This is a genomic window from Terriglobus roseus DSM 18391 (assembly GCF_000265425.1).
GTDB classification, from domain to species: Bacteria; Acidobacteriota; Terriglobia; order Terriglobales; family Acidobacteriaceae; genus Terriglobus; species Terriglobus roseus.
Window position 1 is genome coordinate 460,198 of the sequence record NC_018014.1, and the last position, 457,809, is coordinate 918,006.

402 protein-coding genes and 12 tRNA genes (2 of these 414 cut by a window edge) are annotated in these 457,809 nt (G+C 61.2%); 211 read left to right on the top strand and 203 right to left on the bottom strand.

Going from position 1 to position 457,809, the window contains the following annotated elements; translation table 11 throughout:
* On the top strand, positions 1 to 858 hold the final stretch of the coding sequence (locus TERRO_RS01915; protein ID WP_014784311.1) for an MOSC and FAD-binding oxidoreductase domain-containing protein. Its footprint begins 897 nt before the window's first position; only the last 858 of its 1,755 coding nucleotides appear in the window; its start codon lies beyond the left edge, outside the window; its stop codon occupies positions 856 to 858.
* Positions 859 to 888: 30 nt separating this feature from the next.
* Here TERRO_RS01915 and TERRO_RS01920 read toward each other — a convergent pair whose 3' ends face one another.
* Both TERRO_RS01920 and TERRO_RS01925 read right to left on the bottom strand, forming a co-directional pair.
* Positions 889 to 1,518, bottom strand: a complete 630-nt coding sequence (locus TERRO_RS01920) for a pyridoxamine 5'-phosphate oxidase family protein (protein ID WP_014784312.1) — start codon at positions 1,516 to 1,518, stop codon at positions 889 to 891.
* A gap of 293 nt (positions 1,519 to 1,811) precedes the next feature.
* The gene (locus tag TERRO_RS01925) at positions 1,812 to 2,210 is read right to left on the bottom strand and encodes a response regulator (protein ID WP_014784313.1); all 399 of its coding nucleotides are present in this window, start codon (positions 2,208 to 2,210) and stop codon (positions 1,812 to 1,814) included.
* A gap of 194 nt (positions 2,211 to 2,404) precedes the next feature.
* On the opposite strand from TERRO_RS01925, the gene TERRO_RS01930 reads away from it, so the two are divergent.
* Entirely contained in the window at positions 2,405 to 3,127 is a 723-nt protein-coding gene (locus TERRO_RS01930; RefSeq protein WP_041592397.1) for a class I SAM-dependent methyltransferase, read from the top strand.
* A gap of 190 nt (positions 3,128 to 3,317) precedes the next feature.
* On the opposite strand, the gene TERRO_RS01935 is transcribed toward TERRO_RS01930, so the two are convergent.
* From TERRO_RS01935 to TERRO_RS01945, 3 genes are read right to left on the bottom strand one after another with little or no spacing between them, the layout of a single operon-like run.
* Complete coding sequence (locus tag TERRO_RS01935) at positions 3,318 to 4,160, bottom strand: class I SAM-dependent methyltransferase (RefSeq protein WP_342612530.1); 843 nt, start codon at positions 4,158 to 4,160, stop codon at positions 3,318 to 3,320.
* Positions 4,114 to 5,067 carry a molybdopterin-dependent oxidoreductase gene (locus TERRO_RS01940; RefSeq protein WP_014784316.1) on the bottom strand — a complete coding sequence of 318 codons (954 nt, stop codon included), beginning with the start codon at positions 5,065 to 5,067 and terminating at the stop codon, positions 4,114 to 4,116. The genes TERRO_RS01935 and TERRO_RS01940 overlap by 47 nt, the downstream gene beginning before the upstream one ends.
* Positions 5,067 to 5,807: a cytochrome b/b6 domain-containing protein gene (locus TERRO_RS01945; protein ID WP_014784317.1), complete on the bottom strand. Its 741-nt coding sequence runs from the start codon at positions 5,805 to 5,807 to the stop codon at positions 5,067 to 5,069. Before TERRO_RS01945 ends, TERRO_RS01940 begins: the two co-directional genes overlap by 1 nt.
* Positions 5,808 to 5,947: 140 nt before the next feature.
* Between TERRO_RS01945 and TERRO_RS01950 the strand changes: the two genes are divergently transcribed.
* Positions 5,948 to 6,385, top strand: coding sequence for a hypothetical protein (locus TERRO_RS01950; protein WP_014784318.1), 438 nt, complete (start codon positions 5,948 to 5,950; stop codon positions 6,383 to 6,385).
* Here TERRO_RS01950 and TERRO_RS01955 read toward each other — a convergent pair.
* Positions 6,382 to 6,636, bottom strand: a complete 255-nt coding sequence (locus TERRO_RS01955; RefSeq protein WP_014784319.1) for an anti-sigma factor family protein — start codon at positions 6,634 to 6,636, stop codon at positions 6,382 to 6,384. The genes TERRO_RS01950 and TERRO_RS01955 overlap by 4 nt on opposite strands.
* A complete protein-coding gene (locus tag TERRO_RS01960; RefSeq protein WP_245536186.1) occupies positions 6,627 to 7,220 on the bottom strand; it encodes a sigma-70 family RNA polymerase sigma factor in 594 nt (197 codons plus the stop codon). The genes TERRO_RS01955 and TERRO_RS01960 overlap by 10 nt, the downstream gene beginning before the upstream one ends.
* On the opposite strand from TERRO_RS01960, the gene TERRO_RS01965 reads away from it, so the two are divergent.
* Entirely contained in the window at positions 7,219 to 8,214 is a 996-nt protein-coding gene (locus tag TERRO_RS01965) for a DUF1223 domain-containing protein (protein ID WP_157178225.1), read from the top strand. The genes TERRO_RS01960 and TERRO_RS01965 overlap by 2 nt on opposite strands.
* A 161-nt stretch (positions 8,215 to 8,375) precedes the next feature.
* Positions 8,376 to 8,882 carry a peroxiredoxin family protein gene (locus tag TERRO_RS01970; protein ID WP_157178226.1) on the top strand — a complete coding sequence of 169 codons (507 nt, stop codon included), beginning with the start codon at positions 8,376 to 8,378 and terminating at the stop codon, positions 8,880 to 8,882.
* An 84-nt stretch (positions 8,883 to 8,966) separates the two neighbouring features.
* Here the strand turns inward: TERRO_RS01970 and TERRO_RS23025 are convergent, their stop codons facing one another.
* Positions 8,967 to 9,230: a hypothetical protein gene (locus tag TERRO_RS23025; RefSeq protein ID WP_157178227.1), complete on the bottom strand. Its 264-nt coding sequence runs from the start codon at positions 9,228 to 9,230 to the stop codon at positions 8,967 to 8,969.
* A gap of 178 nt (positions 9,231 to 9,408) precedes the next feature.
* Here TERRO_RS23025 and TERRO_RS01980 point away from each other — a divergent pair, with 178 nt between their 5' ends.
* Together TERRO_RS01980 and TERRO_RS01985 are read left to right on the top strand one after the other, a co-directional pair.
* Positions 9,409 to 10,158, top strand: a complete 750-nt coding sequence (locus tag TERRO_RS01980; RefSeq protein WP_014784324.1) for an SDR family NAD(P)-dependent oxidoreductase — start codon at positions 9,409 to 9,411, stop codon at positions 10,156 to 10,158.
* A gap of 39 nt (positions 10,159 to 10,197) precedes the next feature.
* Positions 10,198 to 10,722 (top strand): cupin domain-containing protein, encoded by a 525-nt coding sequence (locus TERRO_RS01985; protein ID WP_014784325.1) that lies wholly within the window; start codon positions 10,198 to 10,200, stop codon positions 10,720 to 10,722.
* Positions 10,723 to 10,856: 134 nt separating this feature from the next.
* Here the strand turns inward: TERRO_RS01985 and TERRO_RS01990 are convergent, their stop codons facing one another.
* The 3 genes from TERRO_RS01990 to TERRO_RS02000 form a co-directional block, all read right to left on the bottom strand.
* Positions 10,857 to 11,501: a TetR/AcrR family transcriptional regulator gene (locus TERRO_RS01990; protein WP_014784326.1), complete on the bottom strand. Its 645-nt coding sequence runs from the start codon at positions 11,499 to 11,501 to the stop codon at positions 10,857 to 10,859.
* A gap of 440 nt (positions 11,502 to 11,941) precedes the next feature.
* Positions 11,942 to 12,017: transfer RNA gene (locus TERRO_RS01995), tRNA-Ala, on the bottom strand.
* A 120-nt stretch (positions 12,018 to 12,137) separates the two neighbouring features.
* A complete protein-coding gene (locus TERRO_RS02000; protein WP_245536187.1) occupies positions 12,138 to 12,503 on the bottom strand; it encodes a hypothetical protein in 366 nt (121 codons plus the stop codon).
* 251 nt (positions 12,504 to 12,754) lie between these two features.
* On the opposite strand from TERRO_RS02000, the gene TERRO_RS02005 reads away from it, so the two are divergent.
* The 6 genes from TERRO_RS02005 (at position 12,755) to TERRO_RS02030 (ending at position 18,812) form a co-directional block, all read left to right on the top strand.
* Complete coding sequence (locus TERRO_RS02005) at positions 12,755 to 13,516, top strand: RNA polymerase sigma factor (protein ID WP_014784328.1); 762 nt, start codon at positions 12,755 to 12,757, stop codon at positions 13,514 to 13,516.
* Positions 13,513 to 14,157, top strand: coding sequence for an energy transducer TonB (locus TERRO_RS02010; protein ID WP_014784329.1), 645 nt, complete (start codon positions 13,513 to 13,515; stop codon positions 14,155 to 14,157). Before TERRO_RS02005 ends, TERRO_RS02010 begins: the two co-directional genes overlap by 4 nt.
* Before the next feature lie 81 nt (positions 14,158 to 14,238).
* On the top strand, positions 14,239 to 16,119 hold the full coding sequence (locus tag TERRO_RS02015; RefSeq protein WP_014784330.1) for a tetratricopeptide repeat protein: 1,881 nt from the start codon (positions 14,239 to 14,241) through the stop codon (positions 16,117 to 16,119).
* Between the two features lie 81 nt (positions 16,120 to 16,200).
* Positions 16,201 to 17,100, top strand: coding sequence for an N-acetylmuramic acid 6-phosphate etherase (gene murQ, locus TERRO_RS02020; protein WP_014784331.1), 900 nt, complete (start codon positions 16,201 to 16,203; stop codon positions 17,098 to 17,100).
* A 29-nt stretch (positions 17,101 to 17,129) separates the two neighbouring features.
* Positions 17,130 to 18,416 carry an MFS transporter gene (locus TERRO_RS02025; protein ID WP_014784332.1) on the top strand — a complete coding sequence of 429 codons (1,287 nt, stop codon included), beginning with the start codon at positions 17,130 to 17,132 and terminating at the stop codon, positions 18,414 to 18,416.
* Positions 18,417 to 18,524: 108 nt separating this feature from the next.
* Positions 18,525 to 18,812 carry a hypothetical protein gene (locus TERRO_RS02030; RefSeq protein WP_014784333.1) on the top strand — a complete coding sequence of 96 codons (288 nt, stop codon included), beginning with the start codon at positions 18,525 to 18,527 and terminating at the stop codon, positions 18,810 to 18,812.
* Positions 18,813 to 18,890: 78 nt separating this feature from the next.
* Here TERRO_RS02030 and TERRO_RS02035 read toward each other — a convergent pair whose 3' ends face one another.
* A complete protein-coding gene (locus tag TERRO_RS02035; RefSeq protein ID WP_014784334.1) occupies positions 18,891 to 20,057 on the bottom strand; it encodes a glycosyltransferase in 1,167 nt (388 codons plus the stop codon).
* A gap of 45 nt (positions 20,058 to 20,102) precedes the next feature.
* Complete coding sequence (bcsA, locus tag TERRO_RS02040) at positions 20,103 to 24,485, bottom strand: UDP-forming cellulose synthase catalytic subunit (RefSeq protein WP_245536188.1); 4,383 nt, start codon at positions 24,483 to 24,485, stop codon at positions 20,103 to 20,105.
* A gap of 387 nt (positions 24,486 to 24,872) precedes the next feature.
* On the opposite strand from bcsA, the gene TERRO_RS02045 reads away from it, so the two are divergent.
* Positions 24,873 to 25,883, top strand: coding sequence for an ATP-grasp domain-containing protein (locus TERRO_RS02045; protein WP_157178228.1), 1,011 nt, complete (start codon positions 24,873 to 24,875; stop codon positions 25,881 to 25,883).
* Complete coding sequence (locus TERRO_RS02050) at positions 25,873 to 26,916, top strand: LLM class flavin-dependent oxidoreductase (protein ID WP_014784337.1); 1,044 nt, start codon at positions 25,873 to 25,875, stop codon at positions 26,914 to 26,916. Before TERRO_RS02045 ends, TERRO_RS02050 begins: the two co-directional genes overlap by 11 nt.
* On the opposite strand, the gene TERRO_RS02055 is transcribed toward TERRO_RS02050, so the two are convergent.
* Positions 26,913 to 27,122: a hypothetical protein gene (locus tag TERRO_RS02055; protein WP_014784338.1), complete on the bottom strand. Its 210-nt coding sequence runs from the start codon at positions 27,120 to 27,122 to the stop codon at positions 26,913 to 26,915. The genes TERRO_RS02050 and TERRO_RS02055 overlap by 4 nt on opposite strands.
* A gap of 169 nt (positions 27,123 to 27,291) precedes the next feature.
* On the opposite strand from TERRO_RS02055, the gene TERRO_RS02060 reads away from it, so the two are divergent.
* Positions 27,292 to 27,495 carry a hypothetical protein gene (locus tag TERRO_RS02060; protein WP_014784339.1) on the top strand — a complete coding sequence of 68 codons (204 nt, stop codon included), beginning with the start codon at positions 27,292 to 27,294 and terminating at the stop codon, positions 27,493 to 27,495.
* Between the two features lie 198 nt (positions 27,496 to 27,693).
* Here TERRO_RS02060 and TERRO_RS02065 read toward each other — a convergent pair whose 3' ends face one another.
* The 7 genes from TERRO_RS02065 to TERRO_RS02095 form a co-directional block, all read right to left on the bottom strand.
* Positions 27,694 to 28,137, bottom strand: coding sequence for a cupin domain-containing protein (locus tag TERRO_RS02065; RefSeq protein WP_014784340.1), 444 nt, complete (start codon positions 28,135 to 28,137; stop codon positions 27,694 to 27,696).
* 164 nt (positions 28,138 to 28,301) lie between these two features.
* A tRNA-Arg gene (locus tag TERRO_RS02070) sits at positions 28,302 to 28,378 on the bottom strand.
* 43 nt (positions 28,379 to 28,421) lie between these two features.
* Positions 28,422 to 29,015, bottom strand: coding sequence for a hypothetical protein (locus tag TERRO_RS02075; protein ID WP_041592400.1), 594 nt, complete (start codon positions 29,013 to 29,015; stop codon positions 28,422 to 28,424).
* Positions 29,009 to 30,073, bottom strand: a complete 1,065-nt coding sequence (locus TERRO_RS02080) for a YheT family hydrolase (RefSeq protein ID WP_014784342.1) — start codon at positions 30,071 to 30,073, stop codon at positions 29,009 to 29,011. Before TERRO_RS02080 ends, TERRO_RS02075 begins: the two co-directional genes overlap by 7 nt.
* Before the next feature lie 93 nt (positions 30,074 to 30,166).
* Positions 30,167 to 30,961 carry a YIP1 family protein gene (locus TERRO_RS02085; protein ID WP_245536189.1) on the bottom strand — a complete coding sequence of 265 codons (795 nt, stop codon included), beginning with the start codon at positions 30,959 to 30,961 and terminating at the stop codon, positions 30,167 to 30,169.
* Positions 30,962 to 31,115: 154 nt separating this feature from the next.
* Positions 31,116 to 32,306 (bottom strand): acyltransferase family protein, encoded by a 1,191-nt coding sequence (locus TERRO_RS02090; RefSeq protein WP_245536190.1) that lies wholly within the window; start codon positions 32,304 to 32,306, stop codon positions 31,116 to 31,118.
* Between the two features lie 4 nt (positions 32,307 to 32,310).
* Positions 32,311 to 34,482: a DUF5715 family protein gene (locus TERRO_RS02095; RefSeq protein ID WP_041592401.1), complete on the bottom strand. Its 2,172-nt coding sequence runs from the start codon at positions 34,480 to 34,482 to the stop codon at positions 32,311 to 32,313.
* 289 nt (positions 34,483 to 34,771) lie between these two features.
* Between TERRO_RS02095 and TERRO_RS02100 the strand changes: the two genes are divergently transcribed.
* The gene (locus TERRO_RS02100; protein ID WP_014784346.1) at positions 34,772 to 35,215 is read left to right on the top strand and encodes a c-type cytochrome domain-containing protein; all 444 of its coding nucleotides are present in this window, start codon (positions 34,772 to 34,774) and stop codon (positions 35,213 to 35,215) included.
* A gap of 350 nt (positions 35,216 to 35,565) precedes the next feature.
* On the opposite strand, the gene TERRO_RS02105 is transcribed toward TERRO_RS02100, so the two are convergent.
* Complete coding sequence (locus tag TERRO_RS02105) at positions 35,566 to 36,189, bottom strand: HD domain-containing protein (protein WP_014784347.1); 624 nt, start codon at positions 36,187 to 36,189, stop codon at positions 35,566 to 35,568.
* A 107-nt stretch (positions 36,190 to 36,296) separates the two neighbouring features.
* Between TERRO_RS02105 and TERRO_RS02110 the strand changes: the two genes are divergently transcribed.
* The gene (locus tag TERRO_RS02110) at positions 36,297 to 36,536 is read left to right on the top strand and encodes a hypothetical protein (protein WP_014784348.1); all 240 of its coding nucleotides are present in this window, start codon (positions 36,297 to 36,299) and stop codon (positions 36,534 to 36,536) included.
* 95 nt (positions 36,537 to 36,631) lie between these two features.
* On the opposite strand, the gene TERRO_RS02115 is transcribed toward TERRO_RS02110, so the two are convergent.
* The 3 genes from TERRO_RS02115 to TERRO_RS02125 all read right to left on the bottom strand — a co-directional run bounded on the left by TERRO_RS02115 (position 36,632) and on the right by TERRO_RS02125 (position 38,659).
* Positions 36,632 to 36,708, bottom strand: a tRNA-Pro gene (locus TERRO_RS02115).
* Between the two features lie 101 nt (positions 36,709 to 36,809).
* Positions 36,810 to 37,424, bottom strand: coding sequence for a DUF4112 domain-containing protein (locus TERRO_RS02120; RefSeq protein WP_014784349.1), 615 nt, complete (start codon positions 37,422 to 37,424; stop codon positions 36,810 to 36,812).
* Between the two features lie 20 nt (positions 37,425 to 37,444).
* On the bottom strand, positions 37,445 to 38,659 hold the full coding sequence (locus TERRO_RS02125) for an acyltransferase family protein (RefSeq protein ID WP_014784350.1): 1,215 nt from the start codon (positions 38,657 to 38,659) through the stop codon (positions 37,445 to 37,447).
* A gap of 61 nt (positions 38,660 to 38,720) precedes the next feature.
* On the opposite strand from TERRO_RS02125, the gene TERRO_RS02130 reads away from it, so the two are divergent.
* Positions 38,721 to 38,796: transfer RNA gene (locus TERRO_RS02130), tRNA-His, on the top strand.
* 410 nt (positions 38,797 to 39,206) lie between these two features.
* Positions 39,207 to 39,974 (top strand): DUF72 domain-containing protein, encoded by a 768-nt coding sequence (locus TERRO_RS02140; protein WP_014784351.1) that lies wholly within the window; start codon positions 39,207 to 39,209, stop codon positions 39,972 to 39,974.
* Positions 39,975 to 40,638: 664 nt separating this feature from the next.
* Here TERRO_RS02140 and TERRO_RS02145 read toward each other — a convergent pair.
* Positions 40,639 to 40,899 carry a hypothetical protein gene (locus TERRO_RS02145; RefSeq protein ID WP_014784353.1) on the bottom strand — a complete coding sequence of 87 codons (261 nt, stop codon included), beginning with the start codon at positions 40,897 to 40,899 and terminating at the stop codon, positions 40,639 to 40,641.
* Positions 40,900 to 41,089: 190 nt separating this feature from the next.
* Between TERRO_RS02145 and TERRO_RS02150 the strand changes: the two genes are divergently transcribed.
* The 6 genes from TERRO_RS02150 (at position 41,090) to TERRO_RS02175 (ending at position 51,184) form a co-directional block, all read left to right on the top strand.
* Entirely contained in the window at positions 41,090 to 42,724 is a 1,635-nt protein-coding gene (locus TERRO_RS02150) for a L,D-transpeptidase family protein (RefSeq protein WP_041592404.1), read from the top strand.
* 414 nt (positions 42,725 to 43,138) lie between these two features.
* On the top strand, positions 43,139 to 44,323 hold the full coding sequence (locus TERRO_RS02155; RefSeq protein WP_014784355.1) for an alpha/beta hydrolase: 1,185 nt from the start codon (positions 43,139 to 43,141) through the stop codon (positions 44,321 to 44,323).
* A gap of 62 nt (positions 44,324 to 44,385) precedes the next feature.
* Entirely contained in the window at positions 44,386 to 45,783 is a 1,398-nt protein-coding gene (locus TERRO_RS02160) for an SGNH/GDSL hydrolase family protein (RefSeq protein ID WP_014784356.1), read from the top strand.
* A gap of 42 nt (positions 45,784 to 45,825) precedes the next feature.
* Positions 45,826 to 48,456 (top strand): RelA/SpoT family protein, encoded by a 2,631-nt coding sequence (locus tag TERRO_RS02165; RefSeq protein ID WP_014784357.1) that lies wholly within the window; start codon positions 45,826 to 45,828, stop codon positions 48,454 to 48,456.
* A gap of 290 nt (positions 48,457 to 48,746) precedes the next feature.
* Complete coding sequence (locus TERRO_RS02170; protein ID WP_014784358.1) at positions 48,747 to 49,568, top strand: hypothetical protein; 822 nt, start codon at positions 48,747 to 48,749, stop codon at positions 49,566 to 49,568.
* Between the two features lie 335 nt (positions 49,569 to 49,903).
* Positions 49,904 to 51,184 (top strand): RelA/SpoT domain-containing protein, encoded by a 1,281-nt coding sequence (locus tag TERRO_RS02175; protein WP_014784359.1) that lies wholly within the window; start codon positions 49,904 to 49,906, stop codon positions 51,182 to 51,184.
* 15 nt (positions 51,185 to 51,199) lie between these two features.
* Here the strand turns inward: TERRO_RS02175 and TERRO_RS02180 are convergent, their stop codons facing one another.
* A complete protein-coding gene (locus TERRO_RS02180; RefSeq protein ID WP_014784360.1) occupies positions 51,200 to 52,786 on the bottom strand; it encodes an ATP-binding protein in 1,587 nt (528 codons plus the stop codon).
* A 471-nt stretch (positions 52,787 to 53,257) separates the two neighbouring features.
* Here TERRO_RS02180 and TERRO_RS02185 point away from each other — a divergent pair, with 471 nt between their 5' ends.
* Positions 53,258 to 53,797, top strand: a complete 540-nt coding sequence (locus TERRO_RS02185; RefSeq protein WP_014784361.1) for a hypothetical protein — start codon at positions 53,258 to 53,260, stop codon at positions 53,795 to 53,797.
* Here TERRO_RS02185 and TERRO_RS02190 read toward each other — a convergent pair.
* Positions 53,794 to 55,137, bottom strand: coding sequence for a glycosyltransferase family protein (locus tag TERRO_RS02190; RefSeq protein WP_014784362.1), 1,344 nt, complete (start codon positions 55,135 to 55,137; stop codon positions 53,794 to 53,796). The two genes, TERRO_RS02185 and TERRO_RS02190, sit on opposite strands and share 4 nt — an antisense overlap.
* Before the next feature lie 37 nt (positions 55,138 to 55,174).
* Here TERRO_RS02190 and TERRO_RS02195 point away from each other — a divergent pair, with 37 nt between their 5' ends.
* Both TERRO_RS02195 and TERRO_RS02200 read left to right on the top strand, forming a co-directional pair.
* Complete coding sequence (locus tag TERRO_RS02195; RefSeq protein WP_014784363.1) at positions 55,175 to 55,648, top strand: DinB family protein; 474 nt, start codon at positions 55,175 to 55,177, stop codon at positions 55,646 to 55,648.
* 25 nt (positions 55,649 to 55,673) lie between these two features.
* Complete coding sequence (locus TERRO_RS02200; protein ID WP_014784364.1) at positions 55,674 to 56,063, top strand: hypothetical protein; 390 nt, start codon at positions 55,674 to 55,676, stop codon at positions 56,061 to 56,063.
* A gap of 59 nt (positions 56,064 to 56,122) precedes the next feature.
* Here TERRO_RS02200 and msrB read toward each other — a convergent pair whose 3' ends face one another.
* Positions 56,123 to 56,569 (bottom strand): peptide-methionine (R)-S-oxide reductase MsrB, encoded by a 447-nt coding sequence (gene msrB, locus TERRO_RS02205; protein ID WP_014784365.1) that lies wholly within the window; start codon positions 56,567 to 56,569, stop codon positions 56,123 to 56,125.
* A gap of 83 nt (positions 56,570 to 56,652) precedes the next feature.
* Positions 56,653 to 57,051, bottom strand: a complete 399-nt coding sequence (locus tag TERRO_RS02210; RefSeq protein ID WP_014784366.1) for a Rid family detoxifying hydrolase — start codon at positions 57,049 to 57,051, stop codon at positions 56,653 to 56,655.
* A 209-nt stretch (positions 57,052 to 57,260) separates the two neighbouring features.
* On the opposite strand from TERRO_RS02210, the gene TERRO_RS02215 reads away from it, so the two are divergent.
* Positions 57,261 to 57,497 (top strand): superinfection immunity protein, encoded by a 237-nt coding sequence (locus tag TERRO_RS02215; protein ID WP_014784367.1) that lies wholly within the window; start codon positions 57,261 to 57,263, stop codon positions 57,495 to 57,497.
* 131 nt (positions 57,498 to 57,628) lie between these two features.
* Positions 57,629 to 57,705, top strand: a tRNA-Pro gene (locus TERRO_RS02220).
* 56 nt (positions 57,706 to 57,761) lie between these two features.
* Here the strand turns inward: TERRO_RS02220 and TERRO_RS02225 are convergent.
* Positions 57,762 to 58,646: a DMT family transporter gene (locus TERRO_RS02225; protein WP_014784369.1), complete on the bottom strand. Its 885-nt coding sequence runs from the start codon at positions 58,644 to 58,646 to the stop codon at positions 57,762 to 57,764.
* 71 nt (positions 58,647 to 58,717) lie between these two features.
* On the opposite strand from TERRO_RS02225, the gene TERRO_RS02230 reads away from it, so the two are divergent.
* Entirely contained in the window at positions 58,718 to 59,641 is a 924-nt protein-coding gene (locus tag TERRO_RS02230; protein WP_014784370.1) for a LysR family transcriptional regulator, read from the top strand.
* A gap of 14 nt (positions 59,642 to 59,655) precedes the next feature.
* On the opposite strand, the gene gluQRS is transcribed toward TERRO_RS02230, so the two are convergent.
* The 4 genes from gluQRS to TERRO_RS02250 all read right to left on the bottom strand — a co-directional run bounded on the left by gluQRS (position 59,656) and on the right by TERRO_RS02250 (position 65,716).
* Positions 59,656 to 60,489: a tRNA glutamyl-Q(34) synthetase GluQRS gene (gluQRS, locus tag TERRO_RS02235; RefSeq protein ID WP_014784371.1), complete on the bottom strand. Its 834-nt coding sequence runs from the start codon at positions 60,487 to 60,489 to the stop codon at positions 59,656 to 59,658.
* A 76-nt stretch (positions 60,490 to 60,565) separates the two neighbouring features.
* Entirely contained in the window at positions 60,566 to 61,399 is an 834-nt protein-coding gene (locus tag TERRO_RS02240) for a hypothetical protein (protein WP_014784372.1), read from the bottom strand.
* A gap of 167 nt (positions 61,400 to 61,566) precedes the next feature.
* Entirely contained in the window at positions 61,567 to 64,371 is a 2,805-nt protein-coding gene (locus TERRO_RS02245) for a phosphoenolpyruvate carboxylase (RefSeq protein ID WP_014784373.1), read from the bottom strand.
* Positions 64,372 to 64,666: 295 nt separating this feature from the next.
* Positions 64,667 to 65,716, bottom strand: a complete 1,050-nt coding sequence (locus TERRO_RS02250) for a CPBP family intramembrane glutamic endopeptidase (protein WP_014784374.1) — start codon at positions 65,714 to 65,716, stop codon at positions 64,667 to 64,669.
* Between the two features lie 90 nt (positions 65,717 to 65,806).
* On the opposite strand from TERRO_RS02250, the gene TERRO_RS02255 reads away from it, so the two are divergent.
* Positions 65,807 to 67,657: a TonB-dependent receptor plug domain-containing protein gene (locus TERRO_RS02255; protein WP_014784375.1), complete on the top strand. Its 1,851-nt coding sequence runs from the start codon at positions 65,807 to 65,809 to the stop codon at positions 67,655 to 67,657.
* A 4-nt stretch (positions 67,658 to 67,661) separates the two neighbouring features.
* On the opposite strand, the gene abc-f is transcribed toward TERRO_RS02255, so the two are convergent.
* Entirely contained in the window at positions 67,662 to 69,620 is a 1,959-nt protein-coding gene (abc-f, locus tag TERRO_RS02260) for a ribosomal protection-like ABC-F family protein (RefSeq protein WP_014784376.1), read from the bottom strand.
* A 62-nt stretch (positions 69,621 to 69,682) separates the two neighbouring features.
* On the opposite strand from abc-f, the gene TERRO_RS02265 reads away from it, so the two are divergent.
* Entirely contained in the window at positions 69,683 to 70,951 is a 1,269-nt protein-coding gene (locus TERRO_RS02265; protein WP_014784377.1) for an alpha-amylase family protein, read from the top strand.
* On the opposite strand, the gene TERRO_RS02270 is transcribed toward TERRO_RS02265, so the two are convergent.
* Positions 70,890 to 72,098, bottom strand: coding sequence for a glycosyltransferase (locus TERRO_RS02270; RefSeq protein ID WP_245536191.1), 1,209 nt, complete (start codon positions 72,096 to 72,098; stop codon positions 70,890 to 70,892). The genes TERRO_RS02265 and TERRO_RS02270 overlap by 62 nt on opposite strands.
* A 91-nt stretch (positions 72,099 to 72,189) precedes the next feature.
* Here TERRO_RS02270 and TERRO_RS02275 point away from each other — a divergent pair, with 91 nt between their 5' ends.
* The gene (locus TERRO_RS02275; RefSeq protein ID WP_014784379.1) at positions 72,190 to 73,137 is read left to right on the top strand and encodes an alpha/beta fold hydrolase; all 948 of its coding nucleotides are present in this window, start codon (positions 72,190 to 72,192) and stop codon (positions 73,135 to 73,137) included.
* Here TERRO_RS02275 and TERRO_RS02280 read toward each other — a convergent pair.
* Both TERRO_RS02280 and TERRO_RS02285 read right to left on the bottom strand, forming a co-directional pair.
* Complete coding sequence (locus TERRO_RS02280) at positions 73,134 to 74,099, bottom strand: LOG family protein (RefSeq protein WP_014784380.1); 966 nt, start codon at positions 74,097 to 74,099, stop codon at positions 73,134 to 73,136. The two genes, TERRO_RS02275 and TERRO_RS02280, sit on opposite strands and share 4 nt — an antisense overlap.
* 58 nt (positions 74,100 to 74,157) lie before the next feature.
* Positions 74,158 to 74,853 carry a hypothetical protein gene (locus TERRO_RS02285; protein ID WP_014784381.1) on the bottom strand — a complete coding sequence of 232 codons (696 nt, stop codon included), beginning with the start codon at positions 74,851 to 74,853 and terminating at the stop codon, positions 74,158 to 74,160.
* A gap of 285 nt (positions 74,854 to 75,138) precedes the next feature.
* Here TERRO_RS02285 and TERRO_RS02290 point away from each other — a divergent pair, with 285 nt between their 5' ends.
* Positions 75,139 to 76,380 carry a hypothetical protein gene (locus TERRO_RS02290; RefSeq protein WP_041592408.1) on the top strand — a complete coding sequence of 414 codons (1,242 nt, stop codon included), beginning with the start codon at positions 75,139 to 75,141 and terminating at the stop codon, positions 76,378 to 76,380.
* Between the two features lie 105 nt (positions 76,381 to 76,485).
* Here TERRO_RS02290 and TERRO_RS02295 read toward each other — a convergent pair whose 3' ends face one another.
* The 5 genes from TERRO_RS02295 to TERRO_RS02310 all read right to left on the bottom strand — a co-directional run bounded on the left by TERRO_RS02295 (position 76,486) and on the right by TERRO_RS02310 (position 82,135).
* Entirely contained in the window at positions 76,486 to 76,830 is a 345-nt protein-coding gene (locus TERRO_RS02295) for a hypothetical protein (protein ID WP_014784383.1), read from the bottom strand.
* A gap of 269 nt (positions 76,831 to 77,099) precedes the next feature.
* Entirely contained in the window at positions 77,100 to 78,914 is a 1,815-nt protein-coding gene (typA, locus tag TERRO_RS02300) for a translational GTPase TypA (protein WP_014784384.1), read from the bottom strand.
* A 239-nt stretch (positions 78,915 to 79,153) separates the two neighbouring features.
* Positions 79,154 to 80,005: an isocitrate/isopropylmalate family dehydrogenase gene (locus TERRO_RS23555; RefSeq protein WP_245536192.1), complete on the bottom strand. Its 852-nt coding sequence runs from the start codon at positions 80,003 to 80,005 to the stop codon at positions 79,154 to 79,156.
* Entirely contained in the window at positions 79,954 to 80,553 is a 600-nt protein-coding gene (locus TERRO_RS23560; protein WP_245536193.1) for an isocitrate/isopropylmalate family dehydrogenase, read from the bottom strand. Before TERRO_RS23560 ends, TERRO_RS23555 begins: the two co-directional genes overlap by 52 nt.
* 181 nt (positions 80,554 to 80,734) lie before the next feature.
* Positions 80,735 to 82,135 (bottom strand): NADP-dependent isocitrate dehydrogenase, encoded by a 1,401-nt coding sequence (locus TERRO_RS02310; RefSeq protein ID WP_014784385.1) that lies wholly within the window; start codon positions 82,133 to 82,135, stop codon positions 80,735 to 80,737.
* A gap of 326 nt (positions 82,136 to 82,461) precedes the next feature.
* Here TERRO_RS02310 and TERRO_RS02315 point away from each other — a divergent pair, with 326 nt between their 5' ends.
* Complete coding sequence (locus tag TERRO_RS02315; protein ID WP_014784386.1) at positions 82,462 to 84,153, top strand: alpha/beta hydrolase-fold protein; 1,692 nt, start codon at positions 82,462 to 82,464, stop codon at positions 84,151 to 84,153.
* 20 nt (positions 84,154 to 84,173) lie between these two features.
* On the opposite strand, the gene TERRO_RS21740 is transcribed toward TERRO_RS02315, so the two are convergent.
* Positions 84,174 to 85,070 (bottom strand): GGDEF domain-containing protein, encoded by an 897-nt coding sequence (locus TERRO_RS21740; RefSeq protein WP_052313256.1) that lies wholly within the window; start codon positions 85,068 to 85,070, stop codon positions 84,174 to 84,176.
* A gap of 229 nt (positions 85,071 to 85,299) precedes the next feature.
* Between TERRO_RS21740 and TERRO_RS02325 the strand changes: the two genes are divergently transcribed.
* Positions 85,300 to 86,373 (top strand): radical SAM protein, encoded by a 1,074-nt coding sequence (locus TERRO_RS02325; protein ID WP_014784388.1) that lies wholly within the window; start codon positions 85,300 to 85,302, stop codon positions 86,371 to 86,373.
* Positions 86,374 to 87,068: 695 nt separating this feature from the next.
* On the opposite strand, the gene TERRO_RS02330 is transcribed toward TERRO_RS02325, so the two are convergent.
* Positions 87,069 to 88,658 carry a zinc dependent phospholipase C family protein gene (locus TERRO_RS02330; protein ID WP_245536194.1) on the bottom strand — a complete coding sequence of 530 codons (1,590 nt, stop codon included), beginning with the start codon at positions 88,656 to 88,658 and terminating at the stop codon, positions 87,069 to 87,071.
* Between the two features lie 182 nt (positions 88,659 to 88,840).
* Here TERRO_RS02330 and TERRO_RS02335 point away from each other — a divergent pair, with 182 nt between their 5' ends.
* Positions 88,841 to 89,104, top strand: coding sequence for a hypothetical protein (locus TERRO_RS02335; protein WP_014784390.1), 264 nt, complete (start codon positions 88,841 to 88,843; stop codon positions 89,102 to 89,104).
* 88 nt (positions 89,105 to 89,192) lie between these two features.
* Here the strand turns inward: TERRO_RS02335 and TERRO_RS23030 are convergent, their stop codons facing one another.
* Together TERRO_RS23030 and TERRO_RS02340 are read right to left on the bottom strand one after the other, a co-directional pair.
* Positions 89,193 to 89,351: a hypothetical protein gene (locus TERRO_RS23030; protein WP_157178229.1), complete on the bottom strand. Its 159-nt coding sequence runs from the start codon at positions 89,349 to 89,351 to the stop codon at positions 89,193 to 89,195.
* Between the two features lie 167 nt (positions 89,352 to 89,518).
* Entirely contained in the window at positions 89,519 to 90,226 is a 708-nt protein-coding gene (locus TERRO_RS02340) for a DsbA family protein (RefSeq protein WP_014784392.1), read from the bottom strand.
* Between the two features lie 254 nt (positions 90,227 to 90,480).
* Between TERRO_RS02340 and TERRO_RS02345 the strand changes: the two genes are divergently transcribed.
* Genes TERRO_RS02345 through TERRO_RS02355 form a run of 3 tightly spaced genes read left to right on the top strand, consistent with a single transcriptional unit; the run spans position 90,481 to position 94,237 of the window.
* Positions 90,481 to 92,040 carry a TolC family protein gene (locus tag TERRO_RS02345; RefSeq protein ID WP_245536195.1) on the top strand — a complete coding sequence of 520 codons (1,560 nt, stop codon included), beginning with the start codon at positions 90,481 to 90,483 and terminating at the stop codon, positions 92,038 to 92,040.
* Positions 92,041 to 92,089: 49 nt separating this feature from the next.
* Complete coding sequence (locus tag TERRO_RS02350; RefSeq protein WP_014784394.1) at positions 92,090 to 93,445, top strand: MFS transporter; 1,356 nt, start codon at positions 92,090 to 92,092, stop codon at positions 93,443 to 93,445.
* A 30-nt stretch (positions 93,446 to 93,475) separates the two neighbouring features.
* Positions 93,476 to 94,237 carry a hypothetical protein gene (locus TERRO_RS02355; RefSeq protein WP_014784395.1) on the top strand — a complete coding sequence of 254 codons (762 nt, stop codon included), beginning with the start codon at positions 93,476 to 93,478 and terminating at the stop codon, positions 94,235 to 94,237.
* A gap of 86 nt (positions 94,238 to 94,323) precedes the next feature.
* Here TERRO_RS02355 and TERRO_RS02360 read toward each other — a convergent pair whose 3' ends face one another.
* The 4 genes from TERRO_RS02360 to TERRO_RS02375 all read right to left on the bottom strand — a co-directional run bounded on the left by TERRO_RS02360 (position 94,324) and on the right by TERRO_RS02375 (position 97,381).
* Positions 94,324 to 95,100 (bottom strand): DUF3050 domain-containing protein, encoded by a 777-nt coding sequence (locus TERRO_RS02360; protein WP_014784396.1) that lies wholly within the window; start codon positions 95,098 to 95,100, stop codon positions 94,324 to 94,326.
* Positions 95,097 to 95,531 carry a DUF971 domain-containing protein gene (locus TERRO_RS02365; RefSeq protein ID WP_014784397.1) on the bottom strand — a complete coding sequence of 145 codons (435 nt, stop codon included), beginning with the start codon at positions 95,529 to 95,531 and terminating at the stop codon, positions 95,097 to 95,099. Before TERRO_RS02365 ends, TERRO_RS02360 begins: the two co-directional genes overlap by 4 nt.
* Positions 95,532 to 95,550: 19 nt before the next feature.
* Positions 95,551 to 96,339, bottom strand: coding sequence for a sulfite exporter TauE/SafE family protein (locus TERRO_RS02370; protein ID WP_014784398.1), 789 nt, complete (start codon positions 96,337 to 96,339; stop codon positions 95,551 to 95,553).
* Between the two features lie 265 nt (positions 96,340 to 96,604).
* Positions 96,605 to 97,381 carry an ATP-binding cassette domain-containing protein gene (locus tag TERRO_RS02375; RefSeq protein WP_014784399.1) on the bottom strand — a complete coding sequence of 259 codons (777 nt, stop codon included), beginning with the start codon at positions 97,379 to 97,381 and terminating at the stop codon, positions 96,605 to 96,607.
* 44 nt (positions 97,382 to 97,425) lie between these two features.
* Here TERRO_RS02375 and TERRO_RS02380 point away from each other — a divergent pair, with 44 nt between their 5' ends.
* From TERRO_RS02380 to TERRO_RS02390, 3 genes are read left to right on the top strand one after another with little or no spacing between them, the layout of a single operon-like run.
* Positions 97,426 to 97,806 carry a CidA/LrgA family protein gene (locus TERRO_RS02380; protein WP_014784400.1) on the top strand — a complete coding sequence of 127 codons (381 nt, stop codon included), beginning with the start codon at positions 97,426 to 97,428 and terminating at the stop codon, positions 97,804 to 97,806.
* Entirely contained in the window at positions 97,803 to 98,510 is a 708-nt protein-coding gene (locus tag TERRO_RS02385) for an LrgB family protein (RefSeq protein WP_014784401.1), read from the top strand. The genes TERRO_RS02380 and TERRO_RS02385 overlap by 4 nt, the downstream gene beginning before the upstream one ends.
* 58 nt (positions 98,511 to 98,568) lie before the next feature.
* Entirely contained in the window at positions 98,569 to 99,888 is a 1,320-nt protein-coding gene (locus TERRO_RS02390; protein ID WP_014784402.1) for an MFS transporter, read from the top strand.
* Here the strand turns inward: TERRO_RS02390 and TERRO_RS02395 are convergent.
* Positions 99,885 to 101,765, bottom strand: a complete 1,881-nt coding sequence (locus tag TERRO_RS02395; protein WP_014784403.1) for an amidase — start codon at positions 101,763 to 101,765, stop codon at positions 99,885 to 99,887. The genes TERRO_RS02390 and TERRO_RS02395 overlap by 4 nt on opposite strands.
* Before the next feature lie 90 nt (positions 101,766 to 101,855).
* Between TERRO_RS02395 and TERRO_RS02400 the strand changes: the two genes are divergently transcribed.
* Together TERRO_RS02400 and TERRO_RS02405 are read left to right on the top strand one after the other, a co-directional pair.
* Positions 101,856 to 103,127, top strand: coding sequence for a glycoside hydrolase family 18 protein (locus TERRO_RS02400; RefSeq protein ID WP_014784404.1), 1,272 nt, complete (start codon positions 101,856 to 101,858; stop codon positions 103,125 to 103,127).
* Between the two features lie 484 nt (positions 103,128 to 103,611).
* Entirely contained in the window at positions 103,612 to 104,019 is a 408-nt protein-coding gene (locus TERRO_RS02405) for a DUF1801 domain-containing protein (RefSeq protein ID WP_217164436.1), read from the top strand.
* Here the strand turns inward: TERRO_RS02405 and TERRO_RS22575 are convergent.
* The 4 genes from TERRO_RS22575 to gyrB all read right to left on the bottom strand — a co-directional run bounded on the left by TERRO_RS22575 (position 103,971) and on the right by gyrB (position 110,210).
* The gene (locus TERRO_RS22575) at positions 103,971 to 104,411 is read right to left on the bottom strand and encodes a TIGR03435 family protein (protein WP_081490574.1); all 441 of its coding nucleotides are present in this window, start codon (positions 104,409 to 104,411) and stop codon (positions 103,971 to 103,973) included. The genes TERRO_RS02405 and TERRO_RS22575 overlap by 49 nt on opposite strands.
* A 231-nt stretch (positions 104,412 to 104,642) precedes the next feature.
* Positions 104,643 to 105,845: an FAD-dependent oxidoreductase gene (locus TERRO_RS02415; RefSeq protein ID WP_014784407.1), complete on the bottom strand. Its 1,203-nt coding sequence runs from the start codon at positions 105,843 to 105,845 to the stop codon at positions 104,643 to 104,645.
* 391 nt (positions 105,846 to 106,236) lie between these two features.
* Positions 106,237 to 107,253 carry an alpha/beta fold hydrolase gene (locus TERRO_RS02420; protein ID WP_041592410.1) on the bottom strand — a complete coding sequence of 339 codons (1,017 nt, stop codon included), beginning with the start codon at positions 107,251 to 107,253 and terminating at the stop codon, positions 106,237 to 106,239.
* Between the two features lie 275 nt (positions 107,254 to 107,528).
* A complete protein-coding gene (gyrB, locus tag TERRO_RS02425; RefSeq protein ID WP_014784410.1) occupies positions 107,529 to 110,210 on the bottom strand; it encodes a DNA topoisomerase (ATP-hydrolyzing) subunit B in 2,682 nt (893 codons plus the stop codon).
* Between the two features lie 286 nt (positions 110,211 to 110,496).
* Between gyrB and rpmI the strand changes: the two genes are divergently transcribed.
* From rpmI to TERRO_RS02460, 7 genes are all read left to right on the top strand, one after another.
* The gene (gene rpmI / locus TERRO_RS02430) at positions 110,497 to 110,694 is read left to right on the top strand and encodes a 50S ribosomal protein L35 (protein WP_014784412.1); all 198 of its coding nucleotides are present in this window, start codon (positions 110,497 to 110,499) and stop codon (positions 110,692 to 110,694) included.
* Positions 110,695 to 110,907: 213 nt separating this feature from the next.
* Complete coding sequence (gene rplT / locus TERRO_RS02435) at positions 110,908 to 111,291, top strand: 50S ribosomal protein L20 (protein ID WP_014784413.1); 384 nt, start codon at positions 110,908 to 110,910, stop codon at positions 111,289 to 111,291.
* 18 nt (positions 111,292 to 111,309) lie between these two features.
* On the top strand, positions 111,310 to 112,377 hold the full coding sequence (locus TERRO_RS02440) for an acyltransferase family protein (protein WP_014784414.1): 1,068 nt from the start codon (positions 111,310 to 111,312) through the stop codon (positions 112,375 to 112,377).
* A gap of 52 nt (positions 112,378 to 112,429) precedes the next feature.
* Positions 112,430 to 114,103, top strand: coding sequence for a glycoside hydrolase family 13 protein (locus tag TERRO_RS02445; protein ID WP_217164438.1), 1,674 nt, complete (start codon positions 112,430 to 112,432; stop codon positions 114,101 to 114,103).
* Positions 114,100 to 115,290: a serine hydrolase domain-containing protein gene (locus TERRO_RS02450; protein WP_014784416.1), complete on the top strand. Its 1,191-nt coding sequence runs from the start codon at positions 114,100 to 114,102 to the stop codon at positions 115,288 to 115,290. The genes TERRO_RS02445 and TERRO_RS02450 overlap by 4 nt, the downstream gene beginning before the upstream one ends.
* Before the next feature lie 79 nt (positions 115,291 to 115,369).
* Positions 115,370 to 116,788: an FAD-binding oxidoreductase gene (locus TERRO_RS02455; RefSeq protein ID WP_081490575.1), complete on the top strand. Its 1,419-nt coding sequence runs from the start codon at positions 115,370 to 115,372 to the stop codon at positions 116,786 to 116,788.
* 75 nt (positions 116,789 to 116,863) lie between these two features.
* Positions 116,864 to 117,364, top strand: coding sequence for a DinB family protein (locus tag TERRO_RS02460; protein ID WP_014784418.1), 501 nt, complete (start codon positions 116,864 to 116,866; stop codon positions 117,362 to 117,364).
* 73 nt (positions 117,365 to 117,437) lie between these two features.
* Here TERRO_RS02460 and TERRO_RS02465 read toward each other — a convergent pair whose 3' ends face one another.
* Positions 117,438 to 118,370, bottom strand: coding sequence for a DUF2076 domain-containing protein (locus TERRO_RS02465; RefSeq protein ID WP_014784419.1), 933 nt, complete (start codon positions 118,368 to 118,370; stop codon positions 117,438 to 117,440).
* 142 nt (positions 118,371 to 118,512) lie between these two features.
* Between TERRO_RS02465 and TERRO_RS02470 the strand changes: the two genes are divergently transcribed.
* On the top strand, positions 118,513 to 119,355 hold the full coding sequence (locus TERRO_RS02470) for a hypothetical protein (RefSeq protein WP_014784420.1): 843 nt from the start codon (positions 118,513 to 118,515) through the stop codon (positions 119,353 to 119,355).
* 101 nt (positions 119,356 to 119,456) lie between these two features.
* Positions 119,457 to 120,686 carry an alpha/beta hydrolase family protein gene (locus tag TERRO_RS02475; protein ID WP_014784421.1) on the top strand — a complete coding sequence of 410 codons (1,230 nt, stop codon included), beginning with the start codon at positions 119,457 to 119,459 and terminating at the stop codon, positions 120,684 to 120,686.
* Positions 120,687 to 120,760: 74 nt separating this feature from the next.
* Here the strand turns inward: TERRO_RS02475 and TERRO_RS02480 are convergent, their stop codons facing one another.
* Positions 120,761 to 122,035 carry a pyridoxal-phosphate-dependent aminotransferase family protein gene (locus tag TERRO_RS02480; RefSeq protein ID WP_014784422.1) on the bottom strand — a complete coding sequence of 425 codons (1,275 nt, stop codon included), beginning with the start codon at positions 122,033 to 122,035 and terminating at the stop codon, positions 120,761 to 120,763.
* Between the two features lie 54 nt (positions 122,036 to 122,089).
* Between TERRO_RS02480 and TERRO_RS02485 the strand changes: the two genes are divergently transcribed.
* Positions 122,090 to 122,560 carry a GatB/YqeY domain-containing protein gene (locus TERRO_RS02485; protein WP_014784423.1) on the top strand — a complete coding sequence of 157 codons (471 nt, stop codon included), beginning with the start codon at positions 122,090 to 122,092 and terminating at the stop codon, positions 122,558 to 122,560.
* A gap of 193 nt (positions 122,561 to 122,753) precedes the next feature.
* Here TERRO_RS02485 and TERRO_RS02495 read toward each other — a convergent pair whose 3' ends face one another.
* From TERRO_RS02495 to TERRO_RS02505, 3 genes are read right to left on the bottom strand one after another with little or no spacing between them, the layout of a single operon-like run.
* Positions 122,754 to 123,431 carry a reverse transcriptase-like protein gene (locus TERRO_RS02495; RefSeq protein ID WP_014784424.1) on the bottom strand — a complete coding sequence of 226 codons (678 nt, stop codon included), beginning with the start codon at positions 123,429 to 123,431 and terminating at the stop codon, positions 122,754 to 122,756.
* A gap of 48 nt (positions 123,432 to 123,479) precedes the next feature.
* On the bottom strand, positions 123,480 to 125,339 hold the full coding sequence (locus tag TERRO_RS21745) for a hypothetical protein (RefSeq protein WP_157178230.1): 1,860 nt from the start codon (positions 125,337 to 125,339) through the stop codon (positions 123,480 to 123,482).
* Positions 125,340 to 125,398: 59 nt separating this feature from the next.
* Complete coding sequence (locus TERRO_RS02505) at positions 125,399 to 126,112, bottom strand: MOSC domain-containing protein (protein ID WP_014784426.1); 714 nt, start codon at positions 126,110 to 126,112, stop codon at positions 125,399 to 125,401.
* Positions 126,113 to 126,159: 47 nt separating this feature from the next.
* Between TERRO_RS02505 and TERRO_RS02510 the strand changes: the two genes are divergently transcribed.
* Positions 126,160 to 126,618 (top strand): peroxiredoxin, encoded by a 459-nt coding sequence (locus tag TERRO_RS02510; RefSeq protein WP_014784427.1) that lies wholly within the window; start codon positions 126,160 to 126,162, stop codon positions 126,616 to 126,618.
* A gap of 168 nt (positions 126,619 to 126,786) precedes the next feature.
* On the opposite strand, the gene TERRO_RS02515 is transcribed toward TERRO_RS02510, so the two are convergent.
* Complete coding sequence (locus TERRO_RS02515) at positions 126,787 to 127,473, bottom strand: hypothetical protein (RefSeq protein ID WP_014784428.1); 687 nt, start codon at positions 127,471 to 127,473, stop codon at positions 126,787 to 126,789.
* Between the two features lie 220 nt (positions 127,474 to 127,693).
* Here TERRO_RS02515 and TERRO_RS02520 point away from each other — a divergent pair, with 220 nt between their 5' ends.
* Positions 127,694 to 128,848: an FAD-dependent oxidoreductase gene (locus tag TERRO_RS02520; RefSeq protein WP_014784429.1), complete on the top strand. Its 1,155-nt coding sequence runs from the start codon at positions 127,694 to 127,696 to the stop codon at positions 128,846 to 128,848.
* Between the two features lie 314 nt (positions 128,849 to 129,162).
* Here the strand turns inward: TERRO_RS02520 and TERRO_RS02525 are convergent, their stop codons facing one another.
* Both TERRO_RS02525 and TERRO_RS02530 read right to left on the bottom strand, forming a co-directional pair.
* Positions 129,163 to 129,963, bottom strand: coding sequence for an SDR family oxidoreductase (locus TERRO_RS02525; protein WP_014784430.1), 801 nt, complete (start codon positions 129,961 to 129,963; stop codon positions 129,163 to 129,165).
* 37 nt (positions 129,964 to 130,000) lie between these two features.
* Entirely contained in the window at positions 130,001 to 130,468 is a 468-nt protein-coding gene (locus TERRO_RS02530) for a MarR family winged helix-turn-helix transcriptional regulator (protein WP_014784431.1), read from the bottom strand.
* 157 nt (positions 130,469 to 130,625) lie between these two features.
* Here TERRO_RS02530 and TERRO_RS02535 point away from each other — a divergent pair, with 157 nt between their 5' ends.
* From TERRO_RS02535 to TERRO_RS02585, 11 genes are all read left to right on the top strand, one after another.
* Entirely contained in the window at positions 130,626 to 131,291 is a 666-nt protein-coding gene (locus TERRO_RS02535) for an RNA polymerase sigma factor (protein ID WP_014784432.1), read from the top strand.
* A 48-nt stretch (positions 131,292 to 131,339) separates the two neighbouring features.
* Entirely contained in the window at positions 131,340 to 132,434 is a 1,095-nt protein-coding gene (locus TERRO_RS02540; protein ID WP_081490706.1) for a metal-dependent hydrolase, read from the top strand.
* A 71-nt stretch (positions 132,435 to 132,505) separates the two neighbouring features.
* Complete coding sequence (locus TERRO_RS02545; protein WP_014784434.1) at positions 132,506 to 133,060, top strand: DUF6580 family putative transport protein; 555 nt, start codon at positions 132,506 to 132,508, stop codon at positions 133,058 to 133,060.
* A gap of 5 nt (positions 133,061 to 133,065) precedes the next feature.
* Positions 133,066 to 133,374 (top strand): hypothetical protein, encoded by a 309-nt coding sequence (locus TERRO_RS02550; RefSeq protein ID WP_014784435.1) that lies wholly within the window; start codon positions 133,066 to 133,068, stop codon positions 133,372 to 133,374.
* Positions 133,375 to 133,459: 85 nt separating this feature from the next.
* Positions 133,460 to 133,837: a 6-carboxytetrahydropterin synthase QueD gene (queD, locus tag TERRO_RS02555; protein WP_014784436.1), complete on the top strand. Its 378-nt coding sequence runs from the start codon at positions 133,460 to 133,462 to the stop codon at positions 133,835 to 133,837.
* Positions 133,838 to 133,841: 4 nt separating this feature from the next.
* The gene (locus TERRO_RS02560) at positions 133,842 to 134,546 is read left to right on the top strand and encodes a 7-carboxy-7-deazaguanine synthase QueE (protein ID WP_014784437.1); all 705 of its coding nucleotides are present in this window, start codon (positions 133,842 to 133,844) and stop codon (positions 134,544 to 134,546) included.
* Between the two features lie 344 nt (positions 134,547 to 134,890).
* Entirely contained in the window at positions 134,891 to 135,472 is a 582-nt protein-coding gene (locus tag TERRO_RS02565; RefSeq protein WP_245536196.1) for a Crp/Fnr family transcriptional regulator, read from the top strand.
* 141 nt (positions 135,473 to 135,613) lie between these two features.
* The gene (locus TERRO_RS02570) at positions 135,614 to 136,309 is read left to right on the top strand and encodes a Crp/Fnr family transcriptional regulator (RefSeq protein ID WP_014784439.1); all 696 of its coding nucleotides are present in this window, start codon (positions 135,614 to 135,616) and stop codon (positions 136,307 to 136,309) included.
* A 234-nt stretch (positions 136,310 to 136,543) separates the two neighbouring features.
* Positions 136,544 to 137,254 carry a Crp/Fnr family transcriptional regulator gene (locus TERRO_RS02575; protein WP_014784440.1) on the top strand — a complete coding sequence of 237 codons (711 nt, stop codon included), beginning with the start codon at positions 136,544 to 136,546 and terminating at the stop codon, positions 137,252 to 137,254.
* A gap of 46 nt (positions 137,255 to 137,300) precedes the next feature.
* Positions 137,301 to 138,398: a purine nucleoside permease gene (locus TERRO_RS02580; RefSeq protein ID WP_014784441.1), complete on the top strand. Its 1,098-nt coding sequence runs from the start codon at positions 137,301 to 137,303 to the stop codon at positions 138,396 to 138,398.
* 123 nt (positions 138,399 to 138,521) lie between these two features.
* Entirely contained in the window at positions 138,522 to 139,793 is a 1,272-nt protein-coding gene (locus TERRO_RS02585) for a glycoside hydrolase family 28 protein (RefSeq protein WP_014784442.1), read from the top strand.
* A 180-nt stretch (positions 139,794 to 139,973) separates the two neighbouring features.
* On the opposite strand, the gene TERRO_RS23505 is transcribed toward TERRO_RS02585, so the two are convergent.
* Both TERRO_RS23505 and TERRO_RS02595 read right to left on the bottom strand, forming a co-directional pair.
* Complete coding sequence (locus tag TERRO_RS23505; protein ID WP_014784443.1) at positions 139,974 to 140,303, bottom strand: CsbD family protein; 330 nt, start codon at positions 140,301 to 140,303, stop codon at positions 139,974 to 139,976.
* 305 nt (positions 140,304 to 140,608) lie between these two features.
* Positions 140,609 to 143,011, bottom strand: coding sequence for a carbohydrate binding family 9 domain-containing protein (locus TERRO_RS02595; RefSeq protein WP_014784444.1), 2,403 nt, complete (start codon positions 143,009 to 143,011; stop codon positions 140,609 to 140,611).
* Between the two features lie 200 nt (positions 143,012 to 143,211).
* Between TERRO_RS02595 and TERRO_RS02600 the strand changes: the two genes are divergently transcribed.
* The 9 genes from TERRO_RS02600 (at position 143,212) to TERRO_RS02640 (ending at position 149,758) form a co-directional block, all read left to right on the top strand.
* Complete coding sequence (locus TERRO_RS02600) at positions 143,212 to 144,252, top strand: 4-(cytidine 5'-diphospho)-2-C-methyl-D-erythritol kinase (RefSeq protein ID WP_014784445.1); 1,041 nt, start codon at positions 143,212 to 143,214, stop codon at positions 144,250 to 144,252.
* 112 nt (positions 144,253 to 144,364) lie between these two features.
* Positions 144,365 to 144,438: transfer RNA gene (locus tag TERRO_RS02605), tRNA-Gln, on the top strand.
* A 132-nt stretch (positions 144,439 to 144,570) separates the two neighbouring features.
* Positions 144,571 to 145,668: a ribose-phosphate diphosphokinase gene (locus TERRO_RS02610; RefSeq protein WP_014784446.1), complete on the top strand. Its 1,098-nt coding sequence runs from the start codon at positions 144,571 to 144,573 to the stop codon at positions 145,666 to 145,668.
* Positions 145,669 to 145,775: 107 nt separating this feature from the next.
* Positions 145,776 to 146,447, top strand: a complete 672-nt coding sequence (locus TERRO_RS02615) for a 50S ribosomal protein L25 (RefSeq protein WP_014784447.1) — start codon at positions 145,776 to 145,778, stop codon at positions 146,445 to 146,447.
* A gap of 102 nt (positions 146,448 to 146,549) precedes the next feature.
* Complete coding sequence (gene pth / locus TERRO_RS02620) at positions 146,550 to 147,143, top strand: aminoacyl-tRNA hydrolase (RefSeq protein WP_041592898.1); 594 nt, start codon at positions 146,550 to 146,552, stop codon at positions 147,141 to 147,143.
* 130 nt (positions 147,144 to 147,273) lie between these two features.
* Positions 147,274 to 147,753 carry a 30S ribosomal protein S6 gene (gene rpsF, locus TERRO_RS02625; protein ID WP_014784449.1) on the top strand — a complete coding sequence of 160 codons (480 nt, stop codon included), beginning with the start codon at positions 147,274 to 147,276 and terminating at the stop codon, positions 147,751 to 147,753.
* A 153-nt stretch (positions 147,754 to 147,906) separates the two neighbouring features.
* Positions 147,907 to 148,254 carry a 30S ribosomal protein S18 gene (gene rpsR, locus TERRO_RS02630; protein WP_014784450.1) on the top strand — a complete coding sequence of 116 codons (348 nt, stop codon included), beginning with the start codon at positions 147,907 to 147,909 and terminating at the stop codon, positions 148,252 to 148,254.
* Positions 148,255 to 148,317: 63 nt separating this feature from the next.
* Complete coding sequence (gene rplI, locus TERRO_RS02635) at positions 148,318 to 148,863, top strand: 50S ribosomal protein L9 (RefSeq protein ID WP_014784451.1); 546 nt, start codon at positions 148,318 to 148,320, stop codon at positions 148,861 to 148,863.
* Positions 148,864 to 149,035: 172 nt separating this feature from the next.
* Positions 149,036 to 149,758: a class I SAM-dependent methyltransferase gene (locus TERRO_RS02640; protein WP_014784452.1), complete on the top strand. Its 723-nt coding sequence runs from the start codon at positions 149,036 to 149,038 to the stop codon at positions 149,756 to 149,758.
* A gap of 48 nt (positions 149,759 to 149,806) precedes the next feature.
* Here the strand turns inward: TERRO_RS02640 and TERRO_RS02645 are convergent, their stop codons facing one another.
* The 3 genes from TERRO_RS02645 to TERRO_RS02655 form a co-directional block, all read right to left on the bottom strand.
* Complete coding sequence (locus TERRO_RS02645) at positions 149,807 to 151,015, bottom strand: zinc-dependent alcohol dehydrogenase (RefSeq protein ID WP_014784453.1); 1,209 nt, start codon at positions 151,013 to 151,015, stop codon at positions 149,807 to 149,809.
* 69 nt (positions 151,016 to 151,084) lie between these two features.
* Positions 151,085 to 151,828 carry an SRPBCC family protein gene (locus TERRO_RS02650; protein WP_014784454.1) on the bottom strand — a complete coding sequence of 248 codons (744 nt, stop codon included), beginning with the start codon at positions 151,826 to 151,828 and terminating at the stop codon, positions 151,085 to 151,087.
* A 147-nt stretch (positions 151,829 to 151,975) separates the two neighbouring features.
* Positions 151,976 to 154,120, bottom strand: a complete 2,145-nt coding sequence (locus tag TERRO_RS02655; protein WP_014784455.1) for a prolyl oligopeptidase family serine peptidase — start codon at positions 154,118 to 154,120, stop codon at positions 151,976 to 151,978.
* Here TERRO_RS02655 and TERRO_RS02660 point away from each other — a divergent pair.
* Positions 154,110 to 155,189: a VWA domain-containing protein gene (locus tag TERRO_RS02660; protein ID WP_157178231.1), complete on the top strand. Its 1,080-nt coding sequence runs from the start codon at positions 154,110 to 154,112 to the stop codon at positions 155,187 to 155,189. The two genes, TERRO_RS02655 and TERRO_RS02660, sit on opposite strands and share 11 nt — an antisense overlap.
* Positions 155,190 to 155,259: 70 nt before the next feature.
* Here the strand turns inward: TERRO_RS02660 and TERRO_RS02665 are convergent, their stop codons facing one another.
* Positions 155,260 to 155,652, bottom strand: coding sequence for a LysM peptidoglycan-binding domain-containing protein (locus TERRO_RS02665; protein ID WP_014784457.1), 393 nt, complete (start codon positions 155,650 to 155,652; stop codon positions 155,260 to 155,262).
* 141 nt (positions 155,653 to 155,793) lie between these two features.
* Positions 155,794 to 156,666 carry a rhomboid family intramembrane serine protease gene (locus TERRO_RS02670; protein ID WP_245536197.1) on the bottom strand — a complete coding sequence of 291 codons (873 nt, stop codon included), beginning with the start codon at positions 156,664 to 156,666 and terminating at the stop codon, positions 155,794 to 155,796.
* A gap of 269 nt (positions 156,667 to 156,935) precedes the next feature.
* Between TERRO_RS02670 and TERRO_RS02680 the strand changes: the two genes are divergently transcribed.
* Together TERRO_RS02680 and TERRO_RS02685 are read left to right on the top strand one after the other, a co-directional pair.
* A complete protein-coding gene (locus TERRO_RS02680; RefSeq protein ID WP_014784459.1) occupies positions 156,936 to 157,145 on the top strand; it encodes a hypothetical protein in 210 nt (69 codons plus the stop codon).
* A gap of 117 nt (positions 157,146 to 157,262) precedes the next feature.
* Positions 157,263 to 157,631: a carboxypeptidase-like regulatory domain-containing protein gene (locus TERRO_RS02685; RefSeq protein ID WP_245536198.1), complete on the top strand. Its 369-nt coding sequence runs from the start codon at positions 157,263 to 157,265 to the stop codon at positions 157,629 to 157,631.
* Between the two features lie 82 nt (positions 157,632 to 157,713).
* Here TERRO_RS02685 and rpmA read toward each other — a convergent pair whose 3' ends face one another.
* The 8 genes from rpmA to TERRO_RS02725 all read right to left on the bottom strand — a co-directional run bounded on the left by rpmA (position 157,714) and on the right by TERRO_RS02725 (position 163,061).
* Positions 157,714 to 157,974 carry a 50S ribosomal protein L27 gene (gene rpmA, locus TERRO_RS02690; protein WP_014784461.1) on the bottom strand — a complete coding sequence of 87 codons (261 nt, stop codon included), beginning with the start codon at positions 157,972 to 157,974 and terminating at the stop codon, positions 157,714 to 157,716.
* 92 nt (positions 157,975 to 158,066) lie between these two features.
* Complete coding sequence (gene rplU, locus TERRO_RS02695; RefSeq protein ID WP_014784462.1) at positions 158,067 to 158,399, bottom strand: 50S ribosomal protein L21; 333 nt, start codon at positions 158,397 to 158,399, stop codon at positions 158,067 to 158,069.
* A gap of 219 nt (positions 158,400 to 158,618) precedes the next feature.
* Entirely contained in the window at positions 158,619 to 159,404 is a 786-nt protein-coding gene (locus TERRO_RS02700) for a TIGR03435 family protein (RefSeq protein ID WP_014784463.1), read from the bottom strand.
* Between the two features lie 135 nt (positions 159,405 to 159,539).
* On the bottom strand, positions 159,540 to 160,442 hold the full coding sequence (locus TERRO_RS02705; protein WP_014784464.1) for a hypothetical protein: 903 nt from the start codon (positions 160,440 to 160,442) through the stop codon (positions 159,540 to 159,542).
* Entirely contained in the window at positions 160,439 to 161,149 is a 711-nt protein-coding gene (locus TERRO_RS02710) for a glycosyltransferase family 2 protein (protein WP_245536199.1), read from the bottom strand. The genes TERRO_RS02705 and TERRO_RS02710 overlap by 4 nt, the downstream gene beginning before the upstream one ends.
* Positions 161,150 to 161,163: 14 nt before the next feature.
* Positions 161,164 to 161,769 (bottom strand): SAM-dependent methyltransferase, encoded by a 606-nt coding sequence (locus TERRO_RS02715; RefSeq protein WP_014784466.1) that lies wholly within the window; start codon positions 161,767 to 161,769, stop codon positions 161,164 to 161,166.
* A complete protein-coding gene (locus TERRO_RS02720) occupies positions 161,766 to 162,467 on the bottom strand; it encodes a PIG-L deacetylase family protein (protein ID WP_014784467.1) in 702 nt (233 codons plus the stop codon). Before TERRO_RS02720 ends, TERRO_RS02715 begins: the two co-directional genes overlap by 4 nt.
* Positions 162,468 to 162,611: 144 nt before the next feature.
* Complete coding sequence (locus TERRO_RS02725; RefSeq protein WP_014784468.1) at positions 162,612 to 163,061, bottom strand: DUF2251 domain-containing protein; 450 nt, start codon at positions 163,059 to 163,061, stop codon at positions 162,612 to 162,614.
* A gap of 75 nt (positions 163,062 to 163,136) precedes the next feature.
* Between TERRO_RS02725 and TERRO_RS02730 the strand changes: the two genes are divergently transcribed.
* On the top strand, positions 163,137 to 164,339 hold the full coding sequence (locus tag TERRO_RS02730) for a glycosyltransferase family 39 protein (protein ID WP_041592901.1): 1,203 nt from the start codon (positions 163,137 to 163,139) through the stop codon (positions 164,337 to 164,339).
* A 72-nt stretch (positions 164,340 to 164,411) separates the two neighbouring features.
* On the opposite strand, the gene fabF is transcribed toward TERRO_RS02730, so the two are convergent.
* Together fabF and TERRO_RS02740 are read right to left on the bottom strand one after the other, a co-directional pair.
* Positions 164,412 to 165,680, bottom strand: coding sequence for a beta-ketoacyl-ACP synthase II (fabF, locus tag TERRO_RS02735; protein ID WP_014784470.1), 1,269 nt, complete (start codon positions 165,678 to 165,680; stop codon positions 164,412 to 164,414).
* A gap of 2 nt (positions 165,681 to 165,682) precedes the next feature.
* Entirely contained in the window at positions 165,683 to 165,925 is a 243-nt protein-coding gene (locus tag TERRO_RS02740; RefSeq protein ID WP_014784471.1) for an acyl carrier protein, read from the bottom strand.
* A gap of 338 nt (positions 165,926 to 166,263) precedes the next feature.
* On the opposite strand from TERRO_RS02740, the gene TERRO_RS21750 reads away from it, so the two are divergent.
* Positions 166,264 to 167,556, top strand: a complete 1,293-nt coding sequence (locus TERRO_RS21750) for a GGDEF domain-containing protein (protein ID WP_157178232.1) — start codon at positions 166,264 to 166,266, stop codon at positions 167,554 to 167,556.
* On the opposite strand, the gene TERRO_RS02750 is transcribed toward TERRO_RS21750, so the two are convergent.
* Positions 167,553 to 169,130, bottom strand: coding sequence for a DNA recombination protein RmuC (locus TERRO_RS02750; protein ID WP_014784473.1), 1,578 nt, complete (start codon positions 169,128 to 169,130; stop codon positions 167,553 to 167,555). The genes TERRO_RS21750 and TERRO_RS02750 overlap by 4 nt on opposite strands.
* Positions 169,131 to 169,356: 226 nt before the next feature.
* On the opposite strand from TERRO_RS02750, the gene TERRO_RS02755 reads away from it, so the two are divergent.
* Positions 169,357 to 169,896, top strand: a complete 540-nt coding sequence (locus TERRO_RS02755) for a hypothetical protein (RefSeq protein ID WP_014784474.1) — start codon at positions 169,357 to 169,359, stop codon at positions 169,894 to 169,896.
* Complete coding sequence (locus TERRO_RS02760; RefSeq protein ID WP_014784475.1) at positions 169,893 to 170,093, top strand: hypothetical protein; 201 nt, start codon at positions 169,893 to 169,895, stop codon at positions 170,091 to 170,093. Before TERRO_RS02755 ends, TERRO_RS02760 begins: the two co-directional genes overlap by 4 nt.
* A gap of 17 nt (positions 170,094 to 170,110) precedes the next feature.
* Here TERRO_RS02760 and TERRO_RS02765 read toward each other — a convergent pair whose 3' ends face one another.
* The gene (locus tag TERRO_RS02765) at positions 170,111 to 171,466 is read right to left on the bottom strand and encodes a multicopper oxidase family protein (RefSeq protein WP_245536200.1); all 1,356 of its coding nucleotides are present in this window, start codon (positions 171,464 to 171,466) and stop codon (positions 170,111 to 170,113) included.
* A 315-nt stretch (positions 171,467 to 171,781) separates the two neighbouring features.
* Between TERRO_RS02765 and TERRO_RS02770 the strand changes: the two genes are divergently transcribed.
* The 8 genes from TERRO_RS02770 to TERRO_RS02805 all read left to right on the top strand — a co-directional run bounded on the left by TERRO_RS02770 (position 171,782) and on the right by TERRO_RS02805 (position 185,995).
* Positions 171,782 to 172,585, top strand: a complete 804-nt coding sequence (locus tag TERRO_RS02770; RefSeq protein ID WP_014784477.1) for a DUF4159 domain-containing protein — start codon at positions 171,782 to 171,784, stop codon at positions 172,583 to 172,585.
* A gap of 119 nt (positions 172,586 to 172,704) precedes the next feature.
* A complete protein-coding gene (locus tag TERRO_RS02775; protein ID WP_245536201.1) occupies positions 172,705 to 174,960 on the top strand; it encodes a glutamine amidotransferase in 2,256 nt (751 codons plus the stop codon).
* A complete protein-coding gene (locus TERRO_RS02780; protein WP_014784479.1) occupies positions 174,957 to 175,880 on the top strand; it encodes a hypothetical protein in 924 nt (307 codons plus the stop codon). The genes TERRO_RS02775 and TERRO_RS02780 overlap by 4 nt, the downstream gene beginning before the upstream one ends.
* Complete coding sequence (locus tag TERRO_RS02785; RefSeq protein WP_014784480.1) at positions 175,880 to 178,063, top strand: peptidase MA family metallohydrolase; 2,184 nt, start codon at positions 175,880 to 175,882, stop codon at positions 178,061 to 178,063. Before TERRO_RS02780 ends, TERRO_RS02785 begins: the two co-directional genes overlap by 1 nt.
* A 27-nt stretch (positions 178,064 to 178,090) precedes the next feature.
* Positions 178,091 to 179,113 carry an AAA family ATPase gene (locus TERRO_RS02790; protein WP_014784481.1) on the top strand — a complete coding sequence of 341 codons (1,023 nt, stop codon included), beginning with the start codon at positions 178,091 to 178,093 and terminating at the stop codon, positions 179,111 to 179,113.
* Positions 179,114 to 179,119: 6 nt separating this feature from the next.
* Positions 179,120 to 180,007 carry a DUF58 domain-containing protein gene (locus tag TERRO_RS02795; RefSeq protein WP_014784482.1) on the top strand — a complete coding sequence of 296 codons (888 nt, stop codon included), beginning with the start codon at positions 179,120 to 179,122 and terminating at the stop codon, positions 180,005 to 180,007.
* A 46-nt stretch (positions 180,008 to 180,053) separates the two neighbouring features.
* Entirely contained in the window at positions 180,054 to 182,105 is a 2,052-nt protein-coding gene (locus tag TERRO_RS02800) for a vWA domain-containing protein (protein WP_014784483.1), read from the top strand.
* A complete protein-coding gene (locus TERRO_RS02805; protein WP_014784484.1) occupies positions 182,102 to 185,995 on the top strand; it encodes a coiled-coil domain-containing protein in 3,894 nt (1,297 codons plus the stop codon). The genes TERRO_RS02800 and TERRO_RS02805 overlap by 4 nt, the downstream gene beginning before the upstream one ends.
* A 12-nt stretch (positions 185,996 to 186,007) precedes the next feature.
* On the opposite strand, the gene folP is transcribed toward TERRO_RS02805, so the two are convergent.
* Positions 186,008 to 186,877 carry a dihydropteroate synthase gene (folP, locus tag TERRO_RS02810; RefSeq protein WP_014784485.1) on the bottom strand — a complete coding sequence of 290 codons (870 nt, stop codon included), beginning with the start codon at positions 186,875 to 186,877 and terminating at the stop codon, positions 186,008 to 186,010.
* Between the two features lie 104 nt (positions 186,878 to 186,981).
* Between folP and dacB the strand changes: the two genes are divergently transcribed.
* Positions 186,982 to 188,580, top strand: coding sequence for a D-alanyl-D-alanine carboxypeptidase/D-alanyl-D-alanine endopeptidase (dacB, locus tag TERRO_RS02815; RefSeq protein ID WP_014784486.1), 1,599 nt, complete (start codon positions 186,982 to 186,984; stop codon positions 188,578 to 188,580).
* Here dacB and TERRO_RS02820 read toward each other — a convergent pair.
* Positions 188,577 to 189,896 carry an MFS transporter gene (locus tag TERRO_RS02820; protein WP_014784487.1) on the bottom strand — a complete coding sequence of 440 codons (1,320 nt, stop codon included), beginning with the start codon at positions 189,894 to 189,896 and terminating at the stop codon, positions 188,577 to 188,579. The two genes, dacB and TERRO_RS02820, sit on opposite strands and share 4 nt — an antisense overlap.
* Positions 189,897 to 190,155: 259 nt before the next feature.
* On the opposite strand from TERRO_RS02820, the gene TERRO_RS02825 reads away from it, so the two are divergent.
* Entirely contained in the window at positions 190,156 to 191,574 is a 1,419-nt protein-coding gene (locus TERRO_RS02825; protein ID WP_014784488.1) for a CHASE2 domain-containing protein, read from the top strand.
* A gap of 868 nt (positions 191,575 to 192,442) precedes the next feature.
* On the opposite strand, the gene TERRO_RS02830 is transcribed toward TERRO_RS02825, so the two are convergent.
* Positions 192,443 to 193,039 carry a class I SAM-dependent methyltransferase gene (locus tag TERRO_RS02830; protein WP_014784489.1) on the bottom strand — a complete coding sequence of 199 codons (597 nt, stop codon included), beginning with the start codon at positions 193,037 to 193,039 and terminating at the stop codon, positions 192,443 to 192,445.
* Positions 193,040 to 193,110: 71 nt separating this feature from the next.
* Here TERRO_RS02830 and TERRO_RS02835 point away from each other — a divergent pair, with 71 nt between their 5' ends.
* Genes TERRO_RS02835 through TERRO_RS02845 form a run of 3 tightly spaced genes read left to right on the top strand, consistent with a single transcriptional unit; the run spans position 193,111 to position 195,573 of the window.
* Entirely contained in the window at positions 193,111 to 194,301 is a 1,191-nt protein-coding gene (locus TERRO_RS02835; RefSeq protein WP_014784490.1) for an adenylate/guanylate cyclase domain-containing protein, read from the top strand.
* Positions 194,282 to 195,028: an adenylate/guanylate cyclase domain-containing protein gene (locus tag TERRO_RS02840; RefSeq protein ID WP_014784491.1), complete on the top strand. Its 747-nt coding sequence runs from the start codon at positions 194,282 to 194,284 to the stop codon at positions 195,026 to 195,028. Before TERRO_RS02835 ends, TERRO_RS02840 begins: the two co-directional genes overlap by 20 nt.
* 44 nt (positions 195,029 to 195,072) lie before the next feature.
* Positions 195,073 to 195,573, top strand: coding sequence for a Pycsar system effector family protein (locus TERRO_RS02845; protein ID WP_041592418.1), 501 nt, complete (start codon positions 195,073 to 195,075; stop codon positions 195,571 to 195,573).
* Positions 195,574 to 197,025: 1,452 nt separating this feature from the next.
* On the opposite strand, the gene gyrA is transcribed toward TERRO_RS02845, so the two are convergent.
* A complete protein-coding gene (gene gyrA, locus TERRO_RS02855; protein ID WP_014784494.1) occupies positions 197,026 to 200,109 on the bottom strand; it encodes a DNA gyrase subunit A in 3,084 nt (1,027 codons plus the stop codon).
* 180 nt (positions 200,110 to 200,289) lie between these two features.
* Between gyrA and TERRO_RS22920 the strand changes: the two genes are divergently transcribed.
* The 4 genes from TERRO_RS22920 to TERRO_RS02875 all read left to right on the top strand — a co-directional run bounded on the left by TERRO_RS22920 (position 200,290) and on the right by TERRO_RS02875 (position 202,537).
* Positions 200,290 to 200,691, top strand: a complete 402-nt coding sequence (locus TERRO_RS22920) for a glycine zipper domain-containing protein (protein ID WP_014784495.1) — start codon at positions 200,290 to 200,292, stop codon at positions 200,689 to 200,691.
* A 30-nt stretch (positions 200,692 to 200,721) separates the two neighbouring features.
* Positions 200,722 to 201,117 carry a hypothetical protein gene (locus tag TERRO_RS02865; RefSeq protein ID WP_014784496.1) on the top strand — a complete coding sequence of 132 codons (396 nt, stop codon included), beginning with the start codon at positions 200,722 to 200,724 and terminating at the stop codon, positions 201,115 to 201,117.
* 197 nt (positions 201,118 to 201,314) lie between these two features.
* Entirely contained in the window at positions 201,315 to 201,971 is a 657-nt protein-coding gene (locus tag TERRO_RS02870) for an Ig-like domain-containing protein (RefSeq protein ID WP_245536271.1), read from the top strand.
* A 104-nt stretch (positions 201,972 to 202,075) separates the two neighbouring features.
* Positions 202,076 to 202,537: an ester cyclase gene (locus tag TERRO_RS02875; RefSeq protein WP_014784498.1), complete on the top strand. Its 462-nt coding sequence runs from the start codon at positions 202,076 to 202,078 to the stop codon at positions 202,535 to 202,537.
* A gap of 307 nt (positions 202,538 to 202,844) precedes the next feature.
* Here the strand turns inward: TERRO_RS02875 and TERRO_RS02880 are convergent, their stop codons facing one another.
* The 3 genes from TERRO_RS02880 to TERRO_RS02890 form a co-directional block, all read right to left on the bottom strand.
* Complete coding sequence (locus TERRO_RS02880; RefSeq protein ID WP_014784499.1) at positions 202,845 to 203,594, bottom strand: hypothetical protein; 750 nt, start codon at positions 203,592 to 203,594, stop codon at positions 202,845 to 202,847.
* A gap of 10 nt (positions 203,595 to 203,604) precedes the next feature.
* Positions 203,605 to 204,372: a hypothetical protein gene (locus tag TERRO_RS02885; RefSeq protein WP_157178233.1), complete on the bottom strand. Its 768-nt coding sequence runs from the start codon at positions 204,370 to 204,372 to the stop codon at positions 203,605 to 203,607.
* A gap of 97 nt (positions 204,373 to 204,469) precedes the next feature.
* The gene (locus tag TERRO_RS02890; RefSeq protein ID WP_014784501.1) at positions 204,470 to 205,042 is read right to left on the bottom strand and encodes a hypothetical protein; all 573 of its coding nucleotides are present in this window, start codon (positions 205,040 to 205,042) and stop codon (positions 204,470 to 204,472) included.
* Between the two features lie 819 nt (positions 205,043 to 205,861).
* Between TERRO_RS02890 and TERRO_RS02895 the strand changes: the two genes are divergently transcribed.
* Positions 205,862 to 206,218, top strand: coding sequence for a hypothetical protein (locus TERRO_RS02895; protein ID WP_014784503.1), 357 nt, complete (start codon positions 205,862 to 205,864; stop codon positions 206,216 to 206,218).
* A 113-nt stretch (positions 206,219 to 206,331) separates the two neighbouring features.
* A complete protein-coding gene (locus tag TERRO_RS21760; RefSeq protein ID WP_014784504.1) occupies positions 206,332 to 207,393 on the top strand; it encodes a DUF3298 domain-containing protein in 1,062 nt (353 codons plus the stop codon).
* A gap of 48 nt (positions 207,394 to 207,441) precedes the next feature.
* On the opposite strand, the gene TERRO_RS02905 is transcribed toward TERRO_RS21760, so the two are convergent.
* The 5 genes from TERRO_RS02905 to TERRO_RS02925 form a co-directional block, all read right to left on the bottom strand.
* The gene (locus TERRO_RS02905; RefSeq protein WP_014784505.1) at positions 207,442 to 207,996 is read right to left on the bottom strand and encodes a glutathione peroxidase; all 555 of its coding nucleotides are present in this window, start codon (positions 207,994 to 207,996) and stop codon (positions 207,442 to 207,444) included.
* A 171-nt stretch (positions 207,997 to 208,167) separates the two neighbouring features.
* Positions 208,168 to 208,647 (bottom strand): hypothetical protein, encoded by a 480-nt coding sequence (locus TERRO_RS02910; protein ID WP_014784506.1) that lies wholly within the window; start codon positions 208,645 to 208,647, stop codon positions 208,168 to 208,170.
* A gap of 361 nt (positions 208,648 to 209,008) precedes the next feature.
* A complete protein-coding gene (locus TERRO_RS02915; RefSeq protein ID WP_014784507.1) occupies positions 209,009 to 209,209 on the bottom strand; it encodes a cold-shock protein in 201 nt (66 codons plus the stop codon).
* 188 nt (positions 209,210 to 209,397) lie between these two features.
* Positions 209,398 to 210,036, bottom strand: coding sequence for a YceH family protein (locus TERRO_RS02920; protein ID WP_014784508.1), 639 nt, complete (start codon positions 210,034 to 210,036; stop codon positions 209,398 to 209,400).
* Between the two features lie 143 nt (positions 210,037 to 210,179).
* Entirely contained in the window at positions 210,180 to 211,223 is a 1,044-nt protein-coding gene (locus TERRO_RS02925) for a Gfo/Idh/MocA family protein (RefSeq protein ID WP_014784509.1), read from the bottom strand.
* A 393-nt stretch (positions 211,224 to 211,616) separates the two neighbouring features.
* Between TERRO_RS02925 and TERRO_RS02930 the strand changes: the two genes are divergently transcribed.
* Positions 211,617 to 212,225: a peptidoglycan L,D-endopeptidase MepK gene (locus tag TERRO_RS02930; RefSeq protein WP_157178234.1), complete on the top strand. Its 609-nt coding sequence runs from the start codon at positions 211,617 to 211,619 to the stop codon at positions 212,223 to 212,225.
* 150 nt (positions 212,226 to 212,375) lie between these two features.
* On the opposite strand, the gene TERRO_RS02935 is transcribed toward TERRO_RS02930, so the two are convergent.
* From TERRO_RS02935 to TERRO_RS23040, 5 genes are all read right to left on the bottom strand, one after another.
* A tRNA-Pro gene (locus tag TERRO_RS02935) sits at positions 212,376 to 212,452 on the bottom strand.
* A 109-nt stretch (positions 212,453 to 212,561) separates the two neighbouring features.
* Positions 212,562 to 213,188, bottom strand: coding sequence for an outer membrane protein (locus TERRO_RS02940; protein WP_014784511.1), 627 nt, complete (start codon positions 213,186 to 213,188; stop codon positions 212,562 to 212,564).
* A gap of 141 nt (positions 213,189 to 213,329) precedes the next feature.
* Entirely contained in the window at positions 213,330 to 215,960 is a 2,631-nt protein-coding gene (locus TERRO_RS21765) for an ATP-binding protein (protein ID WP_014784512.1), read from the bottom strand.
* Between the two features lie 66 nt (positions 215,961 to 216,026).
* A complete protein-coding gene (locus tag TERRO_RS02950) occupies positions 216,027 to 216,632 on the bottom strand; it encodes a biliverdin-producing heme oxygenase (protein WP_014784513.1) in 606 nt (201 codons plus the stop codon).
* A 29-nt stretch (positions 216,633 to 216,661) separates the two neighbouring features.
* Positions 216,662 to 216,868 carry a hypothetical protein gene (locus TERRO_RS23040; RefSeq protein WP_157178235.1) on the bottom strand — a complete coding sequence of 69 codons (207 nt, stop codon included), beginning with the start codon at positions 216,866 to 216,868 and terminating at the stop codon, positions 216,662 to 216,664.
* Between TERRO_RS23040 and TERRO_RS02955 the strand changes: the two genes are divergently transcribed.
* The 6 genes from TERRO_RS02955 to TERRO_RS22925 all read left to right on the top strand — a co-directional run bounded on the left by TERRO_RS02955 (position 216,867) and on the right by TERRO_RS22925 (position 220,139).
* On the top strand, positions 216,867 to 217,448 hold the full coding sequence (locus TERRO_RS02955) for an RNA polymerase sigma factor (RefSeq protein ID WP_014784514.1): 582 nt from the start codon (positions 216,867 to 216,869) through the stop codon (positions 217,446 to 217,448). The two genes, TERRO_RS23040 and TERRO_RS02955, sit on opposite strands and share 2 nt — an antisense overlap.
* Positions 217,445 to 217,942, top strand: coding sequence for a hypothetical protein (locus tag TERRO_RS02960; RefSeq protein WP_014784515.1), 498 nt, complete (start codon positions 217,445 to 217,447; stop codon positions 217,940 to 217,942). Before TERRO_RS02955 ends, TERRO_RS02960 begins: the two co-directional genes overlap by 4 nt.
* 86 nt (positions 217,943 to 218,028) lie before the next feature.
* Positions 218,029 to 218,616 carry a hypothetical protein gene (locus TERRO_RS23490; RefSeq protein ID WP_014784516.1) on the top strand — a complete coding sequence of 196 codons (588 nt, stop codon included), beginning with the start codon at positions 218,029 to 218,031 and terminating at the stop codon, positions 218,614 to 218,616.
* 146 nt (positions 218,617 to 218,762) lie between these two features.
* Entirely contained in the window at positions 218,763 to 219,155 is a 393-nt protein-coding gene (locus TERRO_RS02970; RefSeq protein WP_014784517.1) for a VOC family protein, read from the top strand.
* 29 nt (positions 219,156 to 219,184) lie between these two features.
* Entirely contained in the window at positions 219,185 to 219,883 is a 699-nt protein-coding gene (locus TERRO_RS02975; protein WP_014784518.1) for a helix-turn-helix transcriptional regulator, read from the top strand.
* A gap of 100 nt (positions 219,884 to 219,983) precedes the next feature.
* The gene (locus TERRO_RS22925) at positions 219,984 to 220,139 is read left to right on the top strand and encodes a hypothetical protein (RefSeq protein WP_014784519.1); all 156 of its coding nucleotides are present in this window, start codon (positions 219,984 to 219,986) and stop codon (positions 220,137 to 220,139) included.
* 75 nt (positions 220,140 to 220,214) lie between these two features.
* Here TERRO_RS22925 and TERRO_RS02980 read toward each other — a convergent pair whose 3' ends face one another.
* Positions 220,215 to 220,724 (bottom strand): DUF1003 domain-containing protein, encoded by a 510-nt coding sequence (locus tag TERRO_RS02980; RefSeq protein WP_014784520.1) that lies wholly within the window; start codon positions 220,722 to 220,724, stop codon positions 220,215 to 220,217.
* A gap of 140 nt (positions 220,725 to 220,864) precedes the next feature.
* Here TERRO_RS02980 and TERRO_RS02985 point away from each other — a divergent pair, with 140 nt between their 5' ends.
* Positions 220,865 to 221,797, top strand: a complete 933-nt coding sequence (locus TERRO_RS02985) for a CHAD domain-containing protein (protein WP_041592422.1) — start codon at positions 220,865 to 220,867, stop codon at positions 221,795 to 221,797.
* Positions 221,798 to 221,868: 71 nt separating this feature from the next.
* Here TERRO_RS02985 and TERRO_RS02990 read toward each other — a convergent pair whose 3' ends face one another.
* Positions 221,869 to 222,723 carry a hypothetical protein gene (locus TERRO_RS02990; RefSeq protein ID WP_014784522.1) on the bottom strand — a complete coding sequence of 285 codons (855 nt, stop codon included), beginning with the start codon at positions 222,721 to 222,723 and terminating at the stop codon, positions 221,869 to 221,871.
* Positions 222,724 to 222,837: 114 nt separating this feature from the next.
* On the opposite strand from TERRO_RS02990, the gene TERRO_RS02995 reads away from it, so the two are divergent.
* Positions 222,838 to 224,043: a Gfo/Idh/MocA family protein gene (locus TERRO_RS02995; RefSeq protein WP_041592423.1), complete on the top strand. Its 1,206-nt coding sequence runs from the start codon at positions 222,838 to 222,840 to the stop codon at positions 224,041 to 224,043.
* A 25-nt stretch (positions 224,044 to 224,068) separates the two neighbouring features.
* A complete protein-coding gene (locus TERRO_RS03000; RefSeq protein ID WP_014784524.1) occupies positions 224,069 to 224,917 on the top strand; it encodes a sugar phosphate isomerase/epimerase family protein in 849 nt (282 codons plus the stop codon).
* On the opposite strand, the gene TERRO_RS03005 is transcribed toward TERRO_RS03000, so the two are convergent.
* Complete coding sequence (locus TERRO_RS03005; RefSeq protein ID WP_014784525.1) at positions 224,914 to 225,957, bottom strand: lysozyme inhibitor LprI family protein; 1,044 nt, start codon at positions 225,955 to 225,957, stop codon at positions 224,914 to 224,916. The genes TERRO_RS03000 and TERRO_RS03005 overlap by 4 nt on opposite strands.
* Before the next feature lie 44 nt (positions 225,958 to 226,001).
* Positions 226,002 to 227,336: a Gfo/Idh/MocA family protein gene (locus TERRO_RS03010; protein ID WP_014784526.1), complete on the bottom strand. Its 1,335-nt coding sequence runs from the start codon at positions 227,334 to 227,336 to the stop codon at positions 226,002 to 226,004.
* A 75-nt stretch (positions 227,337 to 227,411) separates the two neighbouring features.
* Here TERRO_RS03010 and TERRO_RS03015 point away from each other — a divergent pair, with 75 nt between their 5' ends.
* From TERRO_RS03015 to TERRO_RS03025, 3 genes are all read left to right on the top strand, one after another.
* Complete coding sequence (locus TERRO_RS03015; RefSeq protein WP_041592908.1) at positions 227,412 to 227,954, top strand: regulatory protein RecX; 543 nt, start codon at positions 227,412 to 227,414, stop codon at positions 227,952 to 227,954.
* Between the two features lie 157 nt (positions 227,955 to 228,111).
* On the top strand, positions 228,112 to 229,446 hold the full coding sequence (locus TERRO_RS03020; RefSeq protein ID WP_014784528.1) for an L-dopachrome tautomerase-related protein: 1,335 nt from the start codon (positions 228,112 to 228,114) through the stop codon (positions 229,444 to 229,446).
* Positions 229,447 to 229,457: 11 nt separating this feature from the next.
* Complete coding sequence (locus tag TERRO_RS03025; protein WP_014784529.1) at positions 229,458 to 230,336, top strand: HAD family hydrolase; 879 nt, start codon at positions 229,458 to 229,460, stop codon at positions 230,334 to 230,336.
* Here TERRO_RS03025 and TERRO_RS03030 read toward each other — a convergent pair.
* Positions 230,297 to 231,478, bottom strand: coding sequence for a GGDEF domain-containing protein (locus tag TERRO_RS03030; protein WP_041592424.1), 1,182 nt, complete (start codon positions 231,476 to 231,478; stop codon positions 230,297 to 230,299). The genes TERRO_RS03025 and TERRO_RS03030 overlap by 40 nt on opposite strands.
* Positions 231,479 to 231,544: 66 nt before the next feature.
* The gene (locus tag TERRO_RS21770; RefSeq protein WP_157178236.1) at positions 231,545 to 232,729 is read right to left on the bottom strand and encodes a GGDEF domain-containing protein; all 1,185 of its coding nucleotides are present in this window, start codon (positions 232,727 to 232,729) and stop codon (positions 231,545 to 231,547) included.
* 297 nt (positions 232,730 to 233,026) lie between these two features.
* Here TERRO_RS21770 and alaS point away from each other — a divergent pair, with 297 nt between their 5' ends.
* The 3 genes from alaS to TERRO_RS03050 all read left to right on the top strand — a co-directional run bounded on the left by alaS (position 233,027) and on the right by TERRO_RS03050 (position 237,320).
* Positions 233,027 to 235,723 (top strand): alanine--tRNA ligase, encoded by a 2,697-nt coding sequence (alaS, locus tag TERRO_RS03040; RefSeq protein WP_014784532.1) that lies wholly within the window; start codon positions 233,027 to 233,029, stop codon positions 235,721 to 235,723.
* A 74-nt stretch (positions 235,724 to 235,797) separates the two neighbouring features.
* On the top strand, positions 235,798 to 236,475 hold the full coding sequence (locus tag TERRO_RS21775) for a hypothetical protein (protein ID WP_014784533.1): 678 nt from the start codon (positions 235,798 to 235,800) through the stop codon (positions 236,473 to 236,475).
* Positions 236,476 to 236,546: 71 nt separating this feature from the next.
* Positions 236,547 to 237,320, top strand: coding sequence for an SIMPL domain-containing protein (locus tag TERRO_RS03050; RefSeq protein ID WP_014784534.1), 774 nt, complete (start codon positions 236,547 to 236,549; stop codon positions 237,318 to 237,320).
* Here TERRO_RS03050 and TERRO_RS03055 read toward each other — a convergent pair whose 3' ends face one another.
* The 5 genes from TERRO_RS03055 to TERRO_RS03075 form a co-directional block, all read right to left on the bottom strand.
* Entirely contained in the window at positions 237,321 to 237,590 is a 270-nt protein-coding gene (locus tag TERRO_RS03055; protein WP_014784535.1) for a hypothetical protein, read from the bottom strand. It lies immediately after the preceding gene.
* Positions 237,591 to 237,676: 86 nt separating this feature from the next.
* Positions 237,677 to 237,934 carry a hypothetical protein gene (locus TERRO_RS03060; protein WP_014784536.1) on the bottom strand — a complete coding sequence of 86 codons (258 nt, stop codon included), beginning with the start codon at positions 237,932 to 237,934 and terminating at the stop codon, positions 237,677 to 237,679.
* A 108-nt stretch (positions 237,935 to 238,042) separates the two neighbouring features.
* Positions 238,043 to 238,969: a tetratricopeptide repeat protein gene (locus tag TERRO_RS03065; RefSeq protein ID WP_014784537.1), complete on the bottom strand. Its 927-nt coding sequence runs from the start codon at positions 238,967 to 238,969 to the stop codon at positions 238,043 to 238,045.
* A 734-nt stretch (positions 238,970 to 239,703) separates the two neighbouring features.
* Positions 239,704 to 239,779: transfer RNA gene (locus tag TERRO_RS03070), tRNA-Thr, on the bottom strand.
* A gap of 423 nt (positions 239,780 to 240,202) precedes the next feature.
* Positions 240,203 to 241,351, bottom strand: a complete 1,149-nt coding sequence (locus TERRO_RS03075) for a DUF6599 family protein (RefSeq protein WP_014784538.1) — start codon at positions 241,349 to 241,351, stop codon at positions 240,203 to 240,205.
* Positions 241,352 to 241,422: 71 nt separating this feature from the next.
* Between TERRO_RS03075 and TERRO_RS03080 the strand changes: the two genes are divergently transcribed.
* Complete coding sequence (locus TERRO_RS03080) at positions 241,423 to 242,295, top strand: carbon-nitrogen hydrolase family protein (protein WP_014784539.1); 873 nt, start codon at positions 241,423 to 241,425, stop codon at positions 242,293 to 242,295.
* On the opposite strand, the gene TERRO_RS03085 is transcribed toward TERRO_RS03080, so the two are convergent.
* Together TERRO_RS03085 and infC are read right to left on the bottom strand one after the other, a co-directional pair.
* Positions 242,292 to 244,604: an N-acetylmuramoyl-L-alanine amidase gene (locus TERRO_RS03085; protein ID WP_014784540.1), complete on the bottom strand. Its 2,313-nt coding sequence runs from the start codon at positions 244,602 to 244,604 to the stop codon at positions 242,292 to 242,294. The genes TERRO_RS03080 and TERRO_RS03085 overlap by 4 nt on opposite strands.
* 197 nt (positions 244,605 to 244,801) lie before the next feature.
* Entirely contained in the window at positions 244,802 to 245,479 is a 678-nt protein-coding gene (gene infC, locus TERRO_RS21780) for a translation initiation factor IF-3 (RefSeq protein WP_081490578.1), read from the bottom strand.
* A gap of 200 nt (positions 245,480 to 245,679) precedes the next feature.
* Between infC and TERRO_RS03095 the strand changes: the two genes are divergently transcribed.
* A complete protein-coding gene (locus TERRO_RS03095) occupies positions 245,680 to 246,303 on the top strand; it encodes a response regulator (protein ID WP_014784542.1) in 624 nt (207 codons plus the stop codon).
* A gap of 74 nt (positions 246,304 to 246,377) precedes the next feature.
* Here the strand turns inward: TERRO_RS03095 and TERRO_RS03100 are convergent, their stop codons facing one another.
* Positions 246,378 to 246,638 (bottom strand): hypothetical protein, encoded by a 261-nt coding sequence (locus TERRO_RS03100; protein ID WP_014784543.1) that lies wholly within the window; start codon positions 246,636 to 246,638, stop codon positions 246,378 to 246,380.
* Between the two features lie 263 nt (positions 246,639 to 246,901).
* Here TERRO_RS03100 and TERRO_RS03105 point away from each other — a divergent pair.
* The 3 genes from TERRO_RS03105 (at position 246,902) to TERRO_RS03115 (ending at position 248,566) form a co-directional block, all read left to right on the top strand.
* Positions 246,902 to 246,988 (top strand) — tRNA-Leu (locus TERRO_RS03105).
* 68 nt (positions 246,989 to 247,056) lie between these two features.
* A complete protein-coding gene (trpC, locus tag TERRO_RS03110) occupies positions 247,057 to 247,887 on the top strand; it encodes an indole-3-glycerol phosphate synthase TrpC (RefSeq protein WP_014784544.1) in 831 nt (276 codons plus the stop codon).
* 7 nt (positions 247,888 to 247,894) lie between these two features.
* Positions 247,895 to 248,566 (top strand): phosphoribosylanthranilate isomerase, encoded by a 672-nt coding sequence (locus TERRO_RS03115; RefSeq protein WP_014784545.1) that lies wholly within the window; start codon positions 247,895 to 247,897, stop codon positions 248,564 to 248,566.
* 707 nt (positions 248,567 to 249,273) lie between these two features.
* Here the strand turns inward: TERRO_RS03115 and TERRO_RS03120 are convergent.
* On the bottom strand, positions 249,274 to 249,573 hold the full coding sequence (locus tag TERRO_RS03120; RefSeq protein ID WP_014784547.1) for a hypothetical protein: 300 nt from the start codon (positions 249,571 to 249,573) through the stop codon (positions 249,274 to 249,276).
* Between the two features lie 302 nt (positions 249,574 to 249,875).
* Between TERRO_RS03120 and trpB the strand changes: the two genes are divergently transcribed.
* From trpB to TERRO_RS03150, 6 genes are all read left to right on the top strand, one after another.
* On the top strand, positions 249,876 to 251,120 hold the full coding sequence (trpB, locus tag TERRO_RS03125; RefSeq protein ID WP_014784548.1) for a tryptophan synthase subunit beta: 1,245 nt from the start codon (positions 249,876 to 249,878) through the stop codon (positions 251,118 to 251,120).
* 1 nt (position 251,121) lies between these two features.
* Positions 251,122 to 251,886, top strand: coding sequence for a tryptophan synthase subunit alpha (gene trpA / locus TERRO_RS03130; RefSeq protein WP_014784549.1), 765 nt, complete (start codon positions 251,122 to 251,124; stop codon positions 251,884 to 251,886).
* Positions 251,887 to 251,941: 55 nt separating this feature from the next.
* Positions 251,942 to 252,202, top strand: coding sequence for a chorismate mutase (gene pheA, locus TERRO_RS03135; RefSeq protein ID WP_014784550.1), 261 nt, complete (start codon positions 251,942 to 251,944; stop codon positions 252,200 to 252,202).
* A gap of 66 nt (positions 252,203 to 252,268) precedes the next feature.
* Positions 252,269 to 253,288, top strand: a complete 1,020-nt coding sequence (gene aroF / locus TERRO_RS03140) for a 3-deoxy-7-phosphoheptulonate synthase (protein ID WP_014784551.1) — start codon at positions 252,269 to 252,271, stop codon at positions 253,286 to 253,288.
* 89 nt (positions 253,289 to 253,377) lie between these two features.
* Entirely contained in the window at positions 253,378 to 254,064 is a 687-nt protein-coding gene (locus TERRO_RS03145; protein WP_041592912.1) for a dienelactone hydrolase family protein, read from the top strand.
* Positions 254,065 to 254,916 carry a prephenate dehydrogenase gene (locus TERRO_RS03150; protein ID WP_014784553.1) on the top strand — a complete coding sequence of 284 codons (852 nt, stop codon included), beginning with the start codon at positions 254,065 to 254,067 and terminating at the stop codon, positions 254,914 to 254,916.
* A 134-nt stretch (positions 254,917 to 255,050) separates the two neighbouring features.
* Here TERRO_RS03150 and TERRO_RS03155 read toward each other — a convergent pair whose 3' ends face one another.
* On the bottom strand, positions 255,051 to 256,634 hold the full coding sequence (locus TERRO_RS03155) for a DHA2 family efflux MFS transporter permease subunit (protein WP_014784554.1): 1,584 nt from the start codon (positions 256,632 to 256,634) through the stop codon (positions 255,051 to 255,053).
* Positions 256,635 to 256,673: 39 nt separating this feature from the next.
* On the opposite strand from TERRO_RS03155, the gene TERRO_RS21785 reads away from it, so the two are divergent.
* The 4 genes from TERRO_RS21785 (at position 256,674) to TERRO_RS03175 (ending at position 260,269) form a co-directional block, all read left to right on the top strand.
* Entirely contained in the window at positions 256,674 to 257,171 is a 498-nt protein-coding gene (locus TERRO_RS21785; protein ID WP_014784555.1) for a MarR family winged helix-turn-helix transcriptional regulator, read from the top strand.
* A 16-nt stretch (positions 257,172 to 257,187) separates the two neighbouring features.
* Positions 257,188 to 258,420, top strand: coding sequence for a threonine ammonia-lyase (locus TERRO_RS03165; protein ID WP_014784556.1), 1,233 nt, complete (start codon positions 257,188 to 257,190; stop codon positions 258,418 to 258,420).
* A gap of 146 nt (positions 258,421 to 258,566) precedes the next feature.
* Positions 258,567 to 259,493 (top strand): ABC transporter ATP-binding protein, encoded by a 927-nt coding sequence (locus TERRO_RS03170; RefSeq protein WP_014784557.1) that lies wholly within the window; start codon positions 258,567 to 258,569, stop codon positions 259,491 to 259,493.
* Positions 259,490 to 260,269, top strand: coding sequence for an ABC transporter permease (locus TERRO_RS03175; RefSeq protein WP_014784558.1), 780 nt, complete (start codon positions 259,490 to 259,492; stop codon positions 260,267 to 260,269). Before TERRO_RS03170 ends, TERRO_RS03175 begins: the two co-directional genes overlap by 4 nt.
* Positions 260,270 to 260,404: 135 nt before the next feature.
* Here the strand turns inward: TERRO_RS03175 and TERRO_RS03180 are convergent, their stop codons facing one another.
* The 3 genes from TERRO_RS03180 to TERRO_RS23565 all read right to left on the bottom strand — a co-directional run bounded on the left by TERRO_RS03180 (position 260,405) and on the right by TERRO_RS23565 (position 269,303).
* Positions 260,405 to 263,989 carry an efflux RND transporter permease subunit gene (locus TERRO_RS03180; RefSeq protein ID WP_014784559.1) on the bottom strand — a complete coding sequence of 1,195 codons (3,585 nt, stop codon included), beginning with the start codon at positions 263,987 to 263,989 and terminating at the stop codon, positions 260,405 to 260,407.
* Between the two features lie 36 nt (positions 263,990 to 264,025).
* Positions 264,026 to 267,190 (bottom strand): multidrug efflux RND transporter permease subunit, encoded by a 3,165-nt coding sequence (locus TERRO_RS03185; RefSeq protein WP_014784560.1) that lies wholly within the window; start codon positions 267,188 to 267,190, stop codon positions 264,026 to 264,028.
* 331 nt (positions 267,191 to 267,521) lie between these two features.
* Positions 267,522 to 269,303, bottom strand: a complete 1,782-nt coding sequence (locus TERRO_RS23565) for an efflux RND transporter periplasmic adaptor subunit (protein ID WP_014784561.1) — start codon at positions 269,301 to 269,303, stop codon at positions 267,522 to 267,524.
* A 228-nt stretch (positions 269,304 to 269,531) separates the two neighbouring features.
* On the opposite strand from TERRO_RS23565, the gene TERRO_RS03195 reads away from it, so the two are divergent.
* The 5 genes from TERRO_RS03195 to TERRO_RS03215 all read left to right on the top strand — a co-directional run bounded on the left by TERRO_RS03195 (position 269,532) and on the right by TERRO_RS03215 (position 278,696).
* On the top strand, positions 269,532 to 271,061 hold the full coding sequence (locus TERRO_RS03195) for a UbiA family prenyltransferase (RefSeq protein ID WP_014784562.1): 1,530 nt from the start codon (positions 269,532 to 269,534) through the stop codon (positions 271,059 to 271,061).
* Between the two features lie 84 nt (positions 271,062 to 271,145).
* Positions 271,146 to 272,258, top strand: coding sequence for a phenylalanine--tRNA ligase subunit alpha (gene pheS / locus TERRO_RS03200; protein WP_014784563.1), 1,113 nt, complete (start codon positions 271,146 to 271,148; stop codon positions 272,256 to 272,258).
* Between the two features lie 24 nt (positions 272,259 to 272,282).
* Positions 272,283 to 274,448 (top strand): phenylalanine--tRNA ligase subunit beta, encoded by a 2,166-nt coding sequence (gene pheT, locus TERRO_RS03205; RefSeq protein WP_014784564.1) that lies wholly within the window; start codon positions 272,283 to 272,285, stop codon positions 274,446 to 274,448.
* A gap of 564 nt (positions 274,449 to 275,012) precedes the next feature.
* Entirely contained in the window at positions 275,013 to 278,231 is a 3,219-nt protein-coding gene (gene fdhF, locus TERRO_RS03210) for a formate dehydrogenase subunit alpha (RefSeq protein ID WP_014784565.1), read from the top strand.
* Positions 278,232 to 278,249: 18 nt separating this feature from the next.
* A complete protein-coding gene (locus TERRO_RS03215) occupies positions 278,250 to 278,696 on the top strand; it encodes a helical membrane plugin domain-containing protein (RefSeq protein ID WP_014784566.1) in 447 nt (148 codons plus the stop codon).
* A gap of 93 nt (positions 278,697 to 278,789) precedes the next feature.
* Here TERRO_RS03215 and TERRO_RS03220 read toward each other — a convergent pair whose 3' ends face one another.
* The 8 genes from TERRO_RS03220 to tsaD form a co-directional block, all read right to left on the bottom strand.
* On the bottom strand, positions 278,790 to 279,830 hold the full coding sequence (locus TERRO_RS03220) for a VWA domain-containing protein (protein WP_014784567.1): 1,041 nt from the start codon (positions 279,828 to 279,830) through the stop codon (positions 278,790 to 278,792).
* A gap of 12 nt (positions 279,831 to 279,842) precedes the next feature.
* Entirely contained in the window at positions 279,843 to 281,294 is a 1,452-nt protein-coding gene (locus tag TERRO_RS03225; RefSeq protein ID WP_014784568.1) for a pseudouridine synthase, read from the bottom strand.
* Positions 281,284 to 282,042 carry a prolipoprotein diacylglyceryl transferase gene (locus tag TERRO_RS03230; protein WP_014784569.1) on the bottom strand — a complete coding sequence of 253 codons (759 nt, stop codon included), beginning with the start codon at positions 282,040 to 282,042 and terminating at the stop codon, positions 281,284 to 281,286. The genes TERRO_RS03225 and TERRO_RS03230 overlap by 11 nt, the downstream gene beginning before the upstream one ends.
* 489 nt (positions 282,043 to 282,531) lie before the next feature.
* Positions 282,532 to 283,551, bottom strand: coding sequence for a VWA domain-containing protein (locus TERRO_RS03235; RefSeq protein ID WP_014784570.1), 1,020 nt, complete (start codon positions 283,549 to 283,551; stop codon positions 282,532 to 282,534).
* A 278-nt stretch (positions 283,552 to 283,829) separates the two neighbouring features.
* The gene (locus TERRO_RS03240) at positions 283,830 to 284,168 is read right to left on the bottom strand and encodes a cell division protein ZapA (RefSeq protein WP_014784571.1); all 339 of its coding nucleotides are present in this window, start codon (positions 284,166 to 284,168) and stop codon (positions 283,830 to 283,832) included.
* Between the two features lie 23 nt (positions 284,169 to 284,191).
* Positions 284,192 to 284,449 carry a hypothetical protein gene (locus TERRO_RS03245; protein ID WP_014784572.1) on the bottom strand — a complete coding sequence of 86 codons (258 nt, stop codon included), beginning with the start codon at positions 284,447 to 284,449 and terminating at the stop codon, positions 284,192 to 284,194.
* Positions 284,450 to 284,593: 144 nt separating this feature from the next.
* Positions 284,594 to 286,084: a cysteine--tRNA ligase gene (cysS, locus tag TERRO_RS03250; protein ID WP_014784573.1), complete on the bottom strand. Its 1,491-nt coding sequence runs from the start codon at positions 286,082 to 286,084 to the stop codon at positions 284,594 to 284,596.
* 131 nt (positions 286,085 to 286,215) lie between these two features.
* Positions 286,216 to 287,325, bottom strand: a complete 1,110-nt coding sequence (gene tsaD, locus TERRO_RS03255; protein WP_014784574.1) for a tRNA (adenosine(37)-N6)-threonylcarbamoyltransferase complex transferase subunit TsaD — start codon at positions 287,323 to 287,325, stop codon at positions 286,216 to 286,218.
* A 127-nt stretch (positions 287,326 to 287,452) separates the two neighbouring features.
* Between tsaD and TERRO_RS03260 the strand changes: the two genes are divergently transcribed.
* Positions 287,453 to 288,880, top strand: a complete 1,428-nt coding sequence (locus TERRO_RS03260) for a CCA tRNA nucleotidyltransferase (protein WP_014784575.1) — start codon at positions 287,453 to 287,455, stop codon at positions 288,878 to 288,880.
* The gene (locus tag TERRO_RS03265) at positions 288,877 to 290,229 is read left to right on the top strand and encodes a flavin monoamine oxidase family protein (protein WP_014784576.1); all 1,353 of its coding nucleotides are present in this window, start codon (positions 288,877 to 288,879) and stop codon (positions 290,227 to 290,229) included. The genes TERRO_RS03260 and TERRO_RS03265 overlap by 4 nt, the downstream gene beginning before the upstream one ends.
* On the opposite strand, the gene TERRO_RS03270 is transcribed toward TERRO_RS03265, so the two are convergent.
* Complete coding sequence (locus TERRO_RS03270; protein WP_014784577.1) at positions 290,226 to 291,176, bottom strand: EamA family transporter; 951 nt, start codon at positions 291,174 to 291,176, stop codon at positions 290,226 to 290,228. The two genes, TERRO_RS03265 and TERRO_RS03270, sit on opposite strands and share 4 nt — an antisense overlap.
* Before the next feature lie 83 nt (positions 291,177 to 291,259).
* Between TERRO_RS03270 and ruvB the strand changes: the two genes are divergently transcribed.
* From ruvB to TERRO_RS03295, 5 genes are all read left to right on the top strand, one after another.
* Positions 291,260 to 292,348 (top strand): Holliday junction branch migration DNA helicase RuvB, encoded by a 1,089-nt coding sequence (ruvB, locus tag TERRO_RS03275; RefSeq protein WP_014784578.1) that lies wholly within the window; start codon positions 291,260 to 291,262, stop codon positions 292,346 to 292,348.
* A gap of 14 nt (positions 292,349 to 292,362) precedes the next feature.
* Positions 292,363 to 292,728, top strand: coding sequence for a DciA family protein (locus tag TERRO_RS03280; RefSeq protein WP_014784579.1), 366 nt, complete (start codon positions 292,363 to 292,365; stop codon positions 292,726 to 292,728).
* The gene (gatC, locus tag TERRO_RS03285) at positions 292,725 to 293,108 is read left to right on the top strand and encodes an Asp-tRNA(Asn)/Glu-tRNA(Gln) amidotransferase subunit GatC (RefSeq protein WP_014784580.1); all 384 of its coding nucleotides are present in this window, start codon (positions 292,725 to 292,727) and stop codon (positions 293,106 to 293,108) included. The genes TERRO_RS03280 and gatC overlap by 4 nt, the downstream gene beginning before the upstream one ends.
* 126 nt (positions 293,109 to 293,234) lie before the next feature.
* Positions 293,235 to 294,689, top strand: coding sequence for an Asp-tRNA(Asn)/Glu-tRNA(Gln) amidotransferase subunit GatA (gene gatA / locus TERRO_RS03290; protein WP_014784581.1), 1,455 nt, complete (start codon positions 293,235 to 293,237; stop codon positions 294,687 to 294,689).
* 87 nt (positions 294,690 to 294,776) lie between these two features.
* Positions 294,777 to 295,121 carry a hypothetical protein gene (locus TERRO_RS03295; RefSeq protein WP_014784582.1) on the top strand — a complete coding sequence of 115 codons (345 nt, stop codon included), beginning with the start codon at positions 294,777 to 294,779 and terminating at the stop codon, positions 295,119 to 295,121.
* Positions 295,122 to 295,200: 79 nt separating this feature from the next.
* Here the strand turns inward: TERRO_RS03295 and TERRO_RS03300 are convergent, their stop codons facing one another.
* Both TERRO_RS03300 and TERRO_RS03305 read right to left on the bottom strand, forming a co-directional pair.
* Positions 295,201 to 295,833 (bottom strand): FmdE family protein, encoded by a 633-nt coding sequence (locus TERRO_RS03300; RefSeq protein WP_245536202.1) that lies wholly within the window; start codon positions 295,831 to 295,833, stop codon positions 295,201 to 295,203.
* On the bottom strand, positions 295,820 to 296,515 hold the full coding sequence (locus TERRO_RS03305; protein ID WP_245536203.1) for a hypothetical protein: 696 nt from the start codon (positions 296,513 to 296,515) through the stop codon (positions 295,820 to 295,822). Before TERRO_RS03305 ends, TERRO_RS03300 begins: the two co-directional genes overlap by 14 nt.
* A gap of 232 nt (positions 296,516 to 296,747) precedes the next feature.
* Here TERRO_RS03305 and TERRO_RS03310 point away from each other — a divergent pair, with 232 nt between their 5' ends.
* Together TERRO_RS03310 and TERRO_RS03315 are read left to right on the top strand one after the other, a co-directional pair.
* Positions 296,748 to 297,293 (top strand): bactofilin family protein, encoded by a 546-nt coding sequence (locus TERRO_RS03310; protein WP_014784585.1) that lies wholly within the window; start codon positions 296,748 to 296,750, stop codon positions 297,291 to 297,293.
* A gap of 184 nt (positions 297,294 to 297,477) precedes the next feature.
* A complete protein-coding gene (locus tag TERRO_RS03315) occupies positions 297,478 to 298,089 on the top strand; it encodes a hypothetical protein (protein ID WP_041592428.1) in 612 nt (203 codons plus the stop codon).
* Positions 298,090 to 298,098: 9 nt separating this feature from the next.
* On the opposite strand, the gene TERRO_RS03320 is transcribed toward TERRO_RS03315, so the two are convergent.
* From TERRO_RS03320 to TERRO_RS03365, 10 genes are all read right to left on the bottom strand, one after another.
* Complete coding sequence (locus TERRO_RS03320; RefSeq protein ID WP_245536204.1) at positions 298,099 to 299,268, bottom strand: glycosyltransferase; 1,170 nt, start codon at positions 299,266 to 299,268, stop codon at positions 298,099 to 298,101.
* A gap of 48 nt (positions 299,269 to 299,316) precedes the next feature.
* A complete protein-coding gene (locus TERRO_RS03325; protein WP_245536205.1) occupies positions 299,317 to 299,955 on the bottom strand; it encodes a sugar transferase in 639 nt (212 codons plus the stop codon).
* Between the two features lie 336 nt (positions 299,956 to 300,291).
* The gene (locus TERRO_RS03330) at positions 300,292 to 300,852 is read right to left on the bottom strand and encodes a D-glycero-alpha-D-manno-heptose-1,7-bisphosphate 7-phosphatase (protein WP_014784589.1); all 561 of its coding nucleotides are present in this window, start codon (positions 300,850 to 300,852) and stop codon (positions 300,292 to 300,294) included.
* Positions 300,849 to 301,883 (bottom strand): glycosyltransferase family 9 protein, encoded by a 1,035-nt coding sequence (locus TERRO_RS03335; RefSeq protein WP_014784590.1) that lies wholly within the window; start codon positions 301,881 to 301,883, stop codon positions 300,849 to 300,851. The genes TERRO_RS03330 and TERRO_RS03335 overlap by 4 nt, the downstream gene beginning before the upstream one ends.
* 184 nt (positions 301,884 to 302,067) lie before the next feature.
* The gene (rfbD, locus tag TERRO_RS03340; protein WP_014784591.1) at positions 302,068 to 303,144 is read right to left on the bottom strand and encodes a dTDP-4-dehydrorhamnose reductase; all 1,077 of its coding nucleotides are present in this window, start codon (positions 303,142 to 303,144) and stop codon (positions 302,068 to 302,070) included.
* Entirely contained in the window at positions 303,129 to 304,025 is an 897-nt protein-coding gene (rfbA, locus tag TERRO_RS03345; protein WP_014784592.1) for a glucose-1-phosphate thymidylyltransferase RfbA, read from the bottom strand. Before rfbA ends, rfbD begins: the two co-directional genes overlap by 16 nt.
* Positions 304,026 to 304,084: 59 nt before the next feature.
* A complete protein-coding gene (gene rfbB / locus TERRO_RS03350) occupies positions 304,085 to 305,170 on the bottom strand; it encodes a dTDP-glucose 4,6-dehydratase (RefSeq protein ID WP_041592429.1) in 1,086 nt (361 codons plus the stop codon).
* A 63-nt stretch (positions 305,171 to 305,233) separates the two neighbouring features.
* Entirely contained in the window at positions 305,234 to 306,532 is a 1,299-nt protein-coding gene (locus TERRO_RS03355; protein ID WP_014784594.1) for a hypothetical protein, read from the bottom strand.
* Between the two features lies 1 nt (position 306,533).
* Entirely contained in the window at positions 306,534 to 307,808 is a 1,275-nt protein-coding gene (locus tag TERRO_RS03360; RefSeq protein ID WP_014784595.1) for a GumC family protein, read from the bottom strand.
* Positions 307,808 to 310,330, bottom strand: coding sequence for a polysaccharide biosynthesis/export family protein (locus tag TERRO_RS03365; RefSeq protein ID WP_169315273.1), 2,523 nt, complete (start codon positions 310,328 to 310,330; stop codon positions 307,808 to 307,810). Before TERRO_RS03365 ends, TERRO_RS03360 begins: the two co-directional genes overlap by 1 nt.
* Before the next feature lie 205 nt (positions 310,331 to 310,535).
* Between TERRO_RS03365 and TERRO_RS03370 the strand changes: the two genes are divergently transcribed.
* The gene (locus TERRO_RS03370) at positions 310,536 to 310,781 is read left to right on the top strand and encodes a hypothetical protein (protein ID WP_014784597.1); all 246 of its coding nucleotides are present in this window, start codon (positions 310,536 to 310,538) and stop codon (positions 310,779 to 310,781) included.
* A 107-nt stretch (positions 310,782 to 310,888) separates the two neighbouring features.
* Here the strand turns inward: TERRO_RS03370 and TERRO_RS03375 are convergent, their stop codons facing one another.
* Positions 310,889 to 312,502 carry an inorganic phosphate transporter gene (locus tag TERRO_RS03375; RefSeq protein ID WP_014784598.1) on the bottom strand — a complete coding sequence of 538 codons (1,614 nt, stop codon included), beginning with the start codon at positions 312,500 to 312,502 and terminating at the stop codon, positions 310,889 to 310,891.
* A 181-nt stretch (positions 312,503 to 312,683) separates the two neighbouring features.
* On the opposite strand from TERRO_RS03375, the gene TERRO_RS03380 reads away from it, so the two are divergent.
* Together TERRO_RS03380 and TERRO_RS03385 are read left to right on the top strand one after the other, a co-directional pair.
* Positions 312,684 to 312,759, top strand: a tRNA-Ile gene (locus tag TERRO_RS03380).
* Positions 312,760 to 313,093: 334 nt separating this feature from the next.
* A complete protein-coding gene (locus tag TERRO_RS03385; protein WP_014784599.1) occupies positions 313,094 to 317,080 on the top strand; it encodes an alpha-amylase family glycosyl hydrolase in 3,987 nt (1,328 codons plus the stop codon).
* A 142-nt stretch (positions 317,081 to 317,222) separates the two neighbouring features.
* Here the strand turns inward: TERRO_RS03385 and TERRO_RS03390 are convergent, their stop codons facing one another.
* The 3 genes from TERRO_RS03390 to TERRO_RS03400 all read right to left on the bottom strand — a co-directional run bounded on the left by TERRO_RS03390 (position 317,223) and on the right by TERRO_RS03400 (position 318,548).
* Positions 317,223 to 317,717: a hypothetical protein gene (locus TERRO_RS03390; RefSeq protein WP_014784600.1), complete on the bottom strand. Its 495-nt coding sequence runs from the start codon at positions 317,715 to 317,717 to the stop codon at positions 317,223 to 317,225.
* Between the two features lie 95 nt (positions 317,718 to 317,812).
* Positions 317,813 to 318,283 (bottom strand): YraN family protein, encoded by a 471-nt coding sequence (locus TERRO_RS03395; protein WP_245536206.1) that lies wholly within the window; start codon positions 318,281 to 318,283, stop codon positions 317,813 to 317,815.
* A 16-nt stretch (positions 318,284 to 318,299) separates the two neighbouring features.
* Positions 318,300 to 318,548, bottom strand: a complete 249-nt coding sequence (locus tag TERRO_RS03400; RefSeq protein ID WP_014784602.1) for a hypothetical protein — start codon at positions 318,546 to 318,548, stop codon at positions 318,300 to 318,302.
* Positions 318,549 to 318,785: 237 nt separating this feature from the next.
* Here TERRO_RS03400 and TERRO_RS03405 point away from each other — a divergent pair, with 237 nt between their 5' ends.
* The 5 genes from TERRO_RS03405 to TERRO_RS03425 all read left to right on the top strand — a co-directional run bounded on the left by TERRO_RS03405 (position 318,786) and on the right by TERRO_RS03425 (position 326,397).
* Positions 318,786 to 321,518: a patatin-like phospholipase family protein gene (locus TERRO_RS03405; RefSeq protein ID WP_014784603.1), complete on the top strand. Its 2,733-nt coding sequence runs from the start codon at positions 318,786 to 318,788 to the stop codon at positions 321,516 to 321,518.
* Positions 321,519 to 321,684: 166 nt separating this feature from the next.
* Entirely contained in the window at positions 321,685 to 322,671 is a 987-nt protein-coding gene (locus TERRO_RS03410; RefSeq protein WP_014784604.1) for an amidohydrolase family protein, read from the top strand.
* Between the two features lie 570 nt (positions 322,672 to 323,241).
* On the top strand, positions 323,242 to 323,925 hold the full coding sequence (locus TERRO_RS03415) for a YceI family protein (RefSeq protein WP_014784605.1): 684 nt from the start codon (positions 323,242 to 323,244) through the stop codon (positions 323,923 to 323,925).
* 413 nt (positions 323,926 to 324,338) lie between these two features.
* The gene (locus TERRO_RS21795) at positions 324,339 to 325,871 is read left to right on the top strand and encodes an alpha/beta hydrolase-fold protein (RefSeq protein WP_014784606.1); all 1,533 of its coding nucleotides are present in this window, start codon (positions 324,339 to 324,341) and stop codon (positions 325,869 to 325,871) included.
* A 58-nt stretch (positions 325,872 to 325,929) separates the two neighbouring features.
* Positions 325,930 to 326,397 carry a RidA family protein gene (locus tag TERRO_RS03425; protein ID WP_014784607.1) on the top strand — a complete coding sequence of 156 codons (468 nt, stop codon included), beginning with the start codon at positions 325,930 to 325,932 and terminating at the stop codon, positions 326,395 to 326,397.
* A 66-nt stretch (positions 326,398 to 326,463) separates the two neighbouring features.
* Here the strand turns inward: TERRO_RS03425 and TERRO_RS03430 are convergent, their stop codons facing one another.
* Positions 326,464 to 327,462 (bottom strand): aldo/keto reductase, encoded by a 999-nt coding sequence (locus TERRO_RS03430; RefSeq protein ID WP_014784608.1) that lies wholly within the window; start codon positions 327,460 to 327,462, stop codon positions 326,464 to 326,466.
* A gap of 112 nt (positions 327,463 to 327,574) precedes the next feature.
* On the opposite strand from TERRO_RS03430, the gene mutL reads away from it, so the two are divergent.
* The 4 genes from mutL (at position 327,575) to TERRO_RS03450 (ending at position 333,939) form a co-directional block, all read left to right on the top strand.
* Positions 327,575 to 329,662, top strand: a complete 2,088-nt coding sequence (gene mutL, locus TERRO_RS03435) for a DNA mismatch repair endonuclease MutL (RefSeq protein ID WP_014784609.1) — start codon at positions 327,575 to 327,577, stop codon at positions 329,660 to 329,662.
* A gap of 354 nt (positions 329,663 to 330,016) precedes the next feature.
* A complete protein-coding gene (locus TERRO_RS21800) occupies positions 330,017 to 332,752 on the top strand; it encodes a hypothetical protein (RefSeq protein WP_014784610.1) in 2,736 nt (911 codons plus the stop codon).
* Positions 332,753 to 332,870: 118 nt separating this feature from the next.
* The gene (gene cmk, locus TERRO_RS03445) at positions 332,871 to 333,578 is read left to right on the top strand and encodes a (d)CMP kinase (protein WP_014784611.1); all 708 of its coding nucleotides are present in this window, start codon (positions 332,871 to 332,873) and stop codon (positions 333,576 to 333,578) included.
* Positions 333,579 to 333,738: 160 nt separating this feature from the next.
* Complete coding sequence (locus TERRO_RS03450; RefSeq protein WP_014784612.1) at positions 333,739 to 333,939, top strand: cold-shock protein; 201 nt, start codon at positions 333,739 to 333,741, stop codon at positions 333,937 to 333,939.
* An 87-nt stretch (positions 333,940 to 334,026) separates the two neighbouring features.
* On the opposite strand, the gene TERRO_RS03455 is transcribed toward TERRO_RS03450, so the two are convergent.
* From TERRO_RS03455 to TERRO_RS23780, 3 genes are all read right to left on the bottom strand, one after another.
* Complete coding sequence (locus TERRO_RS03455) at positions 334,027 to 335,052, bottom strand: ferritin-like domain-containing protein (RefSeq protein ID WP_014784613.1); 1,026 nt, start codon at positions 335,050 to 335,052, stop codon at positions 334,027 to 334,029.
* A 21-nt stretch (positions 335,053 to 335,073) separates the two neighbouring features.
* Positions 335,074 to 336,030, bottom strand: coding sequence for a ferritin-like domain-containing protein (locus TERRO_RS03460; RefSeq protein ID WP_052313264.1), 957 nt, complete (start codon positions 336,028 to 336,030; stop codon positions 335,074 to 335,076).
* A gap of 387 nt (positions 336,031 to 336,417) precedes the next feature.
* Positions 336,418 to 340,140: a DNRLRE domain-containing protein gene (locus TERRO_RS23780; RefSeq protein WP_014784615.1), complete on the bottom strand. Its 3,723-nt coding sequence runs from the start codon at positions 340,138 to 340,140 to the stop codon at positions 336,418 to 336,420.
* Positions 340,141 to 340,406: 266 nt separating this feature from the next.
* Between TERRO_RS23780 and pgm the strand changes: the two genes are divergently transcribed.
* Positions 340,407 to 342,068 (top strand): phosphoglucomutase (alpha-D-glucose-1,6-bisphosphate-dependent), encoded by a 1,662-nt coding sequence (gene pgm, locus TERRO_RS03475; protein WP_014784616.1) that lies wholly within the window; start codon positions 340,407 to 340,409, stop codon positions 342,066 to 342,068.
* Between the two features lie 93 nt (positions 342,069 to 342,161).
* Here the strand turns inward: pgm and TERRO_RS03480 are convergent, their stop codons facing one another.
* Entirely contained in the window at positions 342,162 to 342,989 is an 828-nt protein-coding gene (locus TERRO_RS03480) for a DNA-methyltransferase (protein ID WP_014784617.1), read from the bottom strand.
* A 172-nt stretch (positions 342,990 to 343,161) separates the two neighbouring features.
* Between TERRO_RS03480 and TERRO_RS03485 the strand changes: the two genes are divergently transcribed.
* Positions 343,162 to 343,899, top strand: coding sequence for a Stp1/IreP family PP2C-type Ser/Thr phosphatase (locus TERRO_RS03485; RefSeq protein WP_014784618.1), 738 nt, complete (start codon positions 343,162 to 343,164; stop codon positions 343,897 to 343,899).
* 8 nt (positions 343,900 to 343,907) lie between these two features.
* Here the strand turns inward: TERRO_RS03485 and TERRO_RS03490 are convergent, their stop codons facing one another.
* The 3 genes from TERRO_RS03490 to TERRO_RS03500 all read right to left on the bottom strand — a co-directional run bounded on the left by TERRO_RS03490 (position 343,908) and on the right by TERRO_RS03500 (position 346,458).
* Positions 343,908 to 345,164, bottom strand: coding sequence for a NupC/NupG family nucleoside CNT transporter (locus TERRO_RS03490; RefSeq protein WP_014784619.1), 1,257 nt, complete (start codon positions 345,162 to 345,164; stop codon positions 343,908 to 343,910).
* A 113-nt stretch (positions 345,165 to 345,277) separates the two neighbouring features.
* Positions 345,278 to 346,030, bottom strand: a complete 753-nt coding sequence (locus TERRO_RS03495; RefSeq protein WP_014784620.1) for a glucose 1-dehydrogenase — start codon at positions 346,028 to 346,030, stop codon at positions 345,278 to 345,280.
* 113 nt (positions 346,031 to 346,143) lie between these two features.
* Positions 346,144 to 346,458 (bottom strand): ArsR/SmtB family transcription factor, encoded by a 315-nt coding sequence (locus TERRO_RS03500; protein WP_014784621.1) that lies wholly within the window; start codon positions 346,456 to 346,458, stop codon positions 346,144 to 346,146.
* 91 nt (positions 346,459 to 346,549) lie between these two features.
* Between TERRO_RS03500 and TERRO_RS03505 the strand changes: the two genes are divergently transcribed.
* Complete coding sequence (locus tag TERRO_RS03505) at positions 346,550 to 347,374, top strand: UDP-2,3-diacylglucosamine diphosphatase (protein WP_014784622.1); 825 nt, start codon at positions 346,550 to 346,552, stop codon at positions 347,372 to 347,374.
* On the top strand, positions 347,271 to 347,981 hold the full coding sequence (locus TERRO_RS03510) for a glycosyltransferase (protein ID WP_245536207.1): 711 nt from the start codon (positions 347,271 to 347,273) through the stop codon (positions 347,979 to 347,981). The genes TERRO_RS03505 and TERRO_RS03510 overlap by 104 nt, the downstream gene beginning before the upstream one ends.
* Before the next feature lie 156 nt (positions 347,982 to 348,137).
* On the opposite strand, the gene TERRO_RS03515 is transcribed toward TERRO_RS03510, so the two are convergent.
* Positions 348,138 to 349,475 (bottom strand): thymidine phosphorylase, encoded by a 1,338-nt coding sequence (locus TERRO_RS03515; protein WP_014784624.1) that lies wholly within the window; start codon positions 349,473 to 349,475, stop codon positions 348,138 to 348,140.
* A 15-nt stretch (positions 349,476 to 349,490) separates the two neighbouring features.
* Positions 349,491 to 349,931, bottom strand: a complete 441-nt coding sequence (cdd, locus tag TERRO_RS03520; protein ID WP_014784625.1) for a cytidine deaminase — start codon at positions 349,929 to 349,931, stop codon at positions 349,491 to 349,493.
* A 187-nt stretch (positions 349,932 to 350,118) separates the two neighbouring features.
* Here cdd and TERRO_RS03525 point away from each other — a divergent pair, with 187 nt between their 5' ends.
* The gene (locus TERRO_RS03525) at positions 350,119 to 355,065 is read left to right on the top strand and encodes an Lhr family helicase (protein ID WP_174277928.1); all 4,947 of its coding nucleotides are present in this window, start codon (positions 350,119 to 350,121) and stop codon (positions 355,063 to 355,065) included.
* On the opposite strand, the gene TERRO_RS23055 is transcribed toward TERRO_RS03525, so the two are convergent.
* Positions 355,062 to 355,421, bottom strand: a complete 360-nt coding sequence (locus TERRO_RS23055; protein ID WP_157178238.1) for a DUF3592 domain-containing protein — start codon at positions 355,419 to 355,421, stop codon at positions 355,062 to 355,064. The genes TERRO_RS03525 and TERRO_RS23055 overlap by 4 nt on opposite strands.
* Before the next feature lie 28 nt (positions 355,422 to 355,449).
* On the opposite strand from TERRO_RS23055, the gene TERRO_RS03535 reads away from it, so the two are divergent.
* Positions 355,450 to 356,355, top strand: coding sequence for an Fpg/Nei family DNA glycosylase (locus TERRO_RS03535; protein WP_014784628.1), 906 nt, complete (start codon positions 355,450 to 355,452; stop codon positions 356,353 to 356,355).
* Between the two features lie 7 nt (positions 356,356 to 356,362).
* Here the strand turns inward: TERRO_RS03535 and TERRO_RS03540 are convergent, their stop codons facing one another.
* The 4 genes from TERRO_RS03540 to gltX form a co-directional block, all read right to left on the bottom strand.
* Positions 356,363 to 356,992, bottom strand: a complete 630-nt coding sequence (locus TERRO_RS03540; RefSeq protein WP_014784629.1) for an HAD family hydrolase — start codon at positions 356,990 to 356,992, stop codon at positions 356,363 to 356,365.
* 3 nt (positions 356,993 to 356,995) lie between these two features.
* On the bottom strand, positions 356,996 to 358,177 hold the full coding sequence (gene holA / locus TERRO_RS03545) for a DNA polymerase III subunit delta (protein ID WP_014784630.1): 1,182 nt from the start codon (positions 358,175 to 358,177) through the stop codon (positions 356,996 to 356,998).
* Positions 358,178 to 358,261: 84 nt separating this feature from the next.
* A complete protein-coding gene (lptE, locus tag TERRO_RS03550) occupies positions 358,262 to 358,798 on the bottom strand; it encodes an LPS assembly lipoprotein LptE (RefSeq protein ID WP_245536208.1) in 537 nt (178 codons plus the stop codon).
* Positions 358,799 to 358,822: 24 nt separating this feature from the next.
* Positions 358,823 to 360,361 (bottom strand): glutamate--tRNA ligase, encoded by a 1,539-nt coding sequence (gene gltX / locus TERRO_RS03555; protein WP_014784632.1) that lies wholly within the window; start codon positions 360,359 to 360,361, stop codon positions 358,823 to 358,825.
* 65 nt (positions 360,362 to 360,426) lie between these two features.
* Between gltX and TERRO_RS03560 the strand changes: the two genes are divergently transcribed.
* From TERRO_RS03560 to TERRO_RS03570, 3 genes are all read left to right on the top strand, one after another.
* Positions 360,427 to 360,693 (top strand): type II toxin-antitoxin system Phd/YefM family antitoxin, encoded by a 267-nt coding sequence (locus TERRO_RS03560; RefSeq protein WP_014784633.1) that lies wholly within the window; start codon positions 360,427 to 360,429, stop codon positions 360,691 to 360,693.
* On the top strand, positions 360,690 to 361,064 hold the full coding sequence (locus TERRO_RS03565) for a type II toxin-antitoxin system VapC family toxin (protein WP_014784634.1): 375 nt from the start codon (positions 360,690 to 360,692) through the stop codon (positions 361,062 to 361,064). The genes TERRO_RS03560 and TERRO_RS03565 overlap by 4 nt, the downstream gene beginning before the upstream one ends.
* A 105-nt stretch (positions 361,065 to 361,169) precedes the next feature.
* Positions 361,170 to 361,742 carry a DinB family protein gene (locus tag TERRO_RS03570; RefSeq protein WP_014784635.1) on the top strand — a complete coding sequence of 191 codons (573 nt, stop codon included), beginning with the start codon at positions 361,170 to 361,172 and terminating at the stop codon, positions 361,740 to 361,742.
* A gap of 280 nt (positions 361,743 to 362,022) precedes the next feature.
* Here TERRO_RS03570 and TERRO_RS03575 read toward each other — a convergent pair whose 3' ends face one another.
* A complete protein-coding gene (locus TERRO_RS03575; RefSeq protein ID WP_245536209.1) occupies positions 362,023 to 364,275 on the bottom strand; it encodes a PQQ-binding-like beta-propeller repeat protein in 2,253 nt (750 codons plus the stop codon).
* A gap of 109 nt (positions 364,276 to 364,384) precedes the next feature.
* Positions 364,385 to 365,005 carry a 2-C-methyl-D-erythritol 2,4-cyclodiphosphate synthase gene (gene ispF, locus TERRO_RS03580; protein WP_014784637.1) on the bottom strand — a complete coding sequence of 207 codons (621 nt, stop codon included), beginning with the start codon at positions 365,003 to 365,005 and terminating at the stop codon, positions 364,385 to 364,387.
* A 120-nt stretch (positions 365,006 to 365,125) separates the two neighbouring features.
* Between ispF and ispD the strand changes: the two genes are divergently transcribed.
* Positions 365,126 to 365,830: a 2-C-methyl-D-erythritol 4-phosphate cytidylyltransferase gene (ispD, locus tag TERRO_RS03585; RefSeq protein ID WP_014784638.1), complete on the top strand. Its 705-nt coding sequence runs from the start codon at positions 365,126 to 365,128 to the stop codon at positions 365,828 to 365,830.
* Positions 365,831 to 365,849: 19 nt separating this feature from the next.
* On the opposite strand, the gene TERRO_RS03590 is transcribed toward ispD, so the two are convergent.
* Together TERRO_RS03590 and TERRO_RS03595 are read right to left on the bottom strand one after the other, a co-directional pair.
* Positions 365,850 to 366,695 carry a DUF1003 domain-containing protein gene (locus tag TERRO_RS03590; protein ID WP_014784639.1) on the bottom strand — a complete coding sequence of 282 codons (846 nt, stop codon included), beginning with the start codon at positions 366,693 to 366,695 and terminating at the stop codon, positions 365,850 to 365,852.
* A gap of 98 nt (positions 366,696 to 366,793) precedes the next feature.
* Entirely contained in the window at positions 366,794 to 367,249 is a 456-nt protein-coding gene (locus TERRO_RS03595) for a GNAT family N-acetyltransferase (RefSeq protein ID WP_014784640.1), read from the bottom strand.
* A 35-nt stretch (positions 367,250 to 367,284) separates the two neighbouring features.
* Between TERRO_RS03595 and tilS the strand changes: the two genes are divergently transcribed.
* Both tilS and ftsH read left to right on the top strand, forming a co-directional pair.
* A complete protein-coding gene (tilS, locus tag TERRO_RS03600; protein WP_157178240.1) occupies positions 367,285 to 368,388 on the top strand; it encodes a tRNA lysidine(34) synthetase TilS in 1,104 nt (367 codons plus the stop codon).
* A 245-nt stretch (positions 368,389 to 368,633) separates the two neighbouring features.
* Positions 368,634 to 370,553: an ATP-dependent zinc metalloprotease FtsH gene (gene ftsH / locus TERRO_RS03605; RefSeq protein ID WP_014784642.1), complete on the top strand. Its 1,920-nt coding sequence runs from the start codon at positions 368,634 to 368,636 to the stop codon at positions 370,551 to 370,553.
* Positions 370,554 to 370,785: 232 nt separating this feature from the next.
* Here ftsH and TERRO_RS03610 read toward each other — a convergent pair whose 3' ends face one another.
* Both TERRO_RS03610 and TERRO_RS03615 read right to left on the bottom strand, forming a co-directional pair.
* Entirely contained in the window at positions 370,786 to 372,108 is a 1,323-nt protein-coding gene (locus TERRO_RS03610) for a glycerate kinase type-2 family protein (protein WP_014784643.1), read from the bottom strand.
* Positions 372,105 to 373,406 carry an MFS transporter gene (locus tag TERRO_RS03615; RefSeq protein WP_157178241.1) on the bottom strand — a complete coding sequence of 434 codons (1,302 nt, stop codon included), beginning with the start codon at positions 373,404 to 373,406 and terminating at the stop codon, positions 372,105 to 372,107. The genes TERRO_RS03610 and TERRO_RS03615 overlap by 4 nt, the downstream gene beginning before the upstream one ends.
* Positions 373,407 to 373,551: 145 nt before the next feature.
* Between TERRO_RS03615 and TERRO_RS03620 the strand changes: the two genes are divergently transcribed.
* Positions 373,552 to 374,652 (top strand): acyltransferase family protein, encoded by a 1,101-nt coding sequence (locus TERRO_RS03620; RefSeq protein WP_014784645.1) that lies wholly within the window; start codon positions 373,552 to 373,554, stop codon positions 374,650 to 374,652.
* A gap of 25 nt (positions 374,653 to 374,677) precedes the next feature.
* Here the strand turns inward: TERRO_RS03620 and TERRO_RS03625 are convergent, their stop codons facing one another.
* Together TERRO_RS03625 and TERRO_RS03630 are read right to left on the bottom strand one after the other, a co-directional pair.
* A complete protein-coding gene (locus TERRO_RS03625; protein ID WP_014784646.1) occupies positions 374,678 to 375,178 on the bottom strand; it encodes a protein-disulfide reductase DsbD N-terminal domain-containing protein in 501 nt (166 codons plus the stop codon).
* A gap of 3 nt (positions 375,179 to 375,181) precedes the next feature.
* Positions 375,182 to 375,802 (bottom strand): TlpA family protein disulfide reductase, encoded by a 621-nt coding sequence (locus TERRO_RS03630; protein WP_014784647.1) that lies wholly within the window; start codon positions 375,800 to 375,802, stop codon positions 375,182 to 375,184.
* Positions 375,803 to 376,158: 356 nt separating this feature from the next.
* Here TERRO_RS03630 and TERRO_RS03635 point away from each other — a divergent pair, with 356 nt between their 5' ends.
* Both TERRO_RS03635 and TERRO_RS03640 read left to right on the top strand, forming a co-directional pair.
* Positions 376,159 to 377,976, top strand: coding sequence for a proline--tRNA ligase (locus TERRO_RS03635; protein WP_014784648.1), 1,818 nt, complete (start codon positions 376,159 to 376,161; stop codon positions 377,974 to 377,976).
* A 496-nt stretch (positions 377,977 to 378,472) separates the two neighbouring features.
* Positions 378,473 to 381,124, top strand: a complete 2,652-nt coding sequence (locus TERRO_RS03640) for a transglycosylase domain-containing protein (RefSeq protein ID WP_014784649.1) — start codon at positions 378,473 to 378,475, stop codon at positions 381,122 to 381,124.
* 221 nt (positions 381,125 to 381,345) lie between these two features.
* Here TERRO_RS03640 and TERRO_RS03645 read toward each other — a convergent pair whose 3' ends face one another.
* Together TERRO_RS03645 and TERRO_RS03650 are read right to left on the bottom strand one after the other, a co-directional pair.
* On the bottom strand, positions 381,346 to 382,332 hold the full coding sequence (locus TERRO_RS03645; RefSeq protein WP_014784650.1) for a 3'-5' exoribonuclease YhaM family protein: 987 nt from the start codon (positions 382,330 to 382,332) through the stop codon (positions 381,346 to 381,348).
* Positions 382,333 to 382,394: 62 nt separating this feature from the next.
* Positions 382,395 to 384,329, bottom strand: a complete 1,935-nt coding sequence (locus TERRO_RS03650; RefSeq protein WP_014784651.1) for a peptidylprolyl isomerase — start codon at positions 384,327 to 384,329, stop codon at positions 382,395 to 382,397.
* Between the two features lie 290 nt (positions 384,330 to 384,619).
* On the opposite strand from TERRO_RS03650, the gene TERRO_RS03655 reads away from it, so the two are divergent.
* Positions 384,620 to 386,239, top strand: coding sequence for a S41 family peptidase (locus TERRO_RS03655; protein ID WP_014784652.1), 1,620 nt, complete (start codon positions 384,620 to 384,622; stop codon positions 386,237 to 386,239).
* Between the two features lie 92 nt (positions 386,240 to 386,331).
* Here TERRO_RS03655 and TERRO_RS03660 read toward each other — a convergent pair.
* From TERRO_RS03660 to TERRO_RS03670, 3 genes are all read right to left on the bottom strand, one after another.
* A tRNA-Gly gene (locus TERRO_RS03660) sits at positions 386,332 to 386,406 on the bottom strand.
* A gap of 51 nt (positions 386,407 to 386,457) precedes the next feature.
* Positions 386,458 to 387,834 carry a hypothetical protein gene (locus TERRO_RS03665; RefSeq protein WP_014784653.1) on the bottom strand — a complete coding sequence of 459 codons (1,377 nt, stop codon included), beginning with the start codon at positions 387,832 to 387,834 and terminating at the stop codon, positions 386,458 to 386,460.
* Between the two features lie 52 nt (positions 387,835 to 387,886).
* Entirely contained in the window at positions 387,887 to 390,148 is a 2,262-nt protein-coding gene (locus tag TERRO_RS03670; RefSeq protein WP_014784654.1) for a winged helix-turn-helix domain-containing protein, read from the bottom strand.
* A gap of 219 nt (positions 390,149 to 390,367) precedes the next feature.
* Between TERRO_RS03670 and TERRO_RS03675 the strand changes: the two genes are divergently transcribed.
* Positions 390,368 to 393,835 (top strand): TonB-dependent receptor, encoded by a 3,468-nt coding sequence (locus tag TERRO_RS03675; protein ID WP_041592435.1) that lies wholly within the window; start codon positions 390,368 to 390,370, stop codon positions 393,833 to 393,835.
* 82 nt (positions 393,836 to 393,917) lie between these two features.
* A complete protein-coding gene (locus tag TERRO_RS03680) occupies positions 393,918 to 395,324 on the top strand; it encodes a glycoside hydrolase family 30 protein (protein WP_014784656.1) in 1,407 nt (468 codons plus the stop codon).
* Between the two features lie 520 nt (positions 395,325 to 395,844).
* Here TERRO_RS03680 and TERRO_RS03690 read toward each other — a convergent pair.
* The 5 genes from TERRO_RS03690 to TERRO_RS03710 form a co-directional block, all read right to left on the bottom strand.
* Positions 395,845 to 396,822, bottom strand: a complete 978-nt coding sequence (locus TERRO_RS03690; protein ID WP_014784657.1) for a universal stress protein — start codon at positions 396,820 to 396,822, stop codon at positions 395,845 to 395,847.
* Between the two features lie 435 nt (positions 396,823 to 397,257).
* Positions 397,258 to 397,333: transfer RNA gene (locus TERRO_RS03695), tRNA-Ala, on the bottom strand.
* Positions 397,334 to 397,433: 100 nt separating this feature from the next.
* Positions 397,434 to 398,723 carry an alanyl-tRNA editing protein gene (locus tag TERRO_RS03700; protein ID WP_014784658.1) on the bottom strand — a complete coding sequence of 430 codons (1,290 nt, stop codon included), beginning with the start codon at positions 398,721 to 398,723 and terminating at the stop codon, positions 397,434 to 397,436.
* Positions 398,724 to 398,731: 8 nt separating this feature from the next.
* Complete coding sequence (fbp, locus tag TERRO_RS03705) at positions 398,732 to 399,700, bottom strand: class 1 fructose-bisphosphatase (RefSeq protein ID WP_157178242.1); 969 nt, start codon at positions 399,698 to 399,700, stop codon at positions 398,732 to 398,734.
* A gap of 80 nt (positions 399,701 to 399,780) precedes the next feature.
* Complete coding sequence (locus tag TERRO_RS03710) at positions 399,781 to 401,064, bottom strand: GGDEF domain-containing protein (protein ID WP_014784660.1); 1,284 nt, start codon at positions 401,062 to 401,064, stop codon at positions 399,781 to 399,783.
* A gap of 207 nt (positions 401,065 to 401,271) precedes the next feature.
* On the opposite strand from TERRO_RS03710, the gene aroC reads away from it, so the two are divergent.
* The 4 genes from aroC to TERRO_RS03730 are packed head-to-tail and all read left to right on the top strand — an operon-like array spanning position 401,272 to position 405,456.
* The gene (gene aroC, locus TERRO_RS03715; RefSeq protein WP_014784661.1) at positions 401,272 to 402,456 is read left to right on the top strand and encodes a chorismate synthase; all 1,185 of its coding nucleotides are present in this window, start codon (positions 401,272 to 401,274) and stop codon (positions 402,454 to 402,456) included.
* A gap of 33 nt (positions 402,457 to 402,489) precedes the next feature.
* Positions 402,490 to 402,999, top strand: a complete 510-nt coding sequence (gene def / locus TERRO_RS03720; RefSeq protein WP_014784662.1) for a peptide deformylase — start codon at positions 402,490 to 402,492, stop codon at positions 402,997 to 402,999.
* A gap of 22 nt (positions 403,000 to 403,021) precedes the next feature.
* Complete coding sequence (fmt, locus tag TERRO_RS03725; RefSeq protein WP_014784663.1) at positions 403,022 to 403,969, top strand: methionyl-tRNA formyltransferase; 948 nt, start codon at positions 403,022 to 403,024, stop codon at positions 403,967 to 403,969.
* Positions 403,966 to 405,456, top strand: coding sequence for an RsmB/NOP family class I SAM-dependent RNA methyltransferase (locus tag TERRO_RS03730; RefSeq protein ID WP_014784664.1), 1,491 nt, complete (start codon positions 403,966 to 403,968; stop codon positions 405,454 to 405,456). Before fmt ends, TERRO_RS03730 begins: the two co-directional genes overlap by 4 nt.
* Positions 405,457 to 405,475: 19 nt before the next feature.
* Here the strand turns inward: TERRO_RS03730 and TERRO_RS03735 are convergent, their stop codons facing one another.
* Complete coding sequence (locus TERRO_RS03735) at positions 405,476 to 406,423, bottom strand: PASTA domain-containing protein (RefSeq protein WP_014784665.1); 948 nt, start codon at positions 406,421 to 406,423, stop codon at positions 405,476 to 405,478.
* A gap of 68 nt (positions 406,424 to 406,491) precedes the next feature.
* A complete protein-coding gene (locus tag TERRO_RS03740; protein WP_014784666.1) occupies positions 406,492 to 407,964 on the bottom strand; it encodes a cation diffusion facilitator family transporter in 1,473 nt (490 codons plus the stop codon).
* 192 nt (positions 407,965 to 408,156) lie between these two features.
* On the opposite strand from TERRO_RS03740, the gene TERRO_RS03745 reads away from it, so the two are divergent.
* Positions 408,157 to 409,026: a sugar phosphate isomerase/epimerase family protein gene (locus TERRO_RS03745; RefSeq protein ID WP_014784667.1), complete on the top strand. Its 870-nt coding sequence runs from the start codon at positions 408,157 to 408,159 to the stop codon at positions 409,024 to 409,026.
* A gap of 78 nt (positions 409,027 to 409,104) precedes the next feature.
* On the opposite strand, the gene TERRO_RS03750 is transcribed toward TERRO_RS03745, so the two are convergent.
* From TERRO_RS03750 to aroB, 3 genes are all read right to left on the bottom strand, one after another.
* Positions 409,105 to 410,151, bottom strand: coding sequence for an NAD(P)-dependent alcohol dehydrogenase (locus TERRO_RS03750; RefSeq protein WP_014784668.1), 1,047 nt, complete (start codon positions 410,149 to 410,151; stop codon positions 409,105 to 409,107).
* Positions 410,152 to 410,273: 122 nt separating this feature from the next.
* Positions 410,274 to 411,020, bottom strand: coding sequence for a bifunctional demethylmenaquinone methyltransferase/2-methoxy-6-polyprenyl-1,4-benzoquinol methylase UbiE (gene ubiE, locus TERRO_RS03755; RefSeq protein ID WP_014784669.1), 747 nt, complete (start codon positions 411,018 to 411,020; stop codon positions 410,274 to 410,276).
* The gene (aroB, locus tag TERRO_RS03760; protein ID WP_014784670.1) at positions 411,017 to 412,288 is read right to left on the bottom strand and encodes a 3-dehydroquinate synthase; all 1,272 of its coding nucleotides are present in this window, start codon (positions 412,286 to 412,288) and stop codon (positions 411,017 to 411,019) included. Before aroB ends, ubiE begins: the two co-directional genes overlap by 4 nt.
* Positions 412,289 to 412,728: 440 nt before the next feature.
* On the opposite strand from aroB, the gene TERRO_RS23895 reads away from it, so the two are divergent.
* Positions 412,729 to 413,301, top strand: a complete 573-nt coding sequence (locus TERRO_RS23895; protein WP_014784671.1) for a winged helix-turn-helix domain-containing protein — start codon at positions 412,729 to 412,731, stop codon at positions 413,299 to 413,301.
* Here the strand turns inward: TERRO_RS23895 and TERRO_RS03765 are convergent.
* The 4 genes from TERRO_RS03765 to TERRO_RS03780 all read right to left on the bottom strand — a co-directional run bounded on the left by TERRO_RS03765 (position 413,228) and on the right by TERRO_RS03780 (position 416,212).
* Entirely contained in the window at positions 413,228 to 414,157 is a 930-nt protein-coding gene (locus TERRO_RS03765) for a TerC/Alx family metal homeostasis membrane protein (RefSeq protein ID WP_014784672.1), read from the bottom strand. The two genes, TERRO_RS23895 and TERRO_RS03765, sit on opposite strands and share 74 nt — an antisense overlap.
* 170 nt (positions 414,158 to 414,327) lie before the next feature.
* Entirely contained in the window at positions 414,328 to 415,101 is a 774-nt protein-coding gene (tatC, locus tag TERRO_RS03770; protein ID WP_014784673.1) for a twin-arginine translocase subunit TatC, read from the bottom strand.
* Positions 415,102 to 415,157: 56 nt separating this feature from the next.
* Positions 415,158 to 415,679, bottom strand: a complete 522-nt coding sequence (locus TERRO_RS21815) for a twin-arginine translocase TatA/TatE family subunit (protein ID WP_014784674.1) — start codon at positions 415,677 to 415,679, stop codon at positions 415,158 to 415,160.
* 104 nt (positions 415,680 to 415,783) lie between these two features.
* Positions 415,784 to 416,212, bottom strand: coding sequence for a DUF2203 domain-containing protein (locus tag TERRO_RS03780; RefSeq protein ID WP_014784675.1), 429 nt, complete (start codon positions 416,210 to 416,212; stop codon positions 415,784 to 415,786).
* Positions 416,213 to 416,365: 153 nt separating this feature from the next.
* Between TERRO_RS03780 and TERRO_RS03785 the strand changes: the two genes are divergently transcribed.
* The 4 genes from TERRO_RS03785 to TERRO_RS03800 all read left to right on the top strand — a co-directional run bounded on the left by TERRO_RS03785 (position 416,366) and on the right by TERRO_RS03800 (position 420,408).
* The gene (locus tag TERRO_RS03785; RefSeq protein WP_014784676.1) at positions 416,366 to 416,797 is read left to right on the top strand and encodes a Fur family transcriptional regulator; all 432 of its coding nucleotides are present in this window, start codon (positions 416,366 to 416,368) and stop codon (positions 416,795 to 416,797) included.
* Between the two features lie 125 nt (positions 416,798 to 416,922).
* Positions 416,923 to 418,029, top strand: a complete 1,107-nt coding sequence (locus TERRO_RS03790) for a lactonase family protein (protein ID WP_169315276.1) — start codon at positions 416,923 to 416,925, stop codon at positions 418,027 to 418,029.
* A gap of 38 nt (positions 418,030 to 418,067) precedes the next feature.
* On the top strand, positions 418,068 to 419,249 hold the full coding sequence (locus tag TERRO_RS03795) for an SH3 domain-containing protein (protein WP_014784678.1): 1,182 nt from the start codon (positions 418,068 to 418,070) through the stop codon (positions 419,247 to 419,249).
* Positions 419,250 to 419,340: 91 nt separating this feature from the next.
* Positions 419,341 to 420,408, top strand: a complete 1,068-nt coding sequence (locus TERRO_RS03800) for a carboxypeptidase-like regulatory domain-containing protein (protein ID WP_014784679.1) — start codon at positions 419,341 to 419,343, stop codon at positions 420,406 to 420,408.
* A 182-nt stretch (positions 420,409 to 420,590) separates the two neighbouring features.
* On the opposite strand, the gene TERRO_RS03805 is transcribed toward TERRO_RS03800, so the two are convergent.
* From TERRO_RS03805 to TERRO_RS03815, 3 genes are all read right to left on the bottom strand, one after another.
* On the bottom strand, positions 420,591 to 421,568 hold the full coding sequence (locus TERRO_RS03805) for a KpsF/GutQ family sugar-phosphate isomerase (RefSeq protein WP_014784680.1): 978 nt from the start codon (positions 421,566 to 421,568) through the stop codon (positions 420,591 to 420,593).
* A 100-nt stretch (positions 421,569 to 421,668) separates the two neighbouring features.
* Positions 421,669 to 422,508, bottom strand: a complete 840-nt coding sequence (gene kdsA / locus TERRO_RS03810; protein WP_014784681.1) for a 3-deoxy-8-phosphooctulonate synthase — start codon at positions 422,506 to 422,508, stop codon at positions 421,669 to 421,671.
* 107 nt (positions 422,509 to 422,615) lie between these two features.
* Complete coding sequence (locus TERRO_RS03815) at positions 422,616 to 423,767, bottom strand: DegT/DnrJ/EryC1/StrS family aminotransferase (RefSeq protein WP_014784682.1); 1,152 nt, start codon at positions 423,765 to 423,767, stop codon at positions 422,616 to 422,618.
* Positions 423,768 to 424,123: 356 nt separating this feature from the next.
* Here TERRO_RS03815 and hfq point away from each other — a divergent pair, with 356 nt between their 5' ends.
* Entirely contained in the window at positions 424,124 to 424,438 is a 315-nt protein-coding gene (gene hfq, locus TERRO_RS03820; protein WP_014784683.1) for an RNA chaperone Hfq, read from the top strand.
* A gap of 23 nt (positions 424,439 to 424,461) precedes the next feature.
* Positions 424,462 to 426,006: a GTPase HflX gene (hflX, locus tag TERRO_RS03825; protein ID WP_014784684.1), complete on the top strand. Its 1,545-nt coding sequence runs from the start codon at positions 424,462 to 424,464 to the stop codon at positions 426,004 to 426,006.
* Positions 426,007 to 426,068: 62 nt separating this feature from the next.
* On the opposite strand, the gene TERRO_RS03830 is transcribed toward hflX, so the two are convergent.
* Both TERRO_RS03830 and TERRO_RS03835 read right to left on the bottom strand, forming a co-directional pair.
* Entirely contained in the window at positions 426,069 to 426,479 is a 411-nt protein-coding gene (locus TERRO_RS03830) for a nuclear transport factor 2 family protein (RefSeq protein ID WP_014784685.1), read from the bottom strand.
* 84 nt (positions 426,480 to 426,563) lie between these two features.
* Complete coding sequence (locus TERRO_RS03835; protein ID WP_014784686.1) at positions 426,564 to 427,418, bottom strand: SDR family oxidoreductase; 855 nt, start codon at positions 427,416 to 427,418, stop codon at positions 426,564 to 426,566.
* 96 nt (positions 427,419 to 427,514) lie between these two features.
* Between TERRO_RS03835 and TERRO_RS03840 the strand changes: the two genes are divergently transcribed.
* Positions 427,515 to 427,910 (top strand): winged helix-turn-helix transcriptional regulator, encoded by a 396-nt coding sequence (locus tag TERRO_RS03840; protein ID WP_014784687.1) that lies wholly within the window; start codon positions 427,515 to 427,517, stop codon positions 427,908 to 427,910.
* A gap of 89 nt (positions 427,911 to 427,999) precedes the next feature.
* Here the strand turns inward: TERRO_RS03840 and TERRO_RS21820 are convergent, their stop codons facing one another.
* The 3 genes from TERRO_RS21820 to add form a co-directional block, all read right to left on the bottom strand.
* A complete protein-coding gene (locus TERRO_RS21820; RefSeq protein WP_014784688.1) occupies positions 428,000 to 429,949 on the bottom strand; it encodes a sensor domain-containing phosphodiesterase in 1,950 nt (649 codons plus the stop codon).
* Positions 429,950 to 430,189: 240 nt separating this feature from the next.
* The gene (locus TERRO_RS03850) at positions 430,190 to 430,810 is read right to left on the bottom strand and encodes a hypothetical protein (protein ID WP_014784689.1); all 621 of its coding nucleotides are present in this window, start codon (positions 430,808 to 430,810) and stop codon (positions 430,190 to 430,192) included.
* Positions 430,811 to 430,867: 57 nt separating this feature from the next.
* Positions 430,868 to 431,890, bottom strand: a complete 1,023-nt coding sequence (gene add / locus TERRO_RS03855) for an adenosine deaminase (RefSeq protein ID WP_014784690.1) — start codon at positions 431,888 to 431,890, stop codon at positions 430,868 to 430,870.
* Positions 431,891 to 432,052: 162 nt separating this feature from the next.
* On the opposite strand from add, the gene TERRO_RS21825 reads away from it, so the two are divergent.
* Positions 432,053 to 432,700 carry a class D sortase gene (locus tag TERRO_RS21825; protein WP_014784691.1) on the top strand — a complete coding sequence of 216 codons (648 nt, stop codon included), beginning with the start codon at positions 432,053 to 432,055 and terminating at the stop codon, positions 432,698 to 432,700.
* The gene (locus TERRO_RS03865; RefSeq protein ID WP_014784692.1) at positions 432,701 to 433,324 is read left to right on the top strand and encodes a hypothetical protein; all 624 of its coding nucleotides are present in this window, start codon (positions 432,701 to 432,703) and stop codon (positions 433,322 to 433,324) included.
* Between the two features lie 69 nt (positions 433,325 to 433,393).
* On the opposite strand, the gene sucD is transcribed toward TERRO_RS03865, so the two are convergent.
* Both sucD and sucC read right to left on the bottom strand, forming a co-directional pair.
* A complete protein-coding gene (gene sucD / locus TERRO_RS03870) occupies positions 433,394 to 434,266 on the bottom strand; it encodes a succinate--CoA ligase subunit alpha (RefSeq protein ID WP_014784693.1) in 873 nt (290 codons plus the stop codon).
* Positions 434,266 to 435,444 carry an ADP-forming succinate--CoA ligase subunit beta gene (gene sucC / locus TERRO_RS03875; RefSeq protein WP_014784694.1) on the bottom strand — a complete coding sequence of 393 codons (1,179 nt, stop codon included), beginning with the start codon at positions 435,442 to 435,444 and terminating at the stop codon, positions 434,266 to 434,268. The genes sucD and sucC overlap by 1 nt, the downstream gene beginning before the upstream one ends.
* Before the next feature lie 208 nt (positions 435,445 to 435,652).
* Between sucC and trpD the strand changes: the two genes are divergently transcribed.
* The 4 genes from trpD to TERRO_RS03895 all read left to right on the top strand — a co-directional run bounded on the left by trpD (position 435,653) and on the right by TERRO_RS03895 (position 438,449).
* Positions 435,653 to 436,675, top strand: coding sequence for an anthranilate phosphoribosyltransferase (gene trpD, locus TERRO_RS03880; protein WP_014784695.1), 1,023 nt, complete (start codon positions 435,653 to 435,655; stop codon positions 436,673 to 436,675).
* Complete coding sequence (locus tag TERRO_RS03885; protein ID WP_014784696.1) at positions 436,672 to 437,580, top strand: bestrophin family protein; 909 nt, start codon at positions 436,672 to 436,674, stop codon at positions 437,578 to 437,580. Before trpD ends, TERRO_RS03885 begins: the two co-directional genes overlap by 4 nt.
* A 50-nt stretch (positions 437,581 to 437,630) precedes the next feature.
* A complete protein-coding gene (locus TERRO_RS03890) occupies positions 437,631 to 438,008 on the top strand; it encodes a DUF2147 domain-containing protein (RefSeq protein WP_014784697.1) in 378 nt (125 codons plus the stop codon).
* Positions 438,009 to 438,071: 63 nt separating this feature from the next.
* A complete protein-coding gene (locus TERRO_RS03895) occupies positions 438,072 to 438,449 on the top strand; it encodes a hypothetical protein (protein WP_014784698.1) in 378 nt (125 codons plus the stop codon).
* A gap of 71 nt (positions 438,450 to 438,520) precedes the next feature.
* Here TERRO_RS03895 and TERRO_RS03900 read toward each other — a convergent pair whose 3' ends face one another.
* Positions 438,521 to 439,408, bottom strand: a complete 888-nt coding sequence (locus tag TERRO_RS03900) for a S1/P1 nuclease (protein WP_014784699.1) — start codon at positions 439,406 to 439,408, stop codon at positions 438,521 to 438,523.
* A gap of 119 nt (positions 439,409 to 439,527) precedes the next feature.
* Here TERRO_RS03900 and TERRO_RS03905 point away from each other — a divergent pair, with 119 nt between their 5' ends.
* The gene (locus TERRO_RS03905) at positions 439,528 to 440,322 is read left to right on the top strand and encodes an NIPSNAP family protein (RefSeq protein WP_014784700.1); all 795 of its coding nucleotides are present in this window, start codon (positions 439,528 to 439,530) and stop codon (positions 440,320 to 440,322) included.
* Between the two features lie 87 nt (positions 440,323 to 440,409).
* Here the strand turns inward: TERRO_RS03905 and TERRO_RS03910 are convergent, their stop codons facing one another.
* A complete protein-coding gene (locus TERRO_RS03910; RefSeq protein WP_014784701.1) occupies positions 440,410 to 440,892 on the bottom strand; it encodes a DUF1440 domain-containing protein in 483 nt (160 codons plus the stop codon).
* Between the two features lie 165 nt (positions 440,893 to 441,057).
* Here TERRO_RS03910 and trxB point away from each other — a divergent pair, with 165 nt between their 5' ends.
* Together trxB and TERRO_RS03925 are read left to right on the top strand one after the other, a co-directional pair.
* The gene (gene trxB, locus TERRO_RS03915) at positions 441,058 to 442,029 is read left to right on the top strand and encodes a thioredoxin-disulfide reductase (protein WP_014784702.1); all 972 of its coding nucleotides are present in this window, start codon (positions 441,058 to 441,060) and stop codon (positions 442,027 to 442,029) included.
* Between the two features lie 774 nt (positions 442,030 to 442,803).
* Positions 442,804 to 443,208, top strand: a complete 405-nt coding sequence (locus TERRO_RS03925) for a DUF6334 family protein (protein ID WP_014784704.1) — start codon at positions 442,804 to 442,806, stop codon at positions 443,206 to 443,208.
* Positions 443,209 to 444,001: 793 nt separating this feature from the next.
* On the opposite strand, the gene TERRO_RS03935 is transcribed toward TERRO_RS03925, so the two are convergent.
* Positions 444,002 to 444,292 carry a hypothetical protein gene (locus TERRO_RS03935; protein ID WP_014784706.1) on the bottom strand — a complete coding sequence of 97 codons (291 nt, stop codon included), beginning with the start codon at positions 444,290 to 444,292 and terminating at the stop codon, positions 444,002 to 444,004.
* A 310-nt stretch (positions 444,293 to 444,602) separates the two neighbouring features.
* Between TERRO_RS03935 and TERRO_RS03940 the strand changes: the two genes are divergently transcribed.
* Positions 444,603 to 445,106 carry a DUF4188 domain-containing protein gene (locus tag TERRO_RS03940; RefSeq protein ID WP_014784708.1) on the top strand — a complete coding sequence of 168 codons (504 nt, stop codon included), beginning with the start codon at positions 444,603 to 444,605 and terminating at the stop codon, positions 445,104 to 445,106.
* Positions 445,107 to 445,139: 33 nt separating this feature from the next.
* Here the strand turns inward: TERRO_RS03940 and TERRO_RS03945 are convergent, their stop codons facing one another.
* Positions 445,140 to 445,709 (bottom strand): TetR/AcrR family transcriptional regulator, encoded by a 570-nt coding sequence (locus tag TERRO_RS03945; protein ID WP_014784709.1) that lies wholly within the window; start codon positions 445,707 to 445,709, stop codon positions 445,140 to 445,142.
* 87 nt (positions 445,710 to 445,796) lie between these two features.
* Between TERRO_RS03945 and TERRO_RS03950 the strand changes: the two genes are divergently transcribed.
* The 3 genes from TERRO_RS03950 to TERRO_RS03960 are packed head-to-tail and all read left to right on the top strand — an operon-like array spanning position 445,797 to position 447,746.
* The gene (locus tag TERRO_RS03950; protein ID WP_014784710.1) at positions 445,797 to 446,663 is read left to right on the top strand and encodes an SDR family oxidoreductase; all 867 of its coding nucleotides are present in this window, start codon (positions 445,797 to 445,799) and stop codon (positions 446,661 to 446,663) included.
* A 45-nt stretch (positions 446,664 to 446,708) separates the two neighbouring features.
* Positions 446,709 to 447,440: a YggS family pyridoxal phosphate-dependent enzyme gene (locus TERRO_RS03955; protein WP_014784711.1), complete on the top strand. Its 732-nt coding sequence runs from the start codon at positions 446,709 to 446,711 to the stop codon at positions 447,438 to 447,440.
* 3 nt (positions 447,441 to 447,443) lie between these two features.
* Positions 447,444 to 447,746, top strand: coding sequence for a DUF167 domain-containing protein (locus TERRO_RS03960; protein WP_014784712.1), 303 nt, complete (start codon positions 447,444 to 447,446; stop codon positions 447,744 to 447,746).
* Here TERRO_RS03960 and TERRO_RS03965 read toward each other — a convergent pair.
* A complete protein-coding gene (locus TERRO_RS03965) occupies positions 447,724 to 448,689 on the bottom strand; it encodes an MBL fold metallo-hydrolase (RefSeq protein WP_014784713.1) in 966 nt (321 codons plus the stop codon). The two genes, TERRO_RS03960 and TERRO_RS03965, sit on opposite strands and share 23 nt — an antisense overlap.
* A 172-nt stretch (positions 448,690 to 448,861) precedes the next feature.
* Between TERRO_RS03965 and TERRO_RS03970 the strand changes: the two genes are divergently transcribed.
* Positions 448,862 to 449,995, top strand: coding sequence for a YihY/virulence factor BrkB family protein (locus TERRO_RS03970; protein ID WP_014784714.1), 1,134 nt, complete (start codon positions 448,862 to 448,864; stop codon positions 449,993 to 449,995).
* Between the two features lie 20 nt (positions 449,996 to 450,015).
* Here the strand turns inward: TERRO_RS03970 and TERRO_RS03975 are convergent, their stop codons facing one another.
* The gene (locus TERRO_RS03975) at positions 450,016 to 452,328 is read right to left on the bottom strand and encodes a xanthine dehydrogenase family protein molybdopterin-binding subunit (protein WP_014784715.1); all 2,313 of its coding nucleotides are present in this window, start codon (positions 452,326 to 452,328) and stop codon (positions 450,016 to 450,018) included.
* Positions 452,329 to 452,443: 115 nt separating this feature from the next.
* On the opposite strand from TERRO_RS03975, the gene TERRO_RS03980 reads away from it, so the two are divergent.
* The 4 genes from TERRO_RS03980 to TERRO_RS03995 all read left to right on the top strand — a co-directional run.
* Positions 452,444 to 453,889: a sodium:solute symporter family protein gene (locus tag TERRO_RS03980; protein WP_014784716.1), complete on the top strand. Its 1,446-nt coding sequence runs from the start codon at positions 452,444 to 452,446 to the stop codon at positions 453,887 to 453,889.
* 135 nt (positions 453,890 to 454,024) lie between these two features.
* Positions 454,025 to 454,714: a hypothetical protein gene (locus tag TERRO_RS03985; protein WP_157178244.1), complete on the top strand. Its 690-nt coding sequence runs from the start codon at positions 454,025 to 454,027 to the stop codon at positions 454,712 to 454,714.
* Positions 454,711 to 457,575: an Ig-like domain-containing protein gene (locus TERRO_RS03990; protein WP_014784718.1), complete on the top strand. Its 2,865-nt coding sequence runs from the start codon at positions 454,711 to 454,713 to the stop codon at positions 457,573 to 457,575. The genes TERRO_RS03985 and TERRO_RS03990 overlap by 4 nt, the downstream gene beginning before the upstream one ends.
* 93 nt (positions 457,576 to 457,668) lie before the next feature.
* Positions 457,669 to 457,809, top strand: partial view of an NAD(P)/FAD-dependent oxidoreductase gene (locus TERRO_RS03995; protein ID WP_014784719.1) — the start only. The gene runs 1,212 nt beyond the window's last position; only the first 141 of its 1,353 coding nucleotides appear in the window; its start codon is at positions 457,669 to 457,671; its stop codon lies off the right edge, out of view.

A 457,809-nucleotide genomic window follows, 5' to 3' on the forward strand; every position in this document is an offset into this window, starting at 1 on the left:
TACCGCATCAGTGTCAAACGGACCGCCGGTGTTGCGAGTCAGTACCTTCATGATCATGTACACGTGGGTGACCTGCTCCCGGTCAGCGCCCCGCGTGGCAGCTTCACGCTCGCGCAGAACGAACGCCCTGTCGTGCTGCTGAGTGCGGGAATCGGTGTCACCCCGCTTCTGGCCATGCTTCACGCACTGGCCCTCGATGCAGGTGAATCAAGACGCCAGGTCTGGTGGTGCTATGGCGCACGAAGCGGGAAGGAGCATCCCTTTGCAGGCGAAGTCAGGTCACTGTTGGCGCGACTGCCGTTGAATCGAAGTGTTGTGGCTTACAGCCAGCCCGACCCTGGCGATCTCGCGGGACAGTCCTATGACATTCAGGGTCACCTTGAGGTCGCGCATCTCCAGAGCATAGGTCTTCCGGCCGAGGCTGACTTTTACCTCTGCGGTCCCACGGCCTTTCTCGCGCAGATGTCTGCAGGCTTGCATGGTTGGGGTGTGGACGCAAGCCGCGTTCACAGCGAGACATTCGGAGCGGGCGAGGCACTTACACCCGGCATCGCAGCAACCCGTGCAAGCTCACCACACCCGCCACCAGGAACTGCCGGTGAGGGGCCAGGCGTCTCATTCACACGGAGTGGTCTGACGGTTCCATGGAATCCGCAGTTCGGCAGCCTTCTTGCATTCGCTGAGGCGTGCGATGTGCCGGTTCGGTGGTCTTGCCGGGTGGGCGTTTGCCATAACTGTGAGTCCGGACTTATCGGCGGCAGTGTCGCGTATGCCCCGGAGCCGCTTGATCGCCCAGCAGGTGGGAACGTCTTGCTCTGTTGTTCAACACCGACGTCTCAGGTAGAGCTGGATCTGTAGCGCTCGTTGCAACCGCGTGTCGGTACCAGTTCAGCGAGCAGCCTGAAGACGAGCCAGCTCTTTCTTCAGCGCTTCATTCTCTTGCTCGAGAGTGTGTACGTGGTCTTCTGTCGCACGCAATGACTGCCTGATCTCGTCCACCGTGTAACGCGGTGTGATGTGCTGAGGACAGTTCCAGTCGTAGGCGACGAGGTGTATGACGAAGACACGCTCGACCACCGCAGGATGCCCCTCTACACGCACGCGGGCTAGCCACGGCTCCGCCTTCTCCGCTTCGAAGATCTCAGCGTGCCCAATGATCTTGAGACGGGCCTGGCGGGGATAGTCCACGAGGATCATCGCGACCCGATCATCACTGCCCAGGTTCCCTGTGGAGATGTACTGCTTGTTGCCCCGGAAGTCTGCGAAGGCGAGCGTTTGATCATCGATTACTTTCAGAAAGCCCTTCGGCCCACCACGGTGCTGTACATACGGCCAGCCCGTGGAGCTGGTGTTGGCCCAGTAGAAGCTGTCACGGTCAGTAATGAACTCCTGCTCAAAGTCGGTGAGGCGATCCTGTTGATCGCTGGACTTCTCCATGCGCTCATACTGCCGCCGGCTTCCGTAACGCTCCTGAAGCTCTTTGACCAGCGGTGTAAACAGGACTGATCCAAAACTCATTGTGACCTCCCAGGGATCGGCTAGCCAGTCCGTTCTACGCGGACCTCAAACTTACTGCCCGCGTCGTGCTATCGCGTACTTGTATGAGGATCGCATCTTTGTCTCTGCAGCTCGCGAGGCGAATACAAACGCATGATAGGCATCTGTGCCTGCCGACGATAGCGTCAAGGGCGTCACCGAGGAGAACTCATGAAATTTGAGATCGGGCGCCCATGGCGATGTTCTGATCGCAACCATCTGCAACGGCTCACTTCTTCTCACGCAAAACGGATATTTCGGGCTTGCGTTGTCACCTACGTCTTTTCTTTTTGGGCTAATCCGATTGCCCGGCGCTTTGCGATCGTGGCGTGGAGCACGGCCGACAAAATATCCAACGGCACCGGATACGTGAGGAACGCGTCAGCTCCGTTCAATTCAGCTGGTTTCTGCTCGCCGGAATGAAAGACGATGGCTGTATTCGCAATGATTGCGCGGCCTCTAATGGCGGCACACACCACAAGCCCGCTCATGTCCGGCATATTCATGTCCAGTAGAACCGCATCTGGCCGGCGGGCCGTGACCTTGTACAAGCCGTCTGCACCACTGAAGGCGCAATGAGCTTCGAACCCACACAATTCCAGCAATTCCGCCAGGCCCACGCAGGTATTTGCGTTGTCGTTAATGATGACGACCGATGGCCTGGGCTGACTCATGTGTATTGGATGCTGCGCCTACCAGGAGTGCAAGATCAAGGGGTACTTTCGCGGATTGGCACCCGTGTTCCGACGGAATGAGCAGACATGGCGCTAAGTTGCTCAGTCCAGACACTCCCGGGCTCGTGACACTGACAGGTGGCTCAAAGCTTGTGGATGTAGACGACCGAACAGCCTGCGCTACACTCACCACCATGCGTTATCTCGTACCGGCCCTGGCGCTCGCCCTTGTAGTTTTCGGCCCCCATTCTCTTTCGTCGCAAACACAATCTCCACAGCGCTACGAGACACGTGCAAACCACGATCCCAACGGCACAGGCACCTTCTACATGGGCCGAGAGATCGCCCAGGTTATGGGCCCCGGAGGCATCGAGTGGCTGGACCGCGCTCAGCGAGACACTGAGGAGCACCCCTCCCTAGTGCTTGACGCCCTGCAACTGCACTCCGGTGAAGTTGTCGCCGATCTCGGAGCAGGCTCCGGATATTTCACCTTTCGCATGGCTCCGAAGGTCGGTAAGACTGGCAAGGTGCTGGCGGTCGATGTGCAGGAGGAAATGTTGCAGACGCTGAAGCAACGTGCCGCCGCCAAGAGAATCGCAAACGTGCAGGTCATCAAGGCCAGTGAAACCGATCCACACCTGCCGACCGGTACTGTCGACCTGGTGCTTTTCGTGGACGTGTACCACGAACTCGCCTACCCTTACGAGGTCATGCAGAGCGTTCGCGACTCATTGAAATCCAATGGACGCGTAGCATTCGTCGAATACCGCAAGGAAGATCCAAACGTCCCGATCAAAGAGGTTCACAAGATGTCAGTGGGTCAGCTGGAAAAAGAGATGGCAGCCGTTGGTCTCGTTCTCGTGCGGAGAATCGAAACGCTGCCACTGCAACACATCCTCATCTTCGGCAGAAGATAGCAAAGGAGAGCGGGACGCATTTCTCCACAATCATCGCCCAGAAACTGCTGCCTCCCATGCCGGAAGGAAGTTGGGTCACCATTCAGCCCCACCGGACTATCGGCAGGCGTGCGCATCAGAAGCGGTTTCCGGGTCCATTACGCACAAATGAGGCTTTCGGCGAGACATAATAAGCGCCGCGATGACACGCTCACGCTGCGTTTCTGTCCAGGGATGCGGCTGATGCAGCGACTGGTCCCAGCACTTCATGCTTCGCACAGACGGCGTACTGGTAGCCATCGCGGTACACCATCTCAACCTGCTGCCACGGCTGAGAGTGAATGAGTCGTCCGAACTCATCAGGAGATAAGACCTTGACCGAAGGCGAATGTCTTTGTCCCGCGACCCCGCCACCGCTGAGCAGCGCGGAGATCTGCATGAACCACAACGGCAGACTTGTCTTGAATCGCGTTGTCGGCTCTGCGACGAAGCATTTGCCGCCAGGCTTCAGAACGCGGAAGATCTCGGACAGCATTCGCTCACGGTCATGCACGATCAGGAACAGGCGTGACACCACGATCGCGTCCACCTCTTCCAGACCGGCGTTGAGCGCGCACGCGTCGCCGTGGCGGAAGGAACAGTTGTCCAGGCGGGACTCTGACGCTCGCGACCGAGCCCACTCGAGCAGGCTCACCGATTGGTCGATGCCGATGGTTTGTATCTGGGGAAACATGCGCGCAAGCCGGCAGGTATAGAAGCCTGGGCCGCATCCCAACTCCAACACACGCGTCCCAGGACGGGGGCCCTCTCGAGGGAAGATAGCGCGCTTGATCTCCTCTGTATGGTCGCGAAAGACACGTTCTCGAAAGAATGCGTAGAGCCAGTGGCGCCGTTCAAATAGGTTGCCACGCACCGCCACCCCATCCATGGGACAACAGCCAGACTCGTCCACCTTCAAACACTGCATGTTTATCCTTGTCCCGCGCTCATTAGGGTGAAGACACCCTCTACAGTCCGGCGTACCAGTCGTATCCCAGCTTGGTCCAGTAATCATCAGGCTTCAAGTCTGTGTAGCTGATCAACCCAATCCGCTTGATCTGCTTGTAGCCATACTTCGTCGGCATGTGCAGCCGCAGCGGCGCACCGTGGAACTGGGTCAACGGTGCGCCCATCATCTCGGTCACAAGCAGAGTCTGCGGATGGCGACATACGGCCAGGTCGTAGCCGGTGTAATAGTCCCCATCCGGTGTCTCCATGTAGACGAACTTCGGTTCGCGTCCGGCAATCTTCTCAGGCGGATGAGCCTCGATGAAATCAGCCATGCGAACACCGGCCCATAGAACGATCTGACTCCAGCCTTCGATGCATTTGAACTGCGTTACCAGTTCCTGTCGCGGAAGCTTGAGAACATCGTCCATGGTGAGTAACAGGCCCGGCGTGCCGGGCGCGAGGGTGGAATCGCTTTGTCCAGCGTCCTCTCGGCCACGCTCTGGCTTCTCTTGTTTTGCATCGTTCGCGTGATGCGGAGCGCTCTTCGTATCGTGTCCGGGATCTTCTGCTGACTTCGTCTGCGTGTAGCGATACTCCCAGGCAGTAACGTCCCGGCTGAAGCCAGGATGCTGCTCAACTGCTGTGGAGCCGACCACCTGCAGCCGGTAGCTTTCTGGAACCAGTTCTTCCTTGAGGCCGAAGACACCATTCACCCGCAGGTTCTCCGCTTGATGCAACGGATAGGTTGGCGTCAATGCGTGATCGTGGAAGAGTGCCTGCGAGATTGCGGCATTGGCTTCAAAGGCGTTTCGATACGGAATGGGTTGATCATCTTCGGCGGGCCTGCCCTCGATCCACCGGTAGAGACCGAATCCTGCGGCAGCGGCTACCCCCGCTCCCAGGAAGGACCGGCGCGTGTGCCTGCGGGATCGCGCCAGGATAACTTTGTTTTCTTCTTCGACGGTTGCCATCACCAGGACTTCCTTTCTGCTTCAACGGAAGGCTCATCAGCGCGTTTGATCTCAAGACCGCTGATCATCGCGCGGAAGTTATTCCACCCCGCCAGCACCACTTGACCCACATGAACGAGGAAGAACCCGATGAAGCTCATCGTCAGCCAGAAGTGTTCCCATCGGGCCATCTCATACCCACCCAGGAGCGAGGTCAGCCAATGCAACTGTGTTGGCTTGTAGATCGCGAGTCCGGTGACCAGCATGCCGACGCCCATCAGGATGACAGCGGAGTAAGCGATACGCTGCGCACCGTTGTACTTCGTCTGAGGTGGCAATCCTTCGCGAAGATGCAGGTCGACCAGCGTGACTTGCACGGCATCCTGCAGACTGCGCTTTTGCGGCACCAGGAATCGCCACTCACCGGAGATGATCAGGAAGAGAACATAAGCGATGCCGTTCGCGGCGAAGATCCACATGAAGAAGAAGTGGTGTCCGAGTGCCTGCGTGACATGGTTTGGCGCGTTGATCGCCTTCCAGAACCAGTCTGGAAACAGATGAAACAACGTGAAGGATCCAACGCCGATGCGATACACCGCATGCGGATGCTGGTACGCGTTGTCGGAGTCATTCCAATAGATCAGCAGCCCGCTCCAGATCATCAGGAAGAGGATCGGGAAGTTGATCCAGTGCATCCATCGAATGGCAAGAGGATGTTTTCGGTCGAGTCGCAACGCTTCTTCCGGCACAATATTCCTCATTCCAAAAGCCCTGGCTGAGAAGCAAGGAGCAAGCTTCCGCCCGTTAGAGACGTAAGCGCGGAAGAGGTTACAGCGAAGTCTCAAGAATTCTCCGCTATTCTGGAAGCCAGAGCAGCGACGACCATAACTCTGCCTTTCCTATGAGCCCACACACAGACGCTTCGCCAGCAGATGGCAGACGAGTTCGACCGTCGAACTGGTTCCTAAGTATCACGAGTCTTTCGTTCATCGTGTTGCAGAGCCTGTGTACCGCCGTCATGGCGATCAGCGGCGTGCGCGTTCTGATTGGACTGAGCGCACTTGCGACTGCAGCGGGACTGAATCGTCCTGCGTCCGGCTACCACGCAGATGCGATTCGCATTCCCATGATGACGATTGCGGTCGTTGGATCGCTCATTAATCTGTACGTCGTCTGGAGGATTCGCAGTCTGCGTAGTCGGCCAGCAGCGCAGTGGCGGGCACAGCCAGTCAGCAGCAGGCAGAGACGCACGGAGACATTCCAGATCGTACTCGCCGTGGTCTCGCTGATCCTTGTCGTCATCGAGTGGTGGACCCACCGCATCGTCCACAACGTCTAGGAAGAATCACCTACGCCTTTGTTCATCTCAGCGTTCAGCCGCTGGTGCAGACGATCACTGAAACCCACCGGGAGTTCGAAGACACGATCATCGGCCGTGAGGACGAGGATGTTCCGCGTGGAGTCCAGGATGGCCGAGCAGATCTCACAGTGATCGAGATGCTTCTGCACCAGCGCACGCGTCTCGGGCGGCAGGGAGCCGTCCAGATAGTCGGAGATGTAATCCCAAACATGTTTGCACTCTATGACCATGGGAGCCACCTCCTCTTTGGTTTGGATGTCGCGGCTCTCAGCTCGGGGCTTAACTGCCGCTGTAGCATCATGCGTGCGCGATGCAGCCGTACCTTTACCGATGGGACGCTGATCTGCAGCACCTCTGCCGTCTCAATCACGCTGAATTCCTGCACCTCCCGTAAGAAAAACACCCGACGATAGATCTCCGGCAGGCCTGCAACCGCCTGCTGCAGCAAGTGACGTATCTCGCCACGCTCGATCGCTTCAGATGGAATCTCGCGCCAGTCACGGAGCAGTGCCGGAGAGACCTTTGTACTATCGTCCATCAGTTCATCGAGCGATTCCATCCGCACGCTCGCTTGCTTGCGCAGCCGGCTGCGAGCCTCATTTAAGGTGATGCTAATGAGCCATGTGCTGAACTTGGCCTCGGCCCGGAAACCGGCGAGATTGCGATAAGCCTTCAGGAAGGCCTCCTGCGCAACGTCCTCAGCATCACTCTCGTTCTTCATGTAAGTCAGGGCCATCAGATAAACGCTGCGCTCATGCGGACGGATCAGCTCGTGATAGAGCTGTGTCTCACCGGCGAGGATGGAAGCGATCATGCTGGCTTCATCCCTGATGTCGCGCTCATTCTTCATTCGGCGATGCCAGCTCCCCGAGCCACTTTGTTTAGCGCCCGTTGCACTATTAGAGTTATGGCGTGCGAAAGGGTTACAACCACGTTGTAACCCCCGCGATCTGGATGCGTCTCATGAGCGGTTCTCTTCGGAGGGGCCAGAGATGAATCCCGTTCGCAAAACGATTACGGCGATTGCCGCATGCCTTCTAGCAGTATCCACGTTGCCGACAGCGCTCTCTCAGGCGAAGCATACGGAGCCGCCGCAGAGCATCGTGCTCGTCGAGCTGTTCACTTCGGAAGGGTGCTCCAGCTGTCCGCCTGCAGATGAGTTGTTGCGCAAGGTGAACGGCAGACTGACCGCAACAGGTCAACTCGTCGTCGGCATCAGTGAACATGTCACCTACTGGAACCGGCTGGGATGGACAGACCCATTTTCATCATCGACCTATACGGATCGGCAGGACCGATATGCCACCCGTTTCGGTCTGGACAGCGTGTACACCCCGCAGATGGTCGTCGACGGTCAGCAGCAGTTTGTTGGCAGCAATGAAGCTCGACTGAGTCAAGCGCTTGCAAATCAGGCCAAAGAAAAGAAGATCAATCTTCGGATACTTTCAAGCGAGATCCAGGGCGGCAGCATTGCCATTCACTTCTCGGCAACGCAGTTGCTCTCGAAACGACCGCTCAACATCGTCGCCATAGTTACAGACGATCTTGCAACTTCCAAAGTCCTTCGCGGAGAAAATGGCGGACGCTCCCTGCAGCATGTTGCCGTCGCTCGTTCGCTCGCAACCGTTGCGACCATCCATCAGGACACGGACGCTACCGTCAACGTCCCTCGGAACAGATCCGATGGCATAACGTGGGAAAGTGCCCACCATCTCATCCTCTTCGCACAGGAGGCAGGACAGGGAGCAATTGTCGGCTCGGATGCCAAGCCTTTCGCCTTGGCAACGGCGCGTGGAGAAAACCTGTAACCTCTGGGCAAGTTCTTTGTCGAATGGGTAACGCCAAACAAGGCTACCGAGAGACAAGGAACCTTATGCTCATCGAAACGTTATCGCGTCACCTTCTCAGCGCATCGTCCCGCACTTCCCTCATCCGAAAACTGGCCACAGTCACGATAGTTGCGAGCACGTTGTTCGGTACAGCCCTGTACGCGCAGACCCCTGCTGTGGGCGAGGTTGCGCCGGACTTTACGCTAAGTACGCCGACGGGTAAGTCAGTGCAGCTATCGAAGGGTCTCAAACAGGCATCAACGGTACTGATCGTGTTGCGCGGCTACCCGGGCTACCAGTGTCCCTTCTGCCAGAAGCAGCTTCATGACTTCATCGAGCATGCAACGGAGTTCGCGGCGAAAAAAGCAATGGTCCTTCTTGTCTACCCGGGGCCACCGGCGGAACTTGATCAGCGCGCGAAAGAGGCGCTCGCAAAGCAGGCAGATCTTCCCACGAATATCACGCTGGTCATCGACCCGGATTACAAGGTGACGAACCTCTACGGTCTGCGTTGGGATGCGCCGCACGAGACGGCCTACCCAGCAACGTTCATTCTTGATCACAACGGGAAGATCCTCTTCGAGAAGATCAGCCACGGCCACGGTGATCGCGCCTCCGCCAAGGATGTCCTAGATGCGCTTCTTTGATCAGTAAAACTGTTTTTCGGGCCACGAGGAGAGTGCGGTAGCGCCCGCTCCACCATCCCGCCGTCAACCCTGTTCAGTTGGATTTCATCCTCCACTCGCTATTGCGGGAGGTTGCTTGCTGGCATTACTGCTGAGACGCACCGTTTCGAAGGTGAATTGATCCGAAAGCAGGCAGTTATGGAGGGAGAAAACCTGCTCTCTATGAAAGCCGTGAAACTCCTGTTCACTAGCTCCTGCCGCGATCATGATCTGGGGATGTTCAAAACTGGAGAAATTCATCTTAACGGATGCACCTTCGAATTCTTCAACCTTGAAACGATCGAATCCAGCGCCTTGTTCCTTACTCATTCCACTTTCTGCTTTGGGACCAATCGCTGGTGATGCAGCAAGGGCCTATTTCCGGCCATTGCGCCTAGCTCCCCCTCAGTCGCTTGTACTGTAGCGAACGATATAGTACGATCGCTGGGTTGTCGCTTGTTGTATAGCGATCGATATACAACTGCATCGATGCCATAGGGGGCACAACATGCCTGCACTACAGGGAAAGGTCGCCATCATCACGGGCGGCAGCAGCGGAATCGGACTGGCTATCGCAAAGCGCTTCGTATCGGAAGGCGCATACGTCTTCATCACCAGCCGCCGCCAATTTGAGTTGGATAGGGCAGTGGCCGAGATCGGCAAGAACGTCACCGCGGTTCCGGGCGACGTTTCAAAGCTGGAGGATTTGGATCGGCTCTATTCGGTTGTCTCTAGAGAGGGGCGGAGGATCGATGTCGTTGTTGCAAATGCGGGTTTCGTCGGAATAGGCCCAATCGCAACTGCAACACCTGAGTTTTTCGATCAGACCTTCGATACCAATGTGCGCGGAGCATTCTTCACCGTCCAGAAGGCTCTGCCAATGATGAATGACGGTGGTTCCATCATCCTCATTACCTCTGCAGGTAAGGATAAGGCGACGCCAGGCCGAAGCGCCTACAGCGGCACGAAAGCAGCTCTCCGATCGTTCGTCCGCACCTGGACCATGGAACTGAAGGATCGAGGCATTCGCTCGAATGTCCTCAGTCCTGGAGCCACGGAAACACCGATCCTCGACGGCTTGTTCGGCTCGAAGGAGGCGACTGAGGCGGGAAAAGCGCAGTTCGTCAAGGCCACACCGCTTGGCAGGATGGGCCGGCCCGAGGAGATCGCGGCGGCAGCTCTCTTTCTTGCTTCGAGCGAGGCCAGCTTCATTACAGGGATTGATCTGGTCGTAGACGGCGGATTGAGCGCTGTCTAAACCGAAGCAAAGCATTCGAACTGAATCAGGAGAGAACAAATGAAGATCCAAAGAGTCATCACTGCTGAGGGCAAAACTGGCGTAGCCACCAAAGTCGATACCATTGACACAGCCACAGTCGACTTCCTCACCAACATCTGGGGATTCGACAAGGTTCCCGACTTGCCGCGAACGCCAGAGCAGGTCTTGGGCGAATATAAACCGTTGGGGATGTTTGGTCCGCTTGGTGGAATTCGAGTCGATCTCTTTACGCTGGCTCCCGAGACGCCGGACGGACCGGCACCGCTTGAACGTGCCGCCTCAGTCGACATGGGCACCCCGGGAATGGTCCCAGGCAGAGAAGGCGACGGGATGCATCGCACCGACAGCATCGATCTCGCCATAGTTATGGATGGTGAAGTGAACGCCGGATATCCTGGCGAAGATGGTCAGGTACACGAACTAACGCTCAGGACAGGGGACCTGATTGTGAATAACGGAACATTTCATAGCTGGCATAACCGTTCCACCAGCCCTTCCACCATTCTCTTTGTCGTTCTTGCAGCCGAGCGCAAAGCGGCCTAAGCAATTCCATCGCTGGATCTACTTTGTTCGGAATCTGCTTCCAAAATGTGGCCACCTCATTGGTGTGAGGCGTCCATCGCAACATCGCAGTTGTTTCTATCGCATAGAGGCGTCGAGCTGAGCACTTAGGAACACTACTGTCGAATGCGAGGGGACGCGCTCTCGCGGCTGGTCGACCTCTGTTCCGGTCTTAGGACATCTGCTGAAGGCCAAGCACTGAGAGCTACAGCGATCGTGCTGTGTAGGTCTTTACGTTTCGCTCCCGACTGAGCTTCTACCGCGAGGCCCGACGCAGTGACTGCAATGTAGCGCGCGAGCGCGTCGGGCTCGGCATTCATCGGAAGTTCGACCGTGCCACGAGCCTTAGCAAACCGCTTGCGAAGTCGAATAGTCAACTCACCGCGTAGATCGGCGAGCCAAGCGCGAACTGCGTCGTCTTCTGCAGAAGGAAGAGAACTGTTTAGAGCGAGGCAGCCAGGCGCGTGAGATGGCCCGGTGAGGACGTCGGCATAGCCATAGAGAAACTTCTCTGCCACACCTCGCACGGTCGGTTCCCGAAGTGCACTCTCGAGAAGTTCCAGCTGTTTTTCGTGATACTGCTCGATGACCACCCGGAAGAGCTTTTCCTTATTTCCAAAAGCAAAATAGAAGCTTGGCGCCGTGATGCCCATAGCACCGGTGAGATCAGTAAGCGATGTGCCTTCGTAGCCCTTTCGCCAGAAAAGTTCAGTCGCCGTCTTGATGGCCGTGTCGATGTCGAATTCGCGTGGACGTCCCATAACTGGTTCACACTATTCTATACCACGCACTACATAACCCTGACACCCTTCCGGCGTAATATATCGTGCGATATAAAATACTTGGTTTGGAGTGGGCTGGCTCGTTCAACATCAGAAACAGCATCATGCGAATTCGAGTGCAATCGGAGCGATATGATCCGCCCTGATTGTGTTTAGGTGCTGACCGAACAAAATTGCCGTAGCCACGTCACCAGCCAGTGCAGTCCGGTCCGCTCATTTCGGAGCGATGGAAGCGAAGGGGACCGGAGGCGGTTCTTTGATGTGTGTTGGCCCTCAGCAACTCGCCGCGCACGGCTTCATGGATCTGCCTAAGGCTACGACTACCCGGGAACCATGGAAAGTCTTCGGCACCTGCCAGCACCTAGGCTGGTGGTGCGAACCGCTGGGCACGCGTTAAAGCGCAAATTTTAAAGGGAGTTTGGTGGACCTGACCGGGATCGAACCGGTGACCTCTTCCATGCCATGGAAGCGCGCTCCCAGCTGCGCCACAGGCCCACTCCTTTCAGGATACCCGGTTTGCCCTTCCGAGTAAAACCGGGGCTCCAGGGGCCGGTGGGGCGGCCGGTTTCTGGCTCGCCCCACAGTGTCTGCTGGTAAAAGATGATTTGCTGCGGTCTAGCGCCAGTAGCCATCACGCCAGAAGTAGCCGCGGGGGCCGTGAACCCAGCGGCCGCCGATCCACACGGCGCGGGGCCGCGGCGGAGCAAAGTACTGGCCGGGAACCCAGACGTAGCGTGCACCGTCCCAGCGGTGGTAACCGGCGTGCCACACATAGCCATACTGCGGCGGTGGCGGGCGACGCTCGAAGATGGGCCGCGGCGGTCCGACGCGGACGTATACCTGGGCGTCGGCGGCGGCGGGAATGGCAGCGGCGCCGACCAGCCCGGCGATCAGCATGACTTGCGCAAAGGTCTTCATAGTGCAATCTCCCGTTAAACTCCGTGCCACCTGCCACGGAGCCGTTTCGATTGGGATAGACACAGCCCTACCTACCGAGGTTGCGGTGCCCGGGCGAAAATTCTTTGCCGACATGAAATGCCATTCCACGGCGATCCCATCGCAAGAATCCCGCAAAAGAGCGCTCTTTCCGGGAACAAAGCAGCCCGGCAATGGTGTCTATAGATGCAGAGTGAGCGAGAGCACTCTGGCATCCGCCGGCGGATGGCACACCGAAACCAGCCATCCCGCCATTGCGTGCGGGGCGCGCAGATCGTACCTTTGAGGGGCAGGCAATGAACGGGGCAGCAGTGATGGATCCGGTTTCAGGCGCGATCGGCGGGGGCTTCAGCGAGGCGGGAACATACGCCGTCGTGCGCCCCGAAGTACGTGCCGAGGATCTCGCGCTGGTTGCAGCCCTGCAGGCGGGGTCGGACGACGCCTTCCGGCAGTTGATCGCGCAGTACAGCGGCCCACTTTACTCGCTGCTGTTGCGCTCCCTGGCTGACCCGGCCGACGCCGCAGACGTCACCCAGGATGTCTTTATCAAGGTCTTCCGTTCCATCGGCGGCTTCCACGGCGACAGCAGCCTGCGCACCTGGATCTACCGCATCGCCATGCACGAGGCTTCGAACAGCCGGCGCTGGTGGGTCCGGCACAAGAAGGCAGAGATCACGATCGACGGCGATTCGTCCACGGACGATGACGGCGAACTGACCTTTTCCCTGCGCGACACACTGGCAGACCAGCGCGATTCTCCTTTCGAAAACGCCCGCCAGGCGCAATTGCGCACCACGGTGGAAGCTGCACTGCGCGATGTGCCCGAGAGCTTTCGCACCGTCGTCATACTGCGCGAAGTCGAAGGCATGGCCTACGACGAGATCGCCGAAATTCTGAACATCAACATCGGCACGGTGAAAAGCCGGCTCATGCGCGGCCGCGCTGCCCTGCGCACGCTGCTGGGTGCCCGTCTTCCCGAATTTGCACGACCCGTGCATAAGAAGGCACCACAATCTGCAGCCCGGACCGTCGCCGCAACATCCAAGGAGGCACGATGAGTCTCTCCCCAGAAAAACTGGAGCACCTGCTGGACCGCGTAGGCCTGCATGCCGAACCGCGCGTCGAGGACGAGCTCGGATTCGAACGCGCGCTGACGGACAACGCTCTGCGTGCGCTGGGACCGGTCGCCGTGCCGGATGATCTGTCGCTGCGCATCCGCCTCGCGCTCTCGCACGAGAAGGTACGTGCAGAACGCCGGCTGACTGGCCGCCTGCGCCACACCGTGGAAATGTTCTGGGAGAACACCATACGGCCCATGAGCCTGCAGGTCGGCGTCGCTGCGGCGATGATCGCTGCTGTGGGCGGTGCATTGATGCTCGGCGCAGTCGCTCCGCAGCAGGCCGTCGAGGCCAATGACACACCGCTGGTGGGCTTCTCCGCACCGCGTTATCTCTACTCGGCCGCGGGCGTCCAGCCGGTGGGCAGCGTAGACGATGCACCACTTGTGGTGCAGGCCATGGTCGACCGTGCCGGCCGTGTTTACGACTACCACGTTCTCTCCGGCGTACTGGATGAGGTTGCCGGCGCAGCCCTTCGCCAGCGCATGCTGACCGGCGTCTTTCAGCCGGCAGAGGTCTTCGGCCAGCCCGTACGCGGGTCGGTCGTGCTGACCTTCGCGGATGTTGTCGTTCGGGGCTGATCCATCGGGGTTTGACCAACACAAACCACCGGCCTAGACTCAGCGGTTGGTACACCTTTGGCTGAGGTCCGTCGAATACCCGTGCGTCTTTTCTCTCCAGTTCCGCTGCTCCTTCTTACGTTCGCTCTGGGCGCGGCCACGCTGCCCGCGCAGCGTCCGTCCTCGTCGTCCTCCTCCTCCAACCGGCAGGACGAGTCCGCACAGGAACCGCAGCAGCCGTCGTCCACGGTCGTCCGCCGCGCCGTTGAGGCCAGCGGATCTGCCGTGTCGCTTGAGACCAGCGAGACCCTCTTCACCATGGCCGCGGCGCTCAACAGTTGCGGCTATGACAACGGCATCGAGAGTTCGCTGCCCGTCCGCGCGGTGATCCGCGCCGAGATGGTCCAAGCCGTCGGCGCCGGCTTTGAAGCAAAGGCCGCGCATGACACCACGTGCACCTACATTGACGCGCACAAGCAGCCCGGCCCCCGCAACCTGGCGCAGTACGTCTCGCTTGCACTCTTTCTCTCGGCACCGCCCGACTTCGCTCTCTCCGTCGGCGAGGGTGATCTGCCGCCCGACTCGCAGAACGTAATCGGCGTGCTGCCCCTGCTGCGCGACTTCGCCGCAAAGGCGCAGTTGCACCGCATCTTCATGCGGCATCGCGCAGAGTACGAAGACGCCGTACTCCAGGTGCATGACAGCCTGACCCGCATGCTGCTTGAGACCAACATCTACCTGCACCAGCCGGTCTCCAGCTACGATGGCCGACGCTTCCTTGTCCTGCTCGAGCCGATGCTCAGCCCGCAGGCCGTGAACGCGCGCATCTACGGCACGGACTACTTCATCGCCGTCTCTCCCGCGAAGATCGAAGATCCCTCCATTAGCAAGACCTCGCCCGGCTCACGCATGTCCGTCAGCGACCGCGCGGCCGGCGTGCAGATGGACCAGATCCGTCGCATGTACCTGCTCTACAACGTCGACCCCATCATCTACGCACGCGCCGGCGCCACCAACCGCCTGCTGCCGCTGTTGAAGACGGTGAGCGATGCGCCCATCGACTTCACCTACAAGAGCGACATCGTCGCGCTGACCACAGAGTGCCTCATCAAGGCCATCGAAGCGCGCCTGATGGACGTCGGTTTCGCAAAGCCTTCCAAGCCGGGTGCCGTAAAGGCTCGCACCGAGATCGACACCTACAACCAGGCCCTGATCGACTACGACAAGAAGGCCGAAGCCGTGCGCCGCAAACAGGTGCTGCTCGATATGGAGTCGGGCTGGGTGCTCACCGGCTCGTTCTACGACAAGCTCGCCATACAGGACCGCGAAGGCGTCAGCCTGAAGGAGAGCATCGGCGAGATGGTCTACGGCATGGATGTGCCGTCGGAAGTAAGCCATGCGAAGAAGATCCCGTTCTTCGCACCGGACAGTACGAACCTCGTCGCAGGCGCGGGTATCACGCACGCCCGCTCGCCACGTCGCTCCCTCTCCACCATCGACCAGGCGGAACTGAAGCTGCAAAAGGGTGACCGCACGGGCGCAGAAGAGCTTGCAGAAAAAGAACTCGCAGCCAATCCGACATCTGGCGATGCGCTCTACATCATGGCCCGCGTCAAGCTGACACAGGGCGACCCGCAGGCCGCATACGACCGCTTCACGCAGGTGATCGCCACCAGCAAGGACCCGCGCACCGTAGCATGGTCGCACGTCTACCTGGGCCGGCTCTACGACACGCAGACGGGCAACAGTCGCCCCAAGGCCGTCGCCGAGTACAAGGCCGCGCTCAGCACACCAGGCATCCAGCAGGACGTACGCGCCGCCGCAGAGGCAGGCATCCAGAAGCCCTTCGCCGCACCGAAACGCACCGTGCAGGACAGCGACCAGAAACCTGATGACGAAGAAGAGCTCGACCCTACCGGCAAGAAACAGAAGGAGAGCTACAAGCCGAGTGAGGAAGTGAAGCCAACCGCTCCGCGGCGATAGGGCTGCGGGGCGGGTGATAGGCGCGTCAGGGGATGCATCTGCGCTACGCTCAAGAGGACAAGCCTTTTGGAGTTACAGGAAATGCAGCTAGCAAACTTACTCACCGAGACCCGCAATCCCGCCTCCGAGCAAATCGACACGCTTCCCACCGAGCAGATGCTCCGCGTCTTCAACGACGAGGACGCAACCGTAGCCGCCCGCGTCGCCGAGCAGATCCCGCAGATCGCAAAAGCCGTCGATGCCATCTACGAGCGTGTACAGAAGGGCGGACGTCTCTTCTACATGGGCGCCGGCACCAGCGGCCGCCTCGGCGTACTCGACGCCAGCGAGTGCCCGCCGACCTACGGCGTGCCACGCGATCTCGTCGTCGGCATCATGGCTGGTGGTGACCCCGCGCTGCGTGTCAGCTCAGAGGGCGCAGAGGATAGCCGCGAACAGGGCGCCATCGACTTGCTCGCGAACGGCTTCAACCAGTCGCCGGGCCAGGATGTCCTTGTTGGGATCGCCGCCAGTGGACGCACACCCTACGTCCTCGGCGCCATGGAGATGGCAAAGCAGCACGGCTGCCTGACCGTTGGCCTCTCCTGCGTGCCCGGCTCGCCTGTGGCGACTGCGAGCGACATCGCCATCACGCCTGCGACCGGCGCTGAAGTCATCACCGGTTCCACCCGCATGAAGGCCGGCACCGCAACCAAGCTCGCGCTCAACATGCTCTCCACCGGCCTGATGGTGAAGCTCGGCCACGTCTACGGCAACCTGATGACGAACGTGCAGACGTCGAACGTAAAGCTCGTCGACCGTGCGGAACGCATCATCGCCGCAGCCACCGGCGCATCCGCGGAGCAGGCCGCATCGCTGCTGCAGCAGGCCGGTAATGTACGCACCGCCATCGTCATGCAGAAGCTGGGCATGACACGCGAAGCCGCCGAAGCGCGCCTCGCAGCGGCAAATCAAAACCTCCGCAAAGCACTCGGCGAGTAGCCACAACACACGCCAAGTAAACTGGAACGATGCAGCAAGTCGCATCCCCGGACACAACCAAACCGCACGCGCACCTCGGCTTCCTTGGCCTGTGCTGCGGCGTCGGTGTGTCGACCATCTACCTGTGCCAGCCCTTGCTGCCGGAGATGGGTGCTACCTTTGGCGTCAACGCTGCCGCCGCTGGCCAGGTGGGTGTGGCCACGCAGGTCGGCTACGCGCTCGGCATGCTCAGCTTCACGCCGCTGGGTGACACGCTCGAACGGCGCAAGCTCATTATGCGAATGTTCGGCATGGTCTCCATCGCGCTGCTGCTGCAGGCGTGCGCGCCATCGCTGCCGCTCCTGCTGTTGCTCTCCGCCACCTCCGGTGCCATGGCCTGCGTCACCCACATCGTTCTGCCCATCGCGCCCGATCTCGCAGCACCGCGTGAGCGTGGCAAGGCCATCGGCGTCGTTATGACCGGCCTGCTCAGCGGTGTCCTGCTCGCAAGAACCTTCGCCGGTTGGGTCTCCGAACTCGCCGCACACATGACCTCACGCATTGCAAGCTGGCGTGTCGTCTTCTTCGTCGCAGCGCTCGTCTCTGCGGCGCTGGTGCCCGCCGTCAAGCGCCTGATGCCTGAGCTGCCACCGAAAGAGAAGCTCACCTACGGCGAAGCCATGCGCTCGCTCTGGGACCTTATGCGCGAGGAGCCGCTGCTGCGTGAGAGCTGCATCGTCGGCGCGCTCAGCTTCGGCACCTTCTCGGCTTTCTGGAACACCTTCGCCTTCGTCATGGCATCGCACGGCCAGGGCGCAGCCGTCACCGGCACCTTCGGCCTCGTCGCCGCAGCCGGTGCAGCCGTGGCCTCGACCGCAGGCAAACTAGCCGACCGCCGTGGACCGCGCTATGTCATCTCCGTTGGCCTGGGCATCCTCGGCTTGTCCTTCATCGGCATCTACCTTACGGAGCGCGTCGCCCTGCACGCACAGGCGGCGGGCCACCTGCATCTGTGGCCTTACCTGCTCACGCTCGGTGCCGTGGTCATCACCATGGACGTGGGTATGCAGGGCACGCAGCTCGGCAATCAGTCACGAATCTTCGCGCTGCGGCCCGAGGCACGTTCGCGCATCAACACCCTCTACATGACGTGCTACTTCGTCGGCGGCGCCGTCGCATCGGCACTCTCGCCTATCCTCTGGCAGCACTACGGCATCGGCGGCATCTGCGGGCTGGAACTCACGTTGGTTCTGCTCGCCGTATGGCGTCACGCCACTGGCCGCCCCGTGCCCCGTCACATCTCCCGTAACGATATCCCCATGCTTCCCATCGAGTAGCGACACAGCAAACAACCACTCGGAGACGGTGTCTGCCACGACGGGCATCCCATCCCTGCCCGCACGGCTCTTATCCTCTGCCGCCACACGTGGCATGGAGGAAGTCCGATGGTTCGTTTCCTGAAGAGTTTTGCGATGACAGGCCTCGCCCTCACGCTGGCATTGCCGGCAGCCCTGCCGCTGGCGGCGCAGACCGCGACACCTACCAAGACCACCAAGTCGAAGAAGTCTGCAAAAAAGTCAACCACGACGACGCCGACACCCACCGGCGACGCCGCGAAGACACCGGACCCCGTCAATCCCGCATCCAGCCCTGAGCCGCCCACGCCTACCACGCAGGGGCCGCCCCTACCACCGACCACACCCTCTACCAACACACCGCAGCCCGCACACTAGGGTGCTGCCATCCAGGGCGTATAGGCGGTCGTGGGTCTTCCGGCCGCCTTTGCCATGGTTGCGGTTAAGGCGACTGCCTCAGGCCTTTCCGGTCAGCCGGTGCAGCAGGTTCTCCCAGTGATCGCCGTACTCACGCCACCCGCCGATAGACTGCACGCGCGCAAGGGCGGCGGTGCTCATGCGATCCCGCAGCGTCGGGTCGTCAACAAAGCGCTGCAGGCGATCGACGATTTCGTCCACCGATCGCATCGGGATGATGAAGCCTTCCACCCCGTCCGTGAACAGGTCGGCTGAGCCTGTGGCAACCGATGCGATCACCGGGCATCCGCAGGCCATTGCCTGTCCCTGCACCAGCGCCAGTCCCTCTTCGATGGAAGGCAGCACCATCACGTGGCTGCGACTCATGTAAGGAATCAGTTTGGGCTGGGGCATCGTTCCCAGGAACTCGACGTTCTCTTGCGGCAGCGTTGCGAGCAGCGGCGCAAAGCTCGGGTCCAGGCCACCGATGATCAGCAGACGCTTGTTCGTGTGCGGCAAGGCAGCGAACGCCTTCAGCAGATACGGAATACCCTTCCGCAGACTTACGCTGCCAACAAAAAGCACTTCAAAGGTCGCGTCCGGTCCCGCGGGTGGCGCGCCATCCGGGCGGAAGTTTTCCAGCCGCACACCGTACGGAATCACGTGGACTCGTTCGGGCGCCAGCCCGTGCTGCAGAAAACTGTCGCGGCACACGTTCGAAGGAACAACGACCCCATCCGCCTGGTGATAGATCTCAATCTCGCGGGGTTCAACCCGTGGGTCGTAGGTTGGATAGGGAACGTTCCAGATGCGATGTTCTTCCCGCAGAATGTTGGTCTGGTACGCGTGGTGGGTCGATCCGCGATCGCACAGAAAGATGCCACCGCGAGACTGCAGCAGCCGGCCCGCTTTCAGCCCGGCGCCGGAGAGCGCGATCAGCGCATCGCACGGCGGCATGCGGCGGCTCATCCAGGTGTCCAGCGTTGTGGCGACGCGATAGTTGCAGAAGCGCTTCAGCGCTTGCGGCAGCAGGTTCCTGCTCTGCAGCATCACCTGCGGTGTGTGCATCCACGGAAAGGTCTCCACCTTGTCGTGCGGCACGCCTTCGCGCTCCAGCCGCTTCCACGGAAACGTGCTGTAGATGCGCTCCAGGTGCCCGCGTCGGTCGAGTTCACGCGCCAACTCGAAATGATGAAAGACGCCAAAGGTGGCCTGGATAATTTTCATGAAGGGTCGCCTAGAGCTTACAAGACGCTTGTTGACCTGTAAGCCTTAGACCAGTGCGTGCGCCTCGTTCTTTGCGGAACTCAGACGTTCATCCGCGCGTTTCTGCAGAGAGTCGCGCAGCCATCGGCTAAGGATCATGGCACACAGTGCAACGCCGATCAGCAGAATAAAGAAGTACTGCGTCAGCCAGATCCGCATACCCGTGTACCAACTGATATTGCCCACGTGATAGCGAGCCACATTCAGGTCGTACGACAGGAAACGATTCCCGCGCAGAACGCTCACCGTGCGTGAGATATCGCTCGACTGCGAACGCTCCAGGAACAGATCGGCAAACATCGGCTCCACGCTGTCATCGCGCATGGCAACCGCCACCAGCGAACGATCCGTCGCATACGGCGACTGGATGCCCTCAATCACCGAGTCGGCCAGGCCCGTATCGCGAGCAAAGTCCTGATCAGGCAGCGTCTGCCTTGTGATCTGGTACCACCACCGTTGCGCGCGCGTCAGGTACGTATCCATCGCCTTGGCGTGCACGCCATCGGCGTCCACCGCAATCGGCAGGTTGTCGCGCAGTGCAGCAAATGCAGGCTGCGTGCTGTACCCGCCCAGGATCAGGTAATCGCGATCTTCGCGCACCAGGTCGTCCGGTCCGGAGACCTCAACCCGCAGTGCGGGGTAACCCGTCTGCCGGCTGAAGTGGGCCAGCATATCCAGGAACAGCGTGATCTCCGCGTTACTCGGCTGGCGAGGCAGTATCACCACCGTCCGCCCCAGGTCGGCAAGCTGCGTGAATGGAAAGCCGGCATTGGCAAACAGTTCCAGGTTCGGCAGTTGCGCCCAGTGATTCAGGTTCCGCAGATCAAGCGATGAGTTCTTCAGGATGCTGCCCTTCGTAAGGGCTCCCGCAGCACCACGCGCCGGCACAAAATCAAAGTTGAACTGCAGCGTGTTTGTAAACGGACGCATGTTCGCCACAGGCAGCAGCGTCTGCCGCTGTCCATCGGTCGTCTTGCCGCCGCCCGGCTCCAGGGGAGCTTCATTGATCAGCGTGCCGTTGATGAACGTCCGCAGAGCCGATCCCTCGGCAGCAGCCCGCGCGTCATAACGATACCGGATCAGCAGGTTCAGATTCTCCGTCTCGCCGTAGTACAGGTCAGGCGGCACACGGAAGTACACCGGCACCGGACGCGATCCATCAGTGGTCTCCGCGTTCTGCGTAATGTACTTGCTCAGCTGCACCAGCCGGTCGGTCGGCACCCAGCGCGGCGCATCGTCAATCGTGCGTGCGGCAGGCATCGAGAAATTATCGACACGCAGAACATTGCCCAGCAGTTCCTGCGGCTCACCCGTGTCCACATGGCTGGCCCTCAGTGAAAGTGCACGCGCCGCCTGGATCAACTGGTCGCCGTTGTCACCGGACACGATCAGCGCCGTGCCATCCGGGTCCGAAGGATTGGGACTCAACTGCAGCGAAGCTCCGGGCGACGTCGCCGGCAGAAACGCCTGTCGCGAAGCCTTGTTCACAAAGACCACAGCGTTCCCCGCCGGCACAGCTCCCATCACAACGCGGAAGCGGATGGGCTTGTTGCTGGCCAGGATGCCAAACCACGAAGCAACAATGCCTGCGGCCTGCATCGTCTTCGCATCGGGCTGCGTCGGAAAGACGAAGGGAATCGTCGTCGTGCCCTGCATGTCGCTGTCGAACAGTGGCAGCGGTAGCAGCGAGATGTCCGTGCGGAAGGGAAGAGCAGCGCCGCTCACCACCAGCTCACTCGCGTTCGCAATGCGTGCCAGCACCTCGGCCTGTGACTTGCCGCTTGTGCGCAGGACTCCGTTGCCGATGAACTCCATGGTCAGTTCGTTGTCGCGGATCAGCAGGTCCGTGGGAACCGTGATGGGCAGCACGTTGTAGCGGCCCGTATGCATCGCCTCGGTGTCCGGCGTAATCGTCGCGATCAAGGTCTTGTTCAACGACACGCGGATGGACGCCGTCGCAGCGCGGCTCAGCTCTGTGCTGAAGCGATAGCCGATGGAAAGCGTCGCCGTCCGCGGCAGCAGCGTATGCGGCAGGATGAAGTGCAGCGAGTAGTACGAGTGCGGTCCACGCAGCTCCGCCTCGTCCGCAACGCCCATGTCCTTAAAACGAAGATGCGTCGGCTCCGGTCCGCGAACATCCATCACCGGCGTCATGCCCGCCGACATCGGCGTCATCACTGCAGGCGGCACCATCGGCATCGCGGGCGTCTGCGCGCCCATCCGCAGTCCTGCAAGCGACAGCAACGCAAACACCAGCATGGACGCCACTCGTGAGGGCACCGGCGGTGGCGTACGCTTCTCCGGCAGCAGACCCAGCGCCACCTGCTTCAGGCCTGTAAGAGAAAGCACCGCGATGCGGCCAAGGCTGACAAACGGGCGATCCTGCTCCACATTCGAGCGCACATTCACCCACGAGTCGGCACGCGAGTACAGCGCACACGTCAGCGTCTCTTCTTCTTCAATGGTCAGGCCCGTAAACTGCGCGCGCAGCTTCCCGGAACTTAGGCGGATTACAGTAGCCCGAACGGAACGGTTGCCCGTCTGCACCGGGAAGGTGAGGTGCACATACTCGCCCGGCTGCAGCTCCGGTAGATCTCCACTCAGCGTCAGCGAAGCGCCGCCGACTGACATGTCTTCCGTCATGCCATGCACCTGCGTACCGGCACTCGTAGTCCCCACCACCGGGATATGAACCGGGATACGCACAGATGCTCTGCGCTGCTTCTGCTCGTGCGCAACCGCTGCCGCAACACCCAGGATCACAACATTGAACAGGATCCAGAACAAGTTACTCAGCACGACGCCGGGGTGCGTCGGATCCAGCACAAAGAAGCGATACGGCGCAGCCAGCACGCCCAGAAAGTTCAGACCCAGCAGCCATGTTGTGGGCGCTGCGATCTTGCGATCGAACTTCGTCTCGTTCAACGTCGTGCCCTTATCCGTCACGTTAAAGCTGCCCAGCTTCGGGTTGATCAGCGCCAGCACGGTTGGCAGCAGAATGTACGGCGCCAGCACCGTCTCATAGATCTCGTTCCAGAAGCTGTGACGATGCGTACCCTGTACGCGCGAGTTCGTCATGTTCGAGATGATCAGGTGCGGCAGCGCATACGCAAGAATCGCCAGCCAGTAGCCCGGAATAATCGTTCGGCCTGCAAGCATGTACGCCAGCGGTGCCAGCAGAAAGATCAATCGCGGCACGGCATACATGAAGTGCATCATCGCGTTGAAGTAGCACAGCCGCTGCGTCAGCTTCATGCCCTTGGCCAGCAGCGGATTGTCCGTACGCAGAATCTGGATCATGCCGCGAGCCCAGCGCACACGCTGTCCCACATGCCCGGCCAGCGTCTCAGTCGCAAGACCCGCTGCCTGTGCAATGTTCATGTAGCCGGTGTTCCAACCCTTCTTCTGCATGCGCAGGCTGGTGTGTGCGTCCTCTGTCACCGTCTCTACCGCGATGCCGCCAACCTCTTCCAGTGCTGTGCGACGAATCACAGCGCACGATCCGCAGAAGAACGTCGCATTCCAAAGATCGTTGCCATCCTGGATGATGCCGTAGAACAGCTCGCCCTCATTCGGAATGGTGTTGTACTGCAGCAGGTTCCGCTCAAACGGATCGGGTGAATAGAAGAAGTGCGGCGTCTGCATCATTGCCAGCTTCTCTTCCACCAGGAACCAGCCCACCGTCATCTGCAGAAACGACCGCGTCGGAACGTGATCGCAATCGAAGATCGACACCAGCGGCGAACTCATCTTCGTCAACGCATGGTTGATGTTGCCGGCCTTCGCGTGATTGTGTTTCTCACGCACCACGTAGCCCACACCGGCCTCTGCTGCAAAGTCGCGAAACTCCTGCCGCGTGCCATCGTCCAGGATGTAAACGTGCAGCTTCTCCGGCGGATAGTCGATGTTGATCGCCGCAAGCGCGGTATACCGAACCAGCGACAGTGGCTCGTTGTACGTCGGAATCAGCACATCCACATGCGGCCAAAGTGCCTCATCCGCAGGTAGCGGAACAGGCCGGCGCTGCAGCCGCTGACTCGTCTGCATGTAACCCAGCACCATGATCGCGACGGTATAGACCTCGGCCGACAGCAACACCAGCATCAGAACCGCATCGATGGAAAAACGGTGATTTGTGTCGTCCGAAAAGTACCCGACAACCATGCGGATGCGCCACCATCCATAACGCAGCGTCGCCGCAATCGACAGCAGCATCAGCGCAATCGTGAACAGGCGGCTCTTGCCCGTACGGTTGATCGCCATCGCGACCAGCACCGTCAGACTGCCAAAGATCACCTGCTTCGACCAGCTCATGTAAAGACTCACAAACTGGAACAGAACAAACGTGCAGGCACAGGCAACGAAGAACCGAAATATTCGGAGGGGCATGCTTGGGGACGCTTTCATTTTCGAAGATCGCTCGCGATCCAATCTTTGCAGGTATGCACGGAACCGCAATCACACGTTTAGGTGGGTGGACGGCTTGTGAAATCAGTCAATTGCCAGGGGCGACAGCCTTGAATCACAAGGGAATCCGCGGCGACAGACGCTTGCTGCCAGCGATCACGCAATCGCGGAGACACAGTCCGTCTAACGCTTAGGTGGTGCATGCCCCAGCGATCTCATGCGTGCCGCATCACCTTGAAAGGGAATGGGATCGCCCTATCCGCTCAGACCCGGGGTCTTGCGTCACACTTGAAATGACGCCTCACGGCCAGCGCCCCACCGTCTAAACTTCTTAGTAGAAACAGGTGTCACACAGGAAGGTATTGCCGCATGTCGAGCCAGATCGCTGAGGATGTAATGCCGCGGAATTCGCACAAGGACGAGGTCGCCGCACCCCTCGTCTTTCTCTATGAGCACCCCCAGTGGTTTGCGCCCATCTTCGCGGAACTCACACGCCGCGGCGTCGCCTTCGACAAGGCCTTCATCCCCGACCACTTCTACGACATCGGTGGCAACGACCCGAAGTTCAAGGTCCTCTTCAACCGCATGAGCCCATCGGCGAACAGCCGCGACCACGGCTCCGGCATCTTCCATACGCTCGCCTACCTCGAGCATCTCGAGCTCCTCGGCGTGCGCGTCATCAACGGCGCCAAAGCTTACCGTTACGAGATCTCAAAGGCCGCACAGCACTCCCTGCTGCGCTCGCTCGGTATCAAGTTTCTGCCCTCGCGCGTCATCCACGACGCAAGCCAGGCCGTCGCCGCAGCCGAAGGCCTCCGCTATCCCATCATCGTCAAGGCCAACATCGGCGGCAGTGGCAAGGGCATCGTTCGCTTCAACACCAGGGGAGATCTGCAGGCCGCAGTCGACCAGGGTCAGATTGACCTTGGCTACGACAGCATCGCGCTCGTGCAGGAGTTTGTCCCCGCACGGGGCGGCTACATCACCCGCGTCGAAACCCTCGGCGGCAAATATCTCTACGCCATCCACGTCCACCTCACCGGCGAGACCTTCGACCTCTGCCCCGCAGACATCTGCCAGATCAAAGAGGTTGAGACCTTCGACAACGCCTGCGTGCTCGAGGCATCGAAGTCAGGCCTGAAGGTCGAGGGCTACACGCCGCCCCCTGAGGTCATCCAGAACGTCGAGCGCATCATGCAGGCCGCAGGCATCGACGTCGGCGGCATCGAGTACCTCATCGACGACCGCGACGGTGAGATCTACTACTACGACGTCAACGCCCTCTCCAACTTCGTCGCAGACGCCCCGCGCGTCATCGGCTTCAACCCCTTCGACAATCTCGCCGACTTCCTCGAAGAGGAGATCCGGCGTGCCGTCTAAGCCCCTCCGTTTTGGCTACTGGATGCCCGTCTTCGGCGGCTGGCTGCGTAACGTCGAAGACGAAGGCATGGAAGCAAGCTGGGCCTACACGAAGAAGCTCGCCCAGCGCAGCGAACAGATCGGCTTTGACCTCAGCCTCGTTGCCGAACTAAACCTCAACGACATCAAGGGCGTCGACGCGCCCAGCCTCGACGCATGGTCCACCGCCGCCGCGCTCGCTGCCGTCACCGAGACGCTTGAGCTCATGGTCGCCGTGCGCCCAACCTTCCACTCGCCCGCGCTCTTCGCCAAGCAGGCTGCCAACATCGACAACATCAGCAACGGTCGCCTCGCCCTCAACGTCGTCTCCTCCTGGTGGCAGGAAGAGGCAAAGATGTACGGGGTCGACTTCGAGCAGCACGACGACCGCTACGGTCGCACCGCCGAGTGGCTGGAGGTCGTCAACGCCCTCTGGACTGAGCCCACGCACTCGCACGAAGGCCGCTACTACAAGACGCAGAACACCGTGCTGCAGCCCAAGCCCGTCCGCTCACCGCGTCCGCCCATCTACGCCGGCGGCGAATCCGAAGCAGCCAAGAACCTGATCGCACAAAAGTGCGACGCCTATGTCATGCATGGTGACTCACCCGAACACGTAGCCAGGAAGATTGAAGATATGCGCGAGCGGCGCGAACGCTTCGGTCTCGGTCCCATGCAGTTCGGCGTCGCTGGCTACGCCTTCACGCGCGAATCGGACGCAGCGGTAAAGACCGAACTCGACCGCATCACCGACGTGAAGAGCAACGCCAAGGGCTTCGCTAACTACCAGCAGTGGCTACAGGGCACCCAGCTCGAACAGAGCATGTCGCTGCAGGAGTACTCCGTCTCTAACCGAGGCTTGCGCTCCGGCTTAACCGGCACGCCCACCCAGGTCCAGGATCAGGTAGGCCGCTTCGCCGAGGCCGGCGTCGATCTGCTGCTACTTCAGTTCAGCCCGCAACTCGAAGAGATGGAACGGTTTAGTGATTCCGTAATCTGCCCGCTCAACGCTTAAGCGTTCGAACGGCTCGCGGCAATCGCGCCCCAGATCATCGCAATCGGATGCAGTGCCGCAATCGCCCAGCCCAGCGTCGGAATACCCAGGACCACATACAGCACCAGCATGACGATTGCACCCGTCACCGTGCTGTACAACATGCCAAACGGGCCAAAGAAAAACGTCAGGACTAACGACAACACCACACTCTTACGGTTCGCCATGGTCCCTAGGATGCACGTCGCGGGCGTTAGAGCATAGCCGTCAGGTCGTCCCAAAACGGTACTTACCGCATCCTGCGCAATATTTTCATCTCAGAACCCCTCGCTAAGTCTGATACGCGACAGATTTCAGTACAACTTAAGTAGCATTTTTATGATGAGGTGAAGATGCATGGAACCCCGCCCTATTCCAGCAAAGATCAAATTCGTACAGAACACGAGTGATGCCATCCTCGTTACCTTCGAGGACGGTAAAGAATTCATCTATCCGGCCAGCATCCTCCACTCAGCAATCCCCAAAGATGATGCCGTCGCGCGCCAGGTCAAAGAATCCCTCCGTCGCCGCACACAACAGAAGGCGTCCCTCATCCACTGATTGTTTCGTGGGTAAGCAAACCCCGAGCCTCCGAGTCTCGCAGTCCCAAATGCAATAGCGAATCAGGCAGGGAAAGCAACTGAAGCCATGCGGTGGCTCGCTTCCACGGCAGTCTGTCGCTGGGAAGGGCGCGCGCAAACTCAGCACGCCCATCTCTCTCACCACGGTCTGGCCCAGCAAAACCCTGATCGCAGGTAGCTACCCGCGTCCAATCGCCACCACGTAGTAGTTCGCCGCAACATCGCCCACGCACTTCACGGCATGCAACACGTTCGATCCCACAAAGAACACGCCACCCGGCCCCGCCACGGTCTTCGTCCCATCGTTATCGAACTCCAGCAGACCCGACCGCACCAGCATCAACTCCGAGTGGATATGCCGGTGCGCCAGGTGCGGCATCTGCCCCGGAGGCAGCGTCGTCTCATGCACCTCCAACCCTTCACCCGTAGCCAGCGCCCCCTGCAGCACCACCTGATCCTCCTGCCCATGCGCCAGATGCACCCGAGGCAGATCCTCAAACTGGTACACCTTCGAATCCTTCAACAGAGGCTCCGCAGCCGAGCCGGTTTTAGCCTCTGCCACAAGCCCTTTACCCAGCAAAGCCGAAGCCGAAACAGCAATCATCATCTCGCGTCGATTCATACTCATCTCCTTCCGAGATTCGTAAGAGTACTACCCGATTTACGGTTGAAAGGGAAAGCGTAGGGGCGGGACGTCACCAGCGTCGACTGCCATGCAGCCGTTCCTGAAGTGTCGGTCATCCGTGGAGAACAGCCTGCAGCTCTCCATCAAGAACGAAGAGCAAATGGTGAACCAGGCAGGACTCGAACCTGCGACCCTCTGCTTAGAAGGCAGATGCTCTATCCGGCTGAGCTACTGGTTCCCTGCAGTTAGCTTACCGCGCGGGACCGATCCCAGCGCAAGCATTAGCGCCCCAGCAGTTCCTTCGCCCGCAACAGCGCCGTAACGGCCCGCAGAGCCTCGTCCCACCGCTCTGCCGCCTCCGTCTCATCCACGCCCACGGCCTTCACATACAGCGTCACGGCAAATCCCTCGCCCACCGCGCCCTCCAGCTCCACCACCGCCGGCCGCAGAACATACTCGGCCTGCGCCAGCGAGTACGGCAGCTCCACCGCCATGCGGTCCAGCCGGTACAGCATCTGCTCCATCCGGTGCCGAGACGCAAACACCGTCCGCTCGCGCCACACCATGTCGATGTAGCAGACCATCCCGGCCGTCGCCACGGCGTCTTCCACCATCAGGTCCATCTGCGCGGCTTCAAGCTCGTCCGCGTCCATCGACCACACATCACACTTCGCCGTGAACACCGGTGACCGGGGCCCGTTCAGCGCACGCAACGCCGCCAGCAGCGCCGGGTGATCGTTCGCTTCCTCAATGTCATCCAGCGCATACGGATCCTCGCGCAGGTCCACCCAGTGCAGCGCACCATCCGGCGAACTCCACGGCACCACCAGCACGGGATCGTCCGCACCACACTCTGCGGTCCACTCACTCAGCAAATCGGCACCCGGTCTCTCGTGGCCGTCGCTGCCGCGCACGTCCGCACAAACTGCAGCAACATCTTCTCCGCCCAATACCCGTCGTAGTTCTCCGCCGGCTCCTCCAGAAACGCGCAATGGCCGCCATGCGCCGGCTCCAGCAGCGTCACATGGCTGTTCGCCCGCAGCTTCTCGCGCGTCGAAGCCGTCAGCCGGATAAACGGATCATCGCAGGCATGCAGCACCAGCGTCGGCACAGCAATCTTGTCCATCACCCGTCCCGCCGCCGCGCGAGCGTAATAATCATCCGCGCCCGTAAAGCCGCAATACGGCGTCATCACCAACTCATCAAAGTCGCGGATCGACGACACCTTTACCGCGCGCTTTCTATCGAAGACTCCGGGATAAAGCTCTACCTTGCGCCGGTAGCGCTTCAGCAGGTTCCGCAAAAATCTCTTTTCATAGATTCGATTCGACCAGTGGTGCAGGGCATCCGCACTATCCCCCAGATCCATCGGGGGCGAAACCGCAACCACCCCAATCAACGCATCCGGAGCACCCGCCGCCAGCTCGCCCGCCGCCTTCAGCACCAGGTTGCCGCCCATGCTGTAACCCGCCAGCGCCACACGCCGGCACCCGCGCTGCACCAGCCACTGCAGCACCGCCTTCGCATCGCCGCTCAAACCCGAGTGATACAGCGTCGGCGAGAGCGCGTCGGTACCGCCGCAGTTGCGCATGTTCATCCGAACCACGTTACATCCCGCGGCATACAGCTTGTTCGCATTGCCAATCACGTACTGCGAATGCGACGACCCCTCCAGCCCATGCACCAGCACCACCGTCACGGCATTCGGAGCATCCGGCTGCCAGTGGCAGTGGCACAGCAGCCGCGTCGGCAGCGTGCGATCCAGCGCAACGGCAGCAGGCAGCGCCTGCATCTCCGTCGGCAGCGGAGCAGGGATCAGCTCCGTCGCTGCCGGCGGCAACCGATCCACACGCGGCAGAAAATTGCCCACGATGGTCTGCAGGTGGCCGTTCGAGAGCCAGCGTCGCGGATGAAATGGAATCGTGGCGTCCAAAGGGGATGCCTGTATTGCACCACACTTGCGACCCGGACCGGTAGTGCAGGGAAGTGCACCAAGTGTCTGTTCCTCAATCCCTATTCCTCAACCTCACGCCATCATCGCCGTCACGGCCGACTTCAACAGCACAAACACCAGCCACACCCCAAACACCATCGCCACGCCGTTCTTCACCTTCACACGAGCCACAATCGCCGCTCCGATCGCCATCAGCGCCAGCGACCAAAGCGTGAAGATGTCGACCGAAGACAGCGCCGACTTCAGAAACGCCGAAGAGTCCGCACCCAGGAAGAACCCGGGATTCGTACCGATCGGATCATTGATGTTGAAGTTCTCGGAACCGCCCGCATACATCAGCCCAACGATCAGCAACGATCGAAGGATGCCCGGCAGTGACGCAAACATCGTCACCGCAAACATCCCCTTGAACGTCCCGCTGCCGCCCAGCACAAAGTTGAACCCAACCCAAAGCAACAGCGCAAAGATGGCGCAGTAAAGCGGCACCGTCAGCAGGAACGAAGACAGCACCACACCCATCACAACCCGCGTTCCGGTCATGATCTGCGCCCGCTGCTCCGGCGTCGACTCCTGGTAGCGCTGCTCCTGCTTCGGATTGGTGTGGATGGCACTCGCAGCCAGCGCCGGCAGACCGATCTTGGTAACAGCCGCGCCGCTGAACAGGTAGCTGAACAGCACCACCAGCAAAAACGGCAACCACCACGACTGGCTCCGCCGCAGGTCAGCAAAAGTCTTCGTGGGCGCTACGAACGTATTGGTTACGCGCTGTACTTCGGTCAACGCAGGCTGGTCATCATAAGCATCGCGAGGACCCGCCATCGGCAGATCCGCATAACGAACAGCAGCAGGAAAAGCAGCATCCGGCATAGCACCCACCCCGGTCCCTCAAGATGGCTGAAATTCTAGCGCCACCCCCGCACGCCGCCACAAGAAAAATCCGCATCTGTCGGCCACCCCACGTCCAAATTGGGTGCCCCACATCTCGCGTTTGAGATGTGGGTTCGTGGCGGCGCCAAAAGTATCAACCCTGCTGCAAGCGCAGCCGCCGATTCAACGGCTCCGAGAAGAACTTTGCGACCAGCCAGCCAAGCGGCGCACTCAACAGCAGCATCAACGCAATCCACGCCAAAACGCCGTAGTGCAGTCCCCGCCCGTACGTCGTCCCAACATGCAGCGCCAGCATCGTGATCCAAACCACGACGAACTCATGCGTCAGGTAGACCTCATAGCTGTGCCGGCCAAACCATCGCAGTGGCGCAGTCCATCGGCGTCCCGCACGGTTGCGCAATACCAAAGCCGCCATCACAACGCAGGTGCCGAACGTCAGCAGGGAATCATCCAGATCACGCACATCGAGATACTTGTGCCACCGGCCGATCGGAAAGGGCGGTGCAGCAACGAACATCAGAATCGCGCCCATCCAAGCCAACATCAGCAGCCGAACGTCCGACGGCACCGTTCGGCGCCTCTGCAGCCGCGTGACCACCAGCGCGGCTAAACAACCCATGGCGATCGAACCCATACCGCCCAGGTATGACTTTTCCGCATACAGTTCCGTCGGCGCCCACGCCGTGCGTGCAATCGGTGCCAGCACCATCAACAGCACGGCGAGCCCCACAAAGTACAACATGCCGCGGCGCGCTCGGAGGAGCGCAACGCACACCAGCGGAAAGAAGAGATAGAACATCTCCTCCACCGACAACGACCACATCACATCCCAGTTGGCCGGCAGATATCCATAACGAGCCTCAAGCCAGTTCAGATGAAATGTAAGCGCAGAGAACAACGCGCGCGGCAACGTCACGCCTGGCGTATGAACATGAAAGCCACTCGCATGCGCCAGGTGCAGCCCACTCAACACCGCCAACACCAGCAATAATAACGGTGCAATCCGGGCAAAGCGTATCCGGTAGAAGACCTTCGCACGCATCGCCGCCAGCGAGCCGAAACGGCGCAGCGACGTATACGTAATCAGAAATCCAGACACGGCAAAGAACACCGTAACGCCATTGCCGCCATTCAGAAACAACAGGCGAAACAGCGGCAGCGGCAACAGTCCACGAGCCGAGTGGCCCTCAAGGAAAAGTCGCAGATACCCATGGAGCAGGACCACGGCAACAATCGAAATGCCGCGCAGAACATCCACGCCATCAAACCGCTGCGTCGCCTCTGCGGCAACCGGCACCATTGCAGGAACCGTCGCTTGGGCCAAGCGACTACCGCAAGCCCGTAGCAAGAATCGCAGTAGGCAGTCGCCGATGCTTCTGCTCCGGCTCCGGTGCCTTAGCCTGCTGCAGCGTCCGCTCCGGCAGTGGCTCCGCAGGAGTCGTATGCTTCCGCGCCGGCAGTCCCAGGTAGCGACGATAGATGCTGATGTGGAAGCAGGCCTGCTGGAACTCCTCCTCCACATCGATCTTGCCTTCGCTCTCCACCGGTGTCAGGTACGCGCGCATCCACGCAATCTCCGTCACGCTCATCCCATGCTTGGCAATGTCCACGGCCTGCCCGTAGAGGTGCGGCGAAGCGACCTCGCCCGTTGGCGGCGCAGCATTGCCGTTGATGCGGACCAGCCGCTTCTGAAACTCCACCGTACGTGCCGCGCTCGTCACAATCAGCGGCGTGCCAAAGCGCGCATAGTGCGCCCGCGATAGATCGTTCAGAAAACGAACCGACCACGGCCGCGCATACCGGCGGTTCGCCGGTAACCGGTCATCCACCTCAATCGCCGCATTGTCCGGCAACGCCACCAGCAGCTTGTACCGGCGCATATCCAGCAACTGGTTATCGTCTTCAATGCGATCCAGGCCATCCGCAATCGCCATCTGGTTCTGGTGAACCAGGATTTCGTGCGTACCCTTCATCGCGGGAATCATCATCAGCTTGCCGCGGTCGTCGTACAGGTTCACCTTCACGGTTGAGGTCGTCGCACGAAGCGCATCGTCATCCTCGCCGCTGCCCACCGGCGTCAGCACCGGCTTCGGATCCGCCTTGAACGACTTCGCCGCCAGCGTCACCGCGCTGCGGGCAGTCGTAACCGGATCGCTGTTGTCATCAAACGTCTCGTCGGTCAGCCCCGCAACCGTCTGCGGATCCATCTGCTGGTTCTTGCCCGCAGCATTCACCGCGCTCACCGCGGGCGTCGCTCCATGCGCAATCGACACCGGCTTCGGCAGTTGCAGCTTCGGCGTAGGAGCCATCGCAGTCTGCTCCGCAATCGCACGCACGCTGGGCCGCTTGCCATCCGTCTGGTTCAGCGCATCGGCAGACTTCGCCAGCACATCCGCATCCGTGTGTTTGTTCACGTGCTTGTCAGGGTTCTCAGACTTCGGCGTCGTCAACGTCGCCTGCCGCGGCTGAAATTCGGCCGAGGTCGCCGATGCCTTCAGCAGATCGCCATGCGTAAAGGGCAGCGCCACACGCTCCGTCGGCGCCGTTCCAGGAATCTGCGTGGACGCTTCCGCTGCGTCATCGTCCGCAGTCGTATGCGCCTGCGCCTCTGCAGCCGCCGCACGAATCGCCTGCGTCTTTATCTGCAGTGCACGGTCAAAGTCCGCAACCGTAGCCTTTCGCGCCACCGGGGAAAGGTCCGGCGCAGCTTCGGTGTGGGCAGCCATCTTCGGCTTCGTAGCCGGCGGCGTCACGCGCACAATCGGTGCAGGAGTCACACCGGTGGTGTCGTCATCATCATCGCCATCCGCATCCGCCACAACAACCGGAGCTGCCGGACGCACTGCCTTCACAGGCTTCTCCGGCGGCTTTACCGCAGGTGCAATTCCCGGCGCGGGCATCGCCAATCCATGGGACTGGTACCAGGCATGCACGCGATCCAGCGTCTCGCGATCCGCCGCAGTCTCTGGGGCTTCCTTCGCGGGCGCTGCGCTTCGTGCGGAAGCAGTGTTCCGTGCTGAAGCTGTGTTCCGTACAGGAGCGGCATTGCTCGCTTCAACGGCCATCGAGCGTGACGATCCACGACCGGAACGGCTCGACACCGCCGCTACATGGCGGCTTGACTTGCGAGCTGCGGCAGCTTCCGCTACAGCCTCTTCTGCGGCCTCGCGACGTGCGTCCGCAGCAGCGCGGCGGCTCTCCGCAGGCGTCATGTGGCGTGAAGATTTGGAAGAAGATCGAGAGGTGGCCTCGGCACGCGCTAATTCCGCGTTGCCGTGACGGCCCTTCGCAGGAGCAGCCGCAACCGCACGGCCGCGAGCTGCCTTCGCAACGGGCGCAGCCGCTGTATGGCGAGCGGGTGCAGCCTTCGCATGCAAGGGTGCCGCAGCGTGCCGTGTGGCGGCGACTGAGGCGCAGGGCAGCAGTGTTGCTGCAAGCGCCAGCGCCAGCGCACGCACTGGCAGGCGGCGGGGAGCGAATCCGATTGGGGGTGCGGACATGCCGTTGGGCCGGCCGCGGAGATCTACATCAGAGCCCCTTCAGCCTATGGTGCGGCGCACCCGTCCACCAAGTGTTCAGCCGGGTTCGTAACTGATCGGTTACGTGCCAAATTTGGCGCATCTGTCGCATCCGCAGTGCAAAAGCCGGTACCGATCCCCCGCCCAACATACAGATCCCCGTCCATACCCATCGCCTGAACAGAAATCGAACGTTGCAACCATCCCATCGTGCAGCGCCGCCCAACCAGCACACAGAGTCAGGATCAACAACGTACCCTGATAACAGCCGATGCCCTTCGCCACGCCCAACCGAATTCCGCCGCTCGCCCTGGCCGCCCTCGCCTTCACCCTGATCGGCTGTGGCCCCGCGGTCGAGCCGCCGCCAACCTTCCATCCGTCCACACCCCAGGAAGCCGCGGCGCTCAATCACTTCGTCACGAACGTGAAACCGGTCTTCCGTCAGAACTGTTATCGCTGCCACGCTGGCATGAATCACAAGGGCGGATTTAACCTCTCCACGCGAGAGGCGCTGCTCAAAGGCGGCGAAAGCGACAAGGTCGTCCTCATCCCGGGCCAACCGGACCAGAGCCTGCTGCTGCAACTCATCAAGCACCAGGGCCCAGCCGGCCCCAACGGCCACCCAGGCCCCATGCCACCCAAAGGCCAGCTGGCCCCCGAAGAGATCGCCGCCATCAGCAAATGGATAGACGACGGCGCAATCATGGACCGCTAGTTTGCGTACCGATCAGCCCAATCCCAATCCCATCGTCTTCGGAAGATCGGAAGGGCACAGCTTCAGCTGTGCCAAACCCACACAAGTACAAGACGGGCTTCAGCCCCTGAGGTTGGCTTCACGCCGGGTGCCCATTCTTGCGAAGCAAGGGTGGGTTATCGCGCAAAGCGCGACCTCTTTCGCAAGGGCAAAGCTCCAACCGCCGAGCGACGGCGGGTGCCCCATTCATGACAGCCCTATCGTCATGAGTGGGCATCGCGCAAAGCGCGATCATCCTTCGGAGGGGCACGGCTTAAGCCATGCCATTCTTCGGCTTAAAGAGAAGAGCGGCTTCAGCCGCTGAGGGATTCTCAGCGCAACATCCCACCCGACTCCGCATCCAGCGCATCCAGAAACGCCCGCAGACTCGCAATCCGAGGCTCCGCCATCTCGCGACCCGCAGCCAGACGAATCAATCCAGGCACCTTTTCCAAAGCCTTCCGCAAAGAATCCGCCGCGTCCGCAAACACAACAAACCGCGTGTCCTGCGCAATCTTCGCCACGGTCCGCATTACCGCAACCGCACCCAACTGCTCCAGCAGATCCGCATCCCGCAGAACAGCGCCCTCCGGCGTCGTCGGCGAACCGTGCCCCTCATGCGTGCGAATGCACTCAATCGCCGCCGCAACCTTGTCCGCGGGAAAGCCGCACTCCAGCAAAATCGGACCGGCATGCGCCACCGTATACGTCGTCGAATCCCAGCGTTTCAACTGCTCCGGATCGCTCGGCCGATGCCCCAGAAAAACACCCAGGTCATGCACCCACGCCGCACCGAACAGCACATCGTCATCCACGGCATCCGTACCCCCATCGGCAATCGCGCGGGCCAGTGCATACAGCCGCGCCTGGTGCGAAAACTTTTCGGGCGGCAAAGCCTCCACGCGGATGCGTTCCACCAGTGCGTCACGCCAGTTTGCAATCTTCGTTGAGGTCATCGTCCAGCCAGCATAACCCGCCCAAAACGAGCAGGCTCGTCAACGTTGCGCTGCGTCTCACGCAAATCCCAATAGCGATATCTGCGACACCCATCTAGACTGACCCAATGACTACCCAAGAGATTCTCGCCGCCATCGACGCTGAAATCAGCAAGCTGCAACAGGTTCGCGCTGCACTCAGCGGCTACTCCGATCCAACCGTCGTCAAGCGTGGTCCTGGCCGTCCCAAGAAAATCGTCGCGCCCGTAAAGGCACCCGCAAAGCGCGTCCTCAGCGATGCCGCCCGCGCAAAGATCGCAGCCGCACAGAAGAAGCGCTGGGCAGCATCCAGGAAAGCAGCAAAGTAAAGGACAGGGAAGGCCAGCAAACACAAGACAGCGACAGCCGCGCAAGGCTGTGCGTTGAAGAACCGGGAAACTTGTGTGCGGATAAGAGGGGTGAATGGTCGGGGCGGAGAGATTCGAACTCCCGACCCTCTGCTCCCAAAGCAGATGCGCTACCAGGCTGCGCTACGCCCCGACACAAACTATTCTACGACGCCGCACCACATCCGGAACAGCAGGAAAACGGGGTGACCCCACGTCTCTCCTCTGAGACGTGGGGTCAAGCCCCATGAAACCTTACCGATGCGCGCCCATGGCAAAGAACTTTCCAGCTAGAAACGCCAGCAGGGCCAGCGGAATCGCCAGCAGGCAAAGCATTCCAAAGAACAGCCAGAACAGAAACATCCAGTCTGAGAAGCGATGCTTCTTCTGCTGCTGCGGCGTCGTCCCCAGTCGTCCCTGCGCCGGCACGGAACCCGCACCCGCACCAAAGCCCGTTCCATACGCAGGATCGGCCGTGTAATTCGGCACCGCGCCCATCGACCGCTCCAGCAAGGCAAAGTTCTTCCGGTTCGCCTTCCAGGCCACGTCGAACGCATCGCCCAGAAGCGGAATCGTGCCCACAATGGTCTCGATCGCCACATTCGCCAGCATACGAGCCAGCGTCACTCGCGGCACGCCCCGCAGCCACGCCGCCAGGATGATGATCCACGACGCCATCGCGCCAATGATGTCGCCCACACCCGGAATCAGCCCGATAATCCCGTCCAGGCCGAACCGGATCTGCGTGCCGGGGATGCGCAGAAAATCATCCAGCACATGCGACAGCAGATCCAGGTTGCGGTCGCTGAACAGCTCAGAGCCGGCGCGCATGCGCGGGCGAAGAATCTCGGGTTCGGGAGTCGGTGCCATCGTCTCTCTCTGATGCCGGGTCAAACCCGCAGGAAGATCCGCTTCCGATAAAAGGGATACACCACCGCCCACGTCACCGCCACAACCGTCAGCCCAAACACCAACTCCGGCCAGCCATGCGCCGAAATCAGCCCACGCAGCCAATTCTCATACACCCGCAAAACCGTGCCACCGGACAGCTGCACCATCGAAAGCACAGGCGGCAGCAGCTCCGACACCATGTAAGCCAGGATCGAGTTCGTCCCGAACACCATCAACGGCATATAAGCCGCAGGCGTCGCATTCGCACCAACTCCATCGCGACCCCACCGCTTCACGTCCACCACATACACCGCCAGCGCCAGCAGCAACAGGCTCAACCCACCGGCCCACAGCGAAAACGAACTCGTCCAGAGCTTCTTGTTCAGCGGGAATCCATAGCTCCAAAGCCACCCCGCCACCGTCATCGCAACCCCACCCAGCGCCAGCCCAACAGCCTTCGCCGTCGTCGAACGGGTCGTCCGCAGCCACGTCCCCGCCAGCACACCATACAGAGCCGTCGAAATCGCCGGCAGCGTCGACAGCAGCCCCTCCGGATCGCGCACCTGTTGGTACAAGTGCTGAGGCGCAAAGATCAGCCGGTCCAGCCACGCCGTCAGGTTGCCATTCGGATCGTTGATCGGGATCTCATGTGTCGGCGTCCCAAACCCCGGCACCGGCACAAACCGCATCAGCACCCAATACACCACCAGGCACGCCACGGCGATCGCCGCCTTGTCCTTCCAGCCCTTCCGCAACAGGCAAAGCCCACTCACCACCAGGTAGCAGAGCGCCGTCCGCTGCAACACCCCATAGAACCGAATCCGGTCCAGGTGCTGAAACGGAAACGTATTCACCACAATCCCAAACAGCGCCAGCACCGCCGACCGCCGCAGAGTATGCAGAAACAGCGTCTTCCGCGAAGCGCCCTTCGCCAGCCGCGCCGCCGTCGACAACACCAGCGACAAACCCACCAGGAACAGGAACGTCGGAAACACCAGGTCCGTCAACGTGAACCCATTCCACTGCGCATGCTGCAGCTCAAAAAACGCGCCCGGCCCCGGCTGATTATTCACCAGGATCATGAACGCAATCGTTAGTCCACGCAGCACATCCACGGAAAGCAGACGCTCCGTCTTCGGTGCCGTACGCACCACATCCGAGTCCACCGTGGACGCAATCTCAGGATCCAGCTCCACCTGCCTGCCATTTGCCATAGGGGCAGCATAAGGCCACCGGGGCCAGATGTGCCCGCGATGCTACAATCAAACCAGTACGGCGGCTATAGTTCAGGGGTTAGAACGCGGGTCTGTGGCACCCGATGTCGAGGGTTCAAATCCCTCTAGCCGCCCCAAATATCTAAGCAACGGACACCCAAGCGGGTGTCCGTTGCTGCGTCTGCCCCAGCATCACCTGAACCGGGCGCCCCATTCTTGCGAAGCAAGGGGTGGGTTACTGCCGGGTGCCCCACGCACCTGAGACGTGGGAGCGCAAAGCGCTCAATCGCGCGCCAGCGCGACTTCTTTCGGAGGGGCATGGCTTCAGCCATGCCATTCCAACCTATGAATGAGACCGGCTTCAGCCGCTGAGCGAGGTCTTCTCTCGAGGCACGGAGCCATCGAAGCCCACGAACTCCGGGTGCCCACGTCTCGCCTCTGACTCGGGAGCGCAAAGCGCGACCCGGAGAAGGCAGGGGCCTTCAGGCCCCTGAAATCCAACAAAAACAACAAGCGGGCTTTAGCCCCGGCCGACTCCAATGCCATCATGGAGAGCGTGGAAGACATGACCCAACCCGACAAGCCCGCAACCCTCTTCGCCGGCACCTCCGGCTGGGCCTACCCCACATGGAAACCCGGCTTCTACCCGCCAAAGTTCCCGGCCAAACGCTTCCTCGAGCACTACGCCTCGCGCCTCAACTCCGTCGAGGTCAACTACACCTTCCGCGCCCTGCCCACCGCAGCGCAGCTTCAGGGCTGGATGGAAGCCGCCGGCCCCGCCTTCCGCTTCAGCTTCAAGGCACCCGAAATCGTCACCCACCGCAAGCGACTCCGCGACTGCGGCGACGCCATCGACCGGTTCCTCACCGCGCTCGAACCCGTCCGCCAGGCCAACGCCCTCGGCTGCCTGCTCTTCCAGCTCCCGCCTAACTTCAAAGCGGACATCCCACGCCTCGAAGCCTTCCTCGCACTCCCGCAGCTCGCCAACGCCGGCCGCATCTGTTTTGAGTTCCGTCACGAGAGCTGGTTTACAGACGACACCTGGTCCGCCCTCCGCGCCCACGGAGCAGCCGTCTGCATCGCCGAAAGCGAAGACCTCATCACGCCCGAAGTCCAGACCGCCCCGGACTTCGCCTGTTACCGCCTCCGCATGCCCGGCGGCTACGACGCCACCACCATCGCCGACCACGCAGCCCGCTTCCACGCCCTCAGCGCCACCCGGGACGTCTTCGTCTACTACAAACACGAAGACGAACCCACCGGCCCCCTCGCCGCCGAAAGCATGCTCCAACAAGCCGCCGCCCAGGACTTCTAGACTCCACAGCACACACCAGCGGAGACCACCAAACCGGTGCCCCACCTTCGCGAAGGTAAGGTGGGGATTCGTGCGAAGCACGAACTGCTCTTAACGCGGTCAAGCGCGCGGAAGGGCACAGCTTCAGCTGTGCCAACACACACCTGCAGCGCGATAGGCTTTAGCCCCTGAGGTCAGCTTTAGCTCGCAGCACCGCGAAATCAGAAGGCAGGGTGCCCCATTCATGACGGCTTCATCATGAGTGGGAGTAGCGCTTTCAGAGTGGCATGGCTTAAGCCATGCCATAAAGCCCCAACCAGAAAACCGGCTTCAGCCACAGAGGGATATTTTCTCCTCAGCAAAGAAGCTGGCGAGCCCACCAACGAGTGCCCCACGTCTCGCACGTGAGACTGAGACTGAGACTGAGACCTGAGACTGAGACGTGAGACTTGAGAGCGCGAAGCGCTCCATCACGCGAAGCGTGACACGGAGAAGGCAGGGGCCTTCAGGCCCCTGAATCCAAACCATAAAACGAGGGGCTTCAGCCCCGGCGCGTGCTCATCCATGACGGCCTCATCGTCACCAGTAGGAGTAAATCTTTCGGAGGGGCATGGCTTAAGCCATGCCATAGAGCCCAGCACAGAAGACCGGCTTCAGCCGCTGAGGGACTTCTTCTCCCAAGAACCTAAAAATTCCCGCGAAACCCAATCGTCCGCAGCGCCCGATGCGTCAACGTCGCATAGATCCCATCATGCGGAAAGCTCGACCACGTCCCAACATCCGCCGCCGTCAGCGCCCGCAGCGCCTCACTTTCGGTCCGAAAACGAACCGGCCGCAGGCTCCGCAACGAATGATCCGGCCCCAGCGTATCGCCCGCAGGATCGGCGTGCAGCCACAGCGTATTACCCAGCAACCGCAGGTCCAGCTTGAAGAAGTGTGCATCCATGCAGGCCTCAGCCTAGCACCTCGGCATCCGGTCTCAGGTCGTGACCCCAAAGAGGCACATCGATCCACGAACCGTCCTGCCAATTCGCGCATCCTAGCACCCAGACCTCATGCGAATGCACCCTAAACTTATCCTTTTTGCCGCTCTGTCGGCCTCCTCTATCCTTTCCGGTTGTAAACGCGCCCACCAGATGGCGCACCACGTCACCAGCTCCGAGCCGGACTACACCTCCCAGCTCCAGGCAGACGTCACGCCCGGCAAGCTCGACGGCATGAAGTATCCCGACTTCACAGACATTCAGCCGCAGGTCGCCAGCCTCTATGACATGCGCGACTTCGACGCCATCTGGGTAAAGAACGGCAAACCCACCGCTCAGGCAAGCGCCATGCTCTCCGAGTTCTCCAACGCCATCAAGCGCGGCCTCCGCCCCGAGGACTACGACGCCAGCAAGTGGCAGGAGCGCGTCGCCAATCTCAAGTCGCCGGAAGGCGCAGCCTCCTTTGACGTGGCTCTCACCGTCAACGCCATGCGCTTCGTCAGCGACCTGCACATGGGCCGCGCCAATCCCGCCCACTTCACCTTCGGCATCAAGGGCTATGACGATCGCAAGATCGACGCCGCAGCCATCCTCAACAACCAGGTCGTCGACGCCAGTGATGTCACCAAGGCGCTCGATTCCGTCGAGCCGCAGGCCCTTCAGTACGGCCAGTTAAAGACCGTGCTCGCACACTACCTCGACCTCGAACCCCAGGACCACAGCACGCCGCTGCCTGAGATCGATGCCAAGGCTAAGACCGTTCCGCTCACCGCCGGCTATCCCGCCATGCAGTCGCTCCAGCAGAAGCTTGCACTCCTCGGCGACCTCTCCACCGGCGGCGACCCCAACGCATCGGCTGACATCAACACCGTCACCGACGCGCTCAAGCACTTCCAGCATCGCCACGGCATCGCAGAAGACGGCAAGCTCGGCCACGACGTCGTCGTCGCGCTCAACACACCCATCACCGCGCGCGTCACCCAGATCGCAGACAGCATGGAACGCTGGCGCTGGCTCAACGACAACTACCAGAACGCCTCCATCATGGTGAACCTGCCAGAGTTCCAGCTCCGCGCCTTCGAAGGCACCGGCGCGGACCATCATGAGGTCTTCCGCATGAACGTCGTCGACGGAGCCAGCAGCGACGACACCCACCACACCCCCATGATCGCGGACCAGATGAAGTACCTCGTCTTCCGCCCCTACTGGAACGTGCCGCCATCCATCGCGAAAAAAGAGATCATCCCCCACATGCAGAAGCAGCCGGGCTATCTCGAAGCGAAGAACTACGAGACGGTCGACCTCAAGGGTCAGCCCGCATCGCCTGACATGAACCGCATCGCGCAGGGCACCGTCATGGTCCGGCAGAAGGCCGGCAACTCCAACTCGCTCGGTCTCGTGAAGTTCATGTTCCCCAACCAGTTCAACGTCTACCTGCACGACACGAATGAGAAGGCGCTCTTCACCCGCACCCGCCGCGACTACTCCCACGGCTGCGTCCGCGTGCAGGACCCGCCCAAGCTAGCCGACTGGGTACTCCGCGACAACCCCAAGTGGGACGCAGACACCATCGCAGAAGCCATGGCCAACGGCGACGACAACAAATCCGTCTCGCTCCCCAAGCCAATCCCCGTCGTCATCTTCTACTCCACGGCCTGGTCGGACGACGGTGAAATCCACTTCTTCAAAGACATGTACGGGTACGACGCTGACCTAGAAAAGACCCTCGACGGCGGTCGCCCCTACCCACAGAAGCCAATGAAGGCAGTAACCGAAAAAGACGCCTGATCAGCAACTCAAAAAATAAGTAACCAGCAAGCAAAAGCGGATGCCACAAGGCATCCGCTTCGCATTGGGAAGACCACCAATCGGCTTACACACGCGAAGCACGAACCTCTTCAGAAGGACACAAAGCCGGGTGCCCACCTTCGCGAATCTAAGGTGGGAATTCGTACGAAAGCACGAACCACTTCGGAGTGGCACAAATCCGGGTGCCCCATTCTTTCGCAAGCTTCATCGCGAAAGGGTGGGTTCTTCGCGCCAAAGCGCGAACCTCTTTCGGAGGGCCAGGCTTCAGCCATGCCATCAAACCCGCAACCCTGAACGGCTTCAGCCCCCGAGGGACTCCTATCCACCACGAAGGACTTTGACGACACAAATCCGGCGGACGAACGCACCTCTTGCTATCCTCATCACATCCACATGGCTAAAGACTTCCGGCGTCGGCTCCTCTGCTGCGTAGCTGCTGCGTACCTTGCAGCTGCGACCGGCCGTGCCGACGCGCAGGCATCGCCCACACCCACGGGTGAACCCGAAGTCCTTAAGTCCTCCGCCGGAACCGTCGAAGTCGGCGTGCTCGGCCGCGCCGAGTACCGCATCGACGTGCCCGCCAACTGGAACCGCGGCCTCGTCGTCTTCTTCCACGGCTACTCCGAATCGCCCTTCCGCTTCCGCCTCGACAGCAGCATCGGCGCGCAGCCCAACGAGATGTTCAAGCGCGGCTTCGCCGTCATCCAAAGCGGCTACAGCGAAACCGGATGGGCCCTGCAGGCCGGCTACGCCGATACCGAAGTCCTCCGTCGCTACTTCATCAAGAAGTACGGCCAGCCGCGCGAAAGCTATGCCGCCGGCGGCAGCATGGGCGGCGCCCTCACCATGATCAGCATGGAACTCAACGGCGACGGCAAAAAGTTCACCTACACCGCAGGCCTCGACCTCTGCGGAGCCGTCGGCCCCAGCTACGTCCATCTCAACCGCCGCTTCGCCATCCGCGCCGCCTTCGACTACTACTTCCCGGGCCTCTTCGGATCGCTCGACCCCGTCCCCGCAGACTTTCAGGAGAGTGAAGCCCTCCGCTCGAAAGTCCTCGCAGCCCTCCGCTCCAAGCCCGAAGCAGCTCTCGCCATGCGCGAACTCACGCTGCTCCATTCGGACGTAGAAGTCTCCCGCGTCATGGGCTACTTCACCTACGTCATCGCGGACATGCAGCGCAAAGCCGGCGGCAACCCCTTCGACAACCGCAACTGGCTCTATACAGGCACCAGCGTCAACACGACCACCGACTACGCCCTCAACGACGGCGTCCGCCGCTACGCACCCGACACTAGGGCACGCGACTACCTCATGGCGCACTACTGGCCCACCGGCCGCCTCACCCGTCCCATGCTCGCGCTGCACACCATCTACGATCCGCTCATCCCGGCCAACAGCCTCACCCTCTACGCCAGCGAAGTAGCCCGCGCCGGCTACGCCGACAACCTCGTCCAGCAGTACGTCCACCGCGAAGGCCACTGCACCTTCACCCCGGAAGAAGTCGGCCGGGCCTTCGACGAAGTCGTCAACTGGGCCCACACCGGCAAAGCCCCCCAACCAGGCTTCCTCCACTAACACCCAGATCCAGCGCGTCCCGTAATCCCTCAAGACCAATCGACCGTCCACCACTGCACACCATGCCTCTGAGCTTTACCGAACACCATCCTCTCTGGAAGAGCCCGGCGGCTCGCCGTATCTTGTTTGCCGCGATATCTCTCGGCGCGCTCGCCCTCGCAGGCTGCAGCACCATCGTCCAGACCATCACGGTGGATCTGACAAAGAAGGTCGCCACGCCGATAGACGGCTCGGCCGCACTCGCTTACCTGCAGCAACCGGTCGTTCAGGCGGGCTCACCGGCCGCTACCATCACGGTGCATGGTGCAGGCTTCCAGCCGACCTCGCAGCTCCTGCTCGACGGTGCTCTCCGCACAGTCACGTTTGGCAGCTCCGTCGATCTGCAGTTCAACATCTCCGCAAGCGAACTCGCCTCGCCCGGCCGCCACACCGTTCAGGTCCAGAACCCCGGCTCTGGCGTGCCCGCCTCCAACAAGCTCGCACTCCTCGTCACCTCTGGCTACGCAGCCTTTGGTGACTCCATCACTTTCGGCGGAGGCCTTGATGCCCGGCTGACCGAAGCCTACCCCTTCGTCATCGCCTCCCAGCTATCGCTCTACGCCCAGGACCACGGCCAGAACGGAGACCAGGCATGCGATATCTTTCCCCACGCGATCTACCCGCAGTTAGTGGGGTATATCGCGGTCGCAGCACCTCTCTACTCCGTCATGATCGGCACCAACGACGCGAACCGCTACGGCGTCGGCACCTATGAGGCGGTCTACAACCACTGCCACCAGGCCGTCCTCACATGGCTCGGCACCAGCCGCGCAGACAAACTGCTCCCCGGCGACGCAGCACTCACCGCTGCCGGCGGCTGCACCATCACCCCCGACCCGCAGAACTTCGGCGGCATCACCTGCACCGCCGGTACGCCCGGCACCATCACCGCCTCCGCCTTCCGCACCAATGGTTCTGCAATCTACGTCTGGTACACACTCACTGACGCCGCCTCCGCAAACAGCAACCTCTCGGTAGCCATCGACGGTGCCTCACCGGCCACGGCATCCGCCCACCCCCAGGTCCCCATCGCCACCTCCAACGGCAGCACCCAGTCCGTCTCCGTGCTTCGCATCCCCGCCGGCGCCGGCACGCACACTGTGGCCATTCAGACTTCGGGTGACATCGCCATCCAGGGCATCGGCACCAATCGCGGTGGGCCAGCCATACCGCAGCTCATCGTCGGCGACGTCCCATGGCAGCTTTCGCAAGACCCCATCGCCTCCGTCAGCACCCAGCTGCGCTACAGCGCAAACGCCCACGCCAACCTCGCACAGGCCCTTACCGACGGACTCGACGTCCGCTTCGCCCAGGACCGCGTCACCATGTGGGGCACCCGCGACGAGATGCTTGACCGTGTACATCCCAACGCGCTCGGCCACCAGCATCTCGCCACGGCCTATCTCGCTGCCCTGCAGTAAAGCCTCCGCAGTCAAACCTATAAACGCAAGCTAAAATGACCCATGGACCACTCGCAGCCGGTCTCCACGCACCCGGCACCCGCGACGACCGACTCCACAACCATCACCTCTAGCGATTCCGGCAGGAATCTCGAGGCGGCCGTCCCTGCTCCAAAACCACTCGCGCCCGAAGATTCCCTGCGACGCCCCATGCCCGCACAGTCCGCGCCCTCCGCGCTGCCACCCTCCAACGGCATCCCCGCGCAGCCTGACCCCGAAACCACCGCGTTAGAGTCCCTCGCGGAACCCGCCGGCATCCTCGCGCAACCCGGGCCGGCCACCCCCAGGCCACTCGCCGCACCGCTCGCCTCCGCGCTCTACCTGCCGACTTTTCCCAAAGAAATCACCAGCAAGATCGACGAAGACTTCGAGCTCCTCCTCGCCACCGTCCGCGCCAACCGCCCCGGCGACGACCTCGATATCGTCCGCGCCGCCTGGCAGTTCTGCATGGCGCAGCACGAAGGCCAGAAGCGCGCCAGCGGCGAACCCTACATCATCCACCCGCTTGAAGTCGGCCAGGTCCTCGCCGAAATGAAGATGGACTCCACCGCCATCGCCGCAGGCCTCCTGCACGACGCCGTGGAAGACACACCCGTCTCCACCGAAGAGATCTCCCGCCGCTTCGGCCCGCAGGTCGCGCACATCGTCGACGGCGTCACCAAGCTCGACCGCATCAAGTTCGCAAACAAGGAAGACCACCAGGCCGAAAACATCCGCAAGATGCTCCTCGCCATGGTCTCGGACATCCGCGTCGTCCTCATCAAGATGGCCGACCGCCTGCACAACATGCGCACCCTCGGCCACCTCAAGCCGGAAAAGCAGCAGCGCATCGCCCGCGAAACCCTCGACATCTACGCCCCACTCGCCCACCGCCTCGGCATGGGTAAGTTACGCGGCGAGTTCGAAGACTTAGCCTTCCAATATGTCGATCCCGCCCGCTTCTTAAAACTCGCGCAGGACGTCGAGTTAGTCCGCAACCGCGGCGGCGAAGAGTTCCTCGATAACATCGTCGCCCGCTTCCAGCTCGAACTCACCCGCCACGGCCTCCCCGGACGCGTCGAGTACCGCATCAAGCGCCTCTACTCCATCAATCAAAAATTAGTCGCCGACGCAGCCCAGGGCGGCGACGACGATATCTCCCAGGTGCACGACCTCTTCGCCGTCCGCGTCATCACGCAGACCGTCCAGGACTGTTACGCCATCCTCGGTCTCCTCCACAGCATCTGGCGCCCCGTCCCCGGCCGTATCAAGGACTTCATCGCCATGCCGCGGCCCAACCTCTACCAGTCGCTGCACACCACACTCGTCGCCGAAGGCGGCTACCAGTTCGAAGTACAGATCCGTACCGAAGAGATGCACCGCATCGCCGAAGACGGCATCGCCGCTCACTGGAAGTACAAGGCCAACGAATCCGTCAACGCAAAAGACGAGCAGCGCCTCGCATGGGTGCGCCAGTTAATGGAATGGCAGCGCGAGATGACCGACCCCAACGAGTTCATGTCGACCCTCAAAATCGACCTGTACCCCGAAGAGGTCTACACCTTCACGCCCAAGGGCAAGGTCGTCGTCCTCCCCAAAGACGCCAGCCCCATCGACTTCGCCTACACCATCCACACCGAGGTCGGTCACTCCACGGTCGGTGCCAAGGTCAACGGCCGCATCGTCCCACTCCGCCATCGCCTCCGCAACGGCGACATCGTCGAGATCACCACCCAGACCGGCCACACACCCTCGCGCGACTGGCTCTCCTTCGTCAAGTCCTCACGCGCCCGCAACAAGATCAAGCACTGGCTCAACGAGCACCAGCGCGAACGCGCCATTGAAATCGGCCGCAAGTTACTCGAGCGCGAAGCCCGTAAATTCAAAGTAAGTCTGCATAAATTACACGACGCCGACTATGACCGAGTCGCCATCGACTACGGCCTCGGCGCCGGTCCTGACTTACTCGGAGCCATCGGCTTCGGCAAATACAGCGCACGCCAGGCACTCAACAAGTTAGTCCCCGGCAGCACGAAACTCGACGCGTCCGAACAGGAAACAAGCAACCAGAAACAAGAAACTCCGACGGGCAGCTTAGCCAACGTACCCGCCTCCGAACTCAGCAAGATGTCCGACGCCGTCAAACGCGTCTACTTCGGCAAAGGTTCTGACTCGCTCCAGGTCGAAGGCCAGGGCGACCTCCTCGTCTACCGCGCACGCTGTTGTAACCCCATCCGCGGCGAAGAGATCGTCGGCTACGTCACCCGCGGCAAAGGCGTCGCCGTCCACGCCCGCAGCTGTCCCAACGTACAAAACCTGCTCTACGAAAGCGACCGCCGCATCCAGGTCGAGTGGGCCCCCATGCCGGAAAGCAACACCCCCAGCGGCGGCACCTTGCCCAAGCCCACCCGCTACCCCGTCCGCCTCATCGTCCACTGCGACGACCGCAGTGGCATGCTCAAAGAACTCACCGCCATCATCTCCGACGACGACACCAACATCCGCTCCGTCGACTCCCGCGTCAACGACGACGGCACCACCGCTACCGTGGAATTCGTCGTAGAAACCCTCGACCTCCGCCACCTCAACAAACTCACCGTCGACATGCGCCGCGTCCCCGGCGTCCGCGAAGTCCAGCGCGTCAGCAAAATCTAGGCCGTGTCCCCACAAAGATCTAGCTCGTGTCCCCATAGAAAGCCTTTGCATTCCTTCGGAAAGGCTTTAGCCGCCGAGATAGAAACCGTCGGCCCATTGGAGTGCGCCTTTAGGCGCTGAGATTCGAATCTCGGTGGCGCGCCCGGCTCTGTCCCGCCGGCTTGATCCGCTTTCTTTCGTCCGCAAACGTATCGGCCTCACATCCCGCCCGCAACGCCCCACAAAAAAATAAGCTGCCAACCATCCCTCACAAGGACTACTCTTGCTCGCAAGTAAGAGAGGTCCGCGCGATGAAGACACTGTTCGTGCTTGCGTGTGGTGCAATCTCCAGTTGCCTGGTAGCCGTAGCCCTGGCCGCGCTCCAGGCCTCCACCGGCCGCATCTTCTTCGGCTATAGCTGGTTCGTCGTCCTTCCCGTCGGTGCGCTCGTCAGCGGCATCTTCGCGGGCAGCGGTTACTACCTGGCATGTCACACAGCGCAATGCCGGCCCGGCCGCTTCACACTCGCGGGCATCCTCGGCATCGCGACGGCCACATTCTTCCTCATCTACTTCCTGCAATACCCCAAAGACAACACCTTCGCCTCGTTCACGTCCTACCTCGCCTACGCCCTCACCCATGCCAAGATGCCCAGCGCCTTTCCCGGCGACAGCATCGGCGCCTATCCCATGGGCCTCCTGGCCTACCTCGCCGCAGCCACCCAGATCCTCGGCCTCGCCAGCGGCGGCTTCATGTTCTACGCCACCCTCCGCGAAGAGCCCTTCTGCGAAGGCTGCCGCAAATACTTCCGCACTGAAGACCCGCAAAGCAGGTTCCTCGCCGACACCGCCGCCGCCGAAGAAGTCATCCGCCTCGCACACACCACCTTCGAAAGCGGTCGCTACCAGGAGTTGTTGGAGGTCTACCCAAAATTCGGCGTCGCCAGAGAACAGTCAACCAGCAAATTCCTGACCAGGCTGGAGCTACGCCAGTGCCCAGGCTGCGGAGCAACCAGGCTGCACTTCACCGCCCAGCGCAAGCAGGTAGTAGGAAGACAGACCTCCTGGACCAAGATGAAGGAAGCAGCAAAGTCAGGCTATTCAAGGTCAAGACTCCAACTCCGCGCCTCCTGACGGTAATTTCTCCCGCCTTCAGCAATCACCCAGCGGCACATCCCCCGCCCACCCGAGATCCCGAGTGACTCATCGTCACCCGCGACGACAGCAGTGGCATGCTCAAAGAACGCACCGCGTCCTCTCCGACGACGATACCAACACCCGGTCGGTAGATTCGCTGCACGCCGACGACGACGGCACAATACCCACCCGCTGTAGAATTCGTCGTAGAAACCCTCGAACTCCGCCACCTCTAAGAACTATGGTCGGTCTGTGGAGGAATACCGGTCGTGCGAGAAGTGCAGCGTATTTCGAAAATCTAAGCTTTGGATGTTTTGTATTGGGAGTTCATTTTGAGTCAGATTGATCCCGTTATTCGGGAGTTCATGCAGCATTACCTGCTGAAATATGATTTCTACAGTCAACTTGCAAAGATGGTTGAGGAACGCCTTCGTGTGGAATTGGATAAGCAGGGGATTCGAGCGATCGTAACCTCACGCGCAAAAGATCCAGACCGCCTTCAGGCAAAGCTGGTTCAACGCAGAACAAGGGTCAAAAATCCGAAAAACTATCGTACACAGGAAGATGTGGAAGCGGACATCGTCGACTTTTCAGGCGCCCGTGTCGCTCTCTATTTTCCGGGAGATATAGAAAAAGTATCAACGCTGATCGACAGTGTTTTCGACAGGCTTGATCTCAAGAAGTTTCCCGAAGCTTCCCCAAGAGTGCGAGCGAAGGGACTAGCGGGCTACATCGCACAACACCATCGGGTTAGGCTCAAGGGACTTTCGCCCGCTCAACAGCGTTATGCCACTGGGCGAGTCGAAATTCAGGTTGCGTCAGTCTTGATGCATGCTTGGTCAGAAGTAGAGCACGATCTACAGTACAAACCACTCTCCGGAAAACTTTCGTTGGATGAAGAAGCGACCTTAGACGAGTTAAACGGTTTGGTGCTGACGGGTGAGATTGCGCTAGAGCGATTGCAGCGTTCTCTACTGAGCCGCTCTTCGAGTGCTGGGTTTAGATTCGAGACAACTTACGATCTGCAGGATCACTTATCTCAATCCATTCCAGACGCTAGATCCAATGGAGTGGGCCGACTCAATTACCTACTTTCGCTCCTTAAGTTTTCGGGCCTGGACAGACCTGAAGCCTTGAAGAAGTATATGGACGAAGTCGACGGCTCGACAGATGGTCCAGTAGCGGATAAGCTCATTGACTTAATCATCCAAGAAGACCCAGATAAGGCCAGATTCCTTGAAGATGCAATCTTAACTTCCCTGGATTCGGATCGCGCTCCCTTTAAAGAGAGCGACGTCTATCAGACGGCGTTGGGACACTTCCTCACTACCTGGATCCGATTGGAGAAGTCGCTCAGGGGGCCGTCAGGCGACCATGTGCCCATATTTAGTCTTCGGGCTGACGAGAGTTTGAGAAAAATGGGTCTTGCTGAGGAGGATATCTCTCAGTATTACCGCATAAGAAAGATAAGGAATGGTTTGGTTCATGGCCAAATTGCATTCACCTCAGCGGAATTGAGAGACGCGAGCAAAGACGTCTTGGCACTCATCAAGCTGGTAGAGGCAAAGAATAAGATAGAGCGGTCACCCAAGAAAGCACGGCTGAGGAAGTAAGTATTGCATGCGAATTCAGAAGCGTAGCTTGAAAAGAAGCGAGAGCACGCTCTGGACGGTGTCGCGATATGTATCTATATCATTATCCGTAACCGTTGCTGTTGCCCGCTCATGGATGAGTTTGTTTCTGAGAGAGTAATAGTGGCTTGCCTTCGAAAGCAGACCCGCCGGTATAGCCACCTTCGAAGTTACTTCCCGAATGACGTCGCTGCGATTTCTAAACAACTGGGAAATTTTGGCGTCATTGTATGCGCTAGGAGGAAAGAGGTCATGGCGGTGGACAATGAACTCTTTCATGGCGATCTCGAAATCGCTGTCGAGAAGAATAAGGGCCATCCTGTTCTTGGTGTCCATTCCTTGACGTCTCAAAATGTCTACAGCAGCAAGGGCCTCCACCAGGCCAACTGTCCAAGGCGCATCCTTCAGAATCTTTTTATTTAGCGTCTTTACCTGTTCGACAGGCTTCTTATAGACCTTTGGTAACGTCGGCAGGTGCAGTTTGCGACTCAGATCTTCGGTCTTTACCTCAATCAACTTTAAGCTGCCTTTAGTGTGGCTAGCGACGCCTTTTTCCCAGTCATGCTTCGTACGACGCGACAGCGAAGAGAAGTGACTCACGAGTTCGATTAGGCGAGGGCGTAGCTGCTGGAATATTGGATGTCCAGGATTGATGCCAGTCTTACTGCTATTCCAAGGCATCATCCCTGCGGGACCCTCTAGCTCTACGATCGCGCGGCACATGGACGCGTCTGGGTGTGGGACGCCAGCTTCCCCGGTCACAAAATATCCCACATCTCTGCTGCGAAGTTCCCGAATAATTAATCGGTGATTGCAATAAACATAGACGCCGTAGTTCTCCAACTCAGGGTCACGATCGGTGATTAAGCCTGCGGTTATCGTTGCTCGTACTGTCCCGTCACTAGAGCTGATAGACAACTTGATGCCCGTCGGGCCGAAGTCCTTGGGATAGGCCCAGTGGTCAAATGTCTTTGGCGAGATAGCGTGGTCGTTGACTTCGATGTAGCAGCCGTTTTTGATGAACCATGAATAGGTCGCTCCGATGTGTTCTCGGATGCGGTCGACGTCGTGTTGATTGAACGGCTTGCGAAGATGGGATATTTCCACGCTGGTAGTACTCGGCGGAAAGTCGTCAGGGATTAGGTAGGCGGGCATTTCCCAGTCGTCAACACTTAACCATTGTTTGGTGATGTCGATTTCGCATGCGGGTTCTTTTCCATACCTGGTTCGGATCTCCACGTGCTCGCCGAGTGCAATGCTGGCACGCTTTCCGCCAACTCCGAAAATCCCAATCACTTCGTCGGCGACCTCGTTCCGGCTACCGCCTGGTGTGATTAGCAGATTGAGGCTGTCTCTCTTCACTCCTCCGGCATCGTCCTGAACTTTTATCAGTTGTCTTTCCACATCGAGGGAGAGAGCAACGTTCAATCTTGATGCCCTACCACTTTGCGTCCAAAGATCAATCGCATTGTCAACCAGTTCCGACAAACCGGTTATGAGGTCATAATCGCTGATGATTGACCAGAACATCCGCTTGATAGGAGTTCCATCGATCGGTGGAATCTCAGTCTTGCGCGTGACCAAGGGGTTGTCTCCGAGAGAAGCGAGGATGGTAATGGCGGGAACCCCATAAGAGTATGTCGCATTCTTAACATTCGCAAAGGTTTCTGTACTGGCGAATCCCTGTCAAGTACCGGGACCACGGATCTTGTTGATTCCATTCGACATCTAGTTGGCGGGTTATTTCTCCAGACTCGCTACAATTGAAATAGCCCTTCTCAGACCAAGCGAACGACATCGGCATAACCGGTCGGCTCATTGCGAAATGCACGCGAAGCGTCGAGAACAGCACGAAGTGCCTAAGTCCTTTGTTATCTAATTTTTGCCCGTAACCCCTTTGGAATCTAATTTTTGCCAAATCGGGAAACGTCAACTCCCTTAGAAAGTAATATTTAGCGAAAACAGGGGGAGGGGTACCCCTCCTGTCCACCGCACCCGACACCACCGCAAGGCCCGCCTCTCATGGCGGGCCTTCTGCATTTCAGGAGAGAAACCATGTTGCCCATCTGCCGACACATTCTTACCAACGGCGAGCAGTGCCGCTCGCTCCGCCTCACCGGACAGGACTTCTGCTACTTCCACAACCGCATGCACGCCTCCCACAAAGCCACGCGGGAGTCGCAGCCCGACCGTCCGCTCTACAACACGGAAGGTGAGGTCGTCGGCTACAGTCGGCCCGCAGGCTTCCAGCCCGCACGCATCCCCGACCTCGGTCTCCTAGAAGACCGCACCGCCGTCCAGGTCGCCATCTCCACCGTCGTCAACGCCCTCGCCTCCGACGCCATGGACATCCGCCGCGCCACCGCACTCCTCTACGGCCTCCAGCTCGCCAGCAACAACTGCCCGCCCATTCGGCGCGATCACAGCCAGGCAAAAGACCCTGTCGAATCCACCGTCACCGCAGAGAACGGCACCATCATGGCCCCCGCCGACCGCGTCCCACCCGCCGTCCAGGCGAACGGCGATTGGCTGAAGCAAATGCAGGAACTCTTCGACGCCGAAGACGCAGAGGAAGCAGACGACGAGGATTACTAGGACTGACGCGCCACACCGGCTCGCCGACCCGGGGCCGCGGCATCACCGCGCCGGCCCCGCGTCGCCGACTGGAAGAGATAAACACCCAGCACGCAGATCATCGGCTCCAGCACATGCCGGAATCGCGCCTGCACCGTCACCGCGTAGTAAGGCAGCGGCAGCAGCACCATCGCCAGCGCAAACACCCAGCCCGCAGGCACCCGCCGCCGCACCGCCAGCGCCGCACCCAGGATCCCTGCCAGTGACAGGAACTGGAAGCTGATCAGCCGTCCGTACTCCAGCACACCGGCCTCCTGGACTGACTTCGGCACGCCGGCCCAGTACATCCACGCACGCTTCACACTCAGCTCTGCGAACTGCTTCGGATGCGCATGAATCCACGCATTCGCCTTTGCTCCACGATCCGCCGTCCACGCAGGCTCGCTCATCCGAGAGTACTCAGCCAGAATCGCCCGGTTCTCCAGCGGCACCGTCCGCCCCCATGGAAAGCCGGTCGACCAGTCGCTGTTGCCCTCAAAGTTCTCCGCACCAAAGTTGTCGCGCAGCGGAATGAACCGATGAAACACCGCATAGTTCCGAGCCGTCCACGGAGCCAGCGCAGCCACAAACAGCAGCCCCGCAAACGCAGCCTTCACCACGCGCGAACGCAGCTCCATTCGCCAGCCACCAGCGAAAAGCGCATACAGAGCCGTGAAAGGCAGCATCAGCATCGGCGTCGGATTCAGCATCGCCAGCGCAGCCCAAAGCAGCCCGAACGCAGCCCAAAGCGACCACGGCTGCGCAGGCTGCTCGTCGTCACCAACACCGCTCAACCGCAGCATCACCACCACAATCGCAGCGAACACAGCAGCCGTAGCCGACATCTCCCAGATCCACCGAACCGCATACTGCAGCGCCGCCGGATAAAGCGCCCACAGCCAACCGCTCCAAACCGCGCAGCGCCGCCCAAAGCACCGCAACCCGATCTCGTAACAAAGCACCGCAGTCCACGCGCTCAGCAGCGAATTCACCGTCAGCAGCACAAACGCAGACAGCTTCGTGTACACACCGAACACCTTGAATACGCCACCAACCAGCAGCGTGTAAAGCGGCGGAGTCCACGCAGTCGGCCCCGTATGCCCCATGAACGGATCGCTGTATCCAAACCCAGTCGCCAGCGCCCGCCCAATGCGTCCCATCTCCCAGCCGAACTCGAAGTGGTCATCGCTCGGCCGAATGCGAAACGTATGTGCGAGCAGCACGTAAAGCACCCGCACGGCGAACGCAGCAGTGAAGATCTGCCATCGCAACCGGCGATCGGCCTGCAGGACTTGGCTTGCGGAGTTGGTCGAAGTAAGCATCGCGTCTTCATCACCCTATCGCGATACAGTGTTTCCCATGAACCCTTATGCGAACTACCTCGACGGCCGCGACGCGACCGACATCCTCATCGCAACGCCATCCGAACTGCAGGCCCTCATCGCAGGTCTCACCATCGACCAGATGGATCAGCCGCTAGCGCCTGGCAAATGGAGCGTCCGCGAAGTCCTCGCCCACCTCGCCGACTGCGAGATCGTCTGGGCCTTCCGCATGCGCCAGGCAATGGAAACGCCCGGAGCAACTGTCACGCCCTTCGACCAAGACGTTTGGGCAACACGCTACAGCGCCTATTCCGCAGCCGACGCGCTCCGAACCTTCCTCGCTCTGCGCGCTTGGAACCTGTCGCTGCTGACAACCGTCTCCGCAGCCGAGCGCTCTAATCCCTTGAGCCATCCAGAACGAGGCACATTCCCGTTCACGGAGCTGCTCGAATCCATCGCGGGTCACGATCGCAACCACCTGCTGCGCCTGAAGGAGCAGCTAGGACGCTAACGTCCCGCGCAACGGAGACCAACGCATGACGATGCGACTCTCAACCCTCGCCCTCAGCAGCGCCATCGCGCTCGCCGCACACGCTGCCAGCAACGTCGTCCCAACGCCAACACGCAGCGCCTGCCGAGCCACACTAAGCCAGGCAGATGCCAGATTGCTGGCAGCAGCAACGCCCAACGCGCGAGCCTTCCAGCAGAACCTGCACGCATCGCTCAGCACCGCCATCGAGCGCAGCAACGCCACCAACGTCGCTGTAAGAGTCCAGGCGACGACTCCAGATCACGGCAAACAGGAGGTCGGTGTCTACACCGTCAACCTGCGCTCCGGCCGAGTAACCGACGACGACCAGGAACCCGCAGACGACCGCGAGACCGGCGCCGTCCGCCAACGCCTAATAGCAAAGCACTGCCACTAAGTCCCGAGCATGGAAAAGGGAACGGCCGAAGCCGTGCCCTTTACGATCGCCTGTACTGCTTACTTGGCTTCGGGTTTGAAGTTCAGTGACGCCGAGTTGATGCAATAGCGCAATCCGGTAGGGTTAGGACCGTCCGGAAAGACATGCCCTAGGTGAGATCCGCAAGTCGCGCAGACCACCTCGATGCGACGCATGCCATAAGCATTGTCCTCAATTGCCTCCACCGCGTCCGGTGTAACTGGAGTGAAGAAGCTCGGCCATCCAGAACCGCTCTCGAACTTGGTATCGGAAGTAAACAGCGGAGCATCGCACGCGCCGCAGTGGTAGATGCCGTCGTCGTGGTTCTCATAGAGTTCGCCCGTAAAGGCACGTTCGGTACCCTTTTGACGCAGGACGGCGAAGCGCTCCGGCGAGAGTATTTGACGCCACTCTTCCTCGGTCTTGTGAACGCGATGCGGTGCATTGTCCGCCGCTGCCTCTGTGGTCGCCTTTAGATTTTCAGCCATAGTTATCCCTCAACTCATTAGACGCAGAACGCGCTCCCCATGGACCACGCGAAAGTTTCTGAGAGCGCGTCGCGCCATACTGCCTAAGAAAACCTCGCCGTGACCTCGATCTCGACCAACGAATCCTTTGGCAGACGGGCTACTTCGACTGTCGATCGCGCCGGCGGCACGGTACCTTCGGGGGCCAGCTTGGGCGCGTAAAGCGCGTTCATCGCGGCGAAGTCGCTCATGTCTTTCAGGTATACGGTGGTCTTAACGACGTCGGCAAAACCCAGGCCCGCCGCAGAGAGTACGGCTGCAACGTTTGCCAGCGCCCGTGCTGTCTGCGCCTCAATCCCGCCTTCTACCAGGTTGCCGGTTGCGGGATCAATGGGAATCTGTCCGGAAGCAAAGAGCAGATCGCCGGAGCGTACTGCCTGCGAATAGGGTCCAATGGCGGCAGGTGCGCCCTCTGTGGTGATAGCTGTCTTTGTTGCACTCATTCCATGAATAGTAGCGTGCCTGGTACGGTCCTGCTCGGTGGATCAGCCCGCTTCACCAGTGAAAGGCATGGATTTAGAACAAGTCGAAAACAGCCCAGAAGGTGTAACAGGAGACGAAAGCTGGGGAGTGGATGGAAGTCCCAGCAGCGCATGGGAACTTTCTCAAGCGTGCCGCGTATCTTTCAGTGCGCCGCCTGGAGGCGGCCGGCATGATTACTTTCACTCTGTTATGCGTCTTGTACTTCCTGCCCACGATCGTTGCCGTCCGCCGTGGCCATGGCGTAGTCGGTGTTCTGTTGCTGAATCTAATCTTCGGGTGGACGGGTATCGGCTGGGCAGCCATGATGCTGTGGGCGGTATTTTCCATGCCGCGTCGTGTCTATATTCCGGTAGCTTACGGCTCGGCTTACCGTTGCGGGCCCGCCGCTCAGTGGGAGCGCTTCTAGCCTCTGGTGCTCATGGGATGGCACGGCCGGCTTCTCAGAAAGCGGTCGATCTCTGGTACACTACCCAAGTTGGCTGCTGAGGTGATACAGGCCCCTCAGCCCCTTTCCGCCAACGATCCACCGCACGGCATCGGGGAGTGGCTCAGCCTGGTAGAGCACCTGGTTCGGGACCAGGGGGTCGGAGGTTCGAATCCTCTCTCCCCGACCATCTTTAGAGCTAAAGGGCGACCGCATGGTCGCCCTTTTGCCATCTCCGGAAGCTGATTAGGCCGCTGCGGGCTTTGGACGCAGGTTCATAAGAGCAAGGCCTGCAATGGTGACCACGACGCCAGCGAAGGTCCACACCCCGATAGGCTCGTGCGCCACGAAACCCCAGAAGACTCCCCACAACGGCAGCAGGTAGGTCACCGCAACAGCATGGGTTGCGGACGACGTGCTGAGTACGTGGAAGAACAGCAGATACGCAATGCCGCTGCCGGCGAAGCCCAGCACCGCAGCCGCACCCAAGGTGGCCGCGCGGATGTGAGAGGGCATCGGACCCGCGAATGCGAGCGGCGTCACCATCAGGAAGGCCGAGCCAAGCTGCGACGCTGCGATCACCATGGGATCCACGCCCTGCAGCTTCGCCTTGGCAATAACGGATGCGATCGCGTACCCCAGGGCCCCGCAGGAGATCAGCGCAACGCCGCGCAGAAACATGGCACGCGGAACATCGGCGACGGCGCCGTTCGACTGGTGCAGAACGACCATGACCACGCCAGCAAAACCCAGCGCAACGCCTGCCAGCACGTTCCCGCGGGTGCCTTTGCGTGTGACCGCCAGGCCGATCAGCAGTGTCCAAATGGGCGTAGTGGCGTTCAGCACGGACGCTGTGTTGCTCGGCACCACCTGCTCACCCCAGGCGAAGCACGTGAAGGGGATTGCGTTATTGAAGAGGCCGACCAGTAGGAGGTACGGCAGGTGCTGCCGTGCCGCGGGCCGTTTGCCCTGCAGCAACAACACCGTCCACAGTAGCAGGCCACCTAGGCCTGATCGCATTACGGCGATCCACAGCGGCGGGAAGCTCTCGCCCGCAATGCGGATCAACAGGAACGAAACGCCCCAGATGGCAGAAAGCAGCAGAATCTGCAACACGGTCCGTGTGCTCATAGGCCTAGAATGGCATCGGCATGTCATCGCGTCCAGCGAATCATTTTGATAGCTGCCATCGGAGATAACGATTGCTCGATCTCGTTCAGGTCCGCACGTTCCTGGCCGTAGCGCGGGAAGGAAATTTCACGCGTGCCGCGTCCAGCCTGCACTACGCTCAGTCCAGCGTCACAGCCCAGGTACAGGGACTGGAAGAGAGTCTGGGTTCGCCGCTCTTTCACCGGCTGCCACGATCACTTGAGCTGACGCAGGTGGGCCATGCCTTCCTTCCGCACGCGCAGCGGCTGCTGGCAGTCGCTGATGAAGCCATGCAAAGCGCGCGTGCCCACAGTGAGCCGGCGGGTGCACTGATGCTCAGCGCCTGTGAAAGTGTGCTGACGTATCGCCTGCCTGCGTTGCTGCGGCAGTTTCAGACGGACTTTCCGCAGGTTGAGATCGTGCTCAATGCGGCAAGCGTCGCGGAGTCGGGGCCTCCGGTTCAGAGCGGTGTCGATGTCGGCGTCAGCATCAGCGAACGCATTCGCGATCCGCAACTGATCACGCATGTTCTGCGGCCTGAACCAATCCGCGCCGTCGTGGCGAGTGAACATCCGCTGGTGTCGCGCAAGCGGATCAGCGCGGCAGACATAGTCGCAGAACAGTTGCTGCTCACGGAGGAGACATGCAGCTACCGCGCCGTCTTCGAGCACGCATTGCGTGAGAGCGGCGTGCGAGCCGGCCACGCGCTGGCCTTCGCGAGCGTGGAGGCCATCAAGCAGTGTGCACTCTCGCGCATGGGGATCGCGGTCTTGCCCGAGATGGTAGTCGCGGAGAATCTTCGCGCAGGCACGCTCGTCGCGCTGCGATGGCCGACCACGCCGCTCAAGGTGTACACGCAACTTGTGCGCCGGCGTGACCGGTGGTTCTCGCCTGCGATGCAGGCTTTTTGGCAGACAGCAATCGACACAATTGGTGCGACGAAGTCACCGAAGGATCGCGCAAGAGCAAAACAGTAGCGATGCAGCGGTTGTCACTGCTGCATCGCCATGGCTCTTACTTCCGCAGGCGTAAGCCCCGCTTCACGGAGCGTTCGAATACTGCGTGCATCATCGCGTTTGGCCAGACGTTCGCCACGTTCGTTTACGACCAAAGGGGTGTGGGCGTACGCGGGCTGCGGCAGACCCAGCGCGCGGATCAGAAGGATCTGTCGCGCGGTTGATCGCAACAGGTCGCTTCCGCGGACGACTTCCGTGATGCGCATCGCAGCGTCGTCCACGACGCATGCCAGTTGATAGCTCGGCACGCCATCCCGGCGCAGCACGGCGAAGTCACTGAAGTCCTGGCCGGCGACAAACTCCTGCGGCCCTGAAAGATTGTCTGTGAAACGGATCGCCTCGCCATCAGGCACTCGGAAGCGCCACGCAGCCTGATCGCCTTCGCGGAACGATCGGTCGCGACAGGTGCCGGGATAGATGGGTTCCTCGTCATCCCCGGCGTGCGGCGCTCGAGAGGCAGACTGGAGATCGCGACGGGAACAAACACATGGGTAGATCGCGCCCATCGACCGCAGTCGTTCGAAGGCATCGCGATAACGCGGACCGCGCAGGCTTTGCGCATACGGTCCGAACTCGCCGCTTTCACCGCCATCGGTTTGCGGGCCTTCCTGCCAGCGGATGCCGAGCCAGTCGAGATCCTGCAGCATGGCCTGGACGAAGTGGGGCTGACAGCGTTGGGTGTCCAGGTCGTCGTTTCGCAGCACCAGCGTGCCACCGGTCGCGCGTTCTGCGGCCACCAGAAAGGTGCGCGCATGGCCAAGATGCAGGTATCCAGTGGGCGATGGTGCCAGCCGTCCGCGGTAGAACATCGCATCTACGATAAATGCGAATGACGAAGGCCGCCCAGTCTGGACGGCCTTGTCTTTTTAATACTGAGGAGGTGCGTTAGAAGCGATACCCGACGCCTGCGGATGCGATGGGAAAGAACGATGCGTAGCTCAGGTTGTTGTTCTGGCGTGCGGTGAACTTCCTGAGATCCGATTGGAAGCTGGCGTCCGAGGCGACATCCTGGCAGCCGATGGGTTGGGGGAAACGCGGATCGCAGGCGCTACCCACAAAGGTGACGTCGAACTTCGGCTGACCGATGTAATAGAAGCCGAACTCCACCGGGAATGAGAAGTGTGCGCCATGCCGCGGGCTCAGGTTTCCGTAGCCGATCGAGATGCCGGGTGCCACCTTGCGCGTGCTGACGAGGCCAGTGCCGTGCAAAGGGTTGGCGTTGCTGGAGACGTACTGGCCGCCATCCAGGCTGATCTGCTGCCCCGCGGGAACCAGCACGTTCACGTTTGCCTCGGTCTGCACGGCGAAGCGAAGCTGCGGGCTGATCCGGAAACCGTTGTGCCAGGGATAGTAATCGATCGCCATGTGGCCGCCCCCCACCTTGAGTGACGCGTCGATCTGTGCGCCGTCGCTGGTGAAGTTGCCGGTGTACTTGAGGTACTCGCCGCCGATACGAAAATTCAAATGCTGGCCTATCGGCTCGGCGAAATCGAGGCCCACACCATTGACGCCTACGATGATGCCAATGCCTGGGTGCTTCCAGAGATCTCTGGTGGGTGTGCGCCTCAGCTCCTCCCGCGTCATGCCTGCGGATGGAGCAGGCGCGGTCAAAGTGCTGCCACTGTCCTGTTGCGACTGGCTGCTGCTAGTGTCCGATGGTGACGGTGTAGAGGAGTATGCCTGGCCGTTCGCCATGCAGGGACCAGCGATGGCGAACATGAGAGCTGCTGCGGAAAAAGCATGCCGCGAAACGTGCAGTGTGTAGTTCAGAAGGTCTCCTTAACCGCTGGAGGGGAGGATCAGCGGTGAAAAGCTCATCTGTAATTGCCAGAATTATGTACACACTAGCACTGGCATTCGTTTCGCGATGTGACACAAATGGGTGGTCAGCCCGTGTTTCGCAGCCCGGCGCTGATGCCGTTAATGGTTCCCGTAATGGCACGATTAATGGCGCCTTCGTCGGCCTCGCTGGCTTCACGCTTGCGCCGCAAAAGGTCAACCTGGATCCAGCTCATGGGATCGACGTACGGGTTCCGCAGACGAATTGACTGGGCCAGCACGGCGTTCTGTTCCAACAGATCGGCCTGCTGCGTGATGAGCAGGATCATCGATCGCGTGCGCTCGAACTCATCCTTCAACATGGGATAAACGCGGTTGCGCAGCTCTTCATCCGCTACCAGTGAGGCGTACATCTGGGCGATGCCGAAGTCGCTCTTGGCGAGCGCTGTTTCAACGTTGCGAACCATGTCAAGGAAGAGCGGGAAGTCACGCGCCATGCGCTGCAGTTGCTCAAGGCCGTCGGCGTGATCGGATGTGAAACGCTCCATCGCAGTGCCCACGCCGTACCAGGCGGGTACTGTGTGACGCGACTGCATCCAGCCGAAGACCCACGGGATTGCTCGCAAGTCTGCAAGGGACCGCTTGCCGGTGCGCTTGGCCGGGCGCGAACCGATCTTGGCGTGCTCCAGTTCTGCGACCGGAGTGGCTTGCTGGAAGTAATCGAAGGTGTCCGGGTTGTCGAGGATGTCGGTGCGATAACGCTCGAATGACCACTCGGCTAGTGAGTCCATCGCCGCTTCCCATGCGGGTTCGATGGCGCCTGTCAGGTGCGTGCTGCAGCCGCCGCAACTGCGCAGGTCGGGGCGTGCGACGGCGTCGAGCGAGGCGGCGATCATGAGTTCGAGATTGCGCTCTGCGAGGACTACGTCGCTGTACTTGAAGTTGAGGACTTCGCCCTGCTCGGTGATGCGCATCTGGCCGTTGAAACTGTCCAGTGGCTGTGCATACAACGCGCGATGTGTGGGGCCGCCGCCGCGGCCTACCGTGCCTCCGCGGCCGTGGAAGAGGCGCAGTTTTACTTTGCATTCGCGGGCTACGGTGTGGACTGCGCGGTGGGCCTTCCAGACTTCCCAGGTGGAGGCGATCATTCCCCCGTCTTTATTGGAGTCTGAGTAGCCGAGCATGACTTCCTGGCGGCGTCCGGAGCTTTCGAGGAGCGGCTGGTAGGCCTCATTTGTCCACAATTCGCGGCATATATCGGGCGCGTTTTGCAAATCTTGAATCGATTCAAACAACGGAGCGATCAGGATGCCGGGATCCTGTTCCGTGTGCTCGACGGTGACGCCTCCGAGGCGAGCGAGCCAGATGGTTTTCAGGACATCTTCGGCGCTTGTCGCGCCGCTGATGACGTACTGCCGGATGCTCTTCGGATCGCCGGCGCGCTTGACCGCGGCGACGGTGCGGAAGGTATCGATGACCTCCGCCGAGGCTTCGGAGATGGGTGTGGGCAGGGAACCGTCGGCGCGCCAGGAGGTGATCTCGGTCACGGCGGCGTCGTGCACCTTGGCGTGCTGGCGGATGTCGAGCGTCTGCAGGTGCAGCCCGTAGGTGCGGACCTCGATGATCAGGGGATCGATGATGCTCTCGGCGATGCGTTCGCCGCGGTTTTCCATCAACGACTCGCGGATGAGGCTGAGGTCGTGCAGCAGTTCGTCGGCGCTGGCGTAGGGCGGCAGTCGGTCGGTGTCTGCGGGAGCGATGAAGAGTTCGCTCTCTGTGCCGAGGCGGGCGAGCATGCAGGTGAGCAGGACGCGGATCTGTTCGCAGAGGAAGCGTGCGCGCATCTCCTCGCCGGCGACCGGAATCTGGCGCAGGTAGTCGTCGACTGCTGCGATGAGTGCGGGGCTGGCGGCGGCCTGTTGCGTGGAGGACGAGATGTGCTTCGCCGCTTCCACGAGGCGTTCGCGATAGTGGGTACGGAGGACCTCGCGGGACATGGCGAGAGCTTCGCGCGTGACCTGCGGTGTGACGAAGGGATTGCCGTCGCGGTCTCCACCGATCCAGGAGCCGAAGGTGACGAGAGTCGGCAGGTCGGTCAGCGCCAGATCAAGGCCATACTCCTTGTGGAGTGCGCGGCGTACTTCGGCGTAGAGCGTCGGCAGCGTCTCGAAGATGCTGTCGTTGAAGTAGTCGAGGCCCATGCGGACTTCGTCGATGACGGCGGGTCGCTGCAGACGCACATCGTCTGTCTGCCACAGGCCGGTGATCTCGGTCAGCAGGCCGCGCTCGAGTTGCTCGAGGGCCTCGTCGCTGACGGGGATGCGGTCGAGGTCTTCCAGGAGCTGTGCGATGCGATGGCGCTTGCTGATGACAGAGCGGCGCGCGACCTCAGTGGGGTGTGCCGTGAAGACGGGTGTGACGCAGATCTTGCGCAGGAGCTCGAGTGCTTCGTCGGCGGTATAGCCGGCCTTGCGCATACGGCGCAGTGTGCCCTGCAGGCTGCCGCGCTGGGGTTCCGCATCGCTGCGCAGACCGCCTGCGAGGCGGCGGCGCTTGCGATGGTTGGTCTCTGCAAGATTGATGAGTTCGAAGTAGAAGCCGAAGGCGCGCGCGAGCTGATAGGCACGATCGACGGGCAGCGTGTGAACCAGCAGGAGCGCCTGTTGCAGTGCGCTGGATGCGAGTGCGTGATCGCCGTCGAATTCGGCCTGTCGCCGCTCGGCTGCGAGGCGACGCAGTGTTTCGACTTGTTCGAAGAGGTCTTCACCCACCTGCTCGCGCAGGACTTCGCCCAGCAGTGTGCCGAGGGAGCGCACATCGCGACGTAGAGGTGCAGACTTCAACTCAGGCGTGCTTGCCTCAAGCTCGGCTAGCCGCTGACTCCAGTTTGCCGGTTGCCACAGACCCGCCATGACTTCGATTATGCCTGATGGAGCAAGTGGGTACCAAAGGCGGGCCGTCCTGCGTTTGGGTCTTTGACGTGTGACCTGGTGGTTGCACTCATGACGTTGTTGCTGTCATGGATGGGGAACGCATTCCGGCATGGTCGCAGAGATGCCGGAAGGAAAGCGGTTCGTGCTTTGCACGAATCCCCACCTTAGCTTCGCGAAGGTGGGGCACCCGGCGTTTGGGTCTTTGACGTGTGACCTGGTGGTTGTGTGATCCCACTCATGACGATGATGCCGTCATGAATGGGGCACCCGATGCTTACTGCTCCGTGGAGGGTGAGCCGGGTCTGGGCTTCAGCGTGAGTGCGATGATGGCGGCCACTATGGCGATGATGACGACGATGAAGATGCTGCCTTCTGGTCCGATGGTTCCGCCGCTGTAGAGTGGGTTGCCCTGTGGCTGCGTGATGAGCAGGCGATGGGGCAGGACGAGACCGCTGTCGGAGGTGCCATAGAAGTAGGACTCAGCCCAGTCCCATGCGGCGTGGAAGCCGATGGCCCACCAGAGTGATCCGGTGCGCCACAGGCTGAAGGCGAAGAGGAAGCCGATGAGGCCTGCGGCGATCAGGCCGATGCGGCCTTCGCCGGGATTCCCCGCGTGCACTGCACCGAAGAGGATGGCGAGCAGGATGGCCGTGATCCAGAAGGAGACGGCTTTAGCGCGGTCTTCAAGACCTGCGCTGCGCAGAATGCCGGCGATGCCGCGTGTGAGGGTGAACTGCGGGAAGCCGCGGAATGCGAACTCTTCAAAGAAGCCTGTCATGAGGAACGACAGTGCGAAGAGGATGGCCCACAGGATGATGTTGGCGCCGCCGTGAAGATTGAAGCCACCAAAGGTGAGATAGCCGGTGGCGTGAAGCGCGCCCACGAGGAGTGAGAGAGCGACGAAGCCCCACAGCAGCCCCATGCCGAGTTCGCCCGCACGGCCGCGCAGCGATCCGATGCCGTAGGTGGCCCATGGCCGCCGCTCGATGCGAGAGACGACGAGAGCTGCTGCGGCGACGACGAAGAAACTTATCGTGGACATGGAGAGCGTCAGCCACTCCGGGTTGGTGTGGGGCGCGACGTGTCCGTTCAGAAGCAGGCGCACCATGGCACTGACGCCACGGCCGATCATGGAGATGAAGGTGAACCAAAGCAACAGCGCCCAGCCTGCGCGGAGGCCATCGTCGCCGAAGAAGATGCGGCGAATGCCGGAGGCCGGCTCCGGTGGATGAGTGGTGATGCTGTCGTCCTGCGCGGGTGGAAACCATTCGGGTTCGCCGGTGGTTGCGATGGGTTTTGCCTGGGGCGTGATCTCGTCGGACATGTCGGGCTCTCGTCCTTCAAAAGAGTGTCTTCACGATACGACAGATAGGGCGCAGACAGTTCGCCCGGATGGCGACGTACACTGCGAGAGATGCTGCAGCTGTTCTCCAAGGGGATGTTCGTCTCAGCCTGCAGGGCCTTTTCTGTCAGCTTCCTACTTACAGCGAACTGCTTTCACGCAGTGGCACAGCAGTCCACGAAGCCTGTTGCCGTGGTTCCCGATGTGAAGGACACCGTGACCGTTGTGGGCGATGCGGAGCCTGTTGCGCTGGGGCAGAGCGCCCGCTCCGTCACGGTGCTGGAGACGCAGGAGCGCAGTCTGCAGTTACAGAGTCTTCAGGACTCACTGCGGACGGATGCTTCGGTGGATATTCGTCAACGTGGTCCCGTGGGTGTGCAGTCGGATATCTCGGTCCGCGGCAGCAGCTTTGAACAGACGTTGGTGCTGCTGAACGGCCTGCGGGTGAACGATGCGCAGACGTCGCACTTCAATCTCGATATCCCCGTGCCGTTTCCGGCGCTTGCCGGTATCGATGTGCTGCATGGTGCGGGATCTACGATCTATGGCTCCGATGCGTTGGGCGGCGTGGTGAATGTGACGACGTGGCGGCCCAAGGAGAGTTCCCTGCGACTGCGTGCGGGCGGCGGCAACTATGGCGTAAATACGGGCAGCTTTGTTGGTGCAGTGAATGGAAGCCGCAGCAGCCTGGTGGTTGCGGGTGCGCGTGATTTTTCCAGCGGCTTTATGCCGAATCGTGACTATCGCAGTGAGAGCGCCAGCGTGGAAGGTCGCGCGACGACACGGCTGGGCGAGACGGATGTGCTTGCCGCTGCGAGTGACCGGGCCTTCGGTGCCGACCAGTTCTATGGCAACTATCCTTCGTGGGAGCGGACAAAGGGTTGGTTTGCATCGGTGACGCAGGGCCTTGGAGCGAAGACCACTGCGGCGCTGGCGTACCGGCGTCATGCGGATGTCTATGACCTGATCCGCAATCGTCCGTCAGTGTATGAGAACAACCACATCGATCAGAGCTGGCAGGGCGCGGTGCGCCACGGCCGATCGATTGGTCGCATTGGCAGAATCTTTGCGGGCATCGAGGAGAACACGGACAGCATTCGCAGTAACGCGCTGGGTAAGCATGGACGCAACCGTGGCGCGGGTTACATCGATGCGGATATTCACGCGGGGACCGCGACGTTCTCAGCCGGTTTGCGCGAAGAGGTGTTGAGTGGTGGTCGCGTTGTCTCCGCACCTACGTTTGCAGCGAGTGTGCTGCTGCATGGGCAGTGGAAGCTGCGAGGGAGTGCGGGGTATGGATTCCGGTTGCCGACTTACACGGACCTCTATTACAACGATCCGACAACGATCAGTAATGCTGCCCTGAAGCCCGAATCGGCGTGGAGTTATGACGGTGGCGCGGACTGGTATCGGGGCAAGTCGACCGTTGTTTCAGTGACGGGATTTCTCTCGCAGCAGAGTAACGCGATTGAGTATCTGAGGAGTGGTCCGCAGGCGAAGTGGCAGGCGAGTAATCTGGCGCAGGTACGGCTTGCCGGTGTGGAGACATCGGTGCAGGCGAGCCCTGCGGCGGGGCAGCAACTGCGCGTGAGTTGGACGGCGACCTTCGGTGCGCAGAGTGCGTTGAACGGGCAACAGTCGCAGTATCTCTTCAGCTATCCGGTGAATCGTGCGGAGGTGGAGTGGTTCGTGCAGGAACGGCATGGCATCAAGTTGCGACCGGCGTTCGCGGTGACGCAGCGCTATGGCCTGGCGCCGTATGCCGTGATGGATCTGAGTATGTCGCGCGAGGCAGGTTGGCTGCATCCCTATGTGCAGTTAACCAATCTAACTAATTCGGGATATGCAGAGGTGCTGGCCGTTCGCATGCCGGGCCGTGGTGTTGTTGCGGGATTAGAGATCGCTTTGCGCAAGAAGCGATAAGGACTTAAACAGCCGCGCCTTGTTCTTCCAGTTGTGTTGAGAGCTCTTCCCACTCGAGCATGAGTGCTTCGTGTTGCTTGCGCAGTGTGGCGAGTTCGGCGGTCTGCTTCTGCGACTCTTCTGCGGAGACGAAGTTGCCCATGGCTGTTTCGAGCGCGGTCATGCGGTCTTCCATGCGCGGCATCTCGTCTTCGGCGAAGCGGATGCGGTCCTGCATCTGTTTCAGCTTGATGGGGTTCAGCTTCTTCACGTTTACGACGGCTGGGGTGGTGACGGGCGAGATGACAGCGACGGGTGTCTCGACGACGGGGATGTGTGCGCGCTGCATCTCGATGGCGGCTGCCTGCAAGGACTCCGGGCCGCCGTTCTTGCGCCAGAGATAGTCCTCGTAGTTGCCGGGGTAGACCTGTACGCCGCCGTGGTCGCACTCGAAGACGCGCGTTGCGAGGCCGTCGATGAAGTAGCGATCGTGCGAGACGAAGAGCACGGTGCCGGTGAAGGCGCGGATGGCTTCGAGCAGGACGTCCTTTGCGCGGAGGTCGAGGTGGTTGGTCGGCTCGTCGAGCAGGATGAAGTTTGCGGGTGAGACGAGCATGCGTGCGAGTGCGTAACGATTGCGCTCACCGCCGCTGAGTACGCCGAGCTGCTTGTACACATCGTCGCCTGCGAAGAGGAATGCGCCGAGCAGGTTGCGTAGCTCGACCGGCGCGACCTTCGGTGCGGATGCGTTGATGTCGTCGAGCATCTTGGCGTTGGGGTCAAGCACCTTGTACTGGTCCTGCGCGAAGTAGTCGGCAACGACGTTGTGGCCGAAGCGCACGGAGCCGGTGGTGGGTTCTTCGAGCTTCGACAACATGCGGATGAGCGTTGATTTACCCGCGCCGTTGGGGCCCACGAGCGCGATGCGATCGCCGCGCTCAATGGTGAAGTTTACGTTCGACAGGATCTGCTTGGGGTCGTAACGCTTGGAGAGGTTTGTTACTTCGCAGACGGTGCGTCCGCTGGCAGGCGGCTGCGGGAAGGCGAAGTGGATGGTCTCTTCATCCTCCGGCACTTCGATGCGTTCGATCCTGTCGAGTTCCTTAATGCGGCTTTGCACCTGCTTGGCCTTGGTGGCCTGGAAGCGGAAGCGATTGATGAAGGCTTCAAGCTGCTCGATGCGATCGCGCTGATTGGCGTAGTCCTTGGCGAGTTGTTCGCGGCGCTCGGTCTTCTGCTTGACGTACTTTTCGTAGCCGCCGGTGTAGAACCAGACGCGCTTGTTCCATACCTCGGTGATCTTGGTGACGGTGACGTCGAGGAAGTATCGGTCATGCGAGATGAGGATGAAGGCGCGGGGATAGCTGCGCAGATACTCTTCGAGCCAGTTGCGGGTTTCGAGGTCGAGATGGTTGGTGGGTTCGTCGAGGAGCAGGAGCGATGGCTTTTCGAGCAGCAGCTTGGCGAGCGCGATGCGCATCTGCCAACCGCCGCTGAACTCGTCGGTCTGGCGGCGCCAGTCGTCCTTGCTGAAACCGAGGCCGCCGAGGACGGCGCCGACCTGCGCGTCGAGGTTGTAGAGATCGTGCTGCTGCAGCGTGTCGCTGACGAGGCTGAACCGATCGGCCACCGCGGCGTATTCGGGCGATGCGGGATCGAAGTGCGCGAGCTGGTCGCTGAGCGTGTCCATCTCCTTGTCCATGGAGAGGGCTTCGTGGAAGACGCTGAGGCACTCCTCAAAGACCGTCTTGCCTCGCATGACGAGGCCGTCCTGCGGCAGGTAGCCGATGGTGAGGCCCTTGCTGCGGTTGAGTTGGCCACCGTCGAGCTGCTCAACGCCTGCGAGGACCTTGAGGAGTGTGGATTTGCCGGTGCCGTTGCCGCCGACGAGGCCGGTGCGTTCGTCGGGGGTGATGAGCCAGTTGGCGCCTTCAAATAAGAGCTTGTGCCCAAAGCGCTTGGACCCGTCGGCAAGATGCAGCATAGGTCCATTTTCGCAGATCGGCGGTACTTGCTCCGATTGGCTGCCGCAACTAACGTTGTGGCATGTCCTTCTCGCGCCGCCGCCTGCTCTCCGGAATGTTTTTTTGCGGGGTCTGTGCCGTGGCGCGCGGGCAGCAACTGGCGCATGCGGGCTGGCGCGGCAACAGCATCACGCCAGAGGCCTGGTGGAAGCATGCGGCGTTTGTGCGCTTCAGCGCTGAGACGACCTTTGCGGAGGTTGCGAAGGGCATTGAGAATATGAGCGCGGTGAGTGCGGATAGCATCCTGCTGCCGGATCTGCAGCCGCCGGCGGATGCCGCGCTGCCATTTGCGCCGCGCTTTGGCTCTGAGGAAGATCTGGATGCGTTGCTGCGCGAGGCGTCGGCGCGGCGGATGCATGTGCTGCTGCGGTTGCCACTGGCGAGTACGCAGGGCGAACGCGGGGCGGGTGCTGTGCGGTTCTGGTTGAACCGGGGTATTGCGGGGTTCGATCTGGGCGATGTGACGGCTGCGGAGATGGATGCGGCGCGGGCGTTGCGGACTACTCTGGATCGCTTTCCAGGGCAGCGGATTTTGATGGCTCGGACTGTGGGGGAAGCGGTGTCTGCGCGTGGTGCGTCTGCTGCTCGTGGTGCGTCTGCTGCTCGTGGTGCGTCTGCTGCTCGTGGTGCGGCGGCTGCTCGGCGGGATCCGATCACGCTGCATGTTGTGTCGGCTCAGGATGTTGAGTCGGGCGCGGCTGCTGGTTCGGGTTCGGGGACGCAGGTGGTGGAGATTGCGAAGGAGGGGCCGTCGAGCGTGGTTTCGGCGGATGATCCGGGGGCGCATCTGCCGGGGTCGATTCCGGCGTTGCGGAATCTTTTGCCGCTGCTGCTGTCGGGCGGTGCGCCGGTGCTGGAGAGTGATCTGCTGACGACTGCGGAGGATCGCGCGGCGGTGCAGCAGGTGCTTACGCTGCGAAGTACGCATGCAGTACTGCGGTCGGGTGTGGCGTCGGTTGTGGCGACGGCGACGCCGGGGCTGCGGGCATGGATGGTGCGGGATCGGCAGCGGGGTGTGCGCGGGAGTCTGCTGCTGGTGGCGAATTCGACGGGAGCGGCGATCACGCTGCATCTGACGCAGGCGCTGGCGGGGCAGGGGATGCGTGGGGCGTATCTGCGGCCGGTTCTGCGGGCCGATGGCGGCATGGGATCGGTGAATGTGGAGACGGGTGTGTTGCCGGCGGGCGCGGCGCTGCTGGCGGAGATTCGGAGCGACAGCTATGCGCCTTCTACGGTGCTGGATCCGGATGCGCCGCCGCCGGGTAGTGGGCGTAGACGTCGTCGAAGATAGCGTCCCAGCGACAGCCTAAGGCGTACTCGCGCGCGGCGTGGGCCATGCGTTGGCGGAGGCTGGCGTCGCGCACGAGGTCGGCGATGGGTTCGGCCATGAGCGAGGGTGTTCGGACGAAGCCGGTCTGGCCGTCGTGCACGATGAACTTTGGGCCGCCGCCGGTTGTGACGACGGCGGGTACGCCGCTGGCGAGGGCTTCGAGGACGACGTTGCCGAAGGTGTCGGTGTCGGACGGGAAGACGAAGATGTCCATGTTGGCGTAGGCGGTTGCGAGTGCTTCGCCGCGGAGGACGCCGGCGAATGCGGCTGTGGGGAGTGAGGCACGGAGGGCTGCTTCGTCACCGCCGTGGCCTACGATGACGAATTTTGTGTTGGTGATGCCGGCTTCGCGCAGTGCGGCTTCGATGCGTGGGAGCATGGCGATGTTCTTCTCGACGGAGAGGCGTCCGACGTAGCCGAGGATGATGGTGTCGTCGTCCTTGGCGCGGGTGCGTTTTGCGGGGTTGAAGAGCGTTGTGTCGACGCCTCGGCGCATGACGTGGCAGGGGCGCTGGGTGCGTTGCTGCAGGAGCGTGCAGAGCTCTTCGTTGGGTGCGTAGAGGACGCGTGCAAGGCGGTAGAAGCGGGCGGTTGCGGCGAGCGCGGCGTCTTCGATCCAGGTTGCTGCGCGTGGGCCTAGTCTGGCGGAGCGACGGCCCGCGTATTCGTGCACGTTGGTGTGCCAGCTTGCGGCGAGGGGGATGCCCATCTTCCAGGCGTAGTAGGCGCCGAAGATACCGAGTTCGCTGGGGCCGGTGATGTGGATGAGGTCGGGTTGGAAGTCGTGCAGGGCCCGGCCGATGGAGGCACTGTAACGCGCGAAGAGCGGGTCGAAGCTAAGGTCCTTCTCCATGGCGATGGCAGCGCGGCTGCGCGGGAGGTCGACGGCTGTTACGGAGTCCTGCGTGACGATGGCCGCAGAGCCACGGGAACCGGGCGCGCCGGCGCGGATGGAGAGGAAGGGCAGCCCTTGCCGCTGGGCGTATGCGGTGAAGTTGCGCGCCGTGTGGGCGACGCCGTTGACTTCGTGAAAGGAGTCCGGAAGGAAGGCAACACGCGGCGCACCCATGGCAGACAAAATAACAGAGCCATGAGAACGGGGCCTCATGCTCCTGTTCGTACGCGCCCCTGTAGCGGCGATGGAGTAGGCTTTTCGGAAGGGACGACTGCCTGAATTGGGCGGCGGCCACCGGAAGACTATGACGACTCACTTACGCTTCGCACTCCTGGCGCTTACCGCGCTCTGCCTTCCTGCTTTGCCCCATGCGCAAACGCACGCGGCACCCCTTCAACACAACGAAGACATCTTCGGGCATCCGCTGCCCGCGCAGCATCACGTGCGTGTGTTCGGGCAGAGCATCGCTTACTACGACATGGGCAAGGCTGCGTCTGCGGACCAGCCGGTGCTGGTGCTGCTGCATGGTTACGGGTCGCAGGCTGATGTTGATTTCGGGCCGTCACTGCCGATGCTGGCGAAGCACCGCCGCGTGATTGCGCTGGACCAGATCGGTGCGGGTGCGAGTGACAAGCCGCTGATCGCATACCGCGTGCAGACTTATGTCGAGTTCCTGGCGGAGTTCCTGCGCGTCACTGGGATCAAGCGCTTTGACCTTGCAGGTGAGTCGCTTGGTGGATGGGTTGCCGCGAGTTACGCCGCGCAGGCGTCGGAGCAGGCGAGTATGCTGCCGAAGCCGGAGGGGCTAATCCTGGAGGATGCTGCGGGCTTTGTTCTGCCGCCCAGCGGATACTCTGCGACGATGCCCGTTCACCTTTCGGTCAGCACGGTCGGCGAGGTGATTGCGGGACTGCGGTCGGTCTTCTTCGATCCCACGCTGGTGACGCCGGAGGTTGCGAAGCGGCGGTTCATTACGAAGCTTACTGCGAACGATGGCCTGGTGACCAGCACCTTCAGCAGCAATCCTGCGGTGCGGAATGAAGCGGTGGGCGAGAAGGCTCGCGGCATTGCGTTACCGACGCTTATTGTTTGGGGCGCTGAGGATCACACGGTGCCGGTGGCGCAGGCGCATTCGTTCGCCGAGGCGATCTCGGGTGCGAAGCTGGTGCTGATCGAGCGGAGCGGGCATGTGCCTTCGCTGGAACAGCCCGGGAAGTTTGTTGAGGCGGTTGAGGGGTTTCTGTCCCACTAACCCAGGGTGGCGGCGATGTCGGGGCCGAGTGCTTCCTGTGCGTTGGGTGCTGGTTCTTCCGGGACCTTTTCGTCGGGCGGGCATTCCGGGCAGTACTTTTGCAAGCCTTCGCGCAGGATGGCAAAGGCTGCCTCGGGCGTGTCGGCAAAGCGGAAGAGGTCTTTGTCCTTCATGGCGATGGCGCCCTTTTCTGCGAGCAGATCGAGATTGATGACGCCGCGCCAGTAGTCTGAGCCGTAGATGACGATCGTCATATCCTTGGCCATCTTGTGGGTCTGTGCGAGTGTCAGCAGTTCGAACATCTCGTCGAGCGTGCCGAAGCCGCCGGGGAAGACGACGAGCGCCTTCGCGAGGTACGCAAACCAGAACTTGCGCATGAAGAAGTAGTGAAACTGGAAGTTGAGCGCGGGTGTGATGTAGGGGTTGGGCCGCTGCTCAAAGGGGAGTGCGATGTTGAGGCCGATGGTCTTGCCGCCGGCTTCGAAGGCGCCACGATTTGCCGCTTCCATGATGCCCGGGCCGCCACCGCTGGTGACGACGAAACGCCTGCGACGTCCGGGGAGGCCTTTGGCCCAGTCGGTGAGCATGTAGGCGAGTTTGCGTGCGTCTTCGTAGAAGCCAGCCATCTCGATGGCGGTCTTGGCGCGTTCTCTTTGCAGGTCGGTGGCGTCGCTGTCGCCGGGCTGCGCGGGCTGTTCGGCGGTGGGCGCGAGCTCTTGGGAGTAGGAGTTTTCTAGCAGCTCCATCTGCCCCTGCGCGACGTCGAGTGCGGCGAAGCGGGCGCTGCCGAAGAAGACCACGGTGTCCTGGATGCGCTCGCGGCGGAAGCGTGCCATAGGTTCCTGATATTCGGCCATGATGCGCAGCATGCGGGCATCGGGGCTGTCGAGGAACTCTTCGTTTTCGTAGGCAAGCGGTGCTTGTTCCAGCGGCAACTCGGGGAGCGTGGTCTTCGTGTTCATCACTCGATGAGATGCGATTTGTGGGGGCGGCTATTCGGGTTCGTTTGTTACGAAATGACTAGCGCATGCAGCTCAGCTTCAGGGTGACGGTGCGGGCTTCGTCGCCGACGGTGAACTGGGCCATCTGGCCCATCAGCTTGCCGGCTGCTTGTTCGTTGCCGGTGGTCATGGTGGCTTCTGTTGCGCGGAAGTTGAGTGGGCAGTAGCAGTTGACGACGTCACCGCCTCCATTGCTGCTGCAGGCGGCGGGGCGCTGCGAGTCGCTGAAGGCCGGGCCGTCGTAGGTCCAGGGAGCGGTGAGGTCTGAGGGCAGCGTGACGGTTGCGCGTACGATGCCGACGTCTGCTGCGACGGTCTGGGAACGCGCCTCGCCCAGTAACTCTGTGCCGTCCTGCAGACGGATGCTGGTGGCCGTGAGTGAGGCGTTCTTGTAGTAGTAGGGGCTGCCGGCGTTGGTCATCATCTTGCCGGTGACGGTCACAGCCTGGCCGCGGTGCGCTGCGAGCAGATCGTAGCGGTGGTAGCCGTTGAGGGCGACCTGATGGAGCACCGTACCGCGTCTGGTCTTGCCCGCGCTGCCGAGGATGGGAACGTAGGCTTCTTTCGTCCGAACCGTAGCGAACTGGACGCGGCCCTGCGGTACGAACTCGATGGTGCCGTGCAGTGTGACGGCTTTTCCGTTGGGCAGCGGGATGGGAGATTGTGCGGCGGCGATGCCTGCGAAGGTGGCGAGGACGAGTGCTAAGGCCTTCATGCGAAAAGCCTAGCACCACTGCCGGAGGTGCGTAGGATCGGCCTAGTTGCGGTAGTCGCGGTAGTGAAGATCCGGTGGCGCAAGCTTTCATGACCCTGCGTTCCCCTAAAACGAAACGCACGAGGTGCCGATAAGACCTCACGAAAAGGTTTCCCCCTTTTCCAGGCATCGCCGGAAGGGTCCACCATCAAACATCTAAAGCTTTTCTCCACTGTGGTTCTGGCGGTTGCGCCTCAACTTTGCTCAGCAAAGATTTTTGCAGCGAACAATAAGTCCCCCGAGATCGTGGGCTCGGTTCCGGCAAAGGCAATCGCTCCAAAACAGGTCGACCATTCCCTGACGGAACGCTGGCTGGACCTCACCGATCTCTCGCACACGGAGCGCTATCGCAACGCCTTTGCTACGGGCGGCGCTCATCTTTTCGATAACGCCCAACAGCGTTCGCTGGTTGCGGGCAAGATCAAGCTCGACGCTCAAGGCCGTTACGACATCGGCTTCCGCGCTTCCTCGGGCCGCTATTTCAACTGGTCTTTCGGCGGCTACACCGGGGAAAACTTCGCGGATCGCGTTGGTGCTCCGACCTTTAGCCCGTCGTACAACGCCACGGCAGCGGAACGCCTCGGTGTGACAAAGGCTGTCTTCTCCGATCCCACAGGCCTGAACCTGGCTCATGGCGATATCAAATCAAACGGTTGGCAGTTCTATTTGCGTGAGTTGTACTTCAGCGCGACACCGGTCAAGCAGGTAACTGTCGAATTCGGTTCCTTCGGCATTGAGCGCGGTCTTTCGACGGAAATTACCAGCTTCGACGAGGACGGCTACCTCTCGGGCGAGCGGGTTCGCATTCACGACGCAAAGCACCTGTTCTTCGACGAGGTTGGATTCACGACCGCCTACTTCGGCGATATCGCGACACCCAGCGTGTTCGATCGCGGGGGTAGCCTGAAGAAGTCCAATTACCGGCAGGTGTTTGCCAAAAAGCAGCTGAAGCGGGTCGGCTTCTCTGGCGAATACACCTGGCAGGCGGGAACGGACACCGGAACCAACACGTTGCGCAAGGCAGTTGTCGTCGGCACCAGGGAGTTGAAGTTCATCGACAGCATTCGCGTGGAAGCGTATGAGCGTCTGAACTCCACCTCCTTTCCCGGGATCGCCACTTCGCCGCTCGGTCCCATCTCCCCGCTGTCCATCAACGGCGCATCGGGGTTTGCGATCGCAGCATCGAAGAAGATTGGCAAACTGAGTGGAGACATCGGCTTTGCGTCCGTCGACAAGGACTACAGCGTATACAGTGGCTATCGGTTCCTCGCAGCCGTGGGCTTTCCGCTGAACGGCGATGCGTATGGAACCGGCAATCGGCCCTATGCCCACGCCTCCTATACCTTTGCTCCTGGCATGACGGCCTTCGGCTTCTATACCCACCAGGTGGGCGATGAGGGGGTCCGTACGTTTAACAAGCAAGGTTTGAACGCGGGCGTCACTTTCGATCTGAAGGCAATGGTAAACAAGACGAAGCGCGTCTTCTAACTGCGGAATGGCACGTTCAAAGCCCATCTCTCTCTGCGGAGCGATGGGCTTTTACCCTTTCAGAAGCTTTATCTTGCGATAGGCAAACCTGCCTGGACGGGCGGACTAATTGCGGTAGTCGCGGTAGTGGATGAGTTCGCTGATGCCGATCCAGAGGTCAAGAACGCCGAGACCGCTGATGAGGCCGCGAACGGGCCCGCGGGTGAGGAAGGCTCGCAGTGCGGGGTATTCGAGCAGCAGGGCGTTGCGGTCCCACATATCCTTCCACCACGGCAGCACGGCGATCAGCAGGCCAAGGTAGAGGCAGAAGATAACGAGCACGAGCAGGGACAGGCGCTGGAGCCACACCGGCGCGGCGGGCGGACCCAGCGACTCGGACTTGTGGTCGGCGGTACCCTCGGCTGGAGCCGAAGGGGATGCTGCGAGACGGGTCTGCTGCGGCACGGACATCAGCTTTAACGCTAACAGAGCGGGAGCTGAGGGAGGGCATCTGCGCGGGTGCCGTCTTGTGTCTGGGCGCTGGTTCGGTGGTGGTATCGAAACGGACCGCGCCGTAGGGGAGGTTTGCCAAGATCACCGGTCGCGCTTCGCGGGATAACCCACCCTTTCGCGATAAAGCCGCGAAAGAATGGCGCCCGGCTTTGTGCTGCCCTGGCGCAAAGAAGAACGCAGCGACCTTGTTGGCTCGCTGCGTTTCTTTTTGCGTTTTGGATGCGGTGTTATTCGCCGCCGCCTGCGCCCTGACGACGGGGACGGCGATTGGCCTGCAGTACCTTCTTGCGCATGCGGAGCGACTTGGGGGTGACTTCCACCTGTTCGTCGTCGGCGATGAACTCGATGCACTGCTCGAGCGTGAGCTGCTTGTAAGGAACGAGGCGAAGCGCTTCGTCGGCGGAGGAAGCACGCATGTTCGTGAGCTTCTTTTCGCGGACAGCGTTGACGTCGAGGTCGTTATCGCGGCTGTTTTCGCCGACGATCATGCCCTCGTATACTTCAACGCCATCGCCCATGAACAGTGTGCCGCGCTCCTGCAGGCCGTTCAGTGCGTAGGTGGTGGTGACGCCGGTACGGTCGCTGATCAGAGCGCCAGTGGGGCGCTGCGGAATCTCGCCCTGGTAGGGGATGTATCCGTCGAAGAGGGTGTTCATGACGATGGTGCCGCGGGTCTCGGTCAGCATTTCGCTGCGAAGGCCGATCAGGCCACGCGAAGGCACCTTGAACTCCATGCGAATGCGGCCCTGGCCGTGCATCTTGATCATTTCGCCCTTGCGGGGTCCAAGCTTCTGGATGACGGTGCCGGCGAACTCTTCCGGAACGTCGATGGTGACGTACTCGACCGGCTCCATGAGCTGACCGTCGATGCGCTTGGTGACGATCTCGGGACGGCCGACGGTGAGCTCGAAGCTCTCACGGCGCATCATTTCGATCAGCACGGCAAGCTGCAGTTCGCCGCGGCCCAGCACCTTGAAGGTGTCGGGGCTGTCGGTGTCTTCGACGCGGATGGAGACGTTGGTCTGCAGTTCCTTGTCGAGACGCTCGCGCAGGTTGCGGCTGGTGACGTAGGAACCTTCACGACCGGCGAAGGGCGAGTTATTGACTGAGAACTGGATGGCGATGGTCGGCTCATCGATGACGATCTTCGGCAGCGGCTGCGGATTCTCGAGGCCGGTGATGGTCTCACCGATGGTGAGGCCAGCGACGCCGGCGACCGCGATGATGTCGCCGATGGTGGTCTCTTCGATGTCGGTGCGCTTCAAGCCGCTGAAGGAGAAGAGCTTGGTGATCTTGACGGGCATTAACGAGCCGTCAAGCTTCGCGATGTTGACCATGTCGCCGGTCTTCAACGTGCCGCTGAAGACGCGGGCGATGCCGAGGCGGCCGAGGTAGTCCGAGTAATCCAGGTTCGTGACCAGGATCTGGAGTGCGCCGTCCGGATCGCCCGTTGCGGGTGCGATCGCCTTGGCGATGGTCTCGAAGAGGGGCTGCAGATCGGTGCCGGGGACAGCCATGTCCAGCGTTGCCGTACCGGCCTTGCCGTTGGTGTAGACCACGGGGAAGTCGAGCAAGCTCTCGTCGGCGTCGAGGTCGATGAAGAGGTCATAGACCTCGTTCAGAACTTCCTGCACGCGAGCGTCAGGACGGTCGATCTTGTTGATGACGAGGATCGGGGTCAGGCCGGCGGCGAGCGCCTTGCCCAGCACGAAACGGGTCTGGGGCAGCGGACCTTCGGATGCGTCGACGAGGAGGACGACGCCGTCAACCATCTTGAGTGCGCGCTCGACTTCGCCGCCGAAGTCGGCGTGGCCCGGGGTGTCAACGATGTTGATCTTGGTGTCGTTGTAGAGGACGGCCGTGTTCTTGGCCAGAATCGTAATGCCGCGCTCGCGCTCGAGGTCGTTCGAGTCCATGACGCGGTCCGTCATGGCTTCGTTGGCGCGGAAGGTGCCGCTCTGCCGCAGCATGGCATCAACGAGGGTGGTCTTGCCGTGATCGACGTGCGCGATGATGGCGATGTTGCGAATCACTGAACTCAAAGCTTGTTACCTTCTTGTTTTCGCGGCGTTGCGCGAAAGGATCTTGCAGGCACACACGCGCTCATCCAAGAGCAGGCAGCATGGGCTGACAGAGGGAGGCGCACAGACAAGTCCGGAAGGACTCCGCGCACATCCTATCTAGTCTATCGCATACGCCGAAAACGCCGTTAACGGGCGTTGAATCGTGCCGGGGCGGGTGGCCGGGCACGATTCTGCCTCGATTGCGTTGGGGGTGGTAACTACATGTTTTCAATCATTTTGGTGGCGAATTCGCTGGTCTTCACCTTGGTGGCGCCCTGCATCTGGCGTTCGAAGTCGTAGGTGACGAACTTCTGCTGGATGGTCTTTTCCATGCTGCTTTCGATCATGCGTGCGGCTTCGGTCCAGCCGAGGAAGTCGAACATCATAACGCCGCTGAGGATGACGCTGCCGGGGTTGATGACATCGAGGTCGGCGTATTTGGGCGCGGTGCCGTGCGTCGCTTCAAAGCAGGCGTAGCCGTCACCGATGTTGGCGCCGGGAGCGATGCCGAGGCCGCCGACCTGCGCCGCTGCGGCGTCGGAGATGTAATCGCCGTTGAGGTTGGTTGTGGCGAGGATCGAGTAGTCGCTGGGGCGGATGATGATCTGCTGGAAGATGGAGTCGGCGATGCGATCCGTGATGAGGATCTTGCTCTTCCACTTGCCGCCGCCGTGGGTTTGGCCGATGGCTGCGAGGGTGTTCTCGACTTCTTTGATGACGCTGTCGCCGAAGGCGGGCGGTGCGTACTCGATGCCTGGCTCAATCATGGTGGCGTTGTCCCGGGCGGAGAGGCCGGGGTGCTGTTCGAGGTTGCCGAGGATCCAGCTCTCGCGTTCGGTGACGATCTTGTCACGGAACTCTTCGGTGGCGACTTCGTAGCCCCACTCGCGGAAGGCGCCCTCGGTGAACTTCTGGATGTTGCCCTTGTGGACGAGTGTTACGGACTTGCGGTCGTGGTCGACGGCGTATTGGATGGCGGCGCGGACGAGGCGCTTGGATCCGAAGATGGAGATCGGCTTTACGCCGACGCCGGAGTCTGCGCGCACTTTCTTCTTGGTGCCCGCGAGCATGGTGTTGTTGACGAAGTCGATGAACTGCTTGGCTTCGGGCGTGCCTTCGCGGACTCGATGCCGGCGTAGATGTCTTCGGTGTTCTCGCGGAAGAGGACGATGTCGAGCTTTTCCGGATGCTTTACCGGGCTGGGGACGCCGGCGTAGTACTTCACGGGACGGACGCACTGGTAGAGGTCCATCAACTGGCGGAGAGCGACGTTGAGCGAACGGATGCCGCCACCAACGGGTGTTGTGAGCGGTCCCTTGATGGAGACGCGGAAGTCGACGGTGGCTTTCACGGTGTCGTCGGGTAACCAGTTTTGGGTCTTGCGATAGCTCTTTTCGCCAGCGAGTACTTCAAGCCAGTAGACCTTCTTCTTGCCACCGTATGCCTTTTCGACTGCGGCATCGAAGACACGCTGCGAGGCCTTCCAGATGTCGCGGCCGGTGCCGTCGCCTTCGATGTAGGGGATGATCGGGTTGTCCGGGACGGTGTAGGTGCCGTTTGCGTACTCGATTGCCTTGCCTTCCGTGGGGACAGCGATGCCGTTATAGCTTGTCTGCATGAGTGCTTAGCTCCATTGGATTTGTGGCTCGTCTGGACGCGCGAAGCAAGGGGTCCGGAAGACGCAGCCACTCTATACCGCTGAGGTCAGCGGAGGCGAGAGTGTTTTGGGTATTTGGCAGGCAAAAGGAAAAGGCACCGCGGGGTGCGCGGTGCCTTTCTTGCTTGGGTGTTGCGTACGCTTACATGTTTTCAATGACGCGATCAGAGAAGGCTGTGGTGCCGACCTGCGTGGCACCCTGCATGCTCTTGGCGAAGTCGACCGTCACGTACTTCTGCGAGATGGTCTTTTCCATGGCCTTTTCGACCAGGTCCGCGGCTTCTTTCCAGCCGATGAGCTGGAGGAGCATCGCTCCGGAGAGGATGACGGAACCGGGATTGACAACATCCTGATCGGCCAGGCGTGGTGCGGTGCCGTGGGTAGCTTCGAAGACGGCGTAGCCGTCGCCGATGTTGGAGCCGGGCGCGATGCCGAGTCCGCCGACCTGCGCTGCTGCGGCGTCGGAGAGGTAGTCGCCGTTGAGGTTGGTGGTGGCCAGAACGTCGTATTCCTGCGGCTTCAGCAGCAGATCCTGGAACATGGCATCGCAGATACGGTCGTTGACGAGGATGAGCTTCTTCCATGCGCCGTTGCCGTGGGTGGCGCCGATAGCGGCGATCACGTCCTTCACTTCGGCGATGATTTTCTGCTCAAAGGACGGCGGAGCGAACTTCAGGCCGGGTTCGACGAGCTTTGCGATGGCTTCGGGAGGCGTGTTCGGATCTTTGTCGAGTGCGCCCAGGATCCAGCTCTCACGCTCGGTGACGATCTTGTCGCGGAACTCGGTGACGGCGACTTCATAGCCCCACTCGCGGAAGGCGCCTTCGGTGAACTTCTGGATGTTCCCCTTGTGAACGATCGACATCACCTTGCGGCCGTGGTCTACGGCGTACTGAATGGCCGCGCGGACGAGGCGCTTGGAGGCCATTTCCGTGATGGGCTTGATGCCGATGCCGCCGTCGGAGCGCAGCTGCTTCTTGGTGTTGGCAAGCAGCTGGGTGTTCACGAACTCACGCAGCTTCGCCTCTTCGGGCGAGCCTGCCTTGAACTCGATGCCGGCGTAGATGTCTTCGGTGTTCTCGCGGAAGATCACGACGTCTACGTCGTCCGCGTTGATGACGGGGCTGGGCACGCCGGGGTAGTGCTTGACCGGGCGGATGCACTGGTAGAGATCCATGGTCTGGCGCAGCGTTACGTTCAGGCTGCGGATGCCGCCGCCGATGGGCGTGGTGAGCGGTCCCTTGATGCTGACGCGGAAGTCGATGCAGGCCTGGACGGTGTCGTCCGGGAGCCAGTTCTGCGTGAGGCCGTAAGCTTTTTCACCAGCCAGAATCTCGTACCAGGCGACCTTCTTAGTGCCGCCGTAGCTCTTCTCAACGGCTGCGTCCAGCACCTTGCGCGCGTTCTTCCAGATGTCCCGACCGGCGCCATCGCCTTCAATAAATGGGACGATTGGGTTGTCGGGGACGGAATAAGCTCCGTTTGTATAGGTGATTGCCTTGCCGTCTACCGGGACTTCGATGCCGTTGTAGCTTGTCTGCACGATCCGCTGCTCTCCATTGCGAGGGGTTTGCAAGCGGAGATTTCTTCCGCATGGTCATCTCTCAGTCTAATGGATTATCGATAACGGTCTGCGGGATGGCTGGCGGGTATCGACCAGGTACGCCGCGACGCGCTACTGCTTGCCGCCCTTGTCCGTTGCAGTGACACCATCGCCAGCGTGGCCTCGGTATAAGACGCTGGGGTCGCCATTGGACTTCGCCGTGTGGCGGAACCGCTGGCTGGAAACGGCGCCGCTTATGCGCGGCACCCGACGCTAGATTCGTCGCCGACCGGACGTGACTCGCATGTAGATTGGTGATCGTACCCATGAAAACCCTTCTGGCCGCCCTCCTGCTCGCCACCTCCGCCTTCGCCCAGAAGGTCGAAGTGACGCTGCCGTCCACAGCGCAGCATGGTCACCTGATCCTGGTCTTCAGCAAGGATGAGAAGTCCGAGCCGCGGATGCAGATGGATGAGCAGTACCAGTCGGCGCAGGGATTTGGCGTGGATGTTGGGCTGGATGGCGGTGCTTCGGCGAGCAAGATCACGGTCGATGCGAAGACCTTCGGGTACCCGTTGCGTTCGATGGCTGAGATTCCTGCGGGCGACTACTTCGTGCAGGGTGTCTTCAACGTCTATGAGCAGTTCCACCTGGGAAACGGCAAGACGGTGTGGCTCGCGCCGGACAAGGGTGAGGGACAGAAGTGGAATCGCAAGCCGGGCAATCCTTACAACAAGCCGGTAAAGGTGCACTTCGATCCGAAGTCGAATGCGGCGATCAAGCTGACGCTGGATGCGGTGATGCCGGAGATCAAGGGCACCAAGGACGATCCAGAGGTGATTGCGGCGAATCCTGCGACAGCGAAGTGGCTGAAATACATGCGTTTCAAGAGCGAGAAGCTGAGCACGTTCTGGGGCCGCGATACGTACCTGGGCGCGTGGGTGTTGCTGCCGGATGGCTTTGAAGAACATCCGCAGTCGAAGTATCCGCTGGTCGTCTGGCAGGATCACTTTTCGGAGAGCATGAAGCCGGCGTTCACTGCGGCTCCTCCTGCGGCGGGAGCAAGTGCACGTGGGGCTTCAGGCTATCGCTTCTTCCAGGACTGGACGACCGGGCGGTTGCCGCACGTGATTATGCTTTACGTGCAGAACCAGAACCCTTACTACGACGACAGCTACGTCGTGGACTCAGCGAACGTTGGTCCGTATGGTTCGGCGATCAACGATGAGCTGATTCCGGCCGTTGAGGCACAGTATCGCGGCATTGGTGCAGGCTGGGCGCGGGCTACGGCGGGCGGCAGCACCGGCGGTTGGGAGGCGCTGGCGACGCAGGTCTTCTATCCGGAGAACTATAACGGCGCTTACGGTGCTTGTCCTGATCCGGTGGACTTTCACGCGTACCAGAACATCGATCTCTATAACGATACGAATGCTTTCGTCCGCAAAGGCGACTTCGGTAGCGTGCCGATTGCGGCGGATCGGAAGCCGGACGGCAGCATCCTGGCGAACACGGCCGATGAGTTCGCGTTTGAGCAGGTGCTTGGCACGAAGGGCCGGTCGACCGAGCAGTGGATGATCTGGCAGGCGGTCTTTTCACCGCAGGGTGCGGATGGTTATCCTGCGCCGGTGCTTGATCCGATTACGGGTGCTATCGATAAGAGCGTGGTGCAGTACTGGCATGACCACTATGACCTGGCGGCGATCCTGAAGCGTGACTGGCCGACGCTGGGACCGAAGCTGGAGGGCAAACTGCACCTTGCTGTCGGCGACGGCGATACATACTTCCTGAACAATGCTGTGCACTTGTTGCAGACACAACTGGATGCGACGCGGAATCCGCACAGCGACGCTACCTTCCAGTATGGGCCGGGCATGCCGCATTGCTATACCGGCGGTCCTGCGGAGTACACGATGCAGCAGAACGGGGCGAACTGGCCGCAGCGGTTGTTGCCGATGATGACGGAGCACATGATCAAGACGGCTCCGGCTGGCGCGGATGTTAAGAGCTGGGTCTATTAGAGTCGGACGCGTTCGTTGGTTCAGTCGCTGAAGACGAAGCGGTTTTTCCCGCTCCTCTTCGCGACGTACAGGGCCGCGTCGGCCTTCTTCATCAGCTCGTCCGGAGTATGTGCGTTCGTTGGGAAGATCGCTACACCGCAGCTCAGGGTTGGGATGTGTTCGCAGTCCTTGATGGTCCACGGAACTGAAACGTGCTCGAAGATCCGCTCGAGCAGGAAGTGGATGCTGTCCTGTTCCGAGAGATAGGGAGCGAGCAGGATGAACTCGTCTCCTCCCAGCCGCGTGAGTGTGTCGGTCACGCGAATCGCCGATTGCATGCGCCTTGCGATCTCTTTCAGGAAGTCGTCTCCGACGTCATGACCGTAGGTGTCGTTGATGGACTTGAAGCCGTCTAGATCGATCGCTACGACAGCTACAAATTCTCCTGCGCGTGTCGCGCCGCCGAGGATGGTGGTAATCCGATCGGTGAGCGTCAGCCGGTTGGGGAGGCCGGTGAGGAAGTCGTGCGTTGCGAGCTCTTCAGCCCTGATCCTGGCAGCTTCCAGATGGACTTGCAGATCCTTCAAGGCCGTCACGTTCGTTACCTGGACGGAGAAGCCCTGCACGACACCGTCGACGATGTCGGGGTAGTAGGAGGCGAGGCTGTGACGGATTTCGCCGGTCGACATCGGAATATCGCGCTCGAAGACCTGGACCTGACCCGCGAGAGCGCCCTGAATATATGGAAGGTTGAGGTTGTAGAGATCGCCCAGCACATCCTTCATGGACATCCCGAGCAGCTGCTCGCGGGACCGTCCGAACCAGACTTCGTATGCGGAGTTGGCGAAGCGACAGATGAGATCTTTATCCCAGTAGGCGAGCAGCAGGTCGAGACTGTCTGCTACTTTCAGTGCGAAGTCGCATGGCTGCATAAGCATCCAACCTCTTGAAGCCCAAGTGCGGAGCGGCGGCTATCATAGCCGCTTCAAATCATTCGAGTCGCGTTTTGGCGCTCAATTCCCTCCAATTTACGACCGTTGCGAGGCGCTGTCGCGCATCGGTTTCGACCGACGTTCAGATTGCGGCTGCGAGGAGAGTGGGATCAAAACGCAGTCTTCCGGTCACCGTTCTTCAGGCCGGGACGGGGTCCGGTAGAATCAAACGAGTATGTCGACTGTAGTTGTTACCAAACCGGCGTTTGAGTTCAAGCCGGGCCACCGGCCCATGCCGTTGCGTCGCCGTGTCAAGCTGGCGATGCTTCGCCTGCGCGAGTTGCGTGGGATTGCTTCTGCCGTGCTGTCGACGGGGCACCCTTACATGGCACAGATCGTGCCGATGCGCCGCTGTAACCTGGCGTGCACCTATTGCAACGAGTACGACGATCACAGCGATCCGACGCCGCTGGACGAGATGCTGCGCCGCATCGATCACCTGGGACGGCTTGGTACTTCGGTGATTACGATCTCGGGCGGCGAGCCGCTGATGCACCCGGATCTGGATGAGGTCATCAAGCGGATCCGCAAGACCGGCGCGCTGGCCGGCATGATTACGAACGGCTACTACCTGAACAAGGAACGGATCGAGCGCCTGAACAAGGCCGGTCTGGACCATATGCAGATCTCGATCGACAACGTGATGCCGGATGCCGTGTCGAAGAAGAGTCTGAAGGTGCTGGATCAGCGGTTGATCTGGCTGGCCGAGTCTGCTGACTTCCACGTGAACATCAACTCCGTGGTGGGCGGCGGTGTGGCGAATCCGCAGGATGCGTTTACCGTGTCCACGCGTGCGCTGGAGCTTGGTTTCTCGTCGACGATCGGCATCATCCACGATGGCAGCGGGCAGTTGAAGCCGCTGGGCGGGGAAGAGCGCACGGTCTGGGAGCGTGTCCGCAAGCTGACGCGCCGCAGCTATTCGCGCTTCAACCACTTCCAGGAAGCCATTGCGAACGGCGAACCGAACGACTGGCGCTGCCGCGCGGGCGGACGCTACCTGTATGTCTGCGAGAACGGACTGGTGCATTACTGTTCGCAGCAGCGTGGCTATCCGGGGACTCCCCTGGCGGAGTACACGACGGCCGATGTGAAGCGTGAGTTCCTGACGGAGAAGGGCTGCGCTCCGAACTGCACGATCTCATGCGTGCACCAGGTCAGCTATATCGACCATTGGCGCGCTCCGCAGAGCAATTCGGTGACACCTCCTTCGGCGCAGAGCGGACATGGGGAACTGGTTCAGATTCAGTAGGGTACCCCTCCCCCTAATTTCGCTAAATATTAGATTCGAAACGAGTTGACGTTTCCCGATTTGGCAAAAATCAGATTCTAAACGGGTTACGGGTAAAAATTAGATAACAAACGAGTTAGGGCGAGGCCATTGGCCTCGCCCTTTTTGCTGTTTCTATTATCTCAAATTGAGGGGTAATTATTGGCGGGTAGATGTTGTTTGTTTTGAGTGGTTTGCGGGGTTTGGGGCTTGACAGGTTTTTCGCGTGAGGTTTGTTCGCTGAGGTTCGGTGTTGCAGCCGTCTGAGAGGTTTTGTCGCGAGCCTTCAGCCCGCAATTCATCGGGCGTTGCGTCACCCAGGGCTTTGCCCTGGGCTAGGAAGTCGCGGGCCTTCAGCCCGCATCTTGATCGGGCTCTGAATCCCTTCCCGGGAAGTGTCACTTTCTTTTGGACTACCGGTTCGCGCAGGCGCGAATAACCCACCCTTTCGCGATGAAGCCCGCGAAAGAATGGGGCACCCGGTTCTGGTGGCTTCCTAGATCGGGTGTTCACCTGTTCTGGTGGTTGCCTAGATCGGGATGTCACGCGTTTCCGGTGGTTGTCTAGATCTAGCTGTTACTCGGTTCTGGTGGTTTCCTACTAGATCGGGTGGTCACCCGGTTCTGGTGGTTTCCTACTGGATCAGTGGTTACCCGGTTCTGGTGAGGTCCTGGTTCTTAGTCGCCGGCGGGTGGGGGCGGAGTTGCGGTGTGGGCGGTTTTGGGTGCGGCGGTCGGGGTGGCCTTTAGCTGGGCCAGGGCGGCCTGGACCTTTGCCCATTCTTTCGGCTTTTTGTTGAGGGAGTTCTTAGCTGCCTGTTCGGCTCCGAAGTAGAGAAGCAGATCTTTGCGCAGGAGGCCGTCGGTCGGTGTGGCTGGCAGGGCTGCGATCTTCTCGAGAAGTTCGGCGTAGGTCTTGTCGGCGAGGCCGTATTCGCCGGGGGCCGTGGTTTTGCCGGTGTCGAGGTCGATGGAGGTAAGCGTGAGCGGCACGTCTCCGAGCGGCTGGGCGATGGCGGCGCCTGCGCTGGCGGGATCGGCGCCGGCCTGTGCGGCAGAGGCAGCAGCCTGAAGAGTGGGTGTCGCGGGGTGGTCGGTTGCGACTGCCTTGTCGGCCTTTGCGGACTGCGCGACCTCGACGGGAGGTGGTGCTGCTGCGGCGACGGCTGCGCTGGTTGCGATGACGGCGCCGCCGTTGCCGGCTTCACCCTTGGCGTTGGCGGCTTCCTGGGTTTCCTTGTCAGCGGTGGCTGTGCCGGCGTCGGGCCGCTTGCCGTTGCTTTGCGCGACGACTGGAACGGGAACGGGCGTGGTGACGCTGCGGATCTTATCGAGACGGGCGTTCAGGCGGTCAACGGTTTCGTTGACGCTCTTGATGTAGAGCGTCTGCTGATCGCCGTTGGGCAGCTTCAGGTCAAGGGCCTTCAGCGGACCGACCTTGGGCAGGATGTTGATGATCACTGCCAGAAGATGCGAGCCGAAGCCGGGCTTCTTGTATTCCTTGCCCCAGGCCTTTTCGTACTCGGTACGGTTCATGCGGTAGACGAATTTCTTGCGGTCGAAGCCCGGGTTCACGTGTTCGATGTTGTCGTGATAGCTGAGCAGGGCGACCTTGGTGATCTTCGGGATGAGCGAGTGCACGGCCCACCGGGCGGATCCGATCGAGGAGTCGGGGCTGTGAATGACGTCGGTCAGCTTGAGGCCGTAGGTCTCTTCGAAGGCGCGTTCCAGGAGTGGTTTGGCGACTTCAAAGCCGATGAAGTTGCGGTAGTCCTCCTGCGCGTATTTGCCGCGGGAGACGCCGACGACGTCGAAGCCGAACTCGGTGCGGAGGTGGTCGGTGGGGCTCTCTTCGTAGGTGACGACTTTACCGTAGCGGTGCGCCAGCTTGGGGAACTCCTGCGCGGTGACCTGATTGACGTAGGGGTGGCCGGTTTCGTCGGAGGTGTAGTGGGCGAGAGCGCCCATGGCGAAGGCGAATTCGTCGGGGGTGGTGGCGTCGTCGAGGAGTGCCTGTACGAAGTCGCCGCTGCGGACGTAATGCGTGAGATCGCTGAAGAACTTGCTGCCCTTGGGGTAGTAGCCGAGGTCCTGGAGGATGCAGCCGCCGTAGGCAAAGGCGTGGGCCTCGCGGATCTGATCGTCGGTCAGGGATGGGAAGCGGGCGCGCAGAAGAGGGACCATATGCGGCAGCCATGCCATGTCGACGACCTCTTCGTGGGTCATGACGGAGTAGGCCCGTGCGGGCTGCGCGGTGGGCAGCGCCAAGCAGAGGAGAAGGGCCGCCGCGGTGAAGGCGCGTCCAGAACGGGTCGTGGGTTTGAAGGGGGACAAGTGGCTGAGGTCTCTCGAAAGAATACGATGCGGTGGCGCTCAGTGGCGTTGGACTGCGGACGTTGAGGCAGTTTCCAGGGCTTTACGTGCCATCCAAGGTAGATGAGAGGTGAACTATGAAGTATCAACGACCCCATATTGCAGCCTTCGCCCTTTCGCTCACGCTGGCAGCCGGATGCCTGCAGCCGGTGTTTGCACAGACGAATGAGCAGGTTCGTAAGGATCAGGAAGCGACTGCGAAGCAGAATCGTAAGGCGGATAAGGCACAGGCGCATGCCGACAAGGAAGCGCATAAGGCTCTGAAGAGCGACAAGGTGAAGGACGCGGCTCGTGCGCAGGATAAGGCCGATGCCGAGGCCTCGAAGACGCCGAACCGGTAGTTCAAAATAAAAGGCGCGGAGTTGATCTCCGCGCCTTTCGTTTTGCGGAAACGACGTTATCGGATTGGTGCAGGATTTTGTCGCGGGCCTACAGCCCGCGGAACCGCGATTCGGAGTAACCCAGGGCTTCGCCCTGGGCCAGGAAGTCGCGGGCCTTCCGCCCGCCGTTGGGATGGGCTTGAATCTCTAACGGATGGGGTGGTGCGGTATCTGCGGCCTTTGCGATGGCGCGGGCCTTGGTGCGCATGCGCTCCATGGAGGATTCCCGCGGGCTTTCGCCCTAGGCTGAGAAGTCGCGGGCAAGCTCGCTGTTGGTAAGTGCTTAGGATGCGGTTGGGCTTTGGTGCTCAAAGTGACGAGGAAGGGCGCGAAGATGATCTCCGCGCCCTTTGTCTTTGCGTTGCCGTGTTTGGGTTACTTGTGTGCCTTTGCAGCCGCGGGCTTCACCATGGCGGTGGCCGGACCTGACTGTCTCAGGGCGCCTTCCACGATGGAGAAGATGCGGTTCACGTCGTTGGAGCCGGACTCGCTGCCGGAGACGATCTGCCACTTGTTCTGGGTGACGACGATGATGGTCGGCGTGCGGGTGACGTTGAGGCGTTCGCCGACGTGGTAGTCGGCCATAACCTTTCGCAGCTCTTCACCGGTGGGATCGGAGACGAAGGGCATGGTCTGTCCGTGCTGCTGCATCCAGCGGCGGGTGTAACCGTTCCAGTCGTCCTTGCTGTTGATGGCGGGCTGCTGCTGGAAGACGTCGTTGCGGTACTGGTCGGCGAGGTTGGGATTGACCTTGTCCTGGAGGTAGCGCGCGAAGACGGCTGCTTCCTTGCTCCAGATGTGCATCTGGAGGGGGAAGTCATAGCGGACGATGGGTACGTGGTACTGGGCGGCAGCCTTCTGCACGATGGGGTTTGCGGCGCGGCAGGCGGGGCATTCCAGGTCGACAAACTCGACGATGGCGACCTTCTGGCCGGCGGGCGGCTTGAGCATGGAGGTGTCGCGGAAGGTGGCGGGGTCGGGCGTGCCGGCGAACTGCGCGTGGGCGTTGCCGCCGAGGATGAGGCCCGCGGCCATCACGGATGCGGCCAGTGTCATGCGGCCAAAGAGGGTGTGCTTCGCCATCGGTGTCGTTGCTCCCGGCGTTTGGGGGCTCAAAACGGCCCGAAAGACGCCTGTTTCATTCTAGACGCAGGTTGCGGCAGAAGGTCGCGCCGGTGGGGCGGCTGTTTTGTGTCGTTTGTGGTGTTCCCAAAACCCACGTCTCAGGATCGAGACGTGGGGCACCCGGTGTTCCTGCCTCTGAGCTGCTTCTCAAAGATCAGAAACTTTCCGCAACCGCTGAGGCGCTGCGAGAATCGAATCAACTGATTAGCTTCATGAGACCCAGTTCCCAATTGATATCCGGACTTGCTTTGCTTCTGTCGCCCGCGCTTGGTGCGCAGGTGACGCCGCCCGCGCAGCCTGTTGCGCCGCCGCCGACGCCCGCCATTACGACGGCACCGGCCGTGGTGAAACAGCCGCCAGTGTCCGAGGCGATGAACCTGCCGGAGGCACCTGCGCCGCAGGGACCGTCCGCCGCCATCGTCGACCAGTTGAAGGCTGCCGCGCCGCGTGACCTGGGGCATGGCGTGGCAACGCCGACGGCGACCGCGCAGCCGTTGATGCTGTCGCTGGATGATGCCGTTCGTCTGGCCCTGGAACACAATCTGACGATTGCGGTGGATCTGCAGAACCAGCGCCAGATCACTGGATTGCAGTTGACCGCGTTCAATGCGCTGATTCCGTCGCTTACGGCGAGTGCGCAGAGCGGTACGCAGCAGATCAATCTGGCGGCGATGGGCTTTAAGCCGGCTTCGCTTGTCGGTTTGCTGCCGCCGGGCGTTACGTTTGGCACGATCGTGAAGGTGAGTACGACTTCGGCGAAGCTGAGCCTAAGTCAGCAGATCTTTAACCTGCCGGCGCTTGAGATCTACCGCGCTGCGAAGGCTACGGCGGAAGTGGCGAAGTGGAACATTCTGCTGGACCGTGGCGATGTTGTGCAGCGGGTGGCGAGCCAATATCTTCGCGTGCTGGCCGATACCGCTTCGATTACGAATGCACAGTCGCAGGTGGCGAGCGATGCCGAGCTGGAGCGCCAGTCGCAGGCTCGCAAGGATGCCGGCACCGGCACCAATCTGGACCTGTTGCGTGCGCGCGTGGAGCGGCAGACGCGCCAGCAGGAGTTGATTGCGGATGTTGCGACGTTTGAGAAGGACAAGATCCAGTTGAACCGGCTGATGGGTATTGCGGCCGATCAGCAGTTGCAATTGACCGATGCTGTGCCGTATCACGAGCTGGAAGCACTGCCGCTGGATACGGCGAAGCAGGTCGCGTTCAAGCGCCGCAAGGATCTGCTGAGTCTGCAGGCGCAGCTTCGTTCGACGGAGCTGCAGCGCCGCGCGATTGCGTATGAGCGTTTGCCGGTGGCGAAGGTGAGCGGATTCTATGGCGTGCTGGGGCAGACGACGGGCCTGTACCACGGTGTCTTCACGGCGCAGGGTGGACTGGATTTCCCGATCTTTCAGGAAGCGCGGATCCGTGGTGATCGGGAGGTTGCGGACTCGCAGCTTTCGAAGTTGAGGAGCCAGCTGAGCGGCCTGCGCGGCGACATTGAGCAGCAGATCCGCGCGGCGATGCTGGATATGAACACATCGAACGAGCTGGTGCGTGATGCGACAAGTAATGTGAATCTGGCTGCTGAGGCGCTGGACGAGACGCGTGACCGTTACCGCGCGGGTATCGACGACAACCTGCCGGTTGTTCGTGCGCAGGCGACGTTGGCCAACGCCCAGGCTCAGTTGGTGTCGGCACTGTTCCAGTTCAATAATGCCAAGCTGCAGTTAGCGCGTAACACCGGTGTGGTGGAGTCGCAGTTCGAGACGTACCTGGGCGATTAGCCGTTCTCGGGGTTGAGACGCGCGAGCGTGTGTCACCATAGATAGACGGATGCCCAACGCCGCACCAACCAGCGACGACTCGCAACGCAAGGTGCGACGTCCGCTCGACTCTGATGGGAAAGAAGGCGCGGCGTTCTCTTCGCGCAACTTTCGCCGTTACCAGATGGCGCGTCTGTTGGTGATTGTGGGTGCTGAGGCGCAGTCGGTCGCCGTTGCGTGGCAGATCTACCAGATCACACACTCTGCACTGTTCCTGGGATATACCGGCCTGGCGCTGTTTCTGCCCGGCATCTTCTTTGTGTTGCCTGCGGGCCATGCAGCCGATCGCTACGACCGCAAGACGATCATCGTTACCTGCTATGTCATCCAGGCCGTGTGCACTGCCATGTTGCTGTACCTGGCGCTGGTGGGGACGACGCATGTGTTGTGGATTTACACGATCCTGTTCTGCATTGGCGCGGGGCGAGCGTTCTCGGGGCCGGCTAGTTCGGCGATCCAGCCGCAACTGGTGCCGAAGGGTGCGTTCGTCAATGCGATGACGTGGGGCTCGGCGATCTTTCAGGTAGCGAATATTACGGGGCCGGCGATTGGCGGGTTGCTGTTCACGATCCAGTTCCAGGGAAGCCTTGCGCGCTGGACGGGGTCGCCGATTGTGTATGCGTTAACGCTGATCACGATGGTGGCGTTTTCGATCCTGGTGAGTACGTTGCGGCCGCGCAAGGAAGTGAGCGAGCAGAAGGGCTTCAGCTTCCAGACGATGATGGATGGTGCCCGGTACGTTGGCAGGGCGAAGCTGCTGCTGGGGTCGATCTCGCTGGATATGTTTGCGGTGTTGCTGGGCGGCGCGGTGTCGCTGATGCCGATCTTTGCGCAGGATATTTTGCATGCCGGGCCGCGTGGGCTGGGCATTTTGCGCGGGGCGCCGGCGATCGGCGCTTTGTGCACGTCGATCACGCTGGCGCGGCGGCCGATCAAGCATCATGCGGGCAAGATGATGCTGGTGGCGGTGGGTGTGTTCGGCGTGGCGACGATTGTGTTTGGGTTGTCGAAGTCGTTGCCGCTGTCGCTGGTGGCGCTTTTCTTTATTGGTGCGAGCGATAACATCTCGGTGATTATCCGGCAGACGATTCTGCAACTGGGGACGCCGCCGGAGATGCGTGGGCGGGTGTCAGCGATCAACTGGCTGTTCCTGGGCGCATCGAATGAGTTTGGTGAGTTTGAGAGTGGCCTGACCGCGAAGTGGTTTGGTGCGGTGCGCGCGGTGGTGTTTGGCGGCATCGGATCGCTTGTGGTGACAGGGCTCTGGAGTGTGTTCTTCCCGCGTCTACGCAGCGTGGATTCGCTGGATGCGGATGCGCTGCTGGCTGGCAACTCCGCATATGCGGAGAGCGAGCCGTTCGACTAACGTTTATTCTGCTTTTCGAGGATCCCCGCAATGCTCAATGATCAGCCGCAACACGATGCCACGGAGACCAAGGGCACCGGCGTCCGCAACCTGCTCCTGGCCTTTACGGTCATCGGACTTATCGCGCTTTCGGTGCGTATTTACCTGATCCACAAGGGGCGGGTGGAGGCGAACAAGCCTGCGGTTGCTGCTGAGCCGAGTTATACGGACGACCAGATGGTGCTGCCGCGTCATCTGCACCAGACCGATGTGAAGGATGCGAAGGAGCTGAATGGCAAGCGGGTGTGGGTGTTTGCCGCGGGCCAGTTGAATGCGTTTCCTGCGACTGCGGCGAAGATGGATTATGCGCATCCGGGGCCGTTGTTGCTGGGTGCGGAGCCGCTGGATGTTGTGAACTTTATCGAGGGCAAGGCGCCCGCGAGTGCGTTCAGCCGTGTGCCGAAGGGCGATGCGCAGGTGCTGATGCTGTTCCATCGCGCGAGCGATCCGTCGAAGCTTTGGGGTACGCCGGTCGGATACCGCGAGGGCAAGTTCTACACGTTCTATCTGGACGAGTGCTTCTTCTACGACGATCCGCACACGCTGTACAAGCACTGGGGCGATGCGCGCTGGAAGGCGATCGATGAGCACCGTGCGGAGAAGGGCATGAGCGAGATGCAGGCGCAGCTTGCACTGGGGCAGGTGAGTAAGCCGGGGCCTGGGACTCTGGGCAATCGCACGGTTGTGTATGACAACGATGGCAAGCCGGTGACGATGACGTTTGCGAAGGACAAGGCTGTCAGCGTCGAGTAGCGATTCAAGCGGTCGCGCTTTGCGCGATGCCCCATTCATGACGATGAAGCTGTCATGAATGGGGCACCCGAGGTATAGCCGGGTGTCTAGGTGATGCGTGCTGCTATGCCGTCCCAAAGGCGGAGGCGGGATTCTAGTGCGAAGATGGCGGCTTGTCCGGCTTCGGCCCATTTGGTTGGGTCGTCGCCGCACAGCTCTGCAATCATGCGGAGGGCCATGGGGCCGTGCTCTTCGCCGTCGACTTCGATGTGGCGTTCGAGATACCAGATGAAGGTCTCGAGCTGGCCGGCGAGGTCGCGGTTCAGGTCTCGTACGAAGCCCTTGAACATCTCCGGGATGAGGTCTTCACGGCCGAAGGTGAAGGCTGCTGCGATGATGTGCAGTTTGCTCTCGCTGAGGATGTGGAAGGTGTCGCGTACGAAGCCTTTGGCTTCGTCGGGTGCGTGGCTGCCGCGGACTGCTTCGTGCAGGTCTGCGCCATCACGCAGCGCGAAGAGCAGGCGATCGATGGCGACGGTGGAGGCCCCGCACTGTTGCATGGCGAGTCGATAGAGCTCGAAGTGGCTGAGGTGCCGGCCCTGGTAGATGTCGCTCTCTTCGCCGAGGACGATTTCGTTGATGAGGCGGCGGCTCTCGGGTGTTGCGCTTGGGAGCCAGGGGACATCGACACAGGTGAGGCCGCGCTGTAGCGCCTTGAGCAGAGACATGAAGTCCCATACGGCGAAGACGTGCGCCTCCATGAAGGTGCGCAGCTCTTCGATGCTGCGGAAGGATGCGTAGAGCGGATGCGAGGCGAGACGGGTGTAGAGAGGCTTTAGTTTGTCTTCGAGTGCATGGAGCTGTTGCTCTGTGTGGGAGTTCATCGGGCTACCTTTACGGGCAGCGCGCCTTCATCCAGCCGCCGCAGAAAGTCCCATGAGTAGATGCCGCTTTCGTGTCCGTCGGCCCACTTGAATTTGATGGCGTAGCGACCGATGGCTTCCGCCGATAGTGGCTTCGCAGGCGGCGTATAAAGCTGCAGCAACTGCGTGGTCTTGGGCTTGGGTTCGCCAAGGGCGCGGCCTGTCTGTTCGCGCTCTTCGTGGCAGGTGGCGCAAGGGCATGCGTCGCGCAGGTAGGGGAAGGTCCAATGCGATTCGCGTCCATCCTTCCACGTGATGGTGACGCCGGTGCCTTCGGTGATGGCGATCTTTACCTTTGCGGGTGTGATGGCTGCGGCCGGCAGAGGCTGCTCCGTCTTTGCGACGAGCTCGCTCTCTTCGCGGCTGATCATGCGTATGCCTTCGTGACTCATGCTTCGATCTCCTAGATGTTTAGGTGCGCGTATGCGCGACCCAGAAAAACCATGCCGATACGGCGAAGCCGACGCAGATGACCATGACGCGCATGGCTGCGGCGGGCATGCGTCTTGCGTAGTGTGCGCCGATGTAGCCGCCGAGACCGGCGAAGATCATGGCGATGATGCAGTAGTGCCATGCGACCGAGTTCGATACGACGAAGGTGACGACCGCTGAGAAATTTGCGATGCACGCGACGAGCACCTTCATGCTGTTCAGCTCATGCATGGCTTCTACGCCAAGGACGCCAAGTGCGGCCATGATGAGCAGGCCGCCACCTGCGCCGAAGTAGCCGACGTAGAGGCAGACGGGCAGCAGCATGGCAGTGAGAGCCATCATCGATACGGGCTTGTCTGCGTGTGCGTGGCTGGCGCCGCGTTTGAGCCATGCGGAGATGCGACCGGCGAAGAGGAAGAGCACGGTTGCGGCGAGGATCATCCATGGCAGGATGTTCAGGAAGATGGATTGTGGTGTGTGGAGAAGGATCTCTGCACCGCCGATGCCGCCTGCAATCGCGCAGAGGATCGCTACAGTGAGGAGGTCTTTCCGCAGATCGCCGCGCAGAGCGAAGACGCTGGTGAGCTGGCCAGGCCAGATGGCTACCGTGTTGGTTGCGTTTGCCTGGACGGGTGCTACGCCCATGGCGAGCATTGCCGGGAATGAGATGAAGGACCCGCCGCTGGCGACTGCGTTTACTGCGCCCGCGATCAGCGAGGCTGTGACCAGCCAGGCGTAGTGCGCGTGTGCGAGCAGGGAAACGGCCATCCCTTCATTCTACCGGGGGTGTTTCGGGTGGTTTTTGGGGGAGCGTGGCAACCGCTTTTGAAGAATTTCCCTCAGCGGCTAAAGCCGGGCTTCCCAAATGAGCTAGATGGCATGGCTCAAGCCATGCCCCTCCGAAAGACCGTAAGTGAAGCGGCAGTTTCGTGGCGCGACCAGGAGGTGAGTGAGGCAGATTTTCTGAGTAGCCAACAGGATGTAACTGAATTAGATGTCAGCTCTGAAAAGAGAGTGATTGAAGCAGATGTTTCTAACGCGTGGGGAGAGCGAACTCTGGCGTGGCGGCGATGAGTGCCTGGGTGTAGGCCTCGCATGGGTGTTCGCAGATGGTGACGGCATCGCCTACTTCCACCAGGCACCCGCGCTGCATGACGGCCACGCGGTCGCAGAGGTAGCGGACGAGGGGCATGGAGTGCGAGATGAAGAGGCAGGTGAGGCCGCGGGTACGTTGGAGGTCGCGGAGGAGGTTGATGACCTGTGCGCCGACGGAGACGTCGAGCGCGCTGACGGGTTCGTCGAGCACTAGGAACTCGGGTGCGAGCGCGAGGGCGCGTGCGATGTTGATGCGCTGGCGCTGGCCTCCGCTGAACTCGTGCGGGTAGCGCGCGAGCGCGGCTGCGTCGAGGCCGACCTCCTGCAGCATGGCAGTGAGCTTCGTTTCCATGGCGTTGCCGCGGAGGGTGCCGTCGCCGTGGATGGCGAAGGGTTCCGCGAGGATGTCGCGGACACGCATGCGTGGATCGAGCGCGGCGAAGGGATCCTGGAAGACGACGCCCATGCGGCGTCGCAGGGCCTTCATCTCAGCACGGTTGGCGTGCAGGACGTCGAGGCCGTCGAAGCGAACGGTGCCGCTGGTTGGCTCGATGAGGCGGAGGAGCATGCGTGCGACGGTGCTCTTGCCGCTGCCGCTTTCACCGACGAGGCCGAGGATCTCGCCGCGTGCGATGGACAGGCCGACATCGCTGACGACGCGCGTGGTGCCGTACTGCTTGGAGAGGCCTTCGGCGATGAGGAGCGGCGGGGTCACAAGCCGGATGCTATCACCGGCGCGAGTCGCGTAGTCTGGCTTGCATGGACGTGCTTCGGAGCTTTGGCATCCTGCTGCTGGCGCAACTGGTGGGTGAGGCGCTGCACCGTGCGCTGCATCTGCCGCTGCCCGGGCCGGTGCTGGGTATGGCGCTGCTGGCGGCGGTGCTGTTGCTGCGCAGGCGTGAGCCGGATGCGGCGCTGGTGAAGACGTCGAACGGGCTGTTGCGGTGGCTTGGGCTGTTGTTTGTGCCGGCGGGCGCGGGTGTTGTCGCGAACCTTGAATTGCTGCGGGCTGCGTGGTTTCCCATTGCCGTTGCGCTGGTCGTGTCGACGCTGTTGACCATTACGGTTACGGCGCTGGTGATGCAGGGGCTGCTGCGGCGTGGTGAGCGCGTGGTGATGGATGTGGAGACGCCGCGATGAGCGCTGTCGCTATGTTGCGGACGGAACCGCTCTTCCTGGTGACGGTGACGATTGCTTTCTACCTTGCAGGCGTTTGGCTGCAACGGCGGACGCGCGTGGCCATTGCGAATCCGACGCTGATTGCGATTGTGCTGGTCGGGTTGATGTTGTGGGTGTTGCGGTTGCCGTATGCGCAGTACTTTGCGGGTGTGCAGTTGCTGCACTTTCTGCTGGGGCCTGCGACGGTAGCGCTGGCGATCCCGATGGTGTTGTCGCTGGAGCATCTGCGGCGCGGGCTTTGGCCTACGCTGCTGGCGCTGTTGGCGGGCAGTGTCACGGGAGCGGTGAGTGCGTATGCGCTGGTGCGGCTTTGTGGCGGCACGGAGCAGCTTGCGCTGTCGATGATGCCCAAGTCGCTGACGACGCCGATTGCCATGGGCGTGTCCGAGACGATTGGTGGCGTGCCGGCTCTGTCTGCGGTGTTTGGGATTACTGCGGGCATTCTGGTTGCGGTGATTCTGCCGGGCGTGCTGCGGCTGTTGCGGGTGAATCATCCCGCGGCAACCGGGCTGGCGGCGGGCACGGCGGGGAGTGGGATTGCGGCGGCGAGTGTGATCCCGCTGGGGCCGATTCCGGCGGCGTTTGCGGGCGTGGCCATTGGGATGAATGGGTTACTGACGGCTGTGCTGGCGCCGCTGCTGGTGCGGATGATGGCACATCGTTAGGTTTCTGACGAGTTGCACTTGCCTGCGACCCATCCGGCACCGCATCATCAACTAATCCATGCCTAAGCCAAGCGAAAAGCCGCGGAACACACCGCGCCAGGTGCTCTTTGCCAGCCTCGTCGGAACGACCGTCGAGTTCTTTGACTTTTACATCTACGCCACGGCTGCCGTCATCGTGTTCCCGCTGCTGTTCTTCCCGGCGGGCGATGCGACGGCCGCGACGCTGCAGTCGCTGGCGACGTTCGCCATTGCATTTATTGCGCGGCCCATTGGGTCGGCGCTGTTCGGACACTTTGGCGATCGCATCGGACGGAAGACGACGCTGGTGCTGGCTCTGTCGACGATGGGCCTGTCGACCGTGGCGGTGGGTGTGCTGCCGACGTACAAGATGGTGGGAGTGGCTGCGCCGCTGCTGCTGGCGCTGTGCCGCTTTGGGCAGGGTATTGGACTGGGTGGCGAGTGGGGCGGTGCTGTGCTGCTGGCAACGGAGAATGCGCCGCCGGGCAAGCGTGCGTGGTACGGGATGTTCCCGCAGCTTGGCGCGCCGATCGGGTTCTTCTTTTCGAGTGCGATCTTCCTGTTGCTTTCGAACGTGCTGACGCCTGCGCAGTTCCTGAGCTTCGGCTGGCGTCTGCCGTTCCTGGCGAGCGGTGTGCTGGTGCTGCTGGGTCTGTATGTGCGGCTGACGATCACGGAGACGCCGGTGTTTGCGGCTTCGCTGGCGCGTAAGGAGCCGGTGAAAGTGCCGATCTTTGCGGTGATTCGCAATCACTTTGGAGCGCTGGTGGCGGGTACGCTGACGTGCCTGGCGACGTTTGTGCTGTTCTACCTGATGATTGTCTTCACGCTTACGTGGGCGACCACGGCGCTGCACTATCCAAAGACCACGTTTCTAGAGATGCAACTGGTGGGCGTGATCTTTTTTGCACTGACGATTCCTGCTGCGGCGGTGCTTGCTGAACGTGGGCGCAAGCCGGTGATGATTGCCATCAGTGTTGGCATTGCCATCTTTGGCCTGTTCTTTTCGACGATGTTTCAGGCGGGACATGCGGGTGCGCTGGCCATGCTGATCGTTGGCTTGTCGTTGATGGGACTGACGTACGGGCCGCTGGGCACGGTGCTGTCCGAGTTGTTTCCGACGCCGGTGCGTTACACGGGTAGCTCGCTTGCTTTCAGCATTGCGGGCATCCTGGGCGCATCGCTGACGCCGTACATTGCGACCAAGCTGGCGACGGTGTACGGCCTGCAGTATGTGGGCTACTACCTGAGCGCGGCGGCTGTGCTGACCATCTGCGGACTGCTCGCGATTCGCGAGACGAGCAAGGATGATCTGGCAGCAGCCACCGTGATCGACGCACCTGTGGAAGGTCTTGGCTAGATAGCTGGGTGGAGTTTGTGGAAGCCGGTCTTCTCCTGGTAGAGCTTTGCGAAGGCGAGCAGACGTGCGTCGTCGTAGAGGTTGCCGAGGAAGGTGAAGCTTACGGGTGTGCCCGGGCCGCCGGTGTTGGCGCGGCCGCCGTCGGTGGTGTCGGTTGGCGTAGGTGCATCGTTCCCGCGAATGCCGTTCGGCACGATCACTGCGGGATGTCCGCTTAGATTGGTTGCGGTGAGCTGTGCGCTGCCGCCGGTTGGTGTGGCGATGACGTCAACGTCGCGGAACATCTCTGCCATCTTTGCGATGAGCAGTGCGCGGGCGCGCATGGCCTGCACGTAGTCGACACCGCTGTACATGCGTGCGATGTGGAAGACATTGGGCCAGTCGCCGTCGGTCTGTACGTTCATCTTTGTGTCGCGACCGTCGCGCAGGAACTCGTCGAATGCGGCGGCCGCTTCTACCTCGAGCACCGGTGTGACGGAACCGTAAGGGAAGTCCGGCAGCTTGACCGGGATGAGCTTGATGCCCATGCCGCGCAGGGCTTCGAGCGCGGCTGTGTCGAAGCGGTGATCGTACCGCTGGCGTTCGAAGGCGCGCTGGCGTGCGGCTGCATCGTCATTGCCGGTTGCGCGGAGGACGGGTTCTGCGAAGGCACTTTCGAGGAAGCCGACGCGTAGTTTGGCGAGATCGACTTTGCCGCTGTAGTGGAAGGCGGCCGGGCGCACGGAGGCGTCTTTGCCGTCGGGGCCGTGAATGGCCTGCATGACGAGTGCGGCGTCTTCGACGGTGTGGCACATGGGGCCGAGCTTATCCATGCTCCAACTGAGGGCCATGGCGCCTGTGCGCGGGACGAAGCCGAAGGTGGGGCGGTAGCCGGTGATGCCGCAGCGTGTGCTGGGTGCGGAGATGGAACCGAGCGTCTCAGACCCAATGGCGAAGGCGACGCAGCCTGCGCTGACGGCAGAGCCGGGGCCGGCGGATGAGCCGCTGGAGCCCTGCTTGGTGTTCCAGGGATTGCGTGTCTTGCCGCCGAACCAGATGTCGTTCTGCGCGAGTGCGCCGAGCGTCAGCTTTGCGATGAGCACGGCGCCTGCTGCGTCGAGGCGCTGGACGACGGTGGCGTCTTCTTCGAACTGCTGATGCTCCATGGTGTTGGCGCCCCATGTGGTGGGGTAGCCCTTGACGCTGAGCAGGTCTTTTGCGCCCCAGGGGATGCCGTGCAATGGGCCACGGTCTTTGCCTGCGGCGAGATCCTTGTCGGCCTGCGCGGCCTGCTGCAGTGCGCGTTCGGTAAGTGGCGTGATGAGGAGGTGCAGCTTTGCGTCGAGCCGCTGTGTGCGTGCGAGGAAGAACTTCGTCAGCGCAACGCAGGACATCTTCTTCGACCGCAGGAGCGCGCCGAGTTCCGGGATGCTTGCGTAGGCCAATGCTTCTTCGTTGGAGACGAGTGACGTGATGACGCTTGCGCTCACGGGCGACGGCTTTGCTCCGGGCGTGCGTGATGCGTCGGGCGTGCCATAGCCGGGCGGCGGTACGAAGCCGATGGGCAGCGGATCAAAGACCATTGCAGGGGCGACGGAGTTGGGCATGTGCAGATCGCGGATGGCTTGAATTGTCGCGCGTCGATCTCTTACGCCTGCCAACATTTGTTTCTTCTGCGCATCTGTCAGCTTGATGCCTGCGATGACTGCGGCGGCATCGAGCATTTCCGCTGTGATGGCTGGGAATGTATCGATGGGGGGCGTCGTTGCTGCGTCGATTACTGCTGTTGCTTGTGCTGCAGCCGACTGCACCGCCATTGCGGCGAGCGCGCCCGGCAATAATGTTCCGCCGAGACCCGCAGCCGTACACCGTTCCAAAAATTCGCGCCTATCCATCATGCGTTTCACTGTACCTTGCACTTTCGTTCGGTTCAAAGCACCAAGTGGTTGGACCCTGGAGTCAATGCGCCGCGTCTAACCGAGGACAACATGAATCGCCTTTACTGTTCTTTCGCTGCACTCCTGCTGCTTCTCCCCCTCCCCAGCATTACTGCGGAGGAGTCTGGCGCTGCGGTCAAAGCGACGCACCCGCATCGCGAAGAAGTGGTGGGGTATTTCCCGCAGTGGGGCATCTATAACCGGCGGTATGTGCCGGTGGACCTGATCAAGAGCGGTGCGATCAAATCGCTGACGCAGTTGGATTATGCGCAGGTCAATATCAAGGACAATGCGTGCATCGTCGCCGATCCGCAGGCGGACACGAATATTCCGTTCAAGGCTGAGGACTCGATCGATGGCAACGCGGATGCGTTGGATGCGCCGTTGCGTGGGAACTTTCACCAGTTGCAGTTGCTGCGACAGCGTTATCCGAATCTGCGGATTCTTGTATCGATTGAAGGACAAAAGGCGTTGTTTGAGGAGGCCGCGAAGCCGCAGAATCGCGTGGCTTTCGTGCACTCGTGTGTCGCGCGTTTTCTTGAGGGGCACATTGCGCCCGGTATTGAGGCGCCGCAGTTGTTCGATGGCATTGATGTGGATTGGGAGTATCCAACTGCGGAGAACGCCGACAACTTTTACGCGTTGATGGCGGAGTTCCGGAAGCAGATGAACGCCATCAAGTGGAAGAGTGCGATGCTGCGTGCGGGTACCGAGCAGCGCGGCTTTACGCTTTCGATTGCGAGCGGTGCTTCGCATAAGGCGATCTCACCCATCAAGTGGGGGCGTGTTGCGAAGGATGTCGATCAGATCGGTGTGATGACGTATGACTTCCAGGGGCCGTGGTCACGAGACACAGGTTTCATCGCGCCGCTACGCGCGACCGACCCGCATGAAGAGACGGTTGCATCGGTGATTGAAGCGTACCTGGCGGCGGGTGTGCCTTCGCGGCAGTTGCTGATTGGTCTGCCGTTCTATGCGTATCAGTGGCACAACGTTCCGGCGGGTGCGAACCATGGCTACCTGAGCAAGGGCGATCCTATTCGCGGGAACCTGAACCAGACGACGGTCACCGCACTGCTGCAGAATGACGATGCCGAACTGTATCGCGACCCGGCGTCGCAGGCACCGTGGATTTATGACGGCGACAACTTTCTTACCTTTGAAGACGCTATTTCTCTACGGGCAAAGGCGTTATACGCACGCGATCATAAGCTGGGCGGCATGATGATCTGGGAGCTTAGCGGCGACACGAACGATGCGCAGTTGCTGCGCGCGCTGCATCCTTCCGAAGAGGTCGAGAAGAGGGTGACAGGCACCGACTGAGTCTGGATCACCAAAGCGATGTCCGATGGATTTGCGCCATGGCTTGAAGTCCTGAGTTGTCTGCGGCGTAGGCGAACTGCACATGGACTTGCGGAAGGCTTTGCCGTCTCCGATGTAGCCATGGAGGGAGCATCGATCGGCTCAATGAGTGACGGCAATGACTCAAAGGGCCCAACCTTCCCAGTTGCCCCAAACGCCGTTTGCGGGAGCAGAGGGATCACTGACCATAATGCGAGTTATCGGTACTAATCGATGGATGACGTGCGTGTTCAGGACCGTTGCGCATAAGGTTTGGAAAAATGATCTTCACTAGCCCTGCACTGCAAGAGTAAGACTAGACGACGATGTAACTCCCGCGGCTGCAGCCTCTGTATGTTGAGGTAAGCGCAGCCGTGAACGCCATCCCGAATTTGATCGGTGTGCCATGACAATGAAAAGGACAGCGAGAACGCCGCAGTCAAGAATTGACGAGCTTCCGGTAGCGATGACCGGCAAGGCGAGTCCCGCGAAGACCGCCGAGGGCGACAGGCCGGTGTTTGCTTATATTGAGAGCCTGCCCGAACCGCAGAAGAGCATCGCCAGACAGGTCGATGCATTGGCCGCCAGGGCACTGCCGGACCTCAGACGCGCTGTGAAATGGGGTATGGCTTACTACGGCGTTCGCGATGGGTGGTGCTTCACTTCCGGCGCGTTCGTCGGACATCTTAAGCTCATGTTTATCCGAGGTAACGAATTGCAACCAGAACCCCCGGTGACGCCGGTGGGAATGGGCAAGGCCACCCGTGGTGTCGAGTTGGCCTCCATGAACGAACTCGACGAAGACCAGGTGCGTTTGTGGATGGCTCAGGCCGCAATGAAGCCGTTCGTCACCGCGGCAATGAAGAACAAATAAACTTTCCGCGTTTCGTGATGGAATCTGAAGCGAAATCGGTCCGTCAGCAGCGAGCGGATCATGGCCTGACGCTCTTCGTCGACTTGCGCCTGCGTCATATGACTCCAACGCGCGAAGGTTTCAGCATCGACCTTCGCATTGATGTCGAATGCTTGCGAACCCATCCATGTGGGTCCACCTTCGATCTGGCCTTTGACAGTCCGGCTAACGCCGTACGCGTTGGCGATCAATCCGTTCAGGGTTACGCCGTCCCACTCTAGGCCATCAGGCAGCCGCCAATACATCGCTTCATGTTCTTTGGAGGGATCGCTGGGCCTCACGCTAGCAACGTCGAAGCTGAGCGGAGCCTGCTTCGCTTGTGCATGTAGAGGACCTGATGCCGCGAAAACCATCGCAGTTACGACGACGCTACGGAGAATGCGAGGCTTACGAATAGCTTGGCAAGGCACGTGAGTTGCAGGCTACCAGAACAGGAGGATTTTACTCCTGGAATCACGCCGTTAGCGGAATTTGAACGTTGCACGCATGGCCCCGTGGCTCCCGTCCGTTACTAACGAGAATGCGACTTATCAGGACCTACGCACGGCGGCACGCACCCCGAACTTTTGAGAGAAAGGCTCCTATCAAGACTTGGAAGCGGGCGGGTCCGCCTCTCCTCCTCCAAAGCTCCGAAACAGAGCAACAACACGGTCGGAGGCATCCGGTGCGTAGAACATCTCGGTGTTTGCCATCGTGTCCGCCGTCATCTCGCGCATCCGGGCAAACATCTCCGCCTCGTACTTCGCGATTGCGGCAGAGGGCGTCTCTTCGCTGAGCAGAAGCTTCGATAGGACCAAAGCATCGAGCATAGCCATGTTGACCCCTTCGCCTGCGTATGGCGGCATCACGTGTGCTGCATCGCCAATCAGGGTCAGGTTCTGCTTCGGCTCCCAGTGCTGATCTGCCGGGCAAACGAGCAGTGGACGCCAGACCATCGATACCGCTTCGCTGAAGAGTGGAGCCCATAGCTCGCTCCATCCTTTGAAGTTGTCGTGAAACCAAGTCACTCGCTGCTCCGGGCCGCTTGCCGCTTCCAGGCTCTGCCTCGCGTCGTCGCCTTCTGTCTTCAACCCTGCATAGAGCAGGACACTCCCATCCGGCTTGGTTCCCATACCTATCGTCCTTTCGCCTCCCAAGGCGATCAGGGCGGACCCGCCGAGGAGGTCCCACAACTCCGGCACCGTCCGCTGTGCGGAAGGAATCAGGCTCTCCACAAGCGAAACCCCGACGTACTCCGGCCGGATGGGAGTGACGAGCTCCCGCAAGCGCGAGTTCGCGCCGTCGCTTCCGATGGCGATGTCGGTTAAGGCCGTTTTGCCGCCGGCGAAATGCAAGACCACCTGCTCGCCCTGGGGCTCCGCCACCTCCAGCTTGCAGTCCCACTGCACAGTGCCCGGCTGGAGCGAGTCCAGCAGAATATCCCGCAGGGGCCCACGCTCAATCTCAGGACGTTGCGCAGCGCCAGACGTCCGGCGGGAATGATCGTGAAGAAGTGTTCCGCTAGCATCGGTAAGGCGAAGGCGATCAAGATCGGGACGGTGGTTGGCCCAGAACGCTTCCATTAGACCGGCAGCCTCAAGTGCAGCCAGTCCGGAGCCTTCGTGGAGGTCTAATGCGCTGCCCTGCACGCGTGCACTGCGGCTTTGATCTCGCTCGTACACCACAACCTCCGCGCCCTGCTGTTGCAACAGACGCGCCAGGGTCAGGCCACCGGGTCCACCGCCGATGATAGCGATGCTTTTTCCGCCAACGGCACTCGTAGATATGTGTTGGGTATCGTCTTGCATAACGCTCCTTAGAGTGTTCGACCGGAGCGGTTCGTCGGTTGCAGAACCACACGGACGAACAAGATGGACGCATCGCGTCTGTTTGTTCGTCGTGGGGGTCATTTGCAAAGTCAAATGACCAGAGCTTTCGTCTCCGAAAGGACCTGGGCTTACCAAACCAAGTCTGCCTTTTCCGACGAACGTAGAGTAGCATGCGAAACGCATCACCCCGACAAATCGGCCTAGCGATGCTCAGTCCTGATAAACGCCGTTGTCGGAGGTTAGCGTTACATGCTTCAAGAGGCCTTCAAGCCGGATCACTTCCCACAATGCGACATTGACCCACTTACTGCGCCGGGCATTGTGTTGAATGCCTTATTTCGCTCCTATGATTCGGTCGCACGTTGCACCGTCAAAGCTGCTTGTTCCTGAGCCAAGCGCGAATCGCCTGAACGAGGTCTTCCTTGCGTTCAAGCGGCAGCCAATGCGCACCGTGCAGATTCGTAATGGTGAGGTCTGGGCAGGCCCTGCGCATTGGGTCGCCTGAGCGATTTCCTTCGATAGTGTTGATGGCATCGAGCTCGCCGTTGACGAATAGTACAGGCCGCAGAATGCGGCCGCCATTCGGTGCATTGTGCGCGTAGGCGATGTTGGCGTCGTCGTTGAGGTACCAGGAGCAGGGAGGGCGGAAACCATGGGCGTCGAACGCCCGTAGCAGTGCGTCGAAGTCTGCCGCCGGCCAAAGAGCCGGGTCCGGTGGAGTTGGCGGAGCGCGATGAGCGTCGCCGAATCGACCTCCCTTTCGGGTGACCGTTGCATTTGGCGTCGGCTTGCCCATACTGGCTGGGTCTCCAGGTCGAAAGATGGAGGCCAGTGATGATGCTCTGTCTGCGTCCAGGTCGGCCACAGCCGATTCGAAATTCGTCGTGTAGTAGCGGTAATAGTCCCACTGACCATCGGGATACTCTGCCATCGGGTAAATCGATCGATCGACAAGTGGGACGAGCGTCGGTAAAGCGTTCGCAGTGGGAAAATACGGAACGGAAATCAGCACTACGCCGAGGCTGCGCTCGGGCTGATGCGCTACCAGCGAACCGGCCACGACGCTGCCCCAGTCGTGGCCAACCCAAATCGCAGGTTTGCCGCCGAGGTGGTCATGGAGCTCCGCCATGTCCGCTACGACTTGCTCGTTCGTGTATTCCTCGCTGGGTGTGGGTGCGGACGATCCGCCATAGCCACGCATATCGGGAGCGACGCAGTGCCAACCATCTGCCGCAAACGCGTCCATCTGGGCTCGCCAGATCAAGCTGAGTTCCGGCCATCCATGAAGAAAGATCATGAGTGGCCCGTTGGCCATGCCGCACTCGAGATAGTGCGATGTGTGACGAGGCGTGCTGAACGTGCGCGAAGCGAGCATGGCGGAAGGCATACCGAATGCTAAATGCGACGGTACGACCAGACCCATCCCGAGAAGGAGAGGCCCGTCAGGGCGGGATGATATTCGAGCCTTCCGCCTCAGGTACCATACGGATAAGGGTCACCCGGGGCAACAAAGCAAGGTCCCTTTCCTGTGGACATGCATCTCTGGGCGAGAACGTCCTGAGAGACGGCGTGGTAGCAAGTCAACAGGCTGTCACTCGCGAGCCGCAAAACAAAAGGCGCATGGGAGCAACCCATGCGCCTTCGCTTTTGCCTTTGCAATCGTTAGATGTCCAGGTTCTTTACGTCGAGCGCGTTTTCTTCGATGAAGCGGCGGCGTGATTCCACGTCTTCGCCCATTAGGGTGGTGAAGATCTTGTCCGTCTCTACGAGGTCTTCCAGGCGAACCTGCAGCAGGGTGCGGCGTTCGGGATCCATGGTGGTCTCCCAAAGCTGCTCTGCCGTCATCTCGCCCAGACCCTTGTAACGCTGGACCTGGTATTCCTTCTTGCCCTGCTCGATGACGTACTCGAAGAGTTCGCGGGCCGTCTTCTTTTCGACGGGGTCCTGGCCGGCCTTGCTGTTACGCTTGGCGCCCTTGGCTTCGGTTGCGGTACCGGGAGCGGCGGCGATCGTTTCGTTGACGCCCTCGGTCTCGGCTGCTTCCTCGGCTTCGTCCGCGGCGGCGATCTCTGCCTTGCTGTCGGTGGCAGCGCCCTTGACGGCGTACTCCACGAAGAAAGGCGGCTTCAGGTGCTCGCGGATGATGGCGTACTTGCCCAGCATCAGGCGCATCTCGGGGCTGCTGACCGCGGTGTAGTCGATGCGGCGGACTGCGCCCTGTGCGTCCGTATAGTCGAGCGACCAGATACCGTGCTCTTCATCGCGGACGGGTTCGCCGACGCTCTTGAACTGGAACTCGCGCTGCATGCCCTGCAGCAGCGTCGACATCTCGTGGAGTTTATCCGGCGTTTCAAAGTCGCTGCGCTTGGCCGGTTCCTTGCCTTCATTGGCGAAGAGTTGTGCGACGGCTGTGGTGACCTGGTCGTTGCGGTAGCGCTTGTCGGCCTTGTCGAAGAAGCCCAGGTACTCATTGAGCGAACCCATGAACTTGGTCAGCTCTGCGCCCTCGAGCGATTCCTTGCCGTCACCGTAGCGGACCACCATGCCGTCTGCCGCGCGCTTGACCATGACTTTGACGAAGTCGCGGTCGTCCTTGACGTACTGCTCAAACTTGCCCTTTTTGATCTTGTAGAGCGGCGGCTGTGCGATGTAGACGTGGCCGCGCTTGATCAGTTCCAGCATGTGCCGGAAGAAGAAGGTGAGCAGCAGCGTACGGATGTGCGATCCGTCGACGTCTGCATCGGTCATGAGGATCAGCTTGCCGTAGCGCAGCTTTTCGAGCGAGAAGTCGTCCTTGCCGATGCCGGTGCCCAGGGCGGTGATCATGGCGCGGATTTCTTCGTGGCCCAGCATCTTGTCGTAGCGGGCCTTCTCGACGTTGAGGATCTTACCCTTCAGCGGGAGGATGGCCTGGAAGCGGCGATCGCGGCCCTGCTTGGCGGTTCCACCTGCCGACTCACCCTCGACGAGGTAGAGTTCGCAGCGGTCGGGCTGGCGCTCGGAGCAGTCAGCCAGCTTGCCCGGCAGACCGCCGCCGTCCAGCGCACCCTTGCGGCGTGTGAGATCGCGTGCCTTGCGTGCGGCCTCGCGAGCGCGGGATGCGTCGATGGCCTTGTTGATGATCTTCTTGGCGACCTGTGGATTCTGCTCGAAGAAGACGCCCAGGCGCTCGTTGACGAAGCTCTGCACCTGGCCGGCGATATCGCTGTTCAGCTTGCCCTTGGTCTGGCCTTCAAACTGCGGCTGCGGCAGTTTGACGGAGACGACTGCGACGAGGCCTTCGCGGACGTCATCGCCGCTGAGTGCTTCCTTCTGGTCCTTGAAGAGGCCCAGTGACTGGCCGGCGGCGTTGATGGTGCGCGTCAGCGAAGTACGGAAGCCGGAGAGGTGGGTGCCGCCGTCGACCGTGTTGATGTTGTTGGCGAAGGAGAAGACCGTCTCGGAGTAGGCGTCGTTGTACTGCAGCGCAATCTCCATGACGAGCTGGCCGCGCTCGGCCTCCATGTAGATGGGCTTCTCGTGCAGGACGACCTTGCCCTTGTTCAGGTGGCGGATGAACTCTTCGATGCCGCCCTTGTACTTGAACTCGGCCAGCTTGTAGTCGCCAGACTTGGCGTCGGTCACGCGCTGGTCGGTCAGCGTGATCAGGATGCCCTTGTTCAGGAAGGCGAGCTGACGCAGACGGCCGGCGAGGATGTCGTAGTTGTATTCGGTGACGGAGAAGATGGTCTTGTCCGGCAGGAAGTGGATCTTGGTGCCGCGCTTCTGCGAGACGCCTACCTGGCGCAGCTCGCTGATGGGGTCGCCCTTGCTGTAGTCCTGCTGCCAGGTGTGGCCGTCGCGCCAGATCTCCACGTCGAACTCTTCGGAGAGTGCGTTGACGCAGCTGACGCCGACGCCGTGGAGACCGCCGGAGACCTTGTAGCTGCTGGCGTCGAACTTGCCGCCCGCGTGCAGCTTGGTCAGAACGACCTGTACGGCCGGCATCTGCTCGCCGTTGCCGAGGTCCTTCATGTCGACGGGGATGCCGCGGCCGTCGTCGATGACGGTGATGGAGTTGTCGACGTGGATGATGCAGTCGATGCGCGTGGCGTGGCCGGCCAGCGCCTCGTCGACGGAGTTGTCGACGACCTCGTAGACCAGGTGGTGCAAGCCTGCCTCGGTCGTGGAGCCGATGTACATGGCTGGGCGCAGGCGCACTGCCTCAAGCCCTTCCAGGATCTTAATGTTCGCGCTGGTGTAGCTGGGCTTGCCGGTCTCTGACGTGATGGGTGCCGCCGAGGTCTCGGGAGCGTTCGTCGGATCGGTCTGTTGCAGGTCTAGCAGGGGCGTTTCGGTGGCCATCGTTCTCCTAGGAATCGGCGAGCACAAACCGGCGAAAAACGCAGGAATTGCGGGATTTCGGCTGGCTCTTTTCGTCTTTCATTCTACCATTCCGGGCGTTCCATCCATAGCGCTGCCAGGGCATCGTGGTGGGCGCCTCCGGGAATCCTCCGGCGTCGGCGTAACGCTTTTCGACCTGGGCTTTCTCACGCAAAATACGCTTCCGCCGCAACAATCCTGCTATACTCAGAGGGTTGTCCAGAACACGGGCGACGCACTCAGTAGTCCCTTTAGACAGGAATACCCAATGCCTAAGATGAAGACCCACTCAGGGGCTGCAAAGCGCTTCAGCAAGACTGGCACCGGCAAGATCAAGCGCGGCCAGACGAAGAAGCGTCACATCCTGACCTCGAAGTCGACGAAGACGAAGCGCAAGCTTACTCGTCAGGCTTACGTGTCCGATGGCGATCACGCCAAGGTCAGCCGGATGATCCCCTACGCCTGAGCTTCCACCCTTTCGGGGGAGGAGAGTCAGGTAGACAGTTTTTCCGTCCAGCCGGGAACGTGGTTGTTCCCATCGGTCCGAACGCGTTAACGGGCCCTCGATGCGCGAAAGCGCTCGATATGAGACGGAAAGCAGCAAGCGTGTGAAGAGGCCCTGCGAAAGCAGACCTTACCTCCAGCCGCTGACCAACGTAGTACGCAAAAGGAGAAACACATGCCCCGCGTCAAACGTGGCACTAAGCGCCGCGACCGCCGCAAGAAGATTCTTAAGCGCGCGTCCGGATACTTCCTCACAAAATCAAAGCTCTACCAGGCTGCGCAAGAAGCAGTTGAGCGCGGACTTAAGTTTGCGTACATCGGCCGTAAGCAGAAGAAGCGCCAGTTCCGCTCGCTGTGGATCGTCCGCATCGGCGCAGGCGCCCGCCTGAACGGTATGAGCTACTCGACGTTCATCTCTGGTCTGAAGAAGGCCGGCGTTGAGCTCGATCGCAAGGTTCTGAGCGACATCGCAACACGCGATGCAGCCGGCTTCGCCGCCCTGGCCATTACGGCCAAGGCAGCTAACGACAAGGCCAAGAGCGAGCGCGTCGCAGCGTAACGTTTTTCGGAGAGATCCATGCAAGTTGAAGGCCCTGTCACCGCTCACCGGAACAGGGCCTTTGACCTTTTCCGCATCATTTTTGCGCTTTTAGTTTTGTGGGCGCATTCCTACGAGATGGATCCGACGCAGCCGCAGACCAACGTCTTTCAGCGGCTGCATCTCGGGATGGACTGGGGCACGTTTGCTGTTGACGGCTTCTTCCTGCTCAGTGGGTACCTCATTGTCCAAAGCTGGGTGCGCGACCCGAGACTGGGTGACTATCTCCGCAAGCGTCTGCTGAGGATTGTGCCCGGCTACCTTGTTGCGGTGGCGCTCAGCGTCCTGGTTGTCGGGATCTTCGCTCCGTTGGTGCCGCACTTCTTTCGCGACTCATTCCACGCGGCGCGCTTCTGGACGAGCATTGCTCTTCTCGGCTCGCCCTTGGGAGCTGGCGGATTTCCCGGTAACGATAACAATCTGGTGAATGGTTCGCTTTGGACCATCACGTATGAGTTCCGCTGCTACCTGGTAGTCGCGTTGCTGGGCGTGGCGGGATTGACGCGTCGGCGTGGCCTTTGGCTGGGGCTTTTCGTGGTGTTCTTCGCGCTCAGTCTGTCTCCTGCAGCGCAGGCACACCTTAGCTGGACCCACCTGATGCTGCTGACGGGCAAGCCCTCCGATATCTACAGGCTCTTCCCGGTATTTCTGTTGGGCGGCTGCTTCGCTTTGTATCGCAAGGAGATCCTCTTCCGGCCTGCCTTCGCCATCCTTGCGGCCATCTCCCTTTGCACGTTGCCGTACCTGACGCACAGAACCGAGCCCTGGTTTGTGCTGTGCGGCGGCTACCTGCTGTTTTACCTCGCACGCCAGCCGCTTGCCATCTTCCATCGTTGGCAGCGCATGCCCGACGTTTCATACGGGACGTATCTCTATGGCTGGCCCGTGCAGTCCTTCGCCATCTGGCTCTTTCATCCGCGGTACTACTGGAGCTTTCCCGTGACCGCGCTGATCTGCGTGGTGCTCGGCTGGTTGAGCTGGCACTTTGTGGAACGGCCTGCGCTGAAGTTGAAGCCGGGCCCGAAGGTTGAACTGCCCGCGAGTTAAGCGACCCTGCAGTCATCTCAAGCAGCGTTAGGCGCTGGCGCATCCAACGGACATGGATGCTCCGGAGATGATGAACGGCTATGTGCGGCAGTGGTGGAAGGAAGCGGTGGTCTACCAGATCTATCCGCGTAGCTTTCAGGATTCGAATGGAGACGGGATTGGGGATCTGCCTGGGATCACTTCGCGTCTAGATTATCTGAAAGAGCTTGGAGTGGATGTGCTGTGGCTTTCGCCGCACTATGATTCGCCCAATGCGGACAATGGTTACGATATTCGCGACTACCGTAAGGTGATGCATGAGTTCGGAACCATGCAGGACTTTGACGACTTACTGGCTGGCGTGAAGTCTCGCGGGATGCGCTTGATTGTCGACCTGGTGGCGAACCATACTTCGGATGAGCATGCGTGGTTTGTTGAGAGTCGCAAGTCGAAGGAAAATGCTTTTCGCGATTATTACCTATGGCGACCAGGCAAGGTTGGGCCTGCGGGAGAATTACTGCCACCGAATAACTTTGGGTCGGCATTCTCCGGATCGGCTTGGACGCTGGATCCAGTTACGGGTGAGTACTATCTCCACTTGTTTGCCCAGAAGCAGCCGGATCTGAACTGGGATAATCCGCAGGTGCGGGAAGAGGTCTATGACCTGATGCGTTTCTGGCTGGATAAGGGCGTTAATGGTTTTCGCATGGATGTGATCCCGTTCATTAGCAAGGACGCTGCTTTTCCCGATGTGCTGCCGCATGAGAGCCAGGTTCACATCAATGCGAATGGGCCGCATCTGCATGAGTATCTGCGTGAGATGAATGATCGGGTGCTGTCGCACTACGACTGTATGACGGTGGGTGAGGCGCATGGCATCACCATTGAAGACACACCGCAGCTGGTGGATGAGCGGCGTCATGAACTGAATATGATCTTCAACTTCGACACGGTGCGGCTGAACCGTGATGGACGTAATTGGCGGCAGTGGTCGCTGCCGGAGTTAAAGGCGATCTACGCGCGGCAGGACGTTGCGCTAGGCAAGCATTCCTGGAATACCATCTTCCTCGCGAACCACGATAATCCTCGTCTCGTAAGTGCCTTCGGTGATGATAGTCCGGAGTTTCGCGTGCCCAGCGCGAAGTTACTTGCGACGATGTTACTGACGCTGAAGGGGACACCGTACCTATACCAGGGCGATGAGATCGGGATGACGAATCATCCGTTTCAATCGATCGAAGAGTATGAAGATATTGAAGCGAAGAATGCCTGGAAGCATGATGTTCTTACGGGGCGTGAGAGTGCGGACCACTATCTTGCGAACCTTGGCAAAGTGAGTCGAGATCATGCTCGGACGCCGATGCAGTGGGACTCGTCTGCTAACGCTGGATTTACTACTGCGAGCAAGCCGTGGCTTGCAGTGAATCCCAATTTCCAAGGAATTAACGCGGCACAAGCTGTCGCGGATCCCAATTCGGTCTACCGCTACACACAACGTCTGCTGGCTCTGCGTCAGAGTACCCGCGCGTTTGTGTACGGAGACTACGAAGACCTGGCGCCGGGGCATCCGTCGCTCTTCCTTTACGCACGAACTTTGGGTGATGAGCGTTACGTGATTGCGCTGAACTTCTCGCGGGAGAGGGTTGCGCTGCCGGAGTCGGTCGCGACGGGCCGCGTCGCTTTATCCAACCTTGAAGGAACATTGTCTGAACTGAAAGGCTGGGAGGCACGTATTGTGTTGGCATGACCGCCACGCGCATTGCAGTTGTTCTGGGCGCCTTGCTTGTTTCAGTGGCTGCCCCTGGCCAGAGTATTCGCCGTCTGGATGGAACGCGCATCGCAGCTGAGTTTGCCGCGAAGACGCTTGCAGAGCATCACGTTACCGGAGCGCAGATCGTTGTTCTGAACAACGGCAAGACCGTGTGGAGTTACGCGTATGGTCTGCGGCATAAAGACCCCGATCAACCGATGACTACGGAGACGACGACGTGGGCTGCGTCGATTACGAAGGCAGTCTTTGCGACGTATGTCATGCAGTTAGTGGAGCGGCATCAGTTCGATCTGGATAAGCCGATTGCGCAGCAGTTGCCGAAGCCGCTGGACGAGTACGAAGCGTACAAAGAGGCGGCAACGGAACTGGTGAAAGATCCGCGATGGGCGAAGGTGACGCCGCGTATGTGTCTCTCCCACACTTCGGGCCTGCTGAACAACGCACGTATGCAGGAACCTGGGCAGAAGCTTCGCTTTCACTTCGAACCCGGCGATCATTATTCCTACTCAGGCGAAGGCATCAACCTCGTGCAGTTTGTGTTGGAACAGCAGCAGGGCAAGACGCTGGATCTGTTCATGCAGGACGCGCTGTTTGGGCCGCTTGGCATGACGCGCACGTCGGAGATCTATCAAAAGCGGTTCGCCGAGGATGTAGCCGACCGCTTTGACAGTGATGAGAAGTTTCATGCGCAGACGCGCCGTTTTCCTGCCCGCGCTGCAGGCAATATGACCTCCAGCGCGGGCGATCTGGGCCGCTTTGCCGAGGCGCTGTTTGCGGGGAAGGTCATCGGCCCGAAGACTCAGCGACAGATGCTGACACCACAGATACCGATCCGGACGCTGCATCAGTTTGCCTTTAGGAAGGACGAGCCGGAGGGCGTGGAGGCGAAGCAGGTGGGCCTGGCCTATGGAATCGGATGGGGGCTGCTGACCCACACGCGGTATGGCCCGGCGTTCTTCAAGGAAGGGCATGGGGATGGCGCACAGAACTACATGGTCTGCTTCACGCGCCGGAAGGGCTGCATGATCGTGCTGACAAACAGCGATAACGGCGAACTCGCCTTTCGTCCGCTGCTGGAGAAGATCCTCGGTGACACCGTAACGCCATGGGAGTGGGAGAGTTACACGCCGTCTGCGATTGCGGCCAGCCGGGCAAATAATTAGGTGAAAAGAGCGTTAACTCCGTGCTTGACGTGTCCGAAATTCTGCTGTCACGCTGCGTGGGGTCCGGTATCCTAGAGGAATGGCCACTCCTGCGCAATCCCCGGAGCTATCGCACCGCACGCCGCCCTCATCGGAGCTTCCGGTGCGTCCGGAGTCTCACGCCGACGACCAGTTTGCGGGTCAGGCGCCTTTTTCCTCGTGGGGACGCTACCCGAACTACGACGCAACGATCGTTCCGTTGAGCTGGCAGAGTGATTTTCCGGCTGTTTTGAAGAAGTTTGATGGCATGCCCGGTGGCGCGCTGGCCGTGGGAATGGGCCGCAGCTACGGCGATAGCTGCCTGCTGAAGGATGGACATCTGCTGGTGGCCACCGGCATGAATCGTCTGCTGGCGTGGGATCAGGAGGCGGGATTGTTGACGGCCGAGGCCGGCCTGACGCTTGCACAGTTGCTGGACTTCTCCGTGCCGCGCGGCTACTTTCTGCCGGTGTCACCGGGCACCAAGTACGTCACGCTGGCCGGGGCTGTGGCCAACGACATTCATGGCAAGAACCACCATGTGAGCGGCACCTTTGGCCTTCATGTGACGAAGTTTGAACTGGTGCGCAGCGACGGGACGCGCATGCTGTGCTCGCCGACGGAGAATCCGGACTGGTATGCGGCCACGATCGGCGGCCTTGGCCTGACGGGTGTGATTACGTGGATCCAGATCCGGCTGAAGCCGATCGTCTCGCGGTTGATCGATTATGAGGGAATCCAGTTCCACGGCGTGGACGAGTTCCTGGCGCTGACCGAGCAGTACAAGCACGTGGAGTACACGGTGAGCTGGATCGATTGCAGCAGCACCGGCAAGAACTTTGCCCGGGGCATCTTCATGCTGGGCGATCACTCCAAGATTCCGGACGAGTTGACACCGTCGCCGGAGCCGAAGCTGGTGTTTCCGATGGACGCGCCGAGCATGGCGCTGAACTCCGTAACGGTGTCGGCATTCAATACGCTCTTCTTTCATAAGCAGATCAAGCCGCGGGTCCGTGCGCTGCAGGACTACGAGCCGTTCTTCTACCCGCTGGATAAGGTGCTGCACTGGAACCGGATGTACGGCAAGAGTGGTTTGCTGCAGTTCCAGTACGCCATTCCGTGGGAGAGCGCGCGCGAGGGCACGATTGCGATCCTGAACGAGGTGACGAAGTCAGGATTGGCCAGCTTCCTGGCGGTCGTGAAGGCTTTTGGCGATGTCCGGTCGCCGGGCATGATGAGCTTTCCGCAGCCGGGTATTACGCTGGCGCTGGACTTTCCGATCAAGCCGGACAAGAGCTTTCCGCTCTTCGATCGGCTGGCCAGCATGACGCTGGATTTCGGCGGCAAGCTGTATCCGGCGAAGGACGCACGCATGACCGCGTCGCAGTTCCAGACGGCGTATCCGCAGTGGCAGCAGTTTGCCCGTTACAAGGATCCGTTGCTGACCAGCAGCTTCTGGGAGCGTGTGACGCAGCAGTAGGTCTTCGCCATCGGAATCGAAAATTAAAGGGCGCGGCTTCGGCTGCGCCCTGCTAGTTTGGCCGGAGGAGATTTTATGAGCCTCCCAGGTATGACTGGCGACGAACTGCTGGCGTGGGCGGAGCGCACCTCTGCCGGCTGGCGAGACTTTACGGCGGCATACCCGCATGTGCTGCTGCTGCCGTGCGACATCCAGGGCACGCACACTGTGGGCGAGCTGCTGCAGCATATTGTGGCTGTGGAGCTTCGCTATGCGGAACGTCTGCACAGTTTCCCGGAGACACCGTATGACGACGTACCATTCGATACTGCGGATGTGATCTTTGCCACCCACCATCGCGCTGTAGCGTTGATGCGGGCGCTTGAAGATCGAAACCCGGAGTTCTGGGAGACTCCCATCCAGTTCGTGACGCGGCGCGGTGGGGAGTTGCGAGTGAGCCGGAGGACGGTCTATCTGCATACGCTGCTGCATTCCATCCGGCACTATGCGCAGCTTGCGACGCTGGTGAGGCAAGCGGGTGTGTCAACGGATTGGCCGATGGATTACCTGTTGATGGGTGTTCTTCCGAACCTTTGAGCTGAAATCGTTGCTCTCTGGCTCTGAGGGGATCCCACGCCTCAGAGGCGAGACGTGGGATCCCGGTCCTTCGCTAGTAGTTGTTGTCGTCTCCGCCGCCGCTGTCTCCGCCGTCGAAGCCGCCGCCATCGTCGCTGCCAGCGTCGAAGTTGCCGGAATCATCCGCGAAGTTCGAGCCGTTGTTTGCGCTGTCGTCGCCCGAGCCGAAGAAGCCGTGACCTTCGCCGCGCCGGTCTTCGATGTCGGAGCTGACGCTGCCGTCGTAGTTGTTGGCTTCTGCCAGCCGGTCGCCGAAGCCTCCGCTGCCGCTGTCGGAGGTGTTGTCGTAGTAGTTGTTCACGACTTCTGTGCCGCCGCCGAAGCCGTGCTCACCGCCATGGCCGCCGCTGAAGACGTCCTGGATTGCGCGGAAGGCGAACTCACCCGCGACTACGCCTGCCGCGGTCTGCATGGCTCCCTGGAGGAAGCCGCCGCCACCGCCAAACATGCCGCCGCCCATGGGCTGTCCGCCGTAGCCGTAGCCGGGCTGGGGAGGATAGCCGGGCTGGCCGTAAGCAGGTTGACCGTAGCCGGGCTGTGCGGGGTATCCCTGCTGCCCCTGGTATCCCTGCTGCTGGACTGCGGGGGCGTTTGCGACCGGAGCGTAACTGGGTGCGTTGTAGCCCGGGGTGTTCGTAGAGCCCGGACCCGCGTTGGTGGGTGCGGTTTGCTGCGGCTGATCATCTTTGCCCAGGCCGAAGAGATTGCCCAGGAAGCTGCCGTGCTTCTCTGGCTGGGATTGCCGCAGCGCATCGATCTCGGAGCGCGCCGCTGCCAGGTCCTGCTGGCTTTTGTCCATAGCGAAGCCCTGCACGAGGACCGTCTGGCAGAGTATGTAGAGAGCGTCGGGGTTGGAGCCCAGTGTGCGCTTGAGGAGCGCCTCGGCCTCCTCGTCCTTGCTGCCAAGCTGTGTGCCATTCACGCGATCGATCAAACCATTCAGAAGCTGCTGTTCCTGCTGTGTCATGCTTTGCCTTCTCTCCCGTTTGCGCGGACGCCACTTGCGTCCCTTCAGTGGGACGCTGCGCCGCAGCGAAAGTTGTTCCCATAACAAGTACGCTATGTTCGTGTGGAAGCTCCGAAGCTTCCACAAAGATCCCTGGAGCCGCATGCCGCTTTCCGCATCGTATGTGTTGATGACCTACAAGAGCCTGACGCTCGTTCCGTTGCTTGGCCTGGCGCTGAACGCGCAGCCGCAGGAGAAGCCGCTACCGAATCTGGAGACCCTGCGCAAGCTGGCGCTATCGCAGAATGCTGCGACGGAGAAGCAGCGCGAACGCTACCTGTGCCGCGTGCGAACGGAGACGTTGCAGCTGGATGGCAAGGGCGCCCAGAAGAAGATGGACGAGGATGAGCGCGAGATCTTCTTTGTGAAACAACGACAGATCATGCAGACGGTGACCCATAATGGCAAGCCGTTGACCGGTGGCGATGCGAAGAAGGAGATCGACAAGGTCAAGAAGCAGATCGAAGATGCAGAGAAGGGAAAGCCGAATCCTAATGGGATCAGCCAGTCGGAAATCCTGCGGTTAATCAAGCTAACCAATGAACGTCGTGTGATGGTGAACGGCAGGCCGACGATTGTGTTTGACGCTGTGGGCGATCCGACGCAGAAGGCCAATGGCATGATCGAGAAGGCCGTGCAGGCGATGGAAGGTACCATCTCCGTCGATGAGGCCAGCGGTCACGTGCAGGATACGAACGTACACGGAACGCGGGATGTAAAGATGGCGGGCGGCTTGCTGGCCAACATCCACAAGGGATTTCTGTTGCACATCATCTCTGCGCCAAAGAGCGATGGTGTGTGGCTGGTGCAGGAGGCGTGGGGATCGGGCGATGCACGGATTGGTCTGTTCATGCATCCCAGCTATCGCTTCCACCAGGTGACGGAGAGTTGCCGTCTCTTCGACGTGAACGCTGACTCCGTGGAGAACCTGCAGGAGAAGCACTAGGGTGGCGGTCTACACCCTTCGTGTTAGCAGGCAAGGAAAGACCGTCTGAGCGTGATACTTTTCCACTAACTTCAATCGGTAAACGATCCTGTGGAGAAACGATGTCCTTCGCTGCTCGACTTGTTCTTGGTCTCTTTTTTCTTGGTACTTCGGCTGCGGTGCAGCCCACTGCTGTGGCGCAGACGAACATGCCTGTGCAGGTTTCCACCGGCGTCAGTTACGAGCTCATTGGTCGCTGGGATGCGGACAAGCTGAACCAGGTGCTGAAGGTGGAAGCGCCGAAGTTCTTCGGTGTGAACGTGGCTTACACGCCGGCTCGCAATGCCGTGAAGATGTATCGCATCACGTACAGTTCGGTGGCGCCGGAACGAGGCAATAAGCCTGTGACGGCCACGGGCCTGCTCGCCATTCCGGATACCTCTGGCGCAAGCTTCCCAATGGTTTCGTACCAGCATGGAACGGTGTACGGAAAGCAGCAGGTACCTTCCTTTCCTGAGCAGTCGCCGGAGACAGCACTGATGCTGGCGCAGTTTGCGGGCCAGGGCTATGTGGTGATCGGTGCGGATTACTTCGGCATGGGCATCTCGTCCGAGCCGGAGGGGTACATGGTCAAGGCGAGCCATCAGCAGGCCACCTACGACATGCTGACGGCCAGCCGCGCCGTGCTTGCGCAGATGAAGATCGCAACGCCAAAGCTGTTTATCGCGGGCTGGTCGCAGGGCGGCTTTGTGACGATGGCGTTTCTTGAAAAGCTTGAGAGCGCTGGTGTACCTGTCGCCGGTGCAGCAACGGCGAGTGCACCCGTCGACGTCTTTGTGGCGCTCAGCGGTTACCTGGATTTCCCGCGCAAGAACGATGCGGACTGGTTGCCGACGCTGTTCCTTCTGTCGTCGTTCTCGTTTGAGCACTATTACGGTGTGCCCGGACTGGCGCGGTCTGTCTTGAACGATGCGTACTACGACGTCGCGCGTAAGGCCTACGAGAAGCAGCCATTCGATGCAACGCAGATCCCGACCGATCTGCACAAGCTGGTGCGTGCGGAATATTTCAATCCGGAATTCTTTGCCAACTCGGCCTATGGACGGCTCATCGCGGAAAAGACGAACGCCTATCGCTGGGTGATCAAGAGCCCGGTGCGCAACTACTACGGCGAGACTGATGAGGCCATCACCCCTGGCGTTGGGCAGCTTGTGAAGACGTACCAGATGGCGATGGGAAGCGGTAATACCGTTGTCGATGCTGTGTCGACTGGGAAGACCTCACACCGCGGCACGTACGCTACGGCGGTACCGCAGTGGAAGATCTGGTTCGATCAACAAGCCGCACACTAGTCGCGTTTTGCAAACCACAGAAAAGGCCCGCACCGATCTACCGGGTGCGGGCCTTTTCGCGTTGTGACTGCTGGTTACATCACGGCTTTGACGTCGGTCACGCCGTACTCCGGGTGGACCATGCTGCAGCAGCCCTCGGCCCGTCCGCAGAGACAGCTGCTCTCGGCCGCAGCGGTGGCGGTGCGCTCGGCGTAGACCTTTTGGGCGGCGATGAGCGCAGTGCCGAAGGCGAAGCCGGGGAGTTTCAGGTCCTGGATGACAACTTGCTCCAGCGCACCGATGAGGGCGATGGTGTCCAGATAATCGGAGAAGCCGAGGTGCGCGATGCTGAAGATGCGGCCCTTAAGCTCTGCCTGGCCGTCCGTGATGATGGCGGCGAAACGGTCGTTGAGCGCGTCCACGATCGTTGTTGAGGTGATGCCATCGGGCGGGACTACGGTCGTTGCGGCGGCTGACCAGACGTCGGCGCTGAAGAGCTTCATGCCCATCGCAAGACATGCTGCGCGCGTCATGGCGGCGACAGTCTCGGCGTTTTCAATAAGCTTCTTGCGGCCTTCCGCCAGATTGCCGTCGGCCTGCGCCGCGATGGAGTCGAGCGATGCGCCGAGTGCCGCGATCAGGGAGATCGGCGGCGTGTAGGCGCCCTCGCCGTTCCTGTTGTTCTTGCGTTCCTTGCGCAGGTCGAAGTAGTAGCGCGGGTTGTAGCTTGCTTCCATACGGTCCCAGGCTTTTTCGCCGACGGCCAGGTAAGTCAGACCCGGCGGAATCATCACAGCGTTCTGCGATCCGCCAATCATCAGGTCGACGCCCCAACCGTCCATATCCAGGTGGGTGCTGCCCAGGCCGGTGATCGCATCGACTGCCAGCAGAGCTTCGCTCCTGGCGTCTTTCAGCAACTTGGCCACGCCGGGCACGCAGTGCCGAACGCCTGTGCTGGTCTCGGTCGCCTGCATGAACACGGCGCGCGTCTCCAGCTTGAGCGCAGACTTTACGGCATCCAGCGAGAAGGTCTCGCCATAGGGTGCGCGGACCACATCCACGGCGCAGCCGAAGGACTTGGCCAACGCCGTCCAGCGCTCACCAGACTTGCCGGCGGAGAGCACCAGCACGCGGTCACCTGGCGAGGTCAGGTTCGAGACCGCGGCCTCCATCGCTCCGGTACCGCTGCACGACAGGACGACGACGTCATTGCGGGTGCCGACAAACTCTTTCAACTGCCCGAGCACGCGGGTGTAGAGGGCGCGGAATTCGGGCGTCTGGTGGTGCATGTCCGCGGCAGCCATGGCGAACTGAGCGGCGGGAAGCAGGGGCGTCGGACCGGGCGTAAAGAGGCGGGTCTTGCGGATCATGCTGATAGTTTATCGAGTCAGCAGTAAACTTGGCCTGACGAGGCACAACGACACATGGCAATCAGCGAACAGATCGGTAAAGACATCATCACGGCCATGAAGGCCAAAGAACCCTTCAAGGTGGAGACGCTGCGCATGGCGAAGTCTGCCATGAAGAGCAAGGAGATCGACAAGCGCGAGCCGCTGACCGATGCCGAAGAGATCAGCACGCTGCAGACGATGATCAAGCAGCGTAAGGATGCGGCGGAACAGTTCGCAAAGGGCAACCGTCCCGAGCTGTCGGCGAAGGAGCATGAGGAGATCAAGCTGCTTGAGATCTACATGCCGCAGACTGCGGGCGACGACGAGATTCGTGCGGTCGTTCAGGGGGCCATTGCACACCTGGCGAAGGAAGGCTCAAAGCCAGGTCCGAAGGATATGGGCGCGGCCATGCGCGTCGTTCAATCACGCATCATGGCTAGCGGCCTGCACGCTGACAACAAGACCGTCAGCAGCATTTTGAAAGAAGAACTGGCGAAGGACTAGCCGGGTGCGGGTTTCCAACCAGACAGGCCAGGTTCTGCTAAGCCTTGGGGTCGCCGCATTGGCGGCCCTTTTCTACGCGCTCCGCGATTTGCTACGGCACTGGCGGGTCTGGCACTTGTCGGCTGTTGTGATCTGCGTGGCACTGCTGATCGTGCTGTGGCACCGCTCCAAGCGTGACCGCTAGACTCGCAACCTACTCGCGGATGATTTTCACGAAGACACCATCCGGAAGCGTCTTGCCGCCCAGCAGGACGATGGATCCGTCGCGCACGAAGCCGCGCAGCATCTCGCCGGTGGCGGGTGCCGAAGGGCGCGGTTCTGCGGGCAGGGGGTCCATCCGCTTCGGCGCGGGTGGTTCGGATGATTTCGTTGGGTAGGGGATGGCCTTCAGTGGCGGTGCGGCTGCGGGGCGGCCCATGCCGCGATCCATTGCTTCGTTCGCCAGGCGGTCGGCGGTCTTGTTCTTGTGGCGCAGGGCATGGCTGATGTTGAAGAACTCCAGCTTTGCGATGCGGCGCTTTGCCTCTTCCCATAGAGGCTTCAGATCGGGGCTGTTGACCTTGTACTTGCCCTGGATCTGCTTCACCATCAGTTCGCTGTCGCTGACCAGGCGCACGCGCAGGTGGTTGTGATCCAGCGCCCACTGCAGAACGCCCAGCAAGCCGCTGTACTCGGCGTAGTTGTTGGTCTTGTGGCCCAGGAACTCGCTCAGCTCGGCCAGCACCGTGCCGTCTTCTGCAACGATCACTGCGCCGTAGCCGGCGGGGCCGGGGTTGCCGCGTGCGCCGCCGTCGCAATGAGCGAGGACAGTGCCACCCGTGCTGCGGGACTTGGTGGAAGCTTCGGCTGCGAAAAGGTCTCCGTTAGGCATCGACTGATTATCGCCGAGGAGCCTTGTGGTAACAGACTCGAGCACCGGCTACAGCAGGGTGGTGCCGCTCACAAAGACTTGATCTGGCTTGTTCCCCAGCAGGCGATACAGCGCGAACTGCCGCGTGTTCTGCATGCGCAACTCCATCAGCAGGCTGGCGCGGTTGCTGGCGTCTGCGTCGACCACGTCGATCAGCCGGTAGCGCGGCGTGCGGTCGAGGTGCGCGGCGTCCGTCACGGAGCGCATGGCGGGCTGCAGACGGCCCTCGGCATCGGTCTGCGCCACGATGGTCACGTAACGTTCCGGCGTCGATCCGCTCGACGGCATGCGCGCGGTGAAGGTGTAGGTGATGGGGGCGGAGAAGTAGAGCTGGAAGGCGCTGACCTCTTCGTCGGCGAACCCGGGCGCGGCGGCCGGCGTGGGTGGAACCACGGCATGGCTGCGTGCCGCGACGCCACTGCGGGCCGTGGCGCGCGTAGTGACGGTTCTTGTTGCGGCGGTCCGAGTTGGAGCGGTGTTCGCGGCCGAGGTAGCTGCGCTGTTCGGTACGGAAACCGCGCCTGAGGGCGCGTCGGTAGCCAGAGCAGGATTTGCGAGCACCGCACGCGCCATCTCTTCCAGCGTGTTCACGATGGTGGCGCGTTCGGTATTGTTGGCGAAGTTGTAGTGGAAGTCATGCGCTACCCGTTCCTTCGCATCGCTCACCGCTACCAGCGAATCGAGCGGAGCCGGGATCGCCGAGGCTGCAGTGACGTCAGGCATGCCCCCCTTTGCTGCGGGCTTCGGCAACGTGGTTGTTGACTTCGCTGTCGCTGGTTCCGGGGGCGGGGCTGAGACACGGCCGCGCCGCAGTACCGGTCCGCCGGACATGGTCGTCCCGGCGCTGATGGTGCCGCCGTCGTCCACCGTGGTGTTCGTGACGGCGCTGCCGTCGGCCTTTGCCGCAGGTTCGTGTGCTGCTGTGACGGCGACGTCGTCTTTGCCCTTGGCCGTCTTGGAGCGAGACACGTACTCCAGCGGATCCGGTGGCAGCGAATTTGGGTCGTCTTCGTCTGTCGTCCGGTGGCGGATCTTGGGACGGTCCAGATCGTCTGCCGGACCGCTGTTGGCTGTAACAGTTGCCGGCGGCGGCTTCGGGGCCTTCTTGTCCGGCTTGGCTGTAGAGCCCGTGTTGTTCGCTGTGGTCTCGGGTGAACGGTGCAGCGTGGGACGCTCAGGATCCGGTGTGTTCTTGTCCTTAGGCGAATCATCCGCCAGGGTGATGTGCTCCGTTGGATCGTCTTCCTGGCAGGGATCGGGCGCGGAACGACGACCGAAGCGTGGACCGCTGTCCGACTTTGCCTCCGGAGCCTTTGTTTCTTCTGCGGGTTCTGCAGGCTTTTTGCCGAACTTCGGCTTGGAATCGTCCTTCTTGCTGTTGTCTGTTTCCTGCACGACGCGTGCCGTGCTGGGATTGCAGTTGGGCTTCAGCTTCGGTGTCCGCGCGACCGTGGGCGGTACGACGTGGCCATACGCGAACCAGCCGTCGTCGAAGGGAACGGTCGCTGCGACCGAGCTGCCGGAGAAGTTTCGGGCTGCGACGACGTCGAGGAAATTCTGCTGGACGCCACCCTTCTGAAGTTCGTAGCGCAGGCCGCTTTGGATTGCGAAGGGAACGGGACGAGCGAGGTAGATGCCCGCGTCTTCGAAGTGACCGCCGATGAAGAGCGAGACCGGGATGAGCCGGGCGGCCTTGGGATGCAGTGGATCGCCGATGTACTCATAGACGCCCACGGCGCGCGTCACCTGATCAGGCGTGGCCACCTTGTGCATCTGCGAGAAAGCCAGAGGCAAAGCCGCCACTGCGGCAACAGCCAAGGGTACGGCGCGGAGCATCAGGCGGCGGAGGGACGATCGGTCGTGCGTCATCAAAGTGTTGGACGGCGATTCCGGCTGGAAGGCACACCTGTGGTGCTTGTTTGGGTTGGTCATAGCGGGACGACCGGGTCGCCTGCGCGTAACCATCCTGTTCGTTCCACGGTGGCGTAGACGCCTACGTGTCCTTCATGCCGGCGATCGAGGTGCTTCATCAGCAGCGGATCGGCGATTGCTGTCTCGGGATCGAGCGTGACGATGCGGCAGCGTGGGTCGCGTTCTGTGATGCGCAGGACTGCTTCTGCGCCGAGCTGGATCGACCGGTCGACTAGTTCATCTTCGGCGAAACCCTCGTTTTCGGAGGGGAATGCCAGCAGGATGTTCGCTCGAAAGCGCCGCGGATCGACTGGCTGACCGAGTTCTTCAGACAGTTGACGGATGGTTGCGGTACTTAGAACAGCGACGGGGCGTACGTCTGTCATGGGTGTCTCCGATTGGAGGAGTTTGAGGTCATGGCCACCTGGAAGGTGCTGCCTGAGGGAGTTGAGTAGAGCGGGATCTGTGATGGAGCATTGCGCGCCGTTGGGCGATGTCACGACTGTTGACTGGCCTGCGCCTGCGCCTGAGGCAGAGAAGAGCAGCATGGATGCGCGTTCTGCGCCGGATAGCATTGGTTTTCCGCGCGGTGCGCCGGTGCTTTGGATCGCCCATCGGCGGTCGCCTGCGATGCCGTACGCGTCGAGTTGCAGGGCGTCCAGGCGCTCGCCGCGCATGCCCTTTACGGGGTAGCGCCAGAGTTCGGCGATGGTGGCGATTGGCGTAGACATTGGCTTTGTGATGATTCCACAGGGATGGCGCGCGATAAGCTGTTGCCATGCAGATTGGTGAGCAAGTGGACTTTGAACTTCAGGACCAGAATGGCGAAAACGTTAAGCTTTCGCAGTTTCGTGGGTCGCCGGTGGTGGTTTTCTTTTATCCGCGGGCGGATACGCCTGGTTGCACTGTGGAGGCCTGCGAGTTTCGGGATCTTTATCGCGATCTGAAGGCGGAGGGCGCGGTTTTGCTGGGCGTTTCGCGCGACGCGGTGAAGGCGCAGAAGAAGTTTGCGGACAAGTTCTCGTTACCGTACACGCTGCTTGCCGACCCGGATCTTGTTGTATGCAAACAGTTTGACCTGGTTCGCGAGGGCAGCATGTATGGCAAGCCCGTGACGAAGATCGAGCGGTCGACGTTTGTTTTCGATCGTGAGGGCAAGCTGGAGGCTGAGTTCCGGAAGGTGAAGCCGGAGGGTCATGCGGGCGAGATGCTGGCGCTGGTGAAGGGCGTTAGCTAGCCTTTCGCGGTCGAAAGTGGTGGCTCATGGGCGGTTTTGAATCGTCTCAGTCGCTGATCGACAATTTGAGCTGATCGGGGATTCCGACAGCTTAAAAACCCATGTCTCAGAGGCGAGACATGGGGCACCCAATCTGTAGATCATGGGCCACCCGATCTTAAGATGTTGCTAGGCGGCGGGCAGGGTGATCGGCTTGTCCGGGGTCAGGATTGCTTCGGTGCCTCGTTCGGGGGCGGCGTCCGGGATGACTTTCTTGCCTTCCTGGCCGGTGGCGGTTACGACCTGGGAGAGGACGGGTACTCCGTTGATCCTGATGACCTGGACGCTGAGTTCGCCGGCACTGGTCATCTGCCCTGCGGCTGCGGTTGCGACCACGGTCAGTTCGACGGGCGCACCTGCCGGAGCTTCGCCTATCGGTTCAACGAGTGTGCCGCGGAGGGTGTCCCCGTTTTTTGCGTGGCCGCTGTCGACCGACGATTGCAGGCGCACATGAATCGGCGCTCCGGGAGTGATGCCGGGTGCGTTTTTGAAGCTGGCGATACCAGGCAGAGACACGCTGGTGTTGGGGCTGCCGATGCCGTCGGTGGCGCCTATCGTTTCGATTGCGGCGGTTGCGGCGGGGGCAGTCGTCCCGCGGGGGCCGCGCATGCCGGCGCGATAGCGGGGTACGCCGGTGATGCTTGGCGGCCTGCGCGATCTGGGCGCAGAGTTCGGTGCTGCCGTCCCGGATGACTGTGGCGCGGTTGCCGTGGGGCTGGCCGCGGTGGGCGCAGGGGCTTGTGTGCCGCCGGTTGCCGCCTGTGCGGCCGCAGTACCGGCCAGCGCCAGTATCAGAATGGAATGTACTCGAAGCATGCAACAGAATGGACGGCGGGCGGCAGACGCAGGTTGCAGGGGCGTGGCGCGCGACGCGTACCACTTTTGTGATGCTGCGATGGCGAGGGTGGACGAATCCCGCCTGCTGGAAGCTGCATCTTGTTGAGAGTAAATCCCCTCCGCAGCGCCGCCGAGTGTCGCGCTGGTCCCCGGAGTTTCACGCTGCATCCAACGCAGCACGCTGGAAGGAAGCGTTGTCATGGCCGCAAGAGTTCAGGATGTCGTCATCGTGGGTGCCGGGCCGACCGGGCTGGCACTGGCCGCGGAGCTACGCCGGCTGGGCGTGAATGCTTTGCTGTTTGAGAAGGAGTCGTACGTAGCGACGACTTCGCGCGCCACGGTGGTGCATGCTCGGACGCTGGAGGTGCTGGAGCCGCTTGGTGTTTCGCAGCGGCTGATCGACAACGGCCTGATCCTGCACAAGGGGAACCTGCGCGAGGGTGGTGAGATCAAAGCAACGATCAGCTTTGACGATCTGCCGACGGCCTACAGTTTTGCGCTGGTCTGCACGCAGGACCGCACGGAGTCGGTGCTGACGCAGCGGCTGCAGGAGCTGGGCGGAGCGGTGACTCGCTGCATCGATGTGACATCGCTGGCACATACGCCGGAGTCTGTGACGCTGACCTATACGGCGGCGGGTGTGCTGGTGCAGGACATTGCGGCGCGGTGGGTGGTTGGGTGCGACGGCCTGCACAGCAACGTGCGGCAGGCTGCGGGGATTGCGTTCGAAGGTGGGGAATACGAGGAGAGCTTCATCCTTGCGGATGTGGAGATGGACTGGCCACTGGGCGCGGAGGCGATGGAGCTGTTTCTGCATGCGGCTGGTTTGTCGCTGGTGGTGCCGCTGCCGGGCGGTCGCTACCGGATCATTGCCACGCTGGATAACGCGCCGAAGCATCCGACGATTGCGGATTGTCAGCGGATCCTGGATGAGCGGACGATCCCGGGTGCGGTGGTGCATACGGTCCACTGGTCTTCGCGGTATCGGATTCAGCACCGTGTTGCGCGGAAGCTTCGGCAGGGTCGCATCCTGATCGCGGGTGATGCTGCGCACGTCCATTCGCCGGCGGGCGGGCAGGGGATGAACACGGGTGTGCAGGATGCGGTCACGCTTGCTGCGGCGTTGCACCAGGCGATCACGACCGGGGATGAGAGCGGCATTGCCAAGTGGGAGACGGAGCGCTTGAAGATTGCGCGGTCGGTCGTGAATACGACGGACATGATTACCAAGGTGGCGACGACGTCTTCGCCGGTGTTGCAGACGATTCGGGAGGTTGTGCTTGGGTTGGTTGGGCATGTGCCTGCGTTGGGGCATGCGGTGGCTCGGCGGTTGTCGGAGATTGATAACCGTTAGGTTGTGCTGGTCCTGTGATTTGGGATGGCATCCGGCCGGGGCTAAAGCCCTTTGGTCGTATGGGATTTCTTCAGGGCCCTGAAGGGCCCTGCTTTCTCCTGTCGCGCTTTGCGCGATGGGGTATGCGGTTCGCACATCTTCCGGACGGGGACATCTGTGGTGGTTAACCCACTCATGCGCGAAGAGCGCGCATGAATGGGGCACCCGGTTTCTGGGTGATGGAGAGAGGTCGCGCTTTGCGCGATAACCCACCCTTTGCTTCGCAAAGAATGGGGCACCCGGTCTGGGTGCCCTCTCTTTGCTGTCTGGTTTGATCAGAGGTTTAGTTTTTTGAACATGGAGTCTGGGATGGCGCGGATTACGGCCATGATGGGGCGCCACTTGGCTGGGACATACATGACGCCGCCTTCGCCTTTGGCGATGGCATCTGCGATGGATTTGGCGACTTCGTTGACGTCCGCGAACTTTTCGTTGCCCTTCATGCCTGCGGTCATGGCGGTTTTCACCGGGCCGGGCTTGATGGTGAGTACGGCGACGCCTTCGCGGTCGATGCGATTGCGGAGGCCGTCGACGAAGGCGGTGAGGCCTGCCTTGGAGGCTCCGTAGACGTAGTTGCTCTTACGGCCACGCTCGCCGGCGACGGAGGAGAGGACGGCGAGTGTGCCGCGGCCCTGCTTGACGCAGAAGTTTGCGAGCCAGGTGAGCATGCTGACGGGCGCGGTGAGGTTGGTGTGGAGGATCTGCTCGGCGTGGGCTGCGTCTGCCTCTGCCTGTGGCTGGTCGCCGAGGATGCCGAAGGCGAGGTAGGCGACGTCAAGACCGCCGAGTTGGGTGATGGCATGGGCCATGAGGCTGGCGTGGTCTTCGAGCTTGTCGAGGTCAGCGACCGCAATGTCGACATAGGCTGCGCCGCGGACGCGAAGGTCAGCGGCCATGGCCTGGAGCTTGTTCTCAGACCTGCCTACCAGGAAGATGTTCGCGCCCTGCGCTGCCCAGATTCGGCAGGTCGCCTCGGCGATGCCGGAGGTTGCACCCAGCACCAGGTAACGCTTCGGTGTGTGCGATGCATCGTGTTGCGGCAGCGGGGTTTGCAGTGCACTTGTCGTTTCGGCCATGGTTTGTCCCTTTGCAACGAGACTAACAAATTGGGGTTTATTCGGAGGTCTTGCGCAGGAGTGCGATGAGTGTCCGCTGTTCGGTGGTGTCGAGCCGCGTGAGTGCGTGACGGCTTGCTTCCAGTCGGAACTGATCGAGCTTCGCCATCAGCCGGCGTCCGCTTGCGGAGACCGTGACGCGGACGATGCGGCGGTCGTCGTCGGACCGTTCCCGTGCGACGTGGCCCTTCTCGACGAGTCGATTGACGAGGTTGGTGGCGGAGCTGAGCGGGATCTCCATGGTCTTGGCGAGTTCGCTCATCAGCAGCGGGCCCTGGCGCAGCAGTGTGCCGAGTGCGCGGCTTTCATGCGGCGAGGTGTTCATCCGCGACATCTCCTGCACGCTGGTCTGCTTGAGCATGCGGAGGAACATGCCGTCCATGGCGCACATGAGTTCGCGTGGCAGTTGGTCGTTGGCGGGTGTCGCCGCCGTTGGGGCTGCGGACGGTTTGATTCGGGTAGCCACTACGGTCATCCTATGCAGGCCGTGGCTTGCTTGCCAAGCGAAAGCGGCAGTTTTCCGTGAATTATCCCGAAATAAAATAATTCCGCAGCGAGATACTTCCAGAATGGTAGTATCCAGATCGTAAAGCAGGCTTCTGGCTTTCCGGGGTCTTCATCGCATGCACACGCGTTCCTTATCGTTCTTTTCCGCGGGCGTTCCGCCTGAGTTCGACCTGTCAGACCGCCAGCGCATTGCGCAGGGATTGAAGAGCCGCGATGCGGACGTGCTGGATGAGTTGATTGCGCAGTACCAGCATCGGCTGATGCGGTACCTGACTGCGATGACCGGGAGGCCGGATTTGGCGGAAGACATCTTCCAGGAGACGTGGATCCGTGTGCTGGAGCGCGGCCACCAGTATGACGACCGCGGGAGTTTTGATGCGTGGCTTTTTACCATTGCACGCAACCGTGCGCTGGACTACTTCCGCCGGCGGTCGCTGCTGTCACTGGATGGGCTGATGCAGCCGGAGGATGGGTCCACACCGTTTGACCTGGCGGCGCAGGGGCCTTCGCCGCTGGACCAGATCGGCATGCTGGAGCGTTCGGCTGCGCTGACGGAGGCGATGGCGAAGCTGAACCCGATCCATCGCGAGGTGCTGATGCTGCACTTCTATGAAGACCTGACGATGCGTGAGATTGCGGAGGTGACGGGGATCCGTATGCCGACGGTGAAGTCCCGGCTGTATCGCGCGATCAGCTTCTTTGAGGGCTTTCTGCGGTCGGCCGGGCCGTTCTTTTCGGACGGCGATGGCTGGCCCATTGTGGGCTTTCTTCCCGCAGCCTGAGGGGATCGACCGGACGGTTCGTTGTTGTTGCCGTGTATGCTTTGCCTCGTGGAACCAGTCACTCATCTGTTGACCGGCGCGTGTCTTTCGCGTGCGCTTGGATTTCCGGCGCGGGCTCGTTACGCGACCGCCGCGTGTGTCATTGCAGCCGAGCTGCCGGACGCCGACTTTGTCTATCGCCTGGGCGGTCCGCTGCTTTACTTTCAGCATCATCGTGGCTGGACTCATGCGCTTTGGTCGCTGCCGTTGCAGGCGGCGGCGGTAGTTGGCATTCTGTACGGGCTGCACGCGACGCGGCGGAAGTGGAAGAAGCGGCGGTCTGTCGAGGAGCCGGCGCCGGTACGCTGGCCTGCGCTGTTTTTCATGGCGTTGCTGGCACTGTTAAGCCACCTGCTGCTGGACTGGACGAACAACTACGGCGTTCGGCCGTTTGCGCCGTTTAATCCCCGCTGGTACTCGGGCGACCTGGTCTTCATTGTGGAGCCGCTACTGCTGCTGGTGCTTTCGATGGCGCTGGTGGTGCCGTTTCTGTTCTCGCTGGTGCATCGCGAGATGGGGATCCGGCGGCCGCGATACCAGGGCAGGGCACTGTCAGCGGTTGCGCTGGTGCTGATGGCGGGGCTGTGGTTCTACCGCAGTCTTCAGCAGGGCGACGCGGCCACCGTGGTGGATGCGCAGGAGTTTCGCGGTGGGCGGATCCTGCGACGGTCGTTGAATCCCTATCCCATTGATCCTTATCGGTGGCACGTGGTGGTGGAGACGCCGCAGAACTTCCAGAGCGGCACCGTGGACACACGGATGAACCTGTTCGAGACGGATCCGCAGCAGATCTATGCCAAACCGCAGGTGACGCTGGCAACGCTGGCGGCGAAGCAAAGCTGGCTGGGCGAGATCTACCTGGACTGGTCGAGGTTTCCGCTGGTGGTGGATACGGGGACGGTGGGCGACACGCATCCGGAACTGTCGCCGACGCCGGCTGAGGCGGCTCTGCGAAATGTTTCGTTCAGCGATCTGCGGTTCCGGTATGACGTGCTGGGGATGCATTCGAGCGAGCCCCCGCTGTCGGCGGAGGCGTGGGTGGACGCGAATCGCCGGGTGCAGGAGGCGTATTTCGGTGGCGTCGAGCAGAAGGGCGCGCACTAATCGGGCTGGTCACGGGCGGATCGTCTAAATAAGGCCGCCGCAGCCTGGAGCCCGCGTGGGAGAATATGTGTATGGCATTCCTCGTGCTCCTTATCGCCGTCCTCAGCCGCGTGTTGCCGCATCTGCTGCATACCACCGGCGGCAACGTGACGTGCGTAGGCGCAGGTCTGCTTTACTTCGGCGCAAGCCTTCGCGGCCGGAACCGGGCCATGGCGCTGGTCGCCGTGGCGGCACTGGCGGCGACGGATTGGTGGCTGACGGTCTATGCGTACGGGTATCCGTTCCACATCGCTGGCTATGTTGTGACGTGGCTCTGGTATGCGGCTGTGTGCCTAGGTGCGTCTGCCCTGTTGCAGCGCAAGACAATTTTGCGTGTGGGTGTGGCTGCGCTGGCGTCTTCGACGAGCTTCTTCCTGCTGAGCAATGGCATGGTGTGGCTCAACGGCAATATGTATGACCACACGGCAGCCGGTCTGACCCAGTGCTACGTTGCGGCGCTGCCGTTCTACCGCAATGACCTGGCTTCGACGCTGGTGTTTACGGCGATCTTCTTCCTGCTACCATCGGTTGCTACGGTCAAGGGCTGGGCGCATTCGATGGGCGACAACGGCGCTGCCGCCGCGTAACCGACATGCTGAGCCGCAATCTCTACATACTCGCCGGTACTCTGGTTCTGTTTGCCACGATCTCTTACGTGGTGGCGGTGACTGGTCTGGCGCATGAGCCGGGTGCGCCTTCGGAGGCGAGCCTTTGGCGCACGATCGGGATCGTGCTGTTGCTGATCGGTCTTGTGGTGGCGCTGCTGGGCGTGCTGCAGTCGATGTTTGAGCAGGCGGACCGCCGTACACCGGGCGGGCAGGCGGGTGTGCACCGCGAGTTTGAGCGCCGCCGCCGGGCTCAGATGAATCCTCCGGAACCGCCGAACTCCGGCCGCGGATAGAGCCGAACGGTCACGCTGCGCTGGGCCGGTACACTTACAACACACGAATCATTGCCGCGGCGACGCGCATCCATCAGGACAGATCATGTACGAAGTTACTGTTGAGGCCCACTTTTCATCCGGCCATTTTCTTCGCGAATACTACGGCAAGTGCGAGAACCCGCACGGCCACAACTATCGCGTGCTGGTGACGCTGGCGGGTGCGGAGCTGGAGAGCAATGGTCTGCTGCTGGACTTCAAGGTGTTGAAAGACATCCTGAAGCCGGTGGTGAATTACCTGGACCACCACATGATCAATGAGCTGGCGCCGTTCGACGTGGTGAACCCGTCGGCGGAGAACCTGGCGAAGTACTTCTTCGACGAGACGAACTCGCGGCTGACCGAGATCACGAAGGGCCGTGTGCGCGTGAAGCAGAGCACGATCTTCGAGACGGACACGAGCCAGGCGACGTACTACGAGTAAGCGGATGCGCCTGATAGAACTTTACAAATCGGTGCAGGGTGAGTCGTCGTTTACGGGCGTCCCGTGTATCTTTGTGCGCTTTGCGGGGTGCAATCTGCGTTGCGCGTGGTGCGACTCGGAGTACACGTTTACGGGTGGCAAGCCGTTTACGGAGGACGAGGTGGTGGCGCAGATCGAAGCGCTGGCGCCGTGTCCGCTGATCGAGTTCACGGGCGGTGAGCCGATGTTGCATGAGCGTGAGCTGCTGCCGCTGATGGATCGTCTGCTGGCGGATGAGGCGACGAAGTACACGCTGATGATGGAGACGAGCGGCGAGCGTCCGCTGGGCGATGTGCCGAAGGCTGTGCACAAGATTGTGGATGTGAAGTGTCCGGGGAGCGGGAGCGCTTTCGGGTCGTTTCGGATGTCGAACCTGGATACGCTGACGGTGCGTGACGAGGTGAAGTTTGTGCTGCGTGATCGCGTGGATTACGAGTTTGCGCGGGACTTTATCCGGGAGCATCTGGCGGGGAAGATTGCGGATGGAACGCTGGGGCATATTTTGTTGTCGCCGGCGTTTTTGAAGGCACCTTCGATCCTGCGGACGGCGGACAATATGGAGCTGGATGGGCGCGTGCTGGTGGACTGGATGCTGGCGGACGGGCTGCCCGCGCGGCTGTCGCTGCAGGTGCATAAGTTTGTGTGGGAGCCGCAGAAGAAGGGCGTCTAGTGGCGGCTTGAAGGTTGTAGGTAGGCCGATGTTAGAAGGTCGGTCTGTCGCCTTCTGAACACACTGGAACATGAGTACTGCGTGAAGCACAGTATGTTGAAGTTGTGTCGGCTGAACAACTCTTAAAGTCCTTCGCCACTACTAAGGTGTAAGAGCATCGCTCGGATCAACCGGTGGTGTCATGCCGTGTTGAGCGCAATGCGTTCCCTTGCGGCATGATGCGAGGAAGTGCTTTGGCTGTCACAGGTAATCGTCTGCTTGATAAATTATCCGAACCAGTCCAGAAATTAATTCTTGCATCGTCCCGGCCGGTTGATTTGCCGGCGCGCATTCATCTCCACCGTTTGCATGAGACACCTACCCATATCTACTTTCTGTTGCGCGGAGCGGTGTCGCTTGTCGTGCATATGTCGGAGGGTGGATCGGCTGAGGTTGGGATGATTGGCCGCGAGGGCATGGTGGGCGGCGATGCGCTGCTGGGACCTGCACCGAGTGCTGTGGATGCGATCGTACAGATTGCCGGCGCGGGTCTTCGCGTTCCGTTGAAGGCGATGGAAGTGCTGTTCCACGACCATGAGGAGTTCCGGACCCGAGTGCTAGAGTTTCAGCAGAGCCAGATCAATATCTCCGGCCAGATCTCAGCGTGTAACAAGCTGCACGAGGCGGAGGCGCGGCTCTCGCGCTGGCTGCTGACGGCTGCGGACCGTTCCGGTAGCGATACACTTGGGCTGACGCAGGAGTATCTGGCGCAGATGCTGGGTTCGCAGAGGACAACGGTCGCGTTGGTGGCGGGCGTTTTGCAGCGTGCGGGTTTGATCGACTACCGGCGGGGCATGGTCAAAATTACGAATCGTGCCGGACTGACGGAAGCTGCCTGCACCTGCTATGACATCACACGGCAGATCACCGAACGGCTGTACCAGTAAGGCTGGACGCAAAAACTCTTCGCTACCAGCTTTCCTCTTTTCCCAAACTGTCATCTGTTTGTCTGTTGGCTTCCGCGCGGTGTCTGCGCGGGGTGGCCTACCTGACGTTCAGGAGTAGTCGGAAGGAGTTTCTTCACAGCGATGAGTTCGACGATTGGCAATATTCTCATGGACAAGCTGCCCGCGGAGATTCGCGACCGGGTGATGGCGTCGGCTACGTTTCTTGATCTCCCGATCCGTACGTCGCTGTTTCGTTCGCAGGAGATTCCGGAGTATCTCTACTTTCTGACCGGCGGGCTGACGTCTGCAGTGGTTGCGATGAACGATGGTGGCTCTGCCGAGGTGGGGATGTGCGGCAAGGAAGGCATCGTGGGAGCGAGCGCTCTGCTGGGGCCGGCGTTGATGCAGGTGGAGTGTTTTATGCAGATCGCGGGTATGGGATACCGCATGCCGCTAGCCGCTGCACGCAACTGCTTTGAGGCTGTCCCCGAGTTTCGCAGGATCGTACTGTCGTATGTGCAGGAACAGATGGTGATCGCGTCGCAGACGGGCGCATGTAACAAGCTGCATGATGCGCAGTCGCGCCTGGCGCGGTGGATATTGATGGTTGCGGATCGCATTGAGAGCGAGACGCTGGGGCTGACGCAGGAGTTCCTGGCAGAGATGCTGGGTACGCAGCGCAGTACGGTCGTACTGGTGGCGGGCCAGTTGCAAGATAAGGGTGCGATCCAATACCGCCGCGGTGTTGTGAAGATCCTGGACCGGTCGCTACTGACCAGCCTGGCATGCGAATGCTACGCGGTGACGAAGCGCTCACTGGATAACCTGCACCGATGAGATCGGGCCGCGCCAACAACGCGGTTGCTTTTTTCATCAGTGGAGACAAACATATCTCTGCGTGTTGCGCGAATGTCTGATAGGCGGCAGAAACCCTATAGCGTTGCAACGTACATTCGCGTGGAGACAGTTTCCGCAAGTACAGGAGACACATGAACCGTCCTATCCTCAGGGAGTTACTGGGAATGGACCGGACATCATGTTCTTTGTTCCCGGGGGCCCAAGGACAGACAGATGCCCGCGCGTTCGAATGTTTTGATTGAAGCACTTTCGCCAGATCTGCGGAAACAACTCCTCGCACTTGCGCGGACCGTGGATCTGCCGCAAGGCACCGTACTCTATGCCTCTGGCGAGCCATGCCAGTATGCCTATTTCCTTACCGGCGGCGTTGCCTCCGTGGTGGTCAGCGTCTCTGATGGCAGCTCTGCCGAGGTCGGCATGATCGGCGCGGAGAGTATCGCGGGTGGTCACGCCCTGCTGGGACCGCGACCGCCACTTTCGCAATGCTTTATGCAGGTTGCCGGCGGTGGACTTCGTGTTGCCGTCGCGGACCTGCGTCGGCTGTTCCTTGATTCAGAAGAGTTTCGTTCCCGGATCCTTGAAGCGCTGCAGTTGCAGATGCTGATGGTGGATCAGATTGCCGGCTGTAACAAGCTGCACCAGGCATCGGAGCGGTTGGCGCGCTGGCTGCTGACGGCCGCCGATCGCGTGAACAGCGAGACGGTTTGCCTGACGCAGGAGGCCATCTCCCAGATGCTGGGAACGCGCCGTACCACCGTTGCACTGGTGGCCGGTACGTTGCAGCGTTCGGGCATGATCGGCTATCGGCGCGGCCTGGTAAAGATCGTTGACCGGCCGGCTCTTACCGAGGCGGCGTGTGACTGCTATGGCATCACGCGGAAGCTGGTCGACGGTCTGTACAGCGAGCCGTTCGCACAGGCCTAAGGCTTACTGGTTGTCTTCGCTCGCACGGTACGCGGTAGCATGAGGTATGCGCTCATTTTCTCTTTTGCTGCTTGCCGCGGCCCTCGCGTCTCCGTTTGTCTCGTCCGCCGCACAGACCCCTGCGAAGATCCCCGTGAAGGTGGTCGTGGTGGCCATGTTCGAGGTGGGCAACGACACCGGTGACATGCCCGGCGAGTTCCAGCACTGGGTTGAGGGCGAGCACCTGACAAAGCGGTTCGCCCTGCCTGCCGCGTATCACGATGCCCTGATGAACGACGATGGCGTGCTAGGGATTGTGACCGGTGTTGGTACCGCTCGCGCTGCCGCAACGGTGATGGCGCTGGGCACCGATCCCCGCTTCGATCTGACGCATGCGTATTGGCTGGTTGCCGGTATCGGCGGGATCGATCCGCAGGTGGGATCGCTTGGATCGGCGGTGTGGTCGGACTGGATTGTGGACGGCGACATTGCGCATGAGATCGATCCGCGCGAGGCTCCGAAGGACTGGAAGACGGGGTATGTTCCTCTTCGTAAGAGCACGCCGTACGAAGAGCCGCGCACCGACGAGAACGGTATTGTCTTTCACCTGAATACGGGGCTGGTCGACTGGGCGTATGGTTTGACCCGCAATGTGAAGCTGCCGGACACGGCGGAGATCCGCGAGCGTCGCCAGGACTTTGCCGGCGAGAATGCGAAGCGTCCGCCGTTTGTTCTGCGCGGCGATAACCTGTCGGCCGGTACCTTCTGGCATGGCAAGATGCTGAATCAGTGGGCGCGCGACTGGGTGAAGTACCAGACGAACGGCGCGGGTACGTACGCAATCTGCGGCATGGAAGATACCGGCACGATGCAGTCGCTGACGTGGCTGGAGCGTGCGGGCAAGGTGGATGCGAAGCGCGTGCTGATCCTGCGCACGGCGAGCAACTATGACCAGCAGCGCCAAGGCCTGTCTGCCGCGGAGAGCCTGGCGGAGACGAAGATCACGAAGTACGGTGCGTTTCTGCCGTCACTGGATTCGGCGTACCGAGTGGGTGATGTGGTGGTGCGTTCCCTGTTAAGCAACTGGGCGCAGGATCGGGACCGCATGCCGGGTGCAACGCCAGAGATGTCGCCGGGTTCTGCGAAAAAGCCGACGCAGCCGTAACGACTTACCGACGGAAGTGAGCCCTCGTGCCAAGGCGCGGGGGCTTTTCTGCGTCTGGCTGTTGCAGGGCCAGGAAGCACGCGGCAGCTATGATGGAGCGGAATCGTCTGGAGCATGATGAAGATGAAGTCTGTTGTCCTCGCCGCTTTCGCCGCCGTTTCATTTGCTCTTCCCGTCGCCGCGCAAACTGTGTGTGATCCCCATGCTTACGGTGCGAAGGCCGATGGCAAGACGAAGGACACGGCCGCCATTCAGAAGGCGATCGAGATCTGTGCGCCCAAGCATGGGACGGTGATCCTGAAGGGCGGGACCTTCCTCTCCGGACCGCTGACACTGCGCAGCGACCTGACACTCGAGATCGACAAGGGCGCGACGCTGCTGGGTTCGCGGGATATCGACGACTACCCATTGCGTGAAGACGCGAAGTGGCGGCGTGTTGCGCTGCTGCACGCGGACCACGTCAGCAACCTGCGGGTTACGGGCGGGAAGACGGAGGGCGGCATCATCGACGGCTCCGGCGATATTTTCTGGGAGATGGCGCGGACGCATCGCGTGCCGAATGACACGAGTGGCAGCGGCGGTTACCCGCGGCCGATGCTGGTCGACATCACGGAGTCGCAGCACCTGACGTTCGACCACATCACGCTGCAGAACTCACCGATGTACAACCTGACGTTCTTCTTTTGCGACGGCATCAAGATCGATCACACGATCATTCGGAATCCGGCGAAGACGGGGCCGAACACGGATGGTATCGATCCGTTCTCGTCGAAGAACATTGAGATCTCGTATGTCGACATCGATACCGGTGATGACGACATTGCTCTCAAGAGCGGACTGGTGGAACGTGACCCGAAGATCGGGCCGGTGGAGCATGTCTATATCCACGACAGCATCTTTCGTCATGGCCATGGTCTGTCGGTCGGCAGCGAACTCGCGGGCGGCATCAGCGATGTGCGAGTTGAAAATATCGTGATGGAGAATACCGATGCGGGCGTGCGGATCAAGAGCAATCGCACCCGCGGCAACGACATCCATGATCTGCACTACAAGAACATCCAGATGACGGGTGTGGGCCAGCCGATCCAGATCACCGAGTATTACCCAAAGTGGCCTGCTGCCGGTACGGATACGGCGAAGGCTGTCGACGCGCACACGCCACGCTTCCATGACATTTCGCTCGAGAACATTACGGCTACGGGGGCTAAGGACGCCATCATCATCGGTATTCCCGAGTACCCGATCCAGAACCTGACGCTGACGAAGATCAGCATCAGCGGCGAGAAGGGGCTGCAGATCCGCAATGCGGAGGTGACGATGCAGGATGTGGTGGTGAAGCCGGCGAGCGGTGAGGCGATTGTGAAGGAAGAGGGCGCGAAGGTGGTTGTGAAGTAAGTGTTCGCGCCTACGCGCGAATACCCCACCCTTTCGCGGTAAAGCCTGCGAAAGAATGGGGCACCGGGATCGTATCGCTGCACCGGGAGGAACCCGAGGCTAAAGCCCCGTCGAAACGTTGGTTCATTCAGGGGCCTGAAGGCCCCTGCTCCTCCGTCTTGCTGCTGGCACGCGGCAAACTTACGAGCGGTTGATGTCCTTCAGCACATCGCTTACGCCGCTGGCTACCTTGCCGGCTGCGTCCTTGACGTGACCTACGAGCTGATCGCCTGCGCCTTCGTCGGCGAGGTCATAGTTGCCGGTGGCTTCGCCGATCTTCTGCTTGGCTGAGCCGAGCAGGCTTCCGCCGGTGCCGGTTACGCGCTGCTTGGCGCCCCATGCGCCTGCCTTGTTGGCGGCGCGCTCTACGTCTCCGTCGGCGTATGCGGGTGCGGACTCATTCAGAACAGCGATGACAGCGGCGGCCGCGCCGATGGTAAGACCTGCTAACAACCAGGGAAAAGCTTTCATGGTGCGTATCTCCTGATGACGTGAGATGCGGTGTGCGGGGACGCGGGGCTATGGTTCGGGATTGTTTTTGTCGGGTTGTCGGGGTTGGCTGGCTTTGGTGATGGATCGCGTTTTGTCTTGTTGGAGACTTCAGCGTTGGGCTGGTCGCGCGGATCGCGAACACTGTTGCATGTTTGCCCCCTGACATCGGTTGGGGTGGGCCAGCAGACATGCAGATCCCTCCGCTTTGCTGCGGGATGACAAGGTTTAAGGGTGAGAATCTCTTCGCTGCGGGAGGATGGGCTTCGCGGAGAGTTGTGCGCCGATTAGAAGCGCAGCAGGTAGCTTGCCTTTACGAAGAATTCGCGGCCGTCGTTCAGGTATTGGGGTGCGCGCGGCATGATGGTCTGGTCGGTATCGCAGCGGCCGTTGGGGAGTCGTGTGCAGAGGGCGCGGCTGAGGTTTTGCAGGTCGCTGTTGTAGCCCGCGTAGATGGCTGTGCCGGGGTGGGGCAGCCAGGTGAAGAGTACCTGCGTGCCGACCTGCTTGGTGCGTTCGAGGGAGCTGACGAGCGGGTTGCGGCCTACGGAGTCGTACTGGACGATGGCGCGCAGGCTGAAGGACCGGGTGAACTGGTAGTTGATCTTGGTGCGGAAGGTCTGGCTTTCGTAGACGTGGACGTGGCTTTGCGCGTCGAGTGCGCGGTCGAGCAGGTAGATGTTGTCGACGGTAAGCGAGCTGATGGGTTGCAGGGTGAGGGTTGCGTTCACGGTGTCGTCGGTGAGCAGTGTGGGCGGCGCTGTGCCTACGGGGTTGTAGTTGACAGTGGCGCCGTGGAAGGCCTGCAGGTTGACGGAGAACTGCGGCAGGGGCGCGGACCTGAAGACGAAGCCGATCTTGTTTTCGGCGAAGTTGGTGCGGCGGGTGAGGGCTGCGAAGTCGTTGGGGCCGAGGGTGTCGCTGTTGCCGTTGAAGATGGGCGCGAAGACGGTGTTGTGCGCAAACGCGACGAAGAAATCGTCACTGGTGTAGTGGAAGACTCGCTGGCCGCTGCGGTTGAAGGCGACGCGGAGATTCGTCTCGACACCGTAGGTTTGCAGGCCGAAGCGCTTGGCCCATGGGGATGTGGGATACCACTGATAGTTAGCCTGGGTGCTGGACTGCCGGACCTGCGGGATGGAGACGAAGCCGGGGTCTGTTTCGAAGCCCTGGCTGAAGTCGCGGTAGTTGGATTGGAAGAAGAAGCTGTGTCCGAGGCGCATGATCTGCATGCGCTCGGCCGGGCCGGCGGAGTAGGTGCCGTCCTGCTGGTGGGTGCTGCTGGCGACGGCCATGCCGGTGAGGGACCAGTGATGGCCCATCTGCCAGCGGAAGTCGATGCCGCCGACTCGGTTGGCTTTGCCGGCGAGCGTGCGTTGGACGTACATGGCTCCGAGGCTGGACTGGCTGCCGAGGTCTTGTGAGACGCGTGCTGCGACGGTTACGGCTCGCCTGTGGAAGAGGGGATCGTCCTGTGCGACGAAGGTGCCGGGATCGCGATCGTCAATGGCGAGGAAGCCGACGTTGGTGTGGCCGATCTTGCCGGTGGCGCGTGCGCCGAACTCGGGGTTGCCGATGGTGCGGGTGTAGAGCAGGGTGATGGGCGCGTCGAAGTAGCTGCTGTTCTCGAGGAAGAAGGGCCGCAGCTCGGGGTAGTAGAGGGCATAGCGCTGATTGACGCGGAACTGCGGCTGGTCGCTTTCGATCTGGCTGAAGTCAGGATTGATGGTGCCGTCGAGGACGATGGTGTCTTTGACGACGGCCTTGATGTCGCCGCCGGCGGTGCCGCTGAGGTTGCGATTGCTGAAGTAGGGGTTGTTGGCGTCGTCGGTGTTGAGTTCCTTGATGCGGTGGGCGATGCCGTAGGGGTTGAGCTGGATGTTGTGAGAGCTGGCGCCCTGCATGCCGAGGAGCGCGCCTTCCTGCGTGAGCGTTCCGCTGATGGATTGGGTGACGCGCGGCCAGTAGTCGGTTTCGCTGTTGCGTGGCAGGTCGCGGCGCAGGACCACGCCCCACTCGGGTGCATTGGCGCGGGAGCGGAGGCTGCGGAAGGGGATGGCGATCATGGCGAGCCAGCCCTTGGAGGTGCGGCGTGCGGCGCTGTCCCAGACCTGGTCGTAGCTGTTGTCGGTATTGCCGGGCTCGACCCAGTTGGAATCTTCCTGCACGCCTGCGGGATTGACCTGGAAGAGGACGCCGCGGCGACGGTCTTCCAGGGGGTCGAGGAGGATGCCGACGGAGTCGTCTGCGTCGATGTTCTCGCGGCGGGCGAGGTGGCCCCGGATGGTCTCGGGGTGGTGGTCGTAACAGACGAAGATTGCGAAGAAGGTGGTGGCGGTGCGGCCGAGCCAGACGTCGGTGCGTTCTGTGGGCTGGGCGTTGTCGATGGGGCTGTTCTGGATGAAGTTGCCGACGCGGGTCATGTGCTCTTTCACCCAGGCGGAGGGTTCCATGCCGTCGAAGTCGTTGAGCGAGGCATCGCGATCGAGTTTGGGGACGTTGGCCGTTAGATTTGCGCCATGCGCCTGGCGTGGTGAGGTGGGCGTGCGGCCGGCGGCGGCACCGGTCTGGGACTTTGCGGCGTCCTGCGCGTGGGTGAAGGCGGGGAGGCACAGCAGGGCAAGAGCGGCCGCGACGAGTCGGAGGCGCGACACCGCGGTGCGGGCGTGGGTACAGGGGATGAGCTTCATGGGACGTCTGCCGGCCAATACGCAAACCGCAGGCGGTCTGATCCCGATTTCTTCCGGGTTTCGGCTTGTGTCTTCAGCGTAGGCATGGCGACGGAGGAAAACGGTTACGAGGTATTCAAAAGGTAACGTCAAGTTGCGCAGCGGTGCCGCTTTTGGGCGTGTCGTCGCTGGAAACGCAGTCGCTTTAGACTCAGAGGGGTATGCCGACTGTCACTGCTGTTCGCTCGTTTGCGAAGATCAACCTGGGTTTGAGGATTGGGCCGCCGCGCGCGGACGGATTCCATCATCTGCACACGCTTTACCAGACGATCGGGCTGTTCGATGAGCTGACGGTGGAGGCGGAGCGCGCTCGGATGACGGAGATCCATCTGCAGTGCAGCGATCCCCGGGTGCCGGTGGACGGGCGGAACACGGTCTATCGGATTGTGGAAGCTGCGTTACAGGCGATGGATGTGACGGCGCACGTGAAGATCTTTCTGCGGAAACATCTGCCGATGCAGGGCGGGCTGGGCGCGGGGTCTGCGAATGCTGCGGCGGCGCTGCTGGGTCTGGAGCGGCAGTTGGGTATTGCGCTGCCGGGAGCGCAGCGGTTTGCGCTGGCGGAGCGGATTGGGTCGGATGTGCCGCTGTTCCTGGTGGGAGGGACGGTCTATGGGCATAACCGGGGCGAGCTGGTGATGCCTTATCCGGATATCCCGGAGACGCCATGCGTGGTGGTGGCGCCGGGTGTGGGATCGTCGACGCCGCTGGCGTTTCGCGCGTGGGACGAGCGGGTGAGTTCATTGACCCCGCAGGCCGCGCAGGGTAGACTTGATGAGTTGAGCCGCGTCTACGCGTCAGCCTTTGCCCCAACGGGTCCGGCGAGCGAGATCGGCGCCTCCGGTGCTTCCGGGGCACTCGATGCAGGGGATTCTGTCCCGCACGAATCTGGGAGCCTGGCCGGGAATCCTCTTCCTGCGCTTGTCCGTACCGGGATGGAAAACGACTTTCAAGAGGTCGTCTTTTCGCAGCATCCCTTTTTGCGAGACATTCTGCATGCCCTACAGGGCGATGAGGTCCTTCCGCGGGAGGAGCGTGCCTTTACGGCATCTCTTTCGGGTTCCGGGTCTTCCTTGTTTGGTCTTTATGGATCAACTGCTGCCGCTGAAGCGGCCCAGGCACGCGCGCAGGCGTTGGGTGTGCGGTCGTTTGTGACGACCACGCTATCGCGCAAGGCGTACTGGGGCGGTCTCTTCGTTTAGGGAACTGGCACATGCCGGTTGCGAAAACGAAAATTGGCCGCGGGCTGCAGCTGTGTCCTTAGTACACTGGTTGCGGCAGAGCTCTTCCGGGTGAACGACCCGGAATGATCTTTGGGCGATCGACTAATGGTAGGTCCAGTGCCTTTGAAGCACTTTGTCTAGGTTCGAATCCTAGTCGCCCAGCCATGATGCGTCGACGTTCCCCCACGTGGCGAAGAGGCCCGCAGGTAATCCTGTGGGTTCGTCGAGGAAGGGAGCAGAGACAGGACAATCCGGCAGAACCCAACCAACGCTAACCGGCTTGGAGGCTCGCACCGCATGACCGCTCAAAACACGATGGCACCCGTCGCTCCCACCACTCCCGAAAATCAGACCGTTACCGTTGCCACATCGGACCGCGCGCAGTTGACCGCTACCGATCGTGTCAAGCAGCCCGCTGCTGCACCTGCGGGCAAGCGATCCAGCCGCCTGGCGGACGATCGCCGTTTCAAGATCTTCTGCGGTTCCGCGAATCGCGCGCTTGCCGAAGAGGTCTGCCAGTTCCTGGGTGTGCCGCTTGGTCAGACGAAGCTGATCGCGTTTTCGGACGGTGAGATCCACTTCCAGTTGCTGGAGAATGTTCGCGGCGCCGATGTGTTCCTCGTGCAGCCCACAAGCTTTCCGGTTGATCGGCACATCATGGAGCTGCTGATCATGATCGACGCGCTGAAGCGCGCCTCTGCCGGACGTATTACCGTCGTTATTCCGTACTATGGCTACGCCCGCCAGGACCGTAAAGATCGTCCGCGCGTTGCCATTACGTCGAAGCTGGTTGCAGACCTGCTGCAGGCCGCCGGCGCGAACCGAGCACTGCTGGTCGATCTACACGCGGCACAGATCCAGGGTTTCTTTAATATCCCGGTGGATCACCTGTTCGCATCGCCTGTGCTGGTCGGCTACTTCCGCGATCTGAACCTGCCGAACCTGACGGTTGTGAGTCCGGATGCGGGCGGCGTGGAGCGTGCACGCTTCTTTGCGCAGAAGCTCGGCGTGCCACTGGCGATCGTCGACAAGCGCCGCACGGATATCAATGTCACCGAAGTGATGCACGTGATTGGCGATGTGAAGGACCGTACCTGCATCATCCTCGACGACATTGTCGATACGGCTGGAACGCTGACCAAGACGGCAGAGGCGTTGCTCAAGAACGGTGCGACCGATGTGTATGCCTGCGCTTCGCACGCTGTGCTCTCCGGTCCGGCGATCGAGCGCATTGCCGCCAGCCCATTGAAGGAGCTGGTTGTTACAAATACCATCCCGCTGCAGCCTGAGGCCGCGGCGCTGGACAAGATCAAGGTGCTCTCCGTTGCCGGCCTTCTGGGCCGCGCAATTGAAAGCATCCACATGGAGACGAGTGTAAGTTCGCTCTTCTCCTAAGTGAAGTTGTCGGGTAAGCAGTCGTCGCCCGATGTGAGTGAATCAATAACCCGCGGCCCAACCGCCGCAAAGGGAGCGAAGCGAAACTTCGTGCCCGAAAGGACAACATGGCAAACACCACAGAAGCAGTCAAGGCAACACTCCGCAGCGGTAAGTTCAACAAGAACGCAGCACGTCGCGTTCGCGTCTCCGGTCTGATCCCCGCAGTGATTTACGGCGCAGGCATTGAGTCGCAGGCGATCACGGTCGATCCGAAGTCGATCCTGAAGATCCTTCACTCGGAGTCGGGCCACAACACGATTTTCGATCTGAACATTGAGAACGGTGCAGGCGCGAAGGCCATGATCGTGGACTGGCAGTATGAGCCGATCAAGGGCAAGCTGCTGCACATCGATCTGAAGCGCATCGCGATGGACAAGACGATGAAGGTCTCCGTGCCGGTCATGCTGAGCGGTATCCCGGTCGGCGTGAAGATGGGTGGCGGCGTCCTGGATCAGGTTCTGCGTGAGATCGAAGTCGAGTGCTTCCCGGGCGATATCCCTTCGCACATCGACATCGATGTTACGAACCTGGAGCTGCACGGCGCGATCCACGTTTCGGACCTGCCGCACACCGGTTCGGTCAAGTTCCTCGCGGAAGAGACGGCACTGGTTGCACACGTGACCATCATCAAGGAAGAGGAAGTTGTCGCTGCTCCTGTCGTTGCCGAACCCGAAGTAACCAAGGGTAAGGGCAAGCCGGAAGCTGCTGCTGCTCCTGCTGCACCTGCGAAGAAGTAAATGATTGAGTTTCTGGTTTCTGGTTTCCAGTTTCTTGTGGGCTCGCCCGCAGACACTGGGAACCCGAACCGGAGACGAGGAAACATTGGGAGCGTAGCGACCGTGAAGCTGATCGTCGGCCTTGGAAACCCTGGCCCGGAGTACACCTTCACACCGCATAACGCGGGCTTTCTTGCTATCGACCGTATCGCGGAGGATCGCGGTGCGGTTGTGGCAAACCGCCGCAGCCGGGCACTTACCGGCAAGGTGGTCATCGCGGGCGAAGAGTGCCTGCTGGTGAAGCCTGAGACTTTTATGAACCTGAGCGGACTGTCGGTTGCGCCGCTGGTTCAGGAATACGAACTCGATCCAAAGCGGGACCTGATCGTGCTGTATGACGAACTGGCCTTCCCCCTCGGCGAGTTTCGGTTGCGGCCGAATGGCAGCAGCAACGGGCACAACGGTGTGAAGTCGATCACCGGGGTGCTTGGAACGGAAGATTGGATTCGCGTCCGGATTGGTGTCGGGAAACCAGCACTGCCGGACGGCCGCGAGATCAAGGCGGGTGGTAAGGATTACTTACTGACCCCGCTGCGCAAGACCGAACTCGCGGTGCTGGATGAAGTACTCGATCGCGTAACGAAAGCGGTTGAGGTGGTGGTGGGGCAGGGCATTGCAGTGGCGATGAACCAGTTCAACCGGAAAGATGTTTCGTAGTTTTTGGTTTCATAGTTTCTAGTTCCGTTGTGCACCACGAATCGAAAAGCGAGAAACCAGTAACAGAAACTGTATCTTCCAAACCTTCCAATGCGAGGGTGCGAGCGAGAGCCCGCAGAAAGAGAAACACATGAACCGTACTTATGAAGTGATGTACATCGTTCGTCCGGACCTCGAAGAGGCCGATCTCGAGAAGCTGATCGAAGGCTTCAACACCGTTGTGACCAACGGTGGTGGCGAAGTGACCAACATCGAGAAGCTCGGCCGTCGCCGCCTGGCTTACATCGTCCGCAAGTTCCAGGACGGTATCTACATCCTGCTGCACGTATCCGCTGACGGTCCGCTGATCGCTGAGCTGGAGCGCCGCCTGCGTGTTACGGAACAGGTGATCAAGTTCATCACCGTCCGCACGGACGAAGAGAACAAGCGCCTGGCCAAGGTGAAGGCACTGCGCGACAAGAAGGTCAAGGTCTCTGCACAGCAGGCACCCGCTCCTGTTGCACCGCCTGCACCCGCACCGGTTGCTGCTGAGCCCGTAGCTGCTGAGCCCGTTGCTGCAGCCGAGCCGGTTGCTGCTACCGAGCCGGAAGCCGCTCCCGTCACCGCGTAAATCGACTGAGTCGAATTACGACGTTGTGTAAGTGCGGCAGCGTGCCGGCTTACAAGAAATCCGCACCCGCGAGGGTCTGCTTCCAGATGACCATGGGATTCGATGCAATCCCGGAGCAAGACTTCGCCGAACCACTCGAAAGGATCAGGCAACATGGCTGACGAAACCAGCACCCCGAGCACCACTCCTTCCGCACCGGCGGCACCCAGCACCGGCGGCGGCTATCAGGGCAACAACTCCGGCCCGCGTCCTCCGCGTCCGTCGGGCGGCCCTGGCGGCCGTAAGTTCTTCCGTCGCAAGAAGGTCTGCAAGTTCTGCGTTGAGAAGATCGATGCGATCAGCTACCGCGACGTCCGTCTGCTTCAGGGCTTTGTGGCCGAGCGTGGCAAGATCACGCCGCGCCGTTTGACCGGTGTCTGCACCACGCACCAGCGTCAGCTGTCGCAGGCTATCAAGCAGTCGCGCAACATCGCCCTGCTGCCCTTCGCCGCGAAGTACTAAGCCCTTCAGGGCTTAGAGCCCTGGAAAGATTCTTCGCCGCGCAGGCGAAACTGGAGATAGAACATGGAAGTCATTCTGAAGGAAGACGTCGAGAAGCTGGGTCACCGCGGCGACGTCGTTAAGGTTGCGACCGGCTACGGCCGCAACTACCTGCTGCCGCAGCGTCTGGCGATTGAAGCCACCGTTGCCAACAAGGCTGTCATCGTGCAGATGAAGGAGTCCGCAGTCCGCAAGGCTGTAAAGGACAAGACCGCTGCAACGGAGCAGGCTGAGAAGCTGAGCAATGTTGAGGTCACCTTTGAGCGTAAGGTGGGCGCGAACGACGTTCTGTTCGGTTCGGTTACGTCGCAGGACATCGCGGCAGAGCTGGCCAAGCAGGGCTATGAGATCGACCGCCGCAAGATCGCACTGGACGAGCCGCTGAAGGCAATCGGCGAGTTCCACGTGCCGGTCAAGCTGTTCCGCGAAGTGTCCGCGCACGTCAAGGTCACCGTGAAGAGCGATGATCCCAACTACGTTCCGGGAGCACACGCAGCAGCCGCTGCAAATGCCGACGAGGGCGCAGTACGCGGCCGCGGCGACTACGAGAACGAACGCGAGCGCGACTAGTACTTTTGCGCAAGCGATTTAACGAAGGGCGTCGCGAGAGCGGCGCCCTTTTTCTTCACCAATCCCGGTGACCGGTTGTTCCGGATTCGGACGAAAACCTTACGTCTGATCACGGGTCTCCACCGGCGCGATCGGATGTTACGGCGAGCGATCCGATAGACTCGCGTTACGCATGATTCCCGCACGCCGACGTCAACGCCGCGGACCAGCGCCGGTCCATCCCTTCGATCAACTGCACGGTACGGATACAGGTTCGCTGATCCCTGGCGAAGACCTGGCGACCGGTCATCGCCATGACCGCCATATCACCGCGTATCACGGTGTTGCGCCTTCGCTGTTTCGCAAGCTGATGGATCGCTGGTTGCCGCTGGCGGTGCATCCGGTGGATCGCACGGCGTTTGTCGATATCGGTGCGGGGAAGGGGCGTGCGATGCTGCTGGCGGCGGAGTATCCGTTTCGGCGCATCGTTGGTGTGGAATTGCATCCTGCGTTGGCTGCGGCTACGCGAACCAATCTGGAACGGTGGCAGGCGTCGCATGAAGGGCCGCATATGCGTCTGGAAGAGGGCGATGCGATGCGATTGCGCATGCCTGCGGGGCCTTGCCTGCTGTTCCTCTTCAACCCGTTCGACATTGTGCTGATGGATCGGCTGCTGGATCGGCTGAAGGAGCAGTTCCGCACGCGGCCGCAGGACCTGGACATCCTGTATGTCAATGATGAACAGCGTCGATTGATGCAGGAGGAGCATCCGCAGTTTCAGGAGTTGTGGCGTGGCCGGATTCATCACTCGCATGAGGATCGCGCGGCGGATAAGGCGATCATCGAACATGACGCGGATGGTTTGTATGTGACGACTGGATATGAGGACTGCGGTATCTGGCGGTTGAAGGTATAGACACAGAAAGGCCCGGCACTGAGCCGGGCCTTTCTGCTGTTGAGCTAGTTATGCAACGTGCAGCTTCTCGATGCCGGTTTCGCGGAAGGGATCGATGACGATCTTTGTTACGCGGTCTTTCTTGTCGCGCCAGATTTTGTACATGTCCGGCACGTCGTTGATGCCGATGCGGTGCGAGATCATGAAGCTGGGATCGATCTGGCCCTGCTCGACGCGCTCGAGGAGTGGCTTGAGGTACTTGTGCATGTTGGTCTGGCCCATCTTCATGGTGATGCCCTTGCCGAAGGCTGCGCCGAAGTTGAGTTTGTTGAGCGCTCCGCCGTAGACACCGGGGATGGAGACGGTGCCGCCCTTTCGTACGCTCTGCAGGATCTGCCGCAGTGCGGTGGGACGATCGGTTTCGAGCATCAAGCCTTGCTCGACCTTGTCGTACATGGCGGACACGTCGGTGCCGTGCGCTTCCATGCCCACTGCGTCGATGCAGCTATCGGGACCGATGCCGCCTGTGAGATCGCGCAGAGCTTCGACGATGCTCTTGCCGTCGCTGTAGTCGATGACGGTGGCGCCACAGTAGTCGCGAGCGAGGGCGAGGCGCTCGGGGAAGCGATCGATGACGAAGACGTTGCCTGCACCCAGCATGTACGCGCTGGCTGCTGCAAAAAGGCCTACGGGACCAGCGCCCCAGATGGCGACGTTGTCGCCGGGCTGGATGTTTGCGTTCTCTGCGCCCTGGTAGCCGGTGGGATAGATGTCGGAGAGGAAGAGTACTTTTTCATCTTCAATGCCGCTCTCGATCTTGATCGGTCCAACGTCTGCGAAGGGCACGCGAACGTACTGTGCCTGGCCACCGGCGTAACCACCGTAGATGTGCGAATAGCCGAAGAGCGCCGATCCGCCGTAGCCGTACATTGCTTCGGCGACATGGGCGTTGGGGTTGCTGTTATCGCAGAGCGACCAGAGGTCCTTCTTGCAGCTGAAGCAGTTGCCGCAGGCGATGGTGAAGGGGACGACGACACGGTCGCCAACCTTCAGTTTCTTGACCTCGCTGCCGACTTCTTCGACGATGCCCATGAATTCGTGTCCGAGGATGTCGCCGGATTCCATCGTGGGGATGTAGCCGTCGTAGAGGTGCAGATCGCTGCCGCATATGGCGGTCCGTGTGATCCGCAGAATGGCGTCGCCCGGGTTCAGAATCTTCGGGTCGTCCACCGTTTGTACTTCTACTTTGCCTGTTCCCATCCAGCAAACTGCCTTCATCGTGTCGCTCCTGGCGCCGCGCGCCGTCTGATTCGATTCGTTAGGTTTCTTAACGTTTGCGATTGGGACTTATTCGTCCAGCATGGCGCGCACGCCGTACCAGGCGGCAGCGCCTGCGACGACGGCGACTCCGCCGATCAGCAGGGGAGAGATGCTGCTCGCTTCTTCGGGCATGTCCTGTGGGCGGGCACGATCGCTGGTGCCCGGGGGTGTCGGCATGTTCTCGCCCATGAGGAACTGCTTCCACTTACCCATGACGCCGCGTGGGCCGGCCGGCTGGCCTTCGACGGTTGGGATCTCTTTGCTTTCGATCAGTTCCTTCAGGTGGCGAAGGTTTTCGATGGTGGTCTGTTCCGGGCTGCGTGAGACGACGGCTGCTACGGCGTTTGCGAGGACACCGCCGGGGACGCGGAAGTCGCTGATCATGGCGACGATGGTGCCGCGGCCTGCGGGGTGTTCGACGAAGGTGATGGTGTTGGTAGTGCTCTCAAGCGGGCCGTTCACGATGCGCGAGACATGGCGCTCGCCGGGGACGGCTTCTAGAACTTCCGAGTCGAACTCCATCTGCTTGCGCGTGCCGGGATCTTCGATGAGCCAGTGGAAGGTGTTGTCGCCGGTGGCCGTGACGGAGATGACTCCCTCCTGCCAGGTGGGCAGCAACTCACCGCGACTGTAGACCTGGTAGACCTCGTGCGGCGTCGCGTTGATCGTCTGCACTGCGTGTGCGACGACGCGGCCGTCCTGCTTGCTGCGCGGCAGCGGGGTATAGTCACTGCCCTGCCGCGGAAACTTCACCTGTTCCATGTCTGCCATCTGTCAATCTCCCGCAGGCGTACCTGCAGTCCCAATAGACGGGCGATGCGGACGGCGAGTGGCCTACGGTCTGGGCCATCCGCCGCCATGTCCGACATCACACAGTGCGGTGAGATCAACAAGTTTCCTGTGGCAGCACCAGGATGGTCAGGCGCAACCGAGTTCGTGCAGGAAGAAGGCAAAGGTGTCCGCTGCAAGCTCGAAACGTTTGCGGACAGGCATGCCTCCGCCGTGGCCTGCGCGTGTCTCTACACGGATGAGCACCGGAGCGTCGCCTGCCTGTGCGGCTTGCATGGCTGCTGCGAACTTGAAGCTGTGCGCTGGGTAGACGCGGTCATCGTGGTCGGCGGTGGTGATCAGCGTTGCGGGATAGCTGGTGCCTGCGTGCAGGTTGTGCAATGGCGAGTAGGCGTAGATGGCGCGGAACTCTGCTTCGTCTTCGCTGGGCGCGCCGTAGTCCTGCTTCCATCCCCAGCCCACGGTGAACTTATCGAAGCGCAGCATGTCCATGACGCCTACCGCCGCATTCGCTGCGCGGAACAAGTCTGGCCGCTGCGTGAGCATGGCGCCGACGAGCAGGCCGCCGTTCGATCCGCCCTGAATGGCGAGCTTTGGTGTGGAGGTGTAGCGTTCGGCGATCAGCCACTCCGCGCAGGCGATGAAGTCGTCGAAGACATTTTGTTTCTTCGTGCGTGTGCCGGCCTCGTGCCATGCCTCGCCGTACTCGCCGCCGCCACGCAGACAGGCCTGCGCGTAGATGCCGCCGCGCTCGAGCCAGGCGATGTTCGTCGGAGAGAATGCAGGCGTAAGTGAGACGTTAAAACCACCGTAGGCGTAGAGCAGCGCCGGGTTACTGCCGTCGCGCACCAAGTCGCGCCTGTAGGTCAGGAAGAGCGGGATTTGTGTGCCGTCGTTCGACGTCACGAAGACCTGCTCGGTCGTGAATGCTGCAGGATCGAAGAGTAACTTCGGCTCACGGTAGGGCGCGGAGGTCATCGTCTCCAGGTCAAGCCGGTAGATGACGCCGGGTGTTGTGAAGTTGGTGAAGGTGTAGAAGGTTTCGGTGTCCTCGCGGCGACCACCGAAGCCGCCGGCGGATCCTACACCGGGCAGCGCGAGTGTCTGTAAGTGTGTGCCGTCTTCTGCGTGGACTTCCACCTGCGAACGCGCGTCCTTCAGATAACTCGCGATCAGTTTGTGGTGCACCAGTGATACACCTTCCAGCGTGGAGGTGCTCTCTGCGATGACGGTCTTCCAATGCTCGCGAGCGGGCGCGCCGAGGTCGATGGTGATGACCTTGCCGTTCGGCGCATCGAGCGTGGTGTAGAGCCAGAAGTGCGTGCCATCATTGCCGATGGGTGAGTAAGCTGCGTCCGCGACATCAATCACGCGCTGGACCTGGGCGTGGGCGTCTGCGAGGTCCAGGAAGGCGAGCGAGTTATTCGGGCTGGTGCCCTTGTGCTGCGAGAGGATGAGATAGCGTCCGTCATCGGTGACGCCGGCGTGCAGAAAGATCTCGGGATCGTCGGCACGTTCGAAGACGAGGACGTCTTCGCTCTGCGGCGTGCCCAGCTTGTGAAAGAAGATTTTTGCGAAGTGGTTCAACGCCTTCAGGGCGTCGCCCTCGGGCGGAGCATCGTAGCCGCTGTAGTAGAAGCCTGTTCCATCTAAGAGCCATGCGGGGGAACTGAACTTCGTCCACTGGATAACATCGGGTAAGTCGGCGCCGGTTGTCACATCGCGCACGATGATCTTCTTCCAGTCGCTGCCGGCGTCGGCGAAGGCGAGTGCGGCCAGGCGGCCGTCGTCGGTGATGCTCATACCTGCGAGTGCGACGGTGCCGTCGGTGGCGAGTGTGTTGGGATCGACGAGGACCTGCGGTGTGCCAGTGAGACCCTCCGTCCAATAGATCACGGACTGGTTCTGCAGGCCGCTGTTGTGTGCGTAGACGTACCGCGTGCCGTAGCGCGAGGGTGCTGAGAAGCGCTCGTAGTTGGTCAGCGCTTCCAGCCGTTCCAGCAGTGGCGCGCGAAAGGTCAGCGGCTCAAAGTAGCTGGCGGTGACGCGGTTCTCGGCGTCGATCCACGCCTTCGTCTCAGGAGCATCGATGTCTTCCATCCAACGGTACGGATCGGCGACCTGTGTGCCGAAGTATTCGTCAACCTGCTCAACGGTGTGCGGCTTTGGGTAGGGAAGTATGGCGGTGCTCCTTTGCTGCTGTTGTAAGTCTAACGAGGGTGTCGCCCCAGGCGCAGCGGAGGTTTGGGAGAGAATGATGGGGATGATGGCCATGAGAAAGATCGTGACTGTGTTGTTCCTGGCGCTCGGCGCCGCTGCATTCGCACAGACGCCGGCGACTCCGCCTGCAGCCGGTGCTGCGTCTCCCACGCAGGATGCTGCGTCTCCCACGCAGGATGCTGCGCCTACGACTCAGGATCCCGCGCAGCAGACGTACACGCTGCAGGCCGGCGCAAAGATCGTGCTGGTGCCAGCGACGGTCAGCATCAAGGGGCAGATCGTCTATGGCCTGAAGGCCGACAAGTTCCGCATCCTGGACAACGGTGTGCCGCAGCCCGTCACGCTGGACGAGGATGCCGAGGGTTTCGGACTGTCGCTGGTGGTGGCTGTTCAGTGCTCGCGCATGGCGATGATGGAGTACGAGAAGCTGCAGGGATTGCCAACGCTGGTGGAGTCGCTGGTGGGCGGCGGGCCGCATGAGGTCGCGCTGATCCGCTACGGCGCACACCCGGAGCTGGTGCAGCCCTTCACACGCTCGATGGCCAAGGTTGCGAGTGCGATGGCGCAGATGGGGCCATGCGAGGATGACGAGGCTGCAACGCGTGATGCCGTCAGTTACGCGAGCTCGATCCTGGAGAATCGGGATACTCATAACCGTCACGCTGTGTTGCTGGTGGGGGAGGCGCGCGATCACGGATCGTCTGTGAAGGAGAAGGATCTGATTGCGCAACTGGGACGCAGTAACACCGTGGTGGATGCGGTCGCTTATTCACCCGGTACGAACGAGACGATGAGCGACCTGAAACACTTTTCCGGCGGTCGCGGTCCGATCGGTTCCTTGATCATGGCGGTGCAGGGGATGCGTAAGAACACGGCGAAGGCCATCGCGGAAGAGTCTGGCGGAGATTACTTTCACTTCAACAACCGCGCGGGCTTCGATGACAGCTTAGGCAAGCTGACGAATCGCGTGCATAACTACTATCTGCTTAGCTTCCCGATTCCGCGTGGTGCGGAGAGTGGGCTGCATGAGATCCGGGTGACGGTGCCTGAGTATCCTGAGGCGGACATTCGGGCGAGGCGGAACTATTATGCGGGGGATGCTCCGCCGCCCGATGTGAAGTAGTGGTCTGTGATCCCGGCAGCGGAAGGCGACTGGAGACCCTTCCACTCCGGGATAACAATCCGGGCTAGGCCTAGCTCTTCACAGGGATCGTGAGCTTTTCGCCGGCCTTCAATGCATCCGGGTTCGCGAGTGAGTTGGCCTTCACGATCAGCGGATAGAGGTTGCCGTCGCCGTAGAAGTGCTGCGCGACCTTGCTGAGCATGTCGCCCGGCTTGACGGTGTAGGGCTGCGTGTCGCCGCCGGTGTTCACCAGTTCGTGGTGCAGGTCCGCGTAGGTAGCGTCGACCTTCTTGATCTGGTCCCAGACGAAGTTCAGGCATACCTGCGAGGGCAGCGTTGCCTTGACGTGCAGCTTGTCGCCTTCAAGCGATACATCCTGCAGCGCAGCGCCTTCCGGCGAGAAACGGTCGATTGCCTTCAGGACGGGTTCGTACTTCTGCTGCAGTGTTGCGAGATCAGCCATGGTGTTGTTCTCCTGATGGCTTTGGATGCGGAACGCTGACGCTGCGAATGCCTCTTGTGTGGCTTACGCCTGGGCCTTTGCTATGGCGCGGGTCTCATGCAGCGGACACACGCGAAGTGTGTCGAGAACGGCACGAAGTGCCTAGTTCATCCACTTGCGGTCGTTGGGCTTGCGGACTTCGTCTTCCGGTGCGATGTAGCGGCCCTCATCGTCGAACTTCACGATGCGATCCTGCTTGCGCATGTAGACCTCAAACTTGCGTGCGGCGCGGCGGCGCTTCCAGCGGATGTAGTCGTTGCGCAGGCCGTAGTAGCGCTCAGCGGCTGTGGCGCTCATGCCGCGACGGTGCGCCAGCTTGACGTACAGGAACCCCGCCAGGCCGCAGGAGAGCGCGAGGAGCGCGGCGAAACTGTCCCTCTCGCGCAGCAGTGTCGCGACATACAAGAGGGCTCCCAGGATGACCATGTACTTGGCCTTGATGCGCAGGACGAAGAAGAGCAGGAACTCGACATCGCCAAAGAGTAGTGCGAAGGCCACCAGCACGCCAAAGAGCGGCGACGAGATGCCGGCCGCGACCAGAGCGACGCCCGGGCGGATGCCGAAGAAGCTGATGTGTCCACCGGTCAACATCGGCAGGCCGGCCAGCAGCGTTGCGATGAGCGCACCACCGACGACGGAGGTGTAGAAGAGCTCCGTAAACCAGCGCGAGCCGCGGCTTTCCTCCAGCATGGATCCTGTAAACCAAAGGGTCAGCAGTGAGAAGGCGGTGTTGAGGATGCCGATGTTCAGGAAGGCGTAGGTGACCAGCTCCCAGATGCGCAGGTGCCCGAGGACGGCCGAGGGCATCAGGATCATGAGGCCGACGATCGTGGAGGCGAAATTCGCCGAGATGAAGTTGAGCAGGGCGATGCCGAAGAACGCACCCACCAGCAAGAGCACCAGCTGGCGGACGGCGCCGCGGAAGGCAGGCAGGGAGAGCGTAACTGGACCGCGTCCGATGGGCATCCTCTTCATTTCACCACAGCGCGGCGTGCTGAGACCAATGCGCGCCGAGATGGAACTTCTGTTGTGGTGCGGTATCAAAATTCGGCGTGTACTCGAATTCTCCGGGTTTGCGTCCCAGGGGCTAAACAACCCACACGCATTGCGGCGCGTCTCCACAACGACAGATAGGCGCCTATCGCACGTGCGACTTGCACGGGTTGGCGACATCGTAGAATCTATGGCCTGGGCGATTAAGCCCGGCGAACAATAACCAGGAACCACACAAGAGGGAGCGATCCATGGCAGTGACTTGCCCAGAGTGCGATAACCCACTCGACATTGACCCGGACGAAGTCGAAGAAGGGGAAACCATCACCTGCGACGAGTGCGGATCGGAGTTTGACATCATCTCCACCGAACCGCTGCAGATTGTCCCCGTCGATTCCGAAGGCTACGACGACGAAGACGACGACTACGGCCGTGAAGCGACCGACGACGAAGAAGACTAGATGCGGCACGGATGTCGCGCTGTCGTGACTTGTGCGCGACTGTGCGGCATTCTTCGTGTCTGTATTGGGAGAGGATAGGTTGCAGGTGCATCGCACCGGCATCCTACAGTGATGACCATGAAGCGCTTGCTCCGTACACTCCGCACCGCACTAACTGTAACCGCTCTGCTGGTGCCCGCCACGCTTCTCCTGCACCCCGCGCATGCCGCTGGACAGGCCGCTACCTTCCGTTCCGTCACGGGAGACGTGACGAGCAAGGGCGGAGCCAAGGTGAAGGGTGCTGTGGTGCACCTGAAGGACACGAAGTCCCTGTCGCAGCGCAGCTACATCACGGCTGACGACGGCCAGTTTAAGTTCGGCCAGCTTTCGACCGGCACCGACTATGAGGTGTGGGCGGATCTGAACGGTGAGAAGAGCGCCGTGAAGACGCTGAGTTCGTTCGATAACAAGAACGCGATGGAAATCTCGTTGAAGATGCCGAACTAGTTTCGGCTTTCGAGATCGGTTGCAGAAACAGAAAGGCCCTGCGCGAGCAGGGCCTTTTCAAATTGCTGGAGAGATTGGAGCGTTACGCGACGACCGGGTCGATCGCTACGAAGCGGCCGTGGTTGCCACGGTCGATGAACTGCACGCGTCCGCCAATCTTGGCGAACAGGGTGTCGTCCTTGCCACGGCCGACGTTCAGGCCCGGCTTCAGCGGTGTTCCACGCTGACGCACGATGATGCTGCCGCCTGTGACCACTTCGCCTGCAAACTTCTTCACGCCCAGACGCTGCGCGTTGGAGTCACGACCGTTGGAAGAAGAACCGCCACCTTTTTTATGTGCCATTACATTGCCTCGTTGCGGGGTCGGATCTCGTCAGGGAGAACGCCCGCAGATATCTCAAAATGTTTGCCGCTGGTGCGGCAGATGCTGCAAAACTACTTGGCTTCGGCCTTGAAGCTCTTGCCGTTGACCAGGATCTCGTTGATTTTGACTTCAACGAAGTTCTGGCGGTGGCCCTGCATCTTCTTGTACTGCTTCTTGCGCTTGAAGTGGAAGACCAGGATCTTCTCGCCACGGCCTTCGCCGAGCACAGTTGCCGTAACCTTGGCGCCCGTCAGCTCCTGCTCAAACTTGCCCTCTTCGCCGCTTACAGCCAGCACGTCAGCAAACTCAATGGCGCCGTCGGTGTGCGCGGTCGTTTCAATCTTCAGGGTGTCTCCGGGAGCGACACGATACTGCTTTCCACCGGTGCGAATCACTGCGTACATCACAAACCTCCACGCCCGGCCGTTCGCCGGTGCGCATCCCTACCATTGAGCTCAAAATGAAAGGCGGCGGGGAAGGATTCAGGGTACCTTCACCTGCCCGGCAGGGCTGGCCCGGCGCAAGAAAACCGCCAAGGCACACAGCCAAAAATCCTGCTACGCCAAACCTGACAAGAATACCGGGAATCCGGCTCTGGGTCAACCCTGGCTCCCAGAACCCGGTCAGTTCTCCGAAGGTTTGTCGGCGCGGTCGATCACGATGGTGTCGACCGGTCCTTTCACCGCCTTCATTTGCAGGCCAAGCTGCTCCTGCATGGCCACCAGCAGCGGGGGGCTCTGCGAATCGGCGGGCGCGGGGATGTCGCCGCTGAACTGCGTCTCGTCTGGCTGCCATTCGAGGTTGAAGTTGTAACGGCCGGTGAGGCCGGTGTGATCGACGACGGGACGGTCGAGGATGGCTCGCTGCATGATGCGGGCCAGGTCGGCCATGCTGGCGTTGCGGGCGGGCATGATCATCCTGTCCGGATAGACGATGCTGACGAGCTCCGGCGGGGCGTCCGGAGTCAGGGTTTCTGACATGTCTGCCCCACCCTTTGCGACGGTGATCTCGTAGATGGACAAGATCTTCGCTTGCCGGTGGAAGACCAGGTGGAATCGCTCGGTCAGCAGCGTGCGCAGCATCAGCATCTGCGCATCATGGTCCGGGGCTTTCTCGCCCGGCGTGATCGCATCGATCGCATACTTGTCGGAGTCGATCCATCCCGGGCCGCCGGAGATGGTGCGCGGGTTCATGTCGTAGGCTGCCGCAATCAGCAGGCGCAACGTGTAGTTGCGAGCCACGAAGCGGTGCGTGCCCTCCACGCGCATCCAGCGGCCTGATTTGGGTGCCGGGTCGACCGGCTTGATGGTTGCCACCTCAAAGGCAGGCGCGCTCGCTGGTGTCTCCGCAGAGGCAGAGGTATGCGTCAGGGCGCACGCAAACAGGAGCAGAGGAGCAAACAAACGCATGCAGCACGAGACCTCGGGGTAGGTTGGCGCCACAACACGAACTGCAATAGGGCAGGGCATCGGAGGTGCGGCTGCAAGTCTATCTGCACCCCGCTTTGGGCGCGACGGTACCGAGGTGCTAAGCCGAACGGGGCACTAGGCCTGCGGTCGCAGCGCTCTGCCCAGTGCTTCCAGGTCGCGCTCGGCATGGCACTGGCGCAGGAAGAGATCGAGTTCCGCGTAGCGACGTGCCACATCGGCATTCTTCGCCAGCGGAGCAGGTCCCATCGCGCGAGCAAAGCGGCGCAGCGTATCCGTGCACATCTGTTCGACCAGGTGCCGAACTTCAAGTGCACGCACCATTGCGTTTGCCGCGGGTTCGCGATCGAACTCGGCGGCTGCGGCTGCCAGGATGGCTTCCGTGGCCCAGACATTCGCGTGCATCGCCGCAAGTTGCGCGGTAGTGTGCGCGTCCGAACGTTTCGCTGTCATCGCGAAATCGACCAGGCCGGCCGCACCACCAGCCCACGCAGCAGCAGGGCCGCAGGCACCTTGCCAGAAGCCGGGACGGTCGACGTACCAGTTTGCTTCGCCGACGACGGCTGCAGGGTAATCCTCGAAGGTGAGCGCGGCGGTCTGCGTGGCGCGAAAGGCTTCGGTTTGCCATCCGGATGCATCGGTTTTCAGGCGGTCGGGGTGGGCTGTGAGGTCGATTTCGAGCAACAGGTCGCCGGAGGAGATCAGTGCGCGATCGACCAGGCCTGCGCCGCTGCAAAACTCCTTGGTGCCGCTGAGGCGGCCGCCTTCAAAGCGCATGGGCCGGCCGGGGATTTCGCTCGCCCAGACGGCGTACTTGGCGGCTGCGGCGGGTTCGCGGCTACTCTCGCGGAGGATGGCGACTGCGTCCCAGTGCGCCTCGGCCAGCTTGGCCAGGCTCAGGTCCTCGCGACCTGCTGTGAAGATGCGGCGGTGGCGTTGTGGCGTGTTGCCGGTGCCGGGCGAGGGGAGATCTTCGCGGCATAGCTGCCCGAAGCGCGCGATGACTTCTGGCGTCGTCATGCGGCGTTCTCGCTATCGGCAATGAATTCGTTGTGCTTTGCCAGCGCTCCGGCAAAGCCCAGTGGTGCGCGGCCTACGCGTCGACCACTGGTGACCACGCGCAGCCGCGCGTCGGAGAGATGTGTACCGGCGGTGCGTAACCGCGCCCACAGGTCGTGATCCTCGGCTGTCTCCAGCGCGTTCCATCCGCCGGCCAGCATGTAGGCGTCGGCCCGGACACCCAGGTTGGCACCGTGTACGTGCGGGTGCGTGCCGTCGTCGTTGATCTGATAGGTCACGCGGAAGCGTGTCTCGACATGCTCGCGGTGTTCCACGAAGCAATCGACATCCACGATGCCGGCGACTGCGGTATAGCCGCGTCGGGCCAGCGAGAGATGGTCCAAGAGCCAGTTCTGCGGAACTTCGCAATCGGCGTCGGTGTTCGCCAGCCAGCACCGCCAGGGGTTACCGCGATGGCGTGTCAGAGCCGTCTCCGCAGCAAGCGCGCGAGCCAAGCCGACGTTGCCGGCATCCACCTCCAGCACCCTTCCGCAGGTGTGCTGCAACATCGCCCTTGCAAGATCCGCTGTGGTGTCGGTCGAGCCGTCGGAGACGACGATGATGTCGCTGGTCACGCCGGCGGGCAGAACCGCGCAGGCAGCCGCAACGGAGCGCAGGCAGCGCGGCAACAGCAGCTCCTCATTGCGGGCGGGAATCAGAACGGCCATGTGCCAGGGCGTGATCATGCGTTTGTGCCTGCCTGTTTGCGGAACCGATCGAGCCGGAAGCCACTGTTCGTCTGTTCATGCCGCTCGGCATGTTCGTGCTGCAGTCCGGGCTGTGCGAGCAAAGCCTCATGCACGGCATCGCCGCCCTGGATGTGATCTTGCGAGTGTCCAAGCCAGTGCGCGGCCAGCAACGTCGCGTTGGGCTGCATGGCACCGACGATGCGCGAAACCTGTCGCTGCCACTCGTCCGCAGTGAAGTAGTACCCGATTTCGCTGAGAACGATCAGGTCGAAGTCTGCGATTGGAGCTTCATCAGTGAGCGAGGCGCAATGCACGTGGACGCCGGGGAGTCCTGCGCAACGCTCCTGCGCCTGTTGCACGGCGGTCGTGGAGAAGTCGCACGCGTCCACGCGATCGCAGATGGCAGCGAGTTGCTGCGTCAGTACGGCGACGGAGCAGCCGGGTTCCCATGCGTGGTGATAGCGCGCGGGCGAGAGAGCCTGGAGGATAGTGCGATAGCGTGCCTGTTCGTAGGCGTCAGCGGCAAAGTTCCATGGATCCGCACCGCCGCGATACTTCGCTTCGAAGAATTCCGGCGAGCTGGTGGACAAGGTGCTCATCCGTGCAGGAAGACCTCAAAGGGCCAGCGCGCCGGGCCCAGCAGGCGCTTGGGGAGGATAGGCTCTCCACTGACGTGTTCCAACTGCGATGCGTGGCAGGCGAGTGCGTCGGCCTTTGCCTGCATGGCCGTTTCGTCGGGGACAAATCGACCCAACGGCAGGCCGGCCAACAGGTCCATGGTGCCGCGATGCCATGTCCAGAAGAAGTAGCTGATCAGCGGCAGGCCTTTGGCCTTGGCGACGGACTCTGCGGCGTGGGCGCAGGCCATGTGGTCGGGATGAAAGTCGCCGGACCAGGGAGCGACGATCTGCATGCCGTCTTTCGCGAGTTCCAGCAGGCGCCGCGTAAGCTCTTCCTGCCGCTGCATCAGGCCGCTATCAGTCAGGCGCAGGCGGTGGATGCTGTTCGCTTCCACGCCCAGTTTCTGCAGCGCTGCGGTTTGCTCCGCTTCGCGCACCTGGCCCAGCGCATCACGTTCGTCCTGAGATGTCTCGTAGGCATTTTCGCCGTCGGTCACCGCGACCACCGTTACGGGTACGCCCTGCGCTCGCAGGGTGGCGATAAGTGCTCCAGCGCCGAGTGTTTCGTCGTCCGGATGCGGAGCGACGACCATTGTCGGCATCAGCTCTGGCGTCCACGAAGGCACCTCGCCGAGGGTCGTGAGCCATTGTTGATCGTCGATGATGGAAAGGATCACAGCGAGACGTGTGATGCACGCTTACCGGGGCCAGTAGCTTCTGCGATCACTGTGCCTTAGCTAACACAGGCGCATATGCGCGCTGCGCAAGGGAACGACGCAATGCGTTCATGCGATGACTATGGCTGATTTCACACTTAGCGGCTATTCGGCTGTGAGCGCAGCTTCTTCGAATTGCGTCATGGCGGCGTCGTCCCAGGCGTGGTCGGCGCTGCGCCAGTTATTGCGGCCGTCGTCCATGAAGTTAGGGAAGTTGCTGCGGCAGCGGCTCTCGCGGTGTTCGAAGTCGATGAGCACCTGCGGTACGCCGTCGAGGCGCAGGGCTGCGCGCTGGCCGTCCCGCGACCACTCGACGGTAAGCAGACGCTTGCGGTCGCTGTCATCCTCGCGCTGCATGGCTTCCACGTTGTAGACGAGCATGGCGTCCATCACGGTGACATCGAAGTCCTCGTCCACGGTGGCTCGGCGGCCATCGCAGGCGTAGCAGTAACCTGCCGCGCCCTCATCCTCAAAGACCACGCGCCAAGGCAGTTCGCGCACGGGCGAATAGCTTACGAGGCGACCTGCGCCCACCTGCAGTTCCAACGAATCCATGGCTCAAGGATAAACGCGGAGGGCGGCGGCACTCGGATGGATGTCCGGGACGGTACACTCGAACCTGTCGCACTCATGAGCTTTCGTTTCCACTTCGGCCTGCCCCAAAAGATCGCCGCCCTCATCCTGCTGCTGTTTTTCGCAGCGACGCTGTTCGTTATCGGCCGGACGCCGCTGACGGAGAGCGACTATCGCTATGCCCTGTGCGGCCGCGAGATGTGGGAGAAGCCTGCGCCTGCCGCGGGCTACTTCACGACCTGCGGCAACATGCAGGGCGATGGAACGCTGGCGTATCGCGCTGCGGCGCTGCCGCTGAGCATCTACGTCAACACGCTGCGTCTCGAAGACTGGATCGCGGCCAAGCGCAATCACACACCGGCTGATTCGGACCCTGTTGGCGGTTCGGTCTATGACCTGCGGCACCAGATCGTGGGGACGCGATACCTGTTGCGGGTGCCGTTTGCACTGGCTGCGGTGATGCTGGGCGCTGGGCTGTGGTGGGTGACGCGAAGGCTCTTCGGCAACGTGGGCGGGGCGATGTCGCTGCTGCTGTACTGCGTTTCGCCGCTGGTGTTGCGGTATGCGACGACACCGAATAACGAGATTCTGGCGGCGTGGGGACTTTACGCCGTTATTTATACGGCCATCGGTATCGCGCATGCGATGTATGGGCCGCCGCGCAAATGGCGGCCGCGCATTGTGCTGTTTACGCTGGCGCTTGGCCTGACTGCCTGCGCGCATCTGCTGGCTGCGGTGCTTGGTCTTTTTGCTTCTGCGGTGTTCATGCTCTATGTGGCGGAGCGGCGTCGGACGCTGGTGTTTCCGGTGCTGCTGGTGTCTGCGTTTGGCGCGTTAATGCTGGTGTTTGCTTCGTATACGTTCCGGCTGGGGCTGTTCACGTATGTGTTCACCGGGGGTGCGGGACGATTCACGCTGGACTACATGCCGGCGCTGGAGCTGGTGCGGGATCCACTGCAACTTGCGGTGACGGCGGCGGCGGGAATCGCGCTGGTGCTGTTCGTTTTGCTGCGGCGTGCGCGCTACTTTGGCAACACCGTTCCGTTGCTGGTTACGCTGGTTTTGTTACCGATTGAGACGACTCAGATCAGCAGCATCCCGGTGGTGTGGGCGTATCCGTTTCTGCTGACGTTTGTGGGCGGAGCTTTCGCGGACGCAGCCGAGACGAAGCAGCGGAAGCTGTTCCTGGCGATTGTTCTGACGACGCTGCTGGCGCAGGGGATCCTGTGCGGAACCTGGCTCTGGGTGTCTGTTCGGTAGACGGCAGAACCGTAAGACAGAAAAGCCCGGCACGAGGCCGGGCTTTTCTATGTGTTGTCGAGGGCAGACTGGTTACTCGTCCCAGCGCTTGAAGATCAGCGAACCATTGGTGCCACCGAAGCCAAACGAGTTCGACAGGGCGTAGTTCAACTGAGCGTTCTGTGCCTTATTGGGAACGTAGTTCAGACGGCACTCCGGATCCACGTTGTCGAGGTTCATGGTCGGCGGGACGATGCCCTTCTGCATGGCCATGAGCGTGATGCCGGCTTCGAGTCCGCCCGCGCCACCCAGAAGGTGACCCGTCATGGACTTGGTCGAAGAGACCAGAAGCTTGTGGCTGAGTGCATGTTCGCCGAAGACCGTCTCCATGCCCTTGGACTCCATCACATCGCCGAGTGGCGTTGAGGTGGCGTGCGCGTTCACGTAGTCGATCTCGTTCGGCTGCAGACCAGCGGACTTGAGCGCGTTCTTCATGGATCGTGCGCAGCCTTCGCCGCCCGGAGCCATGCCCGTCATGTGGAAGGCGTCCGAGCTCATGCCGTAGCCGACCACTTCGCCGAGGATCTTTGCGCCGCGTGCCTGTGCGAACTCGAGCGATTCCAGGATCAGGATGCCTGCGCCTTCGCCAATGACAAAGCCGTCGCGATCCTTATCCCATGGGCGCGATGCGTGTGTGGGGTCATCATTGCGCGTCGACAGTGCCTTCATGGCTGCGAAGCCACCGACGCTGAGCGGTGTGATGGCACCCTCTGCGCCGCCTGCGATCATGGCCTCCGCGTCGCCGCGCTGGATGATGCGGAAGGCGTCGCCGATGGAGTGAGCCGAGGTGGTGCAGGCAGTTGCCGCCGCCTGATTCGGCCCCTTGGCGCCGAACCGGATGGAGACGTGCCCCGCCGCCAGGTTCACGATCGATGCAGGGATGAAGAACGGCGAGATCTTGCGCGGGCCACCGTTCATCAGGTTGGTGTGCTCGCGTTCGATGATGTCGAAGCCGCCGATGCCGGAACCGATGTGGACGCCAATGTCTTCGGCGTTCTCCGGTGTGACCTGGAGACCGCTGTGTTCCATGGCTTCCTGCGCCGCTGCGAGAGCAAAGTGAATGAAGCGGCCCATCTTCCGGGCTTCTTTTTTCTCGATGAAGATGTGCGGGTCGAAGTTTTTAACTTCCGCGGCAAAGCGGGCGGGATGGCCTTCAAGATCGAAGGCCGTAATCTCCGCCATGCCACTGGTGCCGGCCATCAGAGAGTCCCATACGGCAGGGGCCGTATTGCCGATGCCGCAGATCAGTCCGATGCCCGTTACGACAACACGCCGTGCGGGAATGGTTGTTGCTTGTGCCACGTTTACTTAGCCTTTGCGTGCGCTTCGATGTAGTCCGTTGCGTCCTTTACAGTCTTGATCTTCTCGGCGTCTTCATCCGGGATCTGGATATCGAAGGCCTCTTCAAACTGCATCACCAGTTCGACCACGTCGAGCGAATCAGCTCCCAGATCTTCCTGGAAGGACGCGCCCGGGGTTACCTCAGCCTCATCCACCTGAAGCTGCTCTACGATGATGCCTTTAACCTTCTCGTCAACCGATGCCATCTTGCTTTTCTCCTGAACAGATTCCAAAAATTCGCCGCGATTGTTGGATGCACTCCACGGCGTATCTGCACTTCGTGGAGGCCATCTTCCCCGCCCCTTTTGCGGCGAGCGAGCCGCTCCCTAGTGTACAGAGGCTCCTGTCACGTTACCAGAGTGGGAGGGGAAGCTGTGCACGGAAGCGGGCGGGCGAAAAACTTCACACGGTTTTTAAAAGGTGGCGCTTACAATCCGTTTACGCCAACGTGAAGTTTTCCTGAGGTTCCCTGAGGAAGATTCCTGGCGAAGCCGTCGGGCTTTAGGTCTGAATGAACTACCTGCTACTGCCTGATTTCTTTGCGATGGCCCTGCTCGTGTGTCTGCTGTTGTTCAGGGGCCGCCGCGAGCGCGACGATATGCGCCTGTGGATCGCGGGTCTGTTGCTGATCCTGCTGGAGTGCGCGGCGCGGATCGTGTACTCGATGCCAAACGGGCTGGTGATGCACCGTGCGTCGCACGTGGTGGCGCTGGATGCGTACCTGCTGGCAGGCGTCATGTTCCTTCTTTCGGCCTCGCCGGGGCTGCGGCGCATGCCACGCAGCACTGCATTTCTGTGTTTCAACATCGGCCCCAACCTGGCCCTGTTGACGATCTACTCCCTCGACAGCCGGGTGGCCTCACTGTATGCCGTGCTTGTCGGCTACGGTCTGGTTACCGGTCTCGCTTCCTGCGCGCTGCTGCGGCGGCGCTGGACGTACTACGCGGCGGTCGCGGGCATCTGGGTGCCGCTGGCGATCTGCACGGGCACATTGCATTACCGGATGGCCGCCTATCTTGACCTGTCTTTCGTGTACATGATGTGTGCCATCGCCTTTGGGAAGACGCTGCAGTCGCGCAGCCGGGGCAAGATCGCCGTCGTGACGGGCTTTGTGGTCTGGTCTCTGTGCTTTCTGGCGCATCCGTGGGTCTCTGAGGTCTACCCGCAGTGGGCGGATTTCCTGAATGAGCTTTGGAATATGCAGAAGTTCATCATCACGGTGGGGCTGTTGCTGGTGCTGCTGGAGCGGCAGATTATCAGCAACCAGTGGCTGGCCCTGCACGATGAACTGACGAGCCTGCCCAATCGCCGATTGTTCGACGATCGGCTGGAGTTTGCGCTGGCGCGCGCAGCCCGGGAACGGCACCGCCTGGCGATCTTCAACCTGGACCTGGATGGGTTCAAGCAGATCAACGACACGATGGGACACGACGCGGGCGACGTATTGCTGAAGGCGATTAGTCGCAACCTGGAGAATGCCACGCGCCGATCGGATACGCTCGCCAGGCTGGGTGGCGACGAGTTCTCGCTGATTGCCGTGGATATCGGCGACGACCCAAGGGGACCTGTTTCGCACCCGATCCGTTTGCCGCAGATCGAGCGCATTTTTGCTGCGATGCTGCGCGCAGTGGAGCTACCCGTGGCACTTGGCGCGGACTATGACAACCAGGTGGCTCGCGTGTCGGCGAGTGTGGGTGTGGCGTTCTACCCGGAAGACGGCGAAGATGCGGTGACGCTGATGCGCCTGGCGGACCACCGCATGTTCGGCCAGAAGAGCGAGCGGGCCCGCGTGCGCAAGACCGGCGGCACGACGCCGCTGACGCTGCGGAAGGCCTAGGCGCGGGGCTCTTCCTCGTCGGTCATTGCGGCGAGCAGAGGGACGACGCCCACGGCTTCGTCGAAAGACAGGAGACCGGATGCGACAGGCTCCGGCGGTGCGTTCAACTCGCTGACATTGTGCAGGTTGCGATTGATCACGCGAGTCCGGGTGCCAATGTCGTTCAGCGTGTTTTGAACGGTCTTCACGTTGTTTTCGACCTTCGTCATTAACAGTTCGAACTTGCCGAACTCCTTCTTGACGTTGCCCAGGACCTTCCAGACCTCGTTGCCCTTTTTCTGGATGGCGAGTGTGCGGAAGCCCATCTGGAAGCTGGTGAGGATGGCCATGAAGCTGGAGGGGCCGGCGACGGTGACGTGGCAGGAGGCCTGGAGCTCAGTGTGCAGACCGGGGCGACGCATGACCTCGGCGTAGAGGGCTTCCGTCGGCAGGAACATGATGGCGAAGGGCAGGGTGTTGGGCGGGTCGATGTACTTCTCGCAGATACGTTTGCCTTCGGTGCGGATGGCACGTTCGAAGGCGACGCCGGCCTTGAGCTTTTCCTCTTCGGTGCCGTGGTCGTAGGCGTGCTCCAGTCGCTCCCAGTCTTCGCGCGGGAACTTGGCGTCGATGGGCAGGAGGATGTGGTCGCGGTCGCCGTCTGGGATCTTCAGTGCGTATTCGACGCGTTCGCCTGAGTCGGCCTTGACCGCCACGTTGACCTCGTACTGGTCGCGGGAGAACATCTGTTCCAACTGCATGCCGAGCTGGAATTCGCCGACGATGCCGCGGGATTTTACGTTGCTGAAGACCTTCTTGAGGTCGCTGACGCCGGTTGCGAGTTCCTTCATTTCGCCGAGGCCGGTGTGGACCTTGGTGAGCTGATCGGAGACCGTGCCGAAGCTGGCGGTGAGGCGTTCGTTCAGGGTGTTCTGCAGCTTCTCGTCGACGACGATACGCATCTCGTCGAGCTTTGCAGCGTTGTCGGTGTTGAGGGTGCGCAGACTGTTGTCGACGAGCGTGCGAAGCTTCTCGCCGCCTTCGCGCTGCTCCTGGCCAATGGTTGCGAAGGAGCGTTGCAAGGCGTCGCGTAGTTCGCGCTGGTCTGCGGCGTTCTTGTCAGCGAGTTTTGTGAGGACGCTGTGCAGTTCGCCGCGCGCTTCGAGGGTGCTTTTACCAGTCTCGGCGAACGATGCATTCAGGCGTTCGCTGATCCCGCTCAGATCGCGGGCTACGGCTTCGCGGAGCTTTTCCGCGCCTAGTGTGTTGTCCCTACGAAACTCGGCGAGGCCGCCCTGGAGGGTGGTGGAGAGGCGTTCGATGGAGAGGTTGATCTCTTCGCGAAGGTCGCGGCTTGCCTTGTCGGCGGCGGCGCGGCCATCCTGTGCGGCCTTGGCCTGTTCGTAGCGCAGTTCGCTGACGTTGTTGCGCAGGGCGGCATCGACGGCCTCGACCTTTGCGCCCAGTTCGATCATGCGGTCGGGCAGGGTGTTGAGTCGCGCGTCGATGGTGGCGGCGGGCGCGGACTTGCGCGTGAGCAATACGGCTACCAACAGCAACAAGATGACCTGAAGTGCAAATACGGCAAGGAGCATGGTTTCGCCTTCCCTTCACCTGAAGGATACCGCGGATGGTGGGCGGTGGACCAACAAAGCTGTGTGCGTGGGAGCGGCACCTGTGACGGGATCATTGGGAGTTTTGTCGGTTCTGTCCGCGGGTTTCGGCGAATGAAAATCTTCGTTACAGCTTGAGACGACCGGGCATAGAATCACCACGCAAGAGTTTGCCCCTGTCGCACATTTCCGGTCGTGGAGTGTCTTTATGCAGGCTTTCCCTGATGCCCATGCGGGCGCGAAGTTCTGGCTGGACGTTGCGGATAAAGCGATCAAGGCGCTGGCGGTGGTGGTCGGCGCGGGCTGGACCTACCTGAACTACCGCCGAGGTCGCACCTTCGAGCGGCGGCTTGAGCTTGAGGTTACCGGGGAACTCTTTGAACGATCCGGAGGGCACTACCTTTCGATGATCTGCCGACTGAAGAATGTGGGCCTGACGGCAGTTCCGCTGCAGGAGCGAGGGACTGCCTGCATGGTCTTCGCACTCACGGGGACCGAGATGCGGCCGGATGAGCCAGTGGATATCTATGAGGTGTTCAAGGAGCACGCGTGGATCGAACCGGGAGAGCTGATCACGCACCAGGAGCTTGTGCCGCTGCCGTTCTTTTCCCGGGAGCTGGTGGGCATCGAGCTTCAGATGCGGGTGGTGTCTCCCGGTATCGAATGGAACGCGAGATGCGTTGTGAAGGTCGCAGATGTGTCCGAAGAAGTTTCCCTACCCGTAAGGCCAGCAGAGGTGCACTCATGATCAATCTGAAGCAGTTGGAACGTGGTGACAAGCTGTACCAGCGGTACGACGACGATCATTCGGGCGGTGGTGGCGGATGGAGCAAAGAGGATGTGCCACACATTGCGCCGCGGCAACAGGCCCCTGAGACGGAGTCTCGCAGCGATGTGATCGAACGTTTGAAGGAAGAAAAACGCAGGCGTGAGAAGAAGCCTTAGAGGCAGCGCGGCTCGAATTATGCGTAGCGAAAGAGCGCTTTGAAGCCGTAGTCCATGTGTTGCTGGATGTGGCAGTGGAAGAGTGAGAGGCCGGGCTGGTCTGCGGTGAAGTCGACGACGGCGCGGCCGTAGTAGGGGATGACGACAGTGTCTTTCATGAGGCCGCCCATGGGTTTGCCGTTGATTTCGACGAGTTCCCAGATGTGGCGGTGCAGGTGCATGGGGTGGGCGTCGTCGCTCCAGTTGCGCATGATCAGACGGTAGCGTTCGCCGCGTTGCAGGACGAACTCCTTCTCATGGGGATAAGGTGTTCCGTTGACGGTCCAAACGTTGAACTTGCCCATGCCGCGCGGGATCTTTTCGAAGCGCATGTCGAGGATGTTCTTTGGCGCGGGCAGTGTTGGTGCGGCGATGCCAAAGCTGCTGTAGTCCCATGGGAATTTCTTTGGATCGACCCAGGTCGGTTGTTTCTTCTGGCCGGCGTATTCGACGACCACGCCGAGGCCGGATTCGCGCACCATCTTTTCGGTGGAGCCGAGAATCCAGACGCCGGGTTTGTTCATGGTGATCTCAACGTCGATGCGCTCGCCGGCGCCGAGGAAGACGGAGTCGACGAGTTTGGGCGTTGGGACGGGGTTGCCGTCCATGCCGATGACGCGCATCTGGTGGCCGGCGAGTGCGACGCGTCGGTTTTCAATGGCGCTGGCGTTGCAGAAGTGGATGAGGACGCGCTGGCCTTCGCGGACGCGGATGGGTTCGCCTCCGCCGAGTGCCTTTTCGTTGATCGAGTAGGTCATCGAGACGACTTCGAGACCGTTGGGATCGGTGTTCATGTGCGGCGGCTTTTCGAGCATGGGGGCGTCGTGGGTGTCGTCGTCATCGTCTTCCATGGAGCCGGAGAAGAAGGGCTGCCAGTCGCGCAGGGAGAGGAAGAGTTCCTGGTCGTAGGCGCCTTTGTCGTTGCCGTCTTCGACGTAGACGAGGCCGAACTGGCCGCTGTAGCCGCCCTTGGTGAGGTCGTCCATGGCCATGGCGTGCGAGTGGTACCAGCGCAGACCGGCGGGGCCGGGTGTGAGGGTGATGCGGGAGCGGCCGTGCGGCGGGACGTAGGGCGAGCCTTCTTCTTCTGTGCCGTCGACCTCGGGCGGGATGAGCATGCCGTGCCAGTGCACCAGTTCTGGTGTGTCGGTGTTGTTGATGATGTCGATGGAGACGGGTTTGCCGGCCTTGAGGCGCAGCAGCGGGCCGGGCGCCTGGCCGTTGTAGCCGATGGTGGAGAGGGTGCGGGAGGGGTCGAGTTCGACCTGGACGGGAGCGATGCGGAGTTCGTAGTCGGCTTTGGTGGTGGGGGCCGGGACATTTTGCGGGGGCATGCCGGGCATGGCCATCTGGCCGAGGAGCGGCAGCCGGCCCGCCTGGGCAAGGGCCGCGATACCGCCGAACTTGAGGAGACTCCGCCGGTCGAAAATCGATCTGCTCCGTGGAAGGACGCTAACGTGCGGGGTGGCTGCATCGTCTCATGAGCCAAACGTGTGCAGCAAGGTGGGGCTTGCCGCCGTCTGCAAGGATTCTGCTGGTTCTTTCGTGGGGCTGCAACAAGTGCGCGGTGCGCTTCGTCTGTAGAGGTAAGACGTACCGCAGTTCTGATAGTCTCGCCGCACAGTTCCCCAGCGGAGGCCGTTTTTCGGATGAAGCTCTCGCGTATCGCGCTGCTGTCTGCCGTTGCCGGCCTGTGCGGGGCTGCGGGGATTCGTGCGTATCAGCGGACGGCGGATTTCGGATTTGGCAGCAACGACTCTGCGACAAATGTGAAGAGCGAGTTTTACTGGTCGCGGCTGGCTTACAGCTCAAGCATGAGTAGTTATGGCGGATACGGCGGCGGGTACTGGGGCCGGAGTTCGTGGTCGCGCGATTATCCGAAGGCTGACCGGCAGTTTCTGATCGCGATGCATCGACTGACTCGCATCGATGGCCGGCCGTATGAGCAGGTGGTGAACCTGGATTCAGACGAGATCTTTAACTATCCGTGGATCTATGCGGTGCAGGTGCAGACGTGGAGTTTTACGGAGCCGGAGGCGAAGCGGCTGCGCGAGTATCTGTTGAAGGGCGGCTTCCTGATGGTGGATGACTTTCACGGGACGCAGGACTGGGAGAACTTTATGACCGGACTGCGGCAGGTGCTGCCCGATGCGCCGGTGGAAGACTTGCAGCAGAGCGACGAGATCTTTCACACGCTGTATGACGTGGATGAGAAGGTGCAGATCCCCGGGGAACATTACATCCGCACCAATCGCACGTATGAGAAGGATGGCTACACACCCAAGTGGCGCGGCATACGCGATAAGGATGGTCGCATTATGGTGGCGATCTGCCACAACATGCACCTGGGCGATGCGTGGGAGTGGGCCGATGATCCGAACTATCCTGAGCCGTTTGCCTCAGCGGCGTTTCGCGTGGGGCTTGATTACATCCTGTACGGCATGACGCACTAGCCTTCGCGGGCGACCACAGTTATCCAAGGTACGACCTACTTCATCGCAGGGCTAAGTCGGCGCATATGTTTCCGCTGCTCTTCAAGTATCCGAGTCCGGTATTTACGCAGGGACACCTTGTGTTCCTGAGCAGGTGGCCTGCGTGGCTGCTGCCGGCGCTGGTTGTGATTGCGAGTGCGGGGCTTGCGGTGCTGATCCAGTACCGGCTGCGGCAGATCAAGCCGGGGTTAAGGGGCGAGCCGGCGGCGCTCAGTCCGCGCCGTGCATGGGGAGTGTGGGCGGTGCAGTCCGCACTGGTTGCGCTGCTTCTGCTGTTGCTGTGGCAGCCAGCGATGATTGTTGCGGAACTTAGCTCAAAGCAGAACATTATCGCCGTGGTGGTCGATGATTCGAAGAGCATGGCGACGCGGGATGTTGGGGGCAAGTCTCGCGAAGAGGCCGCGCTGACTGCGTTGCAGAGTGGTGTGCTCGACGGGTTGAACCAGCGTTTTCGGACGCGGCTTTACCGGATTGATCGTTCGTTGACGAAGGTGGATGCGCTTAACGGTGTTACGCCGGCTGCGGCGGCTACGCATCTTGGAGATGGTCTGCAGCAGCTGGCAACGGAGACGAGTGATCTGCCGGTGGGTGCGGTGGTGCTGCTGACGGATGGTGGCGAGAACGCAGCAGGCATGGGCGGATCCGGCATTGGGCTGGAGGCGATGCAGGCGCTGAGGAATCGGCGGTTGCCGGTGCATACAGTTGCGTTTGGATCGGCCGAACTGAAGCATGACGTTGATGTGGAGGATGTCAGCGTTTCGCCGACGGTCGTTGCGAATGCGCGGATTGCGGCGACCATAACCTTCACGCAGCATGGGTATCTGAATGGTCATGCCACGGTGACCGTGCGCGATGGCGATAAGACGCTGGCAGCGCATGAGGTAACGCTGGGTGCGAATGGCGCCATCCAGAGTGAGCCGTTGTATTTCTATGCGGGTGCGGCGGGGGCGAAGACGTTGCGCTTCAGCGTGGAGCCGGTCGCAGGGGAAGAAAACACACGTAACAACGCGTTGACGCGGCCTGTGCTGGTGAGTGCTGCGAAGCGCCGCATTCTGTACATCGAAGGCGAGCCGCGCTGGCAGTTCCGGTTTCTTCGCCGCGCGGAAGAGGATGACCCTACGGTGCAGATCGTGTCGATGCTACGGACGAGTGAGAACAAAATCTACCGGCAGGGGATCAGTGGGCCGGAGGAACTTGCGGATGGATTTCCGTCGAAGGCGGAGGAACTGTTTCAGTACAGCGGCATCATCATCGGATCGGTCGATGCGGATTACTTTACGCCGACACAGCAGCAGTTAATCCGCGAGTATGTCGATCGTCGTGGCGGTGGTGTTTTGTTTCTTGGCGGCCGGTCTTCGTTGAGCGATGGTGGATGGACTGCATCGAGCCTAAACGATCTGTTGCCAACGTTTTTGCCGGGCGGGCGCAATAACTTTCATCGCAATGCGGCGCTTGTGAACCTGACGGAGGCGGGCGTGCAGTCGCCCATTACTCGCCTGCTGGAAGACCCGCTGAAGAACGAGGCGCGCTGGCGCAAGCTTACGTATCTTGCGGACTACGAGGACCCCGGCACGCCGAAGCCTGGAGCCACTGTGCTGGCAGAGATGAGCAGCGGTGGCCGACGCAAGATGCCGATGCTGATCACGCAGAGTTATGGCAATGGGCGCACGGCGATCGTGGCGACGGGGGGCACGTGGCGCTGGCAGATGAGCGAGGCGCTGGGTGATCCGTCGCACAACCTGTTCTGGCAGCAGTTGCTGCGATGGCTGGTGGCGGATACGCCGGGAGCGGTGAGTGCTAGCTCGTCGGCTCATACGTTGTCAGACCAGGGGCATCTGCAGATTACGGCGCAGGTACGCAGCAAGGATTTTCAGCCGGCGCGGAATGCTCATGTGAGCGCACATGTCTCAGGGCCTGAGGGCGCGAATGCTGTGCTGGATATGACGCCATCGCAGGATACGCCGGGCCTGTATACCGCGGACTATACGGCGGAGAAGGCTGGTCCGTATCTGACGGAAGTTACTGCGGATTCGACAGATGCGAAGGTTGGTGAGCTTGGCCGCGAAGTGCTGACGTTTCAACGCGAGGACGGTATTGCCGAAAACTTTCACACGGCGGCGAATCCGAAACTACTGGAGCAACTGGCGAAGGAGACGGGTGGTCGTGCCTGGTCTTCGAACGATTTGAAGGATCTGCCGCGCGACATTTCTTATTCTGAGGCAGGTATCTCGGTGCGGTCGACGAAAGAGCTATGGAATATGCCCATCGTCTTCTTTCTGTTGCTTGGTCTTCCAGTTGCGGAGTGGCTGCTGCGGCGTAAGTGGGGTGTTGTATGAGGCGCGCGCTGATCGTTGCCTTCGCGCTGTTCGCGGCACAGGCTCGTGCTGCGACTTACTACGTCACGGTTGCAGGACTTGGTGGCGAGCCGGACTATGAGCAGCGTTTTATCGCAGGCGCTAAGGATCTGGATAAGGTCTTCAAGTCCAGTGGCAGTACCGCGCATGTGTATACACTTTCTGGCGCACAGGCTACTGCGGCACAGCTTCGGAGCACGATGGCAACGGTCGCGCAGCAGGCTGCTGCGAATGATGACTTTGTGCTCATCCTGATCGGCCATGGATCGTTCGATGGGACGGAGTACAAGTTCAACATGGTGGGGCCGGATCTGTCTGCGGCGGAGATTGCTGCGTTGTGCGATCGCGTGCCTGCGAAGCGGCAACTGGTCGTCGATACGACGAGCAGCAGCGGCGGTGCTGTTGCTGCGCTGGAGCGTCCCGGGCGTGCTGTTGTTGCGGCTACCAAGTCCGGCACGGAGAAGAATGCAACGGTCTTTGCGCGTTACTGGGTTGAGGCGCTGCAGGATCCGTCTGCAGACACGGACAAGAACGAGTCGCTGACAGCCATGGAGGCATACGTCTATGCGTCGAAGAAGACGGCGGCCTTCTACGACTCGCAGAAGCGTCTTGCGACGGAGCATGCGGTCTTTGATGACATCGGTCGCGGTGAGCCGGTTCGTGAGGCTGGGGGTGGGCAGGGGCAGCAATTGAGTAACTTCACCATTCTGCGGTTTGGTGCGGCGCAAAAGGCTGCGAGTGACCCCGCGAAGGTGGCGTTGCTTGCAAAGAAGGAAGAGTTAGAGCAGAGGATCGACGCGTTGAAGTACGGCAAGGCCGCGATGGATCCCCTGCAGTATCGGCAGCAGTTGACGGCATCGCTGGTGGAGCTTGCACGGGTGCAGGCGGAGTTGGACAAGTGATGCGCTTGCTTGCCGTTGCGGCTGTGTTCGGCGCTTGTGCAAGTGCGCACGCCGTTGCGCCTGCAGGCTGCTGGCAGATGCAGAAGCACGGACAGCAGAAGCAGGCGGAGGCGTGCTTCACACAGTTGACGCAGAGCCGCGATGCGTATGAGCGCGCAGAGGGATTCTGGGGCTTGGAAGATTGGCAAAACGCCAATGCGTCCTTCCGCGAGGCGACACAGGCTGCCGGAAGTCCCGCGCAGTACAAGGTTCGTTGGGGCATGTTGCTGCATGAGCGCTTCAACAATGCCGAGGCTTCGGATCTGTTCCGCGAGGCGCTCGCCAAAGATCCGAACCAAGCGGGGGCATATCTCGGGCTTGCCACGGTGCAGGCGCAGGACTACAGCGGCGATGCGAATCAGTCCATTGCGAAGGCGCTTGGAATCGACCCGAAGCTTGCGGCTGCGCATGAGCTTGCCGCAACCATTGCGCTCGACAATGACAATCGCGAGTTGGCCGCGGCGGAGGCCGATAAGGCGCTAGCAATCGACAGCGAGGCTACGGATGCGATGGCTGTCCATGCCTCGCTTGAACTTCTTGCGGATAAGCCTGCGGATGCGTGGTTTGCCAAGATCGCGGCCATCAATCCGCACAACGGCGAAGCTTACACGCGTGTTGGACACCATCTGGAGCTGCACTATCGCTTCTCCGATGCTGCGGTGTACTACCGCAAGGCGACGGAGGTGCAGCCGAATCTTTGGGCGGCGCATTCCCTGCTGGGTGTGGAGTTGATGCGACTGGGCCAGGAAGAAGAGCCGCTAAAGCAGCTTGAGCTGGCTTATGAGAATGGCTATCGCAATCCGGCGACGGTGAATAGCCTGCGTCTGCTGGACAGCTACAAGAACTTCAGCACGACGCGCGATGCCACGACGATTGTTCGGCTGGACAAGAAGGAGAACGACCTTCTGCAGCCTTATATGCAGGCGGAGTTACGCACGATTCTGGAGACCTATTCGAAGAAGTACAAGATGACCCTGCCTGCGCCGGTGCAGTTGGAGGTCTATCCCAATCATGAAGACTTTGCCGTGCGCACGATGGGTATGCCGGGGCTGGGTGCGTTGGGTGTGACGTTTGGTGAGGTTGTTGCGATGGACAGCCCCAGTGGGCGCAAGCCCGGCGACTTTAATTGGGGCGCGACGCTGTGGCATGAGATGAGCCATGTCTTCATCATTACGGCGACTAATCAGCGCGTGCCGCGCTGGTTTACGGAAGGCCTTGCCGTGCATGAAGAGGGACAGAGGTCGCCGGAGTGGAGTGACCGCGTGACGCCGGATGTGCTGCTGGCGATTCGCGGCAAGAAGTTGCTGCCGATCTTGAAGCTCGACCGTGGGTTTGTGTTTCAGGAGTATCCACAGCAGGTGCTTGTCTCTTACTTTCAGGGCGGCAGTATCTGCGACTTTATTGCGGCCAAGTGGGGCGAGAGCAAGCTGCTGGACATGGTGCATTCGTACGCTGCGGGCAAGACGACGGCACAGGTTATTGAGACGGATCTTGGTCTTGCTCCGGAAGAGTTCGATAAGCAGTTCCTAGCGACGATCGATGCGAAGTATGGTGTGGAGGCCGCGCACTTCGATGAGTGGCGTACGAAGCTGAAGGCGCTGGCCGCCGCGGCGCAGGCGAAGCAGACGGATGCTGTGCTTCAGCAGGCACCGGCGGTGATTGCGCTCTATCCCGAGTACATTGGTGACGCGAACGCCTACGAATTGCTGGCCGATGCGCAGCATGACAAGGGTGATGCAAAGGCCGAGGCGGCGGTGTTGCTGCAGTATGAGCACCAGGGTGGACAGCAGCCGTTGTTGCTGAAGCGGCTCGCTGCATTGCAGGAGGCGGCGGGTGACAAGGCTGAGGCCGCCGCGACACTTACTCGCGTGTTGTACATCTATCCGGTCAAAGATGTGGAGCTGCATCAGCATCTGGGGGCGTTGTTGATGGCGCAGAAGCAGTACAGTGGCGCCATCCGTGAGTACAGCGCGGTGGTCGCGACGAACCCTTTGGACAAGGCGGGCGCGCAGTACAACCTTGCCACGGCTTACATGGCAGCGGGGCAGCGCGATAAGGCACAGGATACGGTCCTGACGGCGCTGGAAGCGGCCCCAGGTTATCGACCCGCACAGAAGCTCTTACTGGAATTACAGGCCCACTAAGCAGGAAGCGAAAGGGAACCGACACGTATGGCGTTCACCGATTTGAATCCCGACGCAGCACAGCTGCAGACACGCATTGAGCGATTTCACGTTGTGCGCAAAGACATTCTGCGGCAGGTGCGCGAGGTGATCGTGGGGCAGGACGAGGTCATCGACCAAGTGCTGATCGCGCTCTTTGTCGGAGGGCATTGCCTGTTGACTGGCATGCCGGGCACGGCGAAGACGCTGATGGTGCGTACGGTTGCGGATGCGCTGGGTCTGGTCTTTCGTCGCATTCAGTTCACGCCGGATTTAATGCCCTCGGATATTACCGGCACCGACATCATTGAAGAAGATACGGTGACAGGGCATCGTAAGTGGACGTTTGTGCAGGGACCTATCTTCGGCAATATTGTGCTTGCCGATGAGATCAACCGCACACCGCCAAAGACGCAGGCTGCATTGCTGGAGGCGATGCAGGAGCGTTCGTGCACGGTGCGCGGCCATGTCTATCAACTGCCCGCGCCGTTCTTTGTGCTTGCGACGCAGAATCCGATTGAACTGGAAGGTACCTACCCGCTGCCGGAGGCACAGCTCGACCGCTTTCTGTTCAACAGCATTCTCGACTATCTAAGTCCTGAAGATGAGTTGAAGGTGGTGGATCTTACGACGGCGACGCGCGCTCCGAAGATTGTGCCTGTGACGAATGCCGAAGAGTTGCTGGGCTTTCAGACGCTGGTACGGCAGGTGCCCATCGCAGAAACGCTCGCTCGGTATGTTGTGAACCTGGTGCGGGCTACGCGCCACAAGAGTGATAACGCTCCGGATTTTGTGAAGAAGTATGTCAGTTATGGCGGCAGTATTCGCGCGGCACAGTTCATTGTGCTGGCCGCGAAAGCGCGCGCGTTGTCACGCAAGCGCTACCACGTGTCCTACGAGGACATTACTGCAGTTGCTGTACCTGTGTTGCGTCACCGCATTCTGCTGAATTTTCATGCGGAGTCCGAGCGCATTGATACGGATAACATTCTCAATCGATTGATCGCTGTGATTCCGCAGCCGAAGGGCTAACGCAAGGTGCAACGGTTTCTTGATCCCGCGGTGCTTGGCACCATCTCCTCGCTGGACCTGCTGGCGCGCACGGTTGTGGACGGCTTTGTTGCCGGTCTGCACCGGTCGCCGGACTTTGGCTTCTCGCAGGAGTTTGCGGAGTATCGCGCGTATGCACCGGGTGATGATCTGCGGCATGTGGACTGGAGTCTGTATGGACGCACGGACCGGACGTACATCAAGCGGTATCGCGGCGAGACGAACAGCCAGTTGACGGTGCTGCTGGATGCGAGTAACTCGATGGAGTTCACCAGTGGTGGCGTGAAGAAGATGGATTATGCGCGCTTTATTGCGGCGGCGCTGTTCTATCTGGCGATCAAGCGGCAGCGCGATGCTGCGGGTTTGATCGTGTTCGATGATGAGGTGCGCGATTATGTTCGGCCATCTTCGCGTAACGGTCAGTTTGCTCGACTCCTGGGAGGGCTTGAAGCTGCCGAGCCTCGCGCGCGTACGGACTTTGGCAAACCCTTGAAGCACTTTCAGGAGCTGCTGCACCGGCGCGGCATCGCGATTGTTATCTCTGACTTTTATGAAGATCCCGAAGTCGTTGTGAAGACGATTGAGCCGTTGCGCTTTCATGGCAATGAGGTGGTGTTGTTTCACGTCCTTGATCCGCAGGAGTTGCGGCCCGTGATGAATGGGCCTTCCGTGCTGGTGGATCTTGAGACGGAGCAACGGATCGAGGTGATTCCGGAGTATGCGAAGACAACGTATCGGGAGCGAATCGATGCGCATGTGGAGTCGCTACGATCAAAAACAAAGGCTGCGGGAATGGACTACCAGTTGTTGCTGACAGATCAGCCTCTGGATAGCGCATTACGCGAATACCTGACGTTGCGACAGACGGGAAACTGATGAATCTCCTTAACCATTGCGTTGCGTCGGAAAGCGGGGTCCTGTGATGGGGTTCCTCTCGCCATGGTTTCTTGGAGGACTGCTGGCACTGGGTGTGCCGGTGTTTGTGCACCTGTTGAAGCGTCATATTACGGTGCCGCGACCGATGGCGTCGCTCATGTTTTTTGAGCGCGGCACGCAGAGCTCTACGAAGCATAAGCGGCTGAAATACCTGTTGCTGTTTGCGTTGCGTGCGTCGCTGTTGTTGCTGGTGGTTCTGGCGTTTGCGAATCCTTTTCTTCGACGGCTTGCCAGTGATCCGGCGGGCCGGTTGATGCTGATCGTGCTGGATAACTCGTTCAGCATGCGTGCAGGGACTCGCTTTGCAGATGCGAAGCAGCAGGCGCTGGTGTTGCTGGCTGCGAAGCCTGCTTCGCAGAAGGCGCAGATCGTTGCGCTGGGCGGGCAGGTTGCGATGCTGACGCAGCCGATCGACGACGTGGTTCAGCTGCGGAATGCGCTGGAGGGCGTGCAGCCCGGGGATGGGCATGCGAGTTTCGGTGAGCTGGGGCGCGACATTCGCGCGCTGGGGGAACAGACGAAGGGGCCTGCGGATCTCCACCTGTTCAGTGACATGCAGAAGTCTGCGATGCCTGCGAACTTTGCCGACATGGTGCTGCCCGCGGAGACGAAGCTGATCCTGCACGCGGTGGTGAAGGGAGTTGCGTCGCCGAACTGGACGGTGGCGAGTGTGGATGCGCCGGCGGAGCTGGCCGATCCAAAGGACACGAAGAAGTCGCGGGTGCTGGCGGTGATTGCAGGGTTGAATGCGCCTGCTGCTTCGAAGAATGTTTCGTTGCTGGTGAATGGACGCAGCATTGCGACGAAGAGGGTCGATGTGCCTGCGAATGGCCGTGCGACGGTAGAGTTCGCACCGCTTGATATTGGATACGGATTCAGTAAGTGCGAGGTCCGTGTGGATGCGGCCGATGCGTTCCCGCTGGATGATGCGAGCGTCTTTGCGGTGCGGCGTTCCGATCCGCAGAAGGTGTTGTTCGTGCGCGGGCAGGGAGACACTCGTTCGGAGCTTTACTTTGGTACGGCACTGGCTGCTGCGGCGCAGGCTTCGTTCAGCATGCAGGCGGCGAGTGCAGCGAGTACGAATGATCTTGATCCTGCGCGCTTTGCGTTTGTGGTGATCTCCGATGCTGTTGCGCTGCCGTCGATCTTTGAACGGAACCTGCAGGAGTATGTGAGCAAGGGTGGCAGCGTGATGATCGCGCTGGGTACCGGCGCGGGTCATCCTGCGCGGATTCCGCTTTGGGGATCTGAGGTTAAGGATGCCCGCGAGTATGCGCGTGCTGGGGGCGTTGCGACGACCGTTGGTCAGGTGGACTTCACGCATCCTGCGCTTGCGGATGCACAGCCGGGGCGCGACAACGGTGGATGGGCGGAGACGAAGATTCTGTATGCGTCGGTTGTCGATCCGGGTAATGCGCGGGTGGTTGCGCGGCTGAGTGATGGCACTCCGCTGCTGATGGACAAGTCGATGGGTGAGGGGCATGTGCTGCTGTTCACCACGGGTTTCGACAACCTGACGAATGATCTGCCGTTGCATCCGGTGTTTGTGGCGTTTGTCGATCGTGCTGCGCGTTATCTGAGCGGGACGGAGCGGCTGAGCGGGTCGCGGTTGGTGGACAGTTTTGTGCAGTTGCGCAGCGGTGGCGTGGCCGCTGGAGCAAGTGCGAGCGCGGAGGTGGTTGACCCGGCGGGTAAGCGGCCGCTCTCGCTGGAGGAGGCGCGGACTGCGCGAGCTTTCCGCCTGGATCATGCGGGCTTTTACCAGGTGCGCTTTGCGAATGGGAAGGATGCGGTCATCGGCGTGAATCCGGATCGGCTTGAGAGCGACCTGCAGCCGATGCCGGACGATACGCAGCAGTTATGGAGTGGTAGTAACACGGCTGCACCCGCGGAAGCTACACAGGCTGCGGTGGCGGGTGATGTGAAGTATCGGGCCGTTGGATTGTGGTGGTGGGTTATGCTGCTTGCACTTCTCGTAGCGCTTGCGGAGACGTTCGTCTCCAGCGGCTACATGGGCACGCAGCGGGAGGACGCATGAGCAAACAGCGCGAATTGCATGGCTACATTGCACGTGTTCGACGGATGCTGCAGGTGCGTGCGGGCCTGCGTGGTGCTGCGATCTTCTTTGCTACGGCACTTGTGCTGACGGTGCTGCTGGTGGTGTTGCTTGATCATTACGCCTTTCCGGAGGGCGGCACGATCAAGGCGCGTCTGGTGCTGATCGTGGGACTTATCGCAGCAGCGGGCGCAGGCATCTTCTGGCCGCTGGTCCACCTTACAAAATCGAGCGCGGTACAGGATGCCGAGGCGGCGCATCCGCAGCTGGAAGATCGTCTGCGCACGTTTCACGAACGCGATACGGATGAGTCGAATCCGTTCCTGGAGCTGCTTGCTGCGGATACGCTGACACGTACTGCGGATGCGCCACCCTCGTCGATGGCACCTGTGTCTGTACTAGCCGCGCTGGCCGGTGTTACCACTGCCTGCCTGGGGTTGTTGTTGTGGATGATCTATGCCGGTCCGGGTTTTATGGGTTATGGCGCATCGCTGCTTTGGACTGGGCCGAAGAAGACGGAGCAGCCCCTGTATGCGATCAGCGTGCTGCCGGGCGATGTGGCTGTGCGGCGTAACAGCGACCAGTTGATCACGGCGCAGGTGACGAATTTACATCCGGATAAGGTGGAGATCTTTGCGCACTTCAACAGCAGCAAGGGCTGGGAGCCTGTTGCGATGCAGCCCTCGGCATCGATGACGGGCAATCCGTCGTACCAGTTCACTTTTACCGGTTTGCCGGAGAACGTGGAGTACTACGTCACAGCGGGGCCGCTTACATCGCCGCACTACAAGGTGCGTGTGGTCGATCTGCCTTCTGTGAAGTCCGTGAAGGTGACGTATCGCTATCCGGTGTGGACCGGGTTGAAGACGGAGACGAGCGATCATGCGGGCGATCTTCGGGCGATTGAAGGTACGAATGCAGATCTTGAGATCGAGATGGACCGACCGCTGAAGGACGGCAACCTGACGCTGGATAGCGGCGGCACCGTCCACCTGACGAGCATTGAAGGCAATAAATACAAGGGCACTATCGCTATGAACAAGGATGGCGCCTATCACGTGGCCGCCACCAGCGACGGACTGCCAGTTCGCTTGAGCGAGGACTACTTCATTGCGACGGATAAGGCAGAGGCACCGCAGATCGCCATCGAGAAGCCGGGCCGCGACTACCGCGCAAGCCCGATCGAAGAGGTCACAGTTGGTGTGAAGGGATCGGCGCAGTTCGGTTTGCGAGACATGCATCTGCACTACTCAGTGAACGGCGGGCCGGACAAGGACATCGCCATGCTGAAGCAGCCCGGTGCGAAGAATGCGGATGGCTCGTACACGCTGCGCCTGGAAGATTTTAAGATGCAGCCGGGTGATCTGGTCAGCGTGTACGCGACGGCGAAGGACGGTCATGCGGAAGCGAAGACAGACATCAGCTTCATCCAGGCTGATCCTTTCGAGCGCGAGTTTTCGCAGTCGCAACAGGGTGGCGGCGGAGGCGGCGGTGGTGGTGGCCAGCAGGGCGGCCAGACTGAAATTTCGAAGCGAGAGAAAGAGCTGATTGCGCAGACGTGGAAGCAGATCAACGACAAGTCTGCGACGGAGCGGGCAGCGAAGACGCAAGGCGATTTTTTGAGCGGTGCGCAGTCTAAGTTACGCGATCAGGTGATGGCTCTCTCGGCACGCATCAACAGTCGCGACCTTGCCGGTGCGAATGAAGAGTTCACGGGCTTTGAAAAGGACATGCAGGAGGCAGCGAAAAATATGCTGCCGGCGAGTGAGAAGCTTGCCGTGGTGAAGTGGCAGGAAGCTCTTGTGAGTGAGCAGAAGGCGCTGCAGGCGCTGCTGCGCGCTGAGGCGACCTTCCGGCAGATACAGGTGGCCTTTGGACAGCAGGGCGGCGGCGGCGGCGGTGGTGGACAGAGCACAGGCCGCGATCTTGCAAGCCTCTTCGATCTGGAACTGGACACAGAGAAGAATCAGTATGAGACGGCGCGTACTTCCTCTCCGCAGGAAGAGCATGCGAAGGAAGTGGAAGACGCGCTTGCAAAGCTGGACGCGCTTGCAAAGCGGCAGGAGGAGCTAGCGAACCAGCAGAAGAATCCGCAGCAGAGCTTCCAGGAGCGCTGGCAGCAGGAGATGCTGCGTCGTGAGGCGGAGCAGTTGCAGCGGCAGATGGAGCAGCTTGCGAAGAATGGCCAGCAGGGCCAGCAGGGCCAGCAGGGCCAGCAAGGACAGCAGGGCCAGCAAGGACAGTCGGGACAACAGGGACAGTCTGGACAACAAGGTCAGTCTGGTCAGCAGGGACAGAGTGGCAGCCAGAGTGCGTCGGGTTCACAGGCGGGTGGAACTTCCGGCTCGCAGTCTCGCTCGCAGCAGCAGGCATCCTCGCGTCAGCAGAGTGGAGGCAGGCAGTCTGCTTCGGATCAACGGATTGAGCAGGCGTTGTCACGCATGCGCGCGGCGAATGATGCGATGAAGCGTGCGGGTACATCCGGACAGCCGCAGCAGGGCAGCAGTACGGAGGCACAGCGGCAGGCGGCGGCACGTCTGCGTGAGGCGACCGGACTGTTGGGTGGAGCTCAGCAGGACATCGCAGGGAATCGGATGGGAGCGATGTCGCGCGAGGCCGAACGTCTGCAGCAGGAGGAGCGCGCGCAGGCGGAACGCATCAACAAGTTCGCTTCGTCCGTGGAGAATCAGAACTTCGACCGCGATGCGATGACGCGCAAGATCCAGGAGCGTCGCCAGCTTTCGGCCGATCGACAGGAGTTGTCGAATGGCCTGTCCAAGCTGCAGAACCAAATGCGCGAGACGGCGCGGCAGATGGCGGGCAGTCAGCCGGAGACCTCGAAGAAGTTACGTGATGCGCTGTCGGAGATGGATCAGTCGGATCTCGACAACCATTTGCAACGCACGGCGGACTGGCTGCGCAGCGGGATCAATCCGAATACAAACGGCACGGAAAAGAATATTGCCGATGGCTTGTCTAAGCTGGGGCAGCAACTGCGGGCGGCGCAGGGTTCGCTTGGCAAAGGATCACTTGCAGGCGGCCGTGGCACGGATACAGGCAAGCCCGATCAGACGGCTGCGCTTGGTCAGGTGGAGCGTCTGCGGAGCCAGTTGCAGGCGATGCAGGCGGCTCGTCAGGGTACAGCGTTGGATCGTGGTCATCCGGGTCAGAACGGCCGCAACAGTCAAGGCTCCAGTCAGGGACAGCAGAGCGGCCAGGGGCAGGGTGGTGGTCAGTCCGGCCAGGCGCGCAACGGCAGTGGTCAGCAGTCTGCACAGAGTGGTCAGGGGGAGGGCGGTCAGGGGCAGGGTGGTCAGGGGCAGCAGCAGGGGCAGGGTGGCGGTCAGCAAGCGGGCAATCGCGGCGGCGGGCTTACACGCGGGAATGATATCGGCGGAGGAAACGAGAGCGGCCGCGTCGGTGATTTGGGAGATCGTGTGGGGGGCGGTGGTCGGCAGGGCGATGTGAACGGTGCCTCGAACACCGGCAATAACACCTACGCGACAGGCGGTCCGCGCTACGGGGCGAAGGGGACGGATGGAAATCCCGCAGATACGGAACGTACTTTCCAGCAGAGTCTGCGCGACCTGCAGGCGCTGCGCGGCATGGTGAAGGACGACCCTCAGGCGCAGAAGGATCTTGCGGAGTTGCAGCGTCAGATGCAGGGCCTTGATCCAAGGCGCTTCCCCGGCAATCCAGCATTGGTTGAGCAGATGCATGGGGAGGTATTGCGCGCGGTCGACAAACTGGAGTTGCAGTTACACCGCTCGGGCGACACGACCGACGCGCACACAGGCAAGGCTTATGCCGTGCCTGCTGGATATAACGACTCTGTCGCCGAATATTATCGGCGACTTAGCAAGGGTAAGTAGGTGGCTACGTTGTTAGTCGTGGGTTGAGATGCTTGCCAGGGAGCGCACGGCTCCGCGCACATCGTGCACGCGCAGTATGTGCGCACCTGCCCGGACGGCTGAGGCATCTGCGGCGTGCGTTGCTTCATCCCGTTCTGCCGCCGGCTTTGCGGAGTCGAGAAAGCCTTTGCGTGAGAGGCCGACCAGTAGCGGCTGACCGAGTTCGTGCAGACGGCGCAAGTCTGCAAGTAGTGCCCAGTTCTCAGCGCCGCGCTTGCCGAATCCGAAGCCGGGATCGATCACAATTTGTTCTCGAGCAATGCCCGCCGCGAATGCCGCGGCCAAACGTTCGCGCAAGCCTTCGATGACCGAAGTGATGACGTCTTCGTTTGTGAGTGGTTGCAGCGAAGCCCACTCTGCGGGCAGACCTCGTGTGTGCATCACTACTAGGCCGCACTGCAAGTCTGCGCATGTCTGCAGCATGGCGGCATCCCACAGGCCGCCGCTGACATCGTTCACAATCTCTGCGCCCGCTTCTACTGCCAGGCGTGCGGTGCTTGCTCGATAGGTGTCGATGGAGACGATGGCATCGGGCCGTGCGCGAAGGATGCCCTTGATGACCGGCAGGACACGCCGCTGCTCTTCCGCTGCACTGATTGCTTCCGCAGTCGCAGCGGTTGAGCCGGGCCGCGTGGACTCACCACCGATGTCGAGGATGTCCGCGCCTTCGTCGAGGAGACGCAGAGCGTGCGCAATCACAGTTTTCGCGGAGGCGTGATGGCCACCATCGCTGAACGAGTCGGGCGTGACATTGACAATGCCCATGATGCGCGTTCTCTCGCCGAGCGGCAGCATGCGTGTGCGGAACTGCCAGTGCAAGCGCGCGTGTGAAGCGTTGGGCATAGGAGCATTCTATGCAGGTGAGGCTAGCTTGCCTGACGTCTCGCGTTTGAGATGTTGGTCCTGTGCCATGACAAAAACACGGCGATCCTTGCTAAACTCGCCGCATGATCCGCCACATTTTCCGTGTCACGCTGCTGTTCACCGCAGCCTGCGCCCACGCTCAGACTCCCGCGACACCTCCCAGCTACGCAGACCTGCCGTTGGCCGAGCAGATCGCACGCATCACGAGTGAGCCCGGCGTTGTGCGCGCGCACTGGGGGGTGAGCGTAACCAAGATGGACGGCACGCCTGTTGCCGCGATGAATGACGGGCAGCTCTTTCAGCCGGCGTCGAACGCAAAGTTGTTTACGACGGCCGCAGCGATGGCGCTGCTGCCGATGGACGAACATCTGAAGACGCAGGTGATCGGCAGCGGTCTTTATGACGGCGGGACCTTGACTGGTGATCTTGTGTTGAAGGGAGTCGGCGATGCCAACTTCTCCGGTCGTCCTGTGCCGTTTGTGCGCGTGCCCGCGGGCACCACTGCGCCGCATCGGGATGAGTTGCGTTATATCGATGAACTTGCCGACAAGGTGAAGGCTGCAGGTATCACGCAGATCAAGGGGAACGTTATTGGCGACGATTCACTCTTTCCTAACGATCCTTACCCGTCGGATTGGTCCATCGACGACTCGCCCTGGTACTACGGTGCGCCGATCAATGCGTTGATGATCGCAGACAACGCGTTCAACCTGAAGGTGCTGCCGGGCGCCACTGTTGGCAGCAAGCCGGCCGTTGTGATGGATCCTGCATTGCCGTTCTATACGGTTGATATGCAAGCCACGACGACGGCGAAGGGAGGCGAGTCCGCGCTTGATATCCAGCGCAGCATGGGCTCGCGCGTCATACGTATCTATGGCACGCTCGCCCTTGGCTCTGCGCCTTACTCGCAGGACATGAGTATCGCGGAGCCTGCGGAGTATGCGGCCGCTGCGTTGAAGGCGGCGCTGGAGGCTCGTGGGATTTCGGTAACTGGCACTGTCACGGCGAAGCATGCTGCCTTCTACGAGACGAGCTTCACGCGGCATTCGACTGAGCCGATTCCGAAACTCATGCGCTTCTCTCGAGACACTCCTCTCGGAGCAACTCCGGCGTGTGACGCATGCCAGTCTAAGGTGCTTGCTGAACATACCGGGCCGCGACTCGGCGACGACATCACCATCACGAACAAGACGAGTGAGAACCAGCATGCAGAACTCTTCCTGCGGCAGCTTGGTTTTTATTACTTCAACGCTGGAACTTCCGCGCAGGGGGCGCGCGTTGTGCGTTACTTCCTGACGAAGACCGTCGGCATCGATGGCGATGATTTTCTCTTCTTCGATGGTTCCGGTCTGAGTGGCCACGACCTTGTGACACCGCGTGCGACGGCGAAGTTGTTAGCCTATGCGGCGACGCAGCCGTGGGGCGCGGTCTGGAAGGAATCGTTCCCGGTTGGCGGTGAAGACGGGACGTTGCGTGCGCGGTTTCCTGCGGCTCCATTGAAGGATCATGTTTTTGCCAAGACCGGTACGCTTAGCGAGGCACGAGGTCTCTCTGGTTATGTGGACTGCGCCAGCGGGCAGACGCTGATCTTCTCCATCATGGTCAACGCACATACGCCTCGTACGAGTGACGATCAGAAGGCGATGGATCGCATCGTTGCGGCGATCGCGGCGACGAACTAAGCGGCCTTCGCGACGCTCTCAAGTTCCTCTTCACTTGCAGGAGGCTTCGGAAAGCCGCCGCCAAACTTCCAGATGAGCGCCAGCACGACGGTGCCAAGTATAAGACTGAGCGCGGCGTCGACGGCCAGGGCGCCGTTCGCGCCGCCGTGTCCGGAGCCTCGTCCATCCATGAAGACCGATCCTGCAATCGCCAGGTTGCAGGCTGCGATGCACACGGAATATTGCGTGGCGGAGAGCGGGTTGTCGCGGCCGACGATCTGGAAGACGAGTGCGCTGGTTGCGGTGTAGTTGATGCCGGCCATCAGGTTGTAGAAAAACAGGCCGCCCGCGAACATCCATGGCGTGTGCGGCCCGAAGATCATGACCAGGCTGCCGAGCGCGGCGAGCATGGCAGGTGCGATGAAGAGCAGCCGGCGATCGATGCGGCTGCTGAGCGGACCTCCAATCGCAGCGCCGATGGCGCATGCTGCGGTGAAGAGAAGACCGACGGTCCAGTTGGTCATCTCAGGACCGGCGTGGAAGTCCGCGCCCATGCCACCGAAGAGGTTCTGCAGTGCGAACGTTGCGGATGGGACTACAAAGACAAGCAGCGCGAAGAGGTAGCTCGGCTTCCTGGCCGTTGCACTCAGATTGTGGAAGAGCTGGCGCATCGCCTCGCCGACCGGCCGCGGATCGCGCGTTTCTTTTGGGAGGAAGAGCAGGGGGATGGCACCCAGCAGGATCGGGACTGGAACCAGGAGCATTGCGAGCGAGAGCGGAAGGTGGCGGATCTCCCACACGGAGAGGGCGCCGCCAGCGCCGGTGAGGGCGAGGTAGGCGATGTTCATCCAGGCGCTTACGGTTCCGTGCCGTTGCGGTGCGACGAGGTTGGGCACCATGCCGCCGATCGCGCTGGTGTAGATCTGGTTGCAGAGATAGCCGAAGAAGAGCACCAGCATCAGCGTGACGGAACCCGCGCCGTGACCGCCGTTGCGGCCTGCTGCGTTGAGGAGCGGCACGCTGCAGCCAAGGCAGATGGCAGCGGTGATCGCTAATAGACCTGCCCAGACTCGCCGTGGCAGACCGCAATCGACCAGCGGCGTTACGAGGAAGCTGACGTAGCTTGCCGTGAGGATCAGCGTCACGATCTCCGCAACGCGCTCCAGCGAGACACCGCGATCGGGCAGCAGCTGCGACAAGCTAACGGCGGCGAAGCCGTTGAATGTTCCACCATACAAAATGCCGAAGATCCATGGCGGGTAGTAGCGGCGAGCGGGTGCATTCGACACGGGAGCGCCCGGAGCTTCGGAGGTAAGGTCGCTTGTGTTGGAAGCCATTGCGGCTATCCTACCTTCCGCCTGACCACCTCGACATCTCGTGCATCTGCTATTGCCTGGTTTCGCGCGCGGCTCCTAGAATGGCCGCGCTCGTCTTGTCTATCTGACCTTAACTTCGTGGACCGGTCTGGACACGAAGTTGCAGAAGGATAGGCGAAACGAGAGATCCAGCAGCAATCTGCGCTGAATCTGCGGTAAAGACTGCAAGAGGTTGCAGAGGTTCTGCACCGCGTCGTTGTTCTGCAGCGACGGAGATGCGATGGACGTACGGCCGGCAAGGACACATTCTCACTTCAGACACAGTGGCCGCTGGTCGCATGTGTGGCTGGCGGTGCTGTACCTGTGCGCTCTGAGCCTGCTGATTGTGTGGGAGTATCGCGAGCGGCTGGAGGTGCTTTCCAGCGAGTGCGTGCTGCGTGATGAGACTCGGTCCAGCTCTTATGGTCGTTGGTACTCGAAGTTCCTGGACTGGGCGAGTCCGGTGACTACTGGGCATGTGGTGACGGTGGCGATTCCGGCGGAGCTGGAGGAGGTGCAGAGCAATGTCTGTCTGGGGCGAGCTTACCTGGCGGATGTGTTGCGTGCGGTGTCGGTGGAGAATCCTTCGGTGGTGGTGATCGACAAGTTCTTCGGTCCGAACACTTGCAGTCGAACTCCGGAGTCGACGGAGGCTTTGCTGCGGGCGGTTCGTGAGGTGCGAGCGCCGGTAGTGGTGGGGGAGTCGACGGATGGGTTGGAGGAGCCGGTTGGGAAGGCCTGCCTGGTGCGTAGGCCGCAGCTGGACTTTGGGGCGCCGAACGTGGTGCGTGGGCTGACTCGGCTGGATATGGATGCGGAGCGGTTGCCGTTGCGGTGGCAGGTGCTGGCGGAGGCTCCGGAGGAGGAGCATGGCAGGGCTGGACATCCGGAGGCTGAGGCGCAGTATGCGGACTCGCTGATGCTGGCTGCGGTGAAGCTGTACGCTCCGGAGTTCGTGGAGCGCCGGAGCGTGCAGCGGCTGATCGCGCATGACGATCATGCTTACTCGAGCCTGGAGATGCCTTTGCCGCGTGTGACGACGACAGAGCTGCTGTGTTCGGCGGGCGATGCTGCGGTGCGGAAGCGCTGGGATCTGGAGTGCAGCGGGCAGCCGCTGCCGGCGCGGCTGCTGGGCAAGGTAGTGGTGATTGGGTCAGAGAATGCCAGCGACCTGAAGAACGTGCTTGGGCGGCATATGTTCGGCTTCCAGTTGCAGGCGATGTACATGGAGAGCCTGTTGTCCGGGGACTATCTGCGGACGGTGCCGATCGAGGCGAGCTTCGCGTTGTTTGCGGTGTTTGTGTTTGTGATGGAGGGACTTCCGGTTCTGCTGGTGACCTATCGACCGCACTGGAAGAACAAGTTTCTGCTTCGGTACGCTTACCCGCGCCAGCGGTATGTGTGGGTGGTGTTCTGGGCTGCTGTGTTGATTGTTGCGACTTCTGTCCTGGCGTTTGCCCTGCGGTTCCTGCCTCCGTTGCTGATCTACGGAGACATTCTGTTCATTGCGATTACACGCCTGCTGCACTACTCGGCGGAGTCGGCTGAACACCCACTGATCCACGCACATCATCACCATCGAAAGGAAGAACACCATGCCAAAGCCGATGCCGCCGAAGCCGATGCACCCACCCTCAAAACCGAAAGCCACCAAGGATGACACGGTGCCAGGCGGACCAGAGAATCCACCGGAGGGATGGGCTCCGATGAACCGTCCTGGGAGTGAGGGCGGAACGCAGGGCTGATCTCGACTGGGGGACCCTCCCCCCCCCCCGCGTTTCCCGTAAAAATCTGATTCGAAACGAGTTGACGATTCCCGAATTGGCAAAAATTTGATTCGAAACGAGTTACACGCAAAAATGAGATTCTAAAGGACTTAGCGGTTTCTCTGTTGCAAAGGTGCGGAGGGTGAAAGGCACCTGATTCCATTGTAGAGATTTGGTGCAGGGAACCCGCCAACTAATTTTGCCCCGTAAACGACTGATTGCGCTTTGTTTACGGGGTTTTGTGATGTCCTGGGGGCTTGACAGGTTTGCGCGGGCGGCGCTTCTCGGGCTCACTTAGGGGTTAGAATCCCACGTCTCAGAGGCGAGACGTGGGGCACCCGAACTCTCGTCGTTGACGCATTGATCCCCTAGACACTTTGCCCTTTGTCGCGGACCTTCAGTCCGCTGAGGTGTTCCTGCCACTGTACCCAGGGCTTTGCCCTGGGCTGGGAAGTCGCGGGCCTTCAGCCCGCCTTGGCCTGTGCTGGATGCCGCGCGCCTTCGGTCCTTGGTGTTGTCACTTGCACTGTACCCAGGGCTGGGCTGGGATGGCGCGGGCTTTCAGCTCGCCTTTGCCTGCGCTGGATGTCGAAGACCATCAGCCCGCCTTTGGCAGAGTCGTGCTTTGCGCGAGCCCACACATCCGCTCTGCGTATGTATGGGGCACCCGTTGTGTGAGCTTCCTCGAGATCCAATGGTGAATGTCCGAATCCTACGTCTCAGAAGCGAGACGTGGGGCACCCGCCAGGCTCTCTTTGCCGCTTAGCCGGTCTTGCGGGCTTCGATGTAGTGGTTCTGGCCCTGGTCTTCGAACTCGGTGGTGACGGTGAGGCCTGCTGCTGCGAGGTGGGTGCGGTAGACCTCTGCGCCCAGTGAGGTGGATTCGAGGCCTGTCATGAGGTCGGTCCATGTGTGCGGCTGGGCGGGGGCGGTGAAGAGGAGACGGCCGCCGGGGGCGAGGGCGATGGTGATTCTGTGGAGGAGATGGGGTTGCTCCTCGGGCTTGAGGAGGAAGATCAGGCCGATGGCCACGACCGCTTCGAAGGTCCGGTCGAAGAAGGTGGAGTCCAGGACGGATTCACAACGGACCGGTGTGCCAGGCAGGTTCTGTTGGAAGGCTGCCACCAGCGATGGCGACGCATCCACCCCGAAGACCTCCAGCCCCTCTTCGAGCAGTACGGCGGTGATGGGAAAGCCGGGGCCGCAACCCAGATCGATCACGCTGCTGCCCTGTGGCAGTGTCTTCGCCCATCGCCGCACCTCCGGCACGCCGACGGCGTCCGTGTGGGTGCTGCGGTTGCCGCGGGTTGCGAGCCATTGGGTGGAGATTGCTTCGTAGCCGTTGGACGGGTCGGTCATGGCTCATGGTGGTACTTATAGCGCGCATTCACTTGTTACGGAATGCATTTCGTTAGAGACTAAGCTTCACAATGTCAGAGCGCGAGATCCATCAACAAGGCCAATTAAGAGCTGAACTGTTTGAAGAGGCAATGGCGCTTCTGCTGCCTAGAATGTTTCCGCGCGACGTATTGATGCGGAATTTCGTTGTTCCCAAGAAAAAATATTCTTCCGCGATCCCCCCGTTCAACGCGGACTTTGTCTTAAACAGGCCGGATGGCACGCTGGTTCTCTTTGAAGTCAAGGCACCTTACACGGAGCACGCTCTTGATGCTCTCGAGCGTACAATAACGCGGTTACTCCGCGCTATTTCCGAAATGCCCAAGAACCTTAGGGTCGCGCAGGTAATACTTGCTATTGCCGCGCAGATCCCCCCAAAGGTAAGCGCAAATCTAAGAGCATCGTCGAAGCAGTTTCGCGCGATGGGGGTAGAACTGGTTATTTGGGATGCGTCCTATCTTGTTAACGCATTCCGAGACGCCTTCAAGACGAATGTTGGAGCCCTTGCAGTAGAAGACATCGAGCACCTCCTCTTCACCCAAGGACAAAGGAAGCCGGTAAACAAGGTGCATTTGACGGTTCCGGGAGATATCGAACCGGATGCACAGTACGGCAAAGAAACAATTGTTCTGTCTGCAGACTTCTGCAGCTACAGCACGTTCGTCAGGGCAACGCGGACCGATCCACAACTGGGTGTCGCGATCATGGGGCGCTTCTACAGGGAGTCAAGACGAATTGTGGAATTACACGGGGGCCGAATCGACAAATTCATCGGCGACGCGCTGCTAGTTTTCTGGCTCGCAGATGGCGATCCTACTGGTCTAGCCCATAAAGTCCGGCAGTGTGCATCTGATCTAATTGGCATGTCTAGCGGTCTTGCCAAGGAGTGGCAGGATGAAGTTGACACACTGGTCACTCCCATTGGAATGCGGATCGGAGCTGCAGTCGGCCCTCTCCTCTTCATCCCAGAAGGCGAATCCGCGGAAAGTCCCGTCCACGCCATTGGTGAGGCTATCAACTTTGCGGTCAGGCTCTCAAAGATGGAGCCAAATCAGTTCACAGTTTCCAACCGCCTACGCAAGCTCTACTTCCAAAACGATCAAGGCTTCATCCGGCAGAAGGCAGCCCGTCTCAGAGGTATGAGTGAAGAAGTTATTTATTGGGAGATGGATATGAGCGCTGAAGTCTCAGGAGAGGACGAGAATGATACTAGATCGTCTTGAAGCCGCTTACTGGTCTTTGCAAAACGAGCGAGTGCGTTCCATTTTTGAGCGTGTAACGAGAGATTCCATCCTGAACCTTGGCAGAGTCATTCCTCAAGACGGTGATCTGACCCAAGGCACCGGCAGGAGGCTCGATCTTAGCGTCCTATTCATCGACATAGTTTCCTCCTCCAAGCGGCCTTCCGAAACACTCGATGAGCAACTGGCCGTGCTAAAGACGTATGACATTTTCTTTACCGAGATGATCCGGATCGCCGAAGAATACGGAGGAACGGTCGAGAAGAATACAGGAGACGGGCTGATGGTCTACTTTCCCGATAATTGTGGCGGATCGATCAGTAAGTCGGGACATACGGCACTGGCCTGCGCATTGACTATTTTTTACACACTCCAAGGGTGCGTCAACCCGTTACTCGCCTCGCATTGCTTGGCGCCCATTAGCATTCGAGCAGGATTGGATCAGGGCTCCGTAACTATTGCGCAAATCGGGGCAGCTAGGCGTTTCGGTTCGCGCGTTGCAATTGGAACGACAGCTAACGTTGCCTGCAAGATGTTGGAGGGCACAGGGGAAGGGATCTTCATAGGAGAGAACATTACCCGTCATATTCCTGCCGAATGGCACCAATGGTGCATCATTAAGAACGCCGAGACCGGCTACCTTTACGCTCAAGGACGGGCACCTTACCGATACTTCGAGTTTATAGGAAGATGGACCAGACCTCTATGAGTACACCGCCCAATCACCTCGTTGCACCACCGCAGACTGGACACATGCCCTCTGAAAAGTTCGCAAACGAGCTCCATAAGAACATGTGGGATAACGTCGTTTTCGCGGAGCAGAAGGGCGCGTTTGCTTTTGTGGCTTCTTCTGGATTGTTGGTGTATCTAAACCAGATCGGAGAAGCTAAGTCCTGGGTCTCTAGACCGTGCACATGGACATTCCAAGTGTGGATCGCTTTTGTGGCGACGCTATGCCTCGTCCTCGCTGCGTGTTTTGTCATCATGGTCGTATTCCCTAGATTTCCGAAAGCAAAGAGTCTTTTCTATTGGAGAGGGATCAGCGAAAGTGGCTCTGAGAGCGCTTATGTCGAGCATTTCATGGCAAGGACGGAGCGCGAGTTAGAGGAAGCCGTGGTCGCGCACAGCTATCAGTTATCTCGTGTCGCTAAGAGCAAATACCAGTGGCTTCGTTACGCCATCATCGCGGGCAGTATCGGCGGGCTCTTAACTCTCCTACTAGGAGCGATTGTTAAAGGGAAAAGCGGGAGTTAATGCTCTTGGGATGACAAAGAGCCGACGCGTTTACGTCGGCCCTTTGTTGTCGCGTGTTGGTTTGAGTGCGAGGCGCCTACTGGATGGTTGGCGGCTTGGTTTCGCTCTCTTCCTTTACGTCTTCGGGTGGGATGGTCACTGCGGCGGCTACCTTGTCGGCGTTGTCGACGCCGCTTCCGTCGTATTTGGCTGCGCATTGCGGACATGGGGACGCGGTTTGTTCTGGTGCTTCGCGGTCTGCACGGGGCCTGATGTCTCAGATGAGTGTGAGGAACGGGGTATTCGGCTTGTAGAGTTTGGCAGGGAATTTCTTATGCGGCGCGCGATGGCGATTTCGGCGTTGGTGGGGCTGCTGGTGCCTGTCTTCTGGGGGATTGCGGCGTCTCTGTTGTTGAACCTGCGGGAGGGGCTTGCGAGCCATATTTTCTGGAGGGCTGTTTCCTGCACTTGCCCGTTCTGGGTGTTGCCGGGGCCGTGGGGCGCGTTGGCGATGTTGCCTTTGGATGCTTTGCTTTATGCGGGTGTTGGGGCGGTTGTGTATCGGATTCGGTTGGTGGGTGGGTGAGCGGGGGGTGGTCGCGCTTTGCTTATGTATGGGCGCCCGGTGTGCGACCCCCTCGAACTCTAACTGGGTGAATGTCCGAATCCCACGTCTTAGAAGCGAGACGTGGGGCACCCGCTCTCTTCGCCTTCACGGGGGTTTCGAGAGCTGGAGACTTTTGGCGCGGGCCTTCAGCCCGCTGGAGTGTTATTTCGACCGGTACCCAGGGCTTTGCCCTGGGCTAGGATGGCGCGGGCCTTCAGCCCGCCTTCGGATTGTGGTGGTTGGCGGTGGGCGTTCAGCCCGCCTTGGGCTTTAAGCGGTCGGGGAGAGTCGCGCTTTGCGCGAGGCCCACACATCCGCTTTGCGTATGTATGGGGCACCCGGCGATGTTGCCTTTGAATGCTTTGCTTTATGCGGGTGTTGGTGCGGTTGTTTGTCGGATTCGGTTGGTGGGTGTGGGATCTGGGGGATGCTTGGTCGCGCTTTGCGCGATAACCCACCCTTTGCTTCGCAAAGAATGGGGCACCCGGGTTTGTGGCTGCATTAGCGGGTCTCTTTCTGTCCTAGGTTGGAAAAGCTGACCTCAGCGGCTGAAGCCGGTTTTTCTTTGGGGAGTTTTTTGGCACGGCTTAAGCCGTGCCCTTCCGAAGGTTTCGCGCCTTGCGCGAGCGGGCTTGCGGTTGTGCCCCCTTGGGATGGGATGGGCGGGCCATCCAACATGCAGATCCCTTGCTGCCTTCGGCAGGTTCGCTTCGCTGCGAGATGACAAACCTATGGGCGTGGTGCTGGGGGATGACAAACCAAGGGATACGGAATGACGAACCTGAGGATAGAGGGAAGACGAAGGGCCGACGCGTTTGCGTCGGCCCTTTGTTGTTGCTTGTTGGTTTGGTTTGAGTGCGTGGCGCCTACTGGATGGTGGGCGGCTTGGTTTCGCTCTCTTCTTTTACGTCTTCGGGTGGGATGGTGACTGCGGCGGCTACCTTGTCGGCGTCGTCGAGGTCGAGGAGTTTTACTCCCATGGTGGCTCGGCCTGCTGCGCGGATGGTCTTGGTGTCGATGCGGATGATCTTGCCGAACTGGCTGATGACCATGAGTTCCGTTGTTTCATCGACGAGCTGGATGCTGGAGACCTTGCCGATCTTGGGCGTGGTGCGCATGTTGATGACGCCCTTGCCGCCGCGGGACTGGAGGCGGTAGGCGTCGACGTCGGTGCGCTTGCCGAAGCCGTTTTCGCTGACGGTGAGGATGAGGCAGGGCGTTACGCCGAGCTGCTTGTCGAGCGCGTCTAGTCGGTCGGAGTGGTTCTCCGGGGTGCCGGCTTCGACTACGACTTCGTTGGGGTCGCCTTCGAGTTCGAGCGGGACGCTGGACTTGGCCTTCTGCAGATCCAGGATCGCCTGAGCGGTCTGTGTGAGCAGCGATGGCTTGCCTGCCTTGGCTCCCTCGGCGGTGACGGTTGCGAGCTTCTGCAGGTTCTCGATGGACGGTGTGAAGTCCGTGCCTTCGGCGAGCTGCGGGAAGGTGATGCCGTTGGTGGTGTCGAGTTTGAAGGCGAAGTCGAGGCGCTTGCGATTGCGGCTGGCTTCGCTGGGGGTGACGGCTGCGCCGATGACGTAGTCGGACTTCTTGAGGGTGATGCCCTTGTTGCCGCCGGCGTTACGGCCCATGGGACGGAGGCCGCCGGAGCGTTCGGGATCGTACTTCTCTTCGAAGCGGATGGCCATGCCCTCGCGGGTGGCGAGGAAGACGACGTCGTCGCCAGAGGTGACGCGGACGGCGATGAGTTCATCGTCCTTGTCGATGTTGATGGCGATGATGCCGCGGGCCATGACGTTGGAGAAGTCGACGAGCGGTGTCTTCTTCACGACGCCTTCGCGTGTGGCGAAGAAGACGAACTTGCCCTCTTCCTTGAGGTCGCGGACGGCGAGGTAGTTGACGATCTTTTCGCCGGGCTGGAGGGCGAGCATGGAGGCCATGTGCTTGCCCTTGCCGGCGGATGCGACGTCGGGGATCTCGTAGATCTTCATCCAGAAGACGCGGCCGGTGTTGGTGAAGAAGAGCAGGTAGGCGTGGGTGCTGTCGACGATGAGCGAGGCGACGAAGTCTTCTTCGCGCGTCTTCATGCCCAGGCGACCGGTGCCGCCGCGGCGCTGCTGGCGGTAGGTGGAGATGGGCGTGCGCTTGAGGTAGCCGGAGTGCGAGACGGTGACCGCCACTTGCTCATCCGCAATGAGGTCTTCGAGCTGCAGTTCGGCCGTTTCGTCGACGATGACGGTGCGGCGGACGTCGCCGTACTTGTCGCGGATCTCTTCGAGTTCCTTGACGATGACGGCGCGCAGCTTCTTTTCGCTGGCGAGGATGGATTCGTACTCGGCGATGTTGTCGCGGACCTTGTTGAGTTCGTTGAGGATCTCGTCGATGGAGAGCTGGGTGAGGCGGTAGAGCTGCAGTTCGAGGATGGCGTCGATCTGGCGGTAGCTGAGGATGAGTGTGCCGACTTCACCGGGGGCGAGTGCGACGGGCAGCAGCGTGGTGTCAACGCCGTACTTGCCTGCGTCGAGGGTGACGCCTGCGAGTTCGGTGCCGCGGAGGTTGATGCGGCGGCCGCTGAAGAAGGCGAAGAGGTTCTCGCGGGCGTCGGCACGGTTGTTGCTGTTGCGGATGATGCGGATGACCTGATCGAGGTAGTCGAGGGCGATCTGGTAGCCGAGGAGCAGGTGCTCGCGCTCGCGGGCCTTGCCGAGGAGGAAGGCGGTGCGGCGGCGGACGACGTCGATACGGTGCTCGATGAAGGCACGGATGGCGTCGGGGAGCGGGAGTTCGCGGGGCTGACCGTTGTGGACGGCCAGGAAGATCATGCTGAAGCTCTCCTGCATGGAGGTGTGCTTGAAGAGCTGGTTCAGAACGATCTCGGGCTGGGAGCCTCGCTTGAGTTCGATGACGATGCGCATGCCGTCGCGGTCGGACTCGTCGCGTACGTCGCTGATGTCTTCGATGACCTTGTCGGTGACGAGTTCGGCGATGCGCTTGATGAGGTTGTTCTTGTTGACCTGGTAGGGGATCTCGTTGACGATGATGGACTCGCGGCCACCCTTGAGGTCTTCTGTGGCGCACTTGGCGCGCATGAGGAAGCGGCCCCGGCCGGTGCGGTAGCTTTCGCGGATGTTGCGCTTGCCGAAGATGAAGCCGCCGGTGGGGAAGTCCGGGCCCTGGACGTGCGAGAGGACGAGGTCGAGCTCTTCGTCGCGGGAGAGGCCCTTGGCGTTGACGAGCGCAATGGCTGCGGAGACGATCTCGGTGAGGTTGTGCGGCGGGATGTTGGTCGCCATGCCGACGGCGATGCCCGAGGAGCCGTTGACGATGAGGTTGGGGAACCGGGCGGGGAGGACCGTTGGTTCGAGCGTGGACTCGTCGTAGTTGGGCGTGAAGTCGACGGTGTCCATGTCGATGTCGGCGAGCATTTCACCGGCGATCTTCTGGAGGCGGGCCTCGGTGTAACGCATGGCGGCCGGCGGATCGCCGTCGACGGAGCCGAAGTTGCCCTGGCCGTCGACGAGGGGGTAGCGCATGGAGAAGGGCTGCGCGAGGCGGACCATGGCGTCGTAGATGGCGGAGTCGCCGTGCGGGTGATAGTTACCCATGGCGTGGCCGACTACCTTGGCGCACTTGGTGTACTTTTTGTTGGCCTGGAGGCCCATCTCCTGCATGGCGTACAGGATGCGGCGATGCACGGGCTTGAGGCCGTCGCGTACGTCGGGCAGGGCGCGGCCGATGATGACCGACATGGAGTAGTCGAGGTAAGACCGACGCATCTCCTCTTCAATGTTGATGGGCAGCATAAAGAGCGCGCCGGGGCCGGACGAGCCGGGAGGCGTTGCGCCGCCGTCACCACCCGCAGCGGCTGCCGCTGGAGGTGCGTTTTCCTCAGGATTTGTGCCGTTTGGGGTGCCGTCTGGGCCGTTCGGGAAGAGGTTCTGATCGTCTGCCATGTGTGACTTAAGTATAACTGCTGCGGTTACGCCGGGGGCCGTTTGCGGGGCGGCTTTGGTGGGAGAGATGGGGCTGGATCTGGCGGAATCTGGCGGTTTGGTGGACTCGGGAGGCGGATGTGGCATCTACCTGTCGGGTAAGGCGGTGTCGGGTAACCGACGGCGCGGATTGGACAGACGATGAAACGGCTTGGAATCGTTTTGAGTGGTGCGTTGTTGCTGGGCGGCCTGGCGCCGGTGGTGAGTACGACTGCGGCCGAGGCTCAGTACGGCGGACGGTATGACAACGGCTATCGCAGCACGCGGCCGTATGACGACCGGTATGACCGTGACCGGTATCGCGGCGACTATGACGACCGCAACCGTGGCGGCATTGGACCGGGTAAGGGTGCGCTGCTGGGTGGCGGTGCGGGTGCTTTGATCGGCGGACTGCTGGGCGGCGGCTTGAAGGGCGCGCTGATCGGCGGTGGTATTGGCGCGGGTGGCGGTGCGTTGCTGGGTAAGGCGAACGCCGACAAGCGGCATCGTCGCGACTACCGGGATTACAACAACGGCTACTCCAACGGCTATCGCCGCTACTAGATACGCAGGGTCTGCGAAAGGATACGAACGATGAAGATGCAGGGTGTTGTACGGGCCGTTGTGATGGCGGGATTGCTTGTGGCTCCGATGGCGATGCAGGCGCAGAGGCCGAACGCGCCGAGCGTGACGGCGGCGAACAGTGCGGATGCGGGCCGCGTCAATCGGGAGTTGTTGACCAGCACCGTACACGAGGCCTGGCTGGCGAGCGATCGTAACGAAGACAAGTTCTTCGACATGGTGAAGCGGTGCGCGGAGATGAGTGCGCAGAAGCGTGGCGTGACGCTGCCGGATACGGAAGCAGCGGGACGCAAGATGGGCACGCTGATCAAGACGATGGCTCGTCGCGATCCAGACCAGTTGTTGTACGCGGTGGTGGATGCTGCTGTGAAGCAAACGGCTCCGCCGCCGGTTCGAGCTTCGAAGTAGTTCCGACTGGACTAGTAGTTCGTTTTCTTAACTAATGCCGCTCATCGTATCCGCGTTCCTTGCGGAAGGGTGAGCGGTTTAGTTTGCTCTGTGTGGCGTAATCCTGCGCGGCTGAATCCCGTCTGAGTGCGTATGGGAATGGCTGCACGTTCTTGCTTTCTCGGTGAGGTTCCTTGCGGAGATGGCAGTTGATTCTGATGGTCTGGCTGTCGCTGGTTGTTGCGACAGGATTGGTGGGCTGCTCGGGCTTCTTCTTTGGGCCGGGTACGAAGACATCCCTGACCACTTCTGCAACGAATGCTACTTATGGCACTTCAATCACACTTACGGCAACGGTCGCGCCATCCGATAGCGCGGCGCTGGCGGCGACAGGCGTTGCCACCGGCACGGTGACGTTCTACGACGGCACGACTTCGCTTGGGAGTGGCACGCTTTCGAGCGGGACCGCATCGCTTGCGGTGAGCGATCTTGCCGTCGGGTCGCACGCGGTCTATGCGGTCTATGGTGGCGATACGAATTACAACGAGAGCCAGTCGGCGGATACGACTGTGTCGATCAGCTCGACGCTGACGGCAACGACGACGACGTTGTCCGCGAGCGCTTCGAGCATCACCTATGGTTCTGCCGTCACGCTGATGGCGACGACTTCTGTCAGCAATGCGACGGGCACGGTGAACTTCTACAGCGGAACTACGCTGCTGGGGGCGGGGACGCTGGCGAGTGGTGTGGCGACGCTGACGACGGTGGCTCTGCCGGTTGGGACGGATGCGGTGACGGCGGTCTATGCGGGGGATAGTGCTTACGCTTCGAGTACTTCGGGTGCGGTGAGTGTTGTGGTTGCGGAGGGGAGTTAGTCGGGAGAGCCAGCGATCGTCCCACGGTCAATTATTGCCGCGTGTGGGCACGCGTCCTGGTGTCCGCTCACGGCATCCTATCTGTGACCAAGGGGAGTGAACACATGAGCAAGGAAGCAAACATTGCAACCGCGACCAAGATGGGCGATGCCGTTAACTCCGGCAAGCTGGAACAGTTTCACGACGTATTTGCTGCGGACGTAGTCGACCATGATCCGGCTCCAGATCAGGGGAAGGGCCCCGAGGGCTTTATCGGCTTCTTCACACAGTTCCGTGCAGCCTTTCCTGATCTGAAGATTGCTGTGGACCACCTGGTGGCGGATGAGGACAACATCGCCATTGCCTACACGGTCACCGGCACGCAGGATGGACCGTTCCAGGGCATTCCTGCGACTGGCAAGAAGATCAAGGCCCGCGGTCTGCAGATTGCCAAGTTCAACAGCGATGGAAAGATCACGGAACGCTGGGGAAGCTCGGACCAGTTGGGGATTCTGGAGCAGATCGGCGCTACCAAGCCGACGAGCACCATGGGTGAGCCACCGGCGATTTCGGGGGCTTCGGTTTAGTCTTTGAAGCATCAGAAAAGCCCCGGCATCGCCGGGGCTTTGCCGTCGCTTTGATCTAGGCTTTGCGAAGCTTACTTGAAGATTCGGACCACGCAGCCAGCCACCGGAAGCAGCTGGCTCCAGCTGATCAATACGATGGTCCTAGTGATCCCTCATCACTTGCTTTAGGCGTTATGTTGATGCCATTAACTACATGCTGCGTCGCTAGCGTGCTCCGAATTTCTCATTTTCGACCGCTGGCAAGCAGCCGTGCGGTGTCGTTTGTAAGTCTGCACCTGAGGCGTCAAATCTGTTGAATTCGCGTGGCCTAGACGCTCATAGTCTCAACGTTTATTGAAGGGCGCGCCTTACTTGGGACTACATCTTCATACATGCCATCGAGTAGTTCTTTCTTCACGTGCATTACGAAATCGATCTCTTCGTTGATGTCCCCGTAGCTCTTCTGCAGAACGACAGTGCCGTCTTGAGTGATCATGATTGGGTGTTTACAGCCGTCCCGATAGTCCTCAAAGTAAAAAGATAGTGTCGAGATCTGACCGTCGGCTTTCGCATCACAGAATTCCGATGTTCCCTGAAGTTGCGTCCCCATGAATGCCTTAGCGCGGATTAGACCCTTAGGAAATCGAAACCAGACACCGCGAACTTCGGGAAGCCGCTCCTGCAGCCCGTTCATGTTGATCTCAATCGTTTTCAGGTCGACGGTCGGGCTATCTTCTGTTCGCCGACAAAAATCTAAGACGTCCGCTTTTTTACCGGAAAGCAGCAGGACGGACTGCTCTCGCATTAGGTAGGCCTTAATTTCGCCTATAGCTATGAATGCTTTGAAGTAATCTCCGGTTTCAAATGACCTTCCCGGCATGCTTTTTGTGTATTCATGCGAGATGTTAAAGCCTTCAAAACCTTCAACGCGAAGACCATCGTGGTTTACGAGAATTTTCGTTTCAGGGCCTGGTACGGTGCCTGGAAGAGACATCTGGTGACCAGGTCGGGCCAACTCTACACGATCTCCTGAAACGACCATCCTTCCAGACACCGTCACCTTGTAGGACTTCGGCAAAAGAAACCTCCTAGAGATTAGTGACAGAAGCGATTTCAGACGACATTAGGATGAACGCCTTTGACAATTGAGCGAAGCTTTCCGTTGTACCCGCATCAATATGAAGAGAATTCTGAGTGACCACGACACGATCCGTACCATCCCTGGTGATCGCAGCAGGATGAAATACAAGGTTGAATTGGGTAACTTGCTTCGGATCGAGATGAGCCACAAAGAAGGCAAAGAACGGATTCTTCTTTCTGAATGAAACCTCAAACATTGTCGAGTGCTCCGCGCCCGGCCACTGACGCGCAATGATGCCCAGCAACGGAACAATGCATTGCTCGATCTTTGCCCTTGCGCTGGCGTACGGAACCTCCAACTCGTCGGATCTCACAAGGAAGTGTGAAACCCCATCTTCAGAGAAGGCCGCATGCTCAAGCTGCGCATGGAGGTGGATCGTTCTATCTACCTTCATACGTAACGAGCTATCCGAGCACGAGTGAATTTCAGGATGCCATTGTTCCAAGGAACTTTTGGCACTCTGGGCGAAGTCTTCGAGCACATTACTGCCGAGATCCCCATCCACGCGCAATCCGAACCGCCAGATGGCGGTCTCACTGCCGTGGAGCATGATCCATATTCTTTGCCAAAGTAGGTAGAACTTGAGATTGGCTTTGGCAAGTGCTTGCCCCAATGCCGTAAGCAGAGTCACAGAACCCGCGACGACTTTGAGGATCTCACTCGCGTGTGTTTGGACGAAGGCGGAGTATAGCGAAGCGCCCACGAATGTCATCAAAAGCGAAGCGTAGAACCACACCCATCCCATCGTGTCACCCTCAACAAGTGTACTCTTCGCCTTCCATTCGCCCCTCTACACATGAATACTGCGCCGACTACAAAAGGGGAGGCAGAGCAATATCGTCGGCGACGAAGGCTTTCAGCGAGGTGCCTTCCTTGATGTCGATGTTCTTGCCGTGCTTGATGAGGCCGATGGGGCCAAAGAGTACGGTGAGAACAACGGCGCCGGTGGTGCCGCTTTCACCCTGTTTTGCCTTGGTGCCGCGCAGCCGGATCTTGCCGTCGGCTACCTTGATGTAGTCGAGCCGGACGTTTAGTTCGCCAGCCTTGCCCATCATGCCGGACTTCTTTGCGTTGGTAACTTCGCCGAACGCTTTGCTGCCTGCCTTTGCGACAAGCACGTCGCCGACTTTCAGATCATCTTGGAGGATGAATGCGACCGGGTCGCCGTCTGCGGCTGTCTTGGAACTGATGTCCTGCGCGAACTTGAGTTGAACGTCTTCGCCTTCGCGGAGGATGTAGTGACCGGAAGCGTCGGGAGCGTTCTTGCTGGTGGTGAGCGGAGTGGATGGGGTGACGGCAGCGACGGGGACCGTTGGCTGCTGAGCATACGCGATGGGACCAAGGGCAAGGATGCCTGCTAGGGGCAGTACGACATAGGACTTCAAGGGGGACCTGATTTCTGGAGTGTGCCAACACTATGGGAAGACGGGTCGCTTGTATATCGAAATGTTTTGTCTTTCTTTTGTGCGGTGTGCCTTGGTGTTGTGAGGGGCTTTACGGGTTCGCGCCTTGCGCGAATCACCCATGTCTCAGAGGCGAGACATGGGGCACCCGGGGGTTGGGGCCGGGGCCGAGGCCCCGTCTCTCTTTGGGTGGTTTTCAGTGGCCAGAAGGCCACTGCTTTCTCCGGGTCGCGCTACGCGCGAGAACCCACCCTTTGCTCTGCAAAGAATGGGGCACCCCGGTTTGTGGTCTTACGGAGTTGTGTTGGTTCCCCGGGTTGGTGTTGTGACGTCGGCACGCTGCTTCAGCGTCTGCACCATTTCGTCCTGCCTTGGATTTTTGTGGAGGGCTGGGCTTTGTGGTCGCTCCTTTCGGAGCGATCCCCACCTTAGCTTCGCGAAGGTGGGGCACCCGGCGAATCGCCCATGTCTGAGAAGCGAGACATGGGGCACCTGGGGTTTGGGGCCGGGGCTGAAGCCCCCTCTTTCTTTGGGTGGTTTTCAGTGGCCTGAAGGCCACTGCTTTCTCCGGGTCGCGCTACGCGCGAGAACCCACCCTTTGCTTCGCAAAGAATGGGGCACCCGATCCGTTCGCCATGTTGTGGTGGGTTATTGGTTGCCTGGGGGGGCGTGACTCTTTTGTGGTGGCGCTTCCCGGTTGAATTTCGGCGATATTAAGCTTCGTGCGCGCCTTTTGGCGCATCTATTTAGCCGAAAGAGTGTTTACGAAGACATGCCGCTTAGCGGCGGGAAGAAGGAACGATGACTGCTTTTGGCAAGAAGATTTCGAGTCTGGTTATGGGCTGCGCTTTGATGACTGGCGTTGCTGCTCCCCTGGTTGTTTCGCAGAATGCAGAAGCGCAGCGGCACAATCGCCGCGATTACTACCGTGACAGCAACGGCAACTGGAAGAAGCGTCACAGCGGTATTGGCGCGGGCAAGGGCGCACTGATTGGTGGCGCTGGCGGTGCTGGCGTAGGCGCACTGCTGGGTGGCGGTAAGGGCGCGTTGATTGGCGGCGCACTGGGTGCCGGCGGTGGTGCTCTTGTGGGTAATGCGAATGCGAACAAGCGGCACAATGCCGAGGCTCGCTACGATTCGAACGGTCGCCGTTACTAGACTTTTCAGCCTTCGTTCGAAGAGACGCCGTCCGGATTCCGGGCGGCGTTTTTGTTTGTGTGCTGTTGAGTTTCGCCGGGCTGTGTAAGCATCGAAACGAAGTTGTGATGACTATGCGAGTTCGACCAACGGTAGTGCTGATCCCGATGTTTGTTGCGATGTGCGCGGGAGCGCGTGCCGCGAGTTTTGATTGTGCGAAGGCGACGCGGCCGATTGAGCGCGTGATCTGCAGCGATCGTGCGTTGAGTGCGGCGGATTCGGCGATGGCTGCAGCTTACCGTGCGGATCTGCCGCGACTGACATCCGCCGGTATCGGTCTGCTGCGGGCGGACCAGGTGCAATGGCTGGCGTGGGCGCAGGAGATCTGCAAGGTGGATCAACCGGAGCATCCCGATGCGGTGAAGTGTCTGTCGCCGCTGTATGCGGATCGCGCGAAGCAGTTGCGTGGCGCGGTTGCGGTGCGCGATGGATTGACCTTTCTGCGGCGGACACAGTTTCTTGCAGAGGCGGAGCAGCAGGATGAGCGCATTGGTGCGCCGGAGTATCCGGGGTTTGGCACGTTGAAGGTGAGCTGGCCGCGAGCGGATACGGATGATCCTGCGTGGATTGCGTGGAGTGCCGCGGTGGAGGCGCATATGTTGCGGCAGGCCGGTGCGGGCCGGGTTCAGGATGGCGATGCGAGCAAGCGCAAGCTGCCGTTTGCGTGGGTGGATGCGATGGCCGCGGCTGCGGATGTGAGTCTGGAAGGGGATCTGAAGAGTGTGGAGCATGGGCGTGTGACGACGCTGATTGCGAGCGATGGCATGGCGCATGGTGGTGCGCATCCGTTTGCAAACGCCGAGACGATGACGTGGCTGCTGGACGAGAAGCGAACGCTGCGTGCGAGCGATGTGTTTGCCGGCGATGGCTGGCGAGACGTTGTGAGTAAGTTGTGCTGGGACCACTTACAGAGTGGAGAGACTAAGTCGAACTTATACGACGAGGTGAAGGGCCCGGATAGCGAGGCGTTGCAGAAGGTCGTTGCAGATACGACGAACTGGACGCTGGAGCAGGATGGTCTGCATATCAGCTTTCCGGATTACACGGTTGCACCGCGCCTTGCGGCTGTGGAGGATGCGGTGTTGTCGTGGAGTGATCTGAAGGGTGTGCTGGCGCCGGGATTTGTTACGCCTTGAAGATCGCGCCCACGTCTCAGAGGCGAGACGTGGGGCCACCCGGTTTTGTTACTTCTTCGCGAGTTCTGCTTCGATGGCCTGGGTGATCTGGGGCGCGTCGGGCAGGGTGTCGGGCGAGAAGCGGGCAACGGGCTTGCCGTCACGGCCGATGAGGAACTTTTCAAAGTTCCAGAGGATTTCGGGCTCGGGGTTGAGTGTTGCACCGAAGCGGACGAGGCCCTCTTTGAACGCTTCTTTACCTTCGCCGGTGGACTCGGGGAGTGCCTGCGTCAGTGTGGCGTAAAGCGGGTGCTTGGAGGGGCCGGTGACGGGGATCTTGGAGAACATGGGGAAGCTGGCGCCGAAGGTGCCTCGGCAGAACTGGGCGATCTCTTCGTTGGAGCCGGGCTCCTGCGCGCCGAAGTCGTTGGCGGGAAAGCCGAGGACTTCAAAGCCTGCATCGTGGAAACGTGCGTAGGTCTTTTCGAGGGCGTCGTACTGCGGTGTGAGGCCGCATTTGCTGGCCACGTTGACGATGAGCAGGACCTTGCCGCGGTGGTCGGCGAGCGATGTTTCGCTGCCATCGATTTTGGTTACGGGGATGCTGTAGAGGTCGGTTGCCATAGAGGTAAGGATACTGCGACGGAGCTGAGGGTTGTCCTTTTGCGGGCAATGACGCGTAGACGCAGTGAAGGGATCTGCTTCGTGTCTGTCGGCTGGGGGGCCGGTTGCAGACTTGAGACAGATCCCTTCGCTTGCTGCGGGATGACGATGTTCCGTCAATCCTGAGGTTGGTTAGAGCGCGGTTGCGAGCGCGGTCTTCTGGCGCTTCTTCTTATAGGCTGCGAGGTCGTCCTGCCAAGAGCCGAGGGCGGTGGCGAGGGGTGACTCTTCCTCGCGCAAGGCCTGGCGCTGCAGATTGGCGACCTGGGTGCCGAAGGCGGAGGACGGCGGTGCGGAGGTCAGCGAGGCGGTGGCTGCAGCGACATCTGCAGCAGAGGCTTCGGTGTCCGCCTGCGACGTACCGACCCAGCCCTCAGGCCGGAAGGAGCGGGGGAGATCGTTGTCGTGGAACTCGATGCCGGACTCGACGAGGGTGCGAGCGGTGGCTGCGAGGGACTCGCGCTTGGTAGAGAGCTTGCGGACGGCGGCGTCACGAAGAGCCTCGGTCGCGAAGACCTCATGCTTGAGGAGGTGGATCAGCTTACGGTCGAAGAGGTCGATCTCGCGATGAAGATCACGGAGGAAGTACTTATCCTGCACAACAGTACGCATCAGTTGGGATGCTCCTGGGCCGTTGACGGCCGATAACTTGGTTTTCAAAAACTAGGAACTGGTCGCGACCACGAAGGTGTGATTTTGCGATTACAGCGTATCTATCCTTGGATGCCGAATATGGCAGTCGCGGAAGAGGCCGGGGGAAATATGTGAGAAGCGTGCTGGCCCGGCAGTCTGTTGGCTGCGCCCGGGCTCGAAGAGTGACTTTCTTGAGTCTACGCCTGTTAGGCGGAATATCCTATGACTCCGATGGGGAGGTGGGGCGAACGCGTGGGGTGGTGAAAAATGCCAAAGGACGGCTTCTGCCGTCCCTTGGGGTGTTGCTTGATCTTGAAGGGGTGGAAACGGTCGGGCGCGATTACGCCGGCGAGACGTTCTCAGCCTGCCAGCCCTTGGGTCCCTTCACAACGTTGAAGGTGACGCGCTGGCCTTCCTGCAGTGAGCGGAAGCCCTGTGCCTGGATGGCGGTGTGGTGAACGAACACATCCTCGCCGTTGTCGCGCGAGATGAATCCGAAGCCCTTAGCGTCATTGAACCACTTCACATTACCCTGTTCCATTTGCCTGTCCCTGTCCTAATACATCTGTGTTTCGTTGGATCTCAATACGGTTTTGCAAGTGCGTTTTGGGCAGGGCGAGCAAAGAACCTTAACTGAGGGTCAAACGATTGCGAATAGCGTACCACAGATTTTTTCTAGTTTTGCGACGTTTTCGTTCGGCGCGAGTCTAACGATTCTCACTGCGAAACCTAGCCTCCCAACTGGTCTGTGAGCCGCTGAATTGCGGCCTTCAGCTCGGCTACTTCCGTTTCCAGTTGAGCGACGCGGCCTGCGAGTGAGGTGCCGGATGGGGCTTCAGCGGGTGTGGCTGCTGCGGCAGCGGCGAGTTCTGCGGGATCTCCCAGGGTGTGAGCGTAGCGCTGTTCTTTTGAGCCGGGCTGGCGTGGCAAAAGGATGGCGATGGGGTCGGGACGCTGCTCGGCCGGTGCGCACATGCGGGTGAGTGCGGAGACGACGGCGTCGAGGCCGTCGAAGCTGTGCATGCGGTCGGATCGGCTGCGGAGTTCGCCGGGCGTTTGGGGGCCGCGCAGTAGGAGCAGGGCGAGCAGGGCAGTCTCGTCGCGGCGGAGTTGGAAGACGGTGCGGGCGCGGTGTTCGTAGCGCTGCACGCGGCTGCCGTGGTCGACGGCGACGAGTTCCGCGTCTTCGAGGGAACGAAGGGCAGTGCGGGCTTCAGGCTCTTCCAGCGTCATAACGGGGTCGCGCGAACTCTTCTGATTGCATGCGGCGATCAGCGCGTTGAGTGAGAGCGGATAGTACTCGGGCGTGGTGATCTCTTTTTCGATCAGGGCGCCCAGGACACGTGCTTCAACGGCGGTGAGTTGCATGATTGCTATCGTAGCGGTCTCGCTGTGGAGCGCTCTCTCGCGGCTCCTGGATCAGTCCACTTGGCGGAGTGTTTTGTAGCCGCGCTTTGGGCGACAGCCCACCCTTTGCTTCGCAAAGAATGGGGCACCCGGTTTGTGCTTCTTTATGGTGTTGGAACGCCTGCTGCGACGTAGATTTCTTCCATGGCGATCATGTCGGCGAGGCCGTCCTCGCCGGGTGTGAGGAGCGGAGCATTTTTGAGGACTGCGGCTGCGAGCTGCTCTGCTTCCATGCGGAATTCCGAGAGTTCCGTGTTGGGGGTGCGGTCGTCGATGTTGACTTTGCGACCGATCGTCGCGTCGCGAAATTCGCCCAGGATTCGATAACGTTCGCGATGGCTGAACGCCGGTGCGAGTAAGAGCGTGCCGTTGTCGCCGGTGACGCGCAGTGTGTCGGGGATCTTCTCGGTGTAGGAGGAGCGGCAGAGGGCGCGTGCGCCGGAGGGGAAGACGCTGGTCCACTGAATGGAGCGTTCGAGGCCGTTGCCGTCGCAGACCGCGGAGGCTGCTTCTACGCCGGAGGGGTCTTCGCCGAGGAGGAAGCGCGCTGCGTTGAGGGGGTAGATACCGACGTCGTAGAGCGAGCCGCCGCCGGCGAGTGCCGGTTGATCGCGCCATCCCGGATCGAGCTTGAAGCCGAAGCCGCTTTCGATTCGCAGGTTTGCGCCGAGGACGCCGCTGCGAACGAGATGTTGCAGGCGGCGGTGTGCGAAGCTGTGCGGGCATCGATAGGCGATGCTGAGTTGCACGTTTGCCGTGGCGCAGGCGGCGATCATGGCGCGGGCGTCGTCGCTGGTGGGCGCCATGGGTTTTTCGCAGAGAATGTGTTTGCCTGCGGCGGCGGCGCGTTCGGTGAAGTCGCGATGCTGGCTGACGGGAAGGGCGAGGTAGACGGCGTCGATCGCGGGATTGTCCGCGATCCGGTCGAAGTCAGCGTAGGCATAGGTGTTGGCGACGCTGTACTTCTTTGCGAGTGTCGCTGCCTTACCGGCATCGCCGCTGACGAGAGCAGTGATGCTGGTTGTGGGAGAGTCGCGGAGGGCGTCGAGAAAGTAGCCGGCGATGTGGCCTAGACCCACGACGGCGAAACGGAATCGGCCTGCAGGTGGAACGGTGGGCGGGCGTTTGAACCATGAGGCGAGTCGCATGAGGGTTTCAGGCTAGCATCGCTTTCTGTCCGGTCGTGCTGCCTTGGCGGCGTGCTTATTAGCCCTGGGAGACATGTCTGATAAGCAGCGAAGCGTGTTGCCGGGACGGAATGGAGTTGACGTCACGAAAGCGGTATTGTCTGACGTGGCGCATAAGTTGCATTGGCAGTAGCCGAGGTTGCCCGTCTTCGCGGTAAAATTAGTTCATCGATCTGAGAGCGGGGATCGCATGGCGGCTGACGAAACACAGGGCCCGGCGATTCGGCAGATTGAACCTTTCATACTGCTCAAACAAGAAGATGGCACGACCCATTTTTGCTTCGGAGCAACTAAATTTTGATCACATTCAGCCTTCGCCGTATCGTTTGCACTGCCACACTTGCACTTGGCATCATGAGCCTCTCCGGAGCCTCGCGTGCTGAGGAATCCGTACCGACTGTGCCTTCTGTTTCGATGACTGCGCCGAAGACCGGCATCCTTGCTGGGATCCGTCTGAAGCTGCACCACCTGCACACGGGTGAGTCCATCGATGTTGCTTACAAAGAGGGTGGTCAGTACTCCGACCAGGGCGTCAATATGCTGAACCGCTTTCTGCGCGACCACCGTACGCAGGACACGGCCGATTATGATCCGCGCGAGTTTGACCTGCTGCACGCGCTGCTGGTGAAACTGGGCAAGCCGAATGCAACGATCGATATCGTCTGCGGCTATCGCACACCGCTGTCGAACAACTTCCTGCGGACGCGCAGCGCCGACACCGGCGTTGCCGAGCACTCGCAGCACATGCTTTCGAAGGCGATCGACATCCGCATTCCGGGTGTGAGCACGCTGAAGCTGCGCAATGCAGCACTGGCGCTGGGTATGGGCGGTGTTGGTTACTATCCGACGAGCCAGTTTGTTCACGTGGATGTGGGCCCGGTTCGCCAGTGGCAGTTTGGTGGACGGCCTGCGAACCAGATGGCATCGCGCGGACGTCGTCACGGCCACAAGCGCAGCGTCTAGAAGTCTGAAACAAGAGTATGAACAGAGGGCGGCCTTCGGGCTGCCCTTGTTCGTTTCGGCGGGCCTTCGCGGCAAGAAGAAACCCACGTCTCAGGGCGAGACGTGGGGCACCCGTTTTACGCGGCGATCCGATTCTTCTGAAGGTTTTAATGGTCGGGACGACTAGATTCGAACTAGCGACCTCACCCACCCCAAGGGTGCGCTCTACCAGGCTGAGCCACGTCCCGACCGGGAGACTTTCGTCTCGTTTGACACAGATTGCGCGGCCCGGTTGGGGCTGCACGGGGGTTCCTGCCTGCGTCTCTTCCAGTGTACACGGGGAGGGCTGGAACCGTCTCACCCTGTGGCCGTCGCGGGATGCTTCGCCGACTTATTCCGGGCCGTATTTGTTGCGGAAGTGGAACTGGTAGCGGATGCCTGCGGCGGCCTGCGCGGGTAGAAGGGCGGGCTGGCATCTTCCAGGCGCCAGCGCTGTTGCTGGAAGTCGAAGCGTAGTGCGACGCTGCGGGTGACGTCGACGTCGAGGCCGCCGCCGTAGGTGTAGACCAGCGAGTTGTCGCGGGTGTAGTCGGAGAAGGCCGGGTTGACCTGCTTGAAGTTGATGGTGCCGGCGCCGACGAGGAGATCTCCGTAAGGATGGAAGCGGCTTACGTTGTAGGCGACGCGGAGACCGCCGGAGAAGACGGACTGGCTGATGGACTCGTTGGTGACGTAGTTGTAGCGGATATCCAGAGCCGGTTCGATGTGGTGCAGGTGGGGCACGGTGAAACCGGCTCCGCCGCCGACGGCAATGCCGCCAGCGCGCGGGGGATAGCCGTAGTCGGTGCGGGCATAGGTGCCGAGGGCGTAGACGTTGAGGCGTATGGCTTCCGTGGCTGTTGCCGTGCTGGCCTGCGCCCGTGAGGCTGCAGGAAGAAGGAGCGTGGCGACGGTGACCGCCAAGGTGATGGCACAGCTTCTCATGGCGATTAAGACGCACGTTTGATGCCGCGCGCCGTTTCCTCCAGATCCCAGGATTCATCATGTGTCGGCGATTCGGCCGAACGCGATGGGGGAGTTCCGAGATGTGAGACGAGGGATTGGGACTCGCGTGCTACCCGCGTTCTATGCCAGCAGGTCTTCGCCTTCGCGCATGGTTCCGGTGCGTACCTGTGTCTTGCGCGGCAGAAGTATGCGCATGACAGTGCCCTTATCCAGTTCGCTCTCTACGCGCAGTTCACCGCCGTGGCGCTCGATGATCTCGTGCGAGATGTAGAGGCCCAGGCCGTTGCCGAGGTCGCCCTTGGTGGAGAAGAACGGCTGGAAGAGATGCCGCACTGTCTCTGGCGACATGCCGATGCCATCGTCTCCCACGCGCACTTCGACGAGGGTGTCGGATGCGTAGCCTGCATCTATCCAGACGGTGCCGCCGACGCGTGCTGCATCGATTGCGTTGGCGACGAGGTTGGCGATGACCTGCCGGATCTGGCCCTGGATGCCTTGAATCTCAATGTCGTCGCCACCACGCAGTTCAGCGGTTACGTGGCGGTTGCGAATCTTGCCGTGGAAGAGACGGAGCACGTCGGCGAAGACTGCGCCTGCGGTGAAGCTTTCGGATCCGCCGGAGTTTTCGCGGCTCCAGCGTAGTGTCTGCTTGGTGATGCCGGAGATGCGGACGAGTTCGCTCTCTGCCTGGCTGACGTACTGCATTGCGTCGGAGCCTTCCACGAGGTCATGCCGGATGAGATAGAGCAGGTTCGTAATGGATTCGAGCGGGTTGTTGATCTCGTGCGCGATGACGGAGGTCATGCGGCCGGTGAGGGCGAGCTTCTCTGTCATGCGAAGCGCGGTTTCGCGTTCGCGGCGTTCGGTGAGATCGAACATGGAGCCGATCCAGCCGGCGCGGGCGGCACCGCGGCGCATGAAGGGAACAGCGCGGACGAGGTTCCAACGCGGTACGTTATCGGATCCGGTGAGCAGGCGGATCTCTTCTTCGAAGAACTCACCGCTCTCCACGTGTTCGCGCCAGACGGCTGCGATGCGTTCTTCGTCTTCGGGCGACAGGCGGCCCTGGCTGTACCAGCGTCCGCCTTCGGAGAGGCCGGCCTCGCGCCAGCGGTCGTTGACGTAGAGGATGTTGCCGGCGTCGTCGGCGGTGAAGATCTTTTCGGGCAGGGCGTGGGTGAGCTGCTCGAAGCGCGCGTTGGAGAGTTCGGCCTCTTCTTCTGCGCGGCGGAGGCTGATGGTGGTGATGGCGGCACGGAATTCGCGGGCAGAGGACATCTCCGCGCTGGTCCAGCGGCGGGCCTGTCCACGGAATGTTTCGCGCCAGCTTTCAAAGGATTTTCTTGGGTTCAGACGGTCATCCGGTCCCTTGAGCTTGATGGGTTCGCCCGCCCACTGCACGGTTTGTACGAGTTCCGGACGGAACCACAGAAGGTATTTCTGGCGGATGTCGGAGACGCGAATGGCGAGTAAGCCAGCGGCGACCGGTGCGATCTCTCTTGCCCAAGGGAGGACGCTTTCGAGGTAGCGCGTCTCAAAGAGGTCGAGCTCAGGCTGATTGTCGAGCCACTCTACGATGCGTGCCACTGATTCGCGGTCAGGCGTGATGCCGACGTGCTGGAAGTCACCATCGACCCAGAGTGCCGCGCCGTCTGCGCCGGTGACCTGGCGGACGAGGTCCATCTGTGAGCCGATGCCGCCAATGTAGTCGAACTGAGCGGCGATGTGCGTGAGGAGTTCGCGCTGAACGGCGTGGAACTTGGTGAGCGTCTGCAACCGGGCCGCGGTGCGGAAGGTGGTGAGCTGCGTGCCGACGAGCTTGGAGAGCATGTCACATGCGGATCGGACGAGGAACGGCACCATGCGGGGTTGCGAGTGATGCCCGCTGATGAGGCCCCACAGGCGGCCTTCGCTGAGGATGGAGATGGACATGGACGAGGCCGTGCCCATGTTCCGCATGTACTCGAGGTGGATGGGCGAGACGGAGCGCAGGACGGAGAGCGAAAGGTCGACGATGTGAGGTGCGCCGTCGGAGCTGCGCAACGGCGACGGGACGTAGTTGCCGTTTGGAATGATGCGAACGGTGTTGAGGACGTAAAGGTCGCGCGCCTGCTGCGGGATGTCTGACGCGGGGAAGCGCAGATTCATGTAGGTGGGCAGCAGACCGCTGTTGGCTTCGGAGCGGACGGTGCCGTTGCCCTCTTCATCGAAGCTGTAGAGCATGACGCGGTCGAAGCCGGTCATAGCCGCTACCTGCTTGGTGATGGCGTCGCAGAGCTCCTGCTCGGTCTCGAGCCGGGAGAGGGTTGCGACGAAGTTGGTGATGACGGTGTTCATCATCTCGGAGCCGACGAGGCGGTCCTGCCGCTCGAACTCGAGGATGCGCTTGCCTTCGACGCAGTGGGTGACGACGGAGAAGAGGTCGTCGTGGATGCGGAAGGCGCCCACGTAGCTGATCATGCCATCCGGGTCGGACGAGCAGCTCTGGCGTTGGATCATGGAGGTGAGTTCTCGTTCGAAGAGAACGCTTACCGGGGCGCCGAGGATGAGCTTGAGTGGTGTCTGGAGGAAGTCCCTTGCGTTTTCGCTGGCAAGCACCACGTGTTCGTGGGTTTCATCGAGGCCCAGGAGGAATCCATGCGGCTGGATGGAACCCGGGATGCGAATGGGTTCGGACGCACAGTTGTCCAGCGTTATGGGATCGGCTACCGCGGGGAGCGGGGTGGAAGGGTTTGCCAGGTCAACACTCATCTCTGCTTGAGTTCGATGCGTTGCCTGGCGCTGCCGTTTTGCCGACGTGCCGCTTTCGTTACCGGCTTAGGACGCGGCGACGATCTCTTTTGGCGCGATGGAAGTTCGCATGCTGTCGCCGAAGAGGGTGAACATGTTTTTGGCGCTTGCGATGACGGTATCGGCGTCGTCTTCGGGGAGTGCTTCCAGCAGGGACTTGAATTCGCGCCAGCGCTGGCCGGTGTGATCGCCGTAGCCGGCGAAGTAGCTGTCGCCGAGGCCTGGCTGCAGACCGAGTTGCTGTTCGACGTGGCGTGCGAGGAGCTGGCCGCCGAGGGTTGAGCCTTCCATGACGTACATGCGGCCGAGGAAGACGGCGCGCGGGTCTCCTGCGACTGCGGTTGCTGTCATGGGGCCGTTGGGAACGTCATCTTCCGTAGGGGGAGCGGACTCGCCCATGGTTTTGAGGTCGTCGGCGAGCAGCGAGGCGCGGCGGCGTTCGGCGACCATGGCGCGGAGGTCTTCCGGTGCGTGCTGGTCGGCCCAGGCGTCCCAGGCGCGGACGATGCGGTAGAAGCGGCGCAGGACATCCACGTACTGCTCACGGGTGAGCGTCGGGCTCATGAGCGGGACCGAGTCTTCCGTGCCCGCGTGGTCGGCCGCGGTGGCCTGGCGAAGTCGAAGTGTATCCATAGTTGCAGCTTCATCCTACCGCCCCGGGGTTACGGAGGCGGAATGGGCCGGGGATTCGAGGGTGCGACGGCTGCGGCGGGTGGATGTGAGCAGGAAATCTGTGTGGCGATGTACACGCCTGCAACGGCTGCTCGTCCCAAATTGTGCAGACACCACACCTTCGCCGGGCCCGCACGAGCCGGTGGGAACTCGATCCGCATCCACTGCTGGTGCCGAAGACGCAGGAAATGACCCATGGCCTATACTCTCCACGCTAGTGTGCTGAATTTCGTGCAGGACAAGACGCTCTCAGAGCTCGACGACATCGACGCGCTGGCGCGGACGTACCGGCCGCGGTTGTTGCGGTTTGTGGTGGCTTCGGTACGTGATGAGGATCTGGCCGACACCATCGTGCAGGACACGCTGCTGAAGGCGTATCGCAACCGCGCGGGTTTTCGCGGTGAGTGCAGCGTGAATACGTGGCTTACCGGGATTGCGGTGAATCTGATCCGGGACCATGCGCGCACGCAGAAGTTCAAGTTCTGGCGGAAGGCGCATGCCACGGCAGTGGACGCGACGGACATGGCGAATCACCTGCGCAGTAGCGGGTCGTCGCCGGAGGGGTCTTTGCTGGCGCGGGAACAGGCGCTGCAGGTGCATGCCGCCATGGATGAGCTGTCGCCGAATCAGCGCAGCGTCTTCCTGATGCGGTTTATCGAAGAGATGGAACTGGCGGAGATCGCACAGGCGATGAATATGCCCGTAAATACTGTGAAAACGCACCTGCACCGGGCAGTAAAATCTGTACGTACCCGCGTCGGAGGAGGCAGAGTATGAGACAACATCACGCCCTCACAGACGAGCAGTTTGCGGACCTGCTGGCAGGCCGCCCGAGCGCGGGGACGTTGTCGGAACTGCATGACGATGCCGATGCGGAGCTGGAGCTGGCAGAGTTGAAGTCTGCGTTGCACAGCTATCGCGCCGAGACTTTGGATTGGGCGGAGCGCCGGGCTGCTACTGCGCCATCTCTGGTGCCGGCCGCGCGGCGGCGTGCACTTTGGGTGGCGGTGCCGCAATGGTCGATGGCCGCGATTGCGGTAGCAGCGGTTGCGGTTGGGGTGGGGCACTTTTCCGGCCGTGGCAGCGACGATGCTATGCCGAACGCCGCGTCGATCAGCGCTCCTGCGGTGTTGTCGTCGGCGTCGGAGATTGCGACGGATAATCAGCTGCTCACGTCGATCGATGACGCGCTCACGTCTGATTTGTCCGCCGTCGATGCTTTGGGGTTGAAGCCTGCGTCCGATGCCGGGCGCCACGGCAATATGGAGTAAGGTGGGTCGCGCAGGCATTCCGGTTCGTAGCATCCCCCCAAAGAGAAGGGGAGCACGAGAACTAGGGTTTTTCAGGGGTTAGGGTCGTGAAGCTGGTACAGACAATCCGAATACTGTCACTGACGGCAGCGATGCTGCTTGCTGCGAGTTCGCCGGCGCAGGGGCCGGGCGGTGGCGGCATGCGCGGTGGTGGTGGCATGCACGGTGGCGGTGGCATGGGGATGCCCGGTGGCGGCGGACGGATGGGCATGCCAGGCATGCCGGGCCGAGGCGGCATCGGTATGCCGGGCGGCGATCCTTCGCGGTCGCAGGGTGGTCCGCGAGTCTCGAGTGGTAGCGCACGTGGTGGCCTGGCTCCGACCGGCCGCTGGTGGGACGACAAGAAGGTTGCGAAGTCGCTGGGTATCAACGGCGATCAGCAGAAGCGCATGGATGGCATCTTCCAGCAGAACCGCGAGACGCTGCAACAGCGCTATGACGCCTTCACGAAAGCTCAGTCGAAGCTGGAGTCGTTGAAGCGCTCCGGGAACGTTTCGGAGACGGAGCTGTTCAGCGAGATCGAGCGGACGAGCCAGGCCCGGGCGGAGCTGGAGCAGGCGTATACGCATATGCAGCTGCAGTTGCGCGGTGAGATGACGCCGGACCAGATTGGCGCGCTGGAAGAGATCCATTAGGATCTCGCCGTTCTTTTTGCAGTGCAAAGTCGTTTCGCGCTGAATCCCAAAATCCTACAAGCGGCAATCTCTGCTGACACCATGTTGTCAGTAGGGTGTCAGTAGTGTGACTCCTGTGCGGTAACTCACCGCCTTAGGAGCACTCCATGAGCGATATCGAGAAGAAGGCACTGCCGAAGGGCGGACTTACCTGGTTTGAAGTCTCCACTGCAGACATTACGCGCGCTGTTTCTTTCTACGAGGCCGTGCTGGCAGAGTGCCTGATCGACGTGGGGCACGACGAACCCATGTACATGTTTCCGTTGCATGATGGCGCGGTAACGGGTGCGCTGATACGGCGGCCGGGCCGGGTTCCGTCTGCTGCGGGTGTGCTGGTCTATCTGCATATCCACGGTCCGCTGGCCGATGCAATGGCACGCGTTGCCCCGGCCGGGGGACAGCTTGTGACCGGGGCGATGGTGGTCGATGGTGTCGCGGGGACGTTCTGCGTCATCGAGGACACGGAAGGCAATCACATCGGAATCCATGCAATTTCCTAACGGAGACGTGGCAGTAGGATGGCAGTAGCATGCGACGCGCCGATCGACTCTTTCGAATCGTCAGCCTGTTGCGTTCCGGTCGGATGATGACGGGGGCGCAACTGGCGGAGCGTCTGCAGATTTCGCCACGCACGCTGTACCGCGATGTGGCGGACCTGCAGCGTACGGGGACGCCCATTACCGGCGAGGCGGGTGTGGGGTACACGCTGCGCAAGGACGAGCATCTGCCGCCCATGCACTTTACGCCGGAGGAGATGACGGCGCTGGTGCTGGGCGCGCGTATGGCTGGTGCATGGGGCAGTGAGTCGACGCAGAGCGCGGCGAACGATGCTCTGGTGAAGATCGAGGCGGCGCTGCCGGCGGAGCATCGCAGCCGGGTGGATCGCGTGCTGCTGTTTGCGCCTTCGTTCGCGCATCCTGCGCAGACGCGCAAGTTGCTGGACCGTCTGCATGAGGCCTGTACCAAGAATCGCGTGATGCGCTTTGGCTATACGGATGAGGCGGGCCGGGAGACGGAACGGGCGGTGCATCCGCTGGGCTTGTTCTTCTGGGGCAATCGGTGGACGCTGGTGGCGTGGTGCCGTCGCCGCGATGACTTTCGGCACTTCCGGTTGGATCGGATGCGTGAGGTCGCTGTGAGTGACGAGGTCTTTGCCAGCAAGCGCGGCCAGCGGCTGCAGGACTTTATCCGGAAGGTGCGGAGCGAAAAACAGCCAGCGGAAGCATGACGTGCAAAGCGTCAGACATCCCTTTTGCACTTAGGGGACTCGTACCACTATCGCGATCGGCGGTGCTTGTCGAGCGAACTTCTTTGTGAGGGTTAAGAATATGCTGATTGTGCTGCTGATCGTTCTGTTGCTGGTCTTCGGTGGTGGTGGTTATTACATGGGACCTGGTGCTGGTTATTACGGCGGCGGCGGCCTGAGCCTTATCGTTCTGCTTGTGATCCTGTGGCTGCTCTTCGGCCGCGGCAGCAGCATCTAGGCTCGTCCTCTAGTTTCTAAGCGCCCCGCTCTTCCGATGGAAGTGCGGGGCGTTTGTGCGTTGGTTGTACGAGTCCTACTGTTCCTGCTGGAAGCTTTCCTTGATGTTCTCTGCGACTTCGTCGATGGGTGTCTCACGGGCGAGGGCTGCAAGGTCACGATCGCGTGTGACGTTTTCCATGCCATGGTGGGCGGCGATCTTGCGAGTGACCTGCAAGAGCGCCGTGACTTCTTTCTCCGTGAGAAGAAGCACCTGCAGAATCAGGTGGTCGCGCTCGTCGGAGCGGCGGCTGGTGCGGGATTGCCGCATGAGGATGAAGCTGGCCAGAAGGATGGCTTCGATGGCCACGATGGTGTCGAGCATGGCGAACGGGTAGGGATCGAAGTGCCGGTCGGCCAGAGCCGGTAGCGTGTTCCAAAGAATCCAGGCGGCGAAGCAGACCAGGTGCAGGGCCACAAAGCGAAGGCTGCCGGCGAAGCTGGCGATGGCGTCGCCTGCGCGCTCCATTCGGGTTCGGTTCTCGAAGAATTCCTGCTCATGCTTCGCGATCAGGTCGATATGTTCCTGTACATGCTGCCGCGCCATGATGTTGGGATCCTCTGGCGATTGGATGCGCTCGATGTGCCTGTTGCTACGCCGTTTCGCATCGCGCGGAGGATGCCGTGCCGATGTGGGATTGTGGCGGGAAATTACGCCGGCGCCGGTACTTCTGCATCGAATGGACCATGACAGTTGCAGTTAAGGGAAAGAACTCCGTGCGGATTACGCCGCTCATCGCGTTAGCTGCGCAGGTGGTTGCGCTGGATGCAGCCATGCTGGTTGCTGTTACCGGTGCGGAGGTGGGCGCAGTGCATAAGCTGCGGACGAGCACGCGTCGCGTGGAAGCACAGATGCGTCTGCTGGAGATGTTGTCGACGGGCGCCAAGCCGATCCGCCTGCCCGACTACGCGGCCGAGGCGAAGGCTGTTCGGCGACGTTTGATGAAGGTGCGGCGCGCGGCGGGTGTGGTGCGTGATCTGGATGTGCAGACGACGATTATCCGCATGGACGCGCCGTCGAAGTCGGCGGTGCATCGGGATTCGCCCGGCGATATCATGCGGCGGCAGGCGAAGAAGCTGCGGAAGTACCTGGAAGACGAGCGCGATCGCGAGGCGGTGAAGCTGCAGATTGTTTTGCATGCGCAGGTGGAGAAGCTGGCCGCCGATTTACAGGCGCTGGAGCATGCGTTGAAGTCTCCTCGCGAGGTGACCGCAACCGAGGCTTCGCTGTCAGCGCGTTTGCAGGGCTGGTTTGCGGAGCAGACGACGGCCCTCATCCGGCAGAAAAAGATGAAAGGACCGTCGGCTGAGGCGAACGAGCAGTATTCGGTCGCGATGCTGGATGAGGATGAGCTTCACACGGTTCGGAAGGCGGCGAAGCTGTGCCGGTATGTGGCGGAGAGCGCGCCGGAGGGTTCCGCGACACATGCGCTGGCGGTACGCTTTGAGAGCATGCAGGAGGCCGGCGGGCGGTGGCACGACTGGCTACTGCTGGAGCAGCTTTCGCGGCACTTCCATGGCAAGGATGCGGAGCTGACGGTGCGGTACGGCAAGCATCGGGATGCGGCTCTGGAGGACTATCGGCTGCGTCTCTCGGAGCTAATGCCTACGGCTGCGTAGTAGCTCGACGGAACAAATAAGAAGCGCGGCCGAAGAGGATCTCTTCGGCCGCGCTTCTTATTGATGAAGTCTTACTTCTTTGGAGCGGCCTGCGGTGCTGGCTGCTTCTCGTCCGGCTTGGCCTGATCCGTGATGTCCTGGCCGTTGTAGAAGATGCGCGAGGACGAACGGAAGCGACGGTAGTCCGTGTACTTGACCGTGTTGCGCATGTGGATGTCGTTCGCCGGGCCGTTTCGGCTGCTGGCTGCGAAGTGTACGGTGCCGTCGGCGCGCGTGTAGGTGGGGAACCAGTTCACCGTGTCTACCTGCTCGTAGTAGGTGGTGAAGGGAATGGAGAAGTGGCCGTTCTTCAGGTCGTCCGGCGTGTTCTTGCCGTTGATCATGACGATCTCCAGATCCTTCTGATCGACCCAGACCTTGCCTTCGAAGAAGCGGTGCTTCAGGTCGGCGTGCAGGGGTGTGGCCTGGAAGACGTAGGTGTCGAGTTCGTCGACGCGCTGCTTGCCGAGGTATTTGACGTCGTAGTTGGGCAGGTCTTCGGTGGTGAGGACGAGCGGGATGCGCAGGCGCAGATCCTCGAAGTCGTACTGGTCGATGATGACGCGCTCCATGGTGTTCTGCGGCGCGAAGACGACGGTCTCATTGCGTGTGCCATCACGATTGAAGCCGACATCGGTGACCTGGCGATACTCGCCGTCGGGCTTGCCGTTGTCGTCGTTGATGGTCTGCATGACGACGGTCTGGCGAAAGGTGTAGTTTTCGCGGGCCTTGGCGAAGGCGGACTCATGCTTGCCCATCTCTTCGACGATCTGCTCCGGCGTTTTGCCGGCAGGGGGTGTGGGATCCAGTTTGCCGAGGCCGTCCTGGGCCATGGCTGGCAGTGCTGCCAACAGTACCGAAACTAACCCAAAGACAACACGCCGCATGTACAGCTCCCCTTACCATTCTTAGACGCAGAATCTGGCACGTTGGCGCAGCCTGCTGCGTCGTGTAACTTGGATACGTTTGGCGCGGCAGCATGCCGCCGGGGTGCAAGGATCATGGGAACAGTGGATAACGTCAATCGGCGTGAGTTCTTTCGGCGTGCGGGAGCAGCCGGAGTGATGGGGGCAGCGATGCCGGAGATGCTGGCCTATGCGGGCGGCTTTGATCAGGGCAACATCACGCATGAGGTGATTGAAGCGGGCCCGGTGATCAAGCCGACGGAGACGATCAACTTTGCCGTCTGCGGCATGAGCCATGACCATATCTACGGCATGACCGACAGCATCATCCGCGGTGGCGGCAAGCTGGTGGCCTGGTACGGTGCCGAGCCGAACAAGATTGAACGGTTTCGCAAGCGCTATCCGGACGCGAAGCAGGTGATGAACGAGGAGGCGATCCTGGATGACAAGAATATCCAGCTTGTCCTGAGCTCGACTATTGCGAACGAGCGTGCGCCGCTGGGTGTGCGTGCGATGAAGCGCGGTAAGGACTTCCTGAGCGACAAGCCCGGCGCGACCACGCTGGAGCAGGTCGAAGCCATCCGCAAGACGATTGCAGAGACGGGCCGGATCTACGGCATCCTGTACAGCGAGCGGCTTGAGGTAAAGGCGGCGGTGAAGGCCGGCGAACTGGTGCACTCCGGTGCGATCGGTCGCGTGATTCAGACGATCAATATCGCGCCGCACCAGGTGGTGCAGGGTGGCGGCAACGGCGGTGGCGCCGATCCTCGACCTGACTGGTTCTACAAGCCGGAGCAGTATGGCGGCATCCTGTGCGACATTGGTTCGCATCAGGTGGATCAGTTCCTGTACTACACGGGCAGCAAGTCGGCGGAGATTGTTGAGTCGCAGGTGTCGAACGTTGGACATCCGGATCATCCACAGTTCCAGGACTTTGGCGACATGGTGCTGCGCGGCGATCGTGGCTTCGGTTATGTGCGTCTGGACTGGTTTACGCCGGATGGTCTGGGCACGTGGGGCGATGGCCGCTTGTTCATTCTTGGTACCAAGGGTTACATTGAGGCGCGCAAGTATACGAATGTTGGCGTGAACAAGACGGGCAACAATTTGTTCGTGGTGGATGGCAAGCAGCAGCGCTTTATCGATTGCAACAATGTCGATCTGCCGTTTGGCCGCCAGTTCGTCTCTGACATCGTGCACCGCACGCATACGGCACAGGACCAGGTACAGGCACTGCTGGCGGCTGAACTCGTCATCAAGGCGCAGATGAAGGCCAAGTGGGTCAAGCTGGACGAAGCGTAAGCGGAATCGTTAAGGAGCTTCATCAATGTTGAATCATCCGTTGTCCCGCCGCTCCGCACTGAAGACGATGCTGATGGCATCGGCAGTAGCAGCGGCACCGCGCTTCTCGTTTGGTTACGCGTTGAAGCCGTCGCCGGTTCGCCTGGGTATTGCGAGCTATACGTTTCGTAAGTTCAACCCGTCCCAGTTAATCGACTTCATGCATCAGTTGAAGACGCCTTACCTGAACCTGAAGGACGTGCATCTTCCGATGACACCGCCGGACGCTGCGCCGAAGCAGGCTGCGGAGTATCGCGCTGCAGGGCTGACGTTGACCGCCGATGGGACGATCTATTTCCCGAAGGATGAGGATGAGGATATCCGGCAGAAGTTTGAGTATGTGAAGTCGGCCGGGATCCCGATGATCGTGGGATCGCCGTCGCATGAGGCGCTGGGCCGCGTGGAGAGCTTTGTGAAGAAGTACGACATCAAGCTTGCCATCCACAATCATGGTCCTGAGGACAAGGAGTGGCCTTCGCCGCACGACATCCTGAAGCTGATCGGAAAGATGGATAAGCGGATGGGCTGCTGTGTGGATGTGGGCCATGCGATGCGTGCGGGCGATGATATTCCGGCAACGCTGCGTGAGGTTGGGCCCCGGCTGCTGGCGATGCACATCAAGGATCTGGCTGATCCGAAGGCGAAGGAGAGCCAGGTTGCGGTGGGCGAGGGTGTTATGCCTGTGCGCAAGATCTTCGAGACGCTGGTCGAACTCAAGTATCCGGGTGTGGTTGACCTGGAGTATGAGATCCACGGTGACGATCCGATGCCGGGCGTGATGAAGAGCTTTGCGTCGATGCGTAAGACGCTGGCCGATATGGGTTACAGCGCCTAGGATCCTTTCGACAGACTTAGCAGTGATTGCAACTGGTGCGTGCGCAGCCGAATGAGCTGCGCACGCACTGTTGTTTGTGGCAGGTCCGGATACGCGGCGCGGGCGAAGCTGGTCCAGGCATCTACCAGCTTTAACCAGGCGCGCTCTGTTTCGCGGATGCCCTCGGGCTTGATGGTGCCGAACTGCCAGCTCTTGGCTGGCGCATGTTGCAACTGCTGGTAGGTGGCGTTCAGCTTCGTGTCGAGCTTTGCGAGTTCTGCTGCGGATGTAGCCGGTACGTCGCGTTTGTGGAAGCGTTGGAGGTTGATCAGAAACTGATCGGACAGTTTGTCTTCCTCCTGCTGCGCGAACATGCCTCTTGCCGTTCCCGAGAGATCGATCTCGTTGCGGGTTCGGCTCTGTTCAAAGGCCTGTTCTGCTTTCTGCAGGTTTGGTAGCAGCAGCTTTGCGGCAGGGGGCAGCGTGGAGACCTCTGCTGCAATGTTGCGATCGCGAGCGGTCTTGACCTTGTCCGAGGTCACTGCCTGGCAGGTGCCCATGCTGAGTCCGCTGGTGATGTCGTCGCACAGGTCGAAGTTGCCAGTGGTGGCGTGAGTTGTGCGGAGGTACTCCAGGTGGCCGATGCGGGAGGCCTGTTCCGCCGGGGCGGCCCAGTCGTTTTCGCAGGCGAAGCGGATTGCGAGATCGTAGTTGCGTTCGACGCCTCGCCCGTTGGCGTAGAGCATGGTCAGCACGCCCGGCCCATAGAACATATCGCCGACGGTTGGGCGTGGATGGGCGCGTTGCCACCAACCGCATTGCAAGGCTGCGGCATAGTTCGGCTTGCTGCCTGGGCCGTAGTACAGCGCCTGTTCGTCGCAGGCTGGCAGTTGGCTGGCGGAGAGGGGACCTGCAGGAGGCTGGATGGGCAAAGGTGTTGCCTGCGCGGATTTGCAGACGGACTTCCAGTTTTCTTCAGACCGGTCCGTCGGGTCCTGCGCCTGCAGGTGTGCGGCGGTGCAAAGAGAAACGGCGGCAAGAGTCAGAATGCTGAGTCTCATGCCGCCGATCCTATCTGTCATGCTGCGTTCGTACAAATGCCGGTTTAGGTGAGCTTCGGCTCCCAGCCCTTTTCGTAGGTGCGGGTGCGAAGTGCGGTTGCGGCGGGATCGCTTACGAAGGCGCCTGTTGTGGTGTTTACCTTCAGGTCGCGCTTCAGTTCGTAGGCGATGTTAGACATCAGCAGGATCGCAACGGACTTGCTGGCGTCATCGATGGGCGAGTCGAGCTTCGTTCCCGGTGTCTTGATGGCGTCGAGGAAGTTGGTGAAGTGCAGGTCCGTCATGGAGTCGGCGCCGACGGTGTCGCTGCTGGAGGTCTTGGCCACCTTCGGGATCTTGTACTCCTTCGTCATCTTGCCCTTCAGATCGTGGATCTCGTAACCGTCGCGGTCGATGATGACAGTGCCCGTGGTGCCGTAGACGGCCAGTCCGCGCTCGCGGTTGTAGATGGGCATGTCATTGCAGCAGCGGCCCTCCCACTCGATGAGTTTGTCGCCGTACTCGAAGCTGGTGTTCAGGGTGTCGTAGAACTCCCAGTCATCCTTGAAGTGATAGCGTCCGCCGGATGCGGTGACGCGGCTGGGATAGCCGGGGACTTCGAGGGCCCAGCGGCAGACATCGACTTCGTGCGTGCCGTTATTCAGGGTTTCGCCGGTGCCGTAGATCTTCAGCCAATGCCAGTTGTAGGGGTGAACGTTGTCCTTGTAGGCGCGGTGCGGTGCAGGGCCCTGCCACAGGTCCCAGTTGAGAGTGGCGGGTGTGGGTGCGAGCTTGCCTGTGCCCATAGTGCCGCGATTGTTGGTATACCAGGCCTTCGCGTAGTAGGCGCGGCCGATGAGGCCGCTGTGGATCTGGTCGACAACCTCTTTGGTGTGGGGCGAGGAGCGCTGCTGGTTGCCCATCTGCAGCACCTTGCCGTACTTCTTCTGGGCGGCGACGATGAGTTCGGCCTCATGCAGATTGTGGCTGCAGGGCTTTTCGACGTAGACATCCTTGCCCGCCTGCATGCCCATGATGGCCATGGGTGTGTGCCAGAAGTCAGGCGTGGCGATGGTGATGACGTCAACGTCCTTGCTCTCGAGGACCTTGCGGAAGTCGCCTTCAGCCTTGGGCGCGGTGCCCATCCGCTTCTCGGTGGCGGCTGCGTACTTTGCCAGGATGGTGGAGTCCACGTCGGAGACGTGCGTGATGGCCGCGGCATTGCGGTTGGCGTACAGACTGCTCAGGTGCGCATAGGCACGGCTGTTAAGGCCGATAACGGCACAGTGCACGCGCTCGTTCGAGCCCATGACACGGGCGTAGCTCTTTGCGGTCGAACTCAGGGCGATGCCTGCGGCAGATGCGGCAACGGTCTTCGTAAATTGGCGGCGCGTCAGCATGATTTCTCCTTGCGGGGCCAATTCTAAACACAGAACAACAGGGCTGGCTTGTGCGGCACGCGTAATCTTGTCTTCATGCCGTTTGCAAAGCGAAAGTCGAAGGAACCGCTGACCGAGTTGGAGCTGTTCGATTACGCCTGCAAGTCGCTGGGCGCGCGCATGCAGTCCGTGCGCGATCTGCGCCGCAAGATGAAAGATCGCGCCGAGCCTGGGGAAGAGGGCGAGGCGATGATGGATCGCATCCTGATCAAGCTGAAAGAGATGCGATACCTGAGCGATGAGCGCTTTGCCGCGGACTTTACCAAGCTGCGGCAGGAGAACCGAAGCCTGGGCCGCCGGCGGGTGCAGCAGGATCTGCAGCAGAAGGGCATTGCCGGCGACCTGATCTCGTCAACGTTGTCCGAGGCGTACGACGGTGTGGATGAGATTGCGCTGGTGCGGACGCACATGGAGCGCAAGCGGATCCCGGCACCTACGGACGACAAGAGCACTGCACGGGTTCTGAGACGGCTGACGGCTGCTGGGTTCTCTTCCAAGTCGATCTTTGCGGTACTGCGGTCGCTGAAGGCTGGCGAGCAGGTGCTGGATCGGGTTGAGGCGGACGTCGACGACCTGTAGCCAGGGCGCGGCGGGATGCATCCTCCTGAAGACTGCACTCTTATTCTCCGAAGAATGGCCCACCCGGACTTTCGATCTTGAGCGCGTTTCGCGTTTGGATCAACTTGGCGTGAGCGGCCATCTGGATGGTTGCGGACCTCCAGGCATCACAGAAATCATGAAGAAACGCGCGATTCTCGGCCTGGCGGCTGCTACTGCTCTTGTCTCGACTGTTCCTGCTGCTTCCGCGCAGCGTAATGCACCTGCACCGACCGATATCACCGTCGGCAAGCTTGAGTCAGTGGCGACCTTCAACGGTCCTATGCCGACGGGTGTCACGGTCTCGCGGTCGGGCCGGATCTTTGTGAATTTCCCGCGGTGGGGTGACGATGTGCCGTTCACCGTTGCGGAGGTTGTGAAGGGTAAGGCCGTTGCGTACCCGGATGCATCGGTAAACGACTGGGCCGGGCGTTCGAAGCCGAATCCGAATGCTTACATGAACGAGGCCGACAATCAGACGCACTTCGTCAGCGTGCAGTCGGTTGTGGTCGATCCGGAAGACCGTCTCTGGGCGTTGGATACGGGCGCTCCGTTGCTGAAGAACGTCGTCCCGGGCGGCGCGAAGCTGGTGTGCATCGACCTGGCGACGAACAAGATCGTCAAGACGATTCTGCTGCCGCCGGAGACGGCCGGCCCCAACAGCTACATGAATGACGTGCGATTCGACCTGCGCAAGGGCGAGCAGGGCACGCTGGATCCGCAGTACGCCGTGGGCAGTGCGCCTGGCGCCAGTGCGGATGTGGCAGCGAAGGACGCTAAACACCCGACGGCTGACCGCAAGCCCGGACAGGCTGCGTCGGATTCGATCCATGGGACTGCTTACATTACGGATTCGTCCTCGCAGGGACCGAACGCGATCATCGTTGTGGACCTGGCGACGGGGAAGAGCTTTCGCCGGTTGAATCAGCACTCGAGCGTGCTGGCGGAGGATGGATTCCTAATGTTTGCGGAGGGCCAGCCGGTCTACCAGACGCTGCCGGGCTACCCGCCGACGCCGGTGAACTTTGCCGCCGATGGTATCGCGATCTCGTCTGACGGCAGCACGCTGTACTACTGCCCAATCAACTCGACGAAGCTCTATGCTGTCTCGACCGACGCCCTGCGCGACAGGACGAAGTCGGACACGCAGGTGGCAGCGACTGTTCGTGTTGCTACGGGCAAGATGCCGTCGGACGGGCTTGAGTCCGATGCGAATGGCGCCGTCTACCTGACCGATCCGGTGACCAACAGCATCCATCGCTGGAATCCTCAGACCGGCTTGATCGAAACGCTGGCGCACGATCCGAGACTGCTATGGCCGGATACGATGTCGCTGGGTGAGGACGGCTACCTCTACGTGACAGCGAACCAGCTACACCGGCAGCCGACGATGCATAACGGCCAGGACATGCGCGTGAAGCCGTACCAGCTCTTCCGCATCAAGGTGGACGCAGCGCCGGTGCGGCTACGGTAGCCTCGGGATCAGTGAAGCCCACGGCACCCACGACGGTTGTTGCGATTGACTGGTCCGGCCGTGTTGATCTGCCGGGCCAGCGACGGCACATCGTCGCGGCGGTGTGGCAGCAGGGCAAGGTGCGTGTCGAGAGCGGACGGACGCGCGGCGAGGTTGCCGAGTGGCTTGTGATGCTGGCAGAGAAGGACCCGGCGCTGGTGGTCGGGTTCGACTTCTGTTTCAGCTTTCCTGCCTGGTTTTTGCGCGAGGTGGGTGCGGAGACAGCGCCGCAGTTCTGGCATACGGTCGCGGAGCATGGGGAGCGGTGGCTGTCGCGGGAGAGCGAGGATCGCCGCTTCTGGGGCAAGCCGCACAAACGTCCCGCCGAGTTCAGCGGGGAGCAACTGCACCGGATGCTGCGGGCCACAGATATTGATTGCAAGCTGGCGGCACACATCCCGGAAGAAGAGCGCGCGCTGCGAGTCAAGGGGATTACGCCGAAGTCGGTCTTTCAGATCGGTGGATCTGGTTCGGTGGGGACGGCATCACTTCGGGGCATGCGGACGTTGCAGCATCTGCACGCGGCTGGTTTCCGAGTTTGGCCCTTTGACCGGCCGGAGCCTGGTATTCCGCTGGTGGTAGAGATGTACTCCCGTTTGAATACTGGGCCGGTGCATAAGTCGAATCCCGAGCGGCGTGCGGATTACCTGCTTCGGAAGCGACGCACCGACCCGGCCTATGCTGCTCTAAGCCGGACTGTTCTGGCGAAGGCGCGCGGCGGTGAAGATGCCTTCGACGCGCTGGTCAGCTGCATGGTGATGGCGCAGCATCGTGATGGTTTCTACCAGTTGCCGTCACCGCGCGATCCAGACTATGCGTTGGAGGGCTGGACCTGGGCACCGCCGGCCTGAAGGCCTCCTGTGCCTGACGGATTGATGCTGCGATTGACCTGCTTTTCGCGATAAAGCACGATGTCGCTGGCGTGCAGCAGGTCTTCCACAGTCATGTCGGCTCCGCGCCGCGTGACCATGCCCACACTGACTGAGACGGAGAAGACGTGGCCACCCATGGTTCGCATCTGCAGGCTGTCGATGGCGTTGCGGACGCGTGCAGTTACCAGGGCCGCGGTCGTTTCATCCGCGTCCGGCAGCAGGACAAAGAATTCGTCGCCGCCCAGCCGTGTTGCGATGTCGACGGACCGAAGGCTGGCCTGCAGAACACCGGCGACGGCGCACAGCGATGAGTCGCCTGCGGCGTGACCAAGTTCATCATTGATGAGTTTAAAGCGGTCGATATCCATCATGAGCGCGGAGCAGGGAAGGTTCTTGCGGGCTGCACGCTGCAGTTCGCGCCTGGCGATCAGTTCGAGCACCCGGCGGTTGTACAGACCGGTCAGGGGATCGGTCATGGCGCTCTGTTCCAGCTCGGCATGGACTCGGAGGCTGTCCATCCATAGGTAGCAGAGGGCAAGACCGGCGATGGTGACGACCCCGAGCCAGGAAAACAGCACATCCCCGTTCGCCTTCTGCACCTCCACGGTGAACCGCAAGAACCCAAAGAAGGAATGCAGGCCCAGTAGAGCAGCCATGCTGCGCATCGCGGGACGGATCACAGGCTCGCGCACTCTTAGCAGTGCCGTGATGAGGGCCACGTACATCACCAGCATCACCAGCGACGCTTCCTGAACGCGGAAGATGAGGTTCGGTTGCCAGTAGGTGTAATAAGCGAAGTTGCAGACGGTGGTCACATCCAGCGCCAGCAGATAAGTCCAGGTCCTGTTCCGCTGTGCTGTTGTCGCGCAGATGGCGTAGTGCGTCAACGCGCCGAAGAGCATGAAGAAAAAATTGCCCAGAATGATGGAGCAAAACGGCGGGATAACGCCACGCTCGGCCTGCAGCGCAAGCCCGATCCCGGAACAAAAGTAGGCGGCGGCAAACCACATGGCGCCGGGGTCTCGCCGCTGCTTTCTCTGCCGCTGAAAGGCAAGCAGGATCACCCCGCCCAAGAAGATGAGCAGCCCGGCCTGCATCGAAAAGAGAGTGCGTCGGTCCATTTGGCTCATTGCCCATCGCCTGCCGGGCAACCACAAAATTATCAGTTCGGAGGCGCGGCTTGTTAACTATTGCGCGGGAGGGGCGACCCTGGGTTCTCCGTCGCTCTCTTCCCGGAGAGCGGCACGCGCTCCGTGCAAGCTTGCGCCGCGCCTCTTTTGCTTCTCGCGGAAGAGCACGATATCGCTGGCGTGCATGAGGTCGCCGATGGTGGTGGCTTCGCCGTGCAGGGTGACGCAGCCGATGCTCGCGGAGACCGCAAAGCGTTTATCCCAAGGACTGAGAAGCACGAGACCGGCCAGTGCGAGGTGAATCTGCGCGGCGATTGCGGCTGCTGCGGCTTCATCATGATCCGGCAGCAGCAGAAAGAACTCGTCGCCACCGACGCGGACACCCCGGTCGCACACGCTCTGCACCACGCCGGCGATGGCGCGCAGGGCAGAGTCGCCGGCGGCGTGGCCCTGGGTGTCGTTGATCTCCTTGAAGCGATCGACGTCGAGCATGATAGCCGAGGAGGGTCTGCCGGCAAGGGCGGCCCGCCGTATTTCGTGCACGCCGATCACATCCAGTGCCCTCCGATTGTAGAGGCCGGTGAGCGGGTCGGTCATGGCCAGGTACTCCATCTGTTCCTGCTCCCGGAGGCTTTCCGCCCACAGGTAGCTCAACGCAACGCCGCCGATGGTGAGGATGTTCATGCCGCTGAACCAGAGGCTGGTTCCCGTGTAGCGCCACACCAGTAAGCGCGCCGCGTTGACCACGATGTGGAGTGCGAAGAGCCCCATCATGGCCCGCAAGGCTGGTTGAATCACCCGCTCTTTCGCCTGACCCAACAGCCAGATCAGCGCGCCATACATCAGTGCCGTTACGATGCCGGATGCCAAGGATCGCAGCGGCCAGCTTGGCGAGATCCAGGTCCAGTAGGAGAAGGCTGCGACGGTCGCAGCGTCTGCTGCCAGCAAGGCCATCCACAGGCGCGCGCGCTGTCCCGTTGCTTCCGCAAGACCGCGGCAGGCGAGACCACAGAACGCGAGCAGGAGTGTGTTGCCGAGGATTGTGGTGGTTTGCGGGTAAGGCGAGTGCTCCACTGCCAGCAATTCCAGGCCGAGGCCGCTGGTAAGGTATGCCGCGGCCAGCCACCATGCACTGTTGTCGCCGCGCTTCCGCCGGTATCGGCGGTAGGCGAAGAGGATGACGCCGCTCATCAGCATGAGTAGCGCAGCCTGAATCACGAAAACAGTTCTGTGTTCCAGCAACTTAGAACCTTCGTGGGCGTACGTGAATCGTTCGACGAAGAAGTACTCTCCGACTCTACCAAAGCATGCTGTCGGACATTGGGGTTGTGGGCAGGGAGTCAACAGCAATCCGAAGGTAGCGGTGGCACTCCCTCCGGCCAGGGGACGGCGTGGGGATCGGATTGGGTTTGATTCGCTTTCTTCTCGCCTGGGGCGCGGTCGTCTCGCTGGCTGCTTCGCTGTTCAGGCGCTGTGCAGGAGTTTCGGGGCGGGAGGACGCAAGGGGACTTCGATCCGCGCTGCTAGACTTTATAGGCCATGCGTCACTTAACTGGAAGCCAGATTCGCGAAGATTTTCTGCGGTTTTTTGAGGAGAAAGGGCACCGTCGTGTCCACTCCTCGTCGCTCGTCCCCCACAACGACCCAACGCTGCTGTTCGCCAACGCCGGCATGAACCAGTTCAAGGACGTCTTCCTGGGCGCGGAACAGCGTGCGTACGTGCGCGCCACCACCTCGCAGAAGTGCGTCCGCGCGGGCGGCAAGCATAACGACCTGGAGAATGTGGGCTTCACGCGCCGTCACCACACCTTCTTCGAGATGCTGGGGAACTTCAGCTTTGGCGACTACTTCAAGCAGGACGCGATCGCCTATGCGTGGGAGCTGCTGACGTCGCCGGACTGGTTCGGGATCGACAAGGACCGGCTGTACGTCACAATCTTCGAGGGTGATGCGCAGACCCCGCGCGACGACGAGGCTGAGCAGTTCTGGCTGGCCGCAGGCGTGCCGAAGAACCGCATCTACGAGCTGGGCGCGAAGGACAACTTCTGGCAGATGGGCGAGACCGGCCCCTGCGGCCCATGCTCGGAGATCTACTTTGATCTGGGTCTTGAGGCGAGCGAGACGGGCGAAGACAAGCCCTTTGGCGAAGACGACCAGCGCTACATGGAGATCTGGAACCTCGTCTTCATGCAGTTTGACCGGCAGGTCAGCGCCGGCGGCGAGGTGGAGTTGCTGCCGCTGCCGAAGCCCAGCATCGATACCGGCATGGGCCTTGAGCGCATCGCGTGCGTGCTGCAAGGCAAGCTTTCGAACTACCAAAGCGATCTGTTTGTGCCGCTGATCGCGAAGGCGATCGAGCTGACCGGCTTCCAGGCGTTGACCGCGGAAGAGGGTGCGGTGGTCGATATGAAGGGCGCTGCGAGCCTGCGGATCATTGCGGATCATGCGCGTGCGGCGACGTTCCTGATTGCCGATGGTGTGAATCCGGCGAATGAAGGCCGCGGCTATGTGCTGCGCAAGATTCTTCGTCGCGGCATTCGTCACGGACGGCTGCTTGGCCAGGAGCAGCCCTTCATGCACCAGATGGTCTATGCCGTTCGCGATGAGATGCAGGTGGCTTATCCCGAACTTGTTGATGTTGCCGATCGTGTTGCGAAGACCGTGCTGCAGGAAGAGCAGCAGTTTGCGCGGACCCTGCAGCTTGGGCTGGTTCGTATGACGAACGAGGTTCTGCAGGATGGCGCTCAGGCGTTTTCGCTGTATGAGACCTTTGGCATGCCGCTCGACTTTATGACCGATGCTGCGCGCGATGCGGGCGTTGCGTTCGACATGGTCGGCTTTGAGCGCGCGAAGGAAGAAGAGCAGGCGCGTGCTCGATCGTCCTGGAAGGGTGGTTCGCAGAAGACGGCGAGCCCGGTCTATCGCGAGCTTGGGAAGACGGAGTTTCTTGGGTACGGCGGTCTTCGTGCCGATGACGCGGTTGTTCTTGCGTTGGTGAAGAACGGTGAAGGCGTCAACGTGCTGATGCCGGGTGATGAGGGTGAGGTGGTGCTTAATCGCACCAGCTTCTACGCGGACTCGGGCGGACAGGTGGGCGATACCGGCTGGTTATATCCCACAGACCACACGGGCGCGCTGGCCGATGTCCATGGCTGCACGAAGCCGGTGCAGGGCGTGTTTGCGCACAAGGTTACGGTGCGCCGGGCGATTGCCGTGGGGGATGTGCTTGACGCCGTGGTCGACGGTGCGGAGCGGGCTGCGACGATTCGGAATCACACGGGAACGCACCTGCTACAGGCGGCGTTGCGCGAGGTGCTGGGAACGCATGTGAAGCAGGCTGGATCGCTGAATAACCGGTCGCGTCTGCGTTTCGACTTCTCGCACTTTACGCAGGTGGCTGACGAAGAGTTGCAGGACGTTGAGGACATCATCAACCGCGAGGTGATGGGGAACACGAAGGTCGAGACCTTTGTGGATGTGCCGATCGACGTGGCGGTGAATGAGTTCAAGGCCACGGCGCTCTTCGGTGAGAAGTATGGCGACAAGGTTCGCGTCGTGAAGATCGGCGACTTCTCCACGGAGCTTTGCGGTGGTATTCATACCACCGCGACGGGTGAGATTGGCCTGATCAAGCTGACGGGCGAATCGTCGGTGTCGAGCGGCATCCGGCGTCTCGAGGCTGTTACGGGCACCGGTTCGCTGGCGGAGTTCCGCCGTGACTTCGATCTGGCAAAGGTTGCGGGATCGCTCATTGGCGGCAGCTCGGAGTATCCGGCGGTTGCGCTGCAGGCGAAGCTGAACGCGCAGGAGGAAGAGCTGAAGAAGCTGCGCCGTGAGTTGGACCAGGCGCGCATGAAGTCGGCGTCGGCTGCAAGTGAGAACGCGGCGGAGTCGGCCATTGAGGTGAAGGGCGTCAAGGTGCTGGCGCAGAAGGTGAGCGGTCTGGATCGCAACCAGATGCGGTCGCTCGCAGATACGCTGCGCAGCCGTCTTGGTTCTGGCGTTGTGGTGCTGGGCGCTGCGACAGAGGATGGCAAGGTTGCGCTGATCGCTGCTGTGACGAAGGATCTGGTGGGCAAGGTGCAGGCGGGCAAGATCGTTGGCGCGTTGGCCGCGAAGGTTGGCGGCAAAGGCGGCGGACGGCCTGATCTTGCAGAGGCGGGTGGCACCGATCCTTCGCAACTGGACGCTGCGCTGGCAGCCGCTGCGGCGACTGTCGGCGACCTCATCGGCTAAGCAGCAACGAACCCACGTCTCAGAATCGAGACGTGGGGCACCCGCTTTTGTCACTTCTCGAGTAGAGTGTTGCCATGCTTGAAGTGCATCCGCCGCATAAGCCTATCCACGGTACGGGCGAATTCTTCCTTCACCTGTTCACCATCACGATCGGCTTGCTGATCGCGGTGGGGATTGAAGCGGGCGTGGAGCGCTGGCACCATCACGAACTGGCCGAAAGTGCACGCGCCAGCATGAACGCAGAGATCCGGCGCAACGCCACCAAGGTGAACGACGCCGTCGCTAACATTGAGAAAGAACAAGATGTCATGCGGCGCAACTCGGATGCCATCGCTGTCGTGCAGTCCGATCCAAAGGGCAAACATGACCTCAACCTGGAGGCCACGTACAACATCACCGGGCTCGACAAGACGGCGTGGCTCACCGCAGGCGCCACGTCCGCGCTCAGCTACATGCCCTACGAGGATGCCAAGAAGTTGAGCGGGATCTACAAGGACATGGATGTCTTCGAGCGCCGGCAGGAGACTATTGCGGTAGATTCGTCTCGCTTCTTCGGCCTCATCGGTCGCTACCAAATTGGCAAGCGAGACGTATCGCAGGAAGCCGCCGACAGCCTGGCAGAAATCTGCGGCGTCTGGCAGGGGGACCTGGTGCAACTTCATATCGCGGCGAAGGTGCTGCAAGAAGAGCAAAACGCTTACCTGCAGGGCCGCGAGCCGTTCCAGAACCTGTCCGAGAAGTACGGCAAGTAGTTACAGTAGCTGGACGAGCTGGATGCTAAAGTGAGAGACCGGATTGGCTGATACAGCTTCGGAGCGATGACGTGGACGATCGGAAGTCACTGGTAACGACGGCGCTGGCGCTTGGCGGCACACTGGGTGTGAGCCTTGTGATCGCCGGCTGGGTGATGGGTTCGCAGATCAAGGCGACCAAGCTCAGCGACCGCTATGTGACGGTCAAAGGCCTTGTCGAGCGCACGGTCAAGTCGGACACCGGCATCTGGAACGTCGCGTTCAAGGAGGCCGGTAACGACCTGCCGCCGGTCTTCGCGAAGAGCCAGGCGGATAAGCAGGCCATCATGGACTTCTTTGCCAAGCAGGGCTTTACGGGGACTGAGGTCTCCGTTGGGCAGATCCAGGTCACGGATACCCAGGCGAACGAGTACGGCGGCAACCAGGCGCGGAATCGCTACATTGTGCAGCAGACCGTTACGCTGACCACGCATGACGTCGACAAGTTGCAGCACGCGGGACAGAACACGGCAGACCTTGTGCAGGCTGGCATCGTGGTTGGTGGCAACCAGTTTGGCGGAGGTTCCGGCATCTCGTACAAGTGGACGGGGCTGAATGCTCTGAAGCCGGACATGATAACGGAGGCGACGCGCAATGCACGCGCCTCCGCCGATCGCTTTGCAGCGGACTCGGGCAGCCACGTGGGCGCGATTCGCACGGCGAATCAGGGAGTCTTCTCCATCTCGGCGGCAGGCCCTGCCGCAAGTACGACGGGCGGCGAAGAGGGTGGCGGCGGTCAGTCTGCGGACTCCACCGTGATGAAGCAGGTCCGCGTCGTTACGACCGTCGACTATTACCTGCAGTAGCTACCAGCAGTGAACAGAGGACGCGCGGCATCCACAGGCCACGCTATCTGAGCAGCAGCCGAAGGGCTGATCCTCTGGCGACAGCTCCGCATAGCATGCGCGACAGCGCTTCCGCTTTGGGTGCAGGACGCTGTTGCTCATCTGTTTCAGCGAAGCCGGCATGTGCGGATGCAGCACCGTGTCGCTGAACGTATGGCCCAGGTTCCGCAGCTTCTGCGGCAACGGCGTGCCGTGTGGATGGGGTTGCTGTGTGTGCTTGAACAGAGACATGGGTAACGTCCTCCGGGGCGTGACCGACATACCTTGCGACATAGTTGTAACGCCGCAAACCCTGCGTTGGCGAGAACTTTTCGGTGCTACCAGCAGCAGCGTTCGCTGAGGGCACGCCAGCAACAGGCGTCCTTGTCCTCACAGCAGCCGTCTTTCGCCTCGTGCGGCAGCAGTTCTGCGTGGCAGACGTGACAGAGGAGGGTTCGCTCGCCCCACAGGCCGCGGCCGTCGTGGTCGCCCAGCATGCCGGATTGCTCCTCAGCCGGCTGATGCGTCTGGGAGTGCATCATCGCGTGGTGTTCCGGGGTGTTTGTGTGTCCAAAGAGGGAAGATGCTCGCCACATACCGCGCGCCCTCCATCGGCGCTGGAATGCACTTGCGAGAGTGTTCTAGTCCCAGGAATGGAGTGTTGGCAAGTCGCGATCAGGGCGTCTTGCAGTGCGAGATGCGGCCTAGGCCAGCTTGCCACCGCGGGTGACGATGCTGAGGCGTTCCGTGGCGAGCGTTCGCCGGGCCTGCATGCGGGCGTGGGTGGCCCATGGTCCCACCGGGTCCAGACGGACGTAGCAGAGCCAGTGACGGAGCGCCCTGCGGCGTTCGCCGGTGCGTTCGTAGGCGAGCGCCAGATTGTAGTGGGCGTCGGCGTACTGCGGCACCAGCTGGATGGCACGGGTGTAGGCGGCGATGGCCTCCGGCAGGCGGCGCAGCTCGTCGAGCACGTTGCCAAGGTCGAAGAAGGCAAGTGCGTAGTCCGGATCGATCTCGGCGGCGGTGCGGTAGCGCTGTTCCGCCTCAGTGAAGCGACGGTCGTTGTAGAGAATGGTGCCGAGGTTAATGGATGCGGCGGCGTGGCGCGGGCAGAGCTCCAGCACCTGCAGGTAGAGCGCGGCGGCCTCGGCCAGGGTCTCGGTCTTCTCTTCGAGCTGCACGGCACGCTGGAAGAACTCCTGCGCCTTTGCCTGGTCGCGCATGACCTGTTCGCGGGGAGGTTCGCGCTTGAGCAGGGAGAGTTCGCGACGGGGCGGTGCGTCGAAGTCGAAGGCAAGCTGCTGCGTCAGTGGATCCAGAAGAGCGCCACTGTGCCGGAAGACGAGCCGTGTGCCGCGCGAGACCGGTGCGGCCTCATGCAGGGGGTCGGCCATGCCGGCGATGCGCTGCATGGCTTCGACGGAGCTACGGATGGACCGGACGGTCAGGCGCTGCTCGCGCAGGTCACGCAGACTGCGCATGCCCGCGAGGTCGCGAATACTGAACTCGGTGGCGTTAGCGGAGATCAGGCCGGCACGCTGCCATGCCGCGATCTGCTTCTCAGGGACGCGTAGGATACGCGCCGCGTCCTGCCGCGAGTAGAGGGTAACAGGCGCTGTCATTGCCGGCATCGTCTGCGCTCCTGGCCGCACGCACGGCGGGGGAAATCCCCGCGGACAGCGACCATGTGCCGAGTATGATGCCGCACCACACGGTAAGCAAGACGTTGTGAAGCACAGAAAGCAGAATCTAGTGGATAACTTGTACCTGACTCGATACTTTTTATTTCCCGCGGATTACAGACAGGGTTTTCCACGGATTCGTGGCCCGCGACAGAGCCTTGCGCGCGTCTGAGTCAGACGGAAAAGCGAGAGAGGGAACGGGAGGCCGGAGGGACTTCCACCGTTTGCGTTGCGGATGGGTGAGGCCTTAATGGAGCCGACGAACGGACTTGAACCGTTTGCGCTTCGCGAGTGTGAGGCCTAAGTGGAGCCGACGAACGGACTTGAACCGTTTGCGCTTCGCGTGTGTGAGGCCTTAATGGAGCCGACGAACGGACTTGAACCGTTTGCGCTTCGCGAGTGTGAGGCCTAAGTGGAGCCGACGAACGGACTTGAACCGTTTGCGCTTCGCGTGTGTGAGGCCTTAATGGAGCCGACGAACGGACTTGAACCGTTTGCGCTTCGCGTGTGTGAGGCCTTAATGGAGCCGACGAACGGACTTGAACCGTTTGCGCTTCGCGTGTGTGAGGCCTTAATGGAGCCGACGAACGGACTTGAACCGTTTGCGCTTCGGGTGTGTGAGGCCTTAATGGAGCCGACGAACGGACTTGAACCGTTTGCGCTTCGCGTGTGTGAGGCCTTAATGGAGCCGACGAACGGACTTGAACCGTTGACCTGCTGATTACGAATCAGCTGCTCTACCAACTGAGCTACGTCGGCCTCGTTGTTGATTCTAACTGGCGTTGGCCGATGGTGCAAAAGTGGTTGTGGATGGAAGGACCGACTTGCTTCTCAGACGTATCTTTCTGCATTTCGTGACTTCATGCGACGCATCGGATGACGCTGGCGCCAGGGCTGTCCCGTATCACAATCGCGGGACGTAGGGTGTCCGGCTGAGGCGTCCGCAGCGATGCTCAGACACGAAAAGGCCGCCCGTCAAACGGGCGGCCTTTTCTTCAGGGAGAATAGTCCGGACGGAGGCAAAGCCATCTGAACTTTCTGGCGAAAGTCTATGGCTCGCCCTCGGGCAGTGTCAAGAATAATCGCAAGCCTCGCAAAATCATGCACTTGCAGTTAGAAAGCGGAGTTGCCCGTTACTTGACATTTCGCCGTTTATTCGCTTAGGCGGGTACCCGCAGAACGTTACTGCAGCTTGCGATCGGCGGGTCCACGGAGGCCGAGGCTGATGACCTCAATGTCGTCCATGGTTGAGATTGGCTTACCGCGCGCCTTGCGGATGGCAGCACGCCCGCCGCCGAAGACGATGCCGAGGGCCAGTGCTGCGCCCACCATCACGATGACGAAGATCATGATCTGCACCATGACGCTGGCGGCTTGGGAGACCTTGAACTGCTCCATATAGCCTTCGGGTTTATTCCAGCTGATGTTCGCTTCGTACTTCACGCTATCGACCATGCGTGATGCCTGCCGCGCCGCGAAGCCACCGGCTGCGATCGCGACGATGGGACCGGAGCGCGCGGCCTTTGGGTCGCCCGTGAGGAATGATGCGGGCAGTGACTTGTCGTCGATGGCCTTCTCAATCGCGCGCAGGCGGTCGCCCGCAATGGTGGGCGTGGGATAGAAGATCATGGTCAGCAGGCCGGTGCCGGATTTGCCGCCGTGATAGCGCGCGGTGATGATCTCCGGGCTCTTGCTGAAGTCGATAACGCCGGCCGGCAGGCTGCCGCCTTCCGCCGCGTAGGTCAGCGATCCAACGGCGTAGTGCAGGCTGTCCTTCTCAAGGCCTTCCTGCGGCAGGCGTGTGGGCAGCAGTGGATGCGCGCCCTTCGCCCCGGTGGGCTTAGGCAGCATGCCCACGAGTTCGTTGAAGCTGCTGGCGGAGATGGGCTTGGTGCCGGCCGGTGCAATCTGGACCAGTGTGTCGCCCTGCCAGAAGATCATGGTGCCGGAGGAGATGGAGCAGTCGACACCCAGGCTGTTGCCACCCGCGCATGGGCGCATCTGCGGCGTACGCATGAGTGTGTAGGCGCTGTAGGCGCCGGTGGCATCGGCGAACTCCGTGGCGGAGATGACGGAGGCATTGCCCTCGGCCTCGTACTTTTTCGCGTCGCTCCGCTTGACGATGAGTTCGGTGGCGACGCCCTCGGCCAGGTGGATGCTGTTGTCTGCGGGGCCGCTTGCCTGCCACTCGCCGAACTTATCCGGCAGCAGTGGCGCGGGAGGCGTGACGACGGTGGTGGCGGCGGGCGTGGATGCGGGAGCCTGCGCGTGTGCGACCAACGGCGCAGCCAGTGCGGCCAGCAGAGCGAGTTTTGCGGAAAAACGGACCATAACAAGGGTGAGACTACCACCGGGAGCCCTGCGGTAGCAGGAGTCTCCGCGCCAGCCATAGACTTACAGGGATGAAAGCTACTGTCGCACAGATTGGCTCCGTGTTGTTTGATACCGCTGCAACCATGACACGGGTGGAGCACTGGTGCCGCGCGGCTGCGGATCTAGGTGCGGAGCTGGTCGTCTTTCCGGAGGCGCTGCTGGGCGGCTATCCCAAGTTGCAGAGCTTTGGCGCGACGGTGGGCCAGCGCACCGAGGCGGGACGCGATCTCTTCCTGCGGTACTTTCGCGCCGCCATCGATTGTCCGGGTGCGGAGACGGTGCGCCTTGCGGAGCTGTCGCGAGAGCTAAAGCTGCACATCGTGATCGGTGTGATCGAACGCGACCTGGGCACACTGTACTGCAGCAGCCTGTTGTTCACGCCGGAGGGCGGGCTTGCCGCGAAGCACCGGAAGCTGATGCCTACGGCGAGTGAGCGGCTGCTGTGGGGCCAGGGCGATGGGACGACGATGCAGGTGGTCGCCACGGACGTTGGGCGCCTCGGCACCGCGATCTGCTGGGAGAACTACATGCCGCTGTATCGGCAGCACCTGTACGCGCAGGGTGTGGAGTTGTGGTGCGCGCCCACGGTCGACAGCCGAGAGATGTGGCAAACAAGTATGCGGCACATCGCCTATGAGGGCCGCTGCTTTGTGCTGAGCGCCTGTCACTGGCTGACGAAAGAGGACTGGCCTGAGGATCTTCGGGTGGAGGGTGGCACGATCGACGGTGGCAGTCTCATCGTCGCGCCCAGCGGCGACGTGATTGCCGGACCGCTGAAGGGCGAGGGGCTGCTGGTGGCGGAGATCGATCTGGACCAGATTCCGCGAGGCAAGTTCGACCTGGACGTTGCAGGACATTACAGTCGGCCGGATGTCTTCGATCTGAAGGTGCGGACGAGCTAGTAGCCGCGCGAGTCCTGCTTGGCGGTGCTTGCGACGCGCACGCCTCCGCCGCTGAGACCGCTGGTGTACTGCGCGACGCCCTTGAAGATCGACTGGGCGACCCGCTCCCGGTACTCCGGTGTGCGGAGCTGCGCGGCGTCCCTGCCGTTGGTGACGAAGCTGATCTCGGTGAGGATGGACGGCATGTTGGCACCGATCAGAACGACGAAGGGCGCCTTCTTCACGCCGCGATTCTTCAGGCCTTCGTTGCCTTTGTGCAGGCCCTCGAAGAGGGACTGTTCGACGTCGGAAGCGAACTCGCGCGACTCGTCGATCTTGTCCTTCAGCGTGATCTTCTTCACCAGATCGGCGAGCTGGTGAACGGACTGGTCGCTGACGGCGTTTTCGCGGGCGGCCACGTCCAGCGCGTCGGGCTGCGAGGTGAAGTTGAGGTAGTAGGTCTCAACGCCGCGGGCGGTCTCGTCCTGGCTGCTGTTGGCGTGGACGCTGATGAAGAGGTCGGCCTCTGCCTTGTTGGCGATGGCGGTGCGCGTTTCGAGCGGGATGAAGGTGTCGTCGCTGCGGGTGTAGATGACCTGTGCGCCCAGCTTGTCCTGCAGTAGCTTGCCCAGGCGCAGCGCGACGTCGAGGACGACGTCCTTTTCCATGATGCCGCCGGCGCCGATGGTGCCGCTGTCGTGGCCGCCGTGGCCTGCGTCGATGACGATGCGGCCGATCTTGAGGCCGAGCGCGCGCTGCAGGGTGCGCTCGCCATCCGAGGTTGGTGCGGCCACGTGACCGGGAGTGGCCGCGATCGTTGGAGCATCATTGCCGCGCTTGCCCTTCTTGTTTATGAGCGGTGGTGCAGGAGCGCGGGGAAGGTCCGAGATGACGGCGATGGGTTGCGATGTGGGCTGGGCGGTGGCCCGCTGGTTGTCGGGTTGATTGCTCAGGGCCGCGACTTCTCTGCCGCTGGTGGTGCGCGATGCAACGGTGCTGGGAACGGCCGAGGTATCCTGCGGCACCGGTGCCGGTGGCAGGTAGTTGCCGCTGGAGGACATGACCGCACCGCCGCCAACGCGGTCGACGGATCCTTGAATGACCGATGGCGACCTCAACATATCCGTGCCGTTCATCCTTCGTGACGCGGTGGTCTGCTGTGACGCTGTGGCGGCGGGCGCGTCTGTTGCTGAGCTCTTCGCGCCGCCATGGATGTCGATGATGAGCCGGTAGGGGTTCGGCAGCAGGAAGGCTGAGTACTCGGTGACGTCGTTCACATCGAGCACGATGCGCGTCATGTCGTTCGAGTACTGGGCTGCGCGGATGCGCTTGAGGAAGCCGTCGTCGGTCACAGTGAAACTCTTGCCGCTCAGTTCCTGGGCGAGTCGCGTGCCGTGAAGGTCGAAGTAGATGCGGTCCGGGCCGGGGACACGTGCGGCCTCATACTGCACCTCGTCGCCCAGGTCGATGGCGACGCGCGTGTAGGTGGGCGTGGACCAGTGACGGATGGCGGAGACGGTGGCAAGGCCGCTCTTCGTGTGCGCGGGCACGTTGGCGCTGGCGTCCTGTACTGGCGCGCCTGTGCGCTTCGCCGATGTCGCTACGGGCGAGGCCACCACAATGGGCTGGCTGGCGCTGCCTTGCGAGGCGGCGAGGCTTGCCTCTGCATGCACTTCCGGCGGCACGGCGTTGGCGTTGACGCCGGTGGTACTGGAGGCCGCGCGGCTGGTCGTGGGCATTGCCGGTAGTTGTGAGGTGGCGGTCTGAACCGGGGCTGGCGCTGTGAGCGGCGCGGGAAGCACGCCGGCGCGCAGGCTCTTCAACGCGGCCTGTGCTTCGTCAATGTGTGACGACTGCGGATACTCCTCGACGAACGCGCCGTATTTGGTGCGTGCCAGCTTCACGTCGCGCATGCGATCGGCAGCGACGTGGGCCTCTTCGAGCAGGGCAGCGATGCGGAAGGACGAGCGCGGGTACTGCGTCCGAAGAAATTCAAACTGGCCGATCGATGCGGTCAGCATCCGCGTGTCGTGCACTGCCGTTCCTTCGTCGGCGAGGAGGAGGCCGACGTTGTAGATGGATTCCGGCGCGTGCAGATCTGCGGGATTGCCGTGATAGATCATGCGGTAGGCATCCATGACGGTGCTGTAGTCTTCGCGCGTGCGCTGCTCGGGAGCGATCTCGAACAACTGCTGACGAGCGGCTTCAGCGATCTGCCACGGTGTCAGTTCGACTGGCTTTTTTGCGGATCTCGTCGTTGTTCTAGAGGAACGGGATGTCTGGGCGATCACGCATGAGGCCGCCAGCGGCAGCAATGTCGCAAGCAGCACGAGCCGCGCGCCTCGGGATGGAACTAAGAGGGCCAAACCGCCCTCAGTTTACCGAGGTGCGTACCCTGGTCCCGGTGCAAAACGGGCGGGGTAGCTCCGGCGGTACCCAAAGAGGGCTAAATTGTCGAAGGATTTCACGAGAGACTGAGAAGGGCGCGCCAATGGCGCGCCCTTCTAAAACGAGTGATCCGAAGGCGTTACGCTTCGGCTGCCGGCGACTCTTCGATGGCAGCTTCAGCGGTCTTCTTCACTGGCGCTGGCTCGGGCTTTTTCGTCGGCGCGATGATGGCGTGCAGCGTGGTGCCTTCCATGCGCGGCATGAATTCGACTATACCTGCTGCGCCGATGTCCATGATGAGGCGGTTGACGATCTTGTAGCCCAGGTCGCGGTGCGCCATCTGGCGGCCACGGAAGCGGAGCGAAGCCTTGACCTTGTCGCCTTCACCCAGAAAGCGGACGGCCTGGTTCTTCTTCGTCTGGTAGTCATGCTCGTCTACGGTGACCGAGAACTTGACTTCCTTGATGACGATAACCTTCTGCTTCTTGCGTGCAGCGCGGTCGCTCTTGTCCTTCTCGTACAGATACTTGCCGTAGTCCTGGATGCGGCAGACGGGCGGTGCGGCGTTGGGCGAGATCTCCACCAGGTCGAGCGAACGCTCACGCGCAATCTTCAGTGCGTCGAACGGCGCCATGATGCCGAGCTGTTCGCCATTTTCGTCGATGACGCGGATTTCGCGCGCGCGAATCTTTTCGTTGGTGCGAATGAAAGACTTGATGGCTCGCTTGTCGGTAAACGGTGGAATAGTGCGCCTCCGCAGCGCTCGCTGCTGACTGGTCGCTCCACGATGGAGCGCACCCGTTCTGCGGCGCTGCATCCTTGAGTATACATTGGCGTGTTGGATCGCAATGTGTACGGTATAAAACGCAGGGTATTTCATGCCCGTCCGCGCTTGTTTCTCGACGCCCGGAGCAGTAACTTTGGCGGTGGACTATTTCACAAGAGAGTATGCTTGCCATCGGTGCGTGCTGGCCGATGAAGTGCGGGCGCCAAAGATATTAGGAGACACAGAGATCCATGAAGCGTCGCATCCTGTTGGTCGATGATGAAGTTGCTGTTTTGCTGACCTTGAAGGCCGTGCTGGAAATCAGCGGCTTCGATGTGGACACCGCCACCTCCGCGCGCGAAGGCAAGAGCCGCCTGCGCCATCGCGAATACGAGATGGTGATCACGGATATGCGCATGGAAGATGAACATGCTGGCGCTGACGTGATCGCGGCCGCGAAAGAAGCACCGTATAACCCGGCGATCGCGCTGCTGACCGCATTCCCGGTCGATGATGAGAGCCTGACCACAATGGGCGCGGACAAGATGCTGGTGAAGCCCATGCACACGCGCATCCTGCTGCAGCAGTTGGAGGCGTTGTTCGCGCGCCACACGGCCGCGAAGGAGAAGGCTGCCGCAAAGACTCCAGTGAAGTCGGCTGCGAAGAAGTCTGCTGCGGTCGTGAAGAAATCGGCCACCGCACCGGCGAAGAAGACCGCACCGGTGAAGTCTGTCGCCAAGAAGATCGCGCCGGCAAAAGCTGTTGCCAAGAAGGCAGCGCCTGCAAAGGCTGCAGTGAAGAGGTCGGCTCCGGCGAAGGTTGCGAAGAAGGCAGCTCCTGCAAAAGCCGCGAAGAAGGCACCTGCAAAGAAGTAATGCGGTTCGAGTCATCGCAGAACAAAGGGCACCCAACGGGTGCCCTTGTTTTGCTTTATGCCAGAGCGGGAGCTTTAGTGCGGGCTGTGGTTCTTGATGTAGCTGCGCAACGCCAGGTTGATTTCGAGGGCCTTGGTGGTGCCGCTGTCGAGCATGCGCAGCCAGTCGCTGGCGGGTGACTTGAGGTCGGCTGTGCTGAGCAAATAGCCTGTCTGCACAATGATTTCGAGCGCGTTGCTGAGGTCGTGAGCCAGCTTACGAATCTCGAGTGCCAGGTCTTCCGGAATTACGGCGTCCGTCGCGGAAGAGGTCGGCAACGGGTTCGGCTGGGTCATAGCAGGAGTTCCCCTTGAGCAGGCATGCGGCACTGCTCAATCTTAAGATTGTGTCGCGTTGGATGCAGCTTACTGCCAGTGGGTTGAATGCGCATCAACAGATCGAGTTCCAGTTTGGAACAGCATTTGAATCGTCTCAGTGCGAGTTCAGCATTCGAGGGTTTCGAGGAGCGAAAATGTCACTCGTATTTGACATAGCCTCAACACTTTGGGACACTGATCAAGCTGCAAGCGAAGTTCGGCTCTGCCAGAATCGCTCCCGTGCCGAAATGGCGGAATTGGCAGACGCGCGTGGTTCAGGTCCACGTACTCGCAAGGGTGTGGAGGTTCGAGTCCTCTTTTCGGCACCAATACATCTCAAAGGCGCGATGCTCCGGCATCGCGCCTTTGCTTTTGCATCGGGTTTAGCATGGACGGGATGACCAGTACGGAGACACACCTCGATCGCATCCTGGCGCTGACGCGCGTTGACCTGCCGTTGCGCCGTTCGCCGGAGCGCGACCGCCTGATGGAGACCATGGCGGCTGCGCACGAGCCGCGCGGATTTGCTGCGGCTCTGCGCAACGCTGCGGTGACCCGGCCTGCGGTGATTGCGGAGCTGAAGAAGGCATCGCCGTCGAAAGGTCTGATCCGCCCCACGTTTCGTCCCGCTGAGCTGGCTGCGCAACTGGAGCAGGGTGGTGCTGCCTGCCTGTCCGTGCTGACGGACGAGCCTTTCTTTCAGGGCAGCCTCGAGTACCTGAAGGCGGCTTCGGAGAACACGCTGCTGCCTTGCCTGCGGAAGGACTTTATCGTCGATGAGTTCCAGATCCTGGAGGCGAGGGCGTATGGCGCCGATGCGATTCTGCTGATCGTTGCGGCGTTGAATGATGCGGAGCTGAAGCACCTGCGTGGTGTGGCTCGCGGCATGGGGCTGGATGTGTTGTGCGAGGTGCATGATCGCGCGGAACTGGATCGCGCGCTGCCGCTGGACTGCGAGATGGTGGGCGTGAACAGCCGCAACCTGAGGACGTTCGAGGTGAACTCTGCTGAGGCGGAGAAGCTGGCGCACCTGTTGCCTGCGGATGTGATCCGTGTTGCGGAGAGCGGCATTGGCTCGCGTGCGGATATACGCCGCATGACCGCTGCGGGTTACAACGCCTTCCTGATCGGCGAGACGCTGATGCGCGCGCCGAACCCGGGCGATGCGCTGCTGGCGCTGCTGCAGCCGGGCGTGGCAGAGATCGCATCCGCTTCGATCGCGGAGTAAGCGCGCCATGTGGATCAAGATCTGCGGGAATACTCGGCTGGAAGACTGTGTTGTTGCCGCCGAAGCAGGCGCCGATGCTGTTGGGTTCATCTTCGCCTCGGGCAAGCGATTGATTACGGCACAGGACGCACGTGCGATTACGTCGGAACTGCCTGAAACGCTGGAGACCATCGGTGTCTTCACACAGACGAACGCTGCGCAGATCCTGGCGACGGCCGCTGCCGCTGGCATCACCGGCATCCAGCTTCATAGCGCTTTCGATCCGAGGCGTGCCGCGATCATTCGCCGGCAGTTTCCGAAGACGAAGGGGCGGATGCGGGTGCTGCAGGTGGTGCATTGGTTGACCGATGTTTCGGCGGAGACGCAGATGGAACGCTTCCGTGTGGAGTGCAAAGCGATTGCTGCTTCGGGACTGGCGGATGCTTTGCTGGTGGATTCGCGGACGGCGGAGGCGAGTGGTGGGACTGGTGTGACGTTTGATTGGAGCGCTGCTGCTTCGGCCCTGCAGGGGCTGTCATTGCCGGTGATTGTTGCGGGTGGGCTTCGGCCCGAGAATGTTGGTCCTGCGATTGAGGCTCTTCATCCTGATGGTGTGGATACTTCGAGTGGTGTGGAAGTATCGCCTGGGGTTAAGGATCATGACCGGGTTCGGGCTTTTGTTGGGGTTGTTCGGGGGTAATCCCGTTCGGGGATCCCGGTTGGTCTTGGTCGCGCTTTGCGCGAGGCCCACTCATGCGCAAGAGCCGCATGAATGGGGCACCCGATTCTGGTGGTCTCCGCTGGGTGCTTGCCGGGAGAGAGAAAATCCCTCAGCGGCTTAAGCCGGTTTTGAATGATGGGATCTATGGCATGGCTAAAGCCATGCCCCTCCGAAAGCGGTCGCGCTTTGCGCGAGTCCCACTCATGCGCAAGAGCCGCATGAATGGGGCACCCGATTCGAGGTTTGACCTTTACATTTTCTTGAGTCGAGACGGAAAGGTTCGTGCTTTGCACGAATCCCCACCTTAGCTTCGCGAAGGTGGGGCACCCAGTTCTGGTGGTCTCCGCTGGGTTCGCGCCGGGAGAGAGGAAATCCCTCGGCGGCTGAAGCCGGTTTTAGATGACGCCAGCTATGGCATGGCTAAAGCCATGCCCCTCCGAAAGAGATCGCGCTTCGCGCGAGCGTCGCAAAAGACAGGTGCGAAGTTGACGGTTGCGTACCGACTGCACTTTAACCCACCCTTTTGCTTCGCAAAAGAATGGGGCACCCAATTTCTTGCGTGCAATGAGAAAGGGCGAGCAGCCGTCGCTGCTCGCCCCCGCTCGGTCCTCGCCAAAGGACGTTTCAAGAGTTTAGTGATGGATTGCTGTTCTGGTCCAGAGGAACTTCTACCGGGCGCAGGGAAATTACTGCTCGCCGCGCTCACGCTTCTTGATGGAGTGGTGCTTGCGGACCTTGTTCCCGACGACGCCGCCCACTGCGCCAATGCCGCCGCCCACGACCGCGCCTACCGGTCCACCGACCAGAGCGCCGGTGGCAGCGCCACCTGCCGCCGAGCCGCCGACGATCTTCGCCTTGTTGTGATGGCGCTTGTCATGCGCCTCGACCTGGGCCTTCGCATCCGCGTGCGATTCCTGTGCCATGGCTGCCATGGGGGCGAGAAAGCCCGCCAAAACCAATCCTGCTGCTACCTGCTTCAAGTTCATTCGTCCGGCTCCTTGGGGGTCACTGCCACTTGCCTTTGCATGGATGGCGCATGCCTGCGGACGGTTTCCTTCCCAAGCGGGCGAATTTGCGGTAGCCTGACTGTCATGACACGCGCTGTGAGCTTTTGGCGATTTACCTTCCGTTACGGAGCATTCTCCGCGGCGCCAAAGGAACACGCTCTCTAAGCACCATGCTGTAGCAGTGCAGCAACGACAGAGATCAAAGATTCCCGGAGCCGCGGTCCCACAAGGGCCGCGGTTCCTGCGTTAGGGCTTCAAGCGAAGCCGAAAGGGTGTAAGCAATGCCGGTATTGGAGTCAGTTACGGAAGTATCGCGATCCATGGGCAGCGGGCGCTTCGGTGCGTACGGCGGACGGTATGTGCCGGAGACGCTGATGGCTGCTCTGCTGGAGCTGGAGCAGGCGTACATGGCGGCTCGGGAAGACGCTGCGTTTCAGACGGAGCTGGACGATCTGCTCAAGCATTACGTCGGCCGTCCCACGCCGCTGTACTTTGCAAAGCGTTTGAGTGAGTCGCTGGGCGGCGCGCAGATCTGGCTGAAGCGCGAAGACCTGTTGCACACGGGCGCACACAAGATCAACAACGCGCTGGGGCAGGGACTGCTGGCGAAGCGCATGGGTAAGCAGCGCATTATTGCCGAGACGGGCGCTGGCCAGCATGGTGTTGCGACGGCCACGGTCTGCGCGCTGCTGGGGCTTGATTGCGTGATCTACATGGGCGAAGAGGATATGCGGCGGCAGGAGCTGAATGTGCTGCGCATGCGTCTGCTGGGCGCGGAGGTTCGCGGCGTCAACAGTGGATCGGCGACGCTGAAGGATGCCATCAACGAGGCGATGCGTGACTGGGTCACGAACGTTCGCACGACGTTCTACATCCTTGGTTCGGCGCTTGGAGCGCATCCGTATCCGACGATGGTGCGCGACTTCCATCGCGTGATCAGCAAAGAAGCGAAGCAGCAGTTCGCCGCACAGTTGGGACGCAATCCGGATGTTGTGATTGCGTGTGTTGGTGGCGGATCGAATGCGATTGGCGCCTTCTACGAGTTCATTCCGGACAACAACGTGCGCCTGATTGGTGTGGAGGCGGGTGGTCGCGGATCTGCTCTTGGGGATCATGCGGCTCGCTTCAGCAGTGGTCTGCCAGGTGTGTTGCAGGGTACGTACAGCTATGTGCTGCAGAACGATGCGGGGCAGGTGGCCTCGACGCATTCGGTGAGCGCGGGGCTGGACTACGCGAGTGTCGGACCGGAGCATGCGATGTTGCACGACAGCAAGCGCGCCGAGTATGTGAGTGCGACCGACGACGAAGCGCTGAATGGTGTTAAGGTTCTGGCGCAGACCGAAGGGATTCTGCCTGCGCTGGAGACGGCACATGCAGTGGCACATGCATTGAAGATTGCTCCAACGATGGGCAAGGACAAGGTGATTATGATCAACGTTTCCGGGCGTGGCGATAAGGACATGGGTATCCTCAGCCGCGAGATGGACCTGGGTGGCGGCATCGCAGTGAATCAGGGGACAACCTAAGATGCCCATTGATTTCAGCAACAAGCCGGGCCTGGTGGTGTACCTGACGGCAGGCGATCCTTCGCTCGATGCGACGTATGAGATTGCGCTTGCCGCGATCGACAATGGTGCGCAGGTCATCGAGCTGGGCGTGCCGTTCAGCGATCCGCTGGCGGACGGTCCTGTGATCCAGCGGGCCAGCGAACGTGCCGTTGCGCGCGGCACGCGGCTGGACGATGTGTTGAAGGTCTCGAAGCAGATTCGTGAGGCGAGGCCTGAAGCGGGCATCATCCTGTTCAGCTATCTGAACCCTGTGGTTCGTATGGGTTTGCCTGCATTCTGCGAGGCTGCGAAGGTCAACGGCGCCGATGGTGTTCTGTTGACGGACATGATCGTCGAGGAGGCCGGGGAGTACCTGGCCGAGATGAAGAAGCATGGCCTGGCGCCGGTGTTCCTTGCTGCGCCGACGTCGCCCGAGGAGCGTCTGAAGGCGATCGCGGAGCATAGCCAGGGGTTTGTCTACGCTATCTCTCGCGTCGGCATCACGGGCGCGCAGGACCAGATCGCTTCGGATGCGGAGTCACTTGTCGCGAAGATCAAGCAGTACACGTCGCTGCCGGTGGCGGTGGGCTTTGGTATCTCAAAGGCGGAGCATGTGCAGGGCGTGAGCCGCTTTGCGGATGCGGCGATCGTCGGGTCGGCGATTGTGGCACTGATCGAGACGTCAAAGCCGGGTGAAGAGGCGAAGAATGTGGGCCAGTTTGTGCGCGATCTGCGCGCCGTCTGACCGGCTGCAACTTAGAATGAAGAGACACCAACGAACACGCAGAGGGTAGGTAACGATGGAGATTGCAGACTGGCGGGCAAAGATCGATGGGCTGGACGAACAGATCGTCAAGCTGCTGTGTGAACGGGCGGCTGCAGCTGCAGCCATCGGCGAGCTGAAGGCCAAGACCGGCGGGAACATCTATGAGCCGGATCGGGAACAGAATGTGCTGGCCCATGTGCAGTCGTGCAATACGGGCGAGCTGCCACCGGCACAGTTGACCGTGATCTATGAGCGGATTATGGACGTGATGCGCGGACTGCAGCGCAGGGCTTAGGCAGCAAAGGATTTCTCGAGGCGCAGAGCGCCCCGACATTTATAGGGAAGTGAAGGGCAAGTAGCGATGATTGTGGTCATGCAGGGCAACGCCACGCCGGCGAATATTCAGGCGGTGATCGAGCAGATGGTGGAGCTCGGCTTCAACGTACACCGCACCAGCGGCGAAGGTCAGATGATTCTTGCCGGCGTTGGCACGCCCGGCGCCTTTGAAGTGGCGGAGTTCAGCGTGCTGCCAGGCGTGCAGACGGCCTATCGCATCTCGTCGCCGTACAAGCTTGCGGGCCGTGGTTTCCGTCCGGAAGGCACGGTCATCACCTTCCCCAATGGCGTGAAGGTTGGCGGCAAGGAAGTGACGATCATGGCGGGTCCTTGCTCGGTGGAGTCGCGTGAGCAGATCCTGCTCTCGGCCCAGCAGGTGAAGGCTGCCGGCGCACAGTTTCTGCGTGGCGGCGCGTACAAGCCGCGCTCGTCGCCTTATAGCTTCCAGGGCATGGGCGTTGAAGGCCTCAAGCTGCTGCGCGAGGTCGGCGACATCACCGGCCTGCTCGTCATCACTGAGGTGATGGAGATTTCGCAGATTGAGCCGATGCTGCCGTACATCGACTGCTTCCAGGTTGGCGCGCGCAACATGCAGAACTTCAACCTGCTGCGTGAGCTGGGCCATGTGCGTAAGCCGGTGCTGATGAAGCGCGGTATCTCTGCAACGATTGAAGAGGTTCTGCTGTCTGCCGAGTACATTCTGAGCGGCGGCAACTATGACCTGATGTTGTGTGAGCGTGGTATCCGCACCTACGAGACGGCTACGCGCAACACGATGGATATCTCAGCGATCCCAGTGCTGAAGAAGCTGACGCATCTGCCGGTGTTTGGCGATCCGTCGCATGGTGTTGGCATTCGCGAGTTTGTTCCGGCGATGGCGCTTGCCTCCGTTGCTGCAGGCGCAGATGGGCTGTTGATGGAGATGCACCCGAATCCGGACAAGGCCATGAGCGATGGTGCTCAGTCGCTCTTCCCGGATCAGTTGACCAAGTTGATCGAGCAGCTTCGCCAGCTTGCGCCGGTGGTTGGTCGCACCGTCGCTTAACGTTTCGGATGTCCGCTCTGCGTGCATCCAAGTTCTCAAACGCAGGAACAGACGCGTGCGAGAACGGCACGAAGTGCAAGGGGATGGCAATGTCAGAGTGGGTCAAGCTTACGGCGAGTGATGGCAACGAGATGGACGCGTACGTCGTGCGTCCCAAGGGTGAACCGAAGGCTGCGCTGGTGGTTGTGCAGGAGATCTTCGGGGTCAACAAGAACATCCAGTTGGCTGCGGATGAGTGGGCTAGCCATGGCTTCCTGGTCATTGCACCGCAGATGTTTGACCGCTTTGAAAAGAGTGTCGACCTGGGCTATGACAAGGCCGGCTGGGCCGAGGCGATGCGCCTGGCTGGTCAGTTCGCACCGGATATGCAGCCGCAGACCGTGGATGTTGATGCCGCCATCGACTGGCTGCGCAACGAGACGGAAGCGAATGTGGGCGTGGTGGGCTACTGCTTCGGCGGAACCATGGCCTGGCTGTCGGCATGTCGTTTGAAGATCGAGGCGGCCGTCGGATTCTACGGCGGCAGCATCGTCAACTTCGCGCAGGAGAAGCCGCAGGCTCCGGTGATGCTGCACTTTGGTGGGCAGGACGAACATATTCCCGCAGAGGCGATTGGGAAGATCCAGTCGGCGCATCCGGAGATTCCTATCTTTGTGTATGAGAATGCAGGGCATGCGTTTGCGCGTTCAGTGGATCCCAAGGCCTATGTCGCGGATGCTGCTGCGCTCGCGACCAAGCGTTCGGTGCTCTTTTTTGAGCAGCACCTCGTTTTCTAGATGAAGAACGTCACCATTGTCGGTACAGGTCTTATCGGCGCATCCATCGGCCTCGCACTGCGCGAGGCCGGTTTTGCTGGCGGGATCACGGGTATTGACGCCAGCGGCGATGAGTTGAAGGCTGCGCTGATGATGAGCGCCATCGATACGGCGGCTCGTTCGCCCGACGAGCATCGTGCTGCGCTTGAGGCGGCGGATGTGATCGTGCTGGCGGTGCCGGTGCTTGGCATCCTGAACTGGATGCGGCAGATGGCACCGCACATGGGTGCACACCAGTTAGTGACCGACGTTGGTTCGACGAAGACACGCATCGCTGAACTGGCACAGGAGTTGATGCCGGGCCGCTGCCTGCCGGGTCATCCCATGGCGGGCAAGGAGAGTGGCGGCGCGGCGCTGGCGGAGGCGAAGCTGTTTCGCGGAGCGACGTGGATCTTTACACCGTTGCACGCTTCCACGGAGATCGAAATGTCCTGGCGGGGATGGGTGGAGCGCTTCGGTGCACACATTCTTGACCTGCCGCCGGAGCGGCATGACCGCATCTGCGCGTGGGTCAGTCATATGCCGCAGATGGTGTCGACGGCGATGTCGGCGATGCTTGAGGATGAGTTTGGCGACTCGCCGGAGTTGCGTGCCATTGGTGGCCGGGCGCTGCGTGAGATGACTCGGCTGGGGGCCAGTCCTTACAGCATGTGGCGGGATATCGCCCATACGAACGAGGCGCCCCTTGCGGAGACGCTACACACGTTGGAGCAGCGCCTGCAACATATGCGCGAGAACCTGAAGACGGCGGAGCTGCGTGAGGAGTTTGCGCGTGCGAACGAGTTTCGCAGGCGCATCGATCCGCTGCGGTAGTTAGTGACCGGTTGAGATCGGTTGCAACCGGCGAGATTCGCATCTCGGCGGCTAAAGCCGCTTTTTGCTTTGCGTTCGGGTCTATCTCGGTGGCTGAAGCCGCTTTGCCATCTGAACGGTCAGGTTGACGCAAGTTAGTGACCAGCGGTGAGTTCCGGATCGATCTTTACGTTCTTGGGCGGCAGCCGCATGATCCAGACCAAGGGTGCCAGGCAGAAGATGGTCGCAGCCAGTAGCGCGAAGGCGTTCTTATAGGCGAGCATGTTGGCCTGGCGCAGCATTTGCTGGTAGGCCGAGGCTACGGCGGAGCTTTGTGCGGCGGCGTAGGTGGTGCCGGTGGCTGCGGCGAAGCGGCTGGTGTACTGGGAGATGGCGTAGCCGCCCTGCGAGATGTTTGAGGCGAGCTGCATCTGGTGGACCTGCGCGGAGCGGGCGAGGAAGGTGGTCAGCAGCGCAGTGCCGGCGGAGCCGCCGATGTTGCGTGCGAAGTTTGAGAGCGACGAGATCTGGTTGCTCTTTTCGCGCGGTACGCCGACGTAGTTGAGCGTGCTGATGGGGATAAAGATGAAGGGCAGGCCGAGCACCTGGAGGATGCGCCACCAGGTGATGGTGCCGAAGGCGGAGCCAAGGTCGAGGCGCGTGAGGTTGTAGAGGCCTGCGGCGGTCGCGATGTAGCCGAGCATGACGGTCATGCGGGGATCGCCTTTGCCGAGGGTTCGGCCGGCGATGACCATGCCGAACATCATGGCGATGCCCGCGGGTGAGAGGACCATGCCGGCGCGCTCTGCGGTGTAGCCGAGCAGGCCCTGCAGGAACTGTGGGATGAGCACAGTCGAGCCGAAGAGCACCATGCCGAGCACGAGTTGCAGGAAGACGGCGGTGCCGAAGTTTCGGTTCTTGAGGAGCTTCAGATCCACGATGGGATCGACGTGCTGCCACTCCCAGTAGACGAAGAAGATGAGTGTGACGGCGGCGAGCAGGGCGGTGAGCTGGATTTCGCCGGAGCCGAACCAGTCTTTTTCCTGGCCCTTGTCGAGTGTGAATTCGAGCATGGCGACGCCGAAGGCAACGGAGAGCAGGCCGATGAAGTCGACGGGGTCGCGGCGTTTGGTGCGGGCGATGATCTCAGGCGAATCTTCCACCATGCGGTTCGACAGGTAGAGCGAGATGATGCCGATGGGCAGGTTGATGAAGAAGATCCAGTGCCAGTTGTAGTTGTCGGTGATCCAGCCGCCGAGCGTGGGGCCGATGGCGGGCGCGACGACGACGGCAGCTCCGTAGAGCGCGAAGGCTTTGCCTCGATCTTCCACGGAGAAGGTGTCGGCGAGAATGGCCTGTTCACTTGGCGCCAAACCTCCACCGCCCAGGCCCTGCAGGATGCGCGCAATGATCAGGAAGGGTAGTGTGGGCGCGAGTCCGCAGAGGAGCGACGACAGCGTGAACATGACGACGCAGGTCATGTAGAAGCGTTTGCGACCGAAGCGATTGGAGAGCCAGCCGGAGATGGGCAGGATGACGGCCGAGGCGACAAGGTAGCTGGTGAGCACCCAGGTCGCTTCTTCCTGCGATGCGCCCATGGAGCCGGCGATGTGCGGCAACGCGACGTTTGCGATGGAGGTGTCGAGCACTTCCATGAACGTTGCGATCGTTACCGTAAGCGCAATCAGCCACTGATTGTGCTTCGGCTTCCACTCGATTTGGTGTGCGATTTCTGACATGTCAGGATGCTGATATAGAGTATCAGCAGGCTGATAACGATGCAGAAATCGAAACAGGAGATTCGGGAGGCGGAGGCGAAGGAGATCTCTGTCTCTATGAAGCGCCTGGTGACGGGGTATCGTTCGTTGCTGGAAGCAGCCATTGAGAGCGAGGGTCTGACCCTGGCGCAGCTCCGAATGTTGAACGCACTACAGGAGCAGCCGGAGACCTCAGCGGCTGATCTTGCACGCACCTGTTACATCACACCGCAGAGCATGCAGGCTGTGGTCACTCGGGCGGAACGTGAGGGCTGGATCACGCGTTCGCCTTCGCCCACCAACCGCCGGGTTCTGACTGCTTCGCTGACGGCAAAGGGACGCAAGGTGTACGAGCGCGGCATGGAGTTGTGGTCGGAGATTGCGCGCCAGACGTGGGACGGCGCGAAGCTTTCTGAGCTGCGCACGTTGAATGAACTGCTGGGCGCGGCGGTGGATCGTCTACAGCCGCGGTTGGACGCGCTGCACGGGAAGAGCGCATCCAAACGCAAAACAGCTTAGTCTAGAGGGCATAACCATGCCTGCAACAGAGACAGCTTTAGCCATCACACTTGCCGACGTCCAGGCCGCGCGTGAGCGCGTGCGCGGCTCGGTGTACCTGACGCCGTGCGCCCACTCACGCACGTTGAGCGAACTGACGGGCCAGCAGGTCCATCTGAAGCTGGAAAACCTGCAGATGACCGGCGCGTTCAAGGAACGTGGAGCGCTCAACCGGATTCTGTTGCTCAGCGAGGAGCAGAGGGCGCGCGGCGTGATTGCGGCCAGTGCCGGCAACCATGCGCAGGGTGTGGCTTACCACGCGACCCGTCACGGTATTCGGTCGACGATCGTGATGCCGGAGCCGACGCCCATGGTGAAGGTGAATGCCACGCGCCGCTTCGGTGCGGAGGTGATCCTGCACGGCGCGAACTACGACGCAGCGTATGCCGAGGCGCGTCGCCGCTGCGACATCGATGGATCGACCTTCATCCACCCCTTCGACGATGCGGATGTGATCGCTGGGCAGGGCACTATCGGCCTGGAGATGCTGGAGCAGGTTGACGGCCTTGAGGCCGTGATCGTGCCCATTGGCGGCGGTGGTTTGATCGGCGGGATCGCTTGCGCGGTGAAGTCGTTGAAGCCCGATGTGCGCGTCATTGGGGTGCAGACGTCGCGGCTACCCAGCATGCAGGCGGCGATGGCGGCGGGACATCCGGTGACGATCGACGCGGCAACCACCATCGGTGATGGTATTGCTGTGCGTCGCTGCGGCGACAAGACGCTGCCGCTGGTACAGAAGTATGTCGACGAGATTGTTACGGTCGACGAAGACGAGATTGCAGCGGCCATCCTGGTGCTGCTGGAACGTGAGAAGACGCTGGCAGAGGGAGCTGGCGCGGCGGCGCTGGCAGCATTGTTGCAGAAGCGTACTTCATTGCAGGGCGCGCGCACGGCGGTACTGGTGTGCGGCGGAAACATCGACGTGACGCTGCTTTCGCGCATCATCGAGCGAGGCCTTGTGCAGGACGGACGTCTGATCCGGCTGCGCATCCACCTGCTGGATCGCGCGGGTGCCCTGCAGGACCTGACCGGGATCATTGCGAAGCATGGCGTCAACATTGTGGATACGCTCTACAACCGCGCCTATTACGGTGTGAACCTGGGCGATACGACGATCGACATCACCATGGAGACACGTGGCCGCGACCAGGTGGACGAGTTGCTGATGGCGCTGACGGAGAACGGGTATCGTCACAGCCGCGTGATCTGACCGGGTGACAAACGTCATACGACAGGCGTGACGAGGAACAGTGTTGCAAAGGTTGCTGGAAGAGCAAGCTTGATCTTGTGAGCGGGAGTCCGAGCGCTGCAGTGACGTCAACTGCAGGCGGCCCCCGCACCAAGAGGTGACGCACGATGAGCACCACGGTCCTTCCCAATCCAAGCAAAGCCGCGGCAGCCAGTGCCGCGGCTCTCGAAAACGTGACGCATCGTTATGGCAGTCACACCGCGTTGCGCAATCTTTCGCTGACCCTGCACCCGGGCGAAGTGGTCGCACTACTGGGGCCCAATGGCGCCGGCAAGACGACGGCCGTGAAGCTGCTGCTGGGCCTGCTGAAGCCGAGTGAAGGCAGCGTGTCCGTCTTCGGTCAGAGCCCGACGGAGCGCACGGTCCGGCAGCGTATTGGCGCCATGCTGCAGGTGGCCCGCGTGCCGGAGACGCTTGCCGTCGGCGAATATCTCGACCTCTTTCGCAGCTACTACCCGCATCCGCTGCCCACCGCGCAGATCGTCGCGGCGGCGGGGCTGGACGGCATTGAGAAGCGGCAGTTCAAGGACCTGAGCGGTGGTCAGAAGCAGCGCATGCTGTTTGCGCTGGCGCTGTGCGGTGATCCGGATCTTGTCTTTCTCGACGAGCCGACGCTGGGCATGGACATTGAGACACGGCACAACCTGTGGCGGGAGGTGCGCTCTCTGGCCGACCGCGGCAAGACCGTGTTGCTGACGACGCACTACCTGGAAGAGGCTGACACGCTGGCAGACCGGATCCTGGTCATCGCGGAGGGAGCAGTTGTGGCGCAGGGCACGCCCACGGAGATCAAGAGCCGCGTCACCGGTCGCAAGATCAAGTGCGTCACCCGCCTGACCGATGCCTTTCTGCTGGCGCTGGAAGGCGTGCGCAGCGTCGAGGCGACGGGTGCGGGCATTACGATCACCGTCGATGCCGCAGAGGACGTGCTGCGCAGCATGCTGGCGGCTGATCCTTCACTGCACAGCCTGGAAGTATCCAGCCCCGCGCTTGAGGATGCCTTCCTCGCGCTGACCAAGAAGGAGACCGTATGAGCACCGCAGCCGTTGTTGTTTCGTCGCCCATGACGCCCTACGTGAAGGAGACGAAGTATGAGTTTCTTCGTCTGCTGCGCGCCCGTTCCTTCTCCATCTCGACGATCGGTTTTCCGCTCAGTTTCTACCTGCTGTTTGGTGTGGTCGCTGCAGGGAGTGGGCCGGAAAGTGCGGAGCGCGCTGCTTACCTGCTGGCGACGTACTCCGTCTTCGGACTTGTTGGTTCTTCTCTTTTCGGTCTGTGCAGCACGATCTCGAATGAGCGTGCGCAGGGTTGGCTGGAGTTGAAGCAGGCGAGTCCCATGCCGCCCGCGGCTTACCTGCTGTCGAAGCTGATGACCGCCATTGCGTTTGGTGTGATCATCTTCGGCGTCCTGCTGTTCTTCGGCACCACCATGGGCCATGTGCATTTCACCGCCGAGCAGCTTGCGAAGCTGCTGATGACCGTTATCCTGGGCGTCTTCCCGTTTGCGTCGCTTGGGATCCTGCTCGCACAGGTGGTGCCGCCCAACGCGGGCATCGGCTTCGTCAACCTGATCTACCTGCCCATGTCGTTCCTGAGCGGCCTGTGGTTTCCGCTGAAGGGGCTGCCGCACTGGATCCAGAGCATTGCGCCGATCTGGCCGACGTGGCATCTGGGACAGCTTGCCATTCACGACATCGGATATCCCATGAGCTGGTCCGTTGCGGGGCACGTGGCGTGGCTCGCATGCTTTTCGGCTGTGTGCCTGGTGCTGGCGGGTGTGCTCTTCCGGCGGAGTGCGCAGAAGGCCTAAGGTGCTTCGTACTGTGCTCGACGCCTTCGGCGTGGACTGCGTCAGAGCAGTCGGCCGTTATCCGTATAGGGTGGAGCAGCAAGCACAAAGGGGATGCGCTGATCGCGCATCCCCTTTGTGCTTGCTGGCCCTTGATCAATCCCCGGTTGCGGGAGAGGGTTGCAGATGGCCGTGGTCTTCGGTCTTCTTCTTGGAGAAGCGGGCGCTCCAGCGCTCGACACGTGCGCGCCAGCGATCGAAGTAGAGGTAGATGACCGGCGTGGTGAAGAGTGTGAGGCACTGCGAGACGATGAGGCCACCGATGATGGTGATGCCCAGGGGCCGACGCAACTCGCTGCCGGAACCGGTGCCGAAGGCGAGCGGCACGCCGCCGAGCATGGCGGCCATGGTGGTCATCATGATGGGACGGAAGCGCAGCAGGCAGGCCTCGTAGATGGCTTCTTCCGGGCTCTTGCCGTGCTGCCGTTCGGCGACGATGGCGAAGTCGATCATCATGATGGCGTTCTTCTTCACGATGCCGATGAGCAGCACGATCCCGATCATGGCGATGACGGACATGTCGGTGCCAGTCAGGAGGAGTGCGAGCACCGCGCCAACGCCCGCGGAGGGCAGGGTCGACAGGATGGTGAGCGGATGGATGAAGCTCTCATACAGGACGCCCAGCACGATGTAGACGGCGGTGAGCGCGAGCAACACGAGGATGGGTTCCGACGAGAGCGAATCCTGGAAGGCCGCGGCCGAACCCTGGAAGCCGCCGGTGATGCTGGCCGGCATGCCGATGGCGTTCCGCGTGTTGTTGATGATCTCAGTGGCCTGCGACAGGGAGACGCCCGGGGCCAGGTTGAACGACAGGGTTGCCGCGGGTGACAGGCCCTGATGGTTCACCTGCAGCGGGATGCGCTGCATCTCGAAGTGGGTGATGGCGGAGAGGGGAACCTGGGTGCCGCTCGCCGTTTTGACGTAGATGTCGCGCAGCGCTTCCGGTGTCCTTTGCCATTGCGGTGCGACTTCCATGACCACGTGGTACTGGTTCAGGGTCTTGTAGGTGGTGGATACCTGTCGCTGGCCGAAGGCGGCGGAGAGTGTCTGGTCGACGTTGAGGGCGGTCACGCCGAGGCGGTAGGCCGTGTCGCGGTCGATGACGAGCTTTGCCTCCAGGCCGTTGCTTTGCTGATCGGTGTTGACGTCGCGCAATTCCGGGATCTTCTGCATGGCGGCCATCATCTGCGGAGCCCACTTATTGAGATCCGTTACAGAGTCGGCGGTGAGCGTGTACTGGTATTGCGTTGCTGACTGCCGTCCGCCGATGTTCAGTTCCTGCTGTGAGACGAGGAAGGTCTGCAGGCCCGGTGTTCGGGAGAGTTTTGGACGAAGGCGGTTGATGATGTCATCGACGGTCGCGTGGTCCTTTCGCTCGTTGAGCGCCTTCAGCGAGACGAACATCTGGCCGCGGTTAGATGCACCGCCGCCAGGGCCGCCGCCGCCGACGGATGCCATGACGTTCTGGATGTCGGGATCGCTCTTAACGACGGCCGCAGAGTCGATGACCTTCTGCTTCATCACTTCAAAGGAGACATCCTGCTGACCCTGGATGCTGCCGCCCATACGGCCCGTGTCCTGCAGCGGGAAGAAGCCCTTGGGTACCAGGATGAAGAGCCAGATATTCAGGGCGAAGGTGATGAGCCAGATGAGCAGCACTGGCCACTGGTGACGCAGAACCCAGCGAAGACCGCGATCGTACTCGTCGACCATCCAGTCGAAGAAGCGCTCGCTCCACAGGTACAGCTTGCCGTGCTTCTGCGTGCTGTGCGCCTGCAGGAACTTGGCGGAGAGCATGGGCGTCGTGGTGAGGGAGACGACCAGCGAGACCAGGATGGCGACCGAGAGGGTAACGGCAAACTCGCGGAAGAGGCGGCCGACGATGCCGCCCATGAGCAGGATCGGGATGAAGACGGCGATGAGCGAGATGGACATGCTCATGACGGTGAAGCCGATTTCGGCAGAGCCGATCATGGCCGCTTCGTAGGGTTCCTTGCCTTCTTCCAGATGCCGGGAGATGTTCTCGATGACGACGATGGCGTCATCCACGACGAATCCTGTGGAGATGGTGAGCGCCATCAGCGAGAGGTTGTCGAGTGTGTAGCCCAGCAGGTACATCATGCCGAAGGTGCCCATGATCGACAGCGGCACGGAGACCGACGGGATCAGCGTGGAGCGGACCTCGCGCAGGAAGAGGAAGACGACCAGGATGACCAGCACGATGGTGATGATCATGGTGCGCGTGATGTCTTCTACGGATGCGCGGATGGTCTGCGTACGGTCTAGCGCTACCTCGAGATGGATGGCGGCCGGTAGTGCGGCCTGCAGGGTCGGCAGCTGCTTCAGGACGGAGTCTACCGTCTCGATGACGTTGGCGCCGGGCGACTTGAAGACGATGACGAGGACCGAGGGTACGCCGTTCGTCGTGCCGTAGTTGTAGGTGTTTTCAGTTGCGTCGATGACTTCGGCGACGTCGCCGATGCGCACGATGCCGGGAGCATTAGCGCTCGTGGTGGCGGTATTGACTTTGTAGTTGCTGACCGCGGCAGAGGTGTAGCCTGCGGTGTTATTCAGCTGCTTTGTCGTGAGCTGCGGTATGTTGGAGCGCTGTGTGGAGACCTGGGCGCTGACTGCGCCGCCGACGGTGGCGGTGCTGTTCGCCGAACCTGCGGCGGGGAGTGCGCTGGCGACACTGGAGGCTAGGCCGTTGTTGGCCTGTGCGTTGCTGACGGCGCCGCGGCTGGTGGCGATGACGAGCGGACGGTAGGCGTCGGCGCCGAAGAGCTGATCCGTTGTGGAGATAGCGATGCGCTGCTTATCGCCGTTGAGGTACCCCTTGGGCTGATTGACGTTGATGGTCTGGACGGCAGCGGCGAACTGCGTGAGGGATAGGCCGTTTGCCGTGAGCTGATTCGGGTTGACCTCAAGGCGGACGCCCGGCTTGGAGGAGCCGGCGGTGAAGGTTTGGCCGACGCCGGGAACGGCTGCGAGTTTCTGCGCCAGGATGGAATCCGAGGCGTCGTAGAGCTGCGGTACGGTGAGCGTCTTGCTGCTGAGCGAGAGGATGAGGACCGGAGCTTCCGACGGATTGATCTTGCGGTAGGTCGGATTCATCGGCAAGTTGGCCGGCAGCTGGGCGCGGGCTGCGCTAATGGCGGCCTGCACATCGCGGGCTGCGCCGTTGATGTCGCGGTTCAGATCGAACTGAAGATTGATGTTCGCGGAACCCTGGGATGACGTGGACGTCATCTGGTTCACGCCGGCGATACGGGAGAATTGGCGCTCCAGCGGCGTGGCCACGGAGGAGGCCATCGTTTCGGGGTCGCCGCCGGGCAGACTTGCGCCGACGGAGATGACGGGGAACTCGACGTTGGGCAGCGAAGCGACGGGCAGCAGCTTGTACGCGACGGCGCCGGCAAGAAGGATGGCGAACGAGAGAAGGAAGGTGGCGATGGGCCGCCGGATGAACGGCGCGGAGAAGTGCAGGCCGTTGACGGTGCCGCCCTCGGGCTCGTGTTCGGCCTCTGCTGGCTCCGCGTTGCGGTGTTCGTCGTGGGCGGACGCGCGATCGGTCGGGGTCTCGTCGCCGCCGCGGATGGCGGAGCCATGCAGCTTGGCGGCGTCGCCGCTGTGCGCGCGTTCCGTAGGGTCCTTGTCGCCGGGTTCAGGTGCTGTATTCATCGGGATCTCGTCTGAAGGTGTTGGACGTATCTGCGTTTAGTCGCCGTGCGCATACTGCGGTTCCGCTTCGTGCAGGTGCTTCTGCATCTCGGCGTCAGACTTTGCGGTGCCGAAGTACTTGCGGCCGATGCGGTCGAAGAAGAGGTAGACGACCGGCGTTGTGAACAGAGTGAGTACCTGCGAAACGATCAGGCCGCCGATGATGGTGATGCCGAGCGGGCGGCGGAGTTCGCTGCCGGTGCCGGAGCCGAAGGCCAGCGGTACGCCACCCAGCAGTGCCGCCATGGTCGTCATCATGATGGGACGAAAGCGGAGCAGGCAGGCCTGGTAGATGGACTCTTCCGGAGTTTTGCCGTGCTCTCGCTCGGCCTCCAGCGCAAAGTCGATCATCATGATGGCGTTCTTCTTCACGATGCCGATCAGCAGGATGATTCCTATGAGCGCGATGACCGAGAGATTGGTTCCGGTCACCTGCAGGGCGAGGATGGCGCCCACACCGGCGGATGGCAGGGTGGAGAGAATCGTGATGGGGTGGATGTAGCTCTCGTACAGGACGCCCAGCACGATGTACACGGTGACCAGCGCGGCGAGAATCAGGATGGGCTCGTTCGCGAGTGAGGCTTCGAACGATGCGGCCGTGCCCTGGAAGTTCGCGTTGACTGAGAGCGGCATATCCAGCTCTTTCTCAGCCTTGCGGACCTGGTCGACTGCGTCGCCGATGCTGTAGCCCGGCGCCAGGTTGAACGACAGGTTCACCGCAGGGAATTGGCCTTCATGCGAGATGGCCAGCGTCGCCGGCATCTGAACCAGGTGCGTGAAGGCGGAGAGCGGCACCTGCGTGCCCGTGGAGCTTTTGACGTAGATGTCGTTCAGCGCCGAGACGTTCTTCTGCCACTTCGGCGCGACCTCGAGGATCACGTGGTACTGGTTCTGCTGCGTGAACATGGTGGACACCTGGCGCTGCGCGAAGGCGTCATCCAGCGTGTCGTCGATGTTCTGCGGCGTAATGCCAAGGCGCGATGCAGTGTCGCGGTCGATGACGAGTTGTGCTTCCAGGCCCTGCGTCGTCTGGTCCGTCGCAATGTCGGTCAAGGCGGGCAGCGTCTGGAACTTCTTCAGGATCCGGTCCGACCACTCGACGAGTTCCTGGCTGTTGGCATCTTCCACGGCGTATTGGTACTGCGTACGTGCGACGCGGTTCTCGACGGTCAGGTCCTGCAGCGGCTGCATGTAGGCCTTGATGCCGTCGATCTTGTCGAGCTGCGGCTGAAGGCGACGGATGATCTCGACGGCACTGGACTTACGGTCTTCGCGATCTTTCAGGTTGATCTGGATGCGGCCGGAGTTCAGCGTGTTGTTGGTCGCGTCGATACCGATGAAGGACGAGAGCGATTCGACGTCCGGATCCTGCAGCATGGCGTGGGCCAGGGCCTGCTGACGCTGGCTCATGGAGGCGAAGCTGATGTCCTGCGCGGCGTCCGTGATGGCGAGGATCACGCCCGTGTCCTGCACGGGGAAGAAGCCCTTCGGCACCACCATGTACATGATGAGCGTCAGCGCGAAGGTGGCGACGGTGACGAGCAGCGTCAGTGTCTGGTGACGCAGTACCCAGCGTACGCCGGTGGCGTAACGGTCGATGACCCAGTTGAAGTAGCCCTCGGTGACCTTGTAGAACTTGCCCTTCTGGCTCTCCGGCGTGTGCTTCAGCAGCTTTGCCGCCATCATGGGCGTCAGCGTCAGCGAGACGACTGCGGAGACGAGAATGGTGACCGAGAGCGTTACAGCAAACTCACGGAAGAGGCGGCCGACGATATCGCCCATGAAGAGCAGCGGGATGAGTACGGCGATCAGCGACACCGTCAACGACACGATGGTGAAGCCGATCTGTTCGGAGCCCATCAGCGCTGCTTCCAGTGGTGAGTGACCCTCCTCGAGGTAGCGGTCGATGTTTTCGACCATCACGATGGCATCGTCGACGACGAAGCCGGTGGAGATGGTGAGTGCCATCAGCGAGAGGTTATCCAGCGAGTAGCCCAGCATGTACATCACGCCGAATGTGCCCACGATGGACAACGGCACAGCGACCGCAGGGATGATGGTTGCGCGCCAGGAGCGCAGGAAGAGGAAGATGACACCGATGACAAGGGCGATCGTCAGCATCAATTCAAACTGAACGTCCGAGACGCTGGCGCGGATGGTGCCGGTACGGTCGGTGAGCGTCTCCAGCTTGACGGATGCGGGCAGAGTCGCCTGCAGCTTGGGCAGCAACGCTTCAATGCGGTCGACGACGCCGATGATGTTGGCGCCGGGCTGGCGCTGCACGTTGATGATGACGGCGGGCTTGGTGTAGGTCTCGCCGTTCTCGTCACGACGGCCCATCCATGCTGCCTGGAAGCTGTTCTCTGCACCATCGACGGCGGTGGCAACGTCGCTCATGCGAACAGGCGAGCCGTTGCGATAAGCGACGATCACGCTGTTGTAGTCGGCGGCTGAAAGTAGCTGGTCATTTGCGCCGACGGTGAAGGACTGCTTCGGCCCATTGAGGCTGCCCTTAGCCTGATCGACGTTGGCTGCAGCCAGGACGGTACGCAGGTCTTCCAGAGACAGACCATAGCCGGCAAGGGCGGTTGGGTTGGCCTGGATACGGACGCCTGGCTTCTGGCCGCCGGCGATCGACACGAGGCCGACGCCGGAGAGCTGTGAAATCTTGTTCGCCAGGATGGTGTCTGCGAGATCTTCGACCTTGGTGAGCGGCAGCGTGTCCGAGGTCAGCGCCAGCGTCAGGATCGGCGAGTCGGCCGGGTTCACCTTGTTATAGATGGGAGGATTCGGCAGATCCTTGGGCAGCAGGGCCTGTGCGGCGTTGATGGCGGCCTGCACGTCCTGCTGCGCAACGTCGATGGACTCGTTCAGATTGAACTGCAGCGTGATGATGGATCCGCCGCCGGAGGAGACGGAGGTCATCTGGGTCAGGCCGGGGATCTGGCCGAACTGGCGCTCCAGCGATCCGGTCACGGCCGAGGTCATTACGGCCGGCGAGGCGCCCGGGTAGTACGTCTGTACCTGGATGGTGGGGTAGTCGACCTGCGGCAGCGCTGAAACCGGCAGCTGCGTGTAGGCGACGCCGCCAGCCAGCAGGATGGCGATCATCAGCAGGGCAGTGGCGACCGGACGGAGGATAAATGGCCGGGACGGGCTCATACGCGGAGACTCCGGAGAGAGGGTAAGGCGGACCGGCTGTGCATCCGAAGAAGGTTCTGCTCGGATGCAGTGGCTAGTCTGCGAATCGGTTCGGCCGGCAGGTCAGGTACTGCTGGCATGTCGGCTTGGGAAGCGCCGCAACGGCGTCCCGAAACTTCAGTTTTCCGGCCGTCGGCACCAGGCCGGGGCCGTTCCATCGCAGGTTCGCCTTATAAGTGACTCAGGCTTCGCTTTGGACCATCTCGCTCCTGGGGAGCCAGATCGTCCGGATTTGCGGCATGCCTGGAAAAGAAAGTTGCCGGAGGTGCGTCGTTCACCTCCGGCAGTTCGTTTACTGTGTGGGCGGCGCACCCGCGGGGCGGCGACGCTGTTCGCCGCTTCCCGCAGACGCTGAACCACGTTCACTGCGGTTGTCGTTGGGGCCGTGACTTGTGGTCAGGCCAGTGCTGTCTGTGGGGGCAGTACCGTTGGCGCGATGCCGTGGTCCACCGGGTGTTCCGGGGTCACGGTCAGAGGCGCGGCCGTTGGAGAAGGCATCTGCGCCTGCATCCGGCGAACCGCCTGCGGCCGCTTGTCCGCGTGAGCCACGCGCTGCCGCCAGTTCCGTAGAAGGATGGGGCACCACACGCGAGCCGGCCTGCAGCTTCTCAGTACCGTCCGTAACCACCTGATCGCCTGCCTTCAGGCCGCTCTTAATGATGACGTCTGTACCCTGCGAACTGTCGACGACCACCTGCGCAACACGCACCGGGTAGTTCGTCTGCGGTCCGCTGCCTGCTGCGCCGCCGCTACGGCGTCCGCCTGCAGCGCTCGATGCGCCGCCACCGGGACCGCCGCCAACTGGGCCGCCGCCGGATGATTCGGCACCGGTGTTGCCGCTGCTGCCCGAACCACCGGCAGGAGCGCCGCCCGCTGCACTCTGGCCACCGCCTGCAGGGCGTCCGCCTGCGCCTGCCGTTGCGCCGCCGCCCGTCTGGGGCTGGCTGCGATCGATGACGTAGACGAAGCTGCCTCCGTTGCCGGACTGCACAGCCGCTGCCGGAATCACCAGCGAGTTGGGCCTGTTCTCAAGGATCAGGTGGATATTTACGAACTGGTTGGGAAACAGTGCGCTGTCGGCGTTATCGAAGACTGCCTTCAACTTCGCCGTGCCGGTGGTCGTGTCGATCTGGTTGTCGATCGTCAGCAGCGAGCCGGTTGCAAGCTTGGTGCTATTCGAGCGGTCCCACGCCTCGGCCATCAATTTGTGGCCGCCACGCATGTGCTGAAAGACCGCAGGGATCTGGTCTTCCGGCAGCGTGAAGATCACGGCGATGGGCTGCAGCTGCGTGATGACGACCAGGCCAGTCGATCCGGCAGCTGAGACGATGTTGCCCACGTCGACCTGACGCAGACCGACAACGCCGTTGATGGGCGAGGTGATGCGCGTGTAGTTGACGTTGACCTGTGCCTGCTGGATCGCGGCGCGATCGGCAGCGAGTGTACCCACTGCCTGTCCGGCGGTGCTCTCCTGCGTCTGCGTGGATTCCTTGCTGACAACGCCGGCGGCGTAGAGCTGCTGATAACGCTGTGCCTGCGCCTGCGCCAGTGCGGCGTTCGCCTGGTCACGCACCAGATTGCCCTGTGCGACCGACAGTGTGGCCTGGTAGGGACGCGGATCGATCTCGATCAACAACTGGCCCTGCTTTACACGTTGACCTTCCGTGAAGTTGACGCGCGTGATCTGACCGTCCACGCGGCTCTTCAGTGTCACCGTGTTGTAGGCGGTCACCGTTCCCAGTGCGGTCAACTGGATGGGGATGGTCTTCATCGTTGCCACATCGAACGAGACCGGGACGATCTGTCCTGCACCGCCGCGGCGTCCACCGCCGGGACCGCCAGGGCCTCCGGCAGCCGTTGCAGGCTTATGCATCAGGCGGTAGGCAATGAAGCCGCCGATGGCGCCAACAATCAGGATCAGGACCACAATACGAAGCCAGGAACTCTTGCGGGGGGCTTCCGGATGTTGCGATGCGTCGTTGGGGAGACCCGTCGACGAGGGCGAGGCGTGCTCCGGCAGGGCCGGGTGCTCGGGCGAGGAAGTGGCAGAGTGCTCGCTTGAAAGTGGCAACATGATCTGCGGCGGACCGTCCTGACTTTGTTTCTTATGTATTAATTGTTCGTTTGGCGACGCCGGACAAAGGATTGGCCGGGCACTCCATAGACTATAGGAATGACGGGGAACCTCCGCCAATGGTTTCGAGCTATTTCGTAACGTAGCAATAGGAGCTCTCGAGCACTCGCCCACCTATAATGAGGCTGGCCGATTCAAGGCCCGAGCTTCCAAAGGACACCGCTGAGCATGGACGATTACCGAACCTCTGCGGCAGGAATGCTGTCGGCGGTTGCCGACGGAACCGGCGATGTACCACTATGTGTTGACCTGGATGGCACACTCGTCAAGAGCGACACACTGGTCGATGCCATTTTGCTGCTGGCCCGCCAGCAGCCAGCATCACCGTTGTATTGGCCGCAGTGGGTCAGCAAGGGCAAGGCGAGCTTCAAGCGCGAGATCACCGGGCGCGTTCACATTGATGTGGAGCATCTGCCCTATAACCGCCCTCTGGTCGACTTCCTTTGGGAGCAGCATGCGCGCGGCCGCCGCATCTACCTGGCCACCGCTGCGGATAAGGGCTTTGCGGACCAGGTCGCAGCTCACTTCGGCGATCTGTTCACCGGCGTTCTTGCCTCGGATGGCACGCTGAACCTGGCCGGTGCGAATAAACTCGCCGCCTTTCAGCAGCAGTTTCCGGAAGGCTTTACCTATATTGGGAACGCCATGCCGGACCGCACGTTGCTGCAGGCCAGTGTGCAGCCCATGGCGGCCAATCCGCATGGTTCGCTGCGCCGGGCCCTGCGCCGCGATAAGACGTTGTTGCATCGCGAATTCACCGATCGCCGGCCGGCGCTGAAGGTCTTCCTAAAAGCGATTCGTCTGCACCAGTGGGCGAAGAACATCCTGGTGTTCCTGCCGGCCATTCTGGCGCACGATCTTTCAGCGCGCAGTATTCTTTGCTCGACGCTGGCCTTCCTTTCCATCTCGTTCTGCGCCAGCGCGACGTACATCATCAACGACCTGCTGGACATTGAGGCGGACCGTCGCCACCCACGGAAGCGCCTGCGGCCATTTGCTTCCGGAGACCTCTCCCCGTTTGCAGGCGTCGGCATTATTGGCGGCTTCTTCGCGATCTCTCTTGCTTTTGCGTTGCTAATGCCGCTTGTCTACCGGTCCTTCCCGGGCGCCGCCGCACACCACAGCATGATGCGGGGACCTGGCGCTTTTGTGGCATGGTTGGGCATTTACACCATCACGACGCTGTCGTACTCGTTCGCTCTGAAGCGCATGATGTTGATCGATGTGATCGTGCTCAGTGGTCTGTATACGGTTCGCCTGCTGGCGGGCGCCAGCGCCACCGGTGTACCCATGTCGGAATGGCTGGCCGCGTTTTCCATCTTCTTTTTCCTTTCGCTGGCCTTCGTCAAACGCTTCAGCGAACTGGAGTTGATGATCGCGAACAATCGCGACAAAGCCTCAGGCCGCGGTTACAAAACGTCCGACCTAGAGCAGCTCCGTTCCTTTGGAACCAGCAGTGCCTTTGCTGCGGTGGTCGTTCTGTCCATGTACATCTCCAACCTCACGGCAGCACACCTCTACCACCACATGGGCCGACTGTGGCTACTGATGCCGGTGCTGATTCTGTGGATCAGCCGTGTGTGGCTGCTGGCCAGTCGTGGCGAGTTGCACGAAGACCCCGTCGTCTACGCCATTACGGACAAGACGAGCTGGCTGCTTGGCGCGATCTCTGCCGTGATTGTCTGGGTGTCGCTGTAGGCAGGCAGCTGTCATTTATTCTGAAAGAACGCGCAATCACCCTGATTCATTTCAGCTACGTGGCTGCGCCAAGTACTGCAACCTATGACGGAAACCATCACACCTTTGACCGCGTTCGATGATGCCTCGCTTGACGAGGCTTTCCGCGCGCTGACCGATCAGGTCCGCTCGGCCGCATCGCAACTGACGACAGCTGAAGCGCAAGAGAACTTTCGCCTCGATTGGCTGGGCCGTAAGCAGGGCCGGCTCAAGTTATTGAGCGAGACCTGGCTGAAGACTGCGCCGCCCGAAGCGAAGAAGTCGCTGGGCATGCGATTTAATACGCTGAAGAACGAGATCGAAGCGGCTCTCGCGAGCGAGCCAGCATCATCGAAAGCAAGCAGCGCGCCAGCACTCGATCTGTCACTGCCAGGCATCCGCCGCAACATCGGCGTTGAGCATCCGCTGACGCGCACCATGCGCGAGATGACTGCGGTTTTTGCAGCGCTTGGATATTCGGTAGGCATCGGGCCTGAGGTCGAGACGGATTTCTATAATTTTGAGGCGCTGAACTTTCCGCCGAATCATCCTGCACGCGACACGCAGGACACGCTGGTCGTCGCGGACCAGGAAGGGAAGCCGCTGCGTGAGCGTCTGTTGATGCGTACGCACACTTCTCCCGTTCAGATTCGCAGCATGGTGTCGAACCCGCCGCCGCTGCGCATCGTCATTCCGGGCAAGGTGCATCGCAACGACGAAAGTGATGCCACGCACTCGCCCATCTTCCATCAGGTTGAGGGTCTCTGCGTCGACACGAATATCACCTTCAGTGACCTGAAGGGCACGCTCGATTACGCGATGAAGGCGTTCTTCGGATCGAGCGTGAAGACGCGCTTCTTCCCATCGTTCTTTCCGTTCACGGAGCCAAGTGCGGATGTGCAGATCTCGTGCCCGTTCTGTGGGCAGAAGGGCTGCCGCAAGTGCAAGTTCTCGGGATGGATTGAGTTGCTGGGTTGCGGCATGGTCGATCCCGCCGTCTTCGCCGCGGTGGATGCGCGCCGCATCGAGAATGGCCTGGAACCCGCGTACGACACGAAGAAGATCAGCGGATTCGCCTTTGGCATGGGCGTTGAACGCATCGCGATGATGAAGTACGGCGTCGGCGATATCGGCCAGTTTTACTCGGGCGACTTACGGTTTCTGTCTCAGTTTGTATAAGCGCGAAGCGCGCTCAGGATTGCAATGAATATCTTGTCGAAGTGGCTGCGCGAGTATCTTCCCGCGCTTGAAGTAAGTGACCGGCAGTTAGCCGAAGACCTCACGCTGCGCGGCATTGCCGTGGAAGGTGTGCACGCGCTTCCCGATGGCGGCCATCTCTTTGAGATGGACATCACCACGAACCGCGTCGATGCGATGAACCATTACGGCATCGCGCGCGAGGCTGCGACGCTCTACGGTGTGCCGCTGCTCACGCTGGAAGACCGTCGCGTGGTGCATGCCGAGATGGGCGACGCTGCCGGTGCAGCACTGCCGTCGATCGCATGTGAGATCTTCGCTCCGGCTGGTGATTCACCGGGTGGTTATCCCGTGCGTATCGAGGCTGAAGATCTCTGCGGCCGCTTTACTGCGCAGATCATTCGCGGTGTGACGGTCAAGCCAAGCGAAGGCATCGTTGCCACGCGATTCGAGCAGCTTGGACAGAAGGCGATCTCGAACGCGGTGGACATCACCAACTACACGTGGCTTGCCATGGGACAGCCGACGCATGTCTTCGACCTCGACAAGCTTGAGGGCAGCATCGTGGTCCGCCGTGCGCATGCTGGCGAGCGCATCAAGCTGCTGGACGGCAGCGAGAAGACATTGACGGCGGACGACCTTGTCGTTGCCGATGAGAAGAAGGCGCTCGGGCTCGCCGGTGTGATGGGTGGGTGGGATTCGCGCGTGACGGAAGAGACGAAGAACATACTCGTCGAAGCCGCATGGTTTGATCCCGCTGCCATCCGTGCGAGTTCGCGTCGCCATGGCCTGCACACCGATGCGTCGCATCGCTACGAGCGTGGCGCGGATCTTGGCGCGTGCGCCCTGGCAAATCGCCTGGTGACGCGCGGCGTGATTGCCGCGTGCGGTGGCGAGGCTGTGGGCGCCATGACCGAGGTCGTTGTCGAGGCACAGGAGCTGCGCACGACCAAGCGGCCGCACGTTCTGCTGAGTGTCGATGAGGTGCAGCGACTACTTGGAACGACACTCGAAAGTGGGACGTCCGGGAACCTGGTTCCGCCCGAGGTGATCGAGCAGTATCTGCAGGCTCTTGGCTGCCATTTGCGTCCGTCGGATGATGCCGCAACCTTCGAAGTCACGCTGCCGTCATGGCGTCTCGACCTGGAGCGCGAGATCGACCTGATTGAAGAGATCGCACGTGTCTATGGCTACAACCGTTTTGCGGACACGCTGCCCAGCTTCAGCGGCGGTGTGGCTGCGCTGCCGCATGCTGCGAAGGAAGACAAGGTACGCGAGGTCCTGCGCTCACTCGGCTGGACTGAGGCCATCAGCAGCACCTTCTGCAGCGAGGCCGATGCGAGCACCTTTGCCGCGCCCGGTACCAGCGGCGTGCCCATGGGCAATCCTCTGAATGCAGAGGCCGGTATGCTGCGACCATCGCTGTTGCCCGGAACCGTCGGCATGCTGCAGCTCAACGGTACGCGCGACGTGCGCGCAGGCCGCATCTTCGAGTACGGCACTGTCTTCATCGGCACCACGGCACAGGTCGTCGAGCACCCATCGCTCGCACTGGGAGCGTTCGGTGAAGCGATCGGAACGAAGACCATCGACGCAGCGGATGCGCTTTTTTTCGAAGTGAAGGGCGCTGTCGAAGACGTGCTCGCACGCTTCGTGCTCCCAGCGGTAAGTTTCACCGGAGACGGCCTGCCTGCGTGGATCGAAGGTGGCCGTGGTGCGGCGATCAAGGTAGAAAGTAAGACCATTGGTTGGTTAGGAGAACTAACCAATACCGAGCGCGAACGCCGCAAGTTGAAGGAAGTGGCCGTCGTTGCAGAGATCAACATCCCAGCGCTCTACGAGTACGCGCTTCGCCAACCGTCCGCGCAGGAACCATCGCGCTACCAGGCCGTCGAACGCGACTTCTCCTTCCTCTTCGCCGACACGGTGCAGTGGAAGGATGTCGACGCTGCGATCCGTGCACTCGGTATCGCAGAGATGATCTCGCTGGCACCGGTTGAAATCTTTCGCGATGCGAAAGGCAAAGCGGTAGCGCGCGGCGAGTACTCGCTGCTATTGCGTACGGTTTTCCAATCGCCCGAACGCACATTACGTGAGGAAGAGATCACGGCCTGGCAGGATGCGATTGTTGCATCGCTGTTGAAGCTTGGCGGCAGGCACCGCGCCGCATAGTTTCGACAAATACAGAACGTCATAGCTCCGTCTCGCGGCGGAGCTATTTCTTTGCCTGCAGCATGACGTCCACGCGCCGCCGCAGGCTCTGTGCTTCAAACGGCGCGTGAACCTTCGTGTCGTTGTCGAACGAAACAGTCTGCTCCTCGGTGCGTCATCCAAGGGCAAGGCAAAGCTTGGCGCAAAATTGCCACAGGAGCAAATCATCTCGATCCCGGGCGCGAGGACGTCCCGCGCGGGAAAGTATGCCGGCGGCCCCTCGAGAGTCGGGATTTCAGCATGCTCGTGCTGAAACCGTTCCCGCGCACGCGGCCTCGTCGCAGCGAGCAGTGTCTGCCGTTGATTTCAATGGAGTTGAACGCGCCGGGCGTCCGGTAGCCCCAGCCGATCCGTCAGGTCGGGCCGGGAGAGCTCACGTCTCCGCCCTTTCACCGCCGTCCAGACAAGCCAATTGGCGATCCCGCCGGGTGACTCTGGACGTCATCGTAGCTATCATGATCGCCATATTCCGCATGTGGGGCGCAGCGAACGGCCCCCGGCGGTACCCCTGCATCCTAGGTATCTATGCCGCAGATTGTCACCGCCATTCCGAAGCGCCTGTTGAACACGCCTCTTGATGTTCCGCATACCTTCAACCTGTCGATCGATGGCCGCGAAGTTCCGGCTGGCGAAGGCGAGTTGCTGATCGAAGTGCTGAACCGGGCGGCAGCACTGGCAAATGCGTCGATCGCCGATGCCGGCTTCCATACCGGAGACAAGAAGCTGACGCCCTCGGAGCGCGCGGCCCTGGCAGAGAATCCTCAGTTCGCCCATCCTCCCTCATCCTCGAAGATGGAGTACCCCGGCACGGCCGAGGACTCTTCGCGCGCGGAGCATGCCGGTAACTACCGGAGTGTGCCACAGCTCTGTTATCTGCAGCAGATGGGTCCGATCCAGACCTGCGACACCTGCATGGTCGAGGTAGATGGTCAGCTCGTTCGCGCCTGCGCCACGGTGGTTCGCCCGGGCATGAAGATCTTCGCAGAAAGCGCACGCGCCGACCGAGCCCAGCGTGAGGCCATGGATCGCGTGCTGCAGAACCACGACCTCTACTGCACGGTCTGCGACAACAATAACGGCAACTGCACCATCCATAACGCCGTCGGCGAAATGCACGTCGTACACCAGGAGCGTCCGTTCCTGCACAAGCCGTATGAGCAGGACCACTCCAACCCGTTTTACCGCTATGACGCGGACCAGTGCATCCTGTGCGGACGCTGCGTGGAAGCGTGTCAGGATGTGCAGGTCAACGAGACGCTTTCCATTGATTGGACGAGCAAGAATCCGCGTGTTCTATGGGATGGTGGCGAACAGGTCGCCGGCTCCAGTTGCGTGAGTTGCGGTCACTGCATCACCGTCTGCCCATGCAATGCGCTCATGGAAAAGAGCATGCTGCAGAAGGCCGGCACACTCACCAATCTGCCGGCGAGTGCCATCGATAGCATGATTGAAGTGGTCAAGGGCGTCGAGCCCGAGACGGGCTATCCGCCTATCCTGGCGCTCAGCGACATCGAAAGCACCATGCGCGAAGCAGGTACGAAGCGCACGAAGACGGTGTGCACCTTCTGCGGCGTCGGCTGCTCGTTTGAAGTGTGGACGCGCGATCGCCACATCCTGAAGATTGAACCGACACACGGCCCCGCGAACGGAATCTCGACCTGCGTAAAGGGAAAGTTCGGTTACGAATACACCAACTCCAAGGCCCGCCTGCACACCCCGCTGATCCGCGTAAATGACGGCCAGCATTCGACCTACCGAGAAGCTTCGTGGGAAGAGGCGCTGACACTGATCGCGAGCAGGTTCACTGAGATCAAGCAGGCGCACGGACCGGACGCGCTCGCCTTCATTGCATCGTCCAAGTGCACCAATGAAGAGAGCTACCTGATGCAGAAGCTTGCGCGGGCAGTGGTCGGCACGAACAACGTGGACAACTGCAGCCGTTACTGCCAGACGCCAGCGACGATGGGTCTTAGCCGTACCGTGAAGACCGGTGGCGACTCTGGATCGATTGCAGATATCGAGAAGGCAGGGCTCGTTCTCATCGTTGGCTCCAACACCAGCGAGAGTCATCCAGTGCTGGCGACGCGTGTGAAGCGCTCGCACAAATTGCGCGGTCAGCGGCTGATCGTCAGCGACATTCGCAAGCATGAGATGGCAGAGCGCGCGGATCTCTTCATCCGCCCTACGCCAGGCACCGATCTCGTCTGGGTGTCGGCGGTAACGAAGTACATCATCGATCAAGGCTGGCACGCGAAGGATTTCATCGAACAGCGCGTAAACCACTTCGACGAGTACTACAAGAGCCTGGAATCTTTTACGCTGGAATATGCGGAGAAGATTACGAGCATCAGCGTTGAGACACTCAAGCAGGTCGCAGAAGAGGTTGTGAAGGCAGACGGCGTGTGCATCCTGTGGGCGATGGGTGTGACCCAACACTGCGGCGGATCGGATACGTCCACGTCCCTTGCAAACCTGCTGCTGGCCACCGGTAACTTCGGTCGTCCGGGCGCAGGCGCGTATCCCTTGCGCGGGCACAACAACGTGCAAGGCGCCAGTGACTTTGGATCGCTGCCGAACTTCTACCCGGGCTATCAGGGCACGGGCGATGCAGAGGTCCGCGCCAAGTTTGAGGCGGCCTGGGGCGTCACCCTGCCTGTTACCAAGGGCAAAGACAACCACGAGATGATAGATGCCATCATGGCGGGCGAGCTTCACTCGCTCTACATCAAGGGCGAAGACACCATCACCAGTGACAGTAACGCGAACTTTGTTGAGCAGGCTCTGAGCAAGATTCCGTTCCTCGTCGTTCAGGACATCTTCTTTTCCGAAACCGCGCGCTATGCAGATGTCGTGCTGCCTGCCTCGCCCTCGCTGGAAAAGGACGGTACCTTCACCAGCACGGAGCGCCGCATTCAGCGGCTCTACAAGGCACTGGATCCGCTGGGCGACTCGAAGCCCGACTGGGAGATCATCCAGCTCATCGCCAATCGCCTGGGCGGGGATTGGAAGTACAACCATCCCGGCGACATCATGGATGAGGTGGCCTCACTTACCCCGATCTTTGCGGGCGTCACGTACGAACGGCTTGAAGGTTTCAAGAGCCTGCAGTGGCCGGTTGCGGAAGACGGCACGGACTCACCCGTGCTCTTTCTAAAGGAGTTCCCATTCCCGGACGGCAAGGCAAAGTTCTTCCCATTGGAGTGGATTGAACCCAGTGAAGAAGCGGGCGTTGAGTTCGATCTGCACCTGAATAACGGCCGCGTGCTGGAACACTTTGAACAGGGTGCGATGACCAGCAAGGTGGATGGCATCAACCGCATGACGCCGCTGAACTGGGTGGAAGTTTCGCCGGAACTTGCGGCGGCGCGCGGCATGGAAAGCGGTACGAAGGTTGAAGTCGAGAGCCGTTGGGGCATGATCCGCGCCCGCGTCCTGGTGACAGACCGCGTGCAGGGCAACGAGCTCTACATGCCGATGAACAGCGTCAAGGATCCGGTCAATCGGCTCACCGGCGCACACGTCGATCGCGCGACACACACGCCTGCTTACAAGGAGACGGCAGTCCGTCTTCGTGTGCTGGAAGCGAAGGGCAGGTCGCCTCTGATGGCCGAGAACTTCCGCAACGGCGTACGCACACCGCAGAATGGTGTCGAGGTTGAGCGGAAGTGGGCGCAGGCAACTTACCGGCAGCCCGGCACCGCTGCAAGCGAGACGTTAGTTCAGATCAATACGACCACCGTTTAAGGACAGGAGCACGCAGATATGGCAAACCCAATCGCATTTACGCCGTTGCCGTACGACCCGAAGGATGGGTTGATGCGTCGTCTCGAAGCTGCTCCGCGTGAGCATGCGCAGGCACTCCTGGTCGCGTACGACTTGCTTCAGACTGCTCATGACGAAGGCATCCTGTACGCGCTGCACGGCATGATCCATGCCAAGGATGAGATCGTAGGACATCTTGCCGAGGCCGCACGTGTTCAGGAGAGCGTGAACGCGCTACGGAATCTGATCGCAGCGGGCAAGATCCTTGGCTCCATTGAGCCGGAGACGATGAGTTGCATCGCCGCATCGCTTGCGAAGTCTGGGAGCAAAGCTGCGGAGAGGCCGCCAAGCTTCTGGGCGCTCTTCAAGCGAGCGACGTCGATTGAAGGACGTCGTGGACTTGCGGTCGCAGTGGATTTACTCGCAGCACTCGGAACGCGTCGATAGATAAACCCTTGTCCTAGATAAAGTAGCCGCCGAGATGATCGATCTCGGCGGCTGCTTATTTGCATAGGACTCACTGCTTATTCAAACAGCGACTTACTGCGGAGGACGCGGCGAGAAGTAACCCTTACGAGCGCGCACATGGAAGCGCTGATCCAGCGCCGTGAGATAGATCGTACGGAACGAGCCATCCTGCTTGAGATCTGCCGGGCGGTAGCGCAATGAATACTGCGACCGCAGCTCTTCTTCAATCGCCTGGAAGCCGCGCGCCACATCCTCAATCTTCGTGGGGAAGAAGGCGCGTCCGCCGGTCGCTTCACTCAGCCTTGTCAGAACTTCGTCGCCCTTGTCCTTGCTGGGGCTGACGTTGGTGGAGATCGTGTAAACGATCGTCTCCGCGCGCTGGCATTCCTTGATGGCGTCCTGTTCGTAGACGCGCGAGTAATTATCCTCGCCGTCCGAGACGATGATGATCGCCTTACGGATGGTCTCGGTCGAGCGCACCGTTAGCATCTGGTCGCGGCAGGTCGTATACACCGCGTCGAAGAAGGCGGTACCGCCACCAGGCCGCAGCTTTTCAATGGCAGAGCTCAGCTTGTCGACGCTGTTGGTGTAGTCCTGCGCCAGGTCTTGCCGAACGTCAAAGCCAAGGACAAAGGCGGCGTCCTGCTTGGGCCGCAGCACCTGCAGCAGGAACTCCGTCGCTGCCTGCTGTTCAAACTGGAAGCGCGAGCGGATGGAGTTCGACGTGTCCAGCAGAATGCCGATGCGCAGCGGCAGGTTCGCCTGCTGCGTAAAGCTGATGATGCGATCGGGCTTGCGACCGTCGTCGAGCAGGCCAAAGTCTGATTGCTTCAGGCCCGTCACAAAGCGGCCCTTGCCATCGGTCACGGTGAAGACGAGAGGAACCTCCGGCACGAAGGCGCGGATGGTCAGGGTGCTTGCATCGCTGCCACCTGCCTGCGGAGCGTTCGCCTCAGCAGGCGGAGGCACTGCGGGCGCTGGTGCCGCAGGCGGGTTCTGCTGCGGTGTGCTGGCGGGCGGCGCCGGTGCAGCGGCCTGCTGCGCGAAGCCAAGCGAGGCAGCAAGGGAACAAGTGGCAAGAGCGCGGACCACGGGATTGCGAAGAGCAGCCATATCGGGCGTAGTTTACCAATCCTCGCGCAAGTCTGGCTGCGGCGCCCGCGCGGGTATCTCCAGCGCACGCAGCTTGTCCAGCAATTCCGATAGTTCCGGCGGCAATGGCGCCGACAGATCCAACGGCTTTGCCGTGATGGGATGTTGTAGCCGCAGGTGCGCGGCGTGCAGAAAGTTACGGCGAAGCGTCGGCCCTTCTTTGCCTTCGACGGGCGCAGCAGCGGGTGCGATGCCGGGGATTTTTCCCGGCGCACCGTACAGCGTGTCGCCCACAACGGGGTGGCCCAGCGACTGCATGTGGACGCGGATCTGGTGCGTTCGGCCCGTCTCGATCTTCAGGTCCAGCAGTGTGAAATCGCCTGCGGTCGTGTGCAACCGCTCCAGCACGGTGTAGTGCGTACGTGCGGGCCGCGGGTCGTTGGCCCGGCGGCGCGTGCTTGGCTCCGGCTCATCCGGATGGCGTAGGCTGGGCGCGCCGTGGCTGGCGGTGGTCATGTAGATGTTTGCCACGCGCGTCGTCATGCGTGTGCGCCGAACGCGATCGCGCGCAATCGGCAGATCGATCAGGCCGCGGTCGCTCTTCACGTGCCGGTGCACGAGCGCCAGGTAGCGCTTCTCCAGCGTGCGCTCGCTGAACATCTCGGCGAGCGCGCGGTGCGACTGGTCGCTCTTCGCCACCATGATCAGGCCGCTCGTCTGCTTGTCGAGCCGATGCACAATGCCAGGCCGCAAGGGGCCGCCAACATCGCTGAGCTGATCCTTGAAGTGGAAGAGCAGGGCGTTGACCAGTGTGCCATTGTTGCGCACATCGTCGGTCAGTCCGCTGCCCGCATGCACCATCATGCCCGCAGGCTTGTCGATCACGGCCATGTGCCGGTCTTCGAAGATGATGGAGAGCGGAATGTCCTCGGGCGTCGCGCGCAGCTGCGTTGGCGTGGGTTCGCCTTCGACGACGACGGTCTCGCCGCCGGTCATCTTCTGCTTCGACTTCACGACGACGTCGTTGATGCGCACCTGGCCGTGGTCAATGAGCAGTTGCGCCCGCGCGCGAGAGATGCCGGGCAGCACCTTCGTCAGGTACTGATCCACGCGATAGCCGCGCGCTTCACGCTCTGCAATCCAGCTCTTGCGCGCGCCCAGCGGCAGCGCCGCGGGATCGGGCACGATCAGGTCGTCGTCCTCGTCCATCTCAGACGGAGGAAGCAGCGGAGCGGCTTCGATGGTGCCGATCTGCCGGCGGCCACTCTTCTGAAAGCCGCCCTTGCCGGCGCGCTTCGGCCGATCCTTCACCATGGTGTTTGGGACGACTGGCTTCGGTGTCTCAACGACTTCGCCGTACAGGGCGGCCTCAGCCGCCGCCAGCTCCTGGCGCTCGGCATCTGTGATCACATCGCGTGCGACGCGGTAGTCGGCCTTGACGGATTGTCTGCGCTTGCCCTTGGGCAGCATGTTCTTACTGGGCATAGTGCGCCCCCTGCTCGAGACGTTTGCCTCGTGTAAAGAAGAAGCATAGACCGGCCGCAGCAAGAAGCGTCAGCAGCAACTGGTCGATGCGAAGAAAGCCGCCGACAAACGTATCCGGCAGCACATAGGTGGGGCGAAACTCATCGACGAAGAAGCGAACCAGCGCGGCCATCGTGAGCGAAAGTCCGAAGGTCTCGCCTGCCTGGGCCTCGCGATGCAGCCATGCAAAGGCGATGGCGGCGGCCAGCAATGACAATACCGCGGAGTACAGCGCAACCGGATGGTAGCCGTCGTCTGCGCGGATGATGTGCCCCATGGGAGACGTCGTCGACGCGCCAAGATCGTCGCCCGAGAAGAGCGTGCCCAGGTGCAGGGAAGCCTGCAGCAGCAGGATCGCGGGTGCTATAGCATCGGCGGTTCGCAGCCACGGCAGCTTCTTGAAGAACACGTAACCGACGCCGCACAGGAGCGCCAGCAGCAATCCAAACTTCGTCACGGTGGGCAGCGTCAGGATGTAGAGCGGATAGTGCAGAAACGCCTTCCACACCTGCACCACAATCACCACGCGCGACAGGATCAGGGTGCCCGCCGCGGTGAACAGGCACAGATTCCATACCGCGTCTTCGCTGATACGCATGACACGCGCACCCCGCGCCGCCAGCAGAATGGCGAGCACTAGCCCAAGCGCAGCAACTGCACCAAATGTGGGGATAGTGATAGGTCCGATTCGTGCGAGGTGCGGGTGCATCCTCTCTAGGATACGTTGTGCGAGGTTCTACACCCGAAAAAGAAGGAAGCACACGGCTTCTATGAGGAGATGGACTCCTTAGGGTCCGCAAATCGTGCCGCCTCAAATAGAGAAGACCGACCCACTTGGGGTCGACAACAATCGTGCCGCCTCAAATAGAGAAGACCGACCCACTGGGCCGTGAGGGAGGCGCCGGTGAACCCGCTACTAAGCGGTGGGATTCAGCCGTGGTTCTTTAGGCATTCGGGACTGGCCGACACTGCACACCGAACCATATATACGAGCCGAACCCCTGTTCAATGGATATTGGTTCAACCGGCGTTGTTCCCCGCACCTGCTTTGCAGGCCGGTCATCTGTTGCAGATGCTACGCGGAGACCCCGATGTTGGCAAGGCAAGCAACACCGCGCTTGCCACACTAATCAAGTCGGCGTCTTTCGTCGTTCCCAAAGCCTGACAGCCGACAGTCAGGCCCATCGTCACCGCCCGTCTACGGCTGTGCGTAATACCCATTGCGCGATCGCACTACAACACCCGGCTTTGCGTCGGTCACCTGAAGTGAATGATACTCATCAGCGTGTTCCGGAGGTGGTGGCGCGAAGGTCAACTCATACATCGATTTCGCTTCCGCAGCACACCTCTCCAGATTGCCGGCGACATCGCTGTTGCCCGTGATGGTGAGCCCACCGCTCTGGACCGCGAGCACCTGCAGACTGAGATCGGCGATGTCCGTATCCTCTGGTTTCGCAATGCCTTTCAGGAAGACCTCGTAGTAACTCGAACGCAGCAGGTTCTCCTCAGGCCCGAGAGGGTTAATGTTGTACAGCGTCATCTTTGCCAGTCGCATCTGGCGGGAATAGCTGACAACGTCGCGGAAGATCCCCTGGTGCTGCCTGTTGCTGAGATCGACGCGGACGCCTGAGAGCAGCGGCCAGCCGGGCGATACCCATAACACCATCTTCTCCCCTGGGATTTTGGCGGCATACTCCGTTAACTCACCCAATGCCCGTAGCGAGATCTGCGTGCGCTCATCCGCACCCCAGAACCCCTGATCGCGACGGACCTCGCGCAAACCAATGGGATATTTGTCGAGGATGACACTCAACGAATTGCCATCTTTCGTGAAACCCTGCTGGACCTCTGTTGTTTTGTCGGTAATCACGGCAAACGTTGTGGGATTCGCCAGCGCGCCGCCATTCGCGCGGAAGTATTTTTGAATCTCATTGCGCTCATAAGCCATCCGGATATACGGAATGTTCACGGCGTCCAGCACCACGATCACTCGAACGGGATCGCTGCCTGCGCCGATACGGCGTAATGAGGTGATCGCACGCGGCTGCTTATTATCGAGCAGTCGGATGTTCTGCGGCGATAAATTCTCTGCCCCGGGCGCGCTGAAGACATTGACCTGGATGGACGATTCATGGGGAGCAGTTGCCTGCTGAGCCGTGGCGCACAACGTGCTCAAAGAGAGTAAGGCAAGGGAGACACTTCGGGTGAGGGACGACATCACATCCTCCCAGCGCGTGTAACGCACGGGATAAAGGCCCGCCAATCGCTGTCAATGAATTGGATGCGATGGCGTAATGAGCTGGATCGCTTCCACAAGCGGCATAAGAAGACACTGCGAAAAAACGTGCTTTTGCAATCATCCGTGGTGGCGACTCAGGGGCTTGTACTTTGATCAACAGACACCGGACGGGCTCCCGCCACAAATATTGCCGGAAGTGTGAATGGAAAAGGCCGGGCAGATTGCCAGACCTCTTTAGAAATCAGTCAGATTCTGATCTAGACGGCGATCCGGTGCAGGTCTTCGCTCAACGCCTCATCCAGCATATTGCTCAGCGAGCTTGCACGGCGGCGGTTCGTCGTCTCGGTGTTGTCGAGTGAGTCCAGCAGTTCGCGATGACGTGCACGCAGCTCCGTCAGCTCATCTGCAATATTCAGCGCAGCCAGAACAGCCACACGCAGCGAATCGACGGTCGCGCCATGCGCTGAGACAGCACGCATCTTGCCGTCAACAATGCGCGCAAGCTGGTCGATGTGCGCGGGGTCTACACCGCGCAGGTGATACGTCTGGTCGTAGATCTCGACCGAAACCGAGCTGATGGGGGAAGTGTTGTCCATGCCTCTCGAATACTCCCTCTCGCCTAACCCAGGTCGTCCAGTTGCTTCAACATCGCGTCGACACGGCCCTTTACCTGCTGCCGTTCCTGCTTCAATCCTGCCAATTCCACGGTCAATGCCGAGTTCTCGCTGGAAGCAACGTCCAGCAGCTCCTTCATAGCCGCCACTTCCGCCTCCGCATTGGCGCGCGCTTCGCGCTCCGCGCGGATCAGTTCCACCGTGCGCATCACGCGCTGCTCAAGTGCCTGGAATTCGTCGACGGTAATGGTCGTGGTCGCCATGAATTGTGCTCCTTCGGCGATAATTCGAAACGCCTGTGCGGAGTATAGAGCCGCCATTCGCGAATGCCCGACGGCATTTCGCATTGGGGGTATCCGATTGTGCTACCCCTGTTAATTACTGGTGACGAAACAGGCTGCGAGAAACTATTTCCGCTTCCAGGTCACGCCGTCTTTACCGTCCTCAATCAGGACACCCTTTTCCATCAACTCATTCCGAATCGCATCGCCACGCGCAAAGTTGCGCCGCTTGCGGGCGTCCGTGCGTTCCGCGATCAACTGTTCAATCTGCTCGTCGGAGATGCTCTGCGCGGCCCGCAGTTCAGGTGCGATCTCGTCGCTGCGACCCTCCGCCTCAGCCCACGCGACTGCGGCCTGGCTGATCGCTGCATCGCGATCCGTCAGCACGTCGAAGACTTCGTCAAAGTCCGATAGCAGCTTCGTGATGCGCTCTACGTTGCCGCGGCCGAAGGTGCCATTGTCCAGCGTGATGTTTGCCGCACGCACCACGTCAAAGATGGCGGCACGCGCCTCGGCGGTGTTCAGATCGTTCGCCAGCGCAGCGTGGTAAGCCGACAGCTTGTCCGCCACGAGCGCATCCAACTCTTCATTGCTCTCCGCCGGCAGCGCTGCATTCTTCGCCGCGGCATCCACGCGCCGCGCAAAGGTCCGCAGGCGCTCGATCGCATTCGCGCTCTCTGTCAGGCCTTCGAACGTAAAGTTCATCTGGTGGCGATAGGGAACGGAGATCAGCAGAAAGCGGATCGCCGAAGCGCGGTAGCCCTTCAGCAACAGGTCACGCAGCGTGTAGAAGTTGCCCTCAGACTTCGACATCTTCTTGCCTTCGACCAGCAGGAAGCGCACATGGAACCAATGCCGTGCAAACGGTTGGTGACTGGCGCACTCGCTTTGAGCAATCTCGTTCTCGTGGTGCGGGAAGGTCAAATCCTCGCCACCGCCGTGCACGTCAAAGTTCGGCCCCAGGTATTTCATCGCCATGGCGGAGCACTCAATGTGCCAGCCCGGTCGCCCGGTGCCGATCTCCGTCTCCCAAGACGCTTCGCCTGGCTTCACAGCCTTCCACAGGGCAAAGTCGCGCGCGGCGTCCTTCTCATACTCGTCCACATCGACGCGCGCACCGTCTTCCATGCCGTCCAGATCTTTACCGCTCAGCTTCCCGTAGTCCGGAAACTTTGCAATGCGGAAGTACCACGATCCGTCTTCTGTCTTGTAGGCGATGTCTTCGCTGGCAAGCTGTTCAATCAGCTTCACCATCTCGCCGATGTTCTCGGTCGCGCGCGCAATGATCTCCGGCCGCTCGACGCCCAGCGCGTCCATGTCTTCGAAGAAGGCCTTCTCAAACTTGGCGGTGTACTCATTGATGGGCACGCCGGCAAGCGCGGCGTTGCGGATGATCTTGTCATCCACATCCGTAATGTTCATCACGTGCTTCAGCAGAAAGCCCTGCAGGCGCGCGGTGCGGCGCAGCACGTCGACATGCAGAAAGGTGCGGAAGTTGCCGATGTGGCCGTAGTCATAGACCGTCGGGCCGCAGCAGTACATGCGCAGCGTGTTGTCACGCGCGGGTGCAAGCGGCTCAATGCGGCTGCCCAGGGTATTGAAGAGTTCGATGGCCATCCGAGGAGGGTCGTTTCCTTCAGCGACTTGCGTGCGCGCCCGGAACCATGCGCACCATCGCGCTGTCATGCCGCCGCAGTCCGAGCTTGATTCTAGCTGAGCCGCCCGCGCACAGCGGCAACAGGCGCCTTTTAGCCGAGACGCAGTTGCGGCGTCGCATTCAGGTCCGCACCCGCAAACTCACCATGGCGCAGCTTCGGCCACGCTGCAGCGGCGATCATCGCGGCGTTGTCAGTCGACAGAGAAGCCCCTGGAAAAGCCACGGAAAGCCCACGTTCCGCAGCAACCTCCGCAAAGCGTGCGCGCAAAGCCCGGTTAGCCGCAACACCGCCAGACACCACGATGCCCGTTGCTCCGAAGTGAGCCGCAGCCGCCAATGTCTGCCGCACCAGGTTTCCGACCACCGCATGCTGAAACGAGGCAATCAGGTCTAGGGTCTCCGCGTCGCACAGCGCAAGCACGTCTTTCAGGGAAGGCTGCTCGATCCGTGCCAGCGCCGCACGCCTGGCGTCAATCGCCGCCTTCATCCCATGCGTGTCGACGTAGCGCAACACGGCGGTCTTGATGCCGCTGAACGAGAAGTCAAAGCTCGGATCCTCTTCCGTCCCGCGATTGATCGAGATAAAGCGAAATGGCACGGCGTTCGCATTGCCATGAGCACTCAGCCGATCGATCCACGGGCCACCTGGATAGCCCAGGCCCAGCAGCTTCGCAACCTTGTCGTACGCCTCGCCCGCTGCATCGTCGACCGTCCGGCCCACGTTGCGATAACGCCACGAACCATCGCTCTCATCGGCCAGATACAGATGCGTATGCCCGCCACTGACAACTAGCGCCAGCAGTCCACCTGCTGACGCGCCGTGGCGCTCCATCAGCACGGCATGGATATGCCCCTCAAGATGGTTCACCGCGATCAGCGGCTTCTCCAATCCAAACGCATAGGCCTTCGCAAACGAAATCCCAACCAGCAGCGCACCCGCAAGCCCCGGGCCGGCAGTGACGGCAATCGCGTCCAGATCGTCGGCAGACACGTCGGCCGCACGCAGAGCCTCGCGCACTACCGGCACAATGTTCCGCAGATGCTCGCGACTCGCCAGCTCCGGCACCACGCCGCCGTACAGCGCATGCATCTCCATCTGCGACGCCACGACGTTCGAAAGAACCTCGCCACCACTGCGCACCACTGCCGCAGCCGTCTCGTCGCACGAGCTTTCAATGCCCAGAATCAGTCCAGTGCCCACATGCCTATACTAGCGAGGCACACGAACACGTCCGCGCAGGATCGGAAGAGATCTCCTGCAAAGAGAAGATTTTTCGCAGTTTTGAGTGTTTTTCAAGGTAGATTTCGCACCCATCGGATCCGTCATCATGTCATCTAACTCTCCGATGAACTTCGCCGACAGTCCCGGTTACCAGGCCGCACTCCACATCGTGCAGTCGCTGCGCGCTCGCGGCTTCGACGCGTACTTTGCTGGCGGCTGCGTGCGCGATCTGCTGCTCGGCATTGAGCCCAAGGACTACGACGTCGCCACCTCCGCCACGCCGGAGAAGGTGCTCATGGGCTTCGACCGCACCTTCTCAGTCGGCATGCACTTCGGCGTCGTCATCGTCTGCACGGCGAACAAAGACGCGGGCTGTGAAGTTCAGACGGAAGTCGCCACCTTCCGCAGCGACGGTGACTACACGGACGGCCGCCGCCCCGACGAGGTCAGCTACGCGGACACACCGCAGGAAGACGTCCAGCGCCGCGACTTCACCATCAACGGCATGCTGCTCGATCCCATTGGCCTTACTGCAGACAACATCGCCAGCCGCGTCCTCGACTTCGTCGGTGGTCAGGACGATCTGCGAGCGGGCATCGTGCGGGCCATCGGCGATCCCGAACGCCGCTTCCGCGAAGACAAGCTGCGCATGCTGCGTGCCATCCGCTTCGCCGCGCGTTTCACCTTCACCATTGAGCCGGAGACCATGCGGGCGATGCAGATGCAGGCCGAAACCATCTCGCAGGTCAGCAACGAACGCGTCCGCGATGAACTAACCAAGATGCTGACGGAGGGCCACGCGCGCCGCGCCTTTGAGCTCCTCGACGAAAGTCGTCTGCTGCGGCATGTGCTGCCGGAGGTTGTTGCCATGAAGGGCGTAGAACAGCCACCCGAGTGGCACCCCGAAGGCGATGTGTGGATTCACACGCTGATGCTGCTCGAGAAGCTGCGGCCGGGGGCCAAGTCAACGCTGGCGTGGTCAGCACTGCTGCACGATGTCGGTAAGCCCCCAACCTTTCGCGCGCCCGATCCCGCAGATCCAAAGCCGCGCATCCGCTTCAACGGCCACGCCGACGTAGGCGCCACGATGTCCCGCGCCATCCTGAACCGCCTGCGTTTCTCTACGGCCGACACCGACCAGATCGTCGCACTCGTCGCAAACCACATGCGCTTTGGCGATGTGAAGAACATGAAGCAGAGCACGCTCAAGCGCTTCTTCCGCCTGAACGATTTCGCAGAACATCTCGCGCTGCACAAGCTTGACGTCACCAGCTCACACAACCTGCTTGCCATGTACGACTACGCAAAGCAGCACTTTGAAGCAGCACCCGTCGAAGAGTGGAAACCCGCGCTCCTGCTCACGGGCCGCGACCTTATCGACGCAGGCCTGAGGCCAGGCCCGCGATTCAAGCAACTGCTCAGCGAGATCGAAGATGCACAGCTCGAAGGCAGTATCCGCACGCGCGCCGAAGCCATCAATTTGCTGCGCGATCTGCTGGCAAAGCAACAACTCAGCGGGGTGCAGTCGCAGTGAAAAATGTCATCGTCGTTGGAGCAGGTGTTGCCGGTCTCATCGCAGCCGTCAAACTTGCAGAGGCTGGTTGTAAGGTCACAGTGCTGGAGGCGCGCAGTCATGTCGGTGGCCGTATCCTCACGGAGCATGCAGGCGATGCAGCTATCGAACTCGGCGCAGAGTTTGTGCACGGCGAACCGCCGGAGTTGTTCGCACTCCTCAAAGAACTCGACCTGCCTTTCTACGAGCTAACCGGCTCGAACGTCCGCTACGCGCCCAATGGAACGCTCTCAGCAGAAGACGAAGAGGGTGACGATACAAAGGCGAGCGAAGACAGCGATGCCGAGGATCCATTCGCCCTGCTCGAACGCATGACGGCGTGGATCGATCAGCAGCACCAAAACGAAGATCTCAGCTTTTGCGAGTATGTTGAGCGAGAGCGAGTGGATGGCGATCTTGCAGCGAGTGCAACCAGCTACGTCGAAGGCTTCAACGCGGCCGATGCATCTCGCATCTCCATCCGTTCCCTCGCCGTGCAGCAGCGCGCGGAAGACAGCATCCACGGCGACAACTCCTTTCACGTCACAGGCGGCTACGCACAACTGCCGCAGGCTCTCGCAGTCCGTCTGCAAAAAGCCGGCGCAATCCTGCGTACTGAGGCCATCGTGGACGAGGTCGCCTGGTCCGCAGGCAGTGTCTCTATCCGGCTCACATCGGGCGAAGCGCTTGCCGCAGATGCAGCCGTCATCACATTGCCACTCGGCGTTCTCCATGCGCGCGCAGTACGATTTACACCCGTGCCGGCGAACATCCTCCACGACGCAGGCCGCATGGCCATGGGGCACGTCTGCCGCATCAATCTCGTCTTCCGCAGCCGCTGGTGGGCTGAGATTGCCCACCCGCAGCACAAAGCCCTGCAGCAACTTTCCTTCCTGCTGCCAACGGAACGGACCCGCGCAGACGAGCCCCGCTTCCACGTCTTCTGGACCGGCTTCCCCTCGCTGGACCCGGTACTCACCGCCTGGAGCGGAGGACCCGCAGCGGACCGCTTCGCGGCTCTGAACGATCACGAAATCGCGCACATCGCATGCGCGGATCTCGCGCGTATCTTCGGCCTCACCAACGATGACGTCCTCGACCAACTCGTCTCGCACCACAGCCATGACTGGCAGAGCGATCCCTTTTCGCTCGGCGCCTATTCATGGGTGCCGGTCGGTGCCGTCGATGCCTCGAAGAGCATGTCTCAGCCGGTTCGGGACACCCTTTTCTTCGCCGGCGAACACACCGATATCACCGGGCACTGGGGCACCGTCCACGGCGCGCTTCGCAGCGGCTTGCGCGCTGCGCAACAGCTTTTGCAGGAAGACTAAGCGGTGCGGGCCACAGCCTTCGGCTTGCTCTTTGAAGCCGTCACAATTGCCACGGCCACCAGGATGATCGCCATCGCCACCCACTGGGATCCATGCAGGCCTTCGTGCAGAAACAGCGCGCTCAGCACCACCGCAACAATCGGGTTCACATACGCATAGGTCGCAACCTTCGCCACCGGCACATGGTGCAGCAGATACGTGTAAGCCGTGTAGCCCACCAGCGATCCAAAGATCGCCAGCCATGCCAGCGCAACAAAGACACCGGGCGTCCAGCGAGCGGTGTGCCATCCGCCAGCCGCCGTGCCAATCAGCACATTCGCCGTGCCCGCAAAGAGCATCTGCCAGGCAGCGCCGACAAACGGGTCCAGCTTCGAAGGCCAGCGTCCCGACAGCAGTGATCCCACCACCCAGCAGGCGATGCCCACGACGAGCACCATCGTGCCCAGCGCCAGGGCATGCTCCGCGTTGCCTCCGTGATGCAGCACCAGTCCATGGCGCAGTACCGGCGCCAGCAGCACAATCAGCCCGGCCAGTCCGAGTGCGCTACCCGCCCAACCCATGCGGTTCAGCGGTGCGCCACCCGGAATCAGGCTCTCGCACATCGCGATCAGGATTGGCACACTCGCCGTCAGCAGCGCCGCATAGCCCGCCGTGACATACATCTCCGCCCACCCCAGCAGTACGTTGTTGCCGGTCAACATCAGCAGGCCCAGAACCAGCGCCCGCACCAGGTCACGACGGTTGATCCGCACGCTGACACCACGCATCGGCAACACCAATAGCAGCATGGCGCCCGCCGCAAGATACCGAAAGCCCGAGACGAAGCCTGGCGTCAGATACTGCACGCCGTAGCGAATCGCGACAAAGGTCGATCCCCAGAAGAAATACACGCAGCCAAAGGCCAGCAGCAAGATCCATCTGGCGGGAGCTTTGGTGGGGGATGTCATGACGGGTCCGTCCAGACTATCAAGACTCGCCTCATCCCAAAGGAGATTGCGGCCTCGCAATCTTCGCCGTACCATCGCCTGAGATGGATTTCCTGAACAAGAAGCGCTTTGACAGCAGCCGGTCGCCCAAAAGCGCCGACGCCGAGCGGCTCGTAAGCGCCAGCAGCGTGGGCGAGGACGCCGCCTTCGAACTGAAGCTGCGCCCCACACAACTGCGTGAATTCATCGGCCAGGCCAAGGCGAAGGAGCAGCTCGCCATCGCGCTCGAAGCGGCAAAGTCGCGCGGCGAAGCGCTCGATCACGTGCTCCTCTTCGGACCGCCGGGCCTCGGCAAGACGACACTCGCCACCATCATCGCCAACGAGATGAACGTCGGCTTCCAGCAGACCAGCGGCCCCGCCCTGCAGATCCAGGGCGACCTCACCGCCATCCTCACCAACCTGCGCGAAAAGCAGGTGCTCTTCCTCGATGAGATCCATCGGCTGCAACCGGTGCTCGAAGAAAAGCTCTACACCGCGCTCGAGGACTACAAGCTCGACATCATCATCGGCAGCGGCCCCGCGGCACGCACGCACGTCATGGAGATCCGCCCCTTCACCTTCGTCGCAGCTACCACGCGCCCCGGCTTGCTCTCGTCGCCGCTGCGTTCGCGCTTCGGCATCCTCTTACGGCTTGAGTTCTACAACGACGACGACCTCCGCTTCATCGTCGAACGCAGCGCCGAGGTCATGGGCGTCACCATCGACGCGGACGGCGCGTCTGAGATCGCGATGCGCTCGCGCGGCACACCGCGTATCGCCAACCGTCTGCTGCGCCGCGTGCGTGACTACGCACAGGTCCGCGCCAACGGCATCGTCGACCGCGCCACCGCGAAGGCCGCGCTGCAGATGCTGGAAGTGGACGAGCACGGCTTCGACGAACTCGATCGCCGTCTGCTGATGACCATCATTGAAAAGTACGACGGCGGCCCGGTCGGCCTCAACACACTGGCTGCAGCGCTTGCGGAAGAAGAAGACGCGCTCGAAGAGGTCTATGAGCCGTTCCTGATGCAGATCGGCTTCCTCGACCGCACACCGCGCGGCCGTGTCGCCACGCGTCGTGCCTACGAACACTTCGGCATCCCCGTGCCCACCAAGGCCGGCCAGTACGACCGTCCGACGCTCTTCGAGTAGGAAGGGAAGCAGCCATGCAGTTGATGCGCGATCTGCTTCGAAGTTCGCTGGCGAAGTCGTTGTCCGCCCTGTCGCCGCTGGACCGTCTCGCCTCCGCATGGCCGGTAGCCGCGGGCCACGGCATCGCGGAACGAACGTCCGTCACAGACCTGGAAGACGGCGCCGTCACCGTCACCGTGCCCGACGCCGTATGGCAGGCACAACTGCGTACCACCGCCGACCAGCTCAAACGTGATCTCGCGCGTATCAGCGGTGTTCCCCTGACCGATATACTTTTCCTGTTGCCGGCAGCCGCAGCAGATGCGCGCCGAGCCGAGATTCCCTCGGACAGACCGCGGCCGAAAATGCCCGCACGAGTCCGAACCAGAAAGACCTCATGAGCACCGAGACAAACGAAGTAGTCGACCCCAACGAAGCTCCGCCCGCAACGCCGCACGCAGCCGACGCAAGTGTGACGCTTGCCGACGTGCGCCACGTCGCCGCGCTCGCAAACCTGCAGCTCACCGCAGAAGAAGAGCCGCGCATGCAGCGTGACCTCAACGCGATCCTGGGCCACGTCGCCGCACTCGCCGCGCTCGACACCACGGACGTGCCGCCGCTCGCGCAGGTAGGCCAGCTGCTGCAGCGCGGCCCCGCACTCGCCGGCTCATCGCTGCGCCCCGACCAGCCAAAGCCCTCCGTCGATCGCGCCGCCGTCATGCACGAAGCACCCGACACCGACGGCCGCTTCTTCCGCGTGCCAAAGGTCATCGAGCGCTAGCACTGCAGCGCCACCACACCGGGTGCCCCACCTTCGCGAAGCTAAGGTGGGCATCGCGCAAAGCGCGACCAGCAGAACTCCAAAGCGCCACGAAACATAAGCGCAAGCCATCTTTCAGGACCACCGATGACGACTGAAGCACGCACCATCGAAAGCATCCGCGCCGCGATCCTTAACGGCAGCTCCACCGCCACGGCGCTCGCCACCGCACACCTCGCAAAGATCCGCGCAGGCGACCAGATCGCTGGGCAGGAGATCAACAGCTTCCTTTCCCTCGCAGACGAACGTGCACTCGCGCAGGCCGCACGCATCGACGCCATGGCGGCCAAGGGCGACACGCTGCCTGTGCTCGCAGGCGTGCCCGTCGGCATCAAGGACGTGCTCGCCATGCAGGGTGCACCCGCGACTGCCGGCTCCGCCATTCTCAAGGGCTATCACCCGCCCTACGACGCCACCTCCGTCGCAAAGCTTGAAGCGGCCGGCGCTGTGCTGCTGGGTAAGCTCAACTGCGACGAGTTCGCCATGGGCAGCAGCAATGAGAACAGCGCCTACGGCCCCGTCCGCAATCCACGCGCGCTCGACCGCGTTCCCGGTGGATCGTCGGGTGGTTCAGCCGCAGCCGTTGCAGCAGAGTTCTGCGCAGCATCGCTTGGTACTGACACCGGCGGATCGGTGCGTCAGCCCGCAGCCTTCTGTGGTGTCGTCGGCCTCATGCCCACCTACGGCCGCATCTCGCGCTACGGCCTCATCGCCTTCGCCAGTTCGCTTGATCGGGTCGGCCCCTTCACGCACACCGTGGCCGATGCAGCCACCGTCCTCGGCGTACTCGCAGGCCCCGACACCATGGACGCTACCAGCGCGCAGGCGCCCGTCGACGACTACGTCGCTGAGTCCGCAAAGCCCGTCGAAGGCATGCGCATCGGCATCCCGAAGGAATACTTCGCCGAAGGCCTCGACGCAGAGATTCGCGCAGCCGTCGAGAAGACCATCGAAGACCTCAAGGCGCAGGGCTGCACTGTGCATCCCATCAGCCTGCCGCACACACAGTACGCTGTGCCGACCTATTACGTGCTCGCAACGGCCGAAGCCTCCAGCAACCTCAGCCGCTTTGACGGCGTACGTTTCGGCCATCGCACCGAGTCGCCGAAGAACCTCTCCACCATGTATCGCGAGAGCCGAGAAGAGGGCTTCGGTGCAGAGGTCAAGCGCCGCATCCTGCTCGGCACATACTCACTCTCCGCGGGTTACTACGACGCGTACTATCGCAAGGCGCAGCAGGTCCGCACACTCATCGCGCGTGACTTCCTTGCAGCCTTCGAACAGGTCGACGCCATCGTCACACCCATGACACCCACACCGCCGTGGAAGCTCGGCGAGAAGACCGACGACCCCATCAGCATGTATCTCGCAGACATCTATACGGTCGCTGCATCGCTCGCTGGTATCTGCGGCATCAGCGTGCCGTGCGGCCAGACGCAGGGAGGGTTGCCCATCGGCGTTCAGCTCCTCGCAGGTCATTTTCAGGAGAGCAAACTGCTGCGGGTTGCCCGCGCTGTAGAGGCTGCGCAACCCGCGGCGTAAACAGGCGCGTCGGCGATAATTGATCGCGGATCGCGCAACATCCCAGGAGTCGGTGTGTTCTCACTATTGCACGATGGAGGTGCGGTAATGAGCATGACAAAGACGATTACGAAGTGGCTTTCGGGCGCGGCCCTCGCAGGTGCCCTGTTGTTCGCGGCGCCGCACAAGGCTGAAGCTCAGCGCATCGGCTTTGGCATCAGCATCGGGACTCCCGCATACGGCGGCTACTATCCCCCTGCTTACACGGCCTATCCCGCTCCTTACGCCTATGGCTATCCCGCGTACTACGGCGCTGGCTACGGACGCCCCTACTATGGACGCCCCTACGGCGGCGGATACTATCGCGGTGGTTACGGCTACGGCGGTCGCGGTTATGTAGGCGGCTACGGGCGTGGCGGTGGTTGGGGTCGTGGCGGCTACGGTCGCCGGTAACTTCGACAGCCAACCTTGATGCAAGAAGTTCAGGCCGGTGCGGAGACGCACCGGCCTTTGTATTTGAAGAAAGCTCGATTTACGAAATCACCCGATAATACCGACGCTCAGGCGCAGCGCATCCATGACAAAGCACGCGCCCGTCGATGACAACTTCGCGCTTGTAGTTAATTCCTTCGCCACACTCCGCACACGCCACGCGACCTCCCTTGAATCCCGGGAACTCATTTGGCGGCAGCGTGACTTCCACCTGCTCCACCGAGAACAGATCGTCATCGCTTAGTTCGCGATAGGCACGCATCTGTTGTTGATTCTTATCCGTCATCTCCGGAAAGCGTTCGCGAGCCAGATCACGCGAACTCTCGCGCGCAGCCACCCGCACACCGCCGTAGACATCAGCGCCAGCAGTCCTCTGCAGATCGATGAAGGTCGCGGCCATCTTGCCCCAGTCCACAAACTTCAAAGCGCGCTTGCCCAACCGGCATCCCGTCACCACGCCGATCGCATCGGTCGCGCAACGGTCGATCTCCACAAACGTAACCAGCCGCTTGCGATCCTTGCCACGCGGCTCTTCCACGCCCAGCAGGTGACACGCATGCATCGCCATCCGCACGCCTAACACCTGTCCCGCACACAGGTGCCCATGTGCAACCGCCGCGTCCTGCAGCAAAGCATCCAGATCCAGCGGTGAAACCGCTTCAGTTGTCATCATCCCCACCTTCACCGTCTTCGACCAGTTGCGTCGAAGTCCCTACCACCTCGTACGAGACCGCATCGCCGCCTGCCGGTTGCATCGTGACACGCATCGGCTCACGCTGCCACACCGGCACAGCACACACGGGCCGCACACGCTCCGCCTGCGGCCATGGCGCAATCACCTTGTTCAGCGCGGCTCGCCGAGTTCCAATCTGCCACACCTGCGCGGTCAGGCCGCCGCCCTTCGCCGCAACATGGATCCCGCAATACGCCGCATAGTCGCGATACCACGCCACCTCGCTCAGGCTCGCGTCAAACTCCGGCAGATGCAATGCCGTCACCCGGCCGGACACGCGATCGATCAGTATCCACGGCCCCGGCTGCCAGACCCATCGCCCCGCCTTGTCGCTCGGCAGAGCATCGTTCACGTGGATCACACGCCGAGTCACAAAGCTGCGATCCGTGATGTTGTGCTGATCCCCCGTAGTCCACTCACGCACCACGCCGTCCACTGTCAGCGGGCGAATCCGCAACATTCCCGCCTCATCCTCTTTCGCGTCGCGCGAGACATCCGCGGCCACATACGGCACTCGGCGCACCGGCCCCAGCGCCACAACATGCACCTTCGACGCAGCATTTGCCATCGACGAGAGACCAAGCAATGCCCCAACCATCCACAACCTGCAAGCATTTCGCATACGCGAAGCCTAAGGCTGCCCTGCAGCGCAAACTATCGTGTGGAATGCACAGCGAACATTCGTTCGCGTATCCAACTCGGTTCTCCCACCAATTCGGAATAGTTTTCCGCATGCGGGCAGAATCTACGGAGTAACGGGCGGAGTAAGATGCAGGCAGACATTCTCGCGTACGCGGCCGAAGGAATCGCCCGTTGCGCCCGGATTTTCAAGCCGAAAGGAACTTCAGAAGCTCATGTGGAAACCCAACACTCCCGGCTCCGGTAACGCCACACCATCCACCCCTGAACCCGTGCGCCCCGCCACTCCGGCAGCGCCCGCCTCGTCGTTTGAGGCGCCCAGCACCCGTACCGCTTCGCCCCAGGCAGCAGCCGCAACCGGCGAACAGGCCACCATCGGCAAGAGCCTGATGATCAAGGGTGAGGTTACCGGTTCGGAATCGCTCTATATCGACGGCCGTATCGAAGGCACCATCAACCTGCCCGGCAACCGCGTCACCGTTGGTCGTAACGGCCAGGTCGCAGCGAACATCTCCGCTCGCGAGATCGTCGTTCTGGGCAAGGTCCGTGGCAACTGCCAGGCAAGCGACCGAATTGACATCCGCAGCGAAGGCTCGCTGACCGGCGACGTCATCGCCGCACGTATCTCCATCGAAGACGGCGCCTTCTTCAAGGGTGGCATCGACATCCGCAAGCCGGGCGACGCCAAGGCCGGCAGCGCAGCACCGGTTGCAGCCTCGGCAGATCAGCCGCAGCTCGTCGCAGTCGAGTCCGCCTCGTAACAGCAACACACCGCGATCCACGCAGGGGCCTCGACGATATCGTCGAGGCTCTTCGCTTTCCGTCGCACCCCACCGGCGAGGCCGTCCCCCTCTTTGGCGCGCCGCGTGCACTGGAAACATCCGCAACACGAAAGGCATCCAACGCCCCATGGAATGTCGCCCCCATAGATTCGCCAAAGTCCTCTTGTCGCTCATCCTGTTGGGTGCCAGCACCATCCACGCGCAGGAGCCGGTGCAGAAGCCATCGTCGCTCATCGCGCCCGCGCTGGACAGCGTCGCCAAGGCCGGCAGCGCCGTCGATCTGAATAAGTGGAAGGGCGGCAACGGCGCCCGGGAAGAGGTCGATGCCAACCTCCTCTCCATGCAGAAAGACCTCGCCAACACACTGCCGCCGCTGCTCACAGCGTCCGATGCTGCGCCCACAGCCGCCTCGGCATCCCTGCCGGTCCTCCTGAACCTCGACGCGCTCTACAGCGTCCTCCTGCGCGTCACCATCATGTCGCGTGGCAACGCACCCCGGGATCAGAATCAGCAACTTGAAAAGTCTGCGCAGCTTCTCGATGCAGCGCGTCGCGACCTGGGCGAAATCATCCTCACCGGACTTAGGTCTCAGGAGAAGCGGATCGCTGAGCTCCAGTCCACCGTGCAGCAGCAGGCCAGCACCCTTGCCGCCGCCCAGCAGCCTACCGCACCGCAACCGACGCCGCAGCCCGTAAAGAAGCGGAAAGCCGCTCCCAAGAAGCCTGCAGCAAAACCAGCAGCCGCTCCCGTTCCCAATCCCACTCCGGCGAAATAACCGCGAGACCTATCCGACCGTTGCCACGGCCTCTTCCACGGTCGCTAATAGCGGCTCAGCCTGCGGCATCACGCCCAGAATCTCGCGCCGCATATTCGCCAGGAAGATCGGCGTAGCAAAGCCCGCAGCATGCGCCTGCGCGGCCTCGGCGTAGAAGCGGTCTTCCTGCGTTTCAAAGCGCACAATCGCATCCGCCAGTGACGCCGCCGTCTGTTCCGCAAAGAACAGGCCGGTGGGCGGCAGTTCATCCGAGTCGCCCTCGCCGCCTGCACCGCGTACCGTCTCCAGCGATCCACCAATACCGTAGGCAATCACGGGCCGGCCGCAGCTCTGCGCCTCCAGCGGTACCATGCCAAAGTCCTCATCCGCCGCAAACAGCAGCGCCCGCGCCCGGCTGTACTCATCCCATAGCGCCTCGGTTGGTAGCGACCCCAGGAACGTCGTGTTGGGCCCCGCCATGCGCCGCAGCCGAGCCTCCTCAGGCCCGGTGCCGGCCACACGCAACGGCCGTCCCAGCCGTTCGCAGGCCTCAATCATCAGCTCCGTCTTCTTGTACGAGACAAGCCGTCCCGCCGCCAGGTACGCCGCTCCCGGCGGATTCAGGCGTGCACGATGCAGATCGATCGGCGGATGCACCACATCGGCCTGCCGCCCATAGGCACCACGAATCCGCTCCGCCACATAAGCCGAATTCGCCAGGAACTTCGTCACCCGCTTCGCCGCAGCAATATCCGCACGACGCACCCGCGGCGCCGTTGCAGAAAACACCGCGCGCGTCACCCCACCCATCGACGCACGATAGCTTTCGTACCCGTCGTACAGGTAACGCATCGGCGAGTGGCAATAGCAAAGATGCACCGCATCGGCCTCCAACGTGGCGGCCTTCACCGGACCGGAGTCGGACGATACCACAAGGTCGTAGCCTCGCAGATCCAGCGAACGCGTAGCCTCGGGATACAGCGGCATAAAGTGCCTGTGATTGCTGACAGCGCCCGGAATCTTCTGCAGAAAGGAATTGGTAAGTCGCCGCCCGCGCAGTGATTCCGGCAGGCCCTCCGGTGCGCTCACCAGCGTGAACAGGTCAGCCGTAGGCAGCAGTGCCGCCAGGCACTCGGCCACACGCTCGCCACCGCCACGCGTGACGAACCAATGATGCAGAACGGCAACACGCATGGACATCACTCTAGGCTATTGCAGCGGCAGGGGATTGAAAACTCAGCAGAGGATCTAGTAGGCACCGTCGGAGTTCGCGACCTTCGTCACGGTCCGCAGCAGGATGCTCAAATCCATTGCGATGGACCAATCTTCGACATAACGACGGTCCAGTGAAACCCGGTCTTCATATGACGTCGTAGACCGTCCCGATGTCTGCCAAAGCCCTGTGATTCCGGGCTTCACAGCAAGGTAGTACGAGAAGTCCTCGCCATACTTCTCAGCCTCTGCAGCCACAATGGGACGGGGTCCCACCAGAGTCATACGGCCAGCCAGCACGTTCCAAAGCTGTGGCAGCTCATCCAGTGACGAGCGACGCAGGAACCGGCCGAGCGGCGTAACCCGTGGATCGTTCTTCAGCTTGTGGCTGCTTGCCCACTCCTGGCGATCTTCCGGATGCTGTGCCAGATGCTGCTCCAACACCTCAGCAGAGTTAACACACATCGTCCGGAACTTCCACATCGAGAAGAAGACACCCGCGCGACCAATCCGCCGGTGCGAAAAGAACACCGGGCCGGGCGATGTCAGCACCACGCAGAACGCGATGGAGAGACACAGCGGAATCCAGAAAGGACTGAACAGTAACACCAGTCCGATATCCACCATGCGCTTCAGCACCACATAGGAGAAGCGATATGAGGGGGAAGCTACCACGCGACGTTCTGCACCTTGCGAAAGGGTGTATTCGGACGCCGGATAACCCACAAGTGCGGGTACCGGACCACTAGTATGTTCGTCAGATTGCATCCATTCCCTGGGGGTCGGGTCGACCGGTTAACCTGCCGCCGACTCCCGCCAAGCCCGGCACTTCCGGGAAACCGCGGTATCCGGCTAGATTGCCTGCCTGTGTAGACACTGATTACTTCGTAGAGTCGTGCGACGAGCAGCAATCTTTACGAACGCTGAACTCCCCTCAATACCGACACGTCGCCTGTCCAACTTCTGACGCGGTATCTGGCTAAGAGGATGTCCGCAATGACACCCTAAATCTCACAAAAGTGCTCGGTTTTGCAGTTGCCGTGCTACCGCGGAAAAATTATTGATCAGAGTATAAGAAGCGCCTGCGCATTCTCCATCCTCGGTCGAACCGAACAGGAAGAGTTCACCGATTCCCGCAGCCGCTCCTGCCTGCATATCCGTGCAGCGGTCCCCCACCAGGATGGACCGCTTAAGGTCCAGGCCATGCTCGCGCGCCGCCTGTAACATCATGCCGGGGCCGGGTTTGCGGCAGTCCGTGTCACGTTTGTACTCGCCCAGACCGTGCACCGGGTGAAAGGGCGAGAAATACACTGCGTCAAAATGAACACCTGACTTACCCAGCTCTTCCGACATACGATCCATCAGCGCATGAAAATCAGCCTCGGTGTACATTCCCCGGCCAATGCCAGCCTGGTTCGTCACCACCGCGACAAAGTACCCAAGCCGGTGGGCTGTCTGCAGCAACGGGACAATCCCGTCAACAAACCGGCACCGATCCCAAGTCCACAGGTAATCGACCTCTTCGTTGATGACTCCGTCACGATCAAGAAACAGTGCCGGTCGCAGATTCATTGCGCAGCCTCAATGGCGACCAGTCCAGGAGACAGCATCTCGTCCATCACCTGCAGCACCGTCTCTGTAGCAATCGACTGCATGCAGCCATTGCTCTCGCACGGTGCAAAGTTCTGTCCGTCATAGCAGGGCCTGCAGGCAAAACCCTCGCCACCCCACAGCACCCGCACACCACTGCGCCGCGGCAGAAAACTACCCGGATCGGTAGGCCCAAACAGTGCCAGCACGGGCGCCACACTCAGTCCCGCCAGATGCAGCGGACCGGTGTCATGCGACAGCACCAGCGAGCAGGTGTCACAGGTACTCACCAGCTCCGGCAAAGTCGTCTTGCCAATCAGATCGATCAGTCGCGGATGTCCGGCCAGCTCGGTAAACTCCTCCCGCACCCACGCATCGCCGGGCCCGCCCAGCAACACAACTTCATCACCGCGCTCCAGCAGCGTCCTTGCAATCGCTACATAGCGGTCGGCCGGCCATCGGCGCAGCGTCTGCTGACGAACCATGTTGCTCGCGCCGGCGGGCACCATCGCAATCCGTCGCGCGCCGGGCGGTGGCAGGGGAGAGGGCGGCAGACGATCCGGCCGATGCGGCGCCAGGCTCACATCGCGGCAGGTGTCCTTCCATCCCAGCAGCGCCCGCGCAAACTCATCCGCATGCGGCCGTGTCGGCAGCAATCGCCGGTTGCGATCCGTGTGGCTCAACGTCAGGCTGCGCGTGGCACGCACCGGCAGCGTGAAGATCTGCCAGCGAGCATCGTAGTACAGCGTCGCCTTCAGGTCGTACTTCGTTGCGGAAAGCTGCTTCCATGCCGCACCCACAGCGCGCACCCGCTCCGGAAACGAACCCTTCAACACCGCGCGGTCATCCGCCTCAATCACGTTGATCCACGAGTAGCAGCGCAGCAGTCCACTGACTGCGGGACCGCAGACCCAATCGATCGCGTACCCCTGCGCATGGAGCTGACCCACCGCCGCCACGGTCATAATCACGTCGCCAATGGCGCCAAGTTTAACGATCAGTGCACGCTTCATGGTCTTCTCTCGATGCTACACATCCGGTAGTTGTCATCAAACGCAACTAACCCGCCATCCCGGACAACGAAGGTGTCATCCCGCATCGCGACAGAAATCCAAAAGGATGAGGCTGCGATGGGTAAAGGGCCCGCGTGAATGTTGCCATTGATCTACGGCAGAAGCACAGGCACCTACCGCCCGGTCACTTACCGCCGTCAGGTAGATCCGTCGCAGCAAGCTCCCGCAATGCCTCGGCAACAGACTGACGCCAATGCGGCAACCGTATCCCGAAGTTCTCCGCCAGCTTGCTGCAGTCCATCCGCGAATTCAGCGGACGAGCCGCAGGCGTTGGATAGGCCGAGCTGGGCACCGGAATGATCTCCGGCGGCGTCATGCCGTGTTCTTCCACCAACGCATCACGCACAGCGTCAGCCAGCCCGGCCCACGTCGTATCGCCGGTCCCGGCGCAGTGATACACACCGGAAAGATCTGCAAGCGCGGGCATCAGAGGAGGCAGTGCGACCGCACCCTTCGCCTTCATCTCTCTGCCTAAAGCCTTGCTGTTCTCTCCCGTCGCAGCCTGCGCAGCCAGGTCTTCGCCCATCAACATCATGGCCAGGATCGCGTCTGCAAGATCGGCCGCCGCCGTCGGCGCGCCGTGCTGATCCGCCACCACACGCAGCGGATCGGTCTTCGTCGAAAGCAGCCGCAGCATCGTCCGCACAAAGTTCTTCCCGCCGCCTGAATAAACCCACGACGTCCGCAGAACAAACCACGGCAGCGCCCCAGTCTCCGCCGCAACGGCGGCAATCGCCTCTTCACCCGCCAGCTTCGACGCTCCGTAAACATTCGGCGGCGCCGTCGCATCTGTCTCAGTCCAAGGCCGCGTCCCGTCGCCGGGAAAGACATAATCCGTCGAAAGGTGCACGATGCCCGTACCCAGCGCTGCCGCCTCTTCCGCAAGCACGCCTGGTGCGACGGCGTTTGCCGCAAACGCAGCCTCGCGGTCGCTCTCCGCCGCATCCACCGCGGTGTAAGCAGCGCACGAGACAATCCATCGCGGCTCGACCGAACGCACATACGAACGGATACTATCCGCACTCGCCAGGTCCATCTCGGCGCGTGTTGGTGCAACGACCGGAATGTCTTTGCGATTCTTCCGCAGACGCTGCAGCAACGCCGAGCCGACCTGGCCCGACGTTCCTGTAATCAAAATCTTGCCGTGAATCTGAATGGTGCCTCCTCGATGTTCCGGAACAACCGCTAGGAAGCTTCCCATTGAATCGTGTCCCGCACCAGCCGGCGCAGATACTCGCCATAAGTACTCTTGCCATACCGGTTCGCCATCACTTCCAACTGCGCGGCATCGATCCACTTCAACCGGTAAGCAATCTCCTCAGGACAAGCCACCTTCAATCCCTGGCGCCGCTCAATGGTGCTGATGAACATCGAAGCATCCAGCAGCGAGTCATGGGTCCCTGTGTCCAGCCACGCAACACCACGGCCCATCACCTCCACATGCAACCGCCCCGCTTCCAGGTAGTGGCGATTCACATCGGTGATCTCATACTCACCACGCGCAGACTTTGGAATCCCTTCCGCGCAAGCCACCACGTCCGGGCCGTAGAAATAGATACCCGTCACCGCATAGCGAGACTTCGGCTCCGTCGGCTTCTCTTCCAGCGAGATCGCACGATGCGCCTGATCGAACTCGACAACGCCATACCGCTCAGGATCCGTGACCGCGTAGGCGAAGACGTGTCCGCCGCCGTCGCGCTCGGTCCGCTCCGCCGCACTGCGCAGCGACTTCGCCAGATCATGGCCATAGAAGATGTTGTCACCCAGCACCAGGCACACGCTGTCGCCCGCCAGGAACTCACGACCAATCAGGAACGCCTGAGCCAGCCCATCCGGCGAAGCCTGAACCGCATACTCCAACTGCAGACCCCACTGCGATCCATCACCCAGCAACTGCTGAAAGCGCGGCGTATCGCTCGGCGTCGAGATCACCAGGATCTCGCGAATCCCCGCCAGCATCAGCGTCGACAGCGGATAGTAGATCATCGGCTTGTCATACACCGGCAACAACTGCTTGCTGACAGCCTGCGTCACCGGGTGCAGACGCGTGCCGGAGCCTCCGGCGAGAATAATGCCCTTCATGCGCAGACCTCCAGGTCGAACTTCAAAGTTGGGAAAGCGGCGGAAGTGTTCGTCATCCTCTATGCGCCCTCGGTGCGTGCGCTGTAGTTTGTATCCATCCACTCGCGATACGCGCCGCTCGTAACATTCTCAACCCAGGGCTGATTATCGAGATACCAACGAACGGTCAGCCGCAAACCATTCACAAAATCCTGCGCAGGGAACCAGTTCAACTCGCGCTGAATCTTGCGTGCATCAATCGCATAGCGGCGATCGTGCCCGGGACGGTCCGTCACATAGGTGATCTGGTCCGCATAGGAAGTGCCCTTCGGCTTGAACTCATCCAGCAGCGCGCAGATGGTCTTCACCACGCTGATGTTGGTCTGCTGATTGTTGCCACCCACGTTGTACGTCTCGCCCAGCCGGCCGTTCGCCAACACCGTCTCAATCGCCGAGCAGTGATCCTCCACAAACAGCCAGTCGCGCACCTGCATGCCGTCGCCATAGACCGGCAGCGGCTTACCTGCAAGCGCGTTGTTGATCACCAGCGGAATCAGCTTCTCCGGAAACTGGTACGGCCCGTAGTTATTCGAGCAGTTCGTGATCAGCGTCGGCAAACCATACGTATGCGTCCATGCGCGCACCAGGTGATCGCTCGCAGCCTTGCTCGCAGCATAGGGACTGTTCGGTGCAAACGGCGTGTCTTCATGGAATGCCGGAGCATCCGGCGTTAGCGTGCCGTACACTTCGTCGGTCGAAACATGCAGAAAGCGGAAGCCTTCGCGCTCCTCGCCCGTAAGCGTCGCAAAATACTCGCGCGCACACTCCAGCAGCGCAAACGTGCCATCGATATTGGTCCTCAGAAACGCACCCGGGCCAAGGATCGAACGGTCCACGTGGCTCTCCGCAGCAAAGTGAACAATGGCGCGCGGCCGATGCTTCTGCAGCAGGGAAGCGACCAACTCGCGGTCAAGGATGTCACCATGCACCAACGTATGCCGCGTGTCCCCCATCAGCGAATCAAGATTATGCGGATTCCCGGCATAGGTCAGCGCATCCAGCGTAACGACACCAGACGCAGCAGCATCCCGAAGATGCCGAAGCACAAAGTTGGATCCAATAAAGCCGGCGCCGCCGGTCACAAGCAGGGGTGCGGTGTGAGTCATTTGTCTTAGTGTCTCTTGCATCGGAGAAGCTTCGCTCGCATCATTCCGGTTAAAAAATACTGCTCAGGTTAAAAGGGATCGCTCTTGTGGGATCGACGCAATGGCTACGAACTGCCTTTGCCCAAGAACGTGCGGCTGTCTGCCCGGCAGACCAAATAAGAAGATCATATAAGTGAACCAATAGAAGGCAGCGACGGGTATCAGTGCGATAGCGCCATCCGATGTGCAAAGGAAGGCGTAAAGGACCAGCCCCTTGAATGCAGCCATTCGGATGGGATCCTGCAAGGCGCGCTTGTCCAGCAAGAGAATACCGATCGGCCCAAGTAGGAGGATCGTGACGGCAACCGAACCGGCATAGCCAAATTCGTTGACAGAGGATAGATAGACGATCTCCGTGATCATGTAGTGGCTCTGAAAATTAGGGAAAAATGGAACTTCACCCAGATGTTGGAACTGATATGTCCGCCCGCCAAGGGTCGGGTCCAAGAGAAATGAAGCTTCATTCCGCTGCATCATCTTGGACGCAAGGAAGAAGATGGGACCGAACGCAACCGCCGCCACTGTGAGTTTCGCGGTGCGACCCAGACGGAGTCGAGGAAACGACTGCGCTTGACTCAAAAGTGCCGCACCAAGAGAGAGCAACTCGTTGAAGATGAGGCCCGCCCATATCGTGCGGCTGAGTGTAAGAAAGAGTGCAGTCCGAACCACCCACCGTTCCCACCGGCGGGGTGTCGCCTCGTCAAAGAGACGCAGAAGGATCAGTGTGGCAGCACCATAGATATTGCCATTGTTATAGGTGGAGATCAGCTTAAAGAAAAAGCCGCGGGAGTTATTGCTCGTCGCCGCTGGATCTCCCGCATCGCTGCCGTTCGTCGTAAGAAACGGGATATGGATGTTGATCCCGGTAAAGGGCCGCCAGAAGAACAGGAAGATGCCGAATAACGCGGTGATCAGTACGCAATAACGTAAGCACTTCATCACCTGGGTGCGATTCAGCAGCGGAAGCATCGGCGGGTAAAACCAGAGAAACACAATGGGCAGGAATATCAGGCTAATTGAGGTACTTACTACGCCGTTCTTCTGATAACTGTCCGATGCTCCATAGCCCCCAAGTGCATAAAAGAAGATCAGTGCAAACGGCACAAGTGTCCCAAGCGCGACGATCTGCCTGCGCACCCACAGCGCTTTAACAACATACATCCGGTAGGGCATCAACGCTACGAGCGACCCGAACAGCATCAGGTAGCCCCAAGTGATCGGCAGCCCCCCTAGCCGAAACCCTCCCTTGGGAAAGACGACCAGCATTACGAAAAGCGCCACAAACACTCGCCAGGCTGTGGGATGTAGCTGCTTAGGACGCATGCTATGCCTTCCGCAGAAGAAGGCTCTTTCGGATCTCCCGAAGCTTTCGGCTTGACACTGGGTCCCGCGACAGCTTGTCCTTCATGACCAGCAGTCCGGTCAGCACCATCCCCAGGAAGAGGCCAAACGCCGTACAGAAAACCGTGATTAAACCGCGCTTCGGTGCAGTCTTCGGTACGGGCAGCGATGCGCGATCAACAACTCGGACACGCGGAACGCGATACGTCTCCTGGATGCGCGCACGATCATATTGCGTCGCCAGCGAAGAAAGCAGGCCCTGGTGATAATCAACCACGCGCTGTAAGCGGCTTACTTCGAGATCCTGCGTTGCGACGTTTTGATTATTGGGGCTGTTGATCTTGGCCTGGAGCGAGGCCACAGTCGACTGCAGCTGTGACAACTGCGAGTTAAGCCGAATCATCTCCGGATTCTCCGCAGTGGCCGACTGTTGGAGCATGCTCCGTTGCACTTCGAGTGCGACAATCTGTGATCGCAACTGGGAGATCTGGGACAACTGCAAGCTGGTCTGCGATCCCGGCTGCAACAGGCCCGTACGCTCCTGTGCCGCCTTCAAGTCACCCTCAGCCTTCTCCAGTTCGCTGCGCTCGCTCTCCATCTGAGTCTGGTAAAACTGCCGGGTCCGCGATGCGCTCTCGAAGTTCATACGGTCACCAAGATCCTGGAGCGCTTCCAGGTAGGCATTCGCAATCGCTACTGAACGCTCCGGCAAGGTGTCCTGCACGGACAGAATGTACAGGCCTTCAGCGGATTTGCTGGCAGTGCTCTCTGACCGAATGCGATTGGCCAGCGAACGCGTTGGCACATTCGCCATTGCGCCCGGCCGCTCGCCCTTTTCGAAGATCTCCCGGCCCGTATGCTGCAGTACGTACGCTGCAATCGCCTGGCTTTCCAGCAGTGAAATTGTCGGATCGCTTTGCCGGTAAAGGATGAGTCCGGTCTGCCCGCCCGTCTCCTGATCGACCAGGAAGCTGGCGTTGGCGGTGTAGCGTTTCGCCATATAGAACGTCGCCACCATGCCGAGCACCGCAAATACTGCGGTCGTCGCGGCGATCAGGCGCCAGTGGCGGGACAAGATCACGAAGATCTCAAGTACATCGAAGCCCTCTTCAGAAGAAGGCAAAGGGCCCGACTTGGCGGGGTGTTCACTCATCGTGATTGCATCCGGGCCTGGGTACAGGTGGCCACCGCCGCCCAGCTCCGGACTAGCCGTGGTCGATTCAATCGTTGTACTGGCAGAACTAAAGGATCTTTCCATCACCGCACCAACGCCAGTACCGACAAGCTCACGCCCAGCGAACTCAACGCAGAGGCGATGATAACGGCATCACGCAGGATGTTCCCGCGCGTCATCTTCGGCGGCATCACGATCGTGTCGCCCGGCAAGATCGCTGCCTTTTCCACATTCGTATAGGTGCGAGACACCACGGATCCGTCTGCGCGCACCACAAACAAGCGCTTCGCGTCTGCCGTCCGCTGCGGGCCGCCAGCGTCACGCAGATAGTGGCGGACCTGCAGGTGTGGCTTGTACAGGAACGAGGAGGCGTTGTAGACCTCGCCGGAGACAGCCACGCTGGACGGCTCCCGCGGAACGATGAAGCGGTCGCCATCTTCCAATGCAATATCCGGAACGGCGTCCAGACCGGTTGCCGTCGGCGACAGCTTCAGCACGATGCGGCCGCTCGGTTGCATGCGGCGGATACGTGCAACGGCCTGCCGCGCGCTGTCTGCGGAGGCGTTCGTAGACTGAACCGCTGAATTCGGATCAACCGATCCTGCAATCTGTGCGCCCGCCTGCGTGTTGATCTGCGTTTCCAACGAATCCGCGTACTCACGCAAGCGCTGCTGCTCCACACGGCGCGTCGACTGCCGCGTGAACTCTGAGGCGTACAGGTACGCATCCGGTGTGAAGCCACCCGCACGTGCAATCAACTGCCGCAGTGTCTCGCCTGGCTTTGCGCTGTACACACCTGCGCCAACAAACTCGCCCTCCAGACGGACGAACTTCGTTTGCTGCGATTGGGGCACACGGATATCGGACTTTGAGAAGATCGTGACCACATCACCGGCTTCCAGCGAAAGGTTCTGGCTGGCGTCGCCATTCAACATGGCGCCGAGGTTAAACGGGATCAATGAAGTCGTCAGTGCCACCGGATCAAGACGCTCAATCACGGCGTACGCCAGATCCACATCCGGTGCGGAAAGAACGATGTCGTTCTTGGCGGTAAAGGTGCCATTGTTCTGCGTCAGTGCATCGCCCACGGTTGTACCGCTGCCGTTAGAGTTGGCCACGCTGCTGGTCGTCGGCGTAGGAGCATCGCGCCGGTTGCCGGGTGTGCTCTGCGTCAGTGCCCCTGGTGCTGCTGCATTTCCATTCGCGGTCGACGGCGAAGTGCTTACCGCAACGCGACCCTGGTCGGGCTGGTAGCCGCCCGAAGGCGATCCAAGTGCATTCCGCGCGCGGAAGTAGCCACGTGTCAGCAACGACGCACGGCTGGTAATCAGGTCAGAGATTCGCATCCCTGCATGCCACACATAGCGGCCCGGATACGTCACATTGCCCCGCAACGTGATCGCATCCTTATACTCGTCCGAGATTGGCGAGACCGTCAGAATGTCGCCGCCCTGCAACACCACGCTGCCCGAAGTCTGAAGGTTGATATCCCGCAGCATGCGCTGGGAGTGGTTATAAATACTCTCAAGCCGCGCGGACATCCCATTCGCCGTACTCGTCAGACCGTTCGCCAGGCCCAGCAACTGGCTGATCGTGGTCTCGCCACGCAGCTCATAGATCGCCGACTCGGTCACGGAACCAATCACCGCTACCTGTGGCCCGGTCGCCGGAATAAAGATAATGTCGCCGGGCTGCAGCTTCGCGTCCTTGCTCTTGTCTCCATGCAGCAGCAGGTCGTAAAGATCGATCTCCGTTACCACGTTGCCGGCGCGGCGCAGTTGAATTCGGCGCAGACTGCCCTGCGGCTTGACGCCACCCGATGCAAACAGAGCGTTCACCAGCGTGGACAGTGAAGACACCGTGTAAGCGCCCGGCCGGCGCGACTCGCCCGTGATGTACACCTGAATGGACCGGAGCTGCCCCATGCTCACATTCAGCTCAAAGTTCCGGTACACACGGCCAAGCTGCTGCTTCAGAAACGGCCGAAGCTCCTCAAAACGCAGACCCGCAACGTTCAGCGTGCCAACTTCCGGAATCGTGATCGTGCCGCCGCGGTCGACGGTGAACGTGCCCTGCTGGTTCAACTGACCCGTCGTCGAGATCCGAATCTCGTCTCCAGGTCCGATCTGGTAATCCGAAGTCACCTGCGAATCGCCCAGGGGCGCAAACGTGCTCGGCGCATTGTTGAACAGGTCAGAGCCGAAGATGGGCAGATAGCTGCCTATGGTCTGCGCCACCAGCGACTGGAACTCCGTCGGGGCGTCTGCATTGACCGGTCGGCCTGCGATGTTGCCGTTGTCGTCCGAGCGATCGCTACGGGTGTTCGGATTATTCGCGTTCTGGGTGCTCTGGTTCCAGTTCGGTCCACTCTGCGTTGTCGTCGCAGGTGTCGCAGGCGTTGGAACAGTAATGATCTGCGGAGCGGCTTGTCCTGAGGACGCTGCAGCGGCGGCGGGAGCACCCGCCTGCGCAAAAGCCGCAAAGGGGACTGCGGTACCGGAGAGGGCGAGCATAAGCGCGCTGGAGATCAGCCGACTCGATAGGGAGATCCGCCGGTTATTTCGGGTGCGCGCCGTAGCGTCCTGGCGCGAAACTGCTTGAGTCACGGAAAGGTCCTTCAAGGGCATCCTGCAGGGTCCAAAATTGTCTGCCCGCACAAAGAAAAGTGTAACGGATACGATGCGGTCCGGATGTCATCTGCTGTCCGGGCATCTTGCCGCCCCACGCCTGAGTCCTACAGCGGGACACCGGCGATGGGCCGGGGCACAGCCTCTCCCGATCGCCCCACCCCGTGCCGCAGAAAGGATCCCCATGAGCGAATCCACCGAGAAAAACCAAAAGGAAACCTACGCAGGCGGTACCAAGGCAGGACACGTCGACGGCGCCGAAAGCACTGCCAAGGCCGAGCCATCCGGTGTCCGTGGGGATAACCCTGCCACGGCCGGCCCCGGAAGCACCGGGATTCGTTCCTCCACGCCGGAAAACAGCGCAGGCCACATCAATCCCTCAGCGCCCGGCGATACAGGCACGACACCCGCAACCACCCCACGCAACTAGGTCTACCCCCCTTCACAGGCTCCAATTTTCCTTCACATCATGAAAAGGGGCTTTAGCTAACCGGATCTCCGGACAGCTAAAGCCCCTTCTACTGCCACATTGCTGGCTTATTTTGCGATCGCGTTAAACGCCCAGAACAGACCGGCCGAAAGCAACGCCGCAGCCGGCAGCGTAAAGACCCACGCCATGGCAATGTCGCGAATTGTCGAGAGCTGCAGCCCGCTCTTGTTCGCCGCCATCGTGCCCGCAACGCCCGAACTCAGCACATGCGTCGTCGACACGGGTAGGCCATAGCCGTCCGCCAGCCCAATCGTGATCATCGCCGTGATCTCTGCCGCCGCACCCTGCGCGTAGGTCAGATGGGTCTTGCCGATCTTCTCGCCCACCGTGATCACAATCCGCTTCCAGCCCACCATTGTTCCCAGGCCCAGCGCCAGCGCAACCGCTACCTTCACCCACGTCGGGATAAAGCGCGTCGACTTATCCAGAAAGCCCTTGTAGTTGCCGATCGCGGCCTTGTCCGCGTCGTTCATCTTCGGCCCGCTCTTCGCCATCAGGCGCAGCGCCTCGCTCGTCAGGTACATCTGGTTCCGGACGTTCGCCTGCATGTCCTGCGGAACATTCCCCAGCGAACCGTAGCTGACGGCCTCGTTGCGGATCGCAATCACCATCTGCTCGGTCGCCACCAGGGTCGCCGGCTGATAGTCATGGCTGCTGACGAAGCGCTCCAGTTCCTGCCCGCTGTCACCCACCACCGCGTCCGTGTCCTCATAGTTGTGCAGCGCTCCGGCCACCTGTGTGGACACCGCAGCAAACGTCGTCACTGACCCGCGATCCACCGTGTGGTTCAGCGCATACGCCGTCGGCACCGTACCCACCAGGATCAGCATGATCAACCCCATGCCCTTCTGCCCGTCATTCGATCCATGGAAGAAGCTGACACCCGTACAGGTCAAAATCAGCAGCGCGCGGATATGAAACGGCGGCGGATCATCGCCCTCCGGAGCCTTATACAGACGCTCATCCCGCAGCAGCAGCTTAAAGAGGCCAAAGATCAGCGCAGCCATCACAAAGCCGATCAGTGGCGAAAACAGCAACGCCTTGAACACCTTCGTAACCTGCTCCCAGTCCACGCCGCTCGTGCCGCTCCGGCCCTGCATGATCTGGTTCATGATGCCCACGCCCAGAATCGACCCGATCATCGTGTGCGAACTCGAAGCCGGCAGCCCACGCCACCACGTCGCCAGGTTCCAAAGGATCGCCGCAACCAGCAGCGCAAACACCATGGCAAAGCCTGATCCCTTGCTCACCTTCAGAATCAATTCCACCGGCAGCAGCGCCACGATCGAGAACGCCACTGCGCCCGAACTCGTGATCACACCGATGAAGTTCCACACGCCCGACCACACAACAGCCAGGTGCGGCTCCAGCGAGTGCGTATAGATCACCGTCGCCACCGCATTCGCCGTGTCATGGAAGCCGTTCACAAACTCGAAGCCCAGCGCAATCAGCAGCGCGACGCCCAGCAGCAGGTAAGGGAAGACCGAAGCGGAATGAACCTCCGCCAGATCCTTCGACAACTTCGTAATGATGTAGGCCAGCCCGCAGACCAGCATCACCCCGAAAACCGCGGTTCCAACCCACGCAGTCTTCGATGTCTTCGCCTTCTGAAGCTTCAGTTCCAGTGCAGACAGCGGCGGTGCAGGAGCGGTCGTAGCCATAGGGATGCCTTTGGGGGACTGGATTCGTGAATGGAAACGACTCTACGAGCCTGCCGCGCAGAGAGCATTACAGGCTCATGAATCGAAGCAGAATGGCGCTGCCGGGTTGGCCCAACCACCCAAACAACCACCAAAGCGCCACACAAAGGTAGAATCGCCCTGCAGCCTTTTCCGCAAAAACGGGCCTATAGCTCAACGGTCAGAGCAGGGGACTCATAATCCCTTGGTTCCAGGTTCGAATCCTGGTGGGCCCACCATCCCCGTCCACTTGCAACCCAGACATCGGTGTCAGCCCGTCGCCAGCAGCATGACAGCGGTAACCGCACAAAGTCCTGGCGCACCGCACGATTCCGCCAAGCCCCTCTATCCATTCGGGTACGCCCTGAAGTAACTCCTGAAATCCCTGGCATCACGCGGCGCGAACCCCAGGGCCGAATCGCGCATCGGATACGGAATCAGGCGGCGCCGAACTCAATTCATGCGAGCATCGGCATCGTCAGGTCTACAGTGAACCTAGAAGACCTAGGATTCACGGCCCAGTGTCCGGTATCTGACATAAGTTTCCCCAACCTGAAAGGCCCAGAGGTGTCCATGGAGTTTCACATTGCACGCGGTTTCCGAGATAAATTCGACCTTCGGGATCTGCTCTTTTCCTATACCGGCAATGTGATCTTCGGCAATGTTGCGGCAAGCCGCCGCCTTGCCCAGCAGATGAACGACGCCCGCATCGCCACCGGCGGACCCACGCCGCAGGAAGACCCCAAATCCGTCGTCCACGCCGGCCAGCTCTTCGCCATGGGCCTCATCGACGAACTCAGCCACGCCGTCATCGAGCACTACCGCCTCGAGCACGATCCCGCCGTTCTCGCCGACGCCCTTAAGTGGTTCGGCAAACGCGTCGGTGAAAAAAAGGTCGACGCGCTGCTCCTCGCCTTCACAGAGCGCTTCCCCAACATCGCCGTCTACCAGAACAAGATCACCGCCGCAAAGTGGCTCGCCGGCTCCACCGAAGGCCGCCCCCACCGCGAGGTCGCGCTCGAAGAGCTCCTGCTCCTCTGGCTCGCCAACCAGAACCCGGCCTACCGGCCCTTCCGCACACTCTTCGACGACACCTCGCTCCGTCGCGACGCGCCCATCTACATCGAGTTCCAATCCGACATCGAAGCCTACTTCGAAACCCGCCCCGAGTTCGGTGACGAGGCGCGCACCCTTCTCAAGGCCCTGCGACTGCCCTTCGAAGAAGCACCCGATTCGCTCTCCAAGCAGCTCGACTACATCCGCGACAAGTGGATGCCGAAACTCGGTACTGGCGCTCGCGCCACCCTGTCCCGCACCCTCCTCGCCATCGACACGCTGCGCGAAGAAGAAGTCGCCATCTGGATGCAGTTCAACCCACCCGGCCGCAACGTCCGTCAGCACGGCTCAGTCGAGTACGGTGGCAAAGAAGGCTTCGTCGGCGACGAGTACGTAGGCTTCGAAGAGTACTGGGAAGACTTCACCGACGAAGACGGCACCGTCACACGCCGTCGCCGCTTCCGCACGCGCAGCGGTGCCCTCGTCGAAGGAGCCGTACCTCACGACTACCAGGCGCCCCTGAATGAGTACGAAGCCTTCTCGCACGACGACGCGTGGATGCCCAACGTCGTCCTCATGGCGAAGAGCACCTACGTCTGGCTCGAGCAGCTCTCCAAGAAATACCGCCGCCACATCCATCGGCTCGACCAGATCCCGCTCGAAGAGCTGCAGCTCCTCCGCGACCGCGGCATGACCGGCCTCTGGCTCATCGGCCTGTGGGAACGTTCGCGCGCCTCGCAGACCATCAAGCGTCTCCGCGGCCAGGAAGACGCCGTCGCCTCTGCCTACTCGCTCATGGACTACACGATCGCTGAAGATCTCGGCGGCGACAGCGCCTATGCAAAGTTACGCGACCTCGCCGCCACTGTAGGTCTGCGTCTCGCCAGCGACATGGTGCCCAACCACATGGGCCTCGACTCCACCTGGGTCATCGAACACCCGGAATGGTTCATCCGTCGCAGCGAGAGTCCATACCCCAACTACAGCTTTGAAGGTCCCGATCTCTCCACCGACCCGCGCGTCGAGATCAAGCTCGAGGACCACTATTTCGACCAGACGGATGCGGCTGTCGTCTATCGCATGCGCTACCGCGATGGCTCAAACCGCACCGAGTTCCTCTACCACGGCAACGACGGCACCACCTTCGCCTGGAACGACACGGCACAGCTCGACTACTCCAAGCAGAACGTCCGCGAACACGTCATCCAGGTCATCCTCGACGTCGCACGCCGCTTCCCCATCATCCGTTTCGACGCGGCCATGGTGCTCGCCAAACGTCACGTCCAGCGCCTCTGGTTCCCGCTGCCAGGGCAGGGCGGCTCCATCCCGTCACGCGCGGAAGACGCCATGACCCAGGAAGAGTTCGACGCCATCATGCCGCAGGAGTTCTGGCGTGAAGTCGTCGACCGCGTCCAGGCAGAGGTGCCTGGCACGCTCCTCCTCGCAGAAGCCTTCTGGCTCCTCGAAGGCTACTTCGTCCGCACACTCGGCATGCACCGCGTCTATAACTCGGCCTTCATGGTCATGCTGCGCGACGAAGAAAACGCAAAGTACCGCAGCTACCTCAAGAAGACCATCGAGTTCGATCCGGACATCATGAAGCGTTACGTCAACTTCATGTCCAACCCCGACGAAAAGACGGCGATCGGGCAGTTCGAAACCGGCGACAAGTTCTTCGGTGTCTCCACCATGATGGCCACCATCCCCGGCCTGCCCATGTTCGCCCACGGCCAGATCGAGGGCTACACCGAGAAGTACGGCATGGAGTACAAACAGGCCAAGTTCGATGAGTGGCCCAACGAAGAGCTCGTCGCGCGCCACATGAAAGAGATCGCGCCACTGCTGAAGAACCGCGCGCTCTTCGCGGAGAGCGAACACTTCGTCTTCTTCGACTTCTGGCTCGACAACGGCTCCGTCGATGAGAACGTCTTCGCTTATTCGAACCGCCTCGGCAACGAACGCGCACTCATCGCCTACAACAACACCATCCAGTCCACACGCGGCACCATCCACGTCTCGGCCGCCTCCATGAACAAGTGGACCGGCGACCTCTGGCAGCGCTCGCTCGCGGACGCACTCGCACTGCCGCGCGGCGATGACTTCTTCCTCGCATGGCGCGACACCGCCAGCGGTCTCGAGTACATCCGCCGCTCCAACGACCTCGTGAACGGCGGCCTCACGCTCGACCTGCGCGGCTACCAGTACGCCGTCCTGCTCGACTGGCGTGAACTGCGCGAATCCGCATCGCAGCCATGGGGACAGCTCTGCGACAGTCTCGGCGGCGCAGGCGTTCACAGCCTCGACGAAGCACTCACGCATCTGCGTCTGCGGCCTCTGACCGGCGCGCTCCGTTACGCAGTCGGAGCGGAAGCGGTCCGCATGATCGCACCCCGCGGCCAGCAGCCACTCGCAGAGACCAGGGCCACACAGCAGTGGGGTGAACGCGCAAAGTCTGTCTTCGATCGCCTGCGCGAGATCGAACCGGCAGCGCCCGCAACTGCAGCCACCTCGACCTCCTACGCAGCCGTACTGACCACACTCGCCGATGAAGCCGTGAAGGCCGTCGCAGCCGCAAAGGCCGCACACGCCCTGCCGCCACGCATGTCCATCGAAGCGCATCCTGAGGCACTGTGGACACCACTCCTCACCGTCGCAGCACTCCGTGCACTGCCGTCGCCCGTCATCACGGCACCGGAAGACAACAACATCGTCGACCGCCTGGGACTGCGCCCATCGCTCGCCGAAATCTTCTCCGAAGTCGGCGTACAGGGCGAAGACGCATGGCGAGCAGCAGCCCGCGTCCGCCTCGCACTCGCCCAGCCAAAGCTCGACACCGCAGCCTTCTGGGCTGAAGGCGACGTAACTTGGCTCGCAGGCGTCAACGAACACGAAGGCACCCGCTACATCAACCACGAAGCGCTCGAGCAACTGCTGCAGTGGCTCACCCTGACCGCCGCGCTGCAACCGGCAGGCGCAACCCCAGTGTCCATCCCCGCAGCCCAGGTCCTGAAGGCCGCAGCAGACGCAGGCTACCAGTACGACACCATGGTCACCGCACTGACCGCAGAGTCAGAAGCCGCAGCAAAGCAGTCCGCCGCGACAAAGACGCCTGCCACCAAGACTGCTGCAAAGTCCGCACCAGCAAAAGCCACCGCTGCAAAAACAACCGCTGCAAAAGCAACGGCTACGAAGACCCCTGCGACCAGGACTGAAGTAGCAACCGAGCCCACACCAACGAAGGCCGCAGCAAAGTCAACGGCAGTCAAGGCGGCACCGGCGAAGACGGCAGCGAAAAAAGCAGCCACTAAAACACCCGCAAAGAAGGCCGCAGCAAAGAAGTCCACCTCCTCACCGGCCACGTCGAAATCAACCTCGGTCCTCGAAGCCCACGCCGCAGACGGTCACACCGTCATCGACACCGCCTCGATCCCGGATATCAACGCAGCAGGGAAAAAGGCCGCAGCGAAGAAGTCCGCAAAGAAGACCACCGCACCAAAACTCTAACCAAAGACGCAGACAAGAAACCCCACACCTCGCCTCAGAGATGTGGGGTTTTTCTTTTCCGGGAGAAGTGTCAGGAAGGGAAGGGACTGGGTGCCTGGATCTCGCCCTTAGAAGGGCATCGGCCGCCAGGGATCAAACAAAACTAATAAGCAAACACATGCGGAGCAGGATAAGTAAACGTCCCATCCGACCGCTGCACGGCCAGGAACAGGCGCTTCTCCTTGTCCCCATTGATCGTCGTCGCCACCAGCAAAGTTGTTCCAAACGTCCCGGTCCCATCGCTCACACTCTTGTCCACGTGGTGCGAAAGAATCGGCCCAACCGGGCTGTACTTCGTCCAGTCTTCCGTGAACCGGGCCAGTGGATACCCGCTGTACTTCGCCGCGTGTTCCTGCCACTTGGGATCGTTCTGATAAAGCCCATAAGCCGTGGCAAAATCCTTGTTCTCAATCGCCGTAAAGAACTTGTTCACGCGGTGTTCGATCGGCAGATTGCTGAACAGCCAGCCATGGCCCGTAATGAATCCGGCCAACGTCAGGATCACCAGCGAAAAGATCAAAACACCGCCCGCAATCAGCGAACGTTCAATCAACTGCTGGCGGCGTGGGTTATAAGCAGGAGCATCAAGCAGGGTCATGTCGTGCGGTCCTTCATCTCATCGCGAGTCGTACATCTGTCTTCTGCATTAGACACCGCCACGCGGAAAATGGTCAGCCTTAACCACATCGGGTATCAACGAAAGAAATCCCGCAACAGCCGAACATCCGCCCTGATGCCATCGCCCATGTAGACCGACATCACGTCGAACCGGGTCGCAACCACCGGCATCTCACCCGGCACATGCGGCAACTGCCGCACATACGCCGCAGCCAGCCTCCGCAGGACAGCCTTCTTGTCTTCATCCACAAAGAACTCCGCGGCAAACGCGCCACCATCGTTGCGCGTCTTCACCTCCACGAAGCAAAGCATCTCGCCCTCCCAGGCAATCAGGTCCACATCGCCGGGCAGCATACTCATCGTCCATTCGCGAGCCACCACCAGGTAGCCTCGCCGCCGCAGATAGAAGTAGGCCGCACGCTCCCCATCGATGCCGCGCTGCTCCTCGGCAGGCCGCCGGCTCAGCGGCGCCCAGCGATTGTGCATCCGCTCCAGCAGCGCAAGCGAACCCTCCATCAACGCGAGCATCGGACGAGGGCGTGCCATCAAGGCCAACAGTATGTCAGCCCTTCCGGCTCGCAGTCGGCTCGGTATCGCCCATAGCGCCCACAGACTCTGACAGGACATGCAGATGATCCACCGTCAACGTCCCAATCGAAAGCTTCCCGATCCGCGCCTCCATCACCCGCAAACGCCGTATCGTCATGCAGCCCACCGCCAGCGCGCCAATCGCCATAGACCCAATGGCCAAGGCCCCAACGGCTAACGCACCAACGGCCAACGCACCGGTTGACGTAGCGCCCACGCACATTCTTTGGCTCCCAAATCTGCTCCGCATCGCATCCCCTTACACTCGTCCACCTCTCACGATCAGCTTCTCCGGCGCAACACGTTGTGATCTGCAACACCACGCAATGGCGGTCTCCGCCACGCCTTTGCAATAGCCCGAATCGCCCCGCCATCCCACCAAAGTGTTGCGCCAGCGTGCTCGTAAGTGCACACTTCGCCGTACCCAAACGTCTTCGAAAGCATCGAATCCCATGAATCTATGAATCGCGCAAAACAACTTCCCCTGGCGCACGCGCTCCTCTGCGCATGGTTGACCTGCACCACCGCAGCGCCCGCACAGCAGGGAGCCACACCGCAGAGCGCCGGCGCCGCAGCGCAGACCGGCGTTGGCGGCAGCAGTCCGCAGCAACCGCGCGGCGGCGAAGCCCCAGCCAATCAGGGCAACAGCCTCACGCCCGACCAGGGCCGCCCACAGCAGGGCCAGGCCGGCGCACCCACCAACGGTGACGGCGCCCCCAACAATCCCTCGACGCCCGCACCTCCACCGCCCGGCCGCCAGAAGATTGGCCTCGCCCTCGGCGGCGGCGGCGCCCTCGCACTCAGCGAAATCGGCGTGCTGAAGTGGATGGAAGAACACCACGTTCCGGTCGACGTCATCGCCGGCACCAGCATGGGCTCGCTTCTCGGCGCGCTCTACGCAACCGGCCACACCACCAAGCAGATGGAAGACCTCACCAGCGACGCCGTCTTCTCCAAGGTCTTTCGCATCGGCACAGACTTCCGCGACCTTAACTTCCGTCGCCGCGAAGACCAGCGCTTCCTCCCCGGCGGCTTCAACATGGGCCTCAAGAAAGGTGTCTCGCTCCGCAACGGTGTCCTGCTCGACTACGGCCTCAACCAGTTCCTCAACGCCCAGTTCCTGCCCTACGGCGCCGAGTTCTCCTTCGACCAGATGCCGTTGCCCTTCCGCTGCGTCGCGACCGATATCCTCGTCGGCCGCGAAGCCGTCTTCACCCACGGCCCACTCGCCGAAGCCGTCCGCGCCTCCATCTCCATCCCCGGCGTCTTCCCGCCGCTCGAAGATGGCGGACACATCTACGTCGACGGCGCACTCACTGAGAACCTGCCCACCGACGTCGTCAAGCGCGAACTCCACGCCGACGTCGTCCTCGCCGTCTCGCTCCCGCTCACACCTCCCGCCCAGGGCGATACCGGCTCCGTCCTCGGCATCCTTCAACGCAGCTTCTCCGTCGCCTCCTGGTCGAATGAGGTCCGATCGCGCGCACTCGCCGACGTCATCATCGAACCCATCGCACCTCCCGGCGTCGGCGCAGGCGACTACGCCAAGTCCGCCGACCTCGCCAAGGTCGGCTACGAAGCCGCCCAGAAGGTGGCGCCGCAACTCCTGAAATACGCACTTAACGACGCCGACTGGGCTCAGTACCTGCAGACCCGCACCAAACGCGAAGCCTCACCCCTGCGCAACATCGCCAAGGTCAATGTCATCGCGCCCACCTCGCGCAACGCCATCGGCGTCCGCGACACCGCCAACAACCTCCCGGGCAAGAAGCTCAACACCGACGAGATCGAAGCCAAGCTCAACGAAGTCCGCAGCGACGGCCGCTTCGAAACCGACTACTTCCTCACCACGCCCGGTCAGGTCGTCAACACCGACGTCACTGGCCCCGCCAACGAAGGTCGCAAGGTCGAAGGCCGTGAACTCCTGCACCCCGAGGAACGCCGCGGCCCCGGTGACGACAAGGCCGCTCAGCTCGTAGAGAACGCCGACAAGGGCATCAACACCGCCGGCCAGCCAGGCGCCGCCATCAGCTCCACACCCGTCAACAACAAACTGCCCGCAGGCAAACGCGAAGCCGAACCCGCCAAAGAGAAGCAGACCTTCGAAACCGTCGCACCCTCCAGCCGCGGCAAGATCGCCCTTGCCACCGCAACCCAGCCCGGCTACAAGCCCGGCGAAGGCGATGTCGATCTCAACCTATGGGTGCGCGATCGTCCCGGCGGACCGCCTTACCTCCTGCTCGGCGGCAACGTCATCGCACAGACCGGCGGCACCGCCCGCGCCACCATCGACGGCGTACTCACCATGCAGGATCTCGGCGGCTACAAATCCGAGTTCCGCACCCGCATGCGCTTTGGCTTCCTCACCCAGCTCTCGCCCGAGTACTACAAGCGCTTCGGCGACTCCAACTGGTTCGCCGCGCCACACCTCGATCTGCTCCGCACACCCGTCTACATCTGGTCTGACCAGAAGCGCATCGCCGAACGCATGTCCCTCACCGAAGGCGGCGGCCTCGACGTCGGCTACGTCGTAAGCCACTTCACAGAGCTGCGCGCCGGCTACAGCATCAACCACCAGGTCTGGCACACCACCACCGGCTCCGACGGCCTGCCAAACTTCCAGGGCAACGTGCAGACCGCACGCATCCAGTACCGCTTCAACGGCCAGGACCGCGCCATGGTCCCGCGCCACGGCCTCCGCGTCGATGCCACGGCGGGCTACCAGTTCAATACCACCCGCAGCGAAAACGCACCGCGCCTCGAAGGCACCACCACCTACTTCCGCGACATCGGCCACGGCAACACGCTGTCCTTCTCCTTCGAAGGCGGCACCATGTTCCGCCGCCAGGTAGCGGATCCCTTCCGCTTCACCCTCGGCGGTCCGCTGCGTCTCACAGCCTCCTCCTTCGACGAGTACCGCGGAACGGACTACATCTTCGCCCGGCCCGCCTACTTCCGCCGCATCGCCGAACTGCCCCAGCCCCTCGGCCAAAGCATCTACGTCGTCGGCACCTACGAGCTAGGCCGCATCTACTCCCCCGGCCTCGGCGTCACGCCCGCCCGCACCGTCATGCGCCAGGATGTCTTCTTCGGCCTCGCCGCAGAAACCCCGCTCGGGGCCGTAACCTTCGGACCAGCCATCGGCTCCGACGGCCACCGCAAACTAGTCTTCACCCTCGGCCGCTTCTTCTAGACACCACCAACCCCGGGTGCCGGGTGCCCCATTCATGACAGCTCCATCGTCATGAGTGGGAATCGCGCAATGCGCGACCGCTCTACCAACCCGCTGCCGCAGCTTTGAACAAAGCCCCGGAACAATTCCCACCTCAGACCGTATCTAGTCCCAGAGGATCCCAAGAGTGACCAAACTAATCGCCATCGAAGAACACTTCCTCACCCCCGAAATCCGGGCAGCATGGGCAGCCTCCACCATCGGCCAGGAAGGCACCAACAGCTTCGACCGTGGCGAAATCGAAGCCCGCCTCGACGACCTTGGACTGACAAGACTGGAACTCATGGACGAGGCCGGCGTCGACGTCCAGGTCCTCTCCGTCACCACCCCGGCCCTCCACAACCTCGAACCCCGGCAAAGCGTCGACCTCGCACGCCAGACCAACGATCTCCTCGCCGCAACCGTCGCAAAGCATCCGACTCGCTTTCAGGCCTTCGCCCTTCTCCCCACCGCATCCCCGTCCGAAGCAGCACTCGAACTCGAACGATCAGTGACCCAACTCGGCTTCAACGGCACCATGCTCTGCGGTCGCACCCGCGATAAGAACCTCGATCACGCAGACCTGCGGCCCATCTTCGCAACCGCCGCAAAACTCGGCGCACCTGTCTTCATCCACCCGCAGATCCCGCAGCGTTCTGTCCGTGACGCGCTCTACTCCGGCTTCGGCGAACCCATCGATACCGCGTTTGCCGCCTTCGGTCTCGGCTGGCACTACGAGGCCGGCATCCAGTTCGTGCGACTCATCCTGGCCGGCGTCTTCGACGAATTTCCGACTCTGCAGATCATCCTCGGTCACTGGGGTGAAGTCGTCCTCTTCTACCTCGAACGCCTCAACTCCCTCGCGCGCGTCACCAAACTCCAGCGCCCCATCGCCGACTACTTCCGCCACAACCTCTACGTCACCGGTAGCGGCATGAATAGCCAGGACTATCTCCAACGCTCCTTGCAAATCGTCGGCCCGGAACGCATCTTCTTCTCCACCGACTACCCCTACCAGTACCGCCCCGGCCGCCAGGCACGCACCTTCCTCGAAGACCTCACACTCCCGCACGAGCAAAAGACCCTCTTCGCCCACGGCAACTGGGACCGCCTGACCGCATCCATCAAGCGCTAGCAGCCTCCACACAGACCGGGTGCCCCACCTTCACGAGCTAAGGTGGGGATTCGTGCAAAGCAAGAACCGTTCGTCACACGCCGACTAATCCCCAGGCCCACCAAAATCGGGTGCCCCATTCATGACGGCCTCATCGTCATGAGTGGGCATTCGCGCAAAGCGCGAACCTCCTTCGGAGGGGCATGGCTTTAGCCATGCCATATCAATCCAAAGAGAGGCCCGGCTTCAGCCGCTGAGGGATTTCAACTATGACTGCAGCTTCGTCATGATTGGGGCTCGCTTCCCCAGCAAGACACCGTCACCGGGTGCCCCATTCATGACGGCCTTATCGTCATGAGTGGGCATTCGCGCAAAGCGCGAACCTCTTTCGGAGGGGCATGGCTTTAGCCATGCCGTATCAATCCAAAGAGAGGCCCGGCTTCAGCCGCTGAGGAATTCTCCTCTTGAAACAGACCGTGCATTTCGCGGTAAGGCCACCGTAACAACCGAAAGAATTCCTGCGGCCTTCCAGCCACCCATCCGTCTATCTCTCCACAGCGTCATAATCTGCCGTCCTTCTGGAGACCCACCATGTTTCGTCGCGCCAACTCGGCCACAGCCGTCGCACTTCTGCTCACGGCAGCGCTCACCTTCGCACAAGCACCCGCAGGCCAGCGCGGCCCGGGCGGTCCGGGCGGTCCGGGCGGCCCGCAGCAGCCGCCACCGCCGCCCACCGCAGGCGCCAAACTTGAACTGACAGAAGGTTCGTCCGCCTCCTACCGCGTCACTGAGCAGTTCGTCGGTATCGACTTCCCGAACGACGCCGTCGGATCCAGCGATAAGGTCACCGGCCACATCGACATCCTGCCAGACGGCAGCGTCGCACCCGGCTCCAAAATGGTCGTAGACCTCAAGGCCCTTACCAGCGACCAGACCATGCGTGACGGCTACATCCGCAACCGCACCCTTGAAACTGAGAAGTTTCCTGAGGCAGTCTTCGTCCCCACCGCCATCACCGGCGTGCCCAAAATGGTGCCCTCCACCGGCCAGCTCGGCGTCTCCCTCACCGGCAACCTCACCATCCACGGCGTCACCAAGCCCGTCACCTTCAAGGGCATCGCCACCATCGACGCCCGCTCCAGCACCGTCGCCGGCCGCGCCCTCACCACCTTCACCTTCGTAGACTTCGGCCTCACCAAGCCCTCCATCGGCCGCCTCGCCAACGTAGAAGACAAGATCACCATCGAGCTCGTCTACAAATTCAAACGCAGCTAATAACAGCATCTTCCAACCACCAAACCGGGTGCCCCACTCATGACAGCCTCATCGTCATGAGTGGGTATCGCGCGACAGCGCGACTTCTTCTCGTCCCAGACCCTCCGAGGTCTCTAGGACCACCACAAACCCGGGTGCCCCACCTTCGCGAAGCTAGGTGGGGATTCGTGCAAAGCACGAACCGCACTCACCCAAAGCCCTCTACAAAATCAACGAGAACCACAAACCGGGTGCCCCATTCATGACAGCCCCATCGTCATGAGTGGGTATCGCGCGAAAGCGCGACTTCTTGCGGAGAGGCATGGCCTAAGCCATGCCATGAACCCACCTCAAAAGAAGCGGCTTAAGCCGCCGAAGACACCCGCCAAACCAAATCAAGGAAAGCGTCACAAAGTGCCTATACTGGCCCCACCATGCGAAGACTCCTACTCTCGCTCCTGTTCCTTACCATCGCAAGCGCCAAAGCTCAGTACCAACCAGGCCCAGACTCCCAGGTCCAGAACGTCCCGCACGGCATCGTCGAAAAGCTGGTCCTGGCCCCAGGCAAGTTCTACCCCGGCACCCCGCACAACTACGCCATCTATCTCCCGGCCAACGCGCCGGCCACGCCGCTGCCGTACATGATCTTCCTCGACGGCACCAGCTACCTCGGCAATAACCTGCGAGCAGCGAACGTCCTCGATAACCTCATCGCCGCAAAGCAGATCCCGCCCATGGCCGCCATCTTCGTCGACCCCGGCATCCTGCCCGCCATCCGCCCCGACGCACAGAACCGCTACGAACGCATCTTCGAATACGACTCGCTGTCAGCGCGTTACGTAAACTTCCTCGAAGAGGAGCTGATCCCCGCCGTAGCGAAGAAGCACACACTCTCCACCAACCCCGACGAGCACGCCATCGGCGGCACCAGCACCGGGGCAGTAGGAGCCTTCGTAGCCGCATGGCACCGGCCCGACCAGTTCCACCGCGTCCTCTCCCTCATCGGCACCTACGTCGCCATGAAGGGCGCAGACACCCTGCCCGAACTCGTTCGCAAGACCGAGGCAAGGCCCATCCGCATCTGGATGCAGGACGGCGCCAACGACCACATCACGCCCGACCAGCCCTACGGCACCTTCTACGCAGGCACCTGGCCCCGCGCCAACCAGCTCCTCTTCGACGCCCTCCAGTTCCAGGGCTACGACGCGAAGCTAACCATCGGCACAGGCGGCCACGACACCAAACAGGGCGGGGCAGAGCTACCCGAAGCCCTCCGCTGGCTATGGCGCGACTACACCCCCGAACACGGCATAGGCAAGATCGAGCCCCACCCACCCGCAGCGCTAGGCAAAGCCGGCTGGGACACCCGAGGCAGCGTCTGGGCTACCGTTGACGCCATCGGAAACTGGGAGCCGGCGAAGGAGAAAGTCCTCGAAGCACGAGCAATCACCGCTGCCAACATCCACTACCTCGCGGACGGCCACGGCCACATCCTCTGGTCGTCAACGCTCAAGCCGGGGCAGGAAGGCCAGGTCGCCTCACCAGCCCTGAAGGCCGACGCCGTCGCCCTCTCGCCGGACCAGGCAATGCTCATCGTCACCGACCCCGAACACCGCCACCAGTGGTCCATGCAGTTGCAGGCAGACGGCACACCTGCCAACGCCGAACCCTTCTACCGACTCGAAGTCCTCGATGACGACGGTGGAGCGAAAGGCGCAGCCGTCGACGCCCTCGGCCAGGTCTACTTCGCCACCGCCGTGGGCATCCAGGTCTGCGAGGCAAGCGGCCGGGTCGCCATGATCCTGAACAGCCCGGTACCGGACAAAACGGTCGACGCCGTAGCCTTCGGCGGCCCAGATCGGGAATGGCTCTACGCCGTAGCCGACGGCAAACTCTTCCGCCGCAAAATGAAGGTGCACGCAGCCCCCATCGACAAGCCGGAGAAGCCTCCGCAGCCGCCACTTTAGCGACGATGTACGCTTTGGAGACTGAGACGATTCATTTCATGCAGAACAAGGGAGAAAAATGATCAAAATTCTACTCGGATTGGTGTTGTGTGGTGCTAGTGCGTTGGGTTCGCGGGGTGCGCACGCGCAGGGTGTCATCCCGCCAACCGGAACAGCCGTAACCCCATTCAGCTCCGTCATTCGCATGGGCGACACCGTCTACGTCAGCGGCTCCGTCGGTGCCGATCGAGCAACCGGCAAGCCACCCGCAGACGCAGCGGTCGAAGCCGCAAAGATGCTCGACTCCGTAAAAACGCTGCTGACAAAAGAAGGCATGACCATGGATGATCTGGTCACGGTAACTATCTTCTGTACGGACATGAATCTCTACGCAACCTTCAACAAGGTCTACATCACTTACTTCCATCAGCCCTTTCCCGCACGCGCCTTTATCGGTGCGAAAGAGTTAGTTCTCGGAGCCCACTTCGAGATCATGGGCGTCGCGCAAAAGGGTGCAGCAGCCACGAAGACCGCAGGCACGAAGTAGGAAGAGCGTAGCAAATAGCAAGGGCCGCGAATAATTCGCGGCCCTTGCTATTTCACAAACGTTCACTTACTTTTCGATCGTCTTCATACCACCCTCGTTATACCGATCGCCCGCAATTGCATGGACCGGAACCGCAGCTTCGATCTCCGCAACCTCTTCCGGAGTAAGCTTTACGTCCAGAGCCGCGACATTCTCCTCGAGATACTTACGGCGCTTCGTTCCAGGGATCGGGGCAATGTCATCACCCTTCGCAAAGACCCAAGCCAGTGCAAGCTGCCCCGGCTTGATGCCCTTACGTTCCGCGATGTCGGTAAGGCGGTTCACAATCAACTGGTTCTTATCCAGATTGTCCCCGGCAAAGCGCGGATAGCGCACCTTACGGAAGTCCTTGCTATCTAACTCGGTATCCTTGGTAATCGTGCCGGTGAGGAAGCCGCGGCCCAACGGAGAGTAGGGAACGAAGCCAATCCCAAGCTCACGCAGCGTCGGCAGGATCTCCTCCTCCACCTCACGCGACCAGATGGAATACTCCGTCTGCAGCGCCGTGATCGGATGCACCTTGTGCGCACGCCGAATGGTCGCAGCCGACGCTTCGCTCAGGCCCAGGTACTTGACCTTGCCTTCTTTGACTAACTCCGCCATCGCGCCAACGGTCTCTTCAATCGGCGTATCCGGATCCACGCGATGCTGATAGTACAAATCGATATGATCCAGCCCCAGCCGCGTCAGTGAAGCATCGCACGCCTGCTTCACATACTCCGGCTTGCCACTGATGCCCCAGTAATCCGGCTTCGACTTATCGCGCAGGTTCGCAAACTTCGTGGCGAGAAAGACCTCGTCGCGCCGTGACTTGATCGTCTTGCCGACCAACTCCTCGTTATCGCCAAACCCATAGACATCAGCTGTGTCCAGAAACGTAACGCCAAGGTCCAGCGCACGCAGCAGCGTCGCGGCAGACTCTTCATCATTTCGCTCGCCATAGAACTCGCTCATGCCCATGCAGCCCAGGCCCTCGCGCGAAACGACGGCCCCCTGTGTTCCCAGCTTGATCTTTTCAATCGCCATAGGCCATTGGATGCCGCGCGACCTCGCGCGATTCCCATGGCGCAATTCGTCCAGCATCCCGTAGCAATTGCGGACCGTTTTTCCACGACGCGTCGCGCCGTAGAATGTGGAGATGGGCCGTATCCGCGTACTCTCCGACCAGGTGGCGAACCAGATTGCCGCGGGCGAGGTGGTGGAGCGGCCTGCGTCGGTTGTAAAGGAACTGCTGGAAAATGCCGTGGATGCTGGCGCGACGCGCATCCGCATTGAAGTCGAAGGCGGCGGCCGCAAGCTTATCCGCATCGTCGACAACGGCCATGGCATGGTGCGCGATGACGCGATGCTCGCCTTTGAACGTCACGCCACCAGCAAGCTGCGCTCCGCCGATGACCTCCTGCACATCGCAACGCTGGGCTTCCGCGGTGAAGCTCTGCCGTCCATCGCCTCCGTCGCGCGCGTAGAACTCGACACCCGTTCCGAAGAAGACGCAGTCGGTACGCGCATCGAAATCCACGGCGGCAAGATGACGAAGGTGGAAGACGTCGGCGTACCCGTCGGCACCACCATCGCCATCAGGGACCTCTTCTTCAACGTCCCCGCGCGGAAGAAGTTCCTGAAGTCCGAGCCGACTGAGTTATCGCATGTCGCCGCGTTGGTTACGCATTACGCGTTGGCCCACCCGGAGAAGCACTTCGAATTACACTCCGCAACGCACGCCTTATTAGTCGCGCCAGCAGTCCGCGATGCCAGCGAGCGCCTCTATCAGATCCTCGGCAGCGATATCTCGCGCGACATGCTGCCCTGCGCCGCAGAGGTCGACTTCACCCGCGCCGGCCTCCCCGAACCGCCACCATGGCGTCGCGAAGAAGACTATGTAGCTCCCGAGCCCGGCTATCTCCGTGTCCGTGGCTTTGTCTCAAAGCCCGAGTTACAAAAACTCAACCGGGGCTCCATCTATGTCTTCGTCAACGGACGCCAGGTGCGCGACCGGCTGATCCTGCACGCACTCACCGAGGCCTACAAGAACATCCTCCCGCCCACATCCTTCCCGGTGGTGTTGTTGTTCCTCGAGATGCCCGCCGCCGAAGTCGACGTAAACGTGCATCCGGCCAAGACAGAAGTACGCTTCCGCCAATCCAGCTTTGTACATGACTTCGTGCGCGACACCGTTCGCAACACAGTACTCAAAGCACGCCCGGCAGCCAGTTTCCTAAGTGCCATCGCGCCCTCGCCGCGCATCGGCCTGCTCGACGGACAGGACTCGATCGAACTCGACCCCGTGCTCCGTGGCCCCGGCCCCGGCAGTGACGCTCCCTGGAGCGAACACCAGATTCGCGAGGCCTCTGAAGAGGACGATCGCCAGAAGATCGAGCGCTCCTTCGGGCCCATCGAACCCACCGAAGTCGACAGCTTCTCGCTTACCGTAAAAGCCCTCCCGGCAGTTCCAGGGCGACTTACCTTCGGTGAACTCCCAAACACGCAGTATCTTCGCGACAGTCCGGCCCCGCCCGCGCAGGCATGGAACACACATCTTCGTAACGCCGACTTACCCGACGCTCACGGAGAGACCCATCTCCCCATCGGCACAGCAACACGGGCGCCCGCCGCGGAACGCATCGAAGATACCGCCAACTTAGCCGGTCTAAGTGGCCTGCGCCCGCTCGGCCAGGTGCAGAATTCATTTATCCTCGCCGTCAACGAAGAGGGCCTCTGGATCATCGACCAACACGTAGCGCACGAGCGTATCCTCTTCGAAAAAGTACTCCGCGAGCGCCAGGTCGAACGCGTGCAGCGCCAGCGCCTGTTGATGCCGCTCCTGATCGACTTAGTCCCGGCGCAGATGGCGAACTTCGCAGGCATGGCCGACGAACTCAACCGCAACGGCTTTGAAGCCGAACCCTTCGGCCCACGAACCCTCGCAGTGAAGTCCGCCCCGGTCGGCCTCGAAGGCAAAGAGCTCGAGCTAACCCTCGCCGAGCTGCTCCAGACAGACGACGATGCCGCTCAGGCCGACAACATGGAGACCCGCGCCCGCCGCATCGCAGCATCCATCGCCTGCCACGCCGCGGTCAAGATCAACATGCCCCTCGAAACTAGCAAAATGCAGTGGCTGCTCGACGAACTGGGAAAAACTGAAAATCCTATGGCATGTCCGCACGGCAGACCCATCGCTTTGCGGTATTCTCATAAGGAGATCCAACGCGCCTTCCAGCGTATTTAGCTGAGGGCAGCCTGGCACGCCATCGGCGCTCGCACCTTGCGGAGCCCGGGCGTTCTTCTACGAACCATGCGGTTCCTCTAGAACGAAGCGGACGACACGCTTCCTAAGTCGACACAATGCTTGCCTGCGGCCGGGTTACCTCCGGTCCCATCCATGTCATCGTTCGCAGGTACGAGCATCCCTGATGCTCCGAAAAAAAGAGTTGCTATCCGGCGCTAGCCCCAGCACTCTGGCCTACATCCAACACAGCACGCAGGCAGCAGCGCGGGTCGTCTCCGCGTATTTTTGCTGGTCTTGCGCATACGAACCGCGCCGTGCCACATGAGCCGGCAGCGCCGAAAGAAGGACTACCCCATGGCATCCATGCCAGACAGCGTCACCCCCAGCCAACTCAACCTTGCACGCATTGCCCTCTGGCATCAGAACGGCGACGCCCTGCGCACCATGGACGATGCCCGCACGTGGCTTGATGCCGCGGGCCTTGTGCCGTACTACCCGCACGCACAGTTCGCTGCATCGCCGCAGCCCAGCTTCGCCGAGGCCATCCTTGGCCGCCCTGAAAATGGATGGGTGCCAAAGACAGCTGGCAGCCCCAGCGAGGATGAGTCCTACGCGGTAGCCGTCGAAGATGAGGCGGATGAAGACTTCGAAGACGACGAAGAAGAAGAGGACGACGAAGAGTCCGAAGAAGACGAAGAAGAAGGCGAGGACGAGGAGTCGAAGGGCTGGACTCCGGAAGCCGCTGATCCCGAAGTCATGCTGACCACGGAAGATGAGATCGCCGAAGATGAGGGCGATGAGATCGCCGAGCAGGACCGCATCGACGCAGAGGGCAACCCGCTGCCGAACGATGCCGCTGCTGAGGAAGCAGCCGAACCGGAAGTCGATCCCATCAACGGCTTCTCCGCCGAAGAGAAAGAGACCGTCAGCCGCACACTTGCACGCATGGTCGCCGAGGGTTCCGCCGTGCCGCTGAACCTGCTGGGTTCCACCACCGGCGAGCCGGACTATGTCTGCTCCTCGCAGGCATTCTCGTTTGTCTACACGCTCCGTGGCGATAAAAACTGGAAGCAGGAGCCCGCGCAGACCGGTTCCATGCGCGTTTCGCCGCTCGCTGTAAAGGTTTACGAAGTTCTCAAGGAGAAGGGCGCACTCGCGCCGCATGAGCTGACCCACGAGCTTGGGCAGGGCGTCAACGACGCCGCCATCCTGCGCGCCCTTAGCGAACTGTGGGCGATTCAGCGCGTGATCCCTGTTCCCGACCCAGACGGTGCACCCTCCAAGTGGGAGCTGATGAGCGGCCGCTTCGTCCGTCATCTCAAGGCCGGTGCCAACGCTGGTCAGCCCACGGCTCTCTCCGCGCTGCTGTCGCTCTACCTGTCGCAGGCCGTTGCTGCAACCAGCGATGAGATGGAGATCTTCCTCTCACCGCTGGCAGCGCGTTCGCGCGTTCGCGAAGTCGTTAGCGCTCTCGCATCTTCGCGCCAGCTTGAATCCACCGTCATCAACGGCAAGACGCTGCTGTACATCCCCGGCGCGCTCGATGTCCTGCCCGCAGATGCAACGGTCGCTCCGGCCTTTACGTCGGCGCCGCGTTCGCGTTACGAAGATGACGACCGCCGCCACATGATTGAAGAGCGCGCAGCGCGCTTTGCAGCAGAGGGTGGAGCGCCGGAAGAGCGTCATCCCGCACGCACCGGCAGCTATCCTGTGCGCCGTCCCGCCGCAGCAGGCGAACGTCCGGCACCGCGCCGCGAAGGTGGCTTCGGTGGTCCCCGTCGCGAGGGTGGTTTCGCTCCCCGTCGCGAAGGCGGCTTCGCACCGCAGCGTCGCACCGGTGGATTTGCCGCCGGCGGCGATCGCGAGCGCCGTCCGTTTACGCGTCCTGACAACGCAGCCGCTCCGTCGGACAGCCAGCGCAACGAGTTTGCACGGCCCTGGGACCAGGATCGCAAGCCGTTCACGCCGCGTGAGGGTGGCGCGGAGCGTCGTCCCTTCACTCCGCGCGAAGGTGGCGAACGCCGTCCCTTCACACCGCGCGAAGGTGGTGAGCGTCGCCCATTCACGCCTCGTGAGGGTGGCAGCCGTCCCAGCTTCGGTGCACGTCCTTCCTTCGGCGATCGCAAGCCGTTCACGCCTCGCGAGGGTGGCGAGCGTCGTCCGTTCACTCCCCGCGAAGGCGGTGCAGAGCGCCGTCCCTTCACGCCTCGTGAGGGCGGTGAGCGTCGTCCGTTCACTCCTCGTGAGGGTGGCAGCCGTCCCAGCTTCGGTGCGCGTCCTTCGTTCGGAGATCGTAAGCCGTTCACGCCCCGCGAAGGTGGCGAGCGTCGTCCGTTCACTCCCCGTGAAGGTGGTGCAGAACGCCGTCCCTTCACGCCTCGTGAGGGCGGTGAGCGTCGTCCGTTCACTCCTCGTGAAGGTGGCAGCCGTCCCAGCTTCGGTGCACGTCCCTCCTTCGGCGATCGCAAGCCCTTCACACCGCGTGAAGGTGGCGAACGTCGTCCGTTTACGCCCCGCGAAGGTGGCGGTGATCGTAAGCCGTTCGCTCCCCGTGGCGACCGTCCGTTTACGCCGCGCGGTGACCGTCCCTTCACGCCACGTGAGGGTGGCGAGCGTCGTCCGTTCACGCCTCGCGAAGGCGGTGGCGATCGTAAGCCGTTCGCTCCTCGTGGAGATCGTCCGTTCACGCCGCGTGGTGATGGCGAACGTCGCCCCTTCACACCTCGTGAGGGCGGCAGCCGTCCCTTCACCCCACGTGAGGGCGGCAGCCGTCCCTTCACCCCACGTGAGGGTGGTAGCCGTCCCTTTACACCGCGCGAGGGTGGCAGCCGTCCCTTCACACCTCGTGGTGATGGTCGTCCGTCCTTCGGTGACCGCAAGCCGTTCACGCCGCGTGGCGATGGTGAGCGTCGTCCTTTCACTCCGCGTGAGGGTGGCAGCCGGCCGTCGTCTGGCGACCGCAAGCCCTTCACACCTCGCGAAGGCGGCAGCCGCCCGTCGTTCGGCGGGCGCCCATCCTCTGGTCCGCGCAAGCCTGGTTTTGGTGGCAAGCCTTCCTTCGGCGGCGCACCCCGCCGCCGTCCGGAATAACGATCGGCGTCACAATCGGAAAAGAAGAGGCCTCCCATCGCGGGAGGCCTTTTCCATGTGCGCCAATCCGTCGATCCGCAACCATGGCAAGCGCCGGTTTACGGCAGAATAGAAAGTGATGACTTACTCAGAGAACAGTGGGAACGGCTTAAGCCGGCAGGGAACGGTCGTGGCAATCGACGGGCCGGCAGGCGCCGGTAAAAGCACGGTCGCATCGCATCTCGCGAAACGCTTTGGCCTGTTGAATCTTGAGACTGGTGCCATGTACCGTGCGCTGGCTCTGAAGGCGCTGCACAGCGGTACAGCTGTCGATGACGGGGACGCTGTGCTCCTGCTGACGCGCTCAACGCACATCACGCTCGAGCCCGGGGATGGCGGCAATCGCGTGCTGCTGGATGGTCTCGAAGTGACCAGCGATCTGCGTAATCCCGAGGTTACAGCGGCAGCGTCGCGCGTCTCCGTTCATGGCCCGGTTCGGGAGTGGATGGTCGCGGCGCAGCGAGCACTGGGCTTGGCCGCACCCTCTGGCGTGGTCATGGAAGGTCGTGACATCGGCACGGTCGTCTTTCCGCAGGCGCCGGTCAAAATCTTCCTCGATGCCAGCGTCGAGGCTCGCGGCGATCGGCGCTTCGCACAGCAACCCGCCGCGGCCGAGAACAAAGAAACGCTCCTGCGAGAGATGCGCGACCGCGACTCGCGCGACCGTTCTCGCGAACAGAGTCCGCTCAAACCGGCTGACGACGCCGTCATCCTCGATACGACCGGCCTGTCGCTCGATCAAGTATTGGAACGCACCGAGGCGCTGGTAGCGGCACGGCTCTCATAACACCAAAATCCGCAGGATGCGCATCAACATGCGATTGCGATCCACAACTTTCGTGCTAGTCTATGCGCATCGTTTGAGACAAATTGGTCCTCGCCGCCCTCTGCGGCGCTGAACCCTTGTATTCAACGGCAGACTCGACAGAAGAGGACCGGAAACTTTTATGGAACAGGGCACAGTGAAGTGGTTCAACGACGCAAAGGGATTCGGGTTCGTCAGCCGTGAGAATGGCGAGGACGTCTTTGTGCACTACTCGGCGATCAACACCACAGGCTTCAAAAGCCTGCAGGAAGGCCAGGCCGTGCAGTTCAACGTGGTGAAGGGCCCCAAGGGCTGGCAGGCTTCGGACGTTCAGCCGCTGTAATTTCCCCGCGCACGACAATTCAGTCAAGGACGAAAAGAAGAGGGCAGCTCCATTCGGAGCTGCCCTCTTTCGACGACGGGTACTTAATTAGCTGATGTTGCCGTTCAGTCCGTTCGGGAAGAAGCCACCCTTGGTGGGCGCTCCCGTGGCGGCGTAAACAATGTTCAGCACCTGGCGCGGCGTGCGGCCAAATCCGATGTAGTTTGCATCCGCATTCACGATCGTGGATGAGGTGAGGTTGGCGGTCGCCGTATTCAGTGCCACCTGCTTGGTGGTGATGCCCACGTCGTCCGAAGACGTTGTGCCACCGGTGCCGTCGAACGTGGCGCGTGCGCCGGCAATCTGCGAAGCATACGCTGCCGCGCCCTTGCGGGTCTCGCCCGGGATCGTGATGTAGCCCTGGTCGATGCCATACAGGGTGGAGCGGATCAAGCCTGCGTGATAGGCCTCGACAGCGTGGATGGCTGCTGCCGGGGTCAGGTAGCTTTTCGTGTCGGTGATCAGACCCGCAGCGCCGTGGTATGCCGTAACGCCCACATCTTCAAAGATGAACGCGCCGAGCAGGAAGTTAAGGTCGTTCGCGAAAGGATCGTAGTTCGAAATGGCCGGGTTCAGCAGGCTGCCAAGTGAATAGAAGCTGTTGAGCAGGTCCATCGTGGGCTGTGCGACTGCATTCGAACCAAGTACGCCGCGCAGGAAGTTCACGTGGCGACGCTCTTCAAGAGCGGTTTCGAACGCATAAGCTGCGACAAAAGCGCTGGTGAAAGGAACGGGTGCAATGGCGTTCGAAGCGGTGCCGGATGCGTTGGCCTTGGTGACGACCGTGGTTGAGGTGCTGCCGCCGGTCGCAGTACCTGCGCCCGTGGCGATCGCGCTGCCCTTGGTCGACTTGTCGGCGTACACGCCTTCGGTTGCCAGCGTGTAGAACTGTGCCTCAAGGTACTCCAGGTTCAGTGCGAAGTTCAGGATGTCGTTGTCGGTGGGTGCGGCTGGGATCGCGGCCTTTGCCACGCCCGGCGCGAGCGCCAGTGCGGCAAGTGCTCCGCCACCCATCAGCAGGGCCCGGCGGCTGGCGATAATTGCATCTACTTTTTGTGTTTCAAGCGTTGCCATGTGTCTTCTCCGGGTGGCCGATTAGGCGGTGGGTGTTTTGATGGTGCCGTTCATGCCGGCTGGGAAGAATCCACCGCTGGCCGTTAGGGTGCCGGGCGCGGTCGCATACACAATGTGCAGAACCTGGCTCGTGGTGCGCGCAAAAGCGAGCGAGTTGGTCGAGTCAGCTGCAACGATGGTTGCCGGAGTCACATTCGTGACAGGACCATTCAATGCAACTGCAGCCGTTGCCGAACCCGCCGAAAGCGGCGTCTCGTAGGTGGTCGAACCGGATCCGCCCAACTGTCCGCGCAGAGTCACAACCTTGTTGAAGGTGGCTACCAGGTTGTTCGCAGTCGTGTTGTTGTAAGCAATAAGGCTACGCACAGTGGCTGCGTGATATGCCTCTGTGGCCTGAATACCGGCAGCCGCCGAAAGCACGGTCTTGCTGGTGAGCAATGCCGCAGCGCCCGTGTAAGCCGTTACGCCAACGTCTTCGAATACCGCAGCGCCAAGCAGGAAGCTGTTCTGGTCGGCAAAGGGGTTGAAGCTGGAGCCAATGCCGGCAGCCGACGCGAGTGCGTTAAATGCGTTCGTAAAGTCGATCGCAGGAGCTGCAACAACGGTGCCTCCGAGTGAGCTGATCGTTGCGCGGATCGCACGTACGTGAGCAAGCTCCGAAGCCGCGAGTTCCACGGCAAGCTGCTGGATGAACGGGGTCGCAAAGGTGACCTTGGTGCCACCGGTAACAGTGCCGCCACCATCCGTCGAGGCAATGCCAGCGCCAGTAACGGCACGCAGATAGAACTCAGCTTCCAGATACTCAAGGTTCAGAGCGAAATTCAAAATGTCTGAGTCAGTCAAAGTAACTGCAGGCGTGGTGGTCGGTGGTGTGGTGGTGCCTGTGCCGGTATTGGCGGAATCACTGCCGCAGCCCGCAAGGGCGGCAACGGTTGCGGTACCGGCACCGGCGATGAAGCCTCGCCGGGACAGACCCATTCGTGCAATTTTGCTTAGTGTCTCTTCCACTGTGTATCTCCCTATAGACCGTGCGCGTGCTACTTGACTAACGAAGGATGGAAGCTGTCGGATTGCCAGCTACCGAGAAAGAGAGTGCAAATCTTCGCGGGCAGTTGTCAGGGAGTGCGCCATTTCAGTAAGGGGTTGGGATAGCGCAAACATGGTTTGAAGTAATAACAGTCACAAACGGCTCACAAGCCGGGTTCGGCTATAAGCCCGGATTGAGGGTTTATAAAAAGATTTGAAGTGGCAGTGAATTGCAGGGTGCGAGGAGGCCAAGTGCGGGATCTGCTTCGTCGCAAAAACCGGTGTTTGCGTGAGCGCAGGTTTAGGTTGCCCGTCAGTATCTGGGAAGTTAGCGAGGACTTAGCTACATAAAAATTGTGTGTACAGATAAGTAGTGACGGTACTCGTCGTAGTTATCCCAAAAGATACGAAGTTACTTGCACCAAGAGTCCCGGGTCCATTGCAGGTGGTCGCTGCACTTGCCTTCGCCGTACACCTGGATACGGAGACCATGTTGCCGGGTGTCCCAGTGTGGATATCAAACAGGACATCGACGGCAGAAGCGTTATGGACAAGAACCGAATTTAACTTGCACGTGGCAGGAAGGTAAGCCAGCAAGGAATTCACATCCGTGGCATTTCTCCCATCTACAAGGGGACTGTAAACCTGTGCACCCTGCGACGCGGCTGCAACCGTGTGGACCGTGGTGTACACACCACTCGTCGACGAACCGCCGCTGCCAGCCGCACCCTGCGGTATCGAAAACTCAAGTTGCAATGCCGTCGCCGTCCCCACATTGCTGACACTCGCAGCAGACCCAGCCGCAAGCGTATGGGTCGCGCCGATCGCGACCGTCGGTGCGCTGCCAGCGGCACCCGCCGGGCCTGCAGGTCCCTGCGGCCCTGCAGCGCCTGCCGCCCCCTGTGAAGCCAGCAGCGTCCAGGCACCCGCGCTGCCCGCATCCCCCACGGGATGCACCCCGGTACTCGCTGTCTGCGCAACATAAGACGAGCCGTTATAACTGACCGCGTTCGTCGCAGCGTAGGCCACGACCGCATCCCACGCTCCCAGAAACGTCAGCCCCTGCGGCCCAGCCGCTCCCGTGGCGCCGCGTGGCAGTGTGAAGTTCAAGACCGCTGCATTCTGCGTCCCGCTGTTCGTGACACCCGCAGTCGCTCCGCCCGTCACCGTTCCGATGCTCACGGTCGCCGCACCCGGCGCACCCTCTGAGGCCAGCAGGTTCCACTCACCGCTGTTATTCATCACGGAGGCGAGCGGGTCGGCCAGGTTCCCCGGCACACGTGATACATACGAAGAGCCGGCGCGATACACCACATCGTTCTTCGCATATCCGGTTCCGCTCGCCCAAGTGCCCTGATAGTTCAAGCCCGGCGCTCCGGTCGCTCCGGTCGCGCCCTGCGGCAGAATGAAGTTCAGGGAGGCGGCATTCGCTGTGCCGACGTTCTGCACGCTGGCTGCTGTACCTGCTGTTCCAGTACTTACTGTGCCAATGGCAATCGTTGCTGCAGCGCCATCAGCGCCCGCTGCACCGTTGCGCCCATCAGCGCCGGCAAGGCCTCTCGCACCTGCGGCAGCCATTAAAGACCACATCGGTGCGGTGCCAGGCGTAACGCCGACGTTCGCACTCGATAGCGAAACGTAGCTCGCACCGTTGTACGCAACCGCGTCGCCCGTAACGTAGCCCATGGCGGCATCCCAAGACCCCAGCCAGCGTAGACCAGCCGCACCGGTTGCGCCTACCGGTCCTGTAGCGCCTGTTGCACCGGTAACCCCGGCGACGCCTTGCGGACCTTGCGGACCGGCCGCTCCCGTATCGCCTTGCTGCGCCAGCAGCGACCACAGCGGATCCAGACCCGGCGCGTTACCGTTGATCGCCCCCATAGCGATGTAAGCCGAACCGCGATAGAAGACCGCATCGCCCGTCACATAGCTCGCACGATTCGACCACGCTCCCAGGAAGCGGATAGGCTGGCCCTGCGGTCCGGTAGGCCCGGTCAATCCCTGTGGTCCAACCGGCCCAACCGGGCCTGCAACGCCCGCTGGGCCAGCGGGCCCGATCGCACCCAGTCCGCCCGGAGCAGCGATCTGCTGCCACCAGACCGGCGACCCCCCCGGCAGGTTGCCATGGTTCATAGCCTGCAGCGAGATCCACGCCCCACCCCCGGACGTCACCGCATCATGCAAACCGTAGTTCTGCGTGCTGTCGTAGACACCCAGGAACTGCATCCCCGGCAGACCCTGCGGCCCAGTGGCGCCCACGTCGCCCGGAATGCCCTGCGGTCCCTGTGGTCCCACAACACCCTGAGGCCCCTGCAATCCCGCCGCGCCCTGCAGTCCCTGCGCCCCGGTTGCGCCCATCGCTGCCAGCAGCGTCCAGTCCGCCGGCGATGATTCCGGCGTGTTGCCGTGATTCTTGTCATGCAGCGACAGCCATGTCTGTCCCTCCCACGCCACCGCGTCATGCGTCGCGTAATTGGTTCCGGAGTCGTAAGCTCCCTGCCAGATCAGCCCCACCGGCCCGGGATCCCCCTTCAGTCCAGAAGGTCCCACATCGCCTCGCGCTCCCTGCGCACCGTCACGCCCCGCCACTCCCTGCGGCCCAGTGGAACCAACCGGTCCGGTGGGCCCCTGCGGTCCAACGAGTCCCTGTGTTCCCGGCAAGCCCTGGGGACCGGCCGGCCCCTGCGGCCCCATGGCACCCGTCCCGCCGGTCAGTCCTTGTGCGGCAATCGTGCCCCAGTGAGCAGGCGAAGCATCCGGAGTGTTGCCAGCATTCCCATCCACCAGCGACGCCCACGACCCTCCCTGCCACACCACCACGTCTCCCGTGGCATAGTTCGCAACGGAGTCGTAGGCACCCCGGTAGACGAATCCCGGACGCCCCGTCGCGCCGATAGTCCCAGGGACGCCCCGCGGGCCGGTATCGCCCACCGCACCGCGCTCCCCCTGTGGACCCTGCGCCCCGGTTGCGCCCGGCGCGCCCGGCGGTCCGGTCAGACCAACGGCTGCCGGCACCAGCGTCGCCCATTCACTGGGAGTGGTATCCGGAGTGTTGCCATGGTTGCCGTCATGCAGGCTGACCCATGCTGCGCTCTGCCAGGTCACCACCTGGTTCGCCACATAGTTTGTCGTGGACGCAAAGTCGCCGGCGAAGAGAAGGCCATTGAGGCTCGTGGGTGTCCCACCGTCAGCCGCTGGCACGAGCACTCCCCAGGCAGTCGAACCGCCGGACGGTGTAGCTCCAGAGTTTCCCGACAAGGAAGAGACCCAGGCCGCGCCCTCAAAGGTGACCACATCATTCAGTCCATAAGAAGTAGCGACGGCCCACGGTCCGCGATAGGTCAGGCCGCTGCCGGCGGGTCCGGTATCGCCCTTTGGTCCCTGTGGACCTGCCGCTCCCATAGCACCCTGCGGACCCGCAGGCCCCTGGGCCCCCGTCGCTCCGATGTCACCCTTCGGACCCTGCGGCCCCGTCGCTCCGATAGCAGCACTGGCCAGCGCGATCTCCAATTGTGCCGGATGCGCCGTCGTGTCACTCTCTTTACTGTCCAGCACCACGTCGGCTGTTCCCGCCGTCAGAGCCAGGCCAAAGTTCCTGCTGGGGGTTGTGATCCACGTCTTCACCAGTGAAGTAACGTCCACCGTCACAAACTGGCCCTCATCCGTCACGGGGAATACCTCGACTGCATTGCCAGTCGACGGGATCGTCTGGGCCGTCACGGCGCCTTCTGCCCAGGCGGCGTTGATGGCTGCAACCGTCAGTACCCCCGGCGTATTCACGCGATTGGCAAAGACCCGCAGCGTCGCCCGGCTGATCTGCGAGGCCGTCGTCGAAGCCGGCAGTGTACCCAGGTCGAACCGCAACAGCACAGTGCTGTCACTGCTGACATAAAGATTGCTCAGCGTTCCATAGTTCGTCGATGGCCGCGCGGTGCTCACCGCAGTATCCGCAGTCAGCGTGCCGGTCTGCGCAACGGAAGACGCCGGCAGGGCGCACGCGGCCACCGCCAGCAGCGGCCATCCTCGCTTGAGTCCGTTCCGGATATGCAGACACAACGGCATAGGGCGTGAACTTCACTCCGTGACAAAACTGGTCGACCATAGACGCGACGCGCAGCCGAGTCAGGGGCAGCACGCCTCAAGCCATGAGTTTTTGTGGGAGAGTGTTCATTCTAACCATGTTGGCAATTCCCGTTCTGGAACACGCATCCAACATTCCGAAGCAACAACTTGCGAGTTCGCCATCCCTGTCCGCAGTCGATGGCGCACGGTACACTCGGTTCGAAACCAGCGCGTCTTCGGTCGCACAGCAAAGGACAGCACACACGATGAGCAACAGCCCCAACGCCGGAAAACTCCCAGATCCGCATAGCCTTACCGATCTCTCGCGCCTGGTCTCGGCCTACTACACGTTGCATCCCGATGCTGATAATCCTTCGGAGAAGGTCGCCTTCGGCACCAGCGGACATCGCGGATCCGCCTTCAAGTCCGCCTTTAACGAGGACCACATCCTCGCCATCACACAGGCCATCTGCGAGTACCGCGCCGCCCAGAAGATCACCGGCCCCATCTTCCTCGCCATGGACACGCACGCCCTCAGCGAGCCGGCATTCCGCAGCGCTCTCGAAGTCCTTGCAGCCAATGGCGTGGCGACCAAGATCGACATCGGAGTGCCCGAAACCGGCGGCGAGTATGGCTACACGCCCACGCCGGCGCTGTCGCATGCGATCCTCGTCTATAACAAGGGCCGCAAGGATGGCTTGGCCGACGGCATCGTCATCACGCCCTCGCACAACCCGCCCGAGGATGGCGGCTTCAAGTACAACCCGCCCAACGGCGGCCCCGCCGACACCGACGTCACCAAGTGGGTGCAGGATCGCGCGAATGACATCCTCCGCGCCGGCATGCAGGACGTGAAGCGCATCGCCTTCGCGAAAGCGCTAAGCGCCTCGACGACCACCAAGCATGATTTCTACGCCGAGTACATCGGCGACCTGACCAATGCAGTCGACATGAAGGCCATCGCGGCCAGCGGCCTGAAGCTGGCGGTCAATCCGCTGGGCGGCGCAGGCGTTCACTACTGGCAGCGCATCGCCGATCAGTACAAACTGCCGCTGGAAGTCCTCTCCACCATCGTCGACGGAACCTTCCGCTTCATGCACATCGATTGGGACGGCAAGATCCGCATGGACTGCTCATCGCCCTTCGCCATGGAAGGCATGATCGAAAACAAGAGCAAATACGACGTAAGCTGGGCCTGCGATACGGATCACGACCGTCACGGCATCGTCGCAAAGTCAACCGGCCTGCTGAACCCAAACCACTACCTTGCCGTGTCGATCGAGTACCTCTTCGGCCATCGTAACTGGGGCAAGGACGTCGCCATCGGCAAGACACTCGTCTCCTCCAGCATGATCGACCGCGTCGCCGCCGGTCTGAACCGCAAGGTGCTCGAAGTCCCCGTCGGCTTCAAGTGGTTCGTCGACGGCCTCGTCAACGGCACGCTAGGATTCGTCGGAGAAGAGTCGGCAGGCGCATCCTTCCTGCGCATGGACGGCTCCGCATGGTCCACCGACAAGGATGGCCTCATCATGGGCCTGCTGGCGGCAGAGATGACCGCAAGCACCGGCAAGGATCCGGGCGAGCTCTACAAGCTGCAGACCGCGCGTTACGGCAACCCCGTCTACCAGCGCATTGACGCACCGGCCACCAAGGATGAGAAAGCCAAGCTCGCCAAGCTGTCGCCCGAGCAGGTCACCACCAAGGAACTCGCAGGCGAACCCATCACCCAGATCATGACCAACGCCCCCGGCAACGGAGCCGCCATCGGAGGTCTCAAGGTCGCCACGCAGAACGGCTGGTTTGCCGCGCGCCCCTCGGGCACGGAAGACGTCTACAAGATCTACGCCGAAAGCTTCCAGGGCGAAGATCACTTGAAGAAGATTCAGGAAGAAGCGAAGCAACTGGTAAATGCGGCGTTGAAGGGATAAGCAAGGTATCGGCTTTGAACTCAGGTGCCCCATCCTTTGAAGCAAAGGGTGGGGCATCGTGCTTTACGCGAACACTCGCGGATTGGTCTGAACTTAGGACGCTTTAGCGATCCACTCCGCCAGTCGAGTCTGCATCACCGCAATAGCTTCCTTACTCCGATCAATCGCAATAAAGTCGCGGCCATTCCTCGCCGCTGCCTCCGCTGCCGTCCCGCTGCCCGCAAACATGTCCAGCACCGTCTCGCCCTTGCTGGTGTGCACGTTCACGATGCGCTCCAGAATCCCAAGCGGCTTCTGCGTCGGGTAACCGGTCTTCTCCTTGCCGGTGGGTGACACGATCGTGTGCCACCACACATCGGTCGGCAGCTTGCCGCGCGCAGCCTTCTCTTTCCCGACGAGTCCAGGCGCCATGTAAGGGATACGATCACTCGCGGCGCGATGAAAGGTCCAGTCCTTCGGGCTCTTCGTGTACCAAAGGATCGTGTCATGCTTCGCCGGCCACTTGCGTCCCGGGCGAGCGCCATAGTCGTACGCCCAGATGATCTCGTTCTGAAAACACTCACGCCCGAAGATCGAATCCAGCAGCACCTTGCAGTAGTGGACTTCGCGGTAGTCGATATGAAAGAAAAGCGACCCCGTCGGCGACAGCAAGCGGTATGCCTCGATCAGCCGGGGCTCCAGGAACTCAAGGATGTCGTCGTACTGGTCGAGAAACTGCACAGCCGTCTGTAACAACTCTTCGCGGTAGCGCCGGCCGCCAAAGCCAATGCGTTCCGCGCTGTCATCGCGCACGGTACGCATGCGCCTGCGGCGTTGTGCGTGGCCGGTGTTGAACGGCGGATCCGCATACACCAGGTGCACGCAGCCGTCGGGCATCGCACGCATGGCAGGCAAGTTATCTCCGTGGATGATCTGCGGCAACTTTTCTTTCCCTTTTGCGGCATCCGCACCGCACTTCTTCCGAAGCTTCCCGCACGGGACAGGACCGCGAAAGTGTATCTTCGATCCTGTTCAGACTACCGGAGCCAGTGCGCCTTAAACGCGCACTCTGTTACGCATCGGATACTTCATGCTCAGGAAGTGACTCGCAGCAATGAGCCGCAGATCGCCCGTTGAATTCGTGATGCTGACGGACGTTGGCCGTTCGCGCATGCATAACGAAGACGCCTGCGCGGCCGATGAGGCGAGCGGCCTGTTCGTGGTCTGCGATGGCATGGGGGGCGCTGCTGGCGGCGAGGTCGCTTCGCACCTGGCATCCCGTGCCTTTCTGGACGAGGCCCGCCCGCAGAGCAGCGAAGAATCACCCGCGTGGAGACTCGACCATGCCATCATCGCTGCCAATCATGCGGTCTACGAAAAGGCAGTCGCCAGGCCGGAACTACGCGGCATGGGCACCACGCTCGTCGCGCTCGAGATCGATGACCGGAACGGCAAGGTCTGGACAGCCAACGTCGGAGACTCGCGATGCTACCGCCTGCGCTGCAAGGATTTTCAGCAACTCACCGACGATCACTCGTACGTGGACGAGCAGGTGCGCATGGGCGTCTTGACGCCGGCAGAGGCGCTACTTTCGCCACTGCGCAACATCATCACGCGCGCCGTTGGATCGCACGAAGAAGTGCGGCCCGATGTAGCAGCGCACGACGCGCGCGAAGGCGATCTCTACCTGCTGTGCTCGGACGGCCTCACCCGCGAGCTGGACGATGAGGAGATTGCCCACCTGCTGCAGCAACGCGGCGATCACCTGCAGACCTGCGCCGACACCCTCATTCACATGGCAAACGAATACGGCGGCTCCGATAACATCACCGTCATCCTCGTCCGCTTCTAGTCCGGCCGCTACTTCAGCAGCATGCTCACAATGCTGGCGCTCATCAGGTTCGCGATCGTACCGGCCAGCAGCGCCCGCATGCCCAGCTTCGCCAGCTCATTGCGACGATTCGGGATCAGCGCCCCAATGCCGCCAATCTGCATGCCGACCGATCCAAGATTTGCAAAACCACACAGCGCAAACGTCGCAATCGCCAGCGTACGCGTGCTGATGGCACCGGCATTCGCCAGCTTGCCAAGATCTGTATAAGCGATGAACTCGTTCAGCACGGCACGGGTACCGATCAGGTTGCCGACAGTCGGCGCGTCCTTCCACGGAATGCCGATCATCCATGCAATCGGCGCGCAGAAGAACCCAAGGATCGAGTTAAGCGTGGAAGGGAAGCTGACATTGTGTCCGCCCACTGCATGCACACCGATCAGGTTATGAATGCCCGTCAGAATGCCGTTCAGCAAGCCCACAAGAGCCAGGAAGCTGATGAGCATAATGGCCACGTTAAACGCGAGCTGACCGCCATCGATCGTGCCGCGTGCAATCGCGCCAATCAGATTCTCGTTCTTGTGCTCGTCCTCGGTGGGGATGCGGACGGTGCCCAACGTCGCAGGCACTTCCGTCTCCGGCACCAGCATCTTCGCAATCAGGATGGTTCCCGGCGCCGTCATGATGACAGCGCTCAGCAGGTCCTGCGCGCGGATACCGAAGGAGATGTAAGCCGCCATGATGCCGCCGCTGACATGCGCCATGCCGCTGGTCATGATCGTCATCAACTCAGACCGCGTCGCGCCCGCAAGAAACGGGCGAATGGTCAGTGGTGCTTCCGTCTGCCCCATAAAGATGGACGCGGCCACATTCGTCGACTCGGCGCCAGACGTCCCCATCGTTCGCTGCATCACCCACGCCATGCCGCGGATCACGAACTGCATGATGCCCAGGTGATACAGCACCGCGAACAAAGCCGAAACGAAGATGATCGTCGGCAGCACCGCAAACGCAAACACATTCAGCGGGCTGGTCGGCGTACCAAGCGGGCCAAAGACCATCGACGATCCGTCGACAGAGTGTGCCAGCAGACCGCTGACAGCAGCAGCGCCCTTCGCCAGGATCTTCTGCCCAAACGTCCATCGGATGACGAGCACGGCAAACAGAAACTGCAGGCCCAGACCCCACGCCACGGTACGCCACCGGATCGCGCGACGGTCCGTCGAAAGCGCATAGGCGACACCGAGAAGAACAACAAGGCCGATCAGACCGGTAAAACGGGCCAAAGCCGTGGCCCTCCTCTGCTGCAGAGTTTGTGCGTTGCTGACGAGTGTACCGGACAAAGCAAAGGGCCTGCCGAAACCGGCAGACCCACTCACCTCAGCCAACGCCCAGACGCTTACACGGCCACGAAGCCGCCATCCACGAACAGTTCCACACCGGCGACGTAGCTGCTGTCATCGCTCGCCAGGAAAACCACCGCCTTGGCGATCTCGTCCGACTCGCCCATGCGTCCCAGCGGAACTCCGGCCGACATCTGTGTCTTGAAGGCTTCTTCTGCGGCAGGGTCGTTTCCGGTGATCGCCGTAATCGCAGGCGTGTTGATCGGCCCCGGGCTCACCACGTTCACACGGATCTTGCGGTCCTTCAACTCATTCGTCCAGGTGCGTGCAAACGAGCGAACCGCAGCCTTCGTCGCGTTGTAGACGCCGAAGGCAGGGAAGCCCTTTACGGAGACGATGGATGCGTTCAGGATCACGGTCGCGCCATCGGGCAACAGCGGCAGCGCCTTCTGCACGGTAAAGACCAGGCCCTTCACATTGATGTTGAAGGTCTTGTCAAAGTGCTCTTCCGTGTAGTTCCCCAGCGTTACGAACTCGCCGCCGCCGGCATTGGCGAACAACACATCCAGGCGGCCCTTCTCCTGCTTGATCTGCGCGAAGAGCTTGTCCAGATCGGCCAGCTTGGCCACGTCGCCCTGCACAGCGGTCACGTTGCTGCCAATCTCCTTCACCGCGGAATCCAGCGACTCCTGCCGGCGGCCCGTGATGTACACGTAGGCGCCCTCATCCACAAAACGCTTCGCCGTCGCCAATCCAATGCCGCTGTTGCCACCCGTCACCAGTGCGATCTTGCCCGTCAGCTTGCCCATGTCAGTTCTCCTCGAAACTCGAATTCGAACGTGTCGATAGTTCGACAGTCATCGAATAGATGGATCGGTCGGGGACGAAGATTCAAGATTCTTCGATGTTCATCGAACTGTTTCTAGAGTGCGTTCAGGCGATCGAGGTACGCCTGCCAGACCTGCCGGTCCAGCGTCAGGTTCGAGCACCGGCCATCACGCTCCGCCACGATCAACCCGGCTTCACCCAGTTCCTTCAGGTGGTGTGAGATGGTGGCGGCGCTGATCACGGTGTGTTCCTGCAGTCCGCCGCAGGGCATGCCGCCCGGCGCATCGTTCGTCGCAACCTGCCGCAGAATCGCAAACCGCCTCGGGTCTGAGAGTGCCCGGCTGATCGTGGCAAACTGCTCATCCGTCAGCTTCACCGTGCTCTTCGACTTGGTTGCGATCCGCGACATCTTCCTTTGATGATACCGGCCCGGCAGTTGTCTCGAAAGATTCACAGTCACACAAGCTTCATCATCGCCTCACGCAGCAGCAACAGAACCAATGCAACCTGTAGCCATCATGGTGTCAACCTGCGACACGCTGATCCTCTCGGACTTGCATCTCGGCTCGGACGTTAGCCGTGCGGAAGATGCGATGGAGTTGCTGGACAAGGTGGACTTTCGCCAGCTGATCCTGCTGGGCGACATCTTCTCCGATCTCGACTTCCGGCGCCTTAAACGCGAACATTGGGACTTTCTCTCCTGCATCCGCCGGCTCTCAAACCCGAAGCAGCGGCGCAAGATCGTGTGGGTTGAGGGCAATCACGACCACGGTCTCTCCAACGTGATGTCCCACCTGGTCGGCGTGCCTGTCTACCAGCGCTATGTGTGGGAGTACGGCGGCAAGCGTCACCTCGCCATCCATGGGCACCAGTTCGACCGCTTCATCAACGAGAACATCCTGTTGAGCCGCTTCTTCGAAAAGTTCTATGAGACTTCGCAGCGTCTCGACGGTGAACAGCAGCGCATGTCGCGCTGGTTCGATCGCTTCAGCACGCGTTGGCTGCGGCTAAGCGACAAGGTCGCGGAAGGCGCTCTGTCCTACGCGGCAGCAGGCGAAGCCGACCGCGTCTTCTGCGGTCACACGCACGAAGCGCTGGCGCGCACGCGGGGCAGCATCGAGTACTTCAACTCGGGCGCCTGGACCGACCAGCGTGCCACCTTTCTTACGATCGATCTCAAAGGAGTGAAGATCCATGAATACCCCTCAAGAACTGTGCGTAGTGATCCCCGCAAAGAACGAATCGAAGCACCTGCCGTCGCTGCTGAACTCCCTTGCGCAACAGGACTACGCACATCGCGCGCGTATGAAAGTATTCGTTGCTGATGCCCGCTCCACCGACGACACGGCTGACATTGCGCGCAGCTTCGCCGACCGTATGGACATCACGGTGATCGAAGGCGGCACGCCCTCCGTCGGCCGCAATCGTGGCGCACACCAAAGCGATTCGGAGTTCGTCCTCTTCCTCGATGCCGACGTTGAACTGCGCGACCCCACGCTGCTGCGTCGCGCTCTCGTCCGCATGAAGAGTCAGCGCCTGCACTGCCTCACGGTCGACATCGCCTGCGCCGGCGGCAACTGGATGGACCGCTTTCTCTACCGCGCCAACAGCCGCATGCAGCGTCTCTCATCCTGGGTCATGCCCTTCGGCACCGGCATGTTCCTGCTCTTCGACCGCAAGCGCTTCACAGAGCTTGGCGGCTTCAATGAGAACGCACTCTTCGCAGAAGACTTCCTGCTCACCAAGCAGATCTCGCCGCTACGCTTCTCCGTCCTCAAGGGCGAGGTCTTCACCTCGAACCGCCGTTTCCGTCGCACAGGCCACGCCCGCATGGTCTTCCTCTTCTTCTGGACCATGCTCAACAGCAGCAACCGAAGCCACTTCGAACGCGACCACGGCTACTGGAAAGAAGCTCCCGCCGCAGCCGAGTAGTTGCGTTCAAGCGAGAACTCTTAGCGTTCGGAAGGGCACAGCTTCAGCTGTGCCAAAAACAATCTTTATTATTCCTCCCCTGTCTGCTCCATCGCGGAAGCGATGGAGCAGACAGGGCGTCGTGCATCCCAACTGTAATCCCACAGAAATCAGCGATTACGCCGTAATGATCTGCCGGACAAGCGGCGCCTTTTGCAGCGCACGATCCGCAAGCACGATCGTCTCGCGCAGCATGCGCTCCGGCGTCTCCAGCAGGGAAGCATCCTCCGTGAACAGCGTCACCAGCGGCTGGCCCTTCGTAATGCGGTCGCCAATCTTCGCATGCATCTCAATGCCCGCGTGCGCAGCCACCGGCCCGCCCGGTACCTCGCGCCCGGCACCCAGCCGCTGCACCGCCCAACCCACCTCCGTGCAATCCATGCCCGCCAGAAAGCCATCGCGGTCGGCCGTCAACACACGCGTCGCCGCAGGCTTGTGAAACGCAGCAGGATCCTCAAACACGGACACATCGCCGCCCTGCAGCTTCGTCATGGCAACAAACTTCTCGTAAGCCGAACCATCCTGTAGCAACTCCGCCGCGCGTTCCTTGCCTGCCTCAGCACTCGTGCTCACGCCGCCTAGGAACAGCATCCATCCCGCCAGCACTACCGACAGTTCAATCAGGTCCGCGTACATCGGGTGTTGTACGCCGCGCATAATGTCGATGCACTCCCACACCTCGACCCAGTTGCCACTGAAGCGACCCAGCGGCTCATCCATTGTCGTCAGCACCGCCACCGTGCGAGTCCCATTGCTCTCACCCGTACTCACCATCAGCCGCGCAAGATGTTCGCTGTCCTCGAACTTCTTCATGAAGGCGCCAGACCCCGTCTTCACATCCAGCACCAGACCGTCCAAACCCTCCGCCAGCTTCTTGCTCATGATGCTTGCGGTGATCAGGTACGGTGACTCCACCGTTCCGGTATGGTCGCGTAGCGCATACAGAATGCGATCGGCAGGTACCAGATTCTTCGTCTGTCCAATCATGCTGAATCCACACGCGGCGATCACCTCGCCAAACTGCTGCAGTGACAGCTGCGTGTTGAACCCGGGAATCGTCTCCAGCTTGTCCAGCGTGCCGCCCGTGTGCCCCAGCGATCGCCCGCTGATCATCGGATCGGCGAGCCCAGCCGCAGCAACAATCGGCGCAATCAGCAACGAACTCTTGTCACCCACGCCACCCGTCGAATGCTTATCGACCGTGAACTTCTTCAGGAACCTCGAATCGAAGACTTCACCACTCCGACGCATCGCATCCGTCAGCGTCGCCAGCTCCCGCGACGACATGCCGCGCTGAAAGATCGCCATCAGCAGCGCAGCGATCCGCGCCGGTGTTACCGACTCATCGACCACACCAGCGAGGAACGCGCGGATCTCCTCATCGCTCAGCTCCAGGCCGTCCCGCTTCTTCAGGACCACGTCAATGGGATGAATCGTCTTCTTGTGCGACATCATCTTCTCTCGATCTGCCTAAGTAAGGGACGAAGAAGAGAACGACGAAGGCAGCAGATCTGCCAGCGTGCACTCGCTCGCCTCGCCCTTCTCACCCGGGTAGAAGATGCGGCAGCTACCCTCCGCGAACTCCGCAATCGTCTGCCGGCACGCACCGCAGGGCTGGCATGCGACCGCAGCATCTGCGTTGGCAACAGCAACAGCCACAATCCGGATGTGTGCGCCATGCTCTGCCACGGCGCGTGCAATGGCAGCCTGTTCCGCGCATGAGGTCAGTCGATAGCTGGCATTCTCCACGTTGCATCCGGTCACGGTGTGGCCCGTCTCCAGCAGCACCGCCGCGCCCACGAAGAACTTGCTGTAAGGGGCATAAGCGTTGCGTGCAACACTCGCCGCCTGCTCACGCATTGCGTGGATGCGTTGTGGCGTCAATTCCTGCGACTTATTTTCAAGAGACATCAGATTGCTGAGGCTAAACCTCGCGCACAAACCATGCAACCTGTGCGGCGCAGGGACGCACCAAGGCGTCTAACATCCCGATAGAACCGCAAGCGAACGCATGCCCGCAAAGACCCCAGCCACGAAGCCGCAGAAGCCCGCAAAAGCCACCAAGGCCGCCCCCGCGCAGTCCGCGGTCGCTGAGGTTATGGCGAGCCTCGAAATGGTCGATCCAACCGCAACCATCGCCGGCGGTGACGCGGTGCTCGATCTCTTCCATCCCGTCACAGCAGAGTGGTTCCGAGCCGTCTTCGAAGGGCCAACGCAACCGCAGCGCGAAGGCTGGCCCGCCATCGCCCGCGGTGACAGCACACTGATCCTCGCGCCCACCGGCACCGGCAAGACGCTCACCGCCTTCCTCTGGTGTCTCGACCGGCTGATGCTGCACAGCGATCGTCCTCTCGCCACGGCAGTAGAAAAGCCAAAGCGCCGCACAAAGAACTCAGCACCGCCCGAGAGCATCCTCCCGCCCGGCGTCGGCGTGCGCGTCGTCTACATCTCCCCGCTCAAGGCACTCGCAGTTGACGTAGAGCGCAACCTGCGCTCGCCACTGCAAGGCATCGCCAACATGGCGCAACGCATGGGCGTTCCCGTGCACAGTCCCGACATCAGCGTCCGCACCGGCGACACGCCCACCGCCGAACGCGCACGCTTCGCCAAGCATCCCGGCGACATCCTCATCACCACACCCGAATCCCTCTACCTCCTCCTGACCTCCAACGCAGGAGAGGCTTTGCGGACCGTCGAGACCGTCATCATCGACGAGATCCACGCACTCGTCCCGACCAAACGCGGCGCCCACATGGCACTCTCGCTCGAGCGCTTGGAAGCGCTCGCCGGCCGCAAAATCCAACGCATCGGCCTCTCCGCAACCCAGCGTCCCCTCGAAGAAGTAGCCAGGTTCCTCGGCGGCGCAGAAGGCACGCAGACTCTCAACGCACCGGCCACAAAGGCGGTCGCCCCACGGATCGCTTCAGAGACGTCGGAGCCGAATTCCATAGAGTCCAAGGCCGAACAAGCAGGCGAAGCCGCACTGGCCCTCGGCGAAGACGCACCCGCCAAAGCCAATATCATCGGCGGCGAAACCGCAGGCATCCGCTACCGTCCCGTAACCATCGTCAACGCGGGCGCCCGCAAACGCCTCGAACTCACCGTAGAAGTTCCCGTCGAGGACATGGCCAAGCTCGGCGAGATCCAGGACACGCCCAGCGGCCCCGCATCACAGGGCCCCAAGCGCACCAGCATCTGGCAGAGCATCCATCCGCGCCTGCTCGAGATCATCCAGCAGCACCAGTCCACCATCCTCTTCGTCAACGCACGCCGCATCGCCGAACGGCTCGCAGGCGCCATCAACGAACTCGCCGGTCAGCAGATCGCCCGCGCCCACCACGGCTCGCTCGCAGCATCGCAACGCAGCGAGATTGAAGAGCTGCTGAAAGCCGGCAACATTCGCGCACTCGTCGCAACGTCGTCGCTTGAGCTCGGCATCGACATGGGCGCGGTCGATCTCGTCATCCAGATCGAAGCGCCGCCCTCCGTGGCCAGCGGCATGCAGCGTATCGGCCGCGCGGGCCACCAGGTGGGCGCGCCGTCAAAAGGCATCATCTTCCCCAAGTACCGCGCAGACCTCATCGCCTGCGCCGCCGTCACACGCGCCATGCATGAGGGCCACGTTGAGAGCACACGCTTCCTGCGCAACGCGCTCGACGTCCTCGCGCAGCAGATGGTCGCCATCATCGCGCATCCTCCGCTGCCACCTGCAGAAGCCGTACGCCGCAGCGCAAAGTTTCGCAGCGACGAAGACGAAGCACCCGGCCTCAGCTATGACGCGTTGCTCGGCATCGTCCGTTCCTGCGCAGGCTACGCTGGCATCAGCGTGCAGGTCTTCGACGGCGTACTCGACATGCTCGCCGGCCGCTATCCCTCCGATGAGTTCGGCGAACTGCGCCCACGCATCACCTGGGACCGCACAAAGCAGTGGATCACGCCACGCCAGGGCGTGAAGAAGATCGCCATCCTCAACGGCGGCACCATCCCGGACCGCGGCCTTTACGGCGTCTTCCTCAGTGGCGAACGCAACAAACCCATCCGCGTCGGCGAACTCGACGAAGAGATGGTCTTCGAAGCGCGCCCCGGAGAAACCTTCATCCTCGGCGCCAGCACCTGGCGCATCGACGAGATCACGCACGACCGCGTCCTCGTCTCACCCGCGCCAGGCGAGCCCGGCAAGATGCCCTTCTGGCACGGTGACCAGGCAGGCCGCCCGCTCGAGTTCGGTCGTCGCATCGGCGCACTCATCCGCGAACTCCGCGAACTGCCTCGCTCTGCCGCACTCGTCCGCCTCACACGCGAGCACGACCTCGATCAGCAGGCAGCAGAAAATCTCATGCGCTACCTCGTCGATCAGGAAGTCGCGACGGAGCAAGTCCCTGACGACCGCACCATCGTCGTCGAACGCGTCCGCGATGAACTCGGCGACTGGCGCGTCTGCATCATGACGCCCTTCGGCTCGCGCGTACACGCACCATGGGCCATGGCCGTGCAGGGACGCATCCGCGCGGCAGGCGGCAGCGACGTCGAAACCATGTGGAGCGAAGACGGCTTTGTCGTCCGTTTCCCAGAGACAGACGCCGCTCCCGACGTCGACCAGTTCTTTCCTGAGGCGCAGGAAGCGAATGACTTCGTGCAACGCCAACTTGGCTCGACGGCACTGTTCGCGGCAAAGTTCCGTGAGGCCGCAGCACGCGCGCTGCTCCTCCCGCGTCGCCGCGCAGACGGCCGCACACCACTCTGGCAACAGCGCAAACGCGCCTATGACCTGTTGGGCGTAGCCGCGCGCTATCCCGAATTTCCCATGCTCCTCGAGGCCTATCGCGAGTGCCTGCGCGATGTCTTCGACATGCCCGCACTCTCTGAGATCCTGCGCAGCATCCAGCAGCGCCAGATCCGCGTACACACAGTCGACTCGCGCACACCCTCGCCCTTCGCATCCGCGCTGCTCTTCAGCTACGTCGCCAATTACATCTACGACGGCGACGCCCCACTCGCCGAACGTCGCGCCCAGGCGCTCTCCATCGACCAGGACCAGCTCCGTGAGCTGCTGGGCGACGCCGACCTGCGCGAACTGCTCGACGCCAACGCCATCGAAGAGACCGAAGAGCAGCTCCAGATGCTCGCCGACGACTACCGCGCACGCAACATGGACGGCGTGCACGACATGCTGCTTCGCCTTGGCGATCTGACCAAACCGGAGCTGCTCAAGCGCGTGACATCACCTGAAGTCGCCATCACGGTCGATCGCCTGCAGAAAGCCCGACGCGTTCTAGAGTTGAAGATCGGCGGCGAGAAGCGCTTCCTCGCCGTGGAAGATGCCGCACGCTACCGCGACGCACTCGGCATCCCGCTGCCGCCGGGCCTGCCTACAGCATTCCTGCAAAACGTACCCGAAGCCATCGTCGATATCGTGCGTCGCTTCGGCCGCACGCACGGCCCATTCACCACGCACGAAGTAAGTTCGCGTTTCGCAATTCCATTGGAGACAGCTGAGTCCGTTCTGCAAAAGTTAGTTGGCATTGGCCGCATCATCGAAGGAGCCTTCCGCCCCGGCGGCCAGCAGCGCGAGTGGTGCGATGTAGAAGTCCTGCGCACCATCCGCCGCAGATCGCTAGCCAAGTTACGCAAAGAAGTTGAACCGGTCGAGCAGCAGACACTCGCGCGCCTCTTCACACACTGGCAGGGCGTCCTCACACCGCGTCGCGGCCTCGATGCCTTGCTCGACACCATCGAAACCCTGCAGGGCGCGCCACTTCCCGCATCACTGCTTGAAACAGAGATCCTGCCCGCGCGCATCGCCAACTACAAACCCGCTGATCTCGACATGCTGATCGCGGCGGGCGAAGTCACATGGGCCGGCTTCGAACCCATCGGCGAACGCGACGGCCGCATCGGCCTCTACCTCGCAGAGAAGCTGCCGCTCCTCTGGCCCGTCATCAACACACAGCAGGCCGCAGCCGTCATCGAAGAGGGCAGCGCAACCCGCGAGCGCGAAGAAAAAATCATCGAGTACCTCCGCTCGCACGGCGCCTCGTTCTTCCAGAACCTGCACGACGGCACGGGCGCAGGCTACCCCGGCGAATCGCTCGAAGCCCTTTGGAACCTGGTCTGGCGAGGAGCCATCACCAACGACTCGCTGCAATCGCTGCGCGCCTACACGGACCGCAATAGCACAGGCCGCAGCGGGGCTGGTCACGGTTCGGGGAAGCCGGCACGTCGCATTCACAATCAGGGCGCCAACTTCCGCAGCCGCCGCACCACACCGCCCACCGCACAGGGCCGCTGGGCACTCCATCCGACCATGATGATCTCCGAACGAAACGGAACGGAGTGGTCCTACGCCGAAGCCCACCAACTCCTCCAGCGCTACGGCGTAGTCTTCCGCGAGACCGCACACGCAGAGAACCTGCCCGGCGGCTTCTCCGCCATCTACGACGTCATGAAGGCGCTGGAAGAGTCGGGCAAGATCCGTCGCGGCTACTTCGCTGCAGAACTCGGCGCAACGCAGTTTGCCCTGCCCGCCGCTCTCGACCTGCTGCGCTCCCTGCGCAACAAGCGCCCTGACACCGACCCCGAGATGGTCGTGCTCGCAGCAACCGATCCCGCCAACCCCTACGGAGCGTTGCTCAAGTGGCCGCAGCCCGCAGAAGGTGGTTCACTCACACGCACGGTAGGTTCACGAGTCATCCTTGCGGACGGCGCACTCGTCACCTACCTGCGCCGCGGCAACCCGAACATCCAGGTCTTCCTGCCGGAAGAAGAGCCACAGCGAGGCCAGGTCATGCGCTCGCTCGCACGCTACTTCGTCATCATCGCGCAGACCCAGGGTCGCTTCAACGAAGACGCAGAAGGCCGCGGCGGCGTGGGCATGCTCATCCAAACCATCAACGGCACGAACGTAGCCGAACACCCCATGGCCCGCGTGCTCCTCGATGCAGGCTTCCAGGCCGCGCCGATGGGGTTCAACCTGCGGAGGAATCTCCCGCCGATCCCGGGAGTAGCTGCTGCAGGGGTGAATTCCAGTCGCGTTGGCAATGCCTAACGTATCTCAGGGAAGTAGTGCAGCAATAGCAATGCAACGGCGATACCGCATCCCCAGAGCACTAAGTGACGAAGGATTGATCTGCCGTCGCGGAAGTTAATCGACTGGTCTGGCGCGTCGTTGCGATCCGGATTCGCTGGATCATAGGCGAGTTCGAATTTGTCTCCGACGCGTTCCGGATTGGAGATCCGCATTGAGTGTCGATAGGTCTTCCCATCGACTTCATACAAAAAATCTGCGGTATAGATTGATCGCGCTGCTATTCCTTCGTTGCTGTTGCCGTAATCGGAATGAAGCCACGACAAGGAGCAATTAACTATCTCGGCTTCAGTCGTGTGCCAACCCTTTTGATTCATCGAAAGCATCTTAGCTCAAGAGGTCCTGATGCCTGAGGGAGATACCATCTATCGCTCTGCCCGCGCACTCGCAAAGGTGCTAACAGGCAAGCACGTCACCAAATTCGACACAGGCTACGCGCACCTCGCAACCGTCAACGACGACCGACCAGTAGCCGGCCGCATCATCGAGAAGGTCGAAGCCAACGGCAAGTGGCTGCTCATGCACTTCTCCGGCGACCTCATCCTCGTCACCCACATGCTCATGAGCGGCTCGTGGCATATCTACAAGACCGGCGAAAAGTGGTGGTCGCCACGCAAAGCCATGCGTGCCCTGATCGAGGTCGATGGCTGGCAGGCCGTCGCCTTCAACGTGCCCGTCGCAGAGTTCCACACCGCAGCCTCACTCGCCCGTAAAAGCAGCGTGCCCAGGCTCGGCCCCGACATTCTCTCGGACAGCTACACCACCGACATCGGCTTCCACGCTCTTCAAGAACGCGCCGCCTCACACCCTGAAGATGAGATCGCAAACGTCCTGCTCAACCAGCGCGTGATCGCCGGCCTCGGCAACGTCTACAAAAGCGAGGTCGCCTTCGCCGCGCGCGTGCATCCCTTCCGGCACATGAGCACCCTCTCCATGGACGAGATGCGGCAGATGGCCGACGTCTCCCAGCGCTACATGAAGGCCAACATCCTTGACGGCAGTGGCGACGGCATCATCACCTACAGCGGCAACCGCCGCACCACGCACTCCGCCAATCGCGAAGAACGTCTATGGGTCTACGGACGTCGCGGTAAAGAATGCCGTCGCTGCGGAGGCATCATCGAATACCGCAAGCAGGGCCCCGGCGCGCGCAGCACCTACTGGTGTCCGGAGTGTCAGCCGTGGGTAGGCGAAGGCGAAGCAGTGAAGGGAAGAGACACACCCATCCGGCGCACACGAATGAGCTGCTAGCCGAAGCCTAGCGCTTCCAGCGCGGCGTCCAGTACTCGCGAATATCCACTGCCTGCATGTTGGCGCGCCGCGCCGCGGTAAGGCCTTCGTGCGAGTCTTCCAGCACCACGCATCGCGATGCGGCAACACCAAGCTGCTCGGCTGCCTTCAGGTAGATATCCGGCTCCGGCTTGCCGCGTTCCACGTCCTCAATGGAAACGATCCCATCGAAGAGCGGCAGCAGTCCCGTTGCGGTAAGTGCTCCATTCACGGCCACGCGCTGCGCATTCGAGACCACAACAAGCGGCGCTCTGCCATGCCACGCGCGAGCCACATCCGCAACGATCGTGACCTCTTCCAGAGCGTGCGCAGCCTCTGCGTAGCCGGTCGTGCAACGGTGAAAGAACTCTTCGCGCGTGATTCTCAGGTTGCCAAAGACGGTCTCGTAATCGTCCATCAGGTCCGCAGGCGAAAGCCCAAGCCGCTCGAAGTACCAGTCGCGGGGCATCGGCTCAGAATGCGGATGGAGCGCATTGCAAATGGCAAGATGCCACGCAGGCGCAGACTCCACCAGCGTTCCGTCACAGTCGAACAGGATGGCATCGAAAGAATCCGCTTCCAGCACGATGGGGAGTTCGTGCACCTTACCGTCCGGCATCTCTTACATCTCCAACGCGAACTGCGGCGATTCGCCGTAGGTGTTCACATGCGGCTCCGATGCCAGGGCCAGCACCAGCCGCTCCAGCACCAGCGTCTTATCCACGGGACCACTGCGTAACTCCAGATCGGCACGCGCAATCAATCGCAGCGCCCGCGAAATCTCGCGGCGAGTCTTATACCGGCGCGCCTGCTGAATCAGCACATCCGCAGCAAACGGCGGCATACGAAATCCCTGCCAAAGCACCTGCCAGATCGCACGCGAATCGCGCACATTCTTCTCATGAATAATCAGCATCTGCCGGTACGTACGCGCCAGCATGTACAGGTGTCCAATCGCCGAATCCTCGCCACCATCGCTCGCATGCAACAGGCCATGCAGCAGGGAAAGCGCACGAGGCCGATCGCGCTGGCTCAACGCATCCGTCAGCTCATACAGCGAACGCTGCTTCGCCGCCAGCACCATCGTCTCCACATCACCCAACGTCACGCGACCGACGGTAATGCCCGATGTCTCCAACTGGTTCTCGCGCACCGGAGCACTCACATATAGCAACAGCTTCTCCAGCTCGCTGCTGATCAACATCATGTCCACGGCCAGCGAATCCACCAGCTCGCGCGCGGCCTCCGGATCGCACTTCACGCCGCGATCATCCGCCGTGCCGATCACCCACCGAGCAGCGTCGCCCTCTTCCACCTTCTGCAACTCCACCGTGCCACACCACTCACCCAGCGTCTCGCGGATGCGGTCGTACCGTTCCTTGTCCTCGCGCTCCATACGGCGCAGGTCAGTGGGCAGCGTCAGATGGTCCGCAACAAACAGGATCAGCGCCTGCGGGTTCGGCGAACGGAAGTACCGCTCCAGCGCCGCAAACTCATCCTTCTTCGCACCCCGGCCATACAGCGTCTTCAGACCGCGCACGAAGATCACCTGGAAAGGCGCCATCAGCGAAGGCGTCTGCGCCAGGTCGAGCGCCTCGAAGATGCTCGTCTCGCTGCCAAGCTCAAGATCATGCAGGCAGAAGTCGCGCAAATCGTTCGGTACCAGCTTCTCCAGCACGCCTTTGCGCGCGCGCTCGTACAGAAACGTCTCATCGCCCAGCAGAACGTAACCCGGCCGCATCTCTGCGGTGCCAAGCTGTGCAAGAAAGCGATCTGTCGAAGCGAATGAACGAAGTGGTGGCACTGTTCCTCTATTGTCTGTGAGACGCGGCTTGCTCGAACAGCGAATCTGCACCGGAATCACAAGCGCAACGCTGTGGAGAACGCGTCAGAAACTATTCAGCAGATCCGCGACAATCTCGCTGGCCAGGTCACGCGACAACCGCCGCACCGCCGCGCCATCCTCCTGGATAAACGCGCTCAGGTCCTGCGTGGACTGATATTGCTCGCGAAAACTCAGCTTGTCGTTCCGGTACAGCACCTTGCCATCCCGCGCCGTCAACACAATCTTCGCCGTGATCTGCACCAAGTACGACGACGTCGATCCGGTATTCGGATCGTAGGTAAGCGGCGCGATGCTCTCCGTGAGCACGGTCCCGGTCAACATCGCATCGCTTGCATCAGCATCGTCCGAGTGGATGACCCGGTAGCGTGTACGCGTGTTCATCTCGCGAATCGTCGCATCCGTCAGCGCCACCTCCGTGTGGAACTGCTGCACATTCGTCTTGAACACCGGCACCGCCAGCGTGCGCACGTTCGCAGGCACATGGGCCGCCGCACCCGCCGTGTGGTATCCGCAACCCGTAAGCGCAGTCGCCAGGCCAAGCATGGCGAACCCATACCCCAAACGTGAGATACGGGCCACCCGCTTTGTCATCCGCGCCGGCATCTACTTGCCTCGCCGGGGATTCTTCTGTGCATCCAGGAACCGCCGCACACGATCCAGCGACCGCGCCTTTCCAAACACCACCAACGACTCCAGCAACGGCGGCGAGGCCGTCTTGCCCGTCAGAATGGCGCGCAGCAGCATATAAGCCTCTTTCACGCTCCACTCCTTCGCCGTCAGCAACTCACGCAGCCCGGCGTCGATTGACTCCGCAACCCAGTCGCTCGCCTCCAGCGTAGCCAGCATGTCCGTGGCAAAGGCCAACGTGTCTTCCACCGTGCGCTTCTTCGGCACAAACACGTCCTGTGGCGGCATCACATCGTCTGAAAAGAAGAAGCCAGTCATGTCGCCGAACTGTCCCAGCGTCTCAATGCGCGTCTGCACCAGCGGCGCAATCGCCCGCAGATACTCATCGCTGAAGATCGTCTGCCGCAGCGCTGCAAAGAACTCATCCGGCGTCTGCTTGCGCAGGTACTCGCCATTCATCCACTTCAGCTTCACCAGGTCAAACACCGGTCCGCCCAGCGAGATGCGCTGGAAATCAAAGCGCTCCAGCATCTCCGGCAGCGAGAAGACGTCGGCCAGCTTCATGTCCAGGCCCTTGTTCACAATCTCCTGCTCGGTCGGCTGCGCCATGCCGCCACCCATCAGGCCCAGGAAGTTCAGCATCGCCTGCGGCAGAAAGCCCGCCTGGCGGTAATAAATCAACGACACAGGATTCTTGCGCTTGCTGATCTTGCTCTTGTCCGTATTGCGCAGCAGCGGCATATGCCAGAAGCGCGGCAGATCCCAGCCAAAGGCGCGATACAGCAGCACATGCTTCGGCGTGGAGCTGATCCACTCCTCCGCACGAATTACATCCGTAATCTCCATTAGGTGGTCATCGACCACATTCGCCAGGTGATAGGTAGGGAAGCCGTCGGACTTCAGCAGCACCTGGTCGTCCACGTTGTTGTGGTCAAACGTGATGTCGCCACGCAGCTCATCGCGGAACGTCGTGCTCGCCACGCCCGGACCCTTGTCGCCATCCGGCACGCGCAGCCGAATCGTGTAGGGCTTGCCCTCGGCCATCAGCGCCGCAGCCTGCTCCGCCGTGTAGTTTCGCGACGCACCCGCATACTTCGGAGCCTGCTTCGCAGCCATCTGCGCCTTGCGCTCCGCCTCCAGCTCTTCCGCGGTCTCAAACGCACGATACGCGCTGCCATTGTCGATCAGGATCTGGCAATACTCGCGATAGATATCCGTCCGCTCGCTCTGCCGATACGGACCATGCGGTCCACCAACATCCGGACCCTCATCCCACTGCAGCCCAACCCAGCGCAACGCGTCGAAGATCATCTGCTCCGACGACGCCACAAAGCGCGTGCGATCCGTGTCCTCAATGCGCAGGACAAACTTGCCCCCACGCTGCTTCGCAAACACGTAATTCAGCAGGCCAATGTAAGCCGTGCCAACGTGCGGGTCGCCCGTGGGCGAGGGTGCGATACGGACCCGAACAGGTGCCGTCGCCTTGCTGCTGATGCTTGTGATTTCTGAAGTCATACCACCGTAGATGCTAGCAGTTTGGAGCGGTTGACCAACTTGACCAACCCGCTTACGATCCTGGTATGGCCGCTTACAACATCTACGAAGCGAAGACCAGTCTCTCCGCCCTTGTCGACAAAGCGGCGGCAGGGGAAGAAGTTGTGATCGCCCGCGCCGGAAAGCCCATGGTCAGAATGGTGCCGATCGAAACGCCGAAGGCGGAGGTCGCTAAGCCAAAGTACTTCCGCAAGGCTCCCGGTTTTGCGAAAGGGAAATGGAGCGACGTTCTGGAAGAGTTGGATAAGCCCTGGCCCGAAGATCTGCAGCGTGCGTTCGGGATGATCGATTGAGCGGGCTGCTGCTGGATAGCCACGTACTGATCTGGTACGTCGACGGCGACCCCCGCTTATCCGCTGTGGACGCCATGATGATCCGCAAGACAGAACACATCTACGTCAGCGCCGCCACCGTCTGGGAACTCACGGTCAAGATGACGTTGGGAAAGCTGCCGCCGCGCTCGGTGCGGGATCTCGCCGTGGAGGCGAACTGCAAACTGCTTTCCATCTCCCCGGAACACGGCCAGGCAATCGCCTCTCTGCCACGCCACCACGGCGATCCCTTCGACCACCTTCTGCTGGCGCAGGCAAAGGTCGAAGGTCTGACATTCGTGACGCATGACGGCATCCTTTCGCGGTACGGTGTGCCAGTACTCCTGGTCTGACGCAGGAAGAAAATCGACCGCGAAGACAGGTTTGAGGATAGCTTTCCCATTAGGCTCCGTGCGCAGCCGCACGGCGCTTCTCACTTCTAAGGGAGTCACAAAGTCATGAAGCGTTTCGTCGCAACACTGGCAGTAGCAGCACTCTGTACCGGCATCGCAGCAGCGCAGGCACGTCCAGCAGGTGGCCAACCCGAGAAGGGCTCCATCCCGGCCATGATCTCGGAAGCCATCGCAAACTACACCCAGATCAAGACCATCATCCTCGCCTCCGCCGAGAAGATGCCGGCCGAAAACTACAGCTTCAAACCCACGCCCGAGATCCGCAGCTACGGCGAGCTCTTCACACACGTTGCCCAGACGCAGATGGCGCTCTGCGGCGCCAACGGCATGCAGACCAACCCGCCCGGACAGCCCCGCCTGACGCCTGCTAACGCAACCGCAAAGGATGACGTCATCGCCTTCTTGAAGAAATCGTTCGAGGCCTGCGACGCGACGTATGCCACGGTGACCGCGGACAATGCAACCGAGATCAGCGGATCGGGCTTCATGCGCGGATCCAAACTCGGCATGATCGGCAAGAACGTCGCGCACGACAACGAAATGTACGGCCAGATGGTCGTCTACATGCGCATGAAGGGCATCGTCCCGCCCTCCACCGCCATGCGCGGCCGCATGTAGCAGCGACACAAAACCGGGTGCCCCATTCATGACAGTCCCATCGTCATGAGTGGGTTGCCGTAACGGCATACTCAACTGAAAGTTGTCATCCCGTAGCAAAGCGAAGGGATCTGCATGTGTGCCAGCCCATCAAAGACATATCAGGGGGCACAGATATCAACCTGTTCGCGCCAAGCGCGAACGGACAAAGCCGATCCGCACACTGTTCCCAGGATTCATGATCCAAATCAGAAAGGCTCCGCATAAGCGGAGCCTTTCTGGTTCCAAAGGAACGACGCACCTACTTCGGCAGCAACCCGAACACCGCCACACCATTCGTCGTGCCGACGTAAACCTTCCCATTGACCACCAGCGGCGTGATGAACTTGTTGCCGTTGCCAAACGCATCCCGACCAGCAGCCGCCTGGTTGCTGTTGTAGTACTCATTCGCCAGGTTCGTTGGGTCATAAGCATGCAGCACATTGGGCCCACTCGTAGCCGACTGTAGCGCCCAGACAATGCCATTCGACGTTCCATTCGCACTCACCGCCGGCGTCGTGCCAGGGAAGCCATACAGCACAGCCGACTTACTCGCCGGTGTCGTTGCCAGCTTCGCGTTCGTCAGGGGAAAGGCCTTCAACGCATCGCCGGCGGCGCTGTAATACAGCGTGCCATTGAAGAACGCCGGTGTCGCAAAGACACCGCCGGTTAGCTGCCCGCTAATCTGCTGATACAGATTGCTGTTCGGCCCCGCAGTCGCTGGTACGAACTTGCCCAGGTTGTCGCGGTCGGCAACGTAGATGGTCTTATCCTTGCCCGCACCCACGATCAGGTGATGCACCGCGCCACTCGCATCCGTCGCGTCGAACAGCACCTCGCCGCCCGAACCCAGATCAAGATCCGCATTCGTCTGCGCGACCGTGTCGTACGCCTCAAAGTAATCGGCCACGGCCAGCTTGCCCGCTGCATTGCTCAGCTTCAACATGCCGTTGCCGTAGTCGCCAGACTGCGGCAGCCCATTCACCAGCGTGGTATCAAACGTGCCGTTGCCCGACAGTACATACAGGCTTCCGTCGGTATCCGCAGCCACTCCATTGCCCGCCATCCAGATCGCGCCACGCACGCCGTTCGGCGTCAGGTTCAGCACAGACGTCTGTTGTAGCGTGCTCTCGCTGTAAGCCATCACCCAGCCCGTGTACTGCCCGGCATCGCAATGCGAGGTAAACGCCAGCACCAGGCTACCGTTCTGCAACAGCAGCGCAGCGCGCTCGGCATACAGCGACGGATTGAACGTCACCACACCGCCAGAAGAATACGGACCCGAACCCGGGTAGGTCGCCGTAATCTCCGTCGGCCCCGCCGCAATCTCCGCACCGGTCGTAATATCCAGCGCATGCAGACGATGGTGGTAAGTTCCATTCACTTCCTTGCTCATACTGACCGTGAACAGCGCACCATGCGCGCCGTAACTGCGATCGATCACCGGTGTCGACGTAATGCCAATCTCCGCTGTGATCTGGTTGCAGCCGTGGTCATCGCTGGTCATCTCGCTCGCCGGAATAACTGACTTCTGCCACAGAACCGCGCCCGTATCCGCGTCAAACGCGTACACACTGCCATGCTCCGTCGCAACAAACAGCGTGTTGTGTGGCGCACCACCAACCGTCAGCTTCGCCAGGAACAGAGGCTCCGCATCCACCTTGCCGTCGACCGGCAAAAAGTTGAGTTTCCCGAACGTACTCACATTCACATTGGCCGGCGTCAGGATCGTCTCCTGCGCATTCAAGCCGTCGCGCCGCACATTGTAGTGATACGTCGTCACATCCCGCACGGTGGCTGCAGACACAGCAGGCTGAACCGTAAGCGCAACCGTACCGGTGTGGCTGATGCTGCCGGAAGTCGCGGTAAAGGTCACCGTTGAGCTGGAAGCCAGCGCCGCAGCGCCAGCGGTAAAGCTTACCGTCTGAGCCGTCCCGGGTGTCAGCACCAGGCTCGCCGGGCTCGCCGTCACACCGGTAGGCACGCCGGAGAGAGCAACGGCAACCGTACCCGTCAGGCCATTCAACGCATCCGCACGCACACTCACCTGGCCCGCCGTCCCACCCGCCACCGCGGTGATCGCGGTCGGTGCAATCGTCAGCGTAAAGTCTGGTACCACCACCGGCGGTACTGTAACTGCGGCCGTCACCGTCGCCGTGTGCGTCAGCATCCCGGACGTTCCCGTGAACACAATCGCCGCGGTTCCCACCGTTGCCGTCGACGCAGCAGTCAGCGTCACACTTACCGGCGCACCGGGAGTCACGGAAAACGTAGCGGGCGAGGCGGTGACGCCCGTGGGCAAACCACTCACCGTCACAGCGACCGAACCCGTAAAGCTGCTCAAGGCGGACGCTGCAACAGTCACCGCCTGACCAGTCGCGCCGGACATCAGCGTCACGCTGGATGGCGTGGCACTCAGCCCAAAGTCAGCGGTAGCCGTAGCAATAGGCGTAGGCGCAACCCCGCTGCAAGCCGAAAGCACAACAATCGCCGCTGAAACCACGGCCGGAAGCAATCTGCGAAGGGGATGCATTGGGAGAGAACCTCTGCAGACGTAGGATGGCTCCCCATCTGCAAAGGTCTTCACAATCCAGGCCGGCCCTCATCCCACAAAAGCGGTATGCCTACGTGAGATCGTCCGTGTCGAAGGCCGGCTTCCGTCCCAGCCTGGCCGTGCTGTACGGCTCCTCGCCGTCGATCAGCGTGCGCACCATCTCATCCACTTCGTCCGGCTCTTCCATCGTTGCGATCATCTTCTTCGGCTCACCGGGTACATTCAACGACTCCAGCAGAACCGTCACATGCGCCACTGCCGTGCCGTCCTGGTTCAGCCCCTCCGGCGTCTTCGCCTTGATGCTCACATCGCGCTCAGAAATATCCAGCAGCTCGGCCACACGAGCACGCATCTCGCCCGCAATCGGCACAATCTTCGGCCGCATCAGGATCAGCACGCAATCCATGTTCACAATGCGGTAGCCCGCTGTCGCAATCTCTTCCAGCGCCGTCTGTAAAAAGATCGTCGAATCAGCGTTCTTCCACCGCATATCGCTCGGCGGGAAAAACGTACCGATATCGCCCGCGCTCACCGCGCCCAGCAGTGCATCCGTGATCGCATGCAACAGCAGATCGCCATCGCTATGTCCCGCAAGGCCTTCGCTATGTTCAATCTTCATGCCGCCAATCACCAGCGGAACGCCAGGCTTGAACGCGTGCGAATCAAAGCCGTACCCAATCCTCATACCCATCGTCACAGCCTGCTTCTGCCGCGGTGCATCCACGCAGCGGGGGAGTTTCGTCGCCTCCCAGCATAAACTCCCCGGTGACGCGCTGACGCGCCGCCCCCAAACCGCTATACTTCACAACCTATGGTCGTTCACGCAATTCTTCCGGCAGCCGGTCTCGGCACACGTATGGCAGTACCCGGCGTCAGTGCCAAGCAATTCCTCTCGCTCGGCGGCGTCCCCATCCTCATCCACAGCGTCCGAGCCTTTGCCGACAAGGCAAACGTCGCCACGGTAACGCTGGCAGTCCGCGCCTCTGAGGCCGAGCACGTCGCCCAGCAGCTCACCCAGTACGGCTTCGCCGACAAGGTCCGCGTCGTCACCGGCGGCGAAACCCGCCAGGACTCCGTCGCGGCTGCACTCCGCTCGCTCCAGGCCGAGCCCGGCGATATCGTCCTCGTCCACGACGCCGTCCGTCCGCTCATCGACGCCCCCACCATCGAGCGCACCATCGACGCCATCGCGAAGCATGGCGCAGCCATCGTCGGCGTAGGCGCCGTCGACACCATCAAGCAGGTCGACCGCACAGCCGACGGCGCCATCATCACCGCCACCATCCCGCGCGAACGCATCGTCCAGGCCCAGACTCCGCAAGGCGCCCATTACGCCGACCTCGTACGAGCCTTCGACGAAGCCGAAGCCGACAGCTTCGCCGGCACCGACGAAGCCAGCCTCCTCGAACGCGCCGGCATCAACGTAGCCGTGGTCCCAGGCTCGCCGGCCAACCTCAAGATCACCCAGCCCGGCGACCTCGAACTCGCAGAGTTCTACCTGCGCCAGCGCGGATAGGCCACGCGGCGCTACCGCCTCACTTCTCGTCCCGTCGTACCGCCGTACGGAAAAGATCATCTAGGTCGCCGATCTTATCCGTCAGCTGGTTCAACTTACTCGCCAGCCCCTGGATCTCCAGCTCCGACCGAACGTTCACCTCAAAGTCCAGTTCGCTGCGGACGCGATCCTTCGTGTCCTGCCGGTTCTGGCTCATCATGATCACCGGAGCCTGGATCGCGGCAAGCATCGACAGGAACAGATTCAGCAGGATGAACGGGTAAGGATCCCATGCCTTCCCCCGCAGAAAGACATTGATCGACGTATAAACCGACAGCGTGATCGCAAACGCGATGATGAACGTCCACGACCCACCAAACTTCGCCACCATGTCCGCAATACGTTCGCCGAAGGTCTCTTCCTCGTCGATCAACTCATTCGCGTTGCGCGCCGCCCGCAGCCGCACCAACTCCTGCGTCGCGTGATACTGCCGTCCCAGCACGGTGAGCATGTCCATCCCGGCCAACGGCTTCTTCGACAGCAGAGTGGCGATGTCGTTGCGGTCAATCTCCAGGCACACAGCCTCATCGATGGCGACAGCATTCGTCTTGTGCAAGGACTCTTCCAGCATGGACGCGAAGCCGAAGAACTCACCGTGGCCCGGCTGATCCAGCAACACCTCCTGGTGATCCTCGTCCACCGTCGTCACCTGGATCTTCCCCGACATCACGACATAGGCATTCTTGCCAGGATCACCAATCTTGTAGATCCGCTGCCGCGCCGCAAAGTGCTTCACCTCAACCTGCGCCGCCAGGATCGCCGTCTCATCGTCATCCAGCAGAGCAAACAGCGGAACGTGCTTCAACTCTTCGGGCTTACAAGGCATGCTGTGGCTCCTCCAACGCAGAGAATACCCGTCCTGCTTGAAAGCCATGTTTGCAATTCAGCATCTGCCCCCCGCTTCACCCAACGGGCCACGCAGCGTTACAGCTTGATCATCATCTCGTTCGTCTGCTCAAACCCGAACTTCTCATAGATCGGCCGGCCAAACTTCGAAGCATGCAGCGTCACCACCTTGCATCCACGCACGCGACACTCCTCCACACACGCCTTCAGCAGTTCCTTCGCCAGTCCGCGGCCACGCGCCACCGGCTCCGTATAGAAGTTCAGCAGGTAAGGCCGGCCCGCTTCCACATGCAGGTAGTGCGGAGGAAAGTCGTTGAACAGGATGCCCGCGCCCGCCAGCACCACACCATCTTCTTCCGCAAATAGGCCCAGGTACCGGCCGTCCGCCAGCCGCTCCCGCAGCCACGGCTCAAAGGCCACGTTCATCGTGTCCAATTCGTCCGCCGTTGCGAACTCGTTATCCAGAAACATGCTGTGGCGCTGTGCTGCGATCAATGCAACATCGTCCATCGTGGAGCGGCGAATGATGACCATCTCTCCAACGTAGCAGCCCGATTAGCATGGAATCCATGCCGAAATCCGAAAACAAGCCCGCCGACCTCCCGCTCAACCGGGCTCTCTTCCGCTCCGGCGACCGCGTGGCCGTCGGCGTCTCCAGCGGCGCAGACTCCACGGCGCTCCTGCTGGCACTGCACGAACAGGCCACCGCCCTCGGCATCGGCGTCTCCGCAGCGCACTTGCACCACGGCATCCGCGGCGAAGAGGCAGACGGCGATCTCGCCTTCCTCCGCAATCTCTGCACACAGCGCGACATCCCCCTGCACGTCGAACACGCTGCAGTCGTCGCCGGTCAGCCTGCCGGCACCGACGCAACCTCCCGCGCCCGTCAGGGCGAACGCGAATCGCTGGAAGAGGCCGCCCGCAACGCCCGGCTCGCCTTCTTCGACCGCCTGCTCGCAGCGGGCACCGCCACCGCCATCGCAACCGCCCACACCCAGGACGATCAGGCCGAAACCGTCATCATGAAGCTGCTCCGCGGCGCATGGACTGAGGGCCTTGGCGGCATCTCGCCCGTGGTCGACCGCGACTCCGGACGCATCCTCCGCCCGCTCCTCGGCGCCACCCGCCAGCAGGTCGTCGCCTTCCTCAACGCCCATAACCAGTCCTGGCGCGAGGACAGCAGCAACGCCTCCGACAAACACACACGCAACCGCGTCCGCGCCCATCTCATGCCCCTCCTGCGAGAGTTCAACCCCTCCATCGCCGCCACCCTCACCGCCACCGCCCAGCTCGCCCGCGAAGAACACTCCCGCTGGCAGCCGGAGATCGCCCGGCTCCTCACACAGCTCGCCCTGCCCGGCAAACCCGTGCGCGGCGGCGGTCGCGCCGTCGGAACCGCGCCGGGCGAAGACTCCCTCGCCTTCGAGCTCGAACGCCTCCGATCGCTCGATCTCCCCACCCGCCGCCGACTCCTCCGTGCCGCCACCGAACGCATGGGCGTCCGCCTTGGCGCCGCCGAAACCCTCCGGCTGCTTCAGCTCGCAGGCCTGGCCCCGGCAGACGCCCCGCCAGACCCGACCGTCCCCTCAAAACCGAACAGCCGCCTCGATTTTGCAGGCGGCCTACGTGCCGAACGGTCCCTCCGGGAGCTGCGACTCTCACGAACCGCATAACGGGGCGTCAAACTGTGGCAGTACGCTACAAATTCGAAAACAGGAACGCCTGCATCCCCAACGCCGGGAGTAGAATCTGATGGAATGCGCGACGGATGGGAGTCCGCCGCTCTGCACCAGCCTCCCCTGCAACAAGCGGTTCCTCCGGGCGTCTAATCATTGGCGGACACGTGTAGGCCGGGGAAGCAGGCTGTAAAAGCCGCCGCACCCATGGCGCCGTGGCCGAGAGAGAAGAGGTAGCAACGTTGAATTCTACTGTGAAGACCGTCTTGATCTGGGTGCTGATGCTGGGGTGCCTGATCTCCGTCTGGCAGTTCGTCAGTCGCTCTGCCACGGGCGGTCATGATTCTGCGGTCAGCCTGTCGCAGATGCAGGACTTCGCCGACAAGGGCAAGATCTCTGACGTAACTGTGAACGGGACCGACGTAACCGGCCACTTCAAGGACTCCAAAGAGTCCTTCCACACCACCATCCCGGCGAACTATCCGGATCTGTACAAGACCTTGCACGACAAGGGCGTCAACATCACCATCAAGGACCAGAACAACTCCTTCTGGTTTGCGGCGTTGGTACAGTTCCTGCCCATGCTCTTGATCCTGGGTGTCTTCCTGTTCTTCCTGCGCCAGATGCAATCCGGCGGCAACAAGGCGATGTCGTTCGGCAAGAGCCGCGCGCGCCTGCTCAGCCTGCAGCAGAAGAAGGTCACGTTCAAGGACGTGGCGGGCGTGGATGAAGCGAAAGAAGAACTCAAGGAAATCATCGAGTTCCTGCGCGAAGCAGCAAAGTTCCAGAAGCTCGGCGGTCGCATCCCCAAGGGTGTGTTGCTCGTCGGACCTCCCGGAACCGGCAAGACCCTGCTCGCACGCGCAGTCGCGGGCGAAGCAAACGTTCCGTTCTTCTCCATCTCCGGTTCGGACTTCGTCGAGATGTTCGTCGGCGTCGGCGCATCGCGCGTCCGTGACCTCTTCGAACAGGGCAAGAAGAACGCTCCCTGCATCATCTTCATCGATGAAATCGACGCAGTCGGTCGTCACCGCGGCGCAGGCCTCGGCGGCGGACATGACGAGCGCGAGCAGACCCTCAACCAGCTCCTCGTTGAGATGGACGGCTTTGAGTCCAATGAAGGCGTGATCCTGATCGCCGCGACCAACCGCCCGGACGTGCTCGATCCAGCACTGCTGCGCCCAGGCCGTTTCGATCGTCGCGTCATCGTCGACCGCCCGGACATCCGCGGCCGCGAAGAAGTCCTCAAGGTCCACTCCAAGAAGGTTCCGATGGCGGACGACGTCAATCTGAACGTTCTGGCCCGTGGAACACCAGGCTTCAGCGGCGCCGACCTGGCCAACATGGTCAATGAAGCCGCCCTCACCGCTGCCCGCTACAACCGCAAGGCCGTACACATGTACGACTTTGAGATTGCAAAGGACAAGGTGCTCATGGGCGCCGAGCGTAAGAGCATGCTCCTCAGCGATCAGGAGAAGAAGGTCACGGCGTACCACGAAGCCGGTCACACCCTCGTCTCTGCGCTCAGCGAGAACTCTGACCCTCTGCATAAGGTCACCATCATCCCGCGCGGTATGGCGCTGGGCGTGACGGTCTACCTGCCGGAAGAAGATCAGCACACCGTCACCAAGGGCTACCTGACCTCGCGTCTGGCCATGATGATGGGCGGCCGTTGTGCCGAGGAGATCTTCCTCCACGAGATGACCACCGGTGCCGGTAACGACATCGAGCGCGCCACCGAACTGGCACGCAAGATGGTCTGCGAGTACGGCATGTCCAAGATGGGACCCATGACCTACGGCAAGAAGGAAGGTGGAGAAATCTTCCTCGGCCGCGAGATCACCCAGCATCGCGACTTCTCAGACTCGACCGCGCAGGCGATTGATGCTGAGGTCAAGCGCTTCATGGATGAGGCCTACACGGCCGCGTACAACATCCTCGACAACAACCAGGACATCATGCACCGCATGAGCGCCCTGCTGTTGGAGCGCGAGACGTTGGACGCAGAAGAGATCAAGCTCATCATCGCCGGTAAGGACCTCTCGCCAGTGCGCAACTCACTGTCGAACTCCGATCCCGACGGCGGCGAAAAGCAGAAGGTCCTCAAGCCCGAAGGCGGTCGTGCACCAGGCTTCGGCGAAGGCCGTCCCTCACCCGCATAACGCAATCGCATGCTACGAAACAGAAAGGGCAGCCGCCAGGGCTGCCCTTTTCTTCGTTCTTCAGCGACTTTCACATTTCGAAGTTGTCATCTCGCAGCGAAGCGGATCTGCCGAAGGCAGCAAGGGATCTGCATGGAAACCGACCCGCCCACCCAATACCAGAGGGCAACAAGGAACGCCCGTTCGCGCAGAGCGCGAACCATCCCACAACCCAACAAACCAGAAGAAAGACTTACCGCTCCGTAAGAACCAACCGAAGATCGCGAAGATTATTCCCCGTAGGCCCGGTCTCAATCGCATCCCCGACAGCCCGCAGAACCGGTCCACTATCGAATCGCGTCAGAGCCTCATCCACCGACAACCCGAGCTTCGCCACCCGCCCGGCAGTCGTCTCATCGCAAACCGCCCCCGCCGCCGAACTTTGCCCATCGACCCCATCAGACCCGGCGCTGAGGACCGTTGTGACCGACCGCCCCTTCACCTCACGCGCACACCAAAGCGCAAACTGCCCATTGCGCCCACCCTCACCCGCGTCTGCGTCAATGGCAACGCCCACCTCGCCAACCGAAACCACGCAGCTCCGCGCATAGTCACGAGCCAACAAAGCGCTCCGGTTCAGCAGGTAACGCGCCGCATCCCGGTACTCCCAGTCGTCGCACGCATTGTCGATCACGACATGAAATCCAGCCGCGCGCGCAGCCTCTGCAGCCGCCTGCGCCAGGTGATCGCCGGAAAGGATCACATCGAACGAAGCCCGCCGAAACGCAGCGTCGCCCTCCTTCGGCGTCTCCGGAAGTCGCCCGCTGCAGAAGAACTCCACAACACTCGGCGGCAGCCCCGATCCGCACGACTCCTGCAGCCGCGGAAACAGCGTCAGGCAATCCTCCACCGTCGTCGAATCCGGCAGGGAAGGTCCTGACGCAATCGCATCCGGCGCGGTCGGCGGCACATCGCTCACCAGCAGCGTGCACTGCCACCCCGCAGCCGCAGCCGCCACGGCCAGCCGCCCACCCTTTACCGCAGACATATGTTTCCGCAGCGCATTCATCTGCGTAATCGTCATCCCGCTGCCCACCAGCGCACGATGAAACGCAGCCACATCCGCAAGCGAGATCGCGTCGTCCAGCGGCTTCTCCACCATCGCCGAAGCGCCACCACTCACCAGGAACAGCACGGCATCCCGAGGTGTCGCCGCCGGCAGCAGAGCCAGAATAGTGTCCGCGGCCCGGCGGGAATGCTCACCCGGCGTCGGGTGTTCGCCCACCAGGAAGATCGCGGACTCCTCTGCCGGAAACGTCTCGCGCGGCGCCACCACGACCGCCTCCATCCGCACGCCCTGCAGCCTCTCAGCCGCAGCCTCAAACATCGGCACAGCCGCCTTGCCAATGGCAATCACAAGGACGGACTCGACCTCGCTCCGTCGCAACGTATGCGGACCCAGCCGCAGCGTCTCAGCATCCGCGCTCACCTGCTGCTTCACCGCCTGGCGCACATCCACGGCCTGCAACGTCTTCTCAAAGATCTGGCGAGCCACCGCACGCAGCGCTTCGCTCATGCGCCCGCCTCAAGAACCTTCCGCCTCCGCGTAAAGATCGCCCCAGCCAGAAACGCACCAATGATTAACGCCGCCGCCGTAGCCAGCAGCCCCGCACGATAGTCATGCGTCCGCGCCAGCAGCCATCCCGTGACGTACGGTCCAATAAATCCGCCCACATTCCCGACGGAGTTGATGATCGCAATCGCCAGCGCAGCAGCCGCCACCGCAATCCGCTGACTGCTCGCCGCCCAGAAGACCGGCATCGACACAAAAACACCGAAGGCCGCCAGCGACAGGCCCACCACGCACAGCACCAGCGATCCGCCCAGCGCTGCCAGGATCATTCCCATGGCACCGCAGCCAAACGAAACCACCAGGCTCAACCGGCGATCGCCATGACGATCCGACCAGCGGCACCAGGGCAGCAGCACCGCCGCACCCACCGCATACGGCACAGCGTTCAACCAACCCAGCCACCGCAGCCCCACGCCATAACTCGCAATCAACCGCGGCGTCCAGAACCCCAACTCATACAGGCCGATCATCAGCATGAAGTAGGTACAGGACAGTGCCACCACCAGCGTGACCGGCACGCGATCCGCACTGCCGGACGACGGTACAGCAGCAGCCTCCGCCTCCATCGCACTCGTCAGCGAAACCCTCTCGTCCTCACTCAGCCACGTCGCCGTCGCCGGCCCCGCATCCAGCAGCCACGGCACCGCCAGCCCCAGCAGAATCGCAGGCAGGGCCTCCAGCAGAAAGAGCCACTGCCACCCCGCCAACCCATACGCCCCATTCATCCGCAGAATTCCCGCAGAGATCGGCGAACCCACAACACTCGACAACGGGATCGCCAGATACAGCAGCGCCAGGATCCCCGCACGCGCCGACCCCGGCAACCAACGGGTCAGGTAAAACACAATACCCGGCAGAAACCCCGACTCCGCCGCCCCCAGCAGGAACCGCAGCACCATGTACATCTTCGGCCCATGCACAAACGCCGTGCAGCACCCAACGATGCCCCACGACACCATCAGAAAACTAACCCACCGCGGAGCACCCACACGAGCCAGCGCACTGTTACTCGGCACGGCAAACAGCAGGTACCCAAGAAAGAAAATGCCCGCAGCCAGGCCATACAGCGTATCGCTGATCCCCAGGTCCCGATTCATCGTCAACGACGCAAACCCGATGTTCACGCGGTCCAGAAAAGCAATGAAATAAAGCAGCAGCACCAGCGGAGCAACACGCAAAGTCACCCGCCGATACAGCGCAGCATGACTCTTCACAGCAGGCATAGGAACAGATGTGCTCACGCAGAAACTCTACCGCAATTAAGAAAAGGAGCACTTCTCGTATCAACGCATCACCAACCGCCACGCCATGCGGCGACTCGGCTGCCCGAGCAGGTACGGGGGCGCAGCCAAGGCAACATGCTAAGGTGTTGCGGGAGCCCCACGGTTGAACACGACCCAAGAAACACTGGCGGCGGTGCAAACGACGAAGCCGCGCAGTTCTGGAATCTTCCTGTGTCTGCAGGCAGGCCGCGGCATCGCGGCGCTGATCGTCGTCCTGCATCACTGCGCGGATCTCTTGTCGACCCCAAAGTACGGTGGAGCAGAGCGCTGGCGCATCGCCTTCCTCTCAGGCCACAGTGGTGTGGAGTTCTTCTTCGTCCTCAGCGGTATCGTCATCCTGAATGCGCACCGGCACGACCTGGGAAGGCCCGGCCGCTTCGTTCGCTACCTGGGCAAACGCTTCCGCCGCATCTATCCCCTCTACTGGATTGTCCTCGCCATCGAGGCGGCAGTCTTCCTGACACACCCCGCCATGGGCTCCGGCACGGAGACACTGCCCGCAACGCTTCTGCAGTCCGCACTCCTCATGCACATCACTTCCACACACACCGTCGTTCTGGTGTCGTGGACGCTCTTCCACGAGATTCTCTTCTACGCAGTCTTCAGCATCGCCATCGTCAATGCTGTCATCGGCAGGCTGACTCTCGCGCTCTGGATGTGCGCCGCCGGATTGACGCTCCTCTGGCCCATCGCAAATCCCGTGCTGGCCATGTACCTGTCACCACTCAACGTCATGTTCGGCTTCGGCATGCTGGTAATCCTCTTCGTCTCGGGCAAGGGCTCAGAACAGAACCCCGCCGCGCGCCATGCAGGACTCATCGCAGCCCTCGGCACAGCAGCCTTCGCCGGCGTTGCCATCACCGAAACAGCGCTCGCACACGAGCTTCCTATCCTCAACGTCACCTACGGCCTGTGCGCTGCGATCGCTCTGGTCGGATGGATGCTCATGGAACGGCAGGGAAGACTCAACATCCCGCGCTGGCTGCTCTTCTTCGGCGACGCCTCGTACGCCATCTACCTCACGCACCACACGGTCGTCAGCTTTCTCGCCAAGGGCATCGCACCCGTCGCTTTGCGCCACCATGTGCCCATCGCCGTAACCTTCACCTGCCTCGCCGCAGGCGCCACATTAGTCGGGTCGGCCGTCCACCTGTTGCTGGAGAGGCCCTTCCTGTTGCCACGCCGCAGCCCGCAACGATCGTAGGAAAGTCACAGACCAGTTCCGACGACTACTTCGCCGTATAAGGCTGCTCAACCGCCAGCTTCTTCGGCGGATAGCAAGCAGCCTGGTCGCAAGCCTGGTAGTAAAGCTCAGCCTTCAAGCTGTGCAGCCCCGGCTTCGCCTTCAGATGAGCCGTCAGCACCACATCCCCCTGGTAAACATCCAGCTTCTGCTTCGGCTCAAACGCAAACGCGAACGGCTCACCCGCAGGGAAATCAACGCCCGTAACCTCAGGATCATCACCCACCATAGCCACCGTCAGCTTGGTTGGAATCAGCACATCGCTCTTCGGCGTATGCGAGTTGATATGGAACCCCGGCTCCACCCGAAAGTGCAGCTTCACCGTCGCCGCCTGGTTCGCGGGCACCGCCTGCGCATCCGCAAGAAAGTCCACGTGGCCCTTCTTCACCGCCGAAGCAACACCCGCATTGATACTCTGCGCGCCCGCCGCTCCAGCAAAGAGCAGCAACGCAGCCACAGTCGAACGCCGAACACCATGCAACGTCATCAACTAGCTACCCGCCACAATCTTCTGGATATTCGCTTCCGCATCTTCCTTCGGAGCCAGTCCAATCGCCTGCGCCACAATCTTGCCACTGCGATCGATAAAGAACGTCGCCGGCAGAACATCCAGCCCGCCGTACGCCTCCGCCACCTTCTTATCAGCCATCAGAATCGTGTAATCCACGCCCGTCTGCGTCAGCACCTTCTTGATCGTCGCCTGCATCTCCGGACTCTGCACATCCTCGTCCTCGTTGATGCCAATCACCTCAAGACCCTGCGCCGCATACTTCTTCTGGAACTCCTCAAACCACGGCATCTCCACCTTGCACGGTGTGCACCACGTCGCCCAGAAGTTCAACAGAATCGGCTTCCCCTTCAGGTCCGCCAGTGAAACGCGCTTGCCCGTGCTCGTCGTCAGCGTGAACCCTGCAGCGGGCTTGCCGCGCATATCCGCTGCCAGCGGACTCTCTGCCGTGGCGGTCGCACCCTGCTTATCCACGCCAATGGTCATCTGCTGCGACTTCGCCTGCGCGTCCGCCACGCGCCGAGCCTTCAGGTTATGAACGCCGGCCCACACCAGCACGGCAACCACAGCAGCAATAACCCCACCCACCACAGCATTACGCATTCTGCAAAACCTCTATACCCGTTCAGATGACCCAGAACAGTGTACCGATGCATGCAACGCCGCCGCTGACAAGACAAAGACAACTCGCCGCAGCCCTGGCGAGGACCCTATCCGCTCGCCGCAGCTTTGGCACGACCCTATCCGCTCGGAAGGGCACAGCTTCAGCTGTGCCGAACTCGATTCATCGCCAGTTCGGCTTTAGCCGCTGAGGTTGAGCTTTTCTGCAAACGCGCGGGACTACCGCCCCATACAGCCGCAGTCCGGCTCCGCGTCGGCAACCCACACGTACCGCTAGGTAGAATGGAAAAACAATTTGTCCACGCTCCCAAGGGCAGAGAAAGCAAGTACAAACAACCATGCAACGCTGGTCCAAACTCTTCATCCCCACCCTGCGTGACGTACCCGCAGACGCGGAAGTCGCAAGCCACCAGATCCTGCTTCGCGCGGGTTACATTCGCCAGCTCGGCGCCGGCATCTACAGCTACCTGCCGCTCGCCACCCGCGCCATCAACAAGATCAACCGCATCGTGCGCGAAGAGATGGACACCATCGCGCAGGAGTTCTTCCTGCCCGCGCTCAATCCGCGCGAAATCTGGGAAGAGAGCGGCCGCTGGACCGGCATGGGCGACAACATGTTCCGCCTCAAGGACCGCAAAGGCGCCGACCTCTGCCTCGGCATGACCCATGAAGAGATCATGACCTCCATAGCCCGCGGCGAACTGCGCAGCTACAAGCAGCTCCCCCAGATCTGGTACCAGATCCAGACCAAGTTCCGCGACGAACCCCGCCCCAAGAGCGGCCTCCTCCGCGTGCGCCAGTTCACCATGAAGGACTCCTACTCCTTCGACATCGACGACGCAGGCCTCGACGAAAGCTACAACAAGCACGACGCAGCCTACCGCCGCATCTTCACCCGCTGCGGACTCGAGTTCGTAGCCGTTGAAGCAGACAGCGGCGCCATGGGCGGCTCCCAGTCGCAGGAGTTCATGGTCTACACCGACGCCGGTGAAGACTGGATCGCATCCTCGCCCGACGGCAAGTACGCCGCCAACATCGAGAAGGCGACCTCCACGCTCGCCCCCGTCACGGATCTCGAAGCATCCGGCGACGGCACACCCGAACTCGTGCACACGCCCGGCCAGCGCACCATTGATGAAGTCGGCGCCTTCCTCGGCGTTGAAAAGCACGCACAGATCAAGACCATGGCCCTGATCGCCACCTGGCCCGCAGACGCAAAGGGCTTCGTCAAGACGCGCGCCGTCGTCGCATTCCTCCGTGGCGATCACCAGTTGAACGAGGCCAAGCTCGGCTCGCTCGTTGGCGGTGCAGAGCTGCGCCCCATGGTGCCCGAAGAGATCGAAGCCACCTTCAACGCTCCCGCCGGCTACCTCGGCCCCATCGGCGTCGCTGCCGCAAAGCCCGGCGAAGACAAGGGCACACTCGTCGTGCTCGACGCCTCACTCGAAGGCCGCAAAAACCTCATCGCCGGTGCCAACAAAGAGGAGTACCACCTCCGCAACGTAACCCCTGGCCGCGACTTCGCGCCCACCGCCATCGCCGACATCCGCAACATCAACGAAGGCGAGCCCGACCCCATCGGCGGCCAGCCCCTGCGCCTGGGCAAGGCAGTAGAAATCGGCCACATCTTCAAACTCGGCTACAAGTACTCGCAGTCCATGGGCGCGCGCGTCCTCGACAAAAACGGCAAGGAAGTCACGCCCATCATGGGCTCCTACGGCATCGGTATCGAGCGCATCCTCACCTCGGCCATCGAACAGTCCGCCGCAAAGAACGGCAAGAACGACCGCGGCGAATACAGCTACGCTCTGCCGCCCTCCATCGCCCCCTTTGAAGTCGTCGTGACAGTCACCAAGCAGAGCGACGTCACGCTCGCCGCAGCCGGCGAGCAGATCGCGCTCGACCTCGAAAAGGCCGGCTTCGACGTCCTCCTCGATGACCGCAACGACAGCGCCGGCTCTAAGTTCAAAGACGCCGACCTCATCGGCGTCCCCTACCGCGTCACCATCGGCAAAGGCCTCGCAGAGGGCACACTCGAAGTCGTCGATCGCCTCGCCGGCAAAACGGAAAACATCGCCGTCGCCGACGTCGTAAACGCAATGATCAAACTCCGTCAACAGACCGTTGGCACCGTCGGCGCGTCCAACGCGAAGTAAGGTTTTAAAGTCGCGCTGCCCGCAGCAAGGTATCTGTTTCACGTCGCGCTGCAGGCAGTTCGACCGGAGAAGGCAGGGGCCTTTAGGCCCCTGAAAATCCCGGCAGGAAGAAATGGGGCTTTAGCCCCGGCTCTGCGAAGTATCTGTTTCAAGTCGCGCTGCACGCAGCTCGATCGGAGAAGGCAGGGGCCTTCAGGCCCCTGAATTTAGGCAGTAGGGAATAGGGGCTTCAGCCCCGGCCACTGCGATGTATCTGTTCTAAGTCGCGGTGCACGTACCGCGACCCGGAGAAAGCAGGGGCCTTGAGGCCCCTGAATCCAGGCAGCAGGGAACAGGGGCTTTAGCCCCAGCCCACTGCGATGTATCTGTTTCAAGTCGCGCTGCCCGCAGCTCGACCGGAGAAGGCAGGGGCCTTTAGGCCCCTGAAACCAGCCGCAGGAAAAATGGGGCTTTAGCCCCGGGTCGCGGACTGCAGCACGCCACACGTAGGAGAACCATGTCAGTCAAAGTGAAACTCGGCAACGGTGGCAAGCGCTACGAAGAAGACCCACGCACCCGCCGCAGGTCGGCCAATCGCCCCCTGTGGCAACGCGCCCTGCTCTTTGTTGTTGTCGGCGGCCTGGCCTGCCTCGTACTGGGCGCCATGGTCTTTGGCTACTACTACAACCATTACCAGCAGGTGGTGGACGACCGGCTGAACAACGGCCCGCTCTTTGCCAGCACTGCACAGGTCTACGCCGCTCCCAAGGAAATTCGTACCGGCCAGACGCTCACTGCCGCCTCCATCGCGCAGGACCTGCGCCGTGCCGGGTATAACTCCAACCCCAACCTCGGCACCTATCGCGTCTCCGGCGACGTCATCACCATCAAGCCCGGCCCCGGCTCCTTCCACTCCACCGACGGCGCCACCATCGACACCACCGGCGGCAGCGTGCAGAACATCGCCGCAGAAAACGGTGCGGCACTGCGCGCCTATGAGCTTGAGCCGCAGGTCATCACCAGCCTCTCCGAAGACAAGAACCGAACCAAGCGCCGCCTCGTCACCTACAGCCAGATTCCGAAACACATGGTGCAGGCCGTCACCGCCATCGAAGATCGCAAGTTTTTTGAACACAACGGCCTTAACTTCGGCCGCCTGATCAAGTGCGGCATTCAAGACACCCTCACCGGCCACTTCGCCTGCGGGGGATCGACGCTGACGCAACAGATCGCGCGCGGCTTCTTCCTCACACCGGAGAAGAGCATCAAGCGCAAGCTGATTGAGATCATGATCACACTGCAGCTTGAGTCACGCTTCAACAAGCAGCAGATCTTCGAGATGTATGCCAACCAGATCAACCTGGGCCAGCGCGGCTCCTTCGCCGTCAACGGCTTTGGCGAAGCTTCGCAGGCGTACTTTGGCAAAGACCTCAAGCAGCTTGATGTGGCAGAGTGCGCTCTCCTCGCCGGCATCGTGCAGCGACCCAACTACTTCAATCCCTTCCGTCATCCGGAGCGCGCCATCGAGCGTCGCAACCTTGTCATCCGCTCCATGGTGGAGGAGGGTGACATCTCGGCATCCCAGGGCGAACGTGCCCAGGCGGAGCCGCTGAAGCTGGCGCCACAGAACGTCGACGCCAGTGAAGCTCCCTACTTCGTCGACATGGTGCACGATCAACTGCAGCAGCGCATCGGCGACCAGCAAAGCAGCGGTACCTTGCGCATCTACACCTCCCTTGATCCGGACCTCCAGAAGGCCGCATCGGATGCAGTGGCCCAGATGATGCCGCGCATCGACGAGATGATCCGCAAGCGCCACAAAGGCGATGCGCCCATCAAGTATCCGCAGGTCTCCCTCATCGCGCTCGATCCCCACACCGGCCAGGTGCGCGCGCTTGTCGGCGGACGTAACTACGGCCAATCGCAGTTAAACCACGCACTCTCCAGCCGCCCCACAGGATCCATCTTTAAGCCGCTCGTCTTCGCGACAGCCTTTTCGCAGAGCGTGAACGGTCAGGCGCTGGGTGACAGCGGACCGTTTACCGCAGTCACGCCGCTGAACGACGATCCGCAGGACTTCAGCACAGGCGGAAAGTCCTATACCCCCGGCAACTTTGTGAGCGGCGAGTATCCCGGCATGGTGCCGGCCCAGGTAGCGCTGGAGCATTCGCTCAACATTGCAACCATCTCGCTCGCGCAGCGCGTCGGCTTTGAAAATGTGGCGGCCATGGCGCGTGCCGCCGGTATCGCCTCCGCAAAGCCCACGCCCTCGGTCGCCATCGGCACCTACAGTGCCACGCCCATGGACATGGCCGGCGTCTACACCGTCTTTGCCAACCGTGGCGTCCATCTCAACCCGTGGCTGCTCGCCAGCGTGCGCAACGATCGCGGCGACATCGTGGCCGACTTCACACCGGAAGCGCGCCAGGTCCTCGACCCGAAGGTAGCCTTCCTGACGCAATCCATGATGGAGGGCGTTATGACGCACGGCACGGCGCAAACGGTCCGTGCGCTTGGCTTCACGGCGCCGGCCGCCGGTAAGACGGGTACCTCGCACGATGTGTGGTTTGCCGGCTATTCGTCCAACCTGCTCTGCATCGTCTGGATCGGCAATGACGACTACACCGACATATCCGACAACCTGACCCGTAAGGTGCAGGGCGCAGATACGGCCGCACCCATCTGGGCAGAGTTCATGAACCGCGCCATCAAGCTCCCCCAGTACAGCGACATGAAGCCCTTCACACCCGTACCGGACGGCATCAGCCTCTACAAGATCGACAAGGCCACCAGCCAGCTGGCAGACGAAACCTGCCCGGGCGGCAGCTTCACCGCAGCCTTCCTCGAAGGCACCCAGCCGCACAACACCTGCAGCCACATGGGCGACGGCACCGGCATCATGGGCTCACTCTTCGGCGCAGACAGCTCCACCGCAGGCACCAACATGACAGGCGGGGGCAGCGGTAACAACGGCATCAATAATGGCAATGGCAGCAACGGCTACAACAGCGCCCCGACGAACACCAACCCCGACGGCACCCCCCACCGCAACATCTTCCAGAAGATGTTCGGCCTCGGAAAGCGCGACGAAAACAACACCCAGCCCACCCCAACCCAACCAGCCACCCCCCAATCTCCACCACCGCAGCAAATCGTCATCCCGCGCTAAGCGAGATGGTTCTGTCGATCTCAAAACCCTTGACAGGCACGATAGAATCAAATCAGACGAAACGGGAGAGCCAATTGGCTCTCCCGTTTCGTCTTGCACCATAAGTCCTTTGTTATCAGATTTTTACCTGTAACTCCAATGGAATCAAATTTTTGCCATTTCGGGAATCGTCAACTCGTTTAGAAACTAATATTTAGCGGAATCAGGGGAGGGGGTACCCCTCACACCCCTGCCAGATAAGCCTTGGAGTTCAACAACGCCCGATCCATCGAACGAGAAAATTCGGTGACATCATCCGGGCGTTTCCCGGACTCAACCGCCTTCGCGAACTCGGCCCGCATGTTCTGCATCTTCGCCTCAAGATCATCCAGAGCGCTGAAGACGACCGCCTCTGGCGTCATCGGCAGCTTCGGCGATCCGTACTCGAACCGGCCGTGATGCGACAGGATCAGGTGCTCCACCAGGATGCGAAGTCGCTCCGGGAACTCCGGCATCGTAGCCATGCGATCCCGCAGCATGCCGATCACGATGGTGATGTGGCCCAGCAACTGGCCTTCCGTCGTGTAACTGAACGAAGTCTTCCACGCCAGCTCGCGGACCTTGCCGAAGTCGTGCAGGATCGCAGCCGTCATCAGCAGGTCGGGATCGACCTCGTCCACGTACTGCGGAGCAACACGACCGCACAACCGCAGCAGAAACACCACATGCTCCAGAAGACCACCGATCCACGCATGATGCAGCATCTTGGCCGCAGGAGCCGACCGGAACGCCGGACCGAGCTCCGGATCATCCAGAAAGCTGCGCACCAGCTTCTGCAGATGAGTGTTCGTAAAGCCATCGACGAACCCGTTCAGCTCAGCCCAGAGTGCGTCGATGTCATACTGCGTCGCAGGCTGGAAGTCAGCCACATCGATCTCGGTCTCAGCAGCCGATCGCATCTGCTGCAGCGTGATCTGGAAACGTCCCTGGTACTTGTCGATGCGACCCATCGCCTTGACATAGCAGCCCTGCGAGCACGACGTCAGCGCCTTGCCGAAGTCCTCCCACATGCGCGCCTCAAACGTGCCGGTCTTGTCCGCCAGCGTCAGCGCCAGGTACTGTCCACCGCCGCCCTTCTTGTCACGCGCGGAGATCTGGGAGAGCAGGAAGTAAGACGTGACAACGGCATTCTCATGCTGCGCCGCATCGGCAATATAGAAGTCCTTCATAGCTCCAGAATACTGTGTGCAGGGCGCGGCTCGCGCCGCGCCCTTCGTAGTTCGTAACCCGCTTACTGCTGCGGGACTGGCTGGTTGCTGGTCGGTGCGGAACCCGTCCCGGCAGGCGACTGGCTCGGCAGCGTGCTCCCAGGAGCAGGCTGTGCCGCCGGCGCCAGCGTCGTGCTGTCGCTCGTCACCTTGCTGCCATCAGGACGCGTCGGAGCGTTGAGCTGGTGCAGGCGGTCAGGCAGACCGTTGTCGTTCAAAGGAGCCTTCGGCTCGATCGGCTTTGTCTGCAGGCGATCCTTCGGATCGCCCTTCTTGCGCTTCATCTTCTGCTTCTTGGCGTTGCTGCCGTTTAGGCCAAGCGCCTGAGCCTGAACGTTCTGCGTCTGCTTCTCTTCGCTGGTCGCAGCCACTGGAGTCGCCTTGGCCTTCTCAACCACCTTCGTAACCTTGGCCTGGATCTTCTCCTGCTTCACCTCAGGCTCGCGCGAAGCATAGCGAGTCTTGGGACGAGGCGCCTGCTTCTGCGTCAGTGCATCCTCATCCGGAGCATTGGCAGAGATGGTGTTCGCCGAGCTCTGCAGAGGACTGATCGCGGCTCCAGGAGCAGCCGCGTCCGTGGTCGCCTCCGCAGTCTCCGGAGCATCCGGCAGAGCCGTCCGCGGAGCCTGGCCCATACGGACCTTCTCACGCTTCACCTTCTTCGGCTTGCCGTTCTTGTCCAGGACCTGCGATGCAGGAACGGCCACAGCAGCGGTAGTCGTCTTCTGCTGTGCCATGCGATTGGCTGCAGCAGCGTCCATGCGCTGCTTCTCGGTCTTCTTCTTCGGTGTCGGTGCGACGTAGGCCGCGAAGACAGGCTTCGTCTGCTTCGTGCTGCCGCCGCTGTCCACAAAGCCAGCACGCAGGTCGATAAAGGCTTCCTCACGCAGTCGCGTCAGATAGGCACGCAGTGCAGGCTGAATCGCCTCCTGGTACATGGCGTTCTGGACCTCGCCCTCGATCTGCTCCAGCGGCGGTGTGCCTGCCTGCTGATGCTCGACCGCCTTCAGAATCACGTAGCCCTGGCGCGTGCGCGTTGGCTCCGTGAATCCACCAACCGGCAGCGCGAAGGTCTTCTCTTCCAGCACCGGCGCGAGAGCACCATGCTTGAACAGGCCCAGGTCGCCGCCCTGCGCAGCCGTCGGTCCGCCCGAGGAGGCCTTGGCGGTGGCAGCGAAGTCCGCGCCCGCCTTTAGTTTGTCGTAGATCGCCTGCGAGGACTTCTGCGCGGCTGCAATCTGCGCTTCATCGGCATTGGCCGCAGTCGGTACCAGGATCTCCGACAGACGAACCTGCTCAGGCTGCACGAACTCGTCCTTGTGCGCCTCATAGTACTTCTGCTCGTCCGCACGGTTCATGCGGATGGTGCGACCGACCTCGTCGCGGACGACCTGGCCAGTAATGATGCTGTTCCGGATGTTGGCCCGGAAGTCTTCGAATGACACGCCCTGCGACCGCGCAGCAGCTTCAAGCGCTTCCATCGTCGGTAGATTGTTCTGCTTCCGGATCTCGTCCAGGCGGCGAATCACTTCGGCGTCGGGATTGATGCCAAGCTCCTTACCCTTCGACAGCAGCAATTGCTGATCGATCAGGTCGCGCAGCAGGTTCTTCTGGCGCTCGCTGGCGTCACCCGCGGCGCCGCGACTCTGCGCCAGTTCCTGCTGCAGGCTCGCTTCAGCGCGCTCCAGGTCCGACCGAGAGATGATGCCGTCGTTGACACGGACGATCACGTCTTCCACCACCGTCGCATTGGGCGTGATGGCAGGCGTCTGCGGCAGATTGAACTCCGGTACCGGCGCAGGCGCGGGCGCCTGCGGCACGGCCGGGCTCTGGTAGCGAGGAACCGGCAGCGCAGAAGGCGCGGCTGCGGGAGCCTGCTGTGCCACGGAAACAGCCGCGGTGGAGAGAAGCAAACCGGCAAAGATGCCGGCGCGGAACAGCCTGGTCGATTCGGTCATGCGTACCTGCAAAGGAGACTCGGAGCGTGCCACACCGCGCGTGCCCGCGCCGTGCCCACAGAGTGTTGGACGGACAGGGAAGCGCGCTGGATAGACGAGTCCTATTCTACGCGTGCCAGACCGCTCTTCGCGCGTCCGGACGTGGGCTCACGATGGCGAATCCGCCACAATTCCGCGCCTGCGGACCAAGTCCCGGGTGACGCTCCGGTGCTATACTCCGTCTTACTCTGGAGCGCCCTGCCGTTCCACAGGCAGATGGCCCACGCACCACGCTGAGGTTCAAGTACCGCATGCCGACACGTACACGCCGCGCCCTTGTCTCCCTATCGCTGTTCTTCGGCACCTGCGCGCTGGCTGGTTCCATGTTGAACGGTCGTGTGAACGCTCAAAGCGCCACGGATGAAAGCACCGTCCGCGACAGTCTGCACCAGTTCACCGACGTGTACTCGGTCGTCGAGGGGAACTACGCTGACAAACTCGACACGGACAAGGTCGACAAGGTTATCTATGACGGCGCGATCCCAAGCATGCTCCACGTGCTGGACCCGCACAGTAACTTCTATGATCCAAAGGCTTACGCGCAGATGCGCGAGGACCAGCACGGACGCTACTACGGCGTCGGCATGCACATCCAGCCGCAGATGGGTAAGGACGGCGTCCAGCGTGTCGTTGTCATCGACACGTTCGATGGATCGCCCGCCTACAAGTCAGGCATCAAGCCCGGCGACGCCATCCTCTTCATCGAGGGCAAGAGCGCAGACGGCATGGACTCCCTCGCAGTCAGCAACCTCCTCAAAGGACCCAAGGGAACCCACGTCGCCGTGCAGATGCAGCGTGAGGGCGCCGATAAGCCGCTGACATTCGATCTGACGCGCGACGAGATCCCGCGGCCCTCGGTCGACCTGGCCTACTTCATCAAGCCCGGCATCGGCTACATCCACGTCACCCAGTTCATGGAGACCACCTCGCACGAAGTGGGCGATGCTCTGACGAAGTTTGGCCCGGAGATGACCGGCCTGATCATCGATCTCCGTGGTAATCCCGGTGGCCTGCTGAATGAAGCAGTCGCCATGAGCGACAAGTTCCTTAGCCGCGGCGACATCGTAGTCAGCCAGAAGGGCCGCAGCTTCCAGGACGTCGTCTACAAGGCGAACCACGGCGAGCAGGGCAAGAAGTATCCCATCATCGTCCTCGTAAACCGCAATACGGCGTCTGCCGCAGAGATCGTAAGCGGCGCCCTGCAGGATCACGATCGCGCGCTAATCGTCGGTGAAACCACCTTCGGTAAGGGCCTGGTGCAGACCGTCTTTCAGATTGCTGAAAACACTGGTCTTGCGTTGACGACCTACCACTACTACACACCCAGCGGTCGCTTGATCCAGCGCGACTACAACGGCGTCTCGCTCTACGACTACTACTACGTGCGTAACGACGCGAAGCCGGCCGACAAGAGCAATCTTGAGGTGAAGCAGACGGACAGTGGCCGTACGGTCTACGGCGGTGGCGGAATCACGCCGGACGAGAAGATTGAATCGCCTCATTCGAACGCATTTGAGAACAATCTGCTCTCCCATGCGGCCTTCTTTGACTACATGAAGCACTACCTGGCGCACCGCAGCATCGACAAAAACTTCCAGGTCGATGACGCAGTGTTGACGGATTTCAAGAGCTTCCTGAAGACGGACAAGGTCGACTACAGCGACGCAGACTTTAACACCAATCTCTCATGGATCAAGATGAATATCCGCAGCCAGTTGTTCATCTCGCAGTTCGGTGCGAACGAGGGCTTCCGAGCGGCAAAGGACGACGACCCGCAGATCGCCAAGGCGCTCACCTTCATGCCGGAAGCGCTTGCACTCGAAGAGCGGAGCGACAAGAGCAAGGAACAGAGAACTGCAAGCATCAAGTAAGCATTTGTACGGGAAACCGAAAGCGGCACTCCAACCGGAGTGCCGCTTTCTTCTTGGTGAGCGTCCGTCCATGCTGGTGCTGAGAAATCATTTGGAGCGGGAGACCGGGATCGAACCGGCGACATTCAGCTTGGGAAGCTGACGTTCTGCCACTGAACTACTCCCGCTCGTGCGGTGATTATAAGCCGATGGTCACGTGGCCGCATACGGGAAACGCGCTACGGCAAATGGTAGACATTGGCTGCTGCGGCCTCGTTCAGCGAATTTCGAAAATGCACGTTGAAGGCTGCTACCCCGTCCCGCTCATCGGCGGTTCCATGCGCTGGCAATGGGACTGGACCGTCCATTCCGTGGCTCTTTTGGTAGATGGCAAGGCCCTGATTCAGCTGCTGAAATCGTGTCCTGAGACTTCGGATGCCATATGCCGTACCGACCAGGAAGAGAACAGAGGCTATTGCTACGCTCCACGTATAGGCGCGATGGCGTCGCGGAGCCGTTTGGCCCTGCATAAAATCGATACCGACCGCATAAAGGCAGATTAGCAACAGGTCAGAGTAGATCTTGTAGCGGCTCGATAGACTCTGCACGTACCCGAGTCCACCGCGCGTGAGCGAGACGGCGAGCGCGGTGATCAGCAGAAACAGAATGAAGCCGGCTATCGACGGGTTGCGACGGTGATAACCGCGTCTGGCCGCGATGAAGATGCCCGCCAGAACACACGCGCCTGCAGGCACGGATGCGAAGCGGATTACAGGCAACGAGACACCGGCGAAAGATCCAAGGAACGACAAAATGAAGACGGGGTGCAGACCGGGGTGTGAGGCGTTGCCCGGGCCGGGCGCGAAGCGCGTGTAGTGGTTGAAATAAAGTGCCGCGCAGGCGACCGTCGTCAGCGTCCATATCGCCATGAGTTTGAAGCGTCGCTGCTGCCACAAAAACAGTAGGCCGACCGGGTACAGAAAGAAGCCGTTCCCGGAGGCCGCGATGGCAAGCGTCAGTCCGACACATGCACCGGCGAACGCACCGGTGCCGGGCTGGTTGATCAGCCATAACGAAAGAAGCGCAAAGGTCACGACGCCAAGGTTCTGGAGGGCACCCATCGGCCAGTCGAGCGTCTCGGCGTAGTTAGTCTGGAACAGGATCAATGCCACTGGTACGAAGAGGGCAAGCCTGCACGTGCCACGGACGCTCTCTCTTACGAATGACTTCCACAGCAGCCACGCCAGCAGCATGATCTGGAGATCGCCCAGCAACGAAAGCACGATGAAGTTCACGTGACCGGATAGCCTGTACTGAAGTGCTGTCACCACGTTCAGCCATACCAGTTTGTACTCATTGTGCTGCTCGAAGATGATGGCGGCGATCTGTGCGCCTCGTGTTGGCATATGCCGCAAGTGCACCAGGAACAGCAACACGGCATCGTAGTCGTCGGCTACAGGCAACGGGGACAGATAGCGAATGCACGTTGCCCAGAAGATCCCAATCGGCAGCAGCACCCCCAGCCAGGCCAGCAGCCGCGTACGAGTTGACGCTTCATCGACCAAGCCGTTGCAGATGCTTTGAGAGGCGGCTTGCGCTTCGTTTTGCTGATTCACAGTTACTCTCAATGTCCTGGCGCTGCATGGATTCTATCGGCACGGCCGGAAGTTATTGCGGAGCCGGACCTGTTTCCGTCAGTGTGATGTGTCGGCCGGCCTGTGCTTCGTCGGTGAGCAGGATGCGGTGTCCATCGGCGCTGGCTGTAAGGCCAGCAAACTGTGGAGGCATACGCCGCAGGCGAGCGACGAGGCTGTTTGCCCCGGTCGTGGGATCGTAGAGGCGCAGCGCTCTCTCGCTCACATCGAGATACAAGATGCCGCGCGGCATCGCCTGCCAGAAGCCCCAGTAACCGGCCGCGGGTTGAGGCAGAACGCGCGTCTCCGTACCACCGCCCGCGGGAACACGCCATAGGCCGTCTTCGCCGCCGCGCGTGTAGTAGATCCACTTGCCATCCGCCGAAGGTTGCGGAACGATCCCGTCCTCTGTCGTCACCGGTTCTGGCTGCCGACTCTGCATGTCCATGCGCCATACCTGCCAGCGCCCGCCGCGGTTGGATCGGAAGTAGACGGTGGTGTCGTTGTTGGACCAGCGCGGCGTGATGTCGTTGAACTCGCCCGAAGTCAGTTGTTGCGCCTGTCCGCCCGCAGAGATAGCGAAAATATGCGAGTGGCCGCCGACTCGCGAGTCGAAGAGAATCTGGTCTCGCGTGTGGGCCCAGGCAGGGCTGCCGGTCAACGGCCCGCTCTGATGCGTGAGCTGCTGCAGGTTTGTCCCATCGACATTGGCAGTCCAGATCTCCTGAAAGCCGGAGCGCTGCGATTGAAATGCGAAACGCCTGCCATCCGGCGCCAATGACGGCGCAGAGTCCTGTTGGGTGGACGAGACGATTGCCCTGGGTTCCGTGTCAGAGCCTGCGGCCACCTCGATGATGCTCCAGACCGCCGAACCCTGTGTGTACGCGACACTGGTTACGGCACCAACGCGGCTGATCGCGGGTTGCGCGGCGTCTTCCGTACCCATCGGCATCCGTTCCGGCTCGCGGCCTTTCAAGGACATACGCCATAGGGCGGATTTGCCGCCGCGGTTGGAAGAAAAAATGATGGAGCGAGCGTCCGCAGCCCACGCCAGGCTGTCGATGTAGGTGCGGTCGTGCGTCAGCGGATGCACCTCGCCACCGGTCGAGGCCACCCAGAAAAGGTCACGTATCGCTGTCTCGCTGGCGCGGGTGAAAGCGATGCGCTGCCCATCCGGGGAGAACGCCGGTGTCAGGTCGCCCTCCCAACCGTCAGGAGGACGCGTTAGCTCATGCGCCTGCAGCGTCGCCAAATCCAGAAGGAAGATGGAGGCACTGGGATTTGAGCCAGGGTGATCGGGAAAGACGAGAGAGTGTCCATCCGGGGACCAGGAGAGGCCACCCTCTTCCCAATGGGTGATCTCTTGCGGAACGAAGACGCGCCTGGAGGAGTGGTTCGCGAGATCCAGCAGGAAGATCCCGAGTCCGTCCGGCGCCTGGGACAGGTAGGCGATCTGCTTCCCATCCGGTGCCCAGGTGGGACTGAAATCCTGACCGGGGCCATCCGTAATCTGTTGCGTCTGCTCCGCGCCTATGCGTTTCAGGAAGAGGTGCTGGCTGCTGCCATCACTGGAGCGGCCCACGTAGGCAAGTAAGCCGCCATCCGGAGAGAAGGCCGGTTGTAACTGCTCGCCAGCCTGGCTGGTGAAGGGAAGCGTTCGGAGGACGACGTCGCGGGACCCGTTTCTGGAACTCCTCAGAATTAGGAACGCCGTAATCGCCAGGAGACACAGTGCCGTCACTGCGGCAGCGATCCAAATAGTATGCACTTGGCGGGTTGAAGTGGATGCAGGCTCCGGGACAGCCGTGGCTGCCGGGAGATGCGCGATCTCCGGAATAGCAGTGACCATTTCTTCGGGACTGACATCAGAAGTCTCAGGCTGGGGATTGAGCCGGCGCTGCGTCGGCTCTTTCTCGACCGGCGCTTCTTCAATCGCAGCGACCAGCCGGTAACCCACCTTGGGAATGGTCTGGATGAACTGCGGCCGTGACGGGTCATCTCGAGTGGCACGCCGCAACATCGATATGCAACGGGTCAGCACATCGTCGCTGACAAAGGTCCCGGGCCACACTGCAGTCATCAGATCGTCTTTCGAGACGACGTGGTTGGGGTGCTCGGCCAGAGCCAACAGTACTTTCATCACCTTAGGTTCCAGGTGACGCTCCACGGTGCCTCTTCGCAGGCTGTTGAGCTCCGGCTCGACAAGCCAGCCTCCTGCGATAAATGGCGCTGGTGGCTTTAGACAGTTCCCCCGTGCTTCCAGTAAATCATTGTCATTGGGGGACTTACGTTCCATCAGAAAAACCTCAGGGAACCTTCGGAGGGTTCTCAGGACAACCGTTACTTCTGACCCCTAGGGTTCAGATCGTTCGAAAAGCAGTTGAAAGCAGGTAGAAACACAGTGCTATCTTCTCGTTCCAAACTCCGCTTGGCCAGTTGGAGCAACCTCTTAGTTCCCCAATCCAACGTCGCGTTCAGCCCTCTTTGGTCCCTTCCAGTTGCCTGTGTCCTGGCTTTGGGAGCTTCCGGCTTCGCGGGTGCCCAGGTTACGTCCGGCACCATTCTCGGCTCCGTTCAGGATACATCCGGGGCGCTGGTCCCTGGTGCGACGGTCACCGCCACCGCGCCCACGCTGGGCATCACGCGTACTGTAACTTCGGGCTCCAACGGCACCTTTTCGTTGCCGAACCTGCCCGGCGGCTCCTACACGCTGACGGTTTCCATGACGGGGTTCCAGCAGCTCAAGAAGGATGGCATCATCCTGAGCTCAGCTGACCGTCTGAATGCCGGCGTGTTCCAGCTCCAGATCGGTACCGAAGCGCAGACGGTCAGCGTCACCGCTGACCAGGGTCAGTTGCAGATTCAGGCGAACTCCGGCGAGCGTTCGGACCTCATTACCGGCAAGCAGTTGAACGACATCGCTCTCAACGGCCGTAACGTTCTCGATATCGTCCGCGTCATCCCCGGCGTCTCCGGTTCGGGCAGCTTCGGCGTATCGGGCACCGGCGGCCTGGACAGCTACAGCGTCAACGGCACCCGCGCGAACCAGCACGAGTTCACCATCGATGGTGCATCCAACGTCGACACCGGCAACAACGGCGGCACGCAGGTAACCATCAACACAGACGCGATTGCGGAAGTGAAGGTGCTGACCAGCAACTATCAGGCCGAGTTCGGCAAGGCCGGCGGCGGATCGATCATCGTCACTACTCGCGGCGGCACAAATGACTTTCACGGCAATGTGCACTTCTTCCATCGCAACGAAGGCATGGACGCGCGTAGCTGGCTGGAGAACCGTAACAAGACCGCTCAGCAGCTGTACCGACTGAACACCGTCGGAGCACAGATTGGCGGACCCATCGTGAAGGACAAGCTCTTCTTCTTCTTCTCGACTGAGTTCTACCGCCAGTTGCAGCCGGGCGCTGTCAACCAGTACCGGGTACCCACCGCGCTGGAACGCACGGGCGACTTCAGCCAGAGCAAAGACAGCAGCGGCAACGCGCTGACAATCTACAACCCGAACACTGGTCTTCCCTTCGCCAACAACCAGGTGACGGCGGCACAGTTGACCCCGGCACAGGCGGCGAACTACACGCAGATTCAGCGCATTCTGAACCTGTATCCGCAGCCCAACGTGACGAGCAACGCAACCTATAACCGCCAGGATCCTCTGTCATTCGATCACCCGCGCACGGAGTACATTGCCCGCGTGGATTACCAGATCAGCTCGACTGAGCGTCTCTTCGGCCGTTACATCAACAACCAGGACACGCAGATGGGCCCCTTCGGCAATTTCGGTCTGCAGTGCAGCTCGAACCTACAGTTTGCAGGCGGTTGCACGAACTCACAGCCCGGCTGGAATGCTTCGCTTGACCTGACCAGCACCATCACGCCAACAGTTGTGAATGAAGTCAGCGTTGGACCCAGCGTTTACCGCTCGCGCATTGAGGGTGTAAACGGCAACATCAGCGTTGGTGCGAACAACATCAACCTGCCGCTGCTGTTCCCGGTCACGTCGGGCACGTCCATCCCGGACTTTTCATTCAGCGGCAACGGCCAGAACTATCCCAGCAGCTACCTCGGTTCCACACCCTGGCACCAGGCCACCACGACGATCAACGCGAACGACAACCTGAGCTGGAGCTATAAGAGCCACACCATGAAGTTTGGTGCGTTCTACCAGCGGGCGCGTAAGGATCAGATCAGCTACGGCAATAGCAACGGGCAGTTCAGCTTCAGCAACGCCTGCACCAGTGTTGGTGGCTGCCTTGCCGGATCGACGTCCAGCAACCAGGGTTCGCCCTTTGCTTCTGCTTTGGTTGGGTCATTCAACAGCTTCTCGCAGAGCAGCGCGCGTCCAACAGGGTTCTTCCGTTACAACCAGTTCGAGTTCTACGCTCAGGACACGTGGCAGCTCACGTCGCGCTTCACCCTGGACTACGGCGTTCGTTTCGTCTACATCCCGCCGCAGTATGACGCGAAGAACCAGATCGCTCTCTTCACGCCGTCTGCTTATGATCCGGCAGCTGCCGTCGCCATCAACCCCACCAGCGGCGCCATCGTTGGCGGCACGGGCAATCGCCTGAACGGCATGACCTATGCCTCGAACGGTACGCTGCCCAAGGGTGGATGGAACAGCCGCGGCATTATGTATGAGCCGCGTGTTGGCTTCTCGTGGGATACGTTTGGCGACCGCAAGGGCGTTCTCCGTGGCGGCTTCGGTATCTCGCATGACCGTTCGCAGGGCAACTTGGTCTTCAATACGGTCTTCGGTAATCCGGCTCTTGTAACCACACCGTCGCTGACCACTGGCAACATCACAGGAATCGCAACCGCGGCACAGTCGGCTCCGGGTGTTCTGTCCGGCATCTACGGCGCTGATATTACAGGCCAGGTGCCGACCACCTATAGTTACTCGCTTGGTATTCAGCGTGAAGTTGCACCGGGCACCACGCTCGATGTCGCTTATGTTGGAACGCTGTCCCGTCACCAGGTAACTGCGCGCGATCTGAACCAGATCCCGTATGGCACCACCTTCACACGGGCAGCGCAGGATCCGTCGAAGTATGCCGGCGGCGTTGTGCCCGCGGTAGAACCGAACCTTGCACCTGAGTATCGTGCGGCTGGCTTGTCGTTCAGCGGCGCGAATGCTTACCAGACGAACTACCTGGCGCCTTACAAGGGCTACGACCAGTTGGAGTATTACAAGTTCGACGGTACCTCCAACTATCACTCGCTGCAGCTTTCTGTGCAGCGTCGGTTCTCACGCGGCCTGACCTTTGGCGGCGTGTACACCTGGTCCAAGGCGATGACGACTTCAACTGCCGACGAGACATTCGTCGATAAGTTCAACCCCAAGCTCTACAGCTACGGTCCTGCCGGATTTGATCGTCGTAACATCGGCTCTATCAATTACGTCTATGATCTGCCAAAGATCGCGCAGCACTTCGGTAGTGCATCGCGCTTCATGGCTTACATCACGGACGGCTATCAGCTCTCTGGTCTTGCAAACTTCCAGAGTGGCAACCCCGTTCGCAATGCACTGTACTCGCCTGCCAATCAGCTTACCGGCGGACGCCAGTATAGCAAGACGCCGCCGGCCTACGTAGGTGTGGATCAACAGGGCAACCTGATCCTGCCAACGATCGGCGCACCGACGCAGGGCGCACCGGGCAGCATCCGCAACGATGCTCTCGTCACCTGGGATAGCTCGATCTTCAAGAACTTCGCATTCGGCAAGTCGGATGGTGGTCGCTACATTCAGCTCCGCGGCGAGTTCTTCAACGTCCTCAATCACACCAACTTCTCTTCACGTGACTACGGCGCAAACGTGACTCTGCCCAGCTACAACTCGGCCAGTAACACGTATACGCCACTGTCGATCGTCAAGGATTCCGCATGGGGTACGCCAACCGGCGTTCGCAGCCCAAGCGGTCCTGGCGGCCCGCGTGTGATTCAGTTGGCAGCAAAGATCTACTTCTAACCCGCGGTATCCCTCCTGACACTGGGCTGACCTACAGGTCAGCCCAGTATTTTTCTAACTCAGCGTCTTAAGAAGGATCCGCGTGACCTGTTCTAGATTTCTGCTCTTCACCTCGGCAATTGTGCTCGTAACACCACTCACGGCACAGACAGTGCAAGCTGTGCAGACTACTGTCGACCTGTCACGGACGATGGTGCCCATGCCAGCAGCTAAGTTTCAGAAGCAGGCTACCGCCGCTTCGTCTTCGATCTCGATCGATGACAGCAAACGCTTTCAAGTCATCGATGGCTTTGGCGCCGCATTTGTCGAGGGTTCGGCATACCTGTTGCAGCACGAACTGACTGCCACGCAGCGCGCCGATGTCATGACGAAACTTTTTTCTCCGACGCAGGGAATCGGCCTGAGTGCAATGCGCCTGCCGATTGCATCCACGGATTTATCGCGCACTCACTACAGCTACGACGACATGCCAGCTGGGGAGCAGGACCCCGCAATGGCGCACTTCTCCATCGAGAAAGATCGCGTCGATGTGTTTCCAACGGTGCGGGAAGCATTGAAGCTAAATCCGCGTATGACCTTGATAGCATCGCCGTGGAGCATGCCGGCGTGGATGAAGACCAAACCCACCATGAACGGTGGCATGCTGCGCGAAGACGCGGAGCCGGCGTTCGCAAAGTATCTTGTGCGGTCGCTGCAGGCCTTCCAGCAGGAAGGTATCAAGCCGCAGTATCTGACCATCCAGAATGAGCCGTTGAATGAGACGAAGGATTATCCCGGTACGCTGCTGAAGGCCGATCAGGCGAAGCGCTTCATCGGACGTGATCTTGGCCCGGCGCTACGCGCTGCCGGCTTGAAGACGCAGGTACTCGCGTACGACCACAACTGGGATCATCCGGAGTACCCGCTGGAAGTAACTGCTGATCCTGCTGCTCGCCCCTTTACTGCCGGCTCTGCGATGCACTGCTATGGTGGAGCCGTTAACGCGCAGGATGGCATGCACAATGCCGATCCAACAAAGGGCATCTGGATGACTGAGTGTTCCGGTGGCACGTGGCAGAAACAAGCGCCATTAGCGACCACTGCGGATCTGATCATCGGATCGACGCAACATTGGGCGAAGGCCGTTGTCCTCTGGGGCATAGCGCTTGATCCCAAGGGTAATCCGCATGCTGGCGGATGCGGCACGTGCCGCGGGTTGCTGACCATTGACTCTTCGCAACACCCGGCGAAAATCACCTGGAACGGTGACTTTTACGCTCTTGAACATGCCAGCAAGTTTGTTCATCCGGGAGCGGTGCGCGTTGCCTCGGAGGCGACTGGCTCCGGCGTTCAGCAAGTTGCCTTCCGTAATACTGACGGCACCATTGCGCTGCTTGCATTCAATGCCGGCGATGCGAACCAGTCGCTCAGTCTGAACTGGCGCCAGCGCTCGGCTTCGGTTACGCTCCCTGCGCATTCGCTTGTCACTTACACCTGGAACGGTCGCTGAGCATTGTTGCTCCGAATTTAGGATGTGTCTCTTGCTGTTGGCAGCCTTCCCTCTGTCTCTGTTCAAGTTGACTGGCAGTCATTGGACCGCTTGCAAATGCCAAGGCAGACACGATGGGTTCCGGAGTCTCGCTGACTATCCAGAAGACACGGTCACGGTGCTCGAAGGCTCGATGACACGCGTCTCCATAGACGCTTCGAACGGGGCAGCATTGCAGGTAACCGTCGACGTAGAGAATGCCTTCGAGATAGCAGGCGATGATCTCGCGTAACTCTACATTCACCAGCGTGCGGGAAGCCTCTAGGCCTTCCAACGAATCAGTCTGAAACCGCACGAGCGACGCACCGTCACCCGACGTTGCAGTCCAACGAACTTATTTACTGGAGAGCGAGCAGTCGAATTCGGGTAACCGGGCCAGGAGCTTACGACTTATGCGCAGGCGGCCCGGTAAAGGCTGACTTACGTACAACTTTAACGCTGACGAGTTAGCAGATACTCCGCGAGGCCCCGGATTCGCGGCTTAGATCTGGGGTTGCGCAAGCATAGCGCTAAACTGTGGAGGCATCAGCACATCGATTGGAAGCCTGTTTGGGATTGCCAGCACGGGGCACCGCGCTTCTCTCACGATTGCAGCGAAGGTCGACCATGGTGCGTGTTCATCGTGCAGCATGCCTTCCGATATGCCTGTGATGATGACGCCGGCCCCATACTCTTCCGCAGTCTGAACAACGATGTTCTGCGGCACGCCGTGTTTCGCGATTAGTCCAACAGTGCACGATGAGGTGATGTCCTGCAGCAAGCTTGTCCGCATGCGATGACGTGCAAAAATCTCTTCCGCCTCCTGCGACTGTGCGAGCAGCGGCACTTTCTTATGGTTGATCACGTGTAGCGCGTACAGTTCACCCTGGAAACGCGTCGCTACTGCGGCTGCAAAGCTCGTCGCAGAGGCGCAGCTTTTACCCAAGTCTGTCGCGAGCAAGATTTTGCGGAATGGGTTGCCGGATACGACTGCATGGGGTTCGACGATTAACGTCGGGCAGCTTGCTCGCCTCATCAGGCCTTCCGCTAAGGATCCTGTGGCAATGCGTGCGAGGCCAGACGCACCATGTGATCCCACAATGATGAGGTCGATTTGCTCCGAAGTGACAAGTTGCTGAATTAATTCAAAGGGTGATTCAGCGGCAGCAATCTCATGGTGAGTGACAGAATTCAGAGATGGTCGAGCAGCCACTGCTGCTTTGAGTCTCTTAATTCCAGCTTGAATACAGGATTCACGAAAACACGCGCCGTCGTGGCCGCTTCTTTCATCCGGTGAATGAGTCGAGACCGAATGTACCAGGAAGACTTCGGAATGGAAGTACCTGGCAATGCATAGCGCAGCTTCCAGAACCCTGAGGGCCTGATCATCGAAGTCCAACGAGACAAGGATCCTATTGATCCTTAACTTGTCTGGTCGCGGTAGCATGCTGAGAACATCATTGAGCTGCGAAACTTGCATGTTTCTTGCCCCCTTCCAGCCGACTCAAGAATAACTACAGAGAGGGTCAGCGGTGGTGATAGAAATCACAGGCGGTACACAAGCGATGCGCAGAAGGATTCGCGAAGAGTATAGCAATATTTTTGAACGTCTAGCTATCGCGTTCCGGGCGATTAGAGAAGCTGCAGACTATCTCCAAAATTGCTGACATCCCAATTGACAAAAAGTTATGACTTCTGCCGGGTCAGTTCCTGATTTCTTCGGGAGTTATACCTTCTTCCCCGGCATAACTAATGTTTTGGATATGGTGCTGAATCGGCGCCTGCGAGTGCGAATGCATAACGTGCAGATCGGACTTATGGTGGGCTGATCAAGGAATTGTCTCTCGAGCGGAGCCAGCGGACTAACTCAAACAGTGTTATGGGGTTGTCGGAGCGGCGTAAACCAAGATTGAATTGGTGGACCTGAGCGGGATCGAACCGCTGACCTCCTCGTTGCGAACGAGGCGCTCTCCCAGCTGAGCTACAGGCCCTTCGTGTTGCTCTCGTCGCGCGGGCGCGCGGCGTGTGTTTGCTGCAACAGTTCTCCTGAGTGTAGCAGGAAGCAGATTGCCACTCAACGCCGGATGGGCGTTAGTCTCTCTGGGATACCTGCGCCTTTATAGTGGCTGCCAAATCGTCAAAACGGTCGGTCGGCATCGCTCCCTGCGCCAGGTCCTTGCCGCCGCCTCCGCGTCCGCCCAGCGTCTCCAGTGTCAGGCGTAGAAGCGTCCCGCAGTCTGCAACGCCGGGCTTTGCTGCAAGGACGACGGCCATGCGTTCCGGCTCCGCAATGCCGATCAGGGCCAAAGCGACGGACGTCGTGCTGATCAGCGAGGATGCCAGCGCTTTTGCGTAGCTCGCATCGCGGCCCGAATGCCGGGGATCCAGGCGAGTCGTCAGAGCCAGAATCGAACCGCGCTCCAGCGTGAGCTCCGCAGCGCGCGATGCCATCCTTTCCGCTTCGAGCGATGCGAGTTCGGCCAGCAGAGTCGCCCGTTCTTTGGCGGTGGCCTTTGAGTCAGCCTGCAAACGTCCTACGCTGGCGGCGATGGCTTCGACTCCGGTCGAGAGTGCCTGCGAGAGCGTCTTGAGAAGATGAAAGTCGGCCTCTGCAGCCCTCATTGCGCGGTCGCCGCACACAAAGGACAGCCGCATGGTGTTTCGCACTCGCTCGGTGCCACGGATCAGCAGAGGGCCGATCTGTGCAGTTGTTGCGACGTGTGTGCCGCCACAGGAGTTGGTATCGATCCCTTCGCCAATCTCCACGATTCGAATCCGGCCAGAGCGCGGCGGTAACTTCCGCAGCACGCCCGCGGCGAGCATCGCTTCGGCCTCCGCCTGATCGACATAGCGGATCGAGAAGGGGAGTGCAGCCGCGATGACATCATTGACACGCGTCACCGCCTGATCGAACTGGGCATCATCCAGGGCCGGGCCATCTAGGTCAATCGTCGATAGATCTTCGCCAAGGTGGAAGGAAACCGTTTTCGCGTCAAAGTCCCGTAGCAGAACTGCCGACAACAGATGCTGCCCGCTGTGCTGCTGCATGTGGTCGCGGCGGCGAACGGAATCGACAGTGCCGCGGACCGCGGTGCCTTCCTGTAGAGGCTTCGATGTTGTGTGCCAGACTTCGCCCGTTTCGTCTTCTTCGACGTCGGTGACTGGAGCATCCAGCGACGCGCCGGAGCGCGCCGTTGCAGTCAGCTTGCCCGTGTCGTTCGGCTGTCCGCCGCTGGTCGGATAGAAGGCAGTGCGGTCCAGCGCGATTTGCCAAACCTGTCGTCCGTCAACTCGGGCGACCTCACGGATAGCCGTGACCTCAGCCGTAAACTCCAGGGTCCAAGGCTCGTCGTAGTAGATGCGTTCGGCAGCATGACTCACGAAAAGTGCTACTCCCTTGGCGTGATCGTGATCATGCCGCCGATCGCAGACACTTCACTCTGGCTACCGATGATCAGCGGGGTGCGCATATGCGGTTCCGTCGGCGTGATCTCAAGGATGCGATAACGACCGTTGCTTGCAGCGCCGCCAGCCTGCTCAGCGATAAAGCTAAGGGGATTCGCTTCGTACAGTAGGCGTAGCTTGCCGTTGGGCGCCTTCTTCGTCGGAGGATAGAGGAAGACGCCACCTTTCAGCAGCGTGCGATGGAAGTCCGCAATGAACGATCCGACGTAACGTGAACTGTACTTCCGGCCCATCAGCGTTCCATCGCGGAAGCGGCCGATAGCCTTGGCATACACGGGCAGTGACTCGCCAATGTTGCCCTCGTTCATCGAGTAGTAGGTTCCGTGTTCCGGCATCAGCATGTCGCCAGTGCTCAGCAGGAATTCACCGTCCGATAGCGTGAATGCGTGGACACCCTTGCCGGCGGTATAGACGAGGATCGTAGAAGGACCGTAGTTCACATAGAGCGCTGCCACCTGCGCCGTTCCCGGCTGCAGGATTGCAGCACGGACGTCGCTGCCCGGCTCGACGGCCTGGATGGAGACGATGGTGCCAACGTTGACATTGACGTCGATGTTGGAAGAGCCGTCCAGCGGATCAAAGATGGCGATGAACTTCGCATTCGGCCGGTCTGGGAAGATGAGCGGCTCATCATCTTCTTCGCTAACGACAGCAGCTACGCTGGGCAGTGCCTTCATGACATCGATGAGGGTCAGGTTGGCAAAGACGTCCAACTTCTGCTGTTCTTCGCCCTGAATGTTTTCACTGCCAGCCGCGCCCAGAATGTCATCGGCCAGGCCCGCTGTGCGGATCTTTGCTTCAATGGCCGCAGCGCCATCTGCAATCGCTGTGATCAGCGCCCCAAGATCCGCGTTATGCCGCTGTCGCACATGTTGAAAAAGGGTCATCGCCATGGGCATAAGCGTAGCACTCGGTCAACAGAAGTTGCGCCGGGCGATGTTGCTGCTGTGCGGTTTACGCACAGCAGCAATACCTAACCGCGGCCTGCGACCGCAGGAAAGACAGCAATCTTTCCGGTTGTGTGTTGTAGAGGTGCGGCGCACACGCGATTGCGACCCTCTCGCTTGGCTCGATACATCGCGGCGTCCGCATCGGCGATCAGGCGGTGTGGGTCAAGCGTTGCGGTTGGCCATGCTGTAGCCACACCGCAGCTCACCGTGGCCCAGACATCCTGCGCGGGGATGATCGAATCGCGTTGGAGCGCCGGCGATCCGGCCACCTGCACGAGCGTGCGAATACGTTCCGCGACCTTGAATGCCGTGTGCGGTTCCGCATCCGGCAGCAGAATCACGAACTCTTCGCCGCCGAATCGAGCTACAAAGTCGTCCTCGGCTCGCAGCGCCTGTTGCAGCAGAGAACCCACGCGTTGCAGAACGCGATCGCCATAGGGGTGGCCGTGGGTGTCGTTCAATTTTTTGAAGTGGTCAACGTCGACCATTACGACGCTGATGGGGTGCCTGCGTTCCAGTGACAACTGCCACAACTCGTGCAGACGCGTGTCGTAGGCCCGCCGGTTTGGCAGTCCGGTCAATCGGTCGGTCGAGGAGAGTGCCAGTAGCTCCGCGTTCGCCTCCGCAAGCATGCGGCGTTGCAGCCGGCCGCGCAGTTGCAGGAGGTATGAGAAGCGGCGCTCGCGGGACATGGTGTAGTTCGCCGTGAAGGTCAACATGGCTACCCACGCGAGCATGCCACCTGAAACCATTTTGTTCGAAACCGGCAGTTGCGCGTCGCTGACAAGGGAAATCGCGTCCAGGATGGTAATGATCACGGACGTCGCGGCGGCATAGGGCAGGTCAATCCGCAGCATGCAATTTGCAACCAACAGCACCAGGATCAGCCCTGTCTGTGCGTCCACGCTGACCGAAGCGCTGACGTCATGGTGCAAGTAAAGGATGCTGATGGCGCCCAGTACGCACAGGATTGATGTTGCAGACTCCCGCAGGAAAGCGCTGCGCCGGCTTTTGACCAGCATCGCAACTAAAAGAACTAAAGGCGTGATGATGCCAAAACGGACGATTGCGGCGCGCTCAATATTCGCAGGCGCCATGAAGTAATCGCCCACGATGAAGAAATCGTAGGCAAGCAGTGAGAGCAATCCCTGAACCAGCAACATGCGGGCACGCGCAGCACCCGTTTCGCGCTGAAAACGCTTCTCCAAGTCCCGCGAGAAGCTTAGCGATGCAATATGTTCGGTCTCGTATCGTCGAATCTCGTCTTCAAGAGCGGGAATCGGATCGAAATTATTTGAATCGGCCATAAATGTCCTTAAAAGACTAGCCCCCACCATTGGGTGCCAGCCATGCCACGGGCAGTCCATACGACTCCCACAAACGCACTAAGGGAACCTCAATTAAGAGCATCGGGACACGTCCACAGTTGTGTGGAAAGTTCGCGGGCGGGAACTAAGACTGCCTCGAGGCCGTTGAATTGCATTGGTACAATAAAGCTTTGATCAGGGAGAAAAATGCTTCGTTTTTCAACAGCGGGCGAAAGCCATGGTGAGGCGCTGGTAGCGCTGCTCAGCGGCCTCCCCGCCGGCGTTCCAGTGGATAGCGCGTTTTTAGGGCGCGAGCTTTGGCGCAGGCAGCAGGGCTTTGGCCGCGGCGGGCGCATGCGTATCGAGACGGATACGGCACACATCCTGTCCGGCGTACGGCATGGCAAGACGATCGGCTCGCCCGTCGCGATGACCATCGCCAACCGCGATTGGAAGAACTGGGAAGAGATTCTGCCCGTCGAAGAGGGCGATGTCGCGAAGCATAAGGCCGTAGCATCTCCTCGGCCCGGACACGCCGACCTGGCCGGCGCCCTGAAGTACAACTTTCCCGATGCGCGTTACATCCTGGAGCGTGCTTCGGCACGTGAATCCTCTGCCCGCGTAGCCGGCGGAGCGCTGGCCAAGATGCTTCTGCGCGCACTCGGAATTGAAGTGTTGTCGCACGTCGTTCGCGTCGGCGCGGTGGATCTTGAGCGGCCGTACCAGTGGGACGAGATCGTCGCCAGTAACGCGCGTGACACGGTCGTATTGAACTGTATCGACCCCGAAGTGGAGCAGCGCATGCGCGGCGAAGTAGACCGCGCGCTCCGCACAGGGGATACCGTGGGCGGTGTCTTTGAGGTCGTTGCGCACGGCCTTCCGCCGGGCATCGGCACGCACGTCAATTGGGATGAGCGTCTGGACGGTCTGCTGGCCCAGGCCGTGATGAGTCTGCAGGCGGTAAAGGCAGTTGAGCTTGGCCGCGGTGTTACGGCGGCGGAGTCCATGGGATCCACCGTGCATGACGCCATCGCCTATGCGACTGAAGAAGAAGCAGCAGAGGCTCATACGCGCTTCACCCGCATGGGCAATAACGCTGGCGGGATTGAAGGCGGCATCTCAAATGGACAGGACGTTACCGTGCGCGGCTATTTGAAGCCCATCAGCACACTTCGCCGGCCCCTCGGCTCCGTCAGCTTCGACACGCGCGAACCCGTCAAGGCAGCCTATGAACGCAGCGATGTCTGCGTGGTGCCTGCCGCCGGCGTAGCCGCCGAGGCCATGGTTGCCATCACCCTCGCGCGCCTGGTGCTGGAGAAGTTTGGCGGCGATAGCCTGGCTGAGACACAACGCAACCTCGAGGGTTACCGCGAGCAGATCAAAAGGTTTTAGCACCCAGACGTATTTAGGACTCGATTCAAGCAGATGATCTATCCCATCGTGAAATATCCCGAACCCGTTCTGGCGCAGAAGGCCGATCCGGTAACGGTCTTCGACGCGGAGTTGAAGAAACTGACTGACGACATGTTCGAGAGCATGTACGCGGCGGAAGGCATTGGCCTGGCCGCGCCCCAGATCGGTGTCTCGAAGCGCCTGTTCATCGTGGACCTCTCGTTCGGCAAGGAAAAGAGCGACCGGTTGGTCCTCATCAACCCCGAAATCATTCAGCGCGATGGCCGGCAGGTCGAGGAAGAGGGCTGCCTTTCGCTGCCGGACATCCGCGACAAGGTCAGCCGCAGCTTCACGGTGCGTATCCGAGCCCAGGATGAGTACGGCAAGTGGTTTGAGATGGACGGCGAAGAACTGCTCTCCCGCGCCTTTCAGCACGAGTTGGATCACCTCGACGGCATTCTTTTCATCGACCGCCTTTCACGGCTGAAGCGCGACCTGATTCTGCGGCGCATCCGTAAGCTGCAGAAAAACGGCGAGTGGTAATGCGCAGGGCGGGGCGCGGCCTATGCGATTAGTCTTCTGCGGCACGCCACAGTTCGCTGTCCCAACACTTGAGGCTCTGCTGGCCGCTGGGCATCAGGTCTCGCTGGTGATCTCGCAGCCGGATAAGCCCGTCGGTCGCAACGGCGAAATCCATCCCACACCGGTCAAGCGTGCTGCGTTGGCGCACGACATCGCGGTGACACAGCCCGAAAAGCTGAAGCACAACGAATCCCTGCGCGAGACGCTGACACAAATTGCGCCCGACGCCATCATCGTCGTCGCCTATGGCCGCATTATTCCGCAGTGGATGCTCGACCTGCCGCGCTTTGGCTGCATCAACGGCCACGGATCACTGTTGCCACGCTGGCGCGGCGCGGCGCCTATCCAGTGGGCCATCGCCAGCGGTGACACGGAGACCGGCGTCACCACGATGCGCCTGAATGCCGGCCTGGATACCGGCCCGATGCTCATGAAGTGGGCGGTCACCATCACACCACAGACCACCTCACCGCAACTCTTTGAGACACTTTCGACCATCGGTGCTGACCTGATGGTGCAGACACTCGCCGGTTTGGAAGCGGGCCTCATCACACCGAAGGAGCAGGACGACGCCCAGCACACGCTGGCGCCGATCCTTACGCGCGACGATGCCCGCATCCTATTCACCCGTACCGCGACTGAAATCGACCAACGCTTTCGCGGCTTCCAGCCGTGGCCGGGTACCTTCACAACACTGCGTGGCAAGAAGTTGATCGTCCACGCAATGCACGTTGCCGATGTCACCAGCAACGAAGTCCCGGGTACGCTCATTCTCCAGGAAGGTGCGATGTTCGCCGTGTGCGCCGGCGGAACGGCTATCGCGCTGGACGAAGTGCAGATGGAAGGCAAAAAATGCATGCCCGCAGAAGAGTTTCTTCGCGGCTTCCAGATCAAGAGCGGCGAGACGCTCGGTGAGGCAACAACGCAATGACCCAGTCGCCCCGCAAATCTGCATTCGGCAAGCCATCCAGCAGCGGTAAGCAGGACTTCACGAAGCCGGTGATCGTTGCCAATCCGGCAGGCTCGATGAAGCCGCGATCCAATGCCGCGACAAACACGCAAGGATCGCGACCGGCTGCCGCAGCTGCTTCGAAGCAATCTCCAGTCGCACGCGCAGCGGTGCCGCCCAGTGAGGCCAGCCTGATCCGCGCTGCCGCTGCGGCAAAGATCTCGCCAGCGCGCGCCGCAGCATTCCACATCCTCAGCAAGGTGAGCAACAGCGCGTCGCACTCAGATGATCTGCTGCACTCACTTGCCGTTAACGCGCTCTCTGCGGAAGACCGCAATCTGACTACGGCGCTGGTGCTCGGCGTGCTTCGCTGGCAGCTTCACTTGGACGCGGTGATGCGGCCCATGTTGCAGCGGCCGGATGCAGAGCTGCATCCCGCAGCCTTGCTCGCACTTCGCCTAGGCGTCTTCCAGTTACTTCATCTGGATCGCGTGCCCCCGCACGCTGCGCTGAATGAGAGCGTCGAACTTGCGCGGGCGAACGGCGCCGCCCACGCGGCCGGCATGGTCAACGCAATCCTTCGGCGCGTCCTTCGAGAGAAGACAACAGAGGCTGCAAATCGCTCCACGTTAGCCGTTGCTGTTACTCCTGCAGAACAGGCGCATCCAGCCTGGATGATCGCTCGCTGGCGTGCCAATTTTGGCGGAGCCACGGTTCGCCGCATTGCAGAGTACGACCAGGCGGAACCGCCGTCTCACGAACTCTTCAATGCAGATCCCGCGCTGCCGGAGATCGATGACGGATCGCGTCTTGTCGCAGAACTGGCTGCAGCGGCGGTCGGATTGCCGAAGCGCATCCTCGACTGCTGTGCTGCACCCGGTGGAAAGACCGCGGTACTTGCGGTGCGACATCCCGACGCGGAGATCGTTGCCGCAGACATCAGTGACAAGCGTCTCGACGCCATGCGCAAGCGCATGGACCGTGATCCTGCGACCGCCTCCGTTAAGACAATCGTTGCGGACATGACTGCGCCGCAGACAGCGCACATGCTGCGCGAGGGATTCGACCTGATCCTGTGCGACGCGCCTTGCTCGGGCACGGGTACCCTCGCACGCAACCCAGAGATTCGTCACCGTCTGCGGCCAAGCGATCTGCCTCGCCAAGCCGAGCGTCAGCGCCAGATCCTCGCCAACGCTCTGCGTCTGCTCGCACCCGGCGGCATCCTCGTCTACTCCACATGTTCGCTGGAGCCGGAAGAGAATGAGGCCGTCGTGGCCGCAGCAATGCAGGATGTCGAAGGGATTGAGCAGTCAGCCGCACAACCGATTGCCGAGCGAATTGCCGATCTCAGTCCAGAGGCAGCTGAGCAACTAGCTGCGTCGGCTTTCGCCGATGCGGCCCTCCGCACATTGCCTGGCACGCAAGCCTGCGATGGCTTTTATGCAGCGGTGCTTCAAAGGAAGAACTAGCTCCGGAGCATCGCCCGTCTTACCGAACAATCGTTGGGATCGCTGCAGGCTGACGCACGACCGGTGCAGAAGGACGCGGTGCAACGGCACCGGCAGGGGATGCTGGCGTCGCCGACGGCGCCGGAGTTGCACTCGGCGTCGCGATAGCCGAAGCGCTCATCTTTACCCGAGGCGTATCGGTTGTGCTGACTCGCATTCCTGCGGCGGGGTTCTGCGTGAGCACTACGCCTGCGGGCAGAGTCGCCACTGGAGCGGGTGGCGCCGTTCCGGTGGGGGCGTTGGGATCAACGGCAACGGGTGCAGGCTGCGGAATGATTGCGTAAACGCGCAGATCCATCTCACGCATCTTGGCACTGGCCGCGGAATAGCTCATGCCCACAAGATTCGGCATCACGTACGCGCGCGGCGTCGCGCTTTCTGGCTGACTCAATAACAGGCTTACCTCGGGCTTGTCGACGCCCTCGGCATTCGCTGGCGGGGTCTGCGCCAGTACAGTGTCAGCGGGCCCAGGCGAGGGCATGTGAGCGATTGCTCCCAGATCCAGCGAAGCACGGCGGATGGCCATGCCGGCATCGCGCTCGTTCATCCCAACTGTGTCCGGGATAGACACCCGCTGCGGTCCCATGCTCTCGGTGATACGCATATGCCAGCCCTTGCGCACGCTGGCGCCGGGTGATGGCGACTGCGAGAGGACGCGACCGGCGGGCACTGTCGTGGAGTAAAAACGGTTCTCGACGGTGAGATTCAGTTGCGCGCTCGAGGTCTTCTCTGCGGCTTCTTCCAGAGTCAGGCTGCTCAGGTTCGGTACCTCAACCTCGCCGGTGTGGATCGCCAGTCGCATGGTGATCAACGCAGACAGGAGCGCGACCGCCGTCATGGCGAGCAGCGTCATGCCAATGCGGAAGGCACGGGCGGCTCCAGCAGTGACCTCGCCGGAGTTATTGCGATAGCGAACGCGAATCTTCACGAGTGGTTTATCGTACCGAGCCGTAGGACGCACGCAGCCTGCGGCCGGTTGTCGACCCCGACCAGACCTCAACGATCATTGTCGGTCACTGGCTCTGGGTGGATCAACAGGCGGTCCACTTCGGGGCGCTCGCGCAGGAAGCTTGCCTCCATCTGCGAGATAATGCGGTGCACCGCGCCCATGGGCAAATCGTCCGGCATGCTGCAATGGCAGCTCATCTGCAGATGTTCTCCGGTCCGAGTTGCGACGATGTTGTGTACGTCTTCAATCTCGGGGAAGCCTTCTGCGGCACGACGAACCTCGTCCTCCAGGGCGCGGTCATCCTGCAGACGCACGGCGGGTTCAATGGTGCTCTCTTCGGCTTCGATGTGCGTAATGACCGATCGAATCTCGGGCACCTCGCGCTTCATGTCTGCCTCGATGTGTGTCGCGGTCTCGTGCGCCTCACGGAGCGGCATATGCTCGGGCAGTTCCAGGTGCAGTTCTACGGCCAGGCCGCCGTCCATCTGCTGCACTGTCACATCGTGAATACCCAGGTTCGCTCGCTGCGCCACGGCGCGGACACGGTCGAAGACACTCTCTTCGCCAGTGGCAACTGCTACCGTGCGCACCACCACATCCGTGCCGGGCATCACCTTCTGCACCGCCTCGGTGGCTGCCATCACAATCTGTTCTGATCGCTGAAAGGTCGTGTTACGGTGCATGCCGATCGCAACGTCCGCGAAGTAGCGCGTACCCGCTCGCCGCATGCGCAGATCATCCACAAACAACACGCCATTCACTCCGCGGATCGCCTCGGTCAACTCTCGCCGCATCTCTGGTGTCGTGGCGTCCAGCAGCGCATTCACCGTCTCGTGCGCGAGTTGATAGGTGACCTTCAGAATGATGCAGGAGACCAGCAGGGCAGCTGCGGGATCGGCAAGCTCCAGTACGCGAATGTGGAAGTGCTGGCCTGCGAAGGACGCGCCAAGTCCCAGCAGGACTGCGGCGCTCGACCAGATGTCCGTGCCGAAGTGCAGAGCTTCTGCCTGCAGTGCCTGCGAGTGAACCATGTGGGCCACACGCGCCAGGTGACGGGACCGCGTGTAGTCCACGGCGATGGAGAGTATCAGCACCAGGACGGGCCAGATGGATGCGTGGAGATCCAACGCTTCGCCGCGATGAAAGCGCAGGATGCGGCGCACCGCCTCAACGATGATCCAGATGGACGAGCCAAGCATCAGCACCGTCTCAACGAATGCGGACAGACTCTCGACGCGGCCATGACCGTAGGTGTGATCATCGTCCGGGGGGCGGTCGGAGACGCGCACGCTGAAGAGCGTGAGGCCCGATGCCATCAGGTCGATCGTGGAGTGTGCTGCTTCGCTCAACATGCCGAGCGAGCCGGTCGATAGGCCGGTGATGACCTTTAGCAGCGTGATGCCGCTGGCAGCCAGCACGCTGCCGAGCGCTGCCGACTGCTTGGCCGCTGACTCCGCGTGGATCACGCCGTCGGGATCGCGTGTACTTTGCGGGTGTGCGTTCTGCATTGGATCAGGCATGCGAATCCTTAGGCTACACGGGTACGGGCGTCGAGGCACGGCGTTGGGGTAGGATGGCACCCATTGCCGCATGTGCATTTGTGCTGCGGGGAAGGCGGGATCATACTTCTGAATCGGCGACAGTTTACTGGGGCGCTTGCTGCCACGATTGCCTCAACTGCGGCGCCTTTGTGGGCGTTGGAGGCGCGTGGTGTGCAGCTGGGTTTGCAGAGCTATACGTTCCATCAGTTGCGTGCTGGAGGCGTTGCTGCTGCTGAAGAAATCGCTGTTTCCATGCAGAAATTGGGAGTTAATTTGTGTGAGCTTTGGGCGCCGCAGATTGAGCCGTTTCCGTTGTCCGATGGATACTGGCGAAAGTGGCTGCCGAATGTTGAAAAAGGCGCGCCAATCAAGGCTTCCAAGGAGGAGATGGCGACCCAGCGACAGGCGTTGCGGGCGTGGCGAACCAACCCTCCTCAGGGCTATTTGCAGCAGGTTTTGAATCGATTCAGTAGCGCTCACGTGCGTTTGTTCTCTTTCAACTACAGTTTTGAACCGACGATGAACGATGCGGAGATCGAATTCGGCTTTGCGGCGGCGAAGGCGCTGAAGGTTGACCTGATTACGGCGTCGAGCCGGATCTCCGACGCGAGGCGTCTGGTGCCCTTCGCGGCGAAGCACGGCATGCGTATTGCCTTCCATGGTCATGCCGAAAAGGACGATCCCGACCAGATCTCCAGCCCGGAAAGTTTTCGTACTGTGCTCGCGATGTCGCCGCTCTACCGGATCAACCTGGATGTCGCTCACTTCTCGTCGGCCGGTTTCGATTCGGTCGCGTTTTTGAAGGAGCAGCACGCGAAGATCACCAACATCCATGTTCACGATCGGAAGGCGAACGCCGGGGTGAGTGTTCCGTTCGGCGAGGGGGTTGCGCCGACGAAAGAGGTGCTGCAGCTGATCCGCGATAACAAGTGGCCGATCCCGGTCTTCTATGAGCTGGAGTATGTCGGTGCGGATGGGCGGGATGTGATTGCGGAGACGCGGCGTGAGCTGGACTACGAGATCAAGATTCTGAATTCCTAACGGTGCAACTACACCACGTCTCAAACGCACAAAGGCCGCATGCGATCTGCATGCGGCCTTTGTGATTGAAGCAGGGGATTATGCCTTCAGCGTCGACAGGTCGATGACGAAGCGATAGCGGACGTCGCTCTTCAGCATGCGTTCGTAGGCTTCATTCACCTTGTCGATGGGGGTGATTTCGATGTCCGAGACGATGTTCTTTTCGCCGCAGAAGTCGAGCATCTCCTGGGTCTCCTTGATGGAGCCGATCATCGATCCGCCGAGGGTCTTGCGGCCGACGATGAGCGAGAAGGAGTTCAGGGTGGAGTTGTCTTCCGGAGCGCCGACGAGGACCATGGCGCCGTCCTTCTTGAGCATGGCGAGGTAGGGACCGAAGTCCATGGCAACGCCGACGGTGCTGATGATGAGGTCGAAGGTGCCGGCGAGCTTCTTTGCCGTTTCGGGATCGCTCATGGCGTAGAACTCATCGGCGCCAAGGCGCTTGGCGTCTTCTGCCTTCTTCATGCTTTGGCTGAGAACGATGGTCTGTGCGCCGAGAGCGTGCGAGAGCTTGACGCCCATGTGACCGAGACCGCCGAGACCGACGATGCCGACCTTCTTGCCGGGGCCTGCGTTCCAGTGCTTCAAAGGGCTGTAGAGGGTGATGCCGGCGCAGAGCAGGGGAGCGGCTGCGTCGAGCGGCAGGTTGTCGGGGATGCTGAGGACGTAGTTCTCGTCGACGACGATGTGATCGGAGTAACCGCCGTAGGTGGGCGTGCCATCCTTTTCGCGACCGTTGTAGGTGGCGTTCATGCCGACGAGGCAGTAGTTGTCCTCGCCCTTGACGCACTCTGCACACTGGCGACAGCTATCGACAAAGCAGCCGACGCCGACCTTGTCGCCTACTTTAAACTTCGTGACGCCGCTGCCTACCGAGGTGACGATGCCGGCGATTTCGTGGCCGGGGACCATGGGAAAGATGCTGCCGCCCCACTCATCGCGTGCCTGGTGCACGTCACTGTGGCAGATGCCGCAGAACTTGATGTCGATGTTGACGTCGTGCTCGCGCGGTTCGCGGCGTTCGAAGCTAAACGGGGCGAGGGGTGCCTTCGCCGACTGTGCGGCGTAACCAGATGCCTGGGGCATGGTGTAACTCCTGTTGGGATCGTTCGTGTGCTATTTGGGGTCTACAGCCGGCGGGTCCATCCGACTACTCATCGTCCGGTGTTCTGGAGATTTAGATGTAGGACCAACTAGACGCGATGCACCTAGACGGCGCGTGCGCTCCACAGACCTGCGATGCCAAAGAGGTATGGCTTCCACTTTGCATCCGTAAAGCCCGCCTGGCGCATCATGCCGCAGAAGGCCTGTGGTTTCGGAAAGCGTTCGACGCTTGCAGGCAGGTATTCGTATGAGGAGGTGCTGCCGGAGATCATGCCGCCGATCCGTGGCAGGATGTGCTTGAAGTAGAGACGGTAGGCGCTGTCGAGTGGCGCGGGCGGCATGCTGAAGTCAAGGATGCCGATCTCGCCGCCGGGCTTCAGGACGCGCCGGATCTCGGTCAGGCCCGCGGCGTAGTCGGCCAGATTGCGGAAGCCGAAGGCGCTGACGACGAGGTCGAGGGTGCCGTTGTCGACGTGCAGGTTCAGGGCGTCGTCCTCAATGAAGATGACGGCTTTGTCGCGCATCTTCTCGCGGCCGCGTTCGATCATTTCGTGCGAGAAGTCAATGGCGAGAATGGGCTCGGCCTGGGCTGGACGGCGCGCAAGTAGCGCGGCTGTCATGTCGCCGGTGCCGCAGCAGAGATCGAGAACGCGAGCCTCGGGCCGGCGGAGGATTGGATCGAAGCGGCGCGCCGTGCGGTTCCACCAGACGCGATCCATGCCCATGCTGAGGATATGATTGGCGCGGTCGTATTGCGGTGCAATCTCGTCGAACATGCGCTGCACGGCGTCAGCCGCTTCGGTGTTGTTCGCCGTGCCTTCGGGTCTTGCGCCCAGTGCAGGGTCGATCACGGCATCACCGGCGGCGGGATGGGGCGGGCACGCATCTCCACCAGCATTTGTTCGACTGCTTCCTGCAACTCAACGTCTTCTACGTCCTGTGCGATCTCCACGGTGCCAATCGCTTTGGGCACGATGAAGGAGAGGGTTCCGCTGCGCTTCTTCTTGTCGTTGCCGGTGAGCATGACCAGGCGTTCGGCGGTGACGTTGAAGCGGGGCAGGTCGCTGTAGGCGTAGACGAGGTCCACGATGCGTTGAGAGTCCGCTTCGCTGAGTACGCCGCGCGCTTCTCCCAGGCGGGCTGCGGCGATCATGCCCCAGCCGATGGCTTCGCCGTGCAGCAGACCCTTATAGTGCGTGGCCGATTCGATGGCGTGGCCGATGGTGTGGCCGAAGTTGAGGATCATGCGTTCGCCGCTCTCGCGCTCATCGGCTGCGACGACATCGGCCTTCATCTGAACGCTGGCTTCGACGACGTGCTGAATGGCCTCGAGATCGCCGCTGCGGACGAGTTCCACGTTCTTCTCCATGTAGTCGAAGAGGGCACTGTCGCGGATGACGCCGGCTTTGACGCACTCCTGCAGGCCAGCCTGCAGTTCGCGCGGCGGGAGCGTCTTGAGGGTGTCCAGATCGGCGAAGACTGCGAGCGGATGGTAGAAGGCGCCGACGAGGTTCTTGCCTGCCTTCAGGTTTGCGCCCGTCTTGCCGCCGACGGAAGAGTCCACCTGAGCCAGCAAGGTGGTGGGTGCCTGAACGAAGGGCACGCCGCGCATGTATATGGCGGCGAGGAAGCCGGTGAGGTCGCCGAGCACGCCGCCGCCGAGGGCGACGAGGAGCGTGTCACGGTCGGCGCCGTTGGAGGCCAGTTCTTCGAGCAGGCGCTCGATGGTCGAGAGGCGCTTATGCTGCTCGCCCGCGGGGACGTGAAGGGTCTTGTAGGGGATGGCGAGGGCATCGAAGCCGGCGCGGACGGGTGTGCCCCATAGGCGATCGATGTCGGGCGAGGTGATGATGAAGACGCGCGAGACCTTTTTTGCCAGCGCGACGGATTGCGCGGCCAATGATGGCAAAAGGTTCTGCCCAATATGTACGGAGTAGCTAGCCGATGCGGCTTCGACGCGAATTTCGCTCACATCATTGATTATCGCAGCCGCGCGCTTGTCGTGAGCGTTGGTCGTCGTGCAGCAATCGTGAAGCTGCGGCAGGTTTGATCCGCCGAAGGATTTATCCCCCGGCGTGCCCGTGTGTGACGGCTTGGCGCATTGCGGGGTAATTGCCATCCCGCAAGTCGTCAGCGCTGGGAGAGACAGCTGACAGACCGCCTGGAGCCCGATGTGACATAGTGAATTCGCGTGACGACGAAGAGGGTGTGGTCGACCTTCGGGCCTACGGCGAGTCACATCGAAGGCTTGCCGGGGCGGGTGGATTCTCCTGCGGCAGAGCGACCATCGGTCCGATTGCCTTTTCCATGAGGTCCAAAATCCAATAACACGATCTAGTTATTGCGAAAATTCCCGAATTGGTGTGTTATGTTCATCCCGTGAAATCTTTCTTCTTTATTTTGAAGTATAAGAGTGGTTTGTGATTCGCGTCACTTGTTGGCGTTGCCGTTAAGAACTAGTGTTGGCGGCACCGCTGCCTGGCCTTAAACCGTCTCCTGAAAGTTTTGGTGACGGACGTGTCAGTTAGCGGGGAATGCATGACTCATTGGTGATTGCACATGATCTCAGGGAACGAAAAGAAGTTCGGTGCCTATGTTTTGAAAGGGTCGCCGAGAGTGCTGGTGCGGGGAAAGAATGTCATAGATCTTCCTCACAGGCAGTTGAAGCTCTTATCTGTACTGCTCGCGGCCAAGGGGATGGTTGTGACGCGGGAGGCGCTGATGGACGCCGTCTGGCGGGATGTATTCGTCGAGGAGCACAACCTGAACCAGACGGTGTTTCTGTTGCGACGCTCCCTGGGGAAGCTGCCGGATGGCGGGGATTACATCGAGACGGTTCCTCGAAGGGGCTACCGGATGTCTGCGGCTGCCATTGAAGATCAGGGCGTCGATGTTGAGGTAATGCCTGAGCGCCGTGTAGCGAACGGGTGGCGTTCCGCGTTGCAACGTACCGCACCCTGGCTTGCGACTGTGCTGCGGTTCCCTCGACGTGAGCGACGGGGGAAACAGACGAACGCCGGCCCGTCTGTTTCCCCGATCCGAGCGGTTGCTCCGCCGCCTAGGTGGCAGACGGATCGTCGTGTTGTTTCCGTTCCAGCAAAAGCGATATTGCGATCGTCACTGCAAGGATAGCGAAGATCACGACGAGCGAGATCATGGGCGTGATTTCGATCCAGGGTGCTGCGAGCATCTTGGCTGCGGCGAAGGCCAGTACTGCGGCCAGGCCATAATGCAGGTAAGCCAGCTTGCCCAGCGCGTGCGTGAGTACGAAGAAGAGCGAACGCAGGCCCATGACGGCAAGGATGTTCGAGGTGTACGCGATGAACGTATGCCGCGTGATGGAGAGCACGGCCGGGATGGAGTCGAGCGCGAAGACGAAGTCTGCGAAGGCGATGCCGAGCAGCGCGAGCATCAAGACTGTGGGCATGCGGCGGCCGTTTTCGACCGCCGTGAAAGAGTCTTGCGAGAGCGAGATGGGCTGACGCTTTTCAAGCCAGATCTGCCAGCCGGGTTTCTTCGGGTGTTCGTGATCTTCCGGGAGGACCAGCCGGACGGCTGCGATCAAGAGTATGACCGCGAAGATGTAGGTGACCCAGTCAAATTTCGCGAGCAGTTGGACGCCGGCGACGATGAAGCCTGCCCGCAGGATGACGGCGCCGAGGATGCCCCAGAAGAGGACGCGGCGCTGCTTTGCCGGTTCGATCCGGAAGCTTTTGAAGAGCAGAAGGAAGACGAAGAGGTTGTCGATGGAGAGCGACTCTTCGAGCGCATAGCCGGCGAGGAACTCCTGGCCGAGCTGCGGATGCATGCGCAGATAGACCCATCCGCCGAAGGCGATGGCGCCGAGGATCCAGAGTGCGGTGGCGGCGTAGGAGCGGCGGGGTGCCGTCTCGGGTGTGGTCTTGTGGAGGAGCAGGACTTCAAGTCCCAACAGAACTAAGAGGAGCGCGTGAAAGACGATCCAATCGATGGGATGGGCGTTGGGCATGATCTGTCTGATGCTATCGCGTCACGGTTGAGCACGTCGCTTGCTGTGGATTGAACGCGGTGCGCGATCCCACGCATCCTCTTTGCGTAGGTATGGGCACCCCGGGCAAATGAAAAACCCCACGTCTCAGAAGCGAGACGTGGGGCACCCGGTTCCGGGGGTCGTGGGTGTTATGCGGGGAGTTCTTTTTTCTTTGGGCTTACGGCGAAGGCCACGCCGACGCTGAGGGCGTAGAGCACGAGCATGGGTGCGGCAAAGAGGCACATGCTGAGCGGGTCCGGCAGCGGGCAGATGATGGCCGCGATGATGAAGATGATGAGGATCGCGTAGCGCATGTGCTTGACGAGGAAGCGGCCGTCGACGATGCCGAAGAGTGCGAGGAAGAAGATGATGATCGGCAGCTCAAAGGTGATGCCAAGGCCGAAGATGATCGAGAGGAAGAAGCTGTTGTAGTCCTCGATGGTGATGATCGGGTGGAAGCGGTGGCCGAAGTCGCCGATGAGCATCTTGAGCGCGGACGGAAGGACCCAGTGGTAGCCGAAGTAGGCGCCGCCGAAGAACAGCGCGACCGTCGCCGTCATGAAAGGGATGACGTACTTCTTCTCGTTGGAGTACATGCCGGGCGAGATGAAGAGCCAGATCTGATAGAGGATGAAGGGCGCTGAGATGATGGCGCCGCCGTAGAGCGACGTCTTGAGGTAAAGGTTCAGCGGGTCGGTCGGGTGCGTGTAGTTGAGCGGGTAGTGCAGCGCGTCAATGGGCGCGGTCACGATGGCGAAGAGCTTCTCGTGAAAGATGTAGGCGACGAAGAAGCAGAGGACGAGGGCGATGGAGGAGCGGATGAGGCGGGCACGCAGCTCGGTGAGGTGCTCCATCAGGCTCATGCCTGGGAGTTCGGCGCGTTCCTGGACGGCTTCGCGTGCTTTGTCGATGACGTCAGACATGGATGGCGCTCCCGGTGCCGAGAGCGGCGCTGGTTTTCTTTTTGTTCGGAGCGGTCTTAGGCATGAGTGTTGGCACTCGTTTCCGGGACATGCTCGGCTGCCGGCTCTTCACTGCTGATGCCGGCGGAAGTCTGGTGGATGGTGTGTTCCGGGATCTCGCTGGACTCGACTGCGGCGCCTTCCGGGCTGGGCTGGGGTGCGGTGCCGTAGCTGCCGCTCTGGACGGGCAGGCCAGTGGAGGGAGGCATCATCTTCAGCTCGCCGGCTTCGGCGATGGGCATGGGTGTGGTGTCGGCAGCGGGTGTCTCGTCGAAGTCTGGCGTGGGGGCCGGGAGGTGCGGGTGCTCGGGATCGGGCAGGGTGGAGGGAGGCCCGGGCATGGCGGCAACCTTCGCCTGGTGCTCCTTCTGCTCCTCGACGCGCAGCTCGTCTTCCATCTGCATGCGGAACTCGTTGGAGGCACGGCGGAACTCAGCCATCAGCTTGCCTAACTGGCGTGCCAGTTTGGGCAGGTTCTTGGGGCCCACGAGCATGAGGGCCAACACGAAGATGAAGATGGAATCGCCTAAGCTGGGCATCGTGAAATCAAGAATAGCAAGTCAACGGGGTCGCGAGTCAGCGAGTGCGCCGGTTTGGTAGTGGGACCGATGGTTCTGGTCTCCTGATGCAAGTGAGATTGGGGCTATTGCGGACGGTCGCCGCGGGTGAAGCGGTCGTCGAGAGGCTGGCGTTCGTCCCAGCCGGCTTCGGCTTTGTGCCACTGGGTGATGTTCTTGTCGCCCTGCAGCCAGCAGAGCATGACGATCTCGTCTTCGAGCTGGAAGGGGAATTCGAGGAGGCCGGCGGCGAGGTCGTGGACTTCGACGCCGATGGAGCTGATTTCTTCGAGGGTGTCCTTTGCTTCGGAGATCGCGGCGGCGTGTTCGGCCTTGATGCGTGCGACCTCAGGGAGGTCGACGCGGAGTCCTCCGGAGAGGAAGATGGCCTGGGAGAGGCCGCGGAGGGCGTTCTCGCGGGTGGTTGCTACGGTTGCGGCAGCCTGGGCGCGCTGCAGCAGTGAATCCAGCACGGGTAGAAGCGTGTGTGCCTCGGGCAGGGTGAACGTCCGCACTTTCCGTACCTCCTTGCGCAGTCTCGCACGGGGCGTCTAAGGCTGCCCCTTGTTGGACGGTGGAAAAGGCGGGCGAGGCTGTTTGTTGGGCGTGCTGCTGAGTGCAAAAGCGTCTTGACACCGGGGTAACCGACATTTCTACTTGAAGATGCGATGCCTGACGGTTTACGGACATTTCGAGAGCTGTGCACGCAGCATGGGATCGCTGTGACGCACCAGCGCCAAGTGCTGTACGAAACGATGCAGAGCATGTACGGGCACCCTTCGCCGGAAGAGGTTTTTGCGGCGGTGAAGCAGCGTATTCCTTCGATTTCGCTGGCGACTGTGTACAAGAACATTCACTTGTTTGTTGAGAGCGGCGTGTTTCGCGAGCTTTCAATCCACCACGGGACATTGCGTGTGGAGATGAACAAGGTGCCGCACCACCATATGGTTTGCAGCGTGTGCAAGAAGGTTGCGGATCTGCCGGACGATGAGCTTTCGCTGCAGACTGCGCCGACGATTCTGCCGGGTGGTTTCCTGGTGGAGCGGATTTCGGTGGACGTGATTGGTGTATGTCCTGATTGCCAGGCGCGGCCAAACTAGTTACCTCTTCGCTACAATCTGCTCGCGAGCGTGAGGCGGAACGATCCTATTTGGGTGTTCTCCCGTCCAACCCTGTGAGTGCGGTCTACCGCCTGACACCGATGCGGAGCATTACCATCAAGTTCATGCGGACCATGCCGTCGCTTTTGTTGCTCTGCCTGTTGCCGATTTCGGGCTGCTCCGGGTTTTTCTATAAGGATTCGACGACGACGCCTGGAACTGGCACCTCTGCGACGAACTATGCGTTTGTGGCGAATACGGGGTCGAATACCGTTTCGGGTTTTGGCATTTCGACGACCGGTGCGCTGGCGGCTTTGTCTGGTTCGCCGCTCACGCTGCAACTTCCGCCGACGGCGCTGGTGGTCAGCCGTGACAACAAGTTTTTGTGGGTGGGTACGGTCTCGGCCATTTATGGCTACAGCATTGCGGCCGATGGCACGCTGGCCGCTTTGAGCGGTGGGAATGCCATTGCGAATGCGATCTGTTCCGACATGCAGGTTTCGCCCGATGGTAAGTGGATGATGGTGCTGAGCGGCAGCGGCGACTCGATTGCGCTGTTCTCCGTCAATGCCGACGGAACGCTGTCGCCGGGACCGAATAGCGGTATTGGCTTTACGGCCAAGGGCACGGTGATTCCGAAGCAGTTGAAGATTGCACCGAGCGGTGCTTTCGTCGTGGCTGCGATGGGAACGGCGGGCGAGCTGGTCTTCAGCTTCAACACGACCACGGGGGCACTGGCTCTGCTGACGCAGACGCTGCCGCCGGACGCCACCAGCGACAATGGCATTGCGATCGACAGCACCAGTACGTACCTCTATGAGGCACGATCCGGGACGAATCCGGGGCTGGTGGTGAATACGGTCAGCAGCAACGGGAACCTGACGCCGACGACGGCCACGACGTATGCGGCCGGCACGCAGCCCTACGCGGTGGCGCTGGATAACACGAGCAAGTATGCCTATGTGGCGAATCGTACCGATGGCACGATCAGCGGATATGCAATCGGGACGAATGCGGCGTTGACGGCGGTTTCTGGTTCGCCGTTTTCGTCGGGTGTAGCAGTGCAGTCGCTGGGCGCGGACTCGACGGGGAAATGGCTGTTGGCGGCTTCGTACAACGGTGCACCGGACCTGTCGCTGTATGGATTTGACGCGACGAACCTTGGACGGCTGTATGCCGTGAGTTCCGCCGCGACGGGTACGAATGCCAGCATCCTGGCGCTGTCCCACTAGTGCCCAGGGTGCACGGTGCTATCCTCAAACCTGCTCGAATGCATCATAAGTCCCCATTCTTACGCCGCCTGACCGTTCGTAGCTTTGCTGTTGCCGCGCTGTTCCCGCTGTTGCTGGCGGGGTGCAACCGCTTCAAGCCGAAGCCGTTTACCCACTATGTCTATGTCACGGCGAAGGCCACGTTTCTGCGTGACCGCATTGCCGCGGTGTCAAACCGTACGGGGAATGTCGTCAACGGACAGCGGCTCGAGATCCTAGAGCAGAACCGCCGCTTCTATCGCGTGAAGACGGATGCGGGCGAGATTGGCTGGATCGATGAACGCGCGGTTGCGACGGAGAAGGTTGCGACGGAGTTCGAGGAGCTGGCGAATGCTCACAAGGACGAGCCGTTTGTTGCGACGGGCAGTGTGCGCGACGATGTCTACCTGCATGCTGCGCCGGGCCTGACGACCGATAAGCTTTATCGGCTGGATGAAGGCGAGAAGTTGAAGCTGCTGGAACGTGCGAGCACGCTGAAACCGCTGCCGCCGGGTACGCCTCTGCCGACGGCGCAGGTGCCGATGGGCAAGGATGGCAAGCCGATTCCCGGCGCTGCTCCGGTGCCGCCTCCGCCGCCTGCGATGGACGACTGGTGGCTGGTCCGCGACAGCAAGAACCGTACTGGCTGGATGGTGAGCCGGATGCTGGACACGGATGCGCCGGAGTCGATCACGCGCTATGCCGAGGGCCAGCGCGTTGTGGGCGCTTACATTCTGAATAAGGTGGTTGATCCTGCGGTCGAAGGCGCGAGCCAGGAAGTGCCGCAGTATGTTGCCGTTTTCAGCCCCTATAAGTCGGGGCTGCCGTATGACTTCAGCCAGATCCGTGTTTTTTACTGGAATCTGAAGAAGCATCGCTACGAGACGGCGAACCGCGACAAGAACATCCTGGGCTACCTGCCCGTCAAGATCGGTGTCGACCCGGGAACACCGGCGCATGACCGTATCCCTGCGACTGGGCCTGCACCGTCGTACACGTATACGGTTCTGGCGGCAGGAGCGCCGGTGCCGCATCCGGACTCGGCCACTGGGCAGACGCGGCCTGCGAAGAATCAACTGGTGACGAAGACATACCGGCTTGAGGGGAACATTACGCGGCGCGTACTCGCGCCGGGCACGACCGCCCCGGCAGAGGCGCAGATTGCTCCCGAGGAAAAGAAAGAAAAGAAGAAGAGACGTTGACCGGGCGGACTCCGTGCTGCCGCAGTAGGAATCGTCGCGGTTTATTTCTCGCGATGCAGAACTCTTATCCTCTCTGGACGTCTACTTGAGCATGCTTCTGATCCGGCGAACGGTCGCTGCGGTATTGGTGTGCTTTTGCGGCCGTGTCTGCTGCGGCCAGTCCGCGCCCGGGGCGGTTGCACCCGATGCTGTGACTTCTTCGCTGCCAGACGGACCGGCGGCTGCCAGCAATGCGTCGCTGACCGGTGTTGTGACGGACCAGGAGGGCGGGCTGTTGCCGGGTGCTCACGTTGAGATCACCGCGGGTGGCCGGACCATTGTGCAGCTGGCGGATGGCACCGGAGCCTTTCACGCCTATGGACTGCCTGCCGGGCCGTACACGGTGCATGCCGTTGCCAGCGGCTTTGAAGCTGCACTGGAGAGTGGAACGCTGGAGGTTGCGGAACAGAAGGAACTGGCGCCGCTGGCGTTGAGTGCGACGGTTGCGACCTCTGTATCCGTCGTGGCTACCTCACACGACATCGCGGTTGCGCAGGTTGCGGCGGAGGAGAAACAGCGCGTTCTTGGCGTTATCCCTAACTTCTACGTCGTTTATTTCAAAAATCCAGCACCGCTGACGGCGCAGCAGAAGTTTCACATGGCATGGCGATCGACGCTTGATCCGGTGTCTTTTCTGGGTGCGGGGTTTGGCGCGGGTGTGCAGCAGGCGACGGGTGGCATCGACGGTTGGGGCTATAACCGCAAGGGCTATGCACAGCGGTATGGGGCGAACTTTGCGGATGGCGCGATCAGTACGTTTTTAGGCGGCGCGATTCTGCCGATGCTCTTCCACCAGGATCCCCGGTACTACTGGCAGGGGACGGGCACGAAGATGTCTCGTGCGAAGCACGCGATTGCGAGCGTGGTGGTGAGCCATGGCGACGACGGCAGGCGTGAGTTTAATTATTCGAGCGTGCTGGGGAATTTTGCTTCGGCGGGGCTCTCGAACCTGTACTACCCGGCGGCGAACCGCAATGGTGCCGGGCTGACGCTGAGGAACGCTGCGCTGGGTTCGGCGTTTGGGGCGTTTGCGGCGATCATGCAGGAGTTTGTGGTGCCGAAGTTGACGCCGCACCGGCCGGCCTCGGGGCCTTTGCCGGATCCGCTTCATGATAATTAGTTAGGGATCGCGCTTTCGCGCGATACCCACACATCCGCTTTGCGTATGTACGCCGCACCCGATGGTTGGACCATCGAGATCCCTGGTTTCAGGAGGGAGAGAGGTCGTGCTTTGCACGATAACCCACCCTTTGCTTCGCAAAGAATGGGGCACCCCATCTTTATTGTGTTCCGATGCTTTCTCTAGACGAGGCCTGCTCGCAGCAGGTCGTGGACGTGGAGGACGCCGGTTACTCGGGTGTTTTCGAGGACGAAGAGACTGGTGATGCCTTCGGCGTTCATGCGGGCGAGGGCTGCCTGTGCGAGTTCGTCGGGGGCTATGGTGCGTGGGGAGCGGCCCATGACTTCCATGGCGGGGCGGTCCTGAAAGCCGTGGGTGAAGGCGCGGCGTAGGTCTCCGTCGGTGATGACGCCGACGAGTGCGCCCTGCGCGTCGACAACGCCGGTCATGCCGAAGCGGCCGCCGGTCATGCGGACGATGGCTTCGGCGAGCGTGGCATCTTCCCTGATGAGCGGGACCTCAGAGCCGGTATGCATCAGTGCGCTTACGCGGAGCAGGCGCGCGCCCAGGCGGCCGCCCGGGTGTAGTGTGCGGAAGTCCTCTGCACTGAAGCTGCCCTGATCGAGGAGTGCTACGGCAAGCGCATCGCCGAGCGCGAGCTGCATGGTGGTGCTAGTGGTGGGAGCGAGAAGGTCGCTGCATGCCTCTTCGCAGGTCGGCATGGCGAGGACGATGTCGGCTGCGCGGGCGAGTGTGCTGGCTGCGTCGCCGGTGCTGGCGATGAGTGTGACGCCGAAGCGGCGTGTGTAGGCGACGATGTCCGAGAGTTCGGCGGTCTCACCGGACCAGGAGAGTGCGAGGACGACATCGTCGGCGCGCACCATGCCGAGGTCTCCGTGGCTTGCGTCGGAGGGGTGCACGAAGTGTGCGGGTTTGCCGGTGGAGGCGAGCGTTGCGGCGATCTTGCGGGCGATGTGGCCGCTCTTGCCGACGCCCGTGACGATGACGCGGCCGGGTGCGTTGGTGAGAGCTTCGACGGCTTTGTTGAAGGCTTCACCGAGCGGGCCGTTGAGTGCGTCGCGCAGGGCTTCAAGGCCGCGGATCTCGCACGCTATGGTGGCTTCTGCGCTTTGCCTGGATTTGTTGTCATGTTTCAACATCAATGGCCTCACGCCCACCCTTCGACAGGCTGAGGGCAGGCTCTTAGCCTGTCGAAGGTGGGGCACCCGCTATTCTGCTTCGCTGGATCGTTCGCCTTGCTCATGCTGTGGCTCTCGCTGCCATTGACTTTGCAAGTGCGTCGAAGGCCATCAGGTCTCGCAGCAGGGCTGCCATATTTTTGAGCGCGATCATGTTGGGGCCGTCGCTGGGTGCGTGGTCGGGATCGGGGTGTGTCTCGATGAAGACGCCTGCGACGCCGACGCTGACGGCTGCGCGTGCGAGGACGGGTACGAATTCGCGCTGGCCGCCGCTGGCGCCGTTCAAGCCGCCGGGCTGCTGGACGGAGTGGGTCGCGTCGAAGATGACGGGCGCGCCGGCCTGCGCAAGGACTGGCAGCGAACGCATGTCGGTGACGAGCGTGTTGTAGCCGAAGGTGGTGCCGCGTTCCGTGACGAGCACGCCGCCGGTTGCGTCCTTGAGTTTGTTGACGACGTGGACCATCTCAGGCGGCGAGAGGAACTGGCCCTTCTTGACGTTGACGGTGCGGCCCGTGGCTGCGGCGGCGAGGAGAAGATCTGTCTGGCGGCAGAGGAACGCCGGGATCTGCAGGACGTCAACGGCTTCGGCGACGGGTTTGCACTGCCAGCTCTCGTGGACGTCGGTGAGTGTGGGGAGGCCGAGCGTCTCGCGGATCTCGGCGAAGATGGGCAGGGAGGCTTCGAGACCGATGCCGCGTTGCGCGTTGGCGCTGGTGCGGTTGGCCTTGTCGAAGCTGCTTTTATAGACGAGGCCGATGCCGAGGTTTGCGGTGATCTCCTTCAGGGCCAGTGCGGTCTCGAGCGCGTGGGCGCGGCTCTCCATCTGGCAGGGACCGGCGATCAGGGCGAGTGGCGCCCGGTTGCTGAAGGTGACGTTGCCGATGGTTACGGTTGGGTTCATCGCATTCCATCTTAGGTGGAAAGGTGTCGTCGAGAACGAACCCACCTTTTTGCGTCGCAAAAGAATGGGGCACCCGCTCCATGGGGCACTGCGACTCTACTGCGGCATCAGGCGAAGAACTTGTGGATGGCTTCGACCACGCGGACTTGTTCGTCTTCGCGGAGTTCCGGGTAGATGGGCAGGGCGAGGACTTCGCGTGCGGCCTTCTCGCTTTCGGGGAACTGGCCTTCGCGGTAGCCGAGGTCGCGCAGGGCATCCTGCATGTGGAGTGGTACCGGGTAGTAGACTTCGCTGCCGATGCCGTGTGCGGTCAGGTGCGCGCGCAGGTCGTCGCGACGGGGTGTGCGGATGACGTACTGGTGCCAGACGTGGACGCCGCGCGGGTCGGCCGTGGGCAGGACGATGCCGCCGTCGGCGACGGAGCCGACGAGACTGGTGTCAGCAAAGAGCGCGGCGTAGCGTTCGGCGACGCGGCGGCGGTCGTCATTCCACTGAGCGATGTACTGCATCTTGATGAGCAGGACGGCTGCCTGGACGGTGTCGAGGCGCGAGTTCCAGCCGACCTCGTCGTGATAGTAGCGGCGGCGCATGCCGTGGGCGCGGAGTGCGCGGGCGAGTTCGCCGGTGGCGGCGTCGCGGAAGGTGGTGAGGCCAGCGTCGCCCCAGGCGCTGAGGTTCTTGGTGGGATAGAAGGAGAAGGCTGCGGCGTCGCCGAGCGCGCCGGCCTGAACGCCGTTCCAACTTGCTCCAAAGGCCTGCGCGGCATCTTCGATGAGTAGGAGATTGTTCTGGGCTGCGACGGGTGCGAGTGCGTCCCAGTCGGCGCACTGTCCGTAGAGGTGCACGGGCATGATGGCGCGGGTGTCCGGGTTGGCACGGACGGCTTCGGCTACGGCATCGGCGGAGAGATTGAAGGAGACGGGGTCGATGTCGGCGAGGACCGGGCGTGCGCCCGCTCGGAGGATGCTGCTGACCGTGGCGAAGAAGGAGAACGGCGTGGTGACGACGGCTGCTCCTTCGCCGATGCGCAGGGCAGCGAGTGCGAGCCAGAGGGCGTCGGTACCGCTGGCGCAGCCTACGGCTTCGCTTGCGGCCGTGGTTCGGGCGACGGCTGTCTCGAATTCACCGACTTCGCGGCCCAGGATGAAGCGGCCGGCAGAGCAGACGTCGGCGACGGCGCGGGCGATCTGCTCGCCCACGGCGGCGTACTGGCGGCTAAGGTCGAGGGTCGGGACGGGTGCAAGATCGGCGGCTGACATCAAGGATTATGGTATCGCCATAGCAGCGGTGGACCCTGGCTGGAGAGAGAAAGGCGGGATCGCGGCGCGCTACGGCACATGGTTCCAGCAATTTAGCGTTCTTTCGCGAAGATTGCGCGGCCACCCGCAGGAAGAATTTGCGTCTAATACCTCGTGATTGTCGTCAATGGTAGGGCAGCGGGTTTAGGCTTGCCAGGGTGACGGTCGTCGCCGTATTGTGTAGGGTCTTGAGGGCATCGGCCCTTGTGCTCAACCGAAGACGAGTTTGCGTGGTCCGCAGTCGTCGAGGTTTTTCTTAGAGGCAGTACATTTTGACAGCGCGCGTACGTCGCCGCGCATAAAGGGGAGATCGGCACATGGATTCCAAGCCGGCACAGAATATTCAGGACACCTTTCTGAACACGGTCCGTAAGGACAAAAGCGCAGTCACCATTTATCTGGTTAGTGGTGTGAAGCTGACAGGCAAGATCCGCTCCTTCGACAAGTACTCCGTTCTGTTGGAGAACAATGCTCAGGAGCAGTTGATCTTCAAGCATGCCATCTCCACGGTGGTGTCCACACGCGGTGGCGCGTTGCATAGCGACCGCACGCACGCCAGCCACAGCAGCCCGCGCGGCGATTCCGCGACTGAGGGCAGTGCTGAGGCCATGGGCGGCACGGTCGGCTCCTGAGCGCGACGCGGAGCGGATCGGGAGTGTCAACAAAACAACGGACAGCACGGACGGGTCTTTCCGGGCAGCGGCCGACAGCCTCACGACTTGAGGTTGCGGCCGCTGCTGCTGTTACGAGCTCAAAGGATGGCTACGTTACCGAGAAGGAGCGCGAGCTTGCGGTGCTGGTCTCCGTTGAGATCACTGGCGAGCGCCGGCGCCTGACGGCGGCTGCTGCACAGGCGCGTGCCGCCGCTGCCATCCATGATGGCGATGACGACGCGGACGAGCCGGAGGCGGTTGCAGAGCTGGACTTTGACGCGGCCCTGGAGGAGTTTCAGGAACTTGCGCGGTCGGCGGGTGCGGAGGTTGTTGCGACCGTTGTGCAGCGCCGCGGCAAGCCTGATCCTGCGATGCTGATCGGGCCGGGCAAGGTGGAAGAGCTTGCGGCGGTTGTTGCGAGCAGTGGCGCGAACCTGGTGCTGTTCGACCATGATCTGACGCCTTCGCAACTGCGCAATCTGGACAGGGAACTGCCGGTGCGCGTGATTGATCGCACGCAGTTGATCCTGGATATTTTTGCCCGGCATGCGCGGACGCGTGAGGGACATCTGCAGGTTGAACTGGCGCAGCTTGAGTACCAGTTGCCGCGGCTGGCGGGTAAAGGCAAGGCGATGAGCCAGCTGGGTGGCGGTATCGGCACGCGTGGCCCGGGTGAGACGAAGCTTGAGACGGATCGCCGGCGCATTCGTGCGCGCATCGACCGTTTGAAGGAACAGCTGGATACGGTGCGGCGCAATCGGCGACAGCAGCGGCAGCGCCGTGAGGCTGTGCCGGTGCCGACGGTTGCGCTGGTGGGGTATACGAACGCGGGGAAGAGCACGCTGTTCAATGCGCTGACGGATGCGGGTGTGCTGGAGTCGGCGCGGATGTTTGCGACGCTTGATCCAAAGCTGCGGCATCTAGCGCTGCCTTCTCGCCGTAAGGTGCTGTTGAGCGATACGGTGGGGTTTATTCGGAATTTGCCGCATGCTCTGGTGACGAGCTTCCGCGCGACCCTGGAAGAGGTTGAGCGCGCTGAGCTGCTGCTGCATGTGCGCGATGCTGCTTCGCCGAATATCGACGAGCAGAAGATGCAGGTGGAGCGGGTGCTGGCCGAGCTGGATGTGTCGAAGACGCCGACGCTGCAGGTGCTGAACAAGACGGATCTGCTGCCCGCGGACAAGCTGGCGGAGTTGAAGGATTTTCCTGAGGCCAACACCATTGCCGTGTCGGCACATACGGGCGACGGTCTTCAGGCGCTGATTGCTGCGATTGAGGAGCGCATTGGCGGGGCGGGTGCGGTCGATCCGACGGCGACGGCGAGCTTCCGCATTCCGCAGCGTGAGGGACGCGCGATTGCTGCTCTGGAAGCCGGATGCTTCATCGAGAACAAGCGGTTCGAGGGAAACCTGGTTTACTTCACCGCGCACGGACCTGCGTCGTTGCTGCAGCGCTATCGCCGTTACATCGAGCTCGCGCATGGCGAACTGCCGCAGACTTCGCCGGTTGAGGCGCGTCCGCGGCGCAGGACGCGGCAGATCGCGTAGCGATCGCTTGTCTGGTCTTCCGGGATGAACCCACGTCTCAGAACCGGGACGTGGGCATCCGGTTATTGCGTGCGTTCGGATTCTGCGATGGGTAGGTCGTTGATGCTGGCTTCACGGCGCTGCATCAGGCCGGACGGTGCGAACTCCCATAGCTCGTTGCCGTAGCTGCGAAACCACTGGCCGTCACTGTTGTGCCATTCGTATTGGAACTTCACGGCCATGCGATTCTCGCGGAAGCCCCATAGCTCTTTCTTGAGTTTGTAGTCGAGTTCGAGTTCCCATTTGCGCGTGAGGAACTCCTGCACTGCCTTGCGGCCGGTGAGGAACTCCGTGCGGTTCCGCCAGATGGTGTCTTCGGTGTAGGCGGCGGCGACACGATCGGGATCGCGCGTGTTCCAGAGGTCTTCTGCCATCTGGACCTTTCGCGTGGCCTGCTCAACGTCGGTGAATGGCGGCACGATGGGTGTGCTCATGGGGGCCTGCTTTCTGCATCGCAACGATGCCGCTGGCCCATGAATCAAGTCCATGGGCCAGCGGCGATGCGGTTCCGCTTCAGGCTACCGCAGTGCGGCTGCGACGGCTGCCGCGAGCGTTGTGGTGGGACGGCCGATGAGCGTGCGGAGATCGCTGCCCGGATTGTCGAGTTCGCCTGCGCTGGCAGCGCGATCCGCGTCGGCGAGCATGTGTGCGACGACCTCAGGCAGGCCGAATCCCTTCAGTGCGCCTTCGTAGCCGGCTTCCGGAAGGTTCTGGTAGACCACTGGCTTGCCCGCCTGCTTGCTTACTTCAGCAGCCAGCTCAGTGAGTGTGTAGGGTGTGTCGCCGCCCAGCTCGTACACCTTGTTGGCATGGCCTGTGCTTGTGAGAACGGCGACGGCTGAAGCGGCATAATCGGCGCGCGCGGCAGACGCGAAGCGGCCGTCGTTTGCCGAGCCGAGGATCGCTCCGTGCTCCAGTGCAGGGCCAAGGGCTTCTGTGTGGTTTTCGAAGTACCAGCCGTTCCGCAGGATCACGAAGGGCACACCGCTTGCACGTAGATACTCTTCGGTGGCCTTGTGATCGGCTGCCAGCGTGGCGATGGTGCTGGTGTCTGCACGCAGCAGGCTGGTGTAGGCGATCAGCTTAATGCCTGCATCCTTCGCTGCGTCGATGGCGGCTTTGTGCTGCGAGACGCGATCCTTGAGATCACTGGATGAGATCAGCAACAGTGCATCTGCACCGGCAAAGGCGGTGTGCAGTGTCTGCGGCTGGAAGTAATCTGCCTGCCGCACCTGTACGCCCTTTGCAGTCAGGTCTGCAGCCTTTTCCGGGCTGCGCACGGCCGCGATGATTTCGGCGGGTGGTACGGACTTCAACAGGCCCTCAACGACGTGCTGGCCCAGCTTTCCAGTTGCTCCGGTTACGACGATCATGGTGTCTCACTCCTTGTTCGCATCGTTCGCGACAAGGCAAGATTAGCGCACAAGCTTACTTGCAGTAAGTACGTACTTTTGGGTAAGCTTGTTTTCATGCCGTGGCCGAAGAGTACGAAGACCGTCAGGATCCGCAAGGGAAACCTGTATGCGGCGGATTGTCCGACGCGGATTGTGCTGGATGATGTGACATCGCGCTGGGGATCGCTGGTGATCGTGTTGCTGCTGGAGCAGACGTACCGCTTCAGCGAACTGGCCTATCGTATTGGCGGCATCAGCGAGAAGATGCTGGCGCAGACACTGCGTGTGCTGGAGGAAGACGGCTTTGTGCTGCGGGAGGTCTTTCCGACCAAGCCGCCGCGCGTCGAGTACAGCCTGACACCCTTTGGCCAGGAGTTAGCGGAACGCGTGCAGTACCTGACCAGTTGGGTTGAGAACAATGTCGCCAAGGTGATGGGAAACCGCGAGAAGTCACGGCAGATGTCGGCCTAGCGCGTGCCACCGGAGCCCGGACATGGAAGCGTCTCTCTTGAGGCAGGCTTCTCATGCGTCGGGCGGTGCACTCGACTAAGCTTGCGATGCTAGCTCGCAATGCGCTGCTGCGCGAACTCTTCCAACATGGTGACGAGTCTCTGCCGCTCTTCCGCGGCCTCATCCAAATTGTGGCTCGCCGGTGTCCCTTGGGCAACCTGCTGCTTCTGTTTCCTGCGACTAGCTTTCGGAATAGAAGTGATGCTCGCCGTGCGTCTGACATCTTTGAAGAGATGGTCTTGGATTCGTGCCACAATCGGTGCGATGTCGTTGAGGTAAACGTTTTCTTTCTGTGCCTGCGGCAGGAGAGCTTGGGCCAGCGCGAACCTGCTCAGATGCAGCGCGCGCGCCTTTCCTTCCTCGACGATGATGGCGACCGGTACGGCCTCCAGCAAATTGAGCATTGTGATTTCGATTGCCTGCGCCGCCAGCCTGGCGCACTTCTTCTCATGGATGTCCTCCACGCTGCCATACCACCGGGTGATCTCTCCGCTGCTGCCCCGGCGCGGCAGACCACGCGACCGCATCCAGCGCCAGTCGCCGTTGGAATCTTGCACGCGATATTCCATGTCGATCCGCTCGCCGGTGCGAAGTGCGTGTTCCATCGTCTTGACGGTGGAGACCATGTCCTCCGGGTGAACGGCTTCCATCCAACCGAGGTTGCTAGGAGGCAAGACATGGCCCGGCGTCTCTGCTACGGCGTCCCCATTCGTCTGGAGATTTTTCCCTTCTGGATCCATCGTCCAGGGGACTTGACGGTTCAGTTCGACTAACTGTCGCTGTGCAAACTCGGCCTCCTGCAACTCTGCCTGTGTCCTCTTGTTCTCCGTGATGTCCATCACGGAGATAGAGATGCCGATGACCTCTCCGACCTCGTCGAATGCAGGGTAACAACTAAGGAGCAGCCAGTCAGTCTGCGTGGAGCCATGCGTTTCTTTTGCAAGCTCGATACCGGTTATCGGCTCGCCGCAGAGCGCGCGCAGAAGGTATGGCTGAAGCTTCGGAAAGAGTTCTGGAATCAGGCCCTGAACGGACCGCCCCAGGTGGGCAGCTACGCTAATGCCGTGCAGTTCGGCAAGACGGTGGTTAAGGCTGACATAACGTAAGTCGCAATCAAGAAAACAAAGTCCGACCGGGGCTCCGTCATAGATTGCCTGCAACTGGGAGAGCCGATCGATGGGGAAAGCTTCCAGGCTGGAAAGCCCCTGCTGCGCCGTTGCGGCGGTTGGGCCCGATACTGCCGGCCACGGCGCTTTGGCCACGATGGCGCGTATGTCAGGAAATGAGGCTGGACCGCCGTAGTGCCAGCCCTGTCCAAGTTCGCTGCCCAACCAAAGGAGCATGTCTGCCTGCTCCCTGGTTTCAATACCTTCGGCCACGGTGCTGAGGCCAAGGCTATGTCCAAGACCGATGATCGCCGCAACGATCTTGCGGCTCTCCCGACGTTCGGTCATGTCACTGACGAAACAGCGATCGATTTTGAGTTCGTCGAAGGGCAACGCATGCAGATGCGCCAGGCTGGAGTAGCCCGTACCAAAGTCGTCGAGGGAGAGGCGACAGCCAAGCTCTTTCAGTTCGTGGGCGATTGTCTTTGCCCGTGTCAGATCACTGAGAAGTGCGCTCTCCGTGATCTCGATGGTAAGCCTGTCAAGCGCGAAGCCGCACTTGGAAGCCAAGGATTCCATCTGCCGAGCCAGATCCGGATAGCCAAGCTGCACAGGCGATACGTTGACCGAGAGGCTCAGACTCTCCGGGATTGCCATCACCAGCGAGAATGCCTTGCAAAATACCTGCTGGGCGAGGGCCTCGATCAGCTCCTGCTCTTCCGCAAGCTCAATCAGGTTCGAGGGCAGCCGGGGGCTGTGCCCGGGTTGTTGCCAACGCGTGAGCACCTCAAATCCTGATAACTTGCCGGTGCGCAGTTCGACGATCGGCTGGAAGTGGGGGATTAACTCGTCGTTCGCTAGTGCAGACCGTAGTTCGACGAGATTTACCTTCATTACACAACACTGGAGATTCACGCAGGTCGCGTCTGCCCTGTGGGGCACATATAGATACTTTGGCTAGTTACTCATTCTTTTAGGATCACCCCTACGGGTCAGTAACTGTGAATGTGGTCTTCCATACCGGTGTAAGTGAATAAGTTATCGGATGAAAGGTTTGTTCGCGCGGCTATGGCGGCGCTTTTTGCTGAGACTGTAGCAAATCAGAACGATCATTCCTGTGAAGCCGGGTGATCGTTACTTCCAATCGACTTTCTTGTAGTGCGGGTCATAGACGCGCCCGCCCCACTCGGACTGCGCGTAGCTCTGCGACGCGATGGAGATTGCATCGAGCCTTGCGTGGTCTGCGAAGGTGCTCTGGCCTGCCGGATCCAGCTTTGCAATCTCTGCGTTACTCACCTTGTTGTAAAAGGTGATGACGGTGTCACCCACCTCGTATGAGTTGAGCAGAACGGCGCCATCTTCTGCGAGTAACTGGCCTGCCTGACCTTTGAAGGCGAAGCCGTTACTTCCAAAGTGCGTGCGTATTTCGGCGAGTGTGGTCGAGCCAAAGTGCATCCACGGCAGATCGCAACCGGTGCCGGCATCGGTGCGGTTCCAATCGGATTCCAGGTAGACGATGCGGTTGTTCTTATCTGTCGTTGCCGAGAGGTCGTTTCCGTTGGGCAGCGTCCAGCGCTGTACCATTCTGTCGTTGGAAGGTTCGGAGGATGCCGGTTTCCCTAGGGCAGAGAGCTTTGCTGACGCGTCGCCGATGTGCAGGGAAGAGAGTGACTGCGCGCGCAGGCTGCTCGCAGTGACGGATGAGCAACCCACGACGAAGAGCGTTGCAATCACATATCTTCTTCCTGCCGACATTGAGGCACCTTCTGGCTTGAAGCGTATCGCACAGACTACGTTGGTCGGAGGAAGGTCTTACCGATACTGCTCTACTTCGGCGAGTAACTTCAGCTTTTGCATCGGTGGCAGAAAGCTGGCTTCGACGGAGTTGCCGGCGATCTCGCGCATCTGTTCGAAGGTGAATTCGAATTCGCGGTGAACGGTCTCGTACTCGTCGAGCAGATCTGCGCCAAACATGGGTGGATCGTCGGAGTTGAGCGTGATCATCAGGCCTCGCTCGAAGTAGTGGCGCACGGGGTGCGCTTCCATGCTGCTGCAACACCCTGTGCGCAGATTGCTGGTGACGTTGAGTTCCAGCGGGATCTGCTTCTCGGCGAGGATATCGAGTAGCTCCGGATCGTCCACGGCAGAGAGAGCGTGGCCGATGCGTTCTGCGCCGATGTTGATGGCTGCCCAGATGCTTTGCGCGGAGACGTTCTCACCGGCGTGCGCGGTCAGGTGCAGGCCGGCGGCCTTGGCTTCTTCGTAGATGCCTTTGAAATCCTGCGCGGGGCCCCGTGCTTCATCGCCGCCGATACCGATGCCGACGATGCTTGGGTAGATTTTGGAGAGCTCGGCGGCCTTGGTGAAGACGATGGCTGCCTCCTCCACGCCGAAGTGCCGCACGGCATCGATGAGCCAGATGACGGTGGTGCCGAAGTCCTGCTCGCCGCGGACGCGTCCGCGCTCGATGGCTGCGGTGACGTCTTCGACGGTGAGCTGCGTCTTGAAGCGGAGGATGATGCCGTAGGAGATGTAGACCTCAGCGTGGCGCACGCCCTGTTCGCTGAGGCGATGGATCATCTCGTAGGTGATGAGTTCGTAGTCTTCCGGCGTCTGCAGACGTTCGCTGACGGCCTTGAAGGCCATGAGGAAGCCGAGGAAGTTGTCGTAGACGTAGAGCGCGCGGGCCGCTTCCAGCGTTAGCGGCTCGGCGTCGTGGCGCTGGGAGAGCTTCACGAGCGTCTCGGGCACGATGGTGCCTTCCAGGTGGAGATGCAATTCACACTTTGGAAGGCCGCGCAGCCATTCGCGCGGCGTGATGGTCATCTGCTTCATCGTTCTAGTGTGAACCATGGCAATGGAATTTTTCGCGCAGGAGCAAAATCCGGCCGGGCGATGCGTTTCGTTTGCCAATTCACACGGAAGTAATGAAAGAATGGAGACGTCCTCTTCAGTTAAATATTTGTCCTAACGCACCGCACGGAGATCTGTTCCCGTATGCAGAGTGTTCGCGTATCGACGACGCAGTGGATTAGCCGCATCTGCATGCTGGCCGGAACGGTGCTGCTCGGTTTCTGGTGCGTTCCGATGGTGTATGGGCTGGTCTTTTCGCATGTGGTGCTGGCGCGTTTTCAGGCGCACCATGCGGAGACGATGGCTTGGGCACCGGGGCGAGTTGCTGCGTATCGCGATGCTCTGAAGGTTGCCGCGCCACCGGCGACGGCTGTGCTTCGTATTCCGCGTGTTGGTATCGAAGTGCCCGTGATGGAGGGGACTTCGAAGCTGGTGATGAATCTTGGCGCCGGACACATTGAAGGCACGGCGAGTCCGGGCGGCGCGGGGAATGTGGCGCTTGCCAGCCATCGTGATGGCTACTTCCGCCATTTGAAAGATGTGCGTGTGGGCGACCGCATTGAGATGAGTACCGCGCAGGGCACGGACGTTTACCAAGTGGAGCAGCTGCAGGTCGTCTCGCCGCGTGACGTGTCTTCGTTACAGCCGACGGCGAAGCCTGTGCTGACGCTGGTTACTTGCTACCCCTTCTTCTACCTCGGGCCGGCGCCGCAACGGTACATCGTGCGCGCGTCCCTGCTCTCGACTTCACTGCTTTCGACCAACACAGCCGCACCCTCCCTGGAGAGATAAATGACCCGCCTGTTTTCCGTTTCCGCATGCAAGCTTGCCGTCACCGCCGCCATTGCCTTTCCGCTGCTCGCCGCCGCTGCCCATGCGGAAGATACTGCCACCGTCGTGTACGTTTCGGGCGGCCAGGTGGTTGTGAAGAACATGAAGAACGAACTGGACTATGGCTACATGCTGGGTGCCGGCGACAAGGTAAAGACGGCAGCCGGTGATGTGGCAGTGTCTGGCCTGAAGGCCGGCATGACCATCACGGGCGGCCTTACGGGCGGCAAGGTGGTCGATGATGCGTCGGTCGTTAAGGCTAAGGTGATCAGCCTGTCGCCGCCGAACAAGATGGTCGTGAAGGTCGAGGATGACTCGAAGGAGATCACCATGGCCGAGGGCGTCCCTGCGGGCACCAAGGTTGGCGACACGGTCGACCTGACGCTGGTCAGCATCCGCACCGACGGCGACAACCGTCCGATGAACGCTGTGAAGGCGCCTGAACTGAGCGGCAAGCTGGCGTTCTATCAGCAGCCCAACCTGGAGCAGCCGGATTCGGGCACCAACCTGCCGACCTATGGCCTGCTTGGTGGCCTGTTGCTGGCGGTTGGTTACACGCTGAAGGCGAAGCGCCGCAACGCGTAAGTCACGCGGCAATAAGAAAAGGCCAGAGTCGCTTATGCGCTCTGGCCTTTTTCCTGTTTGCTTTGCGAGTTACTTGCCGAGGACCTTTGCCATCATCTCGCCGATATCAGCAGGCGACTTGACGACGTGGATGCCTGCAGCGGTCATGGCTTCCATCTTGCTTTCCGCAGTGCCTTCGCCGCCGCTGATGATGGCGCCGGCGTGGCCCATGCGGCGTCCCGGAGGTGCCGTCTGGCCTGCGATGAAGCCGACGACGGGCTTCTTCACGTGAGCCTTGATGTACTCTGCCGCGATCTCTTCGTTGGTGCCACCGATCTCGCCGATCATGACGATCGCTTCGGTATCGGGGTCTTCGTTGAGGAGCTTGATGGCGTCGATGTGCTTGGTGCCGATGATGGGATCGCCACCGATGCCGATGGCGGTCGACTGGCCGATGCCGCGCTGCGTGAGCTGGTGCACGGCCTCATAGGTCAGCGTGCCCGAGCGCGACACGATGCCGACCTTGCCCTGCATATGGATGCGGCCGGGCATGATGCCGATCTTTGCCATGCCGGGCGAGATGACGCCGGGGCAGTTGGGTCCGATCAGGACAGACTTCGAGTCCTTCACGACCGACCACACCTTAACCATGTCCAGGATCGGAATGCCTTCGGTGATGCAGACGACGAGCGGCAGGTTCGCGGCAACGGCTTCCATGATGCCGTCCGCAGCGAATGGCGGCGGAACGAAGATCATGGTTGCGTTCGCGCCGGTCGCTGCGACAGCTTCTTCGACCGTGTTGAAGACAGGCCAGCCCTCGTGGGTGGTGCCGCCCTTGCCGGGCGTTACGCCGCCGACGACCTTGGTGCCATAATCCTGGCAACCCTTGGCGTGATACGTACCTTCGCGGCCGGTGATGCCCTGAACGATGAGCCGCGTGTCGTTATTAACGAGAACTGCCATTACTTGGCTCCCTTCGCTGCTTCAACTGCCAGCTTTGCGGCTTCCGCCATCGTTGCACCTACTGCGTACTTCAGGCCGGACTCAGCAAGGATCTGACGGCCTTCCTCGACGTTCGTTCCTTCGAGGCGAAGGATGAGCGGGAGGGTGACGTTCAGGTTGCGAGCCGCGGCGACGACGGCCGTTGCCAGCACGTCTACGCGCAGGATGCCGCCGAAGATGTTGATGAAGATGGCCTTGACGTTGGGGTCGGCAAGCAGGATGGCGAAGGCAGCTTCAATCTGCTGCTGGTTCGCACCGCCGCCCACATCCAGGAAGTTCGCCGGCGATCCGCCGCTGTACTGGATGATGTCCATCGTTGCCATGGCAAGACCGGCGCCGTTCACCATGCAGGCGATCGAACCGTCGAGCTTGATGTAGTTGAGCGAATCTTTGGAGGCTTCTACTTCGAGCGGATCTTCTTCCGCAACGTCGCGCAGTTCCTTCAGGTCCTTGTGGCGGTACATCGCGTTGTCGTCGAAGTTGATCTTGCAGTCCAGCGCGGCCAGCTTGTCGTCCTTCGTGGTGATGAAGGGGTTGATCTCAAGCAGGGAGCAGTCGGTTTCAACGTAAGCCTTATATAGACCCAGCATGAAGGTGACGGCGGCGTTGATCTGTGTCGGCTTCAGGCCCAGCTTGAAGGCCAGGTTGCGTGCCTGCCAGGGCTGCAGACCGAGCGCGGGCTCGATCGCTTCCTTGTAGATCGCGTCCGGATTCTCAGCGGCAACTTCTTCAATTTCCATACCGCCGGCCTGCGATGCCATGAAGGTCAGCTTGCCGTTGAGGCGGTCCAGGGTGATGCCGAGGTAGAGTTCGCGCTCGATGGCGGAACCAGCCTCGACCAGCAGACGCTGTACCTTCTGGCCCTGCGGACCGGTCTGGTGGGTGATCAGCTGCATGCCCAGGATGGCCTTGGATGCGGCGTTGGCGTCGTCCAGGGTCTTAGTGACCTTAACGCCACCACCCTTACCGCGGCCGCCTGCGTGGATCTGCGCCTTGATGACAACGACTGCGTTGCCGGCGGAGAAGAGCTGCTTGGCGGCGCGGTCTGCATCTTCCAGCGTCGTGACCATCTCGCCTTCGGGCACGGGGACGCCGTATTTGCGGAGGATTTCCTTCGCCTGATATTCGTGAATCTTCATCTGGTGGCAAACTCCGGGACAGCGATCTAAAGACAAGGGAATGGTAGCGGACGCGGGTGACGGCAGTAAATGGATACCGCACGGTTGTGCGTTTACCGTCCGGTGTTACGGTGGCGGCACGGATGCAGATTGGACGGTTTTATGCGGCTTTCATGCCACTGCGCGAGCCGAATTTCGCGAACCATTTACCTTTAAATGCTGAGGATCTATGGAGCCGGTTGAACTTCTGCAGGGCGTGGTGGACGGTGGCGACGCACTCGTATTCGATGACGCGCGCGCGCTGATGTCTGCGCTGCTGGAGGGCGAGTTCAGCGAGAACGAGATGTCAGCGCTGCTGAGTGCGCTGCATGAGCGTGGCGAGACGTCTGCGGAGCTCGCGGGCTTCAGCGATGCCATGCGTGGTGCTGCGCTGAAGCTGCCGCTGACCGACGCAGAGCGTGACACGCTCGTCGATACCTGCGGAACCGGCGGCGATGGCAGCGGGACGTTCAACATCTCGACGGCGGTGGCGCTGGTGGCGGCTGCGGCGGGCGCTCGCATTGCGAAGCATGGCAATCGTGCGGTGACGTCGCGCTGTGGATCGGCTGATGTTCTGGGCGCGCTTGGCATTCCGACGGAGCACACCCCCGAGTCGGCCGCGGAGACGCTGCGTCGTGATGGCTTTGCGTTTCTGCTGGCGCCGCGCATGCATCCGGCTATGAAGGTTGTGGCGCCGGTGCGGCGTGCCTTGCCGTTCCGCACTGTTTTTAATCTGCTGGGGCCGATGACGAACCCTGCGGGGGCTCGGCGGCAGGTGATTGGTGTCTACTCCGCGCAGGCTGTGGCACTGGTGGCGGATGCGCTGGCGTTCAGCGGCCACATGCAGCATGCACTGGTGGTGCATGGTTTGAGTGGGCTGGATGAGCTTTCCCTGAGTGGGGAGAGTATCGTCGCCGAGGTGAAGGGCGTCGAGGTGCGGCAGTTTACTGTGACTCCGGAAGATGCCGGGCTCACACGGTCCCAGGATGCACTTGCGGGTGGGGATGCAGAGCAGAATGCGGCGATCCTTCGCGGCATCTTTGCGGGTGAGGTTGGACCCGCGCGTGACATCGTTCTGCTGAATGCGGCTGCGGTTCTGATGGTGTCGGGCGTTGCCGTCGATTTACACGCGGGGGTGGCAGCAGCGGCAGCGGCCATCGACAGCGGGCGTGTCGTGCGGCTGCTGGATCAGTTGGCAGGCGCGCACGCATGATCGTCCGCAGCAGGCCGCGCGGGTGGGAGTTGATCGGCATTTGGCGCCTGTCGATTCTCAGCCGCATCTGGCCGCTCCTTCTGGTCACGGCTGTTTTCTCATCATGCGTGGTGCTTGCTGCGGAACGCTTTCCGGCGGCCTTTCACACTTTCAATGTGGCTCCGTTCACGCTGCTGGGCATTGCACTGTCGATCTTCCTGGGCTTTCGCAACAGCGCCTGCTATGACCGGTGGTGGGAGGCGCGGCGCCAGCTTGGCGCGCTGATCGGCGAGATGCGCTCATTTGCGCGGCTGCTGATCGAGACACCGGGCGGCGATCGTGTGCGGAGGGTGCGTGTGGTGCGGCGTGCCATCGGCTATGTCTATGCGCTGATGGCTCATCTGCGCGGTCGTCCGATGTCGCGTGAAGTGGCTCTCTACGTTCCGGACTGGGATTCGTCCCGGGCGACGGGCAATGTTCCGGATGCATTGCTGCGGGGGATTGCTGCGGAGACCGGAGCGATGTTTGCGGCGGGCGAGTTTGGGGAGATGTTCTACCTGCGGCTGGACGAACGGCTGAGCTCGTTTGCGGCGATGCAGGTGGCGTGCGAGCGCATCAAGGGCACGCCGACGCCGTTTCCTTACACGCTGCTGCTCCATCGGACGGCGTATGCGTTTTGTTTCCTGCTGCCGTTTGGGTTGGTGGGAACGTTGCGCTATGCGACACCGTTGTTTTCTGCTGTCGTGGCATACGCGTTCTTCGGACTGGATGCGCTGGGGGACGAGTTGCAGGAGCCATTCGGCGAGTGGCTGAATGCGCTGCCGTTGACGGCGATGGCGCGTACCGTGGAGATCAGCCTGCTGGAGACTGTGGGCGAGTCGAAGATTCCGAATGCGCTGGAGCCGGTGCGATCCGTCCTGCAGTAGCGGGCTCTGCGATACATTGGTGTTGATCCCAGCACTGCCAGGAGTTTCCTTTGAAGCGCTTCTTCCTAGTTGCCGCCCTTGTGTGTGCCTCGTCGTCGTTGTTCGCGCAGGCGCCGTCTGATATTGCCGGTACCTGGACCACGCAGACGGAGGTGCAAGGCATTGCCGTGAACGAGACGTGCCACATGACCGAGACTGCGGACGGTGTGCTCGGTGGCATCTGCGAGACCTCGGGCGGTAAGTTCAAGCTGACGGGGAAGGTGGCGGGAACCAGCGTTAACTTTTCGCATCCGGCGAACTACCAGCAGGAAGACATGACCGTCTCATTTTTCGGCAAGCTGGATGAGCCCACTTCCATCACGGGATCCGTTGATATTCAGCCGCTGAATGCGGGTGGCGCTTTCGCCATGAAGAAGGTTGGAAAGTAAGGAACTATTGAGCGGTTTGTGCCGTTCTATTGATCGCAACGCTATTTCGAGGGGAGCAAACACATGAAGTATTGGATTGCATGCGCGGTGCTGATTGCAGCTCCGCTGGCCGCCCGGGCCGCATCGCCGGCAAATGCTGCTGGCATCTGGTCCACCACGGGTGAGGTCTCGGGTGTTTCTGTTGTGGAGACCTGCACCTTCACGCAGGATGCGGATGCGAAGATTGCGGGTAGCTGCCTGGTGGACGGCAAGGCGTATCCGACTACCGGCACGGTCAAGGAAGAGACTGTGACGTGGCAGCATGGCGGGAACTACCAGGGCACGGACTTCATCATTACGTACACGGGCAAGCTCGGTACTGATGGCGCCATCACCGGCACCATGGGGGTGGATCCGTTCAACGTTGACGGCAGCTTCACATCGAAGAAAGCCGCGAAGTAAAAAGTTCATAAGGCAAGACGAAGGGCCGGCGCTTGATGCGCCGGCCCTTTTGATTTCTCCCTTGCGGGAAGTTACTTTGCTCTCTCTGGATTGACCGGATGAAAGGTCGTCGGTGGCGCGGTGAAGGCTGCGTTCAGGGCTGCTGCCAATCGCAGACCGCCGAGCTCAAGCTGGCGATCAATCAGCGGGATGTTCTTGTCGTAGTAGGCTTCGTCGAGATTCGTGCCGGTGGGCACGATGGCGGCGTCGCTGAGGATCTTCGACTGCTCGGTCCAAGCGATGGGATTGTTGCTGCCGGCGATCAGGCGTTCTTTGCGGATCTCGCCCTCAAGCTTTGCGAGGTACTGCGCGTCGGTGAGGTTGCGGCGGTCGATGAGGTAACCGTCCCAGACGGCGTGCAGGTTGCACTTGCTGTTGGCGTTGCTGCCGCAGCTCTCCTGGCCGAAGGCCTTCACCTGAATGCCGTTGCCGCCCTTTTCTACGCCGGATGCGTGGAAGGGCTGGTGGATGTCGCCGACGAAGTGGACGAGGAACTTGAGCGATTCGGCGCGTTCGCTGGGGTCCAGCTTGGGGTCTGCGATGCGGCTCTCGAAAAAGAGGATGCGGTCGGTGGCGCAGTCGCGCACCTTGTCGTTGTAGCTGCCGGGCTTGACGCCGGGCTGGGTGGGGCAGTCGCGGTCGCGGTCGTAGGTGGTCTTGTCGCCGGGGATGTCGGTGTAGTGCCAGCCGCCGGTCTGCGTCACCAGGGGGCGATAGACGTCGGCCCATGCGGCTACGTCAGAGAGGGATTCCTTGCCCAGCAAGGCTTTTACGTTGCGGCGGGCGACGGGCGTGAGGTGATCCCAGGCGATCTGGCCTACGAGGCGGTGTCCTTTTTCCCACCAGGCGGATGCGACGGGCGGTGCGAGCGTGGCAGCAAGGAGCGCGGATGAGGCAAGGACGGCAAGAAGCTTTCGCATGATTTTAAGGATAATGCCGGGGTGTTACGGGGCGCAGAATGCCGCGATTTGAATCGTTTCAATCTGTTGTTCGGGCCAGATACACTTCTCCCGCACAAGAAATGGATCAGGAGACCGTTATGAACCGCCGCGACTGGTTAAAAGGCACTGCCGCCATGGCAGCCGCCGCAGGTATTTCCACGAACATGGCTGAGGCGCAGGCGCCTGCCGCAAAGGGAGCTCGCAGCTACTTTTTACTGCGCCGCTACAAGCTGCAGCAGGGCGCGCCGTTCAGCGCGGCTGCGAATAAATATTTCAGCGAGGCTTTGATCCCCGCGCTGACCCGGATGGGACTCGGTCCGGTCGGCGTCTTCAACCTGACCTATGGCGACGGTACGCCGACGATGTTTGTGCTGATCCCGGGCAGCGATCTGACCGCGCTGGCGATGCTGGATCTGAACCTGGCGAAGGATGCTGCCTTTGTTGCGGCGGCTGCGCCATTCTGGTCTGCTCCCGCGACTGCGCCTCCGTTCCTGACGGTGACGAGCACGGTTTCGCTCGGCTTTGAAGGCTTCCCACAGTTGGTCGTGCCGGCGAAGGAGCCGCACATCGTTCAGATTCGTACGTACGTCAGCCCGACCTATGCAGCGCATGAGCGGAAGGTGGAGATGTTCCACCAGGGTGAGTTCCGGATCTTTGGTGAAGCGGGCGCGAAGTCGGTCTTCTATGGTGACAATTTGATTGGGCCGGATCTGCCGAGCCTGACGTACATGCTGGCGCACAAGGATCTGGCTGCGATGGACGAGACCTGGAAGAACTTCATCTCGCACCCCGACTGGAAGAAGCTGTCGACGAATCCTCGCTATGCCAGCGAACCGACCGTTTCGCGTATCGATAACCTGGTGCTGACGCCGACCGCCTATTCGCAGGTCTAGCTCTTTGTTGCTTCAAGACAGGAAAAGGGATCTACCTTCCTCGGTAAAACGCTGAGGCGGGCAGATCCCTTTTGTGTGACGAAGCGTTTACAGTGCTTTGCGAACGACTCCCCGGACGGTTTCGCAGACGATGCCGTAGACGACGTGGGTGGCCATCTCGCTGCGCTTTTCGCGGGGTTCCTGATCTTCGGGTGTTGCGGAGAGACCGAGGGCGGGCAGGGCGCCTTCGTGGGTGATGGACATGAGGGCGATGCCGAAGGTGGCGCCGTTCTTTGCGGTGACTGCCGGGTAGAGTTCGGCCATGACGCCGTAGGCCGCGCCGGCGAGTGCGCCGAAGGTCCAGTGGATGCCTTCTTCGACGACCTTCTTTTCGGTGGTTTCGCGCTTTGGCTGGCCGAGTTTTTCGGCGAGAACTGCCGGCGGCTCGGGTTCGCCGTGGGTGCGTGGCGGGTAGAGCTTTTCAGCGGCAGACTTGGCGGCTGTGGCGATGAGGCCGCCAACGAGGCCGGCGAGCGCGCCCTTCAGCAGGTTCTTCGTCGTATCGGGCAAAGGCTTCAGAGTCTTGGTCATAGCAGGCAATGGGACGCGGCGGCCGGGGCTTGGGTGGTCTGCGCCGGGCGGGCGGGTTGAATCCTTTCGTGAGTTGGCGCATTTAGAATGAGGGCTGCCTGCCCGCGGCGCAAGTGCGCGGTGCAAGATGCATCAAACGCAGGCAAGACCTTCAGATCGGACACCATGTCGAACCCCACCTCTTCGATTCCCAGCACGACACGCGACAACGTCATCCTCGGCTCCGGCTGCAGCGGCCTGACCGCTGCCATCTATGCGGCGCGCTCCAACCTGAAACCGCTGGTGATCGAGGGCCACGAGCCCGGCGGCCAGCTCTCGATCACAACGCTGGTGGAGAACTTCCCCGGCTGGCCGGATGGCGTGCAAGGACCAGAATTGGTCGAAAACATGCGCAAGCAGGCCGAGAAGTTTGGCGCGGAGATGGAGATGGGCCACCTGGTGAGCGCCGATCTGTCGAAGTCGCCGATTGAACTGAACTTTGGCCACAAGATCGTCCACACGCGGACGCTGATCGTCGCTTCGGGCGCCAGCGCGCGCTGGCTGGGGCTGCCGAGCGAGCAGGCGCTGATCGGCCATGGCGTGTCGTCGTGCGCGACGTGCGATGGTTTCTTCTTCTCGGGCAAGGTCATCTGCGTCATCGGTGGCGGCGACTCGGCGATGGAAGAGGCGATGTTCCTGACGCGCTTTGCAACGAAGGTGTACCTGATCCACCGGTCAGCACAGTTTCGCGCGAGCAAGATCATGCTGGACCGCGCGATGGCGCATCCGCAGATCGAGTTCCTGACGAACACCATCGTCGAAGAGGTGCTCGGCGTGGAGGAGAAGGAAGTGCGCGGGATTCGTATCCGCAACTCCGTCAGCGGCGAAGTGAGTGAGATTGCGTTGAGCGGCTTCTTCCTGGGTATCGGGCACACTCCGAATGCCAAGTTCTTCGAGGGGCAGATGGACCTGGATGAGGATGGCTATATCAAGAGCACGGAGAACGTCTTTACGACGAAGGACGGCAAGGTGATCCCTGGCGTGTTCTGCGCGGGTGATGTCCAGGACCGTCGGTATCGGCAGGCGATTACGGCTGCCGGTACGGGCTGCATGGCTGCACTTGAAGTGGAGAAGTATCTGGAAGAGCACGGACGGTAAGTTCGTGGCTTTGTTTTTAAGGATGACCCCACGTCTCGATCTTGAGATGTGGGTTTTTCTTTTTGTGCCGATGTTTTCGGATGAATCGGGCGGCTTCGCGGTAGTACAGCGGATCCGAAAACTTACTTAACGATAGTTTCCACGCACCTGACGTCGCACAACCTCGGTAGTTTCCGATAACGCCGTTTTTCACGAAACGATAGCCTATAGGAGGCTTTGAGAGACTAACCGAATGATTATCCGCCCCTCGTCCAGCTATCAGCTTCAGCTGCCCGACGACATCGTTCGCGATGTGGACGGTCTTCCGGTGAGTTTCTGGCGGAGCGGTGAGCCACTCTTGTTGCAACTCTCAAGCCATCAGCGCACACATGGCAACCAGGTGACCGCGCGACGACGGCTTGAGGAACGGATGGAAAAGGGTAATGCCGAGTGGACCTCCAGACCCTGCGATCGCTGTGCGGATTCATCGGTAGATCAGGAGTGCGCCGAGACTTTGGAGGGAGAGACTGCATGGCTGCACTGCTATTTCGTCTGGTCCCATTTGGCCGTCTACGCCACCATCTCAGGACCTATCGCACAGGTGAGGGACACGGAGTCGTGGGCAGGTAGGGCGCTGCGCACGTTAGCTTTGGTGCTCCAGTAAATCACCGAAATGTTGTCGCAAACCCTTCGGCTGCCAGTTCCCGAAAAGTCGGGTTTTCGGAAACAGAGCGTCGGGAGTTGCCGAAAACACCGTTTTGCGCGAAATGACACGCTCGCATGGGAAGATGAGCTATGCAAGCTTATCTAGACGCCTTTCACTCCATCGAAGGTCAACGGCTTTCCAAGGTTCTTTGGCGCAGTGGGCAAGACGAGCCGGAAGCTATTTGGCTTGTCTTCGAAAAGGGTACCTTGCTGATCCAAGTGAATGAGGAAGATGACACGATCAGCGTGAATGCAGGCGCAACGCTAAAAGCGGATGAGTGTGTGGACCTTAGTTCATCTGATCTCTGGCAAGGTTTCGTGGGTCAGCCGTTCGGCTGGAGCTGGGTCGCCACAAATCAACAGGGCTATCGTGATGTGGTGCTACTAGGTTTCGACGGAATCACTCCGCAAGTGATGTTAGAAGTGATGGCATCTTCAATCAAAATACATCGGATTGGCGCAGCTGAACCTATTGGTAGTCACAAGGGGGCTTAGCTCCTCGAAAGTCGGGTTTTCGGAAACAGCGAACTCGGAGTTGCCGAAAACCCCGTTTTGTGGAGGCGCAGGATCCCATTTCAGGGTGCGACGGGCGTTAAAGATACGATGATCGTTTTCGGCTGCGAACAAACCAACTGAGCGGATTCCACCATTGGTCGATAGGCGAAACGTCTGGCAGGCTGGTCTCACCATCATCCGTCGAAGTGAGCAGCGTAGTGATTCTGTGTCCCGTTCTTTGCCGGTGATTCAGATCACTCAAGCGCTTCATCTTCAGAAATGAATCCTTCTGTCCACCCATCTCGCCCGATAACGTACTCTTGTATTTCAAACCCACTCATCGTATCGCGGAAGCCTGGCTTATTCGCAACCCGAGCTATAGCTGCCTCTGCCTCTGGGACACTAGCGTACACACCAATCAACTTCTCGTCGGATGCTGTGCCTACTTCGTGTCTATGCCAGACCGCGAATACTGAATTCAGTTTCTCTTCACTCAAAGGCCCGATCTCCCCACTTTGAATTGGACTAAATTCAGAGCCCTCTGCCTTGCCATCGTTTCCTCGGCCGTATTGGCGTTGTTTTACTGATCATGGGACCAACATGCCCGCGGAACGACTTCTTGCGCGAAACAGTATCCAAACGATAAGACAGACGCGCCTAGCATTAACCATCCAGGCTTGATTTCATCTGGCCGAAGTGTATCGCCAAGAACCTGACGTGTTCCTCAAAAGTCGGGTTTTCGGAAACTGTGCCGCCGGAGCTCTGGCTGAAATCTGCGTCGGCGCCGATTCGGTCATCGTTCGAGTCGTTCGATGTCTTCTGCGGACCTCAGAATCGAGAGCCGCAGGGGGTTGCAAGGGTCACAGACCGCCACGCCGTTCTTGGGACACAGGTCCATGCACGGTACGTTGACTATCTCCAGAGTCTTCGTGGGATGTAGCTTGTTGTATCTCTTTACGGTTTTCGCAAGCTTTGCGAGCGCATGCAGGTCATCGTTGCCCTTCAACTTCTTCTGGCACTTCTGGCAAGCAAGGATCAGCCGCCCTTCCCATGGCGACGTGTAGGTCTTAAGGGGATTCTTCATTCTCGTTGTTAGGATGCAGGCGCGCTCGACAACCGTTCCGGATCATTGCATTTGCCGTGCGCGTTCCCTTAAGAGCAAGCAGCTGCAACCGCGTACGACTCGGAAGCCCCGAACAATTAAGGAAACCTGACTGGTTAGCTGTATCGAATTCCGTGGCTTCCGCAGAGTGGGGTTTTCGGAAGTAGTAGCTCTCGCGATCATTGTGGTTGGCTCCGCGATTCATGACGTTTGTCATGCCATCTGGATGATGCTCTTCTCTACGCAAGGACCAGGTGGCGGAGCATCATGTAGATGTTGTTGGAGGGCTGGGATGGCCAAGATTGAAGCGGGACGCTTTGCAGGGACGATGGAGGGCGAGTTTGTTGTCTTCGTGATTGGCATGCGGATCAACAATTTGCTGGCCGTGAACAAGTGGTTACCGGTGTCGCGGGCCATGCCTCGTATGTTGCAGGAGCTGTTTCGGCAGCCGGAGCTGGGGCTGCTGCATGCCGAGTTGTTTATGAACCTGGCCGATCGCAATGTGATGACGCTGCAGTATTGGCGTAGCTATTACCAACTGCATGCGTATGCGCATGCGCGGGACAAGGAACATCTGCCGGCGTGGGCGGCGTTCAACAAGGCTGCGCGCGGGAATACGGCGGTTGGCGTGTATCACGAGAGTTATCTCCAGAAGCCGGGCAGTTACGAGACGGTGTACGTGAATATGCCGCAGTTTGGCCTGGCGAAGGCGGGGGCGATGGTGCCTGCTGTGGGGTCGATGAAGGATGCGGCGGAGCGGCTGCGGGCGTCAGGAGTTGCGCCCGGCGGTAGCTAACGCTGGCTTTGCCCGGCTGGTCCTGGAGCGATGTCAGCGTTTCCGTGGATGGGCTGCGGAGGCTGCGGTGATCCAGGCGTTGAGGCCGAAGTCGAGGCTGTTGGCGGGGTTTTCGTCGCCGAAGACATTGGCTGCTTCGAGTTGTGCCATGCCGTGCAGGAAGGCCCACAGCGCAACCTTTGCCTCGTCCGCTTGCCCGGGACCCGTGAGCGCGGTGACGTATTCCGTGACGAAGAGCCCAAGAGCCTGACGGGCCGTTGCTTCTTCACTTGCTGCGTCGCAGGGAAGCAGCAGGAGTTCGTAGAGGTTGGGGTGTTTGCGGGCGAAGGTGAGGTAGGCTCGCGCGATGCCGCGGATCGCCTGCTCGGGCGTTCCTTTGCGTACCGCGCGCTGCATCGCGACGTGAAGTCGTGCGGTAGCCTCACTGGCGAGTGCGGATTCGAGGACGCTCCGGTCGGCGAAGTAGCGGTAGAGCGCGTTGGGTGCGAGTTCGAGCGAGGCTGCAAGCGAGCGCAGGGAGAGGCCTCGCAGACCGTGGAGTTCAACCTGTTCGATGGCTGCCGCAAGGATGGTTACGCGGTCTGTCTTGGAGGGGAACGCCATGGTTATCACTGTACATCTTGACCCACCCGGTGCGAAGGTGTACGGTGAACACGTTGAAGGTGGACAGTGTTCATCTTGGAGCGTGTCATGAGTGCGAAGCGGAGTGTGGTGATCACGGGTGCGTCGACCGGTATTGGCTGGGCGACGGCGAAGTTCCTTCTTGGCAAGGGATTTCGCGTCTTTGGGACGGTGCGTAAGCAGAGCGATGCGGACCGGCTGAGCGCGGAGTTTGGCGGGGACTTTGTACCGCTGCTGGCGGATGTGACGGATGAGGCTGCGGTATATCAGGCCGCGGCGCGCGTGCGGGAGATGCTGGGGACGGAGCGGCTCGCAGGGCTGGTGAATAACGCGGGCATTGTGGTGCCTGGTCCTCTGCTGCACCTGAAGCCGTCGGAGATGCGGCGGCAGATGGAGGTCAACGTGGTTGGGCCGATGATGGTGACGCAGGCGTTTGCGCCGCTGCTGGGGAGTGAGCCGGGGCGGACGGGCGAGCCGGGGCGCATTGTGCAGATCAGTTCGGTCTCCGGGAAGTTGGGAGTGCCGTTTGTGGGAGCGTATTCTGCCTCGAAGTTTGCGCTGGAGGGGATGTCGGAGAGTCTGCGGCGGGAGCTGATGCTGTATGGCATCGATGTGATCGTGGTGGGGCCGGGGGCGGTGCTGACGCCGATCTGGAATAAGGGAATGGCTGACGATTACAGGGAATTCGATGCGACGGATTACGGTCCATTGCTGCAGCGTTTCCGGGAGTACTTCGCGATGGAAGCCAAGAAGGGGCTGCCCGCGGAGGAGATCGGGCGCGTCGTCCATATAGCGCTGACGGCGGGTAAGCCGAAGGTTCGGTACGCTGTGGTTCCGCAGCAGTTCAAGAACTGGACGGTGCCCCGGTTGTTGCCGAAGCGGCTGCTGGACAGGCTGATCGGCAAGCAGGTTGGTCTGGTCAGAAAGTCGTCGTAGTGCTGAAATTCTCGCGGGAAGTCAGCCGCGAGATAAGCTGGAAGCATGTCGATTGCAGAAAATCTGGAGCGGGTGCGGGCTGAGATTGCCGCGGCGTGTGCCAAGGCCGGGCGTCAGCCCGAGGATGTGAAGTTGCTTGCCGTGTCGAAGACGTGGGGACCGCCCGCGGTGGCGGAGGCTTTCCGCGCCGGTCAGCGGCTGTTTGGCGAGAACCGTGTGCAGGAGTGGGAGCACAAGCGTGCAGATCTGCACTCGCTGCTGGGTGAGGGTGTCGGCGAGATGGATGTACACCTGATCGGCAACCTGCAGAGCAACAAGACGAGCAAGGCGGCGTGGCTGTTCAGCGCGGTGGACGCGGTGGATAGCGCGAAGGTGGCTCGCCGGCTGCATGATGTGTGCGACCAGGTGGGCAAGGTGCTGCCAATCCTGATTGAGGTGAAGCTGTCGGACGAAGAGACGAAGCAGGGTGTGACGGCGTATGCGCTGCCGGGCCTGCTGAACGCCATCCAGGAGATGGATGGTGTCGAGGTGCGCGGGCTGATGACGGTGCCGCCGTACAGCGATGATCCTGAAGATGCGCGGCCCTACTTCAAGCAGTTGCGCGAGTTGCGTGATGCTGCCGAGGCGGAGACGGGTATGAAGTTGCCGGAGCTTTCGATGGGCATGTCGCATGATTTTGCGGTGGCCATTGAAGAGGGTTCGACGTGCGTGCGGGTGGGATCGGCGATCTTTGGGACGCGGACGTATGCGCCGAAGGATGAAGAAGACGAGGCTTAGCCGTTGGCCTTTGCGGTGCGCAGCGTCGAAGGTGGCGTGAGCTTTGCCGTGCGGGTGCAGCCGGGAGCTTCACGCGAGGGCGTTGTGGGAGAGTATGGCGATGCGCTGAAGATCGCGCTTACGGCTCCTGCTGTGGACGGCAAGGCGAACGATGCGCTGGTTCGCTGCCTTGCCGGGCTGCTGGGCGTGCCTCGACTGAGTGTCGAGATTGCTTCGGGCCTGCTATCGCGTTCTAAGATCGTCCGCGTTGTTGGCGTCACCGCGGACGAAGTGACGGCGAAGCTTATGCGGATCGAGAGCGTATAGAGCGGCCCTGGCTGCTGTGATCTTTCTGTTTCACCACCATCGTTTCGCCTTCGCCCAAGACATCGACCTGGCCGGCTATGCCGGCCTTTTTTGCTGCGGCGACGAGCCGGATGGGCGGTTCGGTCATGGGCTCGCGACCGAGCGGGAAGGTGTTGTAGTGCATGGGGACCATGGTGGTTGCGGAGCCGAGGTCGAGGAAGGCCTGCAGCGCTTCTTCCGGTGAGGTGTGCACGGCGCGATAGCTGTCGGGAAAGTAGGCCCCGATGGGCAGCAGTGCGATCTGGGGCTGCAGGCGCTGGCCGATCTCATGGAAGCCGCCGAAGTAGGCGGTGTCGCCGGAGTGATAGACGCTGTGGCCTGCGCCGGCGATGACGTAGCCGCCGAACTGGCGGTGCGTGTCCTTGAACATGCGTGCGCCCCAGTGGCGTGCGGGCGTCATCGTGATGGAGACGGGTTCGTCTGCGGGATCTGCGTCAAGGGCGGTGGTCTGCCACCACTCGAGTTCGGTGACGCTGCGGAAGCCGAGATTTTCGACGAGGTCGGCTACGCCTTTGGGAACGATGGCCTGCGGTGCGACGCCGGTGAGCTTTGTGGCGTGACGGATGATCTTGCGCAGGGAAGGCAGGTTCAGGTGGTCCATGTGCGCGTGAGTGAGCAAGACAGCGTCGACGGGTGGCAGGTGGTCGATCAGGATGCCGGGGCGGCGCTGGCGGCGGAGCAGGACGAGCCGCGTCTCGAAGACAGGATCGACGAGCAGGTTGCGGCCGGCGATCTGCACGAGGAACGACGAGTGCCCGATGAAGGTGATGCCGAGCTGCTCGGGGTCGACGAGCCTGGGCGGATTCGGCTTGCCGACAAGCGGCGCGCGATGGCTCTCGCGTACGACGCTCCACAGTTGGCGCAACTTGCGTAGAACCGGCGGGTGCGGACTAGGATTGCTCACAGTGATTGGATGTGGAAAAGCGCCGTGCGATGCGGGTTACGTAAGGCGGCAGGGCTGCGCAGACGGCAATTTTGGGATGTGTGTGCATCAAACGGCTTGTAGACGATTTTCGCGGGCGCTCTATCGAGTCCCTATCCCCAATGGCTGCAATAGGTTGCAGCACGGAGCAACGATGAGCGAACCCACGAATACGGGCCGTGAGGCCACCGAGCGCGCAGCCGCGAATACCGGCGAGCAGGAGCGTGAGCAGAGTGCGAAGGCTGCAGCGAACGTGCCGGCCGATGTGGCAAAGCAGGCACATGCGAATGGCTGGAGCCTGCATGCTCTGGAGCAGAACTCCTGGGCGCATGTGCAGCACTCGCCGCTGGGCAGCATGTGGGATCTGCAGGGCGTGCCGGTGTTGGAGGTTGCGAAGCGGACGTGGACGGGGATCGATGAGGACAACCTGTTCGGCCGGGCTTCACAGCTGGCTTACTCGTTCTTTTCTGCGATCTTTCCGGCGTTGATTGCAATGTCGTCGCTGATGGGGCTGATTGCGCAGTCGAGTGGGAAGCTGTACTACGAGCTGCTGGGGAAGATTGGCCAGCTGATTCCGCCCACTGCCTTCGCCCTGGTCACCGATACATTCCAGAAGACGACCAGCGCCAGCACAACGGGTAAGGTTACCTTCGGCCTGCTGTTTGCGTTGTTCTCTGCGAGCGTGGGCATCTCTGCTATTCAGGACACGCTGAACTCCGTCTACAACGTCAAGGAGACGCGTCCTTTCTGGAAGGCAAGGCTGCAGGCGATGGGCTTAACGCTGATGGTTGCAGCTCTTGTGATCGTGGCTTTATTGACGCTATTTACAGGAGACTGGGCTGCCAACCACATGGAGGGCCTGTTCCGTGGGGCGTATGTGCTGGCCATGGTTTTTCGCGTGTGTTATTGGGCGATCGCCTGCCTGCTGATGGTGCTGTCGTTCGAGGTGATGTATTACTTCTGCCCGGACGTGCAAAACCGGAAGTGGCGGTGGTTCACGCCAGGTGGCTGCGTGGGGCTGCTCGGTTGGGTCGTCGGGTCGATCGGTCTGCGTATCTACCTGCACTACTTCAACAGCTATTCGGTGACCTATGGCTCACTGGGTGCGGTGATCATCCTGCTGCTTTGGTTTTACTTAACGGGGGCGATGATCCTGCTGGGCGGCGAGGTGAACTCGGAGATTGAGCATGCGGTGGCAGAGAAGAAGCTGCTGAATGGCGAGTGCCCGCTGCCCCCGGCCTCTGCCGTGGGGCGGGTGGATGTGAATGTTGCCAGGAAGGCTTCGTAGGTTACTGCTTGTTTTGGGGCTTAGAGGCCGAGCACCTGCTCGGCTGTGATGGGCAGGTTGCGCAGACGGCGACCGGTTGCGTTGTGGATGGCGTTGGCGATGGCGGCGGAGACGCCAGTGATGCCGATTTCGCCAATGCCTTTGGCGCCTAACTCGCTGCCGCGTGTGTCGTCTTCGGGTACGAAGATGACTTCGATGTCGGGTGCGTCGGCGTTGGTGGGAACGTGTGCCTCGGCAAGGTTAGCGTTGACCCAGGCGCCGAGACGGATGTCTCGGAGACTCTCTTCGAGCAGGGCGTGGCCTACTCCCCAGACCATACCGCCGAGGAGTTGCGAGCGGGCGGTTCGTGCGTTGAGGATGCGGCCTGCGGCGAAGGCTCCGGTCATGTGTGTGACGCGGACGCTGCCCGTGAACTCGTTGACGGCGACGCGTGCGAATTGTGCGCCGAAGGCCATGCGGGCGTAGTCGCTCTTGCCGAAGGTGCGGCCAGCGATGCCTTTCACTTCGAGAGATTCGCGGCCCGCGCGGGAGAGAACGGCGGTTGCGGGGTCCCTTCGGGCGGATTCGATGCGGTGGGCGAGAACGCCGCCCTGGAAGGTGATGTCCTTTAGCGCGCAAAGGTAGAGCGGGCTGGCCTTGTCGACGCGTGCGATGCGTGCGAGCCGCTCGGCGAGTTCCTGCGCTGCGACGCGGAGGGCCGAGCCGACGGAGAGGGATGTGGACGAGCCTGCGGAGAAAGCGCCGAAGGGAAGCGTGGTGTCACCGATCTCAAGGCGAATGCGATCAAGTGGCAGCGCGAGTTCGGTTGCAACGACCTGCGAGAGGGATGTGATGGCGCCCTGGCCGATCTCCTGCGTGGCGCTTTGTGCGACGACGGTGCCGTCGGCGTGCAGGATGAGGCGGGCGGTGGCGGGGAAGTGATTGGTGGGGTAGGCGGCGGTGGCCATTCCGTAACCGATTCGCTCTTCTCCTTGATGCTCTGTACTGCGGGCCTGGCGGCGGTGCCAGCCGAAGTGCTCTGCGCCTTGTGCGTAGCACTCGCGGAGGGATTTGCTGGACCACTGTTTACCGCTTTCCGGATCGACTTCCGCGTAGTTGCGGAGGCGGAGTTCGATCGGGTCGAGGCTTAACTGCTCGGCGAGTTCATCCATTGCGGTTTCGAGTACGAACTGGCCGGGGGTGACGCCGGGCGCGCGCATCCAGCCCGGGGAGTTGGTGTTGAGTCGCAGAACCTTGTGCGTCGCGTGGAAGTTGGGGACGGCGTAGAGGTGTTGCGTGACTTCGCTGGTTGGTTCGAGGAAGCTGGCGGTCTCGGAGGACTGGAGCAGGCTTTCCTGGACGAGCGCTGTCAGCTTGCCGTCGGGTGTTGCGCCCAGGCGAAGACGGATGTCTGCGCCGCCGCGATAGGGCATCTGGCTGAAGGTGTCCTGGCGGGTGAGTACGAGCTTTACAGGATGGCCGAGGAGCTTTGCGGCCATGGCGGGCAGCATGGTGTGGTTTGCGCCGCCCTTTGAACCGAAACCACCGCCGATGAGTGGTGCGATGACGCGGACGGCGCTGTCGAACTCTTTACCGACGAGTACCTGCGCAACGATGCGCGGCAGCTTGTCTTTGACGCCGAGGCCGAAGGCTTCGCCGAGAGCTACGGCGTCGCCGTAGACGAACTGCGTGGCGGAGACGACGGTGAGGCGGTTGGCGAGACCATCGTGTGCGTGCCAGTAGGCGACGGTGGCGCCGGGTTCGATGGCATTGTGGTGTGCGGGCTGAAGCTCGTAGTGCGCGTCGACCTTGATGGGAGCTGTAGCGAATGCGGCTTCTGCATCGCCTCGTTTCACTTCGCCTTTGGAACCTGCTCCCACCTTCTTGGCTGGCTTCACCTTGTCGAGGTTGCGTTCGAAGTCGAGGAGAGCGGGCTGCGGCGAGTAGGTCGCGTTGATCAGCATTGCAGCCTCGCGTGCGATCTCTGGCGTCTGCGCGACGACGAGAGCGATGGGCTGGCCGTGATAGCGAACGTTGTCATCCTGCAGCGGGAGATAGTTCGACTGTTCGCTCATCAGGAGCGAGCGGATCTTTTTAAGCCTGGGCGCGTTCGCAGGTGTCATGACCAGGCGTACGCCGGGGAGTCTTTGGGCCGCGGCCGTGTCCAAGTGCAGAACGCGTCCGAAGGCGATGCCTGCGGGGACGACCGCGGCGTGCAGCATGGGCCTGACGGCTTCGCCGGGATGCAGGTAGCGATCGAAGCAGTTAACGTCGCCGGTGTAGAGGCCCTGGCCGGTGATTTTGGCGTGGCCGTCGATACGGACAGGGGCGTTGTTGATGGCTGCGTCTGGCATGGTTGTTTGGATGCGGGTCTGAGCGTGATCGTAGCGGACTTGATCCACGTTCGGCGATGCGATCTTCTGCGCCTGCGTTGGCGGGTTTTTGCGCTGCGGGTAGACTCATTGCGACATGAGTCTTTACGGGATTGTGGTTGGCATTATTGTTGTGACGCTGCTGGCGGTGTCGCTGTCGCGGCTGCGTGCGACGAAGACCAAGGCCGATTACCTGGTGGCCGGGCGGACGCTGCCGGCTGCTGTGCTGGTGTTCACGCTGCTGTCGAGCTGGGTCGGTTCGGGGTCGCTGCTCGGCGGTGCAGAGAATGCGTACAAGCATGGCTTCGCTGCGTTGTGGCAGGGTGGCGGTGGTTGGGCAGGGCTGCTGCTGATCTACTTCATTGCGCCGCGTGCGCGGAAGTTTGCGCAGTTTACGATTCCGGATCTGCTGGAGGCTCGTTACAACCAGACGGCGCGTGTGCTGGGTGTGATTGCGGTGTTGTTTGCGTATACGGCGATCACGAGTTATCAGCTGATTGGTGGCGGCGACATTCTGCACCTAATCTTTCCGGACAGCATTTCTAACATTGGCGGGCGATATCTTATCGCTGGATTTGTCATTGTGTTTACGGCCATTGCGGGGATGGGGTCAGTCGCTTATATGGATGTGGTGATCGGCTCGCTGGCTACGGTGACGATGCTGGTTGCGCTGCCGATCCTGATCCACGTGGCGGGCGGTTGGAGTGCGGTGCATGCGGCGTTGCCGGCTACGCACTTTCAGACGTTCGGCGATATCAGCGGTGTGCAGGCGGCGGAGCTGTTTCTACCAACGTGCCTGCTGATGCTGGGAAACCAGTCGATGTATCAGAAGTTTTTCAGTGCGAAGAGTCAGCGTGATGCGAGCCGTGCCGTGGTGGGATGGATCATCGGCACGGTGATTCTGGAGACGGTGATCGCCGCGCTTGCGGTGACTGGATCGGCGCTGTTCCCGACGGGTGAGGTGAGTCAGCATCCGCGCGAGATCCTGGCGTTCAGCGCGATGCATGGATTGCAGGGCAGCGGTGCGCTGCAGTTGCTGGGTGCGCTGATGATGGGCGCGATCTTCGCAAAGATCATATCGACGGCGAATAACTATCTCTTCAGCCCTGCGACGAACCTGGTGAATGATGTGTTCGTTCGATACATTGCGCCGACTGCCGGTGACCGAGTAGTGCTGCTGGTGTCGCGCGGCATGGTGGTGCTGCTGGGGCTTTGGTCGCTGTGGCAGTCGCTGGGTACGGAGAGTGTGCTGGCGATGAGCCTGTATGCGTACACGATCTATGCCGCGGCGCTGACGCCGGTGATCCTATCGGCGTTCTTCTGGAAGCGGGCGACGGCTGCGGGTGCGGTAGCTTCGATTGCGATTGGGACGGTGGTGACGATCGGATGGGACTCGCAGTTTGTGAAGCATACGCTGCCGCCGATGCTGGCGCAGCGCGATGCGATTCTGCCGGCGCTGCTGATGTCTGTGCTGGCGCTGGTGGTGATCAGTCTGCTGACGCCGCCGCCGTCTGCGGCACAGTTGAAACCGTTCGAGGGCTGACCGTGAAGCATCTGCTGCGTGTGCCGATGAGGGACACGAGGGCGGTGCTCGATGGTGAGAGAGCGGCGGCGAAGTGGTGCGGTGTGCGCGGGCATTTGCGCGGTGTGGTTGGGCGCGGTGGTCACGGAGGCGCAGTTGAGTGTCAATGATGCTCTTCGAGCGCATGGGGTGCGGCCTGCGGCCGTCGCCGATGATGCAGCTTTGCCTGTGACGATCGGTGAGGCACTGGAGACAATGTTTGCGGCGGCAGACATTGTGTTTGCGGGCGAGATTGTTGCGGTGCAGCGCGGTGAGGAAGTTGTTGCTGTGCGGTTTGCCGTGGACGACGGTGTGCGCGGTGCGACCACAGGCAGCATTTACACGTTGCGCGAGTGGAGCGGCCTTTGGCGTGACAACGCATCACGCTACGTTGTCGGTCAGCACCTGCTGATGTTGCTGCATGCGCCGTCTGTCGCGGCCTATGCAACGCCGGTGGCGGACGGAGCGATTTCGTTAAAGGGTGATGCGGCGACAGGCTCGGCGGATCTGCGTTGGATTGCGGTGCATGTTGCTGTGACGGATGCGGCTCGTCTGCGACCGGCGGCTGCGTTGCGTGCGTCGGGTGGATCGATTGCTGTTGCCGATGCTCGGATGCGGCTGGAGGCTATGCCGTCTGTGATGGCGGCGAGCGCTGCTGCGGCGCGATCGTTGCTGCAGGGCGAGACGGAGACCTCGGAGGCTTCCGAGGCTGCTGTTGTGCAAGATGATGCGAACGCTCGTGTGGATCGAGCGGTGGTGATGGATATGCTGCATGCCTGGCAGCAGCGTGCGGAGCGTGCGCATTGAATCGCGCGGGCTGGTGGAGTGCTTTCGTTGCAGGGCTGCTGATGCTGTGCGGCGGGGGATATGCTGCGACACCGCGATTCGTGGCAAGTACGCAGTGGACGAATGCCGGCAAGGCGATGGGCTGGTATCGCAGCGACGTGCAGTACTTCGTGGATGCGGGGCCGCTGAGTGCGTCGGTCGATCACGCGACGGCAGTGGCGATGGTGGATGCCGCAGCGCGGGTGTGGAATGTGAGCGGCGTTCCGTTCACGCTGACGAACGGCGGCGGTCTTGCCGAAGATGTGAGTGGCGACAACGTCTACCTGGGATCGAATGGGCCGGTGTGGCCTGCGGATGCGGCGAAGACGAACTACGGTGCGAAGCAGATTGCGGTGGTGTTCGATGCGGACGGCGCGATCACGGATATGTTGTTGGGCTCTGGTGCGAGTGGTCCCACGAGTTGCCGCACGAATGGCGTGACGGAGAGTACGGACTTATTTATTCAGCCGGGAAAGATTGCGCATGCGCTGATCGTGATCAATGGCCGATGCAGTGGGACGACGCCGGAGAAGCAGTTGCAACTGCAGTACCAGTTGATGCGGGTGTTCGGTCGAGTGGCGGGTGTGGGCTGGTCGCAGCTAAATGACAATGTTTTTACCGGCACGTCTGCACCGACGTATCAACAGCAGTTGCACTGGCCGATCATGCATCCCATCGATGTTCTATGCGGGCTTTATACGTATCAGTGTCTGCCGCAGCCGTTCACGCTGCGCGATGATGACGTGGCCGGTTTGCGACTGTTGTATGCAGACCTGACGCGATCGGATACGGCGTGGCTGCAGCCTTCGGGCACATTGAGCTTCCCGAATGGGCAGGGGATGGCGGGCGTGAATGTGACGGTGGAACGGAACTATCGCTGGGGCGGTTACGGGACGGAGCCGTTTCAGGATGCGAGTGCGGTGTCGGGCATGCTAGCGGCGGGCGACCGTGGCAATCCGGTCACGGGAAGCTCTGGGGATACTGCGGGAGTTAATGGGTCCACGGTGGCGAATGCGGGCTATTTCGTCTTTGGCGGCATTCCTCCGCTCGCGCAATTTCCGAATACATCGCTCTATTACTCGACGGAGCCGATCAATCCTCTGTATGTCGGTAATTACGCAGTGGGACCTTACCGTGTGACTGCGCCTGCACCTTCCGGGACGCCGCTCAATGCGCTGGCATACAGCCTGACGCCGGGGTATGTGGGCAACTTCGGCCTGGTGATGGCCGACGCTACGCGCGACTGCATTACTGGTGCGGATGGCACGGAGTCGCAGCCGGTGCAGGTGCAATCCGATGGCGTCTGGAGCGGACGGTTGTGCGGTGTGGGGCACTCATCGTGGGCGACGTTCGCGGTGCGTGCGGGCCGGTCTGCGACGGTGGAGGTCACTGCGACGGATGAGACCGGTGCGGCGACGGCGAGCAAGGCGATGCCGCTCATTGGAGTGTGGCATGGTTCGGACGCGACTGGAGCGGTTCCTGGGCTGGCGAGGGCGGCGGTAGCGTTTAACGGTTTACGGACGGGGATGACGCAACTGCGAGCGTCTTTTGCGTCGAGTGAACGCGTGCGCGTGGGCGTGACGGATGCTCGCGGAGAAGGCCGTCCAGACTTCACGTATCGTGCGCGGTTGTTGTATGCGGATACGGTGTCGCCGGATCGGCTGACTGCGGCCGGCGGTGCGATTCACATTGCGGGCATGGGCTTTCAGCAGGGCAATACGGTGATGGTTGGCGGCGTCGCGGCGCAGGTGACGAGTGTGTCGTTGACGGCGATTGATGCGATTGCGCCGGCTGCCGCGCGACTGGGTTCGACGGGCGCGATGGATGTTGTTGTGACGGATCTGCAGACGGGTGGGAGCTCGACGATCACAGGGGGCGTGACGTATGACGGAGCGGTGACGGATGTGCTGTCACTGCGGGTGGCGCCGCCGTCGGTTGTCACGGTAGGCGCGAGTGCTCCGTTGACATTGCTGCTAACGGATGGGAGTGGTGGGGCTGTTCGGAATGCCGCGATTCGGCTGACTGCGGCCGGTGGTGGTGTGGTTCTCTCTGCCTGCCGTCTGGCTGCATGCACGCTGGTGACGGATGCGAGTGGCGTCGTCACGACGCAGGTGACGGCGCAGACTGCGGGAGCTGTGACGATGGTGGCGAGGTCGACTGGCGGATCGACCTTGACGACTAGCTTTTCGGCTACGCAGGTGACGCGGGCTGTCACGGTTTTGCGGCCCACCGCGTATGTTGCGGCGGGCGTTGGCGCGAGCTTCCGGCCGGCGGTGGTGGTTACGGCCGATGGCGCGGTGCAGGCAGGCGAGGCCGTGGTTTGGAGTTCGTCTTCGACTCGCGCTGCTTTGCTGGCGGCGAATACTGTCACGGGTGCGGATGGCGTTTCAGTGGTGGCGACGGCGGGATCGCTGCGCGACTCTGAGGCTGCGACTGTGCAGGCATGTGCCTGGGCTAGTGTGTGTGCTGTGCAGAATCTGATTGCGGTGCCTGCGGCGGATCTTCGTTTTGCGGTGGTGAGTGGCGATGGTCAGAGCCTGACGGCGGCAGGGACGCTGGCGGCGGTGTCGTTGCGCGTGGTGGACACTGCGGGGCATGCGGTGGCGGGCGCGGCGGTAACGGTGTACCAAGCCGTCAGCGGGTGGCAGCCGGCTTGTGCGCCTGGTGGTCGTTGCCCTACGGCTCCGGTGTATGGCAAGGGCAGCACCAAGGTGATGAGTGATGACGATGGATTGATCACGGTGACTCCGTTGGAGTATGCGAATACCTCTGCTGTTACAAAGATTACGGCGGCCGTTGGGACGCAGGGATCGGTTACCGTGACACTGCAGAAGACACCTTAGAAGCTTGGCTAGAGGAGACGGTCGAAAAGAGTTGCGCGACGGTGGCGGCTCGGTACGCATCGAACGAGGGAGAACAGAGAGACAGGAGTTCGGATGACGAACGGCGTGACAGGTGGGATCCGCAAGCGGGTGTTGATTGTCGGCGGTGGTTTCGCCGGGTTGAAGGCAGCGGAGGCGCTTGCCGATGCCGAAGTGAACGTGACACTGGTGGATCGTCGAAATCACCATACGTTC

Excerpts from the sequence above, each read along its gene's own strand:
- TERRO_RS01920 (WP_014784312.1), bottom strand. The coding sequence starts at position 1,518 with ATGAGTTTTGGATCAGTCCTGTTTACACCGCTGGTCAAAGAGCTTCAG.
- TERRO_RS01925 (WP_014784313.1), bottom strand. The coding sequence starts at position 2,210 with ATGAGTCAGCCCAGGCCATCGGTCGTCATCATTAACGACAACGCAAAT.
- TERRO_RS01930 (WP_041592397.1), top strand. The coding sequence starts at position 2,405 with ATGCGTTATCTCGTACCGGCCCTGGCGCTCGCCCTTGTAGTTTTCGGC.
- TERRO_RS01935 (WP_342612530.1), bottom strand. The coding sequence starts at position 4,160 with ATGATTACTGGACCAAGCTGGGATACGACTGGTACGCCGGACTGTAGA.
- TERRO_RS01940 (WP_014784316.1), bottom strand. The coding sequence starts at position 5,067 with ATGGCAACCGTCGAAGAAGAAAACAAAGTTATCCTGGCGCGATCCCGC.
- TERRO_RS01945 (WP_014784317.1), bottom strand. The coding sequence starts at position 5,807 with ATGAGGAATATTGTGCCGGAAGAAGCGTTGCGACTCGACCGAAAACAT.
- TERRO_RS01950 (WP_014784318.1), top strand. The coding sequence starts at position 5,948 with ATGAGCCCACACACAGACGCTTCGCCAGCAGATGGCAGACGAGTTCGA.
- TERRO_RS01955 (WP_014784319.1), bottom strand. The coding sequence starts at position 6,636 with ATGGTCATAGAGTGCAAACATGTTTGGGATTACATCTCCGACTATCTG.
- TERRO_RS01965 (WP_157178225.1), top strand. The coding sequence starts at position 7,219 with ATGCTGGCTTCATCCCTGATGTCGCGCTCATTCTTCATTCGGCGATGC.
- TERRO_RS01960 (WP_245536186.1), bottom strand. The coding sequence starts at position 7,220 with ATGATCGCTTCCATCCTCGCCGGTGAGACACAGCTCTATCACGAGCTG.
- TERRO_RS23025 (WP_157178227.1), bottom strand. The coding sequence starts at position 9,230 with ATGAGTAAGGAACAAGGCGCTGGATTCGATCGTTTCAAGGTTGAAGAA.
- TERRO_RS01980 (WP_014784324.1), top strand. The coding sequence starts at position 9,409 with ATGCCTGCACTACAGGGAAAGGTCGCCATCATCACGGGCGGCAGCAGC.
- TERRO_RS01985 (WP_014784325.1), top strand. The coding sequence starts at position 10,198 with ATGAAGATCCAAAGAGTCATCACTGCTGAGGGCAAAACTGGCGTAGCC.
- TERRO_RS01990 (WP_014784326.1), bottom strand. The coding sequence starts at position 11,501 with ATGGGACGTCCACGCGAATTCGACATCGACACGGCCATCAAGACGGCG.
- TERRO_RS02005 (WP_014784328.1), top strand. The coding sequence starts at position 12,755 with ATGAACGGGGCAGCAGTGATGGATCCGGTTTCAGGCGCGATCGGCGGG.
- TERRO_RS02010 (WP_014784329.1), top strand. The coding sequence starts at position 13,513 with ATGAGTCTCTCCCCAGAAAAACTGGAGCACCTGCTGGACCGCGTAGGC.
- murQ (WP_014784331.1), top strand. The coding sequence starts at position 16,201 with ATGCAGCTAGCAAACTTACTCACCGAGACCCGCAATCCCGCCTCCGAG.
- TERRO_RS02025 (WP_014784332.1), top strand. The coding sequence starts at position 17,130 with ATGCAGCAAGTCGCATCCCCGGACACAACCAAACCGCACGCGCACCTC.
- TERRO_RS02030 (WP_014784333.1), top strand. The coding sequence starts at position 18,525 with ATGGTTCGTTTCCTGAAGAGTTTTGCGATGACAGGCCTCGCCCTCACG.
- TERRO_RS02035 (WP_014784334.1), bottom strand. The coding sequence starts at position 20,057 with ATGAAAATTATCCAGGCCACCTTTGGCGTCTTTCATCATTTCGAGTTG.
- bcsA (WP_245536188.1), bottom strand. The coding sequence starts at position 24,485 with ATGCCCCTCCGAATATTTCGGTTCTTCGTTGCCTGTGCCTGCACGTTT.
- TERRO_RS02045 (WP_157178228.1), top strand. The coding sequence starts at position 24,873 with ATGTCGAGCCAGATCGCTGAGGATGTAATGCCGCGGAATTCGCACAAG.
- TERRO_RS02055 (WP_014784338.1), bottom strand. The coding sequence starts at position 27,122 with ATGGCGAACCGTAAGAGTGTGGTGTTGTCGTTAGTCCTGACGTTTTTC.
- TERRO_RS02060 (WP_014784339.1), top strand. The coding sequence starts at position 27,292 with ATGGAACCCCGCCCTATTCCAGCAAAGATCAAATTCGTACAGAACACG.
- TERRO_RS02065 (WP_014784340.1), bottom strand. The coding sequence starts at position 28,137 with ATGAATCGACGCGAGATGATGATTGCTGTTTCGGCTTCGGCTTTGCTG.
- TERRO_RS02085 (WP_245536189.1), bottom strand. The coding sequence starts at position 30,961 with ATGCCGGATGCTGCTTTTCCTGCTGCTGTTCGTTATGCGGATCTGCCG.
- TERRO_RS02095 (WP_041592401.1), bottom strand. The coding sequence starts at position 34,482 with ATGTCCGCACCCCCAATCGGATTCGCTCCCCGCCGCCTGCCAGTGCGT.
- TERRO_RS02100 (WP_014784346.1), top strand. The coding sequence starts at position 34,772 with ATGCCCTTCGCCACGCCCAACCGAATTCCGCCGCTCGCCCTGGCCGCC.
- TERRO_RS02105 (WP_014784347.1), bottom strand. The coding sequence starts at position 36,189 with ATGACCTCAACGAAGATTGCAAACTGGCGTGACGCACTGGTGGAACGC.
- TERRO_RS02110 (WP_014784348.1), top strand. The coding sequence starts at position 36,297 with ATGACTACCCAAGAGATTCTCGCCGCCATCGACGCTGAAATCAGCAAG.
- TERRO_RS02120 (WP_014784349.1), bottom strand. The coding sequence starts at position 37,424 with ATGGCACCGACTCCCGAACCCGAGATTCTTCGCCCGCGCATGCGCGCC.
- TERRO_RS02125 (WP_014784350.1), bottom strand. The coding sequence starts at position 38,659 with ATGGCAAATGGCAGGCAGGTGGAGCTGGATCCTGAGATTGCGTCCACG.
- TERRO_RS02140 (WP_014784351.1), top strand. The coding sequence starts at position 39,207 with ATGGAGAGCGTGGAAGACATGACCCAACCCGACAAGCCCGCAACCCTC.
- TERRO_RS02145 (WP_014784353.1), bottom strand. The coding sequence starts at position 40,899 with ATGGATGCACACTTCTTCAAGCTGGACCTGCGGTTGCTGGGTAATACG.
- TERRO_RS02150 (WP_041592404.1), top strand. The coding sequence starts at position 41,090 with ATGGCGCACCACGTCACCAGCTCCGAGCCGGACTACACCTCCCAGCTC.
- TERRO_RS02155 (WP_014784355.1), top strand. The coding sequence starts at position 43,139 with ATGGCTAAAGACTTCCGGCGTCGGCTCCTCTGCTGCGTAGCTGCTGCG.
- TERRO_RS02160 (WP_014784356.1), top strand. The coding sequence starts at position 44,386 with ATGCCTCTGAGCTTTACCGAACACCATCCTCTCTGGAAGAGCCCGGCG.
- TERRO_RS02165 (WP_014784357.1), top strand. The coding sequence starts at position 45,826 with ATGGACCACTCGCAGCCGGTCTCCACGCACCCGGCACCCGCGACGACC.
- TERRO_RS02170 (WP_014784358.1), top strand. The coding sequence starts at position 48,747 with ATGAAGACACTGTTCGTGCTTGCGTGTGGTGCAATCTCCAGTTGCCTG.
- TERRO_RS02185 (WP_014784361.1), top strand. The coding sequence starts at position 53,258 with ATGTTGCCCATCTGCCGACACATTCTTACCAACGGCGAGCAGTGCCGC.
- TERRO_RS02190 (WP_014784362.1), bottom strand. The coding sequence starts at position 55,137 with ATGCTTACTTCGACCAACTCCGCAAGCCAAGTCCTGCAGGCCGATCGC.
- TERRO_RS02195 (WP_014784363.1), top strand. The coding sequence starts at position 55,175 with ATGAACCCTTATGCGAACTACCTCGACGGCCGCGACGCGACCGACATC.
- TERRO_RS02200 (WP_014784364.1), top strand. The coding sequence starts at position 55,674 with ATGACGATGCGACTCTCAACCCTCGCCCTCAGCAGCGCCATCGCGCTC.
- msrB (WP_014784365.1), bottom strand. The coding sequence starts at position 56,569 with ATGGCTGAAAATCTAAAGGCGACCACAGAGGCAGCGGCGGACAATGCA.
- TERRO_RS02210 (WP_014784366.1), bottom strand. The coding sequence starts at position 57,051 with ATGAGTGCAACAAAGACAGCTATCACCACAGAGGGCGCACCTGCCGCC.
- TERRO_RS02215 (WP_014784367.1), top strand. The coding sequence starts at position 57,261 with ATGATTACTTTCACTCTGTTATGCGTCTTGTACTTCCTGCCCACGATC.
- TERRO_RS02225 (WP_014784369.1), bottom strand. The coding sequence starts at position 58,646 with ATGAGCACACGGACCGTGTTGCAGATTCTGCTGCTTTCTGCCATCTGG.
- gluQRS (WP_014784371.1), bottom strand. The coding sequence starts at position 60,489 with ATGTTCTACCGCGGACGGCTGGCACCATCGCCCACTGGATACCTGCAT.
- TERRO_RS02240 (WP_014784372.1), bottom strand. The coding sequence starts at position 61,399 with ATGTTCGCCATCGCTGGTCCCTGCATGGCGAACGGCCAGGCATACTCC.
- TERRO_RS02245 (WP_014784373.1), bottom strand. The coding sequence starts at position 64,371 with ATGGCGGGTCTGTGGCAACCGGCAAACTGGAGTCAGCGGCTAGCCGAG.
- TERRO_RS02250 (WP_014784374.1), bottom strand. The coding sequence starts at position 65,716 with ATGTCCGACGAGATCACGCCCCAGGCAAAACCCATCGCAACCACCGGC.
- TERRO_RS02255 (WP_014784375.1), top strand. The coding sequence starts at position 65,807 with ATGCTGCAGCTGTTCTCCAAGGGGATGTTCGTCTCAGCCTGCAGGGCC.
- abc-f (WP_014784376.1), bottom strand. The coding sequence starts at position 69,620 with ATGCTGCATCTTGCCGACGGGTCCAAGCGCTTTGGGCACAAGCTCTTA.
- TERRO_RS02265 (WP_014784377.1), top strand. The coding sequence starts at position 69,683 with ATGTCCTTCTCGCGCCGCCGCCTGCTCTCCGGAATGTTTTTTTGCGGG.
- TERRO_RS02270 (WP_245536191.1), bottom strand. The coding sequence starts at position 72,098 with ATGAGGCCCCGTTCTCATGGCTCTGTTATTTTGTCTGCCATGGGTGCG.
- TERRO_RS02275 (WP_014784379.1), top strand. The coding sequence starts at position 72,190 with ATGACGACTCACTTACGCTTCGCACTCCTGGCGCTTACCGCGCTCTGC.
- TERRO_RS02280 (WP_014784380.1), bottom strand. The coding sequence starts at position 74,099 with ATGAACACGAAGACCACGCTCCCCGAGTTGCCGCTGGAACAAGCACCG.
- TERRO_RS02285 (WP_014784381.1), bottom strand. The coding sequence starts at position 74,853 with ATGAAGGCCTTAGCACTCGTCCTCGCCACCTTCGCAGGCATCGCCGCC.
- TERRO_RS02295 (WP_014784383.1), bottom strand. The coding sequence starts at position 76,830 with ATGTCCGTGCCGCAGCAGACCCGTCTCGCAGCATCCCCTTCGGCTCCA.
- TERRO_RS23555 (WP_245536192.1), bottom strand. The coding sequence starts at position 80,005 with ATGCTCGCGGGCACCAAGAAGAAAGTGCGCGCAGACTCCGGCGTCGGC.
- TERRO_RS23560 (WP_245536193.1), bottom strand. The coding sequence starts at position 80,553 with ATGCAGACAAGCTATAACGGCATCGCTGTCCCCACGGAAGGCAAGGCA.
- TERRO_RS02315 (WP_014784386.1), top strand. The coding sequence starts at position 82,462 with ATGAAAACCCTTCTGGCCGCCCTCCTGCTCGCCACCTCCGCCTTCGCC.
- TERRO_RS21740 (WP_052313256.1), bottom strand. The coding sequence starts at position 85,070 with ATGCTTATGCAGCCATGCGACTTCGCACTGAAAGTAGCAGACAGTCTC.
- TERRO_RS02325 (WP_014784388.1), top strand. The coding sequence starts at position 85,300 with ATGTCGACTGTAGTTGTTACCAAACCGGCGTTTGAGTTCAAGCCGGGC.
- TERRO_RS02335 (WP_014784390.1), top strand. The coding sequence starts at position 88,841 with ATGAAGTATCAACGACCCCATATTGCAGCCTTCGCCCTTTCGCTCACG.
- TERRO_RS23030 (WP_157178229.1), bottom strand. The coding sequence starts at position 89,351 with ATGCGCACCAAGGCCCGCGCCATCGCAAAGGCCGCAGATACCGCACCA.
- TERRO_RS02340 (WP_014784392.1), bottom strand. The coding sequence starts at position 90,226 with ATGGCGAAGCACACCCTCTTTGGCCGCATGACACTGGCCGCATCCGTG.
- TERRO_RS02345 (WP_245536195.1), top strand. The coding sequence starts at position 90,481 with ATGAGACCCAGTTCCCAATTGATATCCGGACTTGCTTTGCTTCTGTCG.
- TERRO_RS02350 (WP_014784394.1), top strand. The coding sequence starts at position 92,090 with ATGCCCAACGCCGCACCAACCAGCGACGACTCGCAACGCAAGGTGCGA.
- TERRO_RS02355 (WP_014784395.1), top strand. The coding sequence starts at position 93,476 with ATGCTCAATGATCAGCCGCAACACGATGCCACGGAGACCAAGGGCACC.
- TERRO_RS02360 (WP_014784396.1), bottom strand. The coding sequence starts at position 95,100 with ATGAACTCCCACACAGAGCAACAGCTCCATGCACTCGAAGACAAACTA.
- TERRO_RS02365 (WP_014784397.1), bottom strand. The coding sequence starts at position 95,531 with ATGAGTCACGAAGGCATACGCATGATCAGCCGCGAAGAGAGCGAGCTC.
- TERRO_RS02370 (WP_014784398.1), bottom strand. The coding sequence starts at position 96,339 with ATGGCCGTTTCCCTGCTCGCACACGCGCACTACGCCTGGCTGGTCACA.
- TERRO_RS02380 (WP_014784400.1), top strand. The coding sequence starts at position 97,426 with ATGGACGTGCTTCGGAGCTTTGGCATCCTGCTGCTGGCGCAACTGGTG.
- TERRO_RS02385 (WP_014784401.1), top strand. The coding sequence starts at position 97,803 with ATGAGCGCTGTCGCTATGTTGCGGACGGAACCGCTCTTCCTGGTGACG.
- TERRO_RS02390 (WP_014784402.1), top strand. The coding sequence starts at position 98,569 with ATGCCTAAGCCAAGCGAAAAGCCGCGGAACACACCGCGCCAGGTGCTC.
- TERRO_RS02395 (WP_014784403.1), bottom strand. The coding sequence starts at position 101,765 with ATGATGGATAGGCGCGAATTTTTGGAACGGTGTACGGCTGCGGGTCTC.
- TERRO_RS02400 (WP_014784404.1), top strand. The coding sequence starts at position 101,856 with ATGAATCGCCTTTACTGTTCTTTCGCTGCACTCCTGCTGCTTCTCCCC.
- TERRO_RS02405 (WP_217164436.1), top strand. The coding sequence starts at position 103,612 with ATGACCGGCAAGGCGAGTCCCGCGAAGACCGCCGAGGGCGACAGGCCG.
- TERRO_RS22575 (WP_081490574.1), bottom strand. The coding sequence starts at position 104,411 with ATGGTTTTCGCGGCATCAGGTCCTCTACATGCACAAGCGAAGCAGGCT.
- TERRO_RS02415 (WP_014784407.1), bottom strand. The coding sequence starts at position 105,845 with ATGCAAGACGATACCCAACACATATCTACGAGTGCCGTTGGCGGAAAA.
- TERRO_RS02420 (WP_041592410.1), bottom strand. The coding sequence starts at position 107,253 with ATGCCTTCCGCCATGCTCGCTTCGCGCACGTTCAGCACGCCTCGTCAC.
- gyrB (WP_014784410.1), bottom strand. The coding sequence starts at position 110,210 with ATGGCCACCGAAACGCCCCTGCTAGACCTGCAACAGACCGATCCGACG.
- rpmI (WP_014784412.1), top strand. The coding sequence starts at position 110,497 with ATGCCTAAGATGAAGACCCACTCAGGGGCTGCAAAGCGCTTCAGCAAG.
- rplT (WP_014784413.1), top strand. The coding sequence starts at position 110,908 with ATGCCCCGCGTCAAACGTGGCACTAAGCGCCGCGACCGCCGCAAGAAG.
- TERRO_RS02440 (WP_014784414.1), top strand. The coding sequence starts at position 111,310 with ATGCAAGTTGAAGGCCCTGTCACCGCTCACCGGAACAGGGCCTTTGAC.
- TERRO_RS02445 (WP_217164438.1), top strand. The coding sequence starts at position 112,430 with ATGGATGCTCCGGAGATGATGAACGGCTATGTGCGGCAGTGGTGGAAG.
- TERRO_RS02450 (WP_014784416.1), top strand. The coding sequence starts at position 114,100 with ATGACCGCCACGCGCATTGCAGTTGTTCTGGGCGCCTTGCTTGTTTCA.
- TERRO_RS02455 (WP_081490575.1), top strand. The coding sequence starts at position 115,370 with ATGGCCACTCCTGCGCAATCCCCGGAGCTATCGCACCGCACGCCGCCC.
- TERRO_RS02460 (WP_014784418.1), top strand. The coding sequence starts at position 116,864 with ATGAGCCTCCCAGGTATGACTGGCGACGAACTGCTGGCGTGGGCGGAG.
- TERRO_RS02465 (WP_014784419.1), bottom strand. The coding sequence starts at position 118,370 with ATGACACAGCAGGAACAGCAGCTTCTGAATGGTTTGATCGATCGCGTG.
- TERRO_RS02470 (WP_014784420.1), top strand. The coding sequence starts at position 118,513 with ATGCCGCTTTCCGCATCGTATGTGTTGATGACCTACAAGAGCCTGACG.
- TERRO_RS02475 (WP_014784421.1), top strand. The coding sequence starts at position 119,457 with ATGTCCTTCGCTGCTCGACTTGTTCTTGGTCTCTTTTTTCTTGGTACT.
- TERRO_RS02480 (WP_014784422.1), bottom strand. The coding sequence starts at position 122,035 with ATGATCCGCAAGACCCGCCTCTTTACGCCCGGTCCGACGCCCCTGCTT.
- TERRO_RS02485 (WP_014784423.1), top strand. The coding sequence starts at position 122,090 with ATGGCAATCAGCGAACAGATCGGTAAAGACATCATCACGGCCATGAAG.
- TERRO_RS02495 (WP_014784424.1), bottom strand. The coding sequence starts at position 123,431 with ATGCCTAACGGAGACCTTTTCGCAGCCGAAGCTTCCACCAAGTCCCGC.
- TERRO_RS21745 (WP_157178230.1), bottom strand. The coding sequence starts at position 125,339 with ATGACGCACGACCGATCGTCCCTCCGCCGCCTGATGCTCCGCGCCGTA.
- TERRO_RS02505 (WP_014784426.1), bottom strand. The coding sequence starts at position 126,112 with ATGTCTACGCCAATCGCCACCATCGCCGAACTCTGGCGCTACCCCGTA.
- TERRO_RS02510 (WP_014784427.1), top strand. The coding sequence starts at position 126,160 with ATGCAGATTGGTGAGCAAGTGGACTTTGAACTTCAGGACCAGAATGGC.
- TERRO_RS02515 (WP_014784428.1), bottom strand. The coding sequence starts at position 127,473 with ATGCTTCGAGTACATTCCATTCTGATACTGGCGCTGGCCGGTACTGCG.
- TERRO_RS02520 (WP_014784429.1), top strand. The coding sequence starts at position 127,694 with ATGGCCGCAAGAGTTCAGGATGTCGTCATCGTGGGTGCCGGGCCGACC.
- TERRO_RS02525 (WP_014784430.1), bottom strand. The coding sequence starts at position 129,963 with ATGGCCGAAACGACAAGTGCACTGCAAACCCCGCTGCCGCAACACGAT.
- TERRO_RS02535 (WP_014784432.1), top strand. The coding sequence starts at position 130,626 with ATGCACACGCGTTCCTTATCGTTCTTTTCCGCGGGCGTTCCGCCTGAG.
- TERRO_RS02545 (WP_014784434.1), top strand. The coding sequence starts at position 132,506 with ATGGCATTCCTCGTGCTCCTTATCGCCGTCCTCAGCCGCGTGTTGCCG.
- TERRO_RS02550 (WP_014784435.1), top strand. The coding sequence starts at position 133,066 with ATGCTGAGCCGCAATCTCTACATACTCGCCGGTACTCTGGTTCTGTTT.
- queD (WP_014784436.1), top strand. The coding sequence starts at position 133,460 with ATGTACGAAGTTACTGTTGAGGCCCACTTTTCATCCGGCCATTTTCTT.
- TERRO_RS02560 (WP_014784437.1), top strand. The coding sequence starts at position 133,842 with ATGCGCCTGATAGAACTTTACAAATCGGTGCAGGGTGAGTCGTCGTTT.
- TERRO_RS02570 (WP_014784439.1), top strand. The coding sequence starts at position 135,614 with ATGAGTTCGACGATTGGCAATATTCTCATGGACAAGCTGCCCGCGGAG.
- TERRO_RS02575 (WP_014784440.1), top strand. The coding sequence starts at position 136,544 with ATGCCCGCGCGTTCGAATGTTTTGATTGAAGCACTTTCGCCAGATCTG.
- TERRO_RS02580 (WP_014784441.1), top strand. The coding sequence starts at position 137,301 with ATGCGCTCATTTTCTCTTTTGCTGCTTGCCGCGGCCCTCGCGTCTCCG.
- TERRO_RS02585 (WP_014784442.1), top strand. The coding sequence starts at position 138,522 with ATGAAGTCTGTTGTCCTCGCCGCTTTCGCCGCCGTTTCATTTGCTCTT.
- TERRO_RS23505 (WP_014784443.1), bottom strand. The coding sequence starts at position 140,303 with ATGAAAGCTTTTCCCTGGTTGTTAGCAGGTCTTACCATCGGCGCGGCC.
- TERRO_RS02595 (WP_014784444.1), bottom strand. The coding sequence starts at position 143,011 with ATGAAGCTCATCCCCTGTACCCACGCCCGCACCGCGGTGTCGCGCCTC.
- TERRO_RS02600 (WP_014784445.1), top strand. The coding sequence starts at position 143,212 with ATGCCGACTGTCACTGCTGTTCGCTCGTTTGCGAAGATCAACCTGGGT.
- TERRO_RS02610 (WP_014784446.1), top strand. The coding sequence starts at position 144,571 with ATGACCGCTCAAAACACGATGGCACCCGTCGCTCCCACCACTCCCGAA.
- TERRO_RS02615 (WP_014784447.1), top strand. The coding sequence starts at position 145,776 with ATGGCAAACACCACAGAAGCAGTCAAGGCAACACTCCGCAGCGGTAAG.
- rpsF (WP_014784449.1), top strand. The coding sequence starts at position 147,274 with ATGAACCGTACTTATGAAGTGATGTACATCGTTCGTCCGGACCTCGAA.
- rpsR (WP_014784450.1), top strand. The coding sequence starts at position 147,907 with ATGGCTGACGAAACCAGCACCCCGAGCACCACTCCTTCCGCACCGGCG.
- rplI (WP_014784451.1), top strand. The coding sequence starts at position 148,318 with ATGGAAGTCATTCTGAAGGAAGACGTCGAGAAGCTGGGTCACCGCGGC.
- TERRO_RS02640 (WP_014784452.1), top strand. The coding sequence starts at position 149,036 with ATGATTCCCGCACGCCGACGTCAACGCCGCGGACCAGCGCCGGTCCAT.
- TERRO_RS02645 (WP_014784453.1), bottom strand. The coding sequence starts at position 151,015 with ATGAAGGCAGTTTGCTGGATGGGAACAGGCAAAGTAGAAGTACAAACG.
- TERRO_RS02650 (WP_014784454.1), bottom strand. The coding sequence starts at position 151,828 with ATGGCAGACATGGAACAGGTGAAGTTTCCGCGGCAGGGCAGTGACTAT.
- TERRO_RS02660 (WP_157178231.1), top strand. The coding sequence starts at position 154,110 with ATGATGGCCATGAGAAAGATCGTGACTGTGTTGTTCCTGGCGCTCGGC.
- TERRO_RS02655 (WP_014784455.1), bottom strand. The coding sequence starts at position 154,120 with ATGGCCATCATCCCCATCATTCTCTCCCAAACCTCCGCTGCGCCTGGG.
- TERRO_RS02665 (WP_014784457.1), bottom strand. The coding sequence starts at position 155,652 with ATGGCTGATCTCGCAACACTGCAGCAGAAGTACGAACCCGTCCTGAAG.
- TERRO_RS02670 (WP_245536197.1), bottom strand. The coding sequence starts at position 156,666 with ATGAAGAGGATGCCCATCGGACGCGGTCCAGTTACGCTCTCCCTGCCT.
- TERRO_RS02680 (WP_014784459.1), top strand. The coding sequence starts at position 156,936 with ATGGCAGTGACTTGCCCAGAGTGCGATAACCCACTCGACATTGACCCG.
- TERRO_RS02685 (WP_245536198.1), top strand. The coding sequence starts at position 157,263 with ATGAAGCGCTTGCTCCGTACACTCCGCACCGCACTAACTGTAACCGCT.
- rpmA (WP_014784461.1), bottom strand. The coding sequence starts at position 157,974 with ATGGCACATAAAAAAGGTGGCGGTTCTTCTTCCAACGGTCGTGACTCC.
- rplU (WP_014784462.1), bottom strand. The coding sequence starts at position 158,399 with ATGTACGCAGTGATTCGCACCGGTGGAAAGCAGTATCGTGTCGCTCCC.
- TERRO_RS02700 (WP_014784463.1), bottom strand. The coding sequence starts at position 159,404 with ATGCGTTTGTTTGCTCCTCTGCTCCTGTTTGCGTGCGCCCTGACGCAT.
- TERRO_RS02705 (WP_014784464.1), bottom strand. The coding sequence starts at position 160,442 with ATGACGACGCCAGAAGTCATCGCGCGCTTCGGGCAGCTATGCCGCGAA.
- TERRO_RS02710 (WP_245536199.1), bottom strand. The coding sequence starts at position 161,149 with ATGGCCGTTCTGATTCCCGCCCGCAATGAGGAGCTGCTGTTGCCGCGC.
- TERRO_RS02715 (WP_014784466.1), bottom strand. The coding sequence starts at position 161,769 with ATGAGCACCTTGTCCACCAGCTCGCCGGAATTCTTCGAAGCGAAGTAT.
- TERRO_RS02725 (WP_014784468.1), bottom strand. The coding sequence starts at position 163,061 with ATGGATTCGTTGGAACTGCAGGTGGGCGCAGGTCGCCTCGTAAGCTAT.
- TERRO_RS02730 (WP_041592901.1), top strand. The coding sequence starts at position 163,137 with ATGAGCTTTCGTTTCCACTTCGGCCTGCCCCAAAAGATCGCCGCCCTC.
- TERRO_RS02740 (WP_014784471.1), bottom strand. The coding sequence starts at position 165,925 with ATGGCATCGGTTGACGAGAAGGTTAAAGGCATCATCGTAGAGCAGCTT.
- TERRO_RS21750 (WP_157178232.1), top strand. The coding sequence starts at position 166,264 with ATGGCCCTGCTCGTGTGTCTGCTGTTGTTCAGGGGCCGCCGCGAGCGC.
- TERRO_RS02750 (WP_014784473.1), bottom strand. The coding sequence starts at position 169,130 with ATGCTCCTTGCCGTATTTGCACTTCAGGTCATCTTGTTGCTGTTGGTA.
- TERRO_RS02755 (WP_014784474.1), top strand. The coding sequence starts at position 169,357 with ATGCAGGCTTTCCCTGATGCCCATGCGGGCGCGAAGTTCTGGCTGGAC.
- TERRO_RS02760 (WP_014784475.1), top strand. The coding sequence starts at position 169,893 with ATGATCAATCTGAAGCAGTTGGAACGTGGTGACAAGCTGTACCAGCGG.
- TERRO_RS02765 (WP_245536200.1), bottom strand. The coding sequence starts at position 171,466 with ATGCCCCCGCAAAATGTCCCGGCCCCCACCACCAAAGCCGACTACGAA.
- TERRO_RS02770 (WP_014784477.1), top strand. The coding sequence starts at position 171,782 with ATGAAGCTCTCGCGTATCGCGCTGCTGTCTGCCGTTGCCGGCCTGTGC.
- TERRO_RS02780 (WP_014784479.1), top strand. The coding sequence starts at position 174,957 with ATGAGGCGCGCGCTGATCGTTGCCTTCGCGCTGTTCGCGGCACAGGCT.
- TERRO_RS02785 (WP_014784480.1), top strand. The coding sequence starts at position 175,880 with ATGCGCTTGCTTGCCGTTGCGGCTGTGTTCGGCGCTTGTGCAAGTGCG.
- TERRO_RS02790 (WP_014784481.1), top strand. The coding sequence starts at position 178,091 with ATGGCGTTCACCGATTTGAATCCCGACGCAGCACAGCTGCAGACACGC.
- TERRO_RS02800 (WP_014784483.1), top strand. The coding sequence starts at position 180,054 with ATGGGGTTCCTCTCGCCATGGTTTCTTGGAGGACTGCTGGCACTGGGT.
- TERRO_RS02805 (WP_014784484.1), top strand. The coding sequence starts at position 182,102 with ATGAGCAAACAGCGCGAATTGCATGGCTACATTGCACGTGTTCGACGG.
- folP (WP_014784485.1), bottom strand. The coding sequence starts at position 186,877 with ATGCCCAACGCTTCACACGCGCGCTTGCACTGGCAGTTCCGCACACGC.
- dacB (WP_014784486.1), top strand. The coding sequence starts at position 186,982 with ATGATCCGCCACATTTTCCGTGTCACGCTGCTGTTCACCGCAGCCTGC.
- TERRO_RS02820 (WP_014784487.1), bottom strand. The coding sequence starts at position 189,896 with ATGGCTTCCAACACAAGCGACCTTACCTCCGAAGCTCCGGGCGCTCCC.
- TERRO_RS02825 (WP_014784488.1), top strand. The coding sequence starts at position 190,156 with ATGGACGTACGGCCGGCAAGGACACATTCTCACTTCAGACACAGTGGC.
- TERRO_RS02830 (WP_014784489.1), bottom strand. The coding sequence starts at position 193,039 with ATGACCGACCCGTCCAACGGCTACGAAGCAATCTCCACCCAATGGCTC.
- TERRO_RS02835 (WP_014784490.1), top strand. The coding sequence starts at position 193,111 with ATGTCAGAGCGCGAGATCCATCAACAAGGCCAATTAAGAGCTGAACTG.
- TERRO_RS02840 (WP_014784491.1), top strand. The coding sequence starts at position 194,282 with ATGATACTAGATCGTCTTGAAGCCGCTTACTGGTCTTTGCAAAACGAG.
- TERRO_RS02845 (WP_041592418.1), top strand. The coding sequence starts at position 195,073 with ATGCCCTCTGAAAAGTTCGCAAACGAGCTCCATAAGAACATGTGGGAT.
- gyrA (WP_014784494.1), bottom strand. The coding sequence starts at position 200,109 with ATGGCAGACGATCAGAACCTCTTCCCGAACGGCCCAGACGGCACCCCA.
- TERRO_RS22920 (WP_014784495.1), top strand. The coding sequence starts at position 200,290 with ATGAAACGGCTTGGAATCGTTTTGAGTGGTGCGTTGTTGCTGGGCGGC.
- TERRO_RS02865 (WP_014784496.1), top strand. The coding sequence starts at position 200,722 with ATGAAGATGCAGGGTGTTGTACGGGCCGTTGTGATGGCGGGATTGCTT.
- TERRO_RS02870 (WP_245536271.1), top strand. The coding sequence starts at position 201,315 with ATGGTCTGGCTGTCGCTGGTTGTTGCGACAGGATTGGTGGGCTGCTCG.
- TERRO_RS02875 (WP_014784498.1), top strand. The coding sequence starts at position 202,076 with ATGAGCAAGGAAGCAAACATTGCAACCGCGACCAAGATGGGCGATGCC.
- TERRO_RS02895 (WP_014784503.1), top strand. The coding sequence starts at position 205,862 with ATGACTGCTTTTGGCAAGAAGATTTCGAGTCTGGTTATGGGCTGCGCT.
- TERRO_RS21760 (WP_014784504.1), top strand. The coding sequence starts at position 206,332 with ATGCGAGTTCGACCAACGGTAGTGCTGATCCCGATGTTTGTTGCGATG.
- TERRO_RS02905 (WP_014784505.1), bottom strand. The coding sequence starts at position 207,996 with ATGGCAACCGACCTCTACAGCATCCCCGTAACCAAAATCGATGGCAGC.
- TERRO_RS02910 (WP_014784506.1), bottom strand. The coding sequence starts at position 208,647 with ATGCGTACTGTTGTGCAGGATAAGTACTTCCTCCGTGATCTTCATCGC.
- TERRO_RS02915 (WP_014784507.1), bottom strand. The coding sequence starts at position 209,209 with ATGGAACAGGGTAATGTGAAGTGGTTCAATGACGCTAAGGGCTTCGGA.
- TERRO_RS02920 (WP_014784508.1), bottom strand. The coding sequence starts at position 210,036 with ATGCAACTCACCGCCGTTGAAGCACGTGTCCTGGGCGCCCTGATCGAA.
- TERRO_RS02925 (WP_014784509.1), bottom strand. The coding sequence starts at position 211,223 with ATGCGACTCGCCTCATGGTTCAAACGCCCGCCCACCGTTCCACCTGCA.
- TERRO_RS02930 (WP_157178234.1), top strand. The coding sequence starts at position 211,617 with ATGAGCCTCTCCGGAGCCTCGCGTGCTGAGGAATCCGTACCGACTGTG.
- TERRO_RS02940 (WP_014784511.1), bottom strand. The coding sequence starts at position 213,188 with ATGAGAAGCTGTGCCATCACCTTGGCGGTCACCGTCGCCACGCTCCTT.
- TERRO_RS21765 (WP_014784512.1), bottom strand. The coding sequence starts at position 215,960 with ATGAGTGTTGACCTGGCAAACCCTTCCACCCCGCTCCCCGCGGTAGCC.
- TERRO_RS02950 (WP_014784513.1), bottom strand. The coding sequence starts at position 216,632 with ATGGATACACTTCGACTTCGCCAGGCCACCGCGGCCGACCACGCGGGC.
- TERRO_RS02955 (WP_014784514.1), top strand. The coding sequence starts at position 216,867 with ATGGCCTATACTCTCCACGCTAGTGTGCTGAATTTCGTGCAGGACAAG.
- TERRO_RS23040 (WP_157178235.1), bottom strand. The coding sequence starts at position 216,868 with ATGGGTCATTTCCTGCGTCTTCGGCACCAGCAGTGGATGCGGATCGAG.
- TERRO_RS02960 (WP_014784515.1), top strand. The coding sequence starts at position 217,445 with ATGAGACAACATCACGCCCTCACAGACGAGCAGTTTGCGGACCTGCTG.
- TERRO_RS02970 (WP_014784517.1), top strand. The coding sequence starts at position 218,763 with ATGAGCGATATCGAGAAGAAGGCACTGCCGAAGGGCGGACTTACCTGG.
- TERRO_RS02975 (WP_014784518.1), top strand. The coding sequence starts at position 219,185 with ATGCGACGCGCCGATCGACTCTTTCGAATCGTCAGCCTGTTGCGTTCC.
- TERRO_RS22925 (WP_014784519.1), top strand. The coding sequence starts at position 219,984 with ATGCTGATTGTGCTGCTGATCGTTCTGTTGCTGGTCTTCGGTGGTGGT.
- TERRO_RS02980 (WP_014784520.1), bottom strand. The coding sequence starts at position 220,724 with ATGGCGCGGCAGCATGTACAGGAACATATCGACCTGATCGCGAAGCAT.
- TERRO_RS02985 (WP_041592422.1), top strand. The coding sequence starts at position 220,865 with ATGACAGTTGCAGTTAAGGGAAAGAACTCCGTGCGGATTACGCCGCTC.
- TERRO_RS02990 (WP_014784522.1), bottom strand. The coding sequence starts at position 222,723 with ATGCGGCGTGTTGTCTTTGGGTTAGTTTCGGTACTGTTGGCAGCACTG.
- TERRO_RS02995 (WP_041592423.1), top strand. The coding sequence starts at position 222,838 with ATGGGAACAGTGGATAACGTCAATCGGCGTGAGTTCTTTCGGCGTGCG.
- TERRO_RS03000 (WP_014784524.1), top strand. The coding sequence starts at position 224,069 with ATGTTGAATCATCCGTTGTCCCGCCGCTCCGCACTGAAGACGATGCTG.
- TERRO_RS03005 (WP_014784525.1), bottom strand. The coding sequence starts at position 225,957 with ATGAGACTCAGCATTCTGACTCTTGCCGCCGTTTCTCTTTGCACCGCC.
- TERRO_RS03010 (WP_014784526.1), bottom strand. The coding sequence starts at position 227,336 with ATGCTGACGCGCCGCCAATTTACGAAGACCGTTGCCGCATCTGCCGCA.
- TERRO_RS03015 (WP_041592908.1), top strand. The coding sequence starts at position 227,412 with ATGCCGTTTGCAAAGCGAAAGTCGAAGGAACCGCTGACCGAGTTGGAG.
- TERRO_RS03020 (WP_014784528.1), top strand. The coding sequence starts at position 228,112 with ATGAAGAAACGCGCGATTCTCGGCCTGGCGGCTGCTACTGCTCTTGTC.
- TERRO_RS03030 (WP_041592424.1), bottom strand. The coding sequence starts at position 231,478 with ATGGACCGACGCACTCTCTTTTCGATGCAGGCCGGGCTGCTCATCTTC.
- alaS (WP_014784532.1), top strand. The coding sequence starts at position 233,027 with ATGCGTCACTTAACTGGAAGCCAGATTCGCGAAGATTTTCTGCGGTTT.
- TERRO_RS21775 (WP_014784533.1), top strand. The coding sequence starts at position 235,798 with ATGCTTGAAGTGCATCCGCCGCATAAGCCTATCCACGGTACGGGCGAA.
- TERRO_RS03055 (WP_014784535.1), bottom strand. The coding sequence starts at position 237,590 with ATGTCTCTGTTCAAGCACACACAGCAACCCCATCCACACGGCACGCCG.
- TERRO_RS03060 (WP_014784536.1), bottom strand. The coding sequence starts at position 237,934 with ATGTGGCGAGCATCTTCCCTCTTTGGACACACAAACACCCCGGAACAC.
- TERRO_RS03065 (WP_014784537.1), bottom strand. The coding sequence starts at position 238,969 with ATGCCGGCAATGACAGCGCCTGTTACCCTCTACTCGCGGCAGGACGCG.
- TERRO_RS03075 (WP_014784538.1), bottom strand. The coding sequence starts at position 241,351 with ATGGTCCGTTTTTCCGCAAAACTCGCTCTGCTGGCCGCACTGGCTGCG.
- TERRO_RS03080 (WP_014784539.1), top strand. The coding sequence starts at position 241,423 with ATGAAAGCTACTGTCGCACAGATTGGCTCCGTGTTGTTTGATACCGCT.
- infC (WP_081490578.1), bottom strand. The coding sequence starts at position 245,479 with ATGCAGCGCCGCAGAACGGGTGCGCTCCATCGTGGAGCGACCAGTCAG.
- TERRO_RS03095 (WP_014784542.1), top strand. The coding sequence starts at position 245,680 with ATGAAGCGTCGCATCCTGTTGGTCGATGATGAAGTTGCTGTTTTGCTG.
- TERRO_RS03100 (WP_014784543.1), bottom strand. The coding sequence starts at position 246,638 with ATGACCCAGCCGAACCCGTTGCCGACCTCTTCCGCGACGGACGCCGTA.
- trpC (WP_014784544.1), top strand. The coding sequence starts at position 247,057 with ATGACCAGTACGGAGACACACCTCGATCGCATCCTGGCGCTGACGCGC.
- TERRO_RS03115 (WP_014784545.1), top strand. The coding sequence starts at position 247,895 with ATGTGGATCAAGATCTGCGGGAATACTCGGCTGGAAGACTGTGTTGTT.
- TERRO_RS03120 (WP_014784547.1), bottom strand. The coding sequence starts at position 249,573 with ATGAACTTGAAGCAGGTAGCAGCAGGATTGGTTTTGGCGGGCTTTCTC.
- trpB (WP_014784548.1), top strand. The coding sequence starts at position 249,876 with ATGCCGGTATTGGAGTCAGTTACGGAAGTATCGCGATCCATGGGCAGC.
- trpA (WP_014784549.1), top strand. The coding sequence starts at position 251,122 with ATGCCCATTGATTTCAGCAACAAGCCGGGCCTGGTGGTGTACCTGACG.
- pheA (WP_014784550.1), top strand. The coding sequence starts at position 251,942 with ATGGAGATTGCAGACTGGCGGGCAAAGATCGATGGGCTGGACGAACAG.
- aroF (WP_014784551.1), top strand. The coding sequence starts at position 252,269 with ATGATTGTGGTCATGCAGGGCAACGCCACGCCGGCGAATATTCAGGCG.
- TERRO_RS03145 (WP_041592912.1), top strand. The coding sequence starts at position 253,378 with ATGTCAGAGTGGGTCAAGCTTACGGCGAGTGATGGCAACGAGATGGAC.
- TERRO_RS03150 (WP_014784553.1), top strand. The coding sequence starts at position 254,065 with ATGAAGAACGTCACCATTGTCGGTACAGGTCTTATCGGCGCATCCATC.
- TERRO_RS03155 (WP_014784554.1), bottom strand. The coding sequence starts at position 256,634 with ATGTCAGAAATCGCACACCAAATCGAGTGGAAGCCGAAGCACAATCAG.
- TERRO_RS21785 (WP_014784555.1), top strand. The coding sequence starts at position 256,674 with ATGCAGAAATCGAAACAGGAGATTCGGGAGGCGGAGGCGAAGGAGATC.
- TERRO_RS03165 (WP_014784556.1), top strand. The coding sequence starts at position 257,188 with ATGCCTGCAACAGAGACAGCTTTAGCCATCACACTTGCCGACGTCCAG.
- TERRO_RS03170 (WP_014784557.1), top strand. The coding sequence starts at position 258,567 with ATGAGCACCACGGTCCTTCCCAATCCAAGCAAAGCCGCGGCAGCCAGT.
- TERRO_RS03175 (WP_014784558.1), top strand. The coding sequence starts at position 259,490 with ATGAGCACCGCAGCCGTTGTTGTTTCGTCGCCCATGACGCCCTACGTG.
- TERRO_RS03180 (WP_014784559.1), bottom strand. The coding sequence starts at position 263,989 with ATGAATACAGCACCTGAACCCGGCGACAAGGACCCTACGGAACGCGCG.
- TERRO_RS03185 (WP_014784560.1), bottom strand. The coding sequence starts at position 267,190 with ATGAGCCCGTCCCGGCCATTTATCCTCCGTCCGGTCGCCACTGCCCTG.
- TERRO_RS23565 (WP_014784561.1), bottom strand. The coding sequence starts at position 269,303 with ATGTTGCCACTTTCAAGCGAGCACTCTGCCACTTCCTCGCCCGAGCAC.
- TERRO_RS03195 (WP_014784562.1), top strand. The coding sequence starts at position 269,532 with ATGGACGATTACCGAACCTCTGCGGCAGGAATGCTGTCGGCGGTTGCC.
- pheS (WP_014784563.1), top strand. The coding sequence starts at position 271,146 with ATGACGGAAACCATCACACCTTTGACCGCGTTCGATGATGCCTCGCTT.
- pheT (WP_014784564.1), top strand. The coding sequence starts at position 272,283 with ATGAATATCTTGTCGAAGTGGCTGCGCGAGTATCTTCCCGCGCTTGAA.
- fdhF (WP_014784565.1), top strand. The coding sequence starts at position 275,013 with ATGCCGCAGATTGTCACCGCCATTCCGAAGCGCCTGTTGAACACGCCT.
- TERRO_RS03215 (WP_014784566.1), top strand. The coding sequence starts at position 278,250 with ATGGCAAACCCAATCGCATTTACGCCGTTGCCGTACGACCCGAAGGAT.
- TERRO_RS03220 (WP_014784567.1), bottom strand. The coding sequence starts at position 279,830 with ATGGCTGCTCTTCGCAATCCCGTGGTCCGCGCTCTTGCCACTTGTTCC.
- TERRO_RS03225 (WP_014784568.1), bottom strand. The coding sequence starts at position 281,294 with ATGCCCAGTAAGAACATGCTGCCCAAGGGCAAGCGCAGACAATCCGTC.
- TERRO_RS03230 (WP_014784569.1), bottom strand. The coding sequence starts at position 282,042 with ATGCACCCGCACCTCGCACGAATCGGACCTATCACTATCCCCACATTT.
- TERRO_RS03235 (WP_014784570.1), bottom strand. The coding sequence starts at position 283,551 with ATGTCGTCCCTCACCCGAAGTGTCTCCCTTGCCTTACTCTCTTTGAGC.
- TERRO_RS03240 (WP_014784571.1), bottom strand. The coding sequence starts at position 284,168 with ATGGACAACACTTCCCCCATCAGCTCGGTTTCGGTCGAGATCTACGAC.
- TERRO_RS03245 (WP_014784572.1), bottom strand. The coding sequence starts at position 284,449 with ATGGCGACCACGACCATTACCGTCGACGAATTCCAGGCACTTGAGCAG.
- cysS (WP_014784573.1), bottom strand. The coding sequence starts at position 286,084 with ATGGCCATCGAACTCTTCAATACCCTGGGCAGCCGCATTGAGCCGCTT.
- TERRO_RS03260 (WP_014784575.1), top strand. The coding sequence starts at position 287,453 with ATGTCATCTAACTCTCCGATGAACTTCGCCGACAGTCCCGGTTACCAG.
- TERRO_RS03270 (WP_014784577.1), bottom strand. The coding sequence starts at position 291,176 with ATGACATCCCCCACCAAAGCTCCCGCCAGATGGATCTTGCTGCTGGCC.
- ruvB (WP_014784578.1), top strand. The coding sequence starts at position 291,260 with ATGGATTTCCTGAACAAGAAGCGCTTTGACAGCAGCCGGTCGCCCAAA.
- TERRO_RS03280 (WP_014784579.1), top strand. The coding sequence starts at position 292,363 with ATGCAGTTGATGCGCGATCTGCTTCGAAGTTCGCTGGCGAAGTCGTTG.
- gatC (WP_014784580.1), top strand. The coding sequence starts at position 292,725 with ATGAGCACCGAGACAAACGAAGTAGTCGACCCCAACGAAGCTCCGCCC.
- gatA (WP_014784581.1), top strand. The coding sequence starts at position 293,235 with ATGACGACTGAAGCACGCACCATCGAAAGCATCCGCGCCGCGATCCTT.
- TERRO_RS03295 (WP_014784582.1), top strand. The coding sequence starts at position 294,777 with ATGAGCATGACAAAGACGATTACGAAGTGGCTTTCGGGCGCGGCCCTC.
- TERRO_RS03300 (WP_245536202.1), bottom strand. The coding sequence starts at position 295,833 with ATGATGACAACTGAAGCGGTTTCACCGCTGGATCTGGATGCTTTGCTG.
- TERRO_RS03305 (WP_245536203.1), bottom strand. The coding sequence starts at position 296,515 with ATGCGAAATGCTTGCAGGTTGTGGATGGTTGGGGCATTGCTTGGTCTC.
- TERRO_RS03310 (WP_014784585.1), top strand. The coding sequence starts at position 296,748 with ATGTGGAAACCCAACACTCCCGGCTCCGGTAACGCCACACCATCCACC.
- TERRO_RS03320 (WP_245536204.1), bottom strand. The coding sequence starts at position 299,268 with ATGTCCATGCGTGTTGCCGTTCTGCATCATTGGTTCGTCACGCGTGGC.
- TERRO_RS03330 (WP_014784589.1), bottom strand. The coding sequence starts at position 300,852 with ATGAATCTGCGACCGGCACTGTTTCTTGATCGTGACGGAGTCATCAAC.
- TERRO_RS03335 (WP_014784590.1), bottom strand. The coding sequence starts at position 301,883 with ATGAAGCGTGCACTGATCGTTAAACTTGGCGCCATTGGCGACGTGATT.
- rfbD (WP_014784591.1), bottom strand. The coding sequence starts at position 303,144 with ATGGGAAGCTTCCTAGCGGTTGTTCCGGAACATCGAGGAGGCACCATT.
- rfbA (WP_014784592.1), bottom strand. The coding sequence starts at position 304,025 with ATGAAGGGCATTATTCTCGCCGGAGGCTCCGGCACGCGTCTGCACCCG.
- rfbB (WP_041592429.1), bottom strand. The coding sequence starts at position 305,170 with ATGACTCACACCGCACCCCTGCTTGTGACCGGCGGCGCCGGCTTTATT.
- TERRO_RS03355 (WP_014784594.1), bottom strand. The coding sequence starts at position 306,532 with ATGCGTCCTAAGCAGCTACATCCCACAGCCTGGCGAGTGTTTGTGGCG.
- TERRO_RS03360 (WP_014784595.1), bottom strand. The coding sequence starts at position 307,808 with ATGGAAAGATCCTTTAGTTCTGCCAGTACAACGATTGAATCGACCACG.
- TERRO_RS03370 (WP_014784597.1), top strand. The coding sequence starts at position 310,536 with ATGAGCGAATCCACCGAGAAAAACCAAAAGGAAACCTACGCAGGCGGT.
- TERRO_RS03375 (WP_014784598.1), bottom strand. The coding sequence starts at position 312,502 with ATGGCTACGACCGCTCCTGCACCGCCGCTGTCTGCACTGGAACTGAAG.
- TERRO_RS03385 (WP_014784599.1), top strand. The coding sequence starts at position 313,094 with ATGGAGTTTCACATTGCACGCGGTTTCCGAGATAAATTCGACCTTCGG.
- TERRO_RS03390 (WP_014784600.1), bottom strand. The coding sequence starts at position 317,717 with ATGACCCTGCTTGATGCTCCTGCTTATAACCCACGCCGCCAGCAGTTG.
- TERRO_RS03395 (WP_245536206.1), bottom strand. The coding sequence starts at position 318,283 with ATGGCACGCCCTCGTCCGATGCTCGCGTTGATGGAGGGTTCGCTTGCG.
- TERRO_RS03400 (WP_014784602.1), bottom strand. The coding sequence starts at position 318,548 with ATGTGCGTGGGCGCTACGTCAACCGGTGCGTTGGCCGTTGGTGCGTTA.
- TERRO_RS03405 (WP_014784603.1), top strand. The coding sequence starts at position 318,786 with ATGAATCGCGCAAAACAACTTCCCCTGGCGCACGCGCTCCTCTGCGCA.
- TERRO_RS03415 (WP_014784605.1), top strand. The coding sequence starts at position 323,242 with ATGTTTCGTCGCGCCAACTCGGCCACAGCCGTCGCACTTCTGCTCACG.
- TERRO_RS21795 (WP_014784606.1), top strand. The coding sequence starts at position 324,339 with ATGCGAAGACTCCTACTCTCGCTCCTGTTCCTTACCATCGCAAGCGCC.
- TERRO_RS03425 (WP_014784607.1), top strand. The coding sequence starts at position 325,930 with ATGATCAAAATTCTACTCGGATTGGTGTTGTGTGGTGCTAGTGCGTTG.
- TERRO_RS03430 (WP_014784608.1), bottom strand. The coding sequence starts at position 327,462 with ATGGCGATTGAAAAGATCAAGCTGGGAACACAGGGGGCCGTCGTTTCG.
- mutL (WP_014784609.1), top strand. The coding sequence starts at position 327,575 with ATGGGCCGTATCCGCGTACTCTCCGACCAGGTGGCGAACCAGATTGCC.
- TERRO_RS21800 (WP_014784610.1), top strand. The coding sequence starts at position 330,017 with ATGGCATCCATGCCAGACAGCGTCACCCCCAGCCAACTCAACCTTGCA.
- cmk (WP_014784611.1), top strand. The coding sequence starts at position 332,871 with ATGACTTACTCAGAGAACAGTGGGAACGGCTTAAGCCGGCAGGGAACG.
- TERRO_RS03450 (WP_014784612.1), top strand. The coding sequence starts at position 333,739 with ATGGAACAGGGCACAGTGAAGTGGTTCAACGACGCAAAGGGATTCGGG.
- TERRO_RS03455 (WP_014784613.1), bottom strand. The coding sequence starts at position 335,052 with ATGGCAACGCTTGAAACACAAAAAGTAGATGCAATTATCGCCAGCCGC.
- TERRO_RS03460 (WP_052313264.1), bottom strand. The coding sequence starts at position 336,030 with ATGGGTCTGTCCCGGCGAGGCTTCATCGCCGGTGCCGGTACCGCAACC.
- TERRO_RS23780 (WP_014784615.1), bottom strand. The coding sequence starts at position 340,140 with ATGCCGTTGTGTCTGCATATCCGGAACGGACTCAAGCGAGGATGGCCG.
- pgm (WP_014784616.1), top strand. The coding sequence starts at position 340,407 with ATGAGCAACAGCCCCAACGCCGGAAAACTCCCAGATCCGCATAGCCTT.
- TERRO_RS03485 (WP_014784618.1), top strand. The coding sequence starts at position 343,162 with ATGAGCCGCAGATCGCCCGTTGAATTCGTGATGCTGACGGACGTTGGC.
- TERRO_RS03495 (WP_014784620.1), bottom strand. The coding sequence starts at position 346,030 with ATGGGCAAGCTGACGGGCAAGATCGCACTGGTGACGGGTGGCAACAGC.
- TERRO_RS03500 (WP_014784621.1), bottom strand. The coding sequence starts at position 346,458 with ATGTCGCGGATCGCAACCAAGTCGAAGAGCACGGTGAAGCTGACGGAT.
- TERRO_RS03505 (WP_014784622.1), top strand. The coding sequence starts at position 346,550 with ATGCAACCTGTAGCCATCATGGTGTCAACCTGCGACACGCTGATCCTC.
- TERRO_RS03515 (WP_014784624.1), bottom strand. The coding sequence starts at position 349,475 with ATGATGTCGCACAAGAAGACGATTCATCCCATTGACGTGGTCCTGAAG.
- cdd (WP_014784625.1), bottom strand. The coding sequence starts at position 349,931 with ATGTCTCTTGAAAATAAGTCGCAGGAATTGACGCCACAACGCATCCAC.
- TERRO_RS03525 (WP_174277928.1), top strand. The coding sequence starts at position 350,119 with ATGGCGAGCCTCGAAATGGTCGATCCAACCGCAACCATCGCCGGCGGT.
- TERRO_RS23055 (WP_157178238.1), bottom strand. The coding sequence starts at position 355,421 with ATGAATCAAAAGGGTTGGCACACGACTGAAGCCGAGATAGTTAATTGC.
- TERRO_RS03535 (WP_014784628.1), top strand. The coding sequence starts at position 355,450 with ATGCCTGAGGGAGATACCATCTATCGCTCTGCCCGCGCACTCGCAAAG.
- TERRO_RS03540 (WP_014784629.1), bottom strand. The coding sequence starts at position 356,992 with ATGCCGGACGGTAAGGTGCACGAACTCCCCATCGTGCTGGAAGCGGAT.
- gltX (WP_014784632.1), bottom strand. The coding sequence starts at position 360,361 with ATGACTTCAGAAATCACAAGCATCAGCAGCAAGGCGACGGCACCTGTT.
- TERRO_RS03560 (WP_014784633.1), top strand. The coding sequence starts at position 360,427 with ATGGCCGCTTACAACATCTACGAAGCGAAGACCAGTCTCTCCGCCCTT.
- TERRO_RS03570 (WP_014784635.1), top strand. The coding sequence starts at position 361,170 with ATGAAGCGTTTCGTCGCAACACTGGCAGTAGCAGCACTCTGTACCGGC.
- ispF (WP_014784637.1), bottom strand. The coding sequence starts at position 365,005 with ATGGGTATGAGGATTGGGTACGGCTTTGATTCGCACGCGTTCAAGCCT.
- ispD (WP_014784638.1), top strand. The coding sequence starts at position 365,126 with ATGGTCGTTCACGCAATTCTTCCGGCAGCCGGTCTCGGCACACGTATG.
- TERRO_RS03590 (WP_014784639.1), bottom strand. The coding sequence starts at position 366,695 with ATGCCTTGTAAGCCCGAAGAGTTGAAGCACGTTCCGCTGTTTGCTCTG.
- TERRO_RS03595 (WP_014784640.1), bottom strand. The coding sequence starts at position 367,249 with ATGGTCATCATTCGCCGCTCCACGATGGACGATGTTGCATTGATCGCA.
- tilS (WP_157178240.1), top strand. The coding sequence starts at position 367,285 with ATGCCGAAATCCGAAAACAAGCCCGCCGACCTCCCGCTCAACCGGGCT.
- TERRO_RS03610 (WP_014784643.1), bottom strand. The coding sequence starts at position 372,108 with ATGAGCGAAGCGCTGCGTGCGGTGGCTCGCCAGATCTTTGAGAAGACG.
- TERRO_RS03625 (WP_014784646.1), bottom strand. The coding sequence starts at position 375,178 with ATGACGTTGCATGGTGTTCGGCGTTCGACTGTGGCTGCGTTGCTGCTC.
- TERRO_RS03630 (WP_014784647.1), bottom strand. The coding sequence starts at position 375,802 with ATGCGTAATGCTGTGGTGGGTGGGGTTATTGCTGCTGTGGTTGCCGTG.
- TERRO_RS03635 (WP_014784648.1), top strand. The coding sequence starts at position 376,159 with ATGCAACGCTGGTCCAAACTCTTCATCCCCACCCTGCGTGACGTACCC.
- TERRO_RS03640 (WP_014784649.1), top strand. The coding sequence starts at position 378,473 with ATGTCAGTCAAAGTGAAACTCGGCAACGGTGGCAAGCGCTACGAAGAA.
- TERRO_RS03645 (WP_014784650.1), bottom strand. The coding sequence starts at position 382,332 with ATGAAGGACTTCTATATTGCCGATGCGGCGCAGCATGAGAATGCCGTT.
- TERRO_RS03650 (WP_014784651.1), bottom strand. The coding sequence starts at position 384,329 with ATGACCGAATCGACCAGGCTGTTCCGCGCCGGCATCTTTGCCGGTTTG.
- TERRO_RS03655 (WP_014784652.1), top strand. The coding sequence starts at position 384,620 with ATGCCGACACGTACACGCCGCGCCCTTGTCTCCCTATCGCTGTTCTTC.
- TERRO_RS03670 (WP_014784654.1), bottom strand. The coding sequence starts at position 390,148 with ATGGAACGTAAGTCCCCCAATGACAATGATTTACTGGAAGCACGGGGG.
- TERRO_RS03690 (WP_014784657.1), bottom strand. The coding sequence starts at position 396,822 with ATGCAAGTTTCGCAGCTCAATGATGTTCTCAGCATGCTACCGCGACCA.
- fbp (WP_157178242.1), bottom strand. The coding sequence starts at position 399,700 with ATGGCGATGACCCTTTTTCAACATGTGCGACAGCGGCATAACGCGGAT.
- TERRO_RS03710 (WP_014784660.1), bottom strand. The coding sequence starts at position 401,064 with ATGGCCGATTCAAATAATTTCGATCCGATTCCCGCTCTTGAAGACGAG.
- aroC (WP_014784661.1), top strand. The coding sequence starts at position 401,272 with ATGCTTCGTTTTTCAACAGCGGGCGAAAGCCATGGTGAGGCGCTGGTA.
- def (WP_014784662.1), top strand. The coding sequence starts at position 402,490 with ATGATCTATCCCATCGTGAAATATCCCGAACCCGTTCTGGCGCAGAAG.
- fmt (WP_014784663.1), top strand. The coding sequence starts at position 403,022 with ATGCGATTAGTCTTCTGCGGCACGCCACAGTTCGCTGTCCCAACACTT.
- TERRO_RS03730 (WP_014784664.1), top strand. The coding sequence starts at position 403,966 with ATGACCCAGTCGCCCCGCAAATCTGCATTCGGCAAGCCATCCAGCAGC.
- TERRO_RS03740 (WP_014784666.1), bottom strand. The coding sequence starts at position 407,964 with ATGCCTGATCCAATGCAGAACGCACACCCGCAAAGTACACGCGATCCC.
- TERRO_RS03750 (WP_014784668.1), bottom strand. The coding sequence starts at position 410,151 with ATGCCCCAGGCATCTGGTTACGCCGCACAGTCGGCGAAGGCACCCCTC.
- aroB (WP_014784670.1), bottom strand. The coding sequence starts at position 412,288 with ATGGCAATTACCCCGCAATGCGCCAAGCCGTCACACACGGGCACGCCG.
- TERRO_RS23895 (WP_014784671.1), top strand. The coding sequence starts at position 412,729 with ATGATCTCAGGGAACGAAAAGAAGTTCGGTGCCTATGTTTTGAAAGGG.
- TERRO_RS03765 (WP_014784672.1), bottom strand. The coding sequence starts at position 414,157 with ATGCCCAACGCCCATCCCATCGATTGGATCGTCTTTCACGCGCTCCTC.
- tatC (WP_014784673.1), bottom strand. The coding sequence starts at position 415,101 with ATGTCTGACGTCATCGACAAAGCACGCGAAGCCGTCCAGGAACGCGCC.
- TERRO_RS21815 (WP_014784674.1), bottom strand. The coding sequence starts at position 415,679 with ATGCCCAGCTTAGGCGATTCCATCTTCATCTTCGTGTTGGCCCTCATG.
- TERRO_RS03785 (WP_014784676.1), top strand. The coding sequence starts at position 416,366 with ATGCCTGACGGTTTACGGACATTTCGAGAGCTGTGCACGCAGCATGGG.
- TERRO_RS03790 (WP_169315276.1), top strand. The coding sequence starts at position 416,923 with ATGCGGACCATGCCGTCGCTTTTGTTGCTCTGCCTGTTGCCGATTTCG.
- TERRO_RS03795 (WP_014784678.1), top strand. The coding sequence starts at position 418,068 with ATGCATCATAAGTCCCCATTCTTACGCCGCCTGACCGTTCGTAGCTTT.
- TERRO_RS03800 (WP_014784679.1), top strand. The coding sequence starts at position 419,341 with ATGCTTCTGATCCGGCGAACGGTCGCTGCGGTATTGGTGTGCTTTTGC.
- TERRO_RS03805 (WP_014784680.1), bottom strand. The coding sequence starts at position 421,568 with ATGTTGAAACATGACAACAAATCCAGGCAAAGCGCAGAAGCCACCATA.
- kdsA (WP_014784681.1), bottom strand. The coding sequence starts at position 422,508 with ATGAACCCAACCGTAACCATCGGCAACGTCACCTTCAGCAACCGGGCG.
- TERRO_RS03815 (WP_014784682.1), bottom strand. The coding sequence starts at position 423,767 with ATGTCAGCCGCCGATCTTGCACCCGTCCCGACCCTCGACCTTAGCCGC.
- hfq (WP_014784683.1), top strand. The coding sequence starts at position 424,124 with ATGGATTCCAAGCCGGCACAGAATATTCAGGACACCTTTCTGAACACG.
- TERRO_RS03830 (WP_014784685.1), bottom strand. The coding sequence starts at position 426,479 with ATGAGCACACCCATCGTGCCGCCATTCACCGACGTTGAGCAGGCCACG.
- TERRO_RS03835 (WP_014784686.1), bottom strand. The coding sequence starts at position 427,418 with ATGATCGTCGTAACCGGAGCAACTGGAAAGCTGGGCCAGCACGTCGTT.
- TERRO_RS03840 (WP_014784687.1), top strand. The coding sequence starts at position 427,515 with ATGCCGTGGCCGAAGAGTACGAAGACCGTCAGGATCCGCAAGGGAAAC.
- TERRO_RS21820 (WP_014784688.1), bottom strand. The coding sequence starts at position 429,949 with ATGAAGGTAAATCTCGTCGAACTACGGTCTGCACTAGCGAACGACGAG.
- TERRO_RS03850 (WP_014784689.1), bottom strand. The coding sequence starts at position 430,810 with ATGTCGGCAGGAAGAAGATATGTGATTGCAACGCTCTTCGTCGTGGGT.
- add (WP_014784690.1), bottom strand. The coding sequence starts at position 431,890 with ATGAAGCAGATGACCATCACGCCGCGCGAATGGCTGCGCGGCCTTCCA.
- TERRO_RS21825 (WP_014784691.1), top strand. The coding sequence starts at position 432,053 with ATGCAGAGTGTTCGCGTATCGACGACGCAGTGGATTAGCCGCATCTGC.
- TERRO_RS03865 (WP_014784692.1), top strand. The coding sequence starts at position 432,701 with ATGACCCGCCTGTTTTCCGTTTCCGCATGCAAGCTTGCCGTCACCGCC.
- sucD (WP_014784693.1), bottom strand. The coding sequence starts at position 434,266 with ATGGCAGTTCTCGTTAATAACGACACGCGGCTCATCGTTCAGGGCATC.
- sucC (WP_014784694.1), bottom strand. The coding sequence starts at position 435,444 with ATGAAGATTCACGAATATCAGGCGAAGGAAATCCTCCGCAAATACGGC.
- trpD (WP_014784695.1), top strand. The coding sequence starts at position 435,653 with ATGGAGCCGGTTGAACTTCTGCAGGGCGTGGTGGACGGTGGCGACGCA.
- TERRO_RS03885 (WP_014784696.1), top strand. The coding sequence starts at position 436,672 with ATGATCGTCCGCAGCAGGCCGCGCGGGTGGGAGTTGATCGGCATTTGG.
- TERRO_RS03895 (WP_014784698.1), top strand. The coding sequence starts at position 438,072 with ATGAAGTATTGGATTGCATGCGCGGTGCTGATTGCAGCTCCGCTGGCC.
- TERRO_RS03900 (WP_014784699.1), bottom strand. The coding sequence starts at position 439,408 with ATGCGAAAGCTTCTTGCCGTCCTTGCCTCATCCGCGCTCCTTGCTGCC.
- TERRO_RS03905 (WP_014784700.1), top strand. The coding sequence starts at position 439,528 with ATGAACCGCCGCGACTGGTTAAAAGGCACTGCCGCCATGGCAGCCGCC.
- TERRO_RS03910 (WP_014784701.1), bottom strand. The coding sequence starts at position 440,892 with ATGACCAAGACTCTGAAGCCTTTGCCCGATACGACGAAGAACCTGCTG.
- trxB (WP_014784702.1), top strand. The coding sequence starts at position 441,058 with ATGTCGAACCCCACCTCTTCGATTCCCAGCACGACACGCGACAACGTC.
- TERRO_RS03925 (WP_014784704.1), top strand. The coding sequence starts at position 442,804 with ATGCAAGCTTATCTAGACGCCTTTCACTCCATCGAAGGTCAACGGCTT.
- TERRO_RS03935 (WP_014784706.1), bottom strand. The coding sequence starts at position 444,292 with ATGAAGAATCCCCTTAAGACCTACACGTCGCCATGGGAAGGGCGGCTG.
- TERRO_RS03940 (WP_014784708.1), top strand. The coding sequence starts at position 444,603 with ATGGCCAAGATTGAAGCGGGACGCTTTGCAGGGACGATGGAGGGCGAG.
- TERRO_RS03945 (WP_014784709.1), bottom strand. The coding sequence starts at position 445,709 with ATGGCGTTCCCCTCCAAGACAGACCGCGTAACCATCCTTGCGGCAGCC.
- TERRO_RS03950 (WP_014784710.1), top strand. The coding sequence starts at position 445,797 with ATGAGTGCGAAGCGGAGTGTGGTGATCACGGGTGCGTCGACCGGTATT.
- TERRO_RS03955 (WP_014784711.1), top strand. The coding sequence starts at position 446,709 with ATGTCGATTGCAGAAAATCTGGAGCGGGTGCGGGCTGAGATTGCCGCG.
- TERRO_RS03970 (WP_014784714.1), top strand. The coding sequence starts at position 448,862 with ATGAGCGAACCCACGAATACGGGCCGTGAGGCCACCGAGCGCGCAGCC.
- TERRO_RS03975 (WP_014784715.1), bottom strand. The coding sequence starts at position 452,328 with ATGCCAGACGCAGCCATCAACAACGCCCCTGTCCGTATCGACGGCCAC.
- TERRO_RS03980 (WP_014784716.1), top strand. The coding sequence starts at position 452,444 with ATGAGTCTTTACGGGATTGTGGTTGGCATTATTGTTGTGACGCTGCTG.